Raw genomic sequence first — 404,758 nt, forward strand, 5'->3', positions numbered from 1 at the left:
GTTCCTGCAAAAGGGCGTGAAAACCGAGGTGGTTGCACGATTTTCCACGGTTGCCGGTGAGAGCGGCAGCCCGGATACCTGGCGCGATCCTCGCGGTTTTTCGGTCAAGTTTTATACCGAAGACGGCAACTTTGACCTGGTGGGCAACAATACCCCGGTCTTCTTTGTCCGTGACCCGATGAAGTTCCAGCACTTCATTCATTCCCAGAAGCGCCGTGCCGACAACGGCCTGCGTGACCATGACATGCAGTGGGACTTCTGGACGCTGGCGCCGGAATCCGCGCACCAGGTGGCATGGCTGATGGGGGATCGCGGTATTCCGAAGACCTGGCGCCACATGAATGGCTACTCCAGTCATACCTACATGTGGGTCAATGACAAGAGCGAGCGCTTCTGGGTCAAGTACCACTTCAAGACAGACCAGGGCATCGAGTGCCTGACACAGGAAGAAGCGGTGAAGATGGATGGTGTCGATCCGGACTACCATCGCCGTGATCTCTTCAATTCGATCAAGAAGGGGGATTGCCCGTCCTGGACACTGCACATGCAGATCATGCCGTTCGAGGATGCCAAAACCTACCGTATCAATCCGTTCGATCTGACCAAGGTCTGGCCGCACAGCGACTATCCGCTGATCAAGGTCGGCAAGCTGACGCTGGATCGCAATCCGACGGATTTCCACAGTGAAATCGAACAGGCTGCGTTCGAGCCGAACAACTCCGTGCCCGGCACCGGCTTCTCACCGGACAAGATGCTGCTGGCGCGCGTGATTTCCTATGCCGATGCTCACCGGGCGCGTCTGGGGGTCAACTACAAGCAGATTCCGGTCAATTCCCCGAAATCGGAAGTGAACAGCTACGCCAAGGGCGGCGCAATGCGGATTCGCAAGACCAGTGATCCGGTGTATGCCCCCAACAGCAAGGGCGGTCCGGTCGCGCAGGAAGATACCTATCCGGAAGACGCGGTATGGCAGGCGGATGGCGAGTTTGTTCGGGCAGCCTATACACTGCGTCCGGAAGATGATGACTTCAGCCAGGCCAATGATCTGGTCAACAAGGTCATGGACGATGCGGCTCGCGATCGCCTGGTCAGTAACGTGGTCGGCCATGTGCTGGCAGACGTGGAAGAGCCGGTACTCTCGCGTGTGTTCGAGTACTGGAAAAACATCGATGCCACCATTGGTCAGCGTATCGAAGACGGCGTTCGAGCCCAGAAAAGCTGATTGATTCTGACAGTAGACGTCTCGGATAACCCGCGCTCTGGCGCGGGTTTTTTAATATCGATTCACACCGACGCTGCGTCGCCCCATACCTGCATGAGCCATCCGGGGCGGCATTTTTACGGTGTATCGGAGGCCATGACATGAAGATAGCCATTCCTGATGACTATCAGCAGGTAGTAAGGGAACTGGATTGCCTGTCACTGCTTGATGGGCATGATGTAAGAATTCTTTCAGGCCCGTTTGACAGTGCTGACGCGCTGGCAGAAGCACTTCAGGGCGTTGAGGCGCTGGTGCTGATTCGGGAGCGAACCTGCATTACGGAAGCGCTGTTGGCGCAGCTTCCTGATTTACGACTGATCAGTCAGACAGGCAGGGTCAGCCAGCATATCGATGTGGCCCTGTGTGAGCGGTACGGTGTTCAGGTACTGGAGGGGCGGGGCTCTCCCGTGGCGCCGGCCGAGCTTTGCTGGGCCTTGATCATGGCGGCTTCGCGTCATCTGCCGGCCTACATTACCCATCTGCAACAGGGGCGATGGCAGTGCGCGGAGCCTGCCGGGCTGGGGCGGGTGCTGTCCGGTCGTACCCTGGGAATCTGGGGATATGGCCGTATTGGTCAGCGGATCGCGGGTTACGGTCAGGCCTTTGGCATGCAGGTCATGGTGTGGGGAAGTCAGGCGGCACAGGACCGGGCCGAGGCCGATGGCCTGGCATGCGCCGAGTCGCGCGAGGTCTTTTTCAGTCAGGTCGATGTCCTGTCGCTGCACCTGCGGCTGGTGGAGGCCACACGTGGGCTGGTAACGCGTCAGGATCTGGCCCGGATGAAACCGGATGCCCTGCTGGTCAATATCAGCCGGGCTGAATTGATTGAACCAGGTGCCCTGCATGACGCGCTGATTGATCATCCGCGCCGGATGGCGGCGCTGGATGTCTTTGAACAGGAGCCGGCGACAGCCGATACCGACCCCTTGCTGGCGTTGCCCAATGTGATGGCCACACCGCATCTGGGGTATGTGGAAAAGGACAGTTATGAGCTGTATTTCAGTGTGGCGTTCGAAAACCTCGTTAATGCCTGCGAAGGCAACTGCTGAGCCCCGGCCGGGGTCAGCAGTCGGTTCAAGCTGTTATTCGGCGGTGAGCTGTTTGCCGCGGTAACCGCCCTGGCGTTCCAGCATCCAGCCCGGGTATTCAGTGGGCAGTGCACTAACGGTATCCAGGCGTGCCAGCTCCTCCTGACTTAGTTTCACATCAACCGAGGCCAGGTTGTCAGCCAGTTGCGTCTCACGCTTGGCGCCAATGATCACGCTGGTCACCACGTCCTGATGAAGCAGCCAGGCCAGGGCAATCTGCGCGACGCTGACGCCCTTGCTCTCGGCAATCTGCTGCATGACGCCAATGCACTTGCCGGCCCGGTCCGTATTGACCGGCGGGAAATCAAAGCTGGCTCGACGACCGTCGCTGCCGGTCGCATCGCTGTCATACTTGCCGCTGAGCAGCCCGCCGGCCAACGGGCTCCATACCATCAGGCCCATGCCTTCTGATTGCAGCATGGGCGCAATCTCCCGCTCGAGATCCCGACCGGCCAGGGTGTAGTAGGCCTGCAGGGATTGAAACTGTGCGAGGCCCTGTTTGTCGGCAATGCCGCGGGCCTTCATGATCTGCCATGCGGCCCAGTTGGAGACGCCGATGTAGCGCACATGGCCATGCTCGACCAGAGTATTGAGCGCACGCAGGGTTTCCTCGATCGGGGTGGCGGGATCAAAGCCGTGAATCTGGTAGAGATCAATATGATCCATGTCGAGGCGCTTGAGACTGGCCTTGACCCCTTCCATGATGTGATAGCGAGAGTTGCCGAGCTGATTGATGCCCTGGCCGGTGGCGCCAAATACCTTGGTGGCCACCACGACGTCATCACGCGGGATGCCGAGATTCCTGAGGGCCCGACCGGTCAGTTTTTCCGATTCGCCCTCGGAATACACATCCGCGGTATCAATGAAGTTGATGCCGGCATCCAGCGCCTGTTTGACGAGGGCCTCTGATTCCTTCTGACCCAGTTGCCCGATCTTGCTCCAGAGTTCACCCTGGCCACCAAAGGTCATGGTGCCAAGGCACAGCTCGGAGACAAACAGGCCGGTATTGCCAAGAGTGCGGTAACGCATAAGGAGGTACTCCCGAAACGGTGAGGGTAAGTAACGAGACTCAGTATGGTTGTCCTGCGGTAGGAGTGCTGGCGCGATGGTGCAGAGTTCTTGCCTGATCCTGCAAGGGTAGCTGTCACGGCGTGGCCGGCACGCTACAGTAGCGGCCGGATCAACAGGAGAGTAACGGATGAATGTCAGGCTGGAAGATAGCAGGCCCTTTAGCCAGCAGAAGGCGCTGTGCGGGATGCTCACCAGTGCCGCCGGAGAGCGTCTGGGGCGGCTTGAAACGGCGGTGCCGGGGCTTTACATCAACCGTCAGACGGCGCCGACCTCACCGGATTATCTGCTGCAGACACCGGCCTTCAATCTGATGGCGCAGGGGCGTAAAACCCTGTGGGCCGGTGGCGTGGCCTATTCCTATGATCCGGGGCACTACCTGCTGGCGTCGATGGATATTCCGGTGCTGGCGCACGTGGCCGAGGCCAGTCCAGAGGCTCCTTACCTGGGCATCCGGCTCGATATCGATACAGCCCTGGTCGATGACATCCTGCGGGATATGGCGGCTTTGCCCATGCATGCGGCCAAAGGGCCCGACCGGGCCCTGTCGGTTGAGCCCCTCGGCCCCGTTCTGCTGGACGCGATATGCCGTCTGGCAGGGCTTCTGGAGACTCCCGAGGACATACCGATGCTGGCACCCCTGTACCAGCGCGAGCTGTATTACCGGTTGATACAGGAAGGCCAGCTGGGATGGCTTGGTCGAACCATGCAGAAGGAGCATCCCATGCCCCGGGTAGCCCGGGCGATAGCGTTGATCCGCCGCCAGTATGATCGCCCGCTGGTCATGGGAGCGCTTGCCGCCGAGGTTCACATGAGTGTGTCGTCCCTGCATCATCACTTCAAGGCCGCGACTCATATGACGCCATTGCAATACCAGAAACAGTTGCGGTTGTGCGAAGCGCGCTACCGTTTGTGGCATGGGCCGGACAGCGTTACGACCATTGCCCGGGCGCTGGGCTATGAAAGTGCCTCCCAGTTCAGTCGCGAATATCGTCGCCAGTTTGGCCTGTCTCCCCGTCAGGAGCGACGGGGAAGCGTCGCTCCTGCGTGAGAACCCTGGCTACCGGGGTTGCGAGTTGAACATGACCCGGTAAGCCAGCGGAAATACCACTGCAGTCGCCAGCGACAGCCCACCTGCCACCAGAAATACCCCCGTCATGTCCATTCCGCCTTGAAACAGACCGGCCAGCACGGGCCCCAGAATATTGCCCAGCGCAAAGACGACAAGCACGGCGGTCAGACTCACCGTGGCCAGCGCCGGAAAAAGCCGAGCACTCCAGAAGGAAAAAATGGCGCTGAGCATCATGACGCACATGCCCTGCAGGGCAGAGGAGGCCAGCATGCCCGGCCAGGAGGCTGGCGTGATACCGATCAGAACCAGCGACAGCATCGACGCCAGAAAGATTCCAGCCACCAGTGTGGGCATGCCAAGACGCTGGTGTAGTTCTGCCGTGGCAAGCCCGAACAGACCTGCCGCGCCGAAACTCATGTAAAGCACCGGCCCTGACAGGGAGGTTGCAAGACCGGATAGCCCCCCGGCCTGATCCACCTGATTGACTGCAAAGGATAGATAAATGCTGTTGGTGATCCCGAACGACAGGGCGATGCCGTACAGCGGCCAGGCCGTGTGATGCAGCAGGCGTTTCAGTGAGGCATCGTGATGGCTGTAATTGGTGCTTGGTTCACTGGGCAGGCGCGCCAGAGCAAGGGTACTGATGACGATGGCAATCAGTGCAGTAATGGAAAACACCAGCCACGCTGCTCGCCAGCCGTGTTCGGTACTGGCTACGCAAAAGGCCATCAGGCCTGCGAGTGCAATCCCACCGGTTGTACCGGTACTGATAATCGACAGGGTGCGCCCCTGATAGCGCTCTTCTACGCCGCGCTGGGCTGCGTTATTGAACGGTGACCAGCAGAACCCGGCACTGGCGGAAGCCACCACCACGCCGGCAGTGAGAAACATCGGGCTTTGAGACACGCTGATCATGAACATCCCGATCATCGCTGCGAAGGCACCGACGACGACCGCGTATCTGGGACCACATCTTGATACCAGAATGCCTGACAGCAAAAGTGCTGCAAAAAATCCTGCAAATCCGGAGCTGGCGATGAGGCCAGCCTGTTGCGTTGAAATATTAAAGGCATTCTTGAACTGTGGCAGAAACAGACCGAAGCCCATGCGGGCCGGTCCAAAGGAAATGGCTGTCGCCAGCGCGCCATCCATGGCGATCGCTTTTGAACGTTGCATCAATGCTCCCTGCTTTATGCGAATTTACTGGAGAACGTGTGAATCATCAGTGACGCTGGCGCTCAAGCAGCTGGGCTTTCAGCTTTTCCGGCACCTTTTTTATGATCAGTCGGTCTGCATCTTCGTTGTATTCGATGCTGTCACCCAGCAGATGGGAGTCAAAACTGATCGATACGCCCGAGGCACGGCCGGTAAACCGGCGAAACTGGTTGATGGTCTTGCGATCTGCCGGTACTTCGTCTGCCAGACCATAATCACTGTTACGAATGTAGTCGAAAAAGGCCTCGGGGTTTTCATCGCTGACCAGGCGCGAAAACTCGTCAAGGCTCATCGGTTCGCCGGTGCTGGCCTGGTCGGTCGCGTAGCTCACCACGGCATCGGTCTTTTCCCGGCTGTCTTCCTCGCTCATGTCTTCACTACCGACATACTCACTGAAGGCCTGCAAAAGGGCACGGGTTTCTCTGGCAGAGTCTCCGCCTTCCTCGCAACCGAGCCAGCCGTGAAAGGCATCCATCATGTTTTTGGCGCCCCCGCTTTTTAAATACGCCACGTAGTTACTGTTGCCGCCGCGCTGCCACTGGGTCAGATCAATGCGTACGGCCAGTGAGAACTGGCTGGTGTTGAGCTGCGGCGACAGGTGAACATTGCCCTGTTCATCCATGCCGTAGCCCTGGCGGTCATGCAGAAGAATGACGGCGACAAACGTATTTTCGCCCTGTGTGTAATGCACACACCACAGATAACCGCTGGCCGACAGATGTTCCTGAAGCGCCGGGGCCAGTGCCTGGGCAGCATGATGCGTGGCGGTAGGGAAGTCGGTGTCCTGACGTTGCCATGTATCCAGACAGCCCAGCAGGCTTTGAGGGGCCGGGGTATCGCCGGCATGACCAAAGCCCTTGCTCTTGCCGTTGAACAATTTGAGGCAATGGCTCAGAAGGTCATCGAGCGCGGGAGTAGGCTGCTGCTCACTATCGGCGAGCTGGAGCGACAGGGCATTCGAGGCGTCATCCAGCGCAAGGCGGTGCATGAGGCTTTGTTGAATCGGCATGGTGATCTCTGCTCCGGGGTGGGCAGAAAGGATAACGCTGACCGGCACGTCCTGCATCCCTGATGCATGAGCTGCGAGGCATTGCAGAAAGTGCCGGGTGGTTACTTCAGCAGGCTCAGCATGGCGTCAGGCACCTGGTTGGCCTGGGCGAGCATGGCGTTGGCTGCGTCACTGATGATGCGCGCTCGGGTCATGCGGGAGCTTTCCTGCGCATAATCGGCGTCCATGATGCGAGACTGCGCTGCGGACGTAATGGTGCGTTTGTCACTGACGGTGTCAATGGCCCCCTCCAGCCGGTTCTGGGCTGCACCATACTGACTGCGATAGTCATCCACCTTCAATATGGCATTATCCAGTTCGGCCATGGCCTCGCGGGCCTTTTCAATCGGATCCAGCGCGGTGTTATCGATACCGAGGGATTTACTGTCGGACGGCGTGGCCTTGATGGTGAGGGTGCTCATGGCGCTGCCGTAATCTGCGCTCATGACTATGTCGGTATCGCTGCTGGCGGCGGCGTTCGGATCCTTCATATAGGTACCCGGCAGGGTATCCCAGCTGGCGGAGGCAGTGAAGGAGCCTTCCCCGGACATGAACAGAATAAGATTCTCGGTGACATTATCAACGGTCAGTGTTTCGACCGTCTCGCTGGTTTCACTGCCATTCAGACGGCCATTGTTGAACTCGGGGTCCGTGGCGGGGGCGGTGCGGTCGCCATCTCCGGAGTAGCCGATTGTCATGCCGTTGTAATTATTGGTAGCGGCGGCTCCGGGGCGGCTGTAGCTGCCGGTGGCGTCGACAAACTGACTGTCATCGTAGGTGGCACCGGGGTCAAAGCCGTCACTGGTATTCAGTAGCTGAGTGGTGGCAGTGGCCCCGTCGGTAATGCCGTTATGCGTCCAGGTATAATCGCTGGTGCCATTGACCGGGGTTCCGATCAGGTGTTTGCCGTCGGTAGTAAACAGCTGAATGTCATCGTCCTGGTTATAGGAGTTGATGTTCAGGGTGAAATTGGTAGTTCCAGCCGGTACATAGGCGATGGCCTTGACGCCGGACGAGTAGCTTTGGCTGCCATCGTCGAACACATCAACCACGTGGGGCGTATCCCCCAGCTTGATACCGGTCAGTGCCGCTTCACCGGCAAGCGGGGTCTTGCCGAAAATTTCGGTGCTGCCCGAAATACGGTCGATTTCCGCACGCAGGGACAGGAATTCCTGATTGAGGGTGGCCCGGTCCGGGTCGGACAGGGTGCCGTTGGCTGACTGAACTGCCAGCTCGCGACCGCGTTGCAGCAGGTCATTGATGCGGTCGAGACCGCCTTCGGCCGTTTGCGCCAGACTGATGCCATCACTCATGCCACGACTGATCTGCCGGTCGGCATTGAGGTTGGTTTGCATGCGGTTGGCCATGGCCTGGCCGGCGGCATCGTCACGGGCGCTATTGATGCGCAGTCCGGAAGATAACCGTTCAATGGCGTTGGAAAGCTGGTCGTTTACTCTCGTCTGATGCTGTCGGGTGGTCAGCGAGAGCGTATTGGTCGTGATCGTCGCCATGATGTTTTTATCGTCGCCAGGGGAGAATACATCAATGGTTAGCGGCCGAACGATAGAAAACTTGAAGGGAAGCTGGCCCTGCAGGAAACACAGGGCCAGTCGGGTATCAGGCGGGCAATTCGGCGTTATGGTAGACGTTTTGCACGTCATCCAGATCATTGAGCATATCCACCAGACGCTCGAACTGGGCGACGTCGTCTCCTTCGATGGCCGTGTGGGTCTGGGGCAGGAACTGGATGTCGTCTGCCTCGAAATCGATCCCTTCGATGCCGTCGATCAGTGCCTGCTTGGCTTTTGCATACTCGGTATGGGGAGCAAAGACGGTGATGTGGCCATCTTCCGATTCGATGTCGGTGACATCGACGTCCGCTTCCATCAGCATCTCGAGTACCGCTTCCTCGTCGTCACCGGCAAAGGAAAAAATGGCGCAGTGATCGAACATGTGACTGACCGTGCCCAGGGTCCCGATCTTGCTCTTGTTCTTGGTAAAGCAGCCACGGACATCACCGAAGGTGCGGTTGGGATTATCGGTCAGGCACTCGACAATAATCATGCAATTGCCCGGACCGAACCCCTCATAGCGAGCAGCGGAGAAATCTTCACCCCCGGCGCCACTGGCCTTGTCGAGGGCCTTGTCGATCACGTGGGTAGGCACCTGATCCTTCTTGGCGCGCTCGATCATTCCTCGCAGGCTCAGGTTGTTGTTGGGGTCCGTACCGCCTGACTTGGCGCAGACGTAAATCTCGCGTCCGTACTTGCTGTATACCCTGGTTTTGGCCGCGGCCGTCTTGGCCATGGATTCCTTGCGGTTCTGAAACGCTCTGCCCATTGTGCTCGTCCATCACATGATCAGTGAAAACGGAAATTCTACTGAACATCGCCGTCGATAACAGCCCCGAATCCATATCGGAGCATTTACGGCGCGAGTAGATAACCGCTGCGGTGTACTTCGAAGCCGGCAATATCAGCCACGATCATGCCGGTGGTGGCCATGTGACGCAGGCTTCTGGCATACATCATGCCACGCTGTGGTGCCTTGAGAGCATGCACTTCATCGGTGATCGGGTCGATGATTTCAGCGATAAGCTGGTCTTTTTCAACAAGCTCGCCGGCATCTGCGTGAAATACCAGCAGCCCGCCGCGCGGGGCCTTTAAAAAGGTCATCGCGGCAAGGTCGGTGGCCGGAAAGGGGAGGGCCGGCAGCGCGGGAGCGTCTCCCTCGATCAGCCCCATGTGCATCATCCAGTGAAGAATTGCGGCAGCGTCCTGTTCGGCCTGAGTGCGACTCACATCATCCTGGCCGCGCAGTTCCAGCGTGACCGACTCACTGCCATAGGGGATCGGATAGCGATCGCCGAAACGCGCCCGCAACTGCTCCCATATTAGCGTAAAGCACTCATCAAAGGACTGGCCGCCGGAGTCGGTTGCCAGCATGCTGGCCCGGGCGCCAAAGTAACAGGCCAGTGGTTCGAACGAAGGCCAGGCCGCCGGGGTGGTATAAAGATGTTCCACCGCGTGAAAATCGCAGTGCAGATCAAGAATGAAGTCGGCATTGCAGGCCAGCTTCTGCAGGGTCAGGTGCAGGTGCGCCAAGGCAGAATCGGCAGGCAGGCTGTCCAGCGCCTGGCGAATGCGGGTTCGAATCAGCGCGACATTGTATGATGCATTGTCACTCAGTGCCTCCTCCAGGCCGTCGGCAACCTGCTCGGTCACGTCCTGATAGTGCCGGTTGAAGTTGGTCAGAGTTTCAAGGTCATAGCGGCCCAGAGGGACATCCATCAGTTGCTGGTCCAGGCCGGCGGGATTGGCGACCGGAACCACGGTGATCTGGCAGCGAAGCCGGCCCTCGGCTTCCAGCGCCAGCAACTGCTGCTTCAATGTCCATGCCACCATCATGCCTGGCAGTTCGTCAGCGTGAAGGGCGCCCTGAATATACACGCGCCGTGACGCGTCCGATGGCCCGAAGGTGAAACTGTCAATCTGGCGGTGCGTGCCGGGCAGCGCCGACAGCAGAGGGTGGGCATCGTGTCTCACAAGAAGTTCCCGAGGCGGAGTGTCAATAGGAAGGCAGGCCACCCGGAGGTGGCCCTGTGATTTATTTGTCAGGACGGCTCATGCCGTCGGGCGGCGTGGACAGGTCATAGTCAAAGTACTTGTCCATCAGCGTATAGTACGTGCCATCGGCATAGACATCGCGGATCGCCTGGTTGAACCTGTCGTCGAGGTCCTGATCGCGCTTTCTGAACGCAATGCCCGAGCCCTTGCCGAAAATGGAGGTCGGGGTGCTCAGGGTGGGCCCAATCTGCTTGAACGGGCTGTCCTGGGTTTTGAAGTCCAGGGTGCTGGTGGCGACGCCCAGATCTTCCATGATGAGGTCGAGTCGACCGGCCTTCAGGTCGTTGTCGGCGTCCTCGGAGGAGCCATAGCGACGAATGTTGAAGGTGTCGGCGTACTGGCCACTCAGGTAGACATCACGGATCGTGCCGCGTTGAACGCCGATGGTCAGCCCCTTGAGCGAGGCCTTGTCGTCAAAGTTGATGTCCCTGTCACGGGAGGTCAGGAAAACGCTGGGCGTGTTGTAGTAGGGAATCGAGAACATTACCTGTCGTTCCCGCTCCGGCGTGATACCCATGGAGGACAGGATCGCGTCATACTTGCGGGCCAGAAGGCCTGGTATGAGGCCATCCCAGCCCTGTTCTACCCAGGTGCAGTTCAGGCTGGCCCGCTTGCACAATTCATTGCCCAGATCGATTTCAAACCCTTTCAGGCTGCCATCGGGGGCGCGTTCGACAAACGGCTCATAGGGGACATCAATGGCGATGCGTACCGGGTCGGGGATACGGGCAAGTGCTGTCCCGGAAGCCATTACCGAGGCAATCAGTGATGCAGCAATCCATTTTTTCATGATATTCCAACGTGTTGTTTTAATATAAGAATAATGTGTTGATGACGCTTCATGAGATTGTACGCCTGATACACGGCTACAAGGCAAGTCCTTTGCTTCTGCCTGGCCGGCATGTGCTGTCTGAAATGACGTCAGGGCGTGTTTTTACTTGGGTTATGGCCGCGTGGCAGCGACAATAAGGTACTGAATTGTTACTTGAAGGTCCCCCTGTGCCCGATACCGCTGAATTTTCGTCGCTGCCATTGCCGGCGGCGCTGCTTGATAACCTGGCCTCGCTTGAATTTACCACCATGACCCCGGTACAGGCGGCAGCACTGCCTGTCGTACTGGAAGGCCGTGATGTGATTGCCCGTGGCCGCACGGGGTCCGGCAAGACAGCGGCCTTTGGCCTCGGGGTACTGACTCGCCTGCGTCTGGAGTGGTTCGCTCCCCAGGCGCTGGTATTGTGCCCGACACGTGAGCTGGCCGATCAGGTCGCCGCCGAGTTGCGACGGCTGGGCCGCAGCCTGCCGAATCTCAAGGTGCTGGAGCTTTGTGGTGGAACTTCCATCGGTCGTCAGATTCACTCGTTGACCCATGGTGCTCATGTGCTGGTCGGAACGCCCGGCCGGGTAGAGGCCCTGCTCCGCAAGGGCTCCCTGTCGCCGGATGCCCTGTCGATGCTGGTGCTGGATGAGGCCGATCGAATGCTGGACATGGGCTTTGAAGAGGTGCTCGAGGCCATCATGAGCTGGTTGCCTGTTCCTCGTCAGACGCTGCTGTTCAGCGCCACCTGGCCCGAGGACGTGCAGGCCCTGGCGCAGGCCGGGCTGGTCAATCCTGCCATGGTGCAGGCCGGTGACGATGAAACGCCTCCGGCCATCGAGGAACACTTTCATCTGGTGGAGCGCGGTGGGCTGCTGGACGGCGTGACGTGTCTGTTGAGCCATTATCGCCCGGCGCAGTGTCTGGTGTTTTGTGAAACCAAACGGGAGACCCAGGAGACAGCCGAGGCCCTGCGCGCTGCCGGCTGGGATACGGTAGCACTGCACGGCGATCTGGAGCAGCGTGAGCGGGATGAGGCATTGCTGCTGTTTTCCCAGCACAGCGCCCGGATTATGGTGGCGACCGATGTTGCTGCCCGAGGGCTGGATATCCCGGATCTGGCGCTGGTCATCAGCATGCGCATCGCCCGTGATCTGGATGTGCATGTACACCGTATCGGTCGCACCGGCCGCGCCGGTCAGGCCGGGCGCGCCGTCACGCTGTTTACGTCAAAGGAAGGCCATCAGCTTCAGGCACTGGCATCGTATCTTGACAGGGAGTTGATGGACTCGCCGTTGCCCGCCCCCGGCCACGAGGGGCCGTCGCCGGCACCGATGGTGACGCTGGCCATTGATGGTGGCAAAAAACAGAAACTGCGTCCGGGAGATATCGTGGGTGCCCTGACGCGTGATGGCGGCCTGGCCGCGGATGACCTTGGTCGCATCAGTGTTCAGCCGACTTCAAGCTATGTGGCAGTGGCCCGTGACAAGGCGGATCAGGCGCTGAACCAGCTGAAGAACGGGCGGCTCAAGGGGCGTCAGTTTCGTGCCCGCAGGCTGCGCATTCGCTGACCGACAACACGAGATGACCATGGCAGATACGACGGACTATCGGGCGCATCCTGAAAAATATCGCATGGGTCGGGGGGAACAGGGCGTTCTGACCATCGAGCCCTACAAAAGCGAACTATTGCCGCACTGGCGTTTCAAGACGCCGGAAGTCGCCCGACAATCGGCGGATACCCTGTTCGAGATGTTTCTCGAATATGGGCGCCAGGGCGATTTTGCGGGAATGGACATGGCGCGCAAGTTCATCCAGATGGGCTATACCCGGGCGAGACGTTATGCCAACCACAAGGGCGGTCGCAAATACGACGCTGATACTGGCGAGGAATTGCCTCGCCAGACGGTGGAAGACCCGGTAAAGGCTGAATCCGCCGCCATCTTTTATGCTGTGTGGCAGCAGGCGAAGGCCGATTCAACCTATCAGCGGCTCAAGGCGGACTATCAGCGCCGGTTACGTGCCGGCTAATACCATGCTTCAGCCCTTTTTGAGCCGGATCAGGCCTTCCTGCGCCACGGAGGCGATGCGTACGCCCTGCTGATTGTAAAAGACGCCGCGGCACAGGGCACGTCCGTGGCCGCTCCAGACGGCGGTAATGTCATACAGCAGCCAGTCAGTGATATCGGCGTGCTCGTGAAACCAGATGGCGTGATCCAGACTGGCAATCCTGAGGTTGGGGTCCCTGAAGTCCCGCTGGTGCGGACGCAGGGCACTGGCGATCAGATAGAAATCCGAGCTGTAGGCCAGCAGAACCTGGTGCAGATCTGCGGGAGCATCAAGTTCACCGGACAACCGACACCAGTGACGAACATGCTGGGGATCCTGTTCGGAAGGCGCGATGCGCACGAACTCGATCGGGTGGCCGGGGTAGCGCTCCACCCGGGTGCCCTGTGCCATGAGCGCCTCGGGAAAGGGGGGCAGGTCTGCCGGTGCCTGGTGCTCAAGGCCGGATTCCGGGCGATGAAATGATGCACTGCTGATGAACAGGGTGGTGTCGGCCTGCGTGGCGGTTACTCGCCTTGTCGAAAAACTGCCACCATCCCGAAGGATGTCGACTTCATAATCCACCGGGGCATTCGGGTCGCCGGGCGCGATGAAGTAGCCGTGCAGTGAATGGGCCAGACGGCCTTCTTCCACGGTTCGCTGCGCTGCCGACAGGGCCTGGCCCAGAACCTGGCCGCCATAAAGCTGAGGCAGGCCCAGATCCTGGCTCTGGCCGCAAAAGTGACGAGTATCGAGCAGGTCCGGCTGGACCAGTTCGGCAAGGGTCTTCAATGGCATACGGGCTCCTTGAATGGCTGATGGCGTGTAAGGTGACAGGAACAATGTGATGACAATGAGCCAGACGGAAAATCATCAGAGTGTAGCGCAGATGCGCAGCGATGAATTCTACATGCATCGCGCCCTGGAGGCGGCTCGTGAGGCGATGGAGCTTGACGAAGTGCCGGTCGGGGCGGTCGTGGTCAATGCTCTGGGGGAAGTGATCGGACAGGGGTTCAATCAGCCCCGGTCTTCTCTGGATCCCACCGCTCATGCTGAAGTTCAGGCGCTGCGGATGGCCTCATTGCATGTCGATAACTATCGTCTGTCGGGATGCACCCTGTACGTCACGCTTGAGCCCTGCATGATGTGCCTGGGGGCGATGATTACCGCCCGTGTGGACCATCTGGTTTACGGGGCACCGGAGCCGCGGACCGGCATGATCCAGTCCCGGGCCAACCTGATTGATCAGCCCTGGTTCAATCATCGTCTGTCCCATCGGGGTGGCGTGCTGGCCGCGGCCTCTAGGCGCCTGCTGAAAGCCTTTTTCGATGCACGCCGTTAGCCGCTGGGGGGAGACAGCACCGCCCGGTTCCTGCCCGCACGCTTGGCCTGGTAAAGCGCGGTGTCGGCGCGCTGTATCAAACCGTTCAGGGCACCCGCCGTGCCGGTGGCCATGCCGATACTGACAGTGATCGGACGCTCGGTCGCCGGGTGAATCAGTCCGGTACCACTGACGGCTTCACGAAGACTCGTGGCAAGGTCGGTCAGTGAAGACGGGTCGATACCAGGCACCAGTGCCATGAACTCTTCGCCGCCGTAACGGGCAATCAGGCCATTGTGCACATCGATGGCCAGCTTGAGCGCTCGGGCGACTTCGGCCAGCACATGATCACCCTGTTGATGGCCCAGGGTATCGTTGATGGCCTTGAAATGGTCCAGATCGATCATCAGCAGGGTGATCCCTGCATCTTCCCGCCAGGTGCCGGCGAGGTTCATGAAGTGGCGCCGATTGGCCAGGCCGGTCAAGTCGTCGTGGTGCGCCATCCATTCGATGGCCTGCTGCAGTTCACGCCGCTGTTCGGCTTCCTGTTCAAGAGCATCCCGGGCATCACGCTCCATCATGTGCTGGGCGTTGAGCCTTCGGTTCAGCTGAAACAGCACAAACATCATCAGTGAAAATATCAGCCCGACGACCAGCACAATATCCGGCATGCTGGAATACTCCCGTGCCAGCCGCTGGCGAGTGGGCGTGGTGCACAGGGTAATGCCTTCCTGTCCCAGCGACAGCACGTTGCAATAGCTTGCCTCGGCCGGGGTTTCGGCGGGACCAAGGCGGTAGATCTGACGCCCGTGCTCGTAGGCGTTCAAGACCACATGTTCTTCGCCCAGCAGGGTGGTCAGTGTGCTCAGCAGGGGAGCCAGGGCGATGACGCTTAACGTGGCGCCGAAAATGACGCCCCGGCCGTCACGGCTGGGCAGATAAAACATGACGCCAGGCCCCATTCCCTTCAGATCGATCACATCCGTATAGCCATCCGCGCCAGGAGACAGGGGTGCATTTCCACTCAACGGATGCATCAGCTGGTTGAATGGAAGCCCGGTGCGAGGCGGGATGCCGCGGGTGGCAACGCGTGTGATGACGCCGGATGGCGATACGAATGCCAGCAGTGCCTGGTAGCCGAAGTCGTCATTGAAATTGACTGCCAGACTGTCCCACTGGTCTTGCGACGGAGGGCGTTCCAGCATTGACCAGGCACTGGTCAAATGGCTCATGGCACGGTGATGATTCTCGAGTGACTGGCTGACGTGCTCCAGAACGTTATCGCTGATCTGGCGAGCGGTGCGCTCCAGCCGGTATTGGGTCTGTACGTTCTGAAAGTGCCAATAGCCCAGCGCTGATAACATGAAGGTGCTGCTCAGTCCCAGCGCCAGTACTGTTGCCAGCCGAGTAGCACCGGGATGGTCGGCAGCCAGCCACGGGCGGGTCTGGTAAAGGGCCAGCAGCATCAGGCCGGCGGCCATCCACAAGGAAATGCTTTCGGACGGACCGGAAGATGTCTGAAGCTGAAGCCAGAGCTGGGCGCCCATCATGCTCAGAGCCATGGTCAGCACCATGGGTGAGGCCAGCCTGACAAACCGGCTGTTGAAGGTGTGAACCAGCAGCAGGACTTCAAGGGCCAGCATCAGCAGGGGGGGGCGGTCGTAAATGGTGAAGTGCCCGTGGCTCAGGGTTTCATAGAGCCATTCCCATTCATCATGACCGACCCAGCTGGTGGGCATGATGTAGCTGCACAGCAGGGTCAGCTCGATGGTCAGCAGTATACCGGTCAATGCCCAGCGCCATTCGGGGCTGAGGCGCTTGCTGACAAGCAGCAGCACTATATGGGCCTTGCCCAGCCCGCACAGCAGCCAGGTCGAAAAGGTTGGTGCCTGAATGCTTGAAATAATCAAAAATACCAGTGATGCAAGCAACATGGTGTCAGTCGACCGGTGGGATGGTGTCAAAGGAGGGCAGGTCATTGCTCTCCTCAAAGCGGCGAAGTGGTTCGAAACGCTGCTGACTGCGCGTCACGTAACTCAATATGTCGTGATAACGTCTGATGTTACGAACATAGTAGACCGCCACGTGCCCTGGCGCGTAACCGTGGGGCACCTGCTGATACCATTGTCGTTTTTGCAATAGAGGCAGTGCCGTTTTGATGTTCTTCCACAGGTCAGGATTCTGTCCCTGCATACGCGCGACACGCCTGGCATCCAGCACATGACCCAGCCCGATGTTATAGGATGCCATTGCCATCCAGGTCCGATCCGGTTCCTTGATGGAGGCGGGCAGTCTACGCCGCACACTGGCCAGGTAGCGTGATCCGCCATCGATGCTTTGGTGCGCATCACGTCGGTTGGCGATACCCATGCGTCTGGCCGTGGGACGCGTCAGCATCATGAGGCCTCTCACACCGGTCGGAGAGACGGCATCGGGGCGCCAGTGAGACTCCTGATAGCCCAGCGCCGCCAGCATTTTCCAGTCGATCCCGGTTTCCCTGGCCGCCTTTTGGAACAGGGCCTGGTAGCGCGGCAGGGTGGTCTTGACCTGATTGATGAATCGGCGTGCGCCGACGTACTCAAGGTAATCATCATGGCCGAAATAACGCTCGATCAGCTGGTCCAGCGTGCCGTTGCGACGCTGGGTGTCGATGAACTGATTGGCGCGTGACAACAGGCTGATATCCGTGTCGGCCGGGAAGGCCCAGACCAGGGAGAGGGGATGGCCCAGGGAGAAGGCATTTTCGACCTGCGGATAGAATAATCGGTTCAGCTTGAACTGGTGTTCATAAATGACGGCAGCGTCCAGTCGGCCATCGTTGACCAGTTCCAGCAGGTCATTGACTTCCAGATCGCTGCTTTCCTTCCAGCTCAGCGCGGGCAGTGATGCCTGGGCATTTCTCAACAGGCTGTCAGGGCCTGCATTGGACAGGACCGCTATATCAAGCCCTATCAGATCCTCGGGGGTGCGTGGTCGGCGCAGGCCGCGGTGATAGATGACCAGCGGCTGCATCGTCATCAGCGGGCGGCTGTACCGTACCCCGGGGGTCGTGGTGGTCAGGGGGAGTCCTGCTGCTCCGAGGTCGGCCTTTCCGGTGCGCACGGCACCGAGAATACCGGCAATATTGTTCTCGCGGTCGACGGCCAGGCTCACCCCCAGGGTGCGGGCAAATCGAGTGAACAGTTCGTATTCAAACCCGGTCGGGCCCTGGCGGCCTTCATAAAAGGAGGTGGGAGTATTGCGGGTATAGACCTGCAGGAAATCCCGTTTTCTGACCGCGCCAAGCTCCCCGTCGCGTGGCAACAGGTTCATTTCCGGAATGGCCATCAGACCGCACAGTACGAGCAGTGACAACCACCGATGTGAGGGGCGCTTCAATACGTCGGGAAACAGCAGGCGCATAGGCGTCTAATTACTTGTAGTGGATAGCACTTGAAAACATCGCACAGAGGGTTTCTGCCCTGTGCAGCGAAAAACAGCGAGCAAGGCCATTATACTTTCGCCTCTGGCAGGGGTTTCGCGTATCATGCTCCCCGCTGCCCGGGGGCGATCCGCGAGTGGATGCCCTTTCATTCATGCTGCTGCAGAGGCTTCCTTCGTCATGCTCGAACTGCGAGGCGCGAGTGCCCTTTCTTCCTTTCGTCATTCCAAACTGCTCAATACCCTGCGCGAGGCTGGCGCCGACATTGAACAACTGGGTGCGACGTATACCTATTTCATTGATACCGGGCACCGGCTGGATGAGGTGACGCTTGCGCGTCTGGCCTCACTGCTGGATGCCACCGATACCCTGCCGCCGGCTGCCGGCCGCCAGGTGCTGGTGGTACCCCGGTTGGGAACACTGTCTCCCTGGTCGTCCAAGGCGACCGATATCGCTCATAACTGCAGTCTTGACGGGGTACGTCGAATCGAACGTGGAATCGTTTACGATATCACGTTCGGACAATTACCTGACGAAGAAGTGCAGCGCAGGATACTGGATCATCTGCACGATCGCATGACTGAAACGGTGCTGCATGATACGGCCGATGCCGTGCATCTTTTCGATACGCAGGCGCCACGCCCGCTTGCGCATGTTGACATTATCGGCGGCGGGCGACCCGAGCTTGAAACGGCCAACCGCGAGCTGGGGCTGGCGCTGGCTGACGACGAGATCGATTACCTGGTCGAGGCCTTTACAGCCCTGGGGCGCAATCCTGCCGACATCGAGTTGATGATGTTTGCCCAGGCCAACTCCGAGCACTGCCGCCACAAGATCTTCAATGCGTCCTGGACCATTGATGGTGAAGCCCAGCCCCTGTCCCTGTTCAAGATGATCAAGAATACCAATGAACAGGGGGGCGATAACGTACTGTCGGCCTACAGTGATAATGCAGCGATCATTCGCGGCCTGAGTGCCGGGCGCTTTTTCCCGTCACCGACCGATCATCGTTACGGCTATCATCAGGAACCGATTCATATTCTGATGAAGGTCGAAACTCATAACCATCCTACGGCGATTGCCCCGCACCCGGGGGCCTCGACCGGCGCCGGCGGCGAGATCCGTGACGAAGGCGCCACCGGAATCGGCGGCAAGCCCAAGGCCGGTCTGGCCGGTTACAGTGTATCCAATCTGCGAATGCCCGGCTTTATCCAGCCCTGGGAAGAATACGACTATGGCAAGCCCGGTCGAATCAAGAGTGCGCTGGACATCATGATCGAAGCGCCCATCGGGGCAGCGGCGTTCAATAACGAGTTTGGTCGGCCCAACCTCAATGGCTACTTCCGCACCTATGAACAGGACGTCATCAGCCGTGATGGCATCGAACGGCGGGGGTATCACAAGCCGATCATGCTGGCTGGTGGCTATGGCAACGTTCGCGACGAGCATGTCGACAAGCGGGAAATCCCGGTAGGCGCGAAGCTCATCGTGATGGGTGGCCCGGCAATGCTGATCGGCCTTGGCGGCGGAGCAGCATCCTCGACAGCGTCCGGCGCTTCCAGCGAAGATCTGGATTTTGCCTCGGTTCAGCGTGGTAACCCCGAGATGGAGCGTCGTGCTCAGGAAGTGATCGATCGCTGCTGGGCCATGGGCACCGATAACCCGATCTGCTTCATTCATGATGTCGGTGCGGGCGGCCTGTCCAATGCCTTGCCGGAGCTGGTCAAGGACGGGGACCGGGGCGGCCTGTTTGACCTGCGCGCCATTCCCAGTGCCGAGCCGGGCCTGAGCCCGCTGGAAATCTGGTGCAACGAAGCTCAGGAGCGTTATGTGCTGGCCGTTGCTCCGGCGCAGCTCGAGGCCTTTGAAGCCCTGTGCCATCGTGAGCGGTGCCTGTATGCCGTGGTTGGCGAGGCGCAGGAAGCACATCACCTCGAAGTGCGTGATGGCCACTTCAACACCTCGCCGGTGGATCTGCCGATGAGCCTGCTGTTCGGCAAGCCGCCGAAAATGCATCGTTCCTTTGAGCGTGCATCGCACGAGCTGTCCGGTGTCATGCTCGACAACCTTGACCTGCGCGAAGCCATGGAACGGGTGCTGCACCTGCCGGCGGTGGGCTCAAAGGGCTTTTTGATTACCATCGGCGATCGTTCGATTACCGGCATGGTGGCGCGTGACCAGATGGTTGGGCCATGGCAGGTACCGGTAGCGGACAGCGCGGTAACCACTTCGTCCTACGATACTCACCAGGGTGAGGCGATGGCCATGGGCGAGCGCACGCCGGCCGCACTGATTTCCGCTCCGGCTTCTGCGCGCATGGCCGTGGCAGAGGTCATTACCAACCTGGCGGGCACGCCGATCGCTCAACTGTCAGACATCAAGCTGTCCGCCAACTGGATGAGTGCGGCAGACCATCCGGGCGAAAATGAAGCACTGTACGATGCGGTCCACGCTGTGGGTATGGCGTTGTGCCCGGCGTTGGGTCTGACCATTCCGGTGGGCAAGGACTCGATGTCGATGCGTACCGACTGGCAGGATAACGGCCGTGACAAGACCGTGGCCTCGCCGATGTCGCTGATCGTCTCCGGGTTTGCACCCGTCACCGATGCGCTGGCGACATTGACGCCCACACTGGCCACGGATCAGGGGGAGACTGACCTGATCCTGATTGACCTGGGGCGTGGCAAAAACCGCCTCGGCGGCTCTGCGCTGGCGCAGGTGTATGGCCAGCTTGGTGCCAGCACACCGGATGTGGATGACCCGGAAGATCTGCGCGCCTTCTTTGCCGTGCTTCAGGGCCTGAACGGAGACGGCCGGCTGCTGGCCTATCATGACCGCTCGGATGGCGGATTACTGGTCACGCTGCTGGAAATGGCCTTTGCCGGCCACACCGGCCTTGATGTTGATCTCGACTGGCTGGCCTATGACCTTCATGACGCGACTCATGCCCTGTTCAACGAGGAGCTGGGGGCAGTAGTGCAGGTGCGCCGCAGCGACACGGCCGAGGTGCTTTCCCAGCTTAATGCGGCCGGATTCGATGGTGCCTGTGGCGTCGTGGCGACTACGCGAGCTGATGATGTCGTGCGGGTTTCGCTTTATGGCGAGCCATTGATCGAGTCGACGCGCATCGAAACGCAGCGCGCCTGGGCAGAGACCAGCTACCGGATTCAGGCCATGCGGGATAACCCGGCCTGTGCACGATCCGAGTTTGATGGCCTGCTGGATGCCCGTGATCCGGGACTGTTTGCCGAGTTGTCGTTTGATGTCAACGAAGATGTCGCGGCGCCGTTCATCAACAAGGGCGCACGCCCTGCGATGGCCATCCTGCGAGAGCAGGGCGTCAACGGACAGATGGAAATGGCGGCGGCCTTTGACCGTGCCGGTTTCGATGCCGTTGATGTACACATGAGCGATATTCTGGAAGGCCGCGTCTCGCTTGCCGATATGCAGGGGCTGGTAGCCTGCGGTGGTTTCTCTTACGGCGATGTGCTGGGCGCCGGCGGCGGCTGGGCCCGATCGATACTGTTCAACACCCGGGCCCGCGATGAGTTCGAGGCCTTCTTCACGCGTGAAGACAGCCTGGCGCTCGGGGTCTGCAACGGATGTCAGATGCTGTCTCAGCTCAAGACACTGATTCCGGGGGCTGATCACTGGCCGCGCTTTGTTCGCAACGAGTCCGAGCAGTTCGAGGCGCGTGTCTCGATGGTACAGGTTGAGGCATCACCATCGCTGTTTCTGGCCGGAATGGAAGGTTCCCGTCTGCCGGTAGCCGTGGCTCATGGCGAAGGTCGGGTAGAATTCCCGGATGATGCAGGGCTACGGGCGCTGCAGGCCAGCGGCCAGATATCGATGCGTTATATCGATAACCACGGGCAGGTGACCTCACGTTACCCGGCCAACCCGAACGGGTCGCCTTCCGGGATTACCGGCCTTACTACCACCGATGGACGCGTCACCATCATGATGCCGCATCCGGAGCGTGTTGCACGTGCAGTCACCAACTCCTGGCGTCCGGCAGAATGGACACAGGATGGCGGCTGGATGCGCCTGTTCCGCAATGCCCGTGTCTGGCTGGGCTGATCGACAGGACTGTTGAGCAGGTCAAGGGGTCGCCGCTTATGCTGCGGCCCTTTTTTGTGGGCAACTGCCGCGCCTCAAACCTGCCCGGGGCGGTCCTGCAGCGGGCTGGTACCAAAATAGCGCTTGTATTCCCGGCTGAACTGGGAGGCGCTGGTGTAGCCGACTTCATTGGCGGTCAGCGAAACGGAGTGATCCGGCTGGGCCAGCAGTGCCCTGGCGCGCAGCAGCCGAACGCGCTTTTGATACTGCAGTGGTGACAGACAGGTGATCTGCTTGAAGTGGTGATAAAACGATGATGCGCTCATGTGGACCTGCTCGGCCAGCGTGTCGATCGCCAGTGTGCTCTGATACTCGCTATGCAGGATATGCAGCGCCCGGGCGATGCGGGGGTAGGCAAACTGGCCCTGATGATACATCAGGTGATGCAGGCTGCCGCCCTGGGGGCCGCGCAGTGCCTGAAAAATGACTTCCCGCACGCGTGATTCACCCAGCACCTGTGCCTTGAGTGGATCATCAAGGCACTCGAGCAGTCGAATCACGCTGCCGGCCATGTCTTCATCCAGGGCTACAGAGGCCATCGGCGCCGGTGGTTCCTGTTCCGGCGAGGGCATGTGGCGCACCAGGTCGCTGAGTATTTCCGGGCTGATGTGCAGCGTTATGCCCAGAAGAGGAGCCTCTGGGGTGGCTTCCGTTTCACAGTCGAACGGCAGCGGCATGGCCTGAATCAGGTAGTGACCGGCCCCATAATGAATGGTTCGATCGCCCAGGTAGCCCTGCTTGCCGCCCTGTGCAATCACGACCAGGCCGGGTTCGTACATCTGTGGCGTGCGCTGCTGGGCGCAGTGGGTGCGCAGGGTCCTGAGGCCGGGGATGATGGTGTCATTAAAGCCATCATTCGGTGCGTGCGGAGTGATCAGTTCCGCCAGACGGTCCACGGTATGCTGCGCTATCGATGGCTGTTCTCCATCAGACATGACGGGCTCCTTGTTCGAAGGTGACCGTATTATTGTGCACGTGATAACAGGGTATGCGAGTCTTTTTTCATGTTTTCTGGAGAAACAGGCATATTTGAGGTAGTAACGGCTCTGGTCTGGCATGGGTGTCAGGCGCACACTGACGGAGACTTTTTTTGTACAAGGAGGGCATGCATGCCCGTTACTACCCAGGCCTATGCGGCCTTTTCTCCCGACCAGCCCCTGTCTTCCTGGACCTTTGAGCGCCGTGCGCCTCGTGCCGACGATGTGTCCATCGATATTCTCTATTGTGGCGTCTGCCACAGCGACCTGCATTTTGCTCGTGATGACTGGGGCTTTTCATCGTACCCGGTAGTGCCGGGTCATGAGATTGTCGGTCGCGTCACCTCGGTAGGCAGTGATGTCAGCCACTATCAGGTCGGTGACGTTGTTGGTGTGGGCTGCATGGTTGACTCCTGCAGACACTGCAGTGCCTGTCACGATGGGCTGGAGCAGTACTGTCAGGAAGGATTCACCATGACCTATGGCAGCCCGGATCGCCACGATCAGTCGCTGACCCAGGGAGGGTATTCCCGTCACGTCGTGGTCAGTGAGCGGTTTGTGGTGCGCATGCCCGAGGGTATCGACCTTCAAGGCGCCGCGCCGATTTTGTGCGCCGGCATCACGACCTACTCGCCGCTTCGTCATCATGGCGTCGGGCCTGGTCACAAGGTGGGCGTGATTGGCATGGGGGGACTGGGGCACATGGGGGTCAAGCTGGCTCGGGCTCTGGGTGCGGAAGTCACTCTCTTTACCCGCTCTGAAGGCAAGCGGGAGGAGGCTCTGGCTCAGGGCGCAGATCACGTGGTGATCTCCACCGACGAGGCGCAGATGGAGGCAGTGGCCGGCCGGTTTGACTTCATGCTTGACACCATCCCGGTACAGCACGATCTGAACCCGTATCTGAATGCACTGGGCCATGATGGCACGCATATTCTGGTCGGGCTGCTTGAGCCAATCGATCCGCCCATCAACGCCGCCAATCTGCTGATGAAGCGTCGAGTGGTGGCAGGCTCACTGATTGGCGGCATGGCGGAGACCCAGGAAGTGCTTGAGTTCTGCGCGAAGCACGATATCGCCTGCGACGTTGAAATGATCAAAATCGATCAGATCAATGAGGCATTCGAGCGCATGGAAAAGGGGGATGTGAAGTATCGGTTTGTCATCGACATGCAGGCGTCATTCCCGGCCTGATATGCTGAAAGTGAAGTGATGTCCATGTGCCCCCGCTTCCTGATACGGAGCGGGGGCACATGTCGTCATGCAGCGGGTGCGTCCTCTGCGGACAGGTCGATCTCGGCCGGTGCCTCCAGCATGTCGCTGACCCCTGCCAGGCAGGGCAGGTAATGCGGCATGTGGGTATGATGATCAAAGGCCGAGCGGTCATCAAAGGTCGCCGTCAGCACTACGGTGTGGGGGTTGCCATCGTCCAGACTGATGTCGAACCGACGACAGCCAAGCTCAAAGGCCAGGGACTCACTGGCATCATGCTCCGCCAGGGCCATGAATTCCTTGATGGCCTCCGGCCGAACCTGGTAGCGGGCAGTCATGACTAACGGGGTGTGACTCATGGGGTGTCTTCCTTGTTATGGGTGGTCGATGAGCGCAGATGCGTGCCGTATCAGTGAACCAGAGGGGCCTTGCCCATGCCCAGTCGCTCGTGCAGCTCGGCGGCGGCGCTTTTCAGTAATTCAATCAGGCCTTCGAGCAACTGGCCACCCTGATCCGGCCCCGAGACAAACTGTTCCACGCTCAGGTGAACGGTGTCTTCCATCAGTACAATCTTGACGGCCTTGAGGGTATTCATCACTTCATTGGCTGCTTCCAGCATCAGGGCCTGATCATCCGTGCCGGTGGGCCAGGCATTGGGCAGCAGGAGCTGGAAAAACGAGGGTTCATCCTCGGCGGCGATCAGCATGAAATCAACGCCATCATTGGTCAATCTGGCGGCGTGGTCTTCAACGACCTCCACTTCGGTTGTTTCATCGAGGTAATCGAGGTAGGTCTGCAGTACCGGGTTGGCATCCATGGCAACTCCTGGCAGGGAACGCCTGCCTTGTCTGATTCGAACGAGACCACCATCATGGTGGCCCCTTCATTATTCGTGTGTGGTGCAATGACCCAGGTTTCACTTCGCCCCTATCAACAGGAGGCCGTTCGCCGCGTGGTGGACTGGTTTCGCCGCAGCAGCGAGCCGGCGGTGGTTGTACTGCCCACCGGCAGCGGAAAAAGCCTTGTCATTGCCGAGCTGGCGCGTCTTGCCCGCGGGCGCGTACTGGTATTGGCCCACGTCCGGGAACTGGTCGAGCAGAACCACGCCAAGTATGAGGCCTACGGCCTGCAGGCGGACATTTTCAGTGCCGGTCTGGGGCGCAAGGAAACCGCACGTCAGGTCGTTTTCGGGTCGGTGCAATCGGTGGCCAATCGCCTTGATGCCTTCGGGGGCGGTGACTTCACCCTGCTGGTCATTGATGAATGCCATCGGGTGGACGTCAGTGATGATGCCACGCGCGTATCGCGTTATCAGCAGGTTATCGATCATTTGAGGGCAGCGAACCCGAATCTCAAGGTGCTGGGGCTGACGGCAACGCCGTTTCGGCTCGGCCAGGGCGCCATTTATCACCAGCATTACCACGGCATGGTGCGCGGGCCGGAGACGTCCTTTTTCAGGGCCTGCGTATTCGAACAACCGCTGCGGGTGATGGTGCGGCAGGGATATTTGACCGAACCGCGCCTGATTGATGCTGCCATTGCCCGGTATGATTTCTCCCACCTGATAACCCGCCGTGACGCAGCACCCCGGGAGGATGAACTCAATCGGGTAGTGAAGGGCAGTCGGGCTACTCCCGTGATCATCGAGGATGTACTGGCTCAGGCGACGGATCGGCAGGGGGTCATGATCTTTGCCGCGACCGTGGCGCATGCCGAGGAGATCATGACCTATCTTCCTCCGGAAAGTGCGCTGGTGACCGGGCAGACCGAGACTCGGGTGCGTGACGAGATCATCGCCGACTTCAAGGCCCGCCGACTCAAGTACCTGGTGAATGTTTCGGTACTGACTACCGGCTTTGATGCCCCCCATGTGGATGTCATTGCCATATTGCGTCCCACCCAGTCGGTCGGGCTCTATCAGCAGATTGTCGGTCGCGGCCTGCGCCTGAGTCCGGGCAAGACCGATTGTCTGATTCTGGATTATGCCGGCAACCCCTGGGGACTTTATGACCCGGACATGACCACGCCACGCCCGGCGTCGGATACCGAGCCGGTGCAGGTACCATGTCCACTGTGTGACTTTGCCAATACTTTCTGGGGGCGCATGGACGGTGAGGTTTTGATCGAGCATTTCGGACGACGCTGCCAGGGACTGGTGGAAGGAGAGCAGGGCCTGACCCAGTGCCTGTTCAGATTTCGCTTCAAGGTCTGCGATGAGTGCGGAACGGAAAATGATATTGCTGCCCGGCGCTGTGGCGGGTGTGAGCGGTTGCTGGTGGACGCTGACAACCAGCTCAAGGAGGCCTTGAAGCTGCGTGATGCGAAGGTTTTGCGCGTCAGCGGCATGGAGCTGGTGGCGGCGCGCAATGGCCGTGGCCTGCCCCGGCTTCAGGTGGTCTATCACGACGAGGATGGCGCGCAGCTCGATGAGTGGTTTGCCCTGGAGACCCCCGCTCAGCGCACCGTGTTCGAGCGGATTTTTCTACGCCACCACCTGCGGGCCCCGGGAACCGGCTGGGTACCGGACAGTATCGAGACCGTTTGTGCCGAGCACGCACGGCTTCGAGCGCCTGATTTCGTGATCGGTCGCAAGGTAGGGCGATACTGGAAGATTCGAGAAAAGCTGTTTGATTACGAAGGACGCTATCGGCGCGCCGACAGCGCTTCCTGACAGGCGTCAGATGCCTGAAATGCTGGTACAATTACACGATGAATCTGTCCCTTTCCCTTGATTACCCTGAGCCCTTTTCGCGATGAGCGATTCCGATGCCCTGCCGTCGGTACCGATGCTGTCGGCGCCGCCGTCCTCGTTTCTGGCACGAGTCAATGATGAGCCTGTCACGGAACTGCCCGAGGATCTGTATATTCCACCGGAAGCGCTCAGGGTCTTTCTGGATACCTTTGAAGGGCCGCTGGATCTGCTTTTGTATCTGATTCGTCGTCAGAACCTGGATATTCTGGCGGTCAATGTGGCGGCGGTGACCCACCAGTACATTGAATATGTCGAGCTGATGGAAACTTCCGGGATCGATCTGGCGGCAGAGTACCTGTTGATGGCCGCCATGCTGGCGGAAATCAAATCGCGCACGCTGTTGCCGCGCCCACCGAAGGGGGACGCGGAGGAGGACGAGGACGACCCGACAGCTGCACTGGTGCGTCGACTGCAGGAATATGAACAACTCAAGCAGGCGGCCGATGAGCTGGATACCCTGCCGCGCCAGGGGCGTGACTGGTTCAGCCCTCAGGTCGCATTGCCGGAGCTTTCTCCCCGGGTGATCTACCCGGAGGTGGACATGGCGGACCTGCTGGGCGCGCTCAAGGGGCTGCTGGCCCAGGCCGAGCTGAATCAGTCCCACCAGATTACACGTGAAACCCTCTCGACACGTGAGCGTATGCTCGCCATCATGGCGCGCCTCGATGCAGGACATTTTACGCCCTTTGAAGCGCTCTTTACGCTGGAGGAAGGCCGCGCCGGGGTCATCGTGACCTTCATGGCCCTGCTGGAACTGGCGAAGGAGCGCATGATCGAGATCGTTCAGAATGCCCCGTTGTCGCCGATTCACGTTCGTGCCCGACTTGCCGAGGCGGATCACGTTGACGGGATAACGGGCGAGGAGGGCGGAGAGTCTGCCTTTGACGATGAATAATGACGTATGCCAGTGAATGACCCGGAGTAAAAGGTGCCGTGACTCACAATGACATTTCCCTGGATCGTATTATCGAAGGGGTGCTGCTGGCCGCCGGGGAGCCGTTGATGCTTGACCGGCTGGAAAGCCTGTTCGACGAGCGCGAGCGGCCGACCAGGCTCGAGCTCAAGGCCGCGCTGGATGTGCTGGGTCAGCGTCTTGAGTCCAGCGCCCTGACACTGAGTCACACGGCCTCAGGGTACCGTCTTCACGTCAGTCAGGCCCTGTCGCCCTGGGTCTCCAGGCTCTGGGAAGAGCGCCCGCAGCGCTATTCCCGGGCGCTGATGGAAACCCTGGCACTGATCGCCTATCGCCAGCCGGTCACGCGGGCAGACATCGAGGAGGTACGAGGCGTATCGGTCAGTGCCTCGATCATGCGGACCCTGACCGAGCGTAACTGGGTGCGGGTCATCGGTCATCGTGACGTGCCGGGGCGACCGGCCGTGTATGCTACCACTCGCAGCTTCATGGATGACTTCGGGCTGACAACGCTTGATGAACTGCCCCCCATGCACACCCTGAGCATGCCTCCCGACACGGAGGGCAATCAGGATTACAATGCTTCCCCCGAGGGCGATATACTCCCCCTCGATGAGGAAGATGCACCTGCTGTTCCGCCTGACAATGCGAGCGAGACAGCACAACACGCCGAGAAGGCGTCCACGGAATCAACGCTGGATTTTGCCACCCTGGGCCAGCGATTGATCGAACGCCGGCATTCACTGTCTGACCAGGCAGCAGATAACCGGCACGACGATGAGAGTAATGACACTGATGACAACGACGACTGAAAAGCTGCAGAAGGTACTGGCCCGGGCCGGGCTGGGTTCACGCCGCGAAATGGAAACCGCGATTGCCGATGGTCGCGTTACGGTCAATGGCAGGGTAGCGACCCTTGGCGACCGTATTGCCACCACCGACAGCGTGAATGTCGATAACCGCCCGGTCAGCATCCGTGCTGCCGAAGACGCCCCGCGTCGGGTGATCATGTATAACAAGCCGGAAGGCGAACTGTGTACGCGACGTGACCCTGAAGGACGACGCACCGTGTTTGAACGGCTGCCGCGCCTCAAGGGAGAGCGCTGGATCGCGATTGGCCGTCTCGATATCAACACCAGTGGTCTGTTGCTGTTTACCACGGATGGGGAGCTGGCCAACAAGCTGATGCATCCCTCGATGCAGATCGAGCGTGAATACGCCGTGCGGGTCATGGGTGAAGTAACCCAGGCACAGGTCAACGCCATGGCCGAAGGGGTAATGCTGGATGATGGCCCCGCAAGGTTTTCCGATATTCAGGAGTTTGGTGGCGAAGGCATAAATACCTGGTTTCACGTCGTGATTCTTGAAGGGCGCAACCGTGAAGTTCGTCGCCTGTGGGAATCCCAGGGCCTGACCGTCAGCCGTCTGAAACGTGTTCGGTATGGCAATATCTTTATCGACAAGCGGGCCCGGGCGGGGGAATGGACCGAGTTGACTCAGGAAGAGGTCGATGGACTATCGACGCTGGCAGGTCTGGAGCAGCGGCGTGTGCCGCAGTTGACGCCGGATGAGAAAAACCGCTGGAATCGGGACAAGGACAAGCGTCGTCCCGTGCGTGGCGTCAAGTCCACGAGCTCGCGCGACGGTGGCCGTGACAGCAAAAGCCGCGATGGCAGCCGTGACAGCAGGGGCCGGGCCGGCGAAGGACGTCAGGGTGCCGCTCAGCGGTCATCCAGAGATGACGCACGCCGGTCCTCGAAGGACGACTGGGCACCGCGTCCGCCGCGTCGACAACGGTAATTGATATAAGTGCTTGCATGCCGGTGCGTTTCACAGTAATATTTGCGCCGCGTTGAGCGGGTCGTTAGCTCAGTTGGTAGAGCAGTTGGCTTTTAACCAATTGGTCGTAGGTTCGAATCCTACACGACCCACCATCTCTTCCAGTAAGAGAAAAGCTCAACCCGTTCGGCATGTTACGGGTCGTTAGCTCAGTTGGTAGAGCAGTTGGCTTTTAACCAATTGGTCGTAGGTTCGAATCCTACACGACCCACCATCCGAACTTGTGCACGAAAAATCGAACGGTTTTTCCAGGGTCGTTAGCTCAGTTGGTAGAGCAGTTGGCTTTTAACCAATTGGTCGTAGGTTCGAATCCTACACGACCCACCAGAATTCAAGGCCCCGGTCTCTTCGAGATCGGGGCTTTTTTATGCCTGAAAAATGGTATTTCGCCTGGTCAAGGACTTCAGTCGTGAACCACAGTGGTCGATACTGTCACGATAAGGCGCTTTCTGCGTCGATATTAACGGTGGGTGTTGTTTCCGTGTTGGTGACGTGGAAAGGGCATGCCTGCCCCCAAGTGTGGAGGGTCTTGCCGTGAGTACCATAACCCCGCTGATTGATACCCTGATGCATCAGGTGCTGGGGCGCCGGGCACAGATGGAGCGTGTGGCTTCCGAAGGGGCCGAGAACAAGGTGTTGTCTGTTAATGCCATACGGGGTGATCAGTCGCTCAAGCCTGGCCAGGAGCATTTGAATCGCCCTCAGCAGCCGGAAATGCAGGTTGCTTCGCCGCGACAGGGTGCCGCCCAGCGTGCCGGGGCCGAGGCAGGGCTTTATGAGCGGCTGCAACCGGCGACCAGTGACGCGGCCAGGGCCGCACCCTCATCCCTCCAGTTTCGCTTTACCCGGGAAGGCCAGACGCTTTCCACCCTGCTGTCACAGTTTGGTGACGTTAAAACCAGCGTACCAGCCCGGACGCCTGCACTGATTACTCAGCCGGGTGTGCCTGCCAGCCCGAGCGCCATGGCGGAAGGGCTGCGACAAACCGTCGGACAAAGCGGCATATTTTACGAATCCCACTTGTCTCGCTGGTTCAAGGGTGACTTTCCGGAGCAACTGCTCCGTCAGGAGCCTCAGGGACGCTTGCCGCTGCTGCTGCGTGCCGGAGGTGAGGGCGCTCCGCTGCCGGGAGCACCTGCGGCGCAGCCCGGCGCCCCGATGACCACGACAGGTGCTGCAGTTGCAGGGCAGGTGCATCCCTCGCCCGGCATGCCGGGGGCAACCCCCCCGCCGACGGTCGGATCAGCCACAATGCCTTTCGGGGCTGGTGCGGCTGACATGGCGCCAGGCCCTGCTGCTGCATCGGCCCGGTCAGGTGCGGAGACGATGGCGCGAGGTGACGTGGGATCATCACCTGTCGGTACCGAGCCGCGGCAGATCATTCATGAAAGCGTTCAGCGGCTGGTCAGCCACCAGCTGGAAACCCTGACCACTCATACCCTTCGTATTGATGCCCAGCTGACACCGCAGGTGCCGCTGTTAATGGAAATCACCGAGCTGCGTCCCTTGCCGGATGAAGATGCCCTATACATGGATGAACGTGAGGCCCATCAGGCGGACGATGATGAAGCCAGTCGCTGGCGCTCAACCCTGAGCCTTGAATTGCCGCGTCTGGGAGCAGTGCAGTTTGACCTGCTGATGAATGATGGAGCACTGTCGATTGCCTGTCGCACCGATCAGGCGCAGACCGCAGGTCGCTTTCGTGAGGCGCGTGTTGCCCTTCAGCAGGCAATGTCGGAGATTGGGCTGTCGACACAACGTATCGATATCGAACGACTGACGCGGGAGGAGGGGCATGAGTGAGGAGCAACCCGCACCACAGGCGCGCGCCGCGGCCATTTCCTATGGGGCTGGTGACGCCGCGCCGCGTGTGGTCGCCAAGGGATATGGATCTACGGCACAGGCCATTCTTGAGCGAGCCGAGGAAAACGGCCTTTATGTTCATCACTCAGCCGAGCTTGTGGATCTACTGATGAAGGTTGATCTCGATGAGCGGATTCCGGCTGCCCTTTATCAGGCCATTGCCGAGCTGCTGGCCTGGGTTTATGCCCTGGAGGAAGGCTTTACGACGCTCGGACAGGCTGCACGCGACGAGGCTTCCCGGGAGGGGTGAGCTGCGCGACCTTTGGCGCTATGATGACGCTGGCGGCCCTTGACGTGTCGAGGGCCAGTTCATCAGCAGGGGGAGCCCCTGCCTGTCGGAGTGATAGACACATGACACACCTTACCGAACGCGAGCAGGTGCAGGCGCACCTGGCTCGCTCCTACCAGCCTGCGGCTGTTTCAGCCGATGAGTCCCTTCAGCGCGAACGCATCAAGACCCTGCTCAAGGCACACAATGCCACCCTGGTGGCGCACTATTATACGGAAGACAGTCTGCAGGCTCTGGCCGAGGAAACGGGCGGCTGCGTTGCCGATTCTCTTGAAATGGCCCGTTTTGGTGCGGCATCACCGTCTTCTACGCTGGTCGTTGCCGGCGTGCGCTTCATGGGCGAGACAGCCAAGATGCTGTCGCCTGACAAGCGTGTACTGATGCCGACCCTGGAGGCCACCTGTTCACTGGATATCGGGTGTCCGGCGCCCGAGTTCAGCGCCTTTTGTGATGCACATCCTGACCGAACCGTGGTGGTATACGCCAATACGTCGGCTGAGGTAAAGGCACGGGCAGACTGGGTGGTGACATCGGCGATTGCCGAGGATGTGGTGGCACACCTGCATGCGCGCGGTGAAAGGATTATCTGGGCTCCTGACAAGCACCTGGGCCGGTTTGTGCAGTCACGTACCGGTGCCGACATGCTGATGTGGGAGGGTGCCTGCATTGTTCATGAAGAATTCAAGGCCAGGGGTATCGAGGACATGTTGCGTGTGTACCCTCAGGCCGCTGTGCTGGTGCATCCCGAATCACCACAGGCGGTCGTGGATCTGGCTGATGTGGCAGGTTCCACGTCGCAGTTGATCAATGCCGCTCGCAAGATGACACAGGACACCCTGATCGTTGCCACGGATCGAGGCATTTTCTACAAGATGCAGCAGGCCGTGCCTGACAAGCTGTTGATCGAGGCGCCGACCGGCGGGAATGGCGCGACCTGTCGCAGCTGTGCCCATTGCCCCTGGATGGCAATGAACAGTCTCGATAAGCTCGAGTTGTGCCTTGAAGAGGGGCTGGGGGCGATCGAGGTGGATGACGCGATTCGTCGTCGCGCCCTGGTCGGGCTGGAGCGCATGCTGACGTTCAGAAACAGCCTGTAAGTCTGTCTGCAACGCCCCGGGCCGAAACGGCCGGGGCGTATTTCCATCGTGTCAAAAGTCGTCCAGCGCGCTGCGGTAGCGCATGAACGCGTCCCGCCGTGCCCTGATACGGCTTGCCAGCGTATAGTTTCCGGCCCGGGTGGCTTCCCCTTCGGCAATATCCAGCTGTTTCATACCCTTGTCGATACGACCGGTCAGCTGCAATTGCTCGGCCAGCGCCAGATGGCCTTCGGCTGAATGGCCGCTTCGCCCGGCGGCCTCTGCCAGCAGATTCCAGACATCCGGGTCTTCCGGGCGTTGTTCGGAGAGCTTTTCAAGCACCGGATAGGCCTTTGACGGCGCCAGATTGAGGAGGGCTTCACCTTCGATCAGGCGAGCCGGAGTGTTGTCGGGGACAATGGCCAGCAAGCGGCGGCTGCGTGCCAGGGCCTCGTTGAAGCGATTGGCATCCAGGGCTACATCGGCGGCGCTGTTTTGCAGCATGGACAGGTCGGGATAGCGTGTTATCAAACGGTCGAGTCCGGTCAGCGCCTTGTCGGTACGGTGCTCGACGGCATCGGTCATGGCGTCAAGATACGCCAGTGCCTCGGGCGACGGGTCGTCTTCTTCCAAGCGGTGTCTGGCCTGAGCCGGGTCATCCATGTGCATGGCCAGCAGTACACGGGCGCGTACCATGTCGTATAACGGGCCTGCCGGGGGGCCATGGCCGTGCCCCAGCTGATCGGCACGGGCCTCTGTGGTGCTGATGCGTGTTTCGGTCAGGGGGTGGGTCAGCAGGAATTCGGGCGGTGTAGACCCCTGCAGGCTGGCCAGCCGCTGAAGAATACGGAACATGCGGGGCATGGCATGCGGATCCATGCCGGCATTGGCCAGCGTTCGAAGACCGACGTCATCGGCTTCACGTTCGTACTGGCGAGAGTAGGTCAAAAGGTTTTGAATGTATGCCGCCTGGGTCCCCATCACGGCAGCGACCCCCAGATCGCCTCCGCCACCTCCGCCGGCGGCAAGTACCATGCCGGTCAGAAGCGCCGTGAGCATGGGAACACGGCTGGCATGTTGCTGTTCCAGCTGCCGCGCAAAGTGATGCTGTGAAAGGTGGCCCATTTCATGTGCCAGTACCGAGGCGAAGGTGTCTCGATCCGGTGCGAAGGCAAACAGGCCGGTATTGATGCCGATGACACCGCCTGGCACGGCAAAGGCATTCAGCATGCGGCTGGAAACCAAGGTGACGACAATCCGTTCATTACCCAGGCCGCTCCAGGGCATCATGCGGTGAATCAGGTCTTCTACGTAGTGTCGTGTGATAGGGTCGCGCCAGGAAATTGTCTGGGCACGGAACTGGCGTAGCCAGGCCCGCCCGAGACGAAATTCTTCCATGGGCGAGATGGCGCTGCTGGCATCACCCAGTGCCGGCAGGCCATAATCGTCTGCAACGGCGGTTGCGGGCCGGGCAGCGGCGCTGCATAGAAGAATTGCGCTTAAACACCATGCGACGCCGTGCCTTTTCATTTCGAGTTATCCCGCGTCAGTCGATACCGAATAAATTGATTTGTCTGGCAAAGTGCCCTTAAATCGGGGCGATTTCAACCGGTAACGGAGCTTTTGTCGTGGCCACGAGTGAACAGACGCTGGATGCCAGAGGACTGGACTGCCCTCTGCCGCTGCTTAAGGTCAGGCAGTGCCTGACTGCCATGCAGCCGGGCGAAGTATTACACGTTGAAGCCACTGACCCGGGGTCGTGGCGTGATTTTGAAAGTTATGCCGCCCAGGGTGGGCATACCCTGACGCGCGAGGAGCCGGTTGATGGCGTGTACCGGTACCGCTTCATCAAGGGGGTGTGCTGATTCATGGCAGTCAAGGCCTTGGTACAACATTGGGTCGATCGCTACTTCTCGGATGAGGAGGCGATTATCCTGGGGCTGGTGTTGCTGGTCGGTCTGGCCATCGTGGTCTTCTTCGGCCAGATGCTGGCGCCGTTTCTGACCGCACTGGTATTTGCCTTTTTGCTGCAGGGCGGCGTCAGCAGGCTGGAGCGCTGGGGAGTGCCGCGACTGCCGGCCGTGCTTTTGATCTTTCTGGTATTTGTGGTGCTGCTTCTGACAGCGGCGCTGGTGATCCTGCCGCTGGTATGGGATCAGTTGACCGGGCTGGTCAGCGAGGTGCCGCGGATGTTTGTTCGTAGTCAGCAGCTACTGGATCAACTGCGGGAACAGTATCCGACAGTCATTACACCGGCCCAGATTCAGAGCTGGGTCAACAGTGGGGCTCACGAGGCCACGCAACTGGGGCAGCGAGCGCTCAGGATGTCGTTCAACTCGTTGGGCAATGTGCTGAGCATCATTATCTACCTGGTGCTGGTGCCGATTCTGGTGTTTTTCATGCTCAAGGATCAGGAAAAGCTGATCGGCTTTTTTCTGTCCCTGCTGCCGCGCCAGCGCGCACTGATGACCCAGGTCTGGAAAGAGATGGACGGTCAGATCGCCAATTTCGTGCGGGGCAAGGTGGTGGAGATCATCATTGTCGGCTCGGTCTCCTACGTTACCTTCTTCTGTTTCGGGCTGCCGTATTCGGCGCTGCTGGCGCTGATGGTGGGCTTTTCGGTGCTGGTGCCCTATATCGGTGCGGCGGCGGCCACGCTGCCGATCGCCGCGGTTGCAGGCTTTCATTTCGGGCTGGGAGATCAGTTCATGTATGTGATGGTGGCTTATGCCATCATTCAGGCGCTGGACGGCAATGTGCTGGTACCGATCCTGTTTTCCGAAGCAGTCAATCTGCACCCGGTGGCAATCATTCTCGCGGTGTTGTTCTTCGGGGGAATCTGGGGGTTCTGGGGCGTGTTCTTTGCCATTCCTCTTGCGACGCTGATGAAGGCGTTATTGCATGCCTGGCCGCGCAGCGTGGCAACCCATCGCGCCCGCAGGGAAAAGAAGGCCTCCGGGCGCGATGCCTGACACTCAGCTGCCCTGGTGCTCGCGGATGAAGGCGAGTACCTCGGCAGCATGGCCATCCGGCTTGACCTTGCGCCACTCCTGAATCAACACCCCCTTGTCATCCAGCACGAAGGTGCTGCGCTCTATACCTTCGTGTTCCTTGCCGTACATCTTCTTGAGTTTGATGACATCCAGCAGTCGGCACAGGGTTTCGTCCCTGTCGCTGATGAGATCGAACGGAAAGTCCTGTTTGGTTCGGAAGTTGTCATGTGACTTGAGGCCATCGCGGGACACACCGAAAACGACGGTATCGGCCTGTTTGAACTCATCGTGCAGATCACGGAACTGCTGGCCTTCGGTAGTGCAGCCCGGCGTACTGTCCTTCGGGTAAAAGTACAGCACGGTATAGTGGCCGGTGAGGCTTTCCGGGGTGATGGTAAGCCCCGATGTGGCGGAAACGGAGAAGTGTGGCAACGGGGTGCCAATCTCGATGGACATGATAACTCCCGGGAAGACAGTAAGTGGAATGATGAAGTCTAGCGCTTTCCACCGGGATTCGTCTGCCTGACCTGTACACTGGAAGCTTGCCTGAGTACCATCTATTCCCGGCCGGGCCCTCTCTGCGTGAGGGCAGCCGCTCGGTCATGGACACAATATACTGTGTTAATCCGGTTTTCGAAGAGAGGGTTCGAGATGTTCAAGGGTAGCCTGGTCGCCTTGGCGACGCCGATGAAGATCAATGGCGATATCGATTGGGACGCGCTGCGCCGACTGGTCAATTTCCATCTTGAGCACGAGACCGATGGAATCGTCGCGGCAGGTACAACGGGTGAGCCAACCACCATGTCCTTTTCCGAGCACTTTGACGTGATTCGCGAAGTGGTCAATATCGTGGATGGCCGGATTCCTGTCATTGCCGGTACAGGGGCCAATGCCACGGCTGAGGCGGTAGAGCTTGTGCGGTATGCCAAGGATGTCGGCGCCGATGGCTGCCTGTCAGTGACGCCGTATTACAACCGTCCGACCCAGGAAGGCCTGTATCAGCATTTCAAGGCCGTGGCGGAAGCCACCGATATGCCCATCATTTTATACAATGTGCCAAGCCGCACCGGCGTGGACCTTTATAACGATACTGTTTCCCGGCTTGCCTGTATCCCCAATATCGTGGGGCTGAAGGACGCCACCGGCAATCTGGAGCGCGCGGCCGAGCTGGTCAAGCGTCTCCGGAACGAGGACTTTGCGTTTTATTCCGGTGACGATCCGACAGCGTGTGAGTTCATGCTGGCCGGTGGCCATGGTGTGATTTCCGTCTCCTCGAACGTTGCGCCGAAGGGCATGCACGACATGTGCGAGGCAGTGTTCAAGGGTGATCATGACCGTGCCCACCAGATCAATACGCGCCTTATGCCACTGCACTCCGTGCTGGGTATCGAGGCCAATCCGATTCCTGTCAAGTGGGCCCTGTGTGAAATGGGGCTGGCCGACAAGGGAATACGCTTGCCACTGACCTGGCTGTCTGAAAAATATCACGCCACGGTCGGAGAAGCCCTTCAGCTCGCAGGAGTGTTGGAAGAATGATATCCCGAACCACATGGGTCGCGAGCGCGTCACTGCTCGTGCTGCTGGCCGGGTGCGGCAGTAATGGCTATTACTACGACCGCAACTCGGAATACGTGGATGCCAAGATGGTTGCGCCCCTGTCGCTGCCGGAAGGGGCGCGCCAGGGCGCCAGTCAGGATGCGATGCCGGTTCCTCGGGTCAACGGTGATTTCGTGCAGGGCAAGGATGGCTTCAAGGTGCCGCGCCCCCAGCCCATGATGTCGAAAGGCGATCAGCGCGATTTTGCGCAGCTGCGCAACGAGGACGGCGATAGCTGGTTGCTGGTCAATGCAGCGCCCGCGGCTGTCTGGCCGCGTTTGCAGGATTTTGCCTCACGTGCAGGCTATGGCATCCAGGAAGTTGACCCGGCTCGTGGTCGTATCCAGACCCGCCAGGGTGAGCTGACACTGGTTCAGGGGATTCGCAGTAATTCCACGCGCGTTGAATGTACCCAGGGCGACAGCGTCAATGCTGCCTGCCTCAAGGATCTGGCCGGCTACCTGAGCCAGACGGTGAGCCAGCAGGGCGAGGGTGTATCACTGGCAGGCCAGAACCTGTCTGACGACAACACGGTGGTGCTTGAAAATCGCCAGGGACAATGGCAGTTGAACATTGCTCAGGGGTTTTCATCGACCTGGGCCGAAATGGCGTACCAGCTGGAACACAGCTTCAGCAGTGACAATGGTGCACGCCTTGTCGACCAGGATCGAAGTGCACGCACCTTCACCGTGACGTACACGCCATCGACTGCCTCCGGTAGTGGCTGGTGGATCTTCGGTAGCGGCCCGGACCCACGTGAATATCGCCTTGAACTGGCGCCGCGTGATCAGCAGGTAGTGGTTACCGCGACGCGAACCGATGGGCAGCCGATCGAGCAGGGCGAGGCCCGAGAGCTTCTTGATCGCGTGGCATCCACGCTGCGCTGATGCCTCTGTCCTTTGCTTCGCTGGGCAGTGGCAGCAAGGGCAATGCCACCCTGGTCACCAGTGCCGAGTGTCGGGTGCTGGTGGACTGCGGTTTTTCCCTGAAGGACATCGAGGCGCGCCTGGCGCGTCTCGATGTGTCGCCGAACGAGCTGGATGCGCTGTTGATTACGCATGAGCATATCGATCACGTGCGAGGTGCAGCAGCACTGGCGCGGCGATATGATCTGCCCGTGTATGCAACGCCGGGTACCTGGCTTAAAAGCGGCCTGAAAAAGCTTGCCCGGGTCAGCATGATTGCGCCGGAGCAGCATTTTTCCATCAAGGACATGGATATCGATGTCGTCACGGTGCCTCATGATGCGCGACAGCCGGTTCAGTTCATTCTGGGCGCCGGCGGCTGTCATCTGGGCCTGTTGACGGATCTTGGACACGTGACCTCACATGTACTTGAGCGTTACCGCCATTGCGATGCGCTGGTACTTGAGTGCAATCATGACCGTGACATGCTGCAGCGTGGACCGTATCCCCCCAGTCTCAAGCGCCGTGTAGGCGGTCACTGGGGGCATCTGTCCAACGAGCAGGCGGCGGAACTGATCAAGGGCATAGGCACCGAGCATTTGCAGTGCGTGGTGGCGGCTCACCTGTCCGACAAGAACAACCTTGCCGAGCTGGCCTTCGAGGCGCTTGTGCCGCTGTTGGGTGACGACACGCATCGCCTTGTCGTTGCAGACCAGATGCATGGCGCCGGCTGGCAGTCGTTGAGTCGTCGGCACGCTCCCTGTAGTTAACTTTTACTCCCTGAACAACCTGTAGCCCTGGAGAGATTAAATGGAAAAGCGCGAAGCGCTGTATGCGGGCAAGGCCAAGTCCGTTTACACCACCGATGACCCGGATCGATTGATTCTCGAGTTTCGCGATGACACCAGTGCCTTTGATGGCCAGAAGGTCGAACAGCTCGAACGCAAGGGCATGGTCAACAACCGGTTCAATGCCTTCATCATGGACAGGCTGAAGGAATCGGGTATTCCCACCCATTTCGAGTCGCTGCTATCTGATACAGAGTCTGTGGTCAAGCGACTCGACATGCTGCCGGTCGAGTGTGTCGTGCGTAACTACAGTGCTGGCAGCCTGTGTCGCCGGCTGGGTGTAGAGGAAGGTCTGGCGCTTGAGCCACCTACCTTCGAGCTGTTTTTGAAAAACGATGCGCAGCATGACCCCATGATCAATGAGTCACTGGCGGAAACCTTTGGCTGGGCAACCCCGGAGCAGCTTCAATTGGCGCGTGAGTTGACCTTCAGGGTGAACGATGTGTTGAAAAAGCTCTTTCTGGATGGCGGTATCCTGCTGGTGGATTACAAGCTGGAGTTCGGTGTTTTCAACGGCGAGGTCACCCTGGGTGATGAGTTTTCGCCGGATGGCTGCCGGCTGTGGGACAGCACCAGCCGTGAGAAGCTGGACAAGGATCGGTTCCGCCAGGGGCTTGGCGGGGTAATCGAGGCGTATGAGGAAGTCGGGCGCCGAATCGGCATCAGCTTTGACTGATCACATGTCGGAAGATCAAAAACGCCGCGACTTGTCGCGGCGTTTTTGATGGCAGATGGTGTAGTGCCTCATGGCAGGTCGATGATATCCACCACTTCAATAACCGTTTCGCCTTCAGGCGTATGCATGGCGTGAAAGTGAATATCCTGCCGGTTTAGCCGTACGCCATGAATGCGGCCGGTTTTGCCATGTTGATAAGCCGGGCGCGGGTCCTGTGCCAGTACTTCGGTAACCAGTGCTTCAAGCTGGGCGCTGTCATTCATGTCGGCCAGTGCCCTGCGAGCCCGAGCGCTGAAGATGACGCGTCGTTCAAGCGGTGGAGCGGGCGCAAAGCCTGCCCGGGCATCGGTCGTGCTGTCTGCCCAGGGCAGATAGGGCTTGATATCGACAATCGGCGTGCCGTCCACGAGATCGTGACCGCGAATGATGAGGCGCACTCCCTGGTCGATTTGCACATCAATCAACTCAACCAGCGAAAGCCCCAGCCGGTTGGGGCGATGAGTGGCCCGGGAAGCGAACACGCCGACCCGGGCATTGCCGCCCAGTCGGGGAGGGCGTACCAGGGGAGACCATTTTTCGGGGCTCTGGTTGAAGATGAAATGCAGCCAGAGATGGCTGAAGGCCTCAAGCCCGCGGACACAATCCGGCTGGTTGAATGGTGGAAGCAGGTTCAGTGTGGCGGTGGCATGCGCTGCAAGCCCGGGCTGGCGCGGAACGCCGAACTTGTCCGGATAGCATCCGGCAAGTGTGGCAATGGGCGTCAGGGTAAAATCAGTATCGGATGAAAGGGCCATCGAGCACCATGCAGGGAGGAAATAGAGTCAGATTACCTGAAGCTGGCGCCTGAATTAAGGATGCTGGCATCCCGGTGACGGGTTGGTTAGTCTGGGCCCATCTACTGCATGATGCACTGACTCTAAAATGGATGGTCACCAACCATGATTGATCTTCCCACGCTGGCTACGGCGCAACAGGCTCTGGTGAAGGCCGGGCGGACGCTGCACCAGGCGCAGCAGGTGCCGGCATCCGGCGGCAACTTTTCGGTGCGGCTGGACCGGTCGCACATGGCTGTGACGGTCTCAGGCCGGCACAAGGGGCATCTGTCGGTCGGGGATATCATGGTGACAGACCTTGAAGCCACCCCCGTAGGCAGCGATCTCAAACCCTCCGATGAGGCGCTTCTTCATGGTCAGATCTACAGGCTCAGAGAGGGCGCCGGGGCGGTCTTGCATACTCATTGTCGCGCTGCCACGGCCCTGTCGATGCTGGAAAGCGGTGACAATATCATTCTGTCCGGGTATGAATTACTGAAGGTCTTTGACGGCGTGTCGACGCATCTGACGCAGTTCCATGTTCCCGTAGTGGATAATAGTCAGGATATTCCGGCACTGGCCGCAGAGGTGGAGCAGGCTGTGTCGGACGGTGCCTGTCATGCCTATCTGATCCGTGGTCATGGTCTTTATACCTGGGCCGGAGATCTGCAGGCCTGTCTGAATCAGGTGGAAGCATTGAGTGCGCTGTTTGATTGTGAACTTACCCTGAGGCAATGCCGATGAGTTTTTTGAAGGTCTATCACGAAGCACACCCGGAACAGCCGGTTCTATCGACCCGTGAGGGTGATGTCATTGCCGAAGAGCTGGCCCCTCACGGTGTGCGATTCGAGCGCTGGGCGCTTCGCGATCTGCCGGCTCAGGCGGATCAGGACGCCATTCTCCTGGCGTATGCCGATGAGGTCACGCGTTTGAAGGAGAATGAAGGCTTCGCTACGGCGGATGTGATCCATATGACACCGGATCACCCGGACCGGGCCGCGCTGCGTACCAGATTTCTGGAAGAGCATCAGCACAGCGAAGACGAGGTCCGCTTTTTCGTTCGGGGTGAGGGTATCTTTTACCTGCACCTGGATGATCATGTTTACGCCGTGGGCTGCAGCCAGGGCGACCTGATGTCGGTACCAACAGGCACCCGGCACTGGTTTGACATGGGACCGGCACCGGCCTTCAGCTGTATTCGTCTCTTTACTCGAACGGAAGGGTGGGTCGCTCAAATGACCGGCAGTCCCATCGCCGGTAACTTCCCGCGCTTTGAACAGCTGGAGCATTCATGATCAGGGCGGTAATTACCGATATCGAGGGGACAACCAGTTCGATTGCCTTCGTCCACGACATCCTGTTCCCCCATGCGTACAAGGCGCTGCCCGAATGGCTTGAGGCTCATGCCGATGAGCCGGCAGTCGCGGACTGCATGGATGAGGTACGTGCCGACGCAGGAGCGCCTGAGGCCACGACCGGCGACGTGGCCGGTATTCTGCGCTCCTGGATGGATGAGGATCGCAAGGCTACGCCGCTCAAGAGCCTGCAGGGCATGATCTGGGAAACCGGTTACCGGCAGGGAGAGTTCACTGGCCACCTGTATCGGGATGTGGTCAGGCAGCTTGAGCGCTGGAAGCAGCAAGGGGCCGCGCTGTATATCTATTCCTCTGGCTCGGTATATGCTCAGAAATTGATGTTCGGGCACAGCGATGAGGGGGATCTCACCCCGCTGTTCAGTGGTTATTTTGATACTGCCGTAGGCGGCAAGCGTGATGCAGAGAGTTACCGCGTCATTCTGGATGAGCTGGGGTTGCACGGAAGCGACGTGCTGTTTTTATCAGATGTGGTGGAAGAGCTTGATGCGGCGCAAAACGCCGGGTTGCGTACCTGCCAGGTGTGTCGCAGTGAGGGCATGGTGACCGGAACCCATCCGGTCGTGTCAGGCTTTGACGAGGTAAGCCTTGATGGCAATGATTGAGCGATTGCGCCTGAGGGAGGCGGTGATGACAGATGCCGCCGATCAGGCAGAAGTCTTTTATCATGCCGTGATGGAGGGGCCATCCGGGCATTACAGTCTGGCGCAGCGTGAGGCCTGGGCATCGGCGATGCCCAGGGAGGCATCGGTCTGGCAGGTGCGTCAGGTACGTTATTACACGGTGGTGGCAGAAATCGACCGGCGCTGTGTCGGGTTCTGTGAATTGAATCGTCATGAGGGGCGGGTCGAGGCACTCTATGTCTGGCCTGCCCTGCAGGGCAAGGGAATCGCTTCCCGGCTTGTCCGGCAGGTGGTTGACGAAGCCGAACGTTCCGGACTCGATGCACTGTGCATGGAGGCCAGTCTGACGCTGGCACCCAGGCTTTTGCACCATGGCTGGGAATCCCTGGGCGAAGAAACGGTCGAACGCAGTGGTGAATACCTTAAGCGTATCCGGCTTCGGCTGGCGCTGCCCTCACACTAATGGTTTGCTTTAATGATGACTGATATTCAGGCCGGTGCGTCCACGGCCGAGCCCCTGCTGTTTACCGAACGACGCAGTAACACTCGCCTTCTGGGGATTGCCTTTGCCTTTTCAGTGGCTGGCGGTATTACATTACTGGTGTATTGCTATCAACAGCATCAGTGGTGGCCGGTATCACCGCTGGCAGCACTTATCTTTCTGTGGGGCATGATGATTGGTGGCAATCTGATGGGACGACGGCGCCTGTCACCGATTCTCCGCCTTGAGGATGATGCGGTGTACTTTATCGGCGGTCCGCTCTATGCGCCGCGGCTGGAAGAGCTTTCCTATCGGGGCATCGAGGCCATCGAGCGGGAAAGTTCGGTAGGGGTCCGCGTCGTCCTGAAGGGGCGTTCCGGCAAGGCGACCAAACGTATGATTCCCTCGGGGCTTCTACCCGTGTCGGAGCGGCGGCGTTTCAATGCCGCACTGAGAGCGCGCATAGCGGGCGTCAACCACTGATTGCAGATGATGAGCATGCCGACATGATGCCGGCATGATGAACCGATAACAGGGATGCACTGATATGAGCTGGACGCTGTTTTCTGCCTTTTTGCTGGCTTGTGTGTTGATCAGCATCACGCCCGGTGCAGGTGCAATCAATACAATGTCCAATGGCATGACCTATGGTGTTCGCCGGACGCTGCCCTCGATTCTGGGCCTTCAGATCGGACTGGCCTTTCAGATCCTGGTGGTGGGCATCGGGCTGGGGTCTCTTTTGGCCGGTTCCTCCCTGGCGTTTTCCATTATCAAATGGGCAGGGGTGGCGTACCTGGTGTATCTGGGCGTGAGCAAATGGCGAGAGCGCGCCGTGGCCATCAGATCCGACGCCGCGAACATCAGGGTCTCGGCAGGGCGTCGATGTCTGCAAAGCGCGCTGGTCAATGCTACCAACCCCAAGGCCACTATCTTTCTTGTGGCGCTGCTGCCTCAGTTTGTCGTGGCTGATGCGCCCCATGGCCCGCAGTTCATGGCGATGGGAATGGCCATGATCGGAATAGATGTCATCGTCATGATCGGGTTTGCCACGCTATCGACCCTGATAGCGCGCTGGCTGCAAACACCACGCCAGCAGCGCGCCATCAATCGTGTCTTTGGCGGCTTGTTTGTTGGTGCCGCAGGGCTGCTGGCAGCCTATCGTCATGCCTGAGAGGTCAAACATGACGTATTCAGCGGGCGATGATGTCACTGACGCGCATGGACAGATCGATGGCCTGGACGTGCTTGGTCAAGGCACCGATTGACACGCGATCCACGCCCGTTGCCACAATCTTCAACAGGGTATTGTCATCAACGTTGCCCGAGGCTTCCAGTTGGGCACGACCGGCTGTGCGGGTAACGGCAAGGGTCATGTCATCCAGTGAAAAGTTGTCCAGCATGATGATGTCCGCTCCCGCTTCAAGTGCCTGATCAAGCTCCTCCAGGGTTTCTACCTCGACCTGAACCGGGAGGTCGCGTGCAATATCGCGTGCTTCTCTTATCGCGGCCTCGATGCCACCACAGGCACTGATGTGGTTTTCCTTGATCAGGAATGCATCATAAAGGCCGATGCGATGATTGTTGCCGCCGCCGCAGGTGACAGCATATTTCTGTGCCAGCCGCAGGCCGGGCAGTGTCTTGCGTGTGTCCAGAATGGAGACCGATGTGTCGGCTACCAGGTCTACGTAGTGGCGTGTTCTTGTTGCGGTGCCGGACAGGGTCTGAAGAAGGTTCAGGGCGGCGCGCTCACCGGTCATCAGGGCTCGGGCCGGCCCTTCCAGGGTCAAAAAGGGGGTGTCGGCTGCGATGCTGTCGCCATCGGTGCATGCCCAGTGCAGGACAACGCTTGGGTCAAGGCGACGATAAATCTCTTCAACCCAGGGAACGCCGCACAGAATGGCATCTTCCCGGCTTATGACCTGTGCACGTGCCCACTGCGCCGCGGGAATCAGTTGTGCAGTGATGTCTCCGCCACCGATGTCTTCGGTAATCATTCGGCTGGCGGTCGCGCGAATGTCTTCGGCAAGGGCGTCCTGAAATGTCATGGTGGCTCTCTTGATGAGTGTTGGGGTGAAGGGCAGCGCGCTGGCAGGTGTCATGCTTCGAGTGTCATCACAGGCAGTATAGAATAATGCATCATGCCCCCGCGAGGAGAGACGGCGTACATGGATATACGGGACAATCACTGGCTTACCGATGCCCGACACTGTCGGTCCCCTCATCAGGACGCTCGACCTGCCGGCGAAATATCGGCGGTCGTACTACACTCCATCAGCCTGCCACCGGGTCGCTTCGGTAGTGACGATATTACGGATCTGTTCATGGGGCGTCTGGATTCGCGTCGCGATCCGTTTTTCAACCAGATTGCACATCTGCGAGTCTCTGCCCACTGCCTGATTCGACGTGATGGATATATCATCCAGTACGTTGGGTTCAATCAACGCGCCTGGCATGCCGGAGTATCGTGCTGGCAGGGTCGTCAGCGGCTTAACGATTTTACGGTGGGGGTGGAGCTTGAGGGTGATGCACGTTCCTTTACGCGGCACCAGTATGTCTCTCTGGTCCGTCTGGCACATGCGCTGATGGGGCGTTATCCGGTGATCACCCCTGACCGTTTCATCGGGCATCAGCATATTGCACCACTGCGCAAGACCGACCCGGGCCCGAGTTTCGACTGGCAGTATTTCAAACAGCTTCTTTTGGCGAACCCTGGACCTGTTTGACTGGTAATTTGTCGTGGGAAAACTACCTTGTCAGAAGACATGTTTTCCGTGGGTATTGGCGAGAAACGCTGATGACATGGGTTTTTATAACTAAAAAAACAGCCAGCCCCTTCTGAAATGGCCCCTCAGCCCTGCGGTTGGTGGCCCGGTGCCTCACGGGTGTTAATTGGCAGCCGCTCGAGTTTGCGGTATCTTCGTTCCCCGACAAGGCTGGCCTATACAGCCATCCGTTGCAGAATTACGACACGCGGCAGGCAGCATTAACCCAAAGACTGCACCCGCCCTGATTGACTGGAACACCGCACAGTCTTCCTGATCGGAAGACGACCGACCTTACTTCTTCATCGGAGAGACGTCTATGAGTCTGGAGGCAAGAGAAGACCTCGATCCTACCGAAACCACGGAATGGCTTGAGTCCCTGGAATCGGTACTGGATCGCGAGGGTGAGACCCGTGCCCAATATCTGCTGAGCCGTCTGGCTGACCGCTTGCGCCGTGATGGCATGCAACCTCCCTTCTCTGTCAATACGCCTCATCGCAACACCATTCCGGTGCATCGCGAAGCGCGTATGCCGGGTGACCTGTTCATGGAGCGTCGCATTCGCTCCCTGATCCGCTGGAACATGGCGGCACAGGTCATCCGCACCAACAAGAAGCACAAGGGACTGGGTGGTCACCTGGCCAGCTTCATGTCCAGTGCAACCTTGTATGATATTGGGTTCAACCATTTCTTCCGTGCGCCGGAAGGCGATTTCAAGGGTGACCTGGTTTATATCCAGGGCCATAGTGCGCCGGGTATCTACGCGCGCTCCTACCTTGAAGGGCGTCTTTCCGAAGAACAGATGGACAAGTTCCGTCAGGAAGTTGACGGAGATGGCCTGTCGTCCTACCCGCATCCATGGCTGATGCCGGATTACTGGCAGTTCCCGACCGTATCGATGGGTCTTGGCCCGATCATGGCCATCTATCAGGCCCACGTCATGAAATACCTTGACGCGCGCGGTCTGCAGCCCATGCAGGACCGCAAGGTCTGGGCATTCCTGGGTGACGGTGAGTGCGACGAGCCGGAGTCTCTGGGTGCCATCTCACTGGCTGGCCGCGAGAAGCTGGACAACCTGGTGTTCGTGATCAACTGCAACCTGCAGCGTCTGGACGGCCCGGTTCGCGGTAATGCCCGTATCATCGATGAGCTGGAAGGCATCTTCCGTGGTGCCGGCTGGAACGTGCTGAAGGTGGTATGGGGACGCTTCTGGGATCCGCTGTTTGAAAAGGACTCCAAGGGCATCCTTCAAAAGCGCATGGACGAAGTGGTTGATGGTGAATACCAGAACTACAAGGCCCAGGGTGGTGCGTACACTCGTGAGCACTTCTTCGGTAAATATCCGGAAACCGAAGCCATGGTCAAGGACCTGTCCGATGAGGATATCTGGCGCCTGAACCGTGGTGGTCACGATCCGTACAAGGTCTATGCGGCCTACCATGAGGCGTTCCACAATGCCAATGGCAAGCCTACCGTTATTCTGGCGCATACCGTCAAGGGTTACGGCATGGGTGGCGGCAGCGGTGAAGCCGACAACGAGGCGCACCAGATCAAGTCGATGGAAGTCGATGCGATCAAGACCTTCCGCGACCGCTTCGGCATCCCGGTATCCGATGAGGATATCGACAAGGGCATGCCTTATTTCAAGCCGTCTGATGACAGCCCTGAAATGAAATACATGCACCTGATGCGTCAGCGTCTGGGTGGGTACCTGCCGGCACGCAAGCATGATTTCGAGCCCATCGAGTTCCCGGGCCTTGATGACAAGATGTTTGCAAGCCAGCTCAAGGGATCGGGTGATCGTGAAGTATCGACCACCATGAGCTTTGTGCGCGTACTCAACGGTCTGGTGAAGGACAAGACCTTCGGCAAGCAGGTTGTGCCGATCGTTCCTGATGAAGCACGTACCTTCGGTATGGAAGGCATGTTCCGTCAGTTGGGTATCTATACGGCAGAAGGCCAGAAGTACGAGCCGATGGATGCCGGTCAGATCATGTTCTACCGCGAAGACAAGGCGGGACAGATTCTGGAAGAGGGCATCAACGAAGCCGGTGCCATGTCCAGCTGGATTGCAGCCGCCACATCCTATGCCAACCACCATGTGCCGTTGTTGCCGTTCTACATCTATTACTCGATGTTCGGTTTCCAGCGCATCGGCGATCTTGCGTGGGCCGCCGGCGACATGCAGGCGCGCGGCTTCCTGCTGGGTGGCACGGCCGGGCGTACGACGCTCAATGGCGAGGGGCTCCAGCACCAGGATGGCCACAGCCATATTCTGGCGTCGACCATTCCGAACTGCAGAAGCTACGACCCGACCTATGGTCATGAGATTGCAGTCATCGTGCGCGAAGGTCTGCACCGGATGTACCACGAGCACGAAAACTGCTTCTACTACCTGACCGTGATGAACGAAAACTATCCGCACCCGGAAATGCCGGAAGGGTCGGAAGAAGGCATCATCAAGGGGATGTATCTGCTGCGTGAAGGTGACAAGGGCAAGAAGGCCCGTGTCCAGCTGATGGGCAGCGGTACGATCCTTCGCGAAGTGGAAGCGGCTGCCGAGCTGCTGGCTGATGATTTTGATATTGCTTCCGACATCTGGAGTGTGACCAGCTTCAACGAGCTGCGTCGTGAAGCGCTCGAGATCGATCGCAATGCGTTCATCAACCCGGATGCCGAGCCAGGTAAGCCCTGGATCACGCGCTGCCTGGAAGATCGTGAAGGCCCGGCCATTGCCTCGACCGATTACATGAAGTTGTTCTCGGATCAGGTTCGTGCCTGGGTACCGACCGACTACCATGTGCTGGGTACCGACGGCTATGGTCGCTCCGATACGCGTGAAAAGCTGCGTTACTTCTTTGAGGTCAACCGCTATTTCGTGGCGGTCATGGCGCTCAAGGCGTTGGCGGATCGTGGCGAGATTGATCGCAAGGTCGTCAAGGACGCGTTGGACAAGTACGGCATCGATCCGGGCAAGGCTTATCCGGTAACGTGTTGATCAGGGCACGAGGCAGGCACAGCCTGCCTCGTGGCATGAGCGGTCAGTATTGAAGGAGCGCAACCCTTGAGTAGTGAAACTATAAAAGTACCGGACATCGGGGACAGTACTGATGTCGAGATCATCGAAATCTCCGTCGCCCCGGGTGACATGGTGGATGTGGAAGACACCCTGATCGTACTTGAGTCCGACAAGGCCTCGATGGATATCCCTTCGCCGAAGGCCGGGAAAATCGTCAAGGTACTGGTCAGCGAAGGCGATAAGGTCAGTCAGGGCGATCAGATTGTCGAAATCGAGGTGGATGGCGACGATAGCGGCGACGCAGACGATACGTCAGATGACGCCGAAGCCGAGGCCGAGGCGTCCTCCGGAGATGAATCCTCTTCAGACGATAGCGCTGACAGCGACGACAAGAGCAAGAGTACTTCGTCTTCCGGTCAGAGCAGCGGTGGCAAGAAGACCGTGGACATCAAGGTGCCGGACATCGGTGGCAGTGATGGCGTCGAAATCATCGAAGTCTCCGTATCCGAAGGCGATCAGGTTGCCAGGGAAGATGCGCTGATTACTCTGGAGTCCGATAAGGCCTCCATGGATATCCCCAGCCCCTACGAAGGCAAGATCGTGTCCCTGTCCGTCAAGGAAGGTGATACGGTGTCCGAAGGCGACGTGATTGGGCAGATGGAAATCGGTAGCGACGACGCTGATGATGAGCAGTCTGACACTGCTTCCAGTGCTGACCAGGCACCATCTTCGGATGATAACGCGGCTGACGAACAGTCGGACGATGACTCCGATGACGACGAGGCTGATGGCGGCGAGCGCAAGGAAGTGCGCGTGCCGGATATCGGTGGCAGTGAAGGTGTCGAAATCATTGAAGTGTCGGTATCGGAGGGGGATGAGGTCGAGAAGGAAGACGGCTTGATCACTCTGGAATCCGACAAGGCGTCCATGGACATTCCGAGCCCCTTCAAGGGTCGGCTTGTCGAGCTTGCCGTGAAGGAAGGGGATACGGTCTCCGAAGGTGATCTGATCGGCTACATCGAAACTGCCAGCGGCGAGAAAAAGGCCGGGAAGCAGAAGAAAGAGAAGCCGGCCGAGAAGAAGCCCTCCTCCTCCAGTGAAGGTGAAAAGCCCAGGCAGTCAACTGCGTCGGGAACACCTTCTCCGGAAGCCCAGATCGCCAGCGGCAGCCGCCAGGAAGCGCCAGCGGCACATGCAGGCCCGGCAGTTCGTATGCTGGCGCGTGAGCTGGGCGTTAATCTGGCTGAAGTGACCGGCTCCGGCCCGAAAAACCGGGTGCTGAAGGAAGACGTCAATGCCTTTGTCAAGAAGGCCATGAGTGAGCGTGGCAAGGGCGGTGCATCTGCTGCGCCTGCGGCTTCAACTGGGGGTGCTGGTATCCCGCAGGTGCCGGACGTCGACTTCAGCCAGTTCGGTGAAGTGGAAGAGAAGAAAATGGGCCGCCTGATGAAGGCTGGTGCTACCAATCTTCATCGCAGCTGGTTGAACGTGCCTCATGTGACGCAGTTCGATGAAGCGGATATTACCGACCTTGAAGCCTTCCGCAAGAGCATGAAGGCCGAGGCCGAGCAGCAGGGTGCCAAACTGACGCCACTGCCGTTCATGATCAAGGCCGCAGCACACGCGCTCAAGATGTATCCGCAGTTCAACGTATCGCTGAAGTCGGACGGCGAAACGGTGGTGTGGAAGAAATACATCAACATCGGCATCGCAGTAGATACTCCTAACGGTCTGCTGGTGGCTGTCATCAAGGATGTCGAGCGCAAGTCGATCATCGAGCTGGCGAAGGAATCCGTTGATCTGGCCAAGCGGGCTCAGGCCGGCAAGCTCAAGAGCGATGAAATGAAGGGCGGCTGCTTTACCATTTCAAGCCTTGGGTCCATTGGTGGTACGGCGTTCACGCCGATCGTCAATGCACCGGAAGTGGCTATCCTGGGCGTGTCCAAGGCACAGATGAAACCGGTATGGGACGGCAGTGCGTTCCAGCCGCGTCTGATGATGCCATTGTCGCTGTCCTATGATCACCGTGCCGTCAATGGTGCGGATGCGGCTCGGTTTACTGCGTATCTGGCACAGCTGCTGACTGACATTCGTCGGCTGGTGCTCTAGGGGTGTGACCCTCTGACGCAGAGATACTGGTGTAACGAAAGGCGGCCCATCATGGGCCGCTTTTTTTATGGTATGAGGTGCTGGTTGTTAATGCCGTGCGGTCAGGGCTTGTGGTGATCCGGTCAGCCCGCTATGGTGCTCGTTTGCCATGGTCAACCAGTATGTCATGGTTCAGGACATTGATCGTGCCTGGCAGGGATAACTATCAACACAAGGGCAGAATGTGCCCGGCGCCTAGGCGCATGACAATGAAGGAGCGGTAGCGATGCGTTTGATCCTGTTGGGCCCACCGGGGGCGGGCAAGGGGACACAGGCACAGTTCATCTGCGAGCATTTTGACATCCCGCAGATTTCCACTGGCGATATGCTGCGCACGGCGATCCGTGAAGGGTCCGAACTGGGGCAGAAGGTCAAGGCCACCATGGATGCGGGTCAGCTGGTATCCGATGAGCTGATCATTGCACTGGTCAAGGAACGTATCGCTCAGTCCGACTGTGCCAACGGCTTTTTGTTTGATGGATTTCCGCGCACCATCGTTCAGGCCGACGCCCTGAAGGACAGCGGCGTAGCCCTTGATCACGTGCTGGAAATTGCCGTGAATGACGAAGAGATCGTCAAGCGTCTTTCCGGTCGCCGTATCCATCCGGCTTCCGGCCGTGTGTATCATGTGGATTTCAATCCGCCGAAGCAGCCTGGTCAGGATGATGATACCGGCGACGCCTTGATCCAGCGTGATGACGATCTGGAGGATACCGTACGTGCGCGTCTGGGTATCTATCATGAGCAGACCGAGCCGCTGGTTCGTTATTACCGTGACTGGGCGGAGCAGGAGCCTGCATCTGCACCGGCCTGCCACCGTGTTGAAGGTATCGGTAGTGTCGACGAGATCAAGTCTGCAGTGCTGGCCTCCCTTCAGGGGTAATCCGTTTTTTAGTATCAAAGCCGGCCATGCCGGCTTTTTTATTGGGCCGAAGACATGTTTTTGGCTTGGTCGGGACAGTTATGCTTTTTGTCCACGGCCGGTCTCCCTATAATGGCCTCCCTCGCCACTGAATCCCTCAACAAACTGAAACATGTCATGTCCATACTGCTGGCGCTCGATGCGTCTTCTTCGGCCTGCTCGGTAGCCCTCTGGCTTGATGGTCAGGTGTACAGTGATCACGTCATTGCACCACGTGAGCATACGCGCAGGCTCATGCCGATGGTTGATGCGCTGCTTGCCGAAGCCGGCATTACCCCGGCACACCTGGATGCGCTGGCCTACGGGCGCGGGCCGGGATCCTTCACCGGTATTCGCATTGCCGCAGGTACCGTGCAGGGGCTGGCCTTCGGGCTTGATCGGCCGGTAATTCCCGTGTCGACACTTGAAACGCTGGCCGCCGGTGCTGTTCGCATTCATGGCGCAACGCAGGTTATCCCGGCGTTTGATGCGCGAATGAACGAGATCTATGTGGCGGCCTACCGCGTGAAGCAGACAGGTCTGCCCGGGCTTGAGTCCTGTGCAGGTGAGCAGGTGATTGCGCCTGAGTTGCTTGAGCCTGTGGCAGGGTTTTCATCCGGCTGGTTTGCCGCCGGCAGTGGATGGGGATTGAAGGAACGCATGCCCGAGGGGTGCCTTGTCGGCCTTGAGGGTATGGATACAACAATGGAGCCTGACGCCCGTGATATGGCATGTCTGGCCGCTGATGCCTTCGCAGCAGGGAACATGATGGCGCCGCATGAGGCGGTGCCTGTTTATCTTCGCGACCAGGTAACGTCGCGTCGTCAGTAATTACCGTTCAAGGATCTCCAATGGAGTGGATGCACGTTATTGTCTTGTCCCTGATTCAGGGGTTTTCCGAGTTTCTGCCGATTTCATCATCGGCACACTTGATTCTTCCATCCCAGTTGTTTGGCTGGCCGGACCAGGGGCTCGCCTTTGATGTTGCCGTACATGTCGGCACCCTGCTGGCTGTCATCATTGCCTTTCGTCACGATGTCATTGCCATCCTGTCGGGCTGGTTTGCTCAGGTCTTCAAGCGACGCCCCTCCGAAGAAGCTCGCATGGGCTGGTGTGTCCTGCTGGGCACCTTGCCGGCGCTGTTCTTCGGCTTCTTCCTTGAAGGCATCATCGAAAGTTACGCGCGTTCTGCTCTGGTGATTGCCGCGACCACGATCCTGTTCGGTCTGCTGTTGTGGTGGGCAGACAAGCGTGGCCGTCGTGAGCGTGACATGCAAAGTCTGGGTCTTCGTGACGCCCTGCTGATTGGTGTAGCACAGGCGCTGGCATTGATCCCGGGGACTTCGCGCTCGGGTATTACCATTACTGCTGCGCTGATGATGGGCTTTACACGTCAGGCGGCGGCAAGGTTCTCCTTTTTGCTGTCCATTCCGTTGATTGTGGCTGCAGGGTCGCTCAAGGGGCTGCAGCTGGTGGAATCCGGAACGGACGTGCTGTGGGGTGATATTCTGGCCGGCGTCGGTTTGTCCTTCGTGTCCGCGCTGATCTGCATCAAGCTGTTTCTGGCAGCGCTTGATCGTATCGGCATGCTGCCGTTTGTTATCTATCGTCTGATATTGGGCGCCGTGCTTCTGGTGGCCTTTCTGTGACAGTCGCTGTTGTGGACAGGGGCCCTGGCAGCAGGGCCCTGAGTCAGCACTACCGGCTGCCGATGGTTGATCAGCTGAAAGAAAAGGGGGCTGCCGATTCGGCGGCCCTCTGGCTTGATATGCTGCCCGAGGGGTTGGTGCTGGGCGGGGATGCGGCTCGTTTCGGTCATCCGCTGCGTGTTGATTTTGCCGAGGGCAAAAATGCGCATCGACGTCGTTTCGGTGGTGGGCGTGGGCAGTTGATTGCCCGGGCGTGCGGACTGAAACAGGGCCGTACGCCGTCGATCATTGATGCCACGGCGGGTCTTGGCCGAGATGCCTTTGTACTGGCTTCCCTGGGATGCACTGTACTGATGGTCGAGCGTGTGGCTGCCATTGCCGCCGTGCTGGATGATGGGCTACAGCGTGCCAGGGCTCATCCTGAGGTCGCAGAAATTGCCTCGCGTCTCTCGCTTCGCTGGGCAGATAGTATCAGTGCGCTGGGACAAGTCGTGGACGAGGCCGGTGTGCCGCCTCAGGTGGTTCATCTTGATCCGATGTTTCCTCATCGCGAAAAATCGGCCCTGGTCAAAAAGGATATGCGACTGTTTCAGGCGCTGGCCGGAGCCGACGAGGACGCCTCACAGCTGCTGCGTGCTGCACTTGAGGTGGCCACTCATCGCGTTGTCGTCAAGCGGCCACGCAAGGCGCCGTCGATAGAGGGGCCGGCGCCATCACATCAGGTAATCGGCAAGACCAGCCGCTATGATATCTACGTGCATCAGTCGCTCTCCTGAGCTTCCGGCTGAGCCAGCAGATGATGTAATCGTCGGCGCAGCGGAGCGTCAAACAGTCGCCTCCGCTGTCGCAGGGCGTCATCAAGTGCCTGACTGACCACAATGGTGTCATCGTCAGCCATGTGGATCCACTCGCCTTCGATCAGTGTGTCCAGCAGGCCGCTGAACAGGCGCTTGTCAAAGTACTCCGGCGCATTGAGCCCCTGAAGCAGCGTCAGGCGTTCGGCCAGGGCCTGGCTCTGCTGTTCAAGGGCCTGAGCGGTGTAGGTGCCCGAAGGGGAACGCAGCAGCAGTGAAACCAGAAGAAATCCACGTTCCAGGGTCGGCAGAATCATGGCACCCAGCCAGTGAAGCTGCTCATTATCGTCGGTAGCGCCTCGCTCCCACCCCCGGTCAGTAGCCTTTAAAAGCCCTAGAGCCGTCATCGCCTGCAGCAGGGTCTGGCTTTCCTCGCGGTCATCTGTTTCTTCCAGAAAGAACTCGTTATCCAGTGCAGGCCACATGGTGCCTACCAGGTCATCTATCTCGCCCAGCGTGAGTTGCCTGCGGTGGCGAAAGGCAAAGGCCAGCAGCGCCGGCCGCGCAAATAGATGCAATACGTTGTTGCGGTACCAGGTCAGTAGCGGGGCACGCCCTTCGGCGACCACGATGACCGGGCCGAGGGTCTGATCGCATCGGGCAATCATGCCCAGATCAATGGCGTGATTGATCCATTCGGAGGGAGTGCCTTCTGCGCAGCGCATCTCCTGGGTCGCCGGTGCATGTGCCTGAAGTGCATTCAGCAGGGTGAGCTGCCGGGCAAGCAGGTCTTCCTCAATGGCCATGTGCGACGTGCCCAGCAGGGCCAGTGCCACGAGATTGATGCCGTTGAGAGTGGCGGCGGCATTGATTCTAGTGGCCAGATCCTCTCCCAGCGCTGCTACCGCCTGTTTACGCCAGTGGTGGTCGGTACGTACCGGGTCGGGGAAATGCTGGTTCAGCCAGTCATCCAGCCGTAATGGTGCGCCAATATTGACGTGTACCTGGCCATAGGGCTCCCGCAGGCGTTTGAACACTTTCAGCACATCGAAGGGGGATTCCTTTTTCTTGTGCCCGGTCGTGAGTTCTCGCTGATAGGCACCGGATTCCAGCACCTTCTCGTAACCGATATAGATGGGCACAAATGCCATCGGACGACTGCTGTCCTTGCGCAGGAACGAGTCCAGCGTCATCGCCAGCATGCCGAGCCGGGGCGGCAGGGTGCGCCCGGTGCGCGAGCGGCCCCCTTCGATGAAGTACTCCACCGGGTAGCCCCGGCGAATCAGCTGATGCAGGTATTCGTTGAATACGGCGCCATACAGGGCATTGCCCTTGAAGCTGCGACGCACGAAGAACGCGCCCCCCTTGCGCAGTATGCTGCCGATGACCGGCATGTTCAGATTGCGTCCGGCTGCTACCTGGGGCGTGGTCAGGCCATGGTGGTACATGACATAGGACAGCAGCAGGTAATCAATGTGGCTGCGATGACAGGGGACGTAGATCAGCTCATGAGTGCCGGCCAGTTCGCGCACGCGGGAAAGACCATGTACCTTGACCCCATCGTAAAGGCGATTCCAGAGCCGTCCGAGCAACTGGTAAAGCAGCCAGAGGGTCTGAGGCGATGTATGCGAGGCGATCTCGCGCGCGTAACGTTGTGCCTGCTTTTCAACGTGAGGCAACTCGGCACCACTTTCTTCGGCCTGCGCGCTGATGGCCTGGCGCACCGAGGGCGTCATCAGCAGGCTGCGTACCAGGGTACGACGATGGGAAAGATCCGGGCCCAGTACCTGCTGACGCAGTTGCTGAAACTGGTGGCGCAGCAGGCGCACGACCCGGCGTCTGGCGTGAGAGGCGCTCGGGGCAGGGGCATTCAGCAGGGCCTTGACGTCATAGGGGGTGCCGAAGCGAACATCGATATGATGGCCGTTGAACAGCAGCGTTGTCAGTCGGCGCAGCCTGCCACTCAGTGGCCAGTGATCCGCTGTCATCAATCCCCAGAGTCCGCGCGCCTCACGTCCTGGGCGTCGACCCCAGAAAAAGGCCACCGGAACGACCATGACCGGCACATCATCCTGATGATGTTCGATGTTTTCCAGAAAGGCTTCAAAATGCGGAGAGGGCCTGTTTTGAGGTGAACGCAAGAAGGAGCGCTTCAGCTGGTGGAGCATCACGTGCCGTGGCATGTGCCCGGAGGTAGCCAGGGACGCGTCAACCGAACCAATGGCCCCCTTTCTGCAAAGAAGATGCAGTGCGAGCCGGTCGCTCAAGGCGTTATTATCAAGAACCAGAACAATGTTCGCTGTTTCGGGCAGGTTCAGTTCCGACCAGCTCGGGTCGATGGAACGAAAGCGCAGCCAGCGCGATAACAGGCTGGTCATACGGGAAAACCCGGAAAGCGATAGGGTCATGACAGGCCTCGACAGGGAATCAGGCGCGCAGTATAGCGGGTGAACACGATGCCTGATAAGGGAACATGGAAGGCTGAATAACAGAGGATGCAGTGATCATGCGAGTGCAATGGCGCGAAGATAACCAGGTAACGTTGTTACCGGGAGCAGAAAATTATTTGCCGGCACTGTTCAAGGCGATGGATGAGGCGCAGACGTCCCTGATCATCGAGTTGTATGCCGTTGAGGATGGCGAGCTGGGCGAGCGTTTCATCAGTACGCTTGAGCAGGCAAGGTCACGAGGGGTCAGGGTCTGGTTGCTGGTGGACGCCTGTGGATCGTGGCCTCTTTCCAGGCAAAGTCGCCAGCGCATCAAGAATGCCGGCGTCGAGTTTCGTGAGTTCAACCCCTTGTCCTGGCGCCATCTGGGGCGGTTTATCTCCCGTGACCACCGAAAGCTTGTCATTGTCGATGGTCGGATGGCCTTTGTCGGTGGCTTCGGCATGACCGACCTGTTCATGAATTCCTGGTTCGAGATTGCCGTCAGGGTCGAGGGGGCATGTGTCAACGACTGGATTGCCCTGAATCGTCAGGTCTGGGATTCACGCATGACCCGCGGGCCCGGGAAGGACATGGTGTCCAGAGATGAACTGGGAGCGACCGCCGACGAGGTCAGAAAGCCGGCCGGAGAAATGGAAGGGCGTGTTATCTGGGGCAAGGGATACCGTTTCCAGAAAATTCGCCGTTCCCTGCAGACACAGATTGAACGGGCCGAGAATCAGGTCTGGATCTGTACGCCCTATTTTGTACCTACGGCCAGCCTTCGACGCCGAATGATGCGTGCGGCGCGCCGTGGCGTGGATGTTCGGGTACTGGTGCCGGCCAAGAATCACGATCATCCAGGGGTATATTACGCCGGTCAGCGCTTTTATACGCGTTTGATGCGTGCCGGGGTCAGGATCTTCGAGTACCAGACCAGGTTCAGTCATGCCAAGTTCAGCATGTGCGATGACTGGTGCACCGTAGGCTCCTGCAACTTTGATCACTGGAGCCTGCAGTGGAACCTGGAGGCCAACCAGGAAGTGGATCACCCGGGCTTTGCCTCGGATATCGCCGATTTGTTCAATCACAACTTCGAGCAAAGCAAGGAAATTGATTTTGAACAGTGGAAGGCGCGTCCTACCGGACAAAAGGTGCGTGAGTATATCTATGGCAAGCTCAATGCCATGATGACGCGCCTGAAATAAACGCGCTCAGCGCCTTTTTCGGGCTTGCCCGCCTTTCCTGCCCCGGGTCTTGCCGGTCGGTTTTCCTGCAGGGCCCGATGGTGCGGGCTTTTCAACCGGAGTGCGATACAGCAGATAAAGGTCCAGCGCCAGTTCGGGCAGCTGGTTCAGCAACTGACTGGCCTCAGCCGGTGTGGCGCCCATGGCGGCCAGATCCCTGTCCTCGTCATCAAACAGGCCGGACAGGGCCATGAAAGGCAGCAGCAGGCGGGCGGCATCTTCTTCCAGTGCGCCGAACCACTGGGCTTCATCAATGAATACACCTTCCATGAAGCCACTGCACCAGTCTGCTACCGGATGCATGCGAGGGCTTTCCTCGAACTCATCATCGAAGGGCAACTCGGGCAGCGCGCCCTGTTCAAACAGTTCGATGGCATTGTCACGAAGGGACTGACACAGGCCCAGAATGCGCGTGTGCTCCTCGTCGCTCGAGAAGGCCGGTTCGCCATCGAAGACGGTCGGTATCCATACCGTGGCGCTGACTGGTGTCAGGGCGATGGCCTGGGCGACCATGAATCCATGGATGCCATAGATGTCGAGGGCTTCCTCGCTCATGGCATCATCGTCGAGAAAGGCGTCCAGCGCCTCGAGGTCCTGGTCGTCAATGAGCGGGTGCTGCTCTGGTTGCTCGTTCATCGTTGGGGCGTTCTCGTGACGTGAAAAGGGCACTTTATCATTGATAACCGGAACCGTGGAAAACCGATGAGCGATTATCTGCAATTGCCGGATGAGCAGGCGCTTGCCCAGGCGAGCCCCGATGTACTGGCCGGCTGGCTTGGACAATGTGTGACGCGCAGTTGGCAACAGGGAGTGAGTGTCTGGCCCGGTGTGACGTGTCCGCCCTGGTGGCTTGACTTGAGAGGCCGCAGCGCCGGGCAGGCTCACTTCGGCCGGGGAGGGTTACGTTTCAACAGGGTTCTGCTGAAGGAAAATCCGGCCCTTTTTCTTTTTGATGTGGTACCGCATGAGATGGCGCACTGGTTCGTGCATGCAGTACATGAACAGGATGGGCAGCGAGTGGCTCCTCATGGTCGTCAGTGGAAACGCATGATGCAGGATGTCTTTCTTCGCGAGCCACGGGTAACGCACCATTTTGATACCACCCGTGCCAGCCCGACCCCTTATCGGTTTACCTGCCGCTGCAGTAGCCACTACCTGTCCAGAAGACGCTACCTGAACACCCAGCGCGGTGGGAGGTATCGCTGCCGGCTGTGTCAGTCGCCACTGGTATTTGCCGGCAGCCGGGTCTAGCTGTCCCGGTAATGGTCAACGAAAGTCTAATGGAGTTGGCGGCCCATGGGCGGTCTATGCTGAGCATACGTACCGCCTGTCAGGCGAACAACGATGACAATAGCAGGGAGTGGGGTCAATGACTGAACACGAAGCGCGTTATCCAGTGCCTGAGCACGCCAGTGCGCGCGCCTGGGTTGACGAAGAGACCTACCGTTCCCGATATGCGCAATCCGTGGAGGATGCCGATGCATTCTGGCTCGAAGAAGCCCGTTCGCGGTTGACCTGGTTTACTGCGCCGGAGATCGGCAGCGAGAGTCGTTATACACCGTCGGATGTACAGGTTCGCTGGTTTGCCGATGGCGAGCTGAATGCCTGCTACAACTGCATTGATCGGCACCTTGAAGACAAGGCCGACAAGGTGGCAATTTATTGGGAAGGCGATAATCCCGATGACCATCTGAGCCTGACCTTCGCCGAACTGCACGAGAAGGTATGTCGCTTTGCCAACGGACTCAAGTCCCTCGGGGTGGGCAAGGGAGATACGGTTACCCTGTACATGCCGATGATTCCCGAGGCATTGATGGGAATGCTGGCCTGCGCGCGTATTGGCGCCATTCATTCCGTGGTCTTTGGGGGGTTCTCTCCCGATGCCCTGGCCGGCCGCATTGTGGATTCCGGCTCCAGGGTTGTCATTACTGCCGATGAGTCCCTGCGTGGTGGCAAGAATATCCCGCTCAAGGAAAACGTTGATGAGGCACTGACCCGGCCCGGCACCGAGGTGGTCGAGCATGTACTGGTCGTACGTCGCACCGGAGGCAGCGTGGCGGTCAATCCCCGCGACTGCTGGTATCACGATGTGGTGGATCCCCAGTCAAGCGAGTGCCCGCCTGAGCCCATGAACGCGGAAGACCCTCTGTTCATCCTCTATACCTCCGGGTCGACCGGAACGCCCAAGGGGTTATTGCATACCACCGGAGGATATCTGCTATATGCCGCCATGACTCATCGGGACATCTTCGATGTGCATGACGATGATGTGTACTGGTGTGCCGCCGATGTCGGCTGGATTACCGGCCACTCCTACATCGTGTATGGACCCATGGCCAATGGAGCTACCTCGGTCATTTTTGAAGGCGTGCCCAGTTATCCCAGTCACGGCCGGATTGGTGAGGTCATCGACAAGTATGGTGTGACCATCCTGTATACCTCGCCGACAGCGGTGCGTTCGCTGATGGCTCAGGGCGATGACATCATGGCGTCCAGCACCCGTGAATCCCTGCGTGTACTGGGCTCGGTAGGTGAGCCGATCAATCCAGAGGCATGGAACTGGTTTTATCGGGTCATCGGTAACAGTCGCTGCCCGATCATGGATACCTGGTGGCAGACAGAAACCGGTGGCATCATGATTACCCCTCTGCCGGGGGCGACCGAGCTGAAACCAGGCTCTGCCACGCGTCCTTTCTTCGGTATTCAGCCGGCTCTTTATGACAACGAAGGCCAGGAGCTCAGTGGTGAAGCCGAGGGTAATCTGGTCATCAAGGCCAGCTGGCCGGGTCAGGCTCGCACCATCTGGCAGAATCATGATCGGTTTGTGCAGACCTATTTCTCTACCTTCGATAACGTATATTTCACTGGTGACGGGTGTCGGCGGGATGAAGACGGGTATTTCTGGATTACCGGACGGATCGACGATGTCCTGAACGTATCCGGTCATCGCATGGGAACCGCTGAAATCGAATCCTCGCTGGTCGCTCATGAGGCGGTAGCCGAAGCAGCGGTGGTTGGTTTTCCTCATGAGGTGAAGGGGCAGGGGATTTATATTTATGTCACCCTTAATGAGGGCATTCAGCCGACCGATGAGCTGCGAGCCGAACTGGTGAAATGGGTCAGGAAGGATATTGGCCCCATTGCCACGCCGGATGTCATTCAGTGGGCGCCGGGGCTGCCCAAGACACGGTCGGGCAAGATCATGCGTCGTATCCTGCGCAAGATTGCAGCAGACGAACTGGATGGTCTGGGAGATACCAGTACGCTGGCTGACCCCGGCGTTGTGGATGACCTGATCGAGCACCGCCAGAGCAAGTAGCGGGTCGGTTTTCTGCATAAGGCGCTCTCCCGAGCGCCTTTTTTGTTGTGTGCCGGTTGTGCCTGATGTATGCAAAATCAGGCATCTTCGGTGGACAGGGATGGCACGGATGGGCAAAGATGGGTATCGACTAGTGTATAAGGGCATGAGGCAACTACCAGTTGGTCATGGGCCCATCGATCTGATAAACAGCAGAACGCGAGCCGGCCTGCCAGCAGTATAAAAACGGTTACTGCAGCCGATGGTATATACAAGAAAAGCCAGACTCGCGGCATACAGGGTTTTGAGGAGAACGGACGAATGGCTTTAGCCCAGAAATTTATTGTTGCCGATGATCACCCGTTGTTTCGGGCAGCCTTGACGCAGGCACTTCGCCAGGTTGCGTCCCAGGCCGAGATTGTCGAAGCAGATACCATGGAGGCGACGGTAGAAGCAGTAACCCGTCACCCCGATGTCGATCTGATACTGCTGGACCTGCATATGCCGGGCGCACATGGCTTTTCCGGCCTGATTCAGTTGCGTGGCCAGATGCCGGATATCCCCGTGGCCGTTATCTCAGGCAGCGAGGAAGTCAGTGTTGTACGTCGTTCGATTGATTATGGTGCATCAGGATTCGTACCCAAGTCGGCTTCCCTCGATGTCATTGCACAGGCCATTCGCGAGATCCTGGAAGGTGAGGTATGGCTGCCGCCCGAAATGGCATCTTCCCTGGGGGACTCAAGCGAGGATGAAACACGGTTTGCCGAGGCCATCGCATCGCTGACACCACAGCAGTTTCGCGTGCTCAACATGCTGACCGAAGGCATGCTGAACAAGCAGATTGCCTACGACCTCAATGTTTCCGAGGCCACCATCAAGGCGCACGTAACGGCCATCCTGAGAAAGCTGGGCGTCCATTCACGGACTCAGGCCGTTATCGCTGCTCAGAAACTGGAAGTGGAACCTCCGCGGGTAGAATCCAGACATAACTAGAAAAATGGCAGTTACAGGGCCCAGTAAAAAAACCCGGTGGGAAGTTACTCTTCCCACCGGGTTTTTTTAGCTGCCGAGCCTGATTCAGCCGGCGCGGCCGGCCTGCAGTGAGCGGGTGAGCAGGGCCCGCAGTGCCGCCGGCTTGACCGGCTTGTTGAGCAGATGACAGCCGGCTCCCTTGACCTCGGCGGCGACTTCCTCCGTACGATCTGCCGTGATGACAATGCCGGGAACATCGCTGGAAAGTTCACGCGCCAATGCGTCCAGCGCCATCAGACCGGTAATTTCATTATCCAGATGGTAGTCGGCCAGAATCGCATCCGGCGGGGTTTCCAGGTTGCGCAGTACCGACTTGGCGCCACCGATACTGGTGGCGGTATACACTTCAATGCCCCAGCCGCCGAGAATGGCCTTCATGCCTTCGAGCGTCATGGTCTCATTATCAATGCACAGTACACGTGCGCCTGCCAGCTTGTTGGCCGGTTTAGGCTTGGCCGCTTCGGTTTCGCGATAACGCTCAATGTTTTGGCCCCTTAAAAGAGGAACCTGCACCGAAAATACCGTGCCCTTGTCTACCCAGGACCGTACACGTATGGCGTGATCCAGTACCCGAGCCATTCGATCTGCAATTGACAGCCCCAGCCCCAGTCCCTTTTCGCTTTCCCGATGGCGGGACTTCTGATCCAGTCGGCGAAACTCCTGAAATATCTCTGTCTGCTTGGACTCGGGTATACCGGGACCTGTATCCCAGACTTCAATGATCAGGCTGTCACGTCGCCGCCGACAGCCCAGTAGAACCCGGCCTTCCTGGGTATAGCGCAACGCGTTTGACAGGAAGTTCTGGATAATACGACGCAGCATTTGAGGGTCACTGTCGACCATGGTGCGAGTGGGTACCACATCCAGATCAAGGCCGCGCTCTGCCGCCATGACGTCGAACTCCGCCTGTAGAGGCGCGAGAATGTCCTGGAGGGGGAAGTGGTGGCGTCTTGGCGTCAGCGCGCCGGCATCCAGCTTGGAGATATCCAGCAGGGTGCTCAGCAGCTCCTCGGCGGCCTGTAACGAGTTGTCTATGTGGGTCAGGGTATTCCGGTGGTCCGTCTGCCCCTCGAACTGCTGCGACAGTGCCGATGTAAACAGGCGGGCTGCATTCAGCGGCTGCAGAAGGTCGTGGCTGGCTGCAGCCAGAAAGCGGGTCTTGGATGCATTGGCATCCTCGGCCACCTGCTTGGCATGTCGAAGGGCGCGTTCAGCCTCGGAGCGTACCTTGTTTTCCTGGCGCAGGGCTTCGTTGACCTGAGACAGCGCCTGTGTGCGCTCCTTGACGCGTTCTTCCAGGTGCTCGTTGGTTTCCTTCAAGGCAATTTCGGCCAGCCGGCGTTCGGTAATGTCCTGATACAGGGCAAAAAAGCCAAGAACACGGTGGCGATCGCCATGATGGGGTGTGTAGGTGGCCAGCATGTAGCGAGTGCCGCCTTCGCCGTCACGCATGGAAAGCTCATAGGCGACACGCTCCCCGGACAGCGCACGCAGCATCCACGCCGCGCGCTCTCGCCAGTCGGCACCGGTCATGACGTCTTCAGCGCGCCGACCGATAATGGTCGCTCGCTCGATATTCATGGCTTCTTCGTAGGCATGATTGGCAAACAGAAAGCGGCAATCCCGATCAAAGTAGGCAATCAGCGCCGGTACGTTATCGGTATAGATCCGAATATTGTTCTCGGAGCGAATCAGCGCTTCTTCGGTGCGCTTTTGCTGGGTAATGTCCTGGTAGGTATAAACAAACCCTCCGCCGGCCATCGGGTTGCCGTGCACGTCAAGCACTGTTCCATCCTGGCGATACCGCTGATAGTGATGCGGCTGACCGGTGCGAATGTTGTCGAGCAGCAGTTTGACGTGCTCTTCAGGGTCACCCGGCCCGTATTCATTATGTTCGGCGTTGTAGCGAAAGACCTGATCAATGGGCGCGCCTACTCGTATCAGATTATCCGGGAAGGCAAACAGCTCGACATAGCGATGATTCCACACCACCAGCCGCATGCGATGATCGACCACCATCACGCCCTGATGAAAGTTTTCGATGGCGGCCTGGAGCAGTGCACGGTTGAACTCGAGAACCTGCGAAGCCTCGTCGACAATGGAGACGACATCCGAGATGGCAATTTCACGCCCGGACAGCGCCGAGTTGACGACGATACGCGCCGATGAGGAGCCTATTGCCGAGGAAAGAAGGCGCTCGCTGAACTGAATCATGTCGATGGAGGCGCGATCATTGTTACTCAGTGGGGGATGGCGGCGGTGATAGTCACGGAAGGTGCGATCGACCTGATCATCGCTTAAAAAGCGCTTACACAGGGCTTTTAGATCCCCGATGGTGGTTGTGCCCTGCCAGGGGCGATTGACCGAGGCGTAGGGGTGCCCTGAGCTGTCCACGAACTGCGAAGCCTGGATGCGATCCACTACGCGCTCGCTGGTGGACTGGGAGAAGAAGATATAACAGAACAGGTTGACTACCAGCGACAGCATGACGCCCTGGGTCAACGGGTCACCAACGGAGAGGCCGAACAGATCATTGGGCGCCAGAAATCGCAGGCCGAAGGGGCCCTGTTCCAGAAAACCGTCCGGTACCAGGTTTGCACGGGCCAGCGCTGGCAGCAGCAGAGTATATGACCAGATGGCGATGCCGGCTCCCAGCCCTACCGATGCGCCATAACGGTTGCCCTTTTTCCAGTAAAGACCGCCGATCAGGGCCGGTGCGAGCTGGGCCAGCGCGGAAAGTGACAGCATGCCTACGCTTGAAAGCGTGCTGAATTCGGCCACGATTCGGTAGAAACCGTATGCGAGGGCAAGAATGAGCAGAATGATCAATCGGCGGGTACGCAATACCCATTTGGCGTAATCGCCGTGATGGGTGTCGAACCAGTGAAACTTCAACAGTACCGGAATCAGTACTTCATTGGAGAGCATGATGGCCAGAGTGATGCTGGCCATGATCACCATGCCGCTGGCGGCGGCAAAGCCACCGATATAGGTCAGCATGGTCAGAGTGTCGTTGCCCAGTGCCATCGGCAGTAACAGCACAAAGCTGTCGGGGTCCGCGCCGGCAGGCAGCATGGAAATACCGGCGGTGGCCAGTGGGAGTACGAAAAAGCCGGCCAGCGCCAGGTAAAGGGGAAACATCCAGCGTGCGTGGTGGCTGTCATCCGGGTGGGTGTTTTCAACGACGGTGACGTGAAACTGTCGTGGAACACAGAACATCGCGAGCATCGCGAGCAGGGTCTGAGTCCAGAAACCATGCGTCACGCCCTGTTCGTTGATGGCCTTGATCTGCAGGAACGTGCTGGCACGGTGGGAGAGGTCTCCCAGGCCATCAAAGGCCCCCCACGTGATGACCGCACCCAGTATTAAAAAGGCTGCCAGCTTGACAACCGATTCAAAGGCAATGGCCTGAATCAGTCCTTCATGGTGCTCGGTAGCATCGGTGTGGCGAGTGCCGAACAGGATGGCAAACAGGGCCATCAGAATGGCGATGTAGAAGGCACTGTCGCCCAGCAGGGGGGAGTGGGTGATATCGGCATTGTCGGTCAGCAGGGTCAGGCTCGAGGACATGGCCTTGAGCTGAAGGGCGATATAAGGCAGCGTGCCGATCAATACCACCATGCTGGCAAACGCGGCCAGCTCCTGCGATTTGCCGTAACGTGCGGCGATAAAATCGGCAATGGAGGTAACATTCTGCCGTTTGGCCACCCGTATCATTTTGGCCAGAATGGGCCAGAACAGCAAAAAGGTCAGGATCGGCCCGATAAAGATGCTGGCATAGGACCAGCCCTGGGTCGTGGCCTGGCCGACACTGCCGTAAAAGGTCCAGGACGTGCAATACACGGCCAGCGCCAGGCTATAGACAATCGGCCGACGCTTGGCAGCGCCCTGAAGCCTGGCCCGACGATCCCCACGCCAGGCAATGCCGAATAACGTGGCTATGTATAAAAGCGACGCTGCAATCAACCACCACCCCTGGAACATGCCTACCTCCTTGGTTCAGAAGGCCCATTCTAGAGGTATTGAGGCTCATGTCACTGGCTTTGCCGGATCACCTCATGCAGGGCAGGGGGACGCCGGTGCTGTCTCGCCATCGTTTTGAGCCGATGGTAGTATGGTGTGCTTTCCCGGGCCTTTCGCCCCCTTTCTGCCTTTTCCCCGACGATTCTCTGATTCCCATGAATGATTTCTACAAGGCATCGGACAGTACGCTGTTTGTTGATGCCACTGCACCGACGCAAGCCAGTGATGTATCCGAGCCTTCGGGCGCACAGGCATCATCGGAAGACATGCGCAAAAAGCGTGAATTCAACAAGCTTCAAAAGCGTCTGCGCCGGTTGACCGGTAACGCCATCATTGATTACGGCATGATCAATGAAGGTGACCGCGTCATGGTCTGTCTCTCCGGCGGCAAGGACTCTTATACGATGCTGTCGATTCTGATGAATCTGCAGCGCAATGCGCCGGTCAACTTTGAGCTGGTAGCGGTCAATATGGACCAGAAGCAGCCCGGTTTTCCCGAGCATGTATTGCCCGAGTATCTGGAGACGCTTGGCATCGAATACCATATCGTCGAGCGCGATACCTATTCGATCGTCAAGGAGAAGGTGCCGGAGGGCAAGACAACCTGTGCCCTGTGTTCGCGTTTGCGGCGAGGGACGCTTTATGGTTTCGCTGAAGAGATCGGGGCGACCAAGGTAGCTCTGGGGCATCATCGCGATGACATTCTGGAAACGTTGTTTCTCAACATGTTCTACAGCGGTTCGCTCAAGGCCATGCCTCCCAAGCTGCTGGCCGATGACGGGCGTAACATGGTGATTCGTCCGCTGGCCTATTGCAGTGAAGCTGATATTCAGCAGTATTCCGATGCGATGGCATTTCCGATCATTCCCTGCAACCTGTGTGGCTCCCAGGAAAACCTGCAGCGCCAGAATATCAAGGAAATGCTGGGGGAGTGGAAACGACGTCATCCCGGGCGAATCGAATCCATGTTCAAGGCAGTGACCAATGTGGCACCAAGCCAGCTGGCGGACCGGTCACTGTTCGATTTTCAGGGGCTTGAAGCACGTCAGTCCGAGATGGCCCGCAACCGTATCGATACGGTCAGCCTGACCGAGGCCGATGACGAGTAGCGGTATACGGGGCTGGTGAAAAAAGTTTTATAAAAGATGGCGCTAGGTGATTGACTCGCCTCAAAAAGGCTGTAGAATGCAGCGCCACATGACCCGCGGGTGGTTAGCTCAGTTGGAAGAGCACCAGCCTTACAAGCTGGGGGTCACTGGTTCGAGCCCAGTACCACCCACCAATGTTTTTGAAGGTCATGAGATTTCAATGCGGACCGGTAGTTCAGTTGGTTAGAATGCCGGCCTGTCACGCCGGAGGTCGCGGGTTCGAGTCCCGTCCGGTCCGCCACTTGAAATTGAATTGCAAGACGCTGTTGCGGACCGGTAGTTCAGTTGGTTAGAATGCCGGCCTGTCACGCCGGAGGTCGCGGGTTCGAGTCCCGTCCGGTCCGCCATAACAGTGACTGTAGTAACTGAAGCGGGGTGGTTAGCTCAGTTGGAAGAGCACCAGCCTTACAAGCTGGGGGTCACTGGTTCGAGCCCAGTACCACCCACCACTTCAGAGCATTTTCGAATGCGGACCGGTAGTTCAGTTGGTTAGAATGCCGGCCTGTCACGCCGGAGGTCGCGGGTTCGAGTCCCGTCCGGTCCGCCACTTCGAGTTTGAATGACCTCCCTTCCGTACTTATTCTTTATATCCATCATCCCTGTTGCTTATCTGCTGTTCTGGCCGAAGATATCCATTGTATTTGCTCCCTGGTCATGTAAGGCCCTGTCGCGCCCCTCGGGCTGATGATGCTCCAACTGTACGCGTATTCACTTATACCTCATCAAGCCACTGCAATATCCGCGGGTAGACCTCGTGACGGGCATCTGGATGCAATAGCATTTCCCGGGTTGTATAGGCTCTGGCAAGTCCGCTTCCGGGGCCCAGCATGGCAAATTCTCCCTGATGTGGTCCGCACTCATCGCGAAAGCCGGCAACATCTGCTGGGTGGCCATTGGCCTTTTCTGCCTCCCCCGCGACATGCAGGGTGGGCGGCATTCCGCCTCTGATCAGAGCGCGTCGATAGTCAAAGCCATCATCATCCAGCCAATCGGTGCGGCGTATCCATGCGTAATGCTGTTGGTGCTGGAGAGCAGGCAACGCTTCATCGATCGAGTTGGGGTATCCGGCGGGCATGTAGCCTTTTAACATCCGTCTGAACCGGGCACTGGGACCCCATTGCCGGGCCAGCATGTGACGGCTTTCAGTGGTGTCGGTGGTGATGGTGCGGCGGCTGCCCAGAAATATCTGACTCAGGACGCATTTTCGCAGTTCGGGAAAGCGTGCCATGCAGGAGGCTGTCAGCACGCCTCCCCAGCCATGTGCGAGCACATGTGTCTTCTTGCGAGAGCTCAGCCTTGACCAGCCCTCCAGGGCCGCCGGAATATCCTCGGTAATGATGCGGCTGAGGGTCAGGGTATTGCGCCGTGATGAATGAGGCGTGCTGTGCCCCTGACCACGCTGATCCATGACGGCAACGTCAAATCCCTGTTCGGCCAGCCAGGGGGCGAGTCCGGGAGCGCCCTGGTCCACTTCCTCGAAGAGGTGGCCAGGACTACGCATGTCAGGCCACATCAGCAGGGCGCCACGCGCCTGAACGTGCCTTGCATGATGCCAGGTCAGGTGAAGCGTGCCTTCAGGCATCGTGAGAATGTGCTGGCTGATCATGGTGCTTGAGTCTTTCCCGTGAATGCGATGTGATAAGGCAATTGGTCTGACACAAGGGCCATTGTTGCATCCCTCTTACTGCGAAGGACATACCATGTCGACGTCTGTCACCCGGTCGGTAGAGAGCATTCAAAAGATGCCCGAGCCGCGTTTTCTTGCCAGTGATAATACTTCGGGAATTTGTCCTGAAGCGCTCGCCTGGTTCCTGAAGGCCAACGAGCAGGATGATCTGGCCTATGGCAATGATGAGTGGACTCATCGTGCCGCAGACCAGTTTCGTACCCTGTTCGATACGGATTGCGATGTGTTTTTTGCATTCAACGGAACGGCGGCCAATTCCCTGTCTCTGGCGGCCCTGTGTCAGTCATATCACAGTGTAATCTGTCATGAGCTGGCCCACATCGAAACCGATGAGTGTGGTGGCCCCGAATTCTTTTCCAATGGCTCCAAGCTGTTGAGCGTGCCAGGCATCAACGGCAAGTTGACGCCCGAGGGGATCCGTGAAGTTGTGACGCGACGCAACGATATTCACTACCCGCGCCCGCGTGTCATTTCCCTGACGCAATCCACCGAAGTTGGAACGGTCTATTCGCTGAATGAGCTCCGGGCAATACGGGAAGTGGCTCGAGAATTCGATCTTCGCATTCATATGGATGGCGCGCGTTTTGCCAATGCCTGTGCGTCCCTTGGCGTGACTCCGGCAGAGTTGACCTGGCAGTCCGGTGTGGACGTACTGTGTTTTTCCGGCACCAAGAATGGCCTGGCCCTGGGAGAGGCGATCCTGTTTTTCGACCATCGACTTTCCGAGGATTTTGCTTATCGCTGCAAGCAGGCAGGTCAGCTGGCGTCCAAGATGCGCTACATCTCGGCCCCCTGGCTTGGTCTGCTTGAAAATGATGTATGGCTCTCCAATGCCGCCCACGCCAATGCCATGGCGACTCGACTGGCCGAGGGAGTGAAAGGGCTCTCCGGCGTCGATCTGATGTTCCCCGTGCAGGCGAATGCGGTCTTTATTGAGCTGCCTGACGAGGTGCAGGGGCGGCTCAGGGAGCAGGGCTGGAGTTTTTACACCTTCATTGGAAAAGGCGGTGTTCGTTTCGTCTGTTCCTGGAATACTTCCGCAGCTCTTGTGGATCGATTGATTGATGATATTCGTAACGCCTTGAAAACACGGGTATGACGCGCCCTTGATCCAAACGCCCCGGCCTTGTGTGCCGGGGCTTTTTTTATGGGACACATGGAAGCTGAATCTTTTTCATCTTCCCATGCGCCGGTTTGGCGTTAAGTTGAGTCTACGCTCATAAAAACAATTACCTGGCGCAATGGTCAGTTCGACCATTCATTTTCCCAGTGCAAGCCACGTTTCCGGCATCGCCCCAGGAGGCTCCCCATGAGTATCTTCGATCATGTCCAGCACCGTTATCAGCGGACTCGTCAGGAAGAGATGAGTCTTCAGGAATATCTCGAGTTGTGCCGTACTGATCCGAAAGCCTACGCATCGGCCTCCGAGCGTATGCTTGAGGCCATCGGTGAGCCTCGAACGATCGACACTGCCAAGGATCCCGCGCTATCGCGAATCTTCTCCAACAAGATCATTCGGCGCTATCCCGCCTTCGAGGAGTTCTATGGCATGGAGGATGCCATCGAGCAGATGGTGTCCTATTTCCGTCATGCTGCCCAGGGGCTTGAGGAGCGCAAGCAGGTGCTTTACCTGCTGGGGCCGGTGGGCGGTGGCAAATCATCGCTGGCCGAGCGTCTGAAGGCCCTGATCGAGCAGATTCCCTTTTATGCCGTCAAGGACTCGCCGGTATATGAGTCTCCGCTGGGGCTATTTTCGGCGGAGGAGGACGGCGAGGTGCTCGAGAAGGAGTACGGCATTCCAAAGCGCTATATGCGTTCGGTCATGTCACCCTGGGCTGCGAAAAGGCTCAAGGAATATGGCGGGGATATTTCGAAGTTCCGGGTCGTCAAGCTGTATCCGTCTCGCCTGAATCAGGTGGCCGTTTCGAAAACCGAGCCGGGGGATGACAATAATCAGGATATCTCGGCGCTGGTCGGCAAGGTGGATATTCGCAAGCTCGAGATGTACTCCCAGGATGATCCGGATGCCTACAGTTTTTCTGGCGGATTGTGCAAGGCCAATCAGGGGCTGATGGAATTTGTCGAGATGTTCAAGGCGCCCCTCAAGGTGCTCCATCCCTTGCTGACGGCCACACAGGAAGGCAATTACAACCCGACCGAAGGGATGGGGGCCATCCCCTTTGATGGGGTGTTGCTGGCACACTCGAATGAATCCGAGTGGCAGCAGTTCAGAAACAATCGCAACAACGAGGCATTTCTCGATCGGGTGTATATCGTCAAGGTGCCGTACTCTCTGCGCGTATCCGAGGAAATGAAAATCTACGAGAAACTGCTGGAGCATTCTTCACTGGATGAATCTCCCTGTGCGCCGGATACGCTTCGCATGCTGGCTCAGTTTTCGGTGTTGTCTCGTTTGAAGGAGCCTGAAAACTCCAGTATCTACTCCAAGATGCGCATCTATGATGGCGAAAATCTCAAGGATACCGATCCGAGGGCCAAGTCGATTCAGGAGTATCGGGACAATGCTGGCGTGGATGAGGGCATGAGCGGGTTATCCACCCGGTTTGCCTTCAAGATTCTGTCGCGTGTTTTCAACTTTGACAGCACTGAAGTGGCGGCCAATCCAGTACATCTGTTGTATGTACTGGAGCAGAGCATCGAGCAGGAGCAGTTGCCCAGAGACGTTCATGATCGTTATCTGCGCTTTATCAAGGAGTTTCTGGCTCCGAGATATGTCGAGTTCATCGGCAAGGAAATCCAGACTGCCTATCTGGAATCCTACAGTGAATATGGGCAGAACATCTTTGATCGGTATGTCACCTATGCCGATTTCTGGATTCAGGATCAGGAGTATCGTGATCCTGAAACCGGGGAGCTGTTTGACCGCCAGTCACTGAATGATGAGCTCGAGAGGATCGAGAAGCCGGCCGGTATTTCCAATCCCAAGGATTTTCGTCATGAGGTGGTCAATTTCGTGCTGCGTGCGCGGGCGCAGCACAATGGCCACAACCCCAGCTGGCAGTCATATGAAAAGCTCAAGGGGGTCATCGAGCACAAGATGTTTGCCAATACCGAGGAACTGTTGCCGGTGATTTCCTTCAATGCCAAGGCATCGTCTTCCGATGCCAGAAAGCATGAGGATTTCGTGAATCGCATGCAGGCGCGAGGTTATACCGAGAAGCAGGTACGGCTGTTGTCCGAGTGGTATCTGCGGGTGCGTAAATCCCAGTAATCCGGAGATGCGATCCGATGTTCCTGACTGCTGCCACTTCGCAGTGGCAGCACTATCAGCAGCCATGAGCTGGCTGTCAGGGAGTGGCCATGAGTTATTTTATCGACCGCCGTGCCAATGGGCGTCACAAGAGTGCAATCAACCGACAGCGGTTTCTTCAACGCTATCGCAAGCATATCAAGCGTGCAGTAGAGGACTCCGTCAATCAGCGCTCGATTACCGACATGAAGCGCGGCGAAAAGATCACCATTCCGGACCGGGATATTTCCGAGCCGGTATTTCGCCACGGTCGCGGTGGAGAGAATACGGTTGTAAGTCCGGGAAATCGCGAGTTCACCGAGGGGGACCGGATTCGGCGTCCGAGCGGGGGTGGTAGCGGTGGTGATGGCAGTGGTGAGGGGGCGGCCTCCAATCAGGGAGACGGCGTTGACGAATTTGCCTTTACCCTGACGCAGGAGGAATTTCTCGATTTTGTCTTCGATGGGCTGGAGTTGCCTCATCTGGAGCGCAAGCAGCTGGTGGATATTGATGAAGTGCGCCCCGTGCGGGCGGGTATATCGCGAGACGGTATTCCGGCGCGCATGAACGTGGTGCGGTCCATGCGCGAGGCCTATGCACGACGTATTGCCATGCGTGCCCCGCTCAAGCGTGCCTTGAAGGAAGCAGAAGCGTTACTGGAGCTGGAGCGCGAGAAGGATCCGGTGCTCAGGAATCCGGCGCGCATCGCCGAGCTTGAGGAGGAGATTCAGCGACTGGAAAAGCGTATCGCCGGGGTGCCTTATATCGACACCTACGACCTGCGTTACAACAACATGGCCAACCAGCCGATGCCGTCCAACAAGGCGGTCATGTTTTGTGTCATGGATGTCTCCGGGTCGATGACGCAGGCACACAAGGACATTGCCAAGCGATTTTTTCTGCTGTTGTATCTGTTTCTGGAGCGAAACTATGAGCGGATCGAGCTGGTGTTCATCCGTCACCACACGGCGGCGAAGGAGGTCGATGAGCAGGAGTTCTTCTACTCGCGCGAGACCGGCGGCACGATTGTATCCAGTGCCCTCAATCTGCTGGATGAAGTGATCGAGGCACGTTATCCGCCAGGCCAGTGGAACCTTTATGTGGCACAGGCCAGTGATGGTGATAACTGGGATGATGATTCGACCACCTGTCGTCAGCTGCTGACTGACAGACTGATGCAGAGACTTCAGTACTTTGCCTATGTAGAGATCACTCCGCATGCCCATCAGGCGCTATGGGACGAATATAAAAAGGTTGAAGACGCCTTTCCTGGCCGATTTGCGATGGAGCAGATCGTCGAGGCCGGAGATATCTATTCCGTTTTCAGAGAGCTGTTTCGTCATCGCGAAGCGGTCTAGGGAGGAGCCATGGTCGAGTCCACTGCCGATCGTCGGGATGTTGAGGGAATGGGGTCCGACTGGACCTTTGACACGCTGAACCATTTTGAGCAGGCCATCGCCCGCATTGCCGCGGAATACCGCCTGGATACCTACCCCAATCAGATCGAGGTCATTACCTCTGAGCAAATGATGGACGCCTATGCCAGCGTCGGTATGCCGGTGGGGTATCACCACTGGTCCTTCGGCAAACAGTTTCTGTCCGTGGAGCAGGCCTATCGCCGGGGGCGGATGGGGCTGGCATATGAGCTGGTCATCAATTCCAATCCCTGCATTGCCTACCTGATGGAAGAAAATACGCTCATGATGCAGATTCTGGTCATGGCGCATGCCTGTTATGGGCACAATTCCTTTTTCAAGGGCAATTACCTGTTTCGTACCTGGACCGATGCCACGGCCATCGTGGATTACCTGGTCTTTGCCAGGCGCTACGTCAGTCAGTGCGAGGAAAAGTATGGTGTGGACGCCGTAGAGCAACTGCTGGATGCCTGTCATGCCCTGCAGAACCATGGTGTGGACCGGTACAAGCGGCCATCGCCCATCTCTGCCGGAGATGAAATCAAGCGTCAGGAAGAGCGGGAAACCTATCTTCAGGCGCAGGTTAATGCGCTGTGGACCACCATCCCTCATTCGGCGCACGGAGAGAGCCATTGTCCAGTGGGTGAGGGCGGTTCGCTGTCACCTGAGGGAGAGTTTCAGTTTCCATCGGAGCCTCAGGAAAACCTGCTGTACTTCATCGAGAAGAATGCGCCGCTGCTGGCCCCCTGGCAGCGTGAGGTGGTGCGTATCGTGCGCAAGATGGCACAGTACTTCTATCCGCAGCGCCAGACTCAGGTCATGAATGAAGGCTGGGCAACCTTTTGGCACTACACCATCATGAATCGGCTCTACGATGATGGTCTGATCGGCGAGGGCATCATCCTCGAGTTTCTTCAGTCCCATACTTCGGTGGTGGCGCAGCCGGCATTTGACAGTCCTTATTACAACGGCATCAATCCCTATGCGCTGGGGTTTGCAATGTTTACCGACATCAAGCGGATCTGTGAAGCGCCGACCGATGAGGATCGCTACTGGTTTCCGGAAATGGCCGGCAGTGACTGGCTGGATACCTTTCATTTTGCCATGGCCAATTTCAAGGACGAGTCCTTTGTGCAGCAGTTTCTGTCCCCCAGGGTCATTCGTGAGCTGAAGCTGTTTGCCATTCTGGATGATGATCAGGACGAAATGATCGAGGTGGCGGCCATTCATGATGATCGCGGCTATCGCCGGGTAAGAGAGGCACTGTCTGCCCAGTACTCATTAAGCCAGCGTGAGCCGAATATTCAGGTCTGGCAGGCGGATGTGCGTGGGGATCGGTCGCTGACCCTTCGTCATCAGGTGCACAAGCGTCGCCCACTGGATCAGTCGGTGTACCCGGTGCTTCGCTATCTTCATCAGCTGTGGGGCTTTACCGTCAAGCTTGATTCCATGGAGGACGATGAGGTGGTGCACCGTTATCAGTGGCCGCTGGCAGAAGAGGCCGGGTCGTCCTGATCATGACGCAGCTTTTTTAGGGCAGCATGGGCTGCCCTTTTTTATTGGCATACAGTCTGCGTGCACCAGGAGTGCATTTGCGCGTTGGCATTTGTGCGCCGACTCCCTAGAATCCGCGGTGATTTCACGGTGAGGTAGTGGGTGTGGCCAGACTAATCATGCAGTTGTTTCGGATGGGTGGTATTGGGATTGTCTTTGCGCTGGTGCTGGGAGGGTTATGGTTCTTTCAGGCGCGTGATCGTTGGGATGCCTTGAGCTGGGAAGGCATGCCGCACGCTCAGGTGTGGTACGACTGGCATACGCTTAATCGGCCATTGACCAATCATGGCTATCTGGTGGGCTGGTCAGACCTGCGAGGCAATCCATTGTGGGTGACTTATCGGCTGCACAGGGTTAAAAATCCTGACAGCGACCCGCGTCCGAGGGGGTTTCGCAGTGACTGGCGATCACTATGGCCAATCGATAGCGACGACTATACCCGTTCCGGGTATGACCGGGGGCATATGGCACCGAACTATGCGATGTCAGTGGTGCATGGGCGCCAGGCCCAGCTGGATACCTTTTTGATGACGAATGTGTCGCCTCAGCGCCCTGATCTTAATCGCAAGGCGTGGCAACGACTGGAAGAGGTGGTGATCGATCATTTTGTACGCCGGTTTGGCACGGTATGGGTCACGACCGGCCCGATTTTCGACAGTCGTATTACACGAATGGCGTCGCTGATCGAGGTGCCCGATGCATTTTACAAGATTTTGATTGTGCCGGGCTCGGTAGGTAATCCACCAAAGGCGCTGGCCTTTATTCTGCCTCAGACTGTCAAGGGAAATGAGCCTCTGGACCGCTTTGTTGTATCGATTGATGAAGTGGAGCGTCGTACCGGTCTGGACTTCTTCAGTGATTTGCCGGACGCCATCGAAGTGCCGCTGGAAGGGAGTGTCAATCCTGGGCCCTGGCACCTGGATAGTGTCGCGAGAACGCCTTCTCGTTATTGATCATCCTGGCATGTGCGCTGTGCAGTGGCCGAGTGCCGGATCTGTGCAGCGTGCTCGTGGATGCATGATACAGATAAGATTACGCGGGCTTGTAAAGAGGTGTCTGCTGGGGGGCAGGAATATTGCTTTGAAAACAGGGATTACAGTGAGGCTGTTGATTCAGAAAAGATTGTTCAGAGGAAATTCTTGAGGGGGGCGTCTTTAAATGGTGCCCGGAAGAGGACTTGAACCTCCACGACCATGCGGTCACTAGCACCTGAAGCTAGCGCGTCTACCAATTCCGCCATCCGGGCCTTTCCAGCTATCTGCTCTACACGAGCCTTGCTTACTATCCAGAATTCTTGCAAATGGTGCCCGGGAGAGGACTTGAACCTCCACGACCATGCGGTCACTAGCACCTGAAGCTAGCGCGTCTACCAATTCCGCCACCCGGGCCTTGCGCATTTTCGAACGCATCAAAAATGAATTCCGTGATGTCTCTTTACATGCAATGCAATATAAAGATGGTGCCCGGAAGAGGACTTGAACCTCCACGACCATGCGGTCACTAGCACCTGAAGCTAGCGCGTCTACCAATTCCGCCATCCGGGCAATTGCGGCGTATCATACGGATTTTTTTGCATCACGCAAGCCCCTTTTGGTCTCTTGAATATAAATGGTGCTTGGGTCGGCTGTTCAGGGCGGCTATACTGGCGGTATGTCAAATATCACATCCTCTTTTCGCCGCGTTCTCTGCTCCGTTTTATCTTTCCAACAAGGAAACCATTAATGACACACTGGACGTTATCCGACGATCCGCACGCAGAACGCGAAGCACAAAATTATGATAAACCGGTTCCCAGCCGGGAATACCTTTTGCAGCGCGTGACGCAGCATGAAAAACCCATCTCGGCCGACAGCATGAGCGATATGCTGGGGCTGGACGATGAAGATCAGCGTGAAGCCGTGCGCCGCCGTCTGATTGCAATGGACAGGGATGGTCAGCTCAAGAAGCAGCGTGACAATTCCTTCACGGCCATTCCGCCGGAAGAAATCGTCGAGGGCCGCATCATCGGTCATCGGGACGGTATTGGCTTTCTGGTTCGTGATGACGGTGAAAAACCGGATCTGGTCATCCCACCGCGCCAGATGCAGCGTGTCTTCCATGGCGACCTGGTTCGTGCTCGCATCAGCGGTCGCGATCGTCGCGGGCGTGCCGAAGCCACCATCATGGCCGTGTTGACTCACAATACCCAGACCCTGGTAGGTGTCTATCGTGTGCGTGGGGCAGACCTGGGCGTGCTGGTGCCGGAAAACTCTCGTATCAGTCAGGACATCATCATCCCGGCTGGTGCCGAAAACGGCGCAAGGGATGGCCAGATTGTCGAGGTTCGCCTGACTCAGCATCCTGCCGTACGGGTCAAGCCTGAAGGCGAGGTGATCGAGGTCATGGGCGAACGTATGGACCCGGGGCTTGAGATCGATATCTCCATTCGCGAGCATGACCTGCCGGCTGTCTTTCCGCCGGAGGTGCATGAGCAGATTGCTGGCCTGACCGATCAGGTACTCGACAGTGACAAGGCCAATCGTGTTGATCTGCGTGACTGGCCTCTTGTCACCATCGACGGTGAAGATGCCAAGGATTTCGATGATGCGGTCTATGCCTGGAAGACCAAATCCGGCGGTCTGAAACTGGTCGTCGCCATTGCTGACGTCTCCCACTATGTTCCTGTCGGGTCGGCGCTGGATCAGGAAGCCTGTCAGCGTGGCAACTCCGTGTATTTCCCGGGACAGGTCATCCCGATGCTGCCGGAAGTGCTGTCCAATGGGCTATGCTCGCTCAACCCGAATGTCGACCGGTTGTGCATGGTCTGTGAGATGAATATCTCGAAACAGGGTGAGATCAGCCGCTACAAGTTCTACGAGGGCGTAATGCGCTCCCATGCCCGTCTGACCTATACCCAGGTCAGCGCGATGCTGGAGGCGCCGGACAGCGAGGACGGGAAGGCCCTTCGCCAGAATCATGCATCGCTGGTCAAGCCGCTTGAACAACTGCATGAGCTTTATAAAACGCTCCGTGAGGCCCGCAGTCAGCGAGGCGCCATCGATTTTGAAACGACGGAAACCCAGATCGTTTTCAATGATGACCGCAAGATTGACCGCATCGTGCCGCGCGAGCGTAACGAGGCGCACAAGCTGATCGAGGAGTGCATGCTGGCCGCCAACGTGGCAACGGCCCGGTTCCTTGACAAGCACAAGCTGTCTGCTCTTTACCGCGTTCACAGCAGTCCGAAAACCGAGCGTCTGCAGACATTCCGTACCTTCCTGGGCGAGCTTGGTCTCACGCTTGAAGGCGGCGAAAAACCGACGCCCGGCGATTTTCAGCAGTTACGGCAACTGATACAGGATCGTCCGGATGAAGACATCATCCAGACCATCATGTTACGTACCATGAATCAGGCCACCTACACCCCGCACAACGAAGGGCACTTTGGTCTGGCCTACAAGGCCTATGCTCACTTCACCTCACCGATTCGTCGCTATCCGGATCTGCTGGTACACCGCGGGATTCGCGGTGTGATTCGCAGTGGCCAGGAAAGCAGTCACGTCGAGCGGGTTGAAGGAACGCCTGTTCAGCCGCTGGAAACCTGGTGTCCGTACGATTTCGAGCAGATGGTCGAACTGGGTGAGCACTGCTCCATGACCGAGCGCCGCGCAGATGAGGCAACTCGTGACGTACAGGACTGGCTCAAGTGCGAGTTCATGTCAGACAAGGTGGGAGATGTCTTCAATGGCACTATCGCCTCCGTGACCCAGTTTGGTCTGTTTGTTCGACTGGATGAGCACTTTGTTGAAGGGCTTGTGCATATTTCGTCACTGCCTTCCGACTACTACAACTACGAAGAAGCCCGTTATCAATTGAAGGGCGAGCGCAGTGGCCTGACGTATCGTCTGGGTGATGGCGTGGTTGTGCGTGTGGCGCGTGTGGACCTTGATGAGCGCAAGCTGGATTTCGAGCTGGCCGTGGCCGAGCCGACCTCCAGGCGCCGTAGCCGCAAGAAGTCCAGAGAGGCTGCTGCGGAGGCACCGGTGTCTGCTGCTGACAAGAAGGCCGACACCGGCAAGAAGCGAAAGTCCCGCCCCGGCAAGAAGGAGCGTGAGCGTCGCAAGAAACAACAGGGTGGCAAGAGTGAAGCCGGTGCTTCTTCTGTTGCCTCCGAGCGAAAGCGCAGTAAAAAGGATGCTCCCCGGTCGTGAAGCAGAAGCCATCCAAACCCTACAAGGGCAAGAAACCATCCCGCAGCACCGGGCACCAGCCTGAAGGGCTGGACCCCGTGTTCGGACTTCATGCCGTTCAGGCACTTCTGACAAACCAGCTTCCTGAAAAGGTATGGCTGCAGGAAGGTGAGGCCGAGCGTCGCCTTGCCGGTCTAGTTGACACGCTCCAGGAGCGGGGTGTGCCGATCGAGTTTCAGCCGCGTCAGGAGCTGGACCGGTTGGCCGGCGGGGCTTCTCATCAGGGCGTAGTGGCCTTTTGTCCGCCACTGGCCTCCGAGGGCGAATCCCGTCTTTACTGGGAAGTAGAGCAGGCCGGTAACCAGGGGCTCTGGCTGGTACTTGATGGCGTTACCGATCCCCATAACCTGGGCGCCTGTCTGCGAAGTGCCGATGCTGCCGGTGTACGTGGTGTTATTCTGCCGCGCGACAAGTCGGCACCACTGAACGGCGTGGTGCGCAAGGTGGCCTGCGGCGCCGCTGAGGTCATGCCGGTCTATCAGGTGGTCAACCTTTCCAGAACCCTGGCTAAAATGAAATCACTGGGTGTCTGGATCATCGGTACTTCCGGTGATGCTGATAAGAGCATCTTTGATGCGGACTTCAATGCGCAGGTGGCATTGGTCATGGGCTCGGAAGGGCGCGGCATGCGCCGGTTGACCAGAGAGGCCTGCGACCACCTGGTCAAGCTGCCGATGCTGGGCAGCGTCTCCAGTCTGAATGTCTCGGTGGCGACCGGCATCTGCCTGTTTGAAGCCGTGCGCCAGCAGGGCATCTCCGTTTCCTGACTTGCAAGCGTCGGGCAGTGTCTTTACACTTGTCCGGCTTTGCAAAGCCAGAGTCCCTCTTTTTTGCAGGCCTTCCGTTAACTCCTTGCTTTTCACGGCCACACGAAGGGCCGCCAAAAAGCTGTCAAACCGAAAGGAGACATCATGCGTCATTACGAAATCGTGTTTATGGTCCATCCGGATCAGAGCGAGCAGGTCCCCGCCATGATCGAGCGCTACACCAGCCTCGTGACCGAAAATGGTGGCACCGTGCATCGCCTCGAGGACTGGGGCCGTCGGCACCTGGCCTATCCGATCAACAAGATCCACAAGGCGCACTATGTTCTGATGAACATCGAGTGCACCAATGAGACGCTTGCCGAGATCGAGAACATCTTCCGTTTCAACGATGCGATCATCCGCAACATGGTCGTTCGCTGCAAGGAAGCCGTGACTGAAGCGTCCCCGATGATGAAGTCTGCTGACGACAAGGGTGCGCGTCGTCGTGACGACCGTCCGCGTGACAACGCTGACTCCGATTCCGACGCCGACGCCGATCAGTCCGAAGAAAAGACTGAAACCGCCGCCAACTGATCGATTCATCACCTCTGGAGATTCATGACATGGCACGTTTTTTCCGTCGCCGCAAGTTCTGCCGCTTTACTGCCGAAGGCATAAAGTACATTGATTATAAAGACCTCGACACACTGAAGTCCTACATCACCGAAACAGGCAAGATCGTTCCGAGCCGCATCACTGGTACGCGTGCGCGTTATCAGCGTCAGCTGGCTACTGCGATCAAGCGCTCTCGTTATCTGGCGCTGTTGCCGTACACCGATCGTCACCTGTAAGTTTCGTTTCCAATGGTTTCATTTGCACGCTGGGTCATGCGGGGGCCGCTTAACGCGACACTCGTAGCCTTTGCAGCCGGGCTGATGCCTTGGTTGTTCTGGCTTGGTGCGGCCATTTGCGCACTGGTGACCCTGCGTCGAGGGCTGGTAGCGGCATTGCCGGTATTGATCGGCGCTGCGCTGCCGCTGGGCTGGTGGTGGACGCAGGGGGACGCGGTTCCGCTGTCGACCCTGCTTCTGACTACCCTGATGGCGGTGATCCTGCGCTCGCGTTCGGCCTGGGGAGATACCCTGATCAGTGCCAGTGTCGTTACCGGGGTGCTGATCAAACTGGGGGTCTTTGTTCCTCCCAACGCTGCAGCGATCATGACCGAGCTTCGCCATAACTCGGCCGAGCTTGGCAACATGCTGGATCATTATGCTCGTCAGGGTGTCTCTGTCGAGCAGCTGTCGGGCATGGTCATGGGGTCAGTCATCGGCATGGTCGTGATGCTTGCCTCCATTGCCTGTCTTGCGCTGGCCCGTGGCTGGCAGGCCGGGCTTTACAACCCGGGCGGGCTTCGTGAGGAATTCCACGGGTTCAGACTGAGCCCTGCACAGCTCGGGCTATTGCTGGCTGTCAGCGTGGTCGGCTTTTTGATCGGCTTTCCGGCGCTGGTGCTGGTGACATGGATTCCGCTGCTGATTGCCGGTATTGCCCTCATGCACGGCATCATTGGATTGAAAGGGATGAGTGGGCTATGGCTGGTGGGGTTTTATGCCCTGTTACTGACCGCCTGGCCCGCTATTGTGATTGTGATACTGCTGGCCCTGGCCGATAGTGTGCTTAATATCAGAAGCCGCCTGGCCCGCAGTCAACATTAAAGAGGTCTACGAGATGGAAGTTATTCTGCTCGACAAGCTGGGCAAGCTCGGCGGACTGGGTGACAAGGTCACCGTCAAAGCCGGCTATGGCCGCAACTACCTGGTTCCTTATGGCCTGGCCGTACCGGCAACCAGCGATAACGTCACCATGTTCGAAGCGCGTCGTGCCGAACTCGAGCGCGAAGCGTCCGAGCGTCAGTCCACCGCTGAAGCACGTGCCGAACAGCTGTCTGAAATCGAACTGTCCCTGGTCGCCAAGGCTGGCGAAGAAGGCAAGCTGTTCGGTTCAATCGGCCCGCGTGACCTGGCTGAAGCACTGGTTCAATCCGGTATCGACGTCGCCAAGAGCGAAGTTCGCATGCCTGAAGGTCCGCTGCGTCAGACTGGCGAATATGACATTGATCTTCAGCTTCACTCTGAAGTCACTGCCAGCATTCGTGTGGTTGTGGTTGCTGAATAAGCAGCCTGCAGCATGAAAGGGGCACGGCGTTTACGCCGTGCCTTTTTTTATGTCCGGCAGGCGGGCGTCCCCGCGGGGCGCTCCGCATTTGATATGCTGCCCTCTGGTTTTTCCTTCCGTGATAGACAATGGCCATGAACGATACCGCAATGACTGATCAGGAAACCTCCGGCATCAAGGTGCCCCCCAATTCGCTTGAAGCCGAACAGTCCGTACTGGGCGGGTTAATGCTGGATAACAGTGCCTGGGATACGGTTTCCGAATTGCTGATTGCCGATGACTTCTATCGTTTCGAGCATCGCTTTATCTTCAATGCAATGACGCGACTGGCCGAGGAAAGTCGGCCTCTGGACGCAATCACCCTGTCCGAATCGCTTGAATCCCATGATCAGCTGAGCAAGGTAGGTGGCCTGTCCTATCTGGCTGAGCTGGCACGTAATACGCCGTCGGCCAGCAATATCAGAGCCTATGCCGATATCGTTCGCGAGCGTGCAACGCTTCGCAAGCTGATTCAATCTGCCAACCAGATCGCAGAAGGAGCGTTCAATCCGCAGGGCAAGACCGCCGATGAACTGGTGAATGAAGCCGAGCGGCTGGTGTTCCAGATCGCCGAATCCCGGCCCAAGTTCGGTGGGCCGATCGGCATGAGCCAGCTGCTGACTCGTGCGGTGGACCGGATAGATGAGCTGTTCAGCCTCAAGGGGACGATGACGGGCATTTCAACCGGGTTTCGCGATCTGGACGAGATGACCTCCGGTCTGCAGCCCTCGGATCTGGTGATCGTGGCCGGGCGGCCTTCCATGGGTAAAACCACCTTTGCCATGAACCTGGTCGAGCATGCGGTAGTCAGCGGTGACAAGGCCGTCGCTGTCTTCTCCATGGAAATGCCGGCGGATCAGCTGATGCTGCGCATGGTGTCATCGCTGGGTCGTATCGATCAGACCCGCGTTCGGACTGGACAGCTTGAAGACGAAGACTGGCCCAGGCTGACTTCGGCGGTCAATCTGCTGAAGGACAAGCAGTTGTATGTTGATGACACGCCTGCGCTGTCACCCAACGAGATGCGGGCCAGGGTGAGGCGGCTGGCCCGTGAAGCCGATGGCATCGGTCTGATCATGATCGATTACCTGCAGTTGATGCAGGTGCCAGGGTTGTCTGAAAACCGGACGGCCGAAATTTCTGAAATTTCCCGCTCGCTCAAGGGGCTGGCCAAGGAGTTTCAGTGCCCGGTGGTGGCACTGTCACAGCTTAACCGCTCTCTGGAGCAGCGCCCCAACAAGCGGCCGGTCATGTCGGATCTGCGTGAGTCCGGCGCGATCGAGCAGGATGCCGATGTCATTGCCTTTGTCTACCGTGATGAGGTTTACAACAAGGACAATCCGGACAACAAGGGGCTTGCCGAGCTGATTATCGGCAAGCAGCGTAATGGCCCGATCGGGACGGTGCATATGGCCTTTATAGGCAAGTATACCCGGTTCGAGGATCTGGCCCCCGGCAGTTATGGTGACTTTGCGGAATAGGCTGGCACCTCTGCCTTTAGACAATCCGCCGGGCTGATATAATGCGCGGCCTGGCACAGATGAGGAGACAACATGGCTGGTTTTAGAGGGCGCGGTCCGCGCCAACCCAAACCTGAGGCCCGAGGTACGCTTGAGCACCTGGAGCGTGAGGGCCCCTTCAAGGAATGGCTCGGCATGCCCGACCTTTACCGTTACACCCTGACGGTCAACGGTGAAACCTACAGCCATCAGGTGGAGGATACCGAGCTTGCGGTCAAGGAAGGAGATTACGTTGTCTTCCGTTACAAGGAGACCAAGGCCGGACGCTGGATCGAGCGGCGTTCGCTCGGGGTCGCCATCGACCCGGCAACGTTTAATCGAGAATGATGAAAATACACAGGGCGCTGCATTGGCAGCGCTTTTTTTTGGCCTGAATATCACTCGGTACTTGTATTGCACATGATAACGATTATCATTTTGTTTTTTTGATGATTATCGAATGGAGTCGTGTGATGTCCTCGTCGTTTTCCTGTCCCTTGAGTAGTGCCCAGGCCGGCATCTGGTACGCTCAACAAATGAGCGGGTCGCTCACGACATATACGACCGCCCAATGTGTACGCCTGACCGGTCATGTGGACGTGGCACGATTGAGGGACAGCATCTGTCGGATGATCAGCGAGGCTCCCTCATTGACAGCGCGCGTTGAACTGACCCGGGAAGGGCTTCGTCAGTCGTGGGTACCTGATCATGTCCCCTGTGTCGAGAGGGTGGATTTACAACAGGAGATTGATCCGGCAGCAGCGGCCCAACGCTGGAAGGATGCGGTACTGGCGCGGGGCATTGATCCGACTACTGGCGTGTTGTATCGCTTCGCGCTGCTTGAAGTCTCGGCGGAACGTGTGGACTGGTTCATGGCCATCCATCATCTGGCGGCCGATGCCTATGCGTATAGCTTGCTGCAGCGTCGTGCCTGCGAGTTGTATTGTGCAGCATTGTCCGGCCAGCCTTCCCCGGAGGCATGGTTTGCGCCAGTGACTTCCATGGTAGATGAGGAGATGGTCTATCAGGACAGTACTGCGTTCACGGTAGACCGAGCATACTGGACTGAACGATTCAGCGATGATCCTGACCCCGTCAGCCTGACCGATAGCACTGCCATGGCCGCTGCGCGCTCCCTTCGGCGTGAAATCCGGCTGGATAGTGCCGTGATCGACGTACTGACCCGGTGGTCACACGAACGCAGGCTGCATCCGGCAGAGGCCTTCGTGGCTGCCGTCGGGGCATATGTCAGTCGCTTTACCCGCTTGCGGGACATTACGCTCGGGTTTCCCATGATGGGCCGAATGCAGGGGGCTTCACTTCGAGTGCCCACCACCCAGGTCAATGTGCTGCCGCTGCGGCTGCCTCTCGGCCCCGAGCATACACCAACCCAGTGGGCAGAGCGGGCCCGTGGTGAGCTGTCCGGGCTGCGTCGCCATCAGCGATACCGCCATGAAGCCCTGCAGCGAGACCTTGAGCGCCGACCGGGCGCGCGCTCCCTGTTTGGCCCTCAGGTCAATGTCATGCCATTTTCATCTCCCGATTGGCCGGACTGCGACGCCAGTATTGATCATCTCGTCGCGGGACCTGAGCATGATATTTCCTTTTATCTGCACTGGGATGGAATAGCCGGGCAGGCCAAACTGGCCGTTGAAGCCAACCCGAATCGCTATACCACGGTTACCCTGAGGCGCCATCTGAAGCGACTTCTGGCCTGGGTTGATACCTTCTGTTGCCACCCGGAGACGCCGTTATTCACGCTGCCACTGTTGCTTTCCGAGGAGCGTGCCGAGCTTTCGCGCTGGAATACGACCGAACACCCTGTCGAGACGACGGATCTGGCCACGTTATTCGAGCGCCAGGCACGACTCACGCCGGAAAGTATTGCGCTGATGGATGACGCCGGGGCATGTGATTATCGAATGCTCAATGAGCAGGCCAATCAGCTGGCACACTGGCTGACGGCATCCGGGGTGCAGCCCGGTGATATTGTCGGTATCGCGGTACCTCGCTCGATATACCTTGAGGTAGCGCTGCTGGCGACCCAGAAGCTGGGGGCGGCGTTCATGCCATTATCAAGCGATTACCCGGTGGCGCGCCTTGCCTATATGATCGAACAGGCCCGGCCATCGTTGATCATCAGTGTTACATCCGAGCGGAGTCTGTTACCGGATACGGACGTTACTGTCATCATGCTCGACAGTGATGAGGGGCAGGAGACGCTGGCCCGAATGCAGCTCGACAATCCGGATGCCTCCGTGCGAGAGCCAACAGCGCTTTCCTATGTGCTGTTTACCTCCGGCTCTACCGGCAAGCCCAAGGGGGTGATGATAGAGCACCAGGCGATCGTGAATCGGCTGCTGTGGATGCAGGCCACCTATCCGCTGGATGCTACCGACCGGGTACTTCAGAAGACGCCTGCCGGATTTGATGTGTCGGTCTGGGAATTCTTCTGGCCCTTGCTGGCCGGTGCCACGCTGGTCATGGCACGTCCGGGAGGGCACAAGGACCCCTGGTATCTGGCCGAGACGATTCAGTCCCGGAAAATTACTACCCTGCACTTTGTACCTTCCATGCTGCAGGCTTTTCTTGACCAGGCACCGGTCGCTGATTGCACGACATTGCGTCGCGTCTTCTGTAGTGGCGAGGCGCTGATGACATCAAGTCAGGTGCAGCTGCACGAGGCGCTGCCACAGGTTGAGCTTCACAATCTTTATGGACCGACAGAAGCGGCCATCGACGTTTCCAGCTGGCAGTGTGACCGTGATGATCAGCGCGCCAGCCTGCCGATCGGCCGCCCCATCTGGAACACTACACTGCATGTTCTTGATGAACAGCGTGCTCAGGTACCGATTGGTGCGACGGGTGAGCTTTATATCGGCGGCATGAATCTGGCACGCGGATACCTGTACCGGGAGGATCTCACGCTGGCCCGTTTTATCACGCATCCTCTGGGCGGCGAGGGAGGGCGTCTCTATGCCACAGGCGATCTGGCACGCTGGAATGATGAAGGTGCCATAGAATATCTCGGCCGGCTCGACGGACAGGTCAAGTTGCGCGGGCAGCGTATCGAACTTGATGAGATCAGTGCGGCATTGAACAGGGTCGAGGGCGTCCAGCAGTCCGCGGTGACTGTGGTAACCAGTCATGGTGATCCGGTACTGGTAGGATATGTCGTGCCGGAACCTCACGCCGACCTGGCCTTGCAGTCACTTCGAGGCAGCCTGGCGCTGGAGTTGCCGAGTTATATGGTGCCTCAGCATTTCTGCATTCTGACAGCGCTGCCGCTGACGGATAATGGCAAGCTGGACCGTCGAGCACTGCCCATGCCAACGTTTTCCGGGGCGGAGCATTACCGGGCACCTCGCACTGAAGAGGAAAGGCTTCTTTGCGAGCTGTTCGCGGAGGTTCTGGATTGCGAGAAGGTCGGCATTGATGACAATTTCTTTGATCTTGGGGGGCACTCCCTGACGGCCGTCAGCCTGTCGGGCCTGATGCGAGAACGCATGGGGCGTGATATATCCATTGCCACGCTGTTTGAAGCACCGACGGTGGCCGGGCTGTGTACCCTGTCGGCCGCCTCGGAGCAGGATGGTCTCTCGGTCGTGCTGACGCTCAGCAACAAGCCCACCGGTACCCCGCTGTTTCTATGTCATCCTGCCGGCGGGCTGGGATGGTGCTATACCGCGCTGGCAAGGTCACTGACGACGTTCGGGCCGATACATGCCCTTCAGGCGCGTGGTCTTGCCGATGCCTCGGAAGTACTGCCCGCCACGATGGAAAGCATGGCCCGGGATTATATGGCCGAATTGAAATACCATCAGCCCGAAGGGCCCTATTACCTGGCTGGATGGTCGGTTGGCGGCATGCTGGCACATACTCTGGCCTGTCAGTTGCAGGCCGATGGGGAGGACGTGCATATGCTGGCCATGCTGGATGCCTATCCAGGCGATCAGTGGCGCCACCTTGCTCCCCCCGGTGAGCAGGATGCCCTGACCGCGCTACTGCGCATTGCTGGCATGCCTTTGCCGGAAGCCGGGGTCGGGCGTAATGAGGTAATTGCCATGCTGCGCCAGGAAGGGCATGCCCTGGGCAGTCTGTCGGCGCGGGTACTGGATGCCATGGTGGATGTGGTAATCAACAATAGCCGGCTGGTGCGTGACTCCACCCACCATGTCTTCGAGGGAGATGTATTGTTTTTCACTGCGGCAGCACCTCGGGATGAAGCCTGGCTTGACCGCCAGGGCTGGCAGCCCTACGTCACGGGTGAACTGGTGAACCTTTCCCTGCCGTGTGATCATCCGGGCATGATCAGCGACCCCGTTTCCAGACGTATTGCGCGCGAAATGGAGCGCTGGAAGGCTCGGCGTGGGGCCGACGTTGAACTGGCGCACACTTGAGCAGAGGCAGCATGACGGTACTGACGCTGGAAAGCGCCGTGGCACGGGGCTTTGCCCGGACTCCTCTGGTAGGGGCAGGAGAGGTGCACTGGTGCCCCGAAGTCATGGCTCGGTTGTTTTCATTGATCGCCTCACCGGTAATCCAGGCCTGTACTCGAACGCTGGTCATCGAGTTTGGCAGTCAGCGCCACCAGGCCATGCTTGATGATTATATTGCCGGTGGAGAGCTGGATGCCACGCGTCTGAGCCTGGTATCCGAAGACACTCTTCACGACATGCTGTGGTCGCCACTGATATACCAGCAGTTTCTGGCGCATGTGCGTGATGTAAACCTGACACTGTCTCCCGGAGCGCGCTGGCGTGTTCTTGCGGCCGAGGCGCCCTTTGACTGGTCATCGGCTACTGAAGCAACCTGGCAGTCGGCCATGGCGCGGCGTGATGCCCACTATGCTGATACGGTACGCCGTCACGTCATGGCGCAGGGCGAGACAGCGTTGTTGATTTTCGGAGCCATGCACTTGCAGAAGGGGCCGCCTGACATCGGTGAATCGGCGTCGCTGGGCCACTGGCTGGCCGATGAGTTGACAGCCATATGGCCTGCCATGGATTCCGAGGCCTTTTCGGTAGATCAATGGTTTACGTCTGATTATGATCAGGTGCTGGACCTTGCCGGGAATAAGGAGATTGGCGGTCTGCCATGGTACCGGTTCAGTCGCCGCTCAGAGGGCGAGTCCATGCTGTCGGCACATGTTGATATGCTTTGGTATCCGGGGCCGGTGTCTCGCCGGGTAGCGGTTCCTGTCGAGCGGTTATCGGATGCCGGCTGGCTGGCACGTACCAGAGCTCGCCTGGCGCGGCGAAGCCCGGCACGTCAGGCGCAATTGAACGCGTTGCTGACTCGTGAAATGCATGAGTAACTGCGGTGCGAATGAGTGGGTAAAGGGGTATAAATCGGTGCCTGTTCAAGGCATTGCCTGTCACTAAACTGTCTTAGGCTGATGACACACTCTATAGGTGTCACCCTTCATTGTCAGGAGCATTTCCATGGAACTACATCAGTTCAGGCAGGCCGTTCGATATCATGACAACCCCGAGGTTCGCGTCGTGCGCCACATGGCCGGTCAGCTGTACCAGGTAGAGCTGCAGCAGGCTCAGGGCGAAAGCAGTCTGTTGAAGAACCGCGGCAAGCCGCAACTCTTCCGCTCGCTGGACGCGGTATACAATGTGCTTCGCCATGTCGGCGTTCATCGTGCCTATCTGGTGCAGACCGTGCCGCATGATGAAGTCGTTGGTCGTCAGGCCATGTATTCCAGTCCGCTGTCCTCGCACATCCCCCTCGTCTTCTAGGTGGCCTGATCACGGGACCGGCTCTCGTGACAGGCCCTGTTTTATCCCTGCACTCCCATGGTTTATTCTCACAGGCGTATGTCATTTTCGGGCCAATCCACTGGATAGGCGTTTTTGATGAGCCGCCACCCGCGCCTGTTGATAGAATATGATTATCAAGAATCTGGGAGTGATTGAATGAGTAACAGCGCACCGTTTGGCGTGTTAATGGTTAATCTGGGGACCCCTGAAGCCCCTACACCAGAAGCTGTACGCAAGTACCTGGGGGAGTTTCTGTGGGATCCACGGGTGATCGATGTCTCACGCCCCGTCTGGTGGGCCATTCTCAATGGTTTTATCCTGCGTACTCGCCCCAGGAAGGTGGCTGAAGCCTATGCCTCGATCTGGACGGATGAAGGCTCGCCGCTCATGTCATACAGCCGCAAGCAGCAGCGCGCACTGGCGGCCCGGCTTGAAGCGTCCATGGGGCAGCCCATTCCGGTAGAGCTGGCGATGACATACGGCAGCCCAAGCATGGAAGAAGCCGGGCTCAAGCTCCGCAAGAGCGGAGTCGGTCGTATTCTGGTATTACCCATGTACCCACAGTTTTCACGCTCGACCACCGCCGCGGTCTTTGACCGGCTGGCGGATGCATTGAAACCCTGCCCGCACCTGCCGGAACTTCGGATGATCCGCGATTTTCACGATCACCCGCTGTATATCAAGGCGCTGGCAAATACCGTGCGCGAGCACTGGCAGGCACTTGGCAAGCAGGGGCATCTGATGCTGTCCTATCATGGCATTCCGAAGCGCTACGCGACCCAGGGTGACCCGTACCCGACGCATTGCGAAAGAACCAGCGAGCTGGTGGCCGAGGAGCTGGGTCTATCGAGTACGCAGTGGAGTCATACCTATCAGTCCCGCTTCGGGCGCGAAGAGTGGCTGAAGCCCTATACCGATGTCACGCTCAAGGCCTGGGGCAAGGAGGGGCGCGAGCATGTCGATGTGATGTGTCCTGCATTCTCGGCAGACTGCCTTGAGACCCTTGAAGAAATCAGTGAGGAAAACAGGGAGTACTTCAAGGAGTCCGGTGGGGGGGAGTATCACTACATTCCGGCACTGAACGATCGTGATGATCATATCGATCTGCTGGAATCACTGGTCAACCAGCATACCCAGGGGTGGTAGTCTGCCCTGATGCAGTTCAGCGCCAGGCGCTGAACTGCTTACATCACGTCAGTTTCTGGCGATGTCATCCTCATCATCAAGCTCATACGGCTGACCCTTGGTTTCCGGGGCGCTGGGCAGTTTATGATGCAAACCGCTCATGGTCAGCAGGTGGGCGCTGACCGGTGTGGTAATAAACAAAAACAGCGTAATCAACATGTCCTGCAGGCTTGGATGGCCGTTTTTCAACCAGAAAAAGCTCATCGATGCGAGCAATACACAGCCAACGCCCAGCGTAGTGCTTTTGGTTGGCCCATGCAGGCGCATGTAAAAATCCCTGAACCGCACCATGCCCATTGCGCCGATCACGGCGAAGATGCCACCGGCAATCATCAGGGCTGATACGGCCACTTCCAGTGCAAACCGAAGATCCATTCTGCCCTCCTATTCGATGATGTCGCCGCGAAGCAGATATTTGCAGACGGCCACGGTGCTGATGAAGCCCAGCATGGCAATAAGCAGGGCCGCCTCGAAGTACAGAGTGGTATTGAGCCACATGCCGAACAGAATGATCGCGCCAATGGCATTGACGTACATCGTATCCAGCGCGGCCAGCCTGTCCGGAATACTCGGCCCGATGATCAGGCGATAGAAATTCAGGGCAATGGCCAGCATGAACAAGAGGGCACTGATGGCAATGGCGTTGGTCAGCATCCAAAGATCTCCTTGAGCGGCTTCTCGTAACGCTCATGAATTTCCGTGATCAGCGCTTCGGTGTCGTCAACATCCAGCGCGTGAATCAGTACCGTGCCTTCATGAGGGCGAAGGTGAGCCGAAATCGTGCCGGGTGTCAGTGAAATCGTGCTGGTCAGAACAGTGATGGCGAAGTTGTCCGTGATCGACAGCGGGTATACCACGAAGGCCGGTTTGGGTTTGTGTCGAAAGGACAGCACCAGCCGGGACACTTCATAATTGGCAATGATGATATCCAGCAGCAAAGTCAGGATGTACTTGACCAGCAGGAAAGGGCGTTTGATATCCGGCTGTTTGTCCCAGAAAGAGGCCGTCAGCCTTGGCAGGGCTATCCCGAGGACGATCCCCATCAAAATATTGCCCAGGCTGATGGAGTTCTGAAGCATCAGCCATACCATGATCAGTAGTAGGGTCAGGTACGGGGTAGGCACTAATCTGGTTGATGGAATCACGGTGAGACCTCCCCGGCAGGTGTCGGCATGGCCTGATTGATGGGCGTCGGTGTCAGGATAGCGTCCAGATAACGAGACGGATTGCCAAGCTGCTGTGCTGTTGACTGCGTGTAATGCGTCAGGGGGCCGGCAAGGATGGATAGCAGCGGGGCCGCACCGATCAGCGCCAGCGTTGCCAGGCCACGGCGCTTGCCCATGAGCGGACCACTGGGCTCGCCTTCATGCGAGCGCCAGAAAAAGGTCGAGCCCGCCCGTGAGGCAGCAACAATCGTACATAACCCGCCAATCAGCAGAATCGGCCATAGCCAGAGGCGATCAGACCCTTCAGCACTTTGAAGAATCAGGGCCTTGCCGATGGCACCGGAGAAGGGCGGCAGCCCGGCAACGCCGGCCATGCCGACAAGGAACAGGCCACCCAGCAGTGAAGACTGCCTAAGAGGTCGGCTTTTGACGATGCGGGCTCCGGCCTTGCCGCGCTGATCATCAATGATATCAGCCAGCAGAAACAGTCCACCGGTCACCAGTGTCGTCTGAATCATGTAATACAGCAGGGCCGCCATGCTGTCATTCCCTGGCAGGCTGACGGCAGTCAGCAGCGTGCCGACCGACACCAGAATCAGGTAGCTGACCAGAGTGCGCATGTCCCGAGCCGACAGGCAACCTATGGCTGCCAGGGCCAGGGTGGCGAGCCCGCCCCACCAGAGCCACGGCGCGGCCATGTCTGCCAGTGATGCTGAGCGGTCACCGAACAGCAGCGAAAAGACGCGGATGATGGCATAAATGCCCACCTTGGTCATGATGGCGAAGAGGGCTGCCACGGCGGCCGGTGCGGCAGCGTAGGCCCGTGGCAGCCAGAAATACAGGGGCAGCATGGCTGACTTCAGTGTAAACACGGTCAGCAACAGCAGTCCTGCCGACTTGACCAGACCGGTCCGGTCGGTACCAAGGCCTGCAATGCGAGATGCCATATCTGCCATGTTCAGGGTGCCCAGCGTGCCGTACAACACACCCAGTGCGATCAGAAACAGCGATGAGCCGGCCAGATTCAATGCCACATAATGGAGGCCTGACTGAGTGCGTGCCTTGCCGCCACCATGCATCAACAGGGCATAGGAAGCGATCAGCAGTACCTCGAAAAACACGAAAAGATTGAACAGGTCGCCGGTCATGAAGGCGCCATTGATACCCATCAGCTGCAGTTGAAACAGGCCGTGAAAGTTGGAACCTTCCTCGTCCTGACCGGCACAGGCATAAATACAGCAAAACAACGCCAGTACGGAGGTCAGAAGCACCATCATGGCGGACAGGCGATCCAGAACCATGATAATGCCAAATGGCGGTTGCCAGCCTCCCAGGGCGTAATAGCGGATGGTGCCATCGCTGGCCATGTAGACAAGCAGTGCGGCGACAACAACAAGCAGTGCCGTGGCACCCACGCTCATGGAGCGCTTGTAACGCGTGCCGACTTCGCGCCGAATCAGAGTGGCCAGACCCGCCACCAGCGGCAGCACGATGGGAAGGACAAGAAGATGATCCATTACTTGCGCTCCTCCCGGGGTTCATCCGTGCGCTGTCCGTCTACGCTGTCACTGCCCAGATCACCCCGAGTACGCATGGCCAGAATCACCACGAACGCCGTCATGGCAAAGCCGATCACGATGGCAGTAAGTACCAGTGCCTGGGGCAGCGGATCGGCATAGGGCTGGCCGCTGTCCACGATGGTGGTATGGCCGGTGGTGATGCCGCCCATCGAGAAGAGGAACAGGTTGACGGCATATGACAGCAGCGTCAGGCCCACCACCACCGGAAAGGTCCTGCCGCGAAGGGTCAGGTAAATGCCACAGGCAGTCAGAATGCCGGTCACCGTCGCATAAAGGGCTTCCATTACTGTTTCTCCTTCGACGGGCGGTGAGGGGTCGTCACCTTGCCCAGGTTGGCAAGGATCATCAGCGTCGAGCCGACGACGGTCAGGTAAACGCCCAGATCAAACATCATGGCCGTGGCCAGTTCGATATCGCCGATCAGGGGGATGTCAAAATGACCGAAGCTCGAGGTCAGAAACGGCTTGTTGAAGACCCAGCTGCCAAGACCTGTCAGCGCGGCAATGGCCACGCCGGTGACAGCAATGGGCTGGTAATTGAACGACATGCGCCGCTGGGTCCATTCCACGCCACGAGACATGTACACCAGAATGATGACCACGGCGGCCACCAGTCCGGCAATGAACCCGCCGCCTGGCAGGTTATGCCCCCGCAGGAAGATGAAGACCGAGACCAGCAGCGCCAGTGGCAGCAGGGTCTGGGAGACAGATGACAGAATGACGGGATAGCGGTCCGGTGACCAGGGGCGACCTTCCATGTCACTTGATGGCATGAACAGGCGAAGCCGGTTCAGCAGCTTGTAGATGGCGATACCGGCAATACCCAGTACGGTGATTTCGCCGAGAGTATCGAAGCCACGGAAATCCACCAGAATGACGTTGACGATATTATGGCCGCCGCCGCCGGGAACACTGTTCTCGATGAAGTAGGTCGAGATGCTTTGCAGAGGGCGTGTCAGTACGGCGTAGTTGAGGCTGGCAATTACCCCGCCAAAGATCATCGACAACAGAATGTCCCGAGACACGCGACGTCCACTGGACTCCTTGGGCGTCTTCTGCGGCAGGAAGAACAGTGCGAGCATCAACAGAATGATCGTGACTACTTCCACGGCCAACTGTGTCAGAGCGAGGTCAGGGGCCGAGAAGCGTGCAAAGGTCAGGGAAACAAACATGCCCACGACCGAGAGAAACAGCAGTGACAACAGGCGCCGACGATGCAGCATGACCGTACCGAGACCGGCCAGACACAGAATGCCTGCTCCGGTGACGACGACCGGGTCAAGCGGCTGCAGTGATTTCAGGCCCGCCATGGAAGGCACGTCCATCAGGCCAAAGGCAGCCACTATCACCGCGCTCAGCAGCAGCAGGAACATGTACCGCTGCAGCGAGCCGTTTTCAAACCGATCCAGCCCCCACTGCGCGGAACGCACGACACGCTGTACCGAAAATTCGAAGGACTGGCGGGCGTTGACGGCGCGGAATTGCCGGTGAAACCGGTAAATGTGATTGCGCAGCAGATACACCAGCACCCCGGCGCTCAGCGCAATGGCGCTCATCATCAGCGGCAGGTTGAAGCCATGCCAGAGGGCAAGGTGTATCTCCGGCGCCTGACCCGGTACCACGGCGGCAGTAGCTGCCCGCAGGATGGGCTCGACCATGATGCCGGGCAGAATGCCCACCATGATGCACAGCAGGATCAGGATTTCGATCGGCAGGCGCATATAGCGAGGAGGCTCGTGTGGGGTCTTGGGCAGATCCCGTGGCTCGCCATTGAAAAATACATCGTGTATGAAACGCAGCGAATAGGCTACCGAGAGCACACTGCCCAGTGTGGCCAGTGCCGGAATCATCCATGACAGCCCGCCCAGCATCTGTGCCTCAAGACTCTGGGCCAGAAACATCTCCTTGGACAGGAAGCCGTTAAGCAGAGGGACGCCGGCCATGGAAGCGGAAGCGACAGCGGCCAGTACGGTCGTGTAGGGCATGTATCGCCACAGGCCATTGAGCTTTCGTATGTCCCGGGTGCCGCATTCGTGATCGACAATACCAGCTGCCATGAACAGTGAAGCCTTGAACGTGGCGTGGTTGATGATGTGAAACACACCCGCCACGGCAGCCAGCTTGGAGTTGAAGCCAAACAGCAGGGTAATCAGGCCAAGGTGGCTGATGGTCGAAAATGCCAGCACCCCTTTAAGATCCTGTTTGATCAGCGCAAAGAAGGCTCCGTAGAGCAAGGTGGCCAGCCCGGTCAGAGTGACGATATAGAACCATTCATCCGTGCCGGACAAAACAGGATACATGCGCGCCAGCAGGAAAACGCCAGCCTTGACCATGGTGGCGGAATGCAGATAGGCCGATACCGGTGTCGGGGCTGCCATCGCATGCGGCAGCCAGAACTGGAACGGAAACTGGGCTGACTTGGTAAAGGCTCCAAGCAAAAACAGCAGCAGAATCGGCTGATAAAGGCTGCTTTGCTGAATCAGTTCGCGATGTTCAAGCACGGTGGTCAGGCTGTAGGAGCCAACCACATGACCCATCAGCAAAATACCTGCCAGCAGGCACAGCCCCCCCGCTCCGGTGACGGTCAGCGCCATGCGTGCCCCCTTGCGGGCTTCCGAAAGATGCGACCAGTAACCAATCAGCAGGAACGATGACAGGCTGGTCAGCTCCCAGAAAAACCACATCAGCAGCAGGTTGTCGGCCGTGACGATCCCGAGCATGGCGGTCATGAACAGCATGAGATAAGCGTAAAAGCGGCTCATCGAGTCCTTTTCGGACAGATAGTATCTGGCGTAAAGGATGATCAGCAGGCCGATACCCAGCACCAGATAGACAAACAGCAGGGATAACCCATCAAGTCTGAACGCGATATCCAGGCCCAGCGCAGGCACCCAGTCAAAACTCACCTGCGGCAGCTGACCGCCAAATACTGCCGGCGTGTACCAGGCCGCAATGCCCAGGGCAATGGCGGGAAGGATCGCTGTCAGCCAGGCGCACGTGGTCCGTCCGCTGCGAGCGCTCGCAATGGGTACGAGACTGCCGACAAGGGGCAGCAGCACAATCAATAGCAGGGTCATGAAGACATGCTCTTTTCAGTAGCGGACTGAATATGGTTGACGTCGCCTGGTGTCAATGCAGGGCAGGAGACGTGCCCGTGGGCCATGATCATTGTCATGGCAAAGGCATCAGACGGGCGGGTCGGTCAGGAACGGACGACGGACAGCGCGAGGTGAAAACATCCAGCGCGGGGCCTTTCCTGCACGCATGATCGTGGTCATTTGACGCGATGTACAGCCTGAAGCGTTGCGATCCGGCCGCGATGGTTTGGGGTGCCCCTGAGCGGTCATGACGTTATCTCCTTCATCCCGATGTTGGCACGGTTACCCGCCTGCCAATACATCGGTCTCTGTAGCCCGTTGAAAGTGTTATAAAAAAAGGCATAGAGTCTGCGGTCGTAAAGGGAATGTATCACGCACCCAGATTGCTCGCCAGTCATCGACGTGCGAGAGTCGGAATCCTGTTGATATTGGCTTAAGCTTGGAGTGCCCGGGAAAGGGGTGTAGCCCGGGGTACTGACTCATCAGATCAAGGAATTCCCATGGGACTGACGCACGACTATACGCTGACTGTTCGCTGGACCGGTCAGAATGAAGCAGGCACGACCAGTTACCGGTCCTATTCACGTGCCCATGACATTCTGAGCGAGGGCAAGCCACGGATTCAGGCCAGTGCCGACCCGGCATTCATGGGTGATCCGGCCCTGCATCATCCGGAAGAGCTGTTTGTGGCTTCGCTCAGTGAGTGTCATATGCTGTGGTACCTCCACCTGTGCGCCGACGAAGGTGTGGTGGTTACGGATTACGTGGATCAGCCGCGCGGTACGCTCAAGCTGGCGTCCGGTCACGGCGGACGCTTTACGCGTATCGAGCTGCGCCCGGTGATCACGATCACGTCCGAGTCTTCTGTAGACAAGGCTCGGGCACTGCATGATCGTGCCCACCAGTACTGTTTCATTGCCCAGTCGGTCAATGTCGATATTGTGATTTCGCCGGAATTTGTTCACGGCGTGGAATGATTGATATCAGATGGGCTTGAACAGCCGTGACAGCAGGGCGACCACGGCCGTTTCGACACGCAGGATGCGTTCACCCATGTGAATGCCCTTAAGGCCTGCGGCTTTCAGGGCATCCATTTCGTACTCGATGAATCCACCTTCCGGGCCAATGGCCAGCAGTAACGGTGGGGCATCGAGCGCGCGAGGCGGTGGGCAGGATTGCATCTCGCCCGGATGGGCGACAAGGCCTTCGCGGCCTGTCATCAGGCTCGGCAGCTCGTCTTCAACAAAGGGTTTGAAGCGCTGGGCCAGGTGTACCTTTGGCATGGTAGTGTCACGCGCCTGTTCAAGGCCCAGTACCATGTGGTGGCGGATTTTAAGTGGGTCGAGTTCCGGGCTTTGCCAGTAACTTTTTTCCACACGTCGAGTATGTAGCAGTGTGATGTGCTTCACGCCCAGGGCTGCCATGTTTTCGAGGCTTCTGGCCAGCATGCGCGGTCGTGGCAGGGCGAGAACAACATGGATGGGCAGGGGCGGTGGCGCTTTTTGCGTCAGATGCTCAAGCTCGAAATCCGCCAACTCCGGCGTCAGTGACACCAGGCGGGCACGCCCCATCAGGCCATTTTCCACACCGACGGTCAGGCTCTGTCCCGGGACAAGGCGATGGACATCTCTCAGGTGAGCCAGGCGACGCGTATCGGTAACGCGAAGCCGCTGGCCGTCAAGGCTTTCGGCGGGCAATAACAACAGGTTCATGAGGGCTCCTTTAAACGCGAGCCATGATACCCGAGCCGGCACGAAGGTCGAATGCGTACAGCGCGCTTTTTTTCTGAGATAATCGACGCACTTCCTGTTTTAACCGACAACGAGATGAGTCATTGATGAAGGTTCTGATTATCGGCGGTGGTGGACGTGAGCATGCGCTGGCCTGGAAGGCTGCACAGTCCAGTCAGGTCAGCGACGTGCTGGTTGCTCCCGGCAATGCCGGCACGGCTCGCGAGGACGGGCTTCGTAATGTGGCGGTGGCTGCAACGGATATTGAAGGCCTGCTGGCCCTGGCGCAGCAGGAAGAGGTGGGGCTGACCATCGTGGGGCCTGAAGCACCTCTGGTGGCGGGGGTGGTGGACCGTTTTCGCGCTGCCGGGCTGGCCATTTTCGGTCCGACTCAGGCAGCCGCCCAGCTGGAAGGCTCCAAGGCCTTTACCAAGGACTTTCTGGCGCGCCATCGTATCCCCACGGCCGAATATGCCAACTTCACCGACATCGACAAGGCATTGGCCTACCTTGAGCAGCATCCGGCACCTATCGTTATCAAGGCCGATGGTCTGGCCGCCGGCAAGGGCGTAGTGGTTGCCATGACCGATGACCAGGCGCAGGCCGCGGTCAGGGACATGCTGGCAGGCAATGCCTTTGGTGATGCCGGTGCGCGCGTGGTCATCGAGGAGTATCTGGACGGTGAGGAGGCCAGCTTCATCGTCATGGTCGACGGCGAGCATGTGCTGCCCATGGCGACAAGTCAGGATCACAAGCGCATCGGTGAGGGAGATGAAGGTCCCAATACCGGTGGGATGGGCGCTTATTCTCCGGCACCGGTGGTGACAACGGCCGTTTTTGATCGCGTCATGGCCGAGATCATCATGCCGACGGTTGAAGGCATGGCGCAGGAAGGCAATGCCTATACTGGCTTTCTGTATGCCGGGCTGATGATTGATGCCGATGGGGCACCGAAGGTCATTGAATACAACTGTCGCTTTGGCGACCCGGAAACCCAGCCGATCATGATGCGTCTTCAGAGCGATCTGGTGGCGCTGTGCCAGGCCGGTGTCGAAGGGCGTCTGGATCAGCAGCACTGTCAGTGGGACGAGCGCGTTGCAGTGGGCGTGGTCATGGCGGCGCAGGGATATCCTGGTGAGTACCGCAAGGGCGATACCATTGATAACACTCTGGCGGCTGAACGTGATGGTTGCAGGGTATTTCATGCCGGTACCGCGGAGAGTGAGCAGGGCCGCGTTGTCACCAGTGGCGGGCGTGTACTGTGCGTGACCGGTCTGGGCGAGGATGTAAGCTCGGCCTGTGAGCGTGTTTACGCGGCAGTGGATACCATATCCTTTGAGGGCGCTGTATTTCGGCGCGATATCGGCCATCGAGCGATTCGCCGCCAGACCGGGCACTGACTGATGATGCCCCGATGAGGCGCCGCTTCACCGGGGCATTCGGGTTCAAGCGCCTGTCGCGGCTTCCATGGAGGGGCGACAGGTCAGGGGGAGGAGCAGGACATGTCTCGTGAATACCCGATCGTGTCGGTAACCGGTTCGTCCGGTGCGGGCACCACGACGGTACGCCGTGCGTTTGAACGCATGTTTGCTCGTGAATCCATACATCCTGCCGTGATTGATGGGGATGCCTTTCACCGTTATACCCGGGAAGATCTGCGGCGCATCTTCAAGGAAGAGCCGGAGCGCAAATCCGAGTTATCCCACTTTGCCGTCGAGGCCAACCTGCTTGATCGTCTTGAAGACCTGTTTCAGGAATACGGCGAGCGCGGTACCGGTACGTTTCGTCATTATATTCATGCCGAAGACAAGCGCATGCTGGAAGCGGGCTATCAGGTGGGGACCTTCACCGAATGGCAGCCGATCCCGGAGGGAACGGATCTGCTTTTCTATGAGGGCCTTCACGGCGGGCTGGTGACTTCCGAATTCGATGTGGCACGTCATGTGGATCTGCTGGTAGGCGTGGCACCCACCATGAATCTTGAGTGGATTCAGAAAATAAACCGCGATACCAATATGCGTGGGCATTCACATGAGGCGGTGGTGGATACCATTCTTGGGCGTATGCAGGATTATGTGCGGTATGTGATTCCACAGTTTTCTCGAACTCATATCAATTTTCAGCGTGTGCCGACAGTGGATACGTCCAATCCCTTCGAGCTTCAGGATATTCCCAGTGATGGTGAGTCCTTTGTCGTTATCCGATTTCGCGACCGGCACGGCGCAGATTTTCCCTATCTGCTTTCCATGATCAGGGATTCCTTCATGACGCGCCCGCATACGCTGGTCGTACCGGGCTCCATGATGCCATTGGCCATCGAGTTGATCATTACACCCAGAGTGGAAGCACTGCTCTCCAGGCGTCGATTTCGCTGAGTGATGTCTTCCCCATAGAAGGACAAGTGCCATGAGTACGATCTTTACGCAAATCATTAACCGTGATATCCCGGCCGATATCGTCTTTGAAGATGAGCACGTGCTGGCCTTTAATGACATCAGCCCCCAGGCGCCGTATCACATGCTGATCATTCCCAAGCGCCCGATTGCCACCCTGAATGATCTGACAGAGGATGATGCCGAGCTGGTGGGAAGGCTGCATGTGACGGCAGCTCGTCTGGCCCGTGAAAAGGGCTTTGCCGACGAGGGATATCGCGTTGTCATGAACTGTAATGAGTACGGTGGGCAGACGGTCTATCACATCCATCTGCATCTGATGGGGGGGCGTCATTTTACCTGGCCTGCAGGTTGACAGCCGGATCCGTAAATTATCTATCGAAAAGCGCCGTCAGGCGCTTTTTTTATGCGTAAGAAAGTAATTAAAGGTGACTCGCTAAATGTCCTGAAAGTGGCTATGCACCCGTGGAGCACCTAAGCTCGAAGAGTGCCCTTGGCTTGATTCAGGAGTTTCTGATGAAAATGACCCGTACCGACTGCATGATCAGTCAGTTTGACTCGCTGCTGCGGGTGCTGTCTCCCCAGGCGGTTCAGCCGCTTCGTTCCTCGCCGGCGCATGAAGCCAGCGATGGGGCGATGGCTCCTGGCACACGCAGAATCTCGTCGTCCTGGGTGCGAGGTCACTACACTCAGGCCCTGTGCTTGCAGGCCCTGTATCAGGGGCAGGCGCTGGCGGCCCGTCAAACCCGCGTGCAACAGAATGTGCTTCAGGTGGCGGGGGAACAATGGGACCAGCTTGGGTGGTGTCGTCAGCGGCTGGCCGAACTGGGAGGGCGAACCAGTCTGCTGGATCCCATCCTTTACATCAGTGCCATGTCGCTGTCGGCGGCGAGCAGTCGGCTGGATGAGGCCGCCGGGCTCGGGTTTGTGCATGCTGCTACCGAAGCCACGCGCAGGCAGTCGGAGCATGTGATTCGTGAGTTGCCTGAGGATGATCGCCGGTCTCGCGCCATTTTTCAGGCCATGCAGGGGGACGATGCCCATCATGGCCGTCAGATGCTGGAAGGCGGTGCACGGGCCTGGGCATCGCCTGCGCGGTGGGGGCTGGGGGTGCTGGTGAGGTCCGTGGCCTTTGCTGCACGAAGGGTCTGACAGCCGGGCATGAAAAACGCCGCAGCGTGCGGCGTTCAGAGACAGTATGCTTACTGTCAGTCCATATTGCGGGAATAAAATATTTCCAGCATTTCTCGACGCAGACGCCGTTCGATATCGTCGGCTTCTTCAAAGGACAGCTCTCGGCGAGATGTGCCGAAGAGGTAGTTGTCGAGATCAAAGTCCTTCAGCAGCATCTTGGTGTGGAACATGTTTTCCTGATACACGTTGACGTCGATGGTCTGATAGGCCTTTTTGGTATCTTCGGAAATGTAATCCTGGATCGAGGTAATATCGTGATCGATGAACAGCTTGCGGCCATCGACATCACGCGTAAAACCGCGTACCCGGTAATCGGCCGTGACCATGTCCGAGTCAAAGCTGTGGATCAGGTAGTTCAGTGCCTTGAGGGGTGAAATCATGCCGCAGGTCGAGACATCGATATCAAGTCTGAACGTGCTGATACCGTTGTCCGGATGGGATTCCGGGTAGGTATGCACCGTGACATGGCTCTTGTCCAGGTGGCCAACCACGGTTTCAGGCAGTGGCCCCGGGCCCGGTGTTGACACGCTTTCGCTCAGCGGTCCATCAAGCTCATGTTCAGCGATGAGAATGGTAACGCTGGCCCCATGAGGTTCGTAGTCCTGGCGTGAGATATTAAGGACATGTGCCCCGATGATATTGGTTACATCCTTGAGAATCTGTGTCAGACGCTCGGCATTGTAAAGTTCGTCGATATAGTCGATGTACCCTTCACGCTGCTCTTCGGTCTTGGCATAGCAGATGTCGTAGATGTTAAAGCTCAAGGAGCTTGTCAGGTTATTAAACCCGTGGAGTCGGAGCTTGTCGGTCAATTCCGAGCCTCCTGCAGCTGTCAGCGGTGGTGAATGCCCGACGAGCAAGCGTCGAACCCGTCATCGAAAGGCGCGTATTATGCACATCCCCGGGAGGGGTTGCACCTGTCTTTTGGCAGTCTGACAATCAGGGCGCCTCAAGAATTTCGTAGTCATGGGTGATCTCGACGCCACCTGCCGCGAGCATGAGCGAAGCGCTGCAGTATTTGGTGGCAGACAGTTCCGTTGCCCGTTTGACCTGGGATTCCTTGAGGTTGCGGCCGGTAACCACGAAGTGGACATGAATCTGGGTGAATACGGCCGGCGTGGCATCGGCGCGCTCTGCGCTCAGCTCTGCGACGCAGTCGGTGACCTGCTGGCGGGATTTCTCAAGGATATTGATCACGTCATAGGCAGTACAGCCGCCCATGCCCATCAACAGGAGTTCCATCGGTCTGGCGCCGGTGTTGCGCCCGCCATTATCCGGATTGCCGTCCATGACAACGCTGTGGCCGCTGCCTGATTCGGCGACGAACTGGCGTCCATCGGTCCATTTTACCGTCGCTTTCATGCTGTGTATTTCCTTTGCTTGCGGTTGGTGCGCACTGACGGGAGCGCAGGCTCGTCGAGCACTCATGGCGCTGAATGGTACTGTAATCAGCTCAGCTGTGCATCCAGCGCATGGAGGCGCTCCGGTGTGCCGACATCGACCCATTGCCCGGTAAAATGCTCGCCGGTCACTCGGTGCTGTTCCATGGCAATAACCAGTAACGGGGCCAGTCTGGCCGGAGTATTGTCCGGCAGGGTATGGAACAGGGCGGGGTCCAGTATGGCCAGGCCCGAATAGGTCAGTCGCGGCGTACCGGTAGCGTCGAGCTGCCCCTCCTTCAATCTGAAATCCCCGTCGGGATGATGGGGTGGGTTATCCACCATCAGTAAATGCCCCAGTGCCTGATCGGCAAGATGTCTTGGTGTCAGGTCGGCATCACACCAGACATCCCCATTGATCAACCAGAATGGCGCGTCGCCCAGCAGTGGCAGGGCATGCCGAATGCCGCCTGCGGTTTCAAGCGGCGTCTCCTCTTCACTCCAGGTAATGCTGACGCCCAGAGCGCTGCCATCGCCGAGTGCATCAATCACCTGTGCGCGACGGTAGCTTACATTGATGACAATGTCGGTAATGCCGCTGTCGCGCAGCCGTTCCAGGTGGTGCACCAGCAGGGGTTTGCCGCCCGCGGGCAACAGGGGTTTCGGGCAGGTGTCGGTCAGTGGGCGCATCCGTGTCCCCAGTCCCGCTGCCAGAATCATGGCTTTCATGGTGTGTTCTCGGTGGATGTATTCAGGGCCCGGTCAAGGCGAGGGGTGAAGGTGTCGGTAAACCAGTCAAGCAGGGTGGTTTCTCCCAGGGCGCAAAGCGCCTCGCGGGTATGCGCGAGGAAGCAGGGCATATACGCCAGGTAACGAGGCTTGTGGTCACGAAATGCCGTGCGACAGAACCCGCCGAGAACCTTGATGCTACGCTGCGCGCTGGTATCTTCAAAATTTGCCAGAAAGCGGGATCGGGAATGACTTTCCGGTATCAAACCACTGCTGATCGCACGCGCGTGGTACTGCATCAGCCAGCGATGTCTGTCTTCGGCGGGCCACGGCTGATGTCGGTCACGAAGCAGGCAGGTCATGTCAAAGCTCAACGGCCCATGCCAGGCCCCCTGAAAGTCGATCAGTCTGAGCCTGTCTCCCTGAACCATGATGTTTTGCGGTGTATAGTCACGATGGGTGGTGACACGTGGCTGATCCAGCAGGCGTTCGATCAGGGCATTTCTGAACTTCACCCAGCCAGGCGGCAGGTCAAGGCCCAGCCAGGGCAGGCACCATTCTGGAAACAGATCCAGCTCACTGCCCAGTCGCGTTGCATCGTAGTCAGGCAGGGCCTCGGCCGGCTGGGCTGCAACACGGACCGACAGGGCGATGGCCTGCTCGATCAACGGCTCGATACGGTGTTCATCCTCGAGTGCTTGTCGTAGCATGGTGTTGCCAAGGTCTTCGAGCACCATGAATCCCTGTTCAAGCGAACAGGCTTCTATGCCCGGGACCGGCAGGCCGGCCGCATGCCACAGCCTGTCGATGGTGACAAAGGAAGTGCTGTCTTCATGTTCCGGGGGCGCATCCATGATGATCCGGGTCGAGTGATCCGGCAATTCGAGGCGAAAATAACGCCTGAAACTGGCATCATCTGCGATGACCTCGAGCGCCATGTCGCTGTCGCTGAGTCGATACTGCTCGGCGAGCCAGTGTTTCATGAGGGCAAGACGTTCTGACATGGTACCTGTTTCCTGAAAATAACGGCCCTGAGTTCAAGGGGCGGTCAGGGCATGACGGTGTGTACCTTACCGATTTTTTGATGCAAGTACATGGGGATGAACCCCGTTCCTTATCAGGCAAGGATGACGAATAACATGGGGCAGCGTACCTTCTGGACCGCCGCACTGACCGGCGTGCTGGCCGGCACGGCTCATGCAGCGCCGCCTGCGACGCTATCGGCCGATCAACTTGACTGGCAACCCTGGGGTGAAGATCGCCCTGCGGATGCCCTGTGTCGTGGGCGCTATGTCATGCCTGCGTACCGTATTGGTGCCGGGCAGACCCCGTCACAGGTGCGCAGCAGTTCGGACAGCGCCGGTTACGGCAGCAGCGGTGAGACCATTCTCAATGGCGATGTGGTGTTGCGCCGTGGTAACCAACAGGTGGAGGCACCGCAGGTGTCCGTCAACCAGGACCGTACGAATGCTCACGTGTCCGGTCCCCTCGCCTGGCGTGCCAACGGTGCACTGGTGCGAGGTGACAGCGCGGATATCGCCCTGAACAGCGATGCGGCGCAGGTTGACAGTGCGCACTATGTCTTTCACAGCCAGCATTCCCGCGGGGATGCCCAGTCACTGGCGCGCCTCAAGGATGGCCGCTATCAGCTGCGCGAGGCCAGTTTCACGACCTGTGATCCACAAAGCAGCCTCTGGCGACTGATCGGCAGCAATGTCGTGCTGGATCGTGAAAACGGGTATGGCACGGCCACCAACGCGCGGCTTGAGATCGAGGATATTCCGGTCTTCTACTGGCCCTGGTTGAGCTTCCCCCTCGATGATCGTCGCCATACCGGCGCGCTGTGGCCATTGATCAGCTACGGAAGCTCTGACGGTCTTGACTACAGTCAGCCGATTTACCTCAATCTGGCACCCAACTATGACGCGACCCTGACGCCGCGCTATATCCAGAACCGTGGTGCCATGCTTGGTGGTGAGTTTCGTTATCTGTTCGGTACGGACAAGGGTGCGATTGCCGGAGCATATCTTGGCAGTGATGAAGGGGGAGACAACCCCGGCGGCGATGACAGTCACAAGGATCAGGACCGCTGGTATATCAACTATACCCACAGCGGCCGTTTTTCAGAGCGTACCCGGTATGATCTGAAATATGGTGCCGCCAGTGATGGCGACTACTTTGATGATTTTGGCCAGAGCTTTGATGAGATCGATACCGATTATCTCGAGCGTCTGGCCCGTCTGGACTACCAGGGGGATGTCTGGCATCTGCAGGGCCGTGCGCGTGGTTTCCAGAAAATGGACTACCCGCTGGCCGACGATGACAAGCCGTTTTATGAGCTTCCGGCACTGCTGGCTCAGGCGCGGTGGGATCAATCTTCGGGCACTTACGAAGAATGGAACAGTACTGCCACGTATTTCTGGCGCGACATTGATCGTAACGATGTGCCGCTGCGTGAATCGGCCACCGGCTCACGGATTCATTTTGCACCGGCCGTCGGTTATCGGGGCGATAACAGCTGGGGCTTTTTCGAGCCGCGCGCCGAGCTGTGGTACAGCCAGTACGATCTCGATTACGGCAATCGTAATGAAGCAAGCCTCGACGGGCGCGACGAATCACCCTCTGTCGCGGCGCCGGTACTTTCCGTGGACTCCGGTCTGATCTTCGAACGCGACTTTTCTGCCTTTGATTCCCGCTGGCGTCAGACGCTCGAACCCCGGCTTTATTATGCCTACGTGCCCGAGCGCGACCAGGATGACATGCCGGTATTCGATACCAACCCCCAGTCCTATTCCTGGAATCGGTTGTGGTCTCCCTATCGCTTTACCGGCAGTGATCGGATCGGTGATGTCAACAAGCTCTCCTATGGGGTCAGCTCCCGCTTTCTGGAAGATGCCACTGGTCGTGAACGGCTGAAGCTGTCGCTGGGTCAGAGCCGCTATTTCGATGATCGTGAAGTTAACGACAACGACCCCAGCAAGAATTACGATGATCCCAACAGTCAGTATTATTACAACGACCACCGGGAGTACTCACCGGCGGTTGCCCAGGTCGACTGGCAGCTGACCCGGCGCTGGAGCGCGCGTTACGCGATGCTTTATGACACCGAGCGTGGCCGTACCGAGCAGAACTCGACGTACCTTCGTTACCGTGACCCGGGCGGCAGTATCGTCAACCTGGGGTATCGCTGGGAGGTTCAGGGGTTTGATCCCGCCGGAGACAGCAAGGACCGTCTGGGATACAACCGTAACGAATATGATCTCTCGTTTGCCTGGAAGGCGACGGCCGGTGTCTCGCTGATTGGTCGCTACCTGTACGATGAAACCAACAGTCGTGCGCTTGAAAAGCTGGCAGGTGTACAGTTCAACGACTGCTGCTATGGCGTCGAAGTCGCCTGGCGCGAGTGGATCGATGATGATGATAGTGCCAACACCATCGTGGATGATGAAACCAAGCGCGGTATCTTCCTGCGGTTTATCTTCAAGGGACTGGGCGGTATCGGGCAGGACCCGGATCCGTATTTCTCCGAAGCTGTTCCTGGGTACCAGCCAGGCACGTTTTAATCGTCCGGTGCGCCCCGTCGGGGCGCACCGATGACAGACTGTTCAAGAGAGTAACATCATGCGCAAGACGTTTCTGGCCCCCGCCGGGCTTGCCCTTCTCATGGGCCTCAGCCCGCTGGGCTACGCTGCCAGCCAGCCTCTGGACCGAATCGTGGCTGTAGTAAATCAGGACGCCATCATGCAGAGCGATCTTGACCGCCGCATTGAGCAGGTCAAGAAGCAGCTGTCCACGCGTAATGTACAGGCCCCCGGTGGTGATGCCCTGCGTCAGCAGGTACTGGATCGAATGATTCTGGAAGACATTCAGCTGCAGATGGCCAAAAAGGCCAACATGTCAGTGGATGATGACCAGTTGAGTCAGGCGTTGCGTCAGGTGGCCAAGGGCAACAACATGACCCTGGATCAGTTCCAGGCCATGCTCAAAAAACAGGGCGTATCCTTTGATACCGTGCGTGACCAGGTGCGTCGGGAACTGCTGGTTTCCATGCTGCAAAAGCAACAGGTTGCCAGCCGGGTAACGATTCCCGAGCGTGAGGTTGATCAGTACCTGGACAAGATGGGGGCCCAGGACCAGGCCAGTTATCATCTGGCTCATATCCTGGTCACACTGCCGGAAAATCCGACCAGCGCGCAGGTGAATGCCGCCCGCGAGAAGGCCGACGCGCTGAGGCAGAAGATTCGCAGCGGGCAGCAAAGCTTTGCTCAGGTGGCCGCGAGAGTGAGCAGTGATCCGACCCTTGAAGGAGGTGATCTGGGATGGCGGCCGCGCAATGAACTGCCCACCATTTTTGTTGATGTCGTGCCTGGCATGAGTGCCGGCGACGTCAGTGCACCGATCCGAAGCTCCAGCGGGTTTCATCTGGTGGAGCTGGTCGAGAAAAAGGGTGGACAGCAGCAGCTGATTTCGCAGGTTGATGCCCGCCATATTCTTATAAGCCCAAACCCGAATCGCAGCGATGCCCAGGCTCAGGCGCTTGCGGAGAAGGTATCCCGTGAGCTTAGGCAGGGCGCCGATTTCGGTGCGCTGGCTCGTCAGTACAGTGATGACAAGGGCACGGCACTCAATGGCGGTGAACTGGGCTGGACCAACCCGTCGGATGTGGTGCCCGCCTTTGCAAAGGCACTGGAAAGCCTGCCGCAGGGACAGATTTCCGAGCCGGTGAAGTCACGGTTCGGCTGGCATGTCATCGAAGTGGAAGGGCGCCGCCAGCGTGATGTCACCGAGGACAGTCAGCGTGAGCAGATTCGTCAGAAGCTCTTCGAGCGTAAGGTCAATGAGGAACTGGACAGCTGGCTGCAGGAAATTCGTGCCTCGGCCTATGTCGATAATCGGTTGAACGATACCGCAGTGCAGTGAGGTATCCATGACCGCATTACGTCCTCTGTTGATCACCGCCGGTGAACCGGCGGGGATCGGGCCGGATCTGGTCATTGATCTGGTCTGCCAGCCCGAACGCATGGTGTCGTTGCCCCCTTTTGCTGTCGTAGGGGACCCTGCCTTGTTTCGCGACCGGGCTCGCCTGCTGGGGGTGAAACTGGAAATCATCGAGGTGGTGCCGGGGCAGAGTATTACGCCTGCTCCCGGTGTGCTGCCGGTGCGCTCCGTGCCACTGTCAGCACCGGTGGTAGCCGGCCAGCTGGATCGCCGCAATGCCGGGTACGTGCTGGCCTGCCTGGATGAAGGCATTCGTGCCTGCCTGGCCGGCGAGGCGTCAGCCATTGTGACGGCTCCGCTGCACAAGGGAGTGATCATCGACGCGGGCTACCCCCGGTTTACAGGTCATACGGAGTACCTGCGTGATGCCTGTGGCGTTGATGATGTCGTCATGATGCTGGCTACCGAAAATCTGCGCGTTGCGCTGGTGACGACCCATATGCCGCTTTCAGATGTGCCAGCGGCGGTAACGGCGGACAAGATCACTTCGACGCTTCGTATTCTTCACCGGGATCTGGTGCGTTACTTCGGCGTGTCAGCACCACGTATCGGGGTCTGTGGTCTTAATCCGCATGCCGGGGAAGGAGGGCATCTGGGGCGCGAGGATGATGACATCATAGCCCCCGCGCTGACGCTGCTTCGTGAAGAAGGCATGGTGCTCAGCGGCCCGTTGCCGGCAGACACGGCGTTTACCCCACATCATCTGCGTGACAGTGACGCCATGGTTGCCATGTATCACGACCAGGGGTTACCGGTACTGAAATATGCCGGCTTTGGTCGCGCTGCCAATATTACTCTGGGATTGCCCATCATCAGGACCTCCGTGGACCACGGAACCGCACTCGATCTGGCCGGCAGCGGCCGGGCCGAACGAGGTAGTCTGGATGTGGCAATCGACCAGGCTCTCGTCATGGCCCGTGCGGCCACTCAAGGAAAGTAAGTTCGTCTTATGACCCATGCTCCCACGCCCCATCGGGCACGCAAACGCTTTGGGCAGAATTTTCTGCGCGACACCGGCATCATTGATCGCCTGGTGCGCGCCATTCACCCTGTTGAGGGTGATCGGTTGGTGGAAATCGGCCCTGGGCAGGGTGCCATTACTCAGGGATTGCTGGATGGCGCTCAGGCTCTGGACGTTATCGAGCTTGATCGTGACCTGGTGCCCGGGCTCAGAACCCAGTTTTTCAACTATCCGGAATTTCGTATTCATCAGGCTGATGCGCTGGCCTTTGATTTTCGCTCGCTGGTCTCACCGGGTGAGCAGCTTAGAGTGGTAGGCAACTTGCCCTACAACATTTCCACGCCGCTGATTTTCAAGCTGCTGGAGGTCAACGATATCGTGCGCGACATGCATTTCATGCTTCAAAAGGAAGTCGTCGCGCGGCTCGCATCGCAGCCGAATTCGGGCCAGTGGGGGCGTCTGTCGATCATGGCGCAGTATTTCTGTCGGGTCGATCATCTGTTTGACGTGCCGCCGGAAGCCTTTGTGCCCCGGCCAAAGGTGGATTCGGCCATTGTTCGGCTCACACCGTACGCCACAAGGCCACATCAGGCGCATGACATGACCGTTTTTGCCAGTGTGGTCAAGCAGGCCTTCTCACAACGGCGCAAGACCCTGCGCAATAATCTGAAGACCATCATCAGTGCCGAGCAGATGGAGGCGCTGTCGATCAACCCGACGCGCCGCCCTGAAACCCTGTCGCTTGAAGAGTACGTTCGGTTGGCCAATGCCCTGAGCGAGACTGCGCCATGATTGATGACCCGGCAGCGGTAATTGATGTCAGGGTCAGTCCGGAGTACGTCGCCGAAGACTCTGATCTCAAGGAAGGCAGCTTTGTCTTCAACTATGACGTCGAGATCCACAATCATGGGGAACAGGAAGTCCAGTTGCTGAGACGCTACTGGCGCATTACCCAGGGCAGTGGTCAGGTGCAGGAAGTACGGGGCGAAGGTGTGGTGGGTGAAAAACCGTTGATTGCCGGGCGGGGATACTTCAGTTATCGCAGTCGGGCGGTCATGGATTGCGAGGTCGGCGTCATGGAGGGGAGCTATACCTTCTCGGGAGACGGCGGTGTCGAGTTCGAGGTGTCCATCCCGCCGTTTCGCCTGTCACCCCCCAATAGTGTTCACTGATTCACCAGGCTGAAGGATCCGTATGAAACTGCATATCGCGGGCGATCTTCAAGGGTGCCATCGTGAGTTTACGGACCTCATGAAGGCGCTGTCATTTGACCCGGAGCAGGATACCTTCTGGGTGGCCGGAGATATCGTCAATCGGGGCCCAGAGTCCCTTGAGTGCCTGCGCGAAGTTCATGCGCGGCGCGATCATGTCGGGATCATCCTGGGGAATCATGACCTTCATCTGCTGGCCGTGGCCTATGGTCATGGCCGGTTGAAGCGAGGGGATACCCTGCAGTCCATCCTGGACGCACCTGATCGACATGAACTGATCGAGTGGCTGCGCCGTCAGCCGTTGATGCGTGTCAGTGATACGCACGACGTGGCCATGGTGCATGCCGGACTACTGCCTTCCTGGTCGGTCGAAAAGGCCGCCGGGCTGGCAAGGGAAGTCGAAGCGGTGCTGGGTGGGGATCAGGTCGAGTCGTTCCTGTCCTGCATGTATGGCAATGAGCCGGCCCGGTTTGATGATGCATTGACAGGCAGTGACCGTCTTCGTGCCATTGTCAACGTCATGACCCGGATGCGGTTCATCGATGACGATGAAACACTCGATTTCAAGGCAAAGGAGGGGCTCGACAGTGCACCTGAAGGCTTTGCCCCATGGTTTCAGTATCCGCGTGTGCATGATGGCCCGTCATTGGCTTTCGGGCACTGGGCTGCTCTTGAAGGTGCGATGCCTGCGTCGCGTATTTCGGGCTGGGCGCTGGATACAGGCTGTGTCTGGAAAGGCTGCCTGACCGCTCTGACACTGCCTGATGCAACGCTGACCACCGTACCCAGTCGTCAGTAATTCCATTCAATGCAAGGAGTCTGTCATGGCCTTTTCACATCTTTCCGGTGAGACACTCTCACAGTGGCTTGCCACGCAGGCCGAGCCTGCCATCGTGGATATCCGTGATCCTGACAGCTTTGCTGCCGGGCATATTCCAGGCAGTCATCGCCTCGATAACAGTACGGTCGCCGGGTTCGTGGCTGATACTCCGGCAGATGCGACCGTGGTCGTTGTCTGCTATCACGGGCATTCGAGCCAGCAGGCCGCCCAGTGGCTGGTCGGGCAGGGGTTCAGTGAAGTGTACAGTCTGGATGGTGGTTTTGAGCAGTGGCGCCATCAGTACCCCGAGCGTACTGCCGCATCATGAGTGGCTGGCAGGATAAGGTGATCGGCGGGGCCGATGAGGTCGTTGCAGGCCTGGACGTTTACCTGGTCGGTGGGGCAGTGCGTGATGCGCTTCTGGGGCGGCCCGTGTTTGATCAGGATTGGGTCGTGGTAGGGGCGACCGTGGATGAGATGCTTTCACGCGGGTTTCGTCCGGTAGGGCGGGACTTTCCTGTATTTCTTCATCCGGTATCCCATGAGGAATATGCGCTGGCGCGTACCGAGCGCAAGACCGGACATGGTTATGGCGGGTTTACCGTCAATGCCTCACCGGAGGTGACGCTTGAAGAGGATCTGTCTCGACGTGATCTTACCGTCAATGCTATTGCCCGAGCGCCGGATGGCACTCTGGTGGATCCTTTCTCGGGTGTTCAGGATTGTCACCATCGTCGTTTTCGGCATGTCAGTGACGCGTTTGTGGAAGATCCCTTGCGTGTGGTGAGGCTTGCTCGCTTCATGGCGCGATATGCTCCGTTTTCATTCGAGATTGACGAGAGTACTCGCCAGTTGCTGCTGCAGATGGTCCGTGACGGCGAGATGGGGCATCTGGTGGCCGAGCGCGTCTGGCAGGAAACCGAAAAGGCGCTGGGCGAAGTGGCGCCGGTCGTGTTTTTTGAGGTACTGGCGGATTGTGGCGCGCTGGCCCCCCTGTTTGGCGAAACGGCGACAACTTCCCGGTTTGATAAGGGGCTTGCCGTCTTGCCGAGCCATGTGCTGGAGGAGGAACGGTGGGCAGCGCTGTGGCAGTTCCATGCTGAAGACGAGATCGTTGCGATCAGTCAGCGCCTCAAGGTCCCGAAACGATTCATGCAGCTTTCATTGGTGCTGGCCAGAACGCGACGCGTGATGGCGTCATGGCCGACGTCCACGTCCGGCTGGCTTGACTGGCTCAATGGTATTGATGCCTGGCGAAAGGAAGAGCGGGCCCGACAGGCCATTGCCATGCTGGAGTGTGAAGTGTCCCGGTCTGCTGATGTAGCGATGCTTGGCGAGGCGCTTGAGGCTGCCCGAAGCGTTTCGCCTCAGGCGCTGGTACAGCAGGGCTTCAAGGGCCCGGCCATGGGGGAGGCACTTGCACAGGCGCGTGCCGAAGCCATCAGGGCGCGGCTTGGGTTATCGTCATAGCGAATGCTCGGCATCCGGTGAGGAAATGCAGCGGCCCTGCCACTCAAAGTGAATCGGTGTCAGGGGCTGTGGCGTAGCAGTAGAAAACTGCTGCCAGAGTGCCTGGTACGTGGTACCCAGCGCCGGGTGAGGGGTATGTGGTCGTAGCTCGGCCAGAGGCTTCAGTACGAAGGCATACTGGGTAATGTCGTTGCGGGGCAATACCAGCCCGTCCTTCTGAAGCACCGATTCCCCATGGGTCAATACATCGATGTCAATGACGCGCGACGCAAATTTACGGGCATTTTCGGGCCGCCCCAGCTGATACTCCATCGCCTTCAGCTGCTCTGCAAGTATCTCCGGAGGCAGCGGTGTGCTGATGGCAACCACCATGTTGTAAAAGAGGTTGGTGCTGTCGAAGCCGACCGGCTGGCTTTCAAATACTCGTGAGGTAGCGATGGGCCCGAACCTTGCGTTCAGCGCGTCCAGGGCCAGGCGAAGATGGTGGGTAGGATTCAGGTTGCTGCCGATGCCAAGAAGTACTTCAGTCATGGCAGTGCATTCCGTTGGCCCCGTTCGATACGCACTCCTACCGAGCGGGCCTCGGGAACAGCGCCAGGCTTGTGCAGGGTCAGGCGAAGCCATGGAATGCTGAATTCTTCCTGGAGAAGCGTGGCAACGCGCTCAGCGAAGGTCTCGATTAACTCAAGGCGGTGGCTGTTGCCAAACTCGATCAGGCGTTCGCTGATCGCAGCGTAATTCAATGTCTGATTCAGGTCATCGTCTGCCGCTGCGGGGCGAATATCCCAGCCCAGTTCAAGGTCAAGAATCAGTCGCTGCTGAATACGCTTCTCCCAGTCGTAGACACCGATGGTGGTATCAATGGCCAGGCCATCAATCAGGATGATATCCATTTCAACTATCCTCGTGAGCCCGTGGTGCCTGCAGTGTGTCCAATGGCCAGCGTGGCGTGGTGTGCATGGTGCCGGTGTCATGCTCACCCTGGCTCAGGCGCAGTGCGCCTGCCAAGGCAATCATGGCCCCGTTGTCCGTGCAAAAGCGCGGGTGGGGGTAAAATACCTCAGCGCTCAGCGCGTGCAGGGCATTGCCCAGTGAGTCACGCAGCCGCTTGTTGGCACTGACCCCGCCGGCCACCACCAGGCGTCGGTATCCGGTCGCCTTGAGTGCTCGACGACATTTGATGGCCAGTGTATCCACCACGGCTTCTTCAAAGGCGCGGGCTACATCCGCGCGCGCCTGTTCGTCCAGAGCGTTGTCACGCACCAGGGCCTTGAGCGTGGTCATGGTATGTGTTTTCAGTCCGGAGAAGCTGAAATCGAGACCGGGTCGGTCTGTCATGGGTCTGGGGAAGCGAAAGCGTCCGGGGGCGCCGCTGGCAGCCAGTGCCGATACTGACGGGCCGCCCGGATATGGCAGGTCCAGCATCTTCGCCACCTTGTCAAAGGCTTCGCCGGCGGCATCATCCACCGATTCACCCATCAGAGTGTACTGTCCGATACCTTCAACCTGCACCAGCTGTGTGTGTCCACCGGATACCAGCAGCGCCACAAAGGGAAAGGCGGGAGGGTTGTCTTCAAGCATCGGGGCCAGAAGGTGGCCTTCCATGTGATGAACGCCCAGTACGGGAATGTTCAGCGCCCGTGCCATGCCGTGCGCCGTCGAGGCTCCCACCATCAGGGCGCCGACGAGCCCGGGGCCGGCGGTATAGGCAATGGCATCCAGGTCGGTGCGGTGCATGCCGGCGTCATCGAGCACCTGCTGTATCAGTGGAAGGAGTCTGCGCACATGGTCTCGTGATGCCAGTTCGGGAACGACACCACCGTAGGCAGCGTGCATGTCGATCTGGCTGAAGAGGGCATCTGCCAGCAGGCCGGATTCAGTGTCATAAAGCGCAACGCCGGTTTCGTCGCAGGAAGACTCGATGCCAAGTACGCGCATGGAAAAACTCTATTCTTGTCGGGGCGCTCAGTGTAATCGGTTGGAAAAGCGCTGTCAGGCCAATTGCAATAATGCTTGACGATCTCTATAATACCGGTCCTCTTGAGTAAGCTGTGCTTGATATGTCCCTGGGCAGGCATAGGCAGCCCGCATGTCGGGAGGCCTTCATGACTGTCGGGCATTGAGCACGTTCATAACCGATCTACTTAATCCAAGGTGGTGATCGCTTAATGCCTTCTGTAAAAGTACGCGATAACGAACCGTTCGACGTCGCACTCCGTCGCTTCAAACGCTCCTGCGAAAAAGGTGGTGTTCTGTCTGAAGTACGTCGCCGTGAGCACTACGAAAAGCCGACGGCTGTTCGTAAGCGCAAGGCTGCTGCTGCAGTAAAACGTCACGCCAAGAAGGTTCAGCGTGAGCGCAAGCGTTTCGAACGGTTGTATTGATCCGTACCTGGGTTGCTTGAGCAATCGAGCAGCTTTAGAAGGATTACAAACGGCCGCCTCTGGCGGCCGTTTGCTTTGTACAGGATAAAAGCTGTCTTGGCACAGTGACCCCTTCCGGGCTGCCGGCATAATGGATGCCTGCATGACTCCTCTTTCAGTTGACGTTGACGCAGTGGCCTTCCGATGGCAGGACAGATTTCACAACGGTTTATTGACGACCTGTTGGCGCGAGCCGATGTTGTCGAGCTTGTGAATGAGCGTGTCGTACTCAAGAAGGCGGGGCGCAACTTCCAGGGGCTCTGTCCGTTTCATGATGAAAAGTCACCGTCCTTTACCGTTAGCCCCGACAAGCAGTTTTATCACTGCTTTGGTTGTGGCGCTCACGGTAATGCCGTGCGCTTTTTGATGGAATATGACGGGCTGCGGTTTCCGGAGGCTGTCGAGCAGCTGGCGGCCAGATTCGGTCTGGATGTTCAGCGTGAGGATGATGACAACCCCGTGGCGCAGGAAAAGGCCCGTGAGAAGAAACGTCAACAGGAAGAGAGCGAGCACGTTCTTGAAATTGCTGCGCGTTATTACCGCTATCAACTGACGCAACAGGACGCTTCGGCGGCACGGGAGTACCTGGCACGTCGTGGACTTTCCGATGAAGTCATTCGACGTTACGGCATCGGTTTTGCCCCGGACAGCTGGGATGGCCTGAAGCATACGCTGGCTCAGCGTAATGTGGCCGAGGATCAGCAGGTGGAATATGGCCTGCTGGTAGAAAAGGAAGGGACCGGTCGCACCTATGACCGTTTCCGGGATCGGGTCATGTTTCCGATCCGGGACTGGAAGGGGCGCACTCTGGGGTTTGGTGGTCGTGTGCTGGGTGATGCCAGACCCAAGTACCTGAACTCGCCTGAAACGCCTGTCTTTCACAAGGGGCGAGAGCTTTACGGCCTGTTCGAGTCCCGGAAAATGGACCCGCGAGCCGAGCGTCTGTTGATTGTTGAAGGCTACATGGATGTGGTGGCGCTGGCCCAGTTTGGCGTAAACAACGCAGTGGCCACGCTGGGTACATCAACAACACCGGAACACTTGCAACGGTTGTTTCGGCTGGTCAGCGAAATCGTGTTTTGCTTTGACGGTGACAAGGCTGGGCGGCAGGCGGCTGTTCGGGCTCTTTCCACCGTGTTGCCTCACATGCTGGACGGTCGCCAGGCACGTTTTCTGTTTCTTCCCGAAGGGGAGGATCCCGACTCGCTGATTCGTGCCGAGGGTGCAGAGCGTTTCGAAGAGCGTGTGGTCTGTGCCAGCCCGCTGTCGGAGTTTCTGTTCGAACAGGCTGCCGAAGGGCTTGATCTAAAACAGATCGAGTCGCGAGAGCGCTTTGTCAGCAAGGTGCTGGCGCATGTACGTGATCTGCCCGATGGAGTGCTCAGGTCCTTGATGATCGAGGCACTTGCCGAGCGCAGTGGCATTGAACGCAGCCGTATCACGGCGCTGCTGCCGGACAAGAATTCCACGCCTTCGGCCGATACAGGAAATAATCGGAATGCACCGGCTCAGGAAGAAGCGCGATTACGTTCAACGTCGTCTTCACGAGCAGGGCTTCTGGATCGGTGCGATCAGGCCCTTTTGCTGCTGCTTCATGCGCCGGAAAGCGTGAACGAGTTGCCTGAATCGGTGGACTGGTGCCCGGAAACGGCATCGGGGCAGTTGCTGTCTCGGGTCATTCGATTGATTCGCGCCGGTGGGTATCGTTCGGCGCAGGTCATCATGGGGCATTTCCATGGCAGTGAAGAGGGGGAGCAGTTGCGCAGGCTGCTGTCTCGTCGGGATCTTCTTTTGCCGCCGGAATATCGCAGTGAAGAGCTTCGCCAGATCGTGGCGCATTTTGAACGCCGCCGTGAAAGCAGTTCTCCGCACAGTGAGTACGAGGCGCTGGTCGCTCGAGAAAAACAGGGTGAGAAACTTTCCCGGGATGACGCCGTCAGAATGTGGCAACTGGCGCAACAGTTGTCGCAGGGGAAGGGTTGAAAATTACAGGATGCCCCCTCATCTAGGGGGTATATGGCTAAACGCTACAAAATAGCATACCCGGAACACCAGTCAATATGAAGCTGGCGCAAACGACCCGCTCCGCTATAATGGTCCGTTCGTTGCCGCGCTACTTCATTTTGAGTTTCAGGTACACCATTCTTCTTCGTCGAGATAGGTTTCTATGGCTGGAAATACACAGCAGTCGCGTCTGAAGGAGTTGATCGCACAGGGTAAGGAGCAGGGCTATCTTACCTACGCTGAGGTCAACGACCATCTGCCCGAGGATATCGCAGATCCCGAGCAGGTAGAAGACATCATCAGCATGATTAACGACATGGGTATCAAGGTCGTTGAAGAAGCGCCTGATGAAGATACATTGATGATGTCCGACTCGTCTACCGACGAGTCTGCTGCCGAGGAAGCGGTCGCCGCTCTGGCTGCTGTCGAGGGCGATGTCGGCCGTACGACCGACCCGGTGCGCATGTACATGCGTGAAATGGGTTCGGTGGAACTTCTGACCCGCGAAGGCGAAATCGAAATAGCCAAGCGGATCGAGGAAGGTACCCGTGAGGTCATGGGATCGCTTGCGTATCTGCCGGGTGCGGTAGATTCCATTCTCGATGCATACGACGCCACTCAGGACGAGGAAATGCCTGGTCGGTTGTCGGATCTTTTCAGCGGGTTCATTGACCCGGATGAAGGGACGCCGGGCGCTGCCGAAGTGGAAGAAATAGAAGAATATGTTCCGCCCGAGAAGGCTGAAGGCGAGGCCGACAAGGACGACGAGGACGAAGACGACGCTGAAGGCGACGAGGACGAGGATGATAACGCCAGCGAAGGCGGCCCCGACCCGGAGCTTGCGCGTGTCCGTTTCGAGCAGATTCGCGAGCAGAACGACAAGACCAAGGCACTGATTGCCTCGAAGGGGCGTGCTTCCAGGGAAGTTCAGAAGGAACAGGCACGGCTTGCCGAACTGTTTTCACCGATCAAGCTGGTGCCGAAGCACTTCGAGCGTCTGGTTGGCCAGGTCCGCTTGAGCGTGGATCAGGTTCGTCGCCAGGAGCGCTCCATCATGCGTCTGTGTGTCAAGCGCTCCAAGATTCCGCGCAAGAGCTTTATTGCCTCGTTCCCGAACAATGAAGCCAACCTCGAGTGGCTGGATCTTTTCATTGAAAAGCATCCCAGGTACCGGGATTCGCTGGAAGGTCACCGCGTTGATATTTTGCGTGCCCAGCGCAAGATTGCCTTTGAAGAAGAGCTGGTCGATCTGAATGTAGCCGGCCTGAAGGAAGTCAATCGCAAGCTGTCGATCGGTGAGGCCAAGGCTCGTCGTGCCAAGAAGGAAATGGTTGAGGCCAACCTTCGCCTGGTTATTTCCATTGCCAAGAAATACACCAACCGTGGCCTGCAGTTCCTCGACCTGATCCAGGAAGGCAATATTGGTCTGATGAAGGCCGTCGACAAGTTCGAATACCGTCGCGGGTACAAGTTCTCGACCTATGCGACCTGGTGGATTCGTCAGGCGATCACGCGCTCCATCGCTGACCAGGCCAGAACCATCCGTATTCCTGTGCACATGATCGAAACGATCAACAAGCTCAACCGTGTTTCTCGTCAGATGCTTCAGGAGATGGGGCGTGAGCCGACTCCTGAAGAACTCGGTGAACGCCTTGAAATGCCGGAAGACAAGGTGCGCAAGGTGCTGAAGATTGCCAAGGAACCGATCTCCATGGAGACGCCCATTGGCGATGATGATGATTCACACCTGGGTGACTTTATCGAAGACGGCACCATGGTGCTGCCGATCGATTCCGCAACCGGTGAAGGGTTGATCGAGGCGACTCGCAACGTGCTGGGTGGGTTGACTGCACGTGAGGCCAAGGTGCTGCGGATGCGCTTCGGCATTGACATGAATACCGATCATACCCTCGAAGAAGTGGGCAAGCAGTTTGATGTTACCCGTGAGCGGATTCGTCAGATCGAAGCCAAGGCGCTGCGCAAGTTGCGCCATCCTTCCAGAAGCGAATCGCTGCGTTCATTTGTTGACGAGTGATCGTGGTGAGAAAGACAGGAAAGCGCCCTCGGGGCGCTTTTTTTAGGCATGTATCACGGCACGCCATGATCGCTGATGGCTTTCCTGTTTAGTGTGCGGCAGTGTGTCGGGTGTAGTGCTCCGAGGGTTATAATATGATGCCTTTCTTGTGCAAGGTGCACCCGGGAGCGTGTTTATGTGTATGAATCCCCTTATTATTTAGATTAAAATAACCTATGTTATAAAACCTTTTGGCGGTCTCCGTTGAAAATAGTAACCGTGCAATTTTCCAGCATGATGGCCCGTGCCGAGCCTGGATGTACATTCAAACGCGCCATGACTGTCCAAAGGGTCATGGATAGGTAAAAGTCCAATATCCGGGGAAAACAGCATGAGTGAGAAAGACAGCTGTATTGTTCGTCACTTTTGTCATTACAGTCAGCTTGGAGCGGATGAAAAAGAGCTCCTCATGTCGCTGGAAAAGGGCCCGGTCTCATTGTCGGCACATGAGGTGCTGTGGGAAGAAGGCGATCTGGCTGGAGAGCTGTGCACCATCAGCGCCGGCTGGGCCTATTCCTATCGCAATATTGATGATGGTTCCCGCCAGGTGCTGGATGTGTTCTTGCCGGGAGATGTGATCGGGCTGCGTGAATTTGCCTTTACACGTCGGCTCAGTGGCGTCGTAATGCTGACCGATGGCGTCGTCTGCCGGTTTCCGCATCGCAATATTGTCGATATATTCGAGCGCTCTACACGCCTTACTTCGATCTTTTTCTCCATTTCCGGGCGTCAACAGATGATGTTGACCGAGCGGCTGGTAAATCTCGGTCGGCGTAATGCGTTCGAAAAAACTGCTCACATGGTATTCGAGCTGTACTGCCGACTTAAGCGTATCGATCCTGATCTGGGATTGAGTTTCGAGCTGCCCCTGTCTCAGCAGATATTTGCAGACGCGCTGGGTCTCAGTTCGGTGCATGTAAGTAGAACCTTTACAGAACTGCGCGAAGAAAACCTGCTGATTCGTGACCGAAACCGGATAACGATCCTGGATGAGAAGCGGCTGGAAAGTGTTGCCGGGTTCTCCGAAGGATATCTGGAAGAAAGTCTGCAAAGCGTTCTTCCGGAGGCCGACCTGCCGGGCGCCTAATGCCCATCGCTGTCCGGCATTCTTTGATCGGGCAGCGGTGCCGGCAGTGCACCCACCAGAAAATCGATGAAGTGCCTGATCTTGGGCGATGTGTGCTGATGCCCCGGGTACACTGCCCATACGCCGGTATCCGGATGCCGGTATCTCTTCAGTACACTCACCAGGCTGTTCTGGTGTAAATCGTCCATCACGTAATAGTCCGGTAGCTGAGCCAGTCCGAGCCCCTTGCGGGCTGCATCCAGTAGTGCCAGCCCGGAGTTTACTCGCCAGCGCCCATCGATTCGCACTTCACGGCGGCGGCCGTTTTCCTGAAAGACCCAGCTTCTTCGAGAGCCGGCCAGGCAGTGATGGTGGCGTAGTGCGTCCAGCGTTTCCGGCACACCTTCGCGGGCCAGGTAGTCAGGGCTTGCCACTACGTATTCCTGCCGGCTGGCAATGCGTCTGGCCATCAGGCTGGAGTCCGCAAGCGTTCCCAGCCGGATAGCCAGATCCACTCCTTCCTCCAGCAGGTTGATCCGTCGATTGGTGAGGTGGAAGTCCACTTCCAGTTGGGGATGCAATGTCATGAAGTCATTCACCAGCGGTGCAATGAAGCGTTCACCATAATTGGTTGCTGCCGTGACGCGAAGCAGGCCATGAGGAGATTCCGCCAGCGACTGTACGGCATGGGTTGCTTCCTCAAGCTCGCTGATCAGTGGCTGGCACCGCTCAAAGTAAATACGCCCGGCGTCGGTCAGCAGCAGTGTTCTGGTCGTGCGATAGAGAAGCTGTGTCCCAAGCTGTTGCTCCAGCCCGGCGACCAACCGACTGACGTGAGAAACCGATACCTTGAGGGCGAGTGCTGCTGAAGAAAACCGGCCGGTTCTGACAACGGCAATAAAGGCTTCAATACGATCCCAGTGTTGCATGGTTACAGCAGTTATCCTGTCATTGTTGCTGAATGGCAATACTATTATGACGTCTGTTCTCTTCTGTCGGCGATCATATTTGCCTACACTCGGTATTATTGCCGTATTGCCTTGTTTCGGCACTTAACTGCAGTATCCAATTGATGTTTTATCGGGAGTGTTTACATGAAATCACGCGCGGCCATTGCCTGGGAGGCCGGCAAGCCTCTGGAAATCGCGGAAATTGATGTTGAAGGTCCGAAGCAGGGTGAGGTACTGGTGCGTATCGTCGCCACCGGGGTCTGCCATACTGACGCTTACACATTGTCAGGCAAGGACCCGGAAGGGCTTTTCCCATCGATTCTTGGTCATGAGGGCGGTGGTGTTGTTGAGGAAGTCGGTCCGGGAGTCACATCGCTTTCTCCTGGCGATCATGTCATTCCGCTTTATACGGCCGAGTGCGGGAAGTGCAAGTTCTGCCTGTCCGGCAAGACCAACCTGTGCAGTGCGGTACGTGCAACGCAGGGCAAGGGCGTCATGCCGGATGGCACGTCACGGTTTTCCATTGATGGCAAGAAACTCCATCACTATATGGGCACCTCCACCTTCTCCGAGTACACGGTCGTGCCGGAGGTGTCACTGGCCAAGATCAGCAACAAGGCGCCACTGGACAAGGTCTGTCTGCTGGGCTGTGGTGTGACTACCGGTATTGGGGCTGTCATGAATACTGCCAAGGTCGAGCCGGGCTCTACCGTGGCGGTATTTGGTCTGGGGGCCATCGGTCTGTCGGTGATTCAGGGGGCCCAGATGGCCCGTGCATCCCGCATCATTGCCATCGACCTCAATCCGGACAAGTTCGAGTTCGCTCGTCAACTCGGTGCGACGGATTGCCTGAATCCGAGCGATTACGACCGGCCGTTCCAGGAAGTCGTGGTGGACATGACCGACGGCGGTGTTGACTACTCCTTCGAGTGCATCGGCAGCGTCAACGTCATGCGCCAGGCTCTCGAGTGCTGCCACAAGGGCTGGGGTGAATCGATCATCATTGGCGTGGCCGGTGCCGGCGAGGAAATTTCCACGCGTCCCTTCCAGCTGGTAACCGGGCGGGTCTGGAAGGGCTCTGCCTTTGGTGGCGTCAAGGGGCGTACCGAGTTGCCGGGCTATGTCGAGCGCTATATGCAGGGTGATATCAACATCGATGACTTTGTTACCCATACCATGAAGTTTGAAGACATCAACGAAGCCTTCCGACTGCTTCATGATGGAGAGTCCATTCGTACCGTGCTGAACTTCTGAGCACGTGATCCATCCGACGGGGCCGCTGGCCCCGTTTTTGTTACCAGGGAGTGCACGATAAATGTCCGAAACACTGGAATGCATTGAAGAAGTACGCTGCTTTGACGGCTATCAGCGCCGCTATCGCCATCATTCGCAGGTGCTTGGCTGTGACATGACCTTTTCGATCTTTCTGCCGCCCGAGCATGATCAAACCCCCAAACCGGTGTTGTGGTGGCTTTCAGGTCTGACCTGCACTGATCAGAATTTCGTGCAAAAGGCAGGCGCGCAGCGCCGGGCGGCCGAGCTGGGTCTGGTCATTGTGTGTCCCGATACCAGCCCGCGCGGGGTTGATGTCCCCGGAGAAGACGAGTCCTACGACCTGGGTACCGGCGCGGGGTTTTATCTCAATGCAACTCAGGCCCCCTGGGCGTCGCATTACCGGATGTATGACTACGTGACCCGGGAACTGCCGGAACTGGTACGACAGCAGTTCAATGTCAACGATAGGGAAGCCATCAGTGGCCATTCCATGGGTGGTCATGGCGCGCTGGTCTGCGCCCTGCGCGAACCTGGCCGCTACGCTTCGGTATCGGCATTTTCACCTGTTGCCAACCCGGTAAATTGCCCCTGGGGTGAAAAGGCCTTTCAGGCTTATCTGGGGGATGATCGTCAGGCATGGGCCGAGTACGATACCTGCGAGCTGATCAAGCGCGATGACGCCCGTCAGCCGCTGCTGGTCGAGCAGGGCGAGGCAGATCAGTTCCTTGAGTCACAACTCAATATTGATCAGCTTGAACGCGTGTGTCAGGAACAGAATCATCCCCTGACCCTGAATCGTCGAGAAGGCTACGACCACAGTTACTTCTTCATCGCGACCTACATAAATGTGCATCTTGATTATCATGCACAGCACCTGAACGCATAACGTGCCGGTGTGGGCGTATCAAGCGCCTTCATTGTTGCGGATGCCCGTTACAGCCACTCCGGCCCTGCGCCAGGGGTGGCTGGTTGATATACTCCTGACACGATAAAACAACGAGTCACGTACCTATGTCAGGGATCAAGGTTGCCATCGCGCTTGTCGTGAAATGGTGCGTCAGGCTACTACTGGGCTTCATGGCCCTGTCGATAGCTGCTGTTATTCTGTTTCGGTTTGTTCCGCTTCCCCTGTCGATGGTCATGGCCGAGCGCCAGGTCAGCGCCTGGATCAGTCACGAACCCTTTGACCTTCAGTATGAGTGGACGCCCTATAACGAACTGTCGGCCAACGCAAAGCTTGCCGTCATTGCCTCTGAAGACCAGCGTTTTCCCTTCCATCACGGATTTGATACCCGGCAGATCCGCAAGTCCATCGATGCCTGGCTATCCGGAGACCCTCTTCGTGGCGCCAGTACCATCAGCCAGCAGACGGCCCGTAACGTTTTCCTGTGGACCGAGCGCAGCTGGTTGAGAAAGGGGCTGGAAGTCTGGTTTACCGCACTGATAGAAGTGGTCTGGCCCAAGGAGCGTATTCTTGAGGTATATCTCAATGTGGCCGAGTGGGATACGGGAGTATTTGGACTTGAAGCCGCATCACGACACTACTTCGGGCAGTCCGCTGCGCGACTTACAGTAGTACAGGCATCCCGCCTGGCGGCTGTACTGCCGGCCCCGCGCGACTGGAGCCCGGTATCGCCCTCGGCTCGAGTGCAGGGTCGGGCACGCTGGATCCGGCAGCAAATGAACCAGCTGGGTGGCACCCTCTATCTGGAGCGTCTTGACGAATAGGAGCATGTCCGGGGGATCAGGGCGCAAAACGTCATGCAGCCGTCACGGCCGCGTGGTAAAAAGAAGTATGCGTCGCTGTTGTCAGTGAAGGAGGTGGATATGCGTTATCCCATGATTCTTCGTTTACACGCCTCGGGCGTCCCGATCGACTGGCTGACCCTTGAAGAAGCTACCCTGTTGATGACACGCCAGGAAGAGGGGGCTGTCGTCTGGACCGATGGCGACAACCGGTACCGGCTTCATGGAGGAACAAACTCCCTGACGGGCTGCCGGTCCTATGTCGACATTCCCGAGGTAATCGGCGTGGCCCCACCTGCCGGAGCATTTCTGGCCTTCGAACACACCGGATTCAACCGGGTGTTGTGCAAGTATCGAGAAGGGTTGCGGTGCGCATATTGCGGGTGTGGTCTAAGCCGGCAAGCCCTGACCATTGATCACATTTATCCTCGCTCACGTGGTGGCGCGCTGACAATGCTCAACGCGGTGGCAGCCTGCCACGGCTGCAATGCGCTGAAGGCCGACATGACGCCTGAAGAGGCGGGGATGGCGCTATTGCTCAAGCCGTTTATTCCTACCATGGCTGAAGTGCTGTACATGACTCGGCCCAGCACCATGACTTCTCGCCAGCTCTGGTACCTGAAGCATCAGTTCAGGAATGCCCGATTGAGGGACTATCTTAGTGACGCACTGGTGGCCTGAACCCAGTGGCACAGGCATGAATGCGCAGCGTGGCACGTTATCAATACGTCATCAGTCGCGCGGCTCGTTCGGCCAGCAAGGTGCCATCGAGCCGAATACCGGTAGACAGGGGAATGGTCTGTGCCTTGCCGTTCTTCCATCGTTCGGCCGTTGTGGCATTGAAGCTGTAGAGCGGATCAAGGTCGTCTCGCCGACTCATCGGCAGCATCATCAACGTCAGGTTATCCAGAATCAGGGGAGAGGGAAGAGTGCCATCCTGATAGCGCAATACCATGTGGTAGGTCGGGCTCCACTGGTCCTTTGCCGCCAGCAGCCTTAGATGGCGATCCTCTACGCCACTGCGCCGTAACAACTGGTATTTGGCCAGAGCAAAATCCTCGCAGTCCCCTTCACCAGCCTTGATCAACGCGTCAAGGCCGCGCCATTCATCCACCTTGTCCGGCATCTGACGTGCAGCCTGATTGACGACTCGATTGATCAGCATCAACCGAGCCTTGATGGGCAGGGCACGAGCCCGGGCAATCAGCGCGGCATCCGTGGTGGTTACAGCCTCGTGGGTCACGTTATCCCAGTAGGTCAGCCTGATATCGGCATGGAGTACCGGGCTTGCAAGCAACAGGACACCGACCAGCCAGCCTGAGGACCGTTTCATGAGCACATCTCCTGTGAAGGCAGATATCAAAGTGTACCCGGCTGGTTAAATTATGATGATCTGATAACCGCAGAAATTCAGCCGTTTATACCATTGCTGGTTGAAACACTGTCCTGGCAGCACCATATTTATCAGGCGGTAGTACTTACGATCTTTTGCAATCAGTAACAGCCATGGCTGGAACTCATCGCCTATTCTGTCGTCCTAGTACTACATCAATGACAGCGATTGGAGAATTTATGAAACGTACCACGGCATTTTTGACCGCGACTCTGCTGGCTTCCGGCGCGGTAGCTGCTCCGGCATTCGCTGCTGATTCCACTTCCGGTTCCGACGCGCAGGCCTCTACTGCTGCAAAGCACGCTGACTTTACGGATCAGCAGCTTGAGAACTTTGCCTCTGCTTCCAAGCAGATTGCCGGTATTTCACAGAAATATACGCAACAGCTGCAGGACGCCAAGGGGCAGGATGCTCAGCAGCAGGTTCGTCAGAAGGCCAATACCGAAATGGTTCAGGCCGTTAAAAGCAATGACCTGAAAGTTGAGCAGTTCAACCAGATCGGTCAGGCCGTTCAGAATGATCCGCAATTGATGCAGAAAGTGCAGAAAATGGCGCAGTAATCTGAAATATCCTGATGTAAAAAAACCGCCTTCGGGCGGTTTTTTTGGTTCTGGTGATGTCGCCTTTACATCCGGTGCATGAAAAAGCCCAGTAAAAGCGGCATATAGATAAAGGACAGCAGGGTTGAGCACAGTACCAGACTTGCCACAAATTCCGGCGAGCGCCCTGACTTTTGAGCAAACAGATAGTTATAAACGGCCACCGGCATGCACATCATGGCAATCAGGATATAGCGTGCGACCATCGGCAAATCGAGCATGTAGCCTACGCCGGCCGCCAGGCTGCCCGCGATGATTACCCGTGCAATTGAAAAAAGCATGGCGTTTTTCAGGTTGCTGGCTCGAATGCTGGCCAGTGATACGCCAAGGGTTATCAGCATCATTGGAATGGTAAAACCGGCCAGCAGGTCGATGCTGTTCCTGAGCCACAGTGGCAGGGTGATCTCAAAGGCCATCAGCAGCAGGGCGATGATGATGGCATAGATTGTCGGCATTCTGGCCAGGCTCTTCAGGGGATGCCGGCTGGCGGTAAATCCACCGACGATGAATTGTGCCAGCGATACAACCACGAAAATGGCAATGGCCAGCGGAAACCCGTTGGTATCCTTGAAGGCATACATCATGACCGGCAGCCCCATATTCCCGGTATTGGGAAACAGGGTCGGGGGCAGAATGACCTGCCAGGCGATCGAAAATACCCGACTGATGATCAACGCCACCACGGTGAGTGCGCCCAGCATGATGATCGTGGCACCGGCCATGCGATAAAAGGCGTCAGGATCGACATGTGTGGAGGCCAGCGAGCTGATGATCAGGCAGGGGGTGCCAACATTCAGCACGAGCTTGGTGATAAAGCCCGTGGGATAGGGCTGGCCGAGTCGGACCCAGAAAAAACCGACCCCTGCACCGGCAAAGACCGGCGCCATTACCGCAAGTAGCTGAGCAAACATGCTGTCATCCTGTCGCGACTTTAGAAACCGGCGTGATGTGGATGAACAGGCCGGTCGATATAGACTTTAGGGTGACACAAGCGAGGATGTTTTTCAGGCCTGATGCAGGTATTAATTCACCTTTTAGCGATGAACAATATCCCCGTGAAAGACTGCCAGCCTTGCAAGCAGGGTATTTTGAACCGTGAAGGGAATCCCCTCCCTGTCCATGGCCTTGATAAGGTCTTCCACCAGTGCGTTGAAGTCGGCATTACTGATGTGCTTTCCACGATGAACCCGCCGCATGCTGTCCCCGCTATAGTGACACGGGCCACCTGCAATGACGCATACCATTTCATTGAGCTTCTCTTCCAGCCTGTCGATGGGCGCCTCGGCAAACTGGTCAACGATGCGCGGGTCATCGGCAATCACATAGAGGAACGATCGAATCAGTGACTGGATGCCCTCTCTCTGACCGAGCGCCCTGTAAAGCGTGTCATCCGCCGCGGGCGTGATCGCAAGGCCTGGTGCTGGCGGTTCGTGAGAGGTGCTGGCACACCCTGTAATCAGGGCAAGTATCAGCACCATAAGCAGGGGCGTCGTTCGCAGCATGGGCAGCCTCCGTCATCTCTGTCAGGTCAAAAGGCGAGTTGTAGTGCCGCATAGACGCCTTGCTGGCGATCAAGACCGGCAATGCGACCCATGTCGAGCCAGGCCAACGTGGCGGTAACATGTTTTTGAGGAAACCAGGCCACGAAAAGATCTTTGGCATCATCCTCTGGCAGACCATTGAGCTGATCCGGCTTCTGACGGTATTCCATGCCAAGGGCCAAGTGTGCATTTGGCATCAATGCCAACGCGCCTTCCCAAACGGCATGATATGCCTCGTTCTGTGGGCCGCCGAAGCCCAGTAGACCGAGTTGATTGGCGCGGGTGGCGCGAAGGGAGACACTACTCAACAGGTTATAACCGGCGGCAGCCCCCAGCCAGAGTTTCGAGTGGCTGAGGTAGGCATCAACGCCATGACCCTGCCGAGCGCCAAGCGCGAGGGGCAGTGCATCATCTTCCAGTGTCTTGTACTGTACGCCGGCGCTGAACTGGCCGGAACGACTGTATACCAGGTCCCCCCACAGCCGTGCCTTGAGGCCGAAAATATCGAGCTGCAGCGAGTCAAGGCCCAGCGTATCGAGCGAAAGGATTTGTCGCGCAACGCTCAGCTCCAGTCGGTTGTTGATCGTGACAGCGGCGCTCAGCGTATGAAGCTGATAATCATCCAGCCAGGCGTGGCTCATGCCGACACCCGCCCCCGTTTCGGTATCGCTGGCGGTGCCGGTCAGCACCGCCCAGGGAATCAATCCTCCCCCTGCACTGCCTTCGATGCTGCCTGCCCCCCCTGTGGCCGTCAGCCGGCTGCCGGCCTGAGCGGGGAGTGCTGCCAGCAGCAGCGCCAGCAACATCAAAACACATGAGTACTTCTCGCGTACGCTGCGCATCATGTTTCCCTGCGTTGGTAGGTGACCGGGATCGGCGGCGTGACTACCTCCTTGCGGCGCCGAATCTGCTCGTCTGAAAACGACTTGGATGAAAAGGCCTGGAACCAGAAAAGCAATTCCTGAGCCTTGAGGGGGCGAGCAAACAGAAACCCCTGGGCCACATCGCAATTCATGGCCTCAAGCATCGCAAGGCTCTGCAGGTTTTCGACCCCTTCTGCGGTTACCGACAGCCCCAGGTTGTGGCCCAGATCGATGATCGATCGCACGATCATGACGTCTTCGAACTGCGAGTCGAGCTTCAGGATGAAGGACTTGTCGATCTTGAGCTCATCTATCGGCATGTGCCTGAGCTGTGACAGGGAGGAGTAACCGGTGCCAAAGTCATCAATGGAAATGTGCAGTCCCTGTCGGCGCAATTCTTCCAGTATGCGGCGGGCCTCGACGGGGTCTTCCATCAAGGCGCTTTCGGTGATTTCGAGCACCAGTTGCCGAGACGACAGGGCGTGTTCGGCAAGGATGGCAGCGATGCGTGCGGGAAGCTGATGATCGGTCAAGTCCTGAGCGGATAGATTGACCGAGACGCAAAACACATGATGCTGCTCGTTCCAGCGAGCAATCTGTGCGGCGACCTGATGAAGCACCCAATCGGTCAGCATGGCGATATTGCCGGAATGTTCGGCCAGGGTAATGAACTCGTCCGGGGGGATAAAACCAAGGGTGTCATGCTCCCACCGCACCAGCGCTTCCAGATGCGTTGCCTTGCCACTGCGAAGATCTATCTTGGGCTGATACACCATATAAAGGCGATCATTGAGCAGGGCCGTTCGCAGGTCCTGAAGAATGGCCAGTCGTCGCAGGTGCTGCTCATCCATGCCGGTGCTATAGCTTTTAAGATGGCTGCCGCTGTGCTTGGCATCATTGAGCGCAATATCTGCCCGCCGTAGCAGTACCTCGGCATCCGGCCCGTGGGTCGGGTAGTGGACCTGGCCCATGGAAATACTGACGTTGATGGGGGAAATATCCTGCAGTACCGGCTGGCTGGCCAGAGCGTCATGCAAATGGCGCAGGTCGGTGGTGTCATGGTTATAGCCTGGATACAGCACCAGGTATTCATCGCCTCCGATCCGATAGGCAAACCCCTGATCGCCGACAGCCTGTCGCAGGCGGGTGCCGATTTCGATCAGAACCCGATCCCCGTTAACGTGGCCGAAGGTATCGTTGATGCGCTTGAATTCATTGATGCATAACCGGTTCAACGTAAAGGGCATGCCCTTTTCCGTCAGAGTGGCGAGGCGAGCCTCGGCGGATTGACGGTTGGGGAGGCCCGTCAACAGGTCCTGGCGTGACTGATGCAGCAGCTGGGCTTCTCGCATCGAGAGCTTGTCCTGCATCATGTGCAGGGTGCTGGCAAGCACCCCCAGGTCGCTCTTGTCATTGGCAGGTGGCCTGGCCTTGATGCGCTCCCCGTCTCCGATACGCCGGGCGACGTCTGTCAGCCGCTTGATGGGTTGGCCCACGGTATTGGCGGTCAGCAGTGACAGCATGGTGGCGCTGACAAGGGTGACGAAGAAGATCACGATCAAGCGCATGCGCATGGCGAGATAGGGTGCCATCAGTGAACTCGTCGGGTGGCTCAGAACGGCCGTCAGATGGCCATCAGGGCTATCTCCCAGGATGATCTGGCGGTTGACCGGCCGGGCATTGCCGATGCTGAACAGCGATACAAGGCTGGATGAGGGCGTGTGGTCGAGGTCCAGGCTTTTCTGCTGTTCGGGGGACAGCGTCGATACCAGTGGTGGCAGGGCTGCCGGTGTGCCTCCCAGCAGGGATATATCCAGTTCGGTAATGGTTTTGATGCGAGACAGCAGGGGAGTATCAAAGGCAAAGCCCATGCTGACCCAGCCGATGGTATCCGGGGCCTTGACCGGCAGTAAAATGATCACATACGGCATGCCGCCGATAATGGTGACGGTCGAGCCGCGATCGTCGTAGTGCGCCTTGCGCCATAGTGACGTGAACGGGAAAACGCCACGAGTCGTCAACTCAGGGCGGGTACTGACCAGAAGCCGGCCATCCAGGCCGTTCAGCGTCATCAGGTCTGCGCCGATCCGTGCGGCGTAGTTGTTCAGGGCGCTTTCAATCGTGGGGTTGTCCTGGCTTGCCACGGCAGAGCGGAACCCGTAATCCGAAATCAGCACCTCGGCACTATCAAGCATTTGTTGCCGATGCTGATTGATGGTCTGCTCCATGACGCGCACGGCAATATCCATGTGATCGCTGATCTGGCGCTGAATATCTCGATGACTGCCATTGAGTACAGCTGCCAGAATGGCCACCTGCGATACCATCAGCAGGACCAGAATGGTCAGCGTCAGCCGGCTGCGAAAGCTCACCTTGATTCGCCTGCCTGATCAAAGGCACGGTTGAACCGCTGCTGGAGCGCTGAAGGCTCGGGCAGGGCGGGCGCGGTGGATGCCAGTGTCAGGGCTATATCTTCATGCTGGCGGGCGCCTTGTACGACCATGGGCATCGACTGACTGGTCTGCTTGTTGGCAGCCAGTTGTTCATGCCAGAGCGTCAGGGTGTATTTCCCTTCGGGAAGGTCCGACAGGGTGATCCTTCCCTCCCTGTCGGTCATGGCAAACCAGGGGGCATCCGTTACAACAATGTAGCCTCGCATCTGATCATGGATGTTGCAGCCGACGGTCACCAGGCCTGTGTGTTCAAAGGTAACCGGCGGACGAGGTTCGTCCAGATACAGTTTCAATTCAAAGCTGTTGCCTCGGGCGAAGGAGTACACGTGGTGGCGAATAGTGTCACGATTGGGGAAGTTGACCTTGTCGCCACGTGCAATAACCAGCACCTGAGGCACGAACTGTTGCTGTTTCTGACTCATGACATAAGTAGTCGGAACGCCCTGCTGGCGGGCAACGGGAGACTCGGGCATCAGGGTCACCACCACCTCCTGCAGGGGGTGGCCGCTGGCACGGTCGGTAACGCGCAGTTCGAGCTCCGACGCATGGGCATTCACCGGCCGGAAAGCCATCAGGATCAGCAGGGCAGCGATCCAGTATCCAGTGAAGCGAACGGCCGGCGTCAATGTCATGAACATTCTCGAAACGGGCATTAAAAACATGGCACGCGCAGTAACGCAGCCAGAGCGGTAGCGTTTTAATCGGCGTCGAGAGGCGTTTCTTTATGTTCCTGCAGTCGGGGTGTGCCCGTGGTGTTACTGCCCGGCGGGTATTGCGGCAAAGGTAATAATCTGGTGGTGACAGGGCTGCCAGTGGCAGATGAGACGGCGGCCTGCCGGCCACTGTCGGGAGAGCGGTTTGAGCAGCTCAAGTGTCAGGGTACGTGCTTTCGCATCCTGTGAGACCAGTCGAGCATCCATGAAGTAAAAGGGGGTGCCCGTCAGGGGGTAAAGTGCCTTGTAAAGGCTTTCCTTGACGGAAAATACCAGGGTCAGGGCGTGGGCAAAGGCCTCGGCATCCAGCCCGGCAAGCAACGTCTGTTCCGAAGCGGTCAGAATGGCCGATTGCAGCCGCGCCGCACGGGGAGCGGGGATGATATGTTCGGCATCCATCCCCAGCGCCTGCCACTGATCAGCCGGTGCCAGCCAGGCACCGGCCAGATCAGGGCTGTGAGTCAGTGTGCCCACCACCCCTTGTGGCCACAAGGGCCGCCGGTCCTCTGCATTATCCAGCCGAAAGGGCGTGGCGGGTGAATGTCCCAGCGCCCTGAGGGCCTCGCGCACGCAACAGCGTCCAGCCAGGTATTCCGTCTGCCGCTTGGGGGCGGCGCGTTTCAAACGCTCGGGCAATGTAATACCGGCATCATCAAAGGAAGTTGCTTCCAGCCGAGACGGATCAAACCGGCACGTAACCCAGATGCCCTGACCCGAGAGAGCCGAAGGCAGCAATGAAGGCTCCGGTAGTGACAGGAGGGCATCAGGCAGGTGCATTCAGAACAGGATCCAGATAATGACACCACCAAACAGTGCCCATTTGACGATGTAATAGAGCGTCTTGTTGCGCTTTTTGAGTTTTTTGCCCTGTTCGCGCACCTTGTAGACGTACTTGAAGGCACGGTTGATGCCACCGGTGGCATCGGAGTCGTCGTTGGGCGCGGCCGCCGCGGCCATTACATGACGGCTGAACCAGCGGTTGACTGCTGCTGCCCAGCGGTACTTCATTGGCCGCTCGATGTCGCAGAACAGGATCAGGCGGTTCTGATCGCTTTTATTCTCGGCATGATGGATGAAGGTTTCATCAAACATCACGGCTTCACCATCGCGCCAGCTATAGGTTTGACCGTCGACATTGATCAGGCAGCGATCATCATTGGGTGTGCGAAGGCCCAGATGGTAGCGCAGTGATCCGGCATACGGATCGCGGTGTTTCATCAATTTACTGCCGGCAGGCAGCTCGGCAAACATGGCCGCCTTGACGCCCGGGATATTCGAGAGAATCTCGGTGGTGCGAGGGCATAGCTCTCTGGCCGATGCATGGCTCTCGCCGTACCACTTGAGATAAAACCGCTTCCAGCCCCGTCGGAAAAACGAATTGAAGCCGGCATCATCCTTTTGTGACGAGCCCTTGATGTGATGTTCGAGCTGCTCTGCTTCATCACGGATGACTTCCCACTCGGCGGTCAGCGCAGCCAGCTCGGGAAAGGTCTCAAGCTGATGGTAGGGCTGATCAGGCACCCGGGAAAACAGGTACATGAAGGCATTGATCGGCGCCATGAACGATGAATGATCCGATAACTGGCGAAATGGCTTGTGGCGAACCCGGCCACGAAAATGTACGTAAAGAATACTGGCGACGATGAGCGTCACGATCGTCCACTTGATCATGAAAATTCCTGAATTGGCCTCGGTTGAACAGGGTAATGACGCCGGATGGCAAGCGGATTGTCGCATGCCAGCCCCGGCCATTCCATGGATGACATGGTATGTTAGCAAACTAATGGCTTGAAATGTGGCGCAGGACGCCTAGGCTGTAGTGCACATGAATACGATCAAGGAGCTGATCACATGATTCCAGCCATTGGATTTGGCACGTTCCGCATGAAGGATGAAGATGCCTACAACGCCGTGCGTTCCGCACTCGAGGTAGGCTATCGGCATATCGACACGGCAGCCTTCTATGACAACGAAGCAGCCGTGGGTCGCGCCCTGAAGGATTCCGATATTCCGCGTGAAGAGCTGTTCGTGACCACCAAGGTATGGCACGACCGGTTGAGCGAAGGCGAAGTGACCGCATCGATCAAGGAAAGCCTTGAAAAGCTCGGGCTGGATTATCTTGATCTGGTGTTGATTCACTGGCCATCACCCAATGATGAGGTGCCGATGGAAAGCTACATTGGCGAGCTTGATCAGGCACGGGAAGATGGCCTGACACGCCATATCGGTGTATCCAATTTCACCGTGGCACATCTTGAGAAAATGTTGACCCTGCCCGGTGGCAGAAATGTCATTACCAATCAGATTGAAGTGCATCCGTTTCTTGCCAATAGAAAGGTTGCAGATTTCTGTGAGGAGAAGGGCATCAAGGTAACGGCTTACATGCCACTGGCAGTTGGCAAGGTCATGGATGATGACACCCTGAAGGATATTGCCGAGAAACATGATGCCACACCGGCTGACATTGCCCTGGCCTGGGTTTCCCAGCGCGATATCGCCGTGATTCCGTCATCGACCAATCCGAAGCACCAGAAGAGCAACCTGGACGCGATCAGGATCTCACTGACAGCTGATGACATGACCCGCATCGACGAGCTTGACCGCGCCGAGCGCATTGCCAGCCCGGATTTCGCCCCGGCCTGGGATGAGTGAACACCAGTAGCCTGATACAAAACGCCCCGGCCATTCTGCATGGCCGGGGCGTTTTTTCATGTCCTGCTACCGCAATGAGGCGCCAGGTTTATTGCTGAACCAGCGTCGCATCCAGTGACAGGGGAACGGTATCGCCCAGCTTGCGGTACCCCAGCAGGCTCACCACTGTCTGCGCATTTGGTTCCTGCATCACGGCCTGTGTATCGATTGGCACCGGCGAGGTGGTTTGAACATGAAACCGGTTGGCGTCCGTGCGAGTGATTGTCAGCGCCACATGATCAGTTTGGGTATAGCGCTGATCTTCCTGTGACAGGGCAATGGTGTGCTGTGCCGATTGACCGATGTTCAGCGAGTTCAGCCATGCGGTATCGACCTGAGTTGCCACCGTGGCAAGCCGCTTTTTACCAATATCGGAAAGCCAGGGCGGCAAGGTCCCCAGGTTCTGAACCACATCCAGTTGTTTAAGGGTAATGGGAATAACCAGCTCGCCACTGTCACTGATGCTGCCTTCAAGATTCGACAGACGATGTGTATGCACCTGGCTTCCCTGATCGGTGATATCCGTTATCCTTGCCGTTGCCTGGCTATCCTCGGGAACAAATTGCCACGCAGCCTGCGCCTGGCCCGCCAATAACAGCAGCAGACCACAACCCAATGATTTGATGTACATAAAAACTCCGGATATTGATGTTCCTGAAGGGTAGTCTCTCAGACAACGATTGGTTATGATACGCATCCTTTCTGAAGGGCCTATAGCTCAGTTGGTTAGAGCAGGGGACTCATAATCCCTTGGTCGCAGGTTCGAGTCCTGCTGGGCCCACCATTAAAATCAGTGCGTTAGCAATTCTCGCTGGTGAGTCCCATGTTCCAAGGGTACAGTTTCGGTACAGTGCCGATCCTTCAGCCCCCTGGAGATTTTCATGGCCACCATCGTCAAGAACCCCTCTGGTAGCTGGAAGGCCGTCATCCGCAAGACCGGCTGGCCCACTACCGCCAAGACCTTTCGTACCAAACGTGACGCTCAGGACTGGAGCCGCCGCACCGAAGATGAAATGGTGCGTGGCGTCTATATCCAGCGCAGTGCTTCCGAACGCATGACGCTTGAAGCGGCGCTCAAGCGCTACCTCTCCGACGTTACCCCTACCAAGAAGCCCAGCACCCAGAAGAGCGAACGCCACAAGGCGAACACGCTGATTGAGCACTTGGGCAAATACTCCCTCGCGGCCCTGACGCCGGAGTTAATTGCGAAATTCCGCGACACGCGGCTGAACAGCCTCGGGCACCGGGGGAAGCCCATCAGCCCCAATACCGTGCGCTTGGAGCTTGCCCTGCTTGGCCACCTCTACACCGTGGCCATCCAGGAATGGGGCCTGGGCCTGACCTACAACCCCGTCCAGAACATCCGTAAGCCCAGCCCAGGAGAAGGGCGCGACCGACGCCTGAGTCCCGACGAGGAGAAACGCCTATTCGCCGTGTTACGCCAGCACAGCAACCCCATGCTGGCCTGGATCGCCAGAATCGCCCTGGAGACGGGCATGCGCTCCTCGGAGATCCTGACCCTCACTCGCCCTCAAGTTGATGTAAAACGCCGCGTGGTGCGACTCACCGACACCAAGAACAACGAAGCCCGCCTGGTACCGCTGACCCAGGCCGCCACCGAAGTGTTCAAGCAGGCGCTGAGCAATCCAGTGCGGCCGCTCGACTGCGACCTAGTGTTCTTCGGTGAGCCTGGCAAAGACGGTAAGCGTGGTCCCTACGCCTTCACCAAACTCTGGAATCAGGCGAAAAAGAAGGCTGGGCTTGATGACTTCCGCTTTCACGATCTACGCCATGAAGCCGTCAGCCGGCTGGTAGAGGCCGGGCTGTCTGACCAAGAGGTTGCAGCGATCAGTGGGCACAAGTCGATGCAAATGCTACGGCGATATACGCATTTGAGAGCGGAGGATCTGGTCGCAAAGCTGGATAGAATTTGTAAAGTTTGATTTGGACATTTCCATAGAGGGGTAAAGTATGGCTGCTGTAAGTAATTCTGTTGTGCACTTGACGATGAGGTTTGGTAAGACGGAGCTTTCTATTGGTACAGGGTTGGTTTACCTGCATCAGGGGGAATACTTTATCGTCACCGCATGGCACAATTTATCTGGTCTTCACTCGGAAACACTGAGGCCGCTAAGTGATAACTTGGCAATCCCCGATAATGTTGTTGTGAATTTTGCTGTCAACGTGGCGGGCGGGATGACGGTTAGATACCCCATAGTTTTGCCATTGGTAGATGAAGAGAAATCTCTCTTTTTTGTGCGTAAGGATAATTGGCCTAGAGTTGATGTGGCAGCTATTCCATTTGATCCTGAGGAAAGTTATTTGGCTGAATTTCACCTTTCAACAGGAGAAGTGAGAGAGGTTTCTATGTCTCTCACTATGGGTGTTATGGGTGTTGGTAAGACCGAGGTTTGCCCTATACAAAAGTACCTTGTTCCTAGCCAGGAGGTTGAAAAAAAATGGTTGGAATCTGTAGAGGTTACTGAGGAGCTATTTATTCCAGGATATCCATATAATGTTCAGGATTTTTATGCTCAGCCCGTGTGGAAGCGAGCAACTATTGCATCTTCAGTTCAGCAAGGATGGAATCGAGAGCCTAAATTTTTAATAGACAGTGCCTCGAAAAGTGGTATGTCAGGGTCTCCGGTTTTATATTACAACCCGAATGGTGAGGTCAGGATAAATGGGGCGAGGTATCAATTTGATCAAGATGTTGCAATTTTGGTTGGTGTTTATGTTGGCAGAATAGGTGTAACAGGAAATGCTGATCCCCAAATTGGAACTGTATGGAATCAGTCTGTAATAAAAGAGATTGTTCAAGATAGGTGCTACGAAAAGCTGCCGCATGAAATTGAATTGTCAGATGATGAGTTGCATGAAAATATGCAGGAAGTATTAGCCGGTTGTTCAAGGAAAGGTTTAGAAAATATAAAAAACGAAGATGTGCCATCACGATTTTATGTTCGTCATCGGCTCATGGAAAAGATTAATGGAAGAGCATCGCTCGACAGGGCGCTTGTGGCAGTTTTAAAAGCGGCTAAAGACTATGACGGCCCTCTAGTTCCAGACGAGTAAAATTTACTTAATTAGAGGTTTTTAGTAGGCGTGGTCTGGAAGTCGGGTTCTTAAGGATTTATTGAAAACCAGGCCTCAAAAGGGTGTCCTAATGCTATTGGTGCCATAAGAATAATAATATTATTATTCTTATTATTGCCCGTCCCAGTTGCCTCAGTTCCGTTGCTGCGAAATTTGTTAAATTTTGTTAATTATTTAAGTTACTGAAATTACTTTATTTTTATGCGGACCAATCTTTCAAAATAATATACTTTGATAATCAATATCTAGTGCATTGATTGCTGTGCAAGAGGCACGCGCTTGAGCTTTGACTTTGCTTGGTTAGCATTGATTACGTCGATATGTGATTAATGGAGTGCTAGTCATGAAAGTCGAAGACTATCTTGTTGATCGGTTCGGCCTACTGATGAGCATATCAGACCTGGCGGATCTTCTTGGTCGTTCGCCCGATGGTGTGCGGGTTTCTCTTTATTCAGATACTGAGGTCTCTCGAAAGCTGAAGCCGACGATGGTGAAGGTGGGGCGCCGTGTCTATTTCCGGACGCTCCAAGTCAAAGACGCCCTTAATTTGGAGCCTTCTGAATATGGCGCGTATTAATCCATCGGTAGTGCAGGAAATTCTGGGTAGGGTGATTGCCTATTACACCGCATTCACACTTCTACCTGGTGTTTCGGTTCCTGGTGCAGTTTTTCTCAGCCAAGCATTTTACTGGAGTCGCAACTCAAAGACGAAAGCACGTAATGGATGGTTCTATAAAAATCAGCGAGGCGAAGATAGCTGGGAGTCAGAAACTGGTTTAACACCGAAACAGCAGGCCAATGCTAGAAAATCACTAGTGGAAATTGGCGTTCTTGAGGAAGAGAGGAGAGACGTTCCTGCAAAGATTTGGTATCGAGTGAACTGTGAGCGCCTGCTTGAGCTCTTGGCGGACCAACTCGACGAAGGCTCTTCTGGAAGTGGTTGTAATTCCCAGTTTTTCCCTTTGGTAGATTCTACTACCCCTTCTGGCCAATCTGGTGGTCAGGATGGTCGAGCCTTGATTCGACCAAAGGGCAAATCTATTACAGAGAATACAACACAGAGTACATCAAGAAATAAAAGCGAGGCGGCCAAGGCCAAGAGCCATTCTGGGCCCGAATCAAAATTAACGCGGGCGGAGATGGCTGAGTTATTGGGCCAGCAAAGAGCAGACCTCATAGCCAGAAACTACGGCAGCAACAAAGTTGGAGTTCCTGCAGTAGAAGAAATGCGCAGAACCCTTCGCACATGGAATTCAAGCGGCGCGGAACGGGGGTGATGGCCCCGACCGCGCCTAACCACGACTGCCTGCATAGGAGGCATCCATGGCTAGCAGACAGGGTATCACACCCGCCTTCGCCGACAGTGGCCTGTCACGGCTGTACCGATTACACGCGGTCGAACAGCACGCCATCCAGAGTGAGATTCGAACTCTGATTATCATTGCCGATTGCGCTTGCGATTTTCTTACCGAAGGCTTGGAAGTCCTTCCCGAAGACTTCTTCACCTGTATTGAGGAGATGAAAGAGGTAATGGAGTCCATCGACCTGAAAAGTCTGGATTTTGAAAAACGGTCGCTCACTCTCCAGAGGACAAAACGGCGTCTGGAGGCCAAGGCGACCCGCCAGAATCGTCAAAAGGAGGTCAGATCATGAGCAACAAAATTTCGTGCGCACGAAAAATCGCTGGTGTCGCTTTCGCGACCACCATCGGTCTATCGCAGCCAGCCATGGCGGGCGGGATTCCCGTTATCGACGTGTCGAGCCTGACCCAGCAGATTTTGCAGGTCCAGCACATGCTTAGCCAAATCGACCAACTGAAAAGCCAGCTCGAAACGGCCAACAAGGAGCTGGATAGCATGAGCGGCGTCCGGGGCCTAAGCAATGTCATCGACTCAGCCTATGACACTGCCGTGAACGTCGATCCTAACCAGGTGCTGAGTGACGCCGGCATCAGAGGCGCGAACGAACACGGCCTTTCCGGTGACGTGGCAGACCTGTATGACAGCGGCAACCAGAACACGGCGACTTGGCTTGGCCAGTCTCAAAAGTCCCTGGAACAAGCTCAGGAGCGTTTCAGCGAGCTGACCGGCTTGGTGGCTGAGGTCAACAACAGCCCGGACCAGAAAGACGTTCTGGACCTCCAGGCCCGTATCGGCGCCGAACAAGTCATGCTGCAAAACGAGATGGCCAAGCTGTCCATGCTTCGTTCGCAGGCCGAGGCCAACCAGGCCATGCACAACCAGCGCGTACAGCAGATGCGCGTCGCTTCATCAGGGGAACCGTTCGAGCTTGATTGGTAAGGAGGCCTTATGGATGTCAGGAAAATTTCGTGCGCACGAAATATTGCCATTGTGGTTCTGATCAGCGTTGCGCTGACTGGGTGTTTTGATGATACCCCGGATACTGGCCCGGTTCAGACAGTGGACTGGTACAAAGCGCATGACGATGAGCGCAAGGTGACCCTGGAGGCGTGCGGCAACAACCCTGGCGAACTCCAGGAGACGCCGAATTGCATCAATGCACTCCAGGCGGAGCGGGCACTGTCTAGCGGTGAACCCTTCGAGCTTGACCTGTCTAGCCTCAAGGGCGAGGAGGATTCATGAACCTGTTTGAAGGCATGTTCTCCGTCGTTGATCAGGCACTGGACCAGTACATCGTCAACACGGCTACTGACCTCATCGCTTACATCACTCCGATGTTCACCAGCATGTTGATCGTCTGGATCGCCATCTGGGGCTATTTGATGATGTTTGGCAAAGTCAGTGAGCCCTTGCAGGAGGGCGTTTTTCGCATCCTTCGCATCGGCTTCATCATGACGCTGGGGCTGACGGTCGGTACCTATATGGGAGTCGTGGTGGACGTGCTGGCTCACGGCCCGGAAAAGGTAGCAGCAGTCATCACGGGCTCCAATGGAGGCGCAGCGGCCATTTTGGACAGCCTATTCTCCCGCGTTCTCGCCGTAGCTGATCAGGCCTGGGATAAAGCGGGAGTCATGAGTGGTGATTTCGGCATGTATCTGGTGGCGATTCTGATCATGGTGTTTGGTGGTGGTGTTGCCATCGTAGTGGCGTTTCTCCTGCTGGCCAGCAAGGTGGCAACGACAGTGCTGCTGGCGATTGGTCCGCTCTTTATCATCGGCCTGCTGTTTAACAGCACCCAACGCTTTTTCGAGAGCTGGCTGGGCATGGCGATTAATTTCGGCATGCTGCTGGTTTTAGGTTCAGCCATTGGGCGCATGGTCGTCGATGTCAGCGAGGCGTTCATGAACATCGTGGAATCCTCGGCAGGCAGCATGGCCAGTATGACCACAAGCGCCTATTTAATTGCTTTCTTTGCCCTTGGCATTTTGGTGCTGAAGCAGGTGCCGGCCATTGCTTCTGCATTGGGCGGTGGTGTGGCACTGGCAACTCAGGGTGCTCTGGGTTCCGCTATGTCCGCGATGCGCCCCTCTGCGATCCGCCGCCAGTATCGCGGCGTTCAACGTGATGCACGCTTAGCAGGTAGCGCGGCAACCTCTCCTTACCGTGGCGCCAAGTCTGCCTATCGTGCCTACCAGAAGCGTTTCGGTGCTGGCAACACGATCACAGGAGGCTAAGTCATGAATATCAATATCAAGTGGTTAGGTACCTGGCGCGTCCTATGGACGCGGGTAAAGCGTGGAATGGGGCTGGTCATCTCGGGGCTGTTACTGGTGGTTGGTATCCTGTTGTCCGTGGCATTGCTCCCTGAACTGCCTGGTTTGATCAGTGCCGCCCTTGCTGGCGATGGCGAGGCTGCTCGTACCCTGTTTGTCTGTGTGGTCGGTATTGCCGTATGTGTTCTTCAGTGGCAATGGCGTGCAGCGATATATCCCGAGCCCCGGCGTGATCCATCTCAGAAGGAGACCTCATGAGCTACCGGCGTTTGACACCCGAGGAGATCGAGGAACTGCGAGCCGAGATGCGCGCCGCCGGGCAGTGGATGAAAGCTGAGATGACCAGGCGCCGGCGCGAGCGGGGAGAGGCTCTTGAAGATGAGACAAGTGCCTCCCCTATTACTAATGGCGAAGCCTCCGGATCAGCCCCAGGCGACGAGCATGTTTGAGACAGGTCCGTCCGTATTACTAATGGCGAAGCCCTGCGGATTGAGGACGGCAACGCAGCCGGAAGGGCATGCAGCTTTTCGTGCGCACGAAACCAAGTAGTTCTAACGAGGCAAGTCCGAGAAGCTTGAGACAAGTCCGTGCGTATTACTAAGGGAGTAGCCTAGCGCGTCCCTGAACCCATTTTCGTGCGTACGAAAAGTACCGGTGGTTTTGAAACTAGAGCAGGATTCGCGAGCTGCCAGCAAGTGGTACCACTACCCTATTCGGCGCACCGAGAAATGGACTGCCAGAGTCAAAATTTCGTGCGTACGAAATCCATGAGTGTTTTTTGAGCTAGAGCAGGATTCGCAAAGTGCTGGCAGTTGCCGGCAACATGGCGTCGTTCTCAAGTCACACCCTCTACAGTTTCGCGCCGGTCACCTGGATGTGAACGGGTGTATCGATGCTGGCCAATTTATCCTGCAGCCGCTGTGGCCGGCTACCGCTTGGTTCGGTCAGGACTGGAGATGCAGCTGTTGGTTTAAAAATCTGTACTGAAAACGGCTTTTAGCGGCGATCTTTTGTTTGAAAATAAACCAGCTGCTACACGGCAGTGGCTGGCTGAGGCGTGTGGGGCATAGCGCATACTGCCAAGCGGGAAACCTTTTACTAGGGAGAGCGCTGTTTACGCCCTGCAAACAAGCGACGATACGGGGCTGCCATCGCTTTGGCTGGGGCCCTGGAACAGCAGGGATTTGCCCACTATTTGCCCATGGGAAGCGCACAAGGCACCTCTATGGCAAGGGGGGCCGCTCGGCTGCCCAGATGATTGAGTGACACCGAGTGGGCAGGGCGAATGGTGCGCCAATCTGAAAAGAGCCTGCCAGTGCAGCTTCCCGGACTACGCGCCGGATGATAGGGCCTTCAGCTTGCAGGTATCGACTCCCGAGCGAGCGGTCCTGGAGTGGATCGCCGTGACGACGAATGTGCTGCTGTTCAGCAGTGAACTTGTGGATAAATTCAGTGGGCTCAATACGCTACGTCCGCGCCGGCTGCAGGCATTGCTGGAGGGATGCCGTTCTGTGAGAACCAAGCGGGCCTTCCTGGTGCTGGCTCGCTACGCCGGACATGCATGATACGGTCGTCTGGAACCTCTTCGATTGGACCTCGGCAAAGGCTAGCGACAGCTCTGCCAAGGCTGCAACCACTGACGATTGATGTATAGTTTCAGCGACTAAAATTCGCAGCAACAGGCCATCAATCCTGTGCTTAGAGAATTTTAGCCGCCCAAACTCCTGAATCACCCTAAAGCTTCGGAAACCGTCTTCTTCCAGTCCTGTTCCATTACCATCTTGAATCGAATCGGTTCGTCATGACCCTCAAGTGAAAGCTGGCCGACTTCGGCCGAAACATCGGCATGCCGAGTCAGCAGCTCAAATAGCTTGCGCTTGTACTCGGTATCATCATTGCCTTTTAGATGGTTGCCCTTGGTCTCCAGCACCGAGAAGCGGAACTTACCATCTTCGGAGCCATGCACGCAGGCCAGTAGGTCAGGGTAAACCTTATGCTTCTGCCAGCCTTGCAGGCCATAGGAGCGCTGGTTTACGGCGATACGGTGCCACCAATGCACACACTGGTGCTCATCCAGATACCAGGCCGTGTTCTTTTCTAGGTCATTGAACTCCTTCTGATAGACCTTCTCGAAAAGGTTCTTTTCCAGCGGCTCGCCATTCTTCCGGTATAGCAGTGGGTCAACATCGGAAACGTCGATTTCCAGTGTTTCGGCAATTTTCCAGTTCAAGGCAGGGTCATTGGACGACATTAGTCGCAAGGCAATCTCGCCGCTTTCCAGCTTGGCGCGGAACAGCGATTCCGCCATCGCGTTCACCTGCTCACGCAAATCCGCCTTCATGGACTGTACTAGGTCCAACCGATTGATATAAATCTGCTCATTGGTGACGCCCTTGGCACGCAAGGCATCCAGGGTTTCATCCAGCAAGCGCATGCCCTGCCAGGGATTAGGCACTATGTCCAGCAACTGACGTACCAGATAGGGCGCATCCAGCCCTTCCTCTGGCAAAACCTCAATCTCTTCCTGCTCCAAATCAAACACCGACTGCCCGGCGTCTTTTGCTTTCCGATCGAGGGTGACGCGGGCCACCGTGCGTTGCAGCTTGTCGCTATCCATAGCCGCCTTATCAGCAGCTAGAAACTGCAAGGCATCCCAATCCAGCTCGCCCAAGACATCCCGCTCATAATCCAGGGCGCGATACCCGTCAGAGGTGTTGCTATCCTGATGCAAAACACGCGGTAGAAAGATCGGTGGCAGCCCGGCAAACTTATCATTTCTGTTGATTATCTCCCGGCGCATATTTCGGGACTTTCCGCTGCCTGGGTCTACCGCTTTGACGCTAGAAACCAGGTCAGCCATGCCTTCATCTTCCAGCCCCTTGCGCACACCATTGACAGCTTCCGTCACATCCTGATCGAAGGTGAAGACGTAACACTCATCCAGTGCTTCCACACCGGTTGCCTGGGCATGAGGCTGACGCAATACGCGCCCGATCATCTGGGTCAGCGCCGTAGTAGCAGTGGTACGGGACAAGACAGCCAACACATAGGCGAAGGGGCAGTCCCAGCCCTCACGTAGCGCGTCCTTGGTGATGATAAAGCGCACCGGTGAGGTGGGTGAAAGCAGGTCTTCATCTGCCAGTTCATCATCGCTGGAGGTTTTAAGGCGAATATGCTCCTCTTTCACCCCGAGTTGGTCACGCAGATATTCACGAGCATCCTCGGCGTGCACAAATCCGGCGTCACGCTGCTCTTTGCCGGTGCGTTCCACACGAACCAGCACGATGGGGCGAATATAGCGGCCAGACTCATTCTGGAACGCCAGTCCCGCCTGTTCCAGTTCCTGCTGTTTGGTATGGGCCAGAGACAGAGTGTGTTTCCAGCCGCCTTTGCCCTCGTTGATCACATTGATCGGCAGCTTGATCATTTCCTCGTCTTTGAGGTCAGCTCCCGGTACATTCACTAGCACATTGGATTGATGCTTGCCGTTGGTATTAGGCGTTGCGGAGAGTTCCAGGATAAAGCGCGGGTTAAAGCCCGCCAGGGTATCGCGGGCAGTATCGGAATAGGCCTTGTGACCTTCGTCAATAACCACCACCGGGCGCACCAACCGCAAGACATTGCCCAGGCTTTGCTTGACCGAGACCGAACCCGGCACAATGCCGTCACCGTATCCCAGATCAGCCAGGTCATTCTGATCCAGGTTGGGCACCTGTTGCAGCAGGGCCTCGATAGCTTCATTGTCGTCTTCCAGCGGGAAGAAAGAGGTGAAGCGGCCGCCGTCGCGGAACAGCCGCAGCGTTTCCTTGGACTTGCGGGCTGCCGAGGGCAGCATCAGCAGCATGACGCACAATTGGCCCTCCACATCCCTGCGGGTAAAGGCGTCGCTCTTTTCCAGCAGCTTCACCCGTCCGCCAGAAGCGCGTTCCAGCATCTGCCGGTAAGGGTGTTCCCGGTTGGCCAGTTGCTTCCAGGTTTGCCGGTAAATCGCCTCCGATGGTACTACCCACAGCACCAGCCCAGTCTGGCGTTTGAAATAGTCGGTTTGCACCCGCTCCAGTGCCGCCGTGGCCAGCAGCGTCTTGCCACCGCCGGTGGGCACCTTCAGGCAGATATTGGGAATCGAGCCACCCAGCCCATCAAGACGCGACAGGTAGGGGGCCACCACCGGATTGCCATTCTGGTAGAGGTAGGGCAACAAGCGCTCGGTATTGAGTTGATCCCAAGCCTCCCGGCAGTAATCACCCAAAGTGGTTGCCTTGCCCTTGCTCTTCTGGAACTCAACGAAGTCTTCCGCCTCTTCGCGCTGCTCAGCCAGTACCGTCAGATAACGATCCAGCTTGCCGAGTACGCCTTGCTGGTATTCCTTCAGCTCCATGCTCAGTCTCCCAGAATCCGGTGGACGGCATAGGGCAACTGGCAGAACTCGATGCGCCGGGCAGTTAGTTCCTTCTGGCTCATAAACTTGGCCACGGCAAAGACGATGGCACGCTTTCCACCCTTATTGCCTTGCTCAATCGCCGCCACCCGTTCGGCATTCAGCGCGGCTTCGTTGGAGCGCAGCCACTCCTTATCGGGCTGGTAGAACAGGTGTACCCGGAACAGCTCGGTCTCGCCAATCAAGCCATCGGGCGCGGGTTTGCCGACTTTCTCCAGTGACTGCCCGGTGGCGGTGTAGAACACATAACGGGCCAGAGCCTCGAAACCAGGCATATCCTTGCCTGTCAGCAGGCTTTCGATGTCAATGGGCTCGCCCAGGGTGCAATAGGTAAAGCTTCCACCCAGCCCCGGCGCGGTTTTCTCCACCTTGCGCTCACCGGTCACGGTGAGCACGCCATCCTTGATCTGCTTTTTGATCTTGTCGTACTCGTGGCCGTGCAGGTTTTCGATAGATTCCACCTGATCCATCACTTTCTTGTGCTTTTTCGAGTTCCCGAAAGTACTCCAGGTGATATTTTCTCGGTGCAGCTCTTCGCGCTGGGTACCAGTGTAGGGGTAGCCATTGATCACACGGCGAACACGCTCGGCTGTAAGGGTGTCGGCATAATCCTCACATTCGACGAGGATAAAGCGGCGATTGCCGCCATCTTTCTTGTTTAGAGATATGATGGCCTCAGCCGTAGTCCCTGAACCCGAAAAGCTATCTAGGACCAAAGAGTCTTCGTGCGTAGCGATTCTAAGAATTCTTTCCAAAAGACGGACAGGCTTCGGCGTGGCGAAAGGCGTATCTAGGCCAAAAGCCGATAACTCTTTACTGGCCTCATCTGTATGTCCCGAACTATCATGTGGCCACCATGTAGTAGGGACTACGGTACCCGCATCCTTAAGGTACCGTTTGTATGATGGAGCGCCATCTCCATTCTTCCCAAAATAGGCTAGTCCCTTTTCGACAATTTCATTCCACTTTTCCTCCTCTCTTGCCCAGCACCTTCCTTTCGGAGGGTACTTAACTGAGCCCTTCAGAGTAGTAATCGGATAAGAAAGATTCTCTCTGATATTCGGAGCATCCCAAGGTATCGCCCTCCATGGCCCCTCTGGGTCATCATCTGGATTGGAATACTGTTTCTCCTGCTTCTCATCACGTGGGATTTCATTCCGAAGCTTCTTCCAAGTTTCAGGGGCCTTTGAATAAACCAGAATATAGTTATGAGAAGTGGACACAGAGGCATCATTTGAAACGGAATATCTTGCCTGCCACGCAATAGAAGCGACAAATGCTTCTTCACCAAAAATTTCGTCAAGAATTAACTTGGCGCGCTGAGCTTCGTTATCATCAAGTGTGACCCAGATGCTTCCATCTTCCGCAAGTAGTTCTTTAAGAAGATTCAGCCTCGGCCACATCATGCACAACCACTTGTCATGTCGCTCCAGATCTTCCTTGTCCACCGGATTGGCTGACTTCTTCAGCCATTCTTTCATCAGCGGCGAGCGCACATTGTCGTTGTAGCACCAGCCTTCGTTACCAGTATTGTAGGGTGGATCGATAAATATGCAGTCCACCTTGCCTGCATGGGTAGGCAATAGCGCCTTGAGTGCTTCCAGGTTATCACCATGAATAATCAGGTTGTCATCCAGCGAAGGCTTTTTGCCTTCGTCGGGCAGGGATTTGTCCTGCACCACCTGCAATTCACGAAATGGCACCCCATGGTGATGAGAATAAACAAACTGCTTACCCTTGAACTCAAGCGTGGGCATTAAAGACTCCTGATCCAATCGAAGCACGCTTTGAAAGCGGGCATCTGCTGCTCTATTTCTGCTGCGCTCATGGTGCGTAATTGCTGTTCCTGTTCAATAATGGCGTCTTCGCCTTTGTCGTCCGCGCCAGTCACCTGCTCGATGCAGCCTTGCGGCCAGGCCCAGATTCGAGAGGATTTCAGCGCTTCATGGCTGCCTTGGGCAATACCTTGACCTTCCTCGTCCGATGCAAAGTAGGCCCAAATATCTGCTGCGCTCCACTGGCTGCACTTTTGCGGTAGTCCATTGCCATTCAGGGTAAAACCATGCTCTGGTTGCAGCCGATTGAGGGCTGCCTTGGCGGCGGTTAAATCAGCCCCATCACGCTCCAGTAGGTCGCTTTGTCTGGCGTGGGTATAGGCAAAGTCCAGATCAGCTATGGCACAAGTGCGAATATCCATCGCACGCAGCACGAACAACGCCTTGGCAAAGCTGTTGCAACCACCAACGGAAACAAACGCAATGTGATCTAGGTCGGGTGGACGCTGGTAAAGCCGCTCGTAGGCCAGCGGCAACAGCCTTCGATCCGTTTTCCCTTCGCAGAGAACCACCCGGTCGGCAAAATAGATGTCCACTAGGTTTCCCAGCTCAAACAGGGTTTGTGACTGGCTCTCAGCGTCTTCAATGGCGTCCTGGACAGCTTGACTCAGTGGCTTGCGAGCGGTGACACCATCATCTACCGTATTGCCCACAATCACGGTATTGGGCGCATTGTCACGGCTCAACATAAGCGGGGAGTGGGTGGAAAACACCACCTGAAAACCTGCGCTTGAAAGCGTCTTCAAGGCTTCGCGCAGCCGCCGCACACCTTGAGGATGCAGATACAGTTCTGGCTCATCAATCAGCAACAGGCGACGGGAAAGCTGATCGTCTTCAGCGCGACGCACATCCGCCAGATAGCGGATCAAAGCCATCTGTATGGCACGCTGGGCGCCGGTACCCATCTGATCAAAACGGCGCCGGTCACCGCTGACAGTATCGGTGACGTGCAAGTCTCCCGCCTTGAAGAACTCCTTAATGTCTACCACCTGCAGATCCAGATCCAACGTCAGACCAGGGAAGAAATTCTCCAGCGCATCGGTGGCACTGGTGTCGAACTGCTGCAAATGGTCGGAGCGTTGCTCTCCACCCGTGGTCAGCACATTGCGAATGGTGTCGAGCGCAGTAGTAAGCTCATCATGGGCCGCCAACAAAGGCTTCATGATCTCATCCAGCAGCCCTTTGATCGTTGTTCCGGTTTTGGCCTTGCCTAGATCTTCACCAATATCATGCATGGCTAACACATGAAGCGGCTCAGGTAACAAGGCGGAGACGGCTTGAGGGAGTCCGGTAGGGTAGGCCTGCCAGTGCTCGGGAACGCCATCTTGTGGGCATTCATCCACACTCCAGACTTCCTGGTCCTTAGACCTAGTGTTGGCTGCGGTGACCCGAATCCAGAGCCTTCCATTCCTGCAGTAAGGCTCAATCGCCTGACGATGCCTGTCATGGGGAATCCTATCCAGTACTTCGGAATCAATACCATCAATACAGGCTGCAACGGAGATAGGTTTATCCTCGTTATAAAAATCGGAGGACTTTAGATTGCTTGGCTTCAACACCCAGCGAATGGCTTCCAGTATCGTGGACTTCCCAGCATTGTTCTGCCCTACCAGCGGGGTATAGCTGTCCAGCGGCAAGGTGACATTTCGGCAAGCTCTGAAATTCTCAATATGAATGCAGCTAACGCGATGCATTGACGGCTCCCTGTCGTTCCCATTCGTTGTTATAAGGAGAGCAACCCATGAGCCCAGCATGGTCTTCTGTTAGTTTTTATCCCAGAGAAGGCGGCCACTTGCGAGCTGTGTGCACCACACTCAGTACCCGCACCTGCATCCCCACAACGTCATAGACCAACATATAGCTGGGGTGAACAACCAGCTCTCGGGATCCAGGAGCACGGCCAGGCCGTCCACTGTCAGGGTGGCCTTTCAGCTGTGCCGCCTTCTCTGAAAACAGTTCATCCAACGTCAAGGCTGCCAGCGGATTCTCTGGTTCTATATACTCGTAAATGTCGTCACGATCCTGTATCGCCTCTGGCGTCCAGACCAGCTCCATCATTTAGACTTCGCCAGACGAGCACGGGTAGCCGAACGGCGGGCAGCAAACCTGGCTTCCACATCGGCGGCAGGTATCAAATTACCAGCTTCTGCCGAGGCCCGTGATTGCTCCACTTTGGCAATCAGCCAGGCATCATAATCCTGCGCTTCCTGCTGCTGCGCTACATAGTTGCGCATAAAGTCGCGTAGAAGCTGTGCCCCGGTACGATCGTGAGCCTTGGCTGCACTGGCAAATTCTGCTTTCAGGCCTTCATCGACCCGAAAGGTGAAGGTAGCATCGCTCATGACACCATCCTCATGTGTTACACGGTAATCACAGGATAGCACAGAAGGTATGCCATGCATCCACTCGCATCCGCCCTGAACAGGTACACTACCGGTACACACACCAGCTTCGTGTGCTATCCTCAACTTTCGCTAAGCTACTGATTCCAAAGAACTGTACCTTTCGCTTTATTACGGTTGCTTTTCCTTTTTTGTCAGTAACTTATTGTTTTAAAAGCGAACTCATAATCCCTTGGTCGTAGGTTCGAGTCCTACTGGGCCCACCATTTAAATCAGTGACTTAACACGCTTTCCGGCGAGCCCTGTTTTTGTAAGGGGGCTGTAAAGCAGATCTCAATGCTGTTGTTCCAGCTTCCTTAGCGCATCTTCTAACGTCGATTGTCTCCATCCGCGCACACCCGGTGAATATTCTGTCAGCGGTGGAAATGTCTTGTACTGTGACCACCGGTTGTAGAGTGTCTTTCTGCTTATGCCTAGACGCTTAGCTCCTTCGCCTACCCGTAAGATCGGGTTGTCGCTACATCGTTCCAACATTTCCTTTTCCTCACTCATGATTGCCTTGCTCTCTCGGCCGGTTGCGAATCTATGTGCTTTGCCGTTCCTGCTCCGCGTACACGGCCCCTTTTACATCCGGATAACCTCAAAGGACTTGCAGCCGCTTCATCGTTCGGTCGCGCAGGTGGAGTATTAACAAATGATCTAGGATCGCGAGCGCAACTTTCTGGTTGGTGGTAGAGCAGGCGGCCTGCCGCAGCCATCGAGGCCGAGGTCAATTATCGGTTATTTAATGGGGTAAACCGCATCGGGTACCCGGGTATTTCATCCATGACAACCCTGGGCATTGGGGAGTGTCGTATCAGCGGATCAGGCATGATGATGCCATATAGGCCGCTTACTTCGGACAAGGCGCTTTTAAGGCAGGCAGCTCGATCAAGAAGGCGTTGGGAGAACAAGTTCAGCGTCTATTTGGTGGATGTTCTCTGGCTACAGCATGAAAGAATTGAAAACAGGAAATACGAACAACAGAAACTGCTTTACTGAATTCGTTGTATTTATGAGCTTTAATCCTTGCTTTCATCCCTTCCCTTGCACCTTACCTTTTAAGAAGGTCTAACTAAATTAAGCAGAGCACAGGGTAGGAGCAGAATGGAAATCACACAAAAGATTGCTGGTTTGGCGAGCCGCGTTAGAGAACAAATGGATCACATCGTCAATGAGGAGGCAACAAAAAATGCAATGGTCATGCCATTCATTCAAAGCCTGGGATATGACGTATTTAACCCGACTGAAGTGATGCCGGAGTTCACAGCTGACGTCGGGCTAAAAAAAGGGGAGAAAGTAGATTACGCCATCAAAAACGGCGGTGAACTATCGATCCTTGTTGAATGTAAACCGCGGACAACCGATCTTGCCAGTGCTCAATTTAGCCAGCTGTATCGCTATTTCAACTGCACTGAAGCCAAATTCGCGATCTTGACCAACGGAATTGAATATCGCTTTTATTCCGACCTGGATGATACCAATCGCCTTGATAAACGCCCGTTTTTCATATTCAAGCTTACCGAATACAACGAACGTGACATCGATGAACTCAAGAAGTTTGCCAAACCTGTTTTTGATGTTGATGCCATTCTGAGTACGGCCAATCGTCTTAAATATACGAACCTTGCTAAAACCGCCTTTGCTGAGGTCGTAAAGGCACCACCGCGCGATTTTATCAAGCTCTTGGCCCAGAACTTTTATGAAGGGCGAATGACTCAGCAAATACTGGACGACTTCACACCGATCGTACGAGATGCCATGGCGCAATATATCAAGGAGCAGGTATCGCAACGCCTTAAGTCAGCGTTGGAAACTACTGCTGGGGAGGAATCGGTAGCGGGTGCAATAGGTGGCGGTGAGGCAATCGAAAAGCCAGATGCGGCCGATGAAAAGGACGACATCGTTACTACTCAAGAGGAAATAGACGGTTTCAATATCGTCCGTGCCATCTTGGCAAGTGAGGTTGACCCGGAGCGTATCCACATGCGAGACGCCAAGTCTTATTGTGCTGTTTTGTTGGATAATAACAACCGCAAGCCTCTGTGCCGGCTTCACTTCAACTCTAAAAGTGTATGGCGCGTGGGTTTCTTTTACGAGGGTAAAGAGACAAAACACGACATCCAGTCGATCTCCGATATATTTGCGCACCGGCAAGCTCTGATTGATACGATGAACTCCTATCAGGAATGATCAAAGGTACCGCCCTTGAAGCAGGTCTGTGGATAAGGTTGTTCAGTTAGGCACTGCTTATTGAGTTTTTTATCTTCATGTATCATCTATATACCGTGTAACCCCTGCGTTGCCTGGTAGCACGATGATGTTAAGCCCCGGTTTCTTTACTTGGCCCAGGCTTTATCTAGACCTTGAGGCTCGCCATTGGCGGGCCTTTTCATGTCCGAAACGCCAGGTTGCCGCTCTTGTGAGAATCGATTCCGGCCGTGTCACCGACTAGGTGGAGTAGTGGCGTTTCCTGCATATCTTCATAGGCCAAAGCGGCTTCTCTGGCACCCAGTATTAACGTGATGTCGTCCCCGATTGATGTGGTCCATCTGTTGAAAATGCCGCTGATGCAGCTCTACGGGATTAAGTCAGTGGTAAGTGACATCGTCAGCGGGCTTGTAGCCGTGTTTGCTTGGCATGCGTTCGCCGTCTTCACGTTCTTAACAACCGGCGCGGTCGCCGGAAGGGCGGTAGCGATGGGGTACATGAAGCGCCTCACGGCGGCGATCGGTTATGAAGCGCAGCGATGACAGTCCAATGCTTATCGAGCGTCATTGTCTGCGCTGCTTATATTCGACACACATTCACGCCGAGCCGAATAATAGAGTTCTATTGGATGAGTCAGTTTATCTTTCTCCGATTCTTTCTTGTTCTAGACCATCTGCATAACCCTGATTCTCTATCAGCGTTGCAACAAGTTCTGCGGTATGAATGTCCTCGATCCAGTAATCGATTAAAAATTCTCCACCATCATTTCTAACTTTAATTGTGTATCTGTAAATAGCGCCATCGTCGCTTCGATGTACTGGCAGGGGAATAGCTGAGGTTATATTTTCAAATTTATCCATGGTTATCACCCTGTGTCTTTGGTTCACCACTGATATTTTTAAATTATTTTTTTAAAGTATGCCATGTAGTATTCCGCGTCTATATTGTGTCCTTGATTACTCAGGAAAGACTATTGAGCGCCATGGCTACTGTACTAAGCATGCACACCTGACTATGGGCTGGCGCTAGCGCCGGAAAGGCCAGGCCGGGCGCCGCGGTCGGCCATGGCGACGATTGTGCGGATGTGGCTGCTATCCATGCGAGCCCTGCTTGGAGTCGGACCGAGCGACTCCCTCGGTCTAGGTAGACCACATCGTTTCACGCGCTGATGGTGGTATCGATACACCGAGCAGCCTCAAGGCAATCTGCACGATGGGCCATAAGACGAAGATGGCACGCGAGACGAGGCGTTATCGCACATAAGTGCGGGGCGGGTAAAATCTCTACAGGAACACCATCACCTCGAGTGTGACCGTGCTCGCACCGCGCTGAATTGTCAGCACATCCAGGATATTTGCGGTGTGAAGCTGCTGCCTCTTGACCAGGGTGGCATGTGGGGGAGTAGGGCTGGCCGAAGCCGGTACTCCGCTATGACCGTTGGAGCATGCGCGGCGCGAACTTTTGACGTGACCAGCCAAGCTGCCTGCGGATGAAGAGGTTTACTTTCTTTAGTCCTCCAGCCCGAAAACCCTGAGCGGGAGCTGCTGCCGCTTTTGGCGCGGCATTGTTCCGGGCCTTTGGTGCGCCTTGCGCGGGTCAGTGTTCCTGATGTGTTGAATATTCTCTGAGCAGATAGACCACCACCATGGAAAGTGCTGCAAGCAGCGCCGCCGCCGTCATCAGCAGGATGGAATGGCTGGATGAAAAGGCCGCCTTGCCTGCTTCGATCAGCGCCCTGGCCTGATGCTCGGCGAGGTCATGCGCGACCACATGGGTATCACCGATGGAGCGTGCGGCGTGTCTGGCCTGGGAGGGCGTCATGTCGAGCGCCAGGACAATGGTATGGCTGTACACGCTGGACAGAAACACACCGAACAGCGTGATGCCCAGACCGCTGCCGAGTTCGTAGGCCGTGGCTTCCATCGAGCCCGCCGCGCCGCCCTGGCTGGCGTCCACCGAACTCATGATGGCGATGGACGAGGCCGTCAGGCCGATGCTGAGTGTCAGTCCGAGAAGCGCCAGCAGCAGCGGCACCGTCAGCCCGGGGTGATGGAAATCGGACAGGGCCAGGCCTGCCAGCGCGGCGGCGGCAATCACCAGTGACAGGCTGGCGACCGGGCGCAGGCCGCACAGATGGGAGAGGTGGCCGGCGACCGGGCCGCCCAGCGCCGCCGCGGCCATGATCGGGATCATGAAAATACCGGCCTGCAGGGGCGTTTTGTCCATGACGTATTGCAGCTCCTGGGCCAGCGTCAGCTCGACGCCGGCCAGGGCGCCACTCGCAACCACGGCCATGATGATGCCGGCCAGTATGGCCGGGCGCGAAAAGAGGGAGAGATCGAGCAGGGGCTGCGGGGCGCGTAACTGCAAACGCACGAAGGCCAGCAGCAGGCCAAGGCCGGACAGCGCCACTGATATCGCCACGTACAGCGGCTGTGTCGCGCCAAAAGCCGCCTTGATGCCGTAGACCAGCGAGAGCATGCCGGCGATCAGCAGTACCGCCTGCCAGGGCGCCCATTGACCCGATGTCGTCTCCTCGGTGCGTGGCAGCAAAAGATAGACCAGCGGCATGACGATCAGCATGATCGGCACGTTGATCAGAAAGGCCGACCCCCACCAGAAATGCTCCAGCAGGGCACCGCCGATGAGCGGCCCCAGCGCGGCGCCGGCCGCCCCTGTCGCGCCCCAGAGCCCCAGCGCCATGGCGCGCTCCCTTTCGTCTTCGAAGGTGCGCCGAATGATGCCCAGCACGCACGGCATGATCATCGAGCCCCCCAGCGCGAGCAGCGCGCGGGCGGCGATCAGCAGGGCGGGGGTCGGTGCAAGGGCGGCCAGTAGCGACGCAGTCCCGAAGATGCCCAGCCCCGTCAGCAGAAGCCGCCGATGGCCGATGCGATCGGCGAGTGTTCCCATGGGGACCAGCAGCCCCGCCATCAACAGGGGGTAAATGTCGATGATCCACAGTACCTCGTTGGCGGAGGCACTCAGCGCCAGGGTCAGTGATGGCACGGCGATGTGCAGGATGGTCATGTCGATGACCACCGGCAAAAAGGCCAGCATAACGGCGAGTAGAATCAGCCAGCGACGTGGAATAACGAAAAACATGGACATCAGCTCCTGGCCGGTATCGGGGGGCACATGTTGCCGTGCCTAGGGTCGACGACGTTCATTGCGGCGAGCGCGCCATGCCACCAGGCGCTGCTTCACCCCGATCACGAAGACGAAGAAAGCCGGCACAAAGAATATCGCCAATAACGTACCGCTGATCATGCCGCCGAACACACCGGTGCCGATGGCGTGCTGGGTCTCGGCGCTGGCACCGGAGGCAAGCATCAATGGCACCACGCCGAGGGTGAAGGCCAGCGAGGTCATCAGGATCGGCCGCAGGCGCAGGCGCGCCGCGGTCACCGCCGCGTCGATCAGCGGCCGCCCTTCAGCGTGCAGCTGCCGGGCGAACTCGATGATCAGAATGGCGTTTTTCGCCGACAGGCCGATGAGGGTAATCATTCCTACCTTGAAAAACACGTCATTGGGCATGCCGCGCAGCATCACCGCGGCGACGGCGCCAAGCAGGCCAAGCGGCACCACCAGCATGACCGACAGCGGGATCGACCAGCTCTCGTAAAGCGCAGCCAGCACCAGAAATACCACCAGTGCCGAGAGCAGCATCAGCCGCGGCGCCTGCGCCGCTGACTGGCGCTCCTGCAGTGACTGTCCGGTCCAGGCCACGGCGAAACCCTGCGGCAGCTGCGCCGCGAGGTGCTCCATTTCGGCCATCGCCGCACCGCTGGAAATACCCGCCGCCGCCCCTCCGGTAATACGCACGGCGGAATAGCCCTGGAAACGCATCATCTGCTGCGGCGACTCGCCCCACACCGGCGTCACCACCTCGCGCAGCGCGACCATGCCGCCACTGGCATTGCGTACGCGCAGGCCGAGCACGTCGTCCAGTTGCATGCGCGCCGCGGCGTCGGCCTGCAGGATGACCTGCTGCATGCGCCCGGCATTGGGAAAGTCGTTGACGTACAGCGAGCCCATGGCCGCCGACAGGGTGTTGCTGACAACACCGAAGGAGAGACCCATGGCCTCGGCCTTCTGCCGGTCGATCTCCAGACGGATGCTCTCGCCGGGGGGCAGGCCATCGGGGTAGACATCGCTGACCACCTTGCTCTTTGATGCCAGTGCCAGCAGTTGTGCCTGGGCGGCCAGCAGTGCGTCCTCGCCCCGGTTGGCGCGATCCTGCAGGAACAGGGTGAAGCCGGATGAGGTGCCCAGCTCGTCGATGGCCGGCGGCATCAGGCTCATCACCGTGCCTTCGACATTGTCTGCCATGGCCTGCTGCGCCAGTGCCGCTTCTTCGGCGGCGGTGGCGCCGTGGCGCTGATCCCAGTCCTTGAGCATGGTGAAGGCGATGGCCGCGTTGGGGCCGGAACCGGCAAAGCTGAAGCCCAGCACCACCAGATTGGCGTCCAGCGCCGGGCGCGAGGCCACATGCGTCTCGAAGCGCTTGACCACGTCCAGCGTGCGTTCGCTGGTGGCGCCGGTGGGCAACTGGATGGAGGTCATGAAGTAGCCCTGGTCCTCCTCGGGCAGGAAGGAGGAGGGGAGCTGTCGGGCGCCGACGACCAATACTGCGCAGAGCACGGCAAACACCAGCATCATCCGCCCACTGCGCCCGACCAGGTGCATCACCCGCGCCCCATAACGTGCCGTGAGGCGCTCAAAGCCCCGGTTGAAGGCGCCGAAGACGCCGCGTTTTTCATGGTGATCCGCGCTCACCGGGCGCAGCAGCGTGGCGCACAGTGCCGGCGTCAGACTCAGCGCGAGGAAGGCCGAGAACAGGATCGACACCGCCATCGACAGGGTGAACTGCTGGTAGATCACCCCTACCGAGCCGCTGCCGAAGGCCATGGGAATGAACACGGCGGTCAGCACCAGGGTGATGCCGATGATCGCCCCGGTGATTTCCCGCATTGCCTGCAGGGTCGCGGCTTTCGGCGACAGCCCTTGCGTCACCATCAACCGCTCGACGTTTTCCACCACCACGATGGCATCATCGACGATGATGCCGATGGCCAGCACCATGCCGAACATGGTCAGTGTGTTGATCGAGAAGCCTGCCAGCAGCATCACCGCGAAGGTGCCGAGCAGGGCGATGGGCGCGACGATGGCGGGAATCAGCGTGTAGCGCAGGTTCTGCAGGAACAGCAGCATCACCAGAAACACCAGCGCCATGGCCTCGAACAGGGTGTAGATCACCTTCTCGATGGAGACCTTGACGAAGGGCGCGGTGTCGAACGGCACCGAGTAGGTCATGCCTGTCGGCAGGCTCGGCGCCAGCTCGGCCAGCCGCGCCCGTACGCTTGACGCGGTGCGCACTGCATTGGCTCCGGGAGAGAGCTGGATCGCGGCACTGGTGGCCGCCACGCCGTTCTCCCGATTGGAAAAGGCGTAGGACTGGGCGCCCAGCTCGATCCGCGCCACGTCGCCCAGCACCACCCTGGCGCCGTCGGTCTCGGCCCGTAGCACGATGGCGGCGAATTGCGCCGGCGTGCTCAGTTGTCCCTGCACGGTCAGCGGGATGGTCAGGCGCTGGCCCGGCACGGTGGGCTCGTCTCCGACCCGGCCGGGGGCGATCTGAGCGTTCTGCTGTTCGATGGCCTGGGCGAGGTCATTCATGGTCAGCCCATAGGCGGTCAGCTTGTTCGGATCGACCCAGACCCGCATGGCCTGTTCGGCACCGAACATCTGTATACGCCCGACACCCTCGATACGACGCAATTCCTGAACGATGTTACGAGCGAAATAGTCATTCAGCTCGATCTCATCAAACTGTCCGGTGGGGGAGGTCATGCCCACCATCATCAGAAAACCCGAGGCGGCAGACTCCACCTGCAGGCCGTTCTGCCGCACGGCCTGGGGCAGACGCGGCTCGACCGCCTTGATGCGGTTCTGCACGTCCACCTGGGCCAGTTCGGCATCGGTGCCCGGCTTGAAGGTGGCGGTGATCTGCGCGGTGCCCGAGGTATCCACCGAGGATTCGAAATACAGCAGGTTCTTCACCCCGGAAAGCTCGCGCTCGATCAGGCTTACCACCGAGTCATTGAGGGTCTGCGGGGTGGCCCCCGGATAGGTGGCGTAGAGGGTTACCGAGGGCGGCGCCACCGACGGATAGCGGGCGATGGGCAGCTTCGGAATGGCGATGACGCCGACCAGCACGATGAACAGTGCAATGACCCACGCAAAGACCGGGCGGTTGATGAAAAACTGCGGCATGAGATTGTCTCCGAACTCAGCGCGCGACGGCGCTGAGCGGTTCATCGCTGGCGGCGGGCTGCCACGGACGTGTGGCGACTCGGGCATCAGGGCTCAAACGCTCGATCCCTTCGATCACCACCTGTTGCCCGGCGCTGAGGCCGGATACCACCCGATAACGGCGCTCGACCAGTTCACCGAGTTCGACGGGCACCGGGTGTACCTTCTTCTGAGCATCCACCACCCACACGCTGGCCTGGCCCGCCGTGCGGGTCACCGCCTGCTGCGGTACGCTCAGCGCCGCGGGGTAGTGCGCCCGGGGAACCCGCGCCTGTACGTACAGGCCGGGCAGCAGACGATGCTGCGGATTGTCCACCAGCACACGCAGCAGCACGTCACCGGTACCGGTGTCGACCTGAATGCCGGAAAACAGCATGCGCCCGTGCATGTCCAGAGGCGTGCCGTTGCTGCCAAGGATCTCCACGTCGAGCGTCGGAGATGCCGAGCCGGCCTGCTGGCGTAGAGTGTCCAGCCGTGAGGCCGATTGGCGCACGTCGACGTATACCTGATCGATCTGCTGAATGCGGGCTAAAGGCGTGGCATCGGTGGGCGATACCAGCGCCCCCTCGTTGACCAGAGTCTGGTCGATGCGACCGCTAATGGGCGCCTCGACACTGGCGAACTGCAGGTCGAGCTTACGTCGCGCCAGCGTTGCTCTGGCCTGAGCTACATCGGCGGCGGCCTGGTCGCGCAGAGAGGCCGCATCGTCGTATGTCTGGCGGCTGACCGCGTCGGTACGCCTCAGCGCATCCATTCGGCCCGCCTTGACCTGCGTCTGGGCCAAGGTGGCTCTGGTTCGCTGTAACGCGGCAGCGGCAATATCAACCTCGGCCTTGAAGGTGGCGGGATTGATCTGGAACAGCGTCCTGCCTGCCTCGATATGGCTGCCTTCCTCGAACAGGCGCTGCTGCACGATACCGGTAACCTGAGCGCGCACCTCGGCAGTACGCACTGCCGATACTCGTCCGGGAAGGTCCTGGGTGACTGAAAGCCCGGTGGCCTCCAGTGTCATCACCGATACCGGAAAGGGGGATAACGTGTCGCTTCCGGTATTGTCTGGCGAAGAATCGCACCCTGCCAGCCACGGCACGGCAAGCCCTGCAAGCAGAATGCTCCACAGATGTTGTTTGATGCACATGCCACACTCATCTCACGTGAGGGGTCATCGCCTTGGGCGATAACCGAATGATCGCAGTGCAGTGTGGCGGGCGGACATTGCGAATGATTCGAGGCTTTATGGAGAAAGGATGGAGGGTGCGATAAAGTTGAACACCCCCTTTATCGAGCCTGCTCATGTCCGAACGCATCAGCCATGCGCCTCCTGCTTCGGCACTGATACTGATCGCCGAGGACGAAGAGGAAATCGCCGATATTCTCAGGGCCTATCTACAACGCAGCGGGCTGCGTACCCGGCACGCCGCCGATGGTGAGGCTGTGCTGGCCATGCACCAGTCGCTCAAGCCGGATCTGCTGCTGCTTGATGTACAGATGCCGCGTATTGATGGCTGGAAGGTGCTCAGTGAAATCCGTTCCCGCGGCGATACCCCCGTGATCATGCTGACTGCGCTCGATCAGGACATCGACAAGCTGATGGGGTTGCGGCTGGGCGCGGATGACTACGTGGTCAAGCCCTTCAATCCGGCCGAAGTGGTAGCGCGGGTTCAAGCCGTGCTGCGGCGTACCCTGATGAGCGATTCAACCGCCTCTCGAATACTGCGCGCCGGCCTGTTCCAGATTGATCTGGAAAGCCACGAGGCCAGTATTCGCGATGGTGACAGTCAGCGGATGCTGGACCTGACCCTGACGGAGTTCAGGTTGCTCGCCTGTCTGATGCGTGCCCCCAGGCGGGTGTTCAGTCGCGCAGAGCTGCTTGTGCAGTGCCTTCCCGAGGGGGATACGCAGGAGCGCACGGTGGACAGTCACGTCAGCAAACTGCGCAGGAAACTCGATGCCCTTGGCATTCATGGCATTCCGGCCAGCGTGTGGGGCGTGGGTTACCGTTTCGGCAGCGACTCATGAAGCGCGCGGCGGGGCTGCGTCGTCAGATCATCCAGTCCCTGGCTGTGATGGCGCTGGGCATCATATTCATCTCCGTGTTCGGCTCCTACGTGTTCTACGCCGTCGCCACAACCTATCTGCCGGGAAGTATTTCCAATAGCTGGATACCGTCCCGGGTCGAGCTGGCATGGATCGTCTGCACCGCGCTGGCGGCACTTGGCATGGCAGTATTCGTGGCTATCCGTTTATCGCGACGCCTGCTTACCCCGCTGAACTCGGTAGCATACAGCCTGCGTGAAGTGGCTCAGGGCAGGCTGACGGCTCGGGCTCACATGGACGAGCGCTCCATGGGCGAAACAGCGCAGCTGGTACGCGATTTCAATACCATGGCTGAACGGCTGCAGAGCATGACCCGGGAACGCGAGTTCTGGAATGCGGCCATCGCCCATGAGCTGCGCACGCCAGTCACCATCCTGCGTGGTCGCCTGCAGGGCCTGTCAGAAGGGGTATTTACACCCAGTACCGAGCTGTTCGATGGCCTGCTGCGACAAGTGGAGGGTCTCAATCGGCTGATCGAGGATCTGCGAGTATTGAGCCTCAATGACAGCGGTCACCTGGAGTTGCAACCGGTCGAAGTAGATCTGGCTCGGGAGATTGGCAGTGTTCTGCAGGCCTTCGCTGAGCCGCTGGCGGCAAGGGGATTTCATTTGCGCCGTGACTTCGAGGCGGGCCTGAAGGTGACGTGTGACCCGGTAAGGATGCGTCAGGCACTGATGGCATTACTGGAAAATACACTGCAGCATGCCGAGCCGGGCGAGCTACACGTGCGCCTCTATCGCTCGGGTGATCATTGCCATATGGCCGTCGAGGATGCCGGCCCCGGCATCGACATGACGCAGGTCCAGGATCTATTCGAGGCCTTTCGTCGTGGCGACCCCTCCCGTTCACGCAAGAGCGGGGGGAGTGGGCTGGGGCTTGCTGTAGTCAGGGCCATTGCAACGGCACATGGTGGTGAGGCGACCTGGCAGCCTTCTGCGAGAGGGGGCAGCGCGTTTGCCATTACCTTGCCGCTTGCCTCCTTCGACTCACAGGCATGAGTCAGCAGCGCTACCGATCGTTTCGTTTAACGAAAGGTGGAGGCGTGGGGTGCTCTGGCAAACGGCAGTCCCACCCTCCATGTGCCAATACCCTCAGCGCCCCCAGCCGGAAGCCATGGGATGACCGGCGACGGGCAGTTCGGCGCGCAGGATGGTGCCGGAATCCGATTCGGTGATGTATAACGTGCGGTTTTCCGGCCCGCCGAAGGCGCAGTTGGTGGTTCCCAGCCCCCTGGGTGACTTGACCACCGCGATGGGTACGCCAAGCGCGTCATGTACCCACACCAGCCCCATGCCGGTCTGGCAGACCACAACGCCGTTATCCTGTGTCAGTGCCAGACCATCCGGTCCGGCGCGGCCACCTGAAAACTGCAGGAAAAGTCCGGCTTTCACCACCCGCTGGCTGGGCGACAGCGGCAGCCGCCATACTGCATTGGCACGCGTTACCGCGACGTAGAGCGTATGGCCACTGGTATCGAGCACCAGCCCGTTGGGGCTCGGCACACGGTCGATCAAACACTCGAGCCGGCCATCGTCGGGTGTCCAGCGGTAGACACGGCCACTGGGGTCATGAAGCCCGGTCTGTCCCTGGTCGGTGAAATAGATCGCGCCGTCCGGGCCGATATGCAGGTCATTACAGCCCTTGAAGCCTTCCGAGTCGGCATCGACCAGCACCGTACTGATGCTGCCGGTTGCCGGATCGAGTTGCAGGATGCCGTTCTTGAAATCGGCGATGAAGATGCGGCCCTTCGCATCGATCTTGAGGCCGTTGGGCTGACCGTCGTATTCGGCGATCTGTTCAACGTCGCCTTGTGGTGAGGCGCGAAGTATCCGGCCGAAGGGAATGTCGACGAACCATAGATGCCCGTCCAGATCGAAGGAGGGGCCCTCGATGAAGCTGTCGACAGCCGCGCCTCGGCGGTTCTTGGTTGCCCAGTCAGAAGGTGTACCGGGGCGCCGCAGCGCCTCCGGCAGGGTCGTGAAGACCTCGGCCTCGATCAGGGTCGGATCTGGATGGGGAAAGGCCACGGGTCAACCTCCGGAAGTCAGTTGGGGAAGCCACAGTGCGATGTCGGGCATCGCAATGAGCAGCACGAGAAACGCCAGAATGATGGCGAAGAAGGGCAGCACGCCCATGACCACGTCTTCGACTCTGGTTTCCGCATCGGAGCTGGCCACCACGAACAGGATGACGCCGAGCGGCGGGGTCAGCTGGCCCAGCTCGACCAGGATGACCACGAACACGCCAAACCAGACCGGATCGACGCCCATTGCCATCAGGGTCGGGAAAATGACCGGGACGATGATCGCGATCATGCCAAGGCCTTCCATGAAGCAGCCAAGAATGGCAAACACCACCACGAGAATCAGAAGCAGCGAAAACTGCGACAGACCTGCCTCGGCAACGCGGTCGACCAGTGCTTCGCCGACGCCGGACAGCGCCGTGGCGTAGGCAAACAGCATCGAAATGAACACGATGAACAGCACGTTGCCGCTCATGGTCAGCGTGCGCGACAGTGCCGACTTGAGCATTGTGATATTGAGTCGGCGATACAGTGCCGAGATGGCCACGGCACCGACCACGCCCAGCGCACCCGCCTCGGTCGGGGTGGCGATGCCGGCGTAGATGCTGCCCAGAATGAACACGATCAGGATCGTAAAGGGCAGCACGTCCGCGGCGGCGCGCAGGTAATCGGTAAACGTGCGTTGCTGGGTATCTTTGGGAACCAGCGAAGGTTTCGCCAGCGCACGCGCGATGATGAAGAGGCTGTAGCAGGCACCGAGCAGAATACCGGGCACCAGACCGGCGGCGAACAGCTGGGCGATGGAGGTTTCGGTAAAGGTGGCGTAGATGATCATGGTGATCGACGGCGGGATCAAAATGCCCAGTGTGCCGCCGGCCGCCAGTGAGCCTGCCACGAATCGGCGGTCATAGCCGCGTGCCGACAGGGCCGGCAATGCCACGGTCGACATCGCCGCCGCGGTTGGCGCACTGCCGCCGGCGACGGCGGCAAATACGCCGCTACCCACGATGTTGGTATGCAGCAACCCGCCTGGCAGGCGGCGCATGAAGGGGGCGATACCGTTATAGAGTCGCGCACTGAGCCCGCTGGCCAGCAGGATCTCCGCCATCAGAATAAACAGCGGAATCGCAGCCAGCGTGAAGCTGTTGGCGGCTCCCCAGCTGACCAGCCCGAGAGCCTTCCAGCCAGCGACGCCCTTGATCAGCCACAGGTAGGCCAGCGCTGCCGCGCCGACGGCGAATTGAACCCACAGCCCGCCAACAATCAACACCAGTAATACGCCAAAGGCGATCAGGGCATCCATCAATCAGTTCCTCCATGACGCAGGGTGATGATCGCGCGCTCGATGATGAAGATCGCGGTAAAGGTCAGTCCCAGCGGAATCAGCAGCTGAGGCATCCATAACGGCGTCATCAAAAATGTCGGCGCGACATTGCCGCGTGACCAGGAGCTCAGAACCAGTTGCAGGGTGTACCAGATCAGCACGCCGCAGACGGCAAGCGACAGGGCCATATAAAGCAGGTTCAGGCTCTTTTTAAGAGCCTGAGGCAGGGCATCAAAGATGAAACCGACCTGAAACAGACTGTTTTTCCGAACGGCCAGGCTGGCGCCGAACAGGGTCAGGCCCACGACGAGGTACCCTGCCAGCTCTTCGACGACGCGCAGTGAATGGTTGAAGAAAAAGCGCGAGATGATTTCGGCGCTGACGATCAATACCAGTACCACCAGCGCCAGTCCCGCGATAAACCGCACGCCGGCGGCGATCATGTCGAACAGGGAGCCGGCAGATGCCGGCTCGTTGACCTGATGGGGGGATGTATCACTCATGAAGGGCTCCGGAATTACTTGCCAAGGGCGTTCAGAACCGCCTCAAGCGCTTTTTCATGCTCCGGTCCCGCCTGTTTGGCCCACTCGCGCCACCACGGCGCCATCTTTTCCTGGGCGCGTTTGATGTCGGCCGGGTCGGCATCGACAATCGTCATGCCGGCGTCTGCCTGTTTCTGTTCCTGTGTCTTCTCATCGACGAGGAAGTCCTGAGTGATCTGGGCTGTTTCCTCACTCACGATACGATTGAGTGTCTGGCGCGTGCTGTTCTTGAGGCCTTCATACGCAGAGGTATTGGCGATAATGGCACTGTTGGCGTAGTTGACCGGCAGACGGTAGTTGTAGGGCAGGAATTCGTGCCAGTTCTTGGCACCGCCCGCACTGGCTGTCAGTACGCCATCAATGACGCCACGTTCCAGCGCCGTCGGTACTTCCGAGCCTGAGAGCGTGATCGGTGAACCACCGAAGGCCTCGACGAATTCACCCTGTTCAGGCGAGGTGACGCGCACCTTGTGATCCTTGAGGTCGTCCAGTGAGTCCATTTTGAAGGTGGTAAAGATGACCTGCTGCGGGTAGCGATAGCTGCCCAGATAGGTCACGCCCTGATCCGCGAACCCTTTCTTGAGATACGGTTCCATCACCGCGTAGGCCTTGTTCCACTCTTCGTCGTTGTTGATCAAAAGGGGCAGGTTGAGAATGCGCGCGATGGGGACGTTGCCCGAAAAGAACAGGTCCGCGGCGAAGTCGACAATGCCATCGCCGGTGGCCTGGGTGATATCGCTGGAGGAGATTTGCAGTGTCTTGCCCAGGTGAAGCGTGATCGACAGGTCATCGTCCGTTTCCTTCTCGACCCGGTCGGCAATTCGTTTCATGCCCTGAACGGCAGCGGTCGTGGACACGGAGGAATAGGTATACCCCGTCCAGTTATCGGCCATGACATTACCGGCCATTGATGTGCTTAGAACAACCAATCCGGATAGCAGGGTATTCTTGATTTTTTTCATCGGGACGTCCTCTCTCAAGGGTGATGGCTCGTTTTTATTAAAATGATATTTGTGCCTTTTGAAACAGGGGAGTGATTTACATCACCCCTTGTCAAAAGGGGGCATTTATATTCATGGGTAAATCGTGAATAAACACCGCACGCTTTTGGGTGTTGAGTGAACATGAAAACGAGGAATTGCTAAAGCGTGTTTTTCTGCATTGAATATGCAGGAAAACTTTATGCCGGATCTTTGAAATAAATGTTTTGTCGATGAGACCTTGGTCGCCTTTAACGATAAATAATAAAAGAGGGCAATAATTAAATAATCGGAGTGATATACGTCAGTATGTATAAAATCTGAATCAGCGAACCCCGCAGAATGATCGACCTCATGGACAATGAGGTCGATCGTGATGGCTGGTCTGAAAGGCAGGGTCAGGGGGAGGGGTCAGAACCGATAAAGCCGTTCAGGATTGTCTCTCAGACAGGCCTGGCGCTGTGGCGAGGACAGGGCGCGCTCGAGAAACTCGATCATGTCGAGGGAGCCGGGGATCGGCGACGGCGTCATGACGTGGGGCCAGTCACTTCCCCAGAGGCAACACTCGCGGTAGCGCTCGGCCAGGTGCCGAGTCAGCTCGATGAGGTCGTCATAGCGCCCCGGTTGCTGGCTGACACGGGTGGGGGCAAGTTTGATCCAGACGCGCCCGGTGTCGAGCAGGCGGCAAAGGCGGGTCAGTTCATCGGAATGGCCGGGGGTCACGTGCCCGAAATGATCCAGGACGATTGTTTGCCCTTCCGGGAGAGTCGGTAACAGTGCCGCCAAAACGTCGTAGCGCTCGGGTTCCGTATTGAGTTCGACATGCCAGTCCAGTGCTGCGGCGCGAGCAGCAAGCTCCGGCAGGCGCGCCAGGTCGTGCTGGCCCAGCCGGGTGCGGTCCTGAATGCGGATGCCACGTACGCCAGCTTCGCGCATCGCCTCGAGCCCTGAGGTGTGCTCATCGATCATGACCACGCCACGCAACTCAAGCGGCGAGGTGGGGAGCCGCGCCTGACGAAGCGTCTCGAGCAGATAGTGGTTGTCGGTGCCATCGATGGAAGCCTGTATCAGCACGGCGCGCCGGATGTCCGAGACCGCGGCTTCCTCCATGAAGTGGCCGATGCTCTTGCGAGGGGGCTGGTAGGTCGCCTTGATGTACTCGCGGTCACGGTCGAAGACGTGGATATGGCAGTCACAGGCGGGCGACATTGAGGTGTGTGTCATGACGCATCTCCCTGGTGCGTATGGCGATAGCGCCTGATGGTGACACCCAGAACGCACAGCAGCGTGACGGCCAACAGTCCCATGGCGATCGGTGACTGCAGGAAGATATCAGCGCTTCCGGCACTGGTCAGCAGCGCCTGGCGCAGGCTCTGCTCAAGCGGTGGCCCGAGGATCAGCCCGATCAGCAGGGGCGGCAGCGGAAAACCGGCTCGCCGCAGCACGAAGCCAATCCCCCCGGCACCCAGCATCACGGCGACATCGAAAAGACTGTTGTTGACCGAATAGGCACCAAATATCGCCAGAATCGCAATGACCGGGAACAGATGGCGAGGGCGGATTTTAATGATGTGAACGGCGCCACGAAACATGGCCAGCCCGAACACCACACAGGGAATGGACAGCAGTATCAGTGCCTCGAAGATCGCATAGACCTCAACACCGTGCTGCTGGAAGAGGAACGGCCCCGGCGTCAGCCCCTGCAGCATGAACGCTCCCAGGATGACGGCGGTAACGGCGTCGCCGGGAATGCCGAGTGAGAGCATGGGCACCAGCGCGCCACCGGTTACCGCATTGTTGGCGGCCTCCGGGGCGGCCACGCCCTCCGGTTCTCCCTTGCCGAAGCGGGCCGGATCGCGTGAACGGGAGCGGGCCAGGTTGTAGCTGACGAAGGCGGGCACCGTTGAGCCGATCCCCGGCAGGATACCCACCAGGGTGCCGATGATGGAGGACACCATTAGCGTGGCGCGCATCTTCCACAGGGTCAGCCACCCGACCGGGCGATTCGAGGTGCCACTGCCCGAGACCGGGCCGATGTCCGTGTCCGGTGCCGTCTTCTGCTTGCCGGCAAAGGCCTGCAGCAGTACTTCGGACATCGCGAACAGGCCGATCAGCACCGGAATCAGCGCCAGGCCGTCTTCGGCCGCAAAGCTGCCAAAGGTGAAGCGCGGCAGCCCCTCGATGGGATCGAGTCCGATAATGCCGGCGGCGACGCCGATCAGTGCCATCAGGGCTGCATCAAGAATCGATCCCCCCCCGAACAGCACGATGATGATCAACGCAAACGTCATCAACGCCGCCATCTGTGCAGGGCCGAAATCGAGCGCCAGCGAGGCCAGCGGCTGGGCCAGCACGATCAGCACCAGACAGCTGAAAATGTTGCCGAACACACTGGCATAGAGCGCGATGCGCAGTGCTTCCCCGGCACGGCCCTGCCGTGCCATGGGATGGCCATCCAGCGCCGTGGCTGCCGAAGACGGCGTGCCGGGAACGTTGAGCAGGATGGCGGAAATCGATCCACCAAAGATCGCCCCCTGATACACCCCCAGAAGCAGGATAAGAGAGGGAATGGGGGACATGGTAAAGGTCACCGGGATCAGCAGGGCAATGGCCAGTGTCGGGCCCAGACCGGGAATTGCGCCGATGACAATGCCGACGGCCACCCCCACCAGGGCGGCAATCAGCACCCAGACATCGAGCAGGGCATGGAAGGCATCAAGAAGCATGTGAAGTATCTCCTGGGAAATCTCGGACGCGAAAACGCGGTGACAGGCTCAGGGCAGGGGCAGGTTGAGAAGATGTCGTCCAGCCCAGAAAATGGCGATGGTGACGATCAGCGGCAAGGCCACATTGAACAGCCAGTGACGCTCGCCCAGCAGCCAGGCCAGCACGATACCGATCGTGGCCACGGTAATGATGAAGCCCAGCATCGGCATGGTTGCCAGGGCCACGGCCATCAGCATCATGACGAAAAGCACGCGGATCCAGCCGACAGCCGGGCCGATGGCGGTCTCGGCCGTTCGGCGATGGCGCCACAGTCGAAGCACGGCTCCCAGGGCCAGTAGCCATAGCACCAGCCTGGGGAAGAAGCGTGCATCCGGGCCCGGGTCGCCAAAGTCAAACACCGTCACCTGATCCTGGAGGGTCAAAAGTCCGATGGCTGCGACGAGCAGGATGCCGAGGCAGGTGCAACCTTGCAGGCCAAATCGAGGCATGCGGCGGTGGGAGGATGTGTTCGTGTCGATGCTCATCGCTTCAGGGTCTCGGCCAGATGATGATACGCCACCAGGTTCTTGCCGATGACGGCCTCGACTTCGTCACATGGCAGTAGCCTCACGGGTTGGTTGAGTTTTTTCATGACGGCGGCAAATTCCGGTGAAGAGGCGGCCTGGCTGAATGCGGCTCGCAGTGTCTCGGCGCGCTTGGCGCTCACGCCATGGGGCACCATCAGGGCCACGATGGAGGGAAATTGAATGTCGTATCCTGACTGCTCAAGCGTGGGCACTTCCGGGAAATCCGGGTCAGGCTGGTCATCGAGCACGGCAAGCAGCCGTAGCTGGTCACTTTTAACCAGATCGCGGTAGGCAGGCACCAGCGCGATATCGACATGGTGGCCAAGCAGGGCCGCGGTTGCACCGGCGGCGCCGTCAAACGGAACGTGCTGAAGCCTTGCATCGGTGTCGCGTCCCAGCTGAGTAAACGCCAGGCGCGCACCACTCAGGGCGCCGGCCGTGGCATAGGTAAGACGGGAGCCATCGCGGGCAGCATCAAGCAGTTCCGTCAGGGTGTGATAGGGGCTATCGGCATTGACCAGAACACCATGCCAGGGCCCGGAATAATTCAGGATCGGCGTGAAATCCTTGAGCGTGTCATAGCCCGTATCACGCAGTGCCGGCGCGACAAAGGAGGGAGAGGAGGTGGTCGCAATCAGGGTATAACCGTCCGGCGCGGCGCGGGATACCGTGCGCATGGCGTTCACGCCACCACCACCAGGGCGGTTTTCGATGACGACCGGTTGGCCAAGCAGCGGCTCTGCCAGTCTGGCGAGCTGCCTGGCTGAAATGTCGGTGGTCCCTCCCGCACCATAGGGAACAATCAGGGTAATGGGACGAGCAGGATAGTCACTCGCCCATGCCGGAGAGGCCAGCATGATCAGCAGGGTGCTGAGTAAATAAAGCCAACGGTTTCGAGGTGAACGCATCGAAACTCTCCCGATGAAGATAAATAAAAAAAGAGATGCCGAATGGTGAATACATTGACGGAGTGATGATTAAAGCCTTGCCTCGACATGAGTCGTACTGATGTGCCATGACTTTTCATCGTCATGTCGGGCCGTTAATGCTACGCCGCTCGGGTGGTTTTAATTATTAAACCTTTGTCTACTTTTTGGTGTTTTTCTTCTTTATTATTAATGGCTTGGAGAATTTTTCCCTGAATTGAAGGCGCAAAAGGGACGCCGGGTAATTAAATATCCGGCGTCCCTTTCATAAATCCGGGGGTAGGGGATTTATTGTTTTACGTTCAGCTGTAAAACAGTGTGCCTAGTTCATTTCGCACCCTGTGGCCTTGAGTGCGGCGCTCACCCAGCTCCGATCGTTCTCACCGGCGTGAATTGCAGCCATTTGCTTCTCTTCAGCCGCCTGTTTGGCCTGAGCGGCCTCAAGCACGGTCTCTGCATCGTCATAGGGAACGCAAAGCATGCCGTCACTGTCACCGATGATCAGATCGCCCGGCTCGATGACCATGCCATTCAGGCTGATCGGGGTATTGATTTCGCCCGGACCATTCTTGTAGGGACCGCGATGGGTAACCCCGGCTGCAAAGGTAGGCAGGTTGGTTTCGCGAAAGCCATCAAGATCGCGTATCGCACCGTTGAGAACAAAGCCGACCACGCCCTTTTTGACCGCATAGGCGAGCATCAACTCGCCCATCAGGGCGTTGGTGGTGTCACCGCCCGCGTCGCAGACAATGACGTCACCGGGCTGGGCCATGTCGATGGCCTGGTGCAGCATCAGGTTGTCACCCGGGCGAGTACGCACGGTCAGGGCCACGCCTGCCATTGAGCCCTCGCGGTGCATGGGACGAAGGTCGCTGCCACCGGCAAAGACGCGGGACATGCTGTCACTGACCACTGCAACAGGAAGCGCAGCAAAGGCTTCGACGGTGGATGCGTTGACCTGGCGCTGGCGTTTGAGAACTCGGTTGCCGATGGGCATGGTATTACTCCATTGAGATGGCCTGAATCTCTGGCCGATATGTCATGAAAAACAGGATCAGGAACAGGTGGTTTCCGGCAGGGTATTGACCATGCGTGCCGGTGGCAGCGCTGTGCCGGCAATGAGGTCGACAATGCCACTGACCGCCAGAACACCCACGCGTGTACCTGCTTCTTCGGTCACCCCTGCGATGTGCGGTGTCAGGATGACCCGCTCGGAGCGAGCGAGCGGATTGATGCCTTCCGGCGGCTCGCACTCGAAGGTATCCAGTCCGGCACCGGCAATGTGGCCACTCTCGAGCGCAGCCAGCAGAGCCTGCTCGTCGATCAGTCCGCCGCGGGAGGTGTTGATGACGTAGCTGTCCTTCGGCATCAGGGCCAGTGTTCTGGCATCAAGCAGATGTGCGTTCGCTTCAGTCAGGGGGCAGTGCAGGCTGACGATGTCGGATCGGGCCAGCAGCGTATCGATGTCGTCGATGGGCTCGGCACCAAGGGAGCGAATGGCTTCCGGTGAGGCGTAAGGATCGTAGACGGCAACATCCAGCCCCAGCCCCTGGACGATTCTGACCACGGCGGCGGCGATGGCACCACCGCCGACCAGGCCCAGGCGCATGCCGGATAATTCCCGCCCGAGAAAGTCGGCCTTTTCCCAGTGGCCCTGTCGCATGCCGGCATCCAGCGGCAGCAGACGCTTGACCGTGGCAAACATCAATGCGACAGCGTGCTCTGCCACCGAGACCGCATTGCCACCGGCAGCGCGAATGACCTGAACGCCATGATGCGTGGCTGCATCAACATCAATGTTGTCCACGCCGGCGCCATGCTTGGAAATCACCTTGAGTGACCGGCCGGCTGCAACCGCTTCAGCTCCGAATCGCCCCATGCGTGACACGATGCCTACCGGGTCGTGACGGTTGATGTGTTCAACGAGCACCTCCGGCGAAGGGTAGGCCGGCGTGTGGTGTACGGCGTAGCCCGCGGCTTCGGCATATTGACGTGCTTCTTCAGCCAGGTGAGGGCCGGTTACAAGAATGGTGGGGCGGTTCTCCAAGGTCTCTCTCCATTGATTGTCAGTGGCAGCACACGTGGTGCCAGGTGTCGTTCCTGGGCGGTTGCCGATTAGAATACAGGTAGTTTTTCTTTATAAAAGCGACTAATATTTTACGTTAAGTGAAGAAAGTCTTAATGGGTAAAAGCATGGACACACGTCAGCTACGCACGCTAATTGCGATCTCCGAATACGGTACCTTTGCCCGTGCTGCCCGCGAGGTCTGCCTGACGCCTTCGGCCGTCAGTCAGCAGATGCTTGCGCTGGAGCAGGAACTGGAGGCCTCGCTGTTCAATCGGCAGACGCGTCCGCCAAGTCTCACTCTTCAGGGGCTGAAACTTCTTGAAACTGCCCGAAAGGTTCTGGGACTGGTCGAGGAAACCCGGATTTCCCTGAAGGGCAGCAACGTGTCAAGTTCGCTCAGCATTGGCTCGGTTCGCACCAGTACCATCGCTTTGCTGCCACGTGCGATCGTGGCGCTGCGCGAAATATTTCCAGAACTGCATGTGGATCTTCGTGTCGGGATGTCCTCGGCCCTTCTCAGTGATGTCAACGCCGGCCGCCTGGATCTGGCGGTCGTGGCCGAGCATGCCGGGGTCTCGCGAAACCTTTCCTGGTCCCCGTTCCTGCGTGAGCCGCTGGTCTTCATCGCACCTCCCGGCACACCGGTAAGACCGGTGCGGGAGTTGCTGGAAACCCTTCCTTTCGTGCACTTTGCAAGCGATGTCCCTCTGGCGGCGCTGATCAACAATGAGCTGACCCATCAGGAAGTCAGAACCAGGCACATTGCCGAGATCGACACCATCCCGGCGATCGTCGAGTGTGTCGCGGCGGGGCTGGGGGCATCGGTCGTGCCTGATATTGCAGTGCGTGAAAATGGTCGTGACATGCTCAAGCTGCCGTTCGGCCGCCCTCAGGTCTATCGTCAGATTGGAACGGTACGTCATGCCAACTCGGCCAAGTCCGAGCTTCTTATGGCCATGCACAACAAGCTGGCAGAGCTTTCCGGCGAATTCGGCGTGTTCATGTGATCCAGCGCTGACAGGCTGCTTTCTGCCCCTCATTTCCATGGATGGCTTTCCCACAGTTTTCTGGCGACGTCGGACTGGGCGTCGTTCAGCTGGCGATAGTCATCTCCGGTGATGATGTCCAGCGTATTGCCCTGAGCCGCCAGCTCATCGCGCAGCTTTTTGTTGTCGGCCAGCGCCTTGAAGGCCGTCACCAGTCGAGTTTTGACCTTCTCCGGGAGCCCGTGAGGCGCCACGAAGCCGCGATAGGAGCCCATTTCGACGTCATAGCCCTGTTCCTTCGCCGTAGGCACGTCAGGCGCGAAGGAGGAGCGCTTGTCATCAAGAACAGCCAGTACGCGCAGTTCGTCTTCAAAACCGATGGTCTGGCTCAGGGCCATGGTACCGGCGGCGACGTGGCCGCCGAGCAGGGCGGTGCGTGCCATCGAGGCGCCGCTGAAGGGGATCAGGTTGAATTCGGTATCTGCCGCTGCGGCCAGCAGCAGGGCACTGAAGTGGTCATTGCCCCCCAGTGATGCCAGGGCCATGCCCACGCTACCCGGTTTTTCCTTCGCCGCCTGAATCAGCTCTTTCAGACTGTGATAGGGAGAGGTCTGACTGACGACCAGGGTGTTGGGGTCGTGTACCACGTTGGCGAGATAGTCAAAGCTGTTGGCGTCGTAGGCCGCCTTGCGGTCGTAGGTCAGTGCCATGGCGGCCGGCAGATTGAAGGTGCCCAGGGTATAGCCATCTGCCTTGGCCCTGGCCACGCTCGTAAACCCGATCTGGCCGCCGGCACCGGGCTGGTTCTTGATCACCACACGGGCATCATTTCCCAGTTCCTGCTCCAGATATTTTCCCACCACACGGGCAAGCACGTCGGTGCCCCCGCCGGCGGAGTAGCCGACAATCACTTCGATGGGCTTGCTGTCGGGGTAGTCGGCGAAGGCGGGTGTGTTGAGTGCGGCCATTGCCTGCGCTGATACGGCAATGGCTGAAATGACCAGTGTTTTCCGAAGCGTTTTGAACATGTCCTGATCCCTCGTTGTTATTCGTATCGTGGTGTTATTCGCATTGAGGTCGTGCCACTGTCATGACGACGCCTGGGGTGTCACCCATCCGTCGAAGGCCACGCCATAGGTGCTGGCAGCCGTCTTCCAGAACAGCTGATCCCGGTCGTTCTGGCTCAGCGCGCGAGTCAGTCGCTTGTAGGCATTCCAGAGTGCGACATAGGAGAACATTCCCTTGTCCACGGGGAAGTTGCTCTCAAACATGCAGCGCGCCGGACCAAAGGCCTCGAGGCAGGTCTCGAACCAGGGTGCCCAGTCTCTTGCCAGACGTTCGGAGTCCGGGGGCGCGGGGTGGTGGTGGTAGTCATTGCCGAAAACGGCAAGCCCGAACCCGCCGATCTTGAGGCGCGTGTTGGGCAGGGCAGCGAGTTTCTCGAGGCCTGCGCGCCAGGCGGCAAAATCAGCCGGTGTTCGTTCACGAAATGGCCCGACGCCGAGTGGACCGCCGCAGTGATTGATGACCACCGTCAGCTCCGGCAGCAGGCGAGCGAGCGTTTCGACTTCATGCAGCTGTGTCTGGTAGGCCCAGATGTCCAGGGCCAGTCCGGCCCGGGCGACTTCAGCGGCGCCTTGGTGAAATTCCTTTGAGCGCAGCAGACCATCCGGGGCCGGCCTCGGGTTGGAGCGCACCGCCGGGTCGGGGTGATAGGCCGTGGTATTGCGAATGCCACATACGTGATTCGGGGCCAGATCCAGCAGGCCATCGAGGGTGTCGCGTACCGCGCTGCCCTGCATGAGGTCGGCAAAGGCAACGATGCCGACCGGATGATTCGGGGCCTGAGCGCTCCACTCGAGGATCGTTTCGACCTCGCCCAGCGGGTAGAGCGCCTCGGGCCCCGAGCGGCGATATCCGGTGCGACACTGCACGTAGATACTGGCGCGCACGTCATGGCCGCAGCTCACATCGGCGATGAAGTCCTCGGTGCGATAGCGGCTCTCTTCGCGATCCCACAGATGATGGTGCGCGTCCAGAATCGGCTGGGCCGGGTCCAGCACCGACTCATCAGTCAGTGCCAGCCATGCTTCCCGGATCGAGGCATGAGGTGTCATCACTCGGCGACTCGTTTGGCCTTGCGCGCACGCATCAGCCGTGAGAAGAGCGGTGACAGTATCACCAGCAGGATCATGCCGATCAGCACCTTGGCCGTCGGGCTGGAGGCCAGAATGTCCCAGTTACCGCCACCGATGCGCAGTGCAAGACGCAGGTTCTGTTCGGCAAACCCTCCCAGAATCAGCCCCAGTACAACCGGTGGCAGCGGGAATTTCAGCTTGTCCATGAAATAGCCGATCAGGCCAAAGCCGAGCATCAGATAGACATCGAACATACGGCCATTGATCGAGTACACGCCGATGAACACCAGGGAGATGATGATGGCGCCCAGCAGCGGTCGTGGCAGGCGCAGCACCTGCGCAAAGCTGTTGGTGGCCAGTGCTCCCCCGAGGAAGATCAGCAGGATGGCGGCAAACAGGAACTGCCACATGAAGCCAAAGACGATTTCAGGGTTGTCACGGAACAGCATGGGGCCAGGCTGCAGGCCGTGGATCAACAGTCCACCGAGCATGACGGCAGCAACCGCCGTGCCGGGAATGCCCAGCGTCAGCGCCGGGATCAGTGCGGCGGCAGTATCGGCATTGTTGGAGGTTTCCGAGGCAGCAACGCCTTCCGGTTCGCCCTTGCCCCAGTCATCCGGGTTTTTGGAGGCACGGCGGGCTTCGTTATAACTGAGAAACGCTGCCATGGAGCCGCCGGCGCCAGGCAGGATGCCGACAAACACGCCGATGATTGAAGAGCGTACCCAGGTCTTCCAGTACTTCAGCATGCCGGGGATGGCCTTCCAGATGCTGGTGGTATTGAGTCGGCCGGTATTTTCGGTGTCGAAATCGCGGATTTCCTCAAGCAGGCCGATGGCCGGTGGCAGTGCATAGAGCCCGACCAGCAGCACGACGATATTGATGCCGTCGAGCAGCTCCAGGTGCCCAAAGGTGTAGCGCTCGGCGCCGGTAATGGTGTCGGCACCGACGAGGGAGACAAAGACACCAAAGGCTGCGCTGATCAGCCCCTTGATCACATCACCGCCGAGCAGGAAAACGATGGCCGACATGCCGAATACCGCCACCCAGAAAATCTCGGTCGGACCGAAAAGCAGCGTGACCTTGGCCAGCGGAGGAGCCAGCAGCATCAGGACCAGCGCCGAGACGATACCCCCCAGTGCAGAAGAGACCACGGCGACCTGAAGTGCATAGCCACCACGGCCCTGCTGAGCCATCGGGTAACCATCGAAGCTGGTGGCGACGGCGGCAGGCGTTCCGGGAATGCGCAGCAGCACAGCGGGGATTGAACCGCCGTACATGGCCCCGTTGTAGATACCGGCCATCATGCCAAGGGCGACCAGCGGATCCATGCCGAAGGTAAAGGGAATCAGCACCGAAATGGCCATGGTGGCGCTGAGGCCGGGCAGGGCGCCTACGCAGATACCGGCAACAACGCCGACAATGACCGCCAGGAGATTGCCCATGGACAATACGGACGGTAGTGCATCAATAAGATTGCCGTACATGAGATATCCTCGTTAGCGCAGGAAGAATTCGGTGGGCAGTTCCTGCCCCATCAGCAACACGAAGATGATCGCGATGCCGCCTGTAAAAATCAGATCGGCAAGCAGTACGCCCTTCAGGCTTCGGTACCCGAAGCACCAGGCCACCACCGGAATCATGACAGCCGTTGCGGTGTAAAAGCCCAGCAGGGCGACGGCGGCGACATAAATCGCAATGGATGCCACGATGCCGAAAAAGCGTTTGGCATCATCGAAGACCTTGATGGGCGCCACGGTCTGGCGCCGACGGCGCAGTACACAGCGTCCGATCAGCAGGACGCCAAGCAGGATAAGCGCCGAGAGCATGGTGACCGGCAGCAGTGCTGTCATGCCGGGCATATCCGAGGTGCGCGTCAGAAGTACGCCTGCGCCGAGCACGATGACCGTACCGGCGATCAAATCCGGATCGATGCCGCGAGAGGACTCGCTGGCCGTGTTAGTGGGTTCACTGGTCATGGGATATGTCTCATGAAGTCGCGTTGGAGCCAGTCACGACAGGCCGGCAATGACGAGTCGGTCATGCCGGTTGAACCACCACGCCGTCATTGGGAAATGGCGTGGTGGTTCCGTCGTGAAGGTCATGTGTCAGAAAAACCGGGATAACGAGCGCAGGCTTACTTCCAGGGAGTGGTTTCCCAGATGCGTTTTGCCAGTTCCAGCTGCTCGGCGTTGAGGGTCTTGAAGTCATCGCCCAGAGCCAGTTCTGTCGGGTTGCCGGACCGGCGCATGGCCTGCTGGAAATCAGGGTCGTCGTAGGTTTTCTGGAAGGCGTCGAGCAGTTTGGCCCTGACGTTTTCAGGCAGATTGGCCGGCGCCACGAAGCCGCGAAGCGCCCCGTTGACCAGATCGAATCCCTGCTCCTTGAAGGTAGGGATGTCTTCCGCCATGGAAGAGCGCTTCTCGGAGGCGATGCCCAGTACGTTCAGCTCATCGCGGAAGGCCACGACTTCGGAGATGTTGATGATGCCCATGGTGACGTGGCCGCCCATCAGCGCGCTGCGGGCCGGAGCTGAACCGGAGAAGGGCACGACGGTATAGTCGGCCTTGGTGACATCGGTGAGCTTTTGCAGGAAGAAATGGTCATCGCCGCCAAGGCTCGACATGGCGACCGTTACCGCACCGGGACGCTTTTTGGCCGCTTCGACCAGCTTGTCCATGGTGTCGATGTCACTGTTTTTGGGAGTAACGATGACATTGGGGTCGTTCACGACGTTGGCCAGGTAGGTAAAGCTGTCGGCATTGTAATCGGCATTGCGATCAAGCGTTCTGGCCATGGTGCCCGGCAGGTTATAGGTGCCGATCTTGTAGCCATCGGGTTTGGCTTCGGCGACCGCGGTAACGCCAATCTGACCACTGGCGCCCGGCATGTTCTTGACCACTACCGAGACATCATTACCCAGGTACTTCTCCAGAAAGGGAGCCGTGGTCCGGGCCATGACATCGGTGCCACCGCCGGCGGCAAAGCCGACAATCAGGTCGATGCGTTTTTCGGGATAGTCCGCCAGTGCAGCCGTGGACATGCCGCTCGACAGAACCAGCGCTGCGGCAATGGCAATTGATTTAAAACCCATGGTGGTGCCCCTTGAGACATGAAATGTTCTGCAAAGTTAAGGGCACAGTAAAACTGCATTACAGCGAATAATTTTTCTCGCCTTGACCAGTTTTTTTTCATTGGGCGCTTTAACGCCAATAATTTATACCTTGGTCTTAAAAAAAGTGGTTTTACTTAAACGATGAAAACAAGAGTGTCAATGAGACTAATGAATCCCGGTTCTGATATATCCGTAGTTACATTGGAAGCATGGCCGTATTTTAAAGAAATAGAGTCATGGACGACATGTCAGGGCGCGGAATAACACGGTTATTTATATGTTCTGACGTTCCACGTACACATTTAAAACAGGTATGTAAAAAAAGCGCCGAACGTGACGGCACATGATCGTGGCGGGACCTGTGTATCAGGGAGAGCTTGATTTACATCTAACCGATGAACCACCCCCGATCGGTGGATAGGCGCGTAATCTGTCACGGTGGGTCCTCGGCTACTGCCCGACAGGTGGCACATGTCGGGCAGGTATCGATCAGCGGTGCCGGGCCTGGTGTGCATGCCACTGACGTATGCCGAAGGTCCAGGGGGGGAGCCGGTCCGAGCGGTCCACGCGGTTGACCAGTGCGCCCAGGGCTGGGGTGGCGATGGTGACGAGGTCCCCCACGTGATGCGTAAAGCCTTGTCCCTCGCCATCACGATCCAGAATGGGAGAGAACATGGTGCCGAGAAACAGCATGAAACCATCCGGGTACTGGTGATGTGGGCCCACGGTCTGGCGGACAAGATCCAGTGGATCACGGCTGATCTGGCGCATGTCGCTTGAGCCATCAAGCACGAAACTGTCATCGGCGCCTTCGATACGCAGTGAAACCCGTGCCTTACGTACCGTATCGAGGGTGAAATGTTCATCGAAGAGACGAATGAAGGGGCCGATGGCACTGGAGGCGTTGTTGTCCTTGGCCTTGCCCAGCAGCAGGGCGCTGCGTCCCTCGATGTCACGCAGGTTGACGTCATTACCCAGCGTCGCGCCTCGTGGCTGACCGGTAGCATCGACGGCCAGTACGATCTCGGGTTCGGGGTTGTTCCATCGTGATGACGGGTGCAGGCCTACGCTACTGCCAAAGCCCACTGACGAGAAGGGTTGTGCCTTGGTGAAAACCTCGGCATCCGGCCCGATGCCGACTTCCATGTACTGAGACCAGACGCCCCGTTGCTGCAGTTCTGCCTTGAGCGCCAGCGCCTCATCGGAGCCTGGAACCATCTGCGACAGGTCGCTGCCGATTACGGTCTGCAGCTCCTGGCGCAACGCGGTGGCATGAGCAGCGTCACCGGCTGCCTGCTCCTCGATGACTCTTTCCATCAGGCTGACGGCAAAGGTTACGCCGCAGGCCTTGATGGCCTGTACATCGCAGGGAGCCAGCAGATAGGGCGCGTGCGGGGAGGATGACAGCGAGTTTTCCAGCAGTGATTCGATCGAGCCCAGTGACTCGCCCTCGGCCCGGGCAACCACGGCGGTGGCATCATCCCGATCCAGCAAATCGGCCATACAGGCGCAGGTGGACGTGATGTCGATGACCTCGCCGTTTCGAATCACCACGATGGCAGGCCCCGACTGGTCAGGCGTTTCGCGCCATACCCGCCCGGCCAGCAGTGCGCTTTCCAGGTCTTCGGGAAGAAAGGTTGTAGTATGCAAAAGGATTACCTCGACGGTTTGTCGCGCGAGATGCGTTGGTGTGTATCTGCGAGGCTGCCTGCGGTACCCCAGCGTACGCAGGCAGCCTCGAACAGGCCGGTTTTTCATAGTGAAAGACCGGGGAAGTAAGTTCAATCTGTTTACTTATTCGGCTGCGCCAACTTTAGTCTACGTGGCGCCTCGCAGGGTATCGGGCGTGATCATGCGGCTGCGCTGATCACGCCCGAGTTCAGGACGAACCGTGGGTGGCCTGTGGCAGGGCCTGATCATGGATGGCTCTGGCCAGCACCTGGGCAGCTGCGCCCCGGGCAGCCACGAAGGTACTGTCTTCAATGACGCGTAATGAAACGCGCTGTGCGGTTCCCAGCAGGCGGTGCTGATGGGCTTCAAAATAGGTGAGGGCGGGGTCAAGAAAGAGGGGCCCCAGCCGCGTCAATGAACCGCCCAGAACAATTTCAGCAGGGTTCTGGGTGTGATGCAGATTCAGAAGCAGCATGCCCAGTGCCTCTCCGGCGCGGCGAAGGGTGTGCACTACCATCGGTTCCTGCAGGCGAGGTGTCAGCCTGTTGATCAGGTCATCCTTCTCGTCAATGCCCAGGGTGGCACGGATCGACCAGCCGCTGACAAGGGTTTCTGCACACCCCCGGTTACCGCAATGACAATAAAGTCCGCCCGGCTGCAGAACGGTATGGCCGATTTCTCCGGCCAGCCCCTGAACGCCTCGCGTGAGCAGTGGCAGGTGCCTGCCCTCCGCCAGACCACTGCCGATCCCGGTGCCGGCGCTTACGTACAGCAGTGATTCCGGGATCGCGCCGGTTCGGAAATAAAGCTCGCCAAAGGCCGCGGCCTTGGCTTCATTGTCCATCAGCCAGACGCCTGTGGCCTCAGGCAGGTGCGGGCGCAGTAACTCCATGAAGCGCACGTCATGCCAGCCGAGGTTGGGCGCTCGCCGCAGCACGGCTTCATCGGTGGCAATGGTGCCTGGCAGGGCCACGCCGATTCCCAGACTGTCCCTGTGCTGCAGGGACGTGCGGTGCGTGAACTGCCGCAATAGCTCACCCAGCGACGCGGCTGTGGTGTCGGGTGTCGTACAGGGGAAGGGTTCATGCTGTGTTTCAAGCACCTGGCCGGAGGGGGCACAGGCCACGAGCCGCAACCCGTGTACGCCCACTTCGGCACCCAGCAGGTAGTAGTGGTCATCGTTCAGGTGCAGGGCGCGCCCCGGCCGGCCACCACTGCTTTTCTGCAGCTCTCCTTCCTTCAGCCATCCCTGGTTCAGCAACGACTGAACGGCTGTACCTACCGTGGCCTTGGTCAACTGTGCCTGGGTAGCAATATCGGCGCGCGTTACTCCCGGTGCGCGTCGTACTGTCTCGAGGATGGCGCTTAAGTTCAGCCGCTTGAGAAAGTTGAGATCGCCCGCCTTTTGATTCTGGTAACTGCCTGGCATGAATAAAGTGAACCCTCTACGGCCTGTTCCGGTGGCTGAACGTGAATCTTATACAGTTTCATGACGAAATTCCCTGCCTGGCGCCTGCACTGAAGAGGCGGTATTCGGCAGGTGTGTCGTGATGTATCACCTGTCTGATTACGTTAACCCTATGTCGTATGGTTGTCCTGACATCATGAATTGATAATCGCCACTTAGTAATAAGAATATACCAAGTGGCCCGTACCCGATGGTGGCGTTGAGCATCTCCCCATGGTGGAAGGGTTCCTGCATACCAGTGCTTTCTCTTTCATGGATGGTGGAGTGACTATGGGTACAGCAATCTATCCCGGTCTTGCAGATAAACGTGTCGTGATTACCGGCGGCGGTTCCGGCATTGGTGCCGGCCTGGTCGAAGCCTTCGTCGAGCAGCAGGCAGAGGTTCACTTTCTGGACATCTGTGAAGATGAGTCCCGAGCGTTGGTCGAACGGCTGGCGGGCCATGCGACCTTCCATTTGTGTGACCTTACTGACCTTCACGCCCTGGTGGAAACGTTCAGGCACATCGGTGCGGTTGATGTGCTGATCAATAATGCTGCAAACGATGACCGTCATACCCTGGGGGACATTACGCCGGATTACTGGGATGAGCGGGTCGCGGTGAATCTGCGTCATGTGATGTTTTCCATGCAGGCAGTGGCTCCAGGCATGAAAACACGCGGCGGCGGAGCCATCGTCAACCTGGGCTCGATCAGCTGGCATCTTGGCCAGGAGCATCTGGCCATCTATGAAACAGCCAAGGCAGGCATTGAGGGCATGACTCGTGCCATGGCCCGTGAGTTGGGCGAGGACGGCATTCGCGTGAACTGTGTCATCCCGGGCAACGTGAAAACGCCTCGCCAGTCCAGATGGTACAGCCCTGAAGATGAGCAGAAGATCATCGAGGAGCAGAAGCTCAAGGTCCGCATTCATCCCCACCATGTCGCCAGCATGGTGACCTTTCTGGCCTCCGACGCTGCGGCTGCCTGTACTGCCCACAATTACTGGGTCGACGCCGGCTGGCTTTGAATCATCTCACCGCATCACGCGTTCCATACGATAACGACACGTTTTCTGGAGCAATACCATGACAAGTGACATGACGCGCAAGCGTGGCCTGTACGTATTCGGTATTTCCTGTATTGCCGCCATTGGCGGGTTCCTGTTCGGGTTTGACAGTGGGGTTATCAACGGTACGGTCGATGGGCTTCAAAGTGCCTTCGGCTCCGACAGCGTCGGTACGGGCTTCAATGTTGCCTCGATGCTGCTGGGGTGCGCCGTGGGGGCCTTTTTTGCCGGTCGGATGGCGGATCGTCTTGGTCGCAGGACACTATTGATCATTGCGGCGGTCTTCTTTCTTGTCAGCGCCTGGGGGTCCGGCATTGCCGGTGGGTCACTGGCGTTTGTGATGTATCGCGTACTGGGCGGAATGGCTGTTGGCGCTGCCAGCGTGATTGCTCCTGCCTATATCAGTGAGGTGGCTCCCGCGGCTTACCGCGGGCGGCTGGCAACGATTCAACAGGTTGCGATCGTGCTGGGACTGTTCGTGGCCTTTCTGAGTAACTACACCCTGGCCAACATGGCCGGTTCATCGGTGGCTGCGCTGTGGTTCGGGTTTGCCACATGGCGCTGGATGTTCTGGATTGAAGTCTTTCCGGCGGCGGTGTTTCTGATCGCGCTGATGTTCATTCCGGAGAGCCCGCGTTACCTGATGAGTGCCGGCAAGATCGACAGGGCGCGCGGAGTGCTGGGCAAGCTGCTGTCGGATGAAGAGGTCAATACCAAGCTTTCCGAGATCGAGGGATCGCTGGCCAGCGATCATCAGCCGGGCCTGCGTGATGTCATCAATAAAGCGACGGGCAAGGTGCATGGCATCGTGTGGGTGGGGATCGGTCTGGCTGTCTTCCAGCAGCTGGTGGGCATCAACGTGGTGTTTTACTACGGAGCGGTCCTGTGGCAGTCCGTTGGGTTTTCCGAAAACGATGCGCTGCTGATCAATGTGATTTCAGGCGGGGTAAGCCTGGGCGCGCTGGTCATTGCCATTACCTCCATTGATCGTATTGGCCGCAAACCACTGCTGTGGATCGGCTCATCGGGCATGGCACTGACGCTGATGGCCATGGCCTACGCCTTTTCGACCGCGAGCATGGTCGATGGCTCCCTGCATCTGTCCGATGGGATGGGCATTGTTGCACTGCTGGCCGCCAACGCGTACGTGCTCTTTTTCAATGTGTCCTGGGGGCCGGTCATGTGGGTCATGCTGGGGGAGATGTTTCCAAATCAGATGCGTGGGTCGGGGCTTGCCATCTCCGGTCTGTTCCAGTGGCTTGCCAACTTTGCGATCACCATCAGTTTTCCGATCATGCTGGCAGCCATCGGGCTGGCGGGTGCCTATAGCATTTATGCCTTCTTCGCCGTGGTCTCGATCTTCTTTGTCGTAAGGTTTGTCAGGGAAACCCGTGGCAAGGAGCTCGAAGCCATGTCCTACGAATAGGGCTTGTACCGGCGCATCTGTCTTGAGGGACAGGTGCGACGTTTCCTGATTTCAGGCCAGTCCGGCAGACAGAACAGTCTTGCCGGAATCACCCGGGGCCTGTTGATACATCACACCATTCCCGATTTTTCCGCCAGGGGTTACATATGCGCAATTCAGAACACAGGATCACTCCGGACCAGCTGCGTTCACGGTGGTGGTTCGATAACCCCGAGCATCCGGGCACTACAGCGCTGTGTATCGAGCGGTACATGAACTATGGCATCACCCTGGAAGAACTGACCAGTGGCCGGCCCATCATCGGCATCTGCCAGTCGGGCTCGGATCTGACGCCATGCAATCGCCATCACATCGAGCTGGTGAAGCGGGTGAAGGAGGGGATCCGTGCTGCCGGTGGCGTGCCCTTCGAGTTTCCATTGCATCCGATTCATGAAAATGCCCGCCGTCCGACGGCAGCGCTCGATCGCAACCTGGCGTACCTGGGGCTGGTCGAAGTGCTTCATGGTTACCCGCTGGATGGGGTCGTGCTGACCACCGGATGTGACAAGACCACCCCTGCCAGCCTGATGGCCGCCGCGACGGTCAATATCCCGGCGATCGTGCTTTCCGGCGGGCCGATGCTCAATGGCTGGCATGGCAACGAACGGGTGGGGTCCGGTACGGTGGTGTGGGAAATGCGCAAGCGCCTCGCGGCCGGCGATATTGATTACGCCGAATTTCTGTCGCGGATTACCGATTCCGCCCCTTCGGTAGGCCACTGCAATACCATGGGTACTGCCTCCACCATGAACTCCATGGCCGAGGCGCTGGGCATGAGCCTGCCTGGTTCGGCCATGATCCCCGCACCTTACAAGGAGCGGGCGATGGTGGCTTATGACACCGGTACACGGATCGTTGACATGGTGTGGGAGGATCTGCGGCCCAGCGATATTCTCACCCGTAACGCCTTTGAAAATGCCATTTGCGTGTGTTCGGCGATCGGGGGGTCGAGCAATGCACCGATTCACATCAATGCCATTGCCCGGCATACGGGGGTCGCGCTGACCAATGATGACTGGCAGTCAGTCGGCCACGATATCCCCCTGCTGGCCAATATCATGCCTGCCGGGGCCTACCTCGGTGAAGAGTTTTACCGGGCCGGCGGGGTGCCTGCCATCCTGCATGAGTTGCTGGCTGCCGGTCGACTTCACGGTGAGTCTCTGACCGTCAATGGGAGGACGCTGGCAGCCAATATCCTTGGGCGTGAGACGCGGGATCCGGAAGTGATCCGTCGGTACGATAATCCCCTGGTGGACCGTGCCGGCTTCCTGAACCTCAAGGGCAATCTGTTTGATTCCGCCCTGATGAAAACCAGCGTGATTTCCGCGGGCTTTCGTCAGCGGTTTCTGAGCGACCCCGATGATCCGAATGCCTTTGAAGGCCCGGTGGCGGTCTTCGATGGCTCCGAGGATTATCATGCGCGCATTGATGATCCCCGGCTGGATATTGGTGATCGGACAATTCTTGTCATGCGCGGTGCCGGCCCGATAGGGCACCCCGGTGGCGCCGAGGTTGTGAACATGCAGCCCCCTGAAGCGTTGATCAGGCGCGGCATCGAAGCGCTGCCCTGTATTGGTGACGGGCGCCAGTCAGGGACGTCCGGCTCGCCATCGATTCTCAATGCCTCTCCGGAAGCCGCCGCAGGCGGCGGGCTGTCGTTGCTCGAAGATGGTGATCGGCTGCGCGTCGATCTCGATCGGGGAGAGGTCATGCTGCTTGTTGATGATGCGGAACTGGTGGCTCGGCGGGGGCGCCTTGAACAGCAGGGCGGGTATCGTTATCCGGCCCATCAGACGCCCTGGCAGGAAATTCAGCGCACTCTGGTCGAGCCCCTGGATCAGGGCATGACCCTGAAAGGCGCCACCGAGTATCAGGATGTCGCGCGCCAGAGTCCGCCCCGGGATAATCACTGATCACCGATGAGTCGGGCGGGTACTGCTGATGCCGGCCCGACGGCTCTTCTTCTGGTTCTGACGCCGGCGAGCTCGGCGGCCTCTACTATCTCTCTCAGGCGTCCCTGGCGTTCAAGTGACCGTTTCCACGGGCGCACATCGTCGAGCGGGCCGAGCATCATCGGTTCCATGTGGCCGTAGATGGTGGCTGATGGTGCTGTATCCGATTATATCAAGATGTTTTTTTATAGCCCGGCGCGCTGTCATGGGACGAGTGATGATCGATCAACCGTTGGTGCCTGGCGAGTGTTTGGAAGACTCGGGACGGTGCATGTCCTCCCCGGAGGCGCCTGCTTTCATGAATGCCTCACTGATGAAGCCCTTGGTATCAGGCTGGGCATGGCTAGCCGGATACAGTCGGCTCCCTGTGGTCTCTCGCCCAGCAGCAATTCGATAGCCTGGTGGGCGACATAATCCAGGGGGATGTGAACCGATGTCAGCGCCACAGGCAGACGACTCGCCAGTGGTATGTCGTTGTAACCGACCAGCGAGAGCGATGAGCCAATGCTGATGTCGAGGCGATGTGCGGCAGCCATGACCCCGATGGCCAGGTTGTCATTAACTGCAAAAAGTGCCGAGGGGCGCTGCTGCTGAGAGAGGATCTGGTATCCCGCCGTTTCGCCGGCCTCTATCCCGAAACCTGACTCCATGACCCAGTCTTCATGTACCGAAACGCCGGCTTCCTGCATGGCGCGACGATAGCCTTCCTGACGGTCCCTGGCACTGGAGGTAAAGCCTGGTCCTGCAACCAGCCCGATGTCGCGGTGGCCGAGATCGAGCAGGTGACGAGTGGCGAGATACCCCCCCTGGATGTCGTTACCCAATGAAGAGGGGCTGATGCCGTCGGTTCGCAACACCAGCGCGTGTGGCACCCCCTGGTCGCGCAAGCGTGAGGGTAATTGATCATCGAGCCGGCTGGTCGCCAGAATCAAGCCGTCCACGCGCCTGTTCAGGAGTGATTCGGCGGCCAGGCGTTCGCTTTCCGGGTCGTCGCCGCTGGTCGCCACGATGGCGAAGTAATGGCGCTCCATGGCGGCGCGTGCGATCGCTTCATAAATGAGTGCCATCACCGTGTCACTCAGTCTCGGCACCAGAACGCCGATGGTGCCGGTACCTCCACGCCGCAGGCTGGAGGCGAGTATGTCCCGTTTATAACCCAGCGCTTTGGCGGCCTCCCGGACCCGCTGTGCAGCGCGGCTTCTGGATGGCGGAAGGCGCTCGTCCAGTACTCGAGAGACGGTTGATGTACTCACGCCAGCCGCCCTGGCCACGTCATGCATGGTTATCGGTTTGTCATTCATTGATGTGGTGATCCATGACGGAAGGAATATCAAACATTCCTTGAAGTTGAAGTCTTTCGTGCCTGCGCGCTAACGGCACTCCATACGATTCTAGCGATTCACACGCCATCTTATAAGCGCGAGACCGGCAATTCGGTCATGGGGAGGCTATCGGCGCTGCCTGCAGCGTAATTGAATCCTGAGACCATTGTCGTATTTGAACGGTCGGGTATTGATGGAACGATGTGCAAACGTTCCCAGTAACGTTACCAAAACCCGAAAAGAAGAGGAATCACAATGTCACTCGATCTCAGAGGTCTTACGCCTGCACCGGTCACTCCCTTCACCCGCGATGGTGAAATCGACTATGACGGCATCAAGAAGGTTGGCGCCTGGCTGGGCGGTATCGATGGTGTCAAGGGGCTGGTCGTGTTGGGCCATGCCGGTGAAGGCACCTTCCTCACGTCCGACGAGCAGACACGTGTCATCGAGGCTTATGTCGAGGCGGTCAAGGGGGAGGTACCGATCATCGCGGGCATTACTGGCGAAGGCGATCATGTCGCTTCCGAGGAGACCAGGCGAGCGGTCAAGGCGGGGGCCTCGGCGGGACTTGTCTATCCCTCTCATGGGTGGCTGCGTTTCGGGTATCAGGACGGGGCACCGCAGGAGCGCTATCGACGCATCCATGAAGAGAGCGGCATGCCGCTGATCCTGTTCCAGTACCCGGACAACACCAAGGCAACCTACAACCTGCAGACTCAGCTCGATATTGCGGCCCAGCCGGGGGTCTTCGCGATGAAGAACGGCGTGCGCAACATGAAGCGCTGGGACACGGAAATTCCGGTGATCCGTGAGCAGAACCCCGATCTGCAGATCCTGACCTGCCACGATGAGTACCTGCTTCATACCATGTTCGATGTCGATGGGGCGCTGGTCGGCTACGGCGGTATTGCTCCCGAGCCGCTGATCGAGCTGATCAAGGCCGGTAAGGCAAAGGATTATGCCAGAGCGCGTGAGCTTCACGATCGCCTGATGCCGGTGACCAAAAGCGTCTATCACCGTGGTTCGCACATGGAAGGCACGGTGGCGCTGAAGTGGGCGCTGGTGGCACGCGGTGTGCTTGAGCACGCCACGGTGCGGACACCGCTGCGCCCGCTCGCCGAAGGGGCCGACAGGCAGATCGCCGATGCCATGCGTCAAGCGGGACTCGTTTAATCGTCTCTGGCCGGCCTCGCTTCGAGGCCGGCTGCCTCGGTGATGCCGTCAAATATCACCGTCTCGCCAGATTCATCCATTCCATCATTCCTACAACAAGAGCTATCAGGAGCGTGTGATGAACTCTCATACCGAGCGGGACCGCGACTCGCTGTCCTCATCGACCTCGGGCCGGCCCGGGTTGTCTCTATCCTTGCCGCAAATGCTGGCCCTCATGGGACCGGCCTTCGTGGCAGGTGCCTGGCGATTTGGCCCCGGCGCGCTGACATCTGCCGTCCAGGCCGGTAGCCAATATGGCTATGTACTGCTCTGGGTTATTCTCGTCTCGGCGATTCTCATGTTCGTCTTCAATGACATGGCGGTCCGTCTGGGACTGGCATCGGGCGACTCGGTCGTCGCAGTGACCAAGCAAAAGCTTGGACGTCCGGTCGGCGTGATGGCGGGGTTCGGTGTCTTTGCGATCACCTTGATGTTTGCCGTCGGCAACGCGGTCGGGTCGGGCCTTGCACTAAGTCTGCTGCTGGGTGGTTCGGTCGTCGGCTGGACACTGGCTTGTACTGTCGCCGTTGGGCTTCTTATTGCCATGCGCAATACGTATAAGGCAATGGAGCGGTTGCTGGTGGCACTGATCGGGCTGATGTCGGTCGGTTTCCTGGCATCGACGATCTTGAGTGACCCTGACTGGGCAGCAGCGGCCAAGGGGCTGATACCGCAGATGCCCGCTGAGGCTGGCGTGCTGTTGATTGCTCTCATTGGAACGAATTTCTCGATAAATTCGGCGTTCTATACAGGTTATGCCATTCACGAGCGGCAATTAAAGCGCGAGCAATATCGTGCCATTACGTTGATGGATACCTTGCCGGGCAATATGGCGACAGCTTTCATGGCCATGCTGATCATTATCGTGGCGTCGGCCGTGCTCAACTCCACTGGTACCGTGGTAACCACGTTTCCACAGTTGGCAAGCGTGCTTGAGCCGCTCGCGGGACGGCTGGGTTCCATCCTGTTCGGCCTGGGTTTTTTTGCGGCGGCTTTCTCGTCGATGGCGGCCAACGCGTCGGCCGGTGGAACACTGCTGGCGGATGCCCTAGGCTGGGACAGTAGCCTTTCGACCTGGCGCGTCAAACTCCTGGTCTACGGTGTTCTGGCCTGGGGCGCGGTGGTGACCGTGATCTCCGAGGGATCGCCCATCGAGTTGATCATCGTGGCCCAGGCGTTGACCGTTCTGGTCGCGCCCTTCCTCGGCATCATCCTTTTCCTGCTGACGCAACGTCGTGACGTGATGGGAGACCTCAAGAACGGCCCATGGCAGACCGGGTTTGCGATTCTGGGACTGATTGCCATCTTCGCCATCTCATTCCGGCTGATTTTCAGGCTTCTGGGCTGAGCAGAACGGCGATTCCAACTTCCAATTCCTCACTTTCCAATTCTAATAACAGTCATGGAGTTCCGAGATGCAACCACGCATTTCACGCCACCGCTCGTCCCTCATTCTGGGTGCCCTCATGCTGTCATCAAGCGTGCCGGCGCTCGCTATCGACTTCGATGTGCAGAACACCAAGGTGTCGGTCTACGGATATGCCAAGCTCGATATCATGTATGACATGGGCAATGTGAAGTCTGGCAACAGCGATGGGCTGGGCGACAGCGTCAATTTCGGCAAGATCGCGGTGGATGGCCAGCCGAGCACGGATGGACATTCGAACCTGAGCGCTGGTGAATCCAGGATCGGTGTCCGCACCACTACGCCCACCGCAAAAGGGGATCTGGTCACCAATATCGAAGGGGATTTCTTTTTCGGTGATTTCCGTTTGCGTCAGGCCTACGGTGCCTGGAATGGGCTCCTGGCCGGCCAGACCTGGAGTAATTTTCATACGTTCATCAGCACGACGCCAACATTGGACTTTACCGGGCCCGCCGGGCGCGATGCATTTCTACGCCAGGCCCAGCTGCGTTACTCGTTCGGGAACTTCCATATAGCGTTGGAGGACCCCGGTGGCGTCATGTCGGGTGACTCCTTCGATGGAGGGTATAGCGCCTCCAATGGTGCGAAATCCATTGCCGGTACCGACGTCGACCGCAAGGATGGCCTGCCTGACCTCACTCTGCGTTATGAGTCCAGCGCCGGTCCGGCGAAATGGTCCATGGCGGCCCTGCTACGCGAAGTGGCCTTCGATTCCGGAGGGGAGGAGGACTCTACGTTGGGTTGGGGGCTCTTCGTGGCGGGAAGCTACGCCATCACACCATCTACCACGATCCGTGGTCAGCTGACGGGTGGCAAGGGTATCGGTGCGTATATGAAGGTCAACCCTGCTCCGGCGGCCTACCGGGTAGGCAATCACCTTGAAACAATTACTGCCTGGGGAGGCTCGCTCGGCATCAGTCAGGACGTCGGGCCCGGCACCTTCAGCGTCTCCTATTCCCGTGTCGAAGCGGACTGGGATAAGGCAAGGCGCGATGGCGTGTCGTTGGTCGATACCGATAATGCCGGTGGATTCGTCGATGCCTACGATAAGGTGCATGAGCTGATCCACGTCAATTACCTTTGGAGCCCTATCGAGCGTGTTACCTACGGGATCGAGCTGGCGCATGCCATGCGTGAAACCGTGGACCAACGCGACGGACGTGTCGATCGAATTCAGGGAAGTGTCATTTATGAATTTTGATCACGCCTCATAAATCAACGTCTCTTTCTGACATATCTCGATCACGGTGGACCCGGCTGACTCGGCTGGGCTCACCGTCGTTTGTTACCTCTGCTTTTTATCGCCTGCTGCGTACAGGTCGAAAACCTGACCCTGATGAAGCCTTGTGCTCTCCGCTGTCCATGCTCGGATGAGGGACTGCGGGGCGTGCTGATGCCGGCCCGACTGCTCCTCTTCTGGTGTCGATGTGGCGGCGGGTGGCCATGTTCTTTCTTCAAGACCGTGCTGATGTTTTGTCATGGCCCTGTGTTGTGTCACCTGCAGCAGATTCGTCGGGCGACCTTAGACCTTTTCGTGCTCGAAAAATACGGTAAGTGGTGCTGGAATAGCCGAGCTGGGCGGCCATGAGCCAAACAGGGTGCTACAACAGTGACTGGGCTGTGCAGGCTGTGGGTAGTTCGATGCAACAATCATCCGAACGGATATTCCATGGTTAAAATGTTGGCTCAGGTCTGGGCGCTGCTGCTTGGTATCGTGCTTATCATGCTGGGCAACGGCATGCACTTTACGCTGATCGGGTTGCGGGGTGGCATTGAGGGGTTTTCGTCGGCGGAGCTGGCCGTTGTTACCTCGGGATATTTCATGGGGTTTCTGTCGGGGGCCCGGTTCACGCCACTGCTGATTCGGCGGGTAGGCCACGTCCGCGTATTCGCCGCGCTGGGCAGTTTCATGTCAGCAGGATTGATTTCATTTCCCCTTCTAACCGATCCCTGGGCCTGGATATTACTTCGCGTGCTGGTGGGGTTTTGCATGTCCGGTATTTACGTGGTGGCTGAAAGCTGGTTGAACGATGCATCAACCAACGATACCCGGGGCAAGGTGTTATCGGCTTACATGATTGCCCAGACGCTGGGCATCATTGGCGCACAGGGGCTGTTATCCCTGGGAGATGCGGCCACGTCCGTGCTGTTCATCGGGGCCTCTATTTTGGTGTCGGTTTCCTTTGCCCCCATTCTTCTGTCGGTGTCACCGGTGCCGGCTGTCAATGTTGCGCCGCCCATGCCGCTGAAAAGGCTGCTGGCGGGATCGCCCCTCGGAACGGTGGGCATCTTTCTTCTGGGCAGCATTTATGCCACCCAGGCGGGGATGGGGGCCGTGTTTGGCTCTCAGATCGGCCTGACGGCAGCCCAGATTGCGCTGTTTGTGGCGATGCTCTTTGCCGGGGCGCTGGTGCTTCAGTATCCCATCGGCTGGCTGTCCGATCGAATGGACCGGCGCAGGTTGATCTTTGGTGCTTCCGGGGTGGGAACCGTATCCTGCGTGCTGGCATGGCTCGTCGGTCATGACCTTTGGGCCTTGATGGCAGCGGCCTTCCTTGCCGGAGGTGTAACCACGCCACTTTATGCCCTGTTTCTGGCCTATACCAACGATGCGTTATCGCCCGAGGATATGCCGGCGGCGTCGGGTGGGCTGGTATTTACCTTTGGGCTGGGCGCCATTATCGGCCCACTGGTCACTGGGTGGGCGATGGAAGGGTATGGACCCTTTGCCTTCTGGCCGGTGCTGGGGGCGACCTTCCTGGTCGTTACCCTTTATGCACTGTACTGCATGACCCAGCGTGCGCCGGCATCTGCGCATGACCCGGAAAGCTACCTTGGGGTCGTGCCCACGGCGTCTCCCGTGGCGGTAGAAGCTGCCGGCCTCTGGGCTGTTGAACATGCCGAAGCGGAGCATGCCGAGGCAGCGTACGCACAGCAGGCCGGCTCCGATGACATCAAGCCGTAGTTATCGGTATATGACCTGGGAGTGTCTGAGCGGGTAGTAGCGTGACGCCTGTTATCACGTGGCGGTAATCCATATGCCACATCTGCCATGGAGAGTAGGTATGCACTTGTTCAGGGTTCAGGAGTTTTCCTCCGACTCCGCTTCTTCCAGACCGCTGCCCATTACACCGGACGCGCCGCCCCCCGATATACCCGACCCACCCCCGCCGGAGGTGGATCCAGGGTGGCCACCCGAGCATGAGCCGATAGCTCCACCTGAGGTGCCGCCCGATACGGTGCCGCGTCCTCGGCCTGACATATCCCCGGAGATCGAGCCGGACCAGCCACCTGAAGTTCAACCGGATGCGCCGGCCGAAATACCACCGGGCGCGCCTGCTGAGGTGCCTGATAATATACCGCCCGGGCGTTGATGATGCATGGCTCAGCCCAGCGCCGCCGGGTTTAACAGCCATACGGCTGCATTGAGCGCTGTTGCCAGGGTAACCCATGCCAGGTAGGGCAGTAACAGCAGGCTGGCCGGTTTATCGATACGCCAGAATGTTATCAGCGTGGCTAGAATCAATGCCCAGAGAAGACTGACATCTATCAGGGCCCACAGCCCCTTGAACCATGCAAAAAACAGCCAGCTCCACAGGCCGTTGACGGCCAGCTGAAGCAGATAAAGACTCAAGGGGCGCTTTTGTACCGAGAATCCTCCCTTGCGCCATACACGCCAGGCAGCAATGGCCATCAGGGTATAGAGCGTTGTCCACATGGGGCCGAACAGCCAGCCGGGGGGAGCCCAGGCTGGTTGCTGCAGTGTGGTGTATACGTCACGAGCATCAATCGATGCCCAGGCGCCAAGGCTGATGACCAGCACACTGAGTGCCAGCCATCCGATCAGGCCGACAACCTGTCGTGTGCGTGTAAAGGTACTGCGGGAGGAGGAAGAGGTCATGAAGGCTTCTCTTGAAAGGTCCATGGTGATGACTTGTCTCAAGCCATTCTAGCCGATAGGGCTTTTATTCCAGCGAATCTGGAAATATTGAAATCGATATGATGCCTACGTGAGAGGGGATGGCGATGACTGCGGTGGGTAGAGCCGTTCAATAGCCAACAGTGCACCGAGTATTCATGAAGAATACTGAAGGGATATACCCCGGCTTCTGTTTCGCCTGCTTGCGGGGTTTACCTGTCAGGGACATGAAAATGCCACCCCTGAAGAAGGTGGCATTCTGTAACGTCATTACGCTCAGGCGTAGGTATTGATCTGTGTGCCAAGGCTGCCGGAGGTGGCCAGTTCTGCAGTCGGTTTAACCGAATCCATCAACTGATTGACGCTGGCGGCCTGTGTATCCAGCACTTCATTTAACAGACCTGCCTGTGCTTCCTGCATGGCATTGGCCTGTTGAAGAGCGGACGACATGCTGACCATGGCATTTATGGATGCATCCATGAATTTACCTCACTGCGTTAACACGTGAATTAAGGTACTTCACCTCTTCTATCGGCCGGTTTGAAGGCATCTTGGGCGTGGTTTCATGATATGAACACATCATTTTGGTGTTTTCTGCAGTCTTGCAGAAGTTTGCCAGGGGATCGTGGGTATTGATAAAGCCAGACAATGGTGCCGATTGTTGCTTTTTGTGAGAGCAGCTGTTGTAGGCGAGAGCGGATGCGATTAAAGTTGTGTTCAGGTTACAAAAAGAATCAATTCATTACTAATGAATGCTAAAGTTTCAGGCGGTGCCTCCGAGGGGCTGGTTCCTGCAGCAAACACCCGGGAGTACATATATGAGCAGGATTTTTTTGTCCTTTACGATTTATGAAGCGCTGCTGATCGTTCCTTTTCTGATGCTGACCATGTGGCTGCTTTTATGGTTATTCAGAGGGCCTCTCGATATGACGATGTCCAATGCAGAGCATGATGAAGAGCTGGATACCTTTCAGCCTCGTCCCTGGATTCGATTGCCGCGCTTTCGTCGCGAAAAGGATGACAACAAGAACATGGGGCTCTGATGCCTGCGTGATTCAATCCGCAAGTGCGACTACTTGGCACGTTCTTATACGGCAGAAACAGGAAGCCCGGCTATATGCCGGGCTTCCTGTTTCTGCGTTGAAGGTCAGGGAAGGTCGTCAGGAGATATGCCAAGTGAATTGCACAGGGCTTTTTCAACAGCATGCTTGAACCGTGTCACAAGAAGATAAAGATGGCTCATCCGTTCGCCCCTGATGGCAATAGCGTTTCTTGACTCATCTTTATTACTGATGAGTGCAATTGATTAGTAGGGCTATTGTCTAATACCTGGGCGGGTTTCTAAACGATAATAACGCGGAATTAATTGCTTTTATTAGTTTTTTTGTATTAGTTCCTGAGGTCCATGTGGGAGTACGTTACATCGCCAAAATAAAGTTTGTACTGCGGGCTCTGTCGGGAAGCAGATAGGCACGAGTAAAAAAACCGCCGGCCATTTTACCGGTCGCGACGGTTTTTGATAAAACCGGTCCATCCTGCGGCAGATCAGGCATCCTCCCTGTTTCTTCTGGTGTTATGCCTTCCTGGCGGGTCCCCGCCCCGCCTGCCTTTATTGAGCCGGCAACTTCAATGTGGCACATGCTGGATATTTGAAAAGTGATAAGGCGGGTTCTGCGAATGTAAGCTGCGCTGGGACACTTGGGGGCCCCTGATCCCTTTGGATGATGAGGAAAATCTCATCTATACGAGTGCCAGAGCGTGAATGTTTCCAAAAGTTACAAAAAAGTGCCTGAAAAGCAGAATGAGATTTTGACGGTAGGGGGCGTGGGAACTATATCCACTATATAAGATTCTGTTTAAAACGATGCAGAGTCCTTTCCCTGAAGCAGGTAATCAGGTGTCGGTGGTGCAGGATGCACGCCGAGCAGGGACGTTTTGTGTCATGGCAAGGATGCCGGAGCACGCAATGAACGTCTAAAGCTGACATGCCGTCAAGGCAACGTATGTGTCCGCCTCCCTCCGTGGCCTGACTCGGCATGATATGCGGTACCATCGCCCTTAACGCGAGGTAAGCTCATGTCTAATCCAGCAGCCGTCGAGTCTTCCCGGCCGTCAGTCATTCCGCCCTTGCCCTCCGCTGCAATGCGAACACCCAGTGGGCTTTACTCCGTTCCGCTTGAACCTGGCAAACCCATTCTCTTTGTTACCTCCGAACTGGCTGATTTTGTCAAGGTTGGCGGGCTTGGTGATGTATCAGCCGCGCTGCCACGGGCATTGCTGCGCTATTACGACATGCGTGTCCTGATGCCGGCTTACAGGGAGGTTGTCGAAAGCCTGTGGCCCATCGAGATTGTTGCACACCTGCCGGGACTTGCCGAGATTCCGGCCTGCGACCTTGGTCGGGTTTATCTCCCGGAGGGCCTGATTGTCTATGTGCTGGTATGTCCGGAACTTTTTGAACGTCCCGGCAGCCCGTACCTGGACGAGCACGGACGGGAATGGCCGGATAATCATATCCGGTTTGCTCGCTTGTCCCTGGCTGCGGCACAAATGACGAGTCTTGAGGGTGATGATGTATTCAGTGACAACGGTTGGCACCCGGAGCTTTTGCATCTGAATGACTGGCAAACCGGTCTGACGCCTGCCTACCTGCGCTGGGAAGGTGATGAAACGCCGTGCGTCTATACCATTCACAATCTGGCCTATCAGGGCGTTTACGGTGTCGATCGTCTTGCATCACTGGGCATTCCCGAGCATGCCTTTACCGAGGAAGGGCTGTCCTTTTATAACCAGCTCTCCTTCATGAAGGCAGGGATCGTTTACAGTGACCACATCACGACAGTCAGTGAAACCTATGCTCGGGAGATAACGACTCCCGAATTTGGTTGTGGCCTGGAAGGGTTGCTGTCTTCCTGCGCCGAGCAGGGCCGATTGAGCGGGATAACCAATGGCATTGATGACAGCTGGGATCCAAAGACGGATGCCTATCTGGCCTGTGCCTTTGCGACCAACGACTGGGCCGGCAAGCGCGTCAATACCGAGCACGTTCGTCGAATGTTCCGTCTTGCGGTCAGCCATGGGCCGCTATTTGCGGTCGTGTCGCGGCTGGTACACCAGAAGGGGCTGGACATGACGATTGCTGCTGCCGAATCGATCGTGCGTGCCGGTGGTCAGCTGGTGGTCATTGGTTGTGGTGAACCGGCCATCGAGGAGGCCCTGCGTAATCTCGAGGCACGTTTCCCGGGCGCCATCGGAGTTTATATCGGTTTCAGCGAGCGTGAGGCCCGCTGCATCTTTGCCGGCAGCGACTTCCTGTTGATGCCGTCCCGGTTTGAGCCCTGCGGGTTATCGCAGATGTACGCCCAGCGCTTCGGCTCCCTGCCGGTAGCGCACCGTACCGGTGGACTGGCCGACACCATCGAGGATGGGGTAACCGGCTTTTTGTTCAATGAACTGCATCAATCGGATTTTCAGCATGCCATTGACCGGGCCTTCCGGGTGTATGGCTGTACTGAACTGTTCTATGCCATGCGGCGTGCGGCCATGGCGATCTACTATCAGTGGCGGTTGTCAGTGACACCTTATCGCCGTCTATATCATCAGTTAATGGACCTCGAGAGCGCCGGCAATGCTGGTTCGATACGGAGAGCTGCTCAATGACCACCATGTCCGTATCCTGTCCCACTCCGGACGAGATCGAAAGAAATGCATTGACGCGTTTGGGCACAGCCAGTCATGGACACCCATTCGACTGGCTGGGCCCGCACGTGAATGGTGATATCTGTATTGTTCGCGGTCTGTTTCCAGGTGCCGAACAGGTTGAGCTGATCGGGCCTGACGACGCATTGCTAGCCTTGGCAGAGCACCAGGTTGAAGGGGTCTTCCGGGCCTGTTTGCCGCTGAATACGTCCTATCGGTTCAGGGTGCGCTGGCCTGATGGGCGAGAGCTCGTGACTCAGGATGCCTATCGGTTTGATCCGATGCCGGGTGAGCTGGACCTTTACCTGTTCAGCGAAGGGCGCCATCGTGAGCTGGCACACGTCTTCGGTGCAACAGTTGTGAAAGTGGATGGCGTGGCAGGAGTGCGCTTTACGCTCTGGGCTCCGAACGCACAGCGTGTTTCCGTAATCGGTGCCTTCAATCAATGGGATGGCAGACGCCACCCCATGACGCCGCACGATGAAAGCGGTATCTGGGCCTTGTTTGTTCCCCACCTGGAAGAGGGTGAGTGCTACTGCTTCGAGATGCTGGATTATCATGGTGAGGCTCGCCGCAAGGCGGATCCACTGGCGCGCCAGAGCGCACTGGAAAATCAGGTGGCTTCGATTGTCACAGGCAATCGGTTGTACGACTGGCATGACAATGCCTGGCTTCAACGGCGCTCCACGACGGACATGCGTCGTGCCCCCCTGTCGATTTATGAGCTTCATGTACTGTCCTGGCAGCACGACCACGAGGGAAAAACCCTTGGATGGGATGATCTTGCCTCCCGTCTGATTCCATGGGTGGCCGATCTGGGTTTTACCCACATTGAACTGATGCCGGTCAGTGAACATCCCTTTGTGGGGTCATGGGGGTATCAGCCGATCGGCCTGTTTGCGCCGATGTCGCGTATGGGAACACCGGAATCCTTTGCCAGATTCGTGGATGCCTGCCATACCGCCGGGATCGGCATCATCATCGATTGGGTGCCGGCGCATTTTCCTTCCGACGAATTCGGGCTTGTCAATTTTGATGGCACCGCCCTGTACGAACATGCAGACCCGCGGGAAGGATTCCACCCTGACTGGAATACCCTGATTTATAACGTCGGGCGTCATGAAGTGCGTGGTTTTCTGATCGCCAGCGCACTGGAATGGTTTGAACGTTTTCATATCGATGGGCTGCGGGTCGATGCCGTGGCGTCGATGCTGTATCGCGATTACAGCCGCGAAAGTGATGCCTGGGTGCCCAATGTGCACGGTGGCCGGGAAAATCTTGAGGTGATCGAGTTTCTGCGTGAGCTCAACACTACCGTGGCGGATCGTTGCCCGGGCACCATGATGATTGCCGAGGAATCCACTGCCTGGCCAGGCGTAACGGCATCGGTGGAGATGGGGGGGCTGGGTTTTACCTTCAAATGGAACATGGGGTGGATGCACGACACCCTCAATTACATGGGGCGTGATCCGCTTTTCCGCCGTCACCATCATCACGAACTGACCTTCGGGCTGCACTATGCCTTTTCCGAGCACTTCATTCTGCCGCTGTCTCATGATGAGGTTGTACATGGAAAGGGCTCTATGCTGGGCAAGATGCCGGGGGATGAAGCGACGAGACTGGCCGGTCTGAGGGCTTATATTGCCTTCATGTGGGGGCACCCTGGCAAGAAACTGTTGTTCATGGGGGCAGAGATCGGCCAGTGGCGAGAGTGGGACCATGACCACGAGCTGGACTGGCAACGGCTGGATGAAGCGGGCCCACGCGGGCTTTCGCGCAGCATTGCCGATCTGAACCGTATTTATGTCAGCGATCCGGCGCTTCATGCGCGCGATACTGACCCGGGCGGGTTTTCCTGGGTGGTCAAGGATGATTACGAAAACAGTGTCTTTGCCTTTCTGCGCTATGCAGAGCAGGGCAAGGCCCCACTGCTGGTGGTATGTAACATGACACCCGTGGTGCGCCATGAGTATCACATCGGCGTACCGGTCATGAGTGCCTGGCGAGAAGTCTTCAACAGCGATAGTCGCTTTTACGGGGGCAGTAACATGGGCAATGGCAGTGCCGTACATGCACACCCGGAGCCCAGTCACGGGCAGCCGGCATCCCTGCGGTTGACGCTACCACCGATGAGCACGCTTTATCTGCGTCAGGGAGACTGGCCTACATGAGCAATTCAGCAACGGGTGATGGGCAGTTTCGGCATCGTAACCGCTTTGGTGCCGATATTGTCAGCCAGGGGCTGGTGCGGTTTTCCTTCTGGGCGCCGGGGGTCAGGCATGTGGTGCTTGAGTTGGCGCGCTCTGAAGGAGAGGAGTTCGAGCGGCTTGAAATGCACAATACCGGTGAAGGGCACTTTGTGCTTGAGACGGCCTGCCATGCGGGAGCCGTTTATCGATACCGTATCAGTGATGAACTGAGCGTACCCGATCCGGCCGCACGGGCCCAGAAGGGCGATGTCGATGGCCCTAGCCGCGTTGTTGATCCTTCCAGATACGTCTGGCGCCATACGCGCTGGTCGGGACGGCCCTGGCATGAGGCCGTCATTCTGGAAGTGCACGCGGGAGCGCTGGGCGGGTTTTCCGGGCTTCGCACGCGGCTTGAGGCCTGGGCTGCCCTGGGAATCACGGCCATTGAGCTCATGCCGGTCAATGCCTTCCCGGGCAAACGTAACTGGGGGTATGACGGCGTACTGCCTTATGCGGTTGATTCCACCTATGGCAGCCCGGACGAACTCAAGGGATTGATAGATGACGCCCATGGCCATGGTCTCATGGTGATGCTGGACGTGGTGTATAACCACTTTGGCCCTGACGGCAACTATCTGTCTCACTATGCGCCTTCGTTCTTTACCGGCAAGCACACGCCCTGGGGCGATGCGATCGACTTTGATCAGCCCGAGGTGAGTGATTATTTCATTGATAATGCGCTGATGTGGCTGATGGAGTATCGATTTGACGGGTTGCGACTGGATGCGGTGCATGCCATCGACAACGATGAGTTTCTACGTACCCTGCAAGCCTCTGTGCATGAGCATGTCGAGCCCGGCCGCCAGGTTCATCTCGTTCTGGAAAATGAACGCAATAGTGCCTCCCTGCTGGAAGATGGTTTCGATGCCCAGTGGAACGATGACTTTCACAATGTGCTTCATACGTTGTTGACCGGCGAGAAGGAAGGCTATTACGCCGACTATGCTGATGATGCGACGAACAAGCTGGCGGCCTCGCTTGCCGGGGGGTTTGTCTTTCAGGGGCAGGCAGACCGCCGGGGCCATGCGCGCGGCGAACCCAGCCGTCATTTGCCCACAACGTCCTTTATCACGTTTTTGCAAAATCACGACCAGGTCGGTAACCGGGCATTGGGCGAGCGACTGATTCACCTGGCCGAGCCGAGCCGACTGCGTGCCGCCACCACGTTGTTGTTGCTGTGCCCGATGATCCCGATGTTGTTCATGGGGGAAGAGCAGGGTGAAACAGCACCTTTTTTCTTCTTTACCGATCACAAGGCCGAGTTGGCAGATGCGGTACGAGAAGGGCGTCGCGGCGAGTTTGCCGAGTTTGAGGCCTTCAAGAATGAAGATGCCCGTAACGCCATCCCGGATCCGAATGCTGCTGCGACCTTTGATGACTCTTGCCCTGGCCTGGTCGGTGACAAGTCCTGGGCAGCGCTGTATTCGACGCTGCTTTCCCTGCGCCACCGTCATCTTGTACCCCGCTTGAGTGGCACCTGGCCCGAAGGGGCCACTGTCCTGGGAGAGGGTGCCGTGCAGGCGATCTGGCGGCTGAGCGATCACAGCGCATGGGTGATGGCCATCAACCTGGGGAGCGAGGCTGTCCATCTATCGGCATCCGCCGGCGATGTGGTTCATGACACGCACCCTGACGCCGACATGACGTCGCTGATGCCTGGACGCTGTATCGTCTGGCAGGATGGGTCTTCATGACGCCGCTCGAACAACTGGCGCGTGATGCGGGCCTTCAAGTGGTGTGGGAAGACAGTGACGGCCAGACACGGACACTGTCTCCCGATACGCAGCGCCAGGTGCTGAGGGCACTGGGCTACGCTGCGGATGATGAAGAGGATATCGCTGAAAGCCGAGTGCGACTGGCCCGCCTGACTGCTCCGGAAACGGTGGATCAGTGGCCGGCCATGATTACTGCGGTGGTGAATCAACCCATCGTGCTGCCTGGCATGTTGCCGCAGGGAACACCGTATACCGTTATCCCTGAAGAGGGAGATGGTCTACCGGAGGTGCTTGATGCCCGTGGATGCCTGAGACCAATCAGTCTTCCCGGCTACTATGTACTGGATCTTCTGGGACACGAACTTACGCTGGCGGTGGCACCGACGCGTTGTCCAGGCATTCAGGAACTGGCGCCTCGCCGTAAGGTCCCGCTGTCCGGGCTGGGCGTACAGCTTTACAGCCTGCGTCGGTTCGGCAACAACCGTGGAATGGGAGATATAGAAGCTCTGGCACTGCTGGCTGAAGCTGCCGCAGCGCAGGGCATTGATGCATTGGCCATCAGCCCGGTACATGCGCTGTTTCCAACACGGCCACATCAGTTCTCCCCGTATTCTCCTTCGAGTCGTCTGGCATTCAATCCGGGATATACAAGTCTTGGCGGGCCGGACGAGCCGGGCAGTAATACCGCGCTGATAGATTATCCCGCCGTATTGACGTCACGCTGGGCGACGTTGACAGAGGCCTTTTATGCCATGGACGCTGCCGAACGGGATGCGTTTGAGGCGTTCTGTCGCGAAGAAGGGCTTCGCCTTGAGCGTCATGCCTGCTTTGAGGCCATGCTGGAGTTGCTGGGACCCAGGGAAGACTGGCCAACGGCGTACAACCAGCCTGACAGTGAAGAGGTAAGACAGTTCGTGCAGGTGCACCGGGAGCATGTTGAACGCTATCAGTTCGCTCAGTGGTGTATCACCCGTGAGCTGGTTCAGGCTCAGCAGCGCGCGCGCAGGGCGGGCATGGCTGTCGGCCTGATTGCCGATATCGCTGTCGGGGTGGACCCTCAGGGAAGTCAGGCGTGGGCACATCCGGAAGATGTTCTCGATACGATCCATGTCGGCTCTCCTCCTGATGCCTTCAATGCCAACGGTCAGGATTGGGGGGTCGCCGGCTTTTCACCTCAGGGGCTGCTGCAGCATGGTTTCCGTGGCTTTATCGAGACGGTCAGGGCGGCCCTCAAGGGCGCTGGGGGGCTGCGTATTGATCACATCATGGGGTTGTCGCGCCTGTGGCTGATCCCTCAGGGAGCGGCACCCACCGAGGGTGCCTACGTTCGTTATCCGGAACAGGATCTGTTGCGTCTGGTGGCGCTGGAAGCCTGGCAGCATCAGGCACTGGTGATCGGTGAGGATCTCGGGACCGTTGAACTGGACTTCCGTACCCGGCTGGATCAGTCCGGCATTCTGGGAATGGGAGTGCTGTGGTTTGAGCGTGAGGCCGAAAGCTTTACTCGCGCTGCGGATTATCCTGCCCGCGCTGTATCCATGGCCAGTACACATGATCTGCCGACCGTGGCTGGCTGGCTGGCGGGTCGAGATATCCACTGGCGGCATCGGTTGGGCATGCTGGGTGATACCGCGCTTGACGAGGCCATGGCGGAGCGCGCCAGGGAGCGAACGTGGCTGGCCGAGGCGCTGAATATTGATGCTGATTCATCGGTAGACCGCTGGCTTGAAGCCGTGGCTTACCACATCGGCGCTACGCCTGCGCCCCTTGCGTTGCTGCCATTGGAGGATTTGCTGGGCCTTATGGAGCAGCCCAATCTGCCTGGTACGCTGGATGAACACCCCAACTGGCAGCGACGACTGCCGGTCAATGTTGAACGGCTGTTTGATAGTGAAACCGTTCGGATGCGGCTCAAGGCCTTGATCAAGGGACGACAGGAACACCACCATGGTTGATGAAAACACGGCCTATGCCGACAACGTCGTGCCAGGTTACCCATTGCGTGCCTGTTATCGCCTTCAGTTTCACGCAGACTTCACGCTTGATGATGCCTGTGCTCAGGTCGAGTATCTGGCAGCCCTGGGGGTCAGCCATATATATGCTTCTCCCCTGTGGGCTTCTCGTCAGGGGTCGACTCATGGCTATGATGGCATTGATCCGACTCGGCTGGATCCCGAGATCGGTGATGAAGAAGCTCTGGAAAGGCTGGTGGAGCGTCTGCGCTCGTTCGGCATGGGGTTGATCGTTGACTTTGTGCCCAATCACCTGGCCGTGGGCGGAAGCGAAAACCATTACTGGCAGGATGTGCTGCGCTGGGGGCAGCAAAGCCGGTTTGCTCCGATGTTTGACATCGAGTGGATCGGACATGGTCTCCCGGAGCTTGAAGGAAAGCTGCTTGTCCCGTTCCTTGGCCGCCCCTACGGTGAAGTCCTTGCCGAAGGTGAACTCAGGCTGGCGCTCGACGAGGACACGGGCCTTTTTCACATCGCCTACTTTGAGCACTGCTTCCCGATTGATCCTCGTACCTGCTCGATGATCTTCAAGGAAGCCGGGCTTGATGCGGTGGCACACGCCTGCGAGCAGATACCTCACATGGTGTCGCTGGAGGCCGGGGCCGCCAGAGCCGGTAGCGCCGTCATGGAGGCCAGACACACGGAGCAGGGCCACCAGGCCATCGACGCGCTTCTGGCGAGCTATCAGGGGCAGGAGGCTGATGCGCACGCGCGATTGCACCTGCTGCTGGAGCAGCAGAATTACCGGCTGGCCTATTGGCGAACCGCCAATGACCAGCTCAACTGGCGTCGGTTTTTCGATATTACCGAGCTGGGGGCTGTCTGTGTTGATAACCCCACCGTCTTTACCCTTACCCATACCTATTTGCTGGAGCTGGTGGCTCGTGGGCTGGTCGATGGCGTTCGACTGGACCATGTGGACGGCCTCGCCGATCCGGCAGGATACTGCCGACAGCTCCGGCAGCGACTGGATGAAGCAACAGCCCGGCGCCCCGCGCAGGCGATTCAGGGCCCGCTGCCGATTCTGATAGAAAAGATTCTTGAAGCCGATGAAACCCTGCCCACGGACTGGGGTATCTCGGGCACGACCGGCTATGAGTTCATGAATGCCATATCCCTTCTTCAGCATGATCCGGAAGGCGAAGCGGCGTTGACGGCCCTGTGGCAGGCCCATGCCAGCGATACCATGGAGTTTGATGATGAGGTGATAAAGGCTCGTCGTGAAATCATGGCAACCGCTCTGGTGACGGAGTTCCAGCGCGCCGTGAGAGCGCTGGTGGGCGTAGCACAATGTCAACCGGGTACTCGTGACATCACTATCCAGGCGCTTGGGCGCGCCACTCGGGCAGTGGCTGCTCATTTTCCGGTGTATCGCTCCTATGCCGATGACCAGGGGTGGCCTGCCGCGGAAGTCGTCATGTGGGAAGCCACCCTGGATGAGGCGCGGTCTGAGCTGGCTCCTCCTGATCATGCTGCTCTTGAATACATGGCGCAGTGGCTGGGCCGTCAGCCGCCATCAGATGCTCCACAAATAGAGTGTGACGCGCGGATGACGGCGATCATTCGATTTGCGCAGCTGACTTCTCCGTTGGCTGCCAAGGCCGTGGAGGATACGGCGGGCTATCGCCGGGCGGTTCTGATCTCTCGCAATGATGTCGGATTCAACGGCGCACGGATGAGTGCACCGGTGGCTGATTTTCATGCGTTCAATCAACACAATGCCCGTACCTTTCCTCATACCCTGGTAACAACTGCGACTCATGATCACAAGCGGGGGGAGGATGTCAGGGCCAGGCTGGCTGTATTGTCTGAAACAGGTCAGGGGTATCGCGATCTGGTGACTGGGTGGCTATCCATGTCCGGTGACCTGCAGGCGCAGGGCAGGAGGCTGGTCGAAGCCGACGAAATGATGCTGTATCAGATCATTGTCGGGGCCTGGCCCCTGTCACTGACACCTGATGATCAGCCCGGATTGAACGCGTTTGCCGAGCGCGTCGCGAACTGGCAGCAAAAGGCCTTGCGTGAAGCCAAGCAGCGTTCCCACTGGCTTTATCCTGACGAGGTCTATGAAGCTGCCTGTCGTGATTATGTGATGGCCCTGCTGACAACCCCTGCCGGGGCGGTGCTGCGTGGTGAGCTGGCATCACTGGTGACCGCCATCAGTACAGCCGGCGCGCTCAACGGGCTGGTGCAGACGCTGCTGAGACTCACGGTGCCTGGTGTACCTGACTGCTATCAGGGCACCGAGCGCTGGGATTTTTCACTGGTTGATCCCGACAATCGTCGCCCGGTGGATTATGGCCTTCGTCGTGCCCAGCAACATGACGCGCGCTCGGTGGTTGAACTGTTACCGGGGTGGCGTGATGGCCGGGTCAAGCAGGCGATGATCATGGATGTACTGGCACTTCGGCATCGCTTTTCCACGCTGTTTGCCGAGGGGCAGTATCTCCCGCTTGAGGTGACCGGCTCGAAGCGGCATCACGTGGTAGCGTTTGCGCGACAGCATCAGAACCAGATGATCATTGTCGTGACGGTTCGGCATATGGCGTCCATGCTGAAGGATGCGACCATGCCACAAGTGGCTCCCGATGCCTGGGGCGATACACGACTGGATCTCACCTCACCTGGAAGTGCGTGGTCCTCGTGGTTTACACGTAAGCGCGTGTCCTCCGGCGGGGCGCTGTCCGAACTTCTGGCTGAATTGCCCTTTTGTATACTGGTGCGTGAAGTGCGTCCTGACGCCCAGGGCGAGCAGGCTATGGCTGAAGAAGCCGTGTCTGACAGGGCGCTTGCTGATTTACCTGCTACGGATTCAATGCACTGACAGGCTTCCGGCGGATCATGGAAGCATTATTTTTCAATACGTCGAGGCATATCGTATGCCTCGCCAGGAGGATGTCGTCATGGCTGATGATCAATTGCGTATTCGTTTACTGGCTTACCGAATCTGGGAATCCGAAGGGTGCCCGGATGGGCAGTCCGAGCGCCACTGGCAGATGGCCAGCCGTCTGGTGGCAGCGGAACGAATTACTGATCTGCCCAAGGAAGTGCCGCAGCGTTTCGAGATGAACCCTTCCGGACCGAAGGAACATGCTGTCGCAGAAGACGGGGCCGCTGTTGCAGTGCCTGCCGGGGCAGAAGAGAAAACGCCGGCTGCGCCTGCCAGGGCCAAACGAACCACGACATCACGTCGAAGTGTTGATGCAGCTGCGGAGAAGGATGGCAACGTCAGTGTCGAGAAGCCTCCACGTCGTGCCACGGCCAAACGAGGCAGCAAGGGCGGAAAGGCGAGTACCCGAGCCAGACAGGCTCCCGGCGAATGATCGGTAGCCGATACAACATACTGATTTCAAGTACTCACAAGGGCCTTTCATGACCACATCAACGCATTCCGGGGAGTCGACGCCAGGGGTAACCACTCCGGCGCAGGCACCTCTCATGCATACAGAAGAAGGCAGTCGGGTTCAGGAAGGCCTGCCCTATCCTCTGGGCGCGACCTGGGACGGGCTGGGCATTAACTTCGCCATTTTTTCGGCCCATGCCACCAAGGTTGAGCTCTGTCTTTTCAGTGACGACGGTCAGACCGAAATCGAGCGAATTGAATTGCCCGAGTATACCGATGAGGTCTGGCACGGCTATCTTCTCGATGCTCGTCCTGGTCTGCTCTATGGGTATCGGGTTCATGGCCCCTACGCACCGGAAGAAGGGCATCGCTTCAATCCCAACAAGCTGTTGATTGATCCCTGTGCCTGCCAGCTGGTAGGTGAGCTGATATGGGATGATGCCCTTTACGGGTATACGATCGGGCATGAAGATGGTGATCTGAGTTTTGATGAGCGTGACAGCGCGCCGTTCATTCCCAAGTGTCGAGTGATCGACCCGGCATTTACCTGGGGCCGCTCGCAGGAAATTCATGTGCCCTGGGAGCGGACGGTATTTTATGAGGCGCATGTGCGGGGATTGACCATGCGTCATCCCGATGTCAGTGAGAACGTGCGCGGTACCTTTTCCGGGCTGAGTGAGCCGGCAGTACTTGATTACCTGCGAAGCCTTGGTATCAGCTCACTGGAATTGATGCCCATTCATGCCTTTGCCGATGACCGGCACCTGCAGGAGAAGGGACTGCATAATTACTGGGGCTACAATACCCTGGCCTTTTTTGCACCTCATCAGGCATACATGGCCACCAGCACCATCAGCGAATTCAAGCAGATGGTTGCCTGCTGTCATGCCGGTGGTATCGAGGTCATTCTGGATGTGGTGTACAACCATACCGCCGAGGGTAATGAACTTGGGCCAACGCTTTCCTGGAAGGGAATCGATAACGCCAGCTATTACCGTCTGATGCCGGATGACAGGCGCTATTACATCAATGATACCGGTACGGGAAATACCCTGAACCTGTCTCACCCCAGGGTGCTGCAACTAGTAACGGATTCACTGCGTTACTGGGCGCTGGAAATGAGAGTGGACGGTTTCCGTTTTGATCTGGCTACCATTCTTGGACGTGAGCCCCATGGGTTTGATGAAGGCGGGGGGTTTCTGGATTCCTGCCGACAGGACCCGGTGCTGTCGCGCTGCAAACTGATCGCGGAACCCTGGGACTGTGGCCCGGGTGGCTATCAGGTAGGCGGCTTTCCTCCGGGGTGGGCCGAGTGGAACGATCGGTATCGCGATACCATGCGTGCATTCTGGAAAGGTGACGACGGCACCCTGGCTGATTTCGCGACACGGTTGACCGGGTCTGCTGACCTGTTTGACCACCGTGGTCGCAAACCGTATGCCTCGGTCAATTTTGTCACGGCCCATGACGGTTTCACGTTGCGGGATCTGGTGACCTATAACGACAAGCATAACGAAGCGAACGGTGAAGATAATCGTGATGGCCATGACGATAATCATTCATGGAACCACGGGGTCGAAGGCTGGACCGATGATCCCGAGATAAGCGCGTTGCGCATGCGTCAGATGCGCAATCTGATCGCGACTCTGATGTTCTCGCAGGGTACGCCCATGCTGCTGGCCGGCGATGAATTTGCGCGAACCCAGGGAGGAAACAATAATGCGTACTGTCAGGACAGCGAGATTGGCTGGATAGACTGGGACCTGTCGGACGAAGGTCGCGAACTGCTGGAGTTCACACGACGAGTTATTCGATTGCGTCAGCATTACCCCATCCTGCACCGTGGTCGGTTCTTGACCGGCGAATTCAATGAGGAGCTGGGTATTCAGGACATCAGCTGGATGACTCCTGATGCCACGTTAATGGATGTACCCGATTGGAATGATGCCCATGCCCATGCCATTGGTGTCATCCTTGATGGTCGGGCGCAGCCTACAGGAATACGTCGCGCAGGATCAGACAGTACGCTTTTCATTATTTTCAATGCGCATCACGAAGCCATTGAATGGCGTCTGCCGGAGGTGGCTCATGGTCGGCTCTGGATGCGCTGTCTTGATACTGCACAGGCGTCTGATGCGCCGGTCAGTCGAGACGCCATGCTGGAGTTCGGGAGCATGTACAACGTGCAGCCCCGTTCTCTGGTCCTGATGGAGCTGATGCCGCTGTTTTGAAACGAAAATAGTGTCACCGGGCGGGCCATAGAGTGTCTGTTGAATGGGCGCTCTATGGCCTTTTTATGGTCGATTGCCTACTGTCCGCCTATTAAAAAGCCCCGCCACGAGGGCAGGGCCTTTGATATCAACAGCAGGGTTCAGAGTGATGAAGAAGCTCTTGCATCATGCCCGTGTGAAGCATGGTGCGACCTCGCCAGTCTCAGAGCCTGCTCCAGATCTTCTGCGGCACAGGTAACAGTATTACACCTGGCACACAACACATCATTTCCCTGATCGCGCTTTACAGGCACCATGAATTGATCATGGCTGCAGGAAGAGCACTTCAGATCAAGTGCAACTCGCATCATGATGCAAGTTGCGTAGCGTCTGATGAGGTGGTTGTGCGGTTCATCTGGAACGCCAGAATTCTAGACTGGTTCAGCGCCTGAAATGCCAGGCTGGGAGAATGAATGTCATTCCAGTGGCCTACGGTGTCCAGAAATTCACCACATTCATGGCAACTTATTTCAGCACAATCATCTTCATCGTTGCTGGAGATAATCTGTTTGCTTCCGCAACGATGGCAGCTCATTCCGTAATTCATGTTCGCATTCCTTGCGTTGGTCAAGTTGCCATCCTGGCAACACTATTCGTCGGTGCTTGATGCCGGGCATCCTTGCCGGCCGCCGGTTCCCTTTCTTGGCGCAGCACAAACAAGATCGCATATTGTAGTAGGTCTGTACAATATTTTTTTTAAAAAAATGTACAGTTAAGGGTTGGTGGTATCCAGTACATTTCATTGGCCGGAGTGGACAGGTTTAAGGTTATAACCTTATGTATTTATTATTTTTTTAAGGAATGGTCAGCTCGGTGCGGCTGGTGCTCGACACTGGGTGAGCAGGCACTGGGCAGGCAATGTGTCGGGGCGTTTTTATCGGCAGGTTATACCAAAGGGTTATCGCATTTGTATAATGTTTTAATGACCCCGTAAGTAATGATGCGTCGCCTGTCTGACAGGAACCTGGGGCACGCTGTGCTACTGACAGGATAAGCTCGGTGATCAGAAGGGCAGCGGAGCGGGTATGTATGGAAGGGAAGGGTCCGCGACATCAAGCGCGGTGGCCATTGCAATGCCTTATAAGAAGCGCCCGTCGGGACGGGCGCTTCTTACTCCTGAGTTACTTGCCATCTGTTTCCATGAACATGAGAGCAAATCCGCGGGACTCCGGGATTACGGCATTGCCTGTCTTGGCATCCTTGAAATAAAGCCGTACGCCCTTGCAGCGCTGATATGCACTCCATGAATGGCCATAAGCATTGATGGGCTCCCAGTGAGAGAAGCGAAGTCCTTCCTGGTTGACCGTGACCATGACGATGGGATCCCTGAAATGATAGTGGTCATTGATGAGCGACACATACTCGTCGTCGATCTCGACGGTATCAAACAGGGCCATCCCCTTGCCGGTATGTTCACCTGGCTTGTACGGCCCATCGTATTCCATCAGATAAGGCATGGCGGTAAGCGCTGATGCAATGACCTTTTTGCTGCTGTCAGCCGGTAAGGTGTTGATGACAGGTACACGCGCCTGAAAATGGCCTGACATGAACGGCGCCAGCGCGATATTTGCATCGGTCCCCGTGTCCGCCAGAATACGGCGTGGATAATAAAGCTCTACTTCGGAGTGTTCGTCCTCGCCTTCGCTGATATAAATCTTCTTTTTGCCGGCTTTCAGCGTGATGTTACCGGCAGAGTTCAGTTTGATGTCGGCGGCACCATTTCTGTTTCTGTTGGTCTCGATACTGAAGTCATTCAGCCGGGTCCAGTCATCCAGTTCCTGAGTAATTCCGTTGACCTTGAAGAAGCTGCCTGCTCCGGTTGCCGACGAAACTGATACCGTATTGTTATCGACATTAACGCCGCCGAACGCATTGGTATAACGGCCGGCCTCGGGTGAAAGCGTGTTTTTCCACCCACTGGCAAAGTGGAAACTATTGCCTGAGGCAAAACAGTCCGTGATTTGACCGCGGGCGGTAGCCTTGATGATGGGAATGGGTTTGTCCGAGTTGCCACCTCGTTCAATCCAGTTACCTTCAATACGGGTATTGAAAATGGTTTTGGTTCGAATCAGGGAGTTGTCACAGACTTCCCATACATTATCGATCAGTGCGCCCCCCCAGAACTCATTTCCACTGAGAATGCCGTAGGTAACATACTGGCACTGATTTCGGATGAAGCGCACCGTAGTGGCTATCAGCTTGTTGCCTATTTCCAGGCAGGCGTGGGTATCGGTGAACTGGCAGTCACGGATCGTGATATCGCAGGCCGTATCAGTATGTATGGCATCGAGGCGTTTCATGCGGAACGTACATTCGCTGACCTGATTGCAATAACCGTTGAGCTTTATGGCGTAGGCATTCGGGTTATCCCTGGCATTATTCGGTGCAAAGAAAGACAGCCCCTGAGCATGATAAACATTCGAGAAGATCGGGCCTTCCAGCTCATTCATGCTTTTTAACGAGGCGCGGTTGCTTGAGTTACCGAAGTGTCCCCACTGCTTGCCCACGACCTTCAGGCGGTTCGTCAGTTCTACCGTCCGATCAAAGCTGAATATGCCTCGAGTCGGCACTTCGATGGTGGTCACCAGCTGAGAGTCAGCCAGACGTTGAAAAGCGTCACTGCTGCTTGTTTTGCCTGTGGGATCTGCGCCCCACATCAGCGGGTTGCCGGTTTCCCCGGATGACCAGATACGTTGATAGCGTGCTCCGGAGCTTGTAACGATGGTATCGCCACCATCATCGTCATTTTTGCTTGAAGGGGCATGGCGATAGCGACCACTGCCATAGCCGGGAACCGTATGATGATCGACTTCAACGACCTCTTCCTGTTTGGCAGGAGTGCGCTGACGAAGTTCTTCGATATTATTGAGAAAAATAATAGTAGTCATGTTCCGCTCCCTGAGTATTTGCTTGCAGGTGTTGGCTTGCATGACCAGTGTCGCGATAGTGTTGATCAGGGTACAGGCGGGGCAGGTGTGGCGGGCAGGTGCGACACCTGTAGCGAAATCAGGCGCTCAAGTGATCGATCAGAATACTCAGACCAATGGCAATCAATATTACACCGCCCAGCATTTCGGCGCGGCGGCCAAAAAGCCCACCCAGGCGCTGTCCAAGCAGAGTGCCAATCATCACCATCAGGGCCGTGGAAAACCCGATAGCCAGACACGCATGGATGATATTGACGTCGGCAAAGGCAAGGCTTACTCCCACGACCAGTGCATCAATGCTGGTGGCAATGGCCGTCAGGACAAGCTGAATCAGCGAGGTGCTTGAAGGCGAGGTTGCTGCGTCTGTATCCGGATCGGGTCGAGTGACCTGACGAAGGCTGGTGTACACCATGCGCCCACCAAGAACAGCCAGAAGGGTGAAGGCAATCCAGTGATCCCACTGCATGACCCATTGGCTGGCAGTAATACCCAGACACCAGCCGATCAGCGGTGTCAGTGCTTCAATGATTCCAAACAGCAGTCCGGTACGTACTGCCCTTGCGATGCTGGGTCTGGTCAGTAACGCTCCCTTGCTGACGGAGGCGGCAAAGGCGTCGGTTGACATTGAGAAGGCAAGAAACGTCAGAGAATAAAATGTCATGACAGAAGGTTCATCGGCAACCGGACCATGGAATGTGGTGTATAGACGTCAATGATAAGGCTTTTTTTTAAAATCTCAATAAAAACAATAATTTACACTGGTTTTATTGTGTAGTTCAACGACATTGTTTCACCAGCGGTTGTGTTGTTTGCCGAATGGATAGGAAGATTTCCAGGGTGATGATGATTAACTCAGGTTGAATTGGTTTTTCTTTTATCATTCCCGATACCGCTGTTTCCCTTCCTGGACTTAAGGTGATTAATCCTTGGTGTGATTGTTATTCGAACGCCTTTAGCGAATTATTATTTGTATGATGTATTACCTAGTTGCTCTGGAATCCCCCATGATCGGCAGCTCCGCTGGATTGTCGTCACTATTACAATAATCGAGGAATATCCCATGCTTCTGATGGCTCACCGTCCCCCCCGCTGTGCACTGGTGCTGGCATTAACCGCCACGCTGGGCATGATGTCGATGCCAGCCGCTGCCGACAACTGGCGTGGGTGGAACATTCATCCGGCAGGCTATCCCAATAGCGTCGCCATGAAGCAGTTTGCCGACCAGGTTACCGCGGGAACACATGGAGATATCAGGGCAAAGGTCTATGACAATGCCATCCTCGGGGATCAATCCGATGCCATCGAGCAGGTCCGTAACGGGGCACTGAATTTTGCCAATTTCAACATGGGGCCGATGGGGCCTATTGTGCCGGCTACCAATGTGCTCTCGCTGCCCTTTCTGTTTGAGGACATCGAGGCCATGCACACGGTCATGGATGGCCCGATTGGTGTGAAGTTCGCCGATGCCCTGGCGGACAAGGGGCTGGTTGTACTGGCGTGGTTTGATTCCGGGGCCCGCAGCCTTTACAACACCAAACGTCCCATTTCCACGCCTGATGACCTCAAGGGGCTCAAGATTCGTGTCATGAACAATGACCTTTATGTCGACATGATTGACGCCCTTGGAGGGAATGCGACCCCCATGTCCTACGGCGAGGTTTACCAGTCCCTCAAGACCGGGGTGCTGGATGGCGCTGAAAACAACTTTCCGTCCTATGAATCCAGTAACCACTACGAAATTGCGCCGTATTTCTCCACCACAGATCATCTGATATTGCCGGAGTGTCTGTGCGTTGCCAAAACCACTTGGGACGCGATGTCTCCAGAAGATCAGAACGTGGTCCAGCAGGCGGCCACTGATGCCGGCGCGTTGCAGAGAAAGCTGTGGGCCGAGCGGTCCGAAACAAGTCGTGAGAAAGTCATTGCCGCTGGCTCCAAAGTCAATGAGATCAAGGACAAGGCAGCCTTTCAGAACCGGATGGCACCGATCTATACCGAGTTCACTGAAAGGTATCCGCAGTTTGCATCGTTGATCGAAGAGATCAAAACCGCGCAGTCTCCGCAGTCTCCGCAGTAATAGCAGGGATGTCTACTTTTCCTGATCAAGGCAGGGGGGCTTTATGTCTGCCAGTGTTCATCTGACGCAGTCCCGACGCGTGGCGGGCAGGGCCCGTCTGTCCCTGGGGCATGAGCGATGCATGAACGGCGCTGCCTGGTTGTGCATGGCCGTGTCCGGTGTGTTGATGGTGTATCTGATCGGCAGCTTCGGCTGGCTGGTTTTCGGTCGCTACGTGCTTAATGACACGCCGACCTGGGTTGAGCAGTCCGCGCTGGTGTGTGTGGTGTATATCACCACCCTGGGAGCTGCGGCCGGTGTCCATCACCGGGTCCACCTGAGCATCGATTTTCTGAAGGATCGCTTGAGCGGTTGGCCTCAGTGTGTGAACAGCGTTGTGGCGAATGCCTTTGTCATTGTGTTCGGTCTTCTGATGGCCTGGCAGGGCGGTGTCATGTTCATGGGAAACCTTGATCGGCCCATCCCGATGGTCGGGTTATCGGAAAGCTGGCGCGCGGCGCCGCTGGTGGCGAGTGGGGTGCTGATGGCCTGGTTCGCACTGGCTCAGTGTGTGGATGCCGTGATCCATCGTACCCGGGAGGGGCAGTGACATGGGGCTTATCATTCTGTTTGGCATCTTTATTCTCGGACTGGTCGTTGGTGCGCCGGTTGCCTTTGCCGTCGGACTGGCGGCAGTCAGCGCCTTCATCTACGAAGGTATTCCTCTGTTTGTTGCCTTTCAGCGGATGCTGTCCGGCATGTCGGTCTTTTCACTGTTGGCCATTCCCTTTTTCATCTTTGCCGGCGAACTGATGCTGCACGGCGGAATCTCCGACCGCCTGGTGCGATTTGCGTCTGCTGCCGTAGGGCGCGTGCGAGGCGGCCTGGGGCTGGTCAATGTCAGTTCGTCCATGCTGTTTGGCGGTATTTCCGGATCAGCGGTGGCGGATACCTCGGCGCTGGGCTCCATTTTGATTCCTGTGATGAAAGAGAAGGGCTATGACGCGGATTACGCTGTCAACGTAACGGTCACGTCTTCGGTTGCAGGTGTGGTTATTCCACCCAGCCACAACATGATCCTCTATGTCGTGGCGGCGGGTGGCGGTATTTCGGTAACACAGCTTTTTATTGCCGGTCTGGTGCCTGGGATCCTGATGTGCGTTGTGCTTGGCTTTGCAGCCTGGCTTGTCGCGGTCAGGCGGGGGTATGCCGGTGAGCCCTTTCCCGGCATAAGGGCTCTGGCGATAAGCCTTGTCGCCGCACTGCCCGGGCTGCTTACTGCCGTCATCATCGTGGGGGGCGTGCTCTCCGGTATTTTGACCGTGACTGAATCAGGCGCTTTCGGTGCGATCTATGCGCTGCTGGTAACGATTCTGATCTACCGGCAGATGACCTGGGCCGGCTTCAAGGCTGCGGTGTTTCAATCGGTGCGCACCACCTCGATGGTCATGATACTGGTGGCCTGTGCCTCGGCCTTCTCGTGGCTTCTGGCGCTTTACGATGTGCCGACGCTGATGAGCGAAGCACTTTTAAGTATTTCAGATCGTCCCTGGGTCGTGTTTCTGCTGCTGAATATGCTGCTGCTGGCTTTGGGCATGGTGATGGACATGGCCGCTCTGATTCTGATCTGTACTCCCATCTTCCTGCCGGTCGCGACTCAGTTTGGAATGGATCCCATTCAGTTCGGCATTATCCTGATGATCAATCTGGGGCTGGGATTGTGCACGCCACCGGTCGGCTCATGTCTGTTTGTCGGTAGTGTGATCGGCAAGATCAGGATCGAGCAGGCCGTCAGGACCATCTGGCCCTTTTATCTGGCCCTGTTTGCGGTACTGATGCTGGTGACCTACATACCGGCGGTGTCGCTGACGCTTCCTGCATTGATCAAGTAAACCGGTCCGGGAGATAACATGCGTATCAAATCGGTAGTGGCTCATGTTCTGGATGCCCCCCTTGAGCGGGCTTTTGAGAGCGCCAGTATGAGGTTCGAGCGCCGTCAGGCCTGTCTGGTAGAAATTACCTGTGATGATGGGACCATCGGGTGGGGTGAGTGTCTTGGTCCTGCCCGTGCCAATGCCGCCATCGTGACCATTTATGGCCGGATGCTTGAAGGCATGAACCCACTGGACACGACCTGTTGCTGGTCCGAGCTCTACAATCTGCTGCGTGACCAGGGGCAGCGAGGGCTTGCCGTGACGGCCCTTAGTGGGATCGATATTGCCCTTTGGGATATCAAGGGGCGTCATCTGGGTGTATCGGTCGCGACGCTCCTCGGTGGCCGCTTTCGTGAGTCCGTGCCGGCCTACGCCACGGGAGGATTTCGGACGGACGGTCTTGATCGCATTGCCTCCATCAGCGCCGACATGGGGCGTTATGCCCGTGAGGGGTTTTCCGGTGTCAAGATCAAGATCGGATTTGATGTCGAGGAAGACCTTCGACTGATTCGCGCGGTGCGTGAGGCCATCGGCCCCTCCGTCCGGCTGATGATCGATGCCAACCATGGCTATGATGCTCTTGAAGCCATCGAGCTGGGCCAGCGTGCGGCGATATTTTCCATCGACTGGTTCGAGGAGCCGGTAGTGCCGGAACAATTGTCGGCCTATCAGGCAGTTCGCGCCGGTCAGCCGATTCCTGTGGCAGGCGGGGAAACCTGGCAGGGCGCCTTTGCCATGCAGGAGGCCTTGAAGGCCGGTGCCGTGGATATTCTGCAGCCGGATGTCTGTGCGGCAGGCGGGCTGACGGAAGCGCTGCGGATCGTGGCGCTTGCGGATCTGCATGGTATTCGTCTGGTGCCCCATGTATTTGGCACCTCGATCGGCATGGCGGCAGCGCTTCAGTTTCTGGCGGCTCTTCCCCCGTCTCCACGCAGGCGCGAGCCTCGCCCCCTGTGGTTTGAATTCGACTGTACCCCCAATCCCTTGCGTCAGGCGATGGTCACATCGCCTCTGCTGCCTGATGCCGGCTGGATGAATATTCCTGACGGCCCGGGCCTTGGTATCGATATTGATCGAGCAGGTTTGAATCGCTTTCTTCAAGGAGCCTCGGCATGACCTCTGTTCCTGATAATTTCAGGCCGCTCGACGGTCGTGCTCCGCGGTTGATCACCCCGCCAGGCGCGACTGACTGCCACATTCACCTGTATCCGAGGGGGCATGAGGCAGAACCTGATGGTCTGGCCATTCCGGCCTGGGCCGAGCCGGAAGATTACCGGGCCTATCAACGATGGCTTGGTCTGGAGCGCGTTGTGCTGACGCAGCCCAATGCGTATCAGGCCAACAATGCCGCCTTGCTCAAGGGGCTTGAGTCCCTGGGCCCGGAGGTGGCGAGAGGGGTGGCAGTGGTCAGGCCGGATACTCCCGAAAAAGAGCTGTTGGCGCTGCATCATGCCGGCGTGCGTGGGGCTCGAATCATGCAGCTGCCCGGCGGTGCTGTCGGCATTGATCAGGCGCGCGCCGTGGAGGCACGTGTTCGTGATTACGGCTGGCATTTGATGATTCAGTTCAACGGGCAGTCTCTCATGACCTACCTGCCGGTACTGGAACAGCTCAAGGGCCCGTTCATCATTGATCATCTGGGCAAGTTCATGGACCCGGTAGCTGCAGATGATGCCCGGGTTGACGCCCTCGCCAGATTGATGGATCGCGGTGATGTCTGGTTTAAACTGTGTGCCCCTTATGAAAGCAGCCTGACCGGTGGGCCAGACTTCGAGGATGTCGGCGCGGTTGCCAGAAGAATGATTCACCATGCGCCCGAGCGGGTGATATGGGGCAGTAACTGGCCTCATGTCGGGGTGCCTCGTACGCATTACCCGGATGACGTCGACCTGCTGGATGTCTTGATGCGCTGGGCCTCTCCGGCGGAGCAACAGAGAATTCTGGTGGATAATCCTGCCGAGCTTTACGGCTTTGCGACCCCCTGAAACAGACCACAAGGAGGAGTGCCTCATGCTCGAGCGTTTATTGGTCACCGGAGCCGCCGGTGGTGTAGGAAAAGCGATTCGGTCACAGTTGTCGGACCTTGCGCGTCAGGTGCGATTGTCCGATCTGTCGGATATTGATGAGCTGGCTGCCCATGAAGAAAGCAGGCCCTGTGACCTGGCGGATATGCAGGCCGTTCGTTCGCTGGTTGCTGGCTGTGACGGCATTCTTCACCTGGGAGGAGTCTCGGTTGAAAAGCCGTGGCAGGGTATCCTGCAGTCCAACATCGTTGGCACCTACAACCTCTATGAAGCCGCTCGGCAGGAAGGGAGGCCGCGTATTGTTTTTGCCAGTTCCAATCACACCATCGGGTTTTATACGCGCCACGAGCGGATTGATACTCGTGTTCCGCATCGGCCGGATTCACTGTATGGCCTGTCAAAGTGTTTCGGTGAGGACCTCGCCAGCCTGTACTGGGACAAGTTCGGAGTGCAGACCCTGTCGGTACGCATTGGCTCCTGTTTTCCGCAGCCCAGGGATCAGCGCATGCTGGCAACCTGGATGAGTGTGGCGGATTTCATGCGCTTGCTGGTGCAGGCCTTTGATGCGCCTTTTCTGGCTCATACGGTCATTTATGGCGTGTCCGACAACGATGAGTGCTGGTGGGACAACCGGCATGCCTCGTTTCTGGGATGGCGTCCGGAAGACAGTTCGGCCCCCTGGCGTGCCCAGGCACTGGATGCCACACCGGTGCTGCCGGTGGATGCTCCCGAGCTGCGCTATCAGGGGGGCGGGTTTGCTGCACAGGGCCATCCGGACGATACCGACGACTGAGAATGTTCGCGTAACCGGGCGATCATATGCTGCTATGCTTTTCTGACCCTACCAACAACAATCATGTCAGGAGAAGACAATATGGTCTCGGTCAGTCTTGCACGTTACGTCGGAGTCATCGGGTGTGCCACGGTGCTGGGTCTTGGGGCAGGTGCGGCCATGGCCCAAAAGCAGGACCCCGTCGCCGCGCAGCTTTGTGAACCGATGGCCTACCGTATGGGGCTGCACTATCAGCAGTCTGCTGAAGTGGCTGCCCTGCAGCGTCAGAGCTATGTACTGGCTTCCCTGCGGCTGGATCAGGCACTCGCCGCCCATCCTGATACAGACAATCTGGCTATCATCACTGACCTTGACGAGACCGTACTTGATAATTCGGCTCTGCTGGTACGTGACATGGAACGCTGTCACGATTATACCACGTGGGATACCTGGCACGACTGGGAAAAAGAGGGCGTGCCGACATTGATTCCTGGCGCTCTGGCGTTTCTTGAGAAGGCTGACAGGGCCGGTGTGTCCATTTATTACATTTCCGACCGCTCGGACGAAAACAAGTCCGATACGATAGCTACGCTTGACCGGCTTGGCCTGCCTCAGACCAGTGAGGATCATGTCCTGCTTCTGGGGCCGCCGAAGGCAGAGCGCCGCGCCAGCGTGTTGAAGGATCACACTGTCATCATGCAGCTGGGTGATACCCTGCATGACTTTTCGGACCGCTTTGCCGGTACCACGCCAGCTCAGGATCATCAGCAGGTTCAGCGCAGCGCCGACCATTTCGGCCATGACTGGATCATGCTGCCCAATGCGGCCTATGGGCACTGGAGCGATTCAGACCTCAAGACATGGCAGGAAAAAAGCCACCAGTGACCCCGGCCGAAGGCCACGTGCTCAAGGTGGTCTTCCCCTTTGCGACAATGTCGTGAAATATGCTCGAACGATGATTTCAGGCATATATCATTTGCACTGCTTTCGCATTTGTCTGCAGTTGATTAAGCTTGGTCAAATTTTTCTATCCTTAACGCGCCTGGCGATTAGTCTATGACGTCTGAATCTGTTCTCACGCCTGACCTTAGTGTGGTCGTACCCGTCTATAACGCCATCGGCTCGCTACCGACCCTGTTTGAGCACCTTCAGGCCTTGCCGGCTGATCGGGTTCAAATTCTGCTGGTCAATGATGGTTCCAAGGACGACAGTCTTGCCACATGTCGTGGCTTTGAAAAAGAGTGTGATAACGTCACGGTCATGGACCAGCCGAACGGCGGGGTGTCGGCTGCCCGCAATGCGGGCCTTCGCGCTGCGCGTGGTCGCTATGTCGCCTTTTGTGATTCGGATGATTACCTTGAAGCGGCGCCATTGCTTCAGGTGCTCGACAAGGCCATGGACGCCGATGCAGACGTTGCGGTGTTCAATTACGCAACCATGGATGAATCGACAGGCCAGATACTCAGGCGCTCCGAGCTGGAGGAGCACGGGTTTGATTTTGATCGTGACTTTCCCATGCTTTATGAGGCAGGTCTGTTCAACCCGGTCTTCAACAAGTTGTTCAGGGCCGACCTTTTGCATCGGCACGCCATCGAGTTCGAAGAAGGTGTGGCGCTGGGAGAAGACTTCCGCTTCAACCTGGACATCTTTGTGCACGTTCAGCAGGGGGTCATCTGCAACGATGATGTCTATCGCTACATGGTGGGTCAGTCTGAATCCCTGACCACCAGTTATAATCCCAGACAGTTCACCTATTTTGAATACGGACTGGGCCGAGTGGAGAAGCTGCTGCGCGAACGGGGCATTTACAGCGATGCCTTCATGGCAAGGCACTGGACGCGTGCACTGGTCAACAGCGCACAAAACATTGCCAAGCGGGGTGGCCCCGCATTGTCAGCTGCCTTTCATGAGTTTCGTGACAATGCCCGTACTGCACGTCGCCAGGCCGATCTGGGCCAGGCTACCCCCTGGCAGGCAGGGCGTCAGACGGCACTCATGACACGCCTTGTCCGTCACAGGCAGGATACCCTGCTGTTTTTTATCGTGTTTTTCGGCACCAAATACAAGCAGCGCAAGGTGGGTGTTCGCTGAACCTGCCAGCGGCATGTTTTTACAGGGCGCCCTTCCGGCCGCCCTGTGTGTATCATGGTGTCAGTTGACAGGACGTTATCCGGCGCTGAACAGATCACTGTAGGCGCTCAATGCCGGTACGCCGCCCAGATGGACATACAGGATATTTGAGCCTTCCGGGAATTCACCGTTTCGGACCATGTCGATCATGCCATGCATCGACTTGCCTTCATATACCGGGTCGGTCAGCATGCCCTCCAGTCGAGCACACAGCCGTATGGCCTCCAGTGTACCTTCGTTGGGCAGGCCGTATTCCGGATGGCCGTAGCGGGTATCAAGCACCACATCGTCGTCGGTGATCGGACGACCCAGCGCCACCAGTTCAGCTGTCTTTTGAGCAATGCGCAGTACCTGGGCGCGTGTTTTCTCCGGCGCGGCAGAGGCATCGATGCCGATGACCCGGTCGGCGCGGCCATCGGCAGCAAAGCCCGCAATCATGCCAGCCTGCGTACTGCCGGTAACAGCGCACACCACGATATAGTCAAAGGTCAGGCCAAGCGCCTGTTCCTGCTGACGCACCTCTTCGGCAAAGCCTGCAAATCCCAGCCCGCCCAGCGGGTGTTCTGAACAACCGGCCGGTATGGGAAACGGTTTTCCCCCGCGCGCTTCGACTTCTTCCATAGCCTTTTGCCAGCTGGGCCGAATGCCGATATCAAAGCCGGCATCATCGAGCCGCACATCAGCGCCAAGTATGCGGGACATTTCGATGTTGCCGACCTTGTCGTAAATCTCGCTGTCATGGTTGACCCAGTTTTCCTGTACCAGCACGCACTTCATGCCCAGGTGTGCTGCGACGGCGGCGACCTGACGGGTCTGATTGGACTGAATGCCCCCGATTGATACCAGGGTGTCGTAGCCGCCCCTGATTGCCTCCGGGATCAGGTATTCAAGCTTGCGTGTCTTGTTACCTCCGAAGGCCAGGCCGCTGTTGCAGTCTTCCCGCTTGGCGTACAGCGCCACCTTGCCGCCCAGGTGTTCGCTGAGTCGCTTCAGCGGATGAATCGGGCTGGGGCCAAACGTCAGTGGGTACTTGTCGAAATCCTCAAGAGACATGGCATGATTCCTTGTTGTTGGCGTATCGGAGCGCTGGCATGAATAAGGGCTGCATCGATTACCAGTGTAACGATCTCGGATATGCAAGAGGTTGCGTTATCAGGATCAATTGATGCGTAATGTTTTAATCAAACCGTGCCTGGCGATGCATGAGTAAATAAAAGACATCATCTGCGCAATAAAAAAAGGCCTGCTCATGAGTGACGAGATAACGCTGGACCGTATTGACCAGCAGGTGCTGCGCCTGCTTCAGGCCGATGCCTCCCTGTCCAATGTGGCGCTGGCAGAGCGCGTCAATCTCAGCGCGCCCGCCTGCCTGCGGCGGGTAGAGCGATTGAAGCGGGCCGGTCTGATTCGTTCGGTGGTGGCTTTGCTTGACGAGGAGAAGCTGGGGGCCGGTATGGTCGTCATCGTCGGTGTCGTGCTGGATCATTCCACCACCGCCTCGTTTGCCGAATTCGAGCAGGCTGTCGGGAAGGTCACCGGGTGCATGGAATGTCATGTGGTGACCGGCGAATTCGACTACTTTTTATTGTTGCGCACCCGGGATTACAAAAGCTTCAATCGGCTGCATGCCGAGCAGTTGCTTCACCTGCCGCATGTACGGCAGATTCGCTCCTTCATGGGGTTGAGGCGCGTGCTGTCATCGACGCAGATTCCGATGTAGGTAGAGGATTGCCGGGCGACGTGCGCCCTGCGTACATGGGAAGTGTGCAGGATTGTAGACACTTCATTAGCCGTTTGGCGCCTTCGAAAGGGCTCATGAAAGATCAGTTGCAGGCATTCGGTGAGTGATTTTTCCCCAAGCCATGCGCGTGAAAGGCAGGAATGATATACTCCCGGGGTTCATCGGTCGGCATGTTTTACGCGTCGGCCGGGCAAGTGCATTGTTGACAGGCTGCCGATCGCTGTTACCTCGGCGGCCTGTAGGTTTGAATATCCAGACTCACGTCAATTGCTGTGACAAAAGAGGTCAACGCCAATATGTCCGATACGCCAAAGATCATTTATACGCTGACAGATGAAGCGCCCGCACTGGCGACGTTTTCGCTGTTGCCGATCATCGATGCCTTTACCGACCCGGCAGGCATTGAAGTCGAAACGCGGGATATCTCTCTGGCCGGCCGCATTATCTGTCTGTTTCCGGAGCGTCTGACCAGCGATCAGCAGTTGGGCGATCATCTGGCCGAGCTGGGTGAGCTGGCCAAGCGGCCTGAAGCCAATATCATCAAGCTGCCCAACATCAGTGCTTCCATGCCGCAGCTTAAAACCGCGATCAAGGAGCTGCAGGGTCAGGGCTTTGATCTGCCTGATTATCCGGATGACCCGTCCTCCGATGAAGAGAAGGACATCAAGGCGCGCTACGATCGGGTCAAGGGCAGTGCGGTCAACCCGGTACTGCGTGAAGGCAATTCCGACCGTCGTGCTCCGACCTCGGTCAAGAACTACGTTCGCAAGTACCCGCACCGCATGGGCACGTGGAGCAGCGATTCGAAGTCGCATGTCGCCCACATGAGCGAAGGTGACTTCTACGGCAGTGAGCAGTCTGCCACGATGGACAGGGATGATGCCCTGCGCATCGAACTTGTTGGCAAAAACGGCGAGACCCGGGTTCTCAAGGATTCCGTCAAGGTTCTTGATGGTGAAGTGGTTGATGCCTCTGCCATGAGTTCTGCAAGTCTGCGTGCGTTCGTGGCTGATGAAATCGAAGATGCAAAACAGAAGGGCGTACTGTTCTCGTTGCACCTGAAAGCCACCATGATGAAGGTGTCCGACCCGATCATGTTTGGGCTGGTGGTGCAGGAGTTCTATCAGCAGGTACTCGAGAAGTACGCTGATGACCTTGACAAGGCAGGCTTCAACCCGAACAACGGCATTGGTGACCTTTATTCTTCCATCGAGTCGCTGCCGGAAGATCGTCAGAATGCCATCAAGGCCGATATCGACGCGCTGTATCAGGAGCGTCCGTCGCTGGCCATGGTCAATTCCCACAAGGGGATTACCAACCTGCACGTGCCCAGTGATGTGATCATTGATGCCTCCATGCCGGCGATGATTCGTGATTCCGGCAAGATGTGGGGCACCGATGACGAGCTGCATGATGCCAAGGCCGTCATCCCGGACCGCTGCTATGCCACGATCTATCAGACCGTGATCGAGGACTGCATCAAGCATGGTGCCTTTGATCCGACCACCATGGGCAGCGTACCCAATGTGGGGCTGATGGCACAAAAGGCAGAAGAGTACGGCTCTCACGACAAGACCTTCCAGATTCCGATGGCGGGCACGGTCAAGGTCACCAACGGTGCCGGTGACGTCGTGTTCGAACACGCTGTCGAGGAAGGCGATATCTGGCGCATGTGCCAGGCCAAGGATGCTCCGATTCAGGATTGGGTCAAACTGGCCGTTACGCGGGCACGTGACAGCGACACGCCGGCCATCTTCTGGCTGGATGCCAACCGCGCTCACGATGCGCAGGTGATCAGCAAGGTAGAACGCTATCTGAAGGATCACGATACCAGCGGTCTGGACATCCGTATTCTGGAGCCGGTCGAGGCCATGAAGTTCTCGCTGGAGCGGATTCGCAAGGGCGAAGACACCATTTCCGTGACCGGTAACGTACTGCGTGATTATCTGACGGATCTGTTCCCGATCATGGAGCTTGGCACCAGCGCCAAGATGCTGTCGATCGTTCCGCTGATGAACGGTGGCGGGCTGTTTGAAACCGGTGCCGGTGGTTCTGCACCCAAGCATGTTCAACAGCTGGTGGAAGAAAATCACCTGCGCTGGGATTCCCTCGGTGAGTTTCTGGCACTGGCGGCCTCGCTTGAGCATCTGGGCAAGACCTTTGACAACAAGCGGGCCAGCATCCTGGCCGCAGCGCTGGACCAGGCCAACAGCGATTTTCTCGATAACGACAAGTCGCCCAAGCGCAAGACCGGTGAACTGGACAACCGGGGTAGCCACTTCTATCTGGCCATGTACTGGGCCAGGGCGTTGGCCGAGCAGAATGATGACAGCGAGCTGAAAGCGCTGTTTTCCGATCTGGCCGACACCCTTGAAGCCGAAGAGCAGACCATTGTCGGTGAGCTCAATGGTGCCCAGGGCAAGGCTGTAGACCTCAAGGGCTATTACCATCTGGACAAGAAGCTGGCCAGTGAAGCCATGCGTCCGAGCGAGACGCTGAACAAGGCGCTGGAGAAGGTATCCAACTGACAGGATGCCAGGACGTATCACCATGGAACAGGCCCTTCGGGGCCTGTTTTTTTGAAGGGTGCTCCCGGTAATGAAAGCCATTATCAAGCACTTTCAGGATATAATAGCGCAACGGGATTCATTCATCTGGAGGTGGCATGGCCCACTTTGCACGACAGGACGCCTTTATCTGGCACGGGGCCGGTGTTCCCATCACCGTCGACATGACCACTCAGGGACGAGGACCGCTGGCACTGCTTCTGCCGGCGATTTCCACTGTCTCCACCCGGCATGAGCTGGCCCCGCTACAGGCCCGGCTGGCCGAACATTACCGCACCGTATCGGTAGACTGGCCAGGCTTCGGCGATCGGGCACGCCCGTTTCATGAGGGGAATGCAGCGTTGATGGTGCGCTTTCTCGATGATCTGCTGACGCATCTGAGCGAGCGACCGGCGCTAGTGGTCGCTGCCGGTCACGGTGCCGGGCTTGCATTGCTGTACCTGAAGCGCCACCCCGACGCCTGCGATGCGCTGGCGCTGGTCGCGCCGACCTGGCGCGGGCCATTGCCGACCATGACCCGTGGCGTCAACAAGCCCTGGTTCAAGCAGCTTCGGCAGGTGTTTGATTCTCCGGTAGGCAAGGGGCTTTACTGGCTGAACATACGGCCCTGGTGTATTCGCAAGATGGTTAACGAGCACGTGTTCGAGCAGCAGGACTGGCTGAACAGGGCACGTATGGCCGGCAAGCGTCAGGTACCGAAAAGTGCCGGCGCACGCCACGGCTCCATCCGGTTCGTGACAGGCTGTTATGACGCCTTTATCCACGCCGAGGATGCACGCGCAGCAGTGGAAGGCCTGAACGTGCCGGTGCTGATGCTCAGTACTCCGCACATGCCGGCCCGCTCCGGGGAAAACATGCAGGCACTGGGTGAGGCCGGGAACGTTGACGCGGTAACCCTGCCGCATGGACGGCTGTTGATGCACGAGGAGTGCCCCGAGGCAGTGTATCGCGCCATTCATGACTTCATGGAACAGCGTGCTGCCGCCGCCCAGGGCTGACGGTCACGCAGTCGAATCGACTGCGGTGCGTGTCAAGAAAGCCGGGCATCCGCCCGGCTTTCTTGATGGTACTTTTTCGGTCCGGAGTTAAAGGCTCACCCTGCCGGTCAGGGTGATTTCCAGCGGGTCACCGACAACAACACGTGTGCTGCCACCGCTGGAGGGGTAATAGGTGCTATCGAACAGGTTTTTCACGTTGAGCTGCAGATGTGTGGATTGCCCCCACAGCCGTGAGTCCCAGCCGATGAATGCATCCGCCACGGTATAGTCATCCAGTGAAAAGCTGTTGTCGCTGTCGCCCTCACGTGCGCCAACGTAGCGTACACCGCCCCCGACGCGCCATTGGCCGAGATGCGGTGCGAGGGCGAGATCATGGGCCATATAGACAGTGGCCGTATGGCGGGCGGCATTCGGCAGGCGGTTGCCCTTGTTGCCTTCAGTATCCCTGATGACCTCGGTATCGGTATAGGCATAGTTGGCCAGGACTGACCAGCGCGGCAGAAATTCGCCGTTCAGGCCCAGCTCGATGCCCTGAGCACTGGCTTGACCGACGGTGCGAGTGACGCCGTTATCGGATACGGCCACATTATCCTTGCGAATGCGGTACACCGCGACCGTGCCGGCCAGCTGATCCGTCCAGAGATGCTTGAGGCCGATTTCGTAGCCTCTGCTGTGTTCCGGCTCGAGCAACTGGCCGGTATCGCTGTCGGCCCCATTGGGTACAAAGGCCTCGCTGTAGCTTGCATAGGCTGAAGTACGGTCACTGAGTCGGTAAAGCAGGCTGGCCGAGGGCAGAAAAATATCATCCTGCGTATCGGTGCTGACGACGAAGGGGCGGCCTCGGCCACCGTACTGCTCATAGTGGCTGAAGCGGCCGCCCAGGGCCAGAATCCACTGATCATCCAGATGCCACCGATCATTGACGTAGACCCCGGTTGTATTGATTTCGTCAAGGCGGTGGCTGCGACCGGCATTATAGTCATCGGTATCAAGCGTCAGCGTACGGTTGCCGGCGTTGTAAACCGTGCTGTCCGTCACGGCGCTGCCCCGGTAGACATCCGCCAGGTAGTCGCGCTGGCGCTCATGGTCGGCGCCCAGCACTATCTCATGGCGCTGATTGGCCAGCCACAGGTCTCCGGTCACGTCCAGTGACGTATAAATGACCCGGCGATCAAACCCCTTGTTGGCATCGGCGCGGCGGGTCAGTGCTCCCGTCGTATCGTCCACGCCTAGAACGCGCGGCTGACCATCGCTGTACTGCCGTCTGTTCCAGCCATAGGTCAGGCGCATCTTCCAGTCGTCCACCAGATCCTGTTCCCACCAGCCGGTGATGGCCTGATCATGGCCATAGACACGAGACCATGATTCATCAAATCGGCGTTTGCGCGGGACGCCGGCAGGGGTACCTTTGGTGATGACCGTGCCGCGATCCAGGGTCAGGTCATAATCCCGGTACTCATAGGAAAGTTGCGCCCGATTGTGCTCCCCCTCCCAGCGGAGAGAAGGCGCTACGGTTGTTCGCCGGCGGGTACCAAAACTGCGCCAGTCATTTTCATCCCTGTGATCCACGATAAAACGAAAGGCGAGCCCGGTATCCTGAATCGGGCCGGTGACATCGATGCTGGCATTGCCACCGCCGAAAGAGGAAAGATCGCCACTGATACTGCGCTGCCAGGTGTATTCAGGCCGTTTGGTGACCAGATTGATCACGCCTCCGGGATCCTGCTGGCCATGAAACAGGGCACCCGGGCCCTTGAGTACTTCCACATGATCGACGGTGGCCATTGAAAAGGTGCCACGGGGCTGGCGGATGCCGTCAATCAGGATGGAGCCATCGCTGTTGCTGCCAAAGCCTCGTTTGATAAAGCCGTCTTCGGTACCGCCCATGGTGTTGCCCTGGGTGACACCGGCAGAGAAGGTCATGGCGTCGGTCAGGGTAGTGGCGTTGCTGTCCTGAAGCAGCTGAGGCGTAATGGTTTCGACGGTGCGTGCTTCGTCCAGGAAACTCATCGGGCGTTTTGAGGCAATGGTGCTGGTGCGGGCTCGGTAGCTTTCCGGTGCGATGGAAGACAGGCGGTGTGACTCGACCACTACGGTATGGGAATCAGCGTGCGCCGGCAGGTGGGCTGCCAGCAGGGAAAGGGATGAAAAACCGACAAAAACAAGGCGTGTTGCAGGGCGGGCCATGGGAATCTCGTGTGATGGATAAACGCGCGTTCAGGGAGTGGGCACAGACGTACCCTGAAACGTGGCAGGCTCGGGCAGGTCAAGCCCTGCCAGGGCCAGCAATTGCCTGAAGGTATCCCGTGGATCAATACCGCGGGTGACCTCCGGGTGCAGCCAGACAGCCAGTTGCTCAAGGGCCACCATGGCAAATGGACCCTGGTGGAAGCCGTGCCACAGGGCGTGAAGGTGGCCCCGGTGGACGGCGCTCAGCGTTTTCCAGCCGGGCAACTCTTCCAGCTGGCCGAGTCCCTTGAGCAGGGTGGCCCTGTCGACGCCGATGCCGGCACGTACCGTGCTGCCGTCCGGCCATTGTCCGGCAGTGGCGACAATGTGATCTGGCGGATGGGACAGTACCCATTCATTGTTGATGACCGGGCTGCCCTCACGCGCCATGGACACGGCATTGTGTCCTCCTGCCCGGGTCAGAAGAAGATCCAGCCCGGTGCCGATATTGGTTCGGCAGCAGGCCACCTTGAGTCCGGGCGCAATCGCCAGCAGTACGGAAGGCCGGGTGCGCGCAGTCGCGAGCGCTTCATCAAGGCGTTTCTGGTGCTGATCAATCAGGGCCACGGCCCGCGAGGCCGCCTCGGTACGGTTCAGTGCCTGGCCGAGCAGCTTCAGCGAGCGTGGGGTGTTCTTCAGCGGATGGGTGTGAAAATCAAGGTACAGCACCGATATCCCAAGTCGTTTGAGGGTGCTCAGGGCCTGGGTAGTAGCCAGATCGGCCTGCTGCGACAAGGGGAGAATGACCAGATCCGGGCGCAGTGCCAGCAGGCGCTCGACATTCAGCGGGGCCGAGGAGCTGCGGGCAAGATGGGGTATGTGATCAAGCATCGGCCAGGTCGCGGTCAGCCATCGGGCCATGCCTGGGTCGTAATGGGCCAGGGGCGCGCCAAACCCTGCGAGATGCCGAGTCGGCTGGTCGGAGACAAGCATCAGTGCGTAGAACTGGCGGGGTTGAAGCAGGAAGATGCGTTGGGGCCTTGCATCAATCGTGACGTGCCGGCCGGCCAGATCGGTCAGATGGCGGGGATACCCTGACGCCGCCTGAGCGGCCAGCGATGACAATAAAAGGCCTGTCAGAAGACAGGCCATCAGAAGACAGTACCGAGCACGGTGCATGAGGCTTACACATGATGTTGATGATAATTACTATTGTTCATCATTTATTATTGTTTGTAAAAATATTTCATTAATGTGCGTCATGTCTAAAAAAGCAATGCCAACTGGGTCAGGGCATGAATGGCTACCCCGACCAGCCCGCCGACCAGTGTGCCATTGATGCGAATGTACTGCAGGTCATTGCCCACGTTGTGCTCGATCTGTTCTACCACATCCCTGGCGCTCAATTGATCGATGTAGTGGCGAATATAGGCATCGATGCGTGCTGAATTGCTGGCCACCAGAGGCGGTATGAGGGTAATGGCCTGGGTATTGATCCAGTCTCGTGCTGCCGGGTTCTGGTCAAGCACCTGGACGTAGTGATCGATGAAATCAAGCAGGCTGGCTTTGGTGTGTGATGTGGAGGAGTCAAGGTCGGCTTCCCAGCGCAGCAGTACATTGCCCCACAGGCGCTGGATATAACGCTGCATGGGGGCATTGCTCAAGAGTTCATCACGAATGCGGTCGAGCCTTGCGATCATGACCGGGTCGTTGCGGGTGCGCTCGATGAAGTGGTCCAGCGTCTGATCGAGTTGTCGGCGTACCGGGTGGTCCGGGTCCTGGCTTACCTCGGTAAGCAGGCGTGAAAAACGTTCGATCAGCCGTTCGTTGGCAATCCACCCGGCAAATCGGTTGAGGCTGATCTCGCGGCCGAAAAACCGGGGGTTGATCAGGCGGAAGATGACCTGAGTCAGCTGGCGCTTGAGCCAGCGTTGATGGACGGGGCTTTCAAGCCAGTGCGCCAGCCGTGTCAGGGTGTCATCGAGCAGGGCCTGGTGTTGTCCATCCTCCTTGAGGGCTGCGAGCACGCGGCCGATCAGCGTGGCCGGGGCCAGCCGGGATGCGTAGCGCAGCAGGGTGGCCTCGATGAAGCGCCGAGCGCTGTCATCCTGTCCGGCGCGCAGGGCATAGCGTATGGCGCGGCACAGGCCATCAGCCAGTTTCTCCCGATGTGCCGGCGCCTGCAGCCATTGCAGCCATTTGCCGGCCAGGTCCGCGCGCTCGACGCTGGCATGTACATAGGCGCCGGAAAGAAAGTTGTTGCGGATGAAACGCGACAGGCTGTGCCCAATGCGACTCTTGTTGCGGGCAATGATCGACGTGTGAGGAATGGGAATGCCCAACGGGTGGCGGAAGAGGGCTGTCACGGCAAACCAGTCGGCAATACCACCGATCATGGCGGCTTCGGCGAAGGCATTCAGGTACGCCATGGCCGGAGAGAGGCCGGCCCATTTAATGCTCACAATATACAGGCAGGCGGCAATAACCAGGCAGGCGCCGGCCAGACGTTTACGATTTTTCATAGGGTTCGCGCTGTCGTGGCAAGGTGATTCGTGGCGTCAGGATACGTCATCCTGCGGGCGCCGTAGAGAGGGTGAAACAGATCATCCTTTGTTAGACTTGCGTGTTTGGGCCTCGCAGGACGCGAGGCTTTAACGCATGAAAGGAAGTATGCAATGTATCTCTGGTATTCCCTGTGGGACTGGATTCAGGCCAATGCAACGGTGTTCAGCGCGCTCACCAGCGTGGGAATGCTGATTATCTGGGGGGTGTACCTGCAGCTTTTATTGCATAACTTCCGGATGCAGCGACGGCCTCAGATCATCATCAACCGCGGCCATGGTCGAGATCTTGATTCGCGCTGTCTGGTCAGCAACATGAGCCAGTCCTCGGTCTTTGTGGAGACGGTGATAGCCTGTCTGATCACCAATAAAAACAGCTATTGCCGGGATATTACCGATGAGGTCAATGAGGCCGGAAACGAGGACGAGCGCCTTCGTGAACTGTCCCAGGCCGAGCGGCAGTCCGGGCGGTGGACGCGTCAGGGGCCGCTCGATACTGCCGAATACATGGAGGGGGGCAGCTTTCGCTCCTTTATCGAGTGCATTTGCCTGCAACATGACCTGGCGACCAACGATAACGGGCTGCCTTCTCTCGAGGAGGAAACGCTGGAAGCCATCGAAATTCGCGTTATCGGTTTTTTTGGCCCGGATCCAAAGCCCATCGGGGCCTCGCGGCGTTTCAACATTTCGGTGGATGATGACAGCGGGTTGATACGCCTGATCCCGGCGACCAACTATACACCGCAGTCCAGCAAGCGCCGGCATCGTCGAATGCTGCGCCGCTGGGTCAACGAAATCGAGTGATGCCCGCCGTGCTGACCTGCTTTGACCCGGTACGTGTGACAGGCCATCATGTCGCTGGCCTGTCGGTCGACCTTTTCCTTGTAAACGGATATTCGAGATGATCAAGAACTTCCCCGGGGCCCTGCTGGGCATTCCTGTTGGTGGCATTGCCTGGCTTGCAACCAATAACATGCTGATAGGTGTCGGCGTGGGGATTGCCGTGGGTATCGGCTGGGATGTGTGGCGTCAGCGTGGCGACGACGACAAGGATGAGTCGTCGCGTTAAGCCTTTCTCTTGCCGCTCAGACCAGACGGACGGTCGCCAGCTCTTCCCAGCGTGTCGTGCAGCGCTTCGAGCGATACCGGCATCGTAGCTGCCAGGCATCGTTCTGGCGCACGTAGCCAACGGTGATGGTGTGTTGTCCGAAGCGTTGATTGGCCTCGTCCAGTGTGGTCATCAATGCCTCATCCCGCTCTGCCTCCCGGGTAGTGTCATCCGGAAAGTGCAGCTGCCTGTTCTGACATGGCTGCAGATCCATCAGCATGACACCGCATTTCTGATATCGGTGCCCACGGCGATACAGTCGCGCCAGCCCGTCAAGGGCTGCCTTTACCAGTAGTCGCGTACTGTCGGTGGGGTAGCCGAGTTCCATGATCAGTCGGCCCTGATGAGTGGGGGCCGTCTGCCGCGCATGACGCGCGGTCGATAGCGTTACCATGACGGCACGTGCCAGGCTTTTCTGCTCTCGCAGTTTTTCGGCACCCCTGTTGGTGTGCTGGCGCAGGGCCTGTTCCAGCGAAGGGTAATGCCCGGTTGCCTGCCCCAGGCTGCGGGACGTCATCAAGTGGTGTTTTTCCCCTTCGGGTCCGGTGGTGGTGTCGAGGCAGGCACGTCCACCCAGTTCTCTGGCGGTGCGCTCAAGCACTACGCTGAAATGTCGGCGAATGTGCTGAGGCGGGCTGCAGGCCAGATCCAGCGCACTGTGAATACCCATCAGCGTTAGCCTGGCCGCCAGGCGGGCACCAATGCCCCAGATGTTCTCGATGGGGGTCGTGGCCAGGACCTGACGAGTGCTGGGGTCCGTCATGTCTCCCAGTTGATGCACGTGATCACCCCGGTGCTTGGCCAGCCGACTGGCCAGTTTGGCGAGCGTAAACGTGGGTGCGACACCGATGGACACCGGAATGCCGGTATAACGGTGAATCCGGTGGCGAAGGCGGTGAGCATCCGGTATCAGGTCGTCGGCCGGCAGACCACTCAAGTCAAGCCATGCCTCATCAATCGAGTAGGGGATGACCCGTGCCCGGCTCTGATACAGCACGTCCATGACCCGTGCGCTCATGTCACCATAAAGCTCATAGTTGGATGACCGCAGCACTACTCGTCGTGCGAGGGCCGGGTCTATCAGGTGGGCAGGCATGCCCATCGGCACCCCCAGCTGCTTGAGCTCTTCGGAGCGAGCAATGATGCAGCCATCGTTGTTTGACAATACGCCGATGGGGCGGCCGTACAGGGCTGGATCAAAGACGCGCTCGCAGCTGGCGTAGAAATTGTTGCAATCCACTAAAGCGAAAGGGCCTGCCATGGTCAGCCGGCCCGGTGAATCACAAAGGTGACCACGCCCCAGATCTGGATATCACGGTCGGCCAGTGGAATGGGGGCATAAGCCGGGTTCGCGCTGTAAAGCCCAGGGCGCTTCCCCTGATGCTTCAGGGTCTTGACCATCATTTCGCCATCCACCACGGCCACGACCATTTGTCCGTGTCGAGGGGACAGGGCGCGGTCAATGATCAGCAGATCGCCTGGTTGAACCCGGGCATCGGTCATGGAATCGCCTTCTACCGTGACCAGAAAGGTCGATGAGGGGTGCTGCACCAGATAGTCGTTCAGGTCCAGCCGTTCGGTGACGTAATCCTGAGCGGGGCTGGGAAAGCCGGAGATACCGGCACGGACGTGAAAGGTCACTTTCGGACAGGTCAGGGAAGGCGGGACAGGAGTGAGGGCGGCGCAACGTTGCATGACAGGAAACCATGGTGGGTTAACGAAACGGATACTGTTTTTTTATACAGTTATTTTTGCATCCTGACTACCTGGGTCGACCATAGTACGAGGCCATCCATACTCGCCAATGGCGTCACGCTGGGCTCAGGCATATGGTTTTAAGTGCTATTCTTATATCCTTGATGCTTAAGCGCGATGTGGGAGCATGAAATGAGAATTGATGGACAGGCGATCCGCCAATGGGGGCGCCAGCTGTTTCCCATTGCCAGCTGGCTGCCTCGCTACCGTGTCCATACCCTGGGGCACGATACACTGGCGGCGTTGATCGTGACGCTGATGCTGATTCCTCAGGCGCTGGCCTACGCACTGCTGGCTGGCGTGCCTGCCGTCATCGGGTTGTATGCCTCGCTGCTGCCATTGGTGGTGTATACCCTGTTCGGGTCCAGTACAACGCTTTCCGTTGGCCCGATGGCGGTGGTATCTCTCATGACGGCAACGGCGGCCGCACAGGTAGCCGGGCCGGGCAGTAATGCGTACCTGCCTGTGGTGATCAGCCTGGCGGCGCTGTCCGGTATTATCCTGACGGTCATGGGGCTGTGCCGGCTTGGGTTTCTGGCCAACTTCTTGAGCCATCCGGTCATTGCCGGCTTCATTTCCGCATCTGCCTTGATCATCGCTTCCAGCCAGTTGCCTTCGCTGCTGGGATTGCCGGACGCCGACGGGTCGCTTGCCCGGCGCCTCATGGCGCTGATCAGTCATCCCGATACGGTCAACCTGCCGACGCTTGTGCTGGGTATCAGTGCGGCACTGGTCATGTGGCTGGGCAAGCACTATCTGGCCCATGGCCTGTCACGTCTTGGATGCTCACCGGGGCTGGCCCGTTTTGTAGTGCGGATGGTGCCCATCATGACGATTGCCGTTGTGACCGCCATTACCTGGGGAGGCGGGCTGGCGTCTGATGGGGTTCAGGTCGTGGGCAGTGTGACATCCGGCCTGCCATCGCTGGTCTGGCCGGACATGTCGTCCGGGCGCTGGCAGCAGTTGGGCGTGTCTGCCCTGCTGATCAGTGTGGTGGGATTTGTCGAATCGATGTCAGTGGCCCAGGCACTGGCCACCAGACGACGTGAGCGGCTTGATCCAAACCAGGAGCTGGTCGGGCTGGGTATGGCCAATATGGGGGCAGCGGTGTGCGGAAGCTTTCCGGTGGCGGGCAGTCTGTCGCGCTCGGCCGTCAATCATGATGCCGGGGCGGCGACACCGGCTGCCGGCTTGTTTGCCGCCGGAGGCGTGGCGCTGGCGTCCGTGACACTGACACCGGTGATAGCACATTTGCCGACGACCGTACTGGCGGCGGTCATTATTGTCTCGGTCATGTCACTGCTGGACTGGGCTACCCTGGTGCGGGCATGGCGATATTCCCGCGGGGATGCGGCAGCGATGCTGGCTACCTTTTTCATGACCCTGTGGCAGGGGGTAGAGACAGGTCTGATAACCGGTGCAGCCCTGTCATTGATGTTGTATCTGTATCGCACCAGCCGTCCGCACTGCGCCATCCTGGGGCGTGTTCCTGGCACGGAACACTTTCGAAACATCGACCGCTTTGATGAGGTCGAAACGGATCAGGAGGTGTTGATCCTGCGCATCGATGAAAGCCTCTATTTTGCCAATGCCCGGTTTCTGGAAGAAACGATCGATACATTGTGTGTTCGTTTTCCGGGGCTTCGGCATCTGGTACTGGCCTGTCAGGCCATCAATCTGATTGATGCCTCGGCGCTGGACAGCCTGGAGGAAATCAACGCACGCCTCAAGGACGCCGGTATTGCCTTTCATCTGGCCGAGGTAAAGGGCCCGGTCATGGACCGGCTACGTGATACGCAGCTTTTGAGTGCGCTTGGAGGGCAGGTGCACTTGAGTGTCTATCATGCCTGGGATGAGTTGCATGGTGCCGGCCGTGAGCCGCGAGACTCACTGGTGTCGGTGCATGCACAGACAGGCTGGTAACTTGATGGCAGGATAGGTGCCGGGGCCATGATGACCTGTGGAGAGAGCCGGCGTGCAAGTGCAGAAAAAGAGCAGTATTCGTGAACGCAATATAGAGCAGATACTTCTGGCCGCAGAGCAGGTATTTGCCGACCGTGGCTATGCCGGGGCCCGCATGAGCGACATTGCTCAGGCGGCAGCGTTGCCCAGGTCCAACGTGCACTATTACTTTTCCACCAAGCAGCAGCTTTACCGTGAGGTACTGTTCGGTCTTCTTGAACTGTGGAAGCAGGATGCCCTGTGTTTCGAGTTGTACGATGATCCACGAGTCGTGCTGACGACCTATATTCGTGCCAAGATGAATCGCTCACGTACCCGGCCGGCAGGCTCTCGCGTGTGGGCCAGCGAGATCATGCATCGTGCGCCGGTACTCGGAGACGCGCTCGAAGAGCATCTGGTCGGCTGGGCCCGCATGAAGGAAGCCCGGATAGCCAGCTGGGTAGCGGAGGGGCGCATCAGTCCGGTAGCGCCTGCGCATCTGTTGTTCATGGTGTGGTCGGCCACCCAGCATTATGCCGACTTCGATTATCAGATCGAGCTGATTAATAACGATACGCCCTTGTCGGACCATCAGTTCGAGCTGGCAGTGCATACGGTCACACAGGTTATTTTACGCGGCGTCGGGTTAAGCACCTGAGGCAGATTCGGTGTTTATACTGTATGTAGCCATTGCCTCATTCCCCTTATTGACTGCCGCAGGATTATTGCATGCACGATGCGTCTGAATCTCCCCATCACTCATCTGCCCGCCGCTGGTGGATTGGCGGGCTCGTGCTGGCAGGTGTGGTGGGCCTTGGTACTCTGGGCTATATCGGGGGGACGAGGCTGGCAGCAGATCGTCTGGTGGAAACGCTTGAGCAGCGTACCGGTCGCAAGGTCAGTCTGGCCTCTCTGGACATCAATCCGTTGACGGCCACGCTGACCCTGAAAGGATTTTCCATGGCCGGGGCTACGGCTGATGCCTTGCCGGTCATGGCTGCCAGGCGAATCACCATCAATGGGGCCTGGTCGTCGCTTTGGAAAAATCGCTGGATCCTTCAGCAGGTGACCTTGATATCGCCTGGCCTTGAGCTGATCAGTACTTCCGATGGCCTCAATGTGGCTCGTCTGTTCTCCGATAGCTCCAGCGGGGGAGGCAAGGGGCTGGAAGTGCAGGACTTCAGGGTTGAGCAGGGCACACTGGGCTGGACGACGCCGACCGCCAAAGGGAGTAGCCGAACCGCGTTGACCCATATGCAGCTTGATGCACATGGACTTGATACCACGACGCGTCACCCCTTCTCCCTGCGTGGGAAGGCTGACTGGAAGAGTGGCGTCTTCAAGGGGCACGGCAAAATGGGATTTTTGCCCTGGCAAACCTCACTGTGGCTTGAAGCCGATAGTGTGCCCGTCACCGTATTACGTGGATGGGCCAGTGCGGTCATGGGCGTGCTTCCCTCGTCAGGGGTCTTTTCATCTACCGTGCACTTCGAGGATGGGGCGCGGACCGGCGACAGTAATGCAGGAGGCATCGTGCTCAGTGGTCGTGCTGATGTGAGTGATCTGGCACTGACACCACCGTCACGGGAGACGCCACTGATTCGCGTCGGCAGCATGAAGATGGACAGGTTACGTTATCAGCAAAAGGCCGGGCAGCTCGCCATCGGCAGCATTGTTGTCGATGACCCCTGGTTGATGATGACTATCGCCGAGGATGGCACCACGACGCTGAGCGAGCTGACACCTTCTTCGTCATCTCCAGAAGAGCAGGATGCCTCCGGGCCCTCTACTGCCTCAGGAGCGTCATCTACCGGTGAATCTTCATCCGGCATGCATATTACCGTCAGCAAGGTAGGGTGGAATCAGGGGACCGTGGCATTGCGGGACCACCACCTCAAGGAAACCTTCAGTGCTGACCTGGTCAATCTTGAGGGGCAGATCACGGATGTTGATAGCCAGGAGGAGGCGCCGCTGACCTTTTCCATGACGGGGCAGGTCAATAGCCGGGCGCCTTTGCGCCTGGATGGGCAGGTAGCTCTTTTCGATACTCCGATGTCCGGCAACATGAACCTGCACATTGCCAGAATGCCGATATCAATCTTCGCGCCCTATATCAAGGCCTTTGGGGGCTACGCGGTCAAGCGGGGGCAGGTCAGTGCCGACATGCACTACCAGTTGAACGGCAAGACCATTCGTTCGGACAACACGATTCTGTTGCGGAAGCTCGAGCTGGGCGAGCCGGTCGGCAAGCCTCCTTCGTTCCCGATCAAGACAGCAATCGCGCTGCTGGAAGGTGACGATGGTGTTGTGTCACTGAATGTGCCCTTTACCCTGACACCCGACAAGGCCGCCGTGGATGTGAGTGCCGTTATCTGGCAGGCCATCCGGAAAGGGTTGTCTCAGGTACTGACGTCTCCATTTGATGCGCTGGCCGCGTTGGGAGGGGACAGTGACCAGGCTGATTCACCATCAACCGCTTCTCGGAGAGCGCGTACAGGCGAGGGGCCGGCATCTATCTATGCAGCGATCGGGCATGCTCAGGAGGCGTCGTTATCCCGTAATGGCACCAAACTTTCCATCCGGTTTGGCCATGATGAGGCCACATTGAATGATGCAAAGGCCAGGCGGCTGGCGGGATGGGCCGAGGGGCTGTCGAGGCGATCACGGTTGTCGGTCGTCATCAGGCCGGGGCTTGCCGGAAATGAGTCTGGCGGTGAGGCTTTGCTTGATCAGCGTGCCGAGATGCTTGAAGCGCTTCTGACGCGCCATGGTGTCAAGCCGGAGCAGATTCAGGTAAGAAAAGCCGGCTCACCGCCATCCACTACTACTCTGACCCTTGAAGCACTCTGACCCTTGAAGCAGCAGGCCATTGAGGCGCATCGCCTGGGCCCTTGCCAATCAGGAGGTGCCGGTTTTACGCCATTCACTGACGTGATCGGCATAGGCCTTGTGCTCTTCCTGAGCCTTTCTTTCAAGCCGCAGTGCGGCGGAGTGATTGAACCTTTCACTGTAGCCTTTGATCCTTTCGATACGGCGTTCCTTCCAGAGTTGAATGCTGTACAGCAGGATGGGAGCAAGGATTAACAGCATTCCTGCCGAAATCATGAAGTAGAGGGCTGGCCTGACCATGTATGAATCCTTTTAAGCATAGTTTTCAATACTTTTTTATTATAATTTCTGAATTTAAGGATGAGTATTATAGTCTTCTGTGCGCCTTGCGGGCATTGAATCCATGCCGCTTTAAGCATCATTTTTTAGCTTTTAAGCATTTTTTAGTATTTTAAATGTTTGAAAGGCATGGGAATTGTAATTCAGGTAGCGAAAGCCAAAGCAAAATGAAGCCATCAGGAAATGGGGTATATCAGCTTACTGGCCCGTTGAGGGAAGCCGTGACAGGTCACGCAATGGTTAAAACGCACTATGCTGATAGGCAACCCGGAATGACGTGACTTTCACGTCATTCTCTCTCTTCTGCTGCCCGCGTTGGCCACCAAGCGAGGGATGTTCATGACACGCAGTAAACGAGAACAGTTGATAGAAACCGCCTTTGACCAGTTTTATCCCTACGGAATACATGCTGTCGGAATCAATCAGATTCTCAGTGCCTCCGGTATTGCCAAGAAAACCCTGTATACCCACTTTCAGAGCAAGGAGCAGTTGATCGTGGATGTGGTCGACTACTGGGATAACCGGTTTGTCGAGTGGTTGGCTACCCGGCTGGCAGTGGCTGATACGCCGCTGGCGCTGGCCAATGGCCTGTTCGATGCGCTTGAGGACTGGCAGCAGGGCAATGAACAGCAATTGCCGGTATACCGAGGCTGTTTTTTCGTGAATACGGCTGGTGAGTTCAGCAATCCAGCGCATCAGGTGCATCAACGCTGCGCGCAGCACAAGCGGCGGGTTCGGGCCTTGCTTGATTATTACCTGTCTGACATGGGCATTGCCGAGGCCCAGCGCAGTACCTGGTGCGATACACTGTGTTTGCTGAAGGAAGGTGTCATGTCGAACATGCACGTTGAGCAGGACAACCAGGCGCCGGAGACGGCGCGCCGAATCGTGGCTGAATTGATGCGTTAGGTCGGGGCGGCCGGTCGCGCTGCCTCTTTATTACCGCAGCTTCTGTGCCAGCAGGCGCATCGAGCTGTTGGCTCTTCGTCATGAAGGACTGCCCCGGTGCATAGCCCGGGGCATGGCCATTTTCCGGAACTGGTGACCCATGCTGGAGATGTTGCGCGGAGAAGCTGTATGTTCGGCAGCAGTGACCTGCTCACGGCACAGCGGTGAAATGGAACAGATCCGTCTCGGGATCATTGGTGCTGCGTCCCAGAAAATGGCCTTCGGCACTTTCGCGTTGCGTATCGGTGGCGCGTGCTGAACAGGTCAGTTCCCGTGTGCTGTTCGGCTGCACCTGCCCGGACTTGATGGTCTGGCTCAGTAATGAGTAGCAAAGGCCATCCGTGTAGCCTGCAATTTCTTCATTGGAGTAGCGGTAGTGGCCGTCATACCAGACGGTAACCGCAAGCTGTGTTTCGGTCAGGGTGTCCAGCCGGTAACGCATTGCCGGATCGTTGCTGTCCACGAAACGGCTCAGACGCTGATCTGCGGCCTGGGGGGATAGAAGAGGGGCAGCCTGCACCGTGGCTGGTATCAGCATGGCGGCTGCCAGCATCAGATAACGCATCACATCATCTCTGGGAAATGGAAAATGCCATCCTGACACGACGCTTGCCGGCTGTCTTGTACGATACCGCTTTGTGGCTTTGGCAATTGGGGTCTATGGTAATAGTGCAAGTCCACGAAAAGGAGATTCGGGTATGTTACGCAAGCAATTGGCAGGTATTACGGGTGCAATGGGTATTGCACTGCTCGCAGGCTGTGCAAGTGGCGGTCTGGAAGAGAATTCACCCTACGATCAGGTTCAGGGGAACTACGCTGGCGTACTGCCTTGTGCTGACTGCTCAGGGATCGATACCAGGCTGATGATTGAAAACCAGAATGATGTATCTGGTACCTTCACCATGAAGAGCAAGTATCTTGGCAAGGGCGATGCCAAGAAAAATGACCCGATGGTTACCGAAGGTCAGGTCATGGTCATGAAGGATGTAGGCCCTAATCAGTATCCGATCGTGTATCAGCTTACCGGTGGCGACGGCACTGCGGTATATAACCTGTTGCCGCTGAGCAATGGCAACCTGCAGATTCTGAGCCGTGATTACACCAAGATTCCTTCCAATACTGATCTGACCCTCAAGCGCCTCAAATAATCGTTTCAACCTGTATGGCGCATGTCTGCAAACCGTGGCGGTCGTCGACCGCCACGGTTTTGCGTTAGACTGCGTATAATTGCAGATACGATACACTGATCCAGGAGGTCACCATGAGCGATCTTTCAGAAGAAATGCGGATGCCAACACCCTGTCCGGACTGTGGCAGCCATCGCGTACGTCTGTCACAGATACATAATCCTGAAGACAAGGTGTTCTGTTCTTCCTGCAACAGCCTGAGAGGCACGTACAGTGACCTCAAGAAAGAGTTGATCGAAGAGCCCAAAAGCCAGAAGGAAGCATTGATCGAGGAAGTTGCCAATCGAAAACCGTGATGGCGGTGCATATGCGCCGGTATTGCTGAAAGCCCACCTGTCGGTGGGCTTTTTTGTGTCCTGGCTCGTTTTTCTGACAACACCTGCACCAGGGTACGGCACCATGTAGAGCGAGAGCCACACATGGCTCAAGCCTTTCATGTGAATACCTAGCATGCTTTGTATTGGCGTGTGATGCAGGGAATCCGCTATGATGGCTCCCTACGAACAAGCCGTGATCTGGAGAGAGAACAAGGTGATCAATGCGTTTTACCACAAGCAGGGTTCTGCCTGCGCAGGCCCCTGGGCGATCATGGCTCTGTCCATGGCATTACTTTCCGGTTGTGCCGGATATGCCGGAATAGAGCCCCAGGGCAGTATCACCTCTCCCGACACGGTCAAGGCTGAAAAAACCTTTTCCAGCGTACCCTTGTCGCCAGCGGCCTGGCCGGACAGGCAGTGGTGGAAACGCTTTGACGACCCGACGCTGGATGCCCTGATCAAGCAGGCGCTGGATAACAGCCCCGACCTTGAGGTGGCGCGTGCTCGTCTGCGCAAGGCCAATGCTCAGGCAGGAATTGCCGAAGCAGCACGTTATCCTACACTTGATGCCTCGGCCAGCATGTCACGAAGCCGTGTTTCCGAGGTGGATGACCCGATGGGGCAGGGCGGATTTTACAGCACAAACCGCAGCGTGATGCTGAACTTCAGTTATGACGTGGACCTCTGGGGAGGCAATCGAGCAGCCTGGGAGGCAGCACTGGGGCAGGCTCGTGCCGAGAACATCGATTACCGTGCCCGATTACTGTCGTTATCCACCAGCGTGGCGCAGGCTTATATCAAGCTCAATGATGCCTATACGCGCCAGGATCTTGCCCGTCGAAATCTGGAGCGAACACGTCGAATTGCGCGAATCAATCAGGAGCTTTCCCAGGGTGGATTACAGAACGAGGCCCCACGCCTGCAGGCCAGTTCCAGCGTTTCAAGTGCCGAGCAATCACTGGCAGGAGCGGAACAGCAGCTGCAAAGCGCCAGACTGTCGCTGGCCGAGTTGATTGGCAAGGGGCCTGATGCTGCAATGGATTTGCCAAAACCCTCACCACTGATCGAGTTGCCGGTAGCACTGCCTTCCTCACTGCCGGCTGAACTTCTCGGGCGCCGTCCGGATATCGTGGCGGCCCGCTGGCGTGTTGAAGCGGCCTCCAAAAACGTCAAGGCGACCAAGACGCGTTTTTATCCCAATATCAACCTGTCTGCGATGATTGGCTTCAAGTCCTATCTGGGTAATTACATGTTCAGTGAGGGTGCGGAGGCCGGGAGTGTCAGCCCGGCCATTTCCCTGCCGGTGTTCGAGGGCGGCAAGTTGCGCGCCAATCTGGAAAGTACCGAAGCCGACTATGACATGGCGGTCGGCAAGTATAATCAGACCCTGTTGGCGGCACTCAATCAGGTGGCAGATACCCTCAATGCCCTCTCGGGGTATGCCATTCAGGTCAAGGCAGCCCGTGACGCTGAATCCTCGGCGCGGCAGGGCTATCACCTGGCTTCCGAGCGATACCATGCCGGGCTTACCAGCTATCTGCAGGTGCTGAGCACTCAGCAGCAGCTGTTGAATGCCGAGCAGACGCTGGCCGATATTCGTGCACAGCAGCAACAGACGGCCGTGAAGCTGATTCAGGCGCTGGGAGGTGGGTTCAAGGGAGACAGCATGCACCTGGATCATGAAGAGGGTTTGATTTCAGGGCCTGCCGTGCCTGATGTTCTGACTCCTGCTGTTGGTGCTGGTAGTACGTCACCGTAATCGGGAGTGCTGCAAGCGAACGGCCATGCAAAAAAAAGCCCTCCATGCTGGAGGGCTTTTTGCATTTCAGAAGATCAGCTTTCGCTGTCATCCGAGCCTGACCGCGTTCTGGCAACGGCGCGAGAGTTATCTGCATTATCCAGCTTGGCCAGCAGTGAGTTGGTACGTTTCTTGAACGCTGCCAGTTCCTGCCCCTTCAGATTGACTCCCCCCGGCAGCTTGAAGCGCATCGGGTTCACACGATGATTATTGACGATGACTTCATAGTGAAGGTGGGGGCCCGTTGTGCGACCGCTGTTACCGGACAGGGCTATTTTCTGGTCCAGCTTCACCCGTTGGCCGACCTTGACCAGCGTGCGGGACAAGTGGAGGTACCGGGTCTTGTAGCCATTGTCATGAGTAATCACGACGTACAACCCGGCCAGCGGGTGCCGTACAACGCGAGTGACACGGCCCGCCCCGGTAGAACGTACCGGCGTGCCAACCTTCATGGCGAAATCGGTACCGTAATGCGGGCTGATGCGTCCGGTGACCGGATGGTGACGGCGCAGATTGAAGGGCGAACTCATGCGCTGATGACCGCTGAATGGATAGCGTTCAAACGAGGGATCAAGGCTTTTGCCGTCCGGCGTATAGAAGGCTTCATCATGGCGGACAATCGATAGATCCGTCTTCTTGCCCTCGTAGTGGGCTGCCAGAATGCGAGATGCCAGCGGCCGCCCATCGATCATGTCTGACTCGACCAGTACCTGAAAGCGATCTCCCTGGCGGGTATCACGACGAAAATCAACCTTCTTGCCCAGTGCCTGAGACAGCTCCGCGACTTCACCGCTGCTCAGGCCTGTAGAAAGGGCCGAAGCACCGAAGCTGCCTTCCACGGTGCCGGCAAACAGGCGCTGTGTGGATTGCGTGGCCTGCTTGATATTCGAGATTTCAAACGACTGATCGGCATCGTGACGCTCCAGCAGGTAACCTTTCCGTGCGTCCGTCATGACCTTGAGGGCAATCAGGTCACCCTCCTGGTCCAGCTTGTAGTAGAGATCGTGGCCCACCTGAAGGCGTGTCAGTACCTTCTTGTCCGGCAATACGCTGAGCAGTTTGAGTACGTCGCTGTACCCAAGGCCCAGACTGCGCTCGGCCATGACGGCAAAACTGTCACCGGGCTGAATGGTATAGCTTTGCCACTCGGGAACATACTGCTCGTTTGCGACCAGTTCGCTGTCCAGAAGCGTGCTGTCATTACCGTCATCTGCCAGATCCACGGGCTCTGAATAGCTGCTTTCTGCGATCTGTGGGCTGTCCTGAGCCAGAGGCTGTGACAGAAGTCGTGCCAGTTCCAGAGCGTTAGTATCAATTGCCGGTTCGGTCGGCGGCGTGGCCGGAATCGAAAGGGCCAGTTCAGCACGAACCTGGGGGGTGGCATTAACAGCGTTAAACGGCCGTCCGGTATCGGCTTCAACCAGTGTGATTGGCTGAACATCTGAAATAATTGTTTTGTTCGGTGAATCGGGATTACTTAATACTGTATGTGCGCCCAGCACTGTTACCACGGTAATCGCCGGTAAAAGTAATAGTTTGTGTGTGCGGGGCAGCGAATTAATGATTCGCAGCATGGAAACAAGGGCCTGTATATAAGGTGAACGAAGATATAAATAAAAAGGCAGGGCTACTTTATCCCAGCAGCCAGCGGGTGAAAAGCCGGATTAGAAGGCGGGATTGCAGCCTTGAAGGGCTACCAAAGGGAATAAACACCTGTAATCCGGGGTTTGTAACATTATGGTAAAGATGTTGTATATATTTGGTTTAATAACGGTGTGATGCAGCACTGTTGCGTAATTTAATCGGGGTTATAAGTGCACATAAAATGATGTTGGAGTAAAACATCACGATAAATATATTTTGTTTTTAATTGTTAATTGTTGTTGCTTTGTTGTTTCGTTTTAATTGTGTCATGGTATTTCTTCTCGTTCGCTTACCATCACTTCTGGAACCGTGCAGAAGCAGGCCGAAATTCGATGTCAAAAATCACCTTGTCACAGTGGCAGATGCTGGCAGCCGTTGCCGACCATGGCGGGTTCGCTCGGGCTGCTGATGTAATTCACAAGAGCCCTTCCACGATCAATCATGCCGTTCACAAGCTTGAAGATCAGCTGGGCGTAAAGCTGCTGGTGGTCGATGGACGGCAGGTACGCCTGAGTGAGGCCGGGGGGCTGCTTTTAAGGCGTGCGCGTCAATTGCTGGAAGGCGCTGAAGCCCTTGAGAACGTGGCCGGCAGCCTGGCCGAGGGGCTTGAGCCCGAGATATCCATCGCGGTAGACCAGATCTTTCCAACGGATGCGCTGTCAAAGGCTCTGGACGGCTTTTCAGTACGGTATCCCCATACGCGCATCCAGTTGCACGAAACCGTCCTGAAAGGTGGTGTCGAAATGCTGCAGGCCGGTGAGGTGGATCTGTTGATCAGCGGCGTGGAACCCTCGGGCTTTCTGGGCGAGTTGCTGGTGACTGTCCGATTTATTGCGGTTGCACACTCAGCGCATGCGCTCCATCAGCTTGATCGAGCGCTTGATCTGCGAGACCTCCACCAGCACCGCCAGATCGTGGTGCGTGATTCTGCTCGTCAGAATGCGATGGATTCCGGATGGTTGAAAGCGGAGCAGCGCTGGACGGTCAGTCATGTCAGTACGGCGCTGGATATGTTGTCTCGGGGGCTGGGATTCTGCTGGGTATCCGAGACGCGGCTGAATGACGATCGCTCTCCTGCGGATATCCTGCCATTACCGCTGAAGGCAGGTGGTATCCGTGAGGTGCCCGTACGACTTTATTATCTGGATATGGACAGTGCCGGGCCAGCCACCCGAGCTCTGGCTGAAGAGTTGCAAAAGGCTCTGGCCGGCTGCAACGATTGCCAGGACAGCAATGAAAACGAGTCATGATGCCAGGGAGGCACACGATGGGATTACTTGTAGAAGGGCAGTGGAAGGACCAGTGGTACGACACCGATGGCAACAAGGGTGAGTTCATTCGGGAACAGGCCCGGCTGCGACAGTGGGTGGGCGCACAGGGTAGCGATGCAGACAGGCTGGCTGAAGCCGAACGCTATCACCTGTATGTATCACTGGCCTGTCCGTGGGCACATCGCGTGTTGATACTGCGCGCGCTGAAGGGGCTGGAGGCTCTGATAGGCGTGTCGGTAACCAGTCCGATCATGGGGAGTAATGGCTGGACCTACCATCAGGAGGAGGGCAGCAGCGGTGATGCACTCAACGGCGTCACATTTCATCACCAGCTCTATACCCTGACGGACCCACGCTATACCGGCCGGGTGACAGTGCCGGTGCTATGGGACAGTCAGGCGCACGACATCGTCAACAATGAGTCCGCCGAGCTCCTGCGCATGCTCAACAGCGCCTTTGATGAGCTGACCGGCAATACGCTGGACTTTTATCCCGAGGTGCTCCGCGCCGAGATCGATGCCGTCAACGAACGTGTGTATCACGCGATCAATAACGGCGTTTACAAGGCGGGCTTTGCGACTGAACAGTCAGTGTATGAAGAGCACGTGACGACCCTGTTTGAAGCACTCGACGAGATGAACGACCGTCTTGGTCAGCAGCGTTACCTGACAGGCGAATACCTGACCGAAGCCGACATCCGCCTGTTTACCACGCTGATTCGCTTTGACGCGGTGTATCACGGCCACTTCAAGTGCAACATTCGGCGTATCGAGGACTACCCGCACCTGTCCGGTTATTTGCGTGAGCTTTACCAGTGGCCAGGCATCAGGGAAACCGTCTGCATGGATCATATTCAGCGCCACTATTACATGAGCCACCCGACCATCAATCCCAATCGCATCGTCCCCAGAGGGCCTGATCTGGCACTGGACCGTCCTCATGGCCGTGAGCACCTGACCGGTCGAGGCATCATGTCGAAAGCACGCTAGCGTCGCCGAGTCAGCGCGCGATCAAAGGCGTTGGCAAATTCACGCACGTCCTGGGCATTTTGCCGGGACGGGCCGCCGGTCATTTCGCCACTGCCTCGCATGGTCTCCATGAAGTCACGAATATTGAGGCGAGCACGAATATTGTCGCTGGTGAGGGATTCCCCCCGGGCAGTCAATACTTCAACGTCCTTTTCGATCAGTTCAAGCGCCATCGGAAGATCGGATGTAATGGCCAGATCGCCTGCCTCGGCGCGCTCGATGATCAGCTGATCGGCCGCATCGGCACCGCCAGGCACGGTAATCATCCTGATCAGTGCCAGACGCGGCAGGGGAAGGGCATGGTTGGCCACAAAGGTGGCAGTAATGCCGCTGCGCTCTGCGCCGCGAATGATGATATCCCGCATGGCCCGCGGGCAGGCGTCGGCATCGACCCAAATGACGCTCATGAGTTTCTCCATGGTGAAAGCGGGCATAATGCCCCAGTGCTGCCTGCAACGCACCTGGCCAGACTTGTCAATGAACAAAAGGTAGTCAACTAACAGCTCCTGTGGTAAGGTACGCCCTCCTCGCATGTGTAGTAAGACCCTACCATCATTGTTGATTCGCCCCCATCCGATACTGTTTGCGCTCGGGGACGTTTCTCCGACGGCAAATGCGCTCTTGCGCTATCCCGCATAGATGGAAATGCGTTCGGCAGGTTGCCAGCGCTGTTGGTCGCGACACGTTGCGTGTAACGCAAGGTACCCCCTTGCTGCATTCGTGCGACCCGGGTTCTTCTGGGCATAATCTGCCCGGCTGAGCCACTATAAAATTCTTGCCGACTGCCGCGTCGGCTCAAAAGGTGTGAAATGACCTCGACTTCCAATGCCTCGCTGACTTTCAGCGACATGGCGTTATTGCCTGCCGTTCTTGAATCGCTCGAAAAACTTGGTTACGAGCAGCCTTCTCCCATTCAGTCACAGACGATTCCTTCCGTACTTGAAGGTCGTGACGTACTGGGCCAGGCACAGACCGGTACTGGCAAAACGGCAGCATTCGCGCTGCCGCTGTTGACTCGACTGGATATCAATCGGCGTGAGCCGCAGGTGCTGGTACTGGCACCTACCCGTGAACTTGCTCAGCAGGTAGCGGCCAATTTTACCCTGTATGGTCAGAGCATCGACGGCCTTAATGTACAGGCACTGTGTGGTGGTCAGGATTATCGTGATCAGTTGCGCGGTCTGCGTAATGGCGCCCAGGTCATCGTGGGCACGCCGGGCCGTGTCATCGATCACCTTGATCGTGGCTCCCTGAGCCTGACCGGCCTGTCTGCGCTGGTACTTGATGAAGCCGACGAAATGCTGCGCATGGGCTTTATCGACGACGTAGAGCGCGTTGTGCGTGATACACCGAAGGAAGCTCAGCGCGTGTTCTTCTCCGCCACGCTTCCGTACGAAATCGAAAAGATCGTCAACCGATATCTGGTTGACCCGGTCAAGGTACAGATTGAAGCCAAGGCGGCGACAACCACGATCGAGCAGCGTCTTTGCCGCATCGATGGTCCGGCCAAGCTTGAAGCGCTGTCGCGCATTCTTGAAGTCGAGCCGGTGGATGCCGCCATCGTGTTTGTTCGTACTCGTGCGGCCTGTACCACACTGGTAGAGCAGCTGCTGGCTCGCGGCGTGTCTGCTGCTGCCCTGTCCGGTGATCTGGATCAGAGCCTGCGTGAGCGTACCGTACTGCGCCTGAAGCGTGGCAAGGTAGACGTTCTGGTAGCAACCGATGTAGCCGCTCGTGGTCTCGACGTGCCGCGTATTACGCACGTCTTCAACTACGATCTGCCCCATGACACCGAATCCTACATCCACCGGATCGGCCGCACCGGCCGTGCAGGGCGTACAGGTACAGCCATCAGCTTTGCCGGTAACCGTGAAGCACGCAAGGTCCAGGTGCTCGAGCGTGCTACCGGTCAAAGCATCGCGATCATGGAGCTGCCGAATGAGTCCACGATCCGTGCCCATCGCGATGAGCGGTTCAAGCTGCGTGCCGAAGCCATTCTCGACAAGGGCGCCGATCACCAGCGTGCTTTGATCGAAGCGCTGGTCGAGCAGGGATATGATCCGGTCGAACTGGCATGTGCCATGGCATCACTGGCCCGTGCCGATGAGCCGCGCATTCAGTCTCTGCCAAAACCGTCCGCACGTCCGGCGCGCTCCGAGCGCAACAGCCGCGATTCCGGCCGTGATGGCAAGCCCGCACGTCGTCGTGACGGTGGCGGTGCACAGCGCTCCAGTGAAGGCATGACGCGTTATCGCGTATCGGTCGGTCACAAGGACGGTATCAAGCCAGGTCAGCTGGTTGGTGCACTGGCCAATGAAGGTGGTATTGAAGGTGCCCGTATCGGCCGTATCGATATTCGCCAGTCTCACAGTGTTGTCGAGCTGCCTCAGGGCTTGCCGGCATCCATCCTGACCAAGATGGCCCGCGCGCGGGTTGGCGGCCGTCCTCTGGAAATCAGCGAAGACAATGGCGGCGGCGGTGATCGCGCCGAGCGTCGTCGTCCTCGTGACAACGACCGTCAGGCCGCTTCCTGATCCAGCGTCCGGCGTGATCGATGTATCAAGGCTCCACCTTCGGGTGGGGCCTTTTTTATGCGCGGCAGGTTCCCTTGCAGGGGCAGGCATTTACGTTATGCTCTAGGGATATTGTCCCTCGAAACGGTAGCCTGCGCCGTTCATGATTCACATTTCAATGGTTCTGGACCAAGGCCATGCCACACGCATTTGCTACCCGCGACCAGCCGCTTCACGGCTGGGATCTTGCCCCCTCGGAAGCCGTAGCCTGTCAGCGCCGGCTGGCAGACAGCGTTTGCCTCAAGGACGAGTTCACCTCCATCCAGACCATTGCCGGCATTGATGCCGGCTTTGAGCAGCAGGGTGAAATAACCCGAGCAGCTGTCGTGCTGATGGAGTACCCGTCGCTGCGTATTCTTGAACATCATGTTGTGCGCTGTCCGACACGTATGCCCTATATTCCGGGGTTGCTGTCGTTTCGGGAACTGCCGGCCATGCTGGAAGCCCTTGACTGCCTGTCCGGTCGCCCGGATTTGATCATGGTGGATGGCATGGGTATTGCGCATCCCAGACGGCTGGGTATCGCGACACATCTGGGGGTATGGCTTGACTGGCCGACCATCGGAGTTGGTAAATCCCGGCTGTGCGGCGTTCATGATGAGGTGCCGTCTGCCAGAGGTGAGTGGGTACCGCTCACGCATCATCAGGAAACGATCGGTGCCGTGCTTAGAACACGGGAAAACGTCAAACCACTTTATATCTCACCTGGCCACCGCATTTGCCTTGAGAGTGCCGTGGAATGGGTCATGAAGTGTCTGACTCGCTATAAACTGCCGGAACCCACACGTCAGGCCGACAAGCTGGCATCACGGCGCTGATGGAATGACAATTCGGGAAGATCATATGTCTACACATGTATTGCTGGCAGGTACCTATACCAGCCGAGGAAGCCGCGGCATCTACTGTTATACCGCTCTGGCCGATGCCGGACAGCCGGCTGAGCCGGTCGTGATCGAGGCTGATGACCCATCCTTCATGGTGCTGGATCACGCGGCCCGCTTTCTTTACTGCGTGAATGAAACCCCTGGCCGAATCGGTCAGGTATCTGCGTTCTCGTTTTCACCGGCCTCCCGTGAGGCCACCCTGTTGTCCAGGGTCAGTGCTGGCGGTGAAGACCCCTGTCATATCACCCTGACACCCGATGAGCGCTTTGTGCTGGTGTCCTGCTACAGCAGTGGGTCTCTGGCCGTGTTTCCACGGCTTGACGACGGGTCTCTGGGTGAGGCCGTGCAGCAGATAGCCTTTGATGGCGGGTCACGTGTTCACGCTACGCGCCAGGAAAAGGCTCATCTTCACTCCTGCACGTGCAGCCCGGACGGCCAGTTTGTGTTTGCCTGTGATCTGGGCAATGACCGCATTTATCAATTTGCGTTGACAGGTGACGACAATGAGCCGCTGGGAGAGCGTCAGGACATTATCGCGCCTCCCGGAAGCGGCCCACGTCATTTGAAGTTTCATCCCGAGGGCCACTGGGCCTATCTGGTCGGAGAGCTGGATGGCAGCATCGTGGGCTATCGTCATGACGGAACAACGCTGGTGCAGTATCAGGTGGCGTCGCTGACCTCGACCAATGATGATCGAGAACATGGAGCAGGGGAGCTGCAGTTTGGCCATGATGGTCGAAGCCTTTATGTGACCAATCGCGGTCAGTTTGATGAGCTGGTGTCACTGGATATCGATCAGGAGGGGATTCTGACCTGGCGTGGCTCCACGTCCACCGGCGGCCAGCTTCCGCGTCACTTTACCGTTACTCCCGATGGGGGGCATGTTCTGATCGGCAATCAGCAAAGTGGGGATGTGACCCGCATGGCGCTACTGCCCGATGGCGGGTTCGGAGAGGTTGAGACCCTGTTGAACCTTGATGACGTGGCCTTTCTTCATCTGGTGGCGGCAGGTAGCACTTCATGAGTACGTCAGGCATCCCCGCACAGCTTCAAACCCCTTATCTGAGTCATCTGGGGGCGACGGTTGTTCGCTTTGATGAAACAGGGTGTGAGATACGTCTGAAGGTGGCCGCGCATCATTGCAACCTGCAGGGTTTTGGCCATGGTGGCATGCTTGCATCTTTGCTGGATGCCGTCAGTGGCTATGCCGGGTTGTTCGGTTCCGGGGGAATCCGGCCGGCATCGGTGACACTGTCACTGAACATCCAGTACCATGCTCCGGCGCAGCAGGGGGAAACGCTGCTCGCCCGGGGCCGGGTCAGTGGAGGCGGTCAGCGTGTCTTTTTCACTCAGGCCGATATTATCGATTCACAGGGCGACACCATCGCTGTCGCCAGCGGCGTATTTCGCCGTCCCTCATCCGCTGGTGCGGGTGATCACGACAAGGGCAGACCATGATGACAAAACGCAGTTTGGGTGAAGTAATCTTTACAGTATTTCTGTGGATCGTGATCGGTGCACTGGTTCAGTGGCTGATGCAGTCGCATCTACCGTTGCCGGACCCGTCCGGGCATGCCGATGGAGCGCAACCACCGCTGGCGACCTACTGGAATGCCATGGGGCTGGTGGCCTTGTTCTTCGGTATTCTGGCCTTCTGGGCGCGGGATTTCATGAAGGATAATCCGCTGACCAAATCCCTCCGCGTCATTGCTTCCCGTCTATTGGGTACAACCTTTGACGTCGGACTGTTCTCTCTGGGTGGGGCCCTGTTTGCCAGTTACGGTCCGCATGCTGCTGCGGGTATGCCTGCCTGGCAGTCGGTTTTCATCGGCGTCAATTTCAGCCTGTTCATTGTCATGCTGGTTGTACTGGGCGTGATCTGGTTTCTGATCAAGCACACGCGTCTGGCTCTGGTGAATATTTCGCCACTGGAATTCAAGCCTCTGCCGCGGGTGGGCCTCTATGTGCTGCTGCTGGTACTGTTGGGGCTGACAGCCTGGTGGAGCCTGTAGGCGCGACCCTGTTTTGATGCATTGACGAAAAAAGCGCCTTCGGGCGCTTTTTTCATGCCGCATCGAAGCGTCATCCTTTTACAGGGGGGCACCCTGAACGCTGATGCCCAGGGTACTGATGCCGCCGCCCTGTGGTGTCAGTCGAACCTGTACCGGAATGCGCTCTATCATATCCCGCACATGAGAAATTACCCCGACCTGGCGCCCCTGCGCCTGAAGCGCATCCAGGGCATCCATGGCCATGTGCAGGGACTGGGCATCCAGACTGCCAAATCCTTCATCGATGAACAGGGTATCAATAGCCAGCTGATCCGAGGCCATCGAGGCAAGCCCAAGTGCCAGGGCCAGCGAGATCAGAAATCCTTCACCCCCTGACAGTGAGTGCACCGAGCGCTGTTCATCCCCCATGTCCTGGTCGATGACCAGAAGACCCAACGGGCTGCCGCCTCGTATCAGGCGATAGCGCCGGGCCAGCTGATGAAGATGGAGGTTGGCCTGCTCGACCAGACGATCAAGATTATAGCCCTGGGCAATGCGTCGAAATGCCTTGCCATCGGCGGACCCGATCAGCTGACTGATCTGTCCCCAGCGCTGATGCTCGGCACGGGCAGCATGAATGCGTTCTGCAAGGTCGCGCCAGGTCTGGCGCCGCTGATCGTCCTCGCGCCGCTGTGCCATGGCATCATCGCGGGCGTCAAGTGCCAGTGACAGCTCAGGCGTCAGTGCCGCAAGCGTCTCGTCAAGCTGCGCTTCCTGAGCGTCAAGGGTGGTAGTCAGCGCGTGATCGTCATTGACGGGAAGTGAGGCAGTGTCCGCCAGAGGGGACGTATCAAGGTGCCGGTCACGGTGATGCGTGGCCGCAGCAGACGCCGCCTCGGCCCGGGTCAGGGCTTCCCATGCCTGTTGAAGGTTTTCCTCGAGCGTGGCGAGTTCCTCGCTGGAGGTCGTCATCAGCTGCTGAAGCGTCTGGCCGGACAGCTGCGGATGGGCTGCCTGCCACGCCTGTTGCGACTGTTCGAGCTGATGGATACGTTCGTGTATTCGGCGCAGGGTGGCGAGGGCATGCCACGCCTGTTCAGTGGCCTGAATGCCAGCCTGCTCATGATGACGCAAGGCCTCTGCAGACTCTGTTTCCCTTTGGGCCGCCTGGTGAAACGCCTGATCAAGCTGCTGCTGCCACGCGTCCACGTCAGTGAAGGGGGCCAGCAGCTCGCGCAGGCGGGCCTTCTGCCGGGCCAGGTCGGCCTCAAGCGTTGTCTGTTCGTTCTGCTGGTGGGCCAGCTCCTGCCGCAGCGTCTCATGCTGGTTATCCAGAACGGCCAGTTCGCTGGCAAGGTCCGCCTTGCGCTCGCGTAGTGGGACGAGCGCTTCCTCATCCGCCAGAAAGGTGGACAGGGCCTGTTCCGCGTCAGCATGGCATCGGCTCAGTCGCGTGCACTCGGCTTCCAGTTCGGTGCAGCGAATATCAGGGGCGTCGGACACCTCGATCCCTTCGGTGTCCAGGCGCGCCCTGGCCTCATTGAGGGCCTGTCCTGTCTGGTCCCGGGTGGCCACCAGGCCGGTGTACTGACGCTCAAGCACCTCCCGCCGGACCCTCGCCTCGTGAGCGGTAGCAGTGGCGGCCTGCCAGTTCTGGTGAAACTCTTGCTCCTGCCGCTGCTCTTCGGCTTCCATGGCCGCCAGCTGGGCGGCTTCCGGGGAAACAGGAGGTGAAACGAGATAAGGGTGTTCTTCACTGCCGCAGACCGGGCAGGGCGTGTGCGGCGTGAGTTGGCGACGCAGGGTCAGTACCGCATCCAGTCGCACCTGTCGCTGACGGGTAATACGTTCAAGCCCACTGGTGCGTGCCTGCTCGGCAGTGGCCAGTGCCTCTTCTGCCGCTCGGTAATCGGCCTCGGCCGCATTACTTGTCTGCCGGTGATCCTCGAGTGCCTGCCGGCTGCTCTCGTGATCTCGTTTGGCCTGCCGGTAATATGCAAGATGCGACAGCATTGCCTGGTGGAACTGGAGCTGTTGCCATGTGGTCTGGCGAGTCTCCTGAAGCGCCCGGCGCCAGTGGCTGGGGTCCGTAATGTCGGCCCGCCGAGCCATGACGGCGTCGATCTGCTCAGCGGTGGCCTGGCAGGTTTGACCAACCCTGTCCCGACGGCTCTGCAGGGCTTCAAGGCACGTACTGCCTTCACGATGCTGCTCGGCCAGTGTGGCCATGCGGCGCAGGTCGTGGCGAATGGCTTCCGATAGCGTCCGTGCCTGATCAAGGTGGGGGCGTGCGGCATCGCGCTGTTCTGCGGCCTCCTGTTGTTGCCGCCGTGCCTGCTGGTGAAGAATGCCCGCCTGGCGTCGCGTGTGTCGAGCGGCCTGGCGTTTGCGGCGGGCATCAGCCAGTTCCCGTGCAGCACGCTGGCAGGCCTGGTGTTCGCGGGTCAGTGCTCGCGCATTTTCCCGCAAGGGGGCTGCTGCCTTCAGTTGATCACGCCACTGGCGCTGTGGTTCCAGTGCCTTGTAGGTGTCCATTGCTCCCTGGTAATGCGCGCTGGCTGCCTGGTGCGCTGTCTGGAGCTGGTTCATGTGCTCCAGCCAGTGGCGCTGTGTTGTCAGGTGTTGTTGGCGCGCATTCAGGGTCTGCCACTGGTGGTGCGTGTCCTGTTCCTGTTGTTCCAGCACCTCGCGGGTTTCGTCATCGGCCGGCGGGGCATGAGCCTGGCTTTGTGTCAGTGCGTCCAGAGCGTCGCGCGCCGTTTTTTCCCGCTGATAGGCCTCCCGTGACAGCCGGCTGTAAATATCGGTATCCGTCAGCTTTTCCAGCAGTTCACTGCGGGCGTTGTCATCGGCATTCAAAAAGGCACTGAACTCCGACTGGGCCAGTAGTACCGAGCGAGTGAACTGTTCGAACCCAAGGCCCAGTCTGGCCGCAATTTCAGCCTGAAATTCCCGCTTGTGCCGGTTCAGTACGGTGTTATCGCTGACCCGTACCAGTTGCTGATCACTGGCCTGAAGGCGCCCGCCGGCCTTGTCCCTGGCGCGCCGTACGCTCCAGCGGGCGGTATAGGCAGCATTATCGATACCGATGAAGGTGACTTCGGCAAACCCCTGACTGGCACCACGTCGCAGCAGGGTGCGCGGGTCATTCATGGCCAGACTATCACCCTCGACATCCGGCGTTTTGGCGCTTTGCTGGGTGGCGTGCCGCAGCCGGGGGGTAGTGCCGTACAGGGCCAGACACAGCGCGTCCAGCAGGGTGCTCTTGCCGGCACCGGTCGGACCGGTGATGGCAAACAGGCCACAGCTCGCCAGCGGACCGGCATCAAAGTCGATCGTGTGAGGGCCGGCCAGGGAAGCCAGATTATGAATCACAAGGCGCTGAATCCTCATGCGGGGTCCTCGCTGTCGTGAACGGCCTGAGCCAGTGCGTGGAAGTCGGCAAGCACGGTGGCATCGGGGGCGCTGCCATAATGGTGGGTCCAGGTCGCTTCAAACAGCGCGGCCGGGGTGGTGTCTTCCAGACGTGGCGAGGGGGGCGCCTGCTTGTCGGAGCGCGGGTAATGTACCTGAATCGCGACCAGTCGCCAGGGTTTGCCGGTGAGCCGGGCATCGATATCTGCTCGCAGGGACAGACAGGGGCCTTCAAGCATGACCTGCACGTCCAGCCAGCCCGGTGAGGCAGCGGTATCCTGCTCCAGCGCATCAAGTTCGGCCAGTACCTCCGGCAGGGAGGCCGGTCCGATCCGGCGCATGGGCGTATGATCGGGAATGGCTATGCTGCGTTGATGTACGAGGTGACCCTGATCCAGTTTGCCGATGCATACCTGGCGCGCGTAGTGGCGTTCGGATAGATCCAGAGGAATGGGCGAGCCGCTGTAGCGGATGCGATCCTGGTGGTCGACGCGCTGGGGCTTGTGCAGATGGCCCATGGCTACGTAGGCAATATCTTCAGGGAACAGACTGGCCGGCAGGGACTCCTCGCCGCCGATTACGATGGGGCGCTCGGAGTGCTCTGAAATACTGCCCCCCTTGAGGTGAGCATGGCCCATGGCGATCAGTGCCTCATCGGGTGCGCGGCGGGCAAGGGCGCGAGCGAAGATGTCATCATGTACGGCACGAGCCCCTGCCTGATAATCGGAGTAGCCGCGGCCGGATACATCCGACGGGCGCAGAAAGGGAATGGCCACGCACCAGGCTGCCTGTCGGCCGGCGGCATCCGTCAGCGGCACGCACAGCCTGTCGGTATCAATGGCGCCATCGAGATAGTGCAGCTGGCCGATGGCATGTGTATTAAGCCGCTCCAGCAGCGGGCCGGGCAGCTCGATACGGGCTCCGCTGTCGTGGTTGCCGGCGATCATCACGATATCCATGGCCGGCCGGGCCGTATGTGCCTTGAGGATGAAGTCATACAGCAGGCGCTGGGCGGCCAGCGACGGATTGACCACATCAAAGATATCACCGGCAATCAGCAGGGCGTCGATGGCTTCGCGATTCAGGGTATCAAGCAGCCAGTCGAGAAAGGCGCGATGTTCAGCATGGCGGTCATGGCCGTGAAAATTCTGGCCGAGGTGCCAGTCGGCAGTATGAAGAAACGTCAGCATGGCGGCGGTATGGCCCGGTAGGTCGACAATGGCCCGGCAAGTGATCAACGGGGCGGGCTCCGTATGGTACCCGCCTTTTAAAGGGCCTGCATGGTCAGGAAATCAGATGCACGCCGCCATCCACATACAGGGCATCACCGGTCAGCATGCGGGCGGCATCAGTTGCCAGATACGCCATGGTCATGCCGACATCATCCACGTCCGGCAGTGAACTTGAGGGACTGCGTTCCTGGGCCTTCTGAAGTAGATCGTCGAAGCGCGACAGGCCGGAGGCTGCGCGGGTTTTCATGGGGCCGGGCGAGAGGGCATGAACACGGATGCCCTTCGGTCCGAGTTCGGCCGCCATGTAGCGTGTTGCCGCTTCAAGGGCCGCCTTGACCGGCCCCATGACGTGATAGCCTTCCACCACCTTCTGGCTGCCGTGGTACGTCATGGTGAACAGCGTACCGCCCTCGGTCATCAACGGTTCGGCGAGCCGGCACAGGGCCAGAAACGAATGACATGACACCGTCATGGCGTCATTGAACCCCTCGCGGGAGCAGTCAACCAGCCGGCCCTTGAGGTCTTCGGCCGGGGCGTAGGCAATCGAGTGCAGGACAAAATCGAGCCGTCCCCAGCGGTCGGTGAGTGTCTCGAACAGGGTTTCCATCTGGTGCTCATCACGCACATTCAGCGGCATCAGCAGCTCGCAGCCAACCTGATCCGCCAGAGGGGCAACATGGGGCAGCGCATGGTCATCGAGGTAGGTAATGGCCAGCTCCGCGCCCAGCTGATGGCAGGCACGGGCACATCCCCAGGCAATGGAGCGGTCATTGGCGATGCCGATGATCAGACCGCGCTTGCCCTCAAGGGAGAGCGAGGCAGGCAGGGGGCGTGGGTCAGTGGTCATGGCGCGTTCCTTTTAATGGGGCGTGGACAGGAAGGTGCGAACGTGTTCTGCAATCATGCGCGCCTCATCCGTGGGGATAACATGAACGGGGCGTTCGCTGTGCAGTGCTGAAATGCAGGAGGCGTGGCGCTGATTGGCTGTGTCATCCAGGGCAATGCCCAACCAGCCAAGCCAGGTGCAGGTGAGGCGGCGCAGTCTGGCACTGTGTTCACCAATACCGGCGGTAAATACGATGCCATCCAGCCCGCCCAGGGCCGTAGCCAGCTCGCTGATTCCCATCGCTACGCGGCGAGCCAGATAGGCCAGCGCGAAATCGGCGCGGGCATCGGATTTGGCGGACAGCACCTGTACATCACTGCTGATGCCGGAAAGGGCCTGGAGGCCGCACTCATGATAGAGCAGCTGTTCCATGGCCTCCGGGCCCAGGCGTTTTTGCTGCATCAGGTAAAGCAGGACGCCGGCATCGAGTCGGCCGGGGCGGCTTCCCATTGGCAGACCATCAAGCGCCGTAAAGCCCATGGAGGAATCAATGCTCCTGCCCTTGTGCAGGGCGCACAGCGAGCAGCCATTGCCTAAATGGGCCACCACCACACGGCCCTGTGCGATCTCCGGGGCGACGGTCGGGAGCTGACCGGCAATGTATTCGTAGGACAGACCATGAAACCCGTAGCGTCGCACGCCTTCCTCGTGCAGCGCTTCCGGAATGGGCAGCCGCTCTACCATGGGCTCATGATCATGATGAAAGGCGGTGTCGAAACAGCCTATCTGGGGCAGGTCGGGTCGCCGGCGCAGGATCGAGCGAACCGGGGCAAGATTGGCCGGCTGATGCAGGGGGGCCAGCGGAGTGAGAGCGGCAAGCTGTTCGAGTACATGGGTATCCAGTATGACCGGCCTGTCAAACGAGGGCCCCCCGTGAACAATGCGGTGCCCGACCGCCACTACCCGGCCGGGCAGGAGCGGTGTCAGTTGATCGGCCAGCAGCGTCTGGGCCTGGTCTGCGTCCAGGCTCTGGTGGGCCATGGGCAACACATCAATCAGGGTGTTGTCGTCACCATCACTGATGACCAGGTGCGGGTGAACGGTACCAATCCCGGAAAAGGTGCCTCGTATGCAGGTCGACAGCGCCGAATCATTGGCATCAAATCCCTCGACCTTGAGACTGGATGATCCGGCATTGATGACCAGCAGAAGATCACGCTCTGCCATGTCAGCTCCTTATCGGCTGTGTCTGCCGCAGGTGGTGTGCATACAGGCTGGCGGTGGCGCAGGAGGCCAGCCGTGTCTTGTGACTGTCGGCGCGACTGGTCAGGATGATCGGCACTCTGGCGCCCAGCACTATACCGGCGGCATCGGCACCTGACAGAAAGGTCAGGTTCTTGGCCAGCATATTGCCGGCTTCCAGCGTCGGGACGACCAGAATCTGTGCCTGCCCGGCGACCTGGGAGACGATTCCCTTGATGCGCGCCGCTGCCGGGCTGATGGCGTTGTCCAGCGCGAGCGGGCCATCCAGCATGCCCCCGGTAATCTGCCCTCTGTCTGCCATCTTGCACAGGGCCGCCGCTTCAATGGTGCCCGGGATTTTGGGGGTAATGGTTTCAAGCGCTGATAAAATAGCGACGCGCGGTGTGCCCAGTCCCAGGCCCAGGTGCAGATCAATGGCATTTTGAATGATGTCCGCGCGCGTCAGCAGATCGGGTTCGATATTGATGGCCGCGTCAGTAATGAACAGTGGTCTGGGATAGCGAGGAACATCCATGATGAAGACGTGGCTGATGCGCCGTTCGCTGCGTAGACCGGTCTCCCTGTCGATCACCGCGTGCATCAGTTCATCGGTATGCAGGCTGCCCTTCATCAACAGCTCTGCCTCGCCGGCACGAACAAGGGCTACGGCTTCTTGAGCGGCCGCGTGGCTGTGAGGCACATCGATGATCTGAAGCCCATCGGTTGAGCGGCCCAGTGTCTGAGCGGCGGCATTAATGCGTGCCCGGGGCCCAACCAGTATCGGGTGAATGAGCTGTTGCTCGAAGGCATCCAGCGCCCCCGACAGGGAGGCTGCGTCGCAGGGATGGGCCACGGCGCAGCGTAACGGCACATGACGGCCCGCTGCCGTAATCAGTTGTTCATAGTGGTACTGAGGGTCGCTGCGTGGCGCATCGTTCAGGCCGTCAATCATGAGATGACTCCGTGGTGGCGGAATGGTCGTCAGTGCGAGAGGGGGCGGTAAAAAGTCGCCTGATGCGCTCAAGGCGGTGACTTTCCTGCTTATCAAGAGGCGTGCCGGCGGTCAGGATGGTCGTCAGGTGGGCCAGATCCTTTTTGCGCTGCGCCGCTGACAGCCGAACCAGCGGCCTGGCCAGCGCCGTAATGGCTTCATCCGGCACGACGGTCAGCAGGTGTGCCTGACATCGTATTCGCTGTTTCAGGTCGGCCAGGGAGGCACCACCGGATGGGTGAGCGGCATTCAGCGCCTTGAGTGCGTTGAAATGGCGCTCATCGATGGCCGGGGCGGCCGAGAAGACGTACAGCATGGCGCGCACGACCAGATCAAGATGATCAACGTGATATAGCCGCTGCGTAATTTCTCCGGCGTGCAGCGGGACAAACTCATCCGGCGGCGGTTCACAGGCCGGCAGGGGGCGAACCGGTGACGCGTCGGGATCCACTCCTACCAGTCGTTGCAGCCAATGCTGGCCGTAGAGGGCCATGAACATTGCTTCGCGCAGCCTGTCACGCTGGTCTCGCCACTGATTGAGGGCCGTGACGATATGTGCTGCGGTGGCGGTTTCCATGGCGAGAAAGAGGTTGTCGGAAGACACTGGATGCCGGTCAGTGCGCACATGATCCGCGGCGCTCTTGATCAGTGGCGCAGCAGGGTGATGATCCGAGCAGGCGGTAAAGCCCAGCCTCAGCGGGTGGCATTGACGAAGGGCATCAGTCACGGGTGGGGTAACCATGGCGCGCCAGTAGGGCTGGGCCCAGACCGTATAGGCCTGATGAGTCAGTCGTGACAGGCCGTCGACCGTCGCAAAGCGGCGATCATCCTCCTCCCTGTGATCAATACGGGCGCTCAGTTCATCGAAGGTTCTCGGAGCCGTGGTGAACAGGGTGGTTCCTTCCACCCATTGAGGGTTGGCCGTGTCGGGGGCGCTGTCCTGCACGCTGGCTTCATACAGCCCGGGGGGCAGAACATCGATGAAGTCCACGTTGCTGGTGAATTCGGTATGCTGGCGACGTGACACGTCGCCGGAGACGAAGATGCCCAAATGCCCGGTGTGATCATGTACGCAGTACAGTACTGTCTGATCATTGTCCCGCAGGGCATCCTCATCACTGTACAGGTCCGTCAGCCAGCCCAGTGCCTGCGGGGGTGGGGTGATATCGTCTCCCTCGGAGCAGAAGACGATGACCGGGGAGCGCACATGTCTCAGATCCACGGTGCGCCCGTCCCGAAAGGTGATGCGGTTATCGGTCAGACGGTTGCCCATGAAAAGGTTGTCAACGATGTATTCCATCTCTTCTCGGGTACTGAAGACATGGCCACCCCACCAGCGCTCGAAATTCAGATATCGGGGCACTTCCGTATCCACCCGGGCGTAAAGGGCATACTGCTTTTGCCACCATGTATTGGCCGGGTTAAGGCTTTCGAAATTGGAGACCAGCCAGGCGCCATCAAACAATCCGCCTCCGAGGTCGCCCAGCCAGGTAGTGATCCAGCTGCCACCGGTCAGACCGGCGGTATACCGCATCGGCGAGCCGCCTCGGTGTCCGGCCCAGTAGGACAGGGGAGTACCGGCAATCAGTATCGGGCCGACATCCTCCGGAGCGAGAGCCGCGGCCATCATCAGCTGCCAGCCAGCCTGGCAGTTACCGATGACCATGGGGCGGCTGTCTGCCTCTGGGTGGCTGGCACGGACATGGCTGATGAACTGACTCAGTGCATCGACAACGTCCTCGATGGTCTGTCCATGCTCGGGGTAACGTAGAAAACTTACAAAGTAGCAGGGGTGGCCTGCGCTCATGGCCACGCCCAGTTCACTGTCGGCCTTGAATCCGCCGATGCCCGGCCCGTGGCCGGCTCGAGGATCAATGATGATAAAGGGGCGTTTTGCATCATCAATCCGAACGCCCTCGGGGGGATGTACCCGCATCAATCGGTAGTTGACCGGTCGAGGAAGCGTACGCCCATCGAGCAGCAGGTCGGTGGCGTAAATCAGTAAATTGGGCGCGGGGTCATGGGTATGCGCCAGATACTGGTTGCTGCGCTGGCGCTGGGCATCAAGATATAGCCAGGAGCGCTCGACAGCGTCCAGGCTGTAGGCCATGCCTTGCTGAAAGGCATCAATCGGGGCTGTCCAGAGGCGAAAGCCAGCGGTCAGGGCAGGGAATAGCGCGGAAAACATGGCGGTTGTCCCATAAAGGCGGTCGGAGCGATATGGCATCCTGCATGATAGATAAAGCTTTTATCATGTTGCATTGCAGTATAAATAAAGTATAGGCCATTGCGGCCATGTGCCAGTTAAAACAACGTTAATGCCCTTTGACGCGATTGATGGTTTCATAACAGGGATCAACAAATTATTACCCGAAAGCCCGCCTCGGCCGGGAACACGGTCTGTTGATCCCGGTCAGTGTCAGACAGTAGTGGTTTTTGTGTGCCGACGGGCCTTCACGGGTTCACTATTGATTATCAGTTCAGGGAGTAAAAAGGGTTCATGGAAAGACGTTCATTATTAAAGGCCTCAATGGCACTGGCGGCACTGGGCCTCCCCCCGTTACCGGCCTTTGCCGCCAAAAACGAAGGCGCGACCAGTACCGACGCCAGCAGTAGCCATTTTGATTTCAAATGGCTTCGACAGCACGCCAAATCCATGTCAGGCCAGGCATTCAAGCCGACGACGGAAACCCTGCCGGAAAGCCTGACGCTGGAAAAGCTGCGCCCGCTGGATTATCAGAAAATTACCTACAAGCCCTCTCATGCGCTGTGGGCCGATGATCCCAAGGCCGATATACGCCTGCAGTTTTTCCATGTAGGCATGCAGTTCAATCAACCGGTACGCATGTATTCCGTTGATCGGGATACAGGCCAGTCACATGAGATCCACTTCAGCCCGGAACTCTACGACTATTCAAAAGTCGGTATCGATCCGAAGACGCTTGAAGGCAATGACCTGGGGTTTGCAGGTTTTCGAGTCACCAAGAAGCCGCGCTGGGCGGATAATCAGGACATCGTATCCTTTCTGGGGGCAAGCTATTTCCGGGCGATTGACAAGAACAACCAGTACGGTCTGTCGGCGCGTGGTCTGGCCATCAATACGGCCGCCGATGGCGGGGCACCGGAGGAATTTCCATCCTTCACCCATTTCTGGTTTATCCATCCGGAACCCAATACCACCCGCTTTGTAGCCTATGCGCTGCTGGATTCGCCGAGTACGACCGGGGCGTTTCGATTTGATATCGATTGTCAGGACGAGCAGGTCGTGATGGGCGTGCAGAGCTATATCTATCCGCGCAAGCCCATTGCTCGCATGGGTATCGCGCCGATGACCAGCATGTACCTGACCGGAACCAGTCAGAAAAAGGCCCGCGATACCATTCATCCCCAGATTCATGATTCAGACCGCCTAAGCATGTGGCGTGGGAATGGGGAATGGGTCTGCCGCCCGTTGTATAACCCCAAGACGGTTCAGTACAACGCCTATCCTGACGAGAACCCGCGAGGATTCGGGCTGCTTCAGACCGATCATGACTTCGAAAACTACATGGACAACCAGGCCTGGTACAGTCGCCGGCCCAGCCTGTGGATCGAGCCGACCAGCCAGTGGGGCAAGGGGGCCATCAATCTGATCGAACTGCCCACGGTCGGTGAAACCGTCGACAACATCGTGGCCTTCTGGGTGCCGGAAGAGAAGGTGCAGCCGGGGGAAACGATGTCGTTCTCCTATACCCTGTACTGGAGTCCGCTGCCGCCGGTATCACCGTCTCTGGCCCATGTCGACAAGACATGGACCGGAATGGGGAACGTGCTGGAAGGCTGGATCCCCGGTGACAAGTCGCCCGAGCATTATGCGCGTCGCTTTGCGGTGGACTTCAAGGGCGGGAATATCATGGACCTGCCGAAGGATGCCGACATCGAGGTGGTGGTCTCAGCCTCACGTGGTGCACTGAGCCATCAGCAGGTCCTGCGTTTTGATGACGTCAAGGCCTACCGGGCGATCTTTGACTGGACGCCGGAGAGTGAGGATACCAGCGCGGTAACCTTCCGGATGTACCTGCGTCACAAGGACAAGCCACTGAGCGAGACCTGGCTTTATCAGTGGGTACCGCCAAAGCCGGAAGAACGCTTTTATTAAAGGAACAACAGGGCGGCCTGCGGGCCGCTTTTTTGTGATTACATTTTTTAACATTGTTTCAGAAGATCGGCTCGCGCGCCGATAGTTCAGGAGACTGAAGTACGCTACACTCGCCGCGCCCTGTAGGGCTCGATCCATTATCCAGTAACTTCCGGGTGCGCCCAGCATGAGCCTTTTACCACGACCCTTTGTCTTTGTGCGTCACGGTGAGACGTTTTATAACCGTGCCCGGATCATCGCCGGCCGCTTTGATGTTCCCTTGACGCCGGATGGCGAACAACAGGCCATCAATGCGCGGGACTGGCTGGATGAGGACTGGTCCTATATTGCCGTCAGTGACATGTTTCGTGCTCGCAAGACGGCGATGCTGGCAGTACCAAACGGCAGGTTCCACTACTTTCATGGATTGCGCGAGCGCAACTGGGGAACGCTGGAAGGGCAGGCATATCGTCATCCAATGCCCTATGTCGATACGCCCGAAGGGGGCGAGTCATGGGATGGCTTTCGTCATCGCGTGCTTGATGTGATCAACACCGTACTGGATCAGTACGAGCGTCCCCTGTTCGTGGCGCACTCAGGAGTCTTCCGCGTGATTCGCGATGCGGCCATCGGCACCCATGAAGGGCCGCGAGTCAACAATGTAAGCCCCGTGGAATGTGTGCCCCCAGGCAGAGGTCAAACACGCTGGGAACTCCGTCCTCTGGCCGAGAATGCCTTTGCCGACATGACTGAATGACCGGCCTGTATCATGGCTGGCCATATTGATTATTACCGGGCAGCCCCTGTATCTGCCCGCCTTGTTCAGGATACCCATGCACGACGCAGCCCATGATACCCCAGCGATCGCTGATACCGCCCGCTGGCTTGAACAGGTCGTGATCGGCCATAACCTTTGCCCTTTCGCGCAGCGTGAGTGGGTTCGCAAGTCAGTGCGTCTGATCAGTGCCGAGGCTTCGCCGCCGGAATCGCTGATCATGCATATGCTGGATGAATGTGCCTGGCTTGATGAACATCCCGATACCGAAACCACGCTGATGGTGCTGGAACAGGGCGCCGAGGACTTCGAAAGCTACCTGTTTCTGGTTGAAGCCGCCGAGCATACCCTGGCTGCCCGGGGGTACGAAGGAATCTATCAGGTGGCCAGTTTTCATCCGGAATACTGTTTTGCCGGAGAGCCACCGGGTGATGCGTCCAACTATACCAACCGCTCACCGTGGCCATTACTGCATTTATTGCGAGAGGACAGCCTGGAGCGTGCGCTGGCACAGTGGGAATCACCGGACGACATCTACCAGCGCAATATTGCCTACACCCGTGAGAAGGGAGCCGCCTTCTGGCAGGCGCTCATGGCTGGCTGCCGTAGCCGCTAGCGGCGGCCCGGACGAATGATGTTGATGGCCGGCGCGTAGCCGTGACGTTGATAGTAGGCCTGACGCTGGCGCCACTCTTCGAGCCGTCTTTTACGCATGATGTCGTAAAAGCCGCTGAAGCGATCAGTCTGGTTGTAGTCATGATCGTTATAGGCATCGCCGGAGGAAGGCTCGGTGATGGGCATGAGGCTGTTGCTGGATAAGCGTGTCATAACGTATTCCCTGTCTTGAAGTGGACCGTATGCCTCTGGCGGGCGATGTGCTCGGTCCGGCCGGTCAGTGGTGCATAGCGTGCCTCCTCTTCACGCCTGATGCTGTGCGGTAACGCGTTGACACGCTACCGATGCGCACTGCGGCAAAGTGTTACGTTTCTTCAAGTGCTGACGGCCTGAAAGGACCGGTCCTGATAACAGGACGGCGGGCCTATATCAGATCCAGTGGCACTTTCTGTTTTGGCGCCGGAAAGGCTTCATCCAGCAGGGCAAGCTCGTGGTCGGTCAGCACCATCGTCATCGCGTCGGCATTGTCATCGATATGTTCGATACTGGTGGCCTTGGGGATGGCCAGCGTTGTGTGGTGCCCCTGATACGGGCGAATGACCCAGGCCAGCAGGATCTGTTCGACCGATGCATTGCGGTGTGCAGCAATGTCTGTCAGTACCGAATCACGGTGCAGAGACTGATGGCTTTTTCCCATGTGTTGCGCCAGCGGGCTGTACGCCATCAACGGCATCTCCCAGCGGGCCATGGAAGGCCTGAGTGAGAACTCGATACCGCGTGAGGCCAGGTGGTACAGCACCTGATTGGTCACGCACTCGCGACCGAGTTGAGTACCGCGCAGCTCCTTCATGTCGCCGATGTCCAGATTGGACACTCCAAAATAGCGGATCTTTCCCTCGTCACGCAGATGGCCAAAGCTTTCCATGACGGCTTCAAGCGGATAGGCGCCCCGCCAGTGAAGCAGATACAGGTCAATGACGTCGGTCTGCAGCCGTCTGAGGCTGCGCTCACAGGCACTGACAATGTTGTTGTGACCGGTATTGCCGGGAAGCATCTTGGTCACTAGAAAGGCATCGTCGCGGCGCTGCTTCAGCGCTTCGCCCACTACTTCCTCCGATCCGCCATTACCGTACATTTCGGCTGTATCAATCACCTTCAGTCCGCGGTCGAGCCCGTGAATCAGTGCATCGACTTCATCGCGGCGTGCCTTTCGGCCTTCACCCAGATGCCAGGTACCCTGGCCGATGGCGGGAAGCAACGTGCCGTCCGGGAGACGAACGTGGGGAATGTCCATGGGCGATCCTGAGGTTGTTGAATAAAACAGGGCTCGTGATAACGAGTGCTGAACGCACTATCGGCATCTCGAGGACTAAATGCAATTCATGATGCCCTGGGCAGGAAGGGCTGATGGCCGGGAGTACATGTCGCAGCCGGCCGGCGCTGTGCTACAGTTTCCGCCCCTGTCGGTGCCAGCATCGGCAGGGGCGGACACGCATACCAACACCAAACAAGAAGTGCTCATGACTACACACCTTCCTCAAAAGGGCTATTCGCCGGGGACGAACGATGATAGCCGCCGCCTGTCTCGAGGCGATGCAAGAACCCTGTCCCTTTCTGCTCTGGGGGGCGCCCTCGAGTTTTATGACTTCGTCATTTTTGTCTTTTTTTCCACGGTCGTCGGAACACTGTTCTTCCCGTCCGAGATGCCCGAGTGGTTGCGGCAGGTACAGACCTTCGGCATTTTTGCCGCCGGATATCTTGCCCGTCCGCTGGGTGGCGTGATCATGGCGCATTTTGGCGATCTGCTGGGTCGCAAGAAGATGTTCATGTTCAGTATCTGTCTGATGGCCGTGCCGACACTGATCATGGGATTGTTGCCGACGTACGACACCATCGGTATTGCTGCTCCGCTTCTCCTTTTGCTGATGCGGGTTCTGCAGGGTGCTGCCATTGGCGGAGAGGCGCCGGGGGCCTGGGTCTTCGTGACAGAGCACGTGCCCTCTCGGCATACCCATTTTGCCTGCGGAACACTTTCGGCAGGACTGGTAGGCGGCATTCTACTGGGATCGATCGTGGCGACGGTCATCAATGCCGCGTTCAGTCAGGCTCAGATCAGCGAGTTTGCATGGCGTTTCCCCTTCATTCTGGGGGGGGTGCTGGGGTTTGTAACCATGTACCTGCGGCGATGGCTGCATGAAACACCGGTCTTTGCCGAAATGCAGGCACGCAAGACCCTGGCGCAGGAACTGCCGGTCAAGACCATCCTGACCCGCCATGGCCGGTCGGTGATCCTGTCGATGGGCGTGACCTGGATTCTGACTGCCGCCGTCGTGGTGACCGTTCTCATGGCGCCGCCGCTGCTTAAATCCGTTACCGGTATCGACCCGCAGACCATGCAGCTGGCCAATAGTGTGTCGATTCTGGCTGTGCTGGTGGGGTGTGTCTTCGCCGGCTGGCTGGCGGACCGCTTGGGACCTGGGCCGGTGCTGGCTTTTTTCAGTCTCGGGCTGGCCCTGTGCTTCGGGCTTTTTTACTCGACCATGCTGACATCGACCGAGCATGTTTTTTCACTCTATGCCTTGTCCGGGTTCTTTGTCGGGCTGGTGGGTGTCATTCCGGGCATTGCCGTCAACTCGTTTCCTGCGGCAGTGCGTTTCACCGGATTATCGTTTTCCTATAACGTGGCGTACGCCATCTTCGGTGGGTTGACGCCCATGGGGGTGTCATTTTTCATGGCGCTGGACCCGATGGCACCGGTGTATTACATCGCCTTTATTGGCGCGCTGGGCATGATGATCGGGGCGCTGGTCATGCGCCAGACGCGTCGCGTGGCTACAACGGCCACTGTCTGACGGTCCCACCGGGCCACTTTTGATAAAAAAACCCGCCTTGGCGGGTTTTTTTATGGGGTTGCTGGCGTTCAGCGACGTCTGGTCGGTTTTCCGGCCGGCTTCGCCGGTCCTTTTCGGCTGCCTTTGGCAGAAGGTCTGGCACCTCCCGCCGATTTGGTGCCGGTTCCAGCCGGTTTGCTGCCTTTCCGGGCAGGTTTGCCATTCGCGGAGGCCGGCTTGCCGCGAGACGATGGTTTCCCCCCTGCGGACGTGGCGGCTTTTCTGGAGGAGGGCTTGCGTCCGGTAGACGTTGCACCACGCGCCTCCCTGTGACGCGCCTTGCCGGAGGCAGCATTCTTGGCCTTGCCCGCGGAATGCCCGGATGACTTCCTGCGTCCGGGCGGGGCCTGGGAGGAGGAATCCTCAACGGCTGCCAGGAGCTGCTCAAGCTCTTTTTGAGTAAAGTCCCGCCATTCGCCTACCGGCAGCCCTTTCAGAGTCATGTGCATGATACGCACGCGCTCAAGCTTTTGAACCTCGTAGCCAAAGTACTCGCACATGCGTCGGATCTGGCGGTTCAGGCCCTGAATCAGCGTGATGCGAAACACGGTGGGCGCTTCCTTCGAGACCGGGCACTTTTTGGTACGCGTGCCGAGAATCGGTACGCCCTCGCTCATGCCCCGGATGAAGTCATCGGTTATCGGCTTGTTGACGGTAACCAGATACTCCTTCTCATGGTCATTGCCCGCTCGCAGCACCTTGTTGACCAGATCCCCGTTACTGGTCAGAAAGATCAGTCCCTGGGACTCCTTGTCCAGCCTGCCGATGGGAAAGATGCGAGCGCCATGCTGTACGAAGTCGACAATATTATGGCGCTCCGAGCTCTCCGTGGTACTGACGATACCGACCGGCTTGTTCAGGGCTATCAGAACAAAATCTTCCGGGTCCGGGGGATCAATCAGCTGACCATTCACCTTCACCGTATCGCCTGGCGCTACCTGATCGCCAATGCCGGCACGCTTGCCGTTGATATAGACATTGCCCTGTTCGATGAAGCGGTCGGCATCCCGGCGAGAGCAGATACCGCTTTCCCGGATGTACTTGTTCAGACGGGTCGTGGAAGGGTTCACCATGAATAACCGTATTGATAAGTGCTGAAAGAAAATGCCCCGCGCCCGGCCTCGAAAGGCGGTGTGCCAGTCTGACAGGCTTGCAGGAAGGCCATTGTAGAGGAAAGACATTGGGGCGCGTCGAGAAAAAATCACCCGTGAAGCCAGGATGTGGCGCACAGGGTGATATTCAGGCATTAAAAAACCCCGCCGTAGCGGGGTCAGGATCGTGTAATCAGTATCTGGATCACTTCACCGGAGTGACTACCTTCGAGCCCTTGAAGCCGTAGAAGGCGATGAAGAGGTAGCACAGCAGTGGCAGTAAAAAGGCAACCTGCAGGCCAAGGCTGTCTGCCAGGGTTCCCTGAATGACCGGCAGCAGCGCTCCACCCACAATCGCCATGATCAGCAGGCTGGAGGCCTTGCCGGTCAGCGGCCCGAGCCTGGCAATACCCAGAGTGAAGATGGTCGGGAACATGATCGAGTTGAACAGACCAATGGCCACAATGGCGTACATGGCAACATGGCCGGTAGTGGCCACTGTCGTGCCCAGCAGTGCGGCAGCAATCAGCGCAGCCAGGCCCAGCATCAGCTCCGGCCGGATGGAGCGCATCAATACCGAACCAATGAAACGTCCGATCATCGCGCCACCCCAGTAGAAAGTGACCATATGCGCGGCGCTGGCTTCCGTCATGTTGCCGATGCTCGGCATCGCCAGGTAATTGACCATGAAGCTGCCGATGGATACTTCGGCACCGACATACAGAAACAGCGCGATAACGCCCAGTTTCACGTGGCGATGACGCAGGGCGTCCTTGAAGGTATAGCTGCCGGTATCGCTTTCACCGGAGGCCTGATCCTTGAAGTGAGGCAGCTTCCAGAAAAAGATGATCGCTGAAAGTACGACCAGTACCGCGGCCAGTACGATATAAGGTACCTGAACGCTCTGGGCCTGACTGATCTTGTAGGCAGTTGCCTGTGCATCGGTCATCTGGGCAATCTGTTCGGCACCCAGCACGGCGCCGGACAGGATGACGGCGCCACCAATCAGCGGAGCAACCGTCGTGCCCAGAGAGTTGAAGGCCTGTGCCAGATTCAGCCGGCTGGAAGAGGAGTGCTCCGGGCCCAGCAGCGTGACATACGGGTTGGCTGAAACCTGCAGCATGGTCACGCCGGTTGCCAGTACAAACAGTGCCAGTAGGAACAGGGCGTAGGACGGGGCCATGGCTGCCGGTACGAACATGATTGCCCCCAGACCGGCGATCAGCAGGCCAAGGCTGATGCTGTTTTTATAGCCGATGCGGGTCAGGATCTTGGCGGCCGGCATCGACATGATGAAATAGGCACCAAAGAAGGTGAACTGAATCAGCATCGACTGGGTATAGTTCAGCGAGAAGACGGCCTTCAGGTGCGGGATCAGAATGTCATTCAGACAGGTGATGAATCCCCACATGAAAAAGACCGTGGTAACGACCGCCAACGGCCCGTTCTGGGTACGGGTAGCAGCATTCCCGGAAGGGGCTGCCTGAGAGCTTGCATGGGTTGCCATTGAATTCTATCTCTGGAGCCGACGCGTACGATGGACCGTCATGGCCACTGCGTCAGGTGTAACGAGTGTTGAAAATGACGTGTTCAGACGGGAAAAGGGGCCGCTGACACGATTTAGCGACGGCGACCTTACCATGTGCATGTCCGACATAGGATGTGCTGAAGGTGATATTTAGACTATCGTCGAATAGATCAGTAGGCGTTGATTTATGTAGGCCGGTGCAGCGGTACCTTCGCCCGGTGTTTGATGGCAGGATATCGGTTCACTGGAAAGGGGACCTGCATGTTTACGGTGGTACACGCCAATCACGTTGAAGACCTCAGGGACCTTGCGCTGTCGCTGGTCGCCAGGCAGCCTCTGCCGCCGCTGGACGACGAAACCTTTATCGTTCAGTCCAACGGCATGGCCCAATGGCTGAAGCTGGGACTGGCCGACGCACTGGGCGTGGCTGCCTCGACGGATTTTCCCATGCCGTCCTCCTTTGCCTGGCGGGCCTACCGCGCCGTTCTGGGTGATGATATCCCCGACCAGTCTCCCTTTGACAAGCCGGCGCTGACCTGGCGGATCATGCGGCTGTTGCCTGCGTATCTTGAGGTTCCGGCCTTTGCTCCCCTGCGCCATTACCTGAAGGGAGAGCGCTATCCCCACCGGGATGTCATGGCCCGCAAGCAGTATCAGCTGGCGGCTCAGCTGGCCGACCTGTTTGACCAGTATCTGGTGTATCGTCCCGGGTGGATGGCCGCCTGGGCGGCCAACGAGACCCTCCCGGCAGACATGACCGAGGAGGAGCAGTGGCAACCGGCACTGTGGCGTGCGCTGATGGAGGATGCGCCGGAGGCGCTTCGCGACCAGCACCGTGCCGCACTTCATACCCGGTTCATTGCCCGGGCCGCTACCCTTGAGCGGATACCGGATGGCCTGCCGGCGAGGGTGTTTGTCTTTGGGGTGTCTTCGCTGCCGCGTCAGGTGCTGGAGGTACTTCATGCACTCTCGGGCGTGATGGAGGTGGTGCTGTTGATGACCAATCCCTGTCGCTTTTACTGGGGCGACGTGATTGCCGATCGGGACGTGTTGCGGCGCGAGTTCAAGGCGCGCCGTCACCAGGACAAGCCAGGCCTTGCCGACCTGGCACCTGAAGCACTTCATCTGCATGCCAACCCGCTACTGGCCAGCTGGGGGACCCAGGGACGTGACTTTCTGGTATCGCTGTATGACTTTGAAACCCACAACCCCTTTTCGATCGAAGAGGATGTGTTCCGTGACCGGATCGAGGCAGGGTCTTTAGCACACGCGCCACTGCTTCATCAGCTTCAGCAGGATGTTCTGGACCTCGTCCACCCGAGTGAGCATGTACAGGCCGGGCAGAAGCGCACGGTAGCGCAGGATGATGACTCCATCAGTCTGATCGTTACACACTCCCCGCTTCGGGAGGTGGAAGTGTTGCGAGACCGGCTGCTGGCGGCCTTCGAAGCGCAGCCGGACCTGATGCCGCGGGATATTATCGTCATGGTGCCGGACATCAACGCCTATGCACCCTTTATCAAGGCCGTGTTTGGGCAGATCAGCCCTGATCAGCGCGATTATATTCCCTATACCATTGCCGACCAGCAGGCCAGTCAGGCTGATCCACTGCTGATGCTGGTATTATCGCTGTTGCAGTTGCCGGATCAGCGCCTTGGGGTGTCCAGATTGCTGGACTGGCTGGATGTACCTGCCTTCAGGCGCCGGGTGCGTATCGAAGAAAGCGAGTTGCCGCTGCTGCGACGCTGGCTGGAGCAAAGCGGCGTGCGGTGGGGGCTTAATGGCGCACATCGCGAACGGCTGGGGCTGCCGGGACTTGCAGAAAACACCTGGGCGTTTGGATTGAAGCGCATGCTGCTGGGGTATGCCAGTGGTGAAGGCGAGGCCTTCAACGGTATCGAGCCCTACGCAGACGTTGCCGGCATCGATGCTGCGCTGGCCGGCCGGCTGGCGATGCTGCTGGACCGGCTTGACGCTCTGGCCACGCGACTAATGACATCTCGTGCGCCTGCCGACTGGCAGCGCGTGCTGGATGACGTACTGGCCACGCTGCTGGCTCCGGAAACACCGGGGGAGTGGATGATTGTCGAACGGGTGCAGCAGGCCGTCACGCGCTGGTGCGACGAATGCCGATGCGCCGGGTTTGACGACCCCCTGCCGGCAGTGGTGGTGCATGATGCTCTGGCAGGCAGCCTGGATGAAGGCGGGCTGGCCCAGCGGTTTCTCGCGGGGAAGGTCAACTTCGCCACCCTGATGCCGATGCGGGCGATCCCGTTTCGGGAAGTGGTACTGCTGGGCATGAATGATGGTGACTACCCGCGTTCCCGGCTGCCTCAGGACTTTGACATGATGGCGCGGCGGCCGCTGGCCGGTGACCGCTCAAGGCGTGACGATGACCGCTACCTGTTTCTTGAAGCGCTGCTGTCGGCCCGAGAGCGCCTGACCCTGTCCTGGGTGGGGCACGATCAGCGCGACAACAGCGAGCGCACGCCGTCGGTACTGATCAACGAATTGATGGATACGCTGCGTATCGGCTGGTGCGCCTGGCAGGGCGGGGCAGTGGTGGATCAGTTAACCACCTGTCACCCGCTGCAGCCCTTTTCAAGGCGCTATTTTGATCCTGCCGACCCGCTCTGGACCTACGATCAGCAGTGGGCGCGGATACATCGCCCCCACGCCCCCGCTTCGTCAGGGGGGCTTGCAGCCGGCATGCCGGAGGCCCGGTTGCGGATGGAGGATCTGGAGCGGCTGATGCGTCAGCCCATGGGCGTCTGCGTACAGCAGCGTCTGGGGATCGGCTTTCAGGCACCCTCGGTGCCGGAGGAGGACCGCGAGCCCTTTGGCCTGAATGGCCTTGACGTACATCAGATCAAGCAGTCGCTGCTTGACAGTGCCGAGCAGGGCGAGGCCCTGGCAACCAGCATGGCCCGATGGGTACGCCGTGGCGAATTGCCGGCGGAAGGATTCGGAGACCGGTGGGCACAGACGCTGCTGGCCCCGGTGGAGCAGCAGTGGGCGCACTGGTGTGGGATGATGGAGTCGCTGACGCTCACCGGCGACGTGGTGCTCAACGAGTGCCTGACCGTGGGCGGCATCGCCCTGACCCTGCGGGACCGACGGGATGATATCCGACAGGACCCTGACGGACGACGTTGGTTGTGGCTGCTGGCAGCCGGTCATTACAGCCATTTCCGTCACCACCGGGATGGCCGTCTGGACCGGTACGGCAAGGCGCATCGACTGTATTCCGGCTGGCTTTGGCAGCAGTGGCTGGCTGCCAGCGGCGAATCGGTGCATCTGGGGGTTCTGTTTGAAGACCGGGCCCTGACGCTGTCCCCGCCGACACTGGCCGTCGCCCGTGAGCGCTGCCAGACGCTGATGACCCAGTGGCTGGCGGCATGGCAGTCGCCTCTGCCCACGGCCAGCGAGCTGGCGCTGCTTTGGTGGTCACGTCAGCCTGTCGGCGATGATGCTTCATCAAGTGATGAGGCGCGCTGGGCACTGCATGAGCAGCTGACTACCCTTTACGAGGAGGGGGTCTTCAATGGCCTGCCCGGGCTGCGTCAGCGTCAGCCCGCCATGGGAGAGCTCTGGCCTTCCATGAACCACCTGCTTGAGGCAGGTTTCGAGCACGCAACACGGGCACTTTATGGTGATTTCTGGGCGGACCTGTCAACACGGGTCGAACAGTCACCGCTTGACCCTTCTTCATAATCCGGCTGTCGCGTTCAGTGCGGCAGATCAGGGAGAGCTGCATGAGTAGTACATCACGTCCGACGCGCTTGATTGTCGGTATTTCCGGCGCCTCAGGCGCTATTTATGGCGTACGTCTGCTTGAACTTTTACGCCCGACGCCCATTGAAACCCATCTGGTCATGACGCCGTCGGCAGAGGTTACCCTGGCTCATGAAACCGATTATCGGGCACAGGAAGTCAGGGCGCTGGCAGATGTCTGTTATTCGAGCAAGGACATCGGGGCGTCCATTTCCAGCGGGTCCTTCAGGACACTGGGAATGGTGGTTGCCCCGTGTTCGGTGCGGTCCATGTCGGATATGGCCACCGGGTCCACCTCGACGCTGTTGACCCGGGCCGCGGATGTGGTGATGAAGGAGCAGCGTCGTCTGGTGCTGATGGTGCGCGAGACACCACTGCATCGAAATCACCTGCGTAACATGACTTCGCTGGCCGAAATGGGCGTCATCATTGCCCCACCGGTGCCGGCGTTTTATGCCCGTCCCGACAGTCTGATGGCCATGGTGGACCACAGTCTGGGACGGGTGCTGGATCTGTTTGATATTGATCTTGGCGTTGTGTCGCGCTGGAAGGATGACTTGGCGCCATGACGGCCGCCGAGAACTTGATTTTCCCTTTTGACAGTAATGAGGTTCAGCATGCATCACATGGATGTGCAGGTGCTGGAAAAGGCACTTGAATGGGCGCGCGAGGGTGAAACCCTGTGGTTTTGTACGGTGCTTTCTACATGGGGCTCATCGCCTCGTCCGCCGGGGTCGTTGCTGGTTGCCTGTGCGCGCGGTGAATATGTCGGGTCGCTGTCAGGCGGATGCGTAGAAGAGGCGTTTATCACGGCCCTCGTGGATGGCCTGCTCGACAAGCCGGTTCAATGCGTTGATTACGGGGCCAGTCAGGAAGAAGGTCAGCGACTTCATCTGCCGTGCGGTGGCGTATTGAGGGTGATGATCGAGCGCCGGCCCGCCGACGCCGAATGGCTGACGCACCTGGAAGTGCTGCATGCCACCTTGCTGGGCCAGCGGCGGCTGGTACGCCTTGTCACTCCGGCGTCCGGGCGTTACCGCGTCGAACTGGACGAGCAGGCCAGTGGTCCGGTGGTTGAAGAGGACGCCACCCGGATTCGTGTCAGGGTAGGCCCTGCGCTTCGGCTGGTACTCGCGGGCATTTCGCCGGTAGCCACCTTCTGCGCGCAATTTGCGCACCTGGCCGGCTTTGAAGTGATTGTCTGTGATCCCCGCGAAGCGGAGCGGCGCGCCTTTGATGTGCCAGGTGTGGAGGTGCAGAACGTGCTGCCGGCACTGTTTATTGCCTCCGGCGCCACCCATGGGGCAACGGCGATCGTGGCCCTGACCCATGACCCGCGTCTGGACGATCCATCCATGATCGAGGCGGTCAGGACGGATGCCTTTTATATCGGTGTGATGGGGTCCCTGCGTACCTCCAGGGCAAGGGCCGAGCGACTCAAGCGGTCGGGGGGGCTTGATGACGAGGATATCGCCCGTATTCACATGCCGGTCGGGCTGGATATCGGCAGCAAGGCGCCGGCAGAGATTGCTCTGGCCGTCGTGGCAGACATCGTGCGGGCATTTCGCGCGCTGGCCGCGGATGAAACGCGCCCCGATGACGTGCTTTCCGCGTGATGTTGCCGGTTGTGGTGTTGGCAGCGGGGCGAAGTCACCGGTTCGGCGCGGACAAGCGCCAGGCGATACTGCCTGATGGACAGGGTATCCTCGCCACGACGCTTGCCACATTCAGGCATGCTCCGGCACGGTTTGTGGCGCTGAGGCACAGCGACCGATGCACTGACTGGTGCGAGGACCTGCTCGCCGCACACCCGGGCTGGGTGCCGATCTTTTGTCATCGAGCCGAACAGGGCATGGGCGCGAGCCTGTCCGAGACGATGGCGGCCGTCTCTTCGTGCCTTTCCTCCCGGGCTGTCATGATCGCCCTCGGAGACATGCCCTGGATTCAGCCGGCTACCCTTCACCTGCTGGCGGCTCGGGCCAGTGAAATGCGGGTCGTTCGGCCCCGGTACGAGGAAGGCGGAGCAGGGGGGCATGTTCCGGGCCATCCGGTCGTCTGGGGGCGACGCTTCTGGCCCGCCCTTCAGGCGCTGGACCGGGACGAAGCCGGTCGGGCGGTGCTGGCTCAATACCCTGAGGCGCTTGATGAGGTGCCTATCAATGACCCGGGCGTGATTCGTGATATTGACCGGCCTCGTGACCTGGATCTGTCTCAGGACGAGAAGGCGAAATGAAGGCGCTCCGGCCGTGCCGAGGGCTTGCCGAAGCTGTATTCGGCCCGGCGCTCGGTCAGGTTCATGACCAGCGTGAACAGGGTCTCCATTTGTTCGCTGTCCGGCACCCTGGTATCACGATGACGGCAAATGCTCCAGGGGGCATTGTCTTCGTCACTGAGCCGTTCATACAGTGACTCGACGGACGGCGTGGTTTCCCTGCTGATGGCACGCAGGCGCGCCAGACGTGTCATGGAGTCGTCATGCGGCATGTCCTCAAGGCCCGGCGGCAGGTGAGGTGCAATCAGGTGGTTGGTGTGAAAGAGATTGCCCTCGCGCGGTTTCATGGCGGCATCGCCCATCGGTGAAACCTCCATGGATGCGGCATTGCCATCGCCGTCACCGATCAGAAAATGGGCTGGTGAGGCGGTGCCTACATCATCAATCATGTCCAGTGCATGTTCGACACTGTCACTTTCAAGTACGCGTCGCAGCATGATATGAACCGGCAGCTTGGGTTCGCAGATTTGTGAACGCAGCGCGTTGAGACATACGCCTACGCCCTGATCATTCAGACCTACCTTGCCGATGATGCCACCTTCGGTAATCATGTGGATGGCCGGTTTGTTGTCCGGATAAAGTGTCAGGGTGATCAGGGCATCAGCCTGATCGGGAATCCAGTCCCAGTTCTGAGCCAGCCACTGGCTGCCATCGGCCGGGTGGCGTTGTGCCAGTGCGGAGCACCCATCGCTCTGAACGGGCCGGCTGGCATGGGTCAGCACGATTTCACTGCGTGCATTGAGCACTAGAATGTCCAGTGGCTCGACGCTCGCGCCCTCGGCAATTCCGTTCATTTCCTCCATCAGCTCCGGACATGCCTGCTCGATGGCCGGAATGAAGGACTCTGCCGTTCGGCGAGCTTCATTCCAGTCGATGCCGGCTACTTCCTCGAACATGCGCCGATAATTGGCCAGACCCAGCCTGATTTCCTCGGCAGCCAGGCGACCATGCGTTTCGCCCAGCGCCCAATGGCTGCCGCGTGCTTCTATCTGTGTCACCATGGATTGATATCCTCACTCTCGATAACAGCGTCCATTACGCCTGTAGTAAAGCCTGGTTCGCCATGGCCGTAACGTCGAGGGCCGTCCGGCTTTTTCAGGGATGTTTTTCGCCGTGATAACTGATTCCACTTCGTCTGCACCGTCAGTGACAAACCTCGATATTGCTGCCTTTCCACTGTTTGGCCGCCGATTGATCGAAGCCAGCGCCGGCACCGGCAAGACCTTTACGCTGGCAGCACTGTATGTCCGGCTGGTACTTGGGCATGGCGGTGACAACGCCTTTGCCCGATCGTTGATGCCGCCGGAAATTCTGGTGGTAACGTTTACCGAAGCGGCTACTCAGGAGTTGCGTGACCGTATTCGTCGTCGGCTGACCGAAGCGCGGGATGCGCTGCTGTCCAGTGACCCCATCACTGACAAGGTGCTGGCTCTACTGCTCGAGCCCTATACCCCGGAGGAGTGTCGCCACGCTGCTGCTCGGCTCGATCAGGCCGCTCGAATGATGGATGATGCCGCCATTTTCACCATCCATGGGTTTTGCCAGCGGATGCTGAAGCGCCATGCCTTTGACAGTGGCAGCCTGTTTGCCTCTACGCTGGTGCAGGATATTGCGCCACTGTATCAACAGGTGGTGGATGATTACTGGCGCCAGCAGTTCTACGGGCTAACGGTGGAGGCACAGGCGGTGATCGGCAGGCTCTGGAGCGGGCCGGACGCGCTGGGGCAGGCTGTGCGCCCTCTGGTGATGGACGGGCGACCGATGCCGCTTTACTGGGACAACGTCCTGATCGAAAGCCCTGAATCGGTGGAGCAGGCGCTGTCTGCCGTGCTGGCCTTTGACGCTGCACTGGCCGCTCAAAAGACTGCGTTGCAACAATTGTGGTCGCGCGAACAGGTAGCGATTACCCATTGCCTGTCGGAGGCCGTCGAGCAGAAGCGGCTTAATGCGCGCAGCTTCAGTCTGGAGGACCTTCAGGAGAAGTGGTCGCTGCTTGAACAGTGGCTGAGCTCGCCATCCCTGACATTTCCGAGTGCCCTGCGCGACAGCAAAAAACAGCCGTTTTGCGGCCGTACTCGTATCCGCGATGCGGTGAAAAAAGGCCACGACGCCCCGGAGCATGCCTTCTTCGCGCAGCTGGAAGACTGGGTCGATCTGGGGGACCATCCGGAAGACCCGACGCCGGGGCTGATGGCTCACGCCCGGGACCATATCTGTCAGGCGCTCCTGCGTGAAAAGCGTCGCCAGGCCCAGTGGACCTTCGACGACCTTCTCAATGAGCTGGATGACGCGCTGGCCGGCCCTGCGGGGTCACGGCTGGCCGGGCGTATCCGTGATGAGCTTCCCGTGGCCCTGATCGATGAGTTTCAGGATACCGACCCGGTACAGTATCGAATTTTTTCAACAATCTATCCGGTTACGCGGCTGGACCAGGCGCTTTTGCTGATAGGGGATCCCAAGCAGGCCATCTACAGCTTCCGTGGTGCCGATATTGAAACCTATCTGGCGGCACGGCGTTCGGCCGATTCTCACCACACGCTTGAGCGGAATTTTCGCTCTACGTCGGCCATGGTCGACGCGGTCAACCGGCTGTTCAAGGCGCGGGTTAATCCGTTCAGCAGCGAAGAAATCCCGTTTCAGGCGGTGACAGCGAACGGGCTGGATACGCGGCTGGAAGCGCAGGGCGTTACCCTGCCGGCCATGGGGTTCTGGTGGCCGGAGACCAGCCATTCCGTCTCCGTCAGTGACTACACCCGCCTGATGAGCCAGGCGCTGGTCAATGATATCCGCTGCCTGCTTGATTCCGGGCGCGCCGGTCTCGCCGGGTTTCGGCGCGACGAGCATACACCGCTGACGCCGATCAGGCCGGCAGATATTGCCATCCTGGTCCGTACCGGTCGAGAAGCGGATCTGGTGCGACAGGCGCTGGATGCGCAGGGGATCAAGAGTGTCTATCTGAGTCAGAAACGCTCGGTGTTCGAGTCGGCAACTGCCTTTCAGGTGTTGCAGGTGCTGGAGGCAGCGTCCAACCCACGGGACGATCGCCGGCTGCGTGCTGCCCTGGCGACGCGGCTTTTATCGGATGACCTGTCGGTTGTGGCCTCGCTGAGCGAGGACGAGATGGCCTGGGAGACCATGATCGAGCGCTTTGATGGCTATCACCGGCGCTGGCAGCGTGATGGGGTGCTGCCAATGCTGCGTACCGTGATGCAGGATTTCGATATCGGGGGGCGGTGTCTTTCCTGGCCGGATGGAGAGCGTCAGTTGACCGATCTGCTGCATCTGGGTGAACTGGCGCAAATGGCCAGCCAGTTTCTGGAAGGGGAGCAGGCCCTGATGCGCTGGTTGCACCGGTCCCTGTCAGGGCATGTCGAGCAGGGCATGAGTTCGGATGCACTGGTGCAGCGGCTTGAAAGCGATGAGGCACTGGTGCGTGTGATTACCCTGCACAAGGCCAAGGGGCTACAGTATCCGGTCGTCTATCTGCCCTTTATTGCCAATTATCGAGAGATCAAGGACACCGCCGGACCAGTGGTACTGTCGGATCCCGAGCTGGGTCGCTTCCAGGCCTGGCATTTGAGCCCGGAGCAGCGCACTTCTGCAGATCGACAGCGGCTCGAGGAGGACATGCGGCTACTGTATGTAGGGCTGACCCGTGCACAGTACGCCTGCCGTCTGGGACTGGCTCCCGTGTTCAAGGGGCGAAAGGGCAGGCAGCACCCCGAGGATGCCACCTCGCTTGACAGGTCTGCCATTGGCTGGCTGCTGGAGGAACGGGGAGATATCACCCGTGGTACGGCAGTGCTTTCAGCATTACGCGGACTGGATGCGCCGGACATCAGTGCCTGTCTGGCACTGCCCGAGCCGATTCAGTCGGCGCCAGTGGCCAGCGGACCTGCCACGGAAACGGGGGCGGCACGGTTGTTCACGGGCCGGGTAGATCGGCGATATGCCGTCAGCTCCTATTCACAGTTGATGCGGCGTACCCAGGCGGCATCGACGGATGACGAGGCGCCGATGCAGGGCGTGGACGTGGAAGTGGTTGATGAGCGGACCCCCTTGCCGCTGCCTCCGGGGGATACCCTGCTTGATTTTCCTCGCGGGCCGGGGCCGGGAACCTTCCTTCATGCGTTACTTGATCAGGTGGACTGGCCTCGGCTGGGGGAGGAAGAACATGACTCCTCCCTTCGGGTCTGGCTTGAGCATCGACTGCTTCAGGGAGGGATGGAAGCGCGCTGGGGACCTGTACTCATTGATGCGGCACGCCGCCTGGCATCTCGTCGTCTGGCGGCGCCGGAGGTGACGCTGGCCGGCCTTGATCGCTGGAAGGTGGAGGTTGAGTTCTGGGTGCCGGTCCACGGGGTTAATGTTGCATCACTGGACCAGGCCATTCGCCAGATGGACCCGATAGCTACCCGTCGACCGGCTCTGGGAGCATGGCAGCTTAGTGGTATGGTCAAGGGCTTCATTGATCTGCTGGCCGAGAAGGATGACTGCTGGTACATCATTGACTGGAAATCCAATCATCTGGGAGACCGGCTGGAAGATTATCGCGCCGAGGCCATGGAGGCCGCGGTTGCCGAGCATCGCTACGACGTGCAGTACTGGCTGTATGCGCTGGCGGTGCATCGACTGCTGCGTTCTCGTGTGCCGGACTATGATCCGGCGCGTCATTTTGGGGGGGTGCGTTATCTCTTCCTCCGTGGTTTTGCCGGGGAGGTCGCCGATGAGGCGCTGGGTATCTGGGCCCGCACTCCCACCGCTGAACAATTGAACCGGCTTGATGCGCTGTTTGAACAGCCGATATCCGACATCGACCGCAGTGAGGTGGCGCATGGTGCATGAACAGGGCGAGCTGGGACTGGAAGCGCCGGCAGCGCTTCCCGCTGTCGACCAGGTGCTGACGTTACTCGAGCAGTGGAGCGAGCGAGACTGGATTCGGCCCATTGATCTGCACTTTGCTCGTTTCATTGCCGAGCAGGGGGAGCAGGATAGCCTCGTTGTATTGCTTGCCATGCTGGTCAGTCATCAGTCGGGTCGCGGCCATATCTGTCTGGTGTTGAAGCGTTTCCAGGCCTCGCCGTGTGCCTATGTACAGTTGCCTCCGGAAGTGGATGAGGGCGGCGACCTGACATGCCTGCTGTCAGTGCTGGCCCAGGAGCCTCTATCGGAGCGGCTGCTCGGCTCATCAATGGTCTCGGCCGGCGACGGTAGTGCACCTATGGTGCTGGATCGGGAGCGCCTTTATCTACGCCGCTTCTGGCGCAGCGAATGCCGGGTGGCCTCGAAAATACGGGCGCGGATGGGCCCGTTGTTACCCGCTGACCAGAAGACGGTCGCGCGGCTTGATGTTCTGTTTCCTGCCGGCCCGGAGCAGCCGGACTGGCAGCGTCTGGCATGTGCGCTGGCACTGCGACAGCGATTCTGCGTTATTTCCGGCGGACCCGGGACGGGCAAGACCACTACGGTGGCCAGGTTGCTGGCGTTGCTGCAGGAGCAGGCGCTGGAAAATGACGGGGTACCGCTGGTGATCGAAATGGCCGCGCCGACCGGCAAGGCGGCGGCACGACTGACCGAATCGATCAGTGGCGCACTGGCCCATCTGCCCGTAAGTGAGTCAGTGAAGGCTGCACTTCCACGGGAGGCTGTGACCCTGCATCGGTTGCTGGGCGCGCGCCCGGATACACGACGCTTTCGCTTCGGTGAACGGATGCCCCTGCCACTGGATGTTCTGCTGGTGGATGAGGCTTCCATGATCGACCTGGAGCTGATGGCCGGTTTGATGGAGGCCCTGCCGGCTCGTGCGCGCCTGATTCTGCTGGGAGATCGCGATCAGCTGGCCTCGGTGGAGGCGGGCGCTATTCTCGGGGATGTCTGCGAAGGTGCCTGGCCCCCGGCGTTCAGTACCGATGTGGCTGACTGGCTGACTCAGGCCTCGTCATATCCGCTTGCCCCTTCTACCACGGAACGCTGTATTGCCGATCACGTCGTGGTGCTGCAAAAGAGCTACCGATTTGATGCCGGCAGCGGCATCGGCGCTCTATCGAGGATGATCAATCAACGTGATCCGGCGGGGGCAAGGCAGGTGCTGGAAGCCGGTTATACCGATATTGCACTCGAGCCCCTGGGCGAGATTCGTGCTCGCTGGCATATCAGCCGTGCCGTTGAGGGGTATCGTGCCTGCCTTGAACAGGTACATCAGCAGGCCGCGCCGGAAGACGTACTCGGGGCCTTTCAGCAATTTCGGGTATTGTGCGCGCTGCGCAGGGGCGAATGGGGCGTCGATGCCCTGAACCAGGCGATTGCTACGGCGCTTTTCAACCGTGGGCTGATCAGTGATGATCATGGCTGGTACGCCGGTCGCCCGGTCATGGTGACAAGCAATGACCGCCAGTTGAATCTTTATAATGGCGATATCGGGATAGCGCTGCCGGACGCCGCTGCCGGAGGGCGACTGAGGGTGTTTTTTGATCAGGGAGAGCGCGTTCGGGCGGTTCTGCCCGGCCGACTGACCAGTGTTGAAACGGCTTATGCCATGACGGTTCATAAATCCCAGGGGTCGGAGTTTTCATCAGTGTTGTTTATCGTGCCGGATCGTCACTCCCCATTGCTTACCCGTGAGCTTTTATATACGGCGGTCACGCGTGCAAAGACGCGCTGCGATATCGCAGCGCGTCGTCCCGAGGTTTTTTTTGAAGCCATGCGGCACCGTGTTGAACGATCTTCCGGTTTACAGTGCCGCCTTGACGTCAAGGATGGGTCAGGCTCCGCGTCCGATATGGGTGGGCTAACCAGCACGGGGCCGGGTCAGAATGGAGGACATCAGTGAATGAGGCCGTTGTCCCATTGAGGCCATGCGCTCTACACTGACCTGGCGGATATTGACGCCAAGCACTGCACCCATGGACACGATCAGCATGACGATACCGTCCATGACCTCGGCCAGTTGCGAAGGATCAAGAATGATCGCAACACCGAGCATGACGCTGATCCACCCGAAGGACAGGGCCATGGTCCAGCCAATGGCCGAGCGCCAGCGGCTTTTGAACCCGTCTGTACTGGACAGTTCAGACTGCATGGTGGTGTTGATGCTCTTCAGCTGGTCAGTCCGTGCGCCATGCTCTATTTCCTGGCGTCGTGTGTCGTGCTCCAGCGTGGATTGCTTGAGTTGGGTTTCAAGTTCAGCCAGCTTGACGGCTGCTGCCGGATCGGTCTTCAGGGCTTCATGAATGGCATCCGGGGTGTTTTCTACTCCCAGGATTCGTGAAACAGCCTGACCTACCAGGTGGCCGGCAGGCCCTGCAAGTGCCTGTCCCACGGTTGGGGCCATGCTTGCAACAGTGTTGGCAATATTGGTCCAGTTCATGGGGTGGTCTCCTTGGTCAGGGTGGATTGCATGGACATCAAATCCATCAAAAGTTGTCGATATTGACGCTCTTCTCGCTCTGTTGCGGTCATCCAGGCATGTTGGGATACGGCGCCGGAATGCGGGGGGGTTGCATTTCCTTGCAGGCTCAGTCGCTCGTCGTGTCGAATCACCATGTCGTGGGTCTCCATCAGCGTCTGTCCAGCCCAACCGATAACTCCTGTCATCAGTACTGCCAAAGCGGAGGAGATTTGTGGGTAGCCAAATGAGGCGGTTCCAGTAGTCATCTCAGTGATCTCCGTTGGTGGACGCAACCATCATCACAAATTGTTTCTGTAAGTTACATTAGATGGGCGTGTAAGAAGGCCTGAGACGCGGGCAGCAGGAATCAAGCAGTAAAATACTTTAATATTCAATGATTAAGTAATTTTTAATTTAAAGGATTGCTTTTCCCGATTGTACAAAAGTACACAGTACGTTGATCAGCCATGGAGCCGGCATGACACAACAGATAATTGACGGGGATGCCTGGCAGGTAATCCTTGCAGTACGTGATCGTGACAATACGGCCTGTCAGCGCTCGGAAATCCGGTTTGATGAGGGGGTCATCAGACTGCAGAGAGACGGCGCATGGAGCAGTGATACACTGCTTCCGGCGCAGACAGTGCGTCTGTTTGATCTGTATCTGCCCCTGGCGATGGCGGGGCCGATGGTCATCGGACAGCTGGGACAGAGCCTGGATGGGCGTATTGCCACGGTTACAGGCGCCTCACGCTATGTGACCGGGCAGGAAGGGCTGGTTCATCTTCATCGACTGCGCGCGTTGGTGGATGCGGTCATCGTTGGTGCTGGCACGGCCTCGGCCGATGACCCCCGATTGACGGTTCGGCTGGTGGCCGGTCGTCATCCGTGCCGTGTGGTACTGGACCCGCGTCACCGGGTTGACTCGAATCTGGCGCTGTTCACGGATAATGCGGCCCCTACGTTGCATCTGGTGAATGAACCTGCATCAGAACCACCTTCGCCTCATGTTGACTATCTGGATATTTCACAATGTCAGGCGTCAGATGGCAGTCGACCGGAACAGATCCTTGCGTTGCTGGCCGCCAGAGGACTGTCACGGGTACTGGTCGAGGGCGGAGGGCTTACCGTGTCACGATTTCTGGAGGCAGGCTGCCTTGATCGTCTGCATGTCATGGTGGCACCCATGTTGATCGGTTCCGGACGACCGGCATTTACCCTGCCTGATATCGAGGAGCTGGATCAGGCACTGAGGCCGGAATGCCGTACATGGACGATGGGATCAGATGTCCTGTTCGACTGCCGCTTCCCCGGCTCTGTGTGAAGAGGTCTGCTGGTGTGGTGGCGTGTTCTGCCGTCCCATCAGCATCACAATGGCACCAGGCAGGCTTGAAACCAGCACGGTGGCACCATAGGCGACTGAAATTGCTACGCCTTCGCTGGAGGAGAGGCCGGCCGAGGCCCATATCAGCGCCGCCGCTCCTTCCCGAACTCCCCACCCCCCGATCGACAAGGGCAGTGCCATCGCCATCAGCACCGGTGGAATCAGTGCCAGCAGGGTCAGACTGTCGAGCGTGCTGCCCAGAGCACGTGCGCAGCAGGCATAAGCACCAATATAGGTCGCTACGATTACCAGCGAGCCGCTCAACTGTTTAATCCAGAGGTGGCTGCCGCACAGGCTTAAGGCGATGTGATGGCCGAAGCGCGCCAGCGCCTTTCTTGTCGATGTGCGAAAAAGAAGCAGGCTTCCGATACCTGCCAGCCCTGCCAGAAGAATCTGACCGGTGGTGCCTGACGGTTCACTGCGATGAAATGAAGTCAGCACGACAGGATGGGTGGCCAGCATGATGCCGGCAATCAGCAGCAGGGCCAGTTGGCCTGATGCTCGTTCGATCATGACGGCATGGAAGGCGCGGGTTCGCGAGGCCTGTCGGTGACCGTGTCGCCAGGCGCGCGCCACGTCGCCACCCACTCCACCGGGTAACAGCTGATTGAGAAAGGTGGCGATGTAATATTCGCTGACGGCCCGACGCAGCGATAGTGACAGTCCGAGGGCATGGGTCGTCAGCTGCCAGCGCCAGGCCGACAGAAAGACCTGCGGCAGGGTCAGCAGCAGAGCCAGTAACAGCCAGGCTGGAGAGGGGGCCGACAGGGACTGACGTATATGTGATATATCCAGCGTATACGCCATGATGCCAAGACACAGGGCCATGAACGCAAGACGCAGCCCCGTGTGCATTACAGGGCCTGATGCCACTGGTCTGGCACCGCCAATACATCCTGATGCCCGACATTGATGGTGATTTTTCCCTGATTAACCCCTTCAAGCCGTGCCGCGAGCCATGCTTGAAGTGCATCGTGCTGCGAAGCAGGCACCACCTCAAGCGCGGCATCAACCCGCTCACTCAGCAGACGCTCGGCCAGGGCGAGGTCGCCAGTGCCCGAGGCGCGAGACAACTGCCAGTCAGCGGGAGCGCAATGTACCTGATACCCTGCATCGGCCAGCAATTCAGCCGCAATACGCCAGCCCTCGCTGCCACAGGCTGTACCCAGCCCGCGTTCCTGTTGCTGGTGATGGTTGATGGCCTCTTCCATCAACATATCGAGCCGCTTCAGTGCCGGATTTCCGTCAGGGTCCTCGATAAAAAAGCGCCCATCAACGCTCATGGTCATCATGACTACCATGCAGTGACTTGAGCAGTGCGCTACAAGTGCCTCAAGCCAGGGGCGGGATACCAGGTCCAGTAGCGCTGAGGCGGTCACCAGTGTGGTGGAGGGCGGAACAAGTTCTGCCGGGTGGGCAATGCTGCTCAAGTGGCTGGAAAGCTCAAGCTGCCCTGATGACAGGGTGGGAGCACTGACCATGGCTTCATCAAGCAGAATCGGGTCATGATCAATCAGCTGCCAGTGCTGATCAAACGGCAGGCGAGGTGCCAGATAGCGGCAGTTGCTGCCTCGACCACACCCCAGATCGACAACAGCCAGGCGCTTGTGCGCCTGGCTGTTCAGTGCATCAATCAACGGTGCGAGCAATGACGGATGGCGCGACCGGTGGTCGACAGGTTCCCTCAGCGTCAGCCAGTCCGATGCGAACTGGCTGCCCGGTGCCGGTGAAGCGGCCGCTGTCATGCTGGCTGCTCATGGCGTACCGCCTTCATGAAGCGATACCCGGTATCCGTCCAGAGTCTCAGGCTTGAACGGGCTTCCAGCGCCCCCTGGGCGAGCTGCTGGCGGGCCTTGTTGTCCTGCAGCAGATGCCTGAGGGTGTTCGACAGGGCGTTGGTATCACCGGGAGGCAGAGTAATGCCTGCATTACGGGGCAGGGTTTCCATCAGTGCGCCACCGTTCATGGTTACAACCGGCACGCCGTAGGCGATGGCTTCGCTGATGACCATGCCGTAGCTCTCGAAGTAAGAGGGCAGTACGAACAGGCTGGCGCGCTGATACATGGATTGCAGCTGCTCGCCCTGATACTCGCCATGCAGTTCAATGCGTTCTTCCAGTCCGTGGGCCTTGATGCGGGCGCGCACGTCATCGACGTATTCCGGATCTCGTTCCAGATCACCGACGATATCGCATTTCCAGCCAAGATCAGACAGCTCAGCGAGCGCATCGACCAGCAATGCCTGCCCCTTGCGCGGGATGACCGTGGCCACGCACAGCAGCCGACGTGGATGGAGATCCGGTTGCGAGGCCGCTACCTTGTCGACGCCGGGCTCAACGACACGAATGGTATCGGGTTCAATGCCATAGTCCGCCAGGCGCCGTGCCATGAAACGACTGGTAACAATGATGTCATCCATGGCCGCTAAAGTACGCTTTTCCTGTGCCATGTACTGCTGGCGTGTCTGATCGGGCAGACCGGTCTCGTCAGCAATCGGAAGGTGGACCACGGCGGTCAGGTGCAGCCGGTGCTGATGGGCCTCGACAATATCGGGCAGGTTGGCGATGGCCAGCCCGTCACAAATGACCCGGGACTGGTCGGGTAGAGCGCTCAACGCATGGTCAAGTGCCCTGCGTGCCGTGTCATCACCCTGTGGAAACACGCCTTCCAGTTCAATGACGTTGACATCGATATCATGACGACGAAGGGTGTTGATCACGCGCGCATTGTAGATATAGCCACCGGTCAATTGATTGAGCCGGCCGGCGGAAACGAAATTGAATGTATCCATGCTTAGTGATTCTCCTTCAGTTCGCCTTCGTAGCTTGCCCAGGCGATGTGCGATTCGTGCAGTGTGACTGCCATGGCAGTCAGTGCCTTGCCGGTGTCTCCCAGCTTCCCTTCATTGATAGCATGAGCGAGGCGGTCAAAGACAGCCCGCGCCATGAATTCAGTGGTGGTATTTCGTCCCTTGAACGCCTTGAGGTCATCAAGGTTTTCGAAATTGAAGGCGCTCAGTACGTCAGACAGCGCCTGGCTGGCCAGGCCGATGTCCACGATCAGGTCCTCATCGTCCAGCTCGGGGCGCTTGAATGTCACGTCAACGATATAGGTTGCACCGTGCATCTTCTGGGCCGGGCCAAAGGTATCACCGTTGAAACTGTGGGCGATCATGATGTGGTCGCGAACGGTCAGGCTATACATGGTGTTATCCTGAAAAGTGAAAAGGGTGTAACGCGAGTGTTGTCAGCAGTACGACACGCGATGACACAGTGTATCCGGGTTCTTCACGATGTCGGCGTAGTGTTCAGGCAGGTGCTCGAACGGACTTTCTCCGTTGATCAGGGTGTCGAAGCGCTCATCGCACAGTAACGCCATTGCCTTTTCCAGGCGGCGTCGATAGTTCCAGCGCGGTTGCTGATCAGGAGCAATGGTTCCGACCTGACTTGAGCGAAGTGTCAGGCGCCGGGAATGAAACGTCTGGCCAAGCATCAGCGGCACTGCGGTAGAGCCGTACCAGCTCATTTCAATGATGCGGCCTTCCTGGCCTGCCAGTGTCAGCGCCGTTTCAAGCCCTTTCGGGTGTCCACTGGCGTGAATGATGACATCGCGCTCCCTCGATGCCTCTTCGGCGGACAGGCGATGATCAAGCCCCAGGTGGGAGAGTGTCGTTGTTCTCGAGGCGGCCGGGTCGATGACTTCGACGTCGGTGCCGACAATGCCCTTGCAGAGCGAGGCGACCAGCAGGCCAACCACGCCGGCACCGATGATCGTTATTCGATCGCCTATGCGTGGTGCTGCGTCCCAGACACCGTTCAGAGCCGTTTCCATGTTCGCTGCAAGCACGGCACGTGCCGGGGGGAGGCCCGCCGGAAGTGGCGTTATTGCATCTTCCGGTACCAGAAAGCAGTCCTGATGGGGGTGAAGGCAAAATACCATCTGTCCGGCGAGCGGCCCGGTTTCGGCCCTGCCCACGGCGCTGTAGCCATACTTTACCGGCCATGGAAATTCGCCGGCCTGAAAGGGAGCGCGCATGCGTTCCCTTTCGCTCTCCGGAATGCGCCCTTCAAAAACCAGTCGCTCGGTCCCCCGGCTGATGCCGCTGTAATGGGTCGTGATCAGTACCGACTGATCAGTGGCAGCGTGGAGGGGCGTGTTACGCAACTCGCCACGCTGGCAGTCAGTAATCCAGAATGCTCGGGAAGTACGGCGCACTATGCCTGCTCCTTGTACGTTCACATGGCCATAGCGCCAATACGCTACAAATATTGTACTGCTGGCTGCTCAGTTAAGCTGATTTAGCCTTGATGTCAATGGTGTGTGCCACCGTATGGCCGTACCACAAGGTCTGACAAGTCGATGTAAGCTATAGTCAAATGAGTCGAAGCCTGTTTGCGAAAGTGGCTTGAGTACGCCTTTGAAGTTATAAAATAGTTATACAGATGTGGGTCAGGGAGTGCCTCGATGGAACAGCCGCTTTGGTGGAATGACATGAAGGCTCGTGCACCTGGCGGGGAATGGGTGCTGCTGGAGCTTTTTGTCGGACTCTGGGGGTTACAGTGGCTGGCAAGTCACAATCCCGGGTTGAGCCACTCAGTGCCGGGCGTGGGTCAGACCGCGTTTGCAAGCTACTGCATTTGCGGTTTTCTGGTCTGGACAGCCTTGCGCCGATATGGGCAGCGCCATCTGGGATGGGCCAATGCCGTCACACTGCTTCGTTGTGTCATTGTCTGCTATCTGGCAGGCATGGTGATGTATGCCGAACATATTCGCTCGGATATGCTGGCCTTTCTGCTTCTGGCACTGGTGGCGCTATCGCTTGATGGCGTTGATGGCTGGACCGCACGACGCTTTCAGTGTGATTCATCGGTAGGCGCGCGCTTTGATATGGAACTGGATGCCGGGTTCATTCTGCTTCTGAGCATTGCGGTATGGCAACTGGAGCAGGTGGGGGCATGGATCATGCTGACAGGCCTTATGCGGTATCTGTTTATTGTGGCTGGTGCATGCTGGCCTGCCTTGAAGGCGCCCCTGTTTCCCTCTCGCCGACGCAAGGTGGTATGTGTGGTGCAGGTGGTGGCATTGATGATGTGTCTGCTGCCGTGGGTAGGGCCCTTGGCTGCTTCTATCATTGGCGCAGTGGCACTGGTGGCGCTGATCCATTCCTTTGGAGTAGATACGCTGTGGCTCTACAATACTGCCCGTCATCGCGATGTACTGTCCTGAACAGGGCGTGAAAATACCGGGCTAAAGGTGCGCCAGAAAGTCGGCTGTGCGACACTTCGCGCCCTTGTGATATTCCATTCCCTTTTGCGCTCATGTGATCGCGTCTGTCAGGCGCCATGGTAGATGATAATGCTGGATAATCCCCTTTCTCGTGTGGAAGATGCACGCCGTTTTTCCATAGCCCCCATGATGGAGTGGACCACGCGGGACTTTCGCGTTCTGGCCCGGTGCATGACCCGTCGTACCCTTTTGTATACCGAGATGGTAACCACTGGTGCCTTGCTTCATGGCAGCCCACGTACGCGTTTCATCGGTCATGACGATATCGAACACCCCCTGGCACTGCAGCTTGGTGGCAGCGACCCTGTTGCCCTTGCTGAGTGCGCGGCGATTGCAGAGCAATGGGGGTTCAGTGAGGTCAATCTGAATGTGGGTTGCCCGAGCGACCGGGTTCAGAATAATCTGATCGGTGCCTGCCTGATGGCTCATCCCGAGCTGGTAGGGCGTTGTGTCAGGGCCATGCAGGAAGTGGTCTCTATACCCGTGACGGTCAAGTGCCGCATTGGCATAGATGATCAGGATGCCGAGGCCGACCTGGCCCGGTTTATTCAGATTGTTTCCGATCACGGCGCACGCATCTTTACCGTGCATGCGCGCAAGGCCTGGCTTCAGGGGTTGTCGCCCAAGGAAAATCGGGATGTGCCTCCACTGGATTATGACCGGGTGCATCGCCTCAAGGCCGCTCGTCCTGAGCTGCACATTGGGATCAATGGGGGGCTCAAGACACTTGAGCAGTGTCAGGCACAGCTTGCCCATGTGGATAGTGTGATGGTGGGGCGCGAAGCCTATCAGAACCCGTATCTGCTGGCCGAGGTAGATGAGCGCCTGTGGGGAGGTGTGCCGGTTGTTTCCAGCCGTGCCGACGTGCTCAGGGCGTATCGACCCTACGTCGAGCGAAGGCTGGAAGAGGGCGCACGGCTCAATCATCTGACACGTCATATGCTGGGTCTTTTTCATGGCTGTCATGGCGGACGAGCGTTCAGGCGGCACCTGTCGGAGCAGGCCCATCGTCCCGGTGCGGGAATACAGGTGTTCGATGATGCTGCGGCTCTTGTGGTGTGATGTGATCCGGTCGCATGAGACCAATGGCTAAAGAATCGGGAAAAAATTAAGCTTGGAAAAAGATTGGGACATGAAACAATAGTGCCTCCTTCAGGTAATCAATGAATAACGATAAGGAGCAGTAATCATGTCTCGGCAGGTAGCGGGTCTTTTAGTGTGTCTGGGCGGTACCATGCTGATGGCATCGCAGGCTCAGGCCTATTCCGTTCTGGATAGTGATTCTCCATGGATGCTGGGTGACTGGGGGGGGGAGCGAACGGCACTGGAAGAGAAGGGCATTTCGTTTACCCTGGGGTACGTCTCCGAGTCCGCATGGAACGCGGCTGGCGGGTATAACCATGATCGCACTGCTCGCTACAGTGACCAGTGGACATTGGGTACGACCCTGGACCTTGATCGTCTGTTTTCCATTCCCAATGCCACCTTCCAGTTCAGCCTGACGGATCGCAACGGTCGGGACATTACCCGTGACCGCGTGGTCGACCCGCGCAGCGGAGCCCTGTCATCGACTCAGGAAGTCTGGGGGCGTGGACAAACCACGCGCATTACCCAACTGTGGTATCAGCAGAGTTATTTTGATGACACCCTGGATATCAAGCTGGGGCGTATCCCGGTCGGCGGTGACTTCGCCAGCATCGACAGTCAGTTCCAGAATCTGGCACTGGGCAGCGGTCAGCCAGGAAACTGGGCCGGCGGTATCTGGTACAACTGGCCGGTAAGTCAGTGGGCCGGGCGGGTGCGTTTGAACATGACCCCCGAGTGGTACGCTCAGGTCGGGGTGTTCAACCAGAACCCCTCAAACCTCGAGGTCAGCAATGCGCTGGATCTCAAGCACAGTGGTACCACGGGAACACTGGTACCAGTGGAGCTTGGCTGGACGCCTCGCCTTGGCACGCAGCAACTGCCGGGGAAATATGCCATCGGTGGGTACTACAGCTCGGCGCCTGCCGATGCTGTCTATCTTGAAAACGGCAATGGTGATCCTCGCCAGGAAAGCCGCCGCTATGGCGCCTATTTTGTGGCTCAGCAGCAGGTCACCGCCCGTGACGGGGATGTCCATCGGGGCATGACGTTGACGTTCCAGGGCATCTACAACGACCATCAGACGGCCAATGTTGACCGATATCTTTCTGCGGCGATGAGTTATGTCGGACCGTTTGACGCGCGTCCGAAGGATGACATGGGCGTGGGGCTTGCATGGGTACACGTCAATGATGATGTCACTCGAAGCCAGCGCCGTAACAACAATGGTCAGGCATTTGGAAGTGTCCTTTATTCACCGGTTCAGGGCAGTGAATATGATATGGAGGTCTATTACGGTTTCCATATGAGCCCCTGGCTTACCCTGCGGCCGAATATTCAGTACATGGTGCATCCTGGCGGAGTGACGGATGTTGATAATGCACTGGTAGGCGGGTTGAAGGTGCAGGCTACGCTTTAGAACGGGGATGCCCCGCAGGGGGCATTCTTCTTGCTGGTGTGTGGTCGCGGATCACTCTAGTACAGTGTGATCGGTTGCCATACACCCAGCACGCGTGCTCTTGGCAGAGCGCTGACGGCCAGTGCCTTGCGTTCCCCCCGGCTGTTTTCAGCCCAGCAGCCTGAAGGCTCCTTGACCAGCCGCTGAATGATCAGCTGCCCCTTTTCCTCCATGACATACAGCCCGGGCGTTGTAAATCGAAGCGCCGGTGCTGCAAACATCCAGTCACCTTCGTGGCAAAAATCAAAGTGTGACCGGTCATCCGGCCTGAGCAGGTATCCGTCCTGCTCCTGCCATGCCTCCGGCAGGAGACTGGCCGGTATGCTCCCCAGGGCCTGGCTGCCACCATTCAGGCAGGCAGGTTCTCGTGTCAGCGAGAAAATACAGACCCCGTGCTGTGAGGCATTACAGGCATCGAACGAGTCCTGCGTGCCGTGTTTCGTATCACCCAGCAGATAGCCCACGCTGCAGTTGAGCGCGCGTGACAATGGCCCCAGTCGTGAATGCCCGACCCGTTGTATGGCGCCGCTTTCCCAATAGGAGATTGTTACATCCGAGACACCTACCCGTCGGGCAAGGGCAGCTTTACTGAGGCCAGCCTTCTCTCGCAGGCTGCGAATTCGCTCGCCAAGCTTGTTCATCAATAGCTCTCATTCTCGGTGTTGATTCGACAGTATAAAAGCATGATTCCTAAGTGTGCTTCTCTTTTGATGCTAATACTTATTAATTAGTTTAATTGCTTGAACAATCTACATGATAAACAAACATGAGAATTGTTTACGTTAAAAAATGTCTTTGTGATAGTAAGTTAAAGTGATCTTTCATTAAGAGTTAAACATGGGGAGTGGTAATTTAGTATTAGTTTTATCTTGATCCGTCCTGTGGTGGCGGCCTTGGTGCCGGTTGTTGAGCGGGAAGGACCGGCGTAGTCTTCCCTGGGTACATTTCACGTTAATGGAGGGCCAGACATGGGCAGGCAGGTGCAGATACGTCGACACGGTGGGAGTGATGTGCTTGAAGTCGTCGAACAACATCCGGAGCAGCCAGGCGCAGGGTGTGTCAGGGTTGCCAATCAGGCTATCGGCATGAACTTCATTGACGTGTATGGCCGGGAAGGACTGTATCCGATTCCCTCGTTTCCCTCCGGCCTGGGTACTGAAGGGGCTGGCATTGTCGAGGCAGTAGGTGACGGGGTCACCGCCTTTTCACCGGGCGATCGAGTTGCCTATGCACAGGGGCCGCTGGGGGCTTATGGCAGTTGGCACTGCCTTCCTGAAAAACATCTGGTGGCACTTCCGGACGATATTTCCTTCGAGACGGCCGCAGCTGCGATGCTCAAGGGCATGACCGTGCAATATCTGCTGCGCCAGACTCACTGCGTTGAAGCGGGAGATACCGTATTGTTTCATGCGGCTGCCGGCGGTGTGGGGTCGCTGGCCTGTCAATGGGCCAATGCCTTGGGAGTTAGACTGATCGGTACCGTATCGACCCCTGAAAAGGCGGCACGAGCACGCGAGCTTGGTGCATGGGCAACCATTGATTATACCCGTGAGGATGTGGTGGCGCGGGTCAGGGAGCTGACCGATGGCCGAATGTGCGATGTGGTATATGATTCCGTGGGCAAGGATACCTGGGAAATGTCACTGGACTGCCTGGCGCCACGGGGGCTGATGGTCAGCTTCGGAAATGCCTCGGGTCCGGTCGAGGGGGTCAATCTGGCCATCCTGAACAAGAAGGGCTCTCTTTTTGTAACGCGTCCCAGTCTGGCCGGATACGCCACCACGCCCGAGCGGACAAGAAGCATGGCAGCCGAGCTGTTTGAGGTCATCCGCAGTGGTCAGGTCGTGGTGCCTGTCGGGCAACGGTTTTCGCTGGATCGTGTCGGCGAAGCTCATGATGCCCTGACAGAGCGTCGTACGACCGGCTCGACCATTCTGATCCCCTGAGTATCACCAGTCGACAGGCATATCGTTCCAGTCCCTGAAGCTTCCACTGTCTTCAGGGGTTCGACGCGACATGACGCCCAGCAGGCAGCGGGCAGCGTAGTCGGGAGTGAAAAGTTTCTCCGCTGGCACATTATGCTGGAATGGGGCTGAGAGCTCGGTGTCGGTAGTGCCTGGATGAAGGCTCAGCAGGATGGCCTGGGGATTGCGACGCTTCATCTCGATTGCGGCCGTCTTGATCAACATGTTCAGGGCTGCCTTGCTGGCGCGATAGCCATACCAGCCGCCCAGGCGGTTGTCGGAAATCGAGCCGATCCGTGCGGACAGTGCCGCCACAATGCAGGGGCCTTGAGACAGGGAGGGCGTCAAGTGGCCAAGCAGCCCGCCAAAGCTGCCCGCATTGATGCGAAACAGCGCCGACAGTTGATCGGTATCAAGCGCTTCGAGGCGTTTTTCGGGACGGATACTGTCTGAATGCAGCGCCCCGACGGTATGAATCCATAAATGAATCGGGTGGCCGTCCGTTTCATCTGCCAGTACCTGCTGGCCTTCTGCAGTTGTTGCGTCCAGCTGCAGCACGCGAGCACGTTCGTCATCAAGTTCAAGCTCGCGCCGTGTGGTCAGCCATAGTCTCTTCACATCACGATATGTCAGTAATTCAGTGGCAAAGGCCTGGCCCAGGCCGCCACCGCCGGTTACGAGTGCGTTGAAGGGGGTTGGCAGGTGAGAAAACATGGCATCTCCTGAAGGGGGCATTGTCCGGTGATATCCCAGTATAGATAACACCGGCAATGCCCGAAGGTGCTATAGCACGACACGGCCCTGCAATGTGTGAAACCGTGAGGAGGTATCAGCCATGAGCGCAGAGGGTGTGCCTTCTTCCAGGAGACTGCCGGCCTGCATGATGGCGATCCGGTCCATCTGATCAAGGCCTGTCATGCGATGGGTGATCAGCAGAAGCGTACGCCCCTGGGTATGCCGGTAAATGGTCGCCATGACCTGGCGCTCGCTTTCCACATCAAGCCCTTCGGTCGGCTCGTCCAGAATGACAATGGGCGCCGGTGACAACAGGGCCCGGGCCACGCCGAATCGCCGTAATTGTCCGCCCGACAGTGAGCTGCCCCCTTCATCCGGCCAGCTGTCCAGGCCTTCGGGCTGCTCACTGAGCCAGCTGCCCAGTCCCAGTTCTTCCAGAAGGCTGATGAAGGTGTGGTCGTCGGCGGCCGGGGCGCCAATACGAAGGTTTTCTCGATAACTGGTCATGAACAGGTGCACGTCCTGTGGGGCGACGGCCATACTGTTGCGCAGATCCTTTTCGCTGAGTGTCTCAAGCGCTACGTTACCCAGCCGAATGTGACCGCTTTCTGGAATGACAAACCGTGTCAGGGCATTGACAAGAGTGGTCTTGCCGCTGCCGGAAGGGCCCAGAAGCGCCAGATGAACACCGGCTTCAAGTGTCAGTGACAGGGCATTCAACGTACGAATGCCCGGGGTCAGAGTGATACTCAATTCATTGATATCCAGTCGGGAGTCTACTGGCTGTGTACCGGTGGTCTCGGGGAAGTGAATGGGGTCGGCCGTATGGCGTATTTCGTCAATCCTGGCTGCGGCGCGGCGCATTTTGCCCAGCTCCTGCCAGGCTCGTGGCAGCAGTGCAATGGCTTCGAAACCGGCCAGAATCGTCAGGCCCATCAGGGCGATCAATGTCGGGTCCAGCTCATGATACCGGGCGTACCAGGCTGCTGCTGCGAGTACGCCGGTGATGGTGAGGCCCAGCAGGCACTGATTCAGCAGCTGAGAGGCCCCCCAGAGTCTTGCCAGCGTCATTTCCCGCTGGTCACGCTGTCGGGCATGACTCAGCAGGGTTTCCCTTTCCCTTGACCACTGTCCATAGAGTAGTAGTTCAGGCAGGCCGGCCAGTCTTTCCAGTAGATACACACGTCCTTCCGTATCAAGGCGTTGCCATTCACGTGACGGTGTGGCGCCCTTTTTCATGGCAATCCAGGGGCCTGCCAGGCCACTGGCCAGCATGGCGATGGCTGCGGCCATGCCAATCGCGGGCGCAAAGATGCCGATGACCACACCGCAACCGATAATGGCCAGCAAGGCGACCAGCGACGGGGTGATGACTCGGATATACAGACCGTCCAGGGCATCAATATCATTGGATAGACGCGTCAGCAGGTCGCTGCTGCCATAGCGTTGCAGTTGCGTCGGTGACAGGGGTTCGATGGTGTTGAACAGGCTGCGTCGCAGGCGTGACAGCAGCCTGAAGGTACCTTCGTGAGTCGTGATTCGCTCCCCGTATCGGCCCGCGGTTCGAGTGATGGCAAAAAATCGCACACCGGCAGAGGGCAGGAAGAAATTGAAGCTGTGCGCGGTAGCGGCGGTTACGCCTGCCAGAGCACTGGCGCTTAAAAACCAGCCCGACAACGAAATCAGGCCAATGGTGGATGCTACGGCAACCAGGTTGAGAAGTACCCCCAGCCCCAGCAGCAGGGCATGTGACTTCATCTGTCTCAGGTAAGGGCGCAGGGACGCATGGCGGTGGTTCATGCAGTACCTCCATGAGTGTCGGGGCCAAAACCTGGCGTGCCTGCCAGGTTGTTCGGCGTATCCAGGGCGCGCATGTGCCCGTTGTCCAGCACCAGGACCTGGTCTGCCAGCTGCAGAAGATCAAGCCGATGAGTCAGAATGATCAGCGTATGAGAAGCCTTGAGGCGAGAAAGGGCTGCCATGACGTGACGTTCGCTGTCCTGATCAAGGCTTGCAGTGGGCTCATCGAGCAGGATCAGAGGGGCCTGGCGGACAAAGGCGCGAGCCAGCGCAATGCGTCTGGCCTGGCCGCCGGATACCGGCTGCCCCTGTTCGCCCAGTCGGGTCGACAGGCCCTGAGGAAGGCTGCTTGCCCATTCAAGCAGGCCCACCTCGTTCAGCGCCGCTTCAAGTGTCTGGTCGCTGGCATCAACGTTGGCCAGTCTCAGGTTGTCGGCCAGGCTTGCCGACAGAAGCGAAGTGCTCTGACCCACCCAGCCCAGGGCTGCCTGCCAGTCACCGGGATACATTCGGGCAACATCCTCGCCATCACTGGTGCTCAGCGTGCCCTGGGCCGGAGACAGGGCGCCTGTCAGTACATTGAGAAGGGTGGACTTGCCTGCGCCACTGGGGCCGACAACGGCCAGGCAGGCGCCCGGCGCCAGTGTCAGTGTCAACCCTTCGATGGCGTAACGGGTCTGCCCATCATAGCGGGCGTGAATATTATCGAGTACCAGTCCGAGGCTGTTTGGTACCTGCCAGCGAGCCGATAGCATATTGGCTTCCGGCGGTGTTGCCCTGGCCTCGAGAATGGGGATCAGGTCTTCCGCGGCGGCCTCGGCTTCCGCCTTGGCATGGTAATGCGCGCCCAGGTCTCTCAGTGGCTGGTAGAACTCGGGCGCCAGAATCAGGATGAACAGGCCGGTAAAAAGATCAAGGCCATGCCCCCAGTCACCAAAATGAAACTGGCCCAGGTATGTAAAGCCTATATAGATCGCCATCAGCGCAATCGATACCGAGCTGAAGAATTCAAGCACCGTGGATGACAGGAAGGCCAGTCTCAGTACACGCATGGTCTTGCGGCGAAAGTTTTCGGATACCCGGTAAATGATCTGACCCTGCTGTCGGCTTTGACCGAACAGTTTAAGGGTGGTCAGTCCGCGCAGGGTGTCCAGGAAGTGTCGACTCATTCGGGTCATTTCCTGAAACTGCTCCTCCTGCCGCTGCTTGGCCCCCATTCCTACCATGGCCATATTCATGGGGATCAGTGGCCCCGTGAGCAGCAGAATCAGTCCGGCAGCCCAGTTAAGCGGGAACACCACACACAGGATCATGAGCGGGACGAGTCCGCTGAGCAGTATCTGGGGGCGGAAGTCAGCGTAATAGCCCTGCAGGGCATCTACCTGATCCCATACACGGTTTCCAAGGGTGGCACTGTGCTGACGGCGTGCCCATAACGAGCCACGTTCTCCCAGGTGCTCAAGCAGTTCACGGCGAATGGACTGGCGCACCAGAATACCTGTACGAGTGCCGGCTTCCGTCTTGAGCCAGCTCAGAGCGCCTCGGCCGACAAAGGCCAGTGGCAGGGCAACAAGATAGGGCGTCAGTGTTGAGAGATCAGCATCATCCAGTATCATTTTCTGAACGATGCTGGCGATGGCCCAGGCCAGCAAAAACAGCAGCAGGGTAGAAGCGCCGCCGGCGGCAACGCTTATCAAGGGCCAGAATGACGCGCGCCTGGCATTTCGGGATAGCCACTGACGTGCAGTAGGGCGTTCTGGCATAACGGCTCCGAATACGGCAAAGCCGTATTGTATAGCACTGGGGGGTGTGATGAAGCGACCTGGTGTCGCACGTCGAACAACAGGGCCTCTTCCCGTATAATTGCCCTGAACCTCCCTGCTACCAATGGTTGGACATTATGACGGTAAGAACACGCGTTGCGCCTTCACCCACCGGCGATCCTCACGTTGGTACGGCGTATATCGCCCTGTTTAATCTTTGTTTTGCGCGCCAGCATGGTGGGCAATTCATTCTTCGTATCGAAGACACTGACCAGACGCGTTCGACTGCGGAATCCGAGCAGATGATCCTGGACAGCCTGCGCTGGCTGGGCCTTGAGTGGGATGAAGGCCCCGATGTTGGCGGGCCTCATGGCCCCTACCGTCAAAGCGAGCGTGGCGACATTTATGGCAGGTATGCCGATCAGTTGCTGGAGCAGGGCGATGCCTTCAAATGCTATCGCACCAGTGACGAGCTCAATACGTTGCGTGACGAGCGCAAGGCCAACGGGCAGTTTGCTGCGCTGAAGTTTGAGGATCTGGCACTGCCTGAAGAGGAAGTGATGCGGCGTGCGGCGGAGGGGTGGCCTCATGTGGTGCGGATGAAGGTGCCTTCCGAAGGTGTCTGTGTCATCAATGATCTGCTGCGAGGCGACATCGAGGTGGACTGGGCGCAGGTGGATGCCCAGATTCTGCTCAAGTCGGATGGCATGCCCACCTATCACCTGGCCAACATCGTGGATGATCACCTGATGGGGATTACGCACGTATTGCGAGGCGAGGAGTGGATCAATTCGGCGCCCAAGCACAAGTTGCTGTACAAGTATTTCGGCTGGGATATGCCGGTACTGTGTCATATGCCTCTTCTGCGTAATCCGGACAAGTCCAAGTTGTCCAAGCGCAAGAACCCGACCTCGATCAATTACTATCGCAGGATGGGCTTTCTGCCCCAGGCGGTCATGAATTACCTGGGGCGCATGGGGTGGTCCATGCCGGATGAGAAGGAGAAGTTCACGCTCGACGAGATGATGGCTGCGTTTGATATTCAGCGGGTATCGCTGGGTGGTCCGGTATTCGATCTTGAAAAGCTGACATGGCTCAACGGGGTGTATATTCGCGAGGATCTGAGCAATGAGGCACTGTTGCGTCACATGATGCAGTGGGCCTTCAATGAGGAGTATATCGAGCAGATCCTGCCTCAGGTACGCCCGCGGATTCAGACACTGTCAGATGTCATGCCGCTGGCCGGTCATTTCTTCGGTGGGCTGCCATCTGTCACGCCAGCAGATTTCGAGGACGTCAAACTCGATGCCGAGACAGTGGTTGATTTGCTTCAGTTGCTGGTATGGCGGCTGGAAGTGGTACGGCACTGGGACAAGGAGCACCTCATGGCGGAGGTCAAGCTACTGGCAACAGACTTTGATCTCAAGATGAAGCAGTTTCTGGCGCCGGTCTTTGTGGCCGTTACCGGAAGTACATCATCAACATCGGTAATGGATGCCATGGCCATTCTGGGATCCGATGTCACGCGTGCGCGGCTCCGCCATGCGATCACCGTACTGGGTGCGCCATCGAAGAAGCGAACCAAGGTGCTGGAAAAACGTTTCAAGGCGCTCGACAGTTTCTGATGCTGTTTGTGTCATGAAGGCTTGACGGGAGGGCGGTGGTCGCATAAGATGCGCACCGTCTTTTCGGGAATGTCCCGCAGGACACCCTCCGTGCAATTGCACTTGTGGGGCCTTAGCTCAGCTGGGAGAGCGCAACGCTGGCAGCGTTGAGGTCATCGGTTCGATCCCGATAGGCTCCACCATTTACGTCCCATTCGTCTAGTGGTCCAGGACACCGCCCTTTCACGGCGGTAACAGGGGTTCGAACCCCCTATGGGACGCCATTTTATTCTCTCCTGTTCTTGACAATATCATTTTTGTCCACTGCGACTTCCTCTCGTGCATGCCGGTCGAGCGGCACTGTCATTCTGTCGCCATGAATCAATATTTTAGATAATATTCAATAAAATCATTGGGTTATGTCTGGTCAAAAAATGTTCAATCTGTCTGTAACCCGCCTGTCATGGCTCTCTTGAACGCTATTCCGAATGTTTTCAACAGGGTTATCCACAGAAAGTGTGGAAAACATCCAAGGAGTTGCTCATAAAAAAGCTGCTTCGAAAAGCAGCTTTTATCTTGCCGTGTTGGCGGGAGGTCAGGCGGGGTAGTCGCGCTTGTCATATCCCTTGTACAGCTGGCGTGGCCGGCCAATGCGTACGCCGTTCTTGATCATCTCGTTCCAGTGAGAGATCCAGCCGATCGTGCGTGACATGGCAAAAATGACCGTGAACATGTTGGTCGGGATGCCCAGTGCCTCCAGGATGATACCTGAGTAGAAGTCGACGTTGGGGTAGAGTTTGCGCTCGATGAAGTATTCATCTTCAAGTGCGATCTGCTCCAGCCGCTTGGCGATCTTGAGTTTGGCGTTGTTGCCTGTGCCGAGTTCGGCCAGTACCTCGTCACAGGTTTCCTTCATGACCTTGGCGCGTGGGTCGAAGTTGCGATAGACACGGTGGCCAAAGCCCATCAGGCGGAACGGGTCATCCTTGTCCTTGGCGCGATCGACATAGCGCTGAATGTTTTCTTCGGATTCGTCGCCGATTTCCTCAAGCATGGTGAGCACGGCTTCATTGGCGCCACCATGGGCGGGGCCCCACAGTGCCGCGATGCCTGCGCTGATGCATGCGAACGGGTTTGCACCGGTGGAGCCGGCCAGACGTACGGTTGACGTCGAGGCGTTCTGCTCATGGTCTGCATGAAGCATGAAGATGCGATCCATGGCCTTGGCTGCCACGGGGTTGACCTCAAACGGTTCGCACGGGTTGCCAAACATCATGTAAAGGAAGTTTTCCGCGTAGGACAGGTCATTTCGCGGATACATGAAGGGCTGCCCAATATTGTACTTGTAGCACATGGACGCCAGGGTCGGCATCTTGGCCAGCAGGCGGATCGCTGATACTTCACGGTTTTCCGGATCATCGATGTCCAGGTTGTCGTGATAAAACGCTGACAGCGCCCCGGCAACGCCGCACATGACGGCCATTGGATGTGCGTCACGACGAAAGCCCTTGAAGAAGTTGGCGATCTGTTCGTGAACCATGGTGTGGTTGCGAACATGATAATCAAATTCACGGTATTGTTCTTCGGTCGGAAGCTCGCCGTTGAGCAGCAGGTAGCCCATCTCGATATAATTCGAATGTTCAGCAAGCTGATCGATCGGGTAGCCACGATGCAAAAGTACGCCATTGGCGCCATCGATGTACGTTATTTCTGATTCACAGGAGGCGGTCGATACGAAGCCGGGATCGAATGTGAAGTACCCTGAATCGATGAGGCTTCTTACATCAATGACATCAGGGCCGAGAGTTCCACTATAGATGGGCAGGTCGATAGGGGTATCATGCCCTTCGATAATCAGCTGCGCCTTTTTTTCAGCCATCATGGCCTCCTGTAATTATATAGTACGGTACGCGTAAGTTATTGATTGCATGCCTTGCCCGGTCATCTTTGACCTGCCCACTATAGAATCACGGTAGACATTGTCAATTTGTTTGACGATGGGCTGAATGCGAACGATGGCTTTCATGATGATGGGTTATGCTGCAGAGCACAAAGTTTTTATGCGCTCTGCCGATAAACGCATCAGGCCTTCCCGGGTGTTGGCCCGCCATGCCGGGATATTGTTGCGTGGCAATTTGTCATACGTTCTGCAACAGCCTATACTTTTGCACCGCGCAATGAGGCTTTGGCTGTCCTGAGCGTGCTCTGGCCTTCTTTCCGTGACACATCCAAAACGATCTCCTGGTAACGGCTTCCAAGCGTGGCTTTGCTGATGGAGAAAGAGAGAGTGAACGCGCCGTGAATAGCAGAAAAAATCCGTCGCCGAAAAAGCGACCCGTTAACCTCGATTTATCGAGTATGCAGTTTCCCCTCCCGTCCCTTGTCTCCATTTCACACCGCGTAACAGGCATTATTCTGTTTGTGGGGCTGATCTTCCTGCTGTGGGCATTTGATACCTCGCTGTCATCGCCGCATGGTTTTGAAGCGGTGCAGGATGTTCTGTCAGGCAATGCACTCGCCAAGCTGGTGTGCTGGGGGCTGTTGTCTGCCCTCGGGTATCACCTTGTTGCGGGTGTCAGGCATCTGTTGATGGATGCCGGCTATGGCGAGACTCTTGAAGGTGGCAAGCGCGGCGCGCAGATTGCCGTTGTCTGTGGCGCAGTTATCGTGATTCTGGCCGGAGTGTGGGTATGGTAACCAATATTACAAATCTGGGTCGTTCCGGCGTGTCCGACTGGCTGATTCAGCGTGTCTCCGCCGTACTGATGACTCTTTTTACGGTCTTCATGGTGGCATTTCTGCTGTTTCATCCGCACCTTGATTATGCTGCCTGGAGCGGATTGTTCGAGCGCACCTGGATGCGCATATTTACGTTGTTGACGTTGCTCTCCATTGCTGCTCACGCCTGGGTCGGCCTTTGGATCGTATCGACGGATTACATCAAGAAGTCCTGTGTTCGTCTCGGGGTGCAGACTGCTGTCGTTGTGGCATTGTTTGCTTTTGTGGTTTGGGGCGTTCAGGTACTTTGGGGAGCTTAAGTAATGGCACAGATGCGTAGCATGAGTTTTGACGCCATCATTATTGGTGGTGGTGGTTCCGGCTTGCGTGCAGGTCTTGAGCTTGCAAAATCCGGCAAAAAGACAGCAGTTCTTTCCAAGGTGTTTCCTACCCGTTCACATACGGTGTCTGCACAGGGCGGTATCACCTGCGCCATCGGCAGTGCTGACCCCAATGATGACTGGCGCTGGCATATGTACGATACCGTCAAGGGGTCGGACTATATTGGTGACCAGGACGCGATCGAGTACATGTGTCAGGAGGGCCCCAAGGCTGTCTTCGAGCTTGAACACATGGGGCTGCCGTTCTCGCGTTTTGATAATGGTCGGATCTACCAGCGTCCGTTTGGCGGTCAGTCCAAGGATTTCGGCAAGGGCGGCCAGGCAGCACGTACATGCGCGGCTGCAGACCGTACCGGTCACGCACTGCTGCACACTCTCTACCAGAACAACCTGAAGAACGGGACCGTGTTTCTGGATGAGTGGTATGCCGTTGACCTGATCCGCAATGCCTCCAACGATGTGGTGGGCGTTATTGCCATCTGCATCGAAACCGGTGAAACCGTTCAGATCAACTCCAAGGCCACGGTTCTGGCTACTGGCGGTGCCGGGCGTATCTACGCTTCGACAACCAATGCCCTGATCAACACCGGTGATGGTGTTGGCATGGCCTTGCGCGCCGGCTTCCCGGTACAGGACATCGAAATGTGGCAGTTCCACCCGACCGGTATCTATGGTGCGGGCTGTCTGGTAACGGAAGGTTGCCGGGGTGAGGGTGGTTATCTCATCAACAAGGATGGCGAGCGATTCATGGAGCGTTATGCGCCCAATGCCAAGGATCTCGCCTCCCGTGATGTGGTAGCACGCTCCATGGTTCAGGAGATGCTTGAAGGTCGTGGCTGTGGTGAAAACAGCGACCACGTCATGCTCAAGCTCGACCACCTGGGTGAAGAAACGCTGATGAAGCGCCTTCCGGGTATCGTTGATCTGGCCAAGACGTTTGCACACGTGGATCCGACCAAGGAGCCGATTCCGGTCGTACCAACCTGCCACTACATGATGGGCGGTATACCGACCAACGTGCATGGTCAGGCCATCAATATCGATCAGAATGGCAACGATACGGTGATCAACGGGCTTTACGCCTGTGGCGAAGTCGCGTGTGTTTCCGTTCACGGTGGCAACCGCCTGGGTGGTAACTCACTGCTTGATCTGGTGGTGTTCGGGCGCGCAGCCGGTATCTTCATCGAGAAGGCGCTGAACGAAGGCGTGGACTACATGGAGCCGAGTGAGACCGACGTCGAGAATGCCTTGTCGCGTCTGGATCGCTGGAACAATTCCGACAGCTCAGGTGAAGAAATTCACGTGCTTCGCAAGGAGCTGCAGGAAGTCATGCAGAACAACTTTGGTGTATTCCGCAAGGAAGAATACATGAAGGATGGTGTGTCGAAGCTGGCTGACCTGCGCGAGCGTATCGGCAAGGCTTATCTGCCGGACAAGTCGGATGTGTTCAATACCGCACGCGTCGAAGCGCTTGAGCTCGATAACCTGCTTGAAGTGGCCGAGTCTACGGCAATTGCTGCGCTTGAGCGTCGTGAAAGCCGGGGGGCGCACTCTCGCGAGGATTATCCCAAGCGTGATGACGAAAACTGGCTCAAGCACTCGGTTTATTTTCCGAAAGAGAAAACGCTGGGTAAACGTGATGTCAACTTCTCGCCAGTCAGCGTTGACACCTTCGAGCCGAAAGAACGGACCTATTGATGAGGTGATGTGAAAATGTCCACATTGCAAGTCTCGATGTATCGCTATAATCCTGAAACCGACGATGCACCCTATATGCAGGAGTTTCAGGTCGATACACAGGGCCGTGATCTAATGGTCCTGAATGTTATACAGATGCTTAAAGAGCAGGACAGTACGCTTGCTTACCGTCGGAGTTGCCGTGAAGGTGTCTGCGGTTCAGATGGCATGAACATGAATGGCAAGAATGGTCTGTCCTGCGTGACAGCGCTTTCGGAAGTGGTCAAGGATAATCGGCTTGTGCTTCGGCCGTTGCCTGGTCTGCCGGTAGTGCGGGATCTTGTCGTGGATATGGGAGTGTTCTACAAGCAGTACGAGCGCATTCAGCCCTATCTGCAAAATGATCAGTCCACGCCGTCGATCGAGCGGCTGCAGTCGCCGGAAGAGCGCGACAAGCTGGATGGGCTTTATGAGTGCATCCTGTGTGCGTGCTGCTCTACGTCCTGTCCTTCCTTCTGGTGGAACCCGGACAAGTTTGTTGGTCCCGCGGGCCTTCTGCAGGCTTATCGCTTCCTGGCGGATTCCCGTGATACGGCAACCACCGAGCGGCTGTCCGGCCTGGATGACCCGTTCAGTGTCTTCCGCTGCCGCGGCATCATGAATTGTGTCAACGTCTGTCCGAAGGGGCTTAACCCGACGCGGGCCATTGGCAAGATTCGTGACATGTTATTGTCCAATGCGACTTAATATGCGTCGCAGGGCTTGGTATCATACCCGTCACAAGCTCGCGCGCGGCGGGTAATGCTATTGATGAACAAAGGCCGGCGCCCCGGGGCGTCGGCCTTTGTCGATTATTCGATGCAGTGCGGACCCACGGGCCGCGTTTTCAATGTCATGACGCCGACGCGGTCTGGCCGTGCCAGGCGCCGACACCACCCCAAAAGCATAGGGTGATCGAAAGATGCAAGAAGGTATCATGGAGTTAATGCGACAGACTTCGCACATGAGCGGAGGCAATGTCCATTACGTCGAAGATCTGTACGAGCAGTACCTCAACGAGCCTACTTCAATACCGGATGAATGGCGGGGATACTTTGACCAGCTGCCTGCGTATGAAGGCGCTCCGTCTCACGATATTCCGCTCGCTCCCGTTCGGGAAGAGTTCTACAACATTGGCCAGCAGCGCCGCACGCTCGGTGGTGGCTCATCCTCCGAAGGTGCCGAGAACAAGAAGCAGGTTCGTGTTCTTCAGCTGATCAATGCCTATCGTTTTCGTGGTCACCAGCAGGCTGATATAGATCCGCTTGGTCTTCGTTCCAGTCAGCGTGTACCTGATCTGGACCTGTCATTCCATCAGCTGTCCAAAAGCGATATGGATACCGAGTTCCAGACCGGCTCTATGTTCATGGGCAAGGATTCCGCACCGCTCAAGGAAATCGTTGACGCTCTGCAGCAGACGTACTGCCGCTCGATTGGCTGCGAATTCATGCATATCGTCAACACGGAAGAGAAGCGCTGGCTTCAGCAGCGATTCGAGTCTGTCAGATCCAGGCCGAAGTACAGCAACGAAGTTCGTCGGCACATCTTTGAACGCCTGACGGCAGCTGAAGGTCTGGAAAACTATCTGGCCAGCAAGTATCCGGGCACCAAGCGTTTCGGCCTTGAGGGCGGCGAGTCCTTTATTCCGCTGGTTGACGAGATGATTCAGCGTGCCGGCAACTATGGCACACGCGAAGTTGTCATTGGTATGGCGCACCGTGGTCGCCTCAATCTGCTGGTCAATATCCTTGGCAAGAGCCCGTCAGAGCTGATCGACGAGTTCGATGGCAAGAAAATGCTGGAGCGGGGCTCCGGTGATGTTAAATATCACCAAGGGTTCAGTTCCAATGTGATGACTCCGGGTGGTGAAGTGCATCTGGCGTTGGCGTTCAACCCGTCTCACCTTGAAATTGTTTCTCCCGTGGTAGAGGGGTCGGTTCGTGCTCGTCAGGATCGTCGCAAGGACGCTGAAGGTGATCAGGTTCTGCCTCTGGTTGTTCATGGTGATGCTGCCTTTGCCGGTCAGGGCGTGGTCATGGAAACCTTCCAGATGTCCCAGACGCGTGCCTACAAGACAGGCGGTACGATACACCTGATCATCAATAACCAGGTTGGTTTTACAACCTCTCGCCCGGATGATGCGCGTTCGACCGAGTACTGCACCGACATCGCCAAGATGGTTCAGGCGCCGATCCTGCACGTCAATGGCGATGACCCCGAAGCGGTCATCCATGTCACGCAGGTTGCCATCGACTACCGTCAGCAGTTCAAGCGTGACGTTGTCATTGATCTTGTGTGCTATCGCCGCCGCGGTCATAACGAAGCTGATGAGCCTTCGGCAACCCAGCCGCTGATGTATCAGAAGATCAAGTCGCACAAGACCAGCCGGGCGCTCTACGCCGAGCAGCTGGTGAGGGACGGTGTGATTGGTGAGGATGAAGCCAAGACCTTCGTTGACGAGTATCGTGATTCCCTCGACAAGGGCAATCATGTTGCCAATGCCCTGGTCAAACAGCCGAACCAGTCACTGTTTGTCGACTGGACTCCGTACCTGGGGCATGAGTGGACCGGTGTGGCCGACACTACCTTCAACATGAAGCGCCTGCAGGAACTGGCGACCGTCATGTGTGAAGTGCCCGAGGACTATGAAGTTCAGCGGCAGGTCGCGAAGGTCTATGAAGATCGGCGCAAGATGGCTGCCGGCTCGCTGGCTCTTAACTGGGGTTTTGCCGAGACACTGTCCTACGCCACCATCCTTGATGAAGGCTTTGGCGTGCGTATTACCGGGCAGGATGCTGGCCGAGGCACGTTCTCCCACCGTCATGCAGTCCTTCATAATCAGAAAAACGGTGATACGTGGACGCCGCTTCAGCATATGAAGGAAAGCCAGCCGGACTTCCTGATTCGCGATTCTTACCTCTCGGAAGAGGCGGTGCTGGCATTCGAATATGGTTACTCAACCACACGGCCGGACTCACTGGTCATCTGGGAAGCGCAGTTTGGTGATTTTGCCAACGGCGCCCAGGTGGTTATAGATCAGTTCATTTCCTCGGGCGAGACGAAATGGGCGCGGCTTTGCGGCCTGACGCTGTTATTGCCTCATGGCTATGAGGGTCAGGGGCCCGAGCATTCCTCGGCGCGACTAGAGCGATTCCTGCAGCTGTGCGCCGAGCACAACATGCAGGTCTGCATGCCGACCACGCCTGCACAGATATTCCACCTGCTGCGCCGTCAGAGTGTGCGTCCGATCCGCAAGCCGTTGATCATCATGTCGCCCAAGAGTCTGTTGCGTCACAAGGACGCGACGTCCACGCTTGAAGAACTGGCAGAGGGTACGTTCAACATGATTCTGCCGGATCAGGCAGAGCTTGCAGCAGAAGACGTCAAACGTCTTATCCTCTGTTCCGGCAAGGTGTATTACGACCTTGCCAACTATCGTAATGAAAACGAGCGTCGTGATACGGCCATCCTGCGTGTCGAGCAACTCTATCCGTTCCCGGAAGAACTGCTTCAGAGCATGTTTGAGCAGTATCCGAATCTTGAAAAAGTCGTCTGGTGTCAGGAAGAACCCCAGAACCAGGGGGCCTGGTATCAGAGTCAGCACCACATGCGCAAGACGGCGGATGCGGTGAAGGCGGGACTGGGTCGAGATCTGTCGTTTGCCGGCCGCGCTGCATCTGCAGCACCTGCAGCCGGTTACATGGCCGTTCACGTAGAGCAACAGCGTCAGCTGGTCGATGATGCCTTCAATCAGTGAAGGCTCAGCCGGGTATCGAGAGAAGATGAACTAAGGAATCCAAATGGCAACGGATATCAAAGCGCCAAGTTTTCCGGAATCGGTCGCCGAAGGCACTGTGGCTACATGGCACAAGAAGCCGGGCGATTCTGTATCCCGTGATGAACTGATCGTTGAAATAGAGACAGACAAGGTAGTGCTGGAAGTCGTCGCACCTGAAGACGGCACGATTGAAGAAATCAGTGTCGAGGAAGGTGATACCTGCCAGTCGGAACAAGTGCTGGGTCGGCTTGGCGCTGCCGGTGCGTCTTCGGGTGACAGCAAGGAAAAGGGCGAGGAAAAGCCTGCTGAAAAAGACAATGACAAGGCTGAGCAATCTGCCGGGTCTTCTTCGGCGAGCGGCAAGTCGCATGATGTCAAGGCACCTTCCTTCCCCGAGTCCGTTCAGGAAGGCACCATCGGCACCTGGCACAAGAAGCCGGGTGAGCAGGTCAAGCGCGACGAAGTGCTTGCCGACATCGAAACCGACAAGGTGGTTCTTGAAGTAGTGGCACCTGCCGACGGCAGCCTGAAGGAAATCAAGGCTGAAGAAGGCGATGTCATTGAGTCCGAGCAGTTGCTGGCTGTTTTTGTTGAAGGTGAGGCTGGCGGTGCTGGTTCTGCGGCCTCGTCTTCCAGCGACAAGAGTGGCGGTAGCGACGAGAACGACGACGGCGATGAAAAGGTCGGCGACAAGATTCTGGCACCTTCTGCCCGTCGTCTGGCGGCTGAAAACGACCTGGACGTGTCAAAACTCGAAGGCACTGGCAAGGGTGGTCGTGTACTGAAGGAAGATGTACAGAAAGCCATCAAGTCAGGCAGTGCTGCGAAGTCCAAACCTGCTGCGTCCGGCGGTCAGTCCAGGGCCTCCGCACCGGCGGCATCTGCTCCGGCAGAAGGTGATCGTCCCGAGAAGCGCGTGCCGATGAGTCGCCTTCGTCAGACGATTGCCAAACGGCTTGTGCAGGCGCAGCAAACGGCGGCCATGCTGACAACCTATAACGAAGTGGATATGACTGAAGTCATGTCGCTGCGTTCGCAGTACAAGGATGCCTTCCTCAAGGCGCATGACGTCAAGCTTGGCTTCATGGGCTTCTTCGTCAAGGCCGTGACTGAAGCGCTGAAACGCTTCCCGGATGTCAATGCGTCCATCGATGGCACCGAGATTGTCTACCACGGTTACCAGGACATCGGCGTTGCCGTATCCACGCCACGTGGTCTGGTTGTGCCGGTACTGCGCGATACCGACAGCATGAAACTGGCTGATGTCGAGAAGGGCATTGGTGATTTCGGCAAGCGCGGTCGCGATGGCAAGCTGGGCATCGAGGACATGCAGGGCGGCACCTTTACCATCACCAACGGTGGTATCTTCGGCTCGCTGATGTCCACACCGATCCTGAATCCGCCGCAGACGGCTATCCTGGGCATGCACAAGATCCAGGAGCGCCCAATGGCAGTCAACGGCAAGGTCGAGATACGTCCAATGATGTATCTCGCGCTGTCCTATGACCACCGCATGATCGATGGAAAGGACGCGGTTCAGTTCCTGGTCGTGGTCAAGGAATTGCTGGAAGACCCGGCACGGTTCCTGCTGGACGTATAATCGGATAGTACGCCGACAGGCCATCTCGGGATGGCCTGTCGGTCGCCTTTTATCTTTTGAAATAACGGGAAGATCTCATGGCCGATAAATTTGACGTGATCGTGATTGGCGCGGGCCCAGGCGGGTATGTTGCTGCCATTCACGCCGCGCAGCTGGGTCTCAAGACGGCCTGTGTCGAGAAATGGGTCAACAAGGAAGGCAAGACCGTACATGGCGGTACCTGCCTTAACGTCGGTTGTATCCCTTCCAAGGCGCTGCTTGAAACCTCTCACAAGTTTGTTGAAGCCCAGCACGATTATGACGAGCTGGGTATAGAGGTCGGCGATATCAGTGTCGACGTCAAGAAAATGATGGCGCGCAAGGAAAAGACCGTAGCCAATCTGACCGGCGGCATCAGCTCGCTGTTCAAGGCCAATGGCGTGACTGCGCTTGAAGGTACCGGCAAGTTGCTGAGCGGCAAGAAGGTCGAAGTCACCGGCAAGGATGGCGAGACGGCTACTTATGAGGCTGACAATGTCATCATCGCTTCCGGGTCCGTACCGGTCAATATTCCGCCGGCGCCCATCGACAATGAATTGATTGTTGATTCCGCGGGGGCACTCGAGTTCCAGGAAGCGCCCAAGCGTCTGGGTGTGATCGGCGCTGGTGTCATCGGTCTGGAGCTTGGCAGTGTATGGAGCCGTCTGGGCAGCGACGTCACGGTTATCGAAGCCATGTCCGATTTCCTGCCAACGGTAGATAATGCCATCGCCAAGGAAACCAGGAAGCTGCTGAGCAAGCAGGGCCTTGATATCAAGCTGGGTGCCAAGGTAACCGGCAGTGAGGTCAAGGATGGTGAAGTGGTTGTCAGCTACACCGATTCCGAAGGCGAGCAGACTCAGACCTTTGACAAGCTGATTGTCTGTGTCGGTCGCAAGCCTTATACCGAAAGCCTTCTGGACGATGGTGCCGGTATCGAGCTGGACGACCGCGGGTTCATCAAGGTCGACGGCACCTGTCGTACCAGCGTGGATGGCGTGTTTGCCATCGGTGACGTGGTTCGTGGCCCGATGCTGGCCCACAAGGCCTCGGAAGAGGGCGTGATGGTGGCCGACATCGTCGCCGGTCACAAGGCAGAAATGAACTATGATGCCATCCCCAGCGTTATCTACACCGCTCCGGAAGTAGCCTGGGTCGGCATCAATGAGCAGGAAGCCAAGGAACAGGGTATCGATATCAAGGTCGGTACGTTCCCGTTTGCTGCCAGTGGCCGTGCCATGGCCAATAATGCGACAGAAGGCATGGCCAAGGTCATTGCTCATGCCGATACGGACCGCATCCTGGGTGTTCATATCATCGGCCAGCATGCCGGTGAGCTTATCGCCCAGGGCGTTATTGCCATGGAATTCGGTTCAAGTGCCGAAGACCTGGCCATGACCTGCTTTGCACACCCAACCCTGTCTGAAGCAGTACACGAGGCCGCGCTTGCCGTCGATGGTCACGCTATTCACATGGCGAATCGTAAAAAGCGCAAATAAGCGTCACTGACGCGGCTGGCAGGTGAAGACCTGCCGGCTTTTCGTGGTTCCGGCTGAAGGATGGCCGGGATCGTGGGAGTCCAATGCAACCAATGGCATGAGACGATGAATCTTCACGAGTATCAGTCAAAACAGCTGTTTGCCGATTACGGCTTACCGGTATCCAAGGGCTTTGCCGTTGATACACCCGAAGAAGCCGCCGAGGCATGCAGGAAAATCGGTGGTGACAAGTGGGTGGTCAAGGCGCAGGTACATGCCGGTGGCCGCGGCAAGGCCGGTGGTGTCAAGCTGGTCGAGACCCCCGAAGCTGCACATGCCTTTGCCGAACAATGGCTGGGCAAGAATCTCGTCACCTTCCAGACTGACGAAAAGGGCCAGCCGGTTACCAAGATTCTGGTCGAGACCTGCACCGATATCGCCAACGAGCTTTATCTGGGCGCTGTCGTGGATCGCAGCACGCGCCGTATCGTGTTCATGGCATCCACTGAAGGTGGTGTCGAGATCGAGACGGTTGCCGATGAAACGCCGGAGAAGATTCTCAAGGCTACCATCGATCCGCTGACAGGCGCGCAGCCCTACCAGGCGCGTGATCTGGCTTTCCAGCTGGGCCTGAACAAGGATCAGGTGAAGCAGTTCACCAAGATCTTCCTGGGACTGGCCAAGCTGTTCCAGGACAAGGATCTGGCGCTGCTGGAAATCAACCCGCTTGTCATCACGGATGAAGGCAATCTGCACTGCCTGGATGCCAAGATCGGTCTGGACAGCAATGCCCTTTATCGTCACCCGGATCTGCAGGAAATGCGTGATCCGTCCCAGGAAGATGAGCGTGAAGCCCATGCTCAGCAGTGGGAGCTCAACTATGTAGCACTTGATGGCAACATCGGCTGCATGGTCAACGGTGCCGGTCTTGCCATGGGTACCATGGACATCATCAAGCTCAACGGCGGCCAGCCGGCGAACTTCCTTGATGTTGGCGGCGGTGCCACGGAAGAGCGTGTTGCCGAAGCCTTCAAGATTATTCTGTCCGATACGTCCGTCAAGGCAGTACTGGTCAATATCTTCGGCGGAATCGTGCGTTGTGACATGATCGCCGAAGGCATCATCGGTGCTGTTGAGCAGGTCGGCGTCAACGTTCCTGTGGTTGTTCGCCTTGAGGGCAACAACGCTGAACTGGGTGCACAGAAACTGGCTGAAAGCGGCTTGAACATCATTGCCGCCACGAGCCTGACTGATGCTGCGCAGCAGGTAGTTAAAGCAGCGGAGGGCAAATAATGAGTATTTTGATCGACAAGAACACCAAGGTGATCTGCCAGGGCTTTACCGGTGGGCAGGGTACATTCCACTCCGAGCAGGCTGTCGAGTATGGCACGAACATGGTCGGTGGTGTCACGCCGGGCAAGGGTGGTCAGACTCATCTGGGCCTGCCTGTGTTCAATACAGTGGCTGAAGCTGTCGAAAAGACCGGCGCTGAAGCATCTGTCATTTATGTACCGGCAGCATTTTGCAAGGATTCCATCCTTGAAGCGGCCAATGCAGGTATCAAGCTGATCGTCTGCATTACCGAAGGTATTGCCACTCTCGACATGCTTGAAGTCAAGGTCAAGTGTGACGAGCTGGGCGTGCGTCTGATTGGTCCTAACTGCCCGGGTGTTATCACTCCGGGGGAATCCAAGATCGGCATCATGCCGGGCCATATTCACAAGCCGGGCAAGGTTGGCATCGTGTCTCGTTCCGGTACATTGACCTACGAAGCCGTCAAGCAGACGACTGATCACGGTTTCGGTCAATCTACCTGTGTAGGTATCGGCGGCGACCCGATCCCGGGTTCCACTTTCATCGACATTCTCGAGATGTTCGAGAAGGACCCACAGACCGAAGCCATCGTCATGATCGGCGAAATCGGTGGTAACGCCGAAGAGGAAGCGGCCGCCTATATCAAGGAGCACGTCTCCAAGCCGGTAGTGTCCTACATTGCCGGTGTTACTGCGCCTCCGGGCAAGCGCATGGGCCATGCCGGTGCAATCATTGCCGGTGGCAAGGGTACTGCAGACGAGAAGTTTGCAGCGCTTGAGTCAGCGGGTGTCAAGACAGTGCGTTCCCTGGCGGAAATCGGTGATGCATTGAAAGAAGCCACTGGCTGGTAAGTACTGCTGGTGTATAAAAACCCCCTGCCCTGGCAGGGGGTTTTTTTATGGCTGTTCCTCAGCATCCGGCTTCAGTGATCAGCTCGTCAGCCTGAAGCCAGGTAGTCTGCCATACGGTACGGGGCGGTGATGCCTGTTCGACAAGAGACCTTTCGGCGGGATCAATGAAAATCAGATAATCCGCGTCCAGTCGCTGCGTCAGTGACAGGATTTCTCCGGGATAATACAGGGTAATACCATTCAGCTGCGTTCCATGCTGCCATGGGTCTGTCGTGACCATGCCCTGAACATTGATAGTGTGTTCAATGCGCTTGAATATTCGATAATGCTCACTGCTGCATCCACATAAAACAGCAATAGGCTTGTTTGAGTGTTGGCTGGTCATCAGCCTCAGCCATTGTCTGATCGGTGTCAGCATTCGTTATCCGGTCAAATGTCACTTTTGGTAAAGTTCGTTGCATTGAATGTCTTTAAGCTTGGGGACTTCTCGGGAGGTCTTCATGTCAACAGCAACCTATTACCCAGAACCTGCATTTGAAGGTGATCATGTCGAAGGTGCCGTGCTGCTTGCAGAGTTGATTCAAGCGCGTGGCCATCGTCGTGTATGGCTTGACGATCAGTGTTCTGGCGCGATCACCCAGGCTTTTGGTGAAACCGGCCATCATCTCCTGCCCGCGCGTCAGGCGCTCGAAGCCGCACTGGCAGATAATGATGCGGTCACTCTTGTGCTTGCAGCTGACAGCCTTCCAGCGTTGTTGCCTCGCCTTCAGCAGATTGCAACAGGGTGCTCGATGTCACTGCTGATTATAGTCACCGGTTCAGCTCAGGGTCATGGTTTACCCGAGGATTGCTTTCATCGGCATATACTGGCCGGTGATGGCTGGTTAAGCAGTATGGACCACGCTCTTGATCTGATGCAGGTTCATGCCGGCATGCATCTGGTGATTACGGCCTCGGAGGTGCTGCAGGGCCTATGGCCGCGTAACCTGATGGCATCAGTCAGTACTGCGCTGCACTTTCCGGAAACAGCAGCCAATTCAACACTGATCATGCCATCACCCGCAGAGCGCACGGTGGCACTGATTGGTGCCTTGCCGCCTGCCTGGGAGGAAGCGGTCCATCGTTGGGCTGATCGGGAGGCCGTCCTTTGTCTGTCACTATATGCAACCATTCCGGTCTCAGGGCAGTATCGCTACCCGTTGGCCTCTTCATGTGAAGGGAAGGATGTGCTCGGGCGTGCCACTCAGGTAATCGTGCTGGGGGAAGAGGAGGGCGATATTCACGCGGTCATTCCCGAGGACGTAACGGCGGTGGCACTTTCCCTGTCGAGTTATACGCCCTTTTCCTTTCAGCATGGACTGGATGTTCAGGGGGATGAGGAATTCTATCTTGATGGCCGAGCCAGGCTGGCTGTTACGCAGTGTATTTTACAGCAGGCCGAGAAAGTAGCCATCAAGCAGGTGGCTGCACTTGATGTGCTCACGCGACGTATGGACCATTTCCTTGTAGATGATCGGATGGCGGCCGAGCGCGTCTGGTTCAGTGACGAACAGCGTGCTCGCACCCGTGCTGTTCACTTTGATGATCAGGACATCCTTATGGCACAGGCCCTGGTCTACAGTTCATCACGCGCTGGCAGACTGTGGGTCATCATGCCGCCAGGCATGCAGGCAGACTGGGAGGAGTGGAAGGTATTCTGGAGCCGGTGTGGAGAAGGGCGCTCCCTGTGTCTGTTGCAATGGCACGATGAGGCGCCGTTGCCTGATCCTCAGGGTGTATCCGTGGAGCGTTCTACGCCTGGCGCCATTGATGCTGTTCGCTCTCTGCTGCATGAGCAGACGCTGTGTCGGATAAGTTTGAAACGCTACTTGATGCGTTGACCTTCTTTTCCGGGATCATTAAAAAAGCGCCGGCAGATGCCGGCGCTTTTTCGTTACTGCCAGGGGGCGTTTGCGATCAGAACTGAACGCCGATGGAGCCCATGGCGGTATCAAGCTTGTAGTTGCTGTCGAGCTGGTAACGATCGTACTCGGCGCGAACGAACACAGGCATCTGTTCGAACTGGTATTTTGCACCTACACCGTAGACGGGCGCGCCACCGTATTCGTTGTCGATGTCGTTACCTGCACCGTAGCTGCCGTGGCCATTGGTCTTGAAGTAGGCGTAGCCTACACGGCCGTAGGCGCTCAGACCGCCGTAAATCGGCAGTTCGCCGATGGCACTCAGGCCATAGGCCTTGGTGCTAAGCTTGCCGTCTGTGCCATTGCCGCTGACGTCAACATCACCGAAATCGGTGAAGAAGGCTTCAGAGGAGAAATAAGGGTTGTACTTGTAACCAACAAAGGCGTTCTGGGCAGTGTCATCATCGCTGCTGATGGTAGAACCGCTGTCATTGTTGGAGAAGGCGTGCAGATCTGCGTCATGAACGCGGCTCTGGCCTACGCCGACGCCGGAATACAGGCCGGAATCAGTGTTGTTGTCAGCCAGCGCGGCGCCTGAAACAGTCAGCAGGAAGGCGCTTGCTACCACAGGTGCGGTCATTTTGGACATGTATTTCATATCTTGCTCCTTGAGGAAAAAACAGGGGGCGTCCTGCGTGCCTGTCCGGCGGTGGTATTGTCATTATGGCCAGTGCTTGCACTGGCAAAGACAGGTGCTGTATCGAACACCGTTTTATAATGGCACCACATGCCTGGTTACGCAAGGAAATAAATACGACCTTGTGTCATGGATATAAAAAAACCGCCGATCAGGGATCGGCGGTAGTGTACACAGTGCGAATGACGCGATGTGTGCGTCAGGCTTCCTCGACCAGCGGGATTACATTGGATGCCGCCTTCTGAAATTCCTCGATCTCATGGAAATTCATGTAGCGGTAGATCTCACCGGCCATGGCATCAAACTCGCTCATGATTTCCCGGTATTTTTCAACGCTGGGCAGCTCACCGTAAACGGCTGCCACGGCGGCCAGCTCTGCCGATGCCAGATACACATTGGCACCATCACCAAGCCGGTTGGGGAAGTTGCGCGTGGAGGTGGATACCACCGTGGACTTCGCCGCTACGCGCGCCTGGTTACCCATGCACAATGAGCAGCCGGGCATTTCCATCCGTGCCCCGGCGCGACCATAGATGGCGTAGTAACCTTCTTCGGTCAGCTGGTGCTGATCCATCTTGGTTGGTGGAGCGAGCCACAGGCGCGTTTTCAGGGAGCTGGGTGGCTGCTTCTCAAGCAGTTTACCGGCTGCTCGGAAGTGGCCAATGTTGGTCATGCAGGAGCCGATGAACACTTCATCAATATGCTCGCCAGCCACGTCTGACAGCCAGCGTGCGTCATCCGGGTCATTCGGTGCGCACAGGATCGGCTGGGTGATCTCGGACAAGTCGATTTCGATGATTTCAGCGTATTCGGCGTCCTTGTCGGCGCGCATCAGGCTCGGATTGGCCAGCCACTCTTCCATGGCCTTGATGCGACGACCGATGGTGCGAGCATCACCATAACCACTATCGATCATCCATTTCAGCAGCGTGATGTTGGAGGTCAGGTACTCCGCCACGCTTTCATCACTCAGGGTAATGGTACAGCCGGCTGCGCTGCGCTCGGCAGAGGCATCGGACAGCTCGAATGCCTGTTCAGCCGTCAGGTCTTCCAGACCTTCGATTTCAAGAATCCGGCCGGAGAAGGCATTTTTCTTGCCAGACTTGGCTACGGTCAGAAGCCCCTGCTTGATGCCGTAAAGCGGAATGGCGTGTACCAGATCGCGCAAGGTGATGCCGGGCTGACGTTCGCCCTTGAAGCGCACCAGGATGGATTCCGGCATGTCGAGCGGCATGACGCCGGTCGCTGCAGCGAAAGCCACCAGGCCTGAGCCTGCAGGGAAGGAGATGCCCATCGGGAATCGAGTGTGCGAGTCGCCACCGGTACCGACTGTATCCGGCAGCAGCATGCGGTTCAGCCAGGAGTGGATGATGCCGTCACCCGGACGCAGGGAGACACCACCCCGGTTCATGATGAAATCAGGCAGCGTATGCTGCATCTCGACATCGATGGGTTTCGGGTAGGCGGCGGTGTGGCAGAAGGACTGCATGACCAGATCGGCCTGGAAGCCAAGGCAGGCCAGATCCTTCAATTCATCCCGGGTCATGGGGCCTGTCGTGTCCTGTGAGCCGACCGTAGTCATGCGTGGCTCGCAGTACATGCCCGGCCGAACCCCTTCCATGCCGCAGGCCTTGCCAACCATCTTCTGGGCAAGCGTGAAGCCCTTGCCGGTATCAACAGGCTGTTCGGGAGTGCGGAAGTCCTCGGCCGGGCCAAGGTTCAGATAGTCACGGGCCTTTTGCGTCAGGCCGCGGCCAATGATCAGCGGAATACGCCCGCCAGCCCGAACCTCATCCAGCAGAACGCGTGTTTTCAGTTCAAAGGTGCTGACAACGTCGTCCGTACCATGTCTGCAGACCTTGCCCTCAAAGGGGTAGACGTCAATGACGTCGCCCATTTCGAGGTGTTCAACATCCATTTCGATCGGCAGGGCACCAGCATCTTCCATGGTATTGAAGAAAATGGGAGCGATCTTGCCACCGAAGCAGAAACCACCGGCCCGCTTGTTGGGCACGTTGGGAATATCGTCACCGAAGAACCACAGTACGGAATTGGTAGCTGACTTGCGCGAGGAGCCTGTGCCGACCACGTCGCCGACGTAAGCAACCGGAAATCCCTTGGCCTTGACAGCTTCGATCTGCTCAAGCGGACCTTTGCTACCGGGCGTTACCGGCTCGATACCGTCCCGGGGATTCTTGAGCATGGCGTTGGCATGAAGAGGGATGTCCGGCCGTGACCAGGCATCCGGTGCCGGGGAGAGGTCATCGGTATTGGTTTCGCCGGGTACCTTGAAGACGGTAACAGTGGCTTTTTCCGGAACCTGGGGCTTGGCCTGGAACCACTCGGCGTTGGCCCATGATTCAATCACGCCCTGTGCATGCGAGTTGCCTGCCTTGGCACGGTCGGCCACATCATGGAAGGCGTCGAACATCAACAGGGTGTGCTTCAGCTGTTCGGCAGTTTCTGACGCCAGTGTCTCGTCATCAAGCAGCTCAACCAGTGTGGCGATGTTGTAGCCACCCTGCATGGTACCGAGCAGCTTGACGGCATGTACCTTGTCGATCAGAGGCGAGGTTGCTTCACCGCGTGCAATCGCGGAAAGGAAGCCGGCCTTGACGTAGGCAGCCTCATCTACACCTGGAGGAACGCGGTCCGTGATCAGTTCCAGCAGAAATGCTTCTTCGCCGGCTGGCGGGTTCTTGAGCAGCTCGACCAGTTCAACGGTCATCTCGGCAGTTAATGGCTGGGGCGGTACGCCATCAGCGGCACGCTCCTCGACATGGTGACGATAGGCTTCGAGCACGGTGTGGTCCTTCGTTGGTTATTGGTGTCAAAGTACGACAAAACGGGTATCGGGCAAGACACTGGATTCTGCCGCACTTCGATGGCCGCCAGTTTACGGTAAAGTGTTGACAATGTTAAGCGGCACAGCCGCACTCCGGGCTCGATAAAAAGTCGACGTCAGCCTGCTGAATAACGACAATGGCCCCTGTTATGGCTCTGCCGATCAAGTAGATAGCGCAAGGACAATGATGACAGACATGATCCCCCAGGCGTTGCTGGACTTTCTGCCCTGTAGAACCCCTCAGGCATGGATTGATGCGGCCGCTGAAAACAACGAAATCCTACTGATTGACCATGCCCAGTGCGAAAAGAAAGCGGCCTCGACGGCCATGCATCTGCTGTTCAAGTACGTTGACCGGCCAGAGCTTCTGACCAAGATGTCGCAACTGGCGCGAGAAGAGTTGCTGCATTTCGAACAGGTCGTGACGTTGATGCAGGAGCGGGGAATCGATTATTCCCGGCTGAGTGCTTCTCGGTATGCAGAGGGCCTGCGCCAGCACGTGCGGGGTAATGAGCCCGGGCGACTTGTCGATATTCTCGTTGTAGGAGCATTTATCGAGGCGCGCTCCTGTGAGCGGTTTGCCAGTCTGATTCCGTTTCTGGATGAGGGGCTGGCGCGCTATTACCGCACCCTGCTGAAATCGGAAGCTCGTCATTTCGAGGATTATCTGACCCTGGCGCGTAGTTATGCCGAGGAGGATATTGCGCCACGCATTCAGTTCTTTGGCGAGAAGGAGCGGCTGTTGATCGAGTCCCCCGACCCGGAATTCCGGTTTCACAGCGGCGTGCTGGTCACGTCCGGCGCCTGACCGCCGATAGCTACTCCATTCGTTTCAAGACCAAGAGGTCGACATGGCATCAAGTGAGCCGGTTCAGCTATCCGTGACGGGGAGCTTCTCCCTGAACCGACAGGGTGAGCTCATTACCCAGTTCAGTTACGACAAGGTCAAGGCCCTGTTCATATTGATGCTGCTCAGCGACAAGGCGGTCCCACGCCACCAGCTGGCGCAGTGGCTCTGGCCTGATCAGGAGATAGCATCCTCGCGTACCAATTTGCGTCATGCCCTGCACAGCCTGCGCCAGACTCTGGGGGGAGCAGAAGAGGCCCTGGTCATCTCTCGTCAAAGCCTGGCGCTGTTTCCCCCGGACCACTGGAAGTATGACCTGCGGGATCTGGCTGCCTGCCTTGAACAGCCCCCCAGTGTCGACAATCTTGCTGCAGTATTGAACGCATATGGGGGAGAGCTTGTCAGCGAGCTGGCCCTGCCGCAGTGCGCCGACTTTCAGCGCTGGCTGCTCGAGCAGCGTGAACACTGGCGCCGTCGGGTACTTCAGTACCTGGAGCAGGGTATCGAGGCCCATGCCTCACTGCCCATGGATATACTCAATCAGGCTACGAGGGCCTTTCCTCATTACGATGCCTTTCAACGCCGAACCATTGCCAGCCTGGTGGACGAAGGCCGGATGGCGGCTGCCCGAGACCGTTACAATGCCTATCTTGAACAGTTGGCAGTTGCCGGACGTCAGCCTTCTGCCGAATTGCTGAAGCTGGCCCGGTTCTGGTCCGGTGAAGAGGATGGGGATGGCCTGTCATCGGAGCGCGGGAATCGCGCCCGAGCTACCACTCCATCGGATGAGCCCCCGGTATTGACGCTGACGCTGGATGATATTGATTACCGTCAGATTTCAGTGATGGTCATGCGTATCAATCTGCCGGTGAAAAAGGACCCGAGCCGGCAATGGACGCTTCATTGCCTTGATGCCCAGCGTCAGATGATGCGGTGGCTGGAGCAACAGTGTCGGCATCTGGGTGGCTTCTGGCTGCCCGGTACGGCGGGCGGGCTGGGCATGGCCTGCTTCGGAACGCACGGCCCCGCACATCAGCTTGCCGAGCTGGTGGCGCTTTATGAGCACTGTCGGCGCGATTTGAATGATCAGCTTGCCGTGTGCTGGCAGGGCGGTGAGGTCAAACCACACTTTGAACTATCGGCCGGGCTTCACAGCGGGCGGGCCATATTCATACCGGAGCGTCGGATGGTGGACCCTCTGGGCACCGTCACTCAACCGGCGCTGGAGCTTGTCTGCGCTGCACGTGACAGCGAGCTCGTCATTTCGCTGGAGGCCAGCCATCAGATGCCGCCGGCGCTGGACCTTCAGCCTCGACTCTTCATGCGACTATGGGCCGCCAATGGTGAGGTCCGTAACAGAATGCTGGTACTCAGCGATGATCACAGTGCCGAGCCATTGCCACCTCATCTGTTTGGGCGGGAGGAGCCCGTCAGGCAGCTGGAGGCTGCGTTGTCTCGTGCCAGCATCGGGCTGCGCCAGAGCGTCCTGATTCGCGGTGAGAGCGGGATGGGAAAAAGTGCACTGATGGTAAATTTCCGTCAGATGCAACAAAGCAATGACATGGATATCTGCTGGGTCTCGAATACCCGGGTATCTTATCAGGAGCCGTTCGGATTGCTTCGTACCCTGTTTCGCTGGAGGCTGGGGGGCGTGCTGACCAGAAGCAGCCTTGAGCAGGTTCGTAAGGCGCACCCCAGGGCCTCCTTGTGGAGCGAGGAAGATACACAGCTGTTTTATAACCTGTTGGGCGTGTGCCCCGAGTGTGATCCCGGGATGGTACGCCAGCGTCGCGCCATGGAGCTGGCCACCATGGCATTGCAGATGATGATCGAGCGTCGCTGTGAATCTCATTCCTTCATTCTGATGCTTGACGACATACAGTGGATTGATGAGGCCTCGCTGAAGATTCTGGCTGACGTCCAGGCGCGCATGGCCATTCATCATCCATTGCTGGTGGTGGCCAGTCTGCCGTTGAACAGCCCTCTTGCCAGCCAGTTGCAGTGGGATCGCGATATTGTTCTGGGGCGGCTGGAGCCGGCGCAGACGACCAGGCTGCTGGACTACCTGCTGCGTCGATATCGGCTGAGCCTGGGGTCAAGCGCCCGACAGCAGTTGCTGGACAGATGTGATGGCGTGCCACTGTATCTGCAGGAAATCTGCCGTCGACTGTATTCGGATCGTCGTGAGGGGCATCCGGTTCAGATCGAGCGGCTTCCCTCGGGACTGGTCGGTCTCTTGTCCAGTCGCATTGATCAGCTGGATGAATTTCGCTCCGAGGCACATGTCGCTTCGGTTATCGGTCGGCAGTTCAGCGTGGACCTGTTGCAGAAGATCCTTCGTCTCACCGACCGGCGTCTGAAGCAGGCGCTTGAGCGGATGCGACGAATGGAGGTCATCGAGCGATGTGTCAATAATGATGAATTCGATTACCAGTTCTCGCATCAGCTGCTTCATGAAGCTGCTTACCAGGGCTGTCATCCGGATGTGCGACAGCATACGCATGCCTTTCTGGTGGACTTGATCGAGCGGGAGCGACCTTACTGGCTGAGCCGTTATCCTGGGTATTTTGCTCATCATCTTTATCATTGTGGCCATCATGCGCGTGCCGCACGTTATTTCGAGCTGGCGGCGCGGGACGCCCTGCGTGCCGGAGCCAGGAAAACGGCGATGGCGATGGCCTGCGACGGGCTTGAATGTCTTGATCACGTGCAGGGCGGTGAAGAACGTCATATCAGCCTGCTCATGGTGAAGGGGCATGCGGGCCTCGAGCTGGAGGGCTGCATGTCGCCGTCGGCCGAACGAAGCTTTGCTCAGGCTCGGGTGCTTCAGGAGGCACTGGAAACAGACCCGGCCGAGGAGGATGGCCAGGATGATCAATATTTCATCGTCCTGTGGGGCCAGATGATCGTCATGAACGAGCGCCTGCAGCTCGGTACGGCGCTGGCTCAGGGGGAGCTGCTGCTCGCGGCCGCTGCCGGTCTTAAGGATGTGCACTATGGGAAGCTGGCACGGATGGCCTGGGCCTGTACCCGTTTTTTCATGGGGGATATCGCAACGTCGAACCGTGCACTGGTAGACCTGTTGCCTCTGGACCAGGAGCTCAGTCTATCGTGGTTGCCCTTTGCCTATCATCCGGTGGTGCAGTGCAATACGTTACTGGCATGTGGGGTGTCCTACCATGCTGATTATCAACGCGCCGAATTTCACATGGATGCCGTTGTCGATGCCTCTCGCCAGTTGAGACACCCTCCATCGGAAGTCATGGCTCTGATCGGCAGTGCCTGTCTGTATCGCCGTCACGGGCATGTGCGTCTGGTTGAAGAAAGGGCTAACGCGTCACTGGCATTGATCGCCTCATCCGACCTTAACCCCTGGCGGTGGTCCGCAGAATGCCTGTGTGGCTGGGTTGATGCAGTTCAGGGCAAGCATGAGGGTGTCATCTTGATGGAGTCGGCCCTTGAATCGCTGTCGGAAGGCGATTTCGGCAATATCTACTGTCTGGCGCTGGTCTGGTACGTCGAGGCCTGTCAGGCGCTGGGATACCACGCCCGGGCGGCCAGGGTGATCGAGCAGAATGTGGCCGAATTCCGGGCTGCGGGGGTGGTGTATCTTCCCGAGCTGCTGGTGAATTCGGCCCGAAACGAGGTGGCTCGGCAGGGTGATGTCAACCAGGTGAAGGCATTACTGGCCGAGGCGATCAATATTTCTCGCTTGCATGGCAACCTGCATTACGAGCTACTGGCACTGGATGCCTGGCTGGAGCTGGTGGATCGAGGCAATAAAATGGTTCTGAAGCGCTTTGAGGGGTATCTTCTGGCCCTGCCCGCCAGCGATGCCCCCTTGATGATGCGCTTTCATCAGCGACTGCATCAACTGCAATCCCTGTCCGTGATCGGATAGCCGGTTTCGGGCAGGCAGGGGCAGGGTGACATACGCCCTGTTCCTGATGTTCAGTGCGGTAGGTCGGACAGGGAGAAGCTTTCAAGTATCAGGTCAGTATCGTCATGGCGCAGCTCCCAGCCAGTGTTGTCCTTCCAGTCGCCCAGCACGAGGCGTCTGCCTGTCTTGCCATCCAGGGAGACGTCATGCTCGTCAGGGCGGTGAGTGTGGCCATGTATCAGGGTTTGAACCTGGTGTTGTGCCATGATTTGTTCCACTTCCTCGGGGGTGACATCCATGATGTCCTCGGCCTTGTTGGAATTGGCTTCACCAGATTGCTGCCGCAGTTGCCTGGCCAGCGCCAGCCGCTCTTCAACGGATTTTTCCAGAATGCCTGCCTGCCATTGAGGATTTCGTGCCATGGCTCGAAAGCGCATGTAATCCTCATCGCGGGTGCACAGGCTGTCACCGTGCATCAACAGCACCGGCTGACCGCTCAGGTGGATCACTTGCGGATCATCGATCAGGGTTGCTCCAGCCATTCGAGCAAAGTCCTGACCAAGCAGAAAGTCGCGATTGCCGTGCATGACGAAAATGCGTGTGCCTTGATTGCTCAGCGTGCGCAGGGCGTCGATCATCCGGTTTTCAAACGGCCCACATGCGTCATCGCCTATCCAGCCTTCAAACAGATCGCCCAGAATATAAAGGGTATGTGCCTTTGAGGCGCGATAGTTCAGGTAATCCAGAAATCCCTGGGCAATGTCCGGTTCATCTGCCTGCAGGTGAAGATCCGAAATAAACAGTGTTGTTGTCATGTCACCTCTCGAGTGCCCTGAGGACGGGCTTGAAAAGGAAAGAGGAGCGCGGTGCGAAGGGGCTCGCACCGCGAAATAAGAATCAGGCGTCCAGAATGCTGGCCTTGTTCAGTACGACGTCCTCGGCAGGCACGTCAGCATGCGGGCCGCGGCGTGTAGTGGCAACACTCTTGATTTTATTGACCACGTCCATGCCATCGGTAACCTCACCGAATACGCAGTATCCCCAGCCCTGAGGTGTTGGAGCGGTGTGGTTCAGGAAGGCATTGTCTGAAACGTTGATGAAAAACTGGGCCGTTGCGGAATGTGGATCCATGGTGCGGGCCATGGCAAGGCGACCTGTGGTATTTTCCAGACCGTTGTCGGCTTCATTTTTGATCTGTTCGCCGGTAGGCTTTTGTTCGAAATCAAGGGAGAAGCCGCCACCCTGAACCATGAAGCCATCAATGACGCGGTGAAATAACGTGTTATCGTAAAACCCGTCCTTTACATATTGTTCGAAGTTCGCGGTGGTTACCGGAGCTTCGTCCTTGAACAGCTTGATCGTGATGTTGCCGTAGTTTGTTTCGAGAAGAATCATGCCAATGTCCTGGAAAAGATCAATAGAGCGCACCCTTGGTATGGCGCGCTGACGTCACGCTATAATAACGGCTTTATCGATATGCGGGAAACCGCACAGAAAATAGAATTCATCCAGAGGTTTACCGACGCCCCATGAGTCAAGACAGCGCTAGTGCTCCGAATTTCATTCGTAACCAGATCCGGGAAGACCTTGATGCCGGTCATTCCGCCTCGGTGGTTACACGCTTTCCGCCTGAACCCAACGGCTTTTTGCACATCGGGCATGCCAAGTCCATCTGCCTGAATTTTGGTCTGGCAGAGCAGTTCGGCGGGGCGTGTCATCTGCGCTTTGACGACACCAACCCGGAAAAGGAAGAGCAGGTCTATATCGATGCCATCAAGCAGGATATCGAGTGGCTGGGCTTTGACTGGGCGGGCGAGGTACGTTTTGCTTCCGATTACTTTGACCAGCTGTACGCCTGGGCTCAGCATCTGGTGCGCAATGACAAGGCCTATGTCGACGATCTGAATGCCGAGCAGATGCGCGAATACCGTGGCACTCTGACGGAAGCCGGTAGGCCAAGCCCCTGCCGTGATCGCAGTGTCGAGGAAAACCTTGACCTGCTCGAGCGGATGCGTACCGGTGAGTTTGCCGAAGGTGAGAAGTCGCTGCGAGCCAAGATCGACATGGCTGCACCAAACATCAATCTGCGTGATCCGGTGCTGTACCGTATTCGTCATGCAACGCATCACCAGACCGGGGATACATGGAAAATCTACCCTTCCTATGACTTCACTCACGGTCAGTCCGATGCAATCGAGGGTGTGACCCACTCGGTCTGCACGCTTGAGTTTGAAGACCATCGCCCCTTGTATGAGTGGTTTCTGGCTAATCTGCCAGTGCCGACCACGCCTCGCCAGATCGAGTTTGCCCGGCTTAACCTGAACTACACTGTCACGTCCAAGCGCAAGCTGAAGCTGCTGGTCGATCAGGGGGTAGTGGATGGCTGGGATGATCCCCGCATGCCGACGATTGCCGGTATGCGTCGTCGTGGATACACCCCGGCCTCGCTTCGAAAGTTCTGCGACATGATCGGGGTGGCACGAGCGGCCAGCACAGTCGATATCCATATGCTGTATCACGCCATTCGAAGCGACCTTGAAGATAATGCGCCTCGTGCCATGTGCGTCATGAAGCCGCTCAAGGTGGTACTGACCAACTGGGACGCCGAGCGCGAAGAGGTATTCGAAGTGCCGGGGCACCCGGCGCGTGACGACATGGGTGTTCGCCGGTTGCCGCTGACTCGCACGCTCTGGATTGACCAGGATGATTTCATGGAACATCCGCCGAAAAAGTTTTTCCGTCTGTCACCGGGCGGCGAAGTTCGACTGCGCAATGCCTATATCATTCGCTGCGATGAGATCGTGAAGGATGAGGCCGGCAATGTGGTCGAGCTTCAGTGCAGCGTTGATCTCGACACGCTGGGTAAAAATCCCGAAGGCCGCAAGGTGAAGGGGGTTATTCATTGGGTCAGCGAGCAGTACGGGGTGCCGGTCGAGGTTCGTAATTACGACAATCTGTTCCAGGTGGAAGCCCCGGACAAGGATCGTGATGTCGACTTCCTTGAGCACCTCAATGCCGATTCCCTTGAAGTCCTGAATGCCATCGGAGAGCCCGCGCTGGCCGAAGCAGGCGCTGAGGATCGCTTTCAGTTCGAGCGTGTTGGGTACTTCTGTGCCGACCGTCATGCCCTTGAAGACGGCTCTCTGGTCTTCAATCGTACCGTCAGCCTGAAGGACGGCTGGTCCAAAGCGCAGAAAAAAGCCTGAGTGGGGACGTTTCATGCAGATATACAACACACTCACGCGTCGCAAGGAACTGCTGACCCCGATCGAGCCCGGCAAGGTGCGCATGTATGTCTGCGGCATGACCGTGTACGACTATTGCCATCTGGGCCATGCCCGGGTGATGGTGGCGTTTGATGTCATTACCCGCTATTTGCGCTCTCGCGGGTACGAGGTCACCTATGTCCGCAATATCACTGATATCGACGACAAGATCCTCACTCGTGCCGCGGAGAATGATGAGCCGATCGATGCGTTGACCGAGCGCATGATCGAGGCCATGCACCAGGATGAGCAGCGACTGGGCGTGCTGCCTCCCGATCAGGAGCCGCGTGCGACAGCACATATCGAGGATATCGTGCGTATGGTGCAGACCCTGATTGAGAAGGAGTACGCCTACGCTGCCTCCAACGGGGATGTCTACTATCGGGTACGGCGCTTTGAAGGGTATGGGAAGCTCAACAATCGCGATCTGGATGACATGCGCTCCGGGGCGCGAGTTGAAGTGGCCTCAGCCAAGGAGGACCCACTTGATTTCGTGCTCTGGAAGGCCGCCAAGCCGGGTGAGGTCAGCTGGTCTTCTCCCTGGGGGGATGGTCGACCCGGCTGGCATATCGAGTGCTCGGCCATGTCGACCTGCTGCCTGGGTAACACCTTTGATATCCATGGTGGGGGACCTGACCTGACGTTTCCTCACCATGAGAACGAAATTGCGCAGAGTGAAGCTGCTACAGGTCAGACCTACGCGCATACCTGGATGCATGCGGGAGCGCTTCGGGTGGATAATGAAAAGATGTCCAAGTCACTGGGCAACTTCTTCACCATTCGGGATGTGCTGACCGCACACGACCCTGAAGTCGTGCGTTACCTGTTGGTATCCAGCCACTATCGCAGCCCGATCAACTATGCACCGGAGGCGCTGGATGATGCGCGCCGTTCACTGGAGCGCTTTTATAATGCGCTGAACGACGTCGAGCCATGTGAAGGGGCAGTGGATGAGCAATATTCTACTCGCTTCCTTGCGGCCATGGACGATGACTTCAATACCTCCGAGGCGATGGCTGTGCTGTTTGACATGGCCCGGGAGCTCAATCGCCTGAAGGCAGAAGGACGACCAGAGGCTGGTGCCCTGGCTGCCGAGCTCAAGCGGCTGGCCGACTCACTGGGGTTGCTGGGGCGTGCGCCGGATGATTTCCTGAAAGGCGATGGGGTGGAGCTTCCATTGGAAGAAGCCGAGATCGAAGCGCAGATTCAGGCTCGCAACGACGCGCGCAAATCGGGCGACTTTGCTGAGGCTGACCGTATTCGTGATGCGTTGGCGGACAAGGGGATTCTGCTCAAGGACAGCCGTGAGGGAACTGGCTGGACGCTTGATCGATAGCAGGGCGGCTTTACCAGTGAATGTAAAAAGCCCCGCATAAGCGGGGCTTTTCTTTTGGTATCTGTGTCGGACTTAGTGGTCAAGCGTGGTCAGGCCATCGTGCACGTCAGCGGCCAGCAGCGTATTTTCAAGCAGGGAGGCAACGGTCATTGGGCCAACGCCCCCGGGAACCGGTGTGATGCAGGCGGCGCGTTCGGCGGCGCGTTCGAATTCCACATCGCCGACCAGTTTTCCATCAGCCGTCCGGTTGATGCCGACGTCGATGACGATGGCGCCTTCCTTGACCCAGTCACCCTTGACAAGCCCTGGCTTGCCTACCGCAACCACCAGAAGATCGGCCCGGCGAACGTGCTCTTCCAGATTGCGCGTGAACCGGTGGCATACCGTGGTGGTGCAGCCTGCAAGCATCAACTCCAGGGCCAGTGGTCGACCGACGATGTTCGATGCGCCGACAATGGTGGCATCGAGTCCCTGAACCTTGAGCCCGCTTTGCTCAAGCAGTGTCATTATGCCCTTGGGCGTGCACGGACGAAGCAGGGGCATGCGCTGCGCCAGCCGGCCAAGGTTGTAGGGGTGAAAGCCGTCAACGTCCTTGTCCGGGCGTATACGCTCCAGAAGGGGGTTGGCGTTCAGGTGGGGAGGCAGGGGCAGTTGCAGCAGGATTCCGTCTACCTGTTCATCATCATTCAGTTTGTCTATCAGGGTTTCAAGCTCGTGGAGGCTGGCATCTTCCGGCAGCTCATGGCGGAACGAGGCGATGCCTGCCGCTTCACAGGCCTGATGCTTCTTGCCAACATAGACATGAGAGGCAGGGTCGCTGCCTACAAGAATAACCGCGAGCCCGGGCGCGCGATGGCCAGTATTACGTCGCTGGCTAACCTGTTCGGTGACCTGGTCGCGCACCTGGGCTGCGATGGCCTTGCCGTCAATTATTCGGGCCGTCATTAAACGTGTGTCCTCATGGCGCTGGATAATTCTGTGAAGGGGTAATTCTCGCACGCCCCTTCCTACAGTCAATCTACAAGTGAAAGAGTCTGCAAAATAAACACTTGACGCACTGTGGTAATCGGGTAGAATGCGCCTCGCATCACGGCGAAGCCAAGTAGGCGAACCGGTTTCGGGATATAGCGCAGTCTGGTAGCGCGCCTGCTTTGGGAGCAGGATGTCGGGGGTTCGAATCCCTCTATCCCGACCAAATTTTTGATTTTAAAGGTTTAAATCAAAAATCAGGGTTGACCGGGCATTTTCTGAACTATAGAATGCGCCCATAGCTCAACCGGATAGAGCAACGGCCTTCTAAGCCGTAGGTTGCAGGTTCGAGTCCTGCTGGGCGTGCCAGATGCATGTTTAGCGCGGAACTGAAGTAATGGTGGGTGTAGCTCAGTGGTAGAGCCCCGGATTGTGGCTCCGGTGGTCGTGGGTTCGATCCCCATCATCCACCCCATTTCTTCAAAAAATGACCCCAGGAAAGCATTCGTGTTTTCCTGGGGTTTTTCTTTGTATGGTGTTTAAATATCGTCCTGTGGCGATATTCTGCCAAAAAAAGCATCTTTTTTGCCGAGCAGACCTTGAAAATGGCGTTTTTGACTACAAATAGACGCCTTGTGGTGCTTGCCAGCGGCTGACGGGGTTCTTAGAATTCCGGCCTTTATACATTTACAGACCAACGCCATTCGTGTGGTTAGAGGATCTTTCATGCAAGTTTCTGTCGAAACGACTTCCCCGATCGAGCGTCGGGTTACCGTACAGGTGCCGGCCAACCAGGTAGACCAGGCGGTTGAGGAAAAACTTAAGCAGACTGCCAAGACGGTCAAGCTTAATGGCTTCCGTCCGGGCAGCGTGCCGATGTCGGTGGTTCGTCAACGCTTCGGCAAGGACGTGCGTAATGAAGTAGTCAGTGAACTGATTCGCCAGCACTACGTCAGCGCCATCAGCGAAAAGGAACTCAATCCGGCAGGGTACCCCTCCATTGAGCCAACGGTTGATGAAGCCGGCAAGGATCTCGAGTTCGTGGCTACACTTGAAATCTTCCCGCAGATCGAGCTTCAGAGCATCGACGGTGCAGAAGTTGAGCGTCCGCAGGCTGACATTACCGACGCTGACGTCGAGGAAATGATTGAAACCCTGCGCAAGCAGCATGCCGACTGGTCTGAAGTCGAGCGTGAAGCAGCAGATGGTGATCAGGTTCGTATCGATTTCCAGGGATTCATTGACGGCGAAGCCTTTGAAGGCGGTAGCGCAGAAGGCCACGAGCTGGTTCTGGGCTCCAATAGCTTCATTCCGGGTTTCGAGCCGCAGCTTGAAGGCGCTGGCGCCGGTGATGAGCGTGAAATCACGGTTAACTTCCCTGATGACTACCAGGCTGAACATCTGGCTGGCAAGGAAGCAGTATTCAAGGTCAAGCTACACGCTGTCTCAGAGCAGCAGTTGCCTGAAATCGATGCCGAGTTCACCAAAAACTTTGGCGTTGAAAGCGGTGATCTGGAAGAGCTGAAAACCGAAGTTCGCGCCAATATGGAACGTGAACTCAAGACGGCCATCGACAACAGTGTCAAGCAGCAGGTCATGGCGGCACTCAAGAAGGCCAACGACATTACCGTACCCAAAAGCCTGATTGCTCAGGAGTGCCAGACCGTCAAGCGTCAGGCAGCCCAGCAATTCGGCCTTGGTGAGGATTTCGATGTCTCCCAGCTGCCGGATGAGTTGTTTGAAGATCAGGCCCGTGATCGTGTATCCGTTGGTTTGCTGCTGGCTGAAGTTGTCAGCGCCAACGAGCTTGATGCTACCGATGATGAGATTCGTGCATACATCGAAGAGTTTTCCGGCCAGTACCAGGAGCCGCAGGAACTCGTTGAGCATTACATGAACGACGAGCAGTTGAAAAATCAGGTGAAATCAGCTGTTCTTGAACAGAAAGCGGTTGACCATCTTCTTGCCCAGGCTACGGTCAAGGATGTCGAGATGAGTTACCAGGACGCACTTCAGGCTGCTCGCCAGCAACCCGCCGACGAAGAAGGCGAGGAAGAAGTGGCCGAACAGAATGGCGAAACGGCTTGATTTGAGCCATTTGCTTCTGACTCGTCGATGTAACATTAAACCCGGCCTTCATGCCGGGTTTCTAATCACTGGACAAGGAAGAACCTAATGGGAAACGAGTTCGACATCAGTAACGCTGGTGGTCTGGTCCCGATGGTGGTTGAGCAGAGTGCTCGTGGCGAGCGCTCCTACGATATATATTCTCGTTTGCTCAAGGAACGGGTCATCTTTTTGGTTGGGCCTGTAGAGGATTACATGGCCAATCTGGTGGTAGCTCAGCTGCTGTTTCTCGAGTCGGAAAATCCTGACAAGGATATTCACCTTTATATCAATTCCCCGGGTGGCTCGGTGACATCAGGCATGGCCATCTACGACACAATGCAGTTCATCAAGCCGGATGTATCAACGGTGTGCATTGGTCAGGCGGCCAGCATGGGGGCATTGCTGCTGGCGGGCGGTGCGGCAGAAAAACGTTTTTGCCTGCCGAATTCCCGTATGATGATTCACCAGCCGCTGGGCGGATATCAGGGGCAGGCTACGGATATCGAAATTCATGCTCGTGAAATTCTGACCATCAAGGAACGCCTGAACCGTATTCTGGCGGACCATACCGGCCAGGATTATGAAACCATTGCACGTGATACGGATCGTGATAACTTCATGAATGGCGAAAGGGCTGTCGAGTATGGCCTGGTCGATGCTGTTCTGGAGAAGCGTCCGACATCCTGATAGCGTGGAAACGTCACTAATTGTCATGTCCGGCGCCCTGGTTTTAATCAGTGGCGCCGGCCCTAAGAGGTACGCGAATGGCCGACGGCAAAGGTAAAGACGAGAACGGCAAGCTGCTTTATTGCTCGTTCTGCGGTAAAAACCAGAATGAGGTGCGCAAGCTGATCGCGGGTCCTTCCGTCTATATCTGCGATGAGTGTGTGGATCTCTGTAACGACATCATTCGCGAGGAAGTGCTGGAAGCGGATACCGAGCAGAGCGAGGATCGTCTGCCGGCGCCACGCGAAATTCGCAATACGTTGGATGATTACGTCATTGGCCAGGATCGGGCCAAGATGGTGCTGTCGGTAGCGGTATACAACCACTACAAGCGCCTGAAAAAGGCACCCAAGGGCAGTGAAGATGTTGAGCTTGGCAAAAGCAACATTCTACTGATCGGTCCTACCGGTAGCGGCAAGACCCTGCTGGCTGAAACGCTGGCCAGGCTTTTAAACGTGCCGTTTACCATTGCAGACGCCACCACGCTGACCGAAGCAGGTTACGTGGGCGAAGATGTCGAAAACATTATTCAAAAGCTTCTGCAAAAGTGCGATTACGATGTCGACAAGGCGCAGCGCGGTATTGTCTATATTGACGAAATCGACAAGATTTCACGTAAATCGGACAATCCGTCCATTACCCGCGATGTGTCCGGGGAAGGCGTGCAGCAGGCATTGCTGAAGTTGATTGAAGGGACGACAGCGTCCGTTCCGCCTCAGGGTGGTCGCAAGCATCCTCAGCAGGAATTTCTGCAGGTGGATACCGGCAACATCCTGTTTATCGTGGGCGGTGCCTTTGCCGGTCTTGAGAAGGTAATTCAGGAGCGTGCCGAGAAGAGCGGCATCGGGTTCAATGCCAACGTCAAGAGCAAGGACACCAGCAAGGGTGTCGGTGATGTACTGGCAACGGTAGAACCGGAAGATCTGGTCAAGTTCGGTTTGATCCCGGAGTTCGTGGGCCGCTTGCCTGTGATCGCCACTCTCACCGAACTGGATGAGGATGCTCTTATTCAGATTCTGACCGAGCCAAGGAATTCCCTGGTACGGCAGTACGTCAAGCTGTTCGAAATGGAAGGAGTCGAACTCGACTTCCGTGAAGATGCCTTGAAGGCAGTGGCTCACAAGGCCCTGGAGCGCCGTACCGGTGCGCGTGGTCTTCGTTCCATTCTTGAAGGTGTACTGCTGGATACCATGTACGAGATTCCGTCGGCAGAAAACGTTTCCAAGGTCGTGATCGAGGCATCCGTCATCTCTGGCGAGAGCAAGCCGCTTTTGATCTACTCCAATGACGGCGATGAAAAGCGTCAGGCCGGTCAGAAAGGCTGAACGCCTTCTTTCAGGTGAGCAAAAGGGGCCTTTCGGCCCCTTTTGTCGTTTGCAAGGCGTTGAATCCTGCGGGGATGCCCCCACATATCCGATAACAAAGCTGTTAACGCGGCCCATCCATATAATATCGAGGTACGTCTGCCATGACGCAGAATACGGAGCAAACGCTAACACTACCTCTTTTGCCGCTACGTGATGTGGTGGTCTATCCACAGATGGTTATTCCGCTTTTTGTGGGACGCGAGAAATCTATTCGGGCTCTTGAGCATGCCATGGAGTCCGACAAGCGGGTTGTGCTGGTGGCACAGAAGGAAGCCGGTCAGGATGATCCTGATACCGGTGATCTGTTTTCTGTCGGTACGATTGCCGACATCATGCAACTGCTGAAGCTGCCTGATGGTACTGTCAAGGTGCTTATCGAAGGTAGCGAGCGAGTTGATCTGACTGATGTCAATGACAGTGAAGATATCGGCTGCAGCATGGCTACGGTTCAGGCACGTGAAAGCATCGAGCTGACCGAGCGCGAACAGGAGTCTCTGGTTCGTGTACTGCTTAACCAGTTCGAGCAGTACGTCAAACTGTCAAGAAAGGTGCCCAATGAAGTATTGAGTTCTCTGCAGGGCATGGAAGACCCCAGTCGTCTGGTGGATACCATCAGTGCCCATCTGTCGCTTGGCATCAGCGACAAGCAGGCACTGCTTGAAATTGACCGTATTCGAGAGCGCGTCGAACATCTGATGACGCTCATTGAAGCAGAAATCGATTTATTGCAGGTTGAGAAGCGTATCCGCTCCCGGGTCAAGGAGCAGATGGAGAAGTCTCAGCGCGAGTACTATCTGAATGAGCAGATGAAAGCCATTCAGAAGGAAATGGGCGAGTTGGACAATATGCCCAACGAAGCCGAGCAGTACGAAGAGAAGATTGCTGACGCCGGCATGCCGAAGGACGCCGAGGACAAGGCGCGTCAGGAACTTGGCAAACTCAAGATGATGGCGCCCACTTCGGCTGAGGCGACCGTGGTTCGTTCCTACCTGGACTGGGTGCTTTCCGTGCCATGGAAGAAGCGGACGCGTGTCCGGCATGACATCGCGCACGCACAGCAGGTGCTGGATGAGGACCATTACGGGCTCGATGAGGTCAAGGAGCGCATCCTTGAATATCTTGCCGTTCAGCGTCGGGTCAAAAAGCTCAAGGGGCCGGTACTGTGTCTGGTCGGGCCGCCCGGAGTGGGGAAAACCTCACTGGGACAGTCCATTGCCCGTGCCACCAACCGCAAGTACACGCGGCTGGCCCTGGGCGGGATACGCGATGAATCCGAGATTCGTGGCCACCGTCGTACCTATATCGGCTCGCTTCCGGGCAAGCTCGTTCAGCGCATGAGCAAGGTGGGCGTGCGTAATCCGCTGTTTCTGCTTGATGAAATCGACAAGATCGGTATGGATCATCGCGGCGATCCGTCCTCTGCTCTGCTTGAAGTGCTGGATCCGGAGCAAAATGACAAGTTCAGCGATCATTACCTTGAGCTTGATTATGACCTGTCGGATGTCATGTTCATCTGTACGGCCAACTCGATGAATATCCCCGGACCGCTGTTGGATCGGATGGAAATCATCCGTATCCCCGGTTATACCGAGGACGAAAAGCTGGCCATTGCCCGCCGTTATCTCGTGCCGAAGCAGCTCAAGGCCAATGGGCTCAAGGCGGATGAGCTTGCCTTTGAAGACGATGCCATCCTTGAGCTGATCCGTTATTACTCTCGGGAAGCCGGTGTGCGCGAGCTTGAGCGTCAGATCGCCAAGGTGTCACGCAAGGTGCTTCGCAAGCGGATCGAGCAGGAGCAAAGCGAGACGGCCGAGCCCATGCAGACGCTCTGTGGTGAGGATATCGAAGAGTTCGCCGGTGTTCGCCGTTACAGTTACGGGCTGGCCGACAAGAAGGATCAGGTGGGCCGGGTTACCGGGCTTGCATGGACCTCGGTCGGCGGTGAAATACTGACCATCGAGTCTGTCCTGACGCCCGGGAAGGGGCGTATTCACAAGACCGGCTCGCTAGGGGATGTCATGAAGGAGTCGGTGAGTGCAGCTCAGACCGTCGTGCGGTCACGGGCGAAGGCTCTGGGTATCGATGCGGACCGCTTCGAGAAGGAAGATCTGCATATTCACGTGCCGGAAGGCGCTACGCCCAAGGATGGCCCCAGTGCCGGTGTGGGCATGGTAACGGCCATGGTGTCTGCCTATACCGGTTTTCCGGTCCGCTGCGATGTAGCCATGACCGGTGAAGTCAATCTGCGTGGTGAAGTGATGGCGATTGGCGGGCTGAAGGAAAAGCTTCTGGCGGCACGCCGTGGCGGCATCAAGACGGTACTGATTCCGCAGGAAAACTGGCGCGATCTCAAGGAAGTACCGGACATCATCAAGGATGCACTGGATATTCGGCCCATGCGCTGGGTGGATGAAGTGCTGGATATTGCGCTGGCCAAGAGCGCCGCCGGCGCCGACGATGAGGTGTTTGTCGAGAGCACCGAGGGCGAACGTCCTCAGGCAAATACTCATTGATAGACGTATTTCGGGCTGCAAGGCCCGTAGTTGCGCGGCTCAAGCCGTAATGGCCGCTTGACGCTTCTACATGGCATTGCTATAAACTGCGGTTCATTATGATGGCGTTGGTCATCCATGTTGCTCGCGCTAATAAGTAGTTAATATATTGAAAGTCAAGGGGTGAAGAGTGAACAAATCTGAATTGATCGAAGCTATTGCTGTATCGGCAGATATTCCGAAGGCAGCGGCTACCCGTGCCCTGGATGCGATGATTGACTCGGTTACCGATACACTCAAAAAGGGTGATTCCGTAGCGCTGGTAGGTTTTGGTACCTTTGCCGTGAAAGAGCGCGCTGCGCGCACCGGCCGTAACCCGCAGACAGGTCAGCCGATCGACATCAAGGCTGCCAAGGTCCCGGGTTTCAAGGCAGGCAAGGCACTGAAAGACGCTGTCAACTAAGTCGTCTTTCCGACTCGTTATCAACGGGTCTGTTATCGAGGCGCACCCGACAGGGTGCGCTTTTTTTATGTCATTGTGTCGGTTCATTATCGGCCAGCGCTGGGCGCATGAGTATCTGACCGGTACAATCGCCTGCTACGAACCCAGTTGCCACTTTCGAGGCCTGCATGCTGCAACATATTCGAGACCGTGCCCAGGGCTGGATCGCCAAGGTGATCGTTGCCCTGATCGCTATTACCTTTACCTTTTTCGGGGTGGAGTCGATCGTCAGCGTTTTTACTCAGGACAGTAACGACGCTGCAACGGTCAATGGAGAGTCCATTTCAAAGCAGGCCGTCAATCTCCAGCTCCAGCGCGGCATTCGTTCAGGGCAGATCCCCCCTGACCAGGAGGGGCAGGCGCGCTCACAGATTCTTGACCAGCTGATTACACGCTCCCTGTTGCGGCAGTATGCCGAAGAGCATGGTCTGGTCTTTACCCGTGCTCAGGCAGATCAGCTGATCGTGCAGTTGCCCGAGTTCCAGGACCAGAACAATCATTTTTCCAAGGAGCGTTTTGTTCAATCGCTCAACAATGCCGGTTTTTCTCCCGGTTCATTCAGGCGTCAGCTTGAAGATGACATGCTGATTACGCAGCTGCAGCAGGGACTGGCTGGTAGTAGCTTCGTTCTGCCCTCTGAGGTCAAGGCGGTGAGTGACCTGCAGAATCAGACCCGGACATTCCGCTATGCGCTGCTGGGGCCTGATGATCTGAATGCTCCGGTCAGCGTCAGTGACGAAGACATTACGGCCTACTACAAGGCACATCAGGATCAGTTCATGCGCCCGCAACAGGTCAGGCTCAATTACCTTCTGCTGGACCGGGATGCACTGGCCTCGCGTCAGGACGTCAGTGATGACGCCCTTGAAAAGGCGTATCAGGCCCAGCGAAGCAAGGCTCCAAAACGTGTATCCGATATCGTGATCAGTATCAATGACGAGCGTACCGCCGAGCAGGCCCACGCCCTGGCTGATGACATTGAGAAAAAGCTCGCCGATGGCGGTGACTTTGCCGCGCTGGCGCGACAGTACTCCTCTGACAAGAGCAGTGCAGACAAGGGCGGTGATCTTGGCGTGATTACCGAAGGTATCTTCGGCGATACCTTTGACCGGACCGTGTCGTCTCTTTCGGAAGGTGACGTATCGGCACCGGTGAAGCTGGATAATGCCTACCATATCCTCAGGGTCACACACGTTGATATCGAGGATTTCGATAGCATGAAGGCGGCGCTGCGCAAGCAGGTGCAAAAGGATGAGGCTTCCTCTCGGTTCGATGAGCTGGCGCAGAAGCTCAAGGATGAAAGTTATTCTGCGCCTGACCTGAAAAGCGTGGCTGAGGCGCTGAACCTGCCGCTGAAGCACAGTGAATGGCTGGGTCGAAACAACGATGATGCATTACTGGGCAATCAGGATGTCATGGAGGCTGCCTTCAGTCAGGATGTGCTGAACACGTCTGATATCAGCCAGGGATACAACAGCGATGTAATCGAACTTGATGATGATCATCGTCTTGTCATTCGTGTTGCCGACTGGCGGCCGGAGGAAACCCTGCCGCAGTCTGATGTGGCCGGGCGTATTCGGACCATTCTGACACGGCAGCGTCAACAGGCCGCGTTGAAGGATGAGGCTTCTCGCGTGACAGCGTCTCTCAAGGCCGGCAAGCCTGTATCGTCAATCAACTGGCAGCAGGCAGACAGCGTCGGGCGTCAGAGCGATCAGGTGGATGATGGCGTGCTGAAGGCCGCCTTCACGCTACCTCACCCGGACAGCAACAGCACGGTGTATGCCCACCGGCCTGTTGGACAGAGCCAGGTCATCATTGGTCTGTCAAAGGTAGGCTCCACGTCAGGCAGCGACAACAGCAATGATTTTACGCGTTCGATGGCCGAGCGTGTCATGACCCAGTCCATTGTGTCCGGATTGACAGCATCACTTCGAGATAAGGCTGACATCACGAAATAAACGCGCTACGCTTGTTAGCACGCTAATGACGGCGCCTTCGGGCGCCGTTATCAGTCGTGTCTTATGAATAAGGAGTGTTCAGTATGACAGTCAGCCGTTATTTCACGATTACCTCACGCCCTGAAGGCCTGCCTTCTCCGGATGTCTTTTCTCTTGAAGAAATGGAATTGCCGGCACTCGGGGATGGCGAACTGCATGTTCGAAATCTCTGGTTGTCGGTAGACCCGTACATGCGTAATCGCATGGATGGTGTCAAGACCTATATCGAGCCGTTCGATCTGAATGCGCCGTTGGAAGGGGCCGCGCTGGGCGAGGTAGTTGAATCCCGCGATGAGCGGTTCAAGCCCGGTGACAAGGTTCGTCACATGGCTGGCTGGCGTGATGAGGCCCATGTCAGTGCCGACAGCGTAGAGCGCCTGCCTGACCTGGATGTACCGTTGCAGACCTATCTGGGGGTTTTAGGCATGCCGGGCATGACGGCATGGACCGGCTTGAATACCATTGCCGGCCTTGGCAGTGATGATACGGTGCTGGTATCTGCTGCAAGCGGTGCAGTAGGCTCTCTGGCCGTGCAGCTGGCACATCAGAAGGGATGTCGGGTGGTTGGTACGGCAGGCTCGGATGAAAAGTGTGACTGGCTGAAATCCCTTGGGGTTTCACCGGTCAATCATCATCAGTCCGCCGAGGCGCTGACAAAGGCCATCAAGGCCGCGGCCCCACAGGGTATCGACGTCTATTTTGAAAACGTGGGCGGCCCGATGCTGGATGCCGGTCTGGCTTCCATGAACGATTATGGCCGTATCGCGGTATGCGGCATGATCTCTCGTTACAACAGTGCCAGTGCTGAAGGCCCGGCCAATATTGCAATGGTATTGACCAAGCGCATGCGGATGCAGGGCTTTATCGTGCTGGAGCACTGGGCCGACTATCAGAAGTTCATCGAAGAAGCCGGGCCGCTGGTTGCTGCCGGCAAGGTCGAGTATCAGGAAAGTGTCTTCGATGGGCTTGAAGCTACCCCGGAAGCCTTTCTGTCCCTGTTTGAAAGTGGCACCTATGCCGGCAAGCGGCTGGTAAGGCTCTAGGCTGAAAATGACCTGGTATCGCCCTCCGGCGGTATCAGGTCATGTCTTCGAGTTCAGTGATCAGAAACATCGCATCTTCCCGATTCTTTCCGCATACCTCAACATCAAAGTCGAAACGGTGGCAGACATCCGGACGCTCGGGGTCGCCAAACAGACGACATAGATTGCTCTCATCAAGTTGAACGCATCGTACGCCCGCTGGCTTGCCTCGGGGCATTCCCGGAATGGGGCTTGAGATGGAAGGCGCGATACAGCAGGCGCCGCATCCGGCTCGGCAGGTCATGGCACACTCGATCTATGAAAGGGCGCTATTCTCCCTGTGATGCAGGGGCGGTTGCAACTGTGTGATCATGCAGAAACGAGCCTGCAGCAGAACGGGGTGTTGTCGCCTGTCCAATACGCACCCGTGGCAGGGCCTCGGGATAGTGTGTAGCAATGTACTTGATCAGTCCCTCGCGCATTTCACAACGAAGATCAAAGGTGTCAGGCCCGCCACGGGCACTGACAAGAACACGTAGCTGCATGTTGTGCTCGGTCATTTCCAGCAGTTGCACCTTGCAGACCTTGCCGCTCCAGCGGGGTGATGCCTGAGCAATTCGGTCGGCCTCCGCTTGGAGTTCATCCAGTGGCAGACAAAAGTCCGCATAAAGAATCACCGACCCGATCAGGTCATTACTGGTGCGTGTCCAGTTTTCGAAGGGGTGATCAATGAAATAGTTGATCGGCAGCACCAGACGTCGCCAGTCCCACAACCGAATGACCACATATGTCAGCGTGAGCTCCTCGACCCATCCCCATTCGCCTTCAACAATAACGGCATCATCAATCTTGATGGGCTGCGTCAATGCGATCTGTATGCCGGCAAACAGATTGCCGAATACTTTCTGGGCCGCAAAACCCAGCACCACGCCGAGAATCCCGGCAGAAGCCAGTATGCTGGCACCAAGCTGGCGAACCTTGTCAAAGACCATCAGCATCGATGCAATCGCCAGCATGATGATGAGGAAGTTGACCAGTTTACGCAGCACCATGATTTGAGTGTGAACCCGCCGGGCCACCAGATTATTGGCCACATCCATGCGGTACCGTTCGCTGAGTACTCGCTCTGTCATGTTGACACCATGCACCATGATGCCGGCGATACTAGTAATCAGCAGCAGGCTGGCAATGTTGTGCAGTACGCTGTCTATTCTGGCCGAGCTGATGAACAGCGGAAACAATGAAAACAGTAACAACACTGGTGCCAGAGCACTCAGGCTACGTACTATCAGCGGCAGCAGGTAGCGCTCAAGGTGATTGTCACGCTGGTCGGCCCAGCGGTCCATGACCCGGATGATGCGGCGAGTCACTCGAAAGAGTAGCCACACTGCAATGAGTGCTGCCCCCATGTGGGCGATCAACAGGATGGAGGCCTGCCAGGCCAGCTGGGTGGGGACGGCAAAGTGAAGGGCACTCAGCAGGCCATACCACCAGACAAGGGTTATCAGCGGGGGGTGAACGGCCGCGATTGCAACGCCTGGCAATCGCGTACGCTCATCAAACAGTCGACGCAGGAGGGCTCTGATCATCCCAAGCATCACCTGGAGTGCCAGAGCCAGAGCCAGTGCTGCCAGAGACAGCGTCCATCGGGGCAGGGTGTTGATCCACATCCATAACTGGTCGAGCATGACATTGCCTCTGTCGGAGAACACTGGTCATCAGCATAGGCAATATATCGACCTTCGTCGGGTGCGGGTCGTTAGAGGGTATGCTCCGCTTCAGCCACGGCGCCCTTGCCGATGCCTTCAAAGGCCTGAACACGAATGTGTCCTCCATGCAGCGCAGCGATGCGGTCAGCCAGCCATCGGGCAATATTTTCAACGGTACTGGTCATGGGCATGATCATGACCCGTTCACGGGGGAGCTTGATCCGAAAATGTCCTTGAGCCGAGGTATAGGCGACACGGCAAAAATCGTCTTCAGGCTGAATGACATCTGCCTGGTCGGCCAGATAGATATCCTGTAGTCCATGTGCCCATTGCAGGGACAGTTCATTATCCAGCTCACCATCCCGCCAGACATAAAAGCGCGAGCGATGACCATGGGCAATGCGCTGACAGTTTCCCGCGTGCTGTTTGAGGCCGTGGGTGTAGGTATAGTGAGCGCTGTCGATCTGCTCTTCCGCCAGATGAATATCAATGGCGGTGACCCGTGCCGGTGGCCGTTTCATCAGCTGCTCGGAAATATACTCGCCCAGCCTGGCAGTGGTAATGGCGGGCCAGGGCAGTAGAGTGAAGGCCTGGCGGGGTGCCCGAACCTCCATGGGCCAGGGGTGGGTTGTCTGCACGCAAAGACCTTCTGCACATTCACTCACGACCACACCCGGTGCCAGTGTCGGGACCAGCAACGTGTGGTCGGATTCTCCGTCAATGTGGCGCTTTACCCATGGTTTGACTTCACCGAAGTCAAACAGCATGCCGTCATCGCCAAGCTCGCCATCCAGGGTGACATCCACGTGCCAGCTTGCGCCCACCAGCCCCCGTTCATTGTCCCAGAAGGAAGCGTCAAGCTGGGTCAGTGCGTTGACAAAAAGAGTCATCAATCAATTCCTGTAATCTTGTGCGTCTGCAGTGACAGGCTCCACCGGGGGTGAGCCATGCAATAGGCCAGTGTCTGCTGTACCGTCGAGCCGTCGTGGCCGGCGGGAGACAAGTCCATGGGCTGCAGATAGTAATGTTCGAAATCGGTATCAATGAACCGTTCCGGGGGCGCGTCGCTCTGCGGGTAGACCAACTTGAGCTCCTGGCCCGAACGCTGCTTGAGAGGCGCACGTCCCTTGGGGCTGACGCACAGCCAATCGATGCCGTCAGGGGCTTCAATCGTGCCATTGGTTTCCACGGCAATCATGAATCCTCTCGCATGCATGGCATCGATCAATGGCGTATCCAGTTGCAGCAGGGGTTCGCCACCGGTAAACACCACCAGAGGCTTGCCCTCCGGACCGGGCCAGAAGGCGGCCACGTGAGCAGCCAGAGCGTCTGCCGTTTTGAACCTGCCGCCGTTCTGACCATCCGTGCCGATGAAATCGGTATCACAGAAGGTACAAATGCTGGTGGATCGATCCTGCTCCCGGCCTGACCACAGATTGCAGCCGGTAAAACGGCAGAACACAGCCGGCCTGCCTGCCTGGCCACCTTCGCCCTGCAGGGTATAAAAGGCTTCCTTTACGCTATACATCTTCAGACCTCCGGCCGTGCCTTGTAGGACAGCGGGTCGGTCATGCCATGTGCGGCAAAGGCGGCAAGGCGTTCACGGCAGCTGCCACACTCGCCACAGGCCAGGTCCTGGCCGAGGTAGCAGGTCCAGCTGTTGATGTAGTCAAGCCCCATGGACAGCCCTTCCGCCAGAATGTCGGTCTTGGAGGCATGCAGATAAGGGGCCCGGATATCAACAGGTGTGTAATTGGCGATGGCGGCCACATCATTCATGCGCTGGACAAACTCGGGGCGGCAGTCGGGGTAGATCGCGTGATCTCCACCGTGGGCGCCGTAAAAGCACACCGATGCCTCGATGTTGACGGCATGACCGATCGCCAGAGACAACAGAATCATGTTGCGGTTGGGTACCACCGTGGCCTTCATGTTGTCTTCTGCGTAATCGGCACGTGGCATCGCCTGACGTTCATCCGTCAGTGCGCTGGCGCCAATCAGCCCATGGATGGCGCGAATGTCCACGACCTGATGCGGCAGGTCCAGATGGCGGCATACGTTGGCGGCAACATCCAGCTCTTTGGCATGGCGCTGACCGTAGTGAAAGGACAGGGCGTGTACGTCGTAGCCCGCATTGAGGGCGCGATGCAATACGGTATAGGAATCCATTCCACCGGAATAGATAACAACGGCTTTTTCAGACATGACGGAGAATTTCTTTATCCGATAAGTGATCGGCATCCGGGATCCGGTCCGGAAGCATGGTGACTGGTGTCGAAATCACGAACTATTTCGAGCCGGCAAGTGTAAAGGCTGTCGTGCCAAAGCGCCAGTAGTGCGGTCGCCTAGAGCGTGGCTGCGGCGCGTGCTGCCTGGTCATAAAGTCCGGACAGGGTGCGCAGCAGCCCGGCTGCGCGATGGATTTCCTCTCGGTCAAGGCCCAGCTGTTCAAAGGATTCAATCAGACAGGCTTCACGAATCCGACCGTATTGGCGGCAGGCATCCCGTCCTCGCTCTGTCGACAGGTAGAAACTTTCCTTGCCGCGCTTTTCGACGGCCACCAGATTGAACCCGACAAGCTTTTTCAGGGCATAGGTAACGGTGTGACTGTCCTCGATGTTGAGCACAAGGCACAGGTCATTGGCGCGCTTGGCCCGTTGACGGTGATTGACGCTGTTGAGCACCAGTACTTCCAGTGTGCTCAGCTCTCCAAAGCCGGTGGCATTCATGCAACGGACGACCCATCGATTGAAGGCATTGCTTGAGACCATCAGGCCATACTCAAATTCCGAGAGCTCACTGGCCTTGTGAGAGAGATGATCAGACGACACGATCGAGCTGGATGATGCAGTCTCGGGTTCACTCATCAGGTATTTCCCATCATGGAGGGCAGAAGGGTTGCGATGCCTGGAAAAAGGGACAGCAGAACAATCCCGACCAGCATCAGGAGGAAAAAGGGCAAGGTTGCCCTGGCAATATCGAGCAGGTCTCGTCCGGTCATGCCCTGAATGACAAACAGATTGAACCCTACCGGCGGTGTAATCTGCGACATCTCGACCACGATGACCAGATAGATACCAAACCAGATCAGGTCAAATCCGGCAGCCTCTACCATGGGCATGACGATGGAAGTGGTTAATACCACCACTGAAATGCCATCAAGAAAACACCCGAGGGCAACAAAGAACAGTGTCAGAACCACCAGAAGGATGGCCGGTGGCAGATTCATTGCAGCAATCCACTGCGCCAGCTGGCCTGGCAGTTGCGTAAAGCCCATGGCGGTAGTCAGGAAGGAAGCGCCTGCCAGGATCAGGGCGATCATGCTGGATGTCTGAATCGCTCCGAAAAGTGATTCCCTGAAGGCGGTCATGTCAAGCCCGGCATTGAGCCTGGCGATGATCAATGACAGTACGACACCAATGGTTGCGGCTTCCGTTGGCGAGGCCAGACCACCGTAGATCGAGCCGATAACGCCTGTGATCAGCAAAAGCAGGGGGAGAATACGGCCGGTTTCACGTAGCCGCTGCCTTAGCGGCAACGGTGCATCAGCCTCCGGCATGCGCGTTGGGTGACGCCATGACCACAGCATTAGATAGCCAACAAACAGCGCCATCAGCATCAACCCCGGCAAGATACCGGCCATGAACAGGCGAGCAATGGATTGCTCGGTCGCAATGCCGTACACGATCAGGATGATGGACGGGGGGATCAGCAGGCCCAGCGTGGCCGAGCTGGCCAGCGTGCCGATCGCAAGCCGGGTGTCATAGCCACGTCGTTCAAGCTCGGGCAATGTCATGCGGCCTACCGTTGCACAGGTAGCTGCGGATGAGCCGGATACGGCCGCAAAGAGGCCGCTGCCGAAGATGTTGGTATGCAGTAGGCGCCCCGGCAGTTTGTCCAGCCAGGGCGCGAGCGCCTTGAACAGGTCATCAGCCAGCCCGGAACGGAACAGGATTTCTCCCATCCAGATGAACATCGGCAGTGCGGTAAGCTCCCATCCGTAACTGGCGCTCCAGATATCAGAGCCGAAAATCGGGCCTGGCGGCAGGCCGGTGAACCCATCAATGGCGATATAGCCCAGCGCCATCAGGGAGAAGGCGACCCATAACCCGCCGCCCAGCAACAGGACCAGGGCAATGGTCAGCGTGATGGCCAGAGTAAGCATGGCAAACCTCGGAAGTCAGTCGCCGTGGCGAGGTGAGGGATCAGTAGCAGGAAACAGCCGGGATGGATTGGATATGGCCAGCACAAGCGTGGATATCCAGGCTTCCAGCAACGCCAGTGTCAGCAGGGCAATGCCTGTCAGCAACACGGCCTGTGGGTACATCAGCGGAACTGCGGCCATGCCATAGGACACTTCATCATAAGCGTGACTATCCAGGACCAGCGCAGCCAGCTGCCACCCCAGAACGAGTGTCAACGCCAGGGCGATGGTCAGCATGATGACTTCCAGAAGGGCACGAGGCCGGACGGGAATGCGGTCGGTCAGCAGGGTGACGCGGATATGGCCCCCTTTGGTGAAGGTGTAGGCCGTGCCCAGGAATGTCGCGCCAACCAGCAGAAAGCCGGCTATTTCAGACATGCCACTGATCGATAGCCCGAGGGCGTCGTACCCGAACAGAACCAGTATCCTGTCCAGTACACGCCCCAGTACCTGCAGCATGATCAGTAGCGTGATGGCCATCATGGCAAGGCCGGCAAGCCAGGCCCCGCCACGGTACAGTGGCATCAGGTAAAAGCGCATAACCCGTCTCCCTTCAGGGCTTAATGGGACTGATCCGTCAGGTTTCGATAGGTTTCAAGGATGTGTTTGCCTTCCGGACCAGCACGGTTGCTCCATTGCTCAAGCAGGGTATTACCGGCCTGTTGCAGGGCGCTTTCCAGCTCGGGTGTCGGGGTGTTGACCTGAATGCCATGGTCTTCGATTGTTTTCAGGTTGGTTCGGCTTTCCTCTTCACTGGCTGCCCAGCCGCGTTTTTCGGCGGCCGCGGCAGCATTCATGACCGCCTTCTGCTCGCCTTCGCTCAGACGGTCGAAGGCCTTCTGGCTGACAAATACGATGTTTCTGGGCAGCCACAGGTTGGCATTATTGAAATGTGACACATAGTCCCAGGCCGCTGTGTTGGCGCCAGTCGATACGGACGTCACCATGGCGTTAACGCGCCCGGTGCTGAAGGCCGTCGGGATGTCGGATGCCTCGGTCTGAGTCGGAATCGCCCCCAGAAGCTCTGCCAGGCGCTCGGTCGATGTGTTGTTTGAGCGAAGCCTCAGTCCCTGCAGTTGTGATGGTGAGGTCAGCTCCATCTGGGTATAGATCCCCTGAGACGGCCACGGAACACTGTAGAGCACCTTCAGCCCCTGCTTGGCCAGCAGGGCAGAAATCTCGGGCCGGGAGGCTTCCCACAGTGCATGGGCCGAAGGGTAGTCGTGCACCAGGGTGGGCAGGGCATCAATTTCATACACGGGATTTTCATTGGCCAGCCGTGACAGGAAGATTTCACCGATGGGCACGATGCCACGACGCACGGCGTTCTTTATTTCAGGGTGAGGAATCAGGGCACCATTGGCATGGACGGTGATATCGAGCCCGCCGTGGGTTGCTTCGCTGACATCCTTTGCAAAGGCGCGGGCATTCTGGGTATGAAGATTGGCGTCGCCATAGGGTTCTGCAAAATTCCACTGAACGGCCATTGCCGAGGTGGAAAGGCCCAGCCCGGCCAAGAGTGTCAGCGTGGTTGTGACCCGACGAGCGTGCATGGTGAAAGGCATGGTGGTGTCCTGTAATGGCATTGTTGTTGTGATTGCTCCGTTGCAGTGATTACATTTCATCGATGATTTATCGATAAAATGTCTGCAATAGTTGACAACATTAATCAGTAAATTTTATATCTGTCAAGGCATACAACTGCTCGATACGATAACAACAGGAGCTCACGCAATGGCGGCATTACTGCTCAATTGTGATATGGGGGAGAGCCTTGGCCCCTGGCCGATGGGCGAGGATGAGCGCGTCATGCCCTTGATTGATTGCGCAAACGTGGCATGCGGTTTTCATGCCTCGGACCCGGTAACCATGCGACGTACCGTAGCCATGGCTTTTCAGCACGATGTTCAGGTCGGGGCACACCCGGGGTACCCCGACCTGGTAGGCTTTGGACGCCGGTCCATGGCGTGCTCACCGGATGAGATCGAGCAAATGATGGTGTATCAGATCGGTGCCCTGGCAGGCATCTGTCAGGCCGAGGGCGGCCGGCTTTCCTACGTAAAGCCTCATGGTGCGCTCAACCATGACATGGTACATCGCCCGGAGGTGATGGCTGCGATCATGCAGGCAGTCGCATCCTTTGATGCCTCATTGCCACTGATGGTGACTGCCACGGCAGATATCACGGCGACACAGGCCATGGCCATACAGTATGGGCTGACGGTCTGGAATGAGGTATTTGCCGATCGTACCTATGATGCGCAGGGATTTTTGACATCGCGCACGCTGCCGGATGCGGTGCATCATGATATCGACACGATTGTTGCTCAGGCGAAGGCCTTTGCACATCATGAGCCGATTCTGGCCAATGACGGTATCACGCCGCTGCGGCTGGCGGCAGATACCCTGTGTGTTCATGGTGATAACGCGGAATCGATGTCAGCCGTCAGGGCCATCCGTGCCGCCCTGTCGGGAGTGGCATCATGACGCCTGTAATCGAGCGAGCAGGCCTTGATAGCGTCATGATTCGGCTGTTTGACACGATCGATGTCAGCAACATGGATATGTTGCTGTCGGTAGTGGATACATTGAAGGCCGAGCTGGGCGAGGCATTGATCGATGTGACGCCATCCTATACCACTGTGCTGCTGCATTATGATGTGTACCGGATGGACGAGGCTGCTGTTCGCGGCGTGATACAACAGGTGTTGAGGCAACCTGTATACGGCCTGTCTGGTAACGAAGCAAGAACTCATGTTCTGCCGGTGTGGTATGACTCATCGGTCGGGCCCGAGCTTGACCTGCTGGCACACCGGTTTGATGGAGACTTCCAGGAAGTGATCACGCGCCATCAGCAAATGGCGTACCGCGTGTTCGCGCTTGGATTTGCGCCAGGTTTCGGCTTCATGGGCGTCGTGGATGAGCAGCTTGAAATACCGCGGTTGGCAACGCCTCGCAAGAGGGTGCCAAAAGGCAGCATCGGGATTGCCGGTCGGCAGACGGCGGCTTATCCCGCGGATCTGCCCGGCGGCTGGAACATCATCGGGCGAACACCGGTGGCCCTGTTCGACAGGACAAGGGAAGGGTATACCCTGTATCGAACCGGGGACGTGGTACGTTTTGAAGCCGTCAGCCGTCAGACATTTCTTGATCTGGGGGGCGACGCGACCCCTTTTGCCGGAGGTGATGCATGAGCCCGTCTGCAAAAGCGCACTGTCATATTGAGCAGGCTGGAGGTGGCTGTCGCCTTCAGGACGCCGGTCGGTTTGGCGTTCGCCATCTTGGTCTGGGTCAGGGCGGCGCCTTCGACAGTGTATCGATGCGTCAGGCCAATCAATTGCTGGGCAATGTGCCGGATGCCGTGGTGATGGAGATCACGCTGGGACAGGTGTGTTTATCCTTCAGCCATCACACGACCATCGCGCTTGCCGGCGCAGATTTGAAAACGCGTCTTGATGATCAGCCAGTAGCGCCGGGTCGAACGATCGAACTCAAGGCTGGGCAGCGCCTTTTCTTTCAGGCACCCCAAGATGGTGCCAGGACCTATCTGGCGGTACCAGACGGGTTTGATGTGACTGCCGAGCTGGGCAGTATCACTGCCATTGCGCGCGAGCCGCTGGGAGGACTCCATCAGGATGGGCGGCCACTGGTCAAGGGGGATTCGGTTCCCTTCAAGGCATCAGGACGGCCTGCTCGATACATGGAAATGAATGAGCCGTGGCGGTGTACTGACAGCGTCATGACCCTGGATGTATTGCCTGGCATGCAGGCGGGCACCCTGCGAGGTGAAAGTCTCTACCGTGCCTATCAGCAGCGCTGGCGGGTTGATGAGCGGGCAGACAGCATGGGCGTGCGGCTGACGGGCGAGCCGATCCACAGCCTCGAGCCACAGATGATTTCGGAAGGTATTGTTGCCGGGGCCATTCAGGTACCCCCGGATGGCCAACCCATTATCCTGGCCAACGATCGCCAGACAATCGGAGGGTATCCCAAGATAGGGGCCTTGACACCGCTGGCTCTGGCGCGGCTGGGACAGTGCCTGCCCGGAAGATGCGTTCGGCTAAAGCCCGTGAGTCGTGCGGGGGCGCTTGCGGCCTGGCGCGATGCTCTGGCAGGTATTGCTTCGGCCATTCATGCTTCATGACCGATGAGCCTGCCCTTCAGGGGCGGGCTCATCGTGACAGGTGCCTTGAATTTACAGGTCGTGTCCCAGTACGACCGAGCAAATGGCAGAAAAGCTGTGGGCTTCCGGGGGGTGGTCCAGGTCGATGCCCAGTGCATGGCTGACATCGGCCGCGGATATAACGCCTCGGATTCGGCAGCCATCTTCCGAGCAGTCATCCTTGATCAGGATATGGCGATCACCGGATTGGTGCAGGGTTTTGACCAGATCACCAAGTGTGGCCTTTTCCAGTTGGTTCAGTGCCAGTGCATGAAGCTCTTCACGGCGGACCTTGACCATATCAACGGTCACTTCATCCCGCTCGATGGCATGCTTGTTCATCGCCACAGTGATATCCCGTCCGCCAAACAGCTGGCGAGCACTGACAAGTCCGGTAAACCGGCCGTCAGCATCCAGCACCAGCAGCATATGCACCTGGTTGTTCTTCATGATGGCCAGTGCCTGATTGGCCCGTGCACTGGCGGGTACGGTCTGAGCGCGTGACTGGGTGAAATCGGTCAGGAGAGTCAGTGCCGAGCTGTCCATATCCAGAGCAGACTCGGACGTTCTGGCTTTCGGACGTGCGATGGCGTGAACATCGCTGATGTCTGACAGGTGCAGTGCGCTGTAATTTGCTGATTCCGTAGCCATGGTGTTCTCCTTGATGCTGTTCACACAAAAGTAATATGTCGCGAATACGCTGGCATATTATCTCCCTGCCTGCGGCACCTTGCCGCATATGTCCTTAAGACTAAAGCAAGCCAGGAAAGTTCGCCTCCCGGTGGCGCACTATTTTTTACAGATAAGGCTTGAGATCGCCACGCACCATGTCCAGAAAGGTAACGAACTGGGAGTCGTACTTGTCATCAGTACGATCAACGCGACAGCTCATGCTGATACTGCCAGCTGTATTGATCTCATCGAAGATTTCGAGCGTGATTCCCTCGCCCTGATCCCTGGCAAATTCGATGGCACCATCATCCAGGGTGAAGGACTTCAACAGGGTGGCTCTTACTCGTGTGGCGCCGCCTTCCGCCTGTACCCGGCGTATGAAAAGCCAGCCTTCACGCGTCAGCGCCTGACCATCGTCCGTTTCGTGGCGATAAATGGTGCGATAACAGGCGCCTTGTGATGCGCCTTTTTCGGCCATGCTTTTAAATGCATCAACCATTTTCCGGGCCATGGCACCGGAGGCGATCACTTTCTTCATCGCCGCCCGGTGTTCGCGGTCCAGTCGGTCCTGTTGATTGAAACGTTGCCATTGCTGGTATTGGTCAAACAGTGCGGACATCGATGTATTCCAGATGGTGAGTGAGCCGCCTATCTTCGCTTATTTGATCAGGTAGAGGCCACCCTGGGGTGCAGACGTATCAGGACAACGTGGCAATAATCCACGAAACATCGGAGAGAAGGCAGGATGGACCCAGGATAAGGCGGTGGGGATGGCACCGCCTTGCCTGCCTGGACAGGTCCTGCGGATGAAGGGATGGCACCCGGCAAGAGAGGGTATTACACCGCATACGCACTGCCGCCGCTGTGCTGTGTAGAGCGCGGGAACACGCTGCACTGGCATTTCACATGCTAAAGTGTCCAGACACTTTTTCCACAAGGAATGAATCCGTGATGACTGTTGCAAGAACCACAGGGTGTGCAGCGGCGCTACTGCTATTGGCCGGTTGCGCCGCGTCGGATCACATCATTACCCCGGAGCTGACCGCCACACCGAATACGGTGATAACCCGCACCGGCGAGGGTGTCTTTGTCAGTGGTTACTGGTTCAGGGCGCCATATCGTTTCGAGAGCAAGACGGATGCACTGGATTGCCTCAGCCGGCAGGTGAAGGCGCAGGGCGGAGAGGTCAGTGATATTGATGCTGGAGACAATGAGCTTCAAATGGGCATAGTGTTGCCGGTATCGGAGATGTTGCTGGCTACACGTCTGCATTTCCAGCACTCCAATACCGAAGGTAATTACTACTACTTCGAGAAGCCGCGGCTAGGTAGCAATCACGATGAGCGTGTCAGTGCTTCAGGCAATCATCCTGCGATCGACCTGCGCGATGGCTTGAAAGCCTTGACCGATAACATTCAGGCCTGTCTTCCCTCGGCTTGAACGCAGTAAGGGGCCGTGTCGCGAGTGCGGCATCAGCCATGAGGCGTGAGCGTCCAGCCCCGGGCGCTCATGCAGTTGTCGACTCGGTATTCGGCGGGTTCGGTATAAAAGGAAGTGCTGAAGCCTGACAGCGTGGAAAAATGCAGCCCCACTCCATAATCGTTTTCCAGCCGGCCGTTGTTGGTCAGGGCATCCTTCTGGCCCCGACAATCCTGACTATCCATGACGAGATCCTGGTGGTCGGCCTGCGGCTTTGACCAGCTCATGGTGGAGCACCCGGAGAGTAGCAGGGTGGTCGTCATGAATACGACAGCAAACCCCTGATAACGCCTGCGCTCGGTTAAGGTTGACATGCCTGACTGTCCTCTCGCTCCATGGTTCTGCCGCCGGCGCAGTACACTAGCTTCTGCACACACCTCGTCATGATGACTGCCATTAGAACATAGCCTGCACAAGGGGGGGCTGCGAATGAATCATCTTCAATCGTCTGTTCAGTGGTTAACGACCGTGGTATTGACAAATGAAGTCACGAGGCCATGGTGAGTTGTAGCTGACCGGCATGCGCTGCGCTATGGTGATGGCTATAACAACTCCAACGATGGCGACAATCATGAGCGCAGATTATAAAACGGTTATCGGGCAACACACCTATCGTTTTTCAGGGCTTCGGGACGTGATGGCGAAGGCCTCGCCCCGTCGGTCCGGTGATGAGCTGGCGGGCGTGGCCGCCCGTTCTGCCGAAGAGCGGGTAGCCGCGCAGATGGTGCTGGCCGATACTCCACTGAAGGCTTTCCTGAATGATCCGCTGATCCCTTATGAGGACGATGAAGTAACGCGCCTGATTATCGATGGTCACGACAAATCGGCTTTTTCACCGGTGTCTTCCATGACCGTCGGGGACTTTCGTAACTGGCTGCTCTCCGAGGCCGCCGATGCTTCGGTGTTGAAGCGCCTTTCCCGTGGCCTGATGCCTGAAATGGCAGCAGCAGTTTCCAAGATCATGCGATTGCAGGATCTGGTGCTGGTGGGCAGCAGAATGCGTGTCGAGACGGCATTTCGAAATACCATTGGCTTGCCCGGCCGACTATCGACTCGACTGCAACCCAATCACCCGACCGATAATCCGGCAGGCATCGCGGCCAGTATTCTTGATGGACTACTTTACGGCAGTGGTGATGCCGTGATCGGTATCAATCCGGCAACGGATAACACCGGCAATGTCGTGACGCTGATCAAGATGCTTGACGAGATCATTCAGCGTTACAACATTCCTACGCAAAGCTGTGTGCTGACGCATGTCACTACCTCGATCGAAGCCATCGAGCGCGGTGCGCCGGTAGATCTGGTATTTCAATCCATCGCGGGAACCCAGGCAGCAAATGAAGGCTTCGGCATCTCGTTGTCCCTGTTGAAGGAGGGGTTCGAGGCAGCGCAGTCCCTGAAGCGGGGCAGCGTAGGGCAAGACGCCATGTATTTTGAAACCGGCCAGGGCAGTGCGCTATCGGCCAATGGCCATCATGATGTTGACCAGCAGACGCTGGAGGCGCGTGCCTATGCGGTAGCGCGGGAGTTTTCTCCCCTGCTGGTCAATACGGTGGTCGGGTTTATCGGCCCCGAGTACCTGTTCGATGGCAAGCAGATTATTCGGGCCGGACTCGAAGACCATTTTTGCGGCAAGCTTCTGGGCGTGCCGATGGGATGCGACGTCTGCTATACCAATCATGCGGAAGCCGACCAGGATGACATGGATGTGCTGCTGACCCTGCTGGGCACGGCAGGATGCAATTTCATCATGGGGATTCCCGGATCAGACGACATCATGCTGAATTATCAGACGACTTCCTTCCACGATGCTCAATATGCCCGGCAGTTGCTGGGGCTGGCCCCTGCTCCTGAATTCGATCAGTGGCTGCAGGATATGGCCATCAGTGATGCCGGGCACCGACTTCTTGTGGGTGAAAAATTACCTGCGCCCTTCCAGCATGCCCTTGAACAGTCCTGAGGTTCGCCATGAAACAGATAGCTTCCGACGCTACCGAGCAGGCCAGTGTGATCGACAATCCATGGGCGTCCCTTCGTCAGTATACGGATGCCAGGATCGGGCTTGGTCGGGCGGGTAGCAGCCAGCCGACTCAGCCCCACCTGGCATTCCAGCTTGCGCATGCTCAGGCGCGTGACGCCGTGCATCTGGCGCTTGATACCGAGAAGATGACGCAGGAGCTGGCGGAGTTTGGCGATGTGATTCACGTCTCCAGCCAGGCGACCGATCGAGCTACCTACCTGTGCCGGCCGGATCTTGGTCGCCGGCTGGATGCCGAAAGCACCGAGCGCCTCGAGCAGTGGGCCGCCTCGGGGGCGCCGCCCTGCCTTTCTCTGGTTGTTGCCGACGGCCTGTCGGCACGGGCCATTCATGAAAATGTTCGGGCATTTCTGAATATCTTTGTCCCGATGGCCCGGGATGAAGGGTGGTCATTGGGGCCGATTGTACTGGCTGAACAGGCGAGAGTGGCGCTGGGTGACCCGGTAGGGGAGCTTCTGGGCGCCGAAGTGGAAGTCATGCTGATCGGTGAGCGGCCTGGGCTCAGTTCGCCGGATAGCCTGGGCATTTATTTCACCTATCATCCTCATTCCGGTTGCCGCGACAGCGAACGCAACTGCATTTCAAATGTGCGTCGCGCCGGGCAGGGCTATGAAGAGGCCGCACGGCTTCTGCATTATCTCATCCGTGAAGCGAAGGCGCTCGGCGCCTCCGGTGTCGCGCTCAAGGATAATTCCGATACGTCCTCCGAGCTCGGCAATGGCCGGGACGGTAATTTTCTTCTCTCCTGATGTCTTGCCGTCGCACTCATGCGCGACGGCACCCGCCGCCATCTGGTTCAAGGTTTTATCCCTGCCGCCGTAGTAGAAACGTAGATAACTACTTGGTAGGGGAAAGCCGTGCTCATCGTCATTGGTTACATTGCCATCATCGCGTGTGTGTTTGGTGGTTATCTCATGGTTGGCGGCCACCTTGGTGCGTTATGGCAGCCAGCGGAGATCATCATCATTGTCGGTGCCGGGATTGGTGCCTTCGTGGCGTCCAACAGTGGCCACGGCATCAAGGCGACCATTCGCATTTTGCCGAAACTCATGAAAAGCAGTCACTACAACAAGGAAATGTTTCTGGACCTGATGGCCCTGCTCTATCTGGTGCTGGCCAAGGGGCGGCAAGAGGGAATGATGGCGCTGGAGAAGGACATCGACGCGCCGGAAGAGAGTCAGATTTTTGCCCAGTACCCAAAACTTGTAGCAGACCCATTGCTGATGGAGTTTCTGACCGATTACCTGCGCCTCATGATCAGCGGAAATATGGATCCGTTTGAAATCGAATCGCTGATGGATCACGAAATCGAGACCTTTCAGCATGAGGCCGAGTTGCCGGCCCACAGCATTTCTGCTGTCGGTGACGGGTTGCCTGCCTTTGGTATCGTCGCTGCGGTCATGGGGGTTGTGCATACCCTGGGCGTGCAAGGGCTGGCGCCTGAACAGATCGGGCCACTGATTGCAAATGCGATGGTTGGTACCTTTCTGGGTATTTTGCTGGCTTATGGCTTTGTGACGCCGCTTGCCAACAAGGTCAAGCATCACGTTGATGAGATGGTGAAGATGCTTCAGTGCATCAAGGTGACACTGCTGGCCAACCTTAACGGGTACGCACCGCCTCTGGCTGTCGAATTCGGGCGCAAGGCACTGTTTGCTTCAGAGCGGCCGTCATTCAACGAGCTCGAGGAGCATGTTCGTACCGTCAAGTCGAAGCCGGCAGGCTAAGGGGACGCCATGAACCACAACGCGCGGCGGCCCATTGTCATAAGACGCAAGAAAAAGTCTGATCACGGTGCTCATGGCAGCTGGAAGATAGCCTATGCCGACTTCATGACCGCCATGATGGCTTTCTTTCTGGTCATGTGGTTGCTCTCCGGTTCGAGCGAGGCTGAACTTGAGGCTATTAGTGAATACTTCAATACGCCCCTGAAGGTGGCCATGTTCGGCGGGGACAAGAACTCCGCCAGCAACAGCGCCATACCCGGGGGAGGTGATGACGTGACTCATCAGGAAGGTGAGGTCAAGAAAGTCGTCATCACGCCGCATGCCTACAAGCTCGATGATGCCCAGTTGCGCCAGCTGAAAATGCGCCTGGACAGCCTGATTCAGCAGGACCCGGCACTTCGCGCGCTGCAGGAGCAGCTCAGGATCGAAATGACGCCGGAAGGGCTGCGCATTCAGATCATCGATGACAAGCAGCGCCCCATGTTCCGAATCGGCAGTGCCGCCATTGTGCCTCAGATGCGTACCGTACTGCGCACGATCGCGCCGGTGCTCAATGAACTACCGAATCACCTCACGATTTCAGGCCATACGGATGACCTGCCGTATTCCGCCGGCGATGCATCCTACGGAAACTGGGAGCTTTCCAGTGACAGGGCCAATGCGGCACGTCGGGAGCTGGTCATTGGCGGGCTGGATAATGAAAAACTGCTTCGCGTCATCGGCCTTGCCGCCACCATGAGTCTGGACCCTGATGTGCCCGATGCGCCCATCAATCGCCGCATCAGCATCCTGGTACTCAACCAGGAAGCCAACCGCCGAATGATGGAAGAGCGTGATGAGGCAATGGGTATTCCTGTTTATGAAAGTCCATTGATTTCTCCTAAAGAAGACAGCGTCATTGAACGTTAATAACAGTAATACGGTGATGAAGCGGATTGGTTCTCCGTCCATCCTTATCCATGGTTTCAATGAAAAGTACACGCTATGAACTCGATACTTCTGGCAGACGATTCAACACTCATTCGCAAGATCATGGTGGCTGCGCTCGAGGGTGAAGGGTGGCATGTAGTCAGCGCTGTAGATGGGCAGGACGCGCTTGAAAAGGCAAAGGCAGGTGAGTGCTTTGATCTGGTCATTACGGATTGGCACATGCCCCGTATGGACGGAGACAAGCTGATTGCCGAACTGCGCGCCATGCCCGAGTTTGATGCCACGCCCATTCTGGTGTTGACCTCGGAGTCTCAGGACCATTTCAAGCAGGTTGCTCGTGATGTCGGTGCCAATGGCTGGCTGTCAAAGCCATTTGATCCGGACAGTCTGGTCGAGCTTGCTGCTCAATTGATGAGCTGATGGTTGCAGGCCTGCAGCCCCTTTACTCTCAGGTGCCGAGAATACACTTATGAGCATGGACATCACCGAGTTTTATCAAACCTTCTTCGAAGAAGCTGAAGAGCTTCTCAACGAGATGGAGCACCTGTTGCTTGAGCTTGATCTGGATGATCCGGATAACGAGCAGCTGAATGCCATTTTTCGCGCAGCGCACTCCATCAAGGGAGGAGCAGGAACCTTCGGTTTTATCGTGTTGCAGGAAACCACACATATTTTCGAAAACCTGCTTGATCGTGCCCGCCATCATGAGCTGATCCTTGATCGCGAAATCATCGATATCTTCTTGGAAACAAAAGATATGCTTACCGACCAGTTAAATGCCTACCGCAATCAGGAAGAGCCCGACCCGGAAGCCTTTGAGCGTATTTGTACCACTCTCAAGCGCATTGCCGAGGAAAAGACCGATGCTGGAAGCCCTGCACCGGTAGCAGCTGCACCTGTCGAGGCACCTGTGGCAGCGGGAGCGGGCATACGGCTTCTCGAGATCGTGCTGTCCAAGCTCGACGAGGATGAGTGTGCCACCCTGACCGAAGAAATTGCCTTGTTTGGTACGGTCAAACACAGTGAATATGCTGACAACACCCTGAAGATCAGTCTCGAGTCCAGTGAACCTGCTGACGATATCGAAGCGGTACTGTGCTTTGTGCTTGACGCCTCCCAGATCGCTATTCAGGAAGCCTCTGGTGGGGCGGAGGCTCCGGTAGCGGCTGCGGCTGCGGCTGCGGAAAGCATGAAAGCCGAAACACAAGCCGTGGCGGAAGAAGCACCTGCCGCCGAGCCAAAGGGTGCGGACAGCAAGGCGAGTCAGGCACCGGCTTCCAAGGCACCAGCCAAGAAGCCGGGCAAGGCGCAAAGCAGTGATGCATCCCTGCGTGTTTCAACGGAGAAGGTCGACCAGATCATCAACCTGGTGGGCGAGCTCGTGATTACCCAGTCCATGCTGGAGCAGACAACCCAGGGGCTTGATCCTGTCGTCAACGGTCAGCTTCTTACCGGCATGAGTCAGCTTCAGCGCAACGCACGTGATTTGCAGGAAGCGGTCATGTCCATTCGCATGATGCAAATGGATTACGTCTTCAACCGCTTCCCCAGGCTGGTTCGTGACCTGGCCAGCAAGCTGGGCAAGGAGATCGAACTTGTTACCGTCGGCAAGTCGACCGAACTCGACAAGGGGCTGATCGAGCGAATCATTGACCCTTTGACGCACCTGGTGCGAAACAGTATTGACCACGGAATCGAGCTGCCCGAAAAGCGTGAGGCGGCCGGCAAGAACCGGCTGGGCAAGCTGACGCTGTCTGCCCAGCATCAGGGGGGCAATATACTTATTGAAGTATCAGATGATGGTGCGGGACTGAATCGAGATCGTATCCTGGCCAAGGCCAAATCTTCCGGCATCCCCATCTCGGATAACATCAGTGATGATGAGGTGTGGCAGCTTATCTTTGCTCCGGGCTTCTCGACTGCCGAGCAGGTAACGGATGTTTCCGGTCGTGGGGTCGGCATGGATGTGGTCAAGCGTAACATTCAGCAGATGGGCGGCTATGTCGAGATTCTTTCCCAGTATGGCAAGGGCTCTACAACGCGCATTGTGCTGCCGCTGACGCTGGCCATTCTGGATGGCATGTCCGTCAAGGTCGGTGAGGAAGTGTTCATTCTACCGCTGGGCGCCATCATGGAGTCCATTCAGATCAAGCACGAAGATATCAATCGTGTTGCCGGTCAGGAACAGGTGATTCATGTGCGAGGTGAATACCTCTCACTGGTGGAGCTGCACAAGGTGTTCAACGTGCCTGATGCCCAGACGGACGTGACGCAGGGCATCGTAATGATCGTGCAGAGCGATGGCCGACACTTTGCGCTGCTGGTGGATCAGCTGATCGGTCAGCACCAGGTCGTGGTCAAGAACCTGGAAACCAATTACCGGAAAATACCGGGGGTATCTGCGGCCACCATTATGGGGGATGGCAGTGTGGCATTGATTCTGGATGTTCCTGCACTTCAGCGTGTCAGCAGGGATCGCCGGGGCAGCGAACCAGCGCGGGCACAGGCGGCGGTTCACTAAGTTCAACGGGGAAGGCTCATGGAAAAAATCATGTCTGATCAACATCATGAAGTAAAGGGCAACGAGTTTCTGGTATTTCGCATCGGTGATGAGGAGTACGGGATAGACATCCTTAAAGTGCAGGAAATTCGCGGGTACGACGGTGTTACCCGGATCGCCAACGCACCTGAGTTCATCAAGGGCGTTACCAACCTGCGTGGCGTTATTGTTCCCATACTGGACTTGCGCATCAAGTTTTCGGTAGGAGAGGTGCTGTACAACCAGCAAACGGTTGTCATCGTATTGAATATCGCCGACCGCGTCGTGGGTGTGGTCGTTGATGGCGTGTCGGATGTACTTACATTGTCTCCTGAACAGATCAGGGATGCCCCGGATTTCGGCACGGCACTGTCTTCCGAGTACATCATGGGGCTGGGCAGCATTGAAGAGCGCATGCTGATCCTGATGGATATCGAAAAAATGATGAGTAGTTCGGAGATGGCGTTGATGGATGAAGTCGCCGCCTGAATCTGGACCCGTTACGTGCTTTTAGAGGCCGCCATGTGCGGCCTTTTTTTATATCAAGAAAATCGCAGCTTCGTCGTTAAACAGTGCAGTCTTTATATATAAAAAAAATAATTCAATCAAACATGTATGAGTAATTAAAATGGATGATGATCGAGCTGCGGCGGGGCAGGAATATACTCTGGAATCCGATGACTATCTGATTTCCAAGACGGATGCGCAGGGCAATATTACCTTTGCCAACCCTGCGTTCATACGCGTCAGTGGGTTTACCAAGGAAGAGTTGCTGGGAGCGCCACATAATCTGGTTCGGCACCCTGACATGCCAAAGGCGGCCTTCGCCAATCTATGGAGCACCCTCAAGGAGGGACGTACCTGGCGAGGTTTTGTCAAGAACAGGCGCAAGGATGGCCGCTATTACTGGGTCAATGCCACTGTCTCGCCGATCCTGATCGAAGGGCGCCTGGCAGGCTATGCCTCGGTGCGTGTCAGGATCAGCGACAGTGACAAGGCCCTTGCGATCAGCACCTACGCTGCTCTCAAACAGGGCAAGGTGCGTGGCATCTATCTGAAGGATGGTGAAATACGCAGACGTGGGATGTCACGGATCATCCAGCGCTTTACAAGGCCATCCATTGCCATGCGGCTGGGGCAGGTTGTCGCCGTGTCACTGCTCGCGACCACCAGTGTCGGGCTGATTGGCTATCAGAGTATTTCAGAGCTGAACCATTCCAATCAGATGCTGTATGACGAAGGGGCATCCGGGATTGCTGAACTTCAGCAGCTGGATCAGATGGTATCCAGTCAAATGCTTGAACTTTCGTCTGCCGCCAAGGCACTGGGGAGCGCAGATCCTGAAAGGGTGGCTGACAGGGCGGAAGAAAAAAACGCTGCCATTCAGCAGGCATGGGAGCGGTTCAAGGCAGACCATGATGGTGAAAAAGTGTCACAGGTGACGCAATCGCTTGAGGCATTAATGGCGCAGGGGCTTGTGCCGCTGGCTGCAGCCTTTCGAGATAATGACATAGTCGAGGCGTATGAGCTGACTAAAAACGACGCATTGAACCGCTTCGACGTACCCTTCCACAAAAGCGTCAACGAATTGATAGGACGTCAGGTAGAAGCCGCGTCGCAACTGAATCAACTCGCGCGTGAGCACTTCCAGCAGGCGATCTGGCTGATCGGGTTCTCCATCGTGATCAGCGGCATGGTCATCATCGGGGCTGTCTGGTGGTTGCGGCGCTGGCTGCTTACACCGCTCAATGAAGCGCTTGCCCTGACAGAGCAGATTGGACTGGGCAACCTGACAGTCGATATGGATGCGACAGGGCGTGATGAACTCAGTCAGCTCAAGCAGGCGCTCGGCCGCATGCGCAAGGGGCTGGTAGGTATTCTTCATGATGTGCATCACAGCAGTGACGTCATTGCCCCGGTAGCGCGTGAAATTTCCGAAGCCAATCATGACTTTTCTGCGCGTACCGAACAGCAGGCGGCTTCACTTGAAGAGACATCTTCCGGTATGGAGGAGATGATGGCGACCGTTCAGCAGAATACCGAAAATGCCGACCATGCCAGCAAGCTTGCCGAGACGTCCAGTGTGCTGGTGGACCAGGGAGCAAGCGAAGTCGGTGACGTGGTGCGAACCATGGAGGACATCAACGAGAGCTCCCAGAGGATCGCCGATATCATCGGGATCATCGACTCCATTGCCTTTCAAACCAATCTGCTGGCACTCAACGCCTCGGTGGAGGCCGCACGGGCCGGTGAGCAGGGGCGCGGGTTTGCTGTGGTGGCCGGCGAGGTGCGTAATCTCGCCAGCCGTAGTGCCAGTGCCGCTCAGGATATCAAGGCGCTGATAGAAACCTCTGATGATCGCGTTAAAACCGGTACGGCGCTGGTGAAGAAGGCCGGTCACACCATGGAAGGCATTACGTCCTCCATTCGGCAGGTGACGCAACTGATTCATGAAATTTCCGACGCCTCCAAAGAGCAGCGTGATGGCATAGACCAGATCCGTCAGGCTGTGGTCTCGCTTGACCATACCACGCAGCAGAATGCGGCCATGGCCGAAGAAACACTGGCGTCCTCCGTGTCGATGACAGGCCAGGTCGACGAACTTAATTACGCCATGTCCATTTTCCATATCAAAGGTTTTCAATCTACGCCGATAACTACCTCACAAAAGGGCAATTCCCGTTCATTTAATGCCGGAACGTCGAAAGTGCCCGTTGCGAAATACGGAGAAGCTACCGTATCGCACTAAAACAAGTCCGTGATCACGCCTGGATCTCTTTTTGATTCAAGGTATGGCATCGAATAGGGGTGAGGCTATCGTGCAAGCAATCAAGGAAAGCAGGGATCTGGTGTTGACTGACGCCGATTTCGAGCGCGTCAGAAAGCTTATCTACGCACGCGCCGGCATTGCGCTGGCCGAGCACAAGCGAGAAATGGTGTACAGCCGTCTCGCCAAACGGTTGCGGTCCTATGGCATGCAGCGGTTTGTCGATTATCTGGCGATGCTCGAAGCCGATGAAAACAATGATGAGTGGGAGCACTTTACCAATGCGCTTACCACCAACCTGACCTCCTTTTTTCGAGAGTCGCATCACTTTCCGTTGCTGGCCGAGCATGCACGAAAAGCCAACGGCGGCAAATTCAAGGTCTGGTGCAGCGCAGCCTCGACCGGTGAAGAGCCTTACTCCATTGCGATGACGCTGAGAGAGGCCATGGGCAGCGGCAATGCGGCCAGCCTGCTGGCTACGGATATCGATACCAGTGCTCTGGCAAAGGCTCGAGCCGGCGTTTATGCCGACAACCAGGTCAGCAAGATATCTGATGAACAGCTCAAGCGTTTTTTCCAGAAAGGCAAGGGCGCTCGAGCCGGGATGGTGCGGGCGCAGGATAACCTTCGCAGCATGATTACGTTTGAGCAGCTCAATCTTCTGGCGCCGCGCTGGGATATTGAAGGGCCTTTCGATGTGATTTTCTGTCGTAATGTCATGATTTATTTCGACAAGCCAACGCAAGCCAGGATTCTTGAACGCTTTGCAACGTACTTGAAACCGGATGGACTGCTGTTTGCCGGCCATTCGGAAAACTTCAGCTATATCACCAAGGTGTTCAAGCTGCGAGGGCATACCGTTTACGAACTGGCTCAACAGGGCAGGGCATCGGCATGACGCAATCCAGTCGCGAACGCAGCAGCCAGGCATCGGATATAGAGTGTCTGGCGACGCATCACTATTTTGATCGTGAATTCAACGTCAAGGCAATCAAGCTGTTGCCCAATGAGTATTACGTCAGTAACGAGGATATGTTGCTGACCACGGTACTTGGATCCTGTATTGCAGCCTGTATCCGTGATCCGGTAGTCGGGGTGGGGGGCATGAACCACTTCATGCTGCCTGATGAAAGTGGCCCCTCGGTGCAGACCGGCTCTGCCTCCATGCGATACGGCGCATATGCCATGGAAGTTTTGATTAATGCCCTGCTGATGGCAGGGGCCAAACGCGAGCGACTGGAAGCCAAGGTATTTGGTGGCGCAACCGTACTGGCGGACATGAGCGTATCCCGGATCGGTGAACGAAACTCTGAATTCATTCTTCGTTATCTGGAGCTTGAACGGATTCGCGTGCTGGCTCAGGACCTCAAGGACAAGTTTCCACGACGTGTCAATTACCTTCCGCACAGTGGCCAGGTCATGGTGAGACGTCTGAAATCGAGTGATTCCAAATTGCAGAGTCGCGAGAGTTCTCTGGCCAGGAACCTGGCAAAATCCGGGAAGGAAAAGGCACCAGCCATCGAGCTTTTTGACAGCTTGAGTCAAATCAGAAGCAACAGAGCAAAAGGGGTACGGTCTTGAACACTAAAATCAAGGTTCTGTGTGTGGACGATTCGGCGTTGATACGCAGTTTGATCACCGAAATCATCAATAGTCAGCCGGACATGGAGATGGTGGCAGCTGCGCCTGATCCTATCGTTGCCCGTGAGCTGATAAAAAAACATAACCCGGATGTCTTGACGCTTGATGTTGAAATGCCCCGCATGGATGGACTGGATTTTCTCGAGAAGCTGATGCGGCTTCGCCCCATGCCGGTGGTGATGGTGTCCTCGCTGACCGCACGCGGCTCCGAGGTGACCATGCGGGCGCTGGAGCTGGGGGCAGTGGACTTTGTCACGAAGCCGCAGCTGGGGATTCGTGATGGAATGCTTGAATATACAGCGGCCATTTCCGACAAGATACGCGCAGCATCACGTGCCAAGTTGAAACGTCTTGTGCCGCAGTGCAAACAGGGGGCGCCTGTACGGCCGTCGGTGCGTACTCCTTTTCTGTCCAGTGAAAAGCTCTTTATTGTGGGTTCTTCAACCGGGGGGACCGAGGCCATACGCGAATTCCTGATGCCACTGCCGTCCGACAGCCCTGCGGTGGTCATTACCCAGCACATGCCGGCAGGGTTTACGCGCTCCTTTGCTGAACGAATGGACTCCCTGTGTGCCATTACGGTCAAGGAGGCCGAGCACGGCGAGCGTGTGCTGCCGGGCCATGCCTATATAGCTCCTGGCGGTGATGCGCATCTGAAGCTTTCAAGAAGTGGTGCCAACTACGTGGTCGAGCTTGAATACAGCGATCCTGTAAACCGTCATCGTCCTTCCTGTGATGTTTTATTTGATTCAGCTGCTAAAAATGCGGGCAAAAATGCCGTTGGTATCATCCTGACGGGGATGGGAAAGGATGGTGCTGCCGGTCTTCTTAGAATGAAGCAGGCTGGTGCACACACCCTGGCCCAGGATGAAGCAACCTGCGTGGTCTTCGGGATGCCGCGCGAAGCGATTGCTCTGGGGGCTGCCGATGAAATCGTACCTATTACGTCAATGTGCGAACGGGCGATGGCCTGTCTGAACGGGGCCAATCGGCAGAATCTGCGCGTTTAAGGCGCTGATATTGAATTAACCGGTAATTAATCAGGATGACGACATGAGCAATAAAAACATCAAGATTCTGGTAGTGGATGACTTTCCGACCATGCGTCGTATTGTTCGCAACCTTTTGAAGGAACTTGGCTATACCAATGTTGAAGAAGCAGAAGATGGCCAACAGGGGCTTGAAAAGCTCAAGGCCGGTAGTTTCGAATTTGTTGTATCCGACTGGAACATGCCCAACCTTGACGGGCTTGAAATGCTCAAGTGCATCCGGGCTGATGGTGCGCTGTCTCATCTTCCCGTGCTGATGGTTACTGCAGAGGCGAAGAAGGAAAATATCATTGCGGCAGCCCAGGCCGGTGCCAATGGCTATGTCGTTAAACCTTTCACCGCTGCCACGCTCGAAGAAAAGTTGAACAAGATCTTCGAGAAGCTGGGCAAGTAACTGATCAACGCTGAAAGGGGGGATGGGTGATGACAGGTGATACTCAGCGGGCCGCCACACACGAAGATGATGTAATTTCGCAGATAGGTAAACTGACGCGAGTACTGCATGAAAGCATGCGGGATCTGGGGCTCGATCGTGAAGTCGAGAAGGCCGCACAGGCAATCCCCGATGCGCGTGACAGGCTCAACTACATTGCAACGATGACCGAGCAGGCTGCTGAACGCTCGCTTAATGCCATCGATGTCGCGCAGCCGTTGCAGGACAGGATCGAAGAAATAGCGCTTGAGCTCGATGCGCGGTGGGTAAGCTGGTTTGATTCACCCATCGAGCTGGACGATGCCAAGGAGCTGGTCAATGACACGCGTGCCTATCTTCGATGGGTACCCGAGCAGACCAAGGCCACCAACGCGCAGCTGCTTGATATCATGATGGCACAGGATTTTCAGGATCTGACCGGTCAGGTCATCAAGCGAATGGTCGATGTGATCCGTGAAATAGAACAGCAGCTGGTGCAGGTACTGCTGAATAATATCCCCGAGGATACTCGTGCCAAGCTGACGGCCGAAAACGAGGAAAAGACCAGGAACTCGTTGCTCAACGGACCACAGGTTGATACAACCAAGGCCGATGTCGTGGCGGATCAATCTCAGGTCGATGATCTGCTGGATAGTCTGGGGTTCTAGCCACAACCACCCGTCATGCCCTTTCTCCCGCGCGAATTGCAAAACAGCTTGGCGATTCGCGCGTTATTTCATCAATCGTTATTCCCCCCTCTCGTCACAATACATTCCAGCAGGGCTACCGGTTAACACCAACCGAGGTCAGGGAATGGCTGACGACAGCGATCAGGAAAAGACAGAAGAACCCACACCACGAAAACTCGAGAAGGCACGAGAGGATGGTCAGGTAGCACGCTCGCGTGAACTCTCGACCTTCATGATGCTGCTCATTGGTGTGGGTACCTTCTGGATCATGGCCGGCTGGTTTGGTGAGCAGATGACCTCGGTCATGGGCCAGGGCTTCCGGTTTGGTCGTGAAGAAGCCTTTGATACGTCTCGCTTGTTCATTCATATGGTCAATCTGCTCGAAGCAGCAGCGCTGGGCATTGCTCCCATGATGCTGGTGTTGACCATTACTGCTCTGATCGCACCCGCCATGCTGGGCGGATGGCTTTTTTCGACCAAATCCCTGACGCCTGACCTCAAGAAGCTCGATCCCATCAAGGGGCTCAAGCGGGTGTTCTCGACCCAGGCACTTGCAGAGCTCGCCAAGGGGATCGCCAAGGCAGTACTGGTTGGTGCGATTACATCCGGCTTCATTTATTTCTTTCTTGGGCAGCTTCTCGGGCTCGCCAATGAAAGCGGCTTCAGTGGCATTGCCCATTCAATGAAGTTGATTCTGTTGTGCTGCACCCTGATCGTCATGGGGTTTTTGATTGTCGTGGGCATTGATGTGCCTTACCAGATCTGGTCTCACAACAAGAAACTGCGCATGAGCCTGGATGACATCAAAAAAGAGCACAAGGAATCCGAAGGTGACCCGCAGATCAAGGCGCGTATACGCCAGCAGCAGCAGGCCATGGCGCGTAACCGGATGATGAGCAAGGTGCCTACGGCTGACGTCATCGTGACCAACCCGACCCATTATGCGGTGGCTCTAGCCTACAGCGACGACATGGGCGCCCCCACGGTTGTTGCAAAGGGAACCGATCACATTGCAGAGAAGATCAAGGAGCTTGGTCGTGAGAACCGGGTGCCTGTCCTTGAGGCACCACCGCTGGCACGTGCGTTGCACTATCACGTGGACCTTGATCGTGAAATCCCGGGGCAGCTTTATGCTGCCGTAGCCGAGGTGCTGGCCTGGGTTTATCAGTTGAAACGTTACAAATCCGAAGGAGGCGACCGCCCCGGCCAACCCACCAATCTGCCGGTGCCAGTTGATATGGATATTCCTTCGATTACCAAAGGTGATGACGCACCATGAATTCCCTGACCTCGCTTCTGGGCCGCGCCGGCCTGCAGAATTCCAGCCAGTTGAAGTTTTTGGCGGGGCCGATTCTGATCATCATGATTCTGTCGATGATGATCCTTCCGCTGCCGCCGTTCATTCTTGATGTGCTTTTTACCTTTAATATTGCGCTGGCCATCATGGTGCTGCTGGTCAGCATGTTCACGACCAAGCCGCTCGAATTTGCTGCCTTTCCCGCCGTTCTGCTGTTTTCAACGCTGTTACGCCTGTCGCTGAACGTGGCATCGACCCGTGTCGTACTGATGAACGGTCACGAGGGAGGAGATGCTGCCGGTGCCGTCATCCAGGCCTTCGGCGAATTCCTGATTGGTGGCAACTTTGCCGTAGGCCTGGTGGTATTCATTATCCTGGTAGTCATCAACTTCATGGTTATTACCAAGGGGGCCGGACGTATTGCGGAAGTAGGTGCTCGTTTTACCCTCGATGCGATGCCCGGTAAGCAGATGGCCATCGATGCTGACCTTAATGCAGGTCTGATTGACGAATCGACGGCCAAGCAGCGTCGCTCGGAAATTTCCCAGGAAGCAGATTTCTTCGGTTCCATGGATGGTGCGAGCAAGTTTGTTCGGGGAGACGCCGTAGCCGGCATCCTGATCATGGTGATCAACATCATTGGCGGGCTGATCGTAGGGGTGGCGCAGCATGGCCTGGACATGGGCACGGCAGCGCGCACCTACACGCTACTGACCATTGGTGATGGCCTGGTAGCCCAGATTCCCGCACTGGTCATTTCAACCGCTGCGGGTGTGACCGTTTCGCGCGTCAATACCGAGCAGGATGTCGGGCAACAGCTGATCGGTCAGCTTTTTACCAATCCACGAGTCATGTTTCTCAGTGCAGCAGTGATGGGGCTTCTCGGGCTGGTGCCGGGCATGCCCAATTTTGTCTTTCTGATGTTTACCGCCGTGCTGGGTGGGATTGGCTGGTATCTGACCAAACAGAATTCGGCGGCCATCGTTCAGGAGGCTGCTGCCCAGCGCAAGACACAGGCGGCTGCCGCATCTGATCCTGAGGCGGGTGAAGCCAGCTGGGATGATGTGCAGATGGTGGATCCGCTCGGTCTTGAAGTAGGGCACCGTCTGATCTCACTGGTCGATGCCCAGCAAAGCGGTGAGCTGCTGAAACGTATCAAGAGTGTTCGCAAGAAGTATGCCCAGGAGATCGGCTTTCTGCCGCCGGTGGTGCATATCCGGGATAACCTCAAGTTTCAGCCTCAGGCTTATCGAATTACCATGAAAGGGGTCGAAATAGGACGAGGAGAATCCTGGCCGGGCCAGTGGCTTGCCATTGACCCCGGTGAGGCCAGCGGCAAGCTGGAAGGTCGCAAGACCACTGATCCGGCCTTTGGGCTGCCGGCGACCTGGATCAATGACAGTCAGCGCGATCAGGCGCAGATGCTCGGCTATACCGTGGTGGATGCCAGCACGGTGGTGGCTACCCACCTCAATCATCTGATGAGTGAGCATGCCAGTGAAATGCTGGGCCGTCAGGAGGTCCAGAAGCTGCTGGACCGCCTCAGCAAGGAAGATGCCTCGCTGGTTGAAGATGTCGTACCGAAATCGCTCAGCCTCAGTGTGTTGCAGCGGATATTGCAAAATCTGCTGGATGAGGGTGTATCCATTCGGGACATGCGCACGATTCTGGATACGCTGGCCGAGCACACCGTCAATACCAAGGATCCTTCTGAGCTGGTGGCCGCCATCCGCGTTGCGCTTGGTCGCTCGATTACACAGCATTATTTTGCCAATGAAGACCCCATTCGCGTCATGGGGCTTGATGGCCAGCTTGAGCAGATGATGGGCCAGGCCATGAACAATGGTGGCGGGCTTGAACCAGGCCTGGCCGATACGCTGATGCAACAGGTGGCTGAAGCGACGGCCCGGATGGAAGCTCAGGGCCTTCCTGCCGTGATGGTTGTCCAGCATCACCTGCGTACCCTGATGTCCCGCTTTCTACGCCGTCAGATCCGGCAGCTTGTCGTGTTGTCACAGGCTGAAATTCCTGATGATCGCACCGTGCGTATCGAGATCATGATTGGAGGTCGTTCATGAATACCCGACAGTTTTTTGCGCCGACTCACCGTGAAGCCATGCGTCGCCTTCGGGCCGAGCTGGGAAATGAAGCCATGATACTTTCCAGTCGCAACATTGATGGCGGCGTGGAGGTCATTGCGCTGCTTGATTATGACGAGACGGCGTCAACACCACCGGCGGTAACCACGGGTGATACTCCCTCTGATGTAATGGCGCAGCCTGACTCATCTATGGTGGCAGTGGAGGGGGATGCTCAAAAGATGATGGCATCGCTGCTCAGTGAAATGCAGTCCATGAAAGCCGTGCTGACCGATAAAGGGATGGCTGGAAAGCGTCAAACCATGGTCAGCCCCGAGGACGCCTTTGTACGCTCAGGGCTTGGGCACGGACTGAGTGAGGCGCTGTGCCGAACGTTATGGACACAGACTGTCGACAAGGCACACTTGAGTTGCGATGAGCGCATGAAGGCAGGCCTGACGGACGTATTGTCAGTCAACCCGCATGATGAATGGCTGACTCGCGGGGGGATCTTCGCATTGGTAGGGCCGACCGGGGTAGGCAAGACGACCACCGTGGCCAAGCTGACGGCTCGTTTTTCATTACGGGGCAGCAAGGACAGTATTGCCTTGATAACAACCGACACTCACCGGGTCGGTGGACGGGAGCAGCTACTGACCTATGGTCGTCTGTTCGGTGTTGAGGCACATGCAGCGAGGTCGCAGGAAGAGCTGGCTGCACTGGTGGAAAGCCTGTCTCACAAGCGACTTATCCTGATTGATACCGTCGGTGTCGGGCAGCGGGATCAGCGAGTGAGCGAGCAGCTTGCCATGCTGCCACTCCAGAATCCGAGGCTCAGGCCCATCCTTGTACTCGACAGCACCCGTCATGGCGATACGCTGGACGATGTTGCCCGTGTCTACCATGAGGCGCTTTCGGCGTTGCCGGGCGGGCGGGTTGCGGACTGCATCCTTTCAAAGACGGATGAGGCCCTGCATATCAGTAGTGCCGTGGATGTTGCCGCACGGCGCCATCTCAACATCCTGTGCCTGACCAACGGCCAGAACATTACCGAGCATTTGAGCTGGTATCGCTCTGACGCGCTGGTGCAATACGTGTTTGCTCCCCGCGAAGAAACTGCGTTCAGTCTGCCTGAAGCCTCACTGGCTTATGGTGGGGGAACGCCTGTATCCGTGCCTGCGCAGTGGGCCGGTCAGTTACTGCGTGAAGGAAAGCGCCTCAACGCCTGTGTTCATTATCTGCGAGATCAGGTCGGCGGTTTCCGAACACTTGAAACCCTGTGGCGCAATGAGCGTGATGCTCAGGCGCTGACCGAACCTGCTGTCCAGCTTCAGGAGTTGACGCAGTCGCCCGCCGCCAGCGGGAGGCTGGACGTGTTCTGGCAGCGCAAGAGCAATAACGTAACCCGGCCGGCGTTCATTTTTGCCGAGGCGAATGAATTGCCCTGCGTGACCTTCCTGCCGCGCAAGGGATTGCCGGTCTCGATGGCCGGCCGCTCGATATGGCTGGGTGATCAGTTGCCGGAGGCGCGCATTCGCCATCACTTTTCTCAGCTGCCGGATGCGACTACCCGGCAGGCACTGGAGCAGTTCGGTGTAGGCTGGCGCGCACTGGTGCGAGGCAATATGAAAATCGAGCATCGTGGTGAGCGCATGACGATGCAGCAGCTGAGTGATGAAATGACCTTCGAGCGGGCAGGGCAGTTCAAGTACAAGGATCAGGAAACCGAGCTTGAGCTGGGCTGGCTGGACGCTTCGGTTGACGGTGCCGGCCCCGCGCAGCGGGTTCATCTGATCATTGCACGTATTGTCGACCCGGTAACGCGAGAGCTGCTGACAAGTCGATATGGTCTTGATCAGGGCGTTCTGTCATCGGCCGAGTACAGTCAGGATCTGGCCTTGTGGATTCAGCGTGTGCTGGCGGTTGAAGCGCAGGCGCCGCTGATGCGAAAGGCGGAAAACGAGCTGGGGCAGGAAACCTTTGCTTCCGACTCGCTGATTCGTTCATTTGCAGCGGCTCAGGCCTCACTGGTGGCCTGGCGACTCAAGAACGATGGCAGTGATGAGGGGCGCATCATGCGCGACCAGGTATTGAAGATTACTCGATCTGGCCGGCAAGCCAGTGCTCAGGGCATGTTGAAGGCAACGCTCAAGCTGTGTGCGATGGTGGATGCGCTGGGGCAGTGTGCGCTGGCAGAGGCATGCTGATCGATGCGGCCCGATAAGTTTCTGATGCGTCGTCTTTCGGGATGCTTCAGCGCCGTCGTGCTTTCGCTGGCTTTCGTTCAGCCTGCCTCGGGCGCCTCGGGCGCATGGGTTGCAGACAGTGCTTCACTGACCATGACCCAGAAGCACTGGTTTTACTACTCCGAGCCGCTTATGGCGCCTGATGACTCCGGAAATCGGATGATTACATCCGTAGGATGGCGATTCGAGGCATCACCTCATCCGGCCTTGCAGGCTGAGCTGTGCAGCACATCACGCACGCGCTGCATTAATCTGGGGAAGGAGCGCGGTCAGACACGAGCCTTCAGGGGATTGCCTGCTTCTGAAGTCATGCAGTTGCGTTTTTCCATGCCGGGGAAAGGGCGGCTACGTAAGGATGTGAATATTAAAAATATACAGGTCATCGTCAATTACCATGAACGATGACCTTGTTCTGGCTGATCAGGCCTGGCCATAGAGGTTTGATCCGCCTCGTGCATGGGTCTGCCCATTACGACCATACAGCGACATGCCCGCAGCGTTATGCAGAAAGCGCAGCGCGCGCTGGTTATAGTCGGCACGTATGCCAAGCTTCAGTCCGTTGGACTGATTGAGCTGACTTGCCTGCACTACCTTGCGTTTAAAATCACTCCACTGACGCCCCAGACCATTGTTATTCATCAGGGTGGTCATTGCCTGTGCATGACGCTTGCCACCTGTGGCCTGGTCCACGATCGTCAGGCGCTTCTGGCTCAGGGATTCAAGCAATTCAGCCTGCGCCGTCTTTTCTTCGGTCAGACGCGTAAACTGCTCGATGTCGGTTGCCTCCACATTATCCAGCACTCGCTGTTCCTGTTGCAGAAGCACGATGAAGTGGTTAAGTGCCTTGTACTCTGCGACAAGCGCCTCAAGCAGCGGTTGGCGCAGAGGATGGCTGTGTGACGATGCAGTGGCGGTCATGGTTTATTTTTCCGAGACAAGTTCCTGAGCACTGGCGATAAGGCCATCCGCAATCTTGCCGGCATCAACTTCAAAACGCCCTTCACGAATGGCCTGCTTGATTTCATCAACACGTGCCGTATTGATGTCCTGCGATGTATCAGCCGCATTGGACGGCGTGAACCTGGCTGAGGCCGGCTGGCTGACAGCCTGAGTCTGTTCGCTTTCCTTTTTGGCAACGCCACGTGCTTCTGTGGACGGGATGCTGGCAGGAACAACGTTTGAATTGATTTTCATCGTAAATAGCCCTTTGGAGATAATGTCGTGAGTCAGTATGTCTTTGATGTAGGCATTATCGACGTAGACAGGGCCGACTTTATTGGGTTGAGGTGTATTTTCGTATCAAAGTGTTACGATTAACAGCCCTCATGCAACCAGCGAATGAGTAAAGTACCAGCTAGAAATTCACCTGAACCTGATCAGGACCGGAAGCGATGCCTCTCAGGATGGTGCCGCGCGATGTCTTGATGCGAACGGATTCACCACGTGCGGCACCATTCAATGCAATGCCTGCGCTGGTTAAATGAAACCCCTGGCCCCTGGCAATGACGCGTACGTCATGTCCTCGCTTGATCACCTGAGGTGATTTCACCATGGAGGTCAGGATGGGCGTATTCTGGCCAATGCGCCGTGTAGTGATCTGCCCTGTCAAAGTGTCTGCCGAGGTAGCCAGCCGGTTGGACAACGTGGTGAGGTCGCCGCTGACTGCCACAAGATCCCCTGAAGTAATGCGGTGTCCCGCATTCAAGGGGCTCCGGGCCACATAATACGTGCCCTGTACGCTTACATCGGCCTGGAAGTAGCGGGTTTCGGGTGGCGAGCCTGGGCACTTTACACCCACCGTGATTCGCCCCCATGGGCGTCCGGCTGTCGGCATGAATGGTGCCGCTACAGGGCAGGGGCCCAGCGCGCCATGAGGCATGTGAACCGTTACATTTGCCTGTTCGGTACCCTGCAGGGCCCCCTGTTCCAGCACAAATGTCTTCAACTGCTCTTCAAGCACTGTATCCGGTGATGTCGATGAACCTGCCTGAGCCGTATTCACCACAGACAGGCATAGCCATACAAGGGCTGCTACGGAGAGGCGTGCCCATTCTGTCGTTATTTTGACCTGGCGCATGCCCGCAATCTTCATGGCTGGCCCTCGGTAGACGTGCGTATCGAAAAGTTACGCCATCCTATAAAAATTACCATTGGTTACAAATGGTGAAATAAAGCGCTATTAATGGCCTGTTCATCCGATGGCTATTTAAAAGGCTGAGATATTCTGCATCCTGGAAATCAAACTTTCGAATGACTCAATGGGTACGTCGTGATGCTCGACAAACTTAATGATTCGCTCAACTACTTTCAACAGGCGCTTAACCTTCGGGCTCAGCGTCAGGAAGTGTTATCGGCCAATATCGCTAATGCCGACACCCCCGGGTTTCAGGCGCGCGATTTCGATTTCAGCAAGGCACTTGAAAAGGCGGTAACCGAGAGTAGCCCCGCTGGTGGTGGTGGCCTTGCGATGGCAAGAACCTCCTCCGCGCATATCCCTGGACAGGGGGCGGGTGCCATGAGTAATCAGACGCTGGCTTACCGGATTCCGGCTCAGCCAAGTCTTGACGGCAATACCGTCGATATGGACATGGAGCGGGTCAACTTTGCCGAGAACGCCGTGCATTACCAGTCCGATCTTCAGATCCTCTCGAGCAAGATCAAGGGTTTAAAAGCTGCCATGCAGCCGGAGCGCTGATAAATGAGCATGTTCAATGTATTCAACATCGCCGGTTCAGCGCTGACTGCCCAGTCCCAGCGCATGAACACCACCGCCAGTAACCTGGCCAATGCCGACAGCGTGGCCGGGCCGGATGGTGAGCCTTACCGGGCCAAGCATGTCCGGTTCGAGCTGGATGCTGCCCCCGGGCAGGCCACTGGAGGCGTGCGCGTTACAGAAGTGCTGGAGGATCAATCGCCGTTTCGACTGGAGTTTGACCCCAAAAGCCCGATGGCTGATGACCAGGGATACGTTCGCAAGCCGAACGTCGACCCGGCAGCCGAGATGGTCAACATGATTTCGGCATCCAAGTCTTACCAGGCCAATGTCGAGGTGCTCAACACCAACAAGTCGCTCATGCTCAAAACGTTGACGCTGGGCGAATAACAGGGAGTCTGTCATGGCTATCAGTGCATCGGCGCTCAGCGCCATTAACGGTACCGCCAACGCTTCCAGCAGCTCGACGAAGGCGGTGTCTTCCGACGCAGCAGAGATGAAGGATCAGTTTCTGACGCTGCTGATTACACAGATGCAGAATCAGGATCCGCTGAATCCGATGGAAAACTCGGAAATGACGTCTCAGCTGGCTCAGATCAATACCGTCAGTGGTATTTCCGAGCTTAATGAAACGCTGGCGGCCATCACCAAACAGATCAATACCACCCAGCAGCTGCAGGCTACTGCCCTGGTTGACAAGGGAGTAATGGTGTCCGGTAACGACATTCTGGTGGGTGAAGATGGGGTGATTACTCCATTCGGCATCTCTCTGGATGATCCGGCCAGCAATGTCACCGTGTCAATTCGGGACGCCGTAGGTAATACGGTGCGCACCTATGACATGGGTGCCATCGATGCCGGCACACAATCCTTCTACTGGGACGGCTCAATGGATGATGGGGGGGTTGCCGAGGCAGGCGCCGGTTACAAGTTCTCCATAGAGGCCAGTAACAGTGCAGGCAAGGTGCCTTCCACGGCGCTCGATTACGGCTTTGTTCGGGGGGTGAACACCATCAATGGTGAAACATCACTGGATATCGGCACCAGAGCCATTTCACTGGGTGATGTGTACCAGGTGCTTTAAGGCGTGCTTTTCAGGGGTTGTGCCCATGAGCGCGATCCTTCTATTCAAATGCATCACGAGGAATTGATCACATGTCATTTTCACAAGGCGTAAGCGGGCTTAATGCAGCCAACAGCAACCTGGACGTCATTGGTAACAACATCGCCAACTCGGCGACCGTTGGCTACAAGTCCAGCCGTGCCGAATTTGCCGACATCTATGCTGGTGCCAAGGCGGGGCTGGGCGTCAAGGTCGCTGCAGTAACACAGAGCTTTGGCTCCGGGTCAATTGAAACAACCGGTCGCGATCTGGATCTGGCAATCAACGGAGAGGGGTTCTTCCGGTTCAATGACGGCTCCCAAACCACCTATTCCCGTAATGGTCAGCTGACCATGACGTCTACCGGATTTCTGGCCAACGCATCCGGGTCATTCCTGACCGGTTATGCCGCGGGTCAGGGCACCGGGGGCGAGCCTGTTGCGTTACAGGTGCCGACGGATGCTCTCGCCGCGAAGGCAACGACGCAGGCAGAAGCGGTATTGAACCTGGATGCCAGTAGTGCCGGTCTGGCCGCGGCCAACTTTGAATCGGATGATGACCGGACCTATAGCTACTCCAATACCATGACGTCCTACGACTCCCAGGGCACGGCGCATGATATTGCCCTTTATTTTGCGAAGGATGATACAGCCGATAATACCTGGAATGTTTTTGCATCCATCGATGGTGCTGATGTCGATGCAACAACCGGGCAACAACAGACCCTGACGTTCAATAATAGTGGCGTGCTTACCACCAACACTCCACTGGCGTTCAGCTTTGATCTGGGAACTGCAGTAAACAACCTCGACTTTGAACTCGATTTTGATGGTACCACCCAGTTCGGCAGTGACTTCAACCTCACCACGCTGGACCAGGATGGTTATACCTCCGGTGCGCTGGTCGGCATCTCCATTGAGGAGAATGGCACCTTGACCGCGAGCTACTCCAATGACCAGACCCAGGCACTGGGGCAATTGGCGCTGGCCAACTTCCGTAACATGCAGGGTCTTGAATCCGTTGGTGATAATGGCTGGGTTGAAACCACGGCCTCCGGTCAGCCGCTGCTGGGTACTGCCGGGAGTGGACAGCTGGGCAGCCTGATTGCCGGTGCCACTGAAGGTTCCAACGTGGATCTGTCTGCGCAGCTGGTCAACATGATCGTGGCACAGCGTAATTATCAGGCCAACGCCCAGACCATCAAGACTCAGGATCAGATCCTGCAGACTCTGGTCACGCTGCGCTAATTATCACTAAACCGGGAGGACAGACATGGATCGGATGATTTATACCGCGCTCTCCGGCGCGCAACAAACCCTCGAGCGGCAGGCTGTTGTCGCCAACAACCTGTCCAATGTCTCAACGACCGGTTTCAAATCGCAATTGTCTGCCTTTCGGGCCGTTCCCATTCAGGGGGACGGCCTGGCAACGCGCTCTGTGGTGGCAGACACCACGCCGGGCGCTGACTATTCCGAAGGCATGATCGAGGAAACCGGCCGTTCTCTTGATGTGGCCATCGATGGGGACGGGTGGCTGGCGGTAGACGATGGTAATGGGCGTGAAGCCTATACCCGTGATGGCCGGTTGCGAGTGGATGCCACCGGGCTTTTGATGTCCGGCGGAAAGCCGGTCATGGGCGAAGGCGGACCTGTAGTACTTCCTCTTAATGCCTCCTTCTCCGTAGCTTCCGATGGCACGATTTCAGCCCTGGGTCTTGGGGATCAACCCAATACATTGGCCGAAGTAGGGCGTTTGAAGCTCGTTAATCCCGGCAACGAAATGATGAAAAGAGGCGATGATGGCCTCTTCAGGATGCAGGCTGATGCCAACGGCAATCCTGCACCGCCCAGACTGCCGGGAGACGATGGCGTCTCTCTTGTTTCAGGCGCACTGGAGAGCAGTAACGTCAATGCTACTGAAGCCATGGTAGCCATGATCGATAACGCCCGTCGCTTCGAAATGAATATGCGCATGGTTGATACCGCTGACGAAAACGAACAGCGTGCCAACCAGTTGTTGTCACTGACTTGATGAGGTAACACGATGATTCGTTCTCTCTGGATCGCCAAGACCGGGCTGGATGCTCAGCAGACCAAGCTTGATGTGGTATCCAATAACCTGGCCAACGTCAGTACGACCGGTTTCAAGCGCTCCCGTGCTGCATTTGAAGATCTGCTTTATCAAAATGCCCGTCAGCCAGGGGCAATGACGTCTGTTCAGACCAATCTGCCTTCCGGTCTTCAGATTGGTACCGGCGTACAGCAGGTGGCTACAGAGCGCCTCCATACCCAGGGCAATCTGGAAGAAACCGGTAATGCCAAGGATATGGCCATCAATGGTGGTGGCTTTTTCACAGTACAGATGCCGGATGGCACCCTGGCTTACACCCGTGATGGCTCATTCGAACTTGACCAGAATGGCCAGCTGGTAACTTCCAGTGGCTTTCCAATTCAGCCGGCTATCGTCGTGCCGGCAAATGCCCTGTCAATCTCGGTCAGTCAGGATGGCATCGTGTCCGTGACTCAGCCTGGCGATTCACAGAGCAATCAGATTGGTCAGATTCAGCTGACCACCTTCATCAATAATTCAGGCCTGCAAAGCATGGGGAATAACCTGTATGCCGAAACCACGGCATCAGGCGCTCCGACTGACAGTATCCCGGGCAATAACGGGGCTGGTCTGATCGAGCAGAACTACCTCGAAACGTCCAACGTCAACGTGGTCGAGGAAATGGTCAACATGATTGCCACCCAGCGGGCCTACGAAATCAATTCCAAGGCCGTATCCACGTCTGACCAGATGCTTCAGCGTCTGACTCAGCTCTGATAACGGTAGTGCCGGCATGATGACACAGGGCAGGCAGGGGCGAGATATCTTCAAGACGGTCGTTGTGGTGTGCATGGCGCTTTCCATGACGGCCTGCGCCTATATTCCTCGTCAGAATATTGTTCAGGGGCCAACCACCTCACCGCCTCAGCCCGCTCCGGTAGCGGTAGCCAATGGCTCCATTTACCAGGCCAATTATGTTCGTCCTCTGTTTGAAGATCGTCGGCCCCGTGGCATTGGTGACATCCTGACGATTGAATTGAATGAAGATGTCAGTGCGACCAAGAGCTCGGCAGCCAATGCCAGTCGGAATGGATCCGCCACGCTGGGTATCACTACCGTTCCGCGAATTACCGGCGGGCTGGTGACTCCGGATCAGAATATGGACATGAGTGGCGGGTCTGATTTCAACGGCTCGGGTGGAGCCAGCGCAGCCAATACCTTTGTCGGCACCATTACCGTGACTGTCATGGATGTACTGCCCAACGGCAATCTGCGAGTGGCCGGCGAGAAGCAGATCGGCATCAATCAGGGCGCTGAATACATTCGCTTTTCCGGGGTGGTCAATCCGGCATTTATTACCACTGCCAATACGATTGAATCCACTCAGGTCGCGGATGCCCGTCTTGAGTACTACGGCGATGGATACATTGATGAAGCACAGCGGATGGGTTGGCTGCAGCGCTTCTTTCTTAATATCTCACCCTTTTAGTCAAACGCGGGTATCACATGATGATGACCACATTGAATCGATGGCTGTCTGTACTGATGAGTGCCTTGCTGCTCACATGTTCCGGCGCGGCGAGCGCGGCACCACTCAAGGATATTGCCACCATCGCTGGTGTTCGTGAAAACCCTATCATTGGTTACGGGCTGGTCGTCGGTCTCGATAATTCCGGTGATCAGACAACACAGGCACCCTTTACCGGTCAGGCGCTGCGCAACATGCTGTCGCAGCTCGGCATCACGGTACCCACAGGCAGCAACATGCAGCTTAAAAACGTGGCGGCGGTCATGGTAACGGCCAAGCTGCCACCCTTTGCAAGCCCGGGCCAGGCTGTTGATGTCGTGGTGTCCTCAGTGGGTAATGCCAAGAGCCTGCGCGGCGGTACGTTGTTGATGACCCCCCTCAAGGGAGCTGATGGACAGGTGTATGCGCTTGCCCAGGGGAACGTACTGATCGGCGGGGCCGGCGCTTCAGCAGGTGGCTCCAGTATTGCGGTCAATCAGTTGTCTGCAGGACGTGTCGTCGATGGCGCGATCATCGAACGGAGCGTGCCTCTGGATCTGGCTACGGATGGGCGGATGACGCTTGAACTCAAGGATGCCGATTTCAATACGGCGCTTGATACCATGAATTCGATCAATCGAAGCTTTGGCAGGCCGATTGCACGGGCACTTAACTCACGTACGATCGAGCTGAGGGCACCGATTGAAAAATCAGCGCAGGTCGCCTTTCTGGCCCAGATTCAGCGGGTGGATGTGGGCACGGGGGCGCCGTCACCCAAGGTGGTCATCAATCAGCGTACCGGATCGGTCGTCATGAATGGCACCGTGACGCTTAGTCAGGCGGCAGTAGCCCACGGCAACCTGTCCGTAGTGATCGATAACAATCCGATTGTGTCCCAGCCCAATGCGCTGGCCGGTGGCAATACGGCCGTGGTGCCGAATGCCGATGTCTCCCTGCAGGAAGGGGATGGCTCGCTGCAGGTGATCAACGCCAGTGCCCGTCTGTCGGATGTGGTCAATGCACTTAATGCTCTGGGGGCGACACCGACGGATCTAATGTCGATCCTTCAGGCACTGAAAACGTCTGGTGCCCTTCATGCTGAACTGGATGTGATATAGGAGGCCTTATGGATTTATCCTCTAAATTTGCACTTGATGTTCAGGGGGTATCCCGGCTCAAGTTCACGGCTCGACAGGATCAGCAGGAAGGTCTGAAGCAGACTGCCAGACAATTTGAAGCCATGTTGATGCAGATGATGCTGAAAGGCATGCGTGACACGGTGCCTGAAAGCGGTCTTCTGGGTAGCAATCAAACCAAAATGTATCAGTCCATGATGGATCAACAATGGGCGCAGACCATGTCCGGCCAGGGCATCGGCATTGCGGACATGCTGATCAAGCAGCTGGGCGGCAAGGATGTGCCTGCGGTCAATGATGCGAGTCCTGAGGCGCTGCATGCCAGCCAGCCCCTGGTGGCGGGCATCCCGGTAGGTACACCTGGCGAGCTCAAGCAGGAATGGATACGTGATAACCGGCAGGCACGGGATACCACGTCATCCGGTGACTGGTTCAAGGCGCAGGTACTTGTGGCCGAGCAGGCGGAGACGCGCGTTGCTACTCCTGCGCGCTCTGCTGACGCCTCATCACTTCCCACGCATGTTCAGGCCTTCATTGACAAGGTTGGCGCTGCAGCCGAGCGCATCAGTGCGGTAGCCGGTGTCTCGAGCCGTCTGATCGTGGCGCAGGCAGCCCTTGAAACCGGCTGGGGGCGGCATGAAATTGCCGCGGCCGATGGCAGCAAAAGCCATAACCTGTTCAATATCAAGGCGACCTCGGGCTGGCAGGGAGAGCGAGCCGATGTAATGACGACCGAATATGCCGGGAAGGAAGCCTACCGGATGAAAGATGGATTCAGGGTCTATCATTCCTATGAGCAATCCTTTCAGGATTACGCACGTCTTCTGACGGAAAACAGCCGTTACGATGGCGTGGTGGCTGCTGAAAGTGATGAAGCTGCTGCATGGCAGCTTCAAAACAGTGGCTACGCTACGGATCCGCAGTATGCACGTAAGCTCATTTCCATCATGTCGCAGCTTCCAGAGCACCTGGGGAAGGCTGTCGCATCATCAGGGAGTGTCAGTGAGCCTTCCGCCAGCGGTCGCCTGACGGGCGCCTCATCGGATGATCGCCTTGCTCGCTATACCCTTGATCAAACTCCCTCCCGCATTTTCTGATCATGTGAAGCCCATTCGGGCTTCACTTTATGGCAAGGCCGCCGTTAACAAGTTTCAGAGTAATTACTGACGCCCACCGGGCTATTCGGGGAAAACTATGGCAAATCTGATCAATATCGGTCTGTCGGGTCTCAGGGCCTCTCAGGCCGCACTGAATACCACCAGCAACAACATCAGTAATTCCGACACCGAAGGCTATAACCGTCAGATTGTCAACCTGAAGCAGTTGCCGGGATCCTCCAGCGCAGAAGGTTACTTTGGCAATGGTGTCAACGTTCAGGGAATTGCCCGCCAGTATGAAGGGTACATTTCGACGCAGCTCAATGAGGCCAAAAGTGAGCAGGGAGCGTATAACACCCAGCTGACGCAGATGTCGCAGATCGATAATGTACTGGCCAATGATGAATCAGGCCTGTCGACCATGATGGCCAATTTCTTTTCGAGCTTGCAGAGTTTGTCCAATACGCCGACAGACCCTGCTGTACGCGAGACCCTGCTGGGTAATGCCCAGAGCATGGTGGCGCAGTTCAATTCGGTGTCCAATTATCTTGGCGATATGGAAACCGGTGTCGAAAGCCAGCTTGATGATGCGGTCAGTCAGATCAACAGTTATACCGATCAGATTTCCAACCTTAACAAGCAAATCACACTGACCACTGCACGTACGGGTGAGGCTCCCAACGATCTGCTGGATCAGCGAGACCTGTTCGTTTCAAAGCTCAGTGAGCTGACGTCAGTGGATGTCATCGAACAAAACGGCAAATACAATGTGTCGTTGCCTACCGGTCAGTCACTGGTGCTGGGCGAAAAGAGCTTCAAGATGGCCGTTGAGGATTCAGACGAGGATCCGACCAGAAAAACGCTGGCCCTGGTCAACAGCAGTGGCAACAGCGTTGAACTGAATGAAAAGCGTCTTGATGGTGGTGTCATCGGGGGGCTTCTGGGGTTCAGAAATGAAGGTCTGACTGATGCACAGGGCCGGCTTGGCCAGATTGCGGTAGCGCTTGGTGGGGCTCTCAACGAGCAGCACGAAGCTGGTTTTGACCTCAACGGTGATGCCGGAAAGGCCCTGTTTACGTTTGATGAGCCCTCTTCCTATTCCAATGCCAACAATGACGGTACAGCTACGCTATCGACCACTTTCAGCGGCGATTACAGTGAAGTGAAAGCCAGCAATTACACCGTGACCTATGACGGTGGCGATTACATGGTGACGCGCGACAGCGACAATAGCACTACCACCTTTTCAGCGGCATCATTACCGAATAATGCCGATGGTGACCCAGTGATGACCCTGGATGGCCTGAACATTGCCGTCAGTGGTACGCCCCAGGATGGGGATTCCTTTGTGGTCAAGCCAACGGAAAATGCCGGACGATCGCTCGCGCTGGCACTGAGCGATGCCGCCGAGCTGGCAGCGGCCGGTTCCAGCGGCAGCCTGGGTGACAATACCAATGCGCAGGCGATGGCAGACTTGCAGGGCGGTCTTACAGTAGGTGGTACCACCTCCTTCAGTGGGGCCTATGCGCAGCTGGTCAGTAACGCAGGTACTGAAACGGCGGCGTTGAAGGTCAAAAGCAGTGCTCAGGACAGCGTGGTCAATCAGATCAGTACCGCTCAGCAATCCGTATCCGGGGTTAACCTGGAGGAAGAAGCGGCCAATCTGCTCAAGTATCAGCAGCTCTACACTGCCAATGCCAAGGTTATCGGTACAGCCCAGAACCTGTTCAACACTCTTATCGGTATCATGGGGTAATTATCATGCGTCTTAGTACGGCTTCCATGTTCAGTACCAGTTTGTCGGCCATGCTGAATCAGCAGTCCAAGCTGACAGATGTGAGTCTTCAAATGTCGACCGGCAGGCGTGTGGTAACCGCGTCGGATGATCCCAGCGCTGCATCACAGGCACTGATTACCCGGCAGTCGCTGTCGGAAACAAAACAGTATGCTGATGCCCGCACCACCATGACGCAGAACATGGCACTGGAGGAAACCATCCTCAATAGTGTGACCTCAGCGATTCAGTCGGCTCAGGACAAACTGGTTCAGGCCGGTAATGGAACGCTGTCCGATTCCGACCGACTATCGCTGGCGACGGCCATGGACAGCATTTATCAGGAACTGGTCGGACTTGCCAACTCGACCGATGGTAATGGCAACTACCTCTTTTCCGGCTCCCAGACAGGTACCGTTCCCTTTGGTACCAATGCCGACGGCACTGTCAGTTATCAGGGTGATAACAACCAGCAGTTCATGAAAGTCGATGCCTCACGCAGCATGGAGTCATTCGATAGTGGCCTGGATGTGTTTTCTTCGATTACGGCGGGTGCGAAATTCGTGGCACGTGCTGAGGATTCCAATGCAGGTACTGCGACCTTTACCGGCCCATCAGTAAGTAATTCGGCGGATGCCGAGTACGGCAATGATTTCTCTATCGCCTTTCAAAATGATGGGGCCGGCAATATTACCTATTCTGTTGAAAATCTGACGGCCGGCACTACCACATCGCCTCAGCCGTATACGCCCGGCTCGCAAATTACCTTTGGCGGACTTTCACTGGCGGTCGATGGCACTCCGGAAGATGGTGACAGTTTCAGCGTGGCTCGTGGGCGTGAGCAGGACAATAACTTCATTAATACTCTGAAGGGTGTCGTGGATGCGCTGAGCACGGAACAGAATACGGATGTGGCCAGGGCCCGGTTGTCCAACACGCTATCCTCGGCGTCGCGTCAAATGAGTAACGGGCTAGATAATGTCCTGACCGTCCGTTCGTCCGTAGGCGCGCGCATGAACGAGGTGGACGTGCTGGACACTATTGGCGGCGACCGAAAACTTGCTTATACAGATCGGCTTTCCTCGCTGGTGGATCTGGATTATGCCGAGGCCATTTCTGAATACACGCTCAAGCAGACGTCGCTTGAAGCGGCGCAAAAAACCTTTAGTCAGGTGCAGCGCATGTCGCTGTTTGATCTGATCTGACCGTCGGTAGCACAAAAAAAGCCTCGCTTGTCGCGGGGCTTTTTTACATCCGGATATCGCTTTTCATGATGGTGCAGGTGGTTGGCCCAACTGAGTGGAAAGCTCTGACATCATGTCGAGTCCCTGCTTGAACAGCCCTTCAAAGATGCCTCCCATTTCAGGGAGAAGAAAGGTCAGCAAGACGACACCGAATAACAGCGTCATTGGGAAACCGATGGAGAAGATGGTCAGCTGTGGGGCGGCCCTGTTCAGAATGCCCATTGCCATGTTCACGATCAGCAGGGAAGTAACCAGTGGAAGAGCGAGTAATAGCCCCGCGCTGAAGATCATGCTGCCCCAGAGTGCTACTGTCTGCCATGCATTGGCATTCAGAGACGTTGCACCGATCGGAAGCAGGATGAAGGTATCGCGCAATACTTCCAGCATGTACAGATGCCCGTTAAGAGCCAGAAACAGCATCATGGCAATCAAGTCAAAGAAACGGGCCAGGACCATGGTGGTGCCCCCGGAATCGGGTGTGAATACCGATGCAAACGATAGGCCCATCTGAAAGCCGATGATGTTGGCACTCATTTGAATGGCAGCAAACACGAGCCGAACCACAAAGCCCAGTGCGACTCCGATCAGAACCTGTTGAATGATCAGCCAGCCGCCGGCCCAGGAAATAACGGGTATGGCCGGCATGGGGGGCAGGTCAGGTACCATGGTAAAGCTCAGCATGGCAGCTACACCGATCTGAATCATGCGAGGCATACTGGAATGGCGGAAAATCGGTGCGGCTGCCACAAAGGCCAGAACACGCACGAAGGGCCATAGAAATTCGATGATCCACTGATTCATCTGGGCCGATGTCAGCTCAATCATGCTGACCTACCCACTGATCAGCTGAGGAATGCTGTAAAAAAGCGTTCGGGTGAAATCTACAATATTGCCGATCATCCATGAGCCACCGACGACCAGCGTCAGAAATACGGCCAGAATCTTGGGAATGAATGACAGCGTCATTTCGTTGATCTGTGTGGCAGCCTGGAACAGGCTGACCAGCAGGCCGACCATCAAAGCTACCAGCAACAGCGGTGCGGCCAGCAGCAGCATGAGTTTCATGGCTTGATAGGCCAGATTCATTACGGTTTCAGGGGTCATCCGTGTCTCCCGACTGCGCTAGCCCATGTAGAAGCTTTGGGCCAGTGAGCCCATCAGCAGTTGCCAGCCATCGACAAGCACAAACAGCATCAGCTTGAAGGGCAGTGAAATCGTTGCGGGCGGCACCATCATCATCCCGAGTGCCATCAGTACACTGGCCACCACCAGATCAATGATCAGAAAGGGAATGAAGATAGTGAAGCCGATCTGAAAGGCCGTTTTCAATTCGCTGGTGACGTAAGCCGGCAGCAGCAGTCGCATGGGAACATCGTCCGGCCCTTGCATGGCCGGTGCATCGGCAAGTCGTGCAAACAGGGCCAGGTCTGATTCGCGAGTCTGATTCATCATGAATGTGCGAAGCGGTCCGGCGCCGGTTGTGATGGCCTGCTCCATCGTAATCTCATTATTGGACAGGGGCACATAGGCTTCATCATAGATCTGGGTAAAAACCGGTGACATGACAAAAAAGGTCAGAAACAGCGCCAGGCCGACCAGAATCTGATTGGATGGCGCTGACTGGGTACCCATGGCCGTTCTCAACAGGCTGAAAACGATGATGATTCGGGTGAACCCGGTCATCATCAAAAGAGCGGCCGGCAGGAACGCCATGGATGTCAGCAGCACCAGCATCTGAATATTCAGGGACCATTCCTGACTGCCGTCGGCGGTGGACTGGGCGATGAATCCCGGAGCTGCAGCCCAGCTCTGTCCTGCCATACCGATCATAAGGATGGTCAGTGTCAGGAAAAAGCGAATCATGAGCGGTCCTGCCCTGATGTTGTTGAGCGCTTGAATGAATGTTTCAACTGATGGGCCAGTGCCTGCTTGAAGGTGGGCCGCGTGGCCGGGCCGTTGTGTTCGGCATCGACCAGACTGGCGTCTCGTGGTGATGGGGGCAGGGTATGCAGTACTGAAATGGCATGTGGGGTAACACCCAGTACCAGCCGCGCATCCTCGGTTTCCACCATGACGATACGCTCTCTCTGCCCAAGTTGCTGAGCGCTGATGACGCGCAACTGGCTGTCACCACGGAGATGGCGCAGGGCGCCCATGCGTTTGATCATCGCGCTGCAGGCAAAAATCAGCGCAATGACTACAAGCAGCCCCAGCGCCATTTTACCCATGCTGGCCATGCCGGCCCATTCACCAGACGTTCCTAGCGTGGTATAGGCGCCAGCTGATGAGGCCTGCCCGATACTGACGGCCGTATCCATGGCTGTCTGGTCGAGCTGGGCCATCAGCGGTTGATCCTCTGGATGCGCTCGGTCGGGTTGACAATGTCAGTGACGCGGATGCCGTACTTGTCATCGACCACAACGACTTCACCCTGAGCGATCAGGTACCCGTTGACCAGAATGTCCATCGGCTCACCGGCCAGCCCTTCAAGCTCAACGACCGAGCCCTTGGCCAGGTCCAGTAACTGACGAATTGTCAGCCGGGTGCGGCCCAGTTCGACGGACATGGTGACCGGAATCTCCATGATGACGTCGAGTTCGCGCGGCAAATGATTTTGTCCGGCCGCCGGGCCATCCAGTGACTTGAAAATGTCATCGGCGCTTGCAGCGGTGGCATTTGTCGCAGTGCTCTGGGCCTGCTCGACCTCTTCCTGTTCGGCGAAGGCGTCGCCCCAGATATCCTCGGCACTGGCTTCTTCCTGACCTTCGGCGTCGGCCTGTTCGGCGAAGGCATCGCCCCAGATATCCTCGGCACTCGGCTCCGTGCTATCGCTTTCGCTGGCAGGGAGGTCGGTGTCGTTGTCTTTTTGATCTTCAGGCTTGTTTGGATCAGACATTTTTCAAATCCCGGTAAGTGTCCTGTACGACATGGTCAATCACGCGTTTGACGCGCAGCCCTTTTTGCCCGTTGGTCGAGCCATAGTTGCATTCCAGTACCGGCACGCCATCGATGCGTGCAATCACGTCCTTTGGCAGGTCAAAGGGAAATACATCCCCAACCTTCATTTTCGAGATGCGGGCCAGATGTGTGTGTATTTCCCCGAAGGTGGCCACCAGATCCACACTCGAGTCCTTGACCTCACCTGCCAGCTTGCGGCGGCGGAACTGCTCTTCATCCTTGTCCATGTTCTGCTGCGTGCCCGACATCTCTTCCTTGATCGGCTCGACCATGGCGTAGGGCATGCAGATATGGAAATCACTGCCAAAGGCACCGACTTCAAGATGAAATGTGGTGTTGATCACCAGCTCATTGGGTGTGTTCACGATATTGGTGAACTTCACCTGCATTTCCGAGCGTTGGTACTCAAGCTCTACCGGGAAAATGCTTTGCCAGCCTTCGCCATAGCTTTCCAGTGCCAGGTTCAGCAGACGTCGAATCAGGCGCTGTTCGGTATGGGTAAACTCGCGGCCTTCCGACTTGGTCAAAAAGCGCCCATCGCCGCCAAACAGGTTGTCTACCACCAGAAAAACCACGTTGGGTGGGAAGACGATCAGCGCATTGCCCCGAAGAGGCTTGATGGCGATCATGTTGATATTGGCAGGCACCGGCAGGTTACGAGTAAAATCAATGTATCGCTGATATTTAACAGGCCCTACCGTGATGTCGGCCGTGCGGCGAATCAGGTTGAACAGCGCCATGCGGAAGCGCCGCGCGAACCGTTCATTGATGATATCCAGACCATGCAGGCGGCGTCGGATCATGCGCTGCTGGGTAGCCGGGTCATAGGGACGAATCTTCTTGCCCGACGAGGTGTCCTGCGCGGCGGAGGCACCTTCGTCCTCATCCCCGCTTACACCTTTCAGCAGGGCATCGATCTCATCCTGCGAAAGCATGTCATCAGCCATGGCTGTGTCCTTGTCAGGTTACTGAATAATGAAATCGGTGAAGAGCACATCCGATACGGTGACCGGTGCCTGAGTCCCTTCGAAGGGCTGTGAAAAGGCTGTGCGAATATCGTCAGCCAATGTCTTTTTGCCATCGAGTGTGGTCAGTTCATCCGTTTTCTTGCTGGTAAGTACCATCAGAATACGGTTACGTGCTTCTGGCATATGCTCGACCAGCTGCAGCTTGTCATTGTCGGTACCGGCACGCAGGGAGATCCCGACATAGAGCATGCGTCCACTGTTGTCACCCAGGTTGACGGTAAACGGCTTGAGCTCGACAAAGACTGGAGCCGGTGGGGGGGGCGGGGGTGTTACTTCTGCGACCTGTTCTTCACCCGGACCCTTGTCAGCCAGCAGAAAATAATACGCACCCGCCGCAGCACCTGCCGTCAGCAACACGGCCAGCAAAACGATCAGCCATGTCTTGGATTTCTTCTTTTCTTCAGGAGCGGTGGTTTTTACGTTTGCTTTTGCCATGAATGTGCCTTTCTGTGCCGGGCTGTTGATAGTGTTGATAGTACGCAGGCTGGCGCCGAACGAAGGACTAAAAAGACGTGATCGAGAGGGTTACCTTTTGCTTTTAGAACCGGGGCTTAAAGGCAGGTTATGCGGGGAGGGCGTAGACAGGATTCAGTGAGTGTCATCATTGAAAAAGGGGCCTTTCGGCCCCTTTTTGATAGCGCTTTCCTGCTCAGGCGAAAAGATCAACGCCCCCGGGTCGTGATGCTGGTGTGCTCCGCTGCATGATGTCATCAGCGGTTGTTACCACGTCTGCTTCACCAATACCGGCATCGCCACCGGACGTGCGGCCATTGCCCTGCTGGTCGGAGGACTGATTGAAGCTGAACTGCTGTGATGGCTGGCCTTGCTGGTCATTGACACTGGTTTGCCCCAGGGAAATACCGTTGTCAGCCATGGCTTCCTTCAGTTGGGGAAGTGCAGACTCTACGGCGGCACGAACATGAGCATTGGCTGAAAAGAAATGGGCCTGTGCTCCCTGGTCATCCATCTTGAGGCTGATGGACAGTGGTCCAAGATCTCTGGGGTTAAGGTGCAGCTCGGCCTGCCCCATTCCCTGATGGCTCATGCGGATGACATGCTGCCCCATCGATTGATTCCAGCCCTGAGTTCCCAGGGATTCATTCACCACGCCGCTATATGTCGCCGCCTGAGCCGCTACGCTTCCGGGCGCAGCCATCTGCTGGGAAGTACCGCTGGATTGCTGCAGCAGGCTGGAAAAAACCTGGGCAGAGGAGGAACTCTCCTGGCTGCCGTGCTGTGAATACATGCCAGCCACGGAAAGGGCGGTATCGCCACGCCGATCATTTCCACCCTTGCCCTGTTGCCGGTCATCGGCTTCTGCAATGTTTTGTGCAGCCAGACGTTGACGCTGATCAGTTGCCTGTTCGCCCTGGAACGCTTCCTTGTGGAGTGCGGCGGGGCGTGATGTACCCTGAGATACATTATTTGATGCCGCTCCAGCGCTGCGGGGTGCCTGAGAGGTTGCCTGCTGCGCCAGTGAGGCTGCGCCGGCACCCAGGGTGGCAGCAGCGTCCTTGACATCCTGGTTTTCCGCGCTACTGGCCAGATCGCGAAGGCCCTGTTTTGACGCAGCGCCTTTATCAATCCTTTCTGAAGCTGTTGAAACTGCAGTCGCAAGCGCCGTTTTTTCACCTCCTGCCCTGACAGCCCTTCCTGTATCCGAACCTTGTTCAGCAGTGGTGGCTCCTGCACTCATGCGTGCAGAAAGCGCCTTGAAGGCAGAGAGTTGATCAATCAGCCCCTTGGGGCCTGACGGCTTGTTTGCCAGTGCGTCAGACATTTCTGCTGGCATTTTAGGCGCATTCCCTGAGGTCAATGCACCGGATGACCAGGCTTCCGAGTCAATGGCCCTGTTTTTGGCAACAGAGTGACCTGTCTCCGTATCGGCAGTGGTGCTGTCAGCCTCATCCCCCCTGGCAGCTGTGGCCTCATCAGGTGATGAGGTCGATGAGCCTTGCTGATCCGAGCCTTGAGGCCTGCCTTCGGCGGGCCCTTCCGGGCGCGCCTGCTGACGTGACACCGAGTCGCTGAACATGCTGTTGAAGGTTTGATCGCTGCCTTCGCTGGCGGTACTGCCTTTTCCGGGGCTGCTGGCGGGAGCAGCCGAGGGAGATAACATCGTCACTGAAGAGGTCATGGTGATATTTCCTGAAGGCTCAGCCAAATTGTGAGACGGCGCGACTGGCAAATTCGTCAGACTGGTGTTGTTCCTGCTTGCGGGCGCTCTCATCAGCTTCTTCACGCCGACGAGTGGCCAGTACATCATAGGAATTCAGCCGCTGCTGATGGTGCTGCCAGTCACGAACACCCTGAGATACATGGCTATCACAGGAGTTCAGCGAGTGACGCTGCTGTTCGATGGCCTGGTCGAGGCTGACGATGAAGCTTTGATAGTTCTGCAGCTCATTCATGCTGATGCCGTTTTTCATGGCGTCGTCGAGTCTCTGGCGGTATTCGCTGCGATACTCGAGCAACATATCTAGCTGTTTTTGACTTTGCTGGCGCGTCTGGCGAAGCTTGCCCAGTTGCTGTGCAGCGTTATCACGTTCACTGGTTTCAAGATCGATCAGTGTATCCAGTGCAGAAGAATGGCTTGCCATCGTTTACTCCTTGAACCTTGCCATCAAAAGAGATGGTTGAGCTTCATCACAGCCTCACCGTAGGTCGTGCTTTCGGACATGCGCTGCTGGAGAAACTCTTCAAGCTTCGGATAGAGCTTTATGGCCTGGTCCAGTAGCGGGTCACTGCCGGGCGCATAGGCGCCAACACTGATCAAGTCCCGGTTTCGCTGGTAGCGTGACATCATTTGTTTAAAGTACTTGATTCGGTCGAAATGTGTTTCGTCGATAAGTGCGGTCATCGCACGACTTATCGATGCTTCAATGTCAATGGCGGGGTAGTGTCCCGCTTCGGCCAGCCGCCGTGACAGCACGATATGTCCATCGAGAATGGCGCGTGCGGCATCGGCAATTGGATCCTGCTGGTCGTCGCCTTCTGTCAGTACCGTGTAGAAAGCGGTAATTGATCCCTTGTCCGGCGCATCATTGCCCGCTCGCTCGACCAGCGCCGGTAGCCGGGCAAATACCGAGGGTGGATATCCCTTGGTGGCAGGAGGTTCACCAATCGCCAGTGCAATTTCTCGCTGAGCCATGGCATATCGGGTGAGGGAGTCCATGATCAACAGGACATTCAGGCCCTTGTCCCTGAAATCCTCGGCCAGACGGGTAGCATAAGCCGCTCCCTGAAGCCGCAGCAGTGGTGAATTGTCTGCTGGTGCTGCTACCACCACCGAGCGCTTTATTCCTTCATCGCCCAGAATGTTCTCGATGAAATCCTTGACCTCGCGGCCGCGCTCACCGATCAAACCTACAACGATGACATCGGCTCGGGTATAACGTGCCATCATGCCCAGCAGTACACTTTTACCTACGCCGGACCCGGCAAACAGGCCCAGCCGCTGCCCGCGGCCAATGGTCAACAGGGCATTGATACTGCGAACGCCCACATCCAGTACTTCCTTTATCGGCTCGCGTTGCAATGGGTTGAGGATTGGTGCGTTCAGGGAAACGTATTCGGCATCTTCCGGCGCCGGCCTGCCGTCCAGAGGACGGCCCCGTGCATCAACGATCCGGCCCAGCAGGGCATGACCGACAGGAAAGCGCTTGCCTTGCTGGTGGCCGGTATCGATGGCTCGAACCCGTGCGCCGGGTACCAGTCCGGCAGTTTCGACGTAAGGCATCAGGAACAGCCGGTCACCGGTAAATCCGACAACTTCGGCTTCGGCCGTGCCGCTATGGTCATCCAGTTCGATCAGACAGCTTGAACCCAGTGGCAGTTTGAGGCCGGTGGCTTCAAGTACCAGGCCGGCGGCCCGGGTCAGTCGACCGAACTCCTGGGTTTGTCTAACGCGGTTGACCTGTCCGGTGGCCTGAGTGAGGCGTTGGTGCCAGTGCGCTGTAAACGGCGACGAGAGGGAGGTCATCAATGTTCACCATGGCCCACGGCCTGGCGGATGCGATCCCACCGTCCGGCACGCGTGGCATCAATTTCACGGAAGTCGGTTTCAATGCGGCAATCACCGCGCTGCATGTCATGGTCGGCCAGCAGCTGCCAGCCGGCCTGGGTGAGTGCTTCGGAAAGCTGGTTTTTTACCAGATCAAGATCGTCGGGATTGACAAATAAACGAGGTTGACCTGTCAGCGTGGGCTCGTTGGCCAGCAGATCCTCAACATCATCCAGAATATGTTCCGGTGACAGATCCAGTGCTCGATTGGCCAGCTGGCGACCTGTTTCAAGGGCTAGATCGACCAGCTGCCGCCCAAGATCTTCATTGAGATGCGCCATGCTGTGTGAAAACTGCTCTACCAGTACGCTGATCGGTGAAATGGTATTATCCAGCCGCACGGCCAGCATGTTGGCATACTCGTCGTGGGCCTGTTGCTCTCCATCCTTGCGGCCTTCGTTGAAGCCTTCTTCATATCCCTGTTGACGCCCGGCTTCCATGCCTTCCCTGCGGGCCTGCTCGTATATGGCACGACGTCTGGCATCCTCCTCACGCCGCTGCTGGCGAGGATCGGGGCCTTTGGCGGCGGCAGGGCGGGCGCCGGCACGCCGCTCCAGTGACCCCATTTCCCATCGTTGCCAATGCTCGGGTGCATCAGACATATGCCTCATCACCTCCGCTGATTTGAATTTCACCGGAATCGGCCAGCCTTCGGATCAGCAGCAGAATGTTTTTCTGTTCTGCTTCAACGACGGATACACGAAGCGGCCCGCGCATCTGCATGTCTTCTCGCATCATCTCGGCAGCACGGTTGGACATGTTGGACAGGAAGCGGTTGAGCATTTCTTCCGGTGCACCCTTGAGTGCCACAACCAGCGAGTTGGTATCGATATCCTGCATGATGCGCTGGATCGTACGGTCGTCGAGGTCGGCAATGTTCTCGAACACGAACATCTCGTCGATGATCTGCTGGGCGAGCGAATCGCTGTAATTGCGGACGGTCTCGATAACGCTCTCTTCCTGAGTAGTATTCATCAGGTTGAGAATTTCGGCCGCGGTTCTTACGCCGCCCATCTTGCTGCGCTTGAGGTTCTGGCCATCGAGCAGGCCGCCCAGTACTTCGGTGAGTTCCTGCAGGGCGGCAGGCTGTACACCACTGAACGTGGCAATACGCAGGACGATGTCGTTGCGCAGGGCATCATCGAACAAGGCAAGAATATCTGCTGCCTGATGGCGCTCGAGGTGAACAATTACCGTGGCTATGATCTGCGGGTGTTCGTCGCGAATCATTTCGGCAACCACCGTCGGCTCCATCAGGTTAAGGGCATCAATGCCGGAGCCATGGTTTGCCTCGAAGATATCTTCCAGCATGCTGGCAGCACGGTCTTCTCCAAGCGCCTTCACCAGCACCGTGCGGATATGTTCGCTGGAGTTGATATCGATCGCGCTCAGTTGATCCAGCTCACTGTGGAAAAGGTTCAAGACTTCCGCAATACGCTCCCTGGATACCTGACGCAGGCCTGCCATCGCCATCCCCAGCTGTTGTACATCTCTGGGGGACAGGAACTTGAAGACCTCGGCGGCAGTATCCTCATCCAGTGTCATCATCAGGATGGCGCTGCGCTCCAGACCTTCTTCGTTAACAGCTGAATTATTTGCCATGTTCGCTCATCCACCCCTTGATAATCACGGCAACCAGCTTGGGATCTTCCTGCGCGAGGTTGCGAGTCTTGTCCAGTTTACGGTTGTAGTCATCACGTTTTTTCTGGCGTTTCTGTTCTTCTGCCTTGGTCAGCGCTGTATTTTCTTCAGCGTCATCCTCATCTTCGTCCTCGTCGTCATCTCCTACTGTGGCAGAGAAGCCTTCAGGTGTGCTGGCGACAGGTGCAGGCAGATAGCGGCCGGCATAGGGCTTGACCAGTTTCTTCCAGAGAATCAGTGCCACCAGAGCGATCAGCAGGTACTTGCCAATGGTCATGGCCAGTGCAATCAGCTGTGGATTTTCCCACCAGGCGGGTTCAGGCAATGGCTGCGTCTTGGTAAAGCGTGAGTTGACCACTTCAAGAGAGTCACCCCGTGTCGCGCTGAAGCCCATGGCTTCACGTACCAGCCGGTTGATGCGATCAAGCTCATCGGCATCCAGCGCCACCATGGTGATATTGCCTTCTTCATCCACCGTGGGTCGATAATCCACAACGACGGCCACTGACAGACGGCTGACGGTGCCGGTATCTTCCTTGACGTGGCGGATGGTGCGATCCACTTCATAGTTAGTCGTGACGTTTTTCTGGGATGATTTTGGGGCGGTTACTTCTGTATTGGCGTTTTCACCCGTGTTGGGGTTGTTGATCGGTGAAGCTGCCGTGCCTGGTGGCTGGTTGCTCAGTGCGCCGGGCACGCCACCTACGGTGCCTTCACCGATCTGGCTTGACTCGCTGGATTGCTGGCTGCGCACTGCCGCTTCATTTGGCGGTTGATTTGGGCCGTATTGTTCCTGGGTATGTTCGCCCACCGAGAAATCGATATCGGCGTTGACCATGGCCTTGACGTTTTCCTGACCAACCAGCGGCGCAATAATGGCTTCAATACGCTGACGAATATTGTCTTCGATTTTCGAGGTATACGTCAGTTGGGTTTCATTCATGCTGCCCATGGCGTCATTGGCCTTGCTGGACAACAACTTGCCCGATTCATCAACGACGGTGACCTGACTTGCCGGCAAATCGGTAACGCTGCTCGATACAAGGTGAGCAATGGCATTGACCTGACCCGGATCAAGTACCCGGCCACCGTAAAGTGACAGCACCACGGACGCCCGCGGCGTTTTCTTGTCACGTACAAAGACGCTGGGCTTTGGAATGGCCAGATGAACCCGGGCGGTACGCACGCTACCCAGAGATTCGATGGAGCGTGCCAGTTCGCCTTCCAGTGACCGCTGATAATTAATATGCTCTGCGAATTGACTGATCCCGAAGGACTGGGTATCCATCAATTCAAACCCCACATTGCCGCCATGAGGCAGGCCCTGAGTTGCCATCGCCAGCCGCGTTTGTGCGACCTTGTCGGCGGGAATGGAAATGGTTTCTCCGTTGGGAGTGAGTTTGTACGGGATCTGCATCTGTTCAAGCTGCGTGACGATTTCTCCACCGTCACGGCCGCTCAGGTTGGAAAACAGGACGCGGTAATCCGGCGTTCGAGCCCATAAAAGCAGGGTCACGATAATAGCCAGCGCTGCTGCTCCTGCCACAATGGCGGGGATCAGCGGGTTGGCCTTGATCTGCTCTATCAACGACGGCTTCTGCTTGTCTTCCACCGTGGTTGAGGTAGCTCCGTTAGTCATATGTGCGCCTCGTCACGCCAACTCTGCCAAGAGATAAAAGCGGTGACCTCAGTACTTGCCGGTATGACAGATGAGGTTGAACACCTCGCGGCCTGGGTCGAGAGTATTATTACCAACCGGGAAAAGTTTCATGGATGGAAAAGGTACGCTTTTAATCGTTAATTATTGTAATCGGCCAGGGCAGGGGGCTGTTAGGCTTCCTTACATCCAAAAATGGACGTTCACTATTGATCCCGGAGATCGTCAATGGCCATTAATACAACAGGTTCCATGCAGGCAGTCCTGCAACAACTACAGGCAACTGCAACACAGGCATCCCAGCAACCGTTATCTGGTGGGGCGAGTGCCTTGTCAGATGGTGACAGTAACAATCACGTAAGCTTCGCCGGTATGCTCAAGTCCTCCATTGATCGTATTGATGGCATGAGACAGGCTGCCAACGTGAAGGCAGAACAATTTGAGCGAGGTGTGCCGGGTATCGGTATCAATGATGTAATGGTGGATATGCAGAAATCGAGCGTCGCCATGGAAATGGGTATTCAGGTGAGGAACCGGCTGATGAGTGCCTACAAGGAAATCATGAGTATGCAGGTATAATTCAGCGTGATCTGAAGAAAAGAAGCCCACATCATGTGGGCTTCTTCTGTATTCAGGCTTCGGTATTGATCATTTGAAGCGTTCCCTCCTTCATGCGCTGAATAATGTTAACCATCTCCTCGGAAGGAATCTGCCTCACTACCTCACCATTGGTCTTGTCGACCAGTTTCACGACCATACGATCAATGTCATCGTTGATTTCAAACTGGACGCTATAGCCTTCCAATAGCGCATTGAGTTCATCGAGTGTTTCGGGAGTAACGTTCGATGTATCGTGTTTTTCATCTTCGGAAAGGAGTAAGGATGAACGATCCGGAGGAGCAGCTGGATCCGGTTTATGTGTGGCCTGTTGAGGCAGTAGCGCACTTGTAGCAATGGGGGGAGAAGCCGGTGGTATGTAGGCTGAAGTCATGTCGGGCACCGCGTGTCGTTAGTGGGGGGACAACGTACGGGTGGGTGATTTTGTCGCTTTTTCTTTTTTATATCGGCGCGATGAAGTGGCACTTTAGGTTCTGTCTTAAAAGTCATGGTTGCCACGCTGTTCCTGTTTCTCGAACGGGAGCGAGTCATTACATGCCGTTACGAGAGTTGGATCCATGATCAAAGACACCGTTTCTCTACCTCAGGCCATGGGGGCCGTCGTCAGAATTCCTCGGCAGATGCCAAACGGCATTATCTACCTTGGTGCGCAGATGCCGTCATCTATTATAGGGATACGTTGATGTAATGATTTTTGTCAGTGCTTTGGGCAATGTCGTGGTGACGATATCTTTGTCCGCGAGAAGGCGAGACGAATTTTGATACCTTTAGGGTGGACTCAAAACCTATCAGATCCAAGTAGTAGAATGAAATTTTGAAGTAAAAATATTGGCTAAATACCCGATATGGCAAACTGGCCAATAGCTTCAGAATCACGATGATGCTGCCCCATATCACTCGCTTCATGATAGCCGACCTTCCAGATAGAGCTTGGAAATTAACGGGCTGCCTCTAATTTTGAGGCAGCTTGGCTCGCAAAATAATTATCTATTTTTTCTGAAGATATAAAAGTCGGCAAAAGAAGTTTCATTAGGATTCGAACCAGGTTTCATCGGATATTTATTAGGGATATATTCAATAAGATTCCATCCGGAGGCATGTTTTTCAATCCAGTCAGTGAATTTTCTTTTTCTTACATGCGCGTCACGTGTGACTTCCTCAATGTTGGCCGCGTAAATAATACAAAGCTTTCTGGAGGATAAGAAAAGATTCTGCATATATTGATGATAAAGCTGATCATCGATAAGGTGATAAATGACATCCAGTGACATCGTTGCATCAGCTTGTTCAGGAGATTTTAAAAATTCTTCATGAGTAGAGAATTTTTTGTTGCTATGGCTCCTAAATTTTTCACGACAAATAGACACTGATTTTTCTGATATATCGATGCCATGGTAATAAAAGCTGTTTTGAAAAAGCGATAGCTGATGACCATCCCCACATCCAAACTCGATAAGGCTGGTAATGTCGTATTGATCAACGATCCGATTGATTGTTTCAGCCTTGAATGTTGCTAACCGCCCGTATGAACCGGCGCCAGAATTGCCACCATGCTTATATCTTTCATTCCAGTATGCTTGAACATCAAAGCTTTTTTTTGCAGGCTTGGCCTTGGAAGCGAAACTCATTTTTTGCTGAGAGCTATTGTTAGATTCAGCTATATCCTTGGTTTTATCCATGATATTTTTCATGCCGTAGCGCTTGCTTAGCTGCTTTAGCTGCAAGTCATTGCCACCTTTGAAGTTGGCTTCAAACAAGGTTTGCTTCTGGCTGTCAGGCCAGGTCATAAAACCCTGACGCCCAGTATGTTTAAAGCTATAACCATTCAGGCGTGCCATGGCATAAAGCCAGATGTCATCGGCATCCGGGCAAATGTCTGTGAAAATGGAGGCGTCTTTAACGTCTGCATGGAAGCAGTTCGGCGGATATAGAATGCCAGCGCCACTAGTTGGGAAGTTGAGAGTATCTGCCTTGAGAGCGTGAGATGAATTCCACTCCCATTCCTTGTAAGGAAGAACTTCTGATTGATCGCTCAGGCGAATTTTATGAATTCGATGTGCGGCAATTTCTTTTTTACCTGGCTGGGTAGCATCGACCAGTTCTTCAAGCCAGGTTGGTGGATAATAGATGTCATCGTCAGCCGTAGCAATGTAGGCCTCGGGCCATTTTTCAAGAGTTGGCACAATTTTTTTGTAGGATCGAATGTCTTCACAGTAGTGAACTTCAAGACCGCTACTAGTCACTAGTGACAAAACATTTTCAGGCAGCTTTTCCCTATCGTCCTGTGCAATCCATAGAATAACCCGGTCAGGCGCTACCGTTTGGGTCAGTAAACTTTGTAATGTTGCCCATAGTGTCGAAAAGCGCCCTGGATAAGAGGTGAGGGATACGACCAAATCGCTTGGCAAACCATGAGAGCGTGGTTTGATGGGTCGGTTAGCCAGCATCATTGCTTGTACCATGGGCTGCCACTGAGTGTCTGCCGACATCAGAGCGCTACCTGCCTCTTCTTCTACGGTGTCCAGATATTGCTGCTGTTCAGCAGGGCTAGCCAGTAAAGAACAGGCTGCGTCTTGAAGGCCGTAAACAGTGTGGAGGAGGAAGGAAAGCTTGGTTGCCTGTCGGTGGTCAAGTGCTTCCATTCTTTCGTGATCGGGCAGGAGTAGTGCCTGCGCGGAAAGCAATTCAGAAGATGGTTGCCTATCATCGATCAAGCCTGCCGGCATAAGGCTGCGATGCTTGAGATCATGTAGCCGATAGAACCGGAATCCATTGTTGTTGGCCCAGCATTGCACTTCGCCCAAGCTGGTCTGGCGTTCATGTGTTGGCTGAAAGGCCACATTGACTTGAATAAGCAGGCTGGACTTCAATGCTTTTTTGCCGTGCTCAAGTATGGTTACACTATCGCTCAACTCATCTATTACCAGCCAATCCAGACTGGGCAGGCCATCAATATTATCCAGCGCCACTGTATTGAAGGGGAGTCGTGCTAGTACACGCCGACCGTCTGTTTCCGTGCTTGCGGCCAATGGTTCAAGCAGGCTGCTCATGTCAGGGTCTAGCGTAGCCTTTAAAGTTGTTGAGTGACCATCGCCAAGACTATTGTTGGCATAGTAATGAATGCCCGCTCTGGTCGACGCCGGATTCTTTGCTTCTAGACTGGCTGGATCAAAGATTACAAGCTCAAGGGCCTCCTTGTTTAGAATCTCTCCAATAATAGGGTTGCCCAGTAGGCGAGCGCCATTATCGACCGCAATAATCTTGCCTTGTAATTTCCAACTGAAATCACTCTGAGTAATGGTTTCAGGCGTGGACCTGAAAATTTCAACTACACTATCACTGCTTTCGAAGAAAGCGTTACCTTGCTGATCCAGTATTAACGCTGCGGCGCTGTTTCCTTCACAATGCCGCTGCCAGATGGCATTTATGGCAGTTGAAAAATGTTTGCCAAATCGCTCGGCGTCACATACTGGCGACTGCATCAGGAATTGACGCAAACAAGCGCGAATAACGCTCAGGTTTGGAAGGTCTGATGCAAGCTCGATGACCCGTTGACGATACTCTTCCCAACTGTTTACAACCAGCTCTGGCATCCCCGCATTAATAAGATGTGTTGCAGAGTGGCGTCCTGCAAATGTAGGTCCTGGCATTGTTACTACCGGCACCCCCATCATAAAAGCCTCACAAGTAGTTATGCCGCCTGAGTAAGGCCATGTATCAAGGGCTATATCAATCTCATTGTAGGTGGCCAGTAGTTCCTTGTGTTTTGATTGACCTTGAAAAATTATTCTATCTGGTGTTATCCCACAGGAGGCCAGTTTTGACTGGATCTTGCTGGTATAGTCCTTGCTTTCATACTGACCGCTTTTCAGAAAAAGTTTACTGTTGGGAACTTCGCTCATTAAAAGCGCCCACTGTTCAAGTAAAAAATCATTTATCTTGGCGGCATTGTTAAAGCAGCCGAAAGTTATGTATTGGTTCCTTATTGCTGGGAGTATGGTGATCTGAGGTACATATTCTGGAGCGGTATAACATATATAATCATCCGGCATTCTAATTATTTTTTCAGAATAATAATGGTCAACACCTGGTGGTGTCTCAATGTTGTCTGATATTAGATAGTCATATTGCGGAAGTCCCATTGTATTTATAAGGCCACCCACCCACTTTATGATTATGGGGGCGGGTTTCATTGCCATGGCTTCCATGCGGCTTCCATCACCGTAGCCTGCCATGTCAATAATGATGTCAATGTTGTCTTCTTTTATTTTGTGCGCAAGTTGTTTTTCATCAAGATGACGTGCTGGAATCCAATCCTTTACAGATTTTTTTATTCTTGATGTTATTATATCAGAAGGATCGTTTGAGCTATAGGCTATAAAATCAAAGAAGTCAGAAGTTTTTTCAATGACAGATGTTATCATTTGGCCTACAGGGTGAAGTCTTAGGCCTGGCGATACCAAAGCTATTCTGATTTTTTCTGATTTTTTTTTCTGAATATTATGCAATTTAAATTCGGGTATGTGTTCGAATTTTTTTGCATGTGAAAAAATCATTTGGGTTATATCATTTGCTTTGGCTTCGGGGTCATAGTGGTTTAGTATTATCCTGTTACGTAGTGCCATCTTGAAAGACGGGTCGATATCAAGCGCTTTTTTAAAATAGGGAGTGGCTTGCTTGATCAGGCCTAAGTCCTTATAGTAATTTCCGAAATCATTGAGAATATGTGGGTTTTTCGGGTCATTTTTTAAAAGTTCTTCAAGCGTTTCTTTTAAGCCATTAAAGTCACGTGCCTTGCTTTGAAGATGGCCTTTTACCACAAGACATGGAATGCGCTTGTAACCAAGGTGTTGAGCTTTTTCAATATGCTCCAGTGCGTTGCCTCCATAACTGGTTTCGGCAAGAATCTGGGCAAGGATGAAATGTCCTTGGCCCAGCTCAGGATCGATACGGATGCTTTCCTGAGCCCACTTGAGGGCTTCGTCTGTTTTGCCTAATTTAAAATTGACTTTGGCAAGTAGGCTGAATGTTATGGCATCACTGCCGTCCAGTTCATGTGCCCTGGTTAGTAATTCAAGAGCCTTTTCATTATTTCCTTTTATTTCATGGCAGCTAGCTAGACTTTTCCAGCCAAAAGCATCGTTTGCCTGAGTTGTAACCAGTTTCTCGGAAACGCTGATGGCCTTATCGATTTGTCCCTGCTGATAAGCCACCAGGAAGCTTTTCTTATCTTTTTGTTTTAGTTGAATATTTTTTTTTATTACCTGGCTTTTTTGCTTCATCATGTGCCTCTTTGTGCTTTGACGATAGTTTTGGATTTTATGTAAGTGTATCGGGTGTCAAATGCGCTAAATCGATAAGTAGAAGGATATGATGGGGGTATTTAGTCTCTTGATGATAAAAAGGACACGCATAAAAAAGGCCGGCATAAGCCGGCCTCTTGATTCACCAGGCGATCAGCGCAGCAGGGAGAGCACACCCTGGGTGGTCTGGTTGGCCTGAGCCAGCACCGAGGTACCGGCCTGTTGCAGGATCTGCGCCTTGGACATGTTCGACACTTCGGTCGCGTAGTCGGCATCCTCGATCCGTGAACGGGCCGAACTCAGGTTGGTGGCAGTCGTGCTGATGTTGTCGATGGCGGACTCGAAGCGGTTCTGTACGGCACCCAGGTCGCTGCGTGAGTCATCCACGGACTTCAGCTTGGCATCCAGAATGGCCAGGCCTTCGGAGTTGAGCACGTCAAAGCCCTGACTGTCGACGGTCCGGTCGGCAGCTGCGATGTTGCCACCGCTGATGCCGCCTGTGCCGCTTGACGTGTACATGTTCCAGCCATCGGCGACGGTAGTGGCGGTGGTGTCAGACTGCTCGATGTTGATATCGATGGTCTCGCCATCATCGGCGCCGACCTGAATGCTGAATGACGAGGTGGCGGAGGCAGAGAACAGGGCGGTGCCGTTGAACT

The 404,758-nt window shown here is 57.4% G+C and carries 357 protein-coding genes and 17 tRNA genes (1 of these 374 only partly in view); 223 read left to right on the forward strand and 151 right to left on the reverse strand.

All coding sequences use genetic code 11. The features are described from left to right. Together OQ287_RS00770 and OQ287_RS00775 are read left to right on the forward strand one after the other, a co-directional pair. Window positions 1–1,222, forward strand: partial view of a catalase gene (locus tag OQ287_RS00770; RefSeq protein ID WP_250935978.1) — the 3' portion only. 233 nt of this gene lie to the left of the window's left edge; only the last 1,222 of its 1,455 coding nucleotides appear in the window; the start codon falls outside the window, past its left edge; the stop codon is at window positions 1,220–1,222. Between the two features lie 140 nt (window positions 1,223–1,362). Further along, window positions 1,363–2,310: a D-2-hydroxyacid dehydrogenase family protein gene (locus OQ287_RS00775; protein WP_265895258.1), complete on the forward strand. Its 948-nt coding sequence runs from the start codon at window positions 1,363–1,365 to the stop codon at window positions 2,308–2,310. Window positions 2,311–2,343: 33 nt separating this feature from the next. Here the strand turns inward: OQ287_RS00775 and OQ287_RS00780 are convergent, their stop codons facing one another. Continuing rightward, the gene (locus tag OQ287_RS00780; protein WP_250935982.1) at window positions 2,344–3,378 is read right to left on the reverse strand and encodes an aldo/keto reductase; all 1,035 of its coding nucleotides are present in this window, start codon (window positions 3,376–3,378) and stop codon (window positions 2,344–2,346) included. 169 nt (window positions 3,379–3,547) lie between these two features. On the opposite strand from OQ287_RS00780, the gene OQ287_RS00785 reads away from it, so the two are divergent. After that, window positions 3,548–4,468, forward strand: coding sequence for an AraC family transcriptional regulator (locus tag OQ287_RS00785; protein WP_265895260.1), 921 nt, complete (start codon window positions 3,548–3,550; stop codon window positions 4,466–4,468). Between the two features lie 9 nt (window positions 4,469–4,477). Here the strand turns inward: OQ287_RS00785 and OQ287_RS00790 are convergent, their stop codons facing one another. From OQ287_RS00790 to OQ287_RS00815, 6 genes are all read right to left on the reverse strand, one after another. Next, window positions 4,478–5,665, reverse strand: a complete 1,188-nt coding sequence (locus OQ287_RS00790) for an MFS transporter (protein ID WP_265895261.1) — start codon at window positions 5,663–5,665, stop codon at window positions 4,478–4,480. A 46-nt stretch (window positions 5,666–5,711) separates the two neighbouring features. Continuing rightward, window positions 5,712–6,713, reverse strand: coding sequence for a nucleoid-associated protein (locus OQ287_RS00795; protein ID WP_265895262.1), 1,002 nt, complete (start codon window positions 6,711–6,713; stop codon window positions 5,712–5,714). A gap of 101 nt (window positions 6,714–6,814) precedes the next feature. Further along, window positions 6,815–8,263: a flagellin N-terminal helical domain-containing protein gene (locus OQ287_RS00800; RefSeq protein ID WP_250935990.1), complete on the reverse strand. Its 1,449-nt coding sequence runs from the start codon at window positions 8,261–8,263 to the stop codon at window positions 6,815–6,817. Between the two features lie 106 nt (window positions 8,264–8,369). Beyond that, complete coding sequence (locus OQ287_RS00805) at window positions 8,370–9,092, reverse strand: YebC/PmpR family DNA-binding transcriptional regulator (protein WP_250935992.1); 723 nt, start codon at window positions 9,090–9,092, stop codon at window positions 8,370–8,372. 86 nt (window positions 9,093–9,178) lie between these two features. Next, window positions 9,179–10,297, reverse strand: a complete 1,119-nt coding sequence (locus tag OQ287_RS00810) for a succinylglutamate desuccinylase/aspartoacylase family protein (protein ID WP_265895263.1) — start codon at window positions 10,295–10,297, stop codon at window positions 9,179–9,181. Between the two features lie 61 nt (window positions 10,298–10,358). Further along, entirely contained in the window at window positions 10,359–11,168 is an 810-nt protein-coding gene (locus tag OQ287_RS00815) for a transporter substrate-binding domain-containing protein (RefSeq protein WP_265895264.1), read from the reverse strand. 209 nt (window positions 11,169–11,377) lie between these two features. Between OQ287_RS00815 and dbpA the strand changes: the two genes are divergently transcribed. Together dbpA and OQ287_RS00825 are read left to right on the forward strand one after the other, a co-directional pair. Next, entirely contained in the window at window positions 11,378–12,763 is a 1,386-nt protein-coding gene (gene dbpA / locus OQ287_RS00820; protein ID WP_250935998.1) for an ATP-dependent RNA helicase DbpA, read from the forward strand. Window positions 12,764–12,782: 19 nt separating this feature from the next. Next, entirely contained in the window at window positions 12,783–13,223 is a 441-nt protein-coding gene (locus OQ287_RS00825) for a DUF4385 domain-containing protein (protein WP_250936000.1), read from the forward strand. Between the two features lie 9 nt (window positions 13,224–13,232). Here the strand turns inward: OQ287_RS00825 and OQ287_RS00830 are convergent, their stop codons facing one another. Next, window positions 13,233–14,036, reverse strand: coding sequence for an acyl-CoA thioesterase (locus tag OQ287_RS00830; protein ID WP_250936002.1), 804 nt, complete (start codon window positions 14,034–14,036; stop codon window positions 13,233–13,235). Between the two features lie 91 nt (window positions 14,037–14,127). Between OQ287_RS00830 and tadA the strand changes: the two genes are divergently transcribed. Then, a complete protein-coding gene (gene tadA / locus OQ287_RS00835) occupies window positions 14,128–14,580 on the forward strand; it encodes a tRNA adenosine(34) deaminase TadA (RefSeq protein WP_265895886.1) in 453 nt (150 codons plus the stop codon). Here tadA and OQ287_RS00840 read toward each other — a convergent pair. Beyond that, complete coding sequence (locus OQ287_RS00840; protein WP_265895265.1) at window positions 14,577–16,493, reverse strand: GGDEF domain-containing protein; 1,917 nt, start codon at window positions 16,491–16,493, stop codon at window positions 14,577–14,579. The genes tadA and OQ287_RS00840 overlap by 4 nt on opposite strands. Before the next feature lie 4 nt (window positions 16,494–16,497). Continuing rightward, window positions 16,498–17,961, reverse strand: coding sequence for a membrane-bound lytic murein transglycosylase MltF (gene mltF / locus OQ287_RS00845; RefSeq protein WP_250936005.1), 1,464 nt, complete (start codon window positions 17,959–17,961; stop codon window positions 16,498–16,500). A gap of 199 nt (window positions 17,962–18,160) precedes the next feature. On the opposite strand from mltF, the gene purL reads away from it, so the two are divergent. Further along, window positions 18,161–22,060, forward strand: coding sequence for a phosphoribosylformylglycinamidine synthase (purL, locus tag OQ287_RS00850; protein ID WP_265895266.1), 3,900 nt, complete (start codon window positions 18,161–18,163; stop codon window positions 22,058–22,060). Window positions 22,061–22,134: 74 nt separating this feature from the next. On the opposite strand, the gene OQ287_RS00855 is transcribed toward purL, so the two are convergent. Further along, a complete protein-coding gene (locus OQ287_RS00855; protein ID WP_265895267.1) occupies window positions 22,135–23,034 on the reverse strand; it encodes an AraC family transcriptional regulator in 900 nt (299 codons plus the stop codon). A gap of 174 nt (window positions 23,035–23,208) precedes the next feature. On the opposite strand from OQ287_RS00855, the gene OQ287_RS00860 reads away from it, so the two are divergent. Further along, window positions 23,209–24,267, forward strand: coding sequence for an NAD(P)-dependent alcohol dehydrogenase (locus OQ287_RS00860; protein ID WP_265895269.1), 1,059 nt, complete (start codon window positions 23,209–23,211; stop codon window positions 24,265–24,267). Window positions 24,268–24,332: 65 nt separating this feature from the next. On the opposite strand, the gene OQ287_RS00865 is transcribed toward OQ287_RS00860, so the two are convergent. Further along, window positions 24,333–24,644: a putative quinol monooxygenase gene (locus tag OQ287_RS00865; RefSeq protein ID WP_250936009.1), complete on the reverse strand. Its 312-nt coding sequence runs from the start codon at window positions 24,642–24,644 to the stop codon at window positions 24,333–24,335. A 50-nt stretch (window positions 24,645–24,694) separates the two neighbouring features. Continuing rightward, window positions 24,695–25,102, reverse strand: a complete 408-nt coding sequence (locus OQ287_RS00870; RefSeq protein WP_250936010.1) for a hypothetical protein — start codon at window positions 25,100–25,102, stop codon at window positions 24,695–24,697. Between the two features lie 87 nt (window positions 25,103–25,189). On the opposite strand from OQ287_RS00870, the gene OQ287_RS00875 reads away from it, so the two are divergent. The 10 genes from OQ287_RS00875 (at window position 25,190) to nadA (ending at window position 33,038) form a co-directional block, all read left to right on the forward strand. Then, window positions 25,190–26,956, forward strand: a complete 1,767-nt coding sequence (locus tag OQ287_RS00875; RefSeq protein WP_265895887.1) for a DEAD/DEAH box helicase — start codon at window positions 25,190–25,192, stop codon at window positions 26,954–26,956. A gap of 115 nt (window positions 26,957–27,071) precedes the next feature. Then, window positions 27,072–27,932 carry a segregation and condensation protein A gene (locus OQ287_RS00880; RefSeq protein WP_250937987.1) on the forward strand — a complete coding sequence of 287 codons (861 nt, stop codon included), beginning with the start codon at window positions 27,072–27,074 and terminating at the stop codon, window positions 27,930–27,932. A 38-nt stretch (window positions 27,933–27,970) separates the two neighbouring features. Next, the gene (gene scpB / locus OQ287_RS00885; RefSeq protein ID WP_265895270.1) at window positions 27,971–28,762 is read left to right on the forward strand and encodes an SMC-Scp complex subunit ScpB; all 792 of its coding nucleotides are present in this window, start codon (window positions 27,971–27,973) and stop codon (window positions 28,760–28,762) included. Then, window positions 28,746–29,750 carry a 23S rRNA pseudouridine(2605) synthase RluB gene (gene rluB / locus OQ287_RS00890; protein ID WP_265895888.1) on the forward strand — a complete coding sequence of 335 codons (1,005 nt, stop codon included), beginning with the start codon at window positions 28,746–28,748 and terminating at the stop codon, window positions 29,748–29,750. The genes scpB and rluB overlap by 17 nt, the downstream gene beginning before the upstream one ends. A 58-nt stretch (window positions 29,751–29,808) precedes the next feature. Beyond that, window positions 29,809–29,884, forward strand: a tRNA-Lys gene (locus tag OQ287_RS00895). A gap of 43 nt (window positions 29,885–29,927) precedes the next feature. Beyond that, window positions 29,928–30,003: transfer RNA gene (locus tag OQ287_RS00900), tRNA-Lys, on the forward strand. A 37-nt stretch (window positions 30,004–30,040) separates the two neighbouring features. Continuing rightward, window positions 30,041–30,116, forward strand: a tRNA-Lys gene (locus OQ287_RS00905). Between the two features lie 207 nt (window positions 30,117–30,323). Beyond that, complete coding sequence (locus OQ287_RS00910) at window positions 30,324–31,592, forward strand: flagellar hook-length control protein FliK (RefSeq protein ID WP_265895271.1); 1,269 nt, start codon at window positions 30,324–30,326, stop codon at window positions 31,590–31,592. Then, complete coding sequence (locus OQ287_RS00915) at window positions 31,585–31,902, forward strand: EscU/YscU/HrcU family type III secretion system export apparatus switch protein (RefSeq protein WP_250936015.1); 318 nt, start codon at window positions 31,585–31,587, stop codon at window positions 31,900–31,902. Before OQ287_RS00910 ends, OQ287_RS00915 begins: the two co-directional genes overlap by 8 nt. A 101-nt stretch (window positions 31,903–32,003) precedes the next feature. Next, window positions 32,004–33,038, forward strand: a complete 1,035-nt coding sequence (nadA, locus tag OQ287_RS00920; RefSeq protein ID WP_250936017.1) for a quinolinate synthase NadA — start codon at window positions 32,004–32,006, stop codon at window positions 33,036–33,038. A gap of 51 nt (window positions 33,039–33,089) precedes the next feature. Here nadA and OQ287_RS00925 read toward each other — a convergent pair whose 3' ends face one another. After that, a complete protein-coding gene (locus OQ287_RS00925; protein WP_250936019.1) occupies window positions 33,090–34,547 on the reverse strand; it encodes a M48 family metalloprotease in 1,458 nt (485 codons plus the stop codon). Between the two features lie 98 nt (window positions 34,548–34,645). On the opposite strand from OQ287_RS00925, the gene OQ287_RS00930 reads away from it, so the two are divergent. Both OQ287_RS00930 and OQ287_RS00935 read left to right on the forward strand, forming a co-directional pair. Continuing rightward, the gene (locus OQ287_RS00930; RefSeq protein WP_265895272.1) at window positions 34,646–34,882 is read left to right on the forward strand and encodes a sulfurtransferase TusA family protein; all 237 of its coding nucleotides are present in this window, start codon (window positions 34,646–34,648) and stop codon (window positions 34,880–34,882) included. 3 nt (window positions 34,883–34,885) lie between these two features. Beyond that, the gene (locus OQ287_RS00935) at window positions 34,886–35,989 is read left to right on the forward strand and encodes an AI-2E family transporter (protein WP_250936023.1); all 1,104 of its coding nucleotides are present in this window, start codon (window positions 34,886–34,888) and stop codon (window positions 35,987–35,989) included. A gap of 3 nt (window positions 35,990–35,992) precedes the next feature. On the opposite strand, the gene OQ287_RS00940 is transcribed toward OQ287_RS00935, so the two are convergent. Continuing rightward, window positions 35,993–36,466 carry a peroxiredoxin gene (locus OQ287_RS00940; protein ID WP_265895273.1) on the reverse strand — a complete coding sequence of 158 codons (474 nt, stop codon included), beginning with the start codon at window positions 36,464–36,466 and terminating at the stop codon, window positions 35,993–35,995. Window positions 36,467–36,661: 195 nt separating this feature from the next. Here OQ287_RS00940 and dapA point away from each other — a divergent pair, with 195 nt between their 5' ends. From dapA to purC, 4 genes are read left to right on the forward strand one after another with little or no spacing between them, the layout of a single operon-like run. Next, window positions 36,662–37,546: a 4-hydroxy-tetrahydrodipicolinate synthase gene (gene dapA / locus OQ287_RS00945; protein WP_250936027.1), complete on the forward strand. Its 885-nt coding sequence runs from the start codon at window positions 36,662–36,664 to the stop codon at window positions 37,544–37,546. Next, entirely contained in the window at window positions 37,543–38,493 is a 951-nt protein-coding gene (gene bamC, locus OQ287_RS00950) for an outer membrane protein assembly factor BamC (RefSeq protein ID WP_250936028.1), read from the forward strand. The genes dapA and bamC overlap by 4 nt, the downstream gene beginning before the upstream one ends. Continuing rightward, entirely contained in the window at window positions 38,493–39,281 is a 789-nt protein-coding gene (locus OQ287_RS00955; RefSeq protein ID WP_250936029.1) for an MBL fold metallo-hydrolase, read from the forward strand. Before bamC ends, OQ287_RS00955 begins: the two co-directional genes overlap by 1 nt. Window positions 39,282–39,321: 40 nt before the next feature. Beyond that, window positions 39,322–40,035, forward strand: coding sequence for a phosphoribosylaminoimidazolesuccinocarboxamide synthase (purC, locus tag OQ287_RS00960; protein ID WP_265895276.1), 714 nt, complete (start codon window positions 39,322–39,324; stop codon window positions 40,033–40,035). 68 nt (window positions 40,036–40,103) lie between these two features. Here the strand turns inward: purC and tsaA are convergent, their stop codons facing one another. Continuing rightward, window positions 40,104–40,829, reverse strand: a complete 726-nt coding sequence (gene tsaA, locus OQ287_RS00965; RefSeq protein ID WP_265895277.1) for a tRNA (N6-threonylcarbamoyladenosine(37)-N6)-methyltransferase TrmO — start codon at window positions 40,827–40,829, stop codon at window positions 40,104–40,106. 144 nt (window positions 40,830–40,973) lie between these two features. Here tsaA and OQ287_RS00970 point away from each other — a divergent pair, with 144 nt between their 5' ends. From OQ287_RS00970 to rhtB, 6 genes are all read left to right on the forward strand, one after another. Then, window positions 40,974–41,591, forward strand: coding sequence for a methylthioribulose 1-phosphate dehydratase (locus tag OQ287_RS00970; RefSeq protein ID WP_265895278.1), 618 nt, complete (start codon window positions 40,974–40,976; stop codon window positions 41,589–41,591). Further along, window positions 41,588–42,142 (forward strand): 1,2-dihydroxy-3-keto-5-methylthiopentene dioxygenase, encoded by a 555-nt coding sequence (locus OQ287_RS00975; RefSeq protein WP_250936033.1) that lies wholly within the window; start codon window positions 41,588–41,590, stop codon window positions 42,140–42,142. Before OQ287_RS00970 ends, OQ287_RS00975 begins: the two co-directional genes overlap by 4 nt. Further along, a complete protein-coding gene (mtnC, locus tag OQ287_RS00980) occupies window positions 42,139–42,825 on the forward strand; it encodes an acireductone synthase (protein ID WP_265895279.1) in 687 nt (228 codons plus the stop codon). Before OQ287_RS00975 ends, mtnC begins: the two co-directional genes overlap by 4 nt. Continuing rightward, entirely contained in the window at window positions 42,818–43,306 is a 489-nt protein-coding gene (locus tag OQ287_RS00985) for a GNAT family N-acetyltransferase (protein WP_265895889.1), read from the forward strand. The genes mtnC and OQ287_RS00985 overlap by 8 nt, the downstream gene beginning before the upstream one ends. A gap of 12 nt (window positions 43,307–43,318) precedes the next feature. After that, window positions 43,319–43,807, forward strand: coding sequence for a hypothetical protein (locus OQ287_RS00990; RefSeq protein WP_250936038.1), 489 nt, complete (start codon window positions 43,319–43,321; stop codon window positions 43,805–43,807). A gap of 64 nt (window positions 43,808–43,871) precedes the next feature. After that, window positions 43,872–44,495 carry a homoserine/homoserine lactone efflux protein gene (rhtB, locus tag OQ287_RS00995; protein ID WP_250936040.1) on the forward strand — a complete coding sequence of 208 codons (624 nt, stop codon included), beginning with the start codon at window positions 43,872–43,874 and terminating at the stop codon, window positions 44,493–44,495. Between the two features lie 19 nt (window positions 44,496–44,514). Here rhtB and nadC read toward each other — a convergent pair whose 3' ends face one another. Next, a complete protein-coding gene (gene nadC, locus OQ287_RS01000; RefSeq protein ID WP_265895281.1) occupies window positions 44,515–45,369 on the reverse strand; it encodes a carboxylating nicotinate-nucleotide diphosphorylase in 855 nt (284 codons plus the stop codon). Between the two features lie 120 nt (window positions 45,370–45,489). Here nadC and ampD point away from each other — a divergent pair, with 120 nt between their 5' ends. From ampD to OQ287_RS01035, 7 genes are all read left to right on the forward strand, one after another. Then, complete coding sequence (gene ampD, locus OQ287_RS01005; RefSeq protein ID WP_265895283.1) at window positions 45,490–46,047, forward strand: 1,6-anhydro-N-acetylmuramyl-L-alanine amidase AmpD; 558 nt, start codon at window positions 45,490–45,492, stop codon at window positions 46,045–46,047. Between the two features lie 358 nt (window positions 46,048–46,405). Further along, window positions 46,406–49,084 carry a pyruvate dehydrogenase (acetyl-transferring), homodimeric type gene (gene aceE, locus OQ287_RS01010; RefSeq protein WP_250936046.1) on the forward strand — a complete coding sequence of 893 codons (2,679 nt, stop codon included), beginning with the start codon at window positions 46,406–46,408 and terminating at the stop codon, window positions 49,082–49,084. A gap of 66 nt (window positions 49,085–49,150) precedes the next feature. Further along, window positions 49,151–51,214 (forward strand): dihydrolipoyllysine-residue acetyltransferase, encoded by a 2,064-nt coding sequence (gene aceF / locus OQ287_RS01015; RefSeq protein ID WP_265895284.1) that lies wholly within the window; start codon window positions 49,151–49,153, stop codon window positions 51,212–51,214. Window positions 51,215–51,479: 265 nt separating this feature from the next. After that, window positions 51,480–52,136, forward strand: a complete 657-nt coding sequence (adk, locus tag OQ287_RS01020; RefSeq protein ID WP_250936050.1) for an adenylate kinase — start codon at window positions 51,480–51,482, stop codon at window positions 52,134–52,136. Window positions 52,137–52,292: 156 nt separating this feature from the next. After that, window positions 52,293–52,985, forward strand: a complete 693-nt coding sequence (gene tsaB, locus OQ287_RS01025) for a tRNA (adenosine(37)-N6)-threonylcarbamoyltransferase complex dimerization subunit type 1 TsaB (RefSeq protein WP_250936052.1) — start codon at window positions 52,293–52,295, stop codon at window positions 52,983–52,985. Between the two features lie 20 nt (window positions 52,986–53,005). After that, complete coding sequence (locus OQ287_RS01030) at window positions 53,006–53,803, forward strand: undecaprenyl-diphosphate phosphatase (RefSeq protein WP_250936054.1); 798 nt, start codon at window positions 53,006–53,008, stop codon at window positions 53,801–53,803. Between the two features lie 62 nt (window positions 53,804–53,865). Continuing rightward, complete coding sequence (locus tag OQ287_RS01035) at window positions 53,866–54,579, forward strand: class I SAM-dependent methyltransferase (RefSeq protein WP_407658236.1); 714 nt, start codon at window positions 53,866–53,868, stop codon at window positions 54,577–54,579. On the opposite strand, the gene plsB is transcribed toward OQ287_RS01035, so the two are convergent. Continuing rightward, the gene (gene plsB, locus OQ287_RS01040; protein WP_265895286.1) at window positions 54,564–57,005 is read right to left on the reverse strand and encodes a glycerol-3-phosphate 1-O-acyltransferase PlsB; all 2,442 of its coding nucleotides are present in this window, start codon (window positions 57,003–57,005) and stop codon (window positions 54,564–54,566) included. The genes OQ287_RS01035 and plsB overlap by 16 nt on opposite strands. Window positions 57,006–57,103: 98 nt before the next feature. Here plsB and OQ287_RS01045 point away from each other — a divergent pair, with 98 nt between their 5' ends. Continuing rightward, complete coding sequence (locus OQ287_RS01045) at window positions 57,104–58,231, forward strand: phospholipase D-like domain-containing protein (RefSeq protein ID WP_265895287.1); 1,128 nt, start codon at window positions 57,104–57,106, stop codon at window positions 58,229–58,231. Window positions 58,232–58,237: 6 nt separating this feature from the next. Here the strand turns inward: OQ287_RS01045 and OQ287_RS01050 are convergent, their stop codons facing one another. Further along, window positions 58,238–58,906 (reverse strand): YecA/YgfB family protein, encoded by a 669-nt coding sequence (locus OQ287_RS01050; protein ID WP_265895288.1) that lies wholly within the window; start codon window positions 58,904–58,906, stop codon window positions 58,238–58,240. A 66-nt stretch (window positions 58,907–58,972) separates the two neighbouring features. Between OQ287_RS01050 and OQ287_RS01055 the strand changes: the two genes are divergently transcribed. From OQ287_RS01055 to OQ287_RS01065, 3 genes are all read left to right on the forward strand, one after another. Continuing rightward, complete coding sequence (locus OQ287_RS01055) at window positions 58,973–59,521, forward strand: SprT family zinc-dependent metalloprotease (protein WP_265895289.1); 549 nt, start codon at window positions 58,973–58,975, stop codon at window positions 59,519–59,521. Between the two features lie 118 nt (window positions 59,522–59,639). Continuing rightward, window positions 59,640–61,589 carry an acetate--CoA ligase gene (gene acs / locus OQ287_RS01060; RefSeq protein WP_250936066.1) on the forward strand — a complete coding sequence of 650 codons (1,950 nt, stop codon included), beginning with the start codon at window positions 59,640–59,642 and terminating at the stop codon, window positions 61,587–61,589. Between the two features lie 300 nt (window positions 61,590–61,889). Further along, entirely contained in the window at window positions 61,890–62,561 is a 672-nt protein-coding gene (locus OQ287_RS01065; RefSeq protein ID WP_250936068.1) for a response regulator, read from the forward strand. A gap of 84 nt (window positions 62,562–62,645) precedes the next feature. Here OQ287_RS01065 and OQ287_RS01070 read toward each other — a convergent pair whose 3' ends face one another. Then, complete coding sequence (locus tag OQ287_RS01070; protein WP_265895290.1) at window positions 62,646–66,584, reverse strand: hybrid sensor histidine kinase/response regulator; 3,939 nt, start codon at window positions 66,582–66,584, stop codon at window positions 62,646–62,648. A gap of 194 nt (window positions 66,585–66,778) precedes the next feature. On the opposite strand from OQ287_RS01070, the gene ttcA reads away from it, so the two are divergent. From ttcA to OQ287_RS01100, 6 genes are all read left to right on the forward strand, one after another. Then, entirely contained in the window at window positions 66,779–67,732 is a 954-nt protein-coding gene (gene ttcA / locus OQ287_RS01075) for a tRNA 2-thiocytidine(32) synthetase TtcA (protein WP_407658237.1), read from the forward strand. 97 nt (window positions 67,733–67,829) lie between these two features. Continuing rightward, window positions 67,830–67,905: transfer RNA gene (locus tag OQ287_RS01080), tRNA-Val, on the forward strand. Between the two features lie 30 nt (window positions 67,906–67,935). Then, window positions 67,936–68,012 (forward strand) — tRNA-Asp (locus OQ287_RS01085). 29 nt (window positions 68,013–68,041) lie between these two features. Then, window positions 68,042–68,118 (forward strand) — tRNA-Asp (locus OQ287_RS01090). 26 nt (window positions 68,119–68,144) lie between these two features. Then, window positions 68,145–68,220: transfer RNA gene (locus tag OQ287_RS01095), tRNA-Val, on the forward strand. 21 nt (window positions 68,221–68,241) lie between these two features. Continuing rightward, a tRNA-Asp gene (locus OQ287_RS01100) sits at window positions 68,242–68,318 on the forward strand. Window positions 68,319–68,483: 165 nt separating this feature from the next. Here OQ287_RS01100 and OQ287_RS01105 read toward each other — a convergent pair. After that, a complete protein-coding gene (locus OQ287_RS01105) occupies window positions 68,484–69,377 on the reverse strand; it encodes an alpha/beta fold hydrolase (protein ID WP_265895291.1) in 894 nt (297 codons plus the stop codon). A 94-nt stretch (window positions 69,378–69,471) separates the two neighbouring features. Between OQ287_RS01105 and OQ287_RS01110 the strand changes: the two genes are divergently transcribed. From OQ287_RS01110 to OQ287_RS01130, 5 genes are all read left to right on the forward strand, one after another. Next, window positions 69,472–70,557, forward strand: a complete 1,086-nt coding sequence (locus OQ287_RS01110) for a threonine aldolase family protein (protein WP_250936075.1) — start codon at window positions 69,472–69,474, stop codon at window positions 70,555–70,557. Between the two features lie 210 nt (window positions 70,558–70,767). Beyond that, the gene (locus OQ287_RS01115) at window positions 70,768–72,690 is read left to right on the forward strand and encodes a PrkA family serine protein kinase (RefSeq protein WP_265895292.1); all 1,923 of its coding nucleotides are present in this window, start codon (window positions 70,768–70,770) and stop codon (window positions 72,688–72,690) included. 89 nt (window positions 72,691–72,779) lie between these two features. After that, window positions 72,780–74,066, forward strand: coding sequence for a YeaH/YhbH family protein (locus tag OQ287_RS01120; RefSeq protein WP_250936078.1), 1,287 nt, complete (start codon window positions 72,780–72,782; stop codon window positions 74,064–74,066). Window positions 74,067–74,075: 9 nt separating this feature from the next. Further along, window positions 74,076–75,638 carry a SpoVR family protein gene (locus tag OQ287_RS01125; RefSeq protein ID WP_407658211.1) on the forward strand — a complete coding sequence of 521 codons (1,563 nt, stop codon included), beginning with the start codon at window positions 74,076–74,078 and terminating at the stop codon, window positions 75,636–75,638. A 158-nt stretch (window positions 75,639–75,796) separates the two neighbouring features. Continuing rightward, on the forward strand, window positions 75,797–76,630 hold the full coding sequence (locus tag OQ287_RS01130; protein WP_250936079.1) for a DNA/RNA non-specific endonuclease: 834 nt from the start codon (window positions 75,797–75,799) through the stop codon (window positions 76,628–76,630). A 206-nt stretch (window positions 76,631–76,836) separates the two neighbouring features. On the opposite strand, the gene OQ287_RS01135 is transcribed toward OQ287_RS01130, so the two are convergent. From OQ287_RS01135 to OQ287_RS01145, 3 genes are all read right to left on the reverse strand, one after another. Then, window positions 76,837–76,923 (reverse strand) — tRNA-Leu (locus OQ287_RS01135). A 55-nt stretch (window positions 76,924–76,978) separates the two neighbouring features. Beyond that, a tRNA-Leu gene (locus OQ287_RS01140) sits at window positions 76,979–77,065 on the reverse strand. 69 nt (window positions 77,066–77,134) lie between these two features. After that, a tRNA-Leu gene (locus tag OQ287_RS01145) sits at window positions 77,135–77,221 on the reverse strand. Window positions 77,222–77,398: 177 nt separating this feature from the next. On the opposite strand from OQ287_RS01145, the gene rnr reads away from it, so the two are divergent. From rnr to hemH, 12 genes are all read left to right on the forward strand, one after another. Then, window positions 77,399–79,867, forward strand: coding sequence for a ribonuclease R (gene rnr / locus OQ287_RS01150; RefSeq protein WP_265895294.1), 2,469 nt, complete (start codon window positions 77,399–77,401; stop codon window positions 79,865–79,867). Beyond that, entirely contained in the window at window positions 79,864–80,673 is an 810-nt protein-coding gene (rlmB, locus tag OQ287_RS01155) for a 23S rRNA (guanosine(2251)-2'-O)-methyltransferase RlmB (RefSeq protein ID WP_407658212.1), read from the forward strand. The genes rnr and rlmB overlap by 4 nt, the downstream gene beginning before the upstream one ends. A 144-nt stretch (window positions 80,674–80,817) precedes the next feature. Next, window positions 80,818–81,246, forward strand: a complete 429-nt coding sequence (gene rpsF, locus OQ287_RS01160; protein ID WP_250936081.1) for a 30S ribosomal protein S6 — start codon at window positions 80,818–80,820, stop codon at window positions 81,244–81,246. A 29-nt stretch (window positions 81,247–81,275) separates the two neighbouring features. Beyond that, complete coding sequence (gene rpsR, locus OQ287_RS01165; protein ID WP_250936082.1) at window positions 81,276–81,503, forward strand: 30S ribosomal protein S18; 228 nt, start codon at window positions 81,276–81,278, stop codon at window positions 81,501–81,503. Between the two features lie 12 nt (window positions 81,504–81,515). Continuing rightward, the gene (locus OQ287_RS01170) at window positions 81,516–82,367 is read left to right on the forward strand and encodes a hypothetical protein (protein ID WP_250936083.1); all 852 of its coding nucleotides are present in this window, start codon (window positions 81,516–81,518) and stop codon (window positions 82,365–82,367) included. Window positions 82,368–82,380: 13 nt separating this feature from the next. Continuing rightward, the gene (gene rplI, locus OQ287_RS01175; protein WP_250936085.1) at window positions 82,381–82,827 is read left to right on the forward strand and encodes a 50S ribosomal protein L9; all 447 of its coding nucleotides are present in this window, start codon (window positions 82,381–82,383) and stop codon (window positions 82,825–82,827) included. A gap of 134 nt (window positions 82,828–82,961) precedes the next feature. Further along, the gene (dnaB, locus tag OQ287_RS01180) at window positions 82,962–84,347 is read left to right on the forward strand and encodes a replicative DNA helicase (protein ID WP_250936087.1); all 1,386 of its coding nucleotides are present in this window, start codon (window positions 82,962–82,964) and stop codon (window positions 84,345–84,347) included. Between the two features lie 72 nt (window positions 84,348–84,419). After that, window positions 84,420–84,713, forward strand: coding sequence for a hypothetical protein (locus OQ287_RS01185; RefSeq protein ID WP_250936089.1), 294 nt, complete (start codon window positions 84,420–84,422; stop codon window positions 84,711–84,713). 125 nt (window positions 84,714–84,838) lie between these two features. Beyond that, complete coding sequence (locus OQ287_RS01190; protein WP_265895295.1) at window positions 84,839–88,765, forward strand: amino acid adenylation domain-containing protein; 3,927 nt, start codon at window positions 84,839–84,841, stop codon at window positions 88,763–88,765. A gap of 11 nt (window positions 88,766–88,776) precedes the next feature. After that, window positions 88,777–89,682, forward strand: a complete 906-nt coding sequence (locus OQ287_RS01195) for a hypothetical protein (protein ID WP_265895297.1) — start codon at window positions 88,777–88,779, stop codon at window positions 89,680–89,682. A gap of 127 nt (window positions 89,683–89,809) precedes the next feature. Continuing rightward, window positions 89,810–90,112, forward strand: a complete 303-nt coding sequence (locus OQ287_RS01200; RefSeq protein WP_250936095.1) for a DUF6482 family protein — start codon at window positions 89,810–89,812, stop codon at window positions 90,110–90,112. 177 nt (window positions 90,113–90,289) lie between these two features. Next, window positions 90,290–91,279, forward strand: a complete 990-nt coding sequence (gene hemH, locus OQ287_RS01205) for a ferrochelatase (protein WP_250936097.1) — start codon at window positions 90,290–90,292, stop codon at window positions 91,277–91,279. Between the two features lie 48 nt (window positions 91,280–91,327). Here the strand turns inward: hemH and OQ287_RS01210 are convergent, their stop codons facing one another. The 7 genes from OQ287_RS01210 to OQ287_RS01240 all read right to left on the reverse strand — a co-directional run bounded on the left by OQ287_RS01210 (window position 91,328) and on the right by OQ287_RS01240 (window position 97,410). Continuing rightward, window positions 91,328–91,693, reverse strand: coding sequence for a Na+/H+ antiporter subunit G (locus OQ287_RS01210; RefSeq protein ID WP_250936098.1), 366 nt, complete (start codon window positions 91,691–91,693; stop codon window positions 91,328–91,330). A 9-nt stretch (window positions 91,694–91,702) separates the two neighbouring features. Beyond that, window positions 91,703–91,972 carry a K+/H+ antiporter subunit F gene (locus OQ287_RS01215; RefSeq protein WP_250936099.1) on the reverse strand — a complete coding sequence of 90 codons (270 nt, stop codon included), beginning with the start codon at window positions 91,970–91,972 and terminating at the stop codon, window positions 91,703–91,705. Beyond that, window positions 91,966–92,463: a Na+/H+ antiporter subunit E gene (locus OQ287_RS01220; RefSeq protein WP_250936100.1), complete on the reverse strand. Its 498-nt coding sequence runs from the start codon at window positions 92,461–92,463 to the stop codon at window positions 91,966–91,968. The genes OQ287_RS01215 and OQ287_RS01220 overlap by 7 nt, the downstream gene beginning before the upstream one ends. After that, window positions 92,460–94,001, reverse strand: a complete 1,542-nt coding sequence (locus tag OQ287_RS01225; RefSeq protein WP_250936101.1) for a monovalent cation/H+ antiporter subunit D — start codon at window positions 93,999–94,001, stop codon at window positions 92,460–92,462. Before OQ287_RS01225 ends, OQ287_RS01220 begins: the two co-directional genes overlap by 4 nt. Then, window positions 94,001–94,348, reverse strand: a complete 348-nt coding sequence (locus OQ287_RS01230) for a Na+/H+ antiporter subunit C (protein ID WP_250936102.1) — start codon at window positions 94,346–94,348, stop codon at window positions 94,001–94,003. The genes OQ287_RS01225 and OQ287_RS01230 overlap by 1 nt, the downstream gene beginning before the upstream one ends. After that, window positions 94,348–97,140 carry a monovalent cation/H+ antiporter subunit A gene (locus tag OQ287_RS01235; protein WP_265895299.1) on the reverse strand — a complete coding sequence of 931 codons (2,793 nt, stop codon included), beginning with the start codon at window positions 97,138–97,140 and terminating at the stop codon, window positions 94,348–94,350. The genes OQ287_RS01230 and OQ287_RS01235 overlap by 1 nt, the downstream gene beginning before the upstream one ends. Before the next feature lie 108 nt (window positions 97,141–97,248). Continuing rightward, the gene (locus OQ287_RS01240; protein ID WP_250936104.1) at window positions 97,249–97,410 is read right to left on the reverse strand and encodes a hypothetical protein; all 162 of its coding nucleotides are present in this window, start codon (window positions 97,408–97,410) and stop codon (window positions 97,249–97,251) included. 251 nt (window positions 97,411–97,661) lie between these two features. On the opposite strand from OQ287_RS01240, the gene OQ287_RS01245 reads away from it, so the two are divergent. Further along, window positions 97,662–98,138: an OsmC family protein gene (locus OQ287_RS01245; RefSeq protein ID WP_265895300.1), complete on the forward strand. Its 477-nt coding sequence runs from the start codon at window positions 97,662–97,664 to the stop codon at window positions 98,136–98,138. A 6-nt stretch (window positions 98,139–98,144) separates the two neighbouring features. On the opposite strand, the gene OQ287_RS01250 is transcribed toward OQ287_RS01245, so the two are convergent. Then, entirely contained in the window at window positions 98,145–98,873 is a 729-nt protein-coding gene (locus OQ287_RS01250) for a 16S rRNA (uracil(1498)-N(3))-methyltransferase (RefSeq protein ID WP_265895301.1), read from the reverse strand. Between the two features lie 125 nt (window positions 98,874–98,998). Between OQ287_RS01250 and purD the strand changes: the two genes are divergently transcribed. The 4 genes from purD (at window position 98,999) to OQ287_RS01270 (ending at window position 102,436) form a co-directional block, all read left to right on the forward strand. Beyond that, a complete protein-coding gene (gene purD / locus OQ287_RS01255; protein ID WP_265895302.1) occupies window positions 98,999–100,291 on the forward strand; it encodes a phosphoribosylamine--glycine ligase in 1,293 nt (430 codons plus the stop codon). A gap of 102 nt (window positions 100,292–100,393) precedes the next feature. Then, on the forward strand, window positions 100,394–101,266 hold the full coding sequence (locus tag OQ287_RS01260) for a phosphoribulokinase (protein ID WP_250936113.1): 873 nt from the start codon (window positions 100,394–100,396) through the stop codon (window positions 101,264–101,266). Window positions 101,267–101,297: 31 nt separating this feature from the next. Then, a complete protein-coding gene (locus tag OQ287_RS01265) occupies window positions 101,298–101,639 on the forward strand; it encodes a histidine triad nucleotide-binding protein (protein ID WP_250936115.1) in 342 nt (113 codons plus the stop codon). A gap of 161 nt (window positions 101,640–101,800) precedes the next feature. Next, window positions 101,801–102,436, forward strand: coding sequence for a demethoxyubiquinone hydroxylase family protein (locus OQ287_RS01270; protein ID WP_250936117.1), 636 nt, complete (start codon window positions 101,801–101,803; stop codon window positions 102,434–102,436). 56 nt (window positions 102,437–102,492) lie between these two features. Here the strand turns inward: OQ287_RS01270 and speD are convergent, their stop codons facing one another. From speD to OQ287_RS01290, 4 genes are all read right to left on the reverse strand, one after another. Further along, complete coding sequence (gene speD / locus OQ287_RS01275) at window positions 102,493–103,290, reverse strand: adenosylmethionine decarboxylase (RefSeq protein WP_250936119.1); 798 nt, start codon at window positions 103,288–103,290, stop codon at window positions 102,493–102,495. 127 nt (window positions 103,291–103,417) lie between these two features. Next, window positions 103,418–103,840, reverse strand: coding sequence for an OsmC family protein (locus OQ287_RS01280; protein WP_250936121.1), 423 nt, complete (start codon window positions 103,838–103,840; stop codon window positions 103,418–103,420). Between the two features lie 86 nt (window positions 103,841–103,926). Continuing rightward, on the reverse strand, window positions 103,927–104,586 hold the full coding sequence (gene murU, locus OQ287_RS01285; protein WP_265895304.1) for an N-acetylmuramate alpha-1-phosphate uridylyltransferase MurU: 660 nt from the start codon (window positions 104,584–104,586) through the stop codon (window positions 103,927–103,929). After that, window positions 104,583–105,590, reverse strand: coding sequence for an aminoglycoside phosphotransferase family protein (locus OQ287_RS01290; protein ID WP_265895305.1), 1,008 nt, complete (start codon window positions 105,588–105,590; stop codon window positions 104,583–104,585). Before OQ287_RS01290 ends, murU begins: the two co-directional genes overlap by 4 nt. 135 nt (window positions 105,591–105,725) lie before the next feature. Between OQ287_RS01290 and OQ287_RS01295 the strand changes: the two genes are divergently transcribed. From OQ287_RS01295 to OQ287_RS01330, 8 genes are read left to right on the forward strand one after another with little or no spacing between them, the layout of a single operon-like run. Beyond that, on the forward strand, window positions 105,726–108,149 hold the full coding sequence (locus OQ287_RS01295; RefSeq protein WP_250936124.1) for an LPS-assembly protein LptD: 2,424 nt from the start codon (window positions 105,726–105,728) through the stop codon (window positions 108,147–108,149). Window positions 108,150–108,207: 58 nt separating this feature from the next. Beyond that, complete coding sequence (locus tag OQ287_RS01300) at window positions 108,208–109,506, forward strand: peptidylprolyl isomerase (protein ID WP_265895308.1); 1,299 nt, start codon at window positions 108,208–108,210, stop codon at window positions 109,504–109,506. 7 nt (window positions 109,507–109,513) lie between these two features. Then, a complete protein-coding gene (pdxA, locus tag OQ287_RS01305; RefSeq protein ID WP_265895309.1) occupies window positions 109,514–110,524 on the forward strand; it encodes a 4-hydroxythreonine-4-phosphate dehydrogenase PdxA in 1,011 nt (336 codons plus the stop codon). Window positions 110,525–110,533: 9 nt separating this feature from the next. Beyond that, window positions 110,534–111,337, forward strand: a complete 804-nt coding sequence (rsmA, locus tag OQ287_RS01310; RefSeq protein ID WP_265895310.1) for a 16S rRNA (adenine(1518)-N(6)/adenine(1519)-N(6))-dimethyltransferase RsmA — start codon at window positions 110,534–110,536, stop codon at window positions 111,335–111,337. Then, window positions 111,334–111,717, forward strand: a complete 384-nt coding sequence (apaG, locus tag OQ287_RS01315; RefSeq protein ID WP_250936128.1) for a Co2+/Mg2+ efflux protein ApaG — start codon at window positions 111,334–111,336, stop codon at window positions 111,715–111,717. The genes rsmA and apaG overlap by 4 nt, the downstream gene beginning before the upstream one ends. Window positions 111,718–111,739: 22 nt before the next feature. Then, window positions 111,740–112,555 carry a symmetrical bis(5'-nucleosyl)-tetraphosphatase gene (locus OQ287_RS01320; RefSeq protein ID WP_265895312.1) on the forward strand — a complete coding sequence of 272 codons (816 nt, stop codon included), beginning with the start codon at window positions 111,740–111,742 and terminating at the stop codon, window positions 112,553–112,555. Between the two features lie 25 nt (window positions 112,556–112,580). Further along, the gene (glpE, locus tag OQ287_RS01325) at window positions 112,581–112,904 is read left to right on the forward strand and encodes a thiosulfate sulfurtransferase GlpE (RefSeq protein ID WP_265895313.1); all 324 of its coding nucleotides are present in this window, start codon (window positions 112,581–112,583) and stop codon (window positions 112,902–112,904) included. Beyond that, window positions 112,901–114,046 carry a polynucleotide adenylyltransferase gene (locus OQ287_RS01330; RefSeq protein ID WP_322974081.1) on the forward strand — a complete coding sequence of 382 codons (1,146 nt, stop codon included), beginning with the start codon at window positions 112,901–112,903 and terminating at the stop codon, window positions 114,044–114,046. The genes glpE and OQ287_RS01330 overlap by 4 nt, the downstream gene beginning before the upstream one ends. On the opposite strand, the gene folK is transcribed toward OQ287_RS01330, so the two are convergent. Genes folK through tsaD form a run of 3 tightly spaced genes read right to left on the reverse strand, consistent with a single transcriptional unit; the run spans window position 114,041 to window position 115,984 of the window. Beyond that, window positions 114,041–114,577, reverse strand: a complete 537-nt coding sequence (folK, locus tag OQ287_RS01335; RefSeq protein ID WP_265895314.1) for a 2-amino-4-hydroxy-6-hydroxymethyldihydropteridine diphosphokinase — start codon at window positions 114,575–114,577, stop codon at window positions 114,041–114,043. The genes OQ287_RS01330 and folK overlap by 6 nt on opposite strands. Then, window positions 114,574–114,939 carry a dihydroneopterin aldolase gene (gene folB, locus OQ287_RS01340; protein WP_250936136.1) on the reverse strand — a complete coding sequence of 122 codons (366 nt, stop codon included), beginning with the start codon at window positions 114,937–114,939 and terminating at the stop codon, window positions 114,574–114,576. Before folB ends, folK begins: the two co-directional genes overlap by 4 nt. Before the next feature lies 1 nt (window position 114,940). Then, window positions 114,941–115,984, reverse strand: a complete 1,044-nt coding sequence (gene tsaD, locus OQ287_RS01345; protein WP_250936139.1) for a tRNA (adenosine(37)-N6)-threonylcarbamoyltransferase complex transferase subunit TsaD — start codon at window positions 115,982–115,984, stop codon at window positions 114,941–114,943. Between the two features lie 230 nt (window positions 115,985–116,214). Here tsaD and rpsU point away from each other — a divergent pair, with 230 nt between their 5' ends. The 4 genes from rpsU (at window position 116,215) to OQ287_RS01365 (ending at window position 121,634) form a co-directional block, all read left to right on the forward strand. Beyond that, a complete protein-coding gene (rpsU, locus tag OQ287_RS01350; protein WP_250936141.1) occupies window positions 116,215–116,430 on the forward strand; it encodes a 30S ribosomal protein S21 in 216 nt (71 codons plus the stop codon). A 183-nt stretch (window positions 116,431–116,613) separates the two neighbouring features. Continuing rightward, window positions 116,614–118,452, forward strand: coding sequence for a DNA primase (dnaG, locus tag OQ287_RS01355; RefSeq protein WP_265895315.1), 1,839 nt, complete (start codon window positions 116,614–116,616; stop codon window positions 118,450–118,452). Window positions 118,453–118,636: 184 nt separating this feature from the next. Next, a complete protein-coding gene (gene rpoD, locus OQ287_RS01360) occupies window positions 118,637–120,508 on the forward strand; it encodes an RNA polymerase sigma factor RpoD (RefSeq protein WP_250936146.1) in 1,872 nt (623 codons plus the stop codon). Between the two features lie 370 nt (window positions 120,509–120,878). Then, window positions 120,879–121,634 carry a Crp/Fnr family transcriptional regulator gene (locus OQ287_RS01365; protein WP_250936148.1) on the forward strand — a complete coding sequence of 252 codons (756 nt, stop codon included), beginning with the start codon at window positions 120,879–120,881 and terminating at the stop codon, window positions 121,632–121,634. Here OQ287_RS01365 and OQ287_RS01370 read toward each other — a convergent pair. After that, window positions 121,631–122,542 carry a LysR family transcriptional regulator gene (locus tag OQ287_RS01370; RefSeq protein WP_250936150.1) on the reverse strand — a complete coding sequence of 304 codons (912 nt, stop codon included), beginning with the start codon at window positions 122,540–122,542 and terminating at the stop codon, window positions 121,631–121,633. The two genes, OQ287_RS01365 and OQ287_RS01370, sit on opposite strands and share 4 nt — an antisense overlap. Window positions 122,543–122,707: 165 nt before the next feature. Here OQ287_RS01370 and OQ287_RS01375 point away from each other — a divergent pair, with 165 nt between their 5' ends. The 4 genes from OQ287_RS01375 to OQ287_RS01390 all read left to right on the forward strand — a co-directional run bounded on the left by OQ287_RS01375 (window position 122,708) and on the right by OQ287_RS01390 (window position 126,265). Continuing rightward, the gene (locus OQ287_RS01375; RefSeq protein ID WP_250936152.1) at window positions 122,708–123,817 is read left to right on the forward strand and encodes an S-(hydroxymethyl)glutathione dehydrogenase/class III alcohol dehydrogenase; all 1,110 of its coding nucleotides are present in this window, start codon (window positions 122,708–122,710) and stop codon (window positions 123,815–123,817) included. A 61-nt stretch (window positions 123,818–123,878) separates the two neighbouring features. Continuing rightward, window positions 123,879–124,724: an S-formylglutathione hydrolase gene (gene fghA / locus OQ287_RS01380; RefSeq protein ID WP_322974082.1), complete on the forward strand. Its 846-nt coding sequence runs from the start codon at window positions 123,879–123,881 to the stop codon at window positions 124,722–124,724. A 125-nt stretch (window positions 124,725–124,849) separates the two neighbouring features. Continuing rightward, window positions 124,850–125,566, forward strand: a complete 717-nt coding sequence (mtgA, locus tag OQ287_RS01385; protein WP_265895317.1) for a monofunctional biosynthetic peptidoglycan transglycosylase — start codon at window positions 124,850–124,852, stop codon at window positions 125,564–125,566. 33 nt (window positions 125,567–125,599) lie between these two features. After that, window positions 125,600–126,265, forward strand: coding sequence for an HNH endonuclease (locus OQ287_RS01390; protein WP_265895318.1), 666 nt, complete (start codon window positions 125,600–125,602; stop codon window positions 126,263–126,265). 40 nt (window positions 126,266–126,305) lie between these two features. On the opposite strand, the gene OQ287_RS01395 is transcribed toward OQ287_RS01390, so the two are convergent. Then, the gene (locus OQ287_RS01395; RefSeq protein WP_265895319.1) at window positions 126,306–126,917 is read right to left on the reverse strand and encodes a transglutaminase-like cysteine peptidase; all 612 of its coding nucleotides are present in this window, start codon (window positions 126,915–126,917) and stop codon (window positions 126,306–126,308) included. Between the two features lie 239 nt (window positions 126,918–127,156). On the opposite strand from OQ287_RS01395, the gene OQ287_RS01400 reads away from it, so the two are divergent. Further along, complete coding sequence (locus tag OQ287_RS01400) at window positions 127,157–127,537, forward strand: DUF4168 domain-containing protein (protein ID WP_250936162.1); 381 nt, start codon at window positions 127,157–127,159, stop codon at window positions 127,535–127,537. A gap of 65 nt (window positions 127,538–127,602) precedes the next feature. On the opposite strand, the gene OQ287_RS01405 is transcribed toward OQ287_RS01400, so the two are convergent. The 7 genes from OQ287_RS01405 to lpxO all read right to left on the reverse strand — a co-directional run bounded on the left by OQ287_RS01405 (window position 127,603) and on the right by lpxO (window position 134,817). Next, window positions 127,603–128,487: an AEC family transporter gene (locus OQ287_RS01405; RefSeq protein WP_250936164.1), complete on the reverse strand. Its 885-nt coding sequence runs from the start codon at window positions 128,485–128,487 to the stop codon at window positions 127,603–127,605. Window positions 128,488–128,610: 123 nt separating this feature from the next. After that, window positions 128,611–129,078: a group I truncated hemoglobin gene (locus tag OQ287_RS01410; protein ID WP_250936166.1), complete on the reverse strand. Its 468-nt coding sequence runs from the start codon at window positions 129,076–129,078 to the stop codon at window positions 128,611–128,613. 26 nt (window positions 129,079–129,104) lie between these two features. After that, entirely contained in the window at window positions 129,105–129,959 is an 855-nt protein-coding gene (locus OQ287_RS01415) for a DUF3034 family protein (RefSeq protein ID WP_265895320.1), read from the reverse strand. Beyond that, entirely contained in the window at window positions 129,959–132,352 is a 2,394-nt protein-coding gene (locus tag OQ287_RS01420; RefSeq protein WP_250936169.1) for a bifunctional diguanylate cyclase/phosphodiesterase, read from the reverse strand. The genes OQ287_RS01415 and OQ287_RS01420 overlap by 1 nt, the downstream gene beginning before the upstream one ends. After that, on the reverse strand, window positions 132,349–133,065 hold the full coding sequence (locus OQ287_RS01425; protein WP_250936170.1) for a methylamine utilization protein: 717 nt from the start codon (window positions 133,063–133,065) through the stop codon (window positions 132,349–132,351). The genes OQ287_RS01420 and OQ287_RS01425 overlap by 4 nt, the downstream gene beginning before the upstream one ends. Window positions 133,066–133,188: 123 nt before the next feature. Further along, entirely contained in the window at window positions 133,189–133,923 is a 735-nt protein-coding gene (locus tag OQ287_RS01430) for a 4'-phosphopantetheinyl transferase family protein (protein WP_265895321.1), read from the reverse strand. Next, window positions 133,924–134,817, reverse strand: a complete 894-nt coding sequence (gene lpxO / locus OQ287_RS01435; RefSeq protein ID WP_265895322.1) for a lipid A hydroxylase LpxO — start codon at window positions 134,815–134,817, stop codon at window positions 133,924–133,926. It lies immediately after the preceding gene. Window positions 134,818–134,997: 180 nt separating this feature from the next. Here lpxO and dkgB point away from each other — a divergent pair, with 180 nt between their 5' ends. Beyond that, window positions 134,998–135,798 carry a 2,5-didehydrogluconate reductase DkgB gene (dkgB, locus tag OQ287_RS01440; protein WP_265895323.1) on the forward strand — a complete coding sequence of 267 codons (801 nt, stop codon included), beginning with the start codon at window positions 134,998–135,000 and terminating at the stop codon, window positions 135,796–135,798. Between the two features lie 88 nt (window positions 135,799–135,886). On the opposite strand, the gene OQ287_RS01445 is transcribed toward dkgB, so the two are convergent. After that, window positions 135,887–136,468 (reverse strand): hypothetical protein, encoded by a 582-nt coding sequence (locus OQ287_RS01445; protein ID WP_265895324.1) that lies wholly within the window; start codon window positions 136,466–136,468, stop codon window positions 135,887–135,889. A gap of 76 nt (window positions 136,469–136,544) precedes the next feature. Between OQ287_RS01445 and OQ287_RS01450 the strand changes: the two genes are divergently transcribed. The 12 genes from OQ287_RS01450 (at window position 136,545) to OQ287_RS15315 (ending at window position 144,132) form a co-directional block, all read left to right on the forward strand. Further along, a tRNA-Ile gene (locus tag OQ287_RS01450) sits at window positions 136,545–136,621 on the forward strand. A gap of 97 nt (window positions 136,622–136,718) precedes the next feature. Further along, on the forward strand, window positions 136,719–137,780 hold the full coding sequence (locus OQ287_RS01455) for a tyrosine-type recombinase/integrase (RefSeq protein WP_265895325.1): 1,062 nt from the start codon (window positions 136,719–136,721) through the stop codon (window positions 137,778–137,780). Between the two features lie 28 nt (window positions 137,781–137,808). Then, window positions 137,809–138,912 (forward strand): hypothetical protein, encoded by a 1,104-nt coding sequence (locus OQ287_RS01460; RefSeq protein WP_265895326.1) that lies wholly within the window; start codon window positions 137,809–137,811, stop codon window positions 138,910–138,912. 364 nt (window positions 138,913–139,276) lie between these two features. Continuing rightward, complete coding sequence (locus OQ287_RS01465; RefSeq protein WP_265895327.1) at window positions 139,277–139,510, forward strand: plasmid-related protein; 234 nt, start codon at window positions 139,277–139,279, stop codon at window positions 139,508–139,510. Then, a complete protein-coding gene (locus tag OQ287_RS01470) occupies window positions 139,497–140,210 on the forward strand; it encodes a hypothetical protein (RefSeq protein WP_265895328.1) in 714 nt (237 codons plus the stop codon). Before OQ287_RS01465 ends, OQ287_RS01470 begins: the two co-directional genes overlap by 14 nt. A gap of 46 nt (window positions 140,211–140,256) precedes the next feature. Continuing rightward, window positions 140,257–140,586, forward strand: coding sequence for a hypothetical protein (locus tag OQ287_RS01475; RefSeq protein ID WP_265895329.1), 330 nt, complete (start codon window positions 140,257–140,259; stop codon window positions 140,584–140,586). Then, window positions 140,583–141,233, forward strand: a complete 651-nt coding sequence (locus OQ287_RS01480; RefSeq protein ID WP_265895330.1) for a type IV secretion system protein — start codon at window positions 140,583–140,585, stop codon at window positions 141,231–141,233. Before OQ287_RS01475 ends, OQ287_RS01480 begins: the two co-directional genes overlap by 4 nt. Before the next feature lie 9 nt (window positions 141,234–141,242). Then, entirely contained in the window at window positions 141,243–141,536 is a 294-nt protein-coding gene (locus OQ287_RS01485) for an EexN family lipoprotein (RefSeq protein ID WP_265895331.1), read from the forward strand. Continuing rightward, window positions 141,533–142,528 (forward strand): type IV secretion system protein, encoded by a 996-nt coding sequence (locus tag OQ287_RS01490; protein WP_265895332.1) that lies wholly within the window; start codon window positions 141,533–141,535, stop codon window positions 142,526–142,528. The genes OQ287_RS01485 and OQ287_RS01490 overlap by 4 nt, the downstream gene beginning before the upstream one ends. Window positions 142,529–142,531: 3 nt before the next feature. Further along, the gene (locus tag OQ287_RS01495) at window positions 142,532–142,825 is read left to right on the forward strand and encodes a hypothetical protein (protein ID WP_265895333.1); all 294 of its coding nucleotides are present in this window, start codon (window positions 142,532–142,534) and stop codon (window positions 142,823–142,825) included. Next, a complete protein-coding gene (locus tag OQ287_RS01500; RefSeq protein ID WP_265895334.1) occupies window positions 142,822–143,016 on the forward strand; it encodes a hypothetical protein in 195 nt (64 codons plus the stop codon). Before OQ287_RS01495 ends, OQ287_RS01500 begins: the two co-directional genes overlap by 4 nt. Before the next feature lie 954 nt (window positions 143,017–143,970). Continuing rightward, a complete protein-coding gene (locus OQ287_RS15315; RefSeq protein WP_265895335.1) occupies window positions 143,971–144,132 on the forward strand; it encodes a type IV toxin-antitoxin system AbiEi family antitoxin domain-containing protein in 162 nt (53 codons plus the stop codon). Window positions 144,133–144,296: 164 nt separating this feature from the next. On the opposite strand, the gene OQ287_RS01510 is transcribed toward OQ287_RS15315, so the two are convergent. From OQ287_RS01510 to OQ287_RS15320, 6 genes are all read right to left on the reverse strand, one after another. Beyond that, entirely contained in the window at window positions 144,297–146,945 is a 2,649-nt protein-coding gene (locus OQ287_RS01510; RefSeq protein WP_265895336.1) for a DEAD/DEAH box helicase, read from the reverse strand. Between the two features lie 2 nt (window positions 146,946–146,947). Further along, on the reverse strand, window positions 146,948–148,762 hold the full coding sequence (locus OQ287_RS01515) for a site-specific DNA-methyltransferase (protein ID WP_265895338.1): 1,815 nt from the start codon (window positions 148,760–148,762) through the stop codon (window positions 146,948–146,950). Then, window positions 148,762–150,534, reverse strand: a complete 1,773-nt coding sequence (locus tag OQ287_RS01520) for an ATP-dependent nuclease (RefSeq protein WP_265895341.1) — start codon at window positions 150,532–150,534, stop codon at window positions 148,762–148,764. The genes OQ287_RS01515 and OQ287_RS01520 overlap by 1 nt, the downstream gene beginning before the upstream one ends. 76 nt (window positions 150,535–150,610) lie before the next feature. After that, complete coding sequence (locus tag OQ287_RS01525) at window positions 150,611–150,898, reverse strand: type II toxin-antitoxin system RelE/ParE family toxin (protein ID WP_322974084.1); 288 nt, start codon at window positions 150,896–150,898, stop codon at window positions 150,611–150,613. Continuing rightward, window positions 150,895–151,182, reverse strand: a complete 288-nt coding sequence (locus tag OQ287_RS01530; protein WP_265895342.1) for a CopG family ribbon-helix-helix protein — start codon at window positions 151,180–151,182, stop codon at window positions 150,895–150,897. Before OQ287_RS01530 ends, OQ287_RS01525 begins: the two co-directional genes overlap by 4 nt. Window positions 151,183–151,515: 333 nt before the next feature. Next, window positions 151,516–151,734 (reverse strand): helix-turn-helix transcriptional regulator, encoded by a 219-nt coding sequence (locus tag OQ287_RS15320; protein WP_407658213.1) that lies wholly within the window; start codon window positions 151,732–151,734, stop codon window positions 151,516–151,518. Window positions 151,735–152,328: 594 nt separating this feature from the next. Here OQ287_RS15320 and OQ287_RS01535 point away from each other — a divergent pair. Beyond that, complete coding sequence (locus tag OQ287_RS01535) at window positions 152,329–153,414, forward strand: type I restriction endonuclease (RefSeq protein ID WP_265895343.1); 1,086 nt, start codon at window positions 152,329–152,331, stop codon at window positions 153,412–153,414. 332 nt (window positions 153,415–153,746) lie between these two features. Beyond that, the gene (locus tag OQ287_RS01540) at window positions 153,747–153,974 is read left to right on the forward strand and encodes a hypothetical protein (protein WP_265895344.1); all 228 of its coding nucleotides are present in this window, start codon (window positions 153,747–153,749) and stop codon (window positions 153,972–153,974) included. A 96-nt stretch (window positions 153,975–154,070) separates the two neighbouring features. On the opposite strand, the gene OQ287_RS01545 is transcribed toward OQ287_RS01540, so the two are convergent. The 4 genes from OQ287_RS01545 to OQ287_RS01560 form a co-directional block, all read right to left on the reverse strand. Then, window positions 154,071–154,292: a hypothetical protein gene (locus OQ287_RS01545; protein WP_265895345.1), complete on the reverse strand. Its 222-nt coding sequence runs from the start codon at window positions 154,290–154,292 to the stop codon at window positions 154,071–154,073. Window positions 154,293–155,028: 736 nt separating this feature from the next. Continuing rightward, window positions 155,029–156,537, reverse strand: coding sequence for an MFS transporter (locus OQ287_RS01550; RefSeq protein WP_265895346.1), 1,509 nt, complete (start codon window positions 156,535–156,537; stop codon window positions 155,029–155,031). 45 nt (window positions 156,538–156,582) lie between these two features. Beyond that, window positions 156,583–159,708, reverse strand: a complete 3,126-nt coding sequence (locus OQ287_RS01555) for a multidrug efflux RND transporter permease subunit (RefSeq protein ID WP_265895347.1) — start codon at window positions 159,706–159,708, stop codon at window positions 156,583–156,585. 16 nt (window positions 159,709–159,724) lie between these two features. After that, complete coding sequence (locus tag OQ287_RS01560) at window positions 159,725–160,885, reverse strand: efflux RND transporter periplasmic adaptor subunit (RefSeq protein ID WP_265895349.1); 1,161 nt, start codon at window positions 160,883–160,885, stop codon at window positions 159,725–159,727. 155 nt (window positions 160,886–161,040) lie between these two features. Between OQ287_RS01560 and OQ287_RS01565 the strand changes: the two genes are divergently transcribed. After that, window positions 161,041–161,766 (forward strand): response regulator, encoded by a 726-nt coding sequence (locus OQ287_RS01565; protein ID WP_265895350.1) that lies wholly within the window; start codon window positions 161,041–161,043, stop codon window positions 161,764–161,766. Beyond that, complete coding sequence (locus tag OQ287_RS01570; RefSeq protein ID WP_265895351.1) at window positions 161,763–162,842, forward strand: ATP-binding protein; 1,080 nt, start codon at window positions 161,763–161,765, stop codon at window positions 162,840–162,842. Before OQ287_RS01565 ends, OQ287_RS01570 begins: the two co-directional genes overlap by 4 nt. A 93-nt stretch (window positions 162,843–162,935) precedes the next feature. Here OQ287_RS01570 and OQ287_RS01575 read toward each other — a convergent pair whose 3' ends face one another. The 10 genes from OQ287_RS01575 to OQ287_RS01620 form a co-directional block, all read right to left on the reverse strand. Next, complete coding sequence (locus OQ287_RS01575) at window positions 162,936–163,871, reverse strand: SMP-30/gluconolactonase/LRE family protein (protein ID WP_265895352.1); 936 nt, start codon at window positions 163,869–163,871, stop codon at window positions 162,936–162,938. Window positions 163,872–163,874: 3 nt separating this feature from the next. After that, on the reverse strand, window positions 163,875–165,170 hold the full coding sequence (locus OQ287_RS01580; protein WP_250936192.1) for a TRAP transporter large permease: 1,296 nt from the start codon (window positions 165,168–165,170) through the stop codon (window positions 163,875–163,877). Then, window positions 165,170–165,694 carry a TRAP transporter small permease gene (locus OQ287_RS01585; RefSeq protein WP_265895353.1) on the reverse strand — a complete coding sequence of 175 codons (525 nt, stop codon included), beginning with the start codon at window positions 165,692–165,694 and terminating at the stop codon, window positions 165,170–165,172. Before OQ287_RS01585 ends, OQ287_RS01580 begins: the two co-directional genes overlap by 1 nt. A 14-nt stretch (window positions 165,695–165,708) precedes the next feature. Continuing rightward, the gene (gene dctP, locus OQ287_RS01590) at window positions 165,709–166,695 is read right to left on the reverse strand and encodes a TRAP transporter substrate-binding protein DctP (protein ID WP_265895354.1); all 987 of its coding nucleotides are present in this window, start codon (window positions 166,693–166,695) and stop codon (window positions 165,709–165,711) included. A gap of 429 nt (window positions 166,696–167,124) precedes the next feature. Further along, window positions 167,125–167,937, reverse strand: a complete 813-nt coding sequence (locus tag OQ287_RS01595) for an amidohydrolase family protein (protein ID WP_265895355.1) — start codon at window positions 167,935–167,937, stop codon at window positions 167,125–167,127. Beyond that, window positions 167,934–169,439: a tripartite tricarboxylate transporter permease gene (locus OQ287_RS01600; protein ID WP_265895356.1), complete on the reverse strand. Its 1,506-nt coding sequence runs from the start codon at window positions 169,437–169,439 to the stop codon at window positions 167,934–167,936. The genes OQ287_RS01595 and OQ287_RS01600 overlap by 4 nt, the downstream gene beginning before the upstream one ends. Before the next feature lie 48 nt (window positions 169,440–169,487). Next, window positions 169,488–169,964 (reverse strand): tripartite tricarboxylate transporter TctB family protein, encoded by a 477-nt coding sequence (locus OQ287_RS01605; protein ID WP_265895357.1) that lies wholly within the window; start codon window positions 169,962–169,964, stop codon window positions 169,488–169,490. After that, window positions 169,961–170,914, reverse strand: coding sequence for a tripartite tricarboxylate transporter substrate binding protein (locus tag OQ287_RS01610; protein WP_265895358.1), 954 nt, complete (start codon window positions 170,912–170,914; stop codon window positions 169,961–169,963). Before OQ287_RS01610 ends, OQ287_RS01605 begins: the two co-directional genes overlap by 4 nt. 340 nt (window positions 170,915–171,254) lie before the next feature. Further along, entirely contained in the window at window positions 171,255–171,929 is a 675-nt protein-coding gene (locus tag OQ287_RS01615; RefSeq protein ID WP_250936206.1) for an RraA family protein, read from the reverse strand. Window positions 171,930–171,986: 57 nt separating this feature from the next. Then, complete coding sequence (locus OQ287_RS01620; RefSeq protein WP_265895359.1) at window positions 171,987–172,979, reverse strand: hydroxyacid dehydrogenase; 993 nt, start codon at window positions 172,977–172,979, stop codon at window positions 171,987–171,989. Window positions 172,980–173,125: 146 nt separating this feature from the next. On the opposite strand from OQ287_RS01620, the gene OQ287_RS01625 reads away from it, so the two are divergent. Continuing rightward, on the forward strand, window positions 173,126–174,007 hold the full coding sequence (locus OQ287_RS01625; protein ID WP_265895360.1) for a LysR family transcriptional regulator: 882 nt from the start codon (window positions 173,126–173,128) through the stop codon (window positions 174,005–174,007). 29 nt (window positions 174,008–174,036) lie between these two features. Here the strand turns inward: OQ287_RS01625 and OQ287_RS01630 are convergent, their stop codons facing one another. Genes OQ287_RS01630 through OQ287_RS01645 form a run of 4 tightly spaced genes read right to left on the reverse strand, consistent with a single transcriptional unit; the run spans window position 174,037 to window position 178,103 of the window. Next, window positions 174,037–175,014: a Bug family tripartite tricarboxylate transporter substrate binding protein gene (locus tag OQ287_RS01630; protein WP_265895361.1), complete on the reverse strand. Its 978-nt coding sequence runs from the start codon at window positions 175,012–175,014 to the stop codon at window positions 174,037–174,039. Between the two features lie 60 nt (window positions 175,015–175,074). Beyond that, the gene (locus tag OQ287_RS01635) at window positions 175,075–176,103 is read right to left on the reverse strand and encodes an amidohydrolase family protein (RefSeq protein ID WP_250937999.1); all 1,029 of its coding nucleotides are present in this window, start codon (window positions 176,101–176,103) and stop codon (window positions 175,075–175,077) included. Next, window positions 176,103–177,611, reverse strand: coding sequence for a tripartite tricarboxylate transporter permease (locus OQ287_RS01640; RefSeq protein WP_250936215.1), 1,509 nt, complete (start codon window positions 177,609–177,611; stop codon window positions 176,103–176,105). Before OQ287_RS01640 ends, OQ287_RS01635 begins: the two co-directional genes overlap by 1 nt. Before the next feature lie 12 nt (window positions 177,612–177,623). Then, window positions 177,624–178,103: a tripartite tricarboxylate transporter TctB family protein gene (locus tag OQ287_RS01645; protein ID WP_250936217.1), complete on the reverse strand. Its 480-nt coding sequence runs from the start codon at window positions 178,101–178,103 to the stop codon at window positions 177,624–177,626. Between the two features lie 12 nt (window positions 178,104–178,115). Between OQ287_RS01645 and OQ287_RS01650 the strand changes: the two genes are divergently transcribed. After that, the gene (locus OQ287_RS01650; RefSeq protein WP_265895364.1) at window positions 178,116–178,250 is read left to right on the forward strand and encodes a hypothetical protein; all 135 of its coding nucleotides are present in this window, start codon (window positions 178,116–178,118) and stop codon (window positions 178,248–178,250) included. An 11-nt stretch (window positions 178,251–178,261) separates the two neighbouring features. Here the strand turns inward: OQ287_RS01650 and OQ287_RS01655 are convergent, their stop codons facing one another. The 3 genes from OQ287_RS01655 to OQ287_RS01665 all read right to left on the reverse strand — a co-directional run bounded on the left by OQ287_RS01655 (window position 178,262) and on the right by OQ287_RS01665 (window position 182,339). Beyond that, window positions 178,262–179,218 carry a Bug family tripartite tricarboxylate transporter substrate binding protein gene (locus OQ287_RS01655; protein ID WP_250936220.1) on the reverse strand — a complete coding sequence of 319 codons (957 nt, stop codon included), beginning with the start codon at window positions 179,216–179,218 and terminating at the stop codon, window positions 178,262–178,264. 510 nt (window positions 179,219–179,728) lie between these two features. Continuing rightward, on the reverse strand, window positions 179,729–180,889 hold the full coding sequence (locus tag OQ287_RS01660; protein ID WP_265895366.1) for a fumarylacetoacetate hydrolase family protein: 1,161 nt from the start codon (window positions 180,887–180,889) through the stop codon (window positions 179,729–179,731). A gap of 229 nt (window positions 180,890–181,118) precedes the next feature. Continuing rightward, the gene (locus OQ287_RS01665; RefSeq protein ID WP_250936222.1) at window positions 181,119–182,339 is read right to left on the reverse strand and encodes an ROK family transcriptional regulator; all 1,221 of its coding nucleotides are present in this window, start codon (window positions 182,337–182,339) and stop codon (window positions 181,119–181,121) included. Window positions 182,340–182,648: 309 nt separating this feature from the next. Between OQ287_RS01665 and OQ287_RS01670 the strand changes: the two genes are divergently transcribed. The 3 genes from OQ287_RS01670 to OQ287_RS01680 all read left to right on the forward strand — a co-directional run bounded on the left by OQ287_RS01670 (window position 182,649) and on the right by OQ287_RS01680 (window position 186,803). Beyond that, window positions 182,649–183,386: an SDR family NAD(P)-dependent oxidoreductase gene (locus tag OQ287_RS01670; RefSeq protein ID WP_265895367.1), complete on the forward strand. Its 738-nt coding sequence runs from the start codon at window positions 182,649–182,651 to the stop codon at window positions 183,384–183,386. A gap of 58 nt (window positions 183,387–183,444) precedes the next feature. After that, on the forward strand, window positions 183,445–184,851 hold the full coding sequence (locus OQ287_RS01675) for a sugar porter family MFS transporter (RefSeq protein WP_250936224.1): 1,407 nt from the start codon (window positions 183,445–183,447) through the stop codon (window positions 184,849–184,851). Window positions 184,852–184,997: 146 nt separating this feature from the next. Beyond that, the gene (locus OQ287_RS01680) at window positions 184,998–186,803 is read left to right on the forward strand and encodes an IlvD/Edd family dehydratase (RefSeq protein WP_265895369.1); all 1,806 of its coding nucleotides are present in this window, start codon (window positions 184,998–185,000) and stop codon (window positions 186,801–186,803) included. A gap of 335 nt (window positions 186,804–187,138) precedes the next feature. On the opposite strand, the gene OQ287_RS01685 is transcribed toward OQ287_RS01680, so the two are convergent. After that, window positions 187,139–188,176, reverse strand: a complete 1,038-nt coding sequence (locus OQ287_RS01685; protein WP_407658214.1) for a LacI family DNA-binding transcriptional regulator — start codon at window positions 188,174–188,176, stop codon at window positions 187,139–187,141. Between the two features lie 243 nt (window positions 188,177–188,419). Between OQ287_RS01685 and OQ287_RS01690 the strand changes: the two genes are divergently transcribed. The 4 genes from OQ287_RS01690 (at window position 188,420) to OQ287_RS01705 (ending at window position 193,767) form a co-directional block, all read left to right on the forward strand. Next, the gene (locus OQ287_RS01690) at window positions 188,420–189,337 is read left to right on the forward strand and encodes a dihydrodipicolinate synthase family protein (protein ID WP_265895370.1); all 918 of its coding nucleotides are present in this window, start codon (window positions 188,420–188,422) and stop codon (window positions 189,335–189,337) included. 118 nt (window positions 189,338–189,455) lie between these two features. After that, window positions 189,456–190,724: an Nramp family divalent metal transporter gene (locus OQ287_RS01695; RefSeq protein WP_250936229.1), complete on the forward strand. Its 1,269-nt coding sequence runs from the start codon at window positions 189,456–189,458 to the stop codon at window positions 190,722–190,724. Between the two features lie 67 nt (window positions 190,725–190,791). Further along, window positions 190,792–192,003: a DcaP family trimeric outer membrane transporter gene (locus OQ287_RS01700; RefSeq protein ID WP_265895371.1), complete on the forward strand. Its 1,212-nt coding sequence runs from the start codon at window positions 190,792–190,794 to the stop codon at window positions 192,001–192,003. 468 nt (window positions 192,004–192,471) lie between these two features. Beyond that, window positions 192,472–193,767 (forward strand): MFS transporter, encoded by a 1,296-nt coding sequence (locus tag OQ287_RS01705; protein WP_265895372.1) that lies wholly within the window; start codon window positions 192,472–192,474, stop codon window positions 193,765–193,767. 420 nt (window positions 193,768–194,187) lie between these two features. Here OQ287_RS01705 and OQ287_RS01710 read toward each other — a convergent pair whose 3' ends face one another. Both OQ287_RS01710 and OQ287_RS01715 read right to left on the reverse strand, forming a co-directional pair. After that, complete coding sequence (locus OQ287_RS01710) at window positions 194,188–194,703, reverse strand: TspO/MBR family protein (RefSeq protein ID WP_265895373.1); 516 nt, start codon at window positions 194,701–194,703, stop codon at window positions 194,188–194,190. 294 nt (window positions 194,704–194,997) lie between these two features. Further along, window positions 194,998–195,201, reverse strand: coding sequence for a putative motility protein (locus OQ287_RS01715; RefSeq protein WP_250936246.1), 204 nt, complete (start codon window positions 195,199–195,201; stop codon window positions 194,998–195,000). Between the two features lie 338 nt (window positions 195,202–195,539). Here OQ287_RS01715 and OQ287_RS01720 point away from each other — a divergent pair, with 338 nt between their 5' ends. The 9 genes from OQ287_RS01720 to OQ287_RS01760 all read left to right on the forward strand — a co-directional run bounded on the left by OQ287_RS01720 (window position 195,540) and on the right by OQ287_RS01760 (window position 210,616). Continuing rightward, window positions 195,540–195,764 carry a hypothetical protein gene (locus tag OQ287_RS01720; RefSeq protein ID WP_250936248.1) on the forward strand — a complete coding sequence of 75 codons (225 nt, stop codon included), beginning with the start codon at window positions 195,540–195,542 and terminating at the stop codon, window positions 195,762–195,764. Between the two features lie 1,033 nt (window positions 195,765–196,797). Continuing rightward, window positions 196,798–198,381, forward strand: coding sequence for a glycogen synthase GlgA (gene glgA / locus OQ287_RS01725; protein ID WP_265895375.1), 1,584 nt, complete (start codon window positions 196,798–196,800; stop codon window positions 198,379–198,381). After that, window positions 198,378–200,591, forward strand: a complete 2,214-nt coding sequence (glgB, locus tag OQ287_RS01730; protein WP_265895376.1) for a 1,4-alpha-glucan branching protein GlgB — start codon at window positions 198,378–198,380, stop codon at window positions 200,589–200,591. Before glgA ends, glgB begins: the two co-directional genes overlap by 4 nt. Then, entirely contained in the window at window positions 200,588–202,363 is a 1,776-nt protein-coding gene (gene treZ, locus OQ287_RS01735) for a malto-oligosyltrehalose trehalohydrolase (RefSeq protein ID WP_265895377.1), read from the forward strand. Before glgB ends, treZ begins: the two co-directional genes overlap by 4 nt. Next, a complete protein-coding gene (gene malQ, locus OQ287_RS01740; RefSeq protein WP_265895378.1) occupies window positions 202,360–204,339 on the forward strand; it encodes a 4-alpha-glucanotransferase in 1,980 nt (659 codons plus the stop codon). Before treZ ends, malQ begins: the two co-directional genes overlap by 4 nt. Next, window positions 204,332–207,220, forward strand: coding sequence for a malto-oligosyltrehalose synthase (gene treY / locus OQ287_RS01745; protein WP_265895380.1), 2,889 nt, complete (start codon window positions 204,332–204,334; stop codon window positions 207,218–207,220). The genes malQ and treY overlap by 8 nt, the downstream gene beginning before the upstream one ends. A gap of 79 nt (window positions 207,221–207,299) precedes the next feature. Next, complete coding sequence (locus tag OQ287_RS01750) at window positions 207,300–207,719, forward strand: DUF2934 domain-containing protein (RefSeq protein WP_250936255.1); 420 nt, start codon at window positions 207,300–207,302, stop codon at window positions 207,717–207,719. A 49-nt stretch (window positions 207,720–207,768) separates the two neighbouring features. Next, the gene (gene glgX / locus OQ287_RS01755) at window positions 207,769–209,970 is read left to right on the forward strand and encodes a glycogen debranching protein GlgX (protein WP_322974086.1); all 2,202 of its coding nucleotides are present in this window, start codon (window positions 207,769–207,771) and stop codon (window positions 209,968–209,970) included. A 448-nt stretch (window positions 209,971–210,418) separates the two neighbouring features. Continuing rightward, on the forward strand, window positions 210,419–210,616 hold the full coding sequence (locus OQ287_RS01760) for a hypothetical protein (RefSeq protein ID WP_265895381.1): 198 nt from the start codon (window positions 210,419–210,421) through the stop codon (window positions 210,614–210,616). 514 nt (window positions 210,617–211,130) lie between these two features. Here OQ287_RS01760 and OQ287_RS01765 read toward each other — a convergent pair. After that, window positions 211,131–212,897: a hypothetical protein gene (locus OQ287_RS01765; RefSeq protein ID WP_265895382.1), complete on the reverse strand. Its 1,767-nt coding sequence runs from the start codon at window positions 212,895–212,897 to the stop codon at window positions 211,131–211,133. Window positions 212,898–213,015: 118 nt separating this feature from the next. Then, window positions 213,016–213,597, reverse strand: a complete 582-nt coding sequence (locus OQ287_RS01770) for a manganese efflux pump MntP (protein ID WP_250936259.1) — start codon at window positions 213,595–213,597, stop codon at window positions 213,016–213,018. Between the two features lie 399 nt (window positions 213,598–213,996). Here OQ287_RS01770 and OQ287_RS01775 point away from each other — a divergent pair, with 399 nt between their 5' ends. From OQ287_RS01775 to OQ287_RS01810, 8 genes are all read left to right on the forward strand, one after another. Continuing rightward, window positions 213,997–215,013 carry a TRAP transporter substrate-binding protein gene (locus tag OQ287_RS01775; RefSeq protein ID WP_265895383.1) on the forward strand — a complete coding sequence of 339 codons (1,017 nt, stop codon included), beginning with the start codon at window positions 213,997–213,999 and terminating at the stop codon, window positions 215,011–215,013. 43 nt (window positions 215,014–215,056) lie between these two features. Continuing rightward, complete coding sequence (locus tag OQ287_RS01780) at window positions 215,057–215,602, forward strand: TRAP transporter small permease (RefSeq protein ID WP_250936267.1); 546 nt, start codon at window positions 215,057–215,059, stop codon at window positions 215,600–215,602. 1 nt (window position 215,603) lies between these two features. Next, complete coding sequence (locus tag OQ287_RS01785; protein WP_265895384.1) at window positions 215,604–216,884, forward strand: TRAP transporter large permease; 1,281 nt, start codon at window positions 215,604–215,606, stop codon at window positions 216,882–216,884. An 18-nt stretch (window positions 216,885–216,902) separates the two neighbouring features. Further along, the gene (locus OQ287_RS01790) at window positions 216,903–218,042 is read left to right on the forward strand and encodes a mandelate racemase/muconate lactonizing enzyme family protein (RefSeq protein ID WP_250936276.1); all 1,140 of its coding nucleotides are present in this window, start codon (window positions 216,903–216,905) and stop codon (window positions 218,040–218,042) included. Further along, entirely contained in the window at window positions 218,039–218,911 is an 873-nt protein-coding gene (locus OQ287_RS01795) for an amidohydrolase family protein (protein WP_265895386.1), read from the forward strand. The genes OQ287_RS01790 and OQ287_RS01795 overlap by 4 nt, the downstream gene beginning before the upstream one ends. A gap of 25 nt (window positions 218,912–218,936) precedes the next feature. Then, on the forward strand, window positions 218,937–219,743 hold the full coding sequence (locus OQ287_RS01800; protein ID WP_250936280.1) for an NAD-dependent epimerase/dehydratase family protein: 807 nt from the start codon (window positions 218,937–218,939) through the stop codon (window positions 219,741–219,743). Window positions 219,744–219,824: 81 nt separating this feature from the next. Then, window positions 219,825–220,607: a 5'-nucleotidase, lipoprotein e(P4) family gene (locus OQ287_RS01805; RefSeq protein WP_265895387.1), complete on the forward strand. Its 783-nt coding sequence runs from the start codon at window positions 219,825–219,827 to the stop codon at window positions 220,605–220,607. Window positions 220,608–220,778: 171 nt separating this feature from the next. Continuing rightward, a complete protein-coding gene (locus tag OQ287_RS01810; RefSeq protein ID WP_265895388.1) occupies window positions 220,779–221,813 on the forward strand; it encodes a glycosyltransferase family 2 protein in 1,035 nt (344 codons plus the stop codon). Between the two features lie 75 nt (window positions 221,814–221,888). On the opposite strand, the gene OQ287_RS01815 is transcribed toward OQ287_RS01810, so the two are convergent. After that, the gene (locus OQ287_RS01815; protein ID WP_250936290.1) at window positions 221,889–222,905 is read right to left on the reverse strand and encodes a 1-aminocyclopropane-1-carboxylate deaminase; all 1,017 of its coding nucleotides are present in this window, start codon (window positions 222,903–222,905) and stop codon (window positions 221,889–221,891) included. A 196-nt stretch (window positions 222,906–223,101) separates the two neighbouring features. On the opposite strand from OQ287_RS01815, the gene OQ287_RS01820 reads away from it, so the two are divergent. From OQ287_RS01820 to OQ287_RS01830, 3 genes are all read left to right on the forward strand, one after another. Next, window positions 223,102–223,572, forward strand: a complete 471-nt coding sequence (locus tag OQ287_RS01820) for an Lrp/AsnC family transcriptional regulator (protein WP_265895389.1) — start codon at window positions 223,102–223,104, stop codon at window positions 223,570–223,572. A 317-nt stretch (window positions 223,573–223,889) separates the two neighbouring features. Next, entirely contained in the window at window positions 223,890–226,121 is a 2,232-nt protein-coding gene (locus OQ287_RS01825) for an NADP-dependent isocitrate dehydrogenase (protein WP_265895390.1), read from the forward strand. Between the two features lie 137 nt (window positions 226,122–226,258). Continuing rightward, complete coding sequence (locus tag OQ287_RS01830) at window positions 226,259–227,158, forward strand: alpha/beta fold hydrolase (RefSeq protein WP_265895391.1); 900 nt, start codon at window positions 226,259–226,261, stop codon at window positions 227,156–227,158. A gap of 87 nt (window positions 227,159–227,245) precedes the next feature. Here the strand turns inward: OQ287_RS01830 and OQ287_RS01835 are convergent, their stop codons facing one another. The 3 genes from OQ287_RS01835 to OQ287_RS01845 all read right to left on the reverse strand — a co-directional run bounded on the left by OQ287_RS01835 (window position 227,246) and on the right by OQ287_RS01845 (window position 231,849). Next, window positions 227,246–229,345, reverse strand: coding sequence for a TonB-dependent siderophore receptor (locus tag OQ287_RS01835; protein WP_265895392.1), 2,100 nt, complete (start codon window positions 229,343–229,345; stop codon window positions 227,246–227,248). Between the two features lie 30 nt (window positions 229,346–229,375). Next, window positions 229,376–230,506, reverse strand: coding sequence for an ABC transporter substrate-binding protein (locus tag OQ287_RS01840; protein WP_265895393.1), 1,131 nt, complete (start codon window positions 230,504–230,506; stop codon window positions 229,376–229,378). Window positions 230,507–230,592: 86 nt separating this feature from the next. Beyond that, window positions 230,593–231,849, reverse strand: a complete 1,257-nt coding sequence (locus OQ287_RS01845) for a DUF445 domain-containing protein (RefSeq protein WP_265895394.1) — start codon at window positions 231,847–231,849, stop codon at window positions 230,593–230,595. Between the two features lie 153 nt (window positions 231,850–232,002). On the opposite strand from OQ287_RS01845, the gene OQ287_RS01850 reads away from it, so the two are divergent. Both OQ287_RS01850 and OQ287_RS01855 read left to right on the forward strand, forming a co-directional pair. After that, window positions 232,003–232,692, forward strand: a complete 690-nt coding sequence (locus OQ287_RS01850; protein WP_265895395.1) for a hypothetical protein — start codon at window positions 232,003–232,005, stop codon at window positions 232,690–232,692. Window positions 232,693–232,789: 97 nt separating this feature from the next. Then, window positions 232,790–232,957, forward strand: coding sequence for a hypothetical protein (locus OQ287_RS01855; RefSeq protein ID WP_250936313.1), 168 nt, complete (start codon window positions 232,790–232,792; stop codon window positions 232,955–232,957). Between the two features lie 16 nt (window positions 232,958–232,973). Here OQ287_RS01855 and OQ287_RS01860 read toward each other — a convergent pair whose 3' ends face one another. Both OQ287_RS01860 and OQ287_RS01865 read right to left on the reverse strand, forming a co-directional pair. Next, window positions 232,974–234,257 carry a Y-family DNA polymerase gene (locus OQ287_RS01860; RefSeq protein WP_265895396.1) on the reverse strand — a complete coding sequence of 428 codons (1,284 nt, stop codon included), beginning with the start codon at window positions 234,255–234,257 and terminating at the stop codon, window positions 232,974–232,976. A gap of 2 nt (window positions 234,258–234,259) precedes the next feature. Then, window positions 234,260–234,691, reverse strand: a complete 432-nt coding sequence (locus OQ287_RS01865) for a LexA family protein (RefSeq protein WP_265895397.1) — start codon at window positions 234,689–234,691, stop codon at window positions 234,260–234,262. A 192-nt stretch (window positions 234,692–234,883) separates the two neighbouring features. Between OQ287_RS01865 and OQ287_RS01870 the strand changes: the two genes are divergently transcribed. The 3 genes from OQ287_RS01870 to OQ287_RS01880 all read left to right on the forward strand — a co-directional run bounded on the left by OQ287_RS01870 (window position 234,884) and on the right by OQ287_RS01880 (window position 239,542). Further along, window positions 234,884–236,674 (forward strand): SulP family inorganic anion transporter, encoded by a 1,791-nt coding sequence (locus OQ287_RS01870; protein WP_250936320.1) that lies wholly within the window; start codon window positions 234,884–234,886, stop codon window positions 236,672–236,674. 52 nt (window positions 236,675–236,726) lie between these two features. After that, window positions 236,727–237,350: a TetR/AcrR family transcriptional regulator gene (locus tag OQ287_RS01875; RefSeq protein WP_250936322.1), complete on the forward strand. Its 624-nt coding sequence runs from the start codon at window positions 236,727–236,729 to the stop codon at window positions 237,348–237,350. A 71-nt stretch (window positions 237,351–237,421) separates the two neighbouring features. After that, window positions 237,422–239,542: a DUF748 domain-containing protein gene (locus tag OQ287_RS01880; RefSeq protein ID WP_265895398.1), complete on the forward strand. Its 2,121-nt coding sequence runs from the start codon at window positions 237,422–237,424 to the stop codon at window positions 239,540–239,542. Between the two features lie 48 nt (window positions 239,543–239,590). Here the strand turns inward: OQ287_RS01880 and OQ287_RS01885 are convergent, their stop codons facing one another. Then, window positions 239,591–239,821, reverse strand: a complete 231-nt coding sequence (locus OQ287_RS01885; protein ID WP_250936326.1) for a hypothetical protein — start codon at window positions 239,819–239,821, stop codon at window positions 239,591–239,593. Between the two features lie 378 nt (window positions 239,822–240,199). Between OQ287_RS01885 and OQ287_RS01890 the strand changes: the two genes are divergently transcribed. Continuing rightward, a complete protein-coding gene (locus tag OQ287_RS01890; protein ID WP_250936327.1) occupies window positions 240,200–240,769 on the forward strand; it encodes a TetR/AcrR family transcriptional regulator in 570 nt (189 codons plus the stop codon). A 190-nt stretch (window positions 240,770–240,959) separates the two neighbouring features. On the opposite strand, the gene OQ287_RS01895 is transcribed toward OQ287_RS01890, so the two are convergent. After that, window positions 240,960–241,373 carry a hypothetical protein gene (locus OQ287_RS01895; protein WP_265895399.1) on the reverse strand — a complete coding sequence of 138 codons (414 nt, stop codon included), beginning with the start codon at window positions 241,371–241,373 and terminating at the stop codon, window positions 240,960–240,962. A 133-nt stretch (window positions 241,374–241,506) separates the two neighbouring features. On the opposite strand from OQ287_RS01895, the gene OQ287_RS01900 reads away from it, so the two are divergent. The 3 genes from OQ287_RS01900 (at window position 241,507) to OQ287_RS01910 (ending at window position 244,071) form a co-directional block, all read left to right on the forward strand. After that, the gene (locus tag OQ287_RS01900; RefSeq protein WP_250936329.1) at window positions 241,507–241,956 is read left to right on the forward strand and encodes a copper resistance protein NlpE N-terminal domain-containing protein; all 450 of its coding nucleotides are present in this window, start codon (window positions 241,507–241,509) and stop codon (window positions 241,954–241,956) included. 113 nt (window positions 241,957–242,069) lie between these two features. After that, a complete protein-coding gene (locus tag OQ287_RS01905) occupies window positions 242,070–242,291 on the forward strand; it encodes a hypothetical protein (protein ID WP_250936330.1) in 222 nt (73 codons plus the stop codon). 190 nt (window positions 242,292–242,481) lie between these two features. Next, window positions 242,482–244,071 carry an efflux transporter outer membrane subunit gene (locus tag OQ287_RS01910; RefSeq protein ID WP_250936331.1) on the forward strand — a complete coding sequence of 530 codons (1,590 nt, stop codon included), beginning with the start codon at window positions 242,482–242,484 and terminating at the stop codon, window positions 244,069–244,071. A gap of 74 nt (window positions 244,072–244,145) precedes the next feature. Here the strand turns inward: OQ287_RS01910 and OQ287_RS01915 are convergent, their stop codons facing one another. Next, window positions 244,146–245,684 carry a peptidoglycan DD-metalloendopeptidase family protein gene (locus OQ287_RS01915; RefSeq protein ID WP_265895400.1) on the reverse strand — a complete coding sequence of 513 codons (1,539 nt, stop codon included), beginning with the start codon at window positions 245,682–245,684 and terminating at the stop codon, window positions 244,146–244,148. A gap of 402 nt (window positions 245,685–246,086) precedes the next feature. On the opposite strand from OQ287_RS01915, the gene OQ287_RS01920 reads away from it, so the two are divergent. Beyond that, window positions 246,087–247,004 carry a LysR family transcriptional regulator gene (locus OQ287_RS01920; RefSeq protein ID WP_250936333.1) on the forward strand — a complete coding sequence of 306 codons (918 nt, stop codon included), beginning with the start codon at window positions 246,087–246,089 and terminating at the stop codon, window positions 247,002–247,004. 17 nt (window positions 247,005–247,021) lie between these two features. Continuing rightward, on the forward strand, window positions 247,022–248,014 hold the full coding sequence (locus OQ287_RS01925) for a glutathione S-transferase family protein (protein WP_265895401.1): 993 nt from the start codon (window positions 247,022–247,024) through the stop codon (window positions 248,012–248,014). Here OQ287_RS01925 and OQ287_RS01930 read toward each other — a convergent pair. Next, complete coding sequence (locus OQ287_RS01930; protein ID WP_250936335.1) at window positions 248,011–248,460, reverse strand: YaiI/YqxD family protein; 450 nt, start codon at window positions 248,458–248,460, stop codon at window positions 248,011–248,013. The genes OQ287_RS01925 and OQ287_RS01930 overlap by 4 nt on opposite strands. A gap of 402 nt (window positions 248,461–248,862) precedes the next feature. Between OQ287_RS01930 and OQ287_RS01935 the strand changes: the two genes are divergently transcribed. From OQ287_RS01935 to OQ287_RS01955, 5 genes are all read left to right on the forward strand, one after another. Continuing rightward, a complete protein-coding gene (locus OQ287_RS01935; RefSeq protein ID WP_265895402.1) occupies window positions 248,863–250,587 on the forward strand; it encodes a DEAD/DEAH box helicase in 1,725 nt (574 codons plus the stop codon). A gap of 176 nt (window positions 250,588–250,763) precedes the next feature. Continuing rightward, window positions 250,764–251,444, forward strand: a complete 681-nt coding sequence (nfi, locus tag OQ287_RS01940) for a deoxyribonuclease V (protein WP_250936337.1) — start codon at window positions 250,764–250,766, stop codon at window positions 251,442–251,444. A 25-nt stretch (window positions 251,445–251,469) separates the two neighbouring features. After that, complete coding sequence (locus tag OQ287_RS01945) at window positions 251,470–252,534, forward strand: lactonase family protein (protein WP_265895403.1); 1,065 nt, start codon at window positions 251,470–251,472, stop codon at window positions 252,532–252,534. Continuing rightward, a complete protein-coding gene (locus OQ287_RS01950; protein WP_250936339.1) occupies window positions 252,531–252,968 on the forward strand; it encodes a PaaI family thioesterase in 438 nt (145 codons plus the stop codon). The genes OQ287_RS01945 and OQ287_RS01950 overlap by 4 nt, the downstream gene beginning before the upstream one ends. Next, window positions 252,965–253,522, forward strand: coding sequence for a hypothetical protein (locus OQ287_RS01955; protein ID WP_250936340.1), 558 nt, complete (start codon window positions 252,965–252,967; stop codon window positions 253,520–253,522). The genes OQ287_RS01950 and OQ287_RS01955 overlap by 4 nt, the downstream gene beginning before the upstream one ends. 78 nt (window positions 253,523–253,600) lie before the next feature. Here the strand turns inward: OQ287_RS01955 and OQ287_RS01960 are convergent, their stop codons facing one another. From OQ287_RS01960 to OQ287_RS01985, 6 genes are all read right to left on the reverse strand, one after another. Further along, window positions 253,601–256,894 (reverse strand): AAA family ATPase, encoded by a 3,294-nt coding sequence (locus tag OQ287_RS01960; RefSeq protein WP_265895404.1) that lies wholly within the window; start codon window positions 256,892–256,894, stop codon window positions 253,601–253,603. Further along, a complete protein-coding gene (locus OQ287_RS01965; RefSeq protein WP_265895406.1) occupies window positions 256,891–258,105 on the reverse strand; it encodes an exonuclease SbcCD subunit D in 1,215 nt (404 codons plus the stop codon). The genes OQ287_RS01960 and OQ287_RS01965 overlap by 4 nt, the downstream gene beginning before the upstream one ends. Before the next feature lie 94 nt (window positions 258,106–258,199). Then, window positions 258,200–258,994 carry an enoyl-ACP reductase FabI gene (fabI, locus tag OQ287_RS01970; RefSeq protein WP_250936343.1) on the reverse strand — a complete coding sequence of 265 codons (795 nt, stop codon included), beginning with the start codon at window positions 258,992–258,994 and terminating at the stop codon, window positions 258,200–258,202. A 12-nt stretch (window positions 258,995–259,006) separates the two neighbouring features. Further along, window positions 259,007–260,200, reverse strand: coding sequence for an acetate/propionate family kinase (locus OQ287_RS01975; protein ID WP_265895407.1), 1,194 nt, complete (start codon window positions 260,198–260,200; stop codon window positions 259,007–259,009). Between the two features lies 1 nt (window position 260,201). Beyond that, window positions 260,202–261,167, reverse strand: a complete 966-nt coding sequence (locus OQ287_RS01980; protein WP_265895408.1) for a phosphate acetyltransferase — start codon at window positions 261,165–261,167, stop codon at window positions 260,202–260,204. Continuing rightward, window positions 261,160–263,394 carry a DUF3141 domain-containing protein gene (locus OQ287_RS01985; protein WP_265895409.1) on the reverse strand — a complete coding sequence of 745 codons (2,235 nt, stop codon included), beginning with the start codon at window positions 263,392–263,394 and terminating at the stop codon, window positions 261,160–261,162. The genes OQ287_RS01980 and OQ287_RS01985 overlap by 8 nt, the downstream gene beginning before the upstream one ends. A gap of 312 nt (window positions 263,395–263,706) precedes the next feature. Between OQ287_RS01985 and OQ287_RS01990 the strand changes: the two genes are divergently transcribed. The 3 genes from OQ287_RS01990 to OQ287_RS02000 all read left to right on the forward strand — a co-directional run bounded on the left by OQ287_RS01990 (window position 263,707) and on the right by OQ287_RS02000 (window position 266,714). Next, window positions 263,707–265,344, forward strand: coding sequence for a glucan biosynthesis protein (locus tag OQ287_RS01990; RefSeq protein ID WP_250936347.1), 1,638 nt, complete (start codon window positions 263,707–263,709; stop codon window positions 265,342–265,344). A gap of 166 nt (window positions 265,345–265,510) precedes the next feature. Further along, window positions 265,511–266,080 (forward strand): histidine phosphatase family protein, encoded by a 570-nt coding sequence (locus OQ287_RS01995; protein ID WP_265895411.1) that lies wholly within the window; start codon window positions 265,511–265,513, stop codon window positions 266,078–266,080. Window positions 266,081–266,156: 76 nt separating this feature from the next. Continuing rightward, the gene (locus OQ287_RS02000) at window positions 266,157–266,714 is read left to right on the forward strand and encodes a DUF1415 domain-containing protein (protein WP_265895412.1); all 558 of its coding nucleotides are present in this window, start codon (window positions 266,157–266,159) and stop codon (window positions 266,712–266,714) included. Here OQ287_RS02000 and OQ287_RS02005 read toward each other — a convergent pair. Together OQ287_RS02005 and OQ287_RS02010 are read right to left on the reverse strand one after the other, a co-directional pair. Further along, window positions 266,711–266,926, reverse strand: a complete 216-nt coding sequence (locus tag OQ287_RS02005; RefSeq protein WP_250936350.1) for a hypothetical protein — start codon at window positions 266,924–266,926, stop codon at window positions 266,711–266,713. The two genes, OQ287_RS02000 and OQ287_RS02005, sit on opposite strands and share 4 nt — an antisense overlap. Before the next feature lie 211 nt (window positions 266,927–267,137). Continuing rightward, window positions 267,138–268,007, reverse strand: a complete 870-nt coding sequence (locus tag OQ287_RS02010; protein WP_265895413.1) for an aldo/keto reductase — start codon at window positions 268,005–268,007, stop codon at window positions 267,138–267,140. Window positions 268,008–268,233: 226 nt separating this feature from the next. Here OQ287_RS02010 and OQ287_RS02015 point away from each other — a divergent pair, with 226 nt between their 5' ends. After that, entirely contained in the window at window positions 268,234–269,565 is a 1,332-nt protein-coding gene (locus OQ287_RS02015) for an MFS transporter (RefSeq protein WP_265895414.1), read from the forward strand. A gap of 68 nt (window positions 269,566–269,633) precedes the next feature. Here OQ287_RS02015 and rluF read toward each other — a convergent pair whose 3' ends face one another. Together rluF and fucP are read right to left on the reverse strand one after the other, a co-directional pair. Next, window positions 269,634–270,677, reverse strand: a complete 1,044-nt coding sequence (gene rluF / locus OQ287_RS02020) for a 23S rRNA pseudouridine(2604) synthase RluF (protein WP_265895416.1) — start codon at window positions 270,675–270,677, stop codon at window positions 269,634–269,636. A 223-nt stretch (window positions 270,678–270,900) separates the two neighbouring features. Beyond that, window positions 270,901–272,202, reverse strand: a complete 1,302-nt coding sequence (fucP, locus tag OQ287_RS02025; RefSeq protein WP_250936353.1) for an L-fucose:H+ symporter permease — start codon at window positions 272,200–272,202, stop codon at window positions 270,901–270,903. Between the two features lie 282 nt (window positions 272,203–272,484). Here fucP and recC point away from each other — a divergent pair, with 282 nt between their 5' ends. Genes recC through OQ287_RS02045 form a run of 4 tightly spaced genes read left to right on the forward strand, consistent with a single transcriptional unit; the run spans window position 272,485 to window position 278,230 of the window. Continuing rightward, window positions 272,485–275,937: an exodeoxyribonuclease V subunit gamma gene (gene recC / locus OQ287_RS02030; protein ID WP_265895417.1), complete on the forward strand. Its 3,453-nt coding sequence runs from the start codon at window positions 272,485–272,487 to the stop codon at window positions 275,935–275,937. Between the two features lie 41 nt (window positions 275,938–275,978). Continuing rightward, window positions 275,979–276,566 carry a UbiX family flavin prenyltransferase gene (locus OQ287_RS02035; protein WP_265895418.1) on the forward strand — a complete coding sequence of 196 codons (588 nt, stop codon included), beginning with the start codon at window positions 275,979–275,981 and terminating at the stop codon, window positions 276,564–276,566. 48 nt (window positions 276,567–276,614) lie between these two features. After that, window positions 276,615–277,613 (forward strand): XdhC family protein, encoded by a 999-nt coding sequence (locus tag OQ287_RS02040; RefSeq protein WP_265895420.1) that lies wholly within the window; start codon window positions 276,615–276,617, stop codon window positions 277,611–277,613. Then, window positions 277,613–278,230, forward strand: coding sequence for a nucleotidyltransferase family protein (locus tag OQ287_RS02045; RefSeq protein ID WP_265895897.1), 618 nt, complete (start codon window positions 277,613–277,615; stop codon window positions 278,228–278,230). Before OQ287_RS02040 ends, OQ287_RS02045 begins: the two co-directional genes overlap by 1 nt. On the opposite strand, the gene OQ287_RS02050 is transcribed toward OQ287_RS02045, so the two are convergent. Then, window positions 278,209–279,270: a C45 family autoproteolytic acyltransferase/hydolase gene (locus OQ287_RS02050; protein WP_265895421.1), complete on the reverse strand. Its 1,062-nt coding sequence runs from the start codon at window positions 279,268–279,270 to the stop codon at window positions 278,209–278,211. The two genes, OQ287_RS02045 and OQ287_RS02050, sit on opposite strands and share 22 nt — an antisense overlap. A 112-nt stretch (window positions 279,271–279,382) precedes the next feature. Here OQ287_RS02050 and recB point away from each other — a divergent pair, with 112 nt between their 5' ends. Then, on the forward strand, window positions 279,383–283,114 hold the full coding sequence (gene recB / locus OQ287_RS02055; RefSeq protein ID WP_265895422.1) for an exodeoxyribonuclease V subunit beta: 3,732 nt from the start codon (window positions 279,383–279,385) through the stop codon (window positions 283,112–283,114). After that, window positions 283,104–285,098 carry an exodeoxyribonuclease V subunit alpha gene (gene recD / locus OQ287_RS02060; protein WP_265895423.1) on the forward strand — a complete coding sequence of 665 codons (1,995 nt, stop codon included), beginning with the start codon at window positions 283,104–283,106 and terminating at the stop codon, window positions 285,096–285,098. Before recB ends, recD begins: the two co-directional genes overlap by 11 nt. Here the strand turns inward: recD and OQ287_RS02065 are convergent. Beyond that, window positions 285,057–285,635 carry a 3TM-type holin gene (locus OQ287_RS02065; protein WP_265895424.1) on the reverse strand — a complete coding sequence of 193 codons (579 nt, stop codon included), beginning with the start codon at window positions 285,633–285,635 and terminating at the stop codon, window positions 285,057–285,059. The genes recD and OQ287_RS02065 overlap by 42 nt on opposite strands. Further along, window positions 285,632–285,922, reverse strand: a complete 291-nt coding sequence (locus OQ287_RS02070) for a hypothetical protein (RefSeq protein WP_265895425.1) — start codon at window positions 285,920–285,922, stop codon at window positions 285,632–285,634. Before OQ287_RS02070 ends, OQ287_RS02065 begins: the two co-directional genes overlap by 4 nt. 212 nt (window positions 285,923–286,134) lie before the next feature. Here OQ287_RS02070 and OQ287_RS02075 point away from each other — a divergent pair, with 212 nt between their 5' ends. Further along, the gene (locus tag OQ287_RS02075) at window positions 286,135–286,980 is read left to right on the forward strand and encodes a RibD family protein (RefSeq protein ID WP_250936362.1); all 846 of its coding nucleotides are present in this window, start codon (window positions 286,135–286,137) and stop codon (window positions 286,978–286,980) included. On the opposite strand, the gene OQ287_RS02080 is transcribed toward OQ287_RS02075, so the two are convergent. From OQ287_RS02080 to OQ287_RS02100, 5 genes are read right to left on the reverse strand one after another with little or no spacing between them, the layout of a single operon-like run. Next, window positions 286,939–287,895 (reverse strand): lysylphosphatidylglycerol synthase transmembrane domain-containing protein, encoded by a 957-nt coding sequence (locus OQ287_RS02080; protein ID WP_265895426.1) that lies wholly within the window; start codon window positions 287,893–287,895, stop codon window positions 286,939–286,941. The two genes, OQ287_RS02075 and OQ287_RS02080, sit on opposite strands and share 42 nt — an antisense overlap. Continuing rightward, window positions 287,895–288,785 (reverse strand): class I SAM-dependent methyltransferase, encoded by an 891-nt coding sequence (locus tag OQ287_RS02085; RefSeq protein WP_265895427.1) that lies wholly within the window; start codon window positions 288,783–288,785, stop codon window positions 287,895–287,897. Before OQ287_RS02085 ends, OQ287_RS02080 begins: the two co-directional genes overlap by 1 nt. Next, window positions 288,782–289,831, reverse strand: coding sequence for a glycosyltransferase family 4 protein (locus tag OQ287_RS02090; protein ID WP_265895428.1), 1,050 nt, complete (start codon window positions 289,829–289,831; stop codon window positions 288,782–288,784). Before OQ287_RS02090 ends, OQ287_RS02085 begins: the two co-directional genes overlap by 4 nt. Before the next feature lie 2 nt (window positions 289,832–289,833). After that, on the reverse strand, window positions 289,834–290,244 hold the full coding sequence (locus OQ287_RS02095) for a 6-pyruvoyl trahydropterin synthase family protein (RefSeq protein WP_250936366.1): 411 nt from the start codon (window positions 290,242–290,244) through the stop codon (window positions 289,834–289,836). 42 nt (window positions 290,245–290,286) lie between these two features. Next, a complete protein-coding gene (locus OQ287_RS02100) occupies window positions 290,287–291,255 on the reverse strand; it encodes a zinc-dependent alcohol dehydrogenase (RefSeq protein ID WP_265895429.1) in 969 nt (322 codons plus the stop codon). Between the two features lie 249 nt (window positions 291,256–291,504). Between OQ287_RS02100 and OQ287_RS02105 the strand changes: the two genes are divergently transcribed. From OQ287_RS02105 to OQ287_RS02115, 3 genes are all read left to right on the forward strand, one after another. Beyond that, window positions 291,505–292,266 carry a CDP-alcohol phosphatidyltransferase family protein gene (locus OQ287_RS02105; RefSeq protein ID WP_265895430.1) on the forward strand — a complete coding sequence of 254 codons (762 nt, stop codon included), beginning with the start codon at window positions 291,505–291,507 and terminating at the stop codon, window positions 292,264–292,266. A gap of 129 nt (window positions 292,267–292,395) precedes the next feature. After that, window positions 292,396–293,388: a tRNA dihydrouridine(20/20a) synthase DusA gene (dusA, locus tag OQ287_RS02110; protein WP_250936369.1), complete on the forward strand. Its 993-nt coding sequence runs from the start codon at window positions 292,396–292,398 to the stop codon at window positions 293,386–293,388. A 127-nt stretch (window positions 293,389–293,515) separates the two neighbouring features. Beyond that, a complete protein-coding gene (locus tag OQ287_RS02115; RefSeq protein WP_265895431.1) occupies window positions 293,516–294,829 on the forward strand; it encodes a carbohydrate porin in 1,314 nt (437 codons plus the stop codon). 56 nt (window positions 294,830–294,885) lie between these two features. Here the strand turns inward: OQ287_RS02115 and OQ287_RS02120 are convergent, their stop codons facing one another. Next, window positions 294,886–295,509 carry a helix-turn-helix domain-containing protein gene (locus OQ287_RS02120; RefSeq protein ID WP_265895432.1) on the reverse strand — a complete coding sequence of 208 codons (624 nt, stop codon included), beginning with the start codon at window positions 295,507–295,509 and terminating at the stop codon, window positions 294,886–294,888. A gap of 327 nt (window positions 295,510–295,836) precedes the next feature. Here OQ287_RS02120 and OQ287_RS02125 point away from each other — a divergent pair, with 327 nt between their 5' ends. Next, entirely contained in the window at window positions 295,837–296,814 is a 978-nt protein-coding gene (locus tag OQ287_RS02125) for a quinone oxidoreductase family protein (protein ID WP_265895433.1), read from the forward strand. A gap of 3 nt (window positions 296,815–296,817) precedes the next feature. On the opposite strand, the gene OQ287_RS02130 is transcribed toward OQ287_RS02125, so the two are convergent. From OQ287_RS02130 to cydD, 3 genes are all read right to left on the reverse strand, one after another. Next, window positions 296,818–297,546 carry an SDR family NAD(P)-dependent oxidoreductase gene (locus OQ287_RS02130; RefSeq protein WP_265895434.1) on the reverse strand — a complete coding sequence of 243 codons (729 nt, stop codon included), beginning with the start codon at window positions 297,544–297,546 and terminating at the stop codon, window positions 296,818–296,820. A 69-nt stretch (window positions 297,547–297,615) separates the two neighbouring features. Further along, window positions 297,616–299,367 carry a thiol reductant ABC exporter subunit CydC gene (cydC, locus tag OQ287_RS02135; protein WP_250936374.1) on the reverse strand — a complete coding sequence of 584 codons (1,752 nt, stop codon included), beginning with the start codon at window positions 299,365–299,367 and terminating at the stop codon, window positions 297,616–297,618. After that, complete coding sequence (gene cydD, locus OQ287_RS02140; RefSeq protein WP_265895435.1) at window positions 299,364–301,130, reverse strand: thiol reductant ABC exporter subunit CydD; 1,767 nt, start codon at window positions 301,128–301,130, stop codon at window positions 299,364–299,366. The genes cydC and cydD overlap by 4 nt, the downstream gene beginning before the upstream one ends. 137 nt (window positions 301,131–301,267) lie before the next feature. Between cydD and gltX the strand changes: the two genes are divergently transcribed. From gltX to OQ287_RS02155, 3 genes are all read left to right on the forward strand, one after another. Beyond that, complete coding sequence (gene gltX / locus OQ287_RS02145; RefSeq protein ID WP_265895436.1) at window positions 301,268–302,755, forward strand: glutamate--tRNA ligase; 1,488 nt, start codon at window positions 301,268–301,270, stop codon at window positions 302,753–302,755. 106 nt (window positions 302,756–302,861) lie between these two features. After that, window positions 302,862–302,937 (forward strand) — tRNA-Ala (locus OQ287_RS02150). Between the two features lie 5 nt (window positions 302,938–302,942). After that, window positions 302,943–303,018: transfer RNA gene (locus tag OQ287_RS02155), tRNA-Glu, on the forward strand. A 311-nt stretch (window positions 303,019–303,329) separates the two neighbouring features. Here the strand turns inward: OQ287_RS02155 and gltA are convergent. Next, on the reverse strand, window positions 303,330–304,613 hold the full coding sequence (gltA, locus tag OQ287_RS02160; RefSeq protein WP_250936377.1) for a citrate synthase: 1,284 nt from the start codon (window positions 304,611–304,613) through the stop codon (window positions 303,330–303,332). A 419-nt stretch (window positions 304,614–305,032) separates the two neighbouring features. Here gltA and sdhC point away from each other — a divergent pair, with 419 nt between their 5' ends. From sdhC to sucD, 9 genes are all read left to right on the forward strand, one after another. Next, window positions 305,033–305,431 (forward strand): succinate dehydrogenase, cytochrome b556 subunit, encoded by a 399-nt coding sequence (gene sdhC, locus OQ287_RS02165; RefSeq protein ID WP_265895438.1) that lies wholly within the window; start codon window positions 305,033–305,035, stop codon window positions 305,429–305,431. Beyond that, window positions 305,425–305,772 carry a succinate dehydrogenase, hydrophobic membrane anchor protein gene (gene sdhD, locus OQ287_RS02170; RefSeq protein WP_265895439.1) on the forward strand — a complete coding sequence of 116 codons (348 nt, stop codon included), beginning with the start codon at window positions 305,425–305,427 and terminating at the stop codon, window positions 305,770–305,772. Before sdhC ends, sdhD begins: the two co-directional genes overlap by 7 nt. 3 nt (window positions 305,773–305,775) lie before the next feature. Beyond that, window positions 305,776–307,551 carry a succinate dehydrogenase flavoprotein subunit gene (gene sdhA / locus OQ287_RS02175; RefSeq protein ID WP_250936380.1) on the forward strand — a complete coding sequence of 592 codons (1,776 nt, stop codon included), beginning with the start codon at window positions 305,776–305,778 and terminating at the stop codon, window positions 307,549–307,551. Window positions 307,552–307,566: 15 nt separating this feature from the next. Further along, window positions 307,567–308,277: a succinate dehydrogenase iron-sulfur subunit gene (locus OQ287_RS02180; protein ID WP_265895441.1), complete on the forward strand. Its 711-nt coding sequence runs from the start codon at window positions 307,567–307,569 to the stop codon at window positions 308,275–308,277. Window positions 308,278–308,491: 214 nt separating this feature from the next. Then, window positions 308,492–311,326 (forward strand): 2-oxoglutarate dehydrogenase E1 component, encoded by a 2,835-nt coding sequence (locus OQ287_RS02185; protein WP_250936382.1) that lies wholly within the window; start codon window positions 308,492–308,494, stop codon window positions 311,324–311,326. A gap of 43 nt (window positions 311,327–311,369) precedes the next feature. Further along, complete coding sequence (odhB, locus tag OQ287_RS02190) at window positions 311,370–312,947, forward strand: 2-oxoglutarate dehydrogenase complex dihydrolipoyllysine-residue succinyltransferase (protein ID WP_250936383.1); 1,578 nt, start codon at window positions 311,370–311,372, stop codon at window positions 312,945–312,947. Between the two features lie 77 nt (window positions 312,948–313,024). Beyond that, complete coding sequence (gene lpdA / locus OQ287_RS02195; protein WP_250936384.1) at window positions 313,025–314,464, forward strand: dihydrolipoyl dehydrogenase; 1,440 nt, start codon at window positions 313,025–313,027, stop codon at window positions 314,462–314,464. A 105-nt stretch (window positions 314,465–314,569) separates the two neighbouring features. After that, window positions 314,570–315,736, forward strand: a complete 1,167-nt coding sequence (sucC, locus tag OQ287_RS02200) for an ADP-forming succinate--CoA ligase subunit beta (protein WP_250936385.1) — start codon at window positions 314,570–314,572, stop codon at window positions 315,734–315,736. Then, the gene (gene sucD, locus OQ287_RS02205) at window positions 315,736–316,608 is read left to right on the forward strand and encodes a succinate--CoA ligase subunit alpha (protein WP_250936386.1); all 873 of its coding nucleotides are present in this window, start codon (window positions 315,736–315,738) and stop codon (window positions 316,606–316,608) included. Before sucC ends, sucD begins: the two co-directional genes overlap by 1 nt. Before the next feature lie 58 nt (window positions 316,609–316,666). Here the strand turns inward: sucD and OQ287_RS02210 are convergent, their stop codons facing one another. Then, on the reverse strand, window positions 316,667–317,026 hold the full coding sequence (locus OQ287_RS02210) for a hypothetical protein (RefSeq protein WP_250936387.1): 360 nt from the start codon (window positions 317,024–317,026) through the stop codon (window positions 316,667–316,669). Window positions 317,027–317,108: 82 nt separating this feature from the next. Here OQ287_RS02210 and OQ287_RS02215 point away from each other — a divergent pair, with 82 nt between their 5' ends. After that, window positions 317,109–318,488, forward strand: a complete 1,380-nt coding sequence (locus tag OQ287_RS02215) for a hypothetical protein (protein ID WP_265895443.1) — start codon at window positions 317,109–317,111, stop codon at window positions 318,486–318,488. A 76-nt stretch (window positions 318,489–318,564) separates the two neighbouring features. Here OQ287_RS02215 and OQ287_RS02220 read toward each other — a convergent pair whose 3' ends face one another. Next, complete coding sequence (locus tag OQ287_RS02220; RefSeq protein WP_250936389.1) at window positions 318,565–319,167, reverse strand: outer membrane beta-barrel protein; 603 nt, start codon at window positions 319,165–319,167, stop codon at window positions 318,565–318,567. A gap of 238 nt (window positions 319,168–319,405) precedes the next feature. After that, a complete protein-coding gene (acnB, locus tag OQ287_RS02225; protein WP_265895444.1) occupies window positions 319,406–322,009 on the reverse strand; it encodes a bifunctional aconitate hydratase 2/2-methylisocitrate dehydratase in 2,604 nt (867 codons plus the stop codon). Window positions 322,010–322,238: 229 nt separating this feature from the next. Between acnB and miaE the strand changes: the two genes are divergently transcribed. Continuing rightward, complete coding sequence (gene miaE, locus OQ287_RS02230) at window positions 322,239–322,859, forward strand: tRNA-(ms[2]io[6]A)-hydroxylase (RefSeq protein WP_250936391.1); 621 nt, start codon at window positions 322,239–322,241, stop codon at window positions 322,857–322,859. A gap of 43 nt (window positions 322,860–322,902) precedes the next feature. Next, window positions 322,903–326,799, forward strand: coding sequence for an AAA family ATPase (locus OQ287_RS02235; RefSeq protein WP_265895446.1), 3,897 nt, complete (start codon window positions 322,903–322,905; stop codon window positions 326,797–326,799). Window positions 326,800–326,849: 50 nt separating this feature from the next. Here OQ287_RS02235 and OQ287_RS02240 read toward each other — a convergent pair whose 3' ends face one another. Next, complete coding sequence (locus OQ287_RS02240) at window positions 326,850–327,593, reverse strand: UDP-2,3-diacylglucosamine diphosphatase (protein ID WP_265895447.1); 744 nt, start codon at window positions 327,591–327,593, stop codon at window positions 326,850–326,852. A gap of 82 nt (window positions 327,594–327,675) precedes the next feature. Then, window positions 327,676–328,173 (reverse strand): peptidylprolyl isomerase, encoded by a 498-nt coding sequence (locus OQ287_RS02245; protein WP_250936394.1) that lies wholly within the window; start codon window positions 328,171–328,173, stop codon window positions 327,676–327,678. 134 nt (window positions 328,174–328,307) lie between these two features. Between OQ287_RS02245 and OQ287_RS02250 the strand changes: the two genes are divergently transcribed. Both OQ287_RS02250 and cysS read left to right on the forward strand, forming a co-directional pair. Continuing rightward, window positions 328,308–329,984, forward strand: a complete 1,677-nt coding sequence (locus OQ287_RS02250) for a glutamine--tRNA ligase/YqeY domain fusion protein (protein ID WP_265895449.1) — start codon at window positions 328,308–328,310, stop codon at window positions 329,982–329,984. Between the two features lie 13 nt (window positions 329,985–329,997). Continuing rightward, on the forward strand, window positions 329,998–331,380 hold the full coding sequence (cysS, locus tag OQ287_RS02255; RefSeq protein ID WP_265895450.1) for a cysteine--tRNA ligase: 1,383 nt from the start codon (window positions 329,998–330,000) through the stop codon (window positions 331,378–331,380). Window positions 331,381–331,452: 72 nt separating this feature from the next. Here cysS and folD read toward each other — a convergent pair whose 3' ends face one another. Next, complete coding sequence (gene folD, locus OQ287_RS02260; protein ID WP_250936397.1) at window positions 331,453–332,325, reverse strand: bifunctional methylenetetrahydrofolate dehydrogenase/methenyltetrahydrofolate cyclohydrolase FolD; 873 nt, start codon at window positions 332,323–332,325, stop codon at window positions 331,453–331,455. A 173-nt stretch (window positions 332,326–332,498) separates the two neighbouring features. Between folD and OQ287_RS02265 the strand changes: the two genes are divergently transcribed. From OQ287_RS02265 to OQ287_RS02310, 10 genes are all read left to right on the forward strand, one after another. After that, a tRNA-Pro gene (locus tag OQ287_RS02265) sits at window positions 332,499–332,575 on the forward strand. 66 nt (window positions 332,576–332,641) lie between these two features. Next, a tRNA-Arg gene (locus tag OQ287_RS02270) sits at window positions 332,642–332,718 on the forward strand. 31 nt (window positions 332,719–332,749) lie between these two features. Beyond that, window positions 332,750–332,824: transfer RNA gene (locus OQ287_RS02275), tRNA-His, on the forward strand. Window positions 332,825–333,075: 251 nt separating this feature from the next. Beyond that, entirely contained in the window at window positions 333,076–334,437 is a 1,362-nt protein-coding gene (gene tig / locus OQ287_RS02280) for a trigger factor (protein WP_265895451.1), read from the forward strand. A gap of 87 nt (window positions 334,438–334,524) precedes the next feature. Beyond that, complete coding sequence (gene clpP, locus OQ287_RS02285) at window positions 334,525–335,145, forward strand: ATP-dependent Clp endopeptidase proteolytic subunit ClpP (protein ID WP_250936399.1); 621 nt, start codon at window positions 334,525–334,527, stop codon at window positions 335,143–335,145. A gap of 77 nt (window positions 335,146–335,222) precedes the next feature. Then, window positions 335,223–336,509 (forward strand): ATP-dependent Clp protease ATP-binding subunit ClpX, encoded by a 1,287-nt coding sequence (gene clpX, locus OQ287_RS02290; protein WP_250936400.1) that lies wholly within the window; start codon window positions 335,223–335,225, stop codon window positions 336,507–336,509. A gap of 143 nt (window positions 336,510–336,652) precedes the next feature. Continuing rightward, complete coding sequence (gene lon, locus OQ287_RS02295) at window positions 336,653–339,064, forward strand: endopeptidase La (RefSeq protein ID WP_265895454.1); 2,412 nt, start codon at window positions 336,653–336,655, stop codon at window positions 339,062–339,064. Window positions 339,065–339,233: 169 nt separating this feature from the next. Beyond that, complete coding sequence (locus OQ287_RS02300; RefSeq protein WP_250936402.1) at window positions 339,234–339,506, forward strand: HU family DNA-binding protein; 273 nt, start codon at window positions 339,234–339,236, stop codon at window positions 339,504–339,506. Between the two features lie 167 nt (window positions 339,507–339,673). Beyond that, window positions 339,674–341,506, forward strand: coding sequence for a SurA N-terminal domain-containing protein (locus OQ287_RS02305; RefSeq protein WP_265895455.1), 1,833 nt, complete (start codon window positions 339,674–339,676; stop codon window positions 341,504–341,506). Window positions 341,507–341,589: 83 nt separating this feature from the next. Beyond that, on the forward strand, window positions 341,590–342,588 hold the full coding sequence (locus OQ287_RS02310; RefSeq protein WP_265895457.1) for an NADP-dependent oxidoreductase: 999 nt from the start codon (window positions 341,590–341,592) through the stop codon (window positions 342,586–342,588). A gap of 34 nt (window positions 342,589–342,622) precedes the next feature. Here OQ287_RS02310 and OQ287_RS02315 read toward each other — a convergent pair whose 3' ends face one another. The 9 genes from OQ287_RS02315 to OQ287_RS02355 all read right to left on the reverse strand — a co-directional run bounded on the left by OQ287_RS02315 (window position 342,623) and on the right by OQ287_RS02355 (window position 350,045). After that, window positions 342,623–342,871 carry a YkgJ family cysteine cluster protein gene (locus OQ287_RS02315; protein WP_250936405.1) on the reverse strand — a complete coding sequence of 83 codons (249 nt, stop codon included), beginning with the start codon at window positions 342,869–342,871 and terminating at the stop codon, window positions 342,623–342,625. Between the two features lie 25 nt (window positions 342,872–342,896). Beyond that, the gene (locus OQ287_RS02320; RefSeq protein ID WP_265895458.1) at window positions 342,897–344,255 is read right to left on the reverse strand and encodes a mechanosensitive ion channel family protein; all 1,359 of its coding nucleotides are present in this window, start codon (window positions 344,253–344,255) and stop codon (window positions 342,897–342,899) included. Between the two features lie 71 nt (window positions 344,256–344,326). Next, window positions 344,327–345,166 (reverse strand): 6-carboxytetrahydropterin synthase, encoded by an 840-nt coding sequence (locus OQ287_RS02325; RefSeq protein ID WP_250936407.1) that lies wholly within the window; start codon window positions 345,164–345,166, stop codon window positions 344,327–344,329. Beyond that, the gene (gene queE / locus OQ287_RS02330; protein WP_250936408.1) at window positions 345,166–345,804 is read right to left on the reverse strand and encodes a 7-carboxy-7-deazaguanine synthase; all 639 of its coding nucleotides are present in this window, start codon (window positions 345,802–345,804) and stop codon (window positions 345,166–345,168) included. The genes OQ287_RS02325 and queE overlap by 1 nt, the downstream gene beginning before the upstream one ends. 2 nt (window positions 345,805–345,806) lie before the next feature. Beyond that, window positions 345,807–346,481, reverse strand: coding sequence for a 7-cyano-7-deazaguanine synthase QueC (gene queC, locus OQ287_RS02335; RefSeq protein ID WP_250936409.1), 675 nt, complete (start codon window positions 346,479–346,481; stop codon window positions 345,807–345,809). A gap of 140 nt (window positions 346,482–346,621) precedes the next feature. Next, on the reverse strand, window positions 346,622–347,143 hold the full coding sequence (locus OQ287_RS02340; protein WP_250936410.1) for a winged helix DNA-binding protein: 522 nt from the start codon (window positions 347,141–347,143) through the stop codon (window positions 346,622–346,624). Then, complete coding sequence (locus OQ287_RS02345) at window positions 347,143–348,441, reverse strand: TRAP transporter large permease (protein ID WP_250936411.1); 1,299 nt, start codon at window positions 348,439–348,441, stop codon at window positions 347,143–347,145. Before OQ287_RS02345 ends, OQ287_RS02340 begins: the two co-directional genes overlap by 1 nt. Before the next feature lie 15 nt (window positions 348,442–348,456). After that, window positions 348,457–349,020, reverse strand: coding sequence for a TRAP transporter small permease (locus OQ287_RS02350; RefSeq protein ID WP_250936412.1), 564 nt, complete (start codon window positions 349,018–349,020; stop codon window positions 348,457–348,459). A 20-nt stretch (window positions 349,021–349,040) separates the two neighbouring features. Next, window positions 349,041–350,045 carry a TRAP transporter substrate-binding protein gene (locus OQ287_RS02355; RefSeq protein ID WP_250936413.1) on the reverse strand — a complete coding sequence of 335 codons (1,005 nt, stop codon included), beginning with the start codon at window positions 350,043–350,045 and terminating at the stop codon, window positions 349,041–349,043. A 169-nt stretch (window positions 350,046–350,214) separates the two neighbouring features. On the opposite strand from OQ287_RS02355, the gene OQ287_RS02360 reads away from it, so the two are divergent. The 3 genes from OQ287_RS02360 to OQ287_RS02370 are packed head-to-tail and all read left to right on the forward strand — an operon-like array spanning window position 350,215 to window position 352,624. Continuing rightward, window positions 350,215–350,967 carry a 5-oxoprolinase subunit PxpA gene (locus OQ287_RS02360; RefSeq protein WP_265895462.1) on the forward strand — a complete coding sequence of 251 codons (753 nt, stop codon included), beginning with the start codon at window positions 350,215–350,217 and terminating at the stop codon, window positions 350,965–350,967. Continuing rightward, window positions 350,964–351,674, forward strand: coding sequence for a 5-oxoprolinase subunit B family protein (locus tag OQ287_RS02365; protein ID WP_265895464.1), 711 nt, complete (start codon window positions 350,964–350,966; stop codon window positions 351,672–351,674). The genes OQ287_RS02360 and OQ287_RS02365 overlap by 4 nt, the downstream gene beginning before the upstream one ends. Next, complete coding sequence (locus tag OQ287_RS02370; RefSeq protein ID WP_265895465.1) at window positions 351,671–352,624, forward strand: 5-oxoprolinase subunit C family protein; 954 nt, start codon at window positions 351,671–351,673, stop codon at window positions 352,622–352,624. Before OQ287_RS02365 ends, OQ287_RS02370 begins: the two co-directional genes overlap by 4 nt. 51 nt (window positions 352,625–352,675) lie before the next feature. On the opposite strand, the gene OQ287_RS02375 is transcribed toward OQ287_RS02370, so the two are convergent. Together OQ287_RS02375 and OQ287_RS02380 are read right to left on the reverse strand one after the other, a co-directional pair. Next, window positions 352,676–353,293, reverse strand: a complete 618-nt coding sequence (locus OQ287_RS02375) for a CBS domain-containing protein (RefSeq protein ID WP_250936417.1) — start codon at window positions 353,291–353,293, stop codon at window positions 352,676–352,678. Window positions 353,294–353,438: 145 nt separating this feature from the next. After that, window positions 353,439–353,933, reverse strand: coding sequence for a hypothetical protein (locus tag OQ287_RS02380; protein WP_250936418.1), 495 nt, complete (start codon window positions 353,931–353,933; stop codon window positions 353,439–353,441). Between the two features lie 329 nt (window positions 353,934–354,262). Between OQ287_RS02380 and OQ287_RS02385 the strand changes: the two genes are divergently transcribed. Further along, a complete protein-coding gene (locus OQ287_RS02385; protein WP_265895466.1) occupies window positions 354,263–354,754 on the forward strand; it encodes a hypothetical protein in 492 nt (163 codons plus the stop codon). Window positions 354,755–354,786: 32 nt separating this feature from the next. On the opposite strand, the gene OQ287_RS02390 is transcribed toward OQ287_RS02385, so the two are convergent. Beyond that, window positions 354,787–355,107: a hypothetical protein gene (locus OQ287_RS02390; RefSeq protein ID WP_250936420.1), complete on the reverse strand. Its 321-nt coding sequence runs from the start codon at window positions 355,105–355,107 to the stop codon at window positions 354,787–354,789. 257 nt (window positions 355,108–355,364) lie between these two features. Here OQ287_RS02390 and OQ287_RS02395 point away from each other — a divergent pair, with 257 nt between their 5' ends. From OQ287_RS02395 to OQ287_RS02475, 17 genes are all read left to right on the forward strand, one after another. Next, window positions 355,365–356,756, forward strand: a complete 1,392-nt coding sequence (locus tag OQ287_RS02395) for an ethanolamine ammonia-lyase subunit EutB (RefSeq protein ID WP_250936421.1) — start codon at window positions 355,365–355,367, stop codon at window positions 356,754–356,756. Window positions 356,757–356,764: 8 nt separating this feature from the next. After that, window positions 356,765–357,583 carry an ethanolamine ammonia-lyase subunit EutC gene (gene eutC / locus OQ287_RS02400; RefSeq protein ID WP_265895467.1) on the forward strand — a complete coding sequence of 273 codons (819 nt, stop codon included), beginning with the start codon at window positions 356,765–356,767 and terminating at the stop codon, window positions 357,581–357,583. 108 nt (window positions 357,584–357,691) lie between these two features. Further along, window positions 357,692–358,561 (forward strand): flagellar motor stator protein MotA, encoded by an 870-nt coding sequence (gene motA / locus OQ287_RS02405; RefSeq protein WP_250936423.1) that lies wholly within the window; start codon window positions 357,692–357,694, stop codon window positions 358,559–358,561. Window positions 358,562–358,570: 9 nt separating this feature from the next. Next, the gene (motB, locus tag OQ287_RS02410; RefSeq protein WP_250936424.1) at window positions 358,571–359,470 is read left to right on the forward strand and encodes a flagellar motor protein MotB; all 900 of its coding nucleotides are present in this window, start codon (window positions 358,571–358,573) and stop codon (window positions 359,468–359,470) included. A gap of 75 nt (window positions 359,471–359,545) precedes the next feature. Then, the gene (locus tag OQ287_RS02415) at window positions 359,546–359,911 is read left to right on the forward strand and encodes a response regulator (RefSeq protein WP_265895468.1); all 366 of its coding nucleotides are present in this window, start codon (window positions 359,546–359,548) and stop codon (window positions 359,909–359,911) included. 55 nt (window positions 359,912–359,966) lie between these two features. Beyond that, complete coding sequence (gene cheA, locus OQ287_RS02420) at window positions 359,967–362,012, forward strand: chemotaxis protein CheA (RefSeq protein ID WP_265895898.1); 2,046 nt, start codon at window positions 359,967–359,969, stop codon at window positions 362,010–362,012. Window positions 362,013–362,042: 30 nt separating this feature from the next. Then, window positions 362,043–362,519 (forward strand): chemotaxis protein CheW, encoded by a 477-nt coding sequence (locus OQ287_RS02425; RefSeq protein WP_250936426.1) that lies wholly within the window; start codon window positions 362,043–362,045, stop codon window positions 362,517–362,519. A gap of 139 nt (window positions 362,520–362,658) precedes the next feature. Continuing rightward, window positions 362,659–364,779, forward strand: coding sequence for a methyl-accepting chemotaxis protein (locus tag OQ287_RS02430; RefSeq protein WP_265895469.1), 2,121 nt, complete (start codon window positions 362,659–362,661; stop codon window positions 364,777–364,779). Between the two features lie 70 nt (window positions 364,780–364,849). Further along, on the forward strand, window positions 364,850–365,695 hold the full coding sequence (locus OQ287_RS02435; RefSeq protein WP_250936428.1) for a CheR family methyltransferase: 846 nt from the start codon (window positions 364,850–364,852) through the stop codon (window positions 365,693–365,695). Then, window positions 365,692–366,378 (forward strand): chemoreceptor glutamine deamidase CheD, encoded by a 687-nt coding sequence (gene cheD, locus OQ287_RS02440; protein WP_250936429.1) that lies wholly within the window; start codon window positions 365,692–365,694, stop codon window positions 366,376–366,378. The genes OQ287_RS02435 and cheD overlap by 4 nt, the downstream gene beginning before the upstream one ends. Further along, complete coding sequence (locus OQ287_RS02445; RefSeq protein WP_250936430.1) at window positions 366,375–367,448, forward strand: protein-glutamate methylesterase/protein-glutamine glutaminase; 1,074 nt, start codon at window positions 366,375–366,377, stop codon at window positions 367,446–367,448. Before cheD ends, OQ287_RS02445 begins: the two co-directional genes overlap by 4 nt. Before the next feature lie 43 nt (window positions 367,449–367,491). After that, window positions 367,492–367,881, forward strand: coding sequence for a chemotaxis response regulator CheY (cheY, locus tag OQ287_RS02450; RefSeq protein ID WP_250936431.1), 390 nt, complete (start codon window positions 367,492–367,494; stop codon window positions 367,879–367,881). 29 nt (window positions 367,882–367,910) lie between these two features. Continuing rightward, window positions 367,911–368,567, forward strand: coding sequence for a protein phosphatase CheZ (gene cheZ, locus OQ287_RS02455; protein ID WP_250936432.1), 657 nt, complete (start codon window positions 367,911–367,913; stop codon window positions 368,565–368,567). Window positions 368,568–368,712: 145 nt separating this feature from the next. Continuing rightward, window positions 368,713–369,867 carry a flagellar biosynthesis protein FlhB gene (gene flhB, locus OQ287_RS02460; RefSeq protein ID WP_250936433.1) on the forward strand — a complete coding sequence of 385 codons (1,155 nt, stop codon included), beginning with the start codon at window positions 368,713–368,715 and terminating at the stop codon, window positions 369,865–369,867. After that, a complete protein-coding gene (gene flhA / locus OQ287_RS02465) occupies window positions 369,864–371,963 on the forward strand; it encodes a flagellar biosynthesis protein FlhA (protein ID WP_250936434.1) in 2,100 nt (699 codons plus the stop codon). Before flhB ends, flhA begins: the two co-directional genes overlap by 4 nt. Continuing rightward, a complete protein-coding gene (gene flhF, locus OQ287_RS02470; protein ID WP_265895470.1) occupies window positions 371,960–374,170 on the forward strand; it encodes a flagellar biosynthesis protein FlhF in 2,211 nt (736 codons plus the stop codon). Before flhA ends, flhF begins: the two co-directional genes overlap by 4 nt. Window positions 374,171–374,173: 3 nt before the next feature. Further along, complete coding sequence (locus OQ287_RS02475; RefSeq protein ID WP_265895471.1) at window positions 374,174–374,614, forward strand: flagellar protein FlhE; 441 nt, start codon at window positions 374,174–374,176, stop codon at window positions 374,612–374,614. 15 nt (window positions 374,615–374,629) lie between these two features. Here the strand turns inward: OQ287_RS02475 and OQ287_RS02480 are convergent, their stop codons facing one another. The 3 genes from OQ287_RS02480 to flgA all read right to left on the reverse strand — a co-directional run bounded on the left by OQ287_RS02480 (window position 374,630) and on the right by flgA (window position 376,286). Then, window positions 374,630–375,127, reverse strand: a complete 498-nt coding sequence (locus OQ287_RS02480; RefSeq protein ID WP_250936437.1) for a flagella synthesis protein FlgN — start codon at window positions 375,125–375,127, stop codon at window positions 374,630–374,632. Window positions 375,128–375,130: 3 nt separating this feature from the next. Continuing rightward, window positions 375,131–375,403: a flagellar biosynthesis anti-sigma factor FlgM gene (flgM, locus tag OQ287_RS02485; protein WP_250936438.1), complete on the reverse strand. Its 273-nt coding sequence runs from the start codon at window positions 375,401–375,403 to the stop codon at window positions 375,131–375,133. A gap of 160 nt (window positions 375,404–375,563) precedes the next feature. Beyond that, window positions 375,564–376,286, reverse strand: a complete 723-nt coding sequence (gene flgA, locus OQ287_RS02490) for a flagellar basal body P-ring formation chaperone FlgA (protein WP_265895473.1) — start codon at window positions 376,284–376,286, stop codon at window positions 375,564–375,566. A 195-nt stretch (window positions 376,287–376,481) separates the two neighbouring features. Between flgA and flgB the strand changes: the two genes are divergently transcribed. The 11 genes from flgB (at window position 376,482) to flgL (ending at window position 386,792) form a co-directional block, all read left to right on the forward strand. After that, complete coding sequence (flgB, locus tag OQ287_RS02495) at window positions 376,482–376,904, forward strand: flagellar basal body rod protein FlgB (protein ID WP_250936440.1); 423 nt, start codon at window positions 376,482–376,484, stop codon at window positions 376,902–376,904. Window positions 376,905–376,907: 3 nt separating this feature from the next. Further along, window positions 376,908–377,312 carry a flagellar basal body rod protein FlgC gene (gene flgC / locus OQ287_RS02500; RefSeq protein WP_250936441.1) on the forward strand — a complete coding sequence of 135 codons (405 nt, stop codon included), beginning with the start codon at window positions 376,908–376,910 and terminating at the stop codon, window positions 377,310–377,312. Window positions 377,313–377,325: 13 nt separating this feature from the next. Continuing rightward, window positions 377,326–378,006 (forward strand): flagellar hook assembly protein FlgD, encoded by a 681-nt coding sequence (locus OQ287_RS02505; RefSeq protein ID WP_265895475.1) that lies wholly within the window; start codon window positions 377,326–377,328, stop codon window positions 378,004–378,006. Window positions 378,007–378,077: 71 nt separating this feature from the next. Beyond that, window positions 378,078–379,271, forward strand: coding sequence for a flagellar hook protein FlgE (gene flgE, locus OQ287_RS02510; RefSeq protein WP_250936443.1), 1,194 nt, complete (start codon window positions 378,078–378,080; stop codon window positions 379,269–379,271). Window positions 379,272–379,296: 25 nt separating this feature from the next. Beyond that, window positions 379,297–380,055, forward strand: coding sequence for a flagellar basal body rod protein FlgF (locus OQ287_RS02515; RefSeq protein WP_265895476.1), 759 nt, complete (start codon window positions 379,297–379,299; stop codon window positions 380,053–380,055). A 12-nt stretch (window positions 380,056–380,067) separates the two neighbouring features. Continuing rightward, window positions 380,068–380,850, forward strand: coding sequence for a flagellar basal-body rod protein FlgG (flgG, locus tag OQ287_RS02520; RefSeq protein WP_250936445.1), 783 nt, complete (start codon window positions 380,068–380,070; stop codon window positions 380,848–380,850). A 19-nt stretch (window positions 380,851–380,869) separates the two neighbouring features. Next, window positions 380,870–381,562 carry a flagellar basal body L-ring protein FlgH gene (locus OQ287_RS02525; RefSeq protein WP_407658238.1) on the forward strand — a complete coding sequence of 231 codons (693 nt, stop codon included), beginning with the start codon at window positions 380,870–380,872 and terminating at the stop codon, window positions 381,560–381,562. 23 nt (window positions 381,563–381,585) lie between these two features. Further along, window positions 381,586–382,698, forward strand: coding sequence for a flagellar basal body P-ring protein FlgI (locus OQ287_RS02530; protein ID WP_250938004.1), 1,113 nt, complete (start codon window positions 381,586–381,588; stop codon window positions 382,696–382,698). 8 nt (window positions 382,699–382,706) lie between these two features. Continuing rightward, a complete protein-coding gene (flgJ, locus tag OQ287_RS02535) occupies window positions 382,707–383,813 on the forward strand; it encodes a flagellar assembly peptidoglycan hydrolase FlgJ (protein ID WP_265895479.1) in 1,107 nt (368 codons plus the stop codon). Window positions 383,814–383,910: 97 nt separating this feature from the next. After that, window positions 383,911–385,569, forward strand: a complete 1,659-nt coding sequence (flgK, locus tag OQ287_RS02540) for a flagellar hook-associated protein FlgK (protein ID WP_250936447.1) — start codon at window positions 383,911–383,913, stop codon at window positions 385,567–385,569. Between the two features lie 5 nt (window positions 385,570–385,574). Next, a complete protein-coding gene (flgL, locus tag OQ287_RS02545) occupies window positions 385,575–386,792 on the forward strand; it encodes a flagellar hook-associated protein FlgL (protein WP_250936448.1) in 1,218 nt (405 codons plus the stop codon). Between the two features lie 63 nt (window positions 386,793–386,855). Here flgL and fliR read toward each other — a convergent pair whose 3' ends face one another. The 13 genes from fliR to fliF all read right to left on the reverse strand — a co-directional run bounded on the left by fliR (window position 386,856) and on the right by fliF (window position 398,160). Further along, window positions 386,856–387,656, reverse strand: coding sequence for a flagellar biosynthetic protein FliR (gene fliR, locus OQ287_RS02550; RefSeq protein ID WP_265895480.1), 801 nt, complete (start codon window positions 387,654–387,656; stop codon window positions 386,856–386,858). A 6-nt stretch (window positions 387,657–387,662) separates the two neighbouring features. Further along, entirely contained in the window at window positions 387,663–387,935 is a 273-nt protein-coding gene (fliQ, locus tag OQ287_RS02555; protein WP_250936450.1) for a flagellar biosynthesis protein FliQ, read from the reverse strand. Window positions 387,936–387,953: 18 nt separating this feature from the next. After that, entirely contained in the window at window positions 387,954–388,694 is a 741-nt protein-coding gene (fliP, locus tag OQ287_RS02560) for a flagellar type III secretion system pore protein FliP (RefSeq protein ID WP_407658215.1), read from the reverse strand. Continuing rightward, window positions 388,691–389,173 (reverse strand): flagellar biosynthetic protein FliO, encoded by a 483-nt coding sequence (fliO, locus tag OQ287_RS02565; RefSeq protein WP_250936451.1) that lies wholly within the window; start codon window positions 389,171–389,173, stop codon window positions 388,691–388,693. The genes fliP and fliO overlap by 4 nt, the downstream gene beginning before the upstream one ends. Continuing rightward, window positions 389,173–389,727, reverse strand: coding sequence for a flagellar motor switch protein FliN (fliN, locus tag OQ287_RS02570; RefSeq protein ID WP_250936452.1), 555 nt, complete (start codon window positions 389,725–389,727; stop codon window positions 389,173–389,175). Before fliN ends, fliO begins: the two co-directional genes overlap by 1 nt. Next, window positions 389,720–390,736 (reverse strand): flagellar motor switch protein FliM, encoded by a 1,017-nt coding sequence (gene fliM / locus OQ287_RS02575; RefSeq protein ID WP_250936453.1) that lies wholly within the window; start codon window positions 390,734–390,736, stop codon window positions 389,720–389,722. Before fliM ends, fliN begins: the two co-directional genes overlap by 8 nt. A gap of 18 nt (window positions 390,737–390,754) precedes the next feature. After that, a complete protein-coding gene (gene fliL / locus OQ287_RS02580) occupies window positions 390,755–391,252 on the reverse strand; it encodes a flagellar basal body-associated protein FliL (protein WP_250936454.1) in 498 nt (165 codons plus the stop codon). Window positions 391,253–391,466: 214 nt separating this feature from the next. Further along, complete coding sequence (locus OQ287_RS02585) at window positions 391,467–392,954, reverse strand: flagellar hook-length control protein FliK (protein ID WP_265895481.1); 1,488 nt, start codon at window positions 392,952–392,954, stop codon at window positions 391,467–391,469. 19 nt (window positions 392,955–392,973) lie between these two features. Then, window positions 392,974–393,417, reverse strand: coding sequence for a flagellar export protein FliJ (fliJ, locus tag OQ287_RS02590; protein WP_250936456.1), 444 nt, complete (start codon window positions 393,415–393,417; stop codon window positions 392,974–392,976). Between the two features lie 23 nt (window positions 393,418–393,440). Beyond that, on the reverse strand, window positions 393,441–394,799 hold the full coding sequence (gene fliI / locus OQ287_RS02595) for a flagellar protein export ATPase FliI (RefSeq protein ID WP_250936457.1): 1,359 nt from the start codon (window positions 394,797–394,799) through the stop codon (window positions 393,441–393,443). After that, window positions 394,799–395,482, reverse strand: a complete 684-nt coding sequence (locus OQ287_RS02600; protein WP_265895482.1) for a flagellar assembly protein FliH — start codon at window positions 395,480–395,482, stop codon at window positions 394,799–394,801. Before OQ287_RS02600 ends, fliI begins: the two co-directional genes overlap by 1 nt. Further along, window positions 395,475–396,482 (reverse strand): flagellar motor switch protein FliG, encoded by a 1,008-nt coding sequence (gene fliG, locus OQ287_RS02605; RefSeq protein ID WP_250936459.1) that lies wholly within the window; start codon window positions 396,480–396,482, stop codon window positions 395,475–395,477. The genes OQ287_RS02600 and fliG overlap by 8 nt, the downstream gene beginning before the upstream one ends. Beyond that, window positions 396,472–398,160: a flagellar basal-body MS-ring/collar protein FliF gene (fliF, locus tag OQ287_RS02610; protein WP_250936460.1), complete on the reverse strand. Its 1,689-nt coding sequence runs from the start codon at window positions 398,158–398,160 to the stop codon at window positions 396,472–396,474. Before fliF ends, fliG begins: the two co-directional genes overlap by 11 nt. 246 nt (window positions 398,161–398,406) lie before the next feature. On the opposite strand from fliF, the gene fliE reads away from it, so the two are divergent. After that, window positions 398,407–398,757 (forward strand): flagellar hook-basal body complex protein FliE, encoded by a 351-nt coding sequence (gene fliE, locus OQ287_RS02615; protein WP_265895484.1) that lies wholly within the window; start codon window positions 398,407–398,409, stop codon window positions 398,755–398,757. Between the two features lie 52 nt (window positions 398,758–398,809). Here the strand turns inward: fliE and OQ287_RS02620 are convergent, their stop codons facing one another. From OQ287_RS02620 to OQ287_RS02630, 3 genes are all read right to left on the reverse strand, one after another. Further along, the gene (locus OQ287_RS02620) at window positions 398,810–399,169 is read right to left on the reverse strand and encodes a flagellar protein FlaG (RefSeq protein WP_265895485.1); all 360 of its coding nucleotides are present in this window, start codon (window positions 399,167–399,169) and stop codon (window positions 398,810–398,812) included. A 610-nt stretch (window positions 399,170–399,779) separates the two neighbouring features. Next, window positions 399,780–404,081 (reverse strand): O-linked N-acetylglucosamine transferase family protein, encoded by a 4,302-nt coding sequence (locus OQ287_RS02625; RefSeq protein ID WP_265895486.1) that lies wholly within the window; start codon window positions 404,079–404,081, stop codon window positions 399,780–399,782. Between the two features lie 171 nt (window positions 404,082–404,252). After that, a partial coding sequence (locus OQ287_RS02630; protein ID WP_265895487.1) for a flagellin occupies window positions 404,253–404,758 on the reverse strand: 506 nt, incomplete at its 5' end.

The organism is Larsenimonas rhizosphaerae, assembly GCF_026240105.1.
GTDB lineage: Bacteria > Pseudomonadota > Gammaproteobacteria > Pseudomonadales > Halomonadaceae > Larsenimonas > Larsenimonas rhizosphaerae.

Bases quoted from the DNA above. Each gene is read 5' to 3' on its own strand.
- OQ287_RS00775 (WP_265895258.1), top strand. From the start codon at position 1,363: ATGAAGATAGCCATTCCTGATGACTATCAGCAGGTAGTAAGGGAACTG.
- OQ287_RS00780 (WP_250935982.1), bottom strand. From the start codon at position 3,378: ATGCGTTACCGCACTCTTGGCAATACCGGCCTGTTTGTCTCCGAGCTG.
- OQ287_RS00785 (WP_265895260.1), top strand. From the start codon at position 3,548: ATGAATGTCAGGCTGGAAGATAGCAGGCCCTTTAGCCAGCAGAAGGCG.
- OQ287_RS00790 (WP_265895261.1), bottom strand. From the start codon at position 5,665: ATGCAACGTTCAAAAGCGATCGCCATGGATGGCGCGCTGGCGACAGCC.
- OQ287_RS00795 (WP_265895262.1), bottom strand. From the start codon at position 6,713: ATGCCGATTCAACAAAGCCTCATGCACCGCCTTGCGCTGGATGACGCC.
- OQ287_RS00800 (WP_250935990.1), bottom strand. From the start codon at position 8,263: ATGGCGACGATCACGACCAATACGCTCTCGCTGACCACCCGACAGCAT.
- OQ287_RS00805 (WP_250935992.1), bottom strand. From the start codon at position 9,092: ATGGGCAGAGCGTTTCAGAACCGCAAGGAATCCATGGCCAAGACGGCC.
- OQ287_RS00815 (WP_265895264.1), bottom strand. From the start codon at position 11,168: ATGAAAAAATGGATTGCTGCATCACTGATTGCCTCGGTAATGGCTTCC.
- OQ287_RS00825 (WP_250936000.1), top strand. From the start codon at position 12,783: ATGGCAGATACGACGGACTATCGGGCGCATCCTGAAAAATATCGCATG.
- OQ287_RS00830 (WP_250936002.1), bottom strand. From the start codon at position 14,036: ATGCCATTGAAGACCCTTGCCGAACTGGTCCAGCCGGACCTGCTCGAT.
- tadA (WP_265895886.1), top strand. From the start codon at position 14,128: ATGCGCAGCGATGAATTCTACATGCATCGCGCCCTGGAGGCGGCTCGT.
- OQ287_RS00840 (WP_265895265.1), bottom strand. From the start codon at position 16,493: ATGTTGCTTGCATCACTGGTATTTTTGATTATTTCAAGCATTCAGGCA.
- mltF (WP_250936005.1), bottom strand. From the start codon at position 17,961: ATGCGCCTGCTGTTTCCCGACGTATTGAAGCGCCCCTCACATCGGTGG.
- purL (WP_265895266.1), top strand. From the start codon at position 18,161: ATGCTCGAACTGCGAGGCGCGAGTGCCCTTTCTTCCTTTCGTCATTCC.
- OQ287_RS00855 (WP_265895267.1), bottom strand. From the start codon at position 23,034: ATGTCTGATGGAGAACAGCCATCGATAGCGCAGCATACCGTGGACCGT.
- OQ287_RS00860 (WP_265895269.1), top strand. From the start codon at position 23,209: ATGCCCGTTACTACCCAGGCCTATGCGGCCTTTTCTCCCGACCAGCCC.
- OQ287_RS00865 (WP_250936009.1), bottom strand. From the start codon at position 24,644: ATGAGTCACACCCCGTTAGTCATGACTGCCCGCTACCAGGTTCGGCCG.
- OQ287_RS00870 (WP_250936010.1), bottom strand. From the start codon at position 25,102: ATGGATGCCAACCCGGTACTGCAGACCTACCTCGATTACCTCGATGAA.
- OQ287_RS00875 (WP_265895887.1), top strand. From the start codon at position 25,190: ATGACCCAGGTTTCACTTCGCCCCTATCAACAGGAGGCCGTTCGCCGC.
- OQ287_RS00880 (WP_250937987.1), top strand. From the start codon at position 27,072: ATGCTGTCGGCGCCGCCGTCCTCGTTTCTGGCACGAGTCAATGATGAG.
- rluB (WP_265895888.1), top strand. From the start codon at position 28,746: ATGACAACGACGACTGAAAAGCTGCAGAAGGTACTGGCCCGGGCCGGG.
- OQ287_RS00915 (WP_250936015.1), top strand. From the start codon at position 31,585: ATGAGTGAGGAGCAACCCGCACCACAGGCGCGCGCCGCGGCCATTTCC.
- nadA (WP_250936017.1), top strand. From the start codon at position 32,004: ATGACACACCTTACCGAACGCGAGCAGGTGCAGGCGCACCTGGCTCGC.
- OQ287_RS00925 (WP_250936019.1), bottom strand. From the start codon at position 34,547: ATGAAAAGGCACGGCGTCGCATGGTGTTTAAGCGCAATTCTTCTATGC.
- OQ287_RS00935 (WP_250936023.1), top strand. From the start codon at position 34,886: ATGGCAGTCAAGGCCTTGGTACAACATTGGGTCGATCGCTACTTCTCG.
- OQ287_RS00940 (WP_265895273.1), bottom strand. From the start codon at position 36,466: ATGTCCATCGAGATTGGCACCCCGTTGCCACACTTCTCCGTTTCCGCC.
- dapA (WP_250936027.1), top strand. From the start codon at position 36,662: ATGTTCAAGGGTAGCCTGGTCGCCTTGGCGACGCCGATGAAGATCAAT.
- bamC (WP_250936028.1), top strand. From the start codon at position 37,543: ATGATATCCCGAACCACATGGGTCGCGAGCGCGTCACTGCTCGTGCTG.
- OQ287_RS00955 (WP_250936029.1), top strand. From the start codon at position 38,493: ATGCCTCTGTCCTTTGCTTCGCTGGGCAGTGGCAGCAAGGGCAATGCC.
- purC (WP_265895276.1), top strand. From the start codon at position 39,322: ATGGAAAAGCGCGAAGCGCTGTATGCGGGCAAGGCCAAGTCCGTTTAC.
- tsaA (WP_265895277.1), bottom strand. From the start codon at position 40,829: ATGGCCCTTTCATCCGATACTGATTTTACCCTGACGCCCATTGCCACA.
- OQ287_RS00970 (WP_265895278.1), top strand. From the start codon at position 40,974: ATGATTGATCTTCCCACGCTGGCTACGGCGCAACAGGCTCTGGTGAAG.
- OQ287_RS00975 (WP_250936033.1), top strand. From the start codon at position 41,588: ATGAGTTTTTTGAAGGTCTATCACGAAGCACACCCGGAACAGCCGGTT.
- mtnC (WP_265895279.1), top strand. From the start codon at position 42,139: ATGATCAGGGCGGTAATTACCGATATCGAGGGGACAACCAGTTCGATT.
- OQ287_RS00985 (WP_265895889.1), top strand. From the start codon at position 42,818: ATGATTGAGCGATTGCGCCTGAGGGAGGCGGTGATGACAGATGCCGCC.
- OQ287_RS00990 (WP_250936038.1), top strand. From the start codon at position 43,319: ATGATGACTGATATTCAGGCCGGTGCGTCCACGGCCGAGCCCCTGCTG.
- rhtB (WP_250936040.1), top strand. From the start codon at position 43,872: ATGAGCTGGACGCTGTTTTCTGCCTTTTTGCTGGCTTGTGTGTTGATC.
- nadC (WP_265895281.1), bottom strand. From the start codon at position 45,369: ATGACATTTCAGGACGCCCTTGCCGAAGACATTCGCGCGACCGCCAGC.
- ampD (WP_265895283.1), top strand. From the start codon at position 45,490: ATGGATATACGGGACAATCACTGGCTTACCGATGCCCGACACTGTCGG.
- aceE (WP_250936046.1), top strand. From the start codon at position 46,406: ATGAGTCTGGAGGCAAGAGAAGACCTCGATCCTACCGAAACCACGGAA.
- adk (WP_250936050.1), top strand. From the start codon at position 51,480: ATGCGTTTGATCCTGTTGGGCCCACCGGGGGCGGGCAAGGGGACACAG.
- tsaB (WP_250936052.1), top strand. From the start codon at position 52,293: ATGTCCATACTGCTGGCGCTCGATGCGTCTTCTTCGGCCTGCTCGGTA.
- OQ287_RS01030 (WP_250936054.1), top strand. From the start codon at position 53,006: ATGGAGTGGATGCACGTTATTGTCTTGTCCCTGATTCAGGGGTTTTCC.
- OQ287_RS01035 (WP_407658236.1), top strand. From the start codon at position 53,866: ATGGTTGATCAGCTGAAAGAAAAGGGGGCTGCCGATTCGGCGGCCCTC.
- plsB (WP_265895286.1), bottom strand. From the start codon at position 57,005: ATGACCCTATCGCTTTCCGGGTTTTCCCGTATGACCAGCCTGTTATCG.
- OQ287_RS01045 (WP_265895287.1), top strand. From the start codon at position 57,104: ATGCGAGTGCAATGGCGCGAAGATAACCAGGTAACGTTGTTACCGGGA.
- OQ287_RS01050 (WP_265895288.1), bottom strand. From the start codon at position 58,906: ATGAACGAGCAACCAGAGCAGCACCCGCTCATTGACGACCAGGACCTC.
- OQ287_RS01055 (WP_265895289.1), top strand. From the start codon at position 58,973: ATGAGCGATTATCTGCAATTGCCGGATGAGCAGGCGCTTGCCCAGGCG.
- acs (WP_250936066.1), top strand. From the start codon at position 59,640: ATGACTGAACACGAAGCGCGTTATCCAGTGCCTGAGCACGCCAGTGCG.
- OQ287_RS01065 (WP_250936068.1), top strand. From the start codon at position 61,890: ATGGCTTTAGCCCAGAAATTTATTGTTGCCGATGATCACCCGTTGTTT.
- OQ287_RS01070 (WP_265895290.1), bottom strand. From the start codon at position 66,584: ATGTTCCAGGGGTGGTGGTTGATTGCAGCGTCGCTTTTATACATAGCC.
- ttcA (WP_407658237.1), top strand. From the start codon at position 66,779: ATGAATGATTTCTACAAGGCATCGGACAGTACGCTGTTTGTTGATGCC.
- OQ287_RS01105 (WP_265895291.1), bottom strand. From the start codon at position 69,377: ATGATCAGCCAGCACATTCTCACGATGCCTGAAGGCACGCTTCACCTG.
- OQ287_RS01110 (WP_250936075.1), top strand. From the start codon at position 69,472: ATGTCGACGTCTGTCACCCGGTCGGTAGAGAGCATTCAAAAGATGCCC.
- OQ287_RS01115 (WP_265895292.1), top strand. From the start codon at position 70,768: ATGAGTATCTTCGATCATGTCCAGCACCGTTATCAGCGGACTCGTCAG.
- OQ287_RS01120 (WP_250936078.1), top strand. From the start codon at position 72,780: ATGAGTTATTTTATCGACCGCCGTGCCAATGGGCGTCACAAGAGTGCA.
- OQ287_RS01125 (WP_407658211.1), top strand. From the start codon at position 74,076: ATGGTCGAGTCCACTGCCGATCGTCGGGATGTTGAGGGAATGGGGTCC.
- OQ287_RS01130 (WP_250936079.1), top strand. From the start codon at position 75,797: ATGCAGTTGTTTCGGATGGGTGGTATTGGGATTGTCTTTGCGCTGGTG.
- rnr (WP_265895294.1), top strand. From the start codon at position 77,399: ATGACACACTGGACGTTATCCGACGATCCGCACGCAGAACGCGAAGCA.
- rpsF (WP_250936081.1), top strand. From the start codon at position 80,818: ATGCGTCATTACGAAATCGTGTTTATGGTCCATCCGGATCAGAGCGAG.
- rpsR (WP_250936082.1), top strand. From the start codon at position 81,276: ATGGCACGTTTTTTCCGTCGCCGCAAGTTCTGCCGCTTTACTGCCGAA.
- OQ287_RS01170 (WP_250936083.1), top strand. From the start codon at position 81,516: ATGGTTTCATTTGCACGCTGGGTCATGCGGGGGCCGCTTAACGCGACA.
- rplI (WP_250936085.1), top strand. From the start codon at position 82,381: ATGGAAGTTATTCTGCTCGACAAGCTGGGCAAGCTCGGCGGACTGGGT.
- dnaB (WP_250936087.1), top strand. From the start codon at position 82,962: ATGAACGATACCGCAATGACTGATCAGGAAACCTCCGGCATCAAGGTG.
- OQ287_RS01185 (WP_250936089.1), top strand. From the start codon at position 84,420: ATGGCTGGTTTTAGAGGGCGCGGTCCGCGCCAACCCAAACCTGAGGCC.
- OQ287_RS01190 (WP_265895295.1), top strand. From the start codon at position 84,839: ATGTCCTCGTCGTTTTCCTGTCCCTTGAGTAGTGCCCAGGCCGGCATC.
- OQ287_RS01195 (WP_265895297.1), top strand. From the start codon at position 88,777: ATGACGGTACTGACGCTGGAAAGCGCCGTGGCACGGGGCTTTGCCCGG.
- OQ287_RS01200 (WP_250936095.1), top strand. From the start codon at position 89,810: ATGGAACTACATCAGTTCAGGCAGGCCGTTCGATATCATGACAACCCC.
- hemH (WP_250936097.1), top strand. From the start codon at position 90,290: ATGAGTAACAGCGCACCGTTTGGCGTGTTAATGGTTAATCTGGGGACC.
- OQ287_RS01210 (WP_250936098.1), bottom strand. From the start codon at position 91,693: ATGGATCTTCGGTTTGCACTGGAAGTGGCCGTATCAGCCCTGATGATT.
- OQ287_RS01215 (WP_250936099.1), bottom strand. From the start codon at position 91,972: ATGCTGACCAACGCCATTGCCATCAGTGCCCTCTTGTTCATGCTGGCC.
- OQ287_RS01225 (WP_250936101.1), bottom strand. From the start codon at position 94,001: ATGGATCATCTTCTTGTCCTTCCCATCGTGCTGCCGCTGGTGGCGGGT.
- OQ287_RS01230 (WP_250936102.1), bottom strand. From the start codon at position 94,348: ATGGAAGCCCTTTATGCGACGGTGACCGGCATTCTGACTGCCTGTGGC.
- OQ287_RS01235 (WP_265895299.1), bottom strand. From the start codon at position 97,140: ATGACCCTGCTATTGATTGTGCTGCTGCCCCTTGTCGGCAGTCTCGTA.
- OQ287_RS01240 (WP_250936104.1), bottom strand. From the start codon at position 97,410: ATGACCGCTCAGGGGCACCCCAAACCATCGCGGCCGGATCGCAACGCT.
- OQ287_RS01245 (WP_265895300.1), top strand. From the start codon at position 97,662: ATGGGACTGACGCACGACTATACGCTGACTGTTCGCTGGACCGGTCAG.
- OQ287_RS01250 (WP_265895301.1), bottom strand. From the start codon at position 98,873: ATGAACCTGTTGTTATTGCCCGCCGAAAGCCTTGACGGCCAGCGGCTT.
- purD (WP_265895302.1), top strand. From the start codon at position 98,999: ATGAAGGTTCTGATTATCGGCGGTGGTGGACGTGAGCATGCGCTGGCC.
- OQ287_RS01260 (WP_250936113.1), top strand. From the start codon at position 100,394: ATGTCTCGTGAATACCCGATCGTGTCGGTAACCGGTTCGTCCGGTGCG.
- OQ287_RS01265 (WP_250936115.1), top strand. From the start codon at position 101,298: ATGAGTACGATCTTTACGCAAATCATTAACCGTGATATCCCGGCCGAT.
- OQ287_RS01270 (WP_250936117.1), top strand. From the start codon at position 101,801: ATGAAAATGACCCGTACCGACTGCATGATCAGTCAGTTTGACTCGCTG.
- OQ287_RS01280 (WP_250936121.1), bottom strand. From the start codon at position 103,840: ATGAAAGCGACGGTAAAATGGACCGATGGACGCCAGTTCGTCGCCGAA.
- murU (WP_265895304.1), bottom strand. From the start codon at position 104,586: ATGAAAGCCATGATTCTGGCAGCGGGACTGGGGACACGGATGCGCCCA.
- OQ287_RS01290 (WP_265895305.1), bottom strand. From the start codon at position 105,590: ATGTCAGAACGTCTTGCCCTCATGAAACACTGGCTCGCCGAGCAGTAT.
- OQ287_RS01295 (WP_250936124.1), top strand. From the start codon at position 105,726: ATGGGGCAGCGTACCTTCTGGACCGCCGCACTGACCGGCGTGCTGGCC.
- OQ287_RS01300 (WP_265895308.1), top strand. From the start codon at position 108,208: ATGCGCAAGACGTTTCTGGCCCCCGCCGGGCTTGCCCTTCTCATGGGC.
- pdxA (WP_265895309.1), top strand. From the start codon at position 109,514: ATGACCGCATTACGTCCTCTGTTGATCACCGCCGGTGAACCGGCGGGG.
- rsmA (WP_265895310.1), top strand. From the start codon at position 110,534: ATGACCCATGCTCCCACGCCCCATCGGGCACGCAAACGCTTTGGGCAG.
- apaG (WP_250936128.1), top strand. From the start codon at position 111,334: ATGATTGATGACCCGGCAGCGGTAATTGATGTCAGGGTCAGTCCGGAG.
- OQ287_RS01320 (WP_265895312.1), top strand. From the start codon at position 111,740: ATGAAACTGCATATCGCGGGCGATCTTCAAGGGTGCCATCGTGAGTTT.
- glpE (WP_265895313.1), top strand. From the start codon at position 112,581: ATGGCCTTTTCACATCTTTCCGGTGAGACACTCTCACAGTGGCTTGCC.
- OQ287_RS01330 (WP_322974081.1), top strand. From the start codon at position 112,901: ATGAGTGGCTGGCAGGATAAGGTGATCGGCGGGGCCGATGAGGTCGTT.
- folK (WP_265895314.1), bottom strand. From the start codon at position 114,577: ATGACTGAAGTACTTCTTGGCATCGGCAGCAACCTGAATCCTACCCAC.
- folB (WP_250936136.1), bottom strand. From the start codon at position 114,939: ATGGATATCATCCTGATTGATGGCCTGGCCATTGATACCACCATCGGT.
- tsaD (WP_250936139.1), bottom strand. From the start codon at position 115,984: ATGCGCGTACTTGGCATCGAGTCTTCCTGCGACGAAACCGGCGTTGCG.
- rpsU (WP_250936141.1), top strand. From the start codon at position 116,215: ATGCCTTCTGTAAAAGTACGCGATAACGAACCGTTCGACGTCGCACTC.
- dnaG (WP_265895315.1), top strand. From the start codon at position 116,614: ATGGCAGGACAGATTTCACAACGGTTTATTGACGACCTGTTGGCGCGA.
- rpoD (WP_250936146.1), top strand. From the start codon at position 118,637: ATGGCTGGAAATACACAGCAGTCGCGTCTGAAGGAGTTGATCGCACAG.
- OQ287_RS01365 (WP_250936148.1), top strand. From the start codon at position 120,879: ATGAGTGAGAAAGACAGCTGTATTGTTCGTCACTTTTGTCATTACAGT.
- OQ287_RS01370 (WP_250936150.1), bottom strand. From the start codon at position 122,542: ATGCAACACTGGGATCGTATTGAAGCCTTTATTGCCGTTGTCAGAACC.
- OQ287_RS01375 (WP_250936152.1), top strand. From the start codon at position 122,708: ATGAAATCACGCGCGGCCATTGCCTGGGAGGCCGGCAAGCCTCTGGAA.
- fghA (WP_322974082.1), top strand. From the start codon at position 123,879: ATGTCCGAAACACTGGAATGCATTGAAGAAGTACGCTGCTTTGACGGC.
- mtgA (WP_265895317.1), top strand. From the start codon at position 124,850: ATGTCAGGGATCAAGGTTGCCATCGCGCTTGTCGTGAAATGGTGCGTC.
- OQ287_RS01390 (WP_265895318.1), top strand. From the start codon at position 125,600: ATGCAGCCGTCACGGCCGCGTGGTAAAAAGAAGTATGCGTCGCTGTTG.
- OQ287_RS01395 (WP_265895319.1), bottom strand. From the start codon at position 126,917: ATGAAACGGTCCTCAGGCTGGCTGGTCGGTGTCCTGTTGCTTGCAAGC.
- OQ287_RS01400 (WP_250936162.1), top strand. From the start codon at position 127,157: ATGAAACGTACCACGGCATTTTTGACCGCGACTCTGCTGGCTTCCGGC.
- OQ287_RS01405 (WP_250936164.1), bottom strand. From the start codon at position 128,487: ATGTTTGCTCAGCTACTTGCGGTAATGGCGCCGGTCTTTGCCGGTGCA.
- OQ287_RS01410 (WP_250936166.1), bottom strand. From the start codon at position 129,078: ATGCTGCGAACGACGCCCCTGCTTATGGTGCTGATACTTGCCCTGATT.
- OQ287_RS01415 (WP_265895320.1), bottom strand. From the start codon at position 129,959: ATGCGCAGCGTACGCGAGAAGTACTCATGTGTTTTGATGTTGCTGGCG.
- OQ287_RS01425 (WP_250936170.1), bottom strand. From the start codon at position 133,065: ATGACATTGACGCCGGCCGTTCGCTTCACTGGATACTGGATCGCTGCC.
- OQ287_RS01430 (WP_265895321.1), bottom strand. From the start codon at position 133,923: ATGCACCTGCCTGATGCCCTCCTGTCACTACCGGAGCCTTCATTGCTG.
- lpxO (WP_265895322.1), bottom strand. From the start codon at position 134,817: ATGATCAAGTGGACGATCGTGACGCTCATCGTCGCCAGTATTCTTTAC.
- dkgB (WP_265895323.1), top strand. From the start codon at position 134,998: ATGATTCCAGCCATTGGATTTGGCACGTTCCGCATGAAGGATGAAGAT.
- OQ287_RS01445 (WP_265895324.1), bottom strand. From the start codon at position 136,468: ATGTACATCAAATCATTGGGTTGTGGTCTGCTGCTGTTATTGGCGGGC.
- OQ287_RS01455 (WP_265895325.1), top strand. From the start codon at position 136,719: ATGGCCACCATCGTCAAGAACCCCTCTGGTAGCTGGAAGGCCGTCATC.
- OQ287_RS01460 (WP_265895326.1), top strand. From the start codon at position 137,809: ATGGCTGCTGTAAGTAATTCTGTTGTGCACTTGACGATGAGGTTTGGT.
- OQ287_RS01465 (WP_265895327.1), top strand. From the start codon at position 139,277: ATGAAAGTCGAAGACTATCTTGTTGATCGGTTCGGCCTACTGATGAGC.
- OQ287_RS01470 (WP_265895328.1), top strand. From the start codon at position 139,497: ATGGCGCGTATTAATCCATCGGTAGTGCAGGAAATTCTGGGTAGGGTG.
- OQ287_RS01475 (WP_265895329.1), top strand. From the start codon at position 140,257: ATGGCTAGCAGACAGGGTATCACACCCGCCTTCGCCGACAGTGGCCTG.
- OQ287_RS01480 (WP_265895330.1), top strand. From the start codon at position 140,583: ATGAGCAACAAAATTTCGTGCGCACGAAAAATCGCTGGTGTCGCTTTC.
- OQ287_RS01485 (WP_265895331.1), top strand. From the start codon at position 141,243: ATGGATGTCAGGAAAATTTCGTGCGCACGAAATATTGCCATTGTGGTT.
- OQ287_RS01490 (WP_265895332.1), top strand. From the start codon at position 141,533: ATGAACCTGTTTGAAGGCATGTTCTCCGTCGTTGATCAGGCACTGGAC.
- OQ287_RS01495 (WP_265895333.1), top strand. From the start codon at position 142,532: ATGAATATCAATATCAAGTGGTTAGGTACCTGGCGCGTCCTATGGACG.
- OQ287_RS01500 (WP_265895334.1), top strand. From the start codon at position 142,822: ATGAGCTACCGGCGTTTGACACCCGAGGAGATCGAGGAACTGCGAGCC.
- OQ287_RS01510 (WP_265895336.1), bottom strand. From the start codon at position 146,945: ATGGAGCTGAAGGAATACCAGCAAGGCGTACTCGGCAAGCTGGATCGT.
- OQ287_RS01515 (WP_265895338.1), bottom strand. From the start codon at position 148,762: ATGCCCACGCTTGAGTTCAAGGGTAAGCAGTTTGTTTATTCTCATCAC.
- OQ287_RS01520 (WP_265895341.1), bottom strand. From the start codon at position 150,534: ATGCATCGCGTTAGCTGCATTCATATTGAGAATTTCAGAGCTTGCCGA.
- OQ287_RS01525 (WP_322974084.1), bottom strand. From the start codon at position 150,898: ATGATGGAGCTGGTCTGGACGCCAGAGGCGATACAGGATCGTGACGAC.
- OQ287_RS01530 (WP_265895342.1), bottom strand. From the start codon at position 151,182: ATGAGCGATGCTACCTTCACCTTTCGGGTCGATGAAGGCCTGAAAGCA.
- OQ287_RS15320 (WP_407658213.1), bottom strand. From the start codon at position 151,734: ATGAGTGAGGAAAAGGAAATGTTGGAACGATGTAGCGACAACCCGATC.
- OQ287_RS01535 (WP_265895343.1), top strand. From the start codon at position 152,329: ATGGAAATCACACAAAAGATTGCTGGTTTGGCGAGCCGCGTTAGAGAA.
- OQ287_RS01540 (WP_265895344.1), top strand. From the start codon at position 153,747: ATGTCGTCCCCGATTGATGTGGTCCATCTGTTGAAAATGCCGCTGATG.
- OQ287_RS01545 (WP_265895345.1), bottom strand. From the start codon at position 154,292: ATGGATAAATTTGAAAATATAACCTCAGCTATTCCCCTGCCAGTACAT.
- OQ287_RS01550 (WP_265895346.1), bottom strand. From the start codon at position 156,537: ATGTTTTTCGTTATTCCACGTCGCTGGCTGATTCTACTCGCCGTTATG.
- OQ287_RS01555 (WP_265895347.1), bottom strand. From the start codon at position 159,708: ATGCCGCAGTTTTTCATCAACCGCCCGGTCTTTGCGTGGGTCATTGCA.
- OQ287_RS01560 (WP_265895349.1), bottom strand. From the start codon at position 160,885: ATGTGCATCAAACAACATCTGTGGAGCATTCTGCTTGCAGGGCTTGCC.
- OQ287_RS01565 (WP_265895350.1), top strand. From the start codon at position 161,041: ATGTCCGAACGCATCAGCCATGCGCCTCCTGCTTCGGCACTGATACTG.
- OQ287_RS01570 (WP_265895351.1), top strand. From the start codon at position 161,763: ATGAAGCGCGCGGCGGGGCTGCGTCGTCAGATCATCCAGTCCCTGGCT.
- OQ287_RS01580 (WP_250936192.1), bottom strand. From the start codon at position 165,170: ATGGATGCCCTGATCGCCTTTGGCGTATTACTGGTGTTGATTGTTGGC.
- OQ287_RS01585 (WP_265895353.1), bottom strand. From the start codon at position 165,694: ATGAGTGATACATCCCCCCATCAGGTCAACGAGCCGGCATCTGCCGGC.
- dctP (WP_265895354.1), bottom strand. From the start codon at position 166,695: ATGAAAAAAATCAAGAATACCCTGCTATCCGGATTGGTTGTTCTAAGC.
- OQ287_RS01595 (WP_265895355.1), bottom strand. From the start codon at position 167,937: ATGACACACACCTCAATGTCGCCCGCCTGTGACTGCCATATCCACGTC.
- OQ287_RS01600 (WP_265895356.1), bottom strand. From the start codon at position 169,439: ATGCTTCTTGATGCCTTCCATGCCCTGCTCGATGTCTGGGTGCTGATT.
- OQ287_RS01605 (WP_265895357.1), bottom strand. From the start codon at position 169,964: ATGAGCATCGACACGAACACATCCTCCCACCGCCGCATGCCTCGATTT.
- OQ287_RS01610 (WP_265895358.1), bottom strand. From the start codon at position 170,914: ATGCGTTCACCTCGAAACCGTTGGCTTTATTTACTCAGCACCCTGCTG.
- OQ287_RS01615 (WP_250936206.1), bottom strand. From the start codon at position 171,929: ATGCCCATCGGCAACCGAGTTCTCAAACGCCAGCGCCAGGTCAACGCA.
- OQ287_RS01625 (WP_265895360.1), top strand. From the start codon at position 173,126: ATGGACACACGTCAGCTACGCACGCTAATTGCGATCTCCGAATACGGT.
- OQ287_RS01630 (WP_265895361.1), bottom strand. From the start codon at position 175,014: ATGTTCAAAACGCTTCGGAAAACACTGGTCATTTCAGCCATTGCCGTA.
- OQ287_RS01635 (WP_250937999.1), bottom strand. From the start codon at position 176,103: ATGACACCTCATGCCTCGATCCGGGAAGCATGGCTGGCACTGACTGAT.
- OQ287_RS01640 (WP_250936215.1), bottom strand. From the start codon at position 177,611: ATGTACGGCAATCTTATTGATGCACTACCGTCCGTATTGTCCATGGGC.
- OQ287_RS01645 (WP_250936217.1), bottom strand. From the start codon at position 178,103: ATGACCAGTGAACCCACTAACACGGCCAGCGAGTCCTCTCGCGGCATC.
- OQ287_RS01650 (WP_265895364.1), top strand. From the start codon at position 178,116: ATGAAGTCGCGTTGGAGCCAGTCACGACAGGCCGGCAATGACGAGTCG.
- OQ287_RS01655 (WP_250936220.1), bottom strand. From the start codon at position 179,218: ATGGGTTTTAAATCAATTGCCATTGCCGCAGCGCTGGTTCTGTCGAGC.
- OQ287_RS01665 (WP_250936222.1), bottom strand. From the start codon at position 182,339: ATGCCAGGCAGTTACCAGAATCAAAAGGCGGGCGATCTCAACTTTCTC.
- OQ287_RS01670 (WP_265895367.1), top strand. From the start codon at position 182,649: ATGGGTACAGCAATCTATCCCGGTCTTGCAGATAAACGTGTCGTGATT.
- OQ287_RS01675 (WP_250936224.1), top strand. From the start codon at position 183,445: ATGACAAGTGACATGACGCGCAAGCGTGGCCTGTACGTATTCGGTATT.
- OQ287_RS01680 (WP_265895369.1), top strand. From the start codon at position 184,998: ATGCGCAATTCAGAACACAGGATCACTCCGGACCAGCTGCGTTCACGG.
- OQ287_RS01690 (WP_265895370.1), top strand. From the start codon at position 188,420: ATGTCACTCGATCTCAGAGGTCTTACGCCTGCACCGGTCACTCCCTTC.
- OQ287_RS01695 (WP_250936229.1), top strand. From the start codon at position 189,456: ATGAACTCTCATACCGAGCGGGACCGCGACTCGCTGTCCTCATCGACC.
- OQ287_RS01700 (WP_265895371.1), top strand. From the start codon at position 190,792: ATGCAACCACGCATTTCACGCCACCGCTCGTCCCTCATTCTGGGTGCC.
- OQ287_RS01705 (WP_265895372.1), top strand. From the start codon at position 192,472: ATGGTTAAAATGTTGGCTCAGGTCTGGGCGCTGCTGCTTGGTATCGTG.
- OQ287_RS01710 (WP_265895373.1), bottom strand. From the start codon at position 194,703: ATGACCTCTTCCTCCTCCCGCAGTACCTTTACACGCACACGACAGGTT.
- OQ287_RS01715 (WP_250936246.1), bottom strand. From the start codon at position 195,201: ATGGATGCATCCATAAATGCCATGGTCAGCATGTCGTCCGCTCTTCAA.
- OQ287_RS01720 (WP_250936248.1), top strand. From the start codon at position 195,540: ATGAGCAGGATTTTTTTGTCCTTTACGATTTATGAAGCGCTGCTGATC.
- glgA (WP_265895375.1), top strand. From the start codon at position 196,798: ATGTCTAATCCAGCAGCCGTCGAGTCTTCCCGGCCGTCAGTCATTCCG.
- glgB (WP_265895376.1), top strand. From the start codon at position 198,378: ATGACCACCATGTCCGTATCCTGTCCCACTCCGGACGAGATCGAAAGA.
- treZ (WP_265895377.1), top strand. From the start codon at position 200,588: ATGAGCAATTCAGCAACGGGTGATGGGCAGTTTCGGCATCGTAACCGC.
- malQ (WP_265895378.1), top strand. From the start codon at position 202,360: ATGACGCCGCTCGAACAACTGGCGCGTGATGCGGGCCTTCAAGTGGTG.
- treY (WP_265895380.1), top strand. From the start codon at position 204,332: ATGGTTGATGAAAACACGGCCTATGCCGACAACGTCGTGCCAGGTTAC.
- OQ287_RS01750 (WP_250936255.1), top strand. From the start codon at position 207,300: ATGGCTGATGATCAATTGCGTATTCGTTTACTGGCTTACCGAATCTGG.
- glgX (WP_322974086.1), top strand. From the start codon at position 207,769: ATGACCACATCAACGCATTCCGGGGAGTCGACGCCAGGGGTAACCACT.
- OQ287_RS01760 (WP_265895381.1), top strand. From the start codon at position 210,419: ATGAATGTCATTCCAGTGGCCTACGGTGTCCAGAAATTCACCACATTC.
- OQ287_RS01765 (WP_265895382.1), bottom strand. From the start codon at position 212,897: ATGACTACTATTATTTTTCTCAATAATATCGAAGAACTTCGTCAGCGC.
- OQ287_RS01770 (WP_250936259.1), bottom strand. From the start codon at position 213,597: ATGACATTTTATTCTCTGACGTTTCTTGCCTTCTCAATGTCAACCGAC.
- OQ287_RS01775 (WP_265895383.1), top strand. From the start codon at position 213,997: ATGCTTCTGATGGCTCACCGTCCCCCCCGCTGTGCACTGGTGCTGGCA.
- OQ287_RS01780 (WP_250936267.1), top strand. From the start codon at position 215,057: ATGTCTGCCAGTGTTCATCTGACGCAGTCCCGACGCGTGGCGGGCAGG.
- OQ287_RS01785 (WP_265895384.1), top strand. From the start codon at position 215,604: ATGGGGCTTATCATTCTGTTTGGCATCTTTATTCTCGGACTGGTCGTT.
- OQ287_RS01790 (WP_250936276.1), top strand. From the start codon at position 216,903: ATGCGTATCAAATCGGTAGTGGCTCATGTTCTGGATGCCCCCCTTGAG.
- OQ287_RS01795 (WP_265895386.1), top strand. From the start codon at position 218,039: ATGACCTCTGTTCCTGATAATTTCAGGCCGCTCGACGGTCGTGCTCCG.
- OQ287_RS01800 (WP_250936280.1), top strand. From the start codon at position 218,937: ATGCTCGAGCGTTTATTGGTCACCGGAGCCGCCGGTGGTGTAGGAAAA.
- OQ287_RS01805 (WP_265895387.1), top strand. From the start codon at position 219,825: ATGGTCTCGGTCAGTCTTGCACGTTACGTCGGAGTCATCGGGTGTGCC.
- OQ287_RS01810 (WP_265895388.1), top strand. From the start codon at position 220,779: ATGACGTCTGAATCTGTTCTCACGCCTGACCTTAGTGTGGTCGTACCC.
- OQ287_RS01815 (WP_250936290.1), bottom strand. From the start codon at position 222,905: ATGTCTCTTGAGGATTTCGACAAGTACCCACTGACGTTTGGCCCCAGC.
- OQ287_RS01820 (WP_265895389.1), top strand. From the start codon at position 223,102: ATGAGTGACGAGATAACGCTGGACCGTATTGACCAGCAGGTGCTGCGC.
- OQ287_RS01825 (WP_265895390.1), top strand. From the start codon at position 223,890: ATGTCCGATACGCCAAAGATCATTTATACGCTGACAGATGAAGCGCCC.
- OQ287_RS01830 (WP_265895391.1), top strand. From the start codon at position 226,259: ATGGCCCACTTTGCACGACAGGACGCCTTTATCTGGCACGGGGCCGGT.
- OQ287_RS01835 (WP_265895392.1), bottom strand. From the start codon at position 229,345: ATGGCCCGCCCTGCAACACGCCTTGTTTTTGTCGGTTTTTCATCCCTT.
- OQ287_RS01840 (WP_265895393.1), bottom strand. From the start codon at position 230,506: ATGCACCGTGCTCGGTACTGTCTTCTGATGGCCTGTCTTCTGACAGGC.
- OQ287_RS01845 (WP_265895394.1), bottom strand. From the start codon at position 231,849: ATGAAAAATCGTAAACGTCTGGCCGGCGCCTGCCTGGTTATTGCCGCC.
- OQ287_RS01850 (WP_265895395.1), top strand. From the start codon at position 232,003: ATGTATCTCTGGTATTCCCTGTGGGACTGGATTCAGGCCAATGCAACG.
- OQ287_RS01855 (WP_250936313.1), top strand. From the start codon at position 232,790: ATGATCAAGAACTTCCCCGGGGCCCTGCTGGGCATTCCTGTTGGTGGC.
- OQ287_RS01860 (WP_265895396.1), bottom strand. From the start codon at position 234,257: ATGGCAGGCCCTTTCGCTTTAGTGGATTGCAACAATTTCTACGCCAGC.
- OQ287_RS01865 (WP_265895397.1), bottom strand. From the start codon at position 234,691: ATGCAACGTTGCGCCGCCCTCACTCCTGTCCCGCCTTCCCTGACCTGT.
- OQ287_RS01870 (WP_250936320.1), top strand. From the start codon at position 234,884: ATGAGAATTGATGGACAGGCGATCCGCCAATGGGGGCGCCAGCTGTTT.
- OQ287_RS01880 (WP_265895398.1), top strand. From the start codon at position 237,422: ATGCACGATGCGTCTGAATCTCCCCATCACTCATCTGCCCGCCGCTGG.
- OQ287_RS01885 (WP_250936326.1), bottom strand. From the start codon at position 239,821: ATGGTCAGGCCAGCCCTCTACTTCATGATTTCGGCAGGAATGCTGTTA.
- OQ287_RS01890 (WP_250936327.1), top strand. From the start codon at position 240,200: ATGACACGCAGTAAACGAGAACAGTTGATAGAAACCGCCTTTGACCAG.
- OQ287_RS01895 (WP_265895399.1), bottom strand. From the start codon at position 241,373: ATGCGTTATCTGATGCTGGCAGCCGCCATGCTGATACCAGCCACGGTG.
- OQ287_RS01900 (WP_250936329.1), top strand. From the start codon at position 241,507: ATGTTACGCAAGCAATTGGCAGGTATTACGGGTGCAATGGGTATTGCA.
- OQ287_RS01905 (WP_250936330.1), top strand. From the start codon at position 242,070: ATGAGCGATCTTTCAGAAGAAATGCGGATGCCAACACCCTGTCCGGAC.
- OQ287_RS01910 (WP_250936331.1), top strand. From the start codon at position 242,482: ATGATGGCTCCCTACGAACAAGCCGTGATCTGGAGAGAGAACAAGGTG.
- OQ287_RS01915 (WP_265895400.1), bottom strand. From the start codon at position 245,684: ATGCTGCGAATCATTAATTCGCTGCCCCGCACACACAAACTATTACTT.
- OQ287_RS01920 (WP_250936333.1), top strand. From the start codon at position 246,087: ATGTCAAAAATCACCTTGTCACAGTGGCAGATGCTGGCAGCCGTTGCC.
- OQ287_RS01925 (WP_265895401.1), top strand. From the start codon at position 247,022: ATGGGATTACTTGTAGAAGGGCAGTGGAAGGACCAGTGGTACGACACC.
- OQ287_RS01930 (WP_250936335.1), bottom strand. From the start codon at position 248,460: ATGAGCGTCATTTGGGTCGATGCCGACGCCTGCCCGCGGGCCATGCGG.
- OQ287_RS01935 (WP_265895402.1), top strand. From the start codon at position 248,863: ATGACCTCGACTTCCAATGCCTCGCTGACTTTCAGCGACATGGCGTTA.
- nfi (WP_250936337.1), top strand. From the start codon at position 250,764: ATGCCACACGCATTTGCTACCCGCGACCAGCCGCTTCACGGCTGGGAT.
- OQ287_RS01945 (WP_265895403.1), top strand. From the start codon at position 251,470: ATGTCTACACATGTATTGCTGGCAGGTACCTATACCAGCCGAGGAAGC.
- OQ287_RS01950 (WP_250936339.1), top strand. From the start codon at position 252,531: ATGAGTACGTCAGGCATCCCCGCACAGCTTCAAACCCCTTATCTGAGT.
- OQ287_RS01955 (WP_250936340.1), top strand. From the start codon at position 252,965: ATGATGACAAAACGCAGTTTGGGTGAAGTAATCTTTACAGTATTTCTG.
- OQ287_RS01960 (WP_265895404.1), bottom strand. From the start codon at position 256,894: ATGAGGATTCAGCGCCTTGTGATTCATAATCTGGCTTCCCTGGCCGGC.
- OQ287_RS01965 (WP_265895406.1), bottom strand. From the start codon at position 258,105: ATGCTGACGTTTCTTCATACTGCCGACTGGCACCTCGGCCAGAATTTT.
- fabI (WP_250936343.1), bottom strand. From the start codon at position 258,994: ATGACCACTGACCCACGCCCCCTGCCTGCCTCGCTCTCCCTTGAGGGC.
- OQ287_RS01975 (WP_265895407.1), bottom strand. From the start codon at position 260,200: ATGGCAGAGCGTGATCTTCTGCTGGTCATCAATGCCGGATCATCCAGT.
- OQ287_RS01980 (WP_265895408.1), bottom strand. From the start codon at position 261,167: ATGATTGACGGCCTGAACGATGCGCCACGCAGCGACCCTCAGTACCAC.
- OQ287_RS01985 (WP_265895409.1), bottom strand. From the start codon at position 263,394: ATGTTTTCCGCGCTATTCCCTGCCCTGACCGCTGGCTTTCGCCTCTGG.
- OQ287_RS01990 (WP_250936347.1), top strand. From the start codon at position 263,707: ATGGAAAGACGTTCATTATTAAAGGCCTCAATGGCACTGGCGGCACTG.
- OQ287_RS01995 (WP_265895411.1), top strand. From the start codon at position 265,511: ATGAGCCTTTTACCACGACCCTTTGTCTTTGTGCGTCACGGTGAGACG.
- OQ287_RS02000 (WP_265895412.1), top strand. From the start codon at position 266,157: ATGCACGACGCAGCCCATGATACCCCAGCGATCGCTGATACCGCCCGC.
- OQ287_RS02005 (WP_250936350.1), bottom strand. From the start codon at position 266,926: ATGACACGCTTATCCAGCAACAGCCTCATGCCCATCACCGAGCCTTCC.
- OQ287_RS02010 (WP_265895413.1), bottom strand. From the start codon at position 268,007: ATGGACATTCCCCACGTTCGTCTCCCGGACGGCACGTTGCTTCCCGCC.
- OQ287_RS02015 (WP_265895414.1), top strand. From the start codon at position 268,234: ATGACTACACACCTTCCTCAAAAGGGCTATTCGCCGGGGACGAACGAT.
- rluF (WP_265895416.1), bottom strand. From the start codon at position 270,677: ATGGTGAACCCTTCCACGACCCGTCTGAACAAGTACATCCGGGAAAGC.
- fucP (WP_250936353.1), bottom strand. From the start codon at position 272,202: ATGGCAACCCATGCAAGCTCTCAGGCAGCCCCTTCCGGGAATGCTGCT.
- recC (WP_265895417.1), top strand. From the start codon at position 272,485: ATGTTTACGGTGGTACACGCCAATCACGTTGAAGACCTCAGGGACCTT.
- OQ287_RS02035 (WP_265895418.1), top strand. From the start codon at position 275,979: ATGAGTAGTACATCACGTCCGACGCGCTTGATTGTCGGTATTTCCGGC.
- OQ287_RS02040 (WP_265895420.1), top strand. From the start codon at position 276,615: ATGCATCACATGGATGTGCAGGTGCTGGAAAAGGCACTTGAATGGGCG.
- OQ287_RS02045 (WP_265895897.1), top strand. From the start codon at position 277,613: ATGTTGCCGGTTGTGGTGTTGGCAGCGGGGCGAAGTCACCGGTTCGGC.
- OQ287_RS02050 (WP_265895421.1), bottom strand. From the start codon at position 279,270: ATGGTGACACAGATAGAAGCACGCGGCAGCCATTGGGCGCTGGGCGAA.
- recD (WP_265895423.1), top strand. From the start codon at position 283,104: ATGGTGCATGAACAGGGCGAGCTGGGACTGGAAGCGCCGGCAGCGCTT.
- OQ287_RS02065 (WP_265895424.1), bottom strand. From the start codon at position 285,635: ATGAACTGGACCAATATTGCCAACACTGTTGCAAGCATGGCCCCAACC.
- OQ287_RS02070 (WP_265895425.1), bottom strand. From the start codon at position 285,922: ATGACTACTGGAACCGCCTCATTTGGCTACCCACAAATCTCCTCCGCT.
- OQ287_RS02075 (WP_250936362.1), top strand. From the start codon at position 286,135: ATGACACAACAGATAATTGACGGGGATGCCTGGCAGGTAATCCTTGCA.
- OQ287_RS02080 (WP_265895426.1), bottom strand. From the start codon at position 287,895: ATGCACACGGGGCTGCGTCTTGCGTTCATGGCCCTGTGTCTTGGCATC.
- OQ287_RS02085 (WP_265895427.1), bottom strand. From the start codon at position 288,785: ATGACAGCGGCCGCTTCACCGGCACCGGGCAGCCAGTTCGCATCGGAC.
- OQ287_RS02090 (WP_265895428.1), bottom strand. From the start codon at position 289,831: ATGGATACATTCAATTTCGTTTCCGCCGGCCGGCTCAATCAATTGACC.
- OQ287_RS02095 (WP_250936366.1), bottom strand. From the start codon at position 290,244: ATGTATAGCCTGACCGTTCGCGACCACATCATGATCGCCCACAGTTTC.
- OQ287_RS02105 (WP_265895430.1), top strand. From the start codon at position 291,505: ATGGAACAGCCGCTTTGGTGGAATGACATGAAGGCTCGTGCACCTGGC.
- dusA (WP_250936369.1), top strand. From the start codon at position 292,396: ATGCTGGATAATCCCCTTTCTCGTGTGGAAGATGCACGCCGTTTTTCC.
- OQ287_RS02115 (WP_265895431.1), top strand. From the start codon at position 293,516: ATGTCTCGGCAGGTAGCGGGTCTTTTAGTGTGTCTGGGCGGTACCATG.
- OQ287_RS02120 (WP_265895432.1), bottom strand. From the start codon at position 295,509: ATGAACAAGCTTGGCGAGCGAATTCGCAGCCTGCGAGAGAAGGCTGGC.
- OQ287_RS02125 (WP_265895433.1), top strand. From the start codon at position 295,837: ATGGGCAGGCAGGTGCAGATACGTCGACACGGTGGGAGTGATGTGCTT.
- OQ287_RS02130 (WP_265895434.1), bottom strand. From the start codon at position 297,546: ATGTTTTCTCACCTGCCAACCCCCTTCAACGCACTCGTAACCGGCGGT.
- cydC (WP_250936374.1), bottom strand. From the start codon at position 299,367: ATGAACCACCGCCATGCGTCCCTGCGCCCTTACCTGAGACAGATGAAG.
- cydD (WP_265895435.1), bottom strand. From the start codon at position 301,130: ATGCCAGAACGCCCTACTGCACGTCAGTGGCTATCCCGAAATGCCAGG.
- gltX (WP_265895436.1), top strand. From the start codon at position 301,268: ATGACGGTAAGAACACGCGTTGCGCCTTCACCCACCGGCGATCCTCAC.
- gltA (WP_250936377.1), bottom strand. From the start codon at position 304,613: ATGGCTGAAAAAAAGGCGCAGCTGATTATCGAAGGGCATGATACCCCT.
- sdhD (WP_265895439.1), top strand. From the start codon at position 305,425: ATGGTAACCAATATTACAAATCTGGGTCGTTCCGGCGTGTCCGACTGG.
- sdhA (WP_250936380.1), top strand. From the start codon at position 305,776: ATGGCACAGATGCGTAGCATGAGTTTTGACGCCATCATTATTGGTGGT.
- OQ287_RS02180 (WP_265895441.1), top strand. From the start codon at position 307,567: ATGTCCACATTGCAAGTCTCGATGTATCGCTATAATCCTGAAACCGAC.
- OQ287_RS02185 (WP_250936382.1), top strand. From the start codon at position 308,492: ATGCAAGAAGGTATCATGGAGTTAATGCGACAGACTTCGCACATGAGC.
- odhB (WP_250936383.1), top strand. From the start codon at position 311,370: ATGGCAACGGATATCAAAGCGCCAAGTTTTCCGGAATCGGTCGCCGAA.
- lpdA (WP_250936384.1), top strand. From the start codon at position 313,025: ATGGCCGATAAATTTGACGTGATCGTGATTGGCGCGGGCCCAGGCGGG.
- sucC (WP_250936385.1), top strand. From the start codon at position 314,570: ATGAATCTTCACGAGTATCAGTCAAAACAGCTGTTTGCCGATTACGGC.
- sucD (WP_250936386.1), top strand. From the start codon at position 315,736: ATGAGTATTTTGATCGACAAGAACACCAAGGTGATCTGCCAGGGCTTT.
- OQ287_RS02210 (WP_250936387.1), bottom strand. From the start codon at position 317,026: ATGCTGACACCGATCAGACAATGGCTGAGGCTGATGACCAGCCAACAC.
- OQ287_RS02215 (WP_265895443.1), top strand. From the start codon at position 317,109: ATGTCAACAGCAACCTATTACCCAGAACCTGCATTTGAAGGTGATCAT.
- OQ287_RS02220 (WP_250936389.1), bottom strand. From the start codon at position 319,167: ATGAAATACATGTCCAAAATGACCGCACCTGTGGTAGCAAGCGCCTTC.
- miaE (WP_250936391.1), top strand. From the start codon at position 322,239: ATGACAGACATGATCCCCCAGGCGTTGCTGGACTTTCTGCCCTGTAGA.
- OQ287_RS02235 (WP_265895446.1), top strand. From the start codon at position 322,903: ATGGCATCAAGTGAGCCGGTTCAGCTATCCGTGACGGGGAGCTTCTCC.
- OQ287_RS02240 (WP_265895447.1), bottom strand. From the start codon at position 327,593: ATGACAACAACACTGTTTATTTCGGATCTTCACCTGCAGGCAGATGAA.
- OQ287_RS02245 (WP_250936394.1), bottom strand. From the start codon at position 328,173: ATGATTCTTCTCGAAACAAACTACGGCAACATCACGATCAAGCTGTTC.
- OQ287_RS02250 (WP_265895449.1), top strand. From the start codon at position 328,308: ATGAGTCAAGACAGCGCTAGTGCTCCGAATTTCATTCGTAACCAGATC.
- cysS (WP_265895450.1), top strand. From the start codon at position 329,998: ATGCAGATATACAACACACTCACGCGTCGCAAGGAACTGCTGACCCCG.
- folD (WP_250936397.1), bottom strand. From the start codon at position 332,325: ATGACGGCCCGAATAATTGACGGCAAGGCCATCGCAGCCCAGGTGCGC.
- tig (WP_265895451.1), top strand. From the start codon at position 333,076: ATGCAAGTTTCTGTCGAAACGACTTCCCCGATCGAGCGTCGGGTTACC.
- clpP (WP_250936399.1), top strand. From the start codon at position 334,525: ATGGGAAACGAGTTCGACATCAGTAACGCTGGTGGTCTGGTCCCGATG.
- clpX (WP_250936400.1), top strand. From the start codon at position 335,223: ATGGCCGACGGCAAAGGTAAAGACGAGAACGGCAAGCTGCTTTATTGC.
- lon (WP_265895454.1), top strand. From the start codon at position 336,653: ATGACGCAGAATACGGAGCAAACGCTAACACTACCTCTTTTGCCGCTA.
- OQ287_RS02305 (WP_265895455.1), top strand. From the start codon at position 339,674: ATGCTGCAACATATTCGAGACCGTGCCCAGGGCTGGATCGCCAAGGTG.
- OQ287_RS02310 (WP_265895457.1), top strand. From the start codon at position 341,590: ATGACAGTCAGCCGTTATTTCACGATTACCTCACGCCCTGAAGGCCTG.
- OQ287_RS02315 (WP_250936405.1), bottom strand. From the start codon at position 342,871: ATGACCTGCCGAGCCGGATGCGGCGCCTGCTGTATCGCGCCTTCCATC.
- OQ287_RS02320 (WP_265895458.1), bottom strand. From the start codon at position 344,255: ATGCTCGACCAGTTATGGATGTGGATCAACACCCTGCCCCGATGGACG.
- OQ287_RS02325 (WP_250936407.1), bottom strand. From the start codon at position 345,166: ATGACTCTTTTTGTCAACGCACTGACCCAGCTTGACGCTTCCTTCTGG.
- queE (WP_250936408.1), bottom strand. From the start codon at position 345,804: ATGTATAGCGTAAAGGAAGCCTTTTATACCCTGCAGGGCGAAGGTGGC.
- queC (WP_250936409.1), bottom strand. From the start codon at position 346,481: ATGTCTGAAAAAGCCGTTGTTATCTATTCCGGTGGAATGGATTCCTAT.
- OQ287_RS02340 (WP_250936410.1), bottom strand. From the start codon at position 347,143: ATGAGTGAACCCGAGACTGCATCATCCAGCTCGATCGTGTCGTCTGAT.
- OQ287_RS02345 (WP_250936411.1), bottom strand. From the start codon at position 348,441: ATGCTTACTCTGGCCATCACGCTGACCATTGCCCTGGTCCTGTTGCTG.
- OQ287_RS02350 (WP_250936412.1), bottom strand. From the start codon at position 349,020: ATGCGCTTTTACCTGATGCCACTGTACCGTGGCGGGGCCTGGCTTGCC.
- OQ287_RS02355 (WP_250936413.1), bottom strand. From the start codon at position 350,045: ATGCCTTTCACCATGCACGCTCGTCGGGTCACAACCACGCTGACACTC.
- OQ287_RS02360 (WP_265895462.1), top strand. From the start codon at position 350,215: ATGGCGGCATTACTGCTCAATTGTGATATGGGGGAGAGCCTTGGCCCC.
- OQ287_RS02365 (WP_265895464.1), top strand. From the start codon at position 350,964: ATGACGCCTGTAATCGAGCGAGCAGGCCTTGATAGCGTCATGATTCGG.
- OQ287_RS02370 (WP_265895465.1), top strand. From the start codon at position 351,671: ATGAGCCCGTCTGCAAAAGCGCACTGTCATATTGAGCAGGCTGGAGGT.
- OQ287_RS02375 (WP_250936417.1), bottom strand. From the start codon at position 353,293: ATGGCTACGGAATCAGCAAATTACAGCGCACTGCACCTGTCAGACATC.
- OQ287_RS02380 (WP_250936418.1), bottom strand. From the start codon at position 353,933: ATGTCCGCACTGTTTGACCAATACCAGCAATGGCAACGTTTCAATCAA.
- OQ287_RS02390 (WP_250936420.1), bottom strand. From the start codon at position 355,107: ATGTCAACCTTAACCGAGCGCAGGCGTTATCAGGGGTTTGCTGTCGTA.
- OQ287_RS02395 (WP_250936421.1), top strand. From the start codon at position 355,365: ATGAGCGCAGATTATAAAACGGTTATCGGGCAACACACCTATCGTTTT.
- eutC (WP_265895467.1), top strand. From the start codon at position 356,765: ATGAAACAGATAGCTTCCGACGCTACCGAGCAGGCCAGTGTGATCGAC.
- motB (WP_250936424.1), top strand. From the start codon at position 358,571: ATGAACCACAACGCGCGGCGGCCCATTGTCATAAGACGCAAGAAAAAG.
- OQ287_RS02415 (WP_265895468.1), top strand. From the start codon at position 359,546: ATGAACTCGATACTTCTGGCAGACGATTCAACACTCATTCGCAAGATC.
- cheA (WP_265895898.1), top strand. From the start codon at position 359,967: ATGGACATCACCGAGTTTTATCAAACCTTCTTCGAAGAAGCTGAAGAG.
- OQ287_RS02425 (WP_250936426.1), top strand. From the start codon at position 362,043: ATGTCTGATCAACATCATGAAGTAAAGGGCAACGAGTTTCTGGTATTT.
- OQ287_RS02430 (WP_265895469.1), top strand. From the start codon at position 362,659: ATGGATGATGATCGAGCTGCGGCGGGGCAGGAATATACTCTGGAATCC.
- cheD (WP_250936429.1), top strand. From the start codon at position 365,692: ATGACGCAATCCAGTCGCGAACGCAGCAGCCAGGCATCGGATATAGAG.
- cheY (WP_250936431.1), top strand. From the start codon at position 367,492: ATGAGCAATAAAAACATCAAGATTCTGGTAGTGGATGACTTTCCGACC.
- cheZ (WP_250936432.1), top strand. From the start codon at position 367,911: ATGACAGGTGATACTCAGCGGGCCGCCACACACGAAGATGATGTAATT.
- flhB (WP_250936433.1), top strand. From the start codon at position 368,713: ATGGCTGACGACAGCGATCAGGAAAAGACAGAAGAACCCACACCACGA.
- flhA (WP_250936434.1), top strand. From the start codon at position 369,864: ATGAATTCCCTGACCTCGCTTCTGGGCCGCGCCGGCCTGCAGAATTCC.
- flhF (WP_265895470.1), top strand. From the start codon at position 371,960: ATGAATACCCGACAGTTTTTTGCGCCGACTCACCGTGAAGCCATGCGT.
- OQ287_RS02475 (WP_265895471.1), top strand. From the start codon at position 374,174: ATGCGGCCCGATAAGTTTCTGATGCGTCGTCTTTCGGGATGCTTCAGC.
- OQ287_RS02480 (WP_250936437.1), bottom strand. From the start codon at position 375,127: ATGACCGCCACTGCATCGTCACACAGCCATCCTCTGCGCCAACCGCTG.
- flgM (WP_250936438.1), bottom strand. From the start codon at position 375,403: ATGAAAATCAATTCAAACGTTGTTCCTGCCAGCATCCCGTCCACAGAA.
- flgA (WP_265895473.1), bottom strand. From the start codon at position 376,286: ATGCGCCAGGTCAAAATAACGACAGAATGGGCACGCCTCTCCGTAGCA.
- flgB (WP_250936440.1), top strand. From the start codon at position 376,482: ATGCTCGACAAACTTAATGATTCGCTCAACTACTTTCAACAGGCGCTT.
- flgC (WP_250936441.1), top strand. From the start codon at position 376,908: ATGAGCATGTTCAATGTATTCAACATCGCCGGTTCAGCGCTGACTGCC.
- OQ287_RS02505 (WP_265895475.1), top strand. From the start codon at position 377,326: ATGGCTATCAGTGCATCGGCGCTCAGCGCCATTAACGGTACCGCCAAC.
- flgE (WP_250936443.1), top strand. From the start codon at position 378,078: ATGTCATTTTCACAAGGCGTAAGCGGGCTTAATGCAGCCAACAGCAAC.
- OQ287_RS02515 (WP_265895476.1), top strand. From the start codon at position 379,297: ATGGATCGGATGATTTATACCGCGCTCTCCGGCGCGCAACAAACCCTC.
- flgG (WP_250936445.1), top strand. From the start codon at position 380,068: ATGATTCGTTCTCTCTGGATCGCCAAGACCGGGCTGGATGCTCAGCAG.
- OQ287_RS02525 (WP_407658238.1), top strand. From the start codon at position 380,870: ATGACACAGGGCAGGCAGGGGCGAGATATCTTCAAGACGGTCGTTGTG.
- OQ287_RS02530 (WP_250938004.1), top strand. From the start codon at position 381,586: ATGACCACATTGAATCGATGGCTGTCTGTACTGATGAGTGCCTTGCTG.
- flgJ (WP_265895479.1), top strand. From the start codon at position 382,707: ATGGATTTATCCTCTAAATTTGCACTTGATGTTCAGGGGGTATCCCGG.
- flgK (WP_250936447.1), top strand. From the start codon at position 383,911: ATGGCAAATCTGATCAATATCGGTCTGTCGGGTCTCAGGGCCTCTCAG.
- flgL (WP_250936448.1), top strand. From the start codon at position 385,575: ATGCGTCTTAGTACGGCTTCCATGTTCAGTACCAGTTTGTCGGCCATG.
- fliR (WP_265895480.1), bottom strand. From the start codon at position 387,656: ATGATTGAGCTGACATCGGCCCAGATGAATCAGTGGATCATCGAATTT.
- fliQ (WP_250936450.1), bottom strand. From the start codon at position 387,935: ATGACCCCTGAAACCGTAATGAATCTGGCCTATCAAGCCATGAAACTC.
- fliP (WP_407658215.1), bottom strand. From the start codon at position 388,694: ATGATTCGCTTTTTCCTGACACTGACCATCCTTATGATCGGTATGGCA.
- fliO (WP_250936451.1), bottom strand. From the start codon at position 389,173: ATGGCCCAGCTCGACCAGACAGCCATGGATACGGCCGTCAGTATCGGG.
- fliN (WP_250936452.1), bottom strand. From the start codon at position 389,727: ATGTCTGATCCAAACAAGCCTGAAGATCAAAAAGACAACGACACCGAC.
- fliM (WP_250936453.1), bottom strand. From the start codon at position 390,736: ATGGCTGATGACATGCTTTCGCAGGATGAGATCGATGCCCTGCTGAAA.
- fliL (WP_250936454.1), bottom strand. From the start codon at position 391,252: ATGGCAAAAGCAAACGTAAAAACCACCGCTCCTGAAGAAAAGAAGAAA.
- OQ287_RS02585 (WP_265895481.1), bottom strand. From the start codon at position 392,954: ATGACCTCTTCAGTGACGATGTTATCTCCCTCGGCTGCTCCCGCCAGC.
- fliJ (WP_250936456.1), bottom strand. From the start codon at position 393,417: ATGGCAAGCCATTCTTCTGCACTGGATACACTGATCGATCTTGAAACC.
- fliI (WP_250936457.1), bottom strand. From the start codon at position 394,799: ATGACCTCCCTCTCGTCGCCGTTTACAGCGCACTGGCACCAACGCCTC.
- OQ287_RS02600 (WP_265895482.1), bottom strand. From the start codon at position 395,482: ATGTCTGATGCACCCGAGCATTGGCAACGATGGGAAATGGGGTCACTG.
- fliG (WP_250936459.1), bottom strand. From the start codon at position 396,482: ATGGCAAATAATTCAGCTGTTAACGAAGAAGGTCTGGAGCGCAGCGCC.
- fliF (WP_250936460.1), bottom strand. From the start codon at position 398,160: ATGACTAACGGAGCTACCTCAACCACGGTGGAAGACAAGCAGAAGCCG.
- fliE (WP_265895484.1), top strand. From the start codon at position 398,407: ATGGCCATTAATACAACAGGTTCCATGCAGGCAGTCCTGCAACAACTA.
- OQ287_RS02620 (WP_265895485.1), bottom strand. From the start codon at position 399,169: ATGACTTCAGCCTACATACCACCGGCTTCTCCCCCCATTGCTACAAGT.
- OQ287_RS02625 (WP_265895486.1), bottom strand. From the start codon at position 404,081: ATGATGAAGCAAAAAAGCCAGGTAATAAAAAAAAATATTCAACTAAAA.